The following is a 461,373-nucleotide window of genomic DNA, read 5'->3' as shown; positions in this document are numbered from 1 at the left end:
CTTGGTGGCGCCGGCGGCGCGGTCGAACACCTCGAGGAAGCTCATGAGCCCCGAGCTCGTCCCGCCGCCCGAGAGCTTCTCCTGCTTCCCGCGGATCGCGCTGAAGTTCGTCCCCGTCCCCGACCCGTACTTGAACAGCCGGGCCTCGGCCTTCACGAGGTCGTAGATGCTCATCAGGTCGTCCTGGACCGACTGGATGAAGCACGCGGAGCACTGCGGCCGCTCGTACGCGTTCCGGGTCTCGACGATCTCGTCGACGGCGCCGGCCGCGTTCGCCCGGCTCGTGGACGCGCCCTTCCCGACGGCGCTCCCGTTCCCCGCGTCGGCGGAGGCCTCGTTCCAGGCGTAGTTGCCGCCCGACCCCTCGATGCCGTAGCGGTGGAAGAGCCCGCAGTTGAACCACACGGGCGAGTTGAACGCGCCGTACTGGTGGACGAGCAGGTACGCGAGCTCGGCCTCGAAGGTGTCCGCGTCCTTCGTGGAGGAGAAGTAGCCGCCGAAGTGCTCGCCCGCCTCGCGGATGGTGCGCGCGAGCCGGTGGACGACCTGGCGGACGCTCGTCTCGCCGAGCTCCTTCTTGCCGTGGATCCCTGCCTTGCGGAAGTACTTGGAGACGACGATGTCGGTCGCGAGCTGCGACCAGCCGGCGGGGATCTCGGCCCCTTCCATCTTGAAGACGACCGAGCCGTCGGGGTTGGTGATGACGCTCGAGCGGCGCTCCCAGGTGACCTCGTCGAGCGGGTCCGCGCCGCGGTGCGTGAACCGCCGCTCGAACCCGAGCCCGCGCGGGCGCGAGGCCCCCTTCTTCGCGGCCTTCTTCTCGGCCGCGCCGTCGACCTGCGCCCTGCCAGCCCCGCCGGTCACCGGACGGGCCCCCGCATCTTCCTTCGTCCGCGCCGTCATCTTGCCGTTCCCGGCGGGTACCTTACCGCCGTCACCCACAACTGCCGACTGGGCCATTTCCAAGTCCTCCTGTAAGCCACCGCACCGGTCGGTGACTCGGATCGTACCGAAAGCACAAATAGTTCCCGGGAGAACACCGGAGGCTCGTTCGCCTCGGATCTCCACAGGTCCCGTTTGCTTCTCCCCTGCTACCTGCTCAAACGTTCCGTCTTCCGACCAGTGAGCATAGGTCCAGGTGCCATGCCTGAAAGGCGGGCGCCGACATTCGGGAGCGCCTGACCGCCGGCTAGTCAAACCCGCGAACGGTCCGTGCGTCAAGGAGAACCGCTACATCTTGGGATCCCGGGCCGATCAGGGCCCACATATAGCGTCTCGTCCGTTCGGCGCGGGATTCGTCGCGATCTCTGATCAGTTCTGAACAGGTGCTACCCACCGGGCGCACAGATTACGCACAGCTTTCCCCCGCAAAAATCCGACCCCTTCCGGAAGGGATTCAAAGAATCCGGAGAGCCGGGCGAGGTGTGGGAGCGCGGGCGCGCCGGGGACGGGCCGCTGCCTACTCGGCCATCGACCCTCCAGAGGAGCCGGGCGGGGAGTGTGTGCGTGCGGGGCGCGCGCCCACACCTCCCGCAGCCGTCGCTGCTCTAGTCGAGCTCCGCCGCTTCCGCGCAGTACGCGAGCACCCGCTCCCCCTGGCAGTGGATCGCGAGCGCCGCCTCCTGCGCCACCGCATGCAGCCCGACGAGCTCGAGCAGCGTCGGCACCGGCGCCGGCAGCAGCGGCGGCGGCGGGATGTACCGCGACGCGCGCACGATCGCCGGCTCGATGGCCGCCGCCTTCGGCCCGATCATCTGGCGCAGCTCGTGGAGCGCCCGCTCGAACCCGCCGAGCATGTCGACGAGCCCGCGCGCCTGCGCCTCGGCGCCGCTGTAGACGCGCCCCTGCGCGAGCGGCTCGATCTCCTCGATCGGGCGCCGCCGCCCGCGCGCGACCACCCGGAGGAACGTCGCGTAGATCGCGTCGAGCTCGCGCTCCATCACCGCCCGCTCCCCCGCGTCGAGCTTGCGCGACGGGGAGAACAGGTCGGCCCGCGCGCCGCGCTTCACGACGTCGGTCGAGACGCCGAGCCGCTCGAGCAGCGGGCCGAGCGCGAAGCGCGCCGACACCACGCCGATGCTCCCCGTGATCGTCTGCGGCTGCGCGACGATCGCGTGCGCCGCCGCCGCCACGTAGTAGCCGCCGCTCGCCGCCACGTTCGACATGCACGCCACGACCGGCTTCACCTCCGCGAGCCGCGTGACCTCGTGGTGGATCCGGTCGGACGCGAGCGCAGACCCGCCCGGCGAGTCGATGTGGAGGATGACCCCTCGGATGCGCGGGTTCTGCCGCGCCGCGCGCAGGCTCGCGACGAGCCGCTCCTCGCTGGCGAGCGAGGCCCCCCGGAAGTGGGCGCGGTTGACGATCGCGCCGTGCACCTCGACGACGCCGATGATGGGCCGCGGCAGCATCGGCCGCAGCGAGAGCGCGCGCCGCGCGCGCAGGTAGCGGCCCGCAGCCACGAGGCGGCTCCTCCCGTGCCGGCCGGACGCGAGGGCCCCCTCGCCCGCAGAGCCCGAGGCGCCGACCTGGGCGCGGCGCGGCGCGGTCGTGCCCGGGAGCAGCCCCGTCGCAAGCATGTGCTCGAGCTCGTCCTCGTACGCGACCGCGTCGATGATGCCCCGCGCCACGGCCTGCTCCGCGCCGTAGGGGGCCTCGTCGATCCAGCGCGCGGCCGCCTCGCGATCGACGCGGCGCCCCTGGGCGAGCGCCGCGACGAGGTCGCCGAGGCGCGCGTCGAGCAGGGCGCCGACCTGCTCGCGCTGCGCGGCGCTCATCGTGTCGCGCACGAGCACCTCGCCGGCGTTCTTGTACATGCCCTTCGCGAACACCTCGGGCTCGACGCCGGCCCGCTCCAGCGCGCGGCGCACGTAGCGGCCCTCCACCGCGAACCCGAGCGGCGACACCAGCGTCTCGGGCCCGACGACGACGGCGCGCGCCGCCGAGGCGAGCAGGAGCGTCGCGTTGTCGGCGCCCATCGGCAGGTACGCCACGATGTCCTTGCCCCCCGCGCGGATCTCGAGGAGCGCGTCCCGCAGCGAGGCGAGCACCGCAGGCCCCGCGTGGACCGATCGCATCCGGAGCAGCAGCCCCGCCGGGCGCGGGTCCTTCATCAGGTGCTTGCCGAGCTCACGGACGCGCTCCACCGAGAGCGGGGCCCTCTTCCGAGGACGCCACCAGAGGGCGAGGCGGACCCGGGGCGGCTGAAGATCGACCACGCGGCCGTCGATTTCGAGGACGACATACCCGCCCCGTGGTGCAGCAAACGCCCAGCGAAGCGCGCTCACCGGGAGCAGCAGCAGGCGGACGAGATTGACGAGCAGGGCAGCGATCACCGGTGGCTCCTCGGAACGTTCAGGGGAAAGGCGGCTCGGGGTCCGGCATCGGGCGGCGGTGAGACGGCGGAGAAGGCAAGGTGCGCTGGGACCGGGCCGCGCGGCGCGAGCCCCGCGAGGCCGGCGGCCCCAGGCCTCGCGCCGCCACTGGAAAGAGAGAGCGTGACGCAAGGGGCCACCCTGTGGCTACACTGTCGCTCGAAGTTTCGAAGGGGACGGCGAGCCGATGTCGGTTAGGTCTTGAAGACGTCGTCCTCTCTCTTACAGACCAGCTCAGCAAGCCGCGGGCCGTAGGCCTCCGGCGCCCTGGGTGGCAGACCCCCATCACCGAACGTGCACCCCGAGCAGAGCGCCCCCACCCCGAGCCAGCTCCCCCCGCCAGCCCCGTCCACCCTGCGGCTCGTGCCTCTCGGAGGGCTCGGCGAGGTCGGGATGAACTGTCTCGCGCTCGAGCAAGCCGATGGCCTGCTGCTCATCGACTGCGGGGTGACGTTCCCGAGCTCGGACCTCGGCGTCGACGTGTACCACCCGCGCTTCGATCACGTGCTCGCGCTGCGCGAGCGGGTGCGCGGCGTCGTGCTGACGCACGGCCACGAGGACCACATCGGCGGGCTGCCCTTCCTCCTGCGCCACCTCGACGTCCCGGTCTGGGGCCCGCCGCACGCGCTGGAGCTCGTGCGCTACCGGCTCGCCGAGCACGCGCTCGAGGACAAGGTGCGGCTCCTGCCGACGCAGGTCGGGCGCGAGGTCGCGATCGGCGGCTTCGTCGTGGAGCCGCTCCGGGTGACGCACTCCATCGTCGACGCCACGGCGCTCGCGATCCACACGGCCGCGGGGCTCGTCGTCCACACCGGGGACTTCAAGCTGGACCCGACGCCGCTCGACAACGAGCCGACCGACGAGGCCCGCTTCCGCGCGCTCGGCAACGACGGGGTGCGGCTGCTCCTGTCCGACAGCACGAACGTGGACTCGCCCGGCGAGGCCGGGAGCGAGCGCGACGTCGCCCACGCGCTCGCGGAGCTCGTCGAGACCGCGCCGGCGCGCGTCGTGGTCGGCGTCTTCGCCTCCAACGTCCAGCGCCTGCTCGCCCTCGGTCAGGCCGCGGTCCGCGCGCGCCGCAAGATCTGCCTCCTCGGCCGCAGCGTGCAGACGCACGTGCGCGCCGCGCAGGCCGTGGGGCGGCTCCCGTGGCCGAGCGACCTGCTCGTCCCGCCCGAGGTCGCGTCCTCCATGCCGCGCGAGCGGCTCCTCGTGGTCGCGAGCGGCACCCAGGCCGAGCGGGCCTCCACCCTGACGCGGTTTGCGTCGGGGACGCACCCGCTGCTGCGCCTCGAAGAGGGGGATCGGGTCGTGCTCTCGAGCCGCGTCATCCCTGGCAACGATCGACCGGTCGTCGATATGATGGCCGGGCTGCTCCGCCTCGGCGTCGAGCTCGTGACGTGGTCGACGGATCGGCGCGTGCACGCGAGCGGGCACGCGCACCGGACGGAGCAGGAGCGCATGATCGATCTCACCCAGCCGCGCAGCTTCCTCCCCGTGCACGGCGCGCTGCACCACCTGACGCGGCACGCGGCGCTGGCGCGGGAGCGCGGCGTGGCCGAGGTGCTCGTCGCCGAGAACGGCCACGTCGTGGAGATCGGCAAGACGCAGCCGCTCGGCCGGAGCGGCCGGGCCGTGACCGGCCGGGTGGCGACGGCGGGGGGCGAGGAGCTCGGCGAGGAGATCCTCCGGGAGCGCGCGAACCTCGGTCGCTCCGGGGTGGCCTTCGTGTCGCTGGTCGTCGACGTGCACGGCGCCCTCGCGGCGCCGCCGCAGGTCGTCGCCCGCGGGGTCACCGGGGAGCTCGAGGGCAGCGCGCTGAGGGCCGCGGCGCGCGCGGTCGCGCAGGCGGTGAACGACTGCGATCCGCGCGCGCGGCGCCGGGACAACGACATCATCGAGGTCGCCCGGCTCGCAGCGCGCCGGACGATCGAGGCGAAGCTCGGGAGGCGACCGCTGGTGACGGTGGCGCTCACGCGGCTGTGACGCCGCTCGAGGGGAGCGCGCCCCCGGAGGGCGGCGGCGACGCGAGCGCGCCCCCGGAGGGCGGCGGCGACGCGAGCGCGCCCCCGGAGGGCGGCGAGGGAAGCGCGCCGCCGGCGGGCGGCGGCGACGGGGCGAGGCTCTCGGCGCGGGACTTCCTGGGTCCAGTGCTGCTCACCCACATCGAGAGCGTGCGCGCCGATGCGCGGCGCGTCGTCGCCACGAGCGCGCACGGCGCCGAGCCGGACGAGGAAGCGGTGCACGACTTCCGGGTCTCGCTCCGCCGGCTCCGGACGCTGCTCAAGCCGGCGCGACGCATCTACGGCAGGAAGCGGATCCGCCCCATCGCCGACGGGCTGCGGGAGTTCGCGCGCGCGACCGGGATGCTGCGCGACGAGGAGGTGCTGCGCGAGACGCTCACCGCGCTCGAGCTGGACGAGGCGCCACGGGCGGCCGTCGCCGGCTGGGTCGCGCAGCGCTCGCGCCGCGAGCACGCGGCGAGGGCCCACATCGTCGCGCTGCTCCGGCGCGATCATCGGGGCGACGGGGGCGCGCCGAGAGCCGATGCGCCGCCAGCGGGAGACGCGGACGAGCCGCGGGCCGACGCGGCGCCGGCGGGCGAGGCGGACGAGCCGCGGGCCGCCGCGCCCGTGGTGGGCGAGGCGGACGAGCCGCGGGCCGCCGCGCCGGCGAAGGGCAAGCGGCTCCGGCTGGAGCCGTACCTCGCGCGCCTCGAGCGGCGCATCTCGCGCAAGAAGGCGAAGAAGCGCGGCGCCGAGGCGCTCGCGCGGCGGGCGATCCGCGACGCCTTGGAGGACGTGCGCGCGCTCGCGGCGAGCGATCCGAGCGACGGCGCGGCCATGCACGCGCTCCGGATCCGCTTCAAGCGGCTGCGCTACTCCGCGGAGACGTTCTCGCCGCTCTTCGGACAGCGCGCCGAGCGCACCGCCAAATCGGCGTCACGCCTGCAGCGCCGCCTCGGCCAGCTGCACGACGTCGACGAGGCGGTCGCGCAGATGACGAAGGCGGAGGAGCTGTCGCCCGACGATCGCGCCGCCGTCGTCGAGGCGCTCGGCGCCGAGCGGGCGCGGCTCGCGGCCAAGGCGACGGAAGAGCTCGCGCAGGAGCTCGAGACGCTCGCGTCGCTCTGGTCCGACGCGCCTCCGGCGCCCCCGCCGGGGTGACGCGGCGCGCGGGCGCGGTGCAGCAAGGAGCGCCGCAGCAAGACGGCCGCGGACGGGCGCCGGGCCTCGCCGACCGCGGAGCTCGCCATGACGGCAGGCGGTCGTGATACCGTCGCCGTGGCTGCATTCATCGAGGCGAAGCTCGCCGATCCAGGAGGTCGTGTTGCGCCGCTCTGCCGTCCAAAGCGTCACCGCGATCGTCGCTCTCCTCGCGGCGAGCGCGTGCACCCAGGACTTCGATCAGTTCGAGCCCGAGCTCTTCCCGCAGCCGTCCGGGAGCGGCTCCGGCGGCGGAGGCGGCGGAGGCGGCGGCCAGGCGACGACCGCGAGCGCCACGAGCAGCGGCGGAGGCGGCGGCGAGCAGTGCTCGAACGGCGACGACGACGACGGCGACGGCGCGGTCGACTGCGCCGACGACGACTGCGGCGGGTTCGCCTGCGTCGGCGTGCCCGAGGGCTGGCAGGGGCCCGGCCTGCTGTACCAGGGCGCCGACACCGCGGACGTCGCCTGTCCCGCAGGCTTCTCCACGCGGGTGGACGTGGGCGGCCGCGATCCCGTCGACACGCCCGCGACCTGCAGCCCGTGCTCGTGCGGCGCGCCGGACGTGGCGTGCGAGTCTCCAGCGGTCACCGTGTATGGGGACGAGGGGTGTGACGGGGTGAGCCTGACGCTGCCGGTAGCATCGGAGAACTGCATCAACCTCCGCGACTTCCAGCCTGCCAGCTACAGCGCCGACGCCCCCGACGTGGATTCGGCGACGTGCGCCGCGTCGGGCGGCGAGGCGACGTTGCCGCCGCCGCGCTTCGGCATCGAGGGGCTCGTGTGCGCCCCCGGGCCGGACGCCGGCGGATGCGACGCGGGCGAGACCTGCGCTCCGCGAGAGATCGACGCGCCGTTCGAGCAGGGCGTCTGCGTCTGGCGCGAGGGGGAGCGGCGCTGCCCCGAGGGGTTCGGCGAGCGACACGTGTTCGCGAGCTCGATGATCGACAACCGCGGCTGCACGCGGTGCACGTGCGACGCGGGCGGCGTGCGCTGCGCGGCGACGCTGGCGCTCTTCGGGGCGACCCGCTGTCGGGAGCCCATCGAGACCGTGCCGTTCAACGGGGCCTGCGTCGACGAGCCGCCCCCCGCCGCCTCGGTGTCGATCGAGGTGACCGGGACCGGCAGCTGCCAGCCGCGCGGCGGCGACCCCCGAGGCGAGGTCGAGGAAGGCGACGACGAGATCACCGTCTGCTGCGCCCGCTGAACGAGCGTCGCGCGGCGCTGGCCGCGCCGCGCGACGCCGGCCGCGATCGCGCGGCGCTCGACGCGGCTACTGCCGGAAGATCTCGACGCGCTCGAGGACGACGTCCTGGTTCGGCCGGTCGCGCGTGGTCGCCACGTTGGCGATGCGGTTCACGACGTCCAGCCCGCTCACGACCTTGCCGAACACCGAGTGCCGGTTGTCGAGGTGCGGCGTCGGCCCCTCGGTGATGAACCACTGCGCGCCGTTCGTGTTCTTGCCGGAGTTCGCCATGGAGAGCACGCCGGGGCCGTCGTGCCGCAGCTCGGGGTTGAACTCGTCGGCGAACTTGTAGCCCGGGCCTCCCGTGCCCCACCGCGCCGCCATCTCCGGGTAGCGCGAGAGCGGATCGCCGCACTGGATCATGAACCCCGAGATGACGCGGTGAAAGCGGACGCCGTCGTAACAGGGCGTCCCCTGCATCCCCTTGCCCGTCGTCGGATCGGTCCAGTTGATCGCGCCCGTGGCGAGGCCGACGAAGTTCTTGACGGTGTTCGGGGCGCGCTGCTCCTCGAGGCGGATGGTGATCTCACCGAGCGAGGTCTTCAGTCGAGCGTGAAGCTGGCCGGTGCCGGGCACATTGATCGGGGGGAACTCCATCGGGCCTTCTCCTGTGTTCTTTGCCGCCGAGGCGGCGCCGTCAGCCGAGGGAGGAGGGCCGCGAGCCCCCCTCCTGCGTCCTGGTACGGCGGTCTTATCGCATCTGGCGCCGCGGACGAGCGGCGAAATCGCCTCAGGCGCGCTCGAACAGCGTCGCGATGCCCTGGCCCACGCCGATGCACAGCGAGGCGACCCCGACCTTGGCGCCGCGCGCGCGCATCGCATGCACGAGCGTGCACGCGATGCGCGCGCCCGAGCAGCCGATCGGGTGCCCGAGCGCGATCGCGCCGCCCCGGACATTGACGCGCGTCGGATCGAGCTCCAGCGCGCGCGAGCACGCGAGCGCCTGCGCCGCGAACGCCTCGTTGAGCTCGAAGACGTCCACGTTGGGCACGCGCAGCCCCGTCCGCTGGAGCAGCTTCTTCACGGCGGGGATCGGCCCCTCGCCCATGAGGTTTGGATCCACCCCCGCGGTCGCGGTCGCGACCACGCGCGCGAGCGGCGTCGCCCCGGCGGACTGCACGGCGTCGCCCGAGGCGAGCAGGAGCGCGGCGGCGCCGTCGTTGAGGGGCGAGGCGTTGCCCGCGGTCACCGTCCCGCCCTCGCGGAAGGCGGGCTTCAGCTTCGACAGCGCCTCGAGCGAGGCGTCGGCGCGCACGGACTCGTCGCGCTCGAACAGGACGGGCGGGCCCTTCTTCTGAGAGACGGGGACCGGGACGACCTCGGCGGCGAACCCGCCCGACTCCCAGGCGAGCGTGGCGCGCTCGTGGGACACGAGCGCGAACCGATCCTGATCCTCGCGGCTGACGCCGTGCTTCTTGGCCACGTTCTCGGCGGTCTCGCCCATGGACTGGAGCTCGAACCGCGCCGCCATCCTCGGGTTCGGGTAACGCCAGCCGAGGGTCGTATCGTAGACCGTCGGCGCGCTCCGCTCGAAGCGCTCGGCCTGCTTGGGCATCGTGAACGGCGCGCGCGTCATGCTCTCGACGCCGCCGGCGATCACGCAGTCGGCCTCGCCGGTGGCGATCATGCGCGCGGCGTCGGCCACCGCTTCGAGCCCCGAGCCGCAGAGGCGGTTCACCGTCACGCCCGGGACCTCGTAAGGGAGGCCGGCGAGCAGGGCGGCCATGCGCGCGACGTTGCGGTTGTCCTCTCCGGCCTGGTTCGTCGCGCCGAGGACGACCTGGTCGAGGCGCGGCGCGAGCGAGGGCTGCCGGCGCACGAGCGCCTCGAGGACGTGCGCCGCGAGGTCGTCCGGGCGGACCGTCGCCAGGGCGCCGGCGTAACGTGCGATCGGGGTGCGGACGGCGTCGACGACGAAGACGGGGCGCAGGGCAGCAGCCATGAGGAGAGCGTAGCTTCGCCCGGTCGGGGCGCCGCCCCGAGATCGCGCGCTCGAGCCCTCGTCCGCGCCGGGCGGCGACGAGGTCGCGCCTGCCCGCCGGGTCACGCCCGGTGGAGCACAGCGCCGCAGGCCGACCTCGCGACGGACGATCGGCCCGATCCGTCTCCCGACGGTGAGCTGGCGCGGCGCAGCATGGCGCTGGCGCGCCGCTGCGGATCAGTAGCTGTCGCTGGATCCGCCGCCGCCGGAGCGACCGCCGCCGCCGCCGCCGAACCCGGATCCACCGCCGCCGCGACCGCCGCCGCGGAAACCGCCGCCGCCACCGCGGAAGAGGAGCGCTTGCAGGGCGAACCACAGGAACCAGCGGAAGGAGGGCGAGACGATCGCGAGCAGCAGCGCCGCCACGATGGCGACGAGCGTGACGCCGACCTTGATCGGCGAGACCGGGGTGGGCGCCGGCCCGGGCGCCGGGCGCCGCTCCTCCTCGGGCGTCCCGGCGATGAGCGCACGGGCGATCTCGGTCGTCCCCTGATCGATGGCGTCCCGGAACCGATCCTGCCGGAGCAACGGGTTGATCGTCTGCCGGATGATGTCGTTCGACTGGAGGTCCGTGAGCGCCCCGCCCACGCCCTTGCCCGTCTCGATGCGGACGCGCCGCTCGGACGGGGCGATCACCAGGAGGACGCCGTTGTCGGCCCCCCGCTGGCCGAGCTGCCACGCGTTGAAGGCCTCGTACGCGACGTCCTCGATCGTCTCGCCCTCGAGCGATCCCGCCACGAAGGCGACGATCTCGAAGCCGGTCTGGCGGCGGAGGCGATCGAGCTTCTGGTCGAGGTAGAGGATGTCGGACGGGCCGAGCCGCCCGGCGGTGTCGACGACGTGCCCCGTGAGCTTCGGCGGCGTGAACTCGGCGAGGGCGGGCCGGGCGACGAGCGCGCAGACCAGCGCGATCGCGGCGGCGATCGCCCTGGCCACGGCCCGCAGCCGCGCTCCGCCCGAGATTGCCTGGCCCATCACCGCCCCCCTCCTCTCAGAACGCGACCTTGGGCGCCGACTGGACCTCGGGGGAGGCGGTGAAGTACACGCGCGGCTTGAACGGCTGGCCCGTCGCCTTGTTCACCACCTGGCCCCGGATCTTCAGGAGCTCCGCGTTGTACTCGCGCGCCGCCTGGTTGTACTCCTCGCGCGCTCGAAGGATGCGGTTCTCGATGCCCTCCAGCTGGACCTGGAGGCTGTGGAAGCTCTGGTTGGCCTTGAGATCGGGGTACTGCTCCTGCACCACGAGGAGCCGCGAGAGCGAGCCGCTGAGCTGCTCCTGCGCCTTCTGGAAAGCCTGCACCTTCTCGGGGTCGGTCAGGTCCTCGGCCTTCAGCTGGACGCTGGTGGCGCGGGCGCGCGCCTCGGCGACGCTCGCAAGCGTCTGCTCTTCGTGCTTGGCCGACGCCTTCACCACCGCCACGAGGTTCGGGACGAGATCGTAACGCCGCTGGAGGTTCGCCTCGAGATCCGACCACTTCTGGGCCGCGATCTGATCCTTCTCGACGAGCACGTCGTAGCGCTGGCAGCCGACGACAGACGTCATGAGGGCGAGCACCGCCAAGAACACGGAAAACACCGCGAGGCGCTTCCGAAATGTCGATTTGTGAACAATCCGCATGACTGACTCCAGGGTCGCTTGCGTTACCCGACGGGTAAGGCGTCGCGCCGTGTCATGCAAAACCTCGGCCTCGTCGCGGTCGCGGGGTGTCCCGCCGGCGCCCCGGCGACGTGGTACCCTCCGCCTGCGCGATCGCGCCCGGGGCTCTCGCTGCAGGAGGGCCACACGCGTGGCGCACCGCCACAGCCGCCAGTCCCGATGAGCCATCGCCCGCGCATCGCAGCCCATTCGCTCAGCCCTGCAGCTTATGCGCCGTACGGCGACATCCTCATGGCCTCGCCGCACGGCCAGCCCGGCAGGCCGGCCAACCAGGGGACCGCCCGCCGCTTCGATCACCTCGCCGCGATCGAGAACCTCCGCCCCGGGCACGCGGCGCTGAACGTTTCGGTGTTCCGCTGCGCTCCGCGCTCGAGCTCTCCGCTGCCGCTCGCGCTGCTCGAGAAGCACCCCGGCTCGACGCAGGCGTTCGTGCCGATGAACGCGCGGCGCTACCTCGTCGTCGTCGCCCTGGGCGGCGACCGGCCCGACCTCGCGACGCTCGCCGCCTTCATCGCCCACGGCGCCCAGGGCATCACCTATCGCCCCGGCGTCTGGCACCACCCCATGATCGCGCTCGACGCCGAGGCCGACTTCGTCTGTCTGGTCTGGGAAGACGGCTCCCCCGGCGACTGCGCCGTCGTCGAGTACGCCGAGGGCGAGCGGGTCACGATCGCGATCGATCCCTGACGCCGCTCCGCCCCGCCGCCCCGGCGAGGTGCGGCGCCCGCGCAGGCGGGGCCGCGGCGGAGGCGGTCCCGCCGGGCCGCGATGGGCCGCAGCCTCCGGGGGCGCGCCGCGCTATAGAGGCGCCCCCGACCCATCCATGCGCCGCTCGACCCCCAATTGCTCGTTCGTCGCGCAGGAGCAGCGAAGGCTGCTCGCCGCGCTCGATTCCCTCGACGTCGCCGACGTCGCCCGCATCCTCGAGGAGTTCGTCACCGACGAGCGCAGGGCCCGGCTGCGCGGCGTCATCGCGGCGCGGCTCGACGCGGTCACCGTCGCCATGGACGCGCCGCACGACCCGCACAACGGGGCCGCCGTGCTCCGGTCGTGCGACGCGTTCGGCCTGCAGCGGCTGCACATCATCGAGCGCGCCGAGGCGTTCCTCGTGTCGAACACCGTCTCGCGCGGCTCCGAGCGCTGGGTCGACGTGCGCACGCACGCGACCACCGAGGCCGCGGTCGCGGCGCTCCGCGCCTCGGGGCACGAGCTCGTCGCGACCCGCCCGGACGGCGAGCTGACCCCGCGCGATCTCGCGGGCATCCCCCGCCTCGCGCTGGTGCTCGGCAACGAGCGCGACGGGATCCGCCCCGACCTCGCCGCCGCCTGCGCCCGCGCCGTGCGCGTCCCGATGCGGGGCTTCGCGGAGAGCCTCAACGTGAGCGTCACCGCGGCGATCCTGCTCGAGCAGGCGACCAGCGGCCGGCCCGGCGATCTGCCCGAGCCCTACCAGACGAGCCTCTACGCCCGCGCGCTGGTGCTCACCGTCCCCCACGCGGCGGAGATCCTGGCCGCGCGGGGCATGCGCCTGCCGCCGCCGCTCGGAGGAGCGCCGCCCCCTCCGCCGAAGCCGCGCGGCCCCAAGCCGCGGACGCCCGCCGCGGCCCCCGCGCGGGAAGAGCGCGGCGCCGGCGCCCCGCAGGAGCCCGAAGGCGGCTAGCATGCAGCCCCCCATGCGAACCCCCGGTCCCCCGCGGCGCGAGCGCCGCCCCCGCGGCGCCGTCCCGAGGGCGCCCCGCGGCCCCCGCGTGCGCCTCGCCGGCGTGCGCTGGGCGCTGGGCGCGGCGCTCGCGGCCCTGCTCCTCGCCGGCTGCATCGAGGTGCCGCCGCCTCCGCCCAAGCCGCCCCTCGAGCCGAAGGACCTCAAGGTCCCCGAGGGCGTCGGGCTCGAGATGGCCTGCACGCCGACGGGGGTCGAGCTCTGCTTCGACGCCCGCGACAACAACTGCAACGGCGTGATCGACGAGGGGTGCGGGCTCCACACCGGGATCCTCCAGTTCACGATCGCCTGGGAAGAGGCCGAGGCCGACGTCGATCTCAACGTCTACGATCCGGCCGGAGAGCTCGCCCGCGTCGGGGAGCCGACGGCGAGCGGCCTCATGAAGGATCGCGACTGCCCGCGCGTGAGCGGCGAGTGCCAGGAGCAGAACGTGGAGAACGTCTTCCTCACCGAGGGCGAGCCGGCCCGGGGCCGCTACCGCGTCGTCGTGCGGCTCGACAAGCTGAACGACGCGACGGCGCCCGTCCGCGTCCGCCTGAGCGCGCGGGTCGGCCAGCGCTCGTACAGCATGGCGCTCGACCTGTCTCCCTCGCCCGCGAGCGAGGAGAAGAGCGTCGAGTTCACGCTCTGAGCCCCGGCGGGCACACCTCCGGCCCGAGCGCGATCCGCGAGCGCGCGCACCAGCGACTCCGCCCTTGCAGGAACGGGATCCAGCGACAGCGATCCGCGCGCTTCACCGCCGCCGCGCGGTTGACGTCCGCCATCCCCCCACCTTAAAAGATGTGGCCATTTTGCACCCGGAGACGTCCCGCGAATGAATCCCATTTGGATGCTCACATTGCTCGTCGGCCTCTTCGCCGCCTTTGCGTGGAGCGCCAACCGGCGTTGGCAGCTCCTCAAGGTCGGGCGCGGGGAAAACCGGCTCGACCGGCTCGCCGAGCGCCTCAAAGGCACCTGGGAGTACGCCTTCCGCCAGCGGAAGATGGGTTACTACCCGCTCGCCGGGCTGGCGCATAAGCTCATCTTCTTCGGATTCCTGGTTCTCCTGCTCCGCACGCTGATCCTGTGGGGGCGCGGCTTCGACCCGGCGTTCGACCTGTGGATCCTGGGGCACGACCCGGTGCGGCTGCCGGGCATCGGCGCGGTGCCGCTCGGCGGCATCTACGAGTTCGTGAAGGACGTCATGGCGTCGCTGGTCGTCGCCGGCGCGCTCGTGTTCATCTACTACCGGGCGATCAAGCGCGAGCGGCGCATGACCCTGTCGGGCGAGGGGCTGCTCATCCTCGGCATCATCCTCACGATGATGGTGAGCGACATGCTCTATGACGGCGCCTCGCTGGTGCTGCACCACCGCTGGTCGACCGCGGCGTGCGCTTCCGGCGACGCGGCGCTCTGCGAGCGCGTCGCCACCGTGACCGCCCCGTTCGCGGGCGTCCCCGCGGACCCGGCGGCGCTCCGCTGGCACCTGTTCCCCGCCCCGGCGGGCTCGCTCTTCGCCGTGCTGCTGAGCGGCGCGAGCCCCGGGGCCCTCGTCGTCCTCGCGCACGTCGGGTTCTGGACGCACGTCACGCTGGTGCTCGTGTTCCTGAACCTGCTCCCGCACTCGAAGCACTTCCACATCATCACGTCGATCCCGAACGTCTTCGCGCGCAACCTCGACCCGCGCGGCCGGCTGCCGCTCGTCGCGGGCAGCGCCGAGGCGATCGGCGAGATGGTCATGAAGGCCGCCGAGGAGCCCGAGAAGGCCGAGCCGGTCGGCATCGGGCGCGTCGAGGACTTCACCTGGAAGGCGATCCTCGACTTCTACACGTGCACCGAGTGCGGCCGCTGCAGCGACAACTGTCCGGCCCACAAGACGGGCAAGATCCTGAGCCCCAAGCAGCTCACGCTCGACCTGCGCGACCACCTGTACGGCCGCGAAGCCGAGTTCCTCAACCGGCCCGGCGGCCCGCGGGGCGAGGGCAACGGCCACGCGGCGCAGGCGAACGGCCACGCCGGCGACGGGGCGGCGGCGCAGGACGGCCAGGGCGCGGAGGCGCAGGAGGGCGCCGGGCACGCGGAGCAGGCGGCTCCGGAGAACCCGGTCCCGACCCCGGAGCCGGGGTACAAGCCGGTCGACCTCGTGGCGAACGTCGTCCACCCGGACGTGCTCTGGGCCTGCACGACGTGCCGGGCCTGCGAGGAGCAGTGCCCGGTGATGATCAGCTACGTCGACAAGATCGTCTCGATGCGCCGCCACCTGGTCATGGTGAAGGGCGAGTTCCCGGCCGAGCTCGGCAACCCGTTCAACGCGATCGAGGTCAACGGCAACCCGTGGAACCTCGCGCGCATCGATCGCGCAAACTGGGCCGAGGGGCTCGAGATCCCGACGATGGCCGAGAAGCCGCAGGCGCCGGTGCTCTACTGGGTCGGCTGCGCGGCGAGCTACGACGACCGCGCGAAGAAGATCGCGCGCGCGACCGCGCGGCTCCTGAAGGCGGCCGGCGTCGACTTCGCGATCCTCGGCCAGGAGGAGACCTGCACCGGCGACCCGGCGCGCCGCGCGGGCAACGAGTACCTCTTCGCGATGCTGGCCGAGCAGAACGCCGCGACCCTGAACGGCTACAAGGAGCAGGGCGGCATCCGGAAGATCGTCACGACCTGCCCCCACTGCTTCAACACGCTCGCCAACGAGTACCCGGACTTCGGCGCGAAGTTCGAGGTCGTGCACCACACGGACTTCCTGCTCGGCCTGGTCGCCGAGAAGAAGCTCGTCCCCAAGAAGCCGGTCGAGGGGAAGGTGGTCTTCCACGACTCCTGCTACCTCGGCCGCTACAACGACGTGTACGAGCAGCCGCGCGACATCCTGAAGCGCATCCCCGGCGTGCAGCTCGTCGAGGCCGAGGGGTGGAACCGGCAGAAGGGGCTCTGCTGCGGCGCCGGCGGCGCGCAGATGTGGATGGAGGAGCAGAACAAGGACCGCGTGAACGTCAAGCGGACGCTGCAGCTGCTCCAGACCGAGGCGAAGACGATCGCGACCGCGTGCCCGTTCTGCCAGACGATGATCACCGACGGGCTCAAGGATCAGTCCAAGGAGGACTCGATCCGCCAGCTCGACGTGGTCGAGCTGCTCGAAGAGAGCTGCGCCCTCGACCGCCCGGCCGGCAGCCGCGCCGCTCAGGAGGCCGCCGGCTCCGAGGCGGCCGCCGGCGCCTAGCTTCCCGTACATTTCCGTTGTGGACGCACGCGGGACCGCCGCGCCGTGAGGCCCATGGCGTACGATCCCGCGTGTTTACCCACATTTGCGCCCTGGAGCAGGCCTGACGAGGATCAGGCACAGCCTTCTCGTGCGTCCCGTCTCGGCCTGAGCTAGATTCGGCCGTGCCGCCGGAGGTGGATGTGATTGAAGGCGCTCTGAAGGGGACCGCGAACCTGGACCCCCGCCCTACGCTGGAGGGAGCCGCGAATGCGGAGCACCGGCTCAGGGGGACATTGACTCACCCGATCTGCATCTCGGTCGACGCGGTCGCCGACAGCGCGCTGCGCGCGCATCAAGCAGCCTCGGGCGCGACCGAGCTCCGCTGCGACGTGTGCGACGCGGCCATCGAGGGCGAGCCCGCCGGGCGCGGCCTCTACGTGTGGTCGCGCGGCGATGAGCTCCGGATCGAGGAGCCCGCCCTGTGCGGCGGCTGCGCCGTCGCCATCGGAATGACCGCGCTGTCCGCCTGGAACGTCGAGGAAGAAGAGGGCTGAGCCCGCCTCCGCGGCCGCGTCGAGGGGCGACGGGCGCGGGCCGCGCCGCCGCCCGACGGCTCGCTCCACCTCAGCATCCCGTCAGAACGCCTCGCCGATCGCCAGGTTCACGGCGATGGGCAGCACGCCGAACAGCGCGTTCGGGGTCCGCTCGTCCTCGGGCCAGCCTTCCTCCCCGGGCGTGCACTTGCCGAAGACCTGCATGCACGGGACGCGGTAGCCGACGTCGAAGCGCAGCGGGCCGACCGGCGTGGTGTAGCGCAGCCCGACGCCGGCCGAGAGGTGCGGCCGCTGCGCCCCCGAGCGGAACAGGTTGAGCTCCCGGGTGACGTCGCCCGCGTCGGCGAAGATCACGGTGCCGAAGCTCTCGCCGAGCGGTATCCGGAGCTCCAGGCTCGCCTCCCAGAGCAACCGGCCGCCGATGGGGACCAGCGGGGCTTCATCGCCCTGGGCCTCCCCCTGGCCGGTCAGGCTCGGCACGCGGGCGTGGGGACCGACCTCGTTGAACCCGTAGCCGCGGTTGCTCGTCGCGCCGCCGCTGAAGAACCCGCGGAACTGCATGAGCTGGACGTCGGCCCCCACGTCCGCCCGGCAGCCCGCCCGGGCCGGATCGTCCTCCGCGAGGGTGTCGCACCGGGTCAGATCCGCCGACGACGCGTCGCCGTAGCCGCTCGGGAACAGCCACCCGGTCGTCATGCGGAAGCCGAGGGTCCATCTCCTCGAGACGGGGAGGTAGGCGCGAAACTCGGGCTGGAGGCGGAGATCACGCGCGGCGCGGACCTCGTGCCCGACGATGGCGTTCGCCAGCTCGGTGTCGAAGCGCAAGTACCCGGCGAGCTGCGCGTCGAGCGCCACGTAGTAGCCATGGTGAGGGGTCAGCCGGTCCGGCTTGCCCGCCCGGTTCAGGCGGCGATCGTAGGACACGAGCGCTTGCAGATAGGGGATGAAGATGGACTGGAACCCCAGCGGCAGCGGCACGTCGTTGTAGGTGAACGGGCTGTTGAGCTGAACGTTGTAGAGGAGGGCCGCGTTCAGGTCCGATTTCAGGAACGGCCGCTCCAAACCGATGGAACCGACGTACTCGCGGTAGCCGACGATCGCGTGCTCCGGGGGCTCCTGAGGAGGGTTTGCTGCATTTCCTGGCTCCCCCTCTTCTGGTTTCTTTGCCGCATCGGGCTTGGTGCAGAACTCACCGGTCCGCGGGCAATAGAGCTTGAACGAGCCGCGCAGCACCGCGGCCGTGCGCCGCTCGAACGCCCCCGGCTGGCGGAGCTCGGACCGCAGCTGGATCTCCGGCAGGAGGCGAAAGGTGTCCCCGAGATCCTCGCCGAACAGGGTCGAGAACTCGACCGGATAGAAGACCAGCCCCGGCCGGGCCTCGATGTTGAACCGGCGCAGGCCGCCGAGGAAGTTGCGATCCTCCCACCCGGCGACGAGGTGCGCCTCGACGCGCGAGCCGACCTCGGCGCCGCCGCCGAGCTTCACGGCGCGCAGCGCGGCCGGCTCCACGGAGAACGTCACGGGGACGACCGGGCTCCTCGGCTGGCCCGGCGGCGCGAGCTCGGGCTTCACGGCGACGGCGCCGAACACGCCGAAATCGGCCAGCGCCTGCTCCGCCTCGGAGAGCGCCGCGGTCGAGAAGCGCTCGCCCTCCTCGATGCCGATCGCCGTCCTGACCGGCCCCTCCGGCAGCTCGCCGAGCCCCTCCAGCTTCACCTTGCCGAACGTGCACTCGGGGCCGAGCTCGATCGTGTAGCGGACCCGCGCCTCGTTCTTCACGAGGTCGACGTCGACGTGCCCCTCGACCGTCGCGTAGGCGAAGCCGCGATCCGTGAGCACGCGGAGCAGCGCCTTCTTCAGCTCCTCGTACTGGTCCTCGTCCAGGCGCTCGCCGACCCGGAGCCGGGCCTTCGCGTCGGTCACCGGCCGGACGATGTCCTTGCCCTTCTCCAGGGTCCAGTCCCGCCACTGGAGGTCCACCGAGGCGATCTTCACCGGCTGTCCCTCGGAGACGACGATGCGCACCCGCACGCGCCCCTCCTTGCCGGGGCCGCCGGTCCGCTGCACCCGCGCCGCGCGCGCCCGCGCGTTGTAGAACCCGCGCGCCCGGTAGTACCGCTCGATGCGGGCCATGTCCCGCTCCAGGACGAACCGGTCGAACCGCTCGTACTCGACCGTGAGCGCGTCCCAGATGCTCAGGATCGGCACGGGCTCGAGCGCGCCGCCGAGCAGATGCGAGCTCTCCGCGGTCGCGATGCGATCGGCGAGCTCGGCGCCGCTGATCACCTCGTCGCCGTCGAACGAGACCTCCTCGATGGCGCACCCGCTGAGGTCCGGGCGCGTGCACGCCGGCGGTTGACGCGAAGCGGCACAGGCGGAGACCCCCAGCGCTGCGAGCGCCGTGAGCGCTGCGGCGGCCGATCGCGACGGCGGAACCTGAACACCTGAAAGAGAACTTTCGGTTGAGCCGGCGACGATGCGATCGCCCCGGTGTGCGCGATGGCGAGGATTCAACGTTTGGCCCGTATTTTCGATATGCTGCCGTCCACTTCGGCCGCCGGAGGCCCGGTCCGAGTCTGAGCGGGCCCTCGGAGCGGCGCGAGCGAGGGAGAGCCTACGAGATGGCAGAGCCGACGCAAAAGGAACCTGGTGCCGGTGGGTACCCGGGATATGGATTGCCGCACGAACCTGGGGCGCCCGCGAGCGCCGGCGCGCCGTTCGGCGGCCCGCCCCCCGAGGAGCGGCGCGGCGCCCTGAAGGCGCTCGTGGCGATCGGCGGCCTCGCCTACGCCGGCGCGATCGCGGTGCCGGCGGCGACGTTCCTCGCCGGTCCCGTCGGCAACGCCGGCGCGTCAAGCGGGCGCGAGCGCTGGGTCCGGGTCGGGCGCCTCGCGGATCTGCCGCCAGGAGAGCCCCGACGCCTCAAGGTGATCGGCGAGGAGCGCGACGCCTTCACGGTCGCCAAGGACCAGATGCTCGGCGCCATCTGGGTCATCCGCGAGGGCGAGAAGATCCGCGCGATGAGCGCCACATGCCCGCACCTCGGCTGCGGCATCGAGCTCAACGACGACAAGAAGAGCTTCAACTGCCCGTGCCACGCGTCGCGCTTCGCCCTGTCGGGCGCGCCGGAGACGGGGCCGTCCCCGCGGCCGATGGATCCGCTCGCGACGCGGGTCGTGGACGGCTGGGTCGAGGTGGACTTCCGGCGCTACCGTGACGGGACCGCCGAGCTCCAGGAGATCGCAGGATGAGCTTCGGCGACTGGCTGAACGAGCGCGTCGGCTACCGCGAGCCCCTCCGCCGCCTGCTCGACGAGCCCATCCCCGGCGGCGCGCGCATCGGCTACGTCTGGGGCGGCGCGCTCGCGCTGCTGCTCCTCATCGAGGCCGTCACGGGCGCGCTGCTCATGTCGGCGTACGCGCCGAGCGCGACCACGGCGTGGGCGAGCGTCGCGCACATCAACTTCACCCTGCGCGCCGGGTGGCTCATCCGGGGCCTCCACTACTTCGGAGCGCAGGCGCTCGTCATCCTGGTCGCGGTCCACGTGGCGCAGCTCGCGATCCACGGGGCGTACCGCGCGCCGCGCGAGGTCGGCTGGTTCCTGAAGCTCGGCCTGCTGCTGATGATCCTCGGCTTCGCCTTCACCGGCAACCCGCTCCCGTGGGACCAGGACGGCTACTGGGGCACGCGCGTCGAGACGGGCATCATGGGCGCGGTCCCCGTCGTCGGGACGCTCACGCAAGAGCTCGTGGTCGGCGGCAGCTCGCTCGGCCACATGACGCTGACGCGGCTCTACGCGCTGCACGTGTTCGTGCTGCCGGCGGCCACGGCCCTGCTGCTCGCCGGGAGCTTCGCGCTGTTCCGCAAGCACGGCTTCGGCGCGCCCCACGGCGCGAACCTCTCGAAGGCGGACCGGTTCTTCCCGAAGCAGCTCGGCATGATCCTCCTCGCCGGCGCGGTCGCGCTCGTCGTCCTCTTCGATCTCGCGGCCATCGAGCACGGCGCGCCCCTCGAGGCGCCCGCGGACCCGGTCAGCGACTACACCGCCCGCCCGGCGTGGTACTTCCGCCCGCTCTTCGAGCTGCGCAAGTTCTTCCCCGGCTCGCTGGAGCTCATCGCGACCGTCGGCTTGCCGGCGGTGATCGGGCTGTACCTCGCCCTGCTCCCGTTCATCGACAGGAAGCCCGGCCCGCTCCGCGCGCGCCTGCCGGCGCTCGCGCCGCTGTTCCTGATCGGCCTAGGGGCCGCCGGCCTCCTCGCGAAATCGTTCGCGTCCGACGCGAAGGACGAGGGCTACCAGCGCTCGCAGGCGCAGAACGCCCAGCGGACCGCGCGCGCGATCGCGCTGTTCAAGCAGGGCGTCCCGCCCGAGGGCGCGCTCGCGATGCTGCGCAACGATCCGGAGACGCGCGGCGAGGACCTCTACAAGAAGGAGTGCGCGAGCTGCCACCGGCTGAACGATCTCGGCCCGCCCAAGGACAAGCAGACGGCGCCGGACCTCACCGGGTTCGGGACGAAGGCGTGGGCGCTCGAGGTGCTGAGGGATCCCGACGCCGACCACCTCTTCGGCAAGACGCCGTTCAAGGAGATGATGCCGTCGGTGGTCAAGCCGCCGGCGGATCCCGAGGCGGCGAAGGTGTTCACGCCGATGAGCGCGGCCGACCAGGAGACGATCGCCGCGTTCCTCGAGGCGCAGGCGCGCGGGGAGCCGAGCGCCGGGACCGCGGGGGAGAAGCTGGTCCGGCAGCGGTGCACGAGCTGCCACCGGCTCGACGGCAAGACCGACGACGAGGAGTCGGCCGCGCCCGAGCTCCGCGGCTGGGCCTCGGTCGCGTGGATCGAGGCGCAGATCGCGAACCCCGGCAGCGGCAAGGCCTACCCGCCGGCGGCCATGGCGAAGGACCTCGAGGGCCACATGCCGGCGTTCGAGGAGAAGATCTCCGCGAACGACCGGAAGATCCTCGCCGCCTGGGTGTACCGCCGCGGCCTCGGCGAGGCCGCGGCCGGCGCCAAGGCGCCCGAGAAGAAGCCCTGAGCGAGCACCGCTCGGGCCCCCGCCGTCCCAGACCTCCCTCCGCTCGCCCTTCCTCTCGATGAACGCCGGCGCGCGCTGATCCGTTCGGGTCGCGGCGCGCTGCCGGCGCTCGCGCGCACGCCCCGGCGCGCACGCCGGCATGCGCGGTGCTGTGCGTCCCCGAGGGCGGGGGCCGGTGGCGACATCGTGCACGGTCGCCTCCCACGCCGGCGTGCGCGCGGCGCTCGCCTCGACGGCGGCGGCGCGCGCGCGCCCAGAAAGAGCAGGATCCGTGGACCTGGATGCGGCCGTGAAGCATCACTTCCCGTGGATCGCGGGCACGCTGATCGCGTCCGCCGCCTACTTCCAGGCAGCGGGGGTCTCGCACCTGCTCGGGAGGACGATCATCCCGGACAGAGCCGCGGGCGTCGCGCCCCTGCCGCGGGTCTCCGGCCGCGCGCAGCGGAACGACCTGCACGCGACGAACGCCGACGCGATCCTGCAGCGCAACCCGTTCGACTCGGCGACGGGGCCGCTCCTGCCGCCGCCGGGCGGCGCCCCCGAGGCGCGCGCGGCCGCGGCGGGCGGCGATCCGTGGCGCGATCCGCTCTGCGACGCCGGGCGCGTGGTGCTCATCGCGGCCTCGCAGGACGACGCGTGGTCGTTCGCGGCCATCGAGGGCCCCGACGGGCGGACGCAGCTCCGGCGGCTCGGCGGCGACGCGCCGGGGGGCACGCTCGCGCGCATCGCCTGGGACCGCGTCTGGATCGCCGCGGGCGGCGCGCGCTGCCAGCTACAGCTCGGAAAGAGCGCGCGCGCGGCGGCGCCGGAGCCGCAGCCGCCGCCGCGGCCCCAGGCGACGCCGGTCGGCGGCGAGGGCGGCCTGAGCTCGATCCCGCCGGAGATCGCCGCCCGCATCCGGCGGGTGAGCGCCACGGAGTTCAACGTCGACCGGTCGGCGGTCGACCAGATCCTCGAGCAGCAGGCGCTCCTCATGCGCTCCGCCCGGGTGATCCCGGAGCGGCAAGGGGGCCGGGTCGTCGGGCTGAAGCTCAGGATCAAGCGGGGCTCGCTGCTCGAGTCGCTCGGGCTGGAGAGCGGCGACTCGCTGCGGTCGATCAACGGCTTCGACGTCACCGATCCGCAGAAGGCGCTGGAGGCCTACGCGCGGCTCCGGACCGCGAACCACCTGTCCGTGGCGATCGAGCGCGGCGGCCAGTTGATGACGGTCGACTTCAACATCCGCTGAAGACGCCGCGCCTTGGGCGGCGCCCCGCGCGCTCAGCCGAGGGCGTCGAGCGTCGCCTTGGCCGCCCGGCCCGAGAGCGACTGCGGCGCGACCGACTCCCACCACGCCGCCGCGTGCTGCTCGGTCCACTCGGCGTCCAGGCGGAGCGCGGCGAGCCGCTCGGACAGCTCGCGCGCCGACCGCGGCCGCTTCGCCGGGTCCTTCTCCAGGCAGTCGAGGACGAGGCGGTCGAGCGCCGGCGGGATCGGGCGCCCCGCGCGCTTCGACGGCGCGACGGGCGCCTCCGTGGCGTGGAGCAGCACCATCTTCATCGCGGTCTCGGCCTCGAACACGAGCGCGCCCGTGAGCAGCCAGTAGGCGACGCACCCGAGCGCGTAGATGTCCGTCCGGCCGTCGATCGGTCGGTCGCCGACCACCACCTCCGGGGCCATGAACGCGGGCGTCCCGGTGATCGCGTTGTCCGCCGTCAGCGTGGAGGGGGCCGCGTCCTTCTTGCGCACGGCGACGAGCCCGAAATCGAGCACCTTCAAGAAATCGAGATCCGCGCCGTAGCGGCACAGGAAGAGGTTGGCGGGCTTGATGTCGCGGTGCACCAGGAAGGCCCTGTGCGCCTCGTGCAGCGAGTGGCAGGCCTGCCGCAGCAGGTGGACCACCCGCGCGGGCGGCTGCGGGCCGTCCAGCTTGACGAGCGTGTCGAGGTCCATGCCGTCGAGCAGCTCCATCACGTAGTAGAACGACCCGTCGCGGGCGACGCCGAAGTCGAAGATGCCGATCGTGTGCGGCGACCTGAGCGCCGCGGTCGCCTGCGCCTCGCGCTCGAACCGCGCCTTCGCGTTGCCGCCGCTCGCCGCCTCGCCCTGGAACGCCTCCGGGCGGATCAGCTTCACGGCGGCGGGGCGCGCGAGCATGCGGTGCTTCGCCCGCCACACCTCGCCCATGCCGCCGCCGCCGAGCCGCTCGACGAGGCGGTAGCTGCCGAGCTCCCGCGCCGCGTCGAGCTTGCGCCCGAGGCCGAAGACGACGCGCGACACGAACACGGAGAGCGCGAGCGCGATGACGCTCGGGAAGAAGCGGCGGAACATCGCCTCGCGCGAGGGCATCTCCATGAAGCCCGATCGGACGAGCACCCAGAGGCACGCCGGATCGGCGAGGATCGCCAGCGTCGAGGTGAACAGGGTGCGCACGCTCGGGGCGGGGATGATGATGGGGAACATCAGCACCCAGACGGCCACGGGCGGCCAGCCCGGCAGCATCGGCCCCTCGGGCCACGGCTGCGCGTTGGTGATGACGGCGATCGAGGCGGCGCCCAGGATCTTGTAGGCGAACGAGAGGTCGACGATCCGCGGCGGCGAGAGCAGCCGCCGCCGCGCGACGACGAAGAGCGCGGCCGAGACGAGCACGAACGGCAGGAAGACCGCGAAGCGGATCGGGCGGGGGCCGAGCGCGAGGCCCGGGAGGAGCTCCGACACGATGAAGCCGGCGGCGCCCACGACGATCGTAGAGAGCGCCACCCACGCGATGCGCCGCACCGCCTCCTGCTCGAGGTCCGGGGGGAGCCGCGGCGACAGCCAGTCCCAGCGCGCCCTCGCGCAGGGATTGCTGGCGTCGGGGCCGAGGAAGACGGTCTCGCTCATGCGTCGCGCGCGGCGCACGGCCGCGCCCGCCAGCCTCTAGGGGAGCACGCAGGCGGGGGGAATAGAATAGAAGAGCGGCGCGGCGCCCGCGCCGCGCGCTCCGGCGGTGCGCCCGCGCCGCCGGAGCACGCGCAGGGCGGCGTTACTTGGAGAAGACCTGCGCCGCCGCGATCCCGGTGCCCTTCGTCGCCTTGAGGATCACCTTGCCCGGGCCGCCGATCGGCAGCGGGTTCTTCCAGCAGCCGGAGGCCTTGCCGCCGAGCGTCGCCGCGGCGCCGGTCGTGCTGTCCTGCGCGAGGACGACGGGCGGCAGCCCGGGCGCCGGCTGCGACACGAGCTGGATGTCGAGCTCCTGGACGCCGATGCCGATGCCGACGACCGTGTAGCACTTGCCGGCCGAGATGGTGATGTCCTGCTCGAGCGTCTGGCCCTCCTGGAACTGCGCCGCGAACGGCCCGCCGTCCGCCTTCATGCCCGGCGCCTCCGTCGTGCCCATCCCCTGCAGGACGGGCGTCGCGGCCACCGCGGCGACCGGCGGGATCGGCGTGGCGGCCGTGCCCGCCGGCGCGGCCGTGGCCGTCGTCGTGGGCACCGTCGTCGCGGGCGTCGTCGGCACGGCCGACGCGCACCACTGGCCCGGCGGGCACGGGTTGCTCGGGTCGATCGTCGGCTCAGGCGTCGACGAGCACGCCAGCGCTCCGAGCGCGGCCAGGGAGAGCGGGAGTACCTGGAAGACACGCATCATGAAAATGCTCCTTCGATGGGCATGAGCTCGCCCGATCACTGAACGAGGTGCCGGCGCTTCTTACACCGGCTGCGGTTCGACGTGTGGGCCGAGCGCGCGACGCAGCGGACTCGACAGCGCGGCGGCGACGGGCGGCAACGGAGGCAACGGAGGCAACGGACGCCAACGGACCGGGCCCGCTGCCGCCGCGCCGCTTTGCGCCCCGCGCGCGCCGTGCTATCCGAGGTTTGCCTGCGCGGTCTTGCAATTCCAAGTAGTTAAACTATACACGTGATTCGCGTCACCTGCGTGGGACGGCAGCGCGCGCCCAGTGGTGGACCTCCGCAGCGTGCCTTGCCTCCTGGCCTCCTCCGGCCCAGGCGGTGTGCTCACGCCGTGAGGGGGCCGTCCCGCTGTGTCCTGAGCGCCCGGCGTCGTCGCGCGGATAACGCGCATCCGTCGGAGCAGCCATGAGCCAGGATCAAAAGCCCCCTCCCGCCGAAGGCAGCGCCCTCTGGTACAAGGACGCGATCATCTACGAGGTCCATGTCCGCGCGTTCAGCGACTCGAACGCCGACGGCATCGGCGACTTCGAGGGGCTCGTCGACAAGCTCGACTACCTCCAGGATCTCGGCGTCACTGCGATCTGGCTCCTGCCGTTTTACCCATCGCCGCTGCGCGACGGCGGATACGACATCGCGGACTACACGAACATCAACCCGTCTTACGGGACGCGGCGCGAGTTCGCCCGCCTCCTGCGCGAGGCGCACCGCCGCGACATCCGCGTCATCACCGAGCTCGTCCTGAACCACACCTCGAACGAGCATGAGTGGTTCCAGCGGGCGCGGACCTCGCCCAAGGGCTCACGCTGGCGCGACTTCTACGTCTGGAGCGACACGCCCCACCGCTACAAGGACGCCCGGATCATCTTCAAGGATTTCGAGACGTCGAACTGGGCGTGGGATCCGGTGGCCAACGCCTATTACTGGCACCGCTTCTACTCCCACCAGCCCGACCTCAACTTCGAGAACCCGGACGTGCACGCCGCCGTGTTCAAGGTGGTCGACTTCTGGCTCGAGATGGGCGTCGACGGCCTGCGGCTCGACGCCGTGCCGTACCTCTACGAGCGCGACGGCACGAACTGCGAGAACCTGCCGGAGACGCACGAGTTCTTGCGGAAGCTCCGGCGGCACATCGACGCGAACTTCTCCGATCGCATGCTCCTCGCCGAGGCCAACCAGTGGCCCGCCGACGCCGCGGCGTACTTCGGGAACGGCGACGAGTGCCACATGAACTTCCACTTCCCGCTCATGCCCAGGATGTTCATGGCGGTGGAGCTCGAGGACAGCTTCCCGATCGTCAACATCCTGAAGCAGACGCCCGTGGTCCACGAGACCTGCCAGTGGGCGACGTTCCTCCGGAACCACGACGAGCTCACGCTCGAGATGGTGACCGACGAGGACCGGGACTACATGTACCGCGTCTACGCGCAGGAGCACACCGCGCGGATCAACCTGGGCATCCGGCGGCGGCTCGCCCCGCTCATGAAGACGCGGCGCCGGATCGAGCTGATGACCGCGCTGCTCTTCTCGCTGCCGGGGACGCCCGTCCTCTATTACGGCGACGAGATCGGGATGGGCGACAACATCTATCTCGGCGACCGCGACGGCGTGCGCACGCCGATGCAGTGGAGCGCCGACCGGAACGCCGGCTTCTCCCGGGCGAACCCGCAGAAGCTCTACCTGCCGATCATCATCGACCCCGAGTACCACTACGAGGCGATCAACGTCGAGGCGCAGCAGCAGAACCCCGCCTCGCTCCTCTGGTGGATGAAGCGGCTCATCACCCTGCGCAAGCAGAACAAGGTGCTTGGCCGCGGTACGATCGAGTTCCTGCACCCGGACAACAGCAAGGTGCTCGCGTTCATCCGCGCGTACGGGGACGAGCGGCTGCTCATCGTGGCGAACCTGTCGCGGTACGCGCAGCACGTCGAGCTCGACCTCGCGCGCTTCGAGGGCATGGTCCCGGTCGAGCTGTTCGGCAGGAGCCGCTTCCCGGAGATCACGAGCCGCTGTTACCCGCTGTCGCTCGGGCCGCACGACTTCTTCTGGTTCGCGCTGGAGCCGGCGACGCCGGCGGCGTCCGTGGGCGAGGCCCAGGCGGTGCCCGCGATCTCGACGAGGGGCTCGTGGCGGACGCTCCTCTCGCCCGAGGGGCGCAGGGCGCTCGAGCCGGCGCTCGGGAAGTTCATCGCGGCGCGGCGCTGGTTCCGCGGCAAGGCGCGCACCCGGCGCGCGACGACGCTCGCGGACGTCATCCCGATCCTGCGCAGCGAGCAGACGGTGGCCGAGCACTACCTCCTGCTCGTGCGCATCGAGTACACCGACGGCTCGCCGGAGACGTACGTCGTGCCGGTCGGCTTCGCCACGGGCGATTCGGCGCGGACGCTCGCCGCGCGGACGCGCCACGCGGTGATCGCCGACGTCACGGTGCGCGATCCGGAGCCCGAGGCCGCGGCGGCGCCGGAGGGCGTCCTGTACGACGCGCTGACGACGCCGGAGTTCGCCGCGCTCATCCTCGCCGCGATCCGCGCGCAGGGCGCCGCGACCGGCGCCGCCGGCGAGCTCCAGGCGCTGCCGTTCGGGACGACGCTCGAGGCGCTCGGCGCGGACGGAGAGCTCCCGGCGCGCGTCGCCGAGAGCGAGCAGAGCAACACCACCATCATTTACGGCGACAAGCTGCTCCTCAAGATCTTCCGGCAGGTCGAGGAGGGCATCAACCCGGAGCTCGAGATCGGCAGGTTCCTGACCGACCACCAGTTCCCCTCGACGCCGCGGCTCGCCGGGGCGATCGAGTACCAGGGCCGCGGCCGCGAGCCGACCACGGTGGCGATGCTCCAGGAGTACGTGCAGAGCCAGAGCGACGCGTGGACGAGCACGCTCGAGTCGCTGAACCGCTTCTTCGAGCGGGTGCTCGCCGACGAGGGGTCGGTGAAGGGGAGCGTGCCGCCGATGCCGGCCGGCACGCTCGTCGACGCGTCGCGCGCGGCGCCGCCTCCGGTCGTGAACCAGCTCATGGGCACCGAGCTCGTGAGGATGCGGCTGCTCGGCGAGCGCACCGCGCAGCTCCACCTCACGCTCGGCCAGGAGAGCAAGAACCCCGCGTTCGGGCAGCAGCCGTTCACGACGCTGCACCAGCAGTCGATCTTCCAGTCGGCGCACGGCATGCTCGCGCGCACCTTCACGCTGCTCCGGAAGCGCGAGCGCTCGCTCCCCGAGAACGTGCGCGAGCAGGTGTCGGCGATGCTGCCGCGCGAGGCCGAGATCAACGCCAAGCTCCAGCAGATCGTGTCGAGGAAGTTCGACGTCACCCGCATCCGGACGCACGGCGACTTCCACCTCGGCCAGGTGCTCTCGACGGGCGACGACTTCATCCTGATCGATTTCGAGGGGGAGCCGGCGAGGCCGCTGAGCGAGCGCCGCTACAAGCGCGGCCCGCTCCGGGACGTTGGCGGGATGCTGCGCTCGTTCGACTACGCCGGCGCCTCGGCGCTCCGGGACGCTCGCCTCCGGCCCGAGGACGTCACCGTCCTCAAGCCATGGACCGACGCCTGGGTGGCGTGGATCTCCGCGAGCTACCTCGCGGGATACCTGGAGACGATCGCGCGCGCTCAGGCGGACGCCCAGCCGCGGACGGACGAGACGGCGCCGTACGTGCCCGCGAGCGACGCCGATACGGTGCTCCTGCTCGACTTCTACCAGCTCGAGAAGTGCATCTACGAGGTCGGCTACGAGCTCAACAACCGGCCCGATTGGCTGGACATCCCGCTGCGCGGGCTGGAGCGCTTGATTACGCCCAGGGCGTAAATCAGCACCCCGGTCCCCTTCCCCTCCCTTTTCCTTTCCGGTCAGACCTGCTCGGGCGCGCTCGGCTCGGAGCGCGCCCGAGGCGTGGCGCTCGCCGGGACGCGACGGCTTCCTCGCCCGGCGCGCTCGCGCGGCGGTGCGCGGCGAGGAGGTGCCGGGCGCGCTTGCCTCGGCGTGAAGAGAGAGGAGATGCCTTGGCCCGGAGCCATCGGCCCGTTCGGCAGACGAAGAGTCGAGTCGTTCGGCGGCTTCCTCTGGTAGGGTGTCGGCCTGCGCCGAAGAGAGCCCGGGAGCGCGGTTGACCTGAACCTCGGGCCAGGAGGTCCTACCCAGTGAGCAGGATATCGCAACTCGGCCTGGGACTGTGCATTGCCGCTGCTCTCCTGATTTTCTCATCCACCGGTCGCGCCGAGCCCACAAAAGCGCCGGAGAGGGAGCCCGTCGAAGGTGCGGTGGCCCGCCTGCGCGCGCAGGCGAACGCCGCGCAGGCGGAGGGCCGCTTCGCGGAGTCGCGCGACATGTGGCAGGCGATATGGGGGATGGAGCGCTCGCAGGTCGCCGCCTGCAACATCGGGGCGCTCTCTTACCGGATCGGGGACGCGCCCGCTGCCGTGCGCTGGCTGTCGCTCTGCAAGGAGATCATGCGGCCGCCGAGCACGCCAGAGGAACGTGAGCTGTACGAGTCGCGGCTGTTCGACCTGGCGCGCGCGCGCCAGCTCGTGGGCGAGATCCGCATCGCCCTTCCCGCCGGGGCGTCGTGCACCATCGACGGAGAGCCGGTCACGATCGAGCGCGACAAGCTCATCCCGGTCAACCCTGGACGCCACACGATCGCCGCGACGCTGAACGGCGCCGCCGCCCGCGTCGACGTGGATGTCCGCCGCGGGGAGCTCCGCGACGTCCGGCTCGATGTGCCGGCTCCGGCGCTCAGGCCGACGGCGCCGAGGGCCCCTGCCCTCGCGAGCGCGCCGCCCGCCTCCAGGCTGCGGACCGGCCTCATCCTCGGGGGCGCCGCGGCCTCGACGCTCTTCCTGGCGCTCGGCGGCGGGCTGATGATCGTGGCGCACGAGGCGGAGATGAGCCGGAACGAGACCGCGCGCAGCGTCGGCGGCAACAACTGCCTTCGCCTCATCGCGCCGGAATGCAAGCGGGCCGCCAGGTACGAGGACACCATGTTCATGGCGCGCGAGTTCGGCGTCGCCAGCTTCATCGCCGGCGGCGTGCTGGCGGCCGGCACCCTCGGGATTGCGCTCTTCACCGAGGCTTCACCGAGCCCGCGCGCCGAGGTCACCGCGTCGGCCAGCGGCATCGCGCTCCGCGGCGCGTGGTGAGCCAGCCCCTCCGCGGAGCCCGCCGGCGCGCTGGACGACGCGGGCGCCGCCATTATCCTCGAGCGCTGGTGGGGCGATGATCCGGCTGGAGCTCGCAGGCGCGCATACGCGGGTGCACTCGACGCTGTGCGGCGCCTGCCCGCAGGGGCCGACCGGCTGCTGCGCCAGCCCGCCGGGGGTCGAGTGGTCGGACGTCGGGCGGATCGTGTCGCTCGGCGGCGCAGGCTGGCTGCTCGATCAGATGACCGCGGGCAACCTGCGCCCCGGCCGCCGCGGCCTGCTCATCCTGCGCGTCGAGCCCCAGGGCGGCGACGGCCACGCGCTGCCGAAGCGGTGCGTGTTCCACGGCCCCGAGGGGTGCACCATCCCGCCCGAGCGGCGCGCCGCGACGTGCAATTACTATGTCTGCGACGACGCCTTCGCGCACGGGGGCGAGGGTCGCGGCGACCCTGAAGCGCTGGCCGGCCGCAGGGCCCAGGACGCGCTCGTGGACCTCTACGGCCGCTGGGATCTCGAGCTCGCCGCGCTCATCCGTGAAGGCTGGCCAGACGGCCCTACGTGGAATCAGGATTTTCTCGACTGGCTCGGTCGACACTACGATCGCCTCGCCGCCACTGCAGCGTCCGCCGCTCGGGCGCTCCGGGCTGGATAGCCCATCACGCGCGCCGGAGCGCTGGAGTCGGCAAGCAGGGCCACATTTTTCTATCATCAGCGCAATTCCCTCGCCGAAAAGGCGGTCAATGCATGATTTTTGTGACGTAGTTGCTTGGACGCTCGCCGTGTTGCGACATACTCGTGCCCTCGATGGCTTGGCCGTGTCCGGGGGCAATGGTGTGCCCGCTCGGGTCGCGCCGAGGAAAGGAGACTTATGTCACGGTGGTTGAAGCTCTCGTTGCTTGCCCTTGGTGCCAGCGCTCTCTTGGCTGCGTGCGGAGACGACGGAGAATCGCCCGCTGGGTCCAGCAGCACGTCGAGCGGCGCGAGCACGTCGGCCGCGACCGGCTCGGGCGGCGGCGGCGGCGGCGACGGCGGGAACGGCGGCGGTGACGGCAGCGGCGGCGATGGCGGGAACGGCGGCGGTGACGGCGGGAGCGGCGGCGACGGCGGGAGCGGCGGCGGCGGGTCCCTGCAGGCCGAGGCGGAGTTCCTGGAGCTCAACGCGAGCGGCCTGAGCGGGACTGCGACGTTCACGCAGTCCGGAGAGGAGGTGACGCTCACCATCACGGTATCCGGCTGCCCTGCCGGCGAGCACTCCGCTCACATCCACGAGAACAAGAGCTGCGAGGAGAACGGCAACGCTGCGGGCGCCCACTGGATTCCGAACGGAGAAGGGCTCGGCAGCTTCACGTGCGATGAGGATGGCCAGGGCACGCACACGGTCAAGCGCGGGACCGACGTCTGGACCGTCGGCGGCGACGCGGCCACCGACGTGACGAAATACTCGATCGTCGTCCACGCTGCGGCAGACCCGAACGCCGGCGGCCGCATCGGCTGCGGCCTCATCGAGCAGGAGTAACCCTCCGCGAAGCTCCTTTGTGGAGCTCTCCTGTCCGGGCCCTCCGAGCGTCCCGCCGCTTCCCGGCTGGCTCGCGCTCTCCGGGCCCGCACCGCTCGCGACGTCCGTCAGGCGCGCCAGCGTGGGCCTCGGCCGCGCCGGTTGCGGCGACCCGCATACGAGACCGTCACGACGCCAAGCGTGCCGACAAGCTCCCTTGTCGGCATCGCTGACGCCACGGCAGGTCACCCTCTTCTCGCGGGACTTCCCTTGTCTGCGTCGCTGGCGCCGCGGCGGCTCCGCCGCTTCTCGCGGGAGCACCGGTATCGACGCAGCGGGCTCGCGCCGCCATCCGATCGCCTGGCGCGTGGACAGCGGGCCAGCCGGCGAGGCGCGGAGTCTCTACTTCGGAGGCATCCCCGTGACCTCCTGACGGCGGAGGGTCACGGTGCGCTCGACGACGTCGGACGCGGAGAGCTGCAGGAAGATCGACTCGTCGAACCAGCCGGACCTGGACACCACGACGACCTGCATCCCCCGAGGGAGCTCGATGCTGAGCGGCGTCGTGCCGAGCATGCTGCCGTTCCAGCTCACGTTCGCGTCCGCGGGCTCGCTCCGGATCGTGACCTTGGCCTTCGCCACGTTCGAATCGACCCCCTGATCGACCGTGGAGTCGAGGGGAGGCTGCGTCGACACCACAGGCTCCACCGGCTCCGCCGGTCTCCCGCGGAGCATCGCGACGGCCGCCACGGCGAGCAGCGCCGCCACGCCGAGCGCGGAGGCGAGATACCCGCGCTGCCGCCACGACGAGACGCGCCCCACCGTCGCGCCCAGGCTGTCGGGGTCGACGGCCGCAGGCTCATGCTGGTGGTTCGTGGGGCTGCTGTGATCGGTGAGGACGGGCAGCGCCGCCGCGGTCGCGGAGGGCCACATGGAGCGGTTCATCCCCATGACCATCGACGCGCGCGGAAACTCGCCGACCATCGAGGTGCGCTGGATGTCGCCCGCGACGTCCAGCGAGGTCAGGTACTCGAACTGCGCGGTGACCTGCTGGCGCACGAGCGCCCTGCTCTCCGCGAACATCGCGAGCACGTGCGCGCCGAGCTGCTCGGTGCGGACGTCCTCGCCCGAGCCCCGCAGGTAGCTCTCCAGCGCGTCGCCCATCTCCTGCGCGGTGGCGAACCGTCGCGCCGGGTCCCGCTGGAGCGCCCGCTCCACGATCTCGTCGAGCGCCGGATCGATGTCCGGCACGACGGTGGAGAGCCGCGGGATGTCCCGCGTGAGCAGCTGGTGCATCACGGCGACATGATCGCCGTCGAAGAGCCGCCGCATCGCCAGGAGCTCCCAGAGCACGATGCCGATCGCGAAGATGTCGGCCCGCCGGTCGACGTCGCCGCTCGCCATCGCCTGCTCGGGCGCGGCGTACGCCATCTTGCCCTTGAACGTCCCACTCTCGGTGTGCGCCGCGTTCAGGGACGCCTTCGCAACGCCGAAATCGACGATCTTCACCGCGCCGTCGTACGTGATGAAGATGTTGTGCGGCGAGACGTCGCGGTGCACGACGCCGAGCAGGCGGCCGTCGAAATCCGTGAGCTCATGCGCGTAGTGCAGCCCGCGCAGCGCCTCGACGACGATCCTGACCCACACCGGGCGCGTGAAGCTCGCGGCGCCGGGACAGCCGCTGACCACCGCCCTCACGATGTCCTTGAGCGGCTGCCCCTCGAGGTACTCCATCACGATGAAGTACCCGCCGCTCTCGCCCCCGATCTCGTAGGTCTGAACGACGTTCGGGTGATTGAGCCGGGCCGAGAGCTTGGCCTCGTCCAGGAACATCAGGACGTAGCGCGGGTCCTCCGCCATCCCGACGCGGAGACACTTCACAACGACAAGCTTGTTGAACGACCCGGGCCCGCGGGAAACGGCGAGGAACACATCCGCCATTCCCCCACGACCTAATTTTGCAACCAGGCGGTATCGACCAAGCAAGCTATTGCTCACTTGCTTGTTCGTCGAGATGGTTTGGCCGCCTGCATTCACGACATCCCCCGCTATAAGAGCTTAATTACCCCGTTGACCCCAAGTTTGCAAAGACTTTTATGTTTGGAAACACTCCGCGCACATCCCGGACGCGTGGCGCGCCGCTCCATCGTTCGCCGCCACACCGTGGCATTCTGGCGCAGCGCTCCATCGCGGCCCGCGGGCAAACCCGGCCGACGCAGCGGATGTCAGGGTCCTAACGAAGTGAGTCGAACGCGCGCGGCCCATGTGTAGGCGTGCATACAGTGCGGCGCTGTCATCTCGCCCGCCGCTCGGCAACGGCTACCTCGTACAACAGCAGCTTCACGACCCGGAACGCAAGGGGCCTGGTCGCTCCTCGGCTCGACCGGCTGCCGCCGGCGCAGCGCCCGCGAACCCGGAGAGCGCGTTTCAGTAATCCAGCCTACGCACTCTCGGTCGACCGCTCGCGACACCGGCAGTCGCGTCGCTCGCGGACGCGCAGGGGCTGCTCGAGCAGCCGATGTCCGCCCGGCGCGGAGTCGCCTCCGCGCTGTCCCGGTCGTTCGTGGAAGGGGTCTTACCAGGGGTCCTGCGCCCAGAACCTGCGCACGACCTCGAGCGTGGCGTCGAGCTGCTCGAAGTGGGGGAGGCCCCGCGTGGGCGCGATGCGGGCGACCTCGACGCGTGCGTTCCGCTGCTGGAGGTCGCCGAGGCGCTCGAAGCGCGAATGGGGGTCTTGATCGTGGACGATCAAGGTGGGGACGGGCAGGCGCGCATACAGGCGCTCGAAGGCGTCCTCCGTGAACAGGGCGCCCGAGATGAACGCGAGGGGCGCGCGGTGGGCGCCTGGCTCCTTCGACGTGCGGATGGCGTAGTCGACCAGGCCGGGATCCGGCGCGCCGACGAAGCTCTTCTTCAGGAACCAGCGAATGCTCGGCGGCGAGGCCAGCACGCGATAGAGCGCCCCGGCGACCGGAGGGACGTGCGCGACCGTCCGGAGGACGGCGCTCGCGCCGGGCGCCTCGCGGCCGAGCCCCGTCGGCGAGACGAGCACGAGGCTGTGCACGAGGCTCATCTCCTCGCAGGCGACGGCGGCGGCGAACTCCGACGAGAGGGAGAGCGCGACGACGTCGGCGCCGCCCGGCTCGCGGACCACGTCCGTGAGGAAGCGGCGCACCGCGGCGCGATAGAGCTCGCGATCGTAGGCGCGGTCCGCGCGCTCCGAGAGGCCGAAGCCCGGGAGATCGAGCGCATAGACGGGCCGCTCCGCGCGGAGCGCATCGAACAGCGGCGCCATCTCCTTGGACGAGGCGGCCGCGTCGACCCCGTGCAGCAGCACCACGGGGCGCCCCGTTGCGCGCGTGTCCACGTAGTAGGCGAGGCGCCCGGCGCTCCACGTGTCGACATGCCGGATCTCCGCGTCGAGCGCCGCCGCGAGGGGCGCGCGCTCCAGCCGGCGGAGCGCGCTCGGCACGAAGCGGAAGCGATCGACGACCCCATCGAGGCTCATCGCGCGCGCCGCCATCACGCCTCCTCCACGGGGGGCATCCCCTCGTCGTCCGCGCGCTCGATATCGGCGAGGCTCGCGGTCCTCGGAGCCGGCCGCCCGTCGGCGCCGCCTGCGGCGGCCTGTCGATCCTGGCCAGCATCGCGGCGCCCGTCGCGCTCTCCGCGCTCGGGCTGGTCCGAGACCTCCTGCGCGGCGCGTACCAGCCGCTCCAGGCGCTCCTCCTCCAGGTGATGACGAGCCCCGTTCGGACCACCGTGACGATCCTCGAAGCGGTGGTGCCCGTTCTCGGCATGGCCATGGGACACCGTGCGATCAGGTCGAACTGTCATGCTCAGCTCCTTCCGCATGGAGTCAAAGCACGGACCGTGCCCCTGCGGATCCCGGATCCAGAGATGCTCGTGGGGCCCAGAGCGGACTGAACAGGGGCAAAGGCGCCCCGAGTGTGACCTTTTGCCTCGATCGATCCCGCTCGATCAGCGGCGAAGCGCGGGTCAACGGCCTTGTCACGAATGGATGAAACAGCGGTTTTCCACGATCGGCCCGGCGGACATGATCGCCAGTCGAACTCGTTACTTCCGCTCCGTCGGCGCGGAACGTCCGCACGTCCTGGAAGGTCTGGCACGCGCAGCGTGGGGCGGCCGCGCCGGCGCTGGAGGCCGAGGGAGCTGGCCGGCCGCGATCCCCGGGCGCCGGAGCTCAGCCCGCGACGTCGAGCTTCCGGCCGGTCGGCTTGTTGATGTCGGCGAAGAAGTCGTTGCCCTTGTCGTCCACCACGATGAAGGCGGGGAAGTCTTCGACCTCGATCTTCCAGACCGCCTCCATGCCGAGCTCGGGGTACTCGAGCACCTCGACCTTCTTGATGCAGTCCTTGGCGAGGCGCGCGGCCGGACCGCCGATCGAGCCGAGGTAGAAGCCGCCGTGCTTCTTGCACGCCGCGGTGACCGCGGGCGAGCGGTTGCCCTTGGCGAGCATCACGTAGCTGCCGCCGCTCGCCTGGAAGAGATCGACGTACGCGTCCATGCGGCCGGCCGTGGTGGGCCCGAACGAGCCGGAGGCATAGCCCGCCGGCGTCTTCGCGGGCCCCGCGTAGTAGACCATGAACTCCTGCATGTAGCTCGGCATGCCCTCGCCGCGATCGAGGCGCTCCTTGATCTTCGCGTGCGCGATGTCGCGCGCGACGATCATCGGCCCGGTCAGCGAGAGCCGCGTCCGGATCGGGTACTTCGAGAGCTCGGCGCGGATCTCGCGCATGGGGCGGCGGAGGTCGATCTTCACGACCTCGCCCTCGAGATCGGCGTCCGTGGTGTCGGGCAGGTACTTCGCGGGATCGGCCTCGAGCTGCTCGAGGAAGATGCCCTCGCGCGTGATCTTGCCGAGCGCCTGCCGGTCCGCGGAGCACGAGACCGCGATGCCCACCGGGCATGAGGCGCCGTGCCGCGGCAGGCGGATGACCCGCACGTCATGACAGAAGTACTTGCCCCCGAACTGGGCGCCGATCCCGGTCCGCTGCGCGATCTCGAGGACCTTCTGCTCGAGGTCGCGGTCGCGGAAGCCGCGGCCGCGCGCGTTGCCCTCGGCCGGGAGCGTGTCGAGGTAGCGCGCCGAGGCGAGCTTCGCGACCTTGAGCGTGTGCTCGGCCGAGGTGCCGCCGACGACGATGGCGAGGTGGTACGGCGGGCACGCCGCCGTGCCGAGCGCGCGGATCTTGGCCTCGACGAAGGAGAGCAGGCTCTCGGGGTTCAGGAGCGCCTTGGTCTCCTGGTAGAGATAGCTCTTGTTCGCGGAGCCGCCGCCCTTCGCCATGAACAGGAACTTGTAGGCGTCGCCGTCCGTCGCGAAGATCTCGATCTGCGCAGGGAGGTTGTCGTTCGTGTTGACCTCCTTGTACATGTCGAGCGGCGCGAGCTGCGAGTAGCGGAGGTTCTGCGCGCGGTAGGTCTCGAAGACGCCGCGCGCGATCGCCGCCTCGTCGCCGCCGCCCGTGAAGACGAGCTGGCCCTTCTTGCCCATGACGATGGCCGTGCCGGTGTCCTGGCACGACGGGAGCACGCCGCCCGCGGCGATGCTCGCGTTCTTGAGGAGCTCGAGGGCGACGAAGCGATCGTTCGACGAGGCCTCGGGATCGCCGAGGATGCGCGCGAGCTGCGCGAGGTGGCCGGGCCGGAGGAGGTGGGCGATGTCGCGCATGGCCTCGCGCGCGAGCAGGGTGAGCCCCTCCGGCTCGACCTTGAGGAAGGTCGAGCCGGCGGCCTCGAAGGTGGAGACATGGTCGCGGCTGACGAGGCGGTACGGCGCCTCGTCATGGCCGATGGGCAGCATGTCCTGGTACTCAAATTCGGTCATCGTTCGGGTCTCCGGGGGCAGGGAGGCTGCGGGTCCCCCTTCTTTGCATGGCTCCGGCCCCGGGCTCAACACCCGCCCAGCGCCGGCCGCCTCACGCGGGCAGCTCGCGCTCTACGCCGTCCAGCTGGGCCGATATCGACCGCAGGAGCGGCTCCCGGGCGCTCCGCAGGAAGAAGTGCCCGCCGGGGTACATCTCGACCCGGAAGGCCCCGCGCGTGAGCTCGCGCCAGGCCTCGAGGTCGGCGCGGCTCGCGCGCTCGTCCTCGAGGCCACCGAAGGCGGAGATCGGGCAGTCGAGCGGGGGCTCGGGGACGAACGGCTCGACCTCGTTGACCGCCACGTCCGCGCGCAGGGTGGGCAGGAAGAGCGCCAGGAGCTCCGGCTCGCGCAGCACCTCGTCGGGCGTGCCGCCCATGCGGCGGATCCACGCCAGAAACTCGGGATCGGACAGGCCGTGGAGCGGCGCGCGGTCGGGCAGGTGGGGCGCGCGCCGGCCCGACAGGAGGAGATGGCGCGGCAGGGGCGCGCCCCTCCGGCGCAGCTCGCGCGCGAGCTCGAAGCTCACCAGCGCGCCGAGGCTGTGACCGTAGAAGGCGAACGGCTTCGCGAGCCAGCGCTCGAGCCCTGTGGCGAGGGCCTGGACGAGCGGGGTGAGGCGATCGAACGGCGGCTCGCTCAGGCGCGCCTCCCGGCCGGGGAGCTTGATCGCGCAGACCTCGGTGTGCGCGGGGAGCTCGCGCCACCAGGTGCTGTAGATCGATGAGCCGCCGCCGGCGTAGGGGAAGCAGAAGAGGCGAAGCCGGGCACCGGGGTTCGGCCGCGGGCAGCCGACCCACGTGTCGGAGATTGAGCTCGTGGTCATCGTGCGGCGCTCAGCGTAGCTCGCCGCCGCCGCGCCCGCCTCCTACCATTTGCTGCCGAGGGCGACGCGGATCGTGGCGACCTTCCCCTGGTCCAGGCCGAAGCCGAGATCGTCGTCCAGCGCGACCAGCGCGCCGACCCGGGTGAAGGAGCCCTTCACGAGCGGCTCCCAGTCGATGAACGGCTCCGCCGCCAGCTGGGCGGAGTTGCTCGAGGAGAGGGGGAACGCGGCCTGGAGGCGCAGGCCGATGCCGAAGTTGCCGAACGGGCGAAACGCGATCTCGTTGCCCTGCTCGATGACGGTCTTCGTGAAATCCCCCTCACGGGTCGGCAGGAAGATCTGAGTCGCGACGTCGTGGGTGAGGAACAGGATCTTCCCGAAGTGGATCTCGGTCCCGACGCGCGCCCGGAGGGCCCAGTGTCCGAGCAGCACGCGCTGCGCGTCGAAGTAGGCCCGCGCGGGGAAATTCGCCACCGCCGCGGCCTCGAGGCGCGAGCCCGGGTGCGGATGGAGCGGGATCGTCAGGCTCATGCCGCCGAACAGCGCGAGGTTCGGCAGCGCGTTGCCTGCGTAATGCAGGCCGAACGTGGGGTTGCCGAAGAAGAAATGGCTGTGCTCGCCTTCGCTCCAGAATGGCTTGCCGAACAGGTCCGTGTCCTGGCGGCCCGAGACGTCGCCGTAGACGAACGGTATCTCCGCGTCGAGGTGGAGCCCCGCGACGATCTTGTACTGCGCGGCGGCGGTGATGGCGATGCCGAGCCGATCGGACTCCACGAGCCTGGCCTCGTCCGGGCCCGGGTGCGCCTCGACGATCTGCTCCTGGTACGACGAGCTGAGGACGTCGACCTCGAACCCGAACCGGCCTCCCTGGCTCTTCGCCCAACGCTCCTTCGTCTTGTCCGTGATGGGCTGCCGCGACGGCGGCGGCTCCTGCGCCAGCGCGGGCGTGGCCAGGGAGAGCATGAGGAACAGGGTTCCAAGAGACGCTTTGGTCGTGCTCACCTGGTGTCTCCCATCTCGTTCTCGACGCGCGGGCTCTGAGGGCGATGAACCACCTTGTCGCACTGCGCCGCCGCGCCGCACGGGCGAGGCCCGATGACCGCGGCGCTCGCTCGGATCAATGCAGCCCGAGCGCCCTGGATGCAAGCTTTTTGACCGCCGCGACCCTGCGACGCCTCGCGTCGGGCGGGCCCGCCGGAGCGCGCGCCGGCCGCGCGTTCGCCGAGGGGGGCGCCGCGGTTCGCGGCCGGCGCCGCGCCGAGCGGCCGCCGGCGGGGCGCCCGATCACTGCGGCTCGCAGTAGCCGAAGTTGCACTTCGGGGCGTCGGACGGGCAGTCCGCGTCGCTGTCGCAAGGCGCGCAATCGGCGCCGCCGCCGGCGACCGCGTCGAAGTAACACCAGCACGAGCGCGTCGGCATGAACGACGCGAGCGGCCCCATCTCCTCGGTGCGCCGCACCCGCATGGCGCACTCGGGGACGACGTCGTGCTGGGCCTCGAGCTTGATGAGATCGAGCCCCGCGGGCGGCTGCTTCCTGCCGGTGAGATAGTCGATCACCAGCGCCGCGCCGTCGTTCAACGGAGCTCCGGTGTTGATGCTCACGTGGGTGAGGAAGTGGAGAGGCCCCCAGATCGCGTAATGGCCGTCTCTGACGTTGCGCTTGTCGCGCTTCAGAGGATCGGAGTCGGGGTAATAGCCGCAGCGCTGGTCGTAGTGCTGGTAGGCGAGCACCTTGAGCAGCGAGGCGCTCTCGCCCGCCACGTCGGCGCCGAGGACGCCGATGGTGCGCTCCGCGTCCGCCGAGAACGCGACGCTGTTCCTCATGTCGTCGCTCGACGCCGTGGGCGCCCCCAGCCAGCGCGACGCGGGGACGCGGATCGCCGCCGCCATCATCTGCTGCGTGCCGGAGCCCGCGTTGCGCTGGAAGATGAACCGCTCGTCGACCCAGGGCGCGACGCCGGAGCCCTGGCCGAACCCGTACACGAAGTACGCGGCCTCGGCGCTGATCGACGCTTGCGTCGAGGCGTTGGGGACGACGAAGGTCATCGGCTGGATGGGGCCGGTGAAGTCGCTGATCGTGCTCGAGGTCGTGAAGGCGGCGTCGCAGGTCGTCGCGAACACGTCGGACACCGCGACGTCGATCGGGCTCCCCTCCGGATCGGCGTCGCAGAGGAGCTCGCTGTCGGCGTCCCAGGTGCTCAGGCCGGCGCCCGAGAGCGGCGCGCCCTCGAAGAAGGCGGCGACCCCGGAGCACGAGCCCTGCCCCTGATAGACGACCGAGATGGGGGGCGTCGACGCGCTGAGCACCTTCGCGAGCTCGGCGAGGAACGGCTTCACCGCGCTCGATCCGGTGACGTAGACCGGGAAGGGCAGCGAGGAGCACGGCACGGCCTGCTGCGCCGCCGACGGCGACGCGACGGCCAAGGCGGCGCCGAGCAGCGCCGCAGCAGGCAAGAGGATCGGGCAAGACCGGAACATCCCGTCGCGCATCATCGTCGGTTCGCGTCCGCGGCGTGGGTCAGCGACCCCCGCGCGCTCCTGGCTCCGGCAGCGGGGGGAGCCCGCCGTCGCGGAGGTTCGTGAGTCTCCCGCTGTCGAACGGCCGGCACGCCGCGTCGGTGCAAGCGTTGAGGAGCTGCTCGTTCGTCGTCGGCGCGCAGCTGTAACAGCCGTCGTCGCCGTCGCACCCGACCGGCGGGACGCCGTCCGCGGGCACGCAGACACGCCCGCCCGGGTCGCAGCGGGCGCCCGGGAACCGCGCGCAGTCGGCGTCCGTGGCGCACTGCCGATCCCGCCGCTCGACGAGGACCGAGCACGAGGCGAGCGCGGCGAGCGCGAGCGCCGCGCAGAGGCAGGCGCCGAGCGCGCGCGGAGGCCGCCGCGTGAGGCTCCGCCGGCGCGCTCTGGAGGGCTGACGTTGCATGGCGCGCGCTGCCCTAGAAGGCGCCGAGGAGCCGGAGGGACGACGGAGCGACCGCGGCCCGGATCGAGGGCGACGCGGCGCGGGCTCCGCCGGGGCGCTCCGAGCCGCCGGCGACGGTGAGGTAGAGCGCGACCCCGCCGACGACCACGGCGGCGCCCGCGAGCAGATCGGCGGTGAGCGCGAGCGTCGCGGTCCGGGTGCGCGCGCGCTCGATCGCCCGGGCGTCGCCCGGGAAGGTGCCGAGCTCGGCGTCGAGATCGCCCGACGCGCCGAGCGCGAGGACCCCGGTGACCGCCGCGCCCGCGGCGAGGGCGCCGGTCGCGATCCAGGGCAGGACGGGCGCGCTCCGCTCCCGGCGAGGAGCGCGGTCGGCCGCGGCGCCGGGCCGCTCCGGCGGCGGGGGCGCGGCGAGGCGGGGGCCGGCGCTCGCGGCCGGCGGGGCCTGCGCAGCGGGGATCTCGAGCCGGAGCTCGAGCTGATCGCCGCCGGCCACGTCGATGACCCGCGTGACGGCCGGGCGGCCCGCCGCCGTGGCGACGATGCGCCGCCGCCCGGCGCTCAGCAGCAGCGGCTCGGCGAGCGGGGTCCTGCCCACCGGGACGTCGTCGACGGCGATCTCCACGTCGGGCGCCGAGGTCGAGAGCGCGACGGTCGCGACGCGGCCCCGCAGCACGGCGATGTCCCGCTCGACCGCGGCCCGCCGGTCGGCGGCGATCTGCGCGCCGCCGTCGGCCAGGTACCGCTCGAAGGCGCGCAGCGCGCAGGCGTAGTCCCTGAGCTGGTAACAGGCCCCCGCGACGTTGTAGAGCACCTGGTACGCGGGCGCGAGCGCGTAGGCGCGGCGGAACTCCGTGAGCGCGGCGCTATAGTCGGCCTCCTCGTAGAGCTCGACGCCGCGCCGGAAGCGCGCGTCGGCCTCGGCGGTCTTGTCGGCGGGCCGGGCGAGCGCGCCGCCCGGGAGGCCGGAGACGATCGCCGCGGCGGCGAGGGCAAGGGCGCGCGAGGTCGTCATCGGGCGTAGGGGCTCTCCAGGTCGATGCCGCGCCCCGGCCGCTCGCCGCCGCGCGGCGGGGCGGGCGGCGGCGTCGCGGCTGGGGCGGGCGCGATCGCCGGCGTGCTCCGGGCGATGGGCGCCGGCTTTCCCCGCGGCGCGCCCGGATCGCGCTCCAGCGCGAGCTTCACGACGAGATCGCTCTTCGCCGTGATCGTCTCCTCCTGCGCCAGGAAGCCCGGCGCCTCGGCGCGGACGACGTGCTCGCGCCCGTCCTTGACGAGCTGGCCCTGATAATCGCCGCGCGACAGCGGCGCTCCGTCGAGGAACAGCCGAGCCTCCGCGGGCGAGACGCGGACCACGAGGCGCACCTCCTCCTCGGGTGGCGGCGGCTGCGGAGGAGGCGCGTCCGCGGGAGGAGCGGTGAGCGCCTCGACGGGGCCGGCCGGCGCCGTGCGAGGCGGCGGACGCAGGATGCCGGCCGCCACGACGCCCGCGGCGAGGAGGAAGGCGATCGCGACGGCGGCGAGCCGCCGGCTCGAGCGCGAGGCGCGCTCGCCACGCACGGTTCGCCCGGTTCGCCGGGTCTGCCCCGTCTCGGTCGAGCTCACCGCGGGCGGCGTCGAGATCGCGTCCGAGGGGCTGAACGCCGCGGGGGCCGTCAAGGTCGGCGTCATCGATACCGGACCGGCGCCGATCTTCGGCAGATCCGAGATCGCGACCTTCCCGTAGCTGCCGGACCAGCGCACGTCGCGCAGCTGCTCCTCGACGAGCTGCTGGATCCGCGCGCGGTCGTCCGCGAACCGGCCCGCCACGAACGCGCCGACCTCGCGCGCGCTCATCCCGCCGTGACGCTCGCGGAGCCAGCGCTCGAGCTCCGCGTGCAGCTCGGCCGCGGTGGCGTAGCGGTCGCCGGGCGCGTGCGCGAGCGCCTTGCGGCAGATCCGCTCGAGCTCGGGATCGACGTCCGGCGCGGCCACGCGGAGGTCCGGGAGCTCGCCCAGGCCGAGCCGCCCGAGGATGGCGAGGTCGTTGTAGCCCTTCCACATGCGCCGCCGCGCGATCGCCTCCCAGAGGATCACGCCGACGGAGAAGACGTCGGAGCGCCGGTCCACGCGCTCGCCGCGCGATTGCTCCGGCGACATATAGGCCACCTTGCCCTTGAGCATGCCGGCGCGCGTCTCGGACAGCGAGTCGGCCGCCTTCGCGATCCCGAAATCGACCACCTTGATGACGCCGTCGTAGGTGACGAAGATGTTCTGCGGGCTCGCGTCGCGGTGGACCACGTGAATGGGCGTGCCGTCGAAATCGCGCAGCTCGTGCGCGTAATGGAGCCCGGCGAGCGCGTCGGTCAGGATCCGCACCTGAACGGGGAGCGACAGATCGGTCAGCCCCACGCGGGCGCGGAGCTGGCTGAGCGGCTGGCCGTCGAGGTACTCCATGGCGATGAAGAGCCGCTCGCCGTCCTCGCCCACCTCGTACGTCTGCACGACGTTGGGGTGATTGAGCCGGGCCGCGAGCCGCGCCTCGTCGAGGAACATGGCGAGGATCTCGGCGTCCTCGCACAGCTCGGCCCGCGCCCGCTTGAGGACGACCAGCTTGTTGAAGCCGGCCGGCCCCCGGGCGACCGCGAGGCAGACGTCGGCCATCCCGCCCCTGCCGATCTCGGCGATCGGGCGGTACTTGCGCCAACCTTGGGGGTCGCTGGGAGCGCTCATTCGACCTAGGCCGGCTCCATCCCCGAGGGAAAAGCCAGGCCCGAGGATGCGCTCAGCCTGTTACTTGCACGCAAACGCCGGGTGACGTTCGCGCGAATGCCGCCGCGGGGGGCGCGGGCTCGCCTCCCCGCGCTCGCGGGCGGTCAGCGCTGGCCGCGCGCCGCGCCGGACCGGCGCTCCAGGCGCGCGGCGAGGTCGCGGCGCTCCTGCGACTCCGCGCCTCCCCGCGCGCGCAGCGCGAGCGCGAGCACGCGCGGGAGATCGAGCGCCTCGCCGCTCGCGCGCATCTCCGAATACGATCGCTCGTAATCGCGGGGCACCCGCAGCGACCAGTTGTGATCGCCGATCGTCCCGGGAGCATTGTAGATCTCCTTCACCCCGAGCAGATCGGAGAAGAAGACCATCACGTTCGACGCCTGGCTCGCGAAGAGGTCGGCGAACTTGGCCTGCGCGAGCGCGCGCGGGTCGGACGCGAGCGCGCGCGCCATCGCGCCCTCCTCGGCCGGCGAGGGCGCGAGCCGGGCGGCGAGGTACGCGGCCTGCCGCTCGAGCGCGGAGGAGCGCTCCCACGCGTCGAGGAGCCGCCAGAGCGGCGGCGTGTCGTGCGTGCCCACCATGATCCAGTCGGAGGGCGCGGCGTTCTCGCTGCGATAGACGTCCTTCGGGTTGTCGAGATCGGCCTTCTGCGTGACCCGGAAGCGCCCGAGCCCGTGCCGCTCGAGGACCGCCTTGAGCGGGTGCGGGAGCGTGCTCAGGACCTCGCACACGATGTCGGTGATGGCGCGGCCGCGCGCCTCCGCGCAGCTCGCGATGGTGTCGAAGATGACGCTGTATCGCCCCACCTGCTCCGGCGTGAGCGAGGAGACCCAGTCGTCCGCGTACCGGGGCACGGCGCGGTTCAGCTGGGCGGGAGAGACGATCGCATAGCGGGCGAGCAGCGGGTGGTCCGGCAGGTCGGGCGACGAGAAGAGGCGCGCCCCGCCCTGGACCGCGCGCAGCGGGTCGGGGGCGTCGGCGGCGTAGACCCACGGGCAGACGAGGCCGTGCGGGTGATCGAGGCGCACCCCGTCGAACTCGTCGAACATCTTGTCCATGCGCGCGCGCACGAGGGCGAGCGCGCCGGAGGAGCCGTCCGCGTACTGCGCCGGATCCAGGACAGGGTAGCTCCACACCTGACCTTCCGGGTTGGTGCGGCTCGGCGGCGCCCCCATCAGATAGCCCTTCAGGAAGACCGATTGATGCGCCCAGGCGTCCTGAGGCGAATAGCCGATCTGCAGATCGCCGTAGAGCTTGAGCCCGAGCTCGCCCGTCACCTTGCGGAGCGCCGCGTGCTGCTCGTGCGCGAGGAGCTGGCAGAAGGCGTAAAACTCGAGCTCGTCGCGGTACCGTTCGAGGAGCTCTCGCCTGCGCTCCTCGCACGCGACCACCTCGCCGGGGCCGGGCGCGAAGAGGCGGCGATCCAGCGCCGGCTCGCCCGACCAGCCGTGAAACCAGCCGCTCTGGTGCTCCTCGCAGAGGGGGCCGTAGAGCCCGTCGCGCTCGAGCCACGCCGCGTTCCGCTTCCTGAACGCGTCGAGCCGCTCGGCGAGGGCCCCGAGCTCGCCGCGCCTCCGCCGGTCGACGAACGACGCGTACGCCTCGCGGAGCGCGGCGCGCTGCGCGCGGTAGGCATAGCGGTGCAGCGCGCGACCCTCGCTGCCGGCCGGCCTCTCGGCCGCGATCCTCCGCACCGACTCGGGGCGCAGGAGCGCGCCGAAGGGGCCGTCCTCCGCGAGCCGGGCGAGCGCGATCGACAGCGTGCTCCGCGAGAAGATGGTGCCGTCGTACGGAGACGCGTTGTCGGCCGAGGTCTCCCCCTGGGGCCCGAGCTGGATGCCGTTGAACCCGAGATCGCGCGCGAACCGGAGGAACCGGCGCCCGCCCTCGGTATACGGGGACCCCCGCCCGATGTCCTCGGCGTCGTCCGACGGAAAGCTCGGATCGTGGATCGCGAGCACCAGGTTGCGGATGCCCAAGAGCTGCAATGCGGCCTTGACGAGCCCCCGCTCGTCCTCGTCCGCTCGAGCCTGGGCCTCTGCCACGTCGCCCCTGTCGTTCCCGGCGTCCTTCATCGCGGTAGGTATAGCGATGAAGGGATCGGCCCGCCAAGACGCGAAATCATGGACAGATCGCCCTCGGTGGCTGGATGATATCGATGTCCGGCGAAACCCGAGGACGGCTGTCAGGCCCCGAGCCGCGTGCCCGCCGCGACTCCCGTGGTCGCGCCCGCCGCGGCCTCCGCCGTCGGGAGCGTGAAGAAGAACGTGCTCCCCTCGCCCACCTTGCTCTCGACCCAGATCCGCCCGCCGTGCACCTCGACGAGCGCCTTCGCGATCGAGAGGCCGAGCCCCGTGCCCTTGTGCGCGGTCTCCTTCGCCTGCCAGTAACGCTCGAAGATCCTCGTCCGCTGGTCCTCCGGGATGCCCGGGCCGGTGTCGCGCACCGACACGCGCACCTCCCTGCCCCACGGCTCGGCGCGGACCGCGACCTCGCCGCCGGCGGGCGTGAACTTGATCGCGTTACCGACGAGGTTCGCGATCACCTGCAGGATCCGCTCGCGATCGCAGAGCGCCCCCTCGACGCCGAGCTCGACGCTGTGCTCCAGGCGCAGCGACTTCTCCGCCGCCTCCTCGCGCAGGAGCTCCAGGGCGTCGCCCAGGAGGACGGCGACGTCGTGCGGCACCGGCTGGACCGAGATGTGGCCGCCTTCGAGCTTCGCCAGGTCGAGCAGATCGCGGATGAGGCGGTTCATGCGATCGGCCGACTTCTGGATGCGCTCGACCGGGCGCCGCAGCTCGGCCGCCTCGTCCGCGCTCGGCAGCTTCCGGCGCAGGAGGCTCGTGTTCATGACGATGGTCGCGAGCGGGCTCTTGAGATCGTGCGACACCACCGCGACGAGCTCCTCCCGCGCCCGGATCGCCCGCTGCGCGCTCTCGTAGAGCCGCGCGTTGTCGATCGCCAGCGCGGCCCGCCGGCCGAGATCCTCCGCGAGCGCGCGGTCCTCCACGCCGTACGGCAGGTCGTCGCGGCCCGAGGCGATGGTGAGCACGCCGAGCATCGTGCCGCGCGTGACGAGCGGCACGGAGATGTAGCGCTGGAGGCCGAGCTCCCTGAGCAGCGCCTCGCTGGCGGACACCGGCGGCTCGCCGTCGTGCGCGGCGCGCTCGCCCTCGGGGGCAGGCGCGCCCGCGATCTCGCAGAGCACCGCCTCGCCCGTCTGCAGCACGCGCGAGACGCCGGCCGGGAGGACCGAGTCCATCGGCGTCTGGCCCTGCAAGAGGCGCGCGAGCTCGCTCTTCTGGGGGTCGGCGTGGACGACCACCGCGCGCCGGAGCATCGCCTCGCGCTCGATGATGTCGACCATGCACCAGTCCGCGACGAACGGGACCGGCAGCCGCGCGACGCGGACCAGCGTGGCCTCGTAGTTGAGCGAGCTGGAGAGCAGCCGGCTCGCCTCCGAGAGGAACGCGGCGCGGCGCTGCGCCGCCTCCGCCGCCGCGCGCCCCGCCTCCGCGGCCGCGAGGTGCCGCGCCCGCTCGCGCTCGTTCTCGATCATGCGCGCGTAGAGCAGGCGGTGCACGAGCGCCGTGCGGAAGGTCGACGCGAGCCTGCGCATCATGCCCCGGTACCGCGGCGCGAACGGGGGCTCGCCCTCGAAGCACAGGATGAGGCTGGACGCGCCGCTGTCGCCCTGCCCCTCCAGCGAGAAGTGCCACGTGACGAGCCCGGGCCGCGCGAGCTCCGGGTACGGCAAGCGGAGGCCCGCGCCCTCGCCCAGAGGCGCGCCGGCCGCGGCCGGCGAGATGGGCAGCGCGCGCGAGCTCGCCGAGAGCCCCGCGGCGTCGAGCAGCCGCGGGGCGAGGGGCGTCGGCTCGACGAGCACGAGCACCGCGATGCAGCTCAGCCGCTCGGCGAGCCGCTCCAGGAAGATCGCCATCGACTGGCGCGGATCGAAGAGGTCGAGCGCGGCGACCGTGAGCTCCTGGAGTACGCTGAGCAGCGCCAGCCGCTCCTCCTGGATCTCGTGATCTTCGCCGCTCGGCATGACGGGGCTCCAGCCGCTCCGGGGCTCAGGCCCCCAGCGCGAGCACGACGGCGGTCTTGTTGTGGAACTGCGGCACCCCCCGGCCGAGCGTGCCCACCTCCCCGAACGTCAGGCAGCCCATCACCGGGACGCTCTGGCCGAGCTCGCTCTCGAAGGTGGCCAGCTCGTCGCGCACCGTGTCGCCGAGCATCATGCACCGCGAGATGCAGTCGAACACGAAGGCGCCGGCGATCGGCCCGGAGACCGCGTCGCGCGCCGTGATCGCGGCCTCGCGCGCGGCGCCGACGAGACCGATGGGGTCGCCCTCCATGACGCGGATGAGGCACCCGTCCGGGACCTCGCCGACGCAGTAGAGCCCGCCGGGGGAGACCACGCGCAGCGGGTCGCGGATGACGTGCTCGCCGTCGGCCTGCGGGATGCCGAGCGGGTGGGTCATGGCGAAGGAGGCGAAGCCGTCGAGGTTGACCTGATGGCCCCTCGACCGGGCGGTGCGCTGGTAGACCGAGAAGGCGCCCTCGTACTCGAGCTCCGCGAGGACCGTGCCCTCGGCGCGGGTGACCATCGTCGGCGGGCCATAGGGGCGGAAGCCGTGGCGGATGCCGGTCGCCATGCGCGCCGGCGAGTCGATCGCGACCACGACCACGCTGTCCGAGTAGGCGCGGCCGCCCGCGAACTGCGCGGTGCGCACGAAGCGGAGGTTGTCGCCCGCGCCGCCGCCGGCCCAGACGACGCCCGTGCCGCCGACCTCGACCGCGCCGCGCACGACGTCGGCCGCGTTGCCCGTGAGCGCGTCCGGCAGCACGATGAGCGCGCGGCTCCACCCCGCCGGAACGGACGGCGGGAACCCCTCGAGCGCGCGCGAGGCGGCGAGCACGCCGGCGCGCCGCCCGTCCTGGCTCACCGGCTGCGCGACCCCGACGCCGACGCGCACGGTCTCCGAGACGACGAGCCCCACGACGAGCCCCTGCCGGAGAAGGCGGCTGCCCGCGAAGACCCCGGCCGTACAGCACCCCGCCCACGGCACGCCGGGCAGCTCGCTCGTCGTGGCCGCAGCGAGCGCGTCAGCGTCGTATTGATCCGTCGACAGGACGAGCGCGAACGCGGGTCGCGCCCCGTAACCGGCGTAATCGCCGTGCTCGGAGCGCGCCGACTCGCGGAGCGCCGCGGCCACGGCCTCCGAGGCAGCCTTCTTTGGGTCCGCCGTGGAGCTCGCGCCGACAAATACCTGTGTCGCCATGTTCTCTTCCCCCCCTCGGAATGTAGGCACTCGCGTTATACTGGAGATTCACCCGAACGTCACGGCGCGCGCATTCTCCTGTGATGTCGTCCGTACAGGGCGCTCCCGCTCCTCGATCGACTCGCGATTTTCCCGGCGTGACGACCTCGAATGAAGCGCCGGGCAGAGCCACGGCGGGCCTGCGAGGAGGAGACCTGCTGGGGAGACATGAGGTGCCCGAGACCGAGGGAGCAGAATCCTTATCCTTCGATACGACCACGTCCCCTGCAAGCTCGTCGGGCGCGGCGGACACACCCGAGTCGATTGCACAGAAGCAACCGAGGTCGCGCCGCGCGCGCCGGACAACGCAGCGCACCACGCGAGCAACGTGGATTGCAGACCACGCTCGACGTCGCCTCGATGCCCAAGGCGGAATTGCGGCGCCTCGTTGCGACGGGAGAGCGGCCGGACGAGGTGTGCCCGCCTCCCTGGCGAGGGCGGTCAGCGCGGGATACCGGAGATGGGATGATCGGGACCGCTCAGGGGTCCGCCCACAACAGCGCGTACGTCAGGGGGTGCCAGAAGCCGCCGCGTTCCGTCCCCGGAGCAGCCCCGATGGCCACGAGCACGAGCCCTTGACCGTCCGCGACGCCGTCCGCCGGCACATCGCTGTTCGCCAGGATCTCGCGCATCGACACCGAGGACGTCACCGTCGCCGAGAGCGGCTCATAGGTCTCGATCTCGACCTCCTCGAGCGCGCCGAGGTCGCCGCGCGAGAGGCCGACGAACGGAGGGAACGGCGAGATCGCGCCGTACGAGAGGTCCTGCGCGACGGGCACCGCGCTCACGTCCGCGCGCCCGGGCGCGAGCCGCACGTTGACCGGCGGCGCCGCCGCGCTCGCGTGGGCGATCTGCAAGCTCAGCTTGCCGAAGCTCGTCCGCCGCGACATGGCGACCGCCACGAGGCCGGCGGTCGGCGTGTCGGCCGTGTAGGCGTCGCCGCAGCCCTGCTTCTCCCTGGCGTGCGTGTGTCCCTCGCCGCCCAGGCAGCCGGTGGCGACGAGGAGGAGGCTCTTCTCCTCGGCGAACACCGGCGCCGGCACCACGGGGAGCCCCGCGGCGACGATCGGGGCGGCGGGCTCCGCGGCGAGCGCGAGGATCTCGGCGCAGTCGAGCCCCTCCGTCGCGCCGAGCTCGCCGGCGATCACGTGCGCGTGCACGCTCGCCCCGTCGGGGATCGCCGCGCCGAGCGGCTCGATCGCCCGGGACCTGGCGAAGCCGAGGCCCGCGTCGTCGCCAGGCCAGGGCGCCACGCCGGCGCCGGTGCCGTCGGGGTAGGCGAGGAAGCAGAAGCGGACCGCGTCGTGATCGGCGACGCCGTTCACCACGGTGAGCCTGGTCGGCCCCGGCGGCTCGACGGCGTCGCCGCCGCCCGTCCCCGTGGCGGTCGCGCTGCTCGCGGTCGATCCCGGGCCGCCGCCGGCGCCGGACGTGCTCGCCGCGCTCGGCGGATCCCGGCCGAGGAGGTCGTGGTCCTGCGTGCAGCCGGGTCCACCGAGCGCGGCGAGCAGGATCCCCCCGAGGCAGGCACGGCCGATCGAGACAACACGGTGCAGCACGCTGGGAGCTTACCGTGCTAGGCGGGGTCGATGCGGGTCCATCTCACCGCGACAGCCGCCGCCGCCGTCCGCCGCGGCCACCCGTGGGTGTACCGAGACGGCATCGTGGGCGGCGGCGGGCGCGCGGCCGGTCCCGGGGATCGCCGGCGCGGGGAGCGCGCGCCTCGCGGCGGCGGCGGCGCCGCCGCCGCGACGGGCGACGTGGTCGAGCTGTCGGCCGAGGGCGCCCCGTTCCTCGGGCGGGGGCTCTGGGACGCCGACTCGGCGATCGCCGTCCGCGTCTTCCAGCGCGCGCAGGCGCCGGCGCTCGACGAGCGCGCCATCGCGGAGCGGCTCGAGCGCGCCTTCGCCCTGCGCGACGGCTGGTTCGCCGGCCGCGACACGACGGCCTACCGCCTGTGCAACGGCGAGGGGGACCGGGTGCCCTCGCTGGTCATCGATCGGTACGACCGCGTCGCGGTGGTCCGCCTCGACGGCGGCATGCTCGCGCCGTGGCTCGACCGCCTGCTCCCGCACCTCGCCCGCGCGCTCGGCGCCCGCGGCGTGCGCTCGATCGGCCTGCGCGCGCGCGGGGAGGCTACGAGCGGGGACGCGGACGGCAAGAAGCTCGCGCACCTGCACGGGCCGCCGCTGCCGGATCGCCTCTTCGTGCGGGAGACGGGGGTCGCGATGGAGGTCGATCTCGCGCGCGGGCAGAAGACGGGGGCGTTCCTCGACCAGCGCGACAACCGCGCGCGGGTGCGCGCGCTCGCGGCCGGGCGCCGGCGCGTGCTCAACCTGTTCAGCTACGCGGGCGGCTTCTCGGTGGCAGCGGCGCTCGGCGGCGCGGGGCGGGTCACCTCGGTGGACTCGGCGCCGGCCGCGCACGCGACCGCGCAGCGCACGTTCCGCGAGAACGGCCTCGATCCCGCGGCGCACGACTTCGTGACGGCGGACGCGTTCGACTTCCTCGAGAAGGCCCGCGCCCGCGGCGACCGGTACGATCTCGTCATCTCCGATCCGCCGAGCTTCGCGCCGAGCGAGCGCGCCAAGCCGCGCGCGCTCGGCGCCTACCGGCGGCTGCACGCCGCGGTCGCGCGCGTGCTCGATCGCGGCGGCGTGCTGTGCGCGGCGTCGTGCTCGAGCCACATCACGGCGGAGGACTTCCTGGCGACGCTCGACGACGCCACCCTGGAGCGGGACGATCTGCGGGTGCGGGCGATCCACGGGCAGCCGGAGGACCACCCGACGCTGCCGGCGTGGTGGGAGGGGCGGTACCTCAAGTTCGTGGTGCTGGAGTGAGCGCGCCAGCGCGCCGCGGATGCGGCCGAGGCAGATCCGGCGGCCAGGCGGCGGCGGCCGGGGCGGACACGCCGTGAGCATCGCCCATGCGGCGGCACCGAGCGAAGCGCAGGAGTGCAATTCACGCCCGGCACGGCCGGCGACGGCGGCAGCGCCGCGCCCGGCGGTCCGCCGGAGAGCGCCAGCGCGCCGGGGAGCGCTGAAGCAGCTGAGACTTTCACGACCGGCGAGAGCTGCGTGCAGTGAGAGCCATCATGTTATTTCGTGACGATTCCAAGAACTCAGACGTAAGGCCGCCCAGCATCACGGATTTCACCGGGAGAGCGCTTGGCGAGCTGCTTTATCAGCGGCAAGATGGGCGCCCTCGGCTCGAGAGGTGCGCCCATGTCCAAGCGTCGTTGGTTCCACAGCAGCGGCGTGCGCCGCTCGGGAAACGTGATCCACGTCAGCCCGACGCTGATGTGGGAGCTGTCGTGGGTGCGGAAGATGGGCCTCGAGGACATCGACTGGGACCCCGAGCGCTACTGCGCGTGCTGCATCGCGGAGCGAGCCACCCGCGGAGAGGCCGTCGAGGATCTCGCGCCGCCCTCGAAGACGCGGCCCGACTTCTTCGTGCGGGACGATGACGTGCACGCCGCGCCGTCCGGCGGCCCGCCACGGGGCGCCAGCGGCGCCATGCCGCGCCACCTGAAGCTCGTGCGCGCGCCGCGGCCCGAGCCCGAGGAGACGTAACGAAACCCTCGAAGGACGGATCCGGAGTCGTTCAGATCCGGAGTCGCGCGGAGCCGCAGTCAGCATAGGCCGACACGCCACACGGCGGGACTCGCTCCTCGCTCGCGGGGGCGCCCTCGCGCTACCCCGTCGCCGAGGCGCGACGCCCCACAAGGAACGCCGCAAGCGCCTCCGCCTTGGGCACGAGCGTCCCCACCTCGATGAGCTCGTCCTTCGTGTGAAAGCCGCTGCCCCGCGGCCCGAGACCGTCGATGGACGGGATCCCGATCTCGGCCGTCGAGCTCGCGTCGGAGCCGCCGCCGATGAGCGGCGCCTCGGCGTCGCCGAGCCCCGCCGCCCGCGCGCAGGCCGCATACTCCCGGCAGAGCGCCGCGCTCGCCTCGGTCCGCACGAGCGGCGACCGCGCGACGTCGCCGTCCACGCGCACCGAGGTGCCAGGCACCTCGAGCGCCGCCTCGTGCGCCGCCGCGGCGAGCGCAGAGAGGGTCGCCTCGCCGTCCGCGAGGCTCACGAAGCGGAAATCGACCGCCGCCTCGGCCGCGTCGGGCACCGTGTTCCTCCCCTGCCCGCCGCTCACCTTGCCGACGTTGACCGTGACCCCCCGCGCGTAATCGGTGAGCCGCTGCGCCCAGTCGATGAAGCGGGCGAGCGCCCAGATGGCGTTCGCGCCCTGCTCGTGCGCGTTGCCGGCGTGCGCCGCCTTGCCCGTCGCCCGCACCGTCGCCCCACCCGTGCCCCTGCGCGCGGTGATGATCCTGTCGCCCTCGCGCCCGGCCTCGAACACGAGCGCGCAGGACGCGCCCGCGAGCTCGCGCTGCAGCAGCGGGCGCCCCTCGGGCGACCCGACCTCCTCGTCCGACACGATCGCGAGCCGCACCGGGATCTCCGCCAGCGCGCCGATCCGCTCGAGCGCCCGGAGCGCCTCGATCGCCACCACGAGCCCGCCCTTCATGTCGAGCACGCCGGGCCCGCGCGCGAGATCGCCGTCCAGGCGGAAGCCCTCGAAGACGCCCGGGGGAAACACCGTGTCGAGGTGCCCGACGAGGGCGACGTGCCCCGCCGGCGACGCCTTCGCCGCCTCGCTCTCCACCACCCAGTGGGCCGCGAACCGCGCGCTCGGGAACCGGCGCACCGACAGGCCGGGGATCGTCGTGAGCTCGTCGGCGAGGACCTCGCCCACCGCGTCGCCGCCGCGCGGGTTGTCCGTGAACGAGTTGAGGTTCACCAGCCGCTCGAGGAGCGCGAGCATCGGCGCGGTGCGGCTGGACAGCGCCTGTCGGAGGGCCTGGATCACCGCGCCAGCATGCCACGGAAGCGCGGGCGCCGCCGCGCCGCGGAAGCGCGGGCGCCGCAGCGCCGCGGAAGCCCGCGCGCGGGGAGCGCGGGCGCGCGGGGGCCCGGCGGCCTCTGCCCTGCCCGCTGCAGAAGTGATACGTGTCCGCCCATGAACCGTCCCAGAGCAACGCGGAGGCACCCGTGACAGCGTCGGAAGGCCCGCTCGTCATCAAGCTCGGCGGCGAGGTCGTGGGCAGCCCGGCCCTCGCCGTCCTCGCCAGCGATCTCGCGGCGCTCACCCGCGCCGGCGCGCGCGCGGTCGTCGTCCACGGCGGCGGCGCGCAGGCGACCCGGCTGCAGGAGCGCCTCGGCATCCCCGTCCGGCAGGTCGCCGGCCAGCGCGTCACCGACGCGGACACGCTCGACGTCATGAAGATGGTCGTCGCCGGCAAGCTCAACGTCGACCTCTGCGCCGCGCTCCTCGCCGCGGGCGCGCGGCCCGTCGGGCTCCACGGCGCGAGCGGGCCCGCCCTCGCGGCGATCAAGCGTCCGCCCCAGGTCTACCGGAGCGCCGGCCCCGATCCGGTGGACCTCGGCCTCGTCGGCGACATCACGGGCGTCGACCGCGGGCTCCTCGAGCTGCTCGGGCGCGGCGGCTACGTGCCCGTGCTCGCCTGCCTCGGCGCCGGCGCGGACGGGCAGGTCTACAACATCAACGCCGACACGGTCGCCAACCGCGTCGCCATCGAGCTCGGCGCCGCGGGGCTCTTCCTCGTGAGCGACGTGCCGGGCGTGCTGCGCGACGTCTCGGACCCCGCCTCGCGCATCCCGAGCCTCACCGTCGCCGAGGGGCGCGCGCTCATCGCGAGCGGCGCCGTCACGCGCGGGATGATCCCGAAGCTCGAGGAGTCGTTCGCCGCGCTCGCGGAGGGGGTCCGCCGCATCCACATCCTGGGGCGGCTCCGCCCGGGCGATCTCGAGCGCGAGGCGAGCGCGCCCGGATCGATCGGCACCGTGCTCGTCCCCTGAGGACCGCGGCCGGCCTCGCCCCGACCGGCCGCGCGCCGTATGCTCCTGCCCATCCTCGATGATGGACGCCGTCCGCTCCGCGATCTCGTTCGTGCAGGCGCATCGCGGGCAGATCGCGATCGGGGTGGGCGTGTGCGCCGCCAGCTTCGTCGCGGGCACGGCGCTCGTCGCGTTCGTGCTCGTCCGTCTGCCCGAGGACTACCTGCAGAAGCAGGAGGACGAGCCTTTCCTGCCAGGGCGGCCCGCCTGGATGCGCGTGTCGGCGCGCGTCGGGAAGAACCTGCTCGGCGTCGTCGCCGTGGCGCTCGGGATCCTGCTCTCGCTGCCCGGCGTTCCGGGCCCGGGCGCGCTGGTGATCCTGATCGGCGTGATGCTCCTCGACATCCCTGGCAAGCGGCGGCTGGAGCGGCGGTTCCTCGGGGCGCCGAAGATGCGGTCGGTCGCCGATCGCGTGCGCGCCCGCTTCGGCCGCCCGCCGCTGCGCGTTCAGCCGGACTCCCGCCGCTCCTCGCCCGGCAAGGCCTGAGCGCTCGCTTCGCCCGGCGAGCCCTGGGCGGCGTCCGGCAGGCCCGCGGCGGCCGGCAGGCCCGCGGCGGCCGGCAGTCCCGGAGCGGCCGCCTCGACCGGCGCGCCTTGGGCGCCCGCGGCCGCCGTCGCGGCCGCCGGCCCGACCCGACGGGCCCCCGCGCGCAGCCGGAGATGCCAGGCGAAGAGCGCCGCCGCGAGCGCGAGCGCGAGCGCCGCCGAGACCCACTCGCGCGGCGCGAGCAGGAGGCAGCCGGCCAAAAAGGCGCAGGCCGCGAGCGCAAGGCGCTCTTCCGCGTCGGGCATCGGGGGCACCTCCGCTCCCCGTTACCGCCCCGCGCCGCGCGCATCAAGCGCGCCGCGCCGCCGCCGCGTGAGCCCGCGCGCATCGAGCGCGCCGCGCGAGGCGACCAGGGCCCCGGCGCTCCCGCGCGTCGCGACCCTGGTCGCCTCGTGCGGCGCCCGCGCGGTTGCGGTAGGTAGGGACCGACAGCGGCGAGCGCTCCGCTCGCGCAGCACCGACCTCGACGCCTTATGAACGTAAACGACGATCGCGACGAGCGCGGGCCCGAGGGCGCGCTCCGGGACGAGGACCCCAGCGGGAGCCACGAGGCCGGCCAGAAGGCCGCCGCCGAGGGGGGCTCCGGCGCAGGCGAGGGCGCGCCCGCGGGCGGCGCCGCGAACGACGAGGAGCAGGGCGGCGCCGCGGCGGACGACGGCTCCGCGGCCGACGACCGCGCCGCGGCCGACGACGGCGACGCCGAGGGCGACGGCGAGCCGGAGGCGGCTCCCCCGCCGCGCGGGCCATCGATGTGGGACATCCTCCGGGACAGCTTCTTCACGTTCGACCGGCGGACGCTCGGCTTCACGCGCATCCTGCTCGGCTTCTTCCTGATCGGCGACCTGTTCCGCCGCACGTGGGCGTGGAACGACATGTTCGCGGACATCGGCGTCCTGCCGAACCACGTGAACCTCTGGCGCCCGCAGGGCAGCGGGAACTTCTCGCTCGTCAACGCCTTCTCCACGCCGGGCGAGCTCGCGGTCCTCTGGGTCGTGATCTTCGCGACCTACGTCTGCCTGCTCATCGGCTGGAAGACGAAGCTCATGCAGGTGCTCTCGCTCGTGTTCGTCACGAGCATGAACGGGCGCGTCCTGCTCATCGAGAACGGCGGCTACGTCGTCCACAACCTGCTCCTGCTCTGGACGTGCTTCCTGCCGCTCGGCGATCGCTTCTCGCTCGACGCGCTCCTCGCGTCGATGAAGCGGAGCCGCGAGCGGACCGCCGACGATCTCAACGATCGCACCGCCCTCGACGATCCGCTCAAGCCGAACGATCACGTGACCCTCGTCGGGCCCATCCTGCTGATCCAGCTCGCGGCGATCTACTTCTTCAACGTGGTGCACAAGACCGGCCCCGCCTGGAAGAACGGGACCGCGATCCACTACGTGCTCTACGTCGACCGGATGGTGACGCCGATCGTGGCGGACATCCGCGACTACGCGCCGAACTTCATCATCCTGTTCATGACGCGGATGGTGATCGCGTTCGAGGCGGCCATGCCGGTGTGCCTCCTCTCGCCGCTCGGCCGCGTGTGGGCCCGGCGGCTCGCGCTCGTGATGATGAACGTGCTCCACGTCGGCTTCGGCACGACGTTCGTGCTGGGACCGTTCGCGTGGGCGCTCTGCGTGTTCTCGACGCTCCTCTTCGGCCGCGAGGACTGGGAGATCGCCGCGCGCACGATGCGGCGCGCGCACCGGGCCCGCGTCGTGCTGTTCGACCCGCGGTCGCCGGGCGCCGTCCTCGCCTGCCGCGTGCTGAAGCGGATGGACCGGTTCGGGCTGCTGACGTTCGAGGCGTCGAGCTCCGCGGCGCACGGGCTCGCCGCGCGGCGCCCCGACGGCAAGGGGGTCGAGGGCGCCCTGGCGCTCGCGGACGTCGTCGCGGCGATCCCGCTCGGCCCCGCGGTCGCGTGGGCGCTCCGCCTGCCGCTCGTGCGCGACGCGGTCACGGCGGCGATGGCGGCGGCGCACCGCCGCAGCCTGGGCCGGGCGCTCGGCGCGCGGCTCCCGGAGCGCTCGGAGGTCGCGCCCCCGCCGGCGCCGCTCCGGCTCGCCGGCCGGAAGGCGCTCATCGGGCTGCGCGAGATCGGCGCGCTCGCGATGTTCGTCGGCGCCGTGAACCAGGCGGCGGTCGAGCTGTGGGTCATCAAGAACCGCTGGAAGGTGCCGCACCCCGAGGAGACGCGGGTCCTCGCGCAGAAGCTCCGGTTCCTCCAGGGCTGGTTCATGTTCTCGCCCAACCCGGTGATGGACGACGGGACGATCGTGGTCGACGCCGTCACGGTCGACGGCCGCCACATCGATCCTTTCACGGGCAAGCCGCCGAACTTCGACCTCCTGAACGCGAAGAGCTTCGCGTACACCCAGATCTGGTGCGACTACTTCGCCCGCATCAAGCTGCCGGCGAACACCTCGTACCGCGACGCGATGAAGGAGTACATGTACCGCTACCCCGAGCGCACGGGGCGGCCCGAGGACGCGATCGTCTCGGGGGACGTGTACTGGGTGAAGGACTGGAACCCGAAGTGGGGGAGCACCCAGAGCTACGGGGAGGAGCGCGAGCGGCTCTTCTCCTTCCAGAACCCGAAGGCCCAGGCGCGCGCGCAGGCCGAGCCGCCCGGCGAGCCCGCGCAGACGGACCAGAGCCCCGCCAACTAGGCCTCGCTCGCGCGCAGGCCCGCGGGGGTCGCGCGAGAGGTGGTGCCGAGCTGCCCCGACCCTCGGAGGGGGCAAGGCACGGGGACCCCGGACAGAAACCGCTTTCTTCGCTTGACAGCCGCGCCCAGGCGGGTAGAGTCCGCGCTCTCGAAAGCGAGGGCCTGTAGCTCAGTTGGGAGAGCGCTAGAATCGCACTCTAGAGGTCGCAGGTTCGATCCCTGTCAGGTCCACCCTCGAAGTCGTTCAATTCTCTTTCTTAGCAGTTCTTTTTACCTCCCTCGGTATCGTCGCCAGCGAGCACGCACCGAGCTTGCGCCGCGGTTGGCTCCACTGCACCGCGCTGCGCCGTCCCCACGCACGGCGCCGTGCTTCGCGGCCGCCGCGAGGACGTTTCTCGCTCGCCGCGGCGTACTTCGCGCACCGCGGAGCGCTTCGCGCTCACCATGGAGCGCTTGCCGCGCTCGCCGCGCGCCCCGCGATAGCGCTGCGGCTGGCTCGTCGGAGGCGCCGAGCTCGTCCGACCCGAGGACGATCGCGCGGCGGCGCGCGGACGGCGCCACGCAACACAGGGGGACGGCGGGCGGACCATCGATGTACCCGCCCGCCCGCGCCTCCGTGGCACCTACCCCGCCGCGGCACGGAGCGGGGCAGCGCGCTCAGTCCTCGATCGGCTCGAAGTCCGCCTTGGTCGCGCCGCACTCCGGGCAAACCCAGGTGTCGGGCAGGTGCTCGAACAAGGTCCCCGGCGCAATGCCGCTGTCGGGGTCGCCGACCGCCGGGTCGTAGATGTGATCGCAGACCAGGCACCGATATTTCTTCATCCGTGGTTCTCCTCAGGGGCTTGGCGAGCCGCGCACGACGCTACCACAAGGGCTATGGCCCCGGAGATGAACCTGCCGCGCCGCGGCCCCGCAGCGCGACGTGGCGCGGAGCGATGGCCGGCTCAGCGGCGCTCCGTTCCACGTCTTGCGCGTCTTCCGCAGGCGGCCGCGGCCGCGACGCGCCTCAGGGCGGCGCCGGAGCACCGCGCACGGCGAGCTGCTTCTTGCGCAGCATGCGCGCGATCGGCCGGTAGACGAGCCGGAGCAGCCAGCGGGGGCAGAGGACGCCGAGGTAGACGACGAACCACGCCACCACCCCGGGCACGACGAGCGCGCGACCCCGGTCCACCGCGCGGAGGAGGGAGCGCGCGCAGCGCTCCGGAGAGATCGACAGGAGCAGGGGCGGCTCGAGGCCCGTGAAGTTGCCGGCCATCTCCGCGAACTCGGTCTGCACCGGCCCGGGACAGACCTGCGTCACCCGCACGCCGGTGCCGGCCAGGTCGATGCGGAGGCCTTCGGTAAAGCTCGTGACGAAGTGCTTCGTGCCGATGTAGGCGGCCATCCCCGGCCCGAAGGTGAGCCCGAAGCCGGAGCTCACGTTCGCGATCGCGCCGCGCCCGCGCGACACCATCGGGCCGACGAGCCGGTGCGTGAGGTACGCGAGGCTCGTCACGTTCAGCGCGATCATCTGCTCGGTGCGCGACCACGCCGAGAGGTCGAACAGGCTGAGATCGCCGAAGCCGGCGTTGTTGACGAGGACGTCGACCCCCCCGACCTCGGCCGCCACGGCGAGGAGCATCGCGTCGACCGCCGCCCGATCGGTGACGTCGCAGCCGAAGACGAGCACGGCGAGCCCCGGACGCGCCGCGGCGAGCTCGGCGCGCAGCGCCTCCAGGCGATCCCTGCGGCGCGCCACCAGCACGAGCGCCCGGGCGCGGCCGGCGACCTCGCGCGCCAGCGCGCGGCCGATGCCCGACGAGGCGCCGGTGATGAGCACGACCCCGCTGTCGATCGGCGATTGCACGGCCGCAAGGGTTGCCCAGCGCCCCCGGGCGACGCAAGGGCCCCGAGGCGAGCGCCCGCGCCACCTCCCCCGGATCGCCCGCCGCGTCCCGCGCCCGCTGCGCCGCGCCGGCGAGCGCGCCGCGCGCCCGCCTGGATAAATCGGATGAAGCGGAAATGCATACTTCGGGGGGAGATGGACGCGAAGGCGGCACCTCAGCGCCCATTGCGCTACCTTCGAGACCAGGAGTCGCAACCTGGCCGTAACACGCGCCGCGTCGCCGGGCGCCCCGCGCGACGGCGCCGCGCAGCGCGCCTTGGCCGACGGTCGCGACGGCGACGGCGGCGCGGCTGAGGCGCGCGTTGACGTAGCAGGCGGCTCTATCTACCGTGGACTTCGTCCTCACGAGCCAGGAGACATCATGCGTTCGCCCTCATCTCTCGTCTGTGTGCTCCTCGTCGCCGCCGGCCTCGGCGCCTGCGAACGATCCGCGGAGTACGAGTACAAGGCCCCCCCGGCCGCGACCACGGCAAAGCCCTCGACGACGGGCGACGTGAAGCCGCTCGTCTTCAATCCGGACGACGTCAAGTCCTTCAAGGTGCTGCCCGCCAAATTCGAGTACGACAAGAACCCGATCACCGATGAGAAGGTGACCCTGGGCAGGATGCTCTGGTACGAGGCGCGCCTCTCGAAGAACCACGATATCTCCTGCAACTCGTGTCATGACCTGTCCAACTACGGCGTGGACAACAAGAACTTCTCCTCCGGGCACAAGGGCCAGCTCGGCGGCCGCAACTCGCCGTCGGCCTACAACGCGGGCCACCACATCGCCCAGTTCTGGGACGGCCGCGCGGCCACGCTCGAGGACCAGGCCAAGGGGCCTATCCTGAACCCCGTCGAGATGGCCATGCCCGACGAGAAGCGGGTCATCACGACGCTCAAGTCGATCCCCGAGTACGTGAAGCTCTTCAAGGCCGCCTTCCCCGACGACAAGGAGCCGATCACCTACGACAACATGGCCAAGGCGATCGGCGCGTTCGAGCGCGGCCTGGTCACGCCGTCGCGCTTCGACAAGTACCTCGACGGCGACGACAAGGCCCTCACCGCCGAGGAGAAGGCCGGGTTCCACAAGTTCATCTCGCTCGGCTGCCCGACCTGCCACACGGGCGTCGCCGTCGGCGGCTCGACGTTCCAGAAGCTCGGCCTCGTGAAGGAGTACGCCGGCCTCAAGGACAACGGGCGCTTCGACGCCACGAAGGACGAGAAGGACAAGTTCTTCTTCCGCGTCCCGAGCCTCAGGAACATCGAGAAGACCTTCCCCTACTTCCACGACGGCTCGATCGCGACGCTCGACGAGACCGTGACCAAGATGGCGTGGCACCAGCTCGGCGTGGAGGCCAAGCCCGAGGAGGTGAAGTCGATCGTCGCCTTCCTCAAGTCGCTCACCGGCGAGCTCCCGACCGAGTACATCAAGAAGCCCGAGCTGCCCCCGAGCACGCCCGCGACGCCCAAGGCCGACCCGTCGTGAGCGGCGCGCCGATCCGATTGCGCCGACCGGGCCGATCGGGTCTGCTCCGCCCCCTCGGATGAGCGCGAGCTCCGGCGACGAGGGACGATCCGCGCCCGCTCCTGAGGACGGAGCGGGCGCGCCCGCGGACGGCGCCCCCGAGGCGCGCGAGGGGCGCACCGCGCGGGCGCTCGTCTTCGTGCGCGAGCGCTTCGACGGCGCGTGCGTCGCCTTCCCCGTCGCGGCGCCCGACGCCGCGAGCTTCGGCCGCGACGACGACGTCCTCGTCGAGCAACAGCTCTTCTTGCGCGAGCACGCGGCGCGCGCCCAGCCCGAAGCGATCTCCCGGCTCTCGTTCCCGGAGGGGACCGAGCTCCTCTCCGTGGACGTCCCCGTCCCGCGCGACGATCTGCCGCGCAAGCTGCGGAGCGAGACGCCGGTGAGCTTCCCGTGCGTCGTGGTGCCCGCCGGCGAGCGGGCGGCGCGCGGGGCGCCCCAGAGCGCGCCGGCGGCGCGCGACGCGTGGGTGCTCGTGCCGAGCCTCGGCCACGCGTTCCACGTCGAGGCCGGCGAGCCGATCGCGCCGGCGATCCGGCACGAGGTGCGCCGGCTGCTCGCCTCGCAGGCGCTGTCGACGTGGGAGCACCAGGGGCTCCTGCCCGGGAGCGCGCACCGCCTGGAGGTGCTCCACGCCCCGCTGCCGGAGCCCGAGCCCGCGGGCGGGCGCGGGCAGCGCGGCGCCTCGGTCGCCGAGCGCGCGCGGCGGAAGAAGGCGGTGGACGCGCTCGTCTCGGTCGCGACGCCGCTCCACGTGGCCGCGCAGCGGAGCCCGGCTCCGCCGCCGCTCGCCTGCCGCGACGCGGAGCTCGCGCGCCTCGCCGCGCTGCTCGACGGCGACGAGCGCCTCGGCGTCCTGCTCGTCGGCCCGGAGCACGCCGGGAAGACGGCGCTCATGCAGGCCTACGTCGCGCGCCAGACGCGGCTCGTCTACGCGACGTCGGGCGCGCAGCTCGTCGCGGGCATGAGCGGGCTCGGGCAGTGGCAGGAGCGCATCCACGGCGTGATGGAGGCCGCCGCGGCGCTCGACGCCGTGCTGTACTTCGAGAACCTCGACGACCTCCTCGCCGAGCGCGCCGAGGGGGGTCACGTGGACCTGGCCGGCGCGATGCGGCCCTACCTCGACGAGGGGCGGGTGCGCGTCGTGTGCGAGCTGCGGGACGACCGGCTCGACGCGCTCGAGGGGCGGCACTGGGCCTTCTTCGCCGGCCTGAGCCGCATCCGGGTCGAGCCGCTCTCGGCGGAAGGCACCCGGAAGGCGCTCGCCGAGCGCGCCGAGCGCGACCGCCGCGTCGAGCCGCACCGCCCCGCGGTCGCGGGTGACGCGCTGACGGCGCTCGTCGATCTCGCGGAGCGCTACCTCCCCTACAGCGCCTTCCCGGGCAAGGCGGTCCGCCTCTACGAGGACCTGCGCACCGTGCACGAGCGGGAGCGGACCGCGCAAGGGGAGCCGGTCACGCTCGGGCGGAGCGATCTCCACGAGCTGTTCTCGATGCGCACCGGCATGCCGGCGTTCCTCCTGCGCGACGATCTGCCGCTCCGGGTCGATCGCGTGGCGCGCGATCTCGGGGCGAGCGTCATCGGGCAGGAGCGCGCGGTGCGCGCGCTCGCCGAGACGATCGCCGTGGTGAAGGCGGGGCTCTCGCCGCCGGACAAGCCGCTCGCGACGTTCCTCTTCGTGGGGCCGACCGGCGTCGGCAAGACCGAGCTCGCCCGCGCGCTCGCGGGGCTGCTCTTCGGGTCGCCCGATCGGCTCTCGCGGTTCGACATGAGCGAGTTCTCGAGCGAGGGCGCGGCCGATCGCCTGATCCGCGGGACCGACGGCGCGGGCGGCCTGCTCACGCAGCGCGTGCGCGAGCAGCCGTTCTGCGTGCTCCTGCTCGACGAGATCGAGAAGGCCCACCGGGCCGTGTTCGATCTCCTGCTGCAGGTGCTCGGCGAGGGGCGCCTCTCCGACGCGCGCGGCAGGACGGCGTACTTCCACAACGCGATCGTGATCATGACCTCGAACCTCGGCGCGGCGGAGCGGCGCGCGCAGGCGGGGTTCGCGGGCGAGCGAGGCGCGGCGCCCGCGGAGGAGCAGGCCGCGCTGGACGAGGCGCATTACCAGCGCGTGGTCGCGGGCGCGTTCCGGCAGGAGTTCGTGAACCGCATCGATCGCGTGGTGCCGTTCCGATCGCTGACCCGCGCGGAGCTGTCCGAGGTCGCCCGCCTCACGGCGCAGCGCCTGAGCCGGCGTCGCGGGCTCTCCGAGGCGGGCGTCGCGCTCGAGGTCTCGCCGCGGGCGCTCGCCCGGCTCGCCGAGGACGGCCACGCGCCGGCCTACGGCGCGCGGGCGCTCCGGCGCCACGTCGAGGAGCACCTCGCGGCGCCCCTCGCGCGGCTGCTCGCGGGGCTCGGCGGCGAGGCGCGGGACCTCACCGTATGGGTCGCCGAGGCGGGGGAGCCGGAGGCGCCGGCGGAGGGCGCCGCGGTCGGCCGCGCGGAGACGCCGGCGCTCCGCCTCGTGGCGCGGCGGCGGCGCGCGGCGCGGGCGGGGCAGCAGGCGTTCGGCGTCGAGCAGGTCGGCGATCTCCGGCGCGAGGTGGACCTTTGGATGGGCCTCGGGCCGATCGAGCAGCTCCGGGAGCAGATCGACTTCCTGCTGACGCAGCTGAGCCTGTCGAGCGGGCGCACGCGCGATCGCCGCCACGAGATCGACGCCGCAGCGCTGCAGGCCGAGCACCACCGGCTGAGCGAGCTCTGGGGGCAGCTCGCGGCCGCGCAGGAGGAGATGCACGGCGTCGAGGAGCTCGCGCTGATGGCGCTGCTCGAGGGCGAGGAGGTGCGCGAGCTCGCGCGCGAGGCGCGCGCGGCGTGGGAGGGCGTCCGCAAGGTGCTGCCGCGCGCGCTCGTCGCGACGGAGGCGCGGCGCGACGCGATCACGCTCATCCTGGAGGAGCTCGACGAGGGGGCGTTCGATCGGTGGCTCGCGCCGCTCCTCCGGGAGCTCCCGCGGCGGGGGTGGAGCGCGACGCTGCACATCGACGGCGACCGGGGCGGGCCCGGCGACGGCGCGTGGCCCGCGAGCCGGCGGTGGGGTCCGCCGCGCTCTCCGGTCGACGTGCTCGAGGCGCTCGATCAGCCGAAGCGCGGCTTCCGGAACGTGCTCTTCCGCTGCACCGGCGCGTACGCGGGCGCGTTCCTGTCGCTCGAGCGGGGGCACCACGAGCTCGTCACGCGCAAGCGGGACGCGGGCGCCGCGCGCGACGCGTCAGGCGACGGCCGGCTGCACGTGTTCGTGCACTTCGTCGCGCACGCGGCCGGCATCGCCGAGGATCAGTGGGAGCACAGGTCGCTCGCCCCGCCCCCCGCCGGCTCGTCCGCGGCGCGGCGGCGCGGGGCGGCCGCGCGCGAGCACGACGAGGTCGAGGGCGCGGTGCTCATCGCGGGGCGTCGGGCGCGGCTCGCCATGGATCCGGCGTGGTACTGGGAGCGCCTCGACGAGGTCGCGCTGGCGCACCTGCTCCTGTTCGAGGACGAGGGGAGCGGGCTCGATCGGAGCGAGTACTTCAGCGCGGGCGGCGACGGGGCAGCGTCCGAGTAGCGCCGGAGCGCTACACTCGCCGCCGTGCACTTCACGATCCCGCTCTTCGAACGCCGCACCACGAACGTCGCGTGCGTGACGCTCGGCCTCGGCCCGAGCACGCGATCGCGGGCGGGGCGGCACCCGGAGCGCGTCCAGCGCCTGCTCATCGAGGACCTCAGGCCCCTCTTCGAGAAGGCGCGCGCAGCCGAGCTCGCGCGGTTCGAGATGCCGCGCGGCATCCGGCTCGAGAAGGTGCGCCTCGAGCTCTCGCTGTCCGGCGCCGGGTCCGGCGAGCGCCGCAAGGTGAGCGGGCTCTGCCCCGTCGTGCTCGAGCCACGCTGGGCCTCGGAGCACGAGCGCATCGTCTTCGCCTACCACCCCATCCGGCAGGGCGACGCCGCGCCCATCCGCGACGATCTCCCGCTCGACGAGCAGCTCCGCGCGCTGTTCCAGGCCGCGTGGGCCGAGCTCGACGACGACGAGATCGCGCAGCTCTGGAGCCGGGGCAAGGAGCGCATCACGACGCTGTCGTTCTCGTGCACCCCGCGCTCGGCGCTCGCGGACCTGCCGGATCGGCCGGGCGACGACGACACCGGCGCCGACCCGGCGTTCCGCTGGAAGAAGCGCCGCGGCCTCAAGGTCCTCCCGAGCCTCGGCGTGAGCCTCACGCAGCGCGCGGCCCAGGGCAGCCTCGACGCGGGCGTGCCGCGGTCGCCGCAGCGCGAGCAGCTCGCGCTGCTGCTCGGCGCGGGCCGCGCCCAGCCGGTCATCGTCGTCGGCCCGCCGGGGTGCGGCAAGACGACCCTGATCCACCGGGCGGTGGTCGACCTCCTGGAGGCCGACGGGTACGGCGCCCACAAGAACCTCGACCGCGCGCGCGACGTCGTCGCCGTGAGCGGCCGCAGGCTCATCGCCGGCATGAGCCACCTCGGCGACTGGGAGAAGCGCGGAGTCGAGCTCGTCGAGGACGCGCGCAGCCGGGGCGCGATCCTCGTCGTCGACGACATCCACCACTTCGGCCGGATCGGGCGGTCGCGCCAGAGCGAGCGCTCGCTCGCCGACTTCTTCCGCGGCCCCCTCTCCCGCCGCGAGATCGTGATGGTCGGCGAGTGCTCCCCCGAGGCGTTCCGCCTCCTCGAGCAGGACGCCCCGGCGTTCGCGGCCCTGTTCACGCCGCTCTTCCTCCCCGAGGCGACCCCCTCCGAGACGTTCCGCCTCATGGTGCGCGAGGTCCGCGCCCTCGAGCAGCGCCACGCCGCCCGCGTGAGCCCGTACGTGCTGCGGACGATCCTCGACCTCGGCGGCTCGCTCCTCTCGGCGCAGGCGCTGCCGGGCAAGGCCATGGATCTGCTGCGCGAGGTCGTCCGCGCGCCCGCCGCGGAGCCGGCGCGCGGCGACGCGGCGCGCGGGCCGCGGCCGGTCGGCTCGCAGGACGTGCTCCGGCTCCTCTCGCAGAAGACCGGCGTGCCGAGGCTCCTGCTCGGCGGCGACGAGCCGCTCGACGCCGGCGCGCTGGAGGAGGAGCTCGGCCGCCGGGTCATCGGCCAGCCGGAGGCCGTGCGCGCCGCGGCGGATCTCGTGGCGCGCATCAAGGCGGGCCTCGTGGATCCGCGGCGCCCGTACGGGGTGTACCTCTTCACCGGGCCGACGGGGACCGGCAAGACCGAGCTCGCCAAGTGCATGGCGGAGCTCATCTACGGCAGCGCGTCGCGGCTCCTCCGCTTCGACATGAGCGAGCAGAGCGGCCCCGACGCGCCGGCGCGGCTCATCGGCGATCGCTACGCGCCCGACGGGCTCCTGACGCAGCGGGTGCGGGAGCAGCCGTTCTCGCTGGTGCTGCTCGACGAGATCGAGAAGGCGCACCCGTCGGTGCACAGCCTCTTGCTCCAGCTCTTCGAGGACGGCCGGCTCACCGACGCGGCGGCGAGGCCCGCGCACTTCAACCACGCGGTGGTGGTGATGACCTCCAACCTGGGCGCGCGGGCGCGGCCCTCGCTCGGCTTCGTCGGCGCGGGCCTCCCGGAGGCGCGGGCGCTCGCGATGGCCGAGGAGGCGGCCCAGGAGGTCGCGCGGGCCGTGCGCGAGTTCTTCCCTCCCGAGCTGTTCAACCGGATCGATCGCGTCGTGCCGTTCCGGCCGCTGACCCCCGAGGTGGCGGTGCGGGTGGCCGAGAAAGAGCTCGACCGGCTGCTCTGCCGGCGCGGGCTCGCCGAGCGGAGCGTCTTCGTGCGCCGGGGCGCCGGCGTGGCCGAGCGGATCGCGCGCGAGGCGTTCGTGGCCGAGGACGGCGCCCGCTCGGTGAAGCGGTTCATCGAGGACGAGATCGGCTCGCTGCTCAGCGACGCGCTCACCCGCGACGCGCCCGCCGCGATGCAGCTGCTCCGCATCTTCACGACCGCCGCGCCCGGGCCGGATCACGGCGCCGCGTCGCCCCCGTTCTCCCTGCACCGCGAGGCGCTCGAGGAGGCCGAGCCCGCGGCCGCCGCGTGGGCGCTCGCGCCGCTGATGACCAAGCCGCTCGGCGCGCTCACGGCCGAGCTCTCGCCGCTGCTCGAGTTCGTCGGCGACCTCGAGCGGAGCGACGACCTCGCGCGCCTGTCGGAGCGGATCCGCTACCACCTCGCGGAGCACGGCCGGACCGCCGCGGAGGGATCCGCGGCCGAGGAGCACGCGGAGGCGGTCTACAACCTCGACGCGATGCGCGGCGCGATCCGGGCGTTTCGCGAGCGGATCGAGCTCGTCCAGCGGCGGAGCGGCGACGACGAGGAGCAGCAGCAGCTCGACCTGGAGGTGCGGCGGTTCGGCTACGTGACCGTGGGGGAGGACGCGTGGAGCCGCTCCCGGGTGCGCCTGTTCCACCGGCGCCATCAGCCGCGACCGCCGCGCCGGCCGGCGAAGCAGGAGGTGCTGGAGTGCATCGCCGAGGGCCACGCCCTCCGTCGCGCGCTCCGCACCGTGGACGAGCCGGGCCAGCACGCGGTCCTGATCGAGCTGCTCCGCGCGGCGCACCTCGACGAAGCGCCGGCCGGCGGCGCGGGCGGCGCGCGGGAGGAGGGGCTCTTCGAGGCGCTCGCGCGCGCGTACGGCGAGGCGGCGGGCGAGGTCGACGGGTGGGCGGGCGCGCCCGCCGGCCGCGCGCCTTCCGGAGGTCGTCGCGCGCCCGAGATCGAGCAGGGCCGCGGGACGGCGGGGCTCGACGCGATGCTCTCGCGCGGGGCGGAGCTGCTCGTCCTGAGCGTCGTGGGCCTGTGCGTGCTCGACTTCTTCGAGCTCGAGACGGGCGCGCACGTCTGGACGTCGCTCGCGCGCGGCCCCGAGGTGGTGCGGGTGCGCGTCTTGCCGGCGCGCCCGGGCCTCTCGCCGGCGGGCGCGGTGCGGGAGCACCTCGAGCGGCAGGCGGCGTTCGACGAGGCGGCGCGGCAAGGGCGCGCGCTCCCGCCGAACCCGGCGGCGCTCCTGCCCGTGGTCCGGAGGATCCGCTTCGACCCCCCGCGCCAGCCGGGCAGGGCCGCCCCGATCGAGATCGAGGACTACGCGATGGGCTTCGCCGAGGCGTCGCTCGCGCGGAGCCTGTCGCAGGCGCTCGCGCCGCTGTGGCTGCTCAGGATGAGCCGGGAAGACGTGGCGTGAGCGTGGCGTGAGGAGCAGCGCCCGCGGGGCTCGCCCGCGGGCGCCCGCCCGCCGGCGTGGGCCGACGCGGCGCGACGGCGCTCGTCGAGCCCACCGAGACTGATTCGACATCCGTCGAAACAGATTGACCAGGCGCGGGCGCTCGCTATTCTGATTCGATGACCGTCGAACCGGATTCTGCGGGGCCCACGCCGGGCGCTGCGGGGCCCGCGCCGGGCGCTGCGGGCGCCCTGAGCGTCGAGGAGCGCATCGGCGTGCTCAAGGCGCTCGCCGACGCCTCGCGGCTCCAGGTCGTGAGCGCCCTGATCGAGCGGCCTCACTGCGCCGAGGAGCTGGCCGAGCGGCTGGGGCGCGCGCCGTCCACCGTGTCGTTCCACCTGCGGAAGCTCGACGAGGCGGGCCTCGTGACGAAGCGCAAGACCCAGTATTACCTGGTCTATGCCCTGCGCGCCGATCTGCTCGATCTGCGGCTGAGGGAGCTCGCCGCGCTGCCGCACGCCGAGGGCGGCCCGGCGCAGCGCCGCGTGGAGCGGTCGCGGAACAAGGTGATGCGCGCCTACTTCCGCGACGGCGCGCTGGTCCAGCTGCCGAAGCCATGGCGCAAGCGGCGCATCGTGCTCGAGCAGTTCGTCGGCAAGTTCCAGGCGGGCCGGCGCTACCGCGAGCGCGAGGTGAACGAGATCATCCAGACCCTGTATCCCGACCACTGCACCATCCGGCGCCTGCTCGTGGACGAGGGGTACATGGCGCGCGACGGCCAGCGCTACTGGCTGCTCGAGCAGGAAGCGAAGGCGCCCGAGACACGGCTCGAGGCCCCGGAGCCGGGGAAGGAGACCCCCGGGACCGGCAAATCCATCAAGGGAGCGAGCAGAATGGAAACGCGCAAGGAGCTGAAGCGGAAGTACCTCGAGACCCCCAAGCAGGCGGGCGTCTTCCAGCTGAAGAACACGGTGAACGGCAAGGTCTTGCTCGGCAGCAGCACGAACCTCCACGGGCCGCTCAACAAGCACCGTTTCATGCTGTCGATCGGCGCTCACACGAACCAGGAGCTCCAGCGCGACTGGAAGGAGCACGGCGCCGAGGCCTTCACGTTCGAGGTGCTCGAGGTCGTGAAGCTCAAGGACGATCCGAGCTTCTCGTTGAACGACGAGCTCACCTTGCTGGAGCAGATCTGGCTGGAGAAGCTGTCGCCGCTCCACCCGCGCGGCTACAACAGGGACACGAAGATCCGCGAGTGATGGCGGGGGCGGGCGCTTTCGGCCGCTCCCGCCCCGGCCCGGAGCACGGGAGAGGGATGCCTGTGCGGCCCCCGGACCGTCCCCGAAAGGGGCTGTCCGCTGCTCAGAACCGGAACAGCGGGCGGCCGTAGGGCAGGAACGGCCAGGGGATGGCGGCGAGCACGAGGAGCAGCGAGACGATGACGCCGAGCGCGATGCGCCGGTGCCGCGTCGTGGGGTCCGCGGCCCGCTTGGCCCGGGCCGAGGCGACGTGGGCGACCGCCACCGCCACGATCATGAGGAAGACGTGCTCGACGGCGAAGAAGCGCAGCGCGGCGACGGGCATCGCGGCCTTCAGCGCGGCCAGCGAGGTGGGCCGCAGCGGGCTGAGCACGACGTAGAGCAGGAGGCCGAGGAGGAGCTGGGCGTCGAGCGCGCCGACGAACGCGGCGCTCGCCTTGCGATCCGCCGGGGTCCACGGCTTCCGCTGGGTCCAGCCCTGGACCGAGCGCACGAGCGCAAGGAGCCCGAGCAACAGGACGGCCCAGCGCAGCCACGAGTGCACGACGAGGACGAACGAATAGATCATGGAGCCTGCTTTCCGGCCGCGGTGCCGGCCTCGATGATGTACTGCGCCACGTCGGCGAGGTCCGACTCGCGGACCCCGCGGAAGCTGGGCATCGGCGGGACGTCGGCCCGCTTGCGGCCCGGGGTCACGGCCCAGCGGACGATGCCCGCGGGATCGGCCGCGTAGAGGGCCGCCATCTCGCTGAGCGGCGGACCCACCAGCTTGGCCGCGGGGGCGTGGCAGGACGCGCACAGCGTGGAGAAGAGGGCCTTGCCCTTCGCGGCCTGGGGCGAGAGCGCGACCCCCTCGTCGGGAGCCGGCCCTTTGCACGCGGCCAGGAGCAGGAGCAGGGCGGCGAGGATCGGTGACCGTGTCATGCGGCGAGGGGGAACATAGCGCGCCCGCGCGCCGGAGGAACGCGACGTCGTGACGCAGGGCTCGCCGGGGCGCCGGGGCGCCTGGCCAGCGCGCGCGGCGCGGCGGCGCGGGCGACGGTCACTGCGGTTTGAACAGGTCCAGGATCCCCTGCCCGATCGCGGACGGGTCGGGCAGGGGCACCCCGGTCGGCTCGGTGCCCTCGAGGAACACCTCCTCGACGGCGTTCTCCTGGCCGGGCATCGCGGGCGCGCCCGTCTCCGGGTCGATGGGGAGCCGCACGATCCCGAGCGGCTCCGGGAAGTCGGTCGCCGGCCGCCCCGCGTGCGCCTTGCCCATGAACGCGATGAAGGCCGGCAGGGCGGCGCTGCTGCCCACCTCGGCGCCGCCGAGCGGCGTGGCGTCGTCGAAGCCGGTCCACACGGCGCACGCGACGTCGGTCGAGTAGCCGACGAACCAGGCGTCCTTCGCGTCGTTCGTCGTGCCCGTCTTGCCCGCGATCGGCCGGCGCAGCGAGAGCGCCTGCTTCGCCGTGCCGACCTCGACGACCGACGTGAGCAGGTCCGTCGTGACGTACGCCTCCGCCGCGGTCATCGCCGGCCGCGGCGGGGGGCGCGCCGGCAAGGGCAGCGCCTCGCCGCGCGGGCCCGTGATCTTCGTCACCAGGACGGGCTCCTGGTATACGCCGCCCGCCGCGAACGTCGCGTACGCGCCCGCCATCTCGCGCGGCGTGACCTCGTAGGCGCCGAGCGCGAGCGACAGGTCGGCGCCGAGCTTCGACGTGATCCCGAGCTCGCGCGCCCACGCGACCACGGCCTCGGGGCCCACGTCCCGGAGCGCCGCCACCGCGGCGACGTTCACGCTGTGGGCGAGCGCCTCGCGCAGGCGCTTCGGGCTCTGCCCCTCGCTCTCGTCGTAGTTGCCGGGCTTGTAGCCCTCGAGCGCCGCCGGGTTCGTCTCGAGCATCGACGCGGCCGTGAGCTTCCGCGCGTGGATGCCGTAGCCGTAGACGATGGCCTTGAACGTCGACCCCGGCTGCCGGTGCGCGTGGCTCGCCCGATCGAGCCCGCCGCGCGCGCCCTCGTAGCCGCCGACGAGCGCGACGATCTCGCGCGTGCGCGCGTCGAGCGCGATGAGCGCGCCCTGCGGGCCGAGATCGAGCCGCAGCTTGCCGGCCTCGGGCTCGCCCGCGAAGCGCACGCGCAGCACCTTGCCGACCTCGGCGAAGCGGCTCGGCGGGAGCCCGCGCGGGTTGTACCGGCGCTCGCTCCGCAGGTCGACGGTCCCCTGCGCCGTGCCCACGCGGATCGCGAGCGCGCCGCGCGCGTCGTCGGCGCCCGTCACCACGCCGAGGTAGGCGCGGTTCGGATCCCTGGGGGCGCCCTGGAACGGCGCCGGATCCCCCTTCTTTCGGGCGAACGGCGCGACGAGGCCGTGGCGCGCGGCGTAGGCGTCGAGGTTCTGGCGCACCGCCGCGCGCGCCGCCGCCTGCATCTTCGGGTCGATCGACGTCACGACCGTGTAGCCGCCGTACCTGGCCTCGGGCCCGACCGCCTTGCGCAGCGCGCGCTCGGCCTCGGCGAGGACCTCGGGCGCGAGCTCGTCCGAGTGCTCCGGCTCGGGGGCGAGGCGGATCGGCTCGGCGAGGGCGGCGTCGATCTCGGCGGCCGGCACGAAGCGCTTCTCGCGCATCTGGCCGAGCACGAAGGCGCGGCGCTTCTCGGCGCGCTCCTTGTTCACGCGCGGCGAGTAGATGGAGGGCCCCTTCACGAGGCCCGCGAGGAGCGCCGCCTCGGCGAGCGTCACCTGGCGGACGCTCTTGCCGAAGTAGAACCGCGCCGCCTCCTCGACCCCGTAGCGCCCGTGGCCGAAGTAGATGTGGTTCAGGTAGAGCTCGAGGATCTGGTCCTTGGTGAGCTCCTGCTCGATGCGGCGGGCGAGGAGGAGCTCGCGCATCTTGCGGTCCAGGGTGCGCTCGTGCGTGAGCAGCACGTTCTTCACGACCTGCTGGGTGATCGTGCTGCCGCCCTGGCGCGCCTCCGCGGAGCGCAGGTTGACGAGCAGCGCGCGGAGCATGCCGAGGTAGTTGAGCCCGTCGTGCTTGTAGAACCTGGCGTCCTCGGCCGCGAGCGCCGCGAGGCTCATCACCGCCGGGATCTCGGTGACGGGCACGAGCGTCCGGCGCTCGACGAAGAGCTCGCCGAGCACCGTGCCGTCGCGCGCGAGGAACCGCGTCACCTGCGGCGGGTTGTAATTTTTCAGCTCCGCGGTTGTCGGCAGATCGGCTTCGTAGTGCCGGACGACGAGGAAGAACGCGATCACCGCGGCGGCGAGGAGGCCGGCGAGGGCGATCGCGAGCCGCTTGCCCCAGCGGACGAGCTGCGGCCGGAGCGGCGGCCTGGGCCCGGCGCCGCGGGGCTTCCGCTGGAAGGTCCTGCCGAGCGCCGCGACGGCCGCGCGGAGCGCCGCGGCGACCCGCGCCGGCGGCGGAGGCGCGGCCGCGGGCGGCGCCGGCGGCGGAGGCGCGGCCGCGGGCGGCGCCGGCGGCGGAGGCGCGGCCGCGGGCGGCGCCGGCGGCGGAGGCGCGGCCGCGGGCGGCGCCGGCGCGGGGCGCTGCGGCGACCAGAGCCGCGTCGGCGCGCGCTCGCTCGGCGTCGGATCGGAGCCCGTCGCGCCTGCGTCGTACGGCAGCGTGGGCTCCAGCGGGGCCGACGGGGCGCTCGGCCCTGGTCGGGGGCCTTGCGCCTCGGGCAGCACGGCGGGTCGTCGCGGGGGATCCGAGGCCATGCGTCAGCGCGCCGGAGTCCGCAGCGCCCTCGCGTCGCGGGTTAGGAGTTCCGGCCGAGCCACGGTATCACGGGCCCGGGCGCCGCGGACGCCGACGATCACTGGATGTTCCACTTGTAGCTGGCCGTGCTCCTTGAGGGTGTGCGCGGCCCAGCAGGTGACGTGGCTGTCGTCGTGTCCCGGCGCGGAGAAGAGCACGAATCCAAGCAGTATGAAGGCGGCGATCGCGGCGATCACCACGGCGAAACCGCGCGGCGGGCGTCTCATCCGGCGGCGAGTCCAGTGCGGCGCGCCGCCGGAGCTCCTGTCTGATTCGTGCGCCGGCGCGGCGGGGCGTGGTAGCGTCCGCGGCGCCTGCCATGACCGATCAGGAAATCGACGCCCTCATCGCCGAGAACCAGTTCCATCCGAACGTCGTCTGGCGCCGCATCCCCGGCAAGGGCCGTGGGGTCTTCGCTCGCCGGTTCTTGCCGAAGGGCACCGTCGTCGAGTGGGCCGCCGTCAGCTGCTTCCCGGCGTCGGATCTGAAGACCGAGGAGCACCGCGACTGTCAGGCGCTTCATCACGTGTTCACGTGGGGACAGGAGCCTGGGCGGGAGAAGGCGTATGCGTGGGGGCTGCTCGCGCTGTACAACCACTCGTCGACGCCCAACATCGAGATGAACGACGGCCCGGTGCCGGACTCGATGGCTGCCATAGCGCTCCGCGACATCCACGAGGGCGAGGAGCTCTGCTTCGATTACGGATACACCTGGTTCGAGCCTCGCTGATCCGAGAGCGTGAGCACCATGGTGAGCGACGCGCCGTTCCGGCCCACCTCGACGAAACCCAGGCGGCGGTAGAGCCGCAGCGCGGGGTTGTCCGGCGAGACGCTCAGCGAGATGGCCGGGTAGCGGTTTCGGGCCTCCTCCAGCAGGGAGGTCAGCAGCCGGGTGCCCAGCCCTCGCCCCCGGTGCTGGGGCAGGAGCGCGATGGAGAGCTCCGGGGTCTCGTCGTCGACGTGGCCGTACCCTCGCAGCGCGCCGGTGAGCCGCCGGAGCCAGGCGGCGCCTGCGACCTCGCCTTCCTGGAGCGCCACGACGCCCAGATCGTCCCGCTGTCCCCAGCCTTGCACGTACCTGGAGAGCTCGGGCCGGCGCACGATGTCCCGCGGGGGCGGCGGGCTGCCCTCCGGGACGTGGATGGCCTGGTAGAGCATCTCCCAGAGCAAGGGCTCGTCGGCCGGGGTCAGGAGACGGATCATGAGCCTTCCGAGGATACCGGCGCTCGCGCCCCAGCCTGGCCCATCGCTCTGCCCTCGGACCGCTTCAGCGCTCGGACCGGACTTTCGTCGTTGCGGAGGTGAGGACGGGATTCGAACCCGCGTATAACGGTTTTGCAAACCGTTGCCTAACCACTTGGCTACCTCACCGACTGTTCGAAGCGGCGGGAGGTCATGCCTCACTTCTGCCCAGATGTCAACGCCTTTACCGCGCCCCGCCGGCATTTATGCGTCCGAGCCACCTCGACGGGAGTTCCGCCGTTGCGCGCCTTCCGCGGCCTTCCACGGCCTTCGCGACCGTCCAAGGCCTTCCGCGGCTTTCCGCGACCTCGAGCCGGCGGAGGGGGAGCGCACGGCGCGCGCTGGGGACGGGCCGCTGTCTGAGCATCTTGCCGCGGCTTCTCCTCGCTGCGCGAGGGGAAGCCGCGGCCTTGCGAGTTCGGCGGGGCCCCAGCGCGCGCCGTGCGCTCCCGCCTCCCCCCTCCCGCCTCCGCCGGCCGCTGCCTTCCGGAGAGCGCCCCTTACTGCTCCCGCACCCTTCGCGCCCCCCGCGCCCTCCGCGCCGCTCCCGCGCTCGCCCGCCTCGCCCGTATCCGCGCCCCGAGCACCCGCCCGAAGTAGCTGCCCCAGTAGGTCCAGAGCCGCGTCGACTGGATCAACCCGCTCGGCACGATCCCCTTCCCCGCCTGGAACGGGTTGAAGCGCAAGGTGTTCTGGTCGATGTCCACCGGCTCGTACAGCTCGATATCGGCCACGGGCATCCAGCGCGCCCGCGCTCCCCGGCGCCGGACCTCGAGCCGCAGCAGCGCGAGCCCCGCCGCAGCCGAGCGCTCCAGCCTCTCCAGGCGATGGCCCTTCACCGTCGACGGGCGCAGCGGTATCAGCCGGAACTCCGCGCGACCGAAGCCCTCCACGTCGAACGGCAGCTGCGCGTAATAGTGGTTGTCCAAGAAATCACGCGTCTTCGTCGTGAAGATCGCGATCGGAAGCAGCCACAGGCGCCGCGCGCTCAAGAAGATGAGATCCTGATCGCCGGCGCTCACCACCGGCGTCACCTCTTCGCTCGTCCGGAAGCGCACCGCGATCCCCAGGACGTCCGGACGGCGCTCGACCTTGACGCTCCGCCATCGCCATATCCCGCCCGACAGCCGCACGAGCGCCGGCCCCCCGAGCCGCTGCGCCAGCGCGCCGACCTCGCCCTCCACCGCGAGCGGCTTCACCCCCGCGCAGTAGACCACGCCGTCCGGGTGGAACAGCCTCGCTCCCCGGAGAAGGCTGCCCTTAAAGGCGATGGGAGACAGGACTCCCCCGATCGCACGCCCAATCGCTTCCAAGAACCGCATCGTACCCCCCTCGCTCGAACCTGGAGCGCTGGGGGCCCATCGCAAGCCGGGCGCAGCCCGGTCAGCCCGCGCCGGCCTTCGCCGTCTCGTCCAGCTCCGGGCCCGTCTCGCGCTGCGCCCGGTGCTCGATCAGGCGCTTTACCACGAGCGTGAAGAGCGCGAGGAGGACGAGCAGCGAGGCGACGGCGAACGCCGCCGAGAAGTGGAACTCGTTGTAGAGCACCTCGACGTGCAGCGGCATCGTGTTGGTCTGCCCCCGGATGTGGCCGGAGACGACCGACACCGCGCCGAACTCGCCCATCGCCCGCGCGTTGCAGAGCACCACCCCGTAGAGCAGACCCCACTTCGCGTTGGGCAGGGTGATGCGGAAGAACATGCTCCACCCGCTCGCGCCGAGCGACAACGCCGCGTGCTCCTCGTCCGCCCCCTGGCTCTCCAGGAACGGGATGAGCTCGCGCGCGACGAAGGGGAACGTCACGAACGTCGTCGCCAGGATGATCCCGGGGCGATCGAAGATCACCTGGATGTCGTGATCGAGGAGCCAGGGGCCGATCACCCCCTGCGCACCGAACAGGAGCACGAAGATCATGCCGGAGATCACCGGCGAGACCGCGAACGGTAGGTCGATCAGCGTGACCAGCAGGCTCTTGCCGGTGAACTCGAAGCGCGCGATCGCCCAGGCCGCGGCCACGCCGAAGACCAGGTTGAGCGGCACCGCGATGACCGCGGTCGTGAGCGTCAGCTGGATCGCGGCCACGGCGTCCGGCGCGGTGATCGCCCGCCAGTAGCCCGAGAGGCCGTCCTTCAGCGCCTCGATGAACACCGCCACGACCGGCAGGAAGAGGAAGAACCCGAGGAACGTGAGCGCCGCCGCCGTGAGCGCCCAGCGCACCGGCGCGGGCTCGGAGGTCGCGCCGCGCACCGCCCCGCGCGACCTCACCCGCAGCTTGCCCGCCGCGCCCGCCATTACGACGCGACCCCGGGCGCGCCGGCCCCCGCGGCCCCCTCGGGCGCCGCGCGCGGCGCCTCGACCGGGCTCCGCGACGAGACGCGCGAGCCGCTCCAGCGCTGGAGTCGGTTGATCACGAACAGGAGCACGAAGGAGCAGATCAGCATCAGGAGGGCGAGCGCCGTCGCCCCCGCATAGTCGTACTGCTCGAGCTTCGTCATGATGACGAGCGGCATGATCTCGGTCTTGAGCGGCATGTTCCCCGAGATGAACACGACCGAGCCGTACTCGCCGAACGCCCTCGCGAACGACATCGCGAACCCGGTGAGGATCGAGGGCCAGAGCGCCGGCAGGAGGATCCGGCGGAAGATCTCGAAGCGGCCCGCGCCGAGCGACGCCGCCGCCTCTTCCTGGTCCACCTCGAGCTCCTCCATCACCGGCTGGACCGTCCGCACGACGAACGGGAGCCCCACGAAGGTGAGCGCGATGACCACGCCGAGGCGGCTGAACGCGCTCTGGATCCCGAGCGGGTAGAGGAACCGGCCGACCCACCCCTGCTGCGCGTAGATGGCCGTGAGCGCGATGCCGCCGACCGCCGTCGGCAACGCGAACGGCAGATCGACGAGCGCGTCGACGATCGACTTGCCCGGGAAGCTGTAGCGCACGAGCACCCACGCCACGAGCACGCCGAAGACCGCGTTGATGCCCGCCGCGATGAGCGACGCGGAGAAGCTGATCTTCAAGGAGGCGATCGCGCGCGGAGACGTCACCACATCCCAGATCTCGCCGGGCCCCAGCGTCGCCGTCTTGAGGAAGATCATCGACAGCGGGACGAGCACGAGCAGCGACAGGTACGTTACCGTAATCCCCATCGCGAGCCCGAAGCCGGGCAGAACGCTCTGTCGCCGCCAGAGGAGAGCCACAGAAATTTACTTGCCGGCCTGGTAGATCTGGTCGAAGACGCCGCCGTCGGAGAAGTGCGCCTTCTGGGCTTTTTGCCACCCGCCGAACACCTCGTCAATCGAGAAGAGCGCGACCTTCTGGAAGACGCCCTCCGACTCGGCCGCCGCGAGGACCGACGGATGCCGCGGGCGGTAGAAGTGCTTCACCGCGATGCGCTGCCCCTCCTCCGTGTAGAGGAAGTTGAGGTACGCCTCCGCCGCCGCCCGCGTCCCTCGCTTGTCGACCACCTTGTCGACCACCGCGACAGGAGGCTCGGCGAGGATGCTGATCGACGGCACGACCACCTCGAACTTGTCCTTACCGTTCTGCCCGCTCTGCTTCACCGCGAGCAACGCCTCGTTCTCCCAGGCGATCAGGACGTCGCCGAGCCCGCGCTCGACGAACGTGGTGGTCGAGCCGCGCGCGCCCGTGTCGAGGACGGGCACGTTCTTGAACAGGCGGCCGATGAACTCCTTCGCCTTGGCCTCGTCGCCGCCCGTCCGCTTCAGCTCGTACCCCCACGCGGCCAGGTAGTTCCACCGCGCGCCGCCGGAGGTCTTCGGGTTCGGCGTGATGACCGCGACGCCCTCCTTCACGAGATCGTCCCAGTCCTTGATGCCCTTCGGGTTGCCCGCGCGCACCAGGAAGACGATCGTCGACGTGTAAGGAGCGCTGTTGTCCTTGAGGCGCGCCTGCCACCCCTCCTTGAGGCGACCGCTCGGCACGAGCGCGTCGACGTCATAGGCGAGCGCGAGCGTGACCACGTCCGCCTCGAGCCCGTCGATCACCGACCGGGCCTGCTTGCCCGAGCCGCCGTGCGACTGCTTGACGGTGATGTCCTGCCCGCTCTGCTCCTTCCAGCGCTTCGCGAAGGCGGCGTTCACCTCCTCGTAGAGCTCGCGCGTGGGGTCGTACGAGACGTTCAGGAGCTGCACCGGGCCCGATTTGCTCGCCTCGCTCTTCGAGCACCCGGCCAGCGCGAGCACGCAGCAGAGCACCATCATCAAGCATCGCATCGCTCGTCCTCACTCCCTCATCCGGTCGCCAGATACCGCGCTTCCCGCTGCGCGAGCGCGTCGAGGAGCTGCTGGAAGCGCGACGCGCCGACGCGGCGGGCCATGAAGGCCGCCCGGCCGAGCTTCTGGCAGAGCTTCTTGGCGAGCAGCACGCCGCCGTGGCTGTTCACGTCGGTCAGCACGATGACGAGGTCCGCCCGCTCGATGGCCGCCCGCATCTCGGCCGCCCCGCGACCCCCCGTGTTGCCCGTGTGAAACTCCAGACGGTGCCCGGCCTGCAACGCCATCCGCTCCAGCTGCGCCTGGTTGCGATCCAACCCACCGATCCAGGTGATCCGCATCGCGCCGTCTCCTTGCTACCAGCAGCGGGCTCCCGCCGCTATAGCGGACATATCTCACGCTAAAGCAGAGGACGCAAGCGGAATCTGACAATATAACGGAGGACACGTCTTGGATACCGGAGGGACACGAGGCGGCCGGGGTCCGGAAACGGAGGGGGCTAGCCGCGCGATCCGTAAGTCATGACGAGGTACATGACGGCCTCGGCGCCGCCCAGGTTGCGGTAGCTGTGGGGGCTGTCGGCCTCGAACAGGATGGCGTCGCCGGTCTCGAGGACGCGCCGCTCGCCGGCCACGGTGATCTCCACCGAGCCCTCCGTGACGATCAGGTTCTCCGAGGTCCCGGGGGCGTGCGCGTCGGCGTGCTCCACGGAGCGCGGCGCGAGGCGGAGCTCGTAGAACTCCACGTTGCGCGGCCGGTCCATCGGGAAGAGCGCCCGGGAGGAGAAGTCGCCGTTGCGCGAGCGCAGGATACGCGCGTGCGAGGCCTGCATGACGGTCGTGACGGGCGAGGCCGCCTGGCTCATCAGCGCCGAGAACGGGACCCCGAGGGCGCGCGCGATCTTCCAGAGGACGTTGATGGTCGGCGTGCTCTGGCCCAGCTCGATCTGCCCGAGCATCGCCCGGCTCACCCCGGACGCCTTCGCCAGGCGCTCGAGCGACAGGCCGCGCTCGGCCCGGAACCGCTTCAGGTTGGTGGCGACGACCGGCGTGAGGTCCGAGGATTCGTCGAGCGCGAGGTCGTCCCCGCCCGGCTCGCTCGCCGGGGGCGGGGGCGGCGGCGGCTCGGCGGTCGCCGCTCGCGCGGATGGCTGGGCTCTGCGTGCCTTCACTGGAGGCGTATCCGCCATGGTGGAGGCCGCGCGTCAAGCAAGCGAGCGCGGACGGCGCTCAGGCGCCGCCGGAGACGGCGTCCGCCACCGCGCCCCTGGCCGACGGGCGGGGCGCCGGGGGGGAGGCCGCGGGCGCCGCCGCGGGGAGCGCGGCGCGGGCGGTGTGGCCGGTGATGAGCCGGGCGCCGCGCTTGAAGGTGATGTACTGCCACATCCACGCGAACATGACGGCGAAGCGGTTCTTGAAGCCGATGAGGAAGAGCACGTGGACGCCCAGCCAGGCGAGCCACGCGATCGAGCCGGACATCTGCAGGCTCCCGACCCTGGCGATGGCGCGCGAGCGGCCGATGGTCGCCATCGTCCCCTTGTCCCGGTAGGCGAACTGCCCGCGCGGGCGGCCGGCGAGGTCGCCGAGGATGCAGCGCGCGACGAAGCGCCCCTCCTGGATCGCGGCGGGGCTGAGGCCGGGCACCTCGACGCCGTTCCGGTCGCGGAGCATGGCCATGTCGCCGATCGCGAAGGCGTGCGGGTGCCCGGGCAGGGAGCAGTCCGGCTCGACCTTCACGCGGCCGATGCGATCCAGCTCGACCCCGAGGGCGCGCGCGAGCGGGGTGCCGCGGACCCCCGCCGCCCAGATGACCGTCGCGGCGGGGAGGCGCTCGCCGTCCTCGAACTCGACCCCCTGCTCGTCGATGGTCCGGAAGCGGCGGCCCTTGATGACCTCGACCCCGAGCGACGTGAGCTGCTCCTCGGCGCTCGCCGAGAGGCTGTCGGGGAAGGCCTGGAGGATGCGCTGGCCGATCTCGACGAGCAGCACGCGCGAGAGCGAGGCGTCGAGGGAGCGGAAGTCGCGCTCGAGGATGTAGCGCGCGAGCTCGGCGAAGGCGCCGGCCATCTCGACGCCCGTGGCGCCGCCGCCGATGACGACGAAGGTGAGCAGCCGCCGCCGCACGGCGGGGTCCGTTTCGCGCTCGGCGGCCTCGAAGGCGAGCAGCATGCGCTCGCGGATGGTGAGCGCCTCGTCGAGGTTCTTGAGCGCCGGCGCGAAGCGGGCCCACTCCTCGTGGCCAAAGTAGTTGTTCGCCGCGCCGACCGCGAGGATGAGGTAATCGTACTTCATCGTGTCGGCGTCGACGGTGATGCGCCGGCCGGCGAGATCGACGCCCGTGACCTCGCCGAGCAGGACCCGGACGTTGCGCTGGCGCGACAGGACCGAGCGGATCGGAACCGCGATGTCGGCCGGCGAGAGGCTGGCGGTGGCCACCTGGTAGAGCAGCGGCTGGAACAGGTGGTGATTGGTCCTGTCGATGAGCGTGACCCGGACGGGGGCGTTGCGAAGCGCCTTTGCCGCGTTCAGGCCGCCGAAGCCTCCGCCGACGATCACGACGTGGGGCTCTTTCGCCGTCGTTGCCATGGTGCCTCCTGGCGAGGAACGCCTCCTCGGTGGCACGCCGATGGTAGGGGTCGCCGATCAGGGGGGCAAGCCGGGCGCGCGGAGGGCGCGACCGCCGATCACGCGGCGGCCTGCACGTCCGTGGGCGCGTCGGTCTTCAGGTCGATCTTCGGGCCTCGGGCCTCGCCGCGCAGCGCCTCGGCGAGCAGCTTCCGGCCGCGGTGCAGGCGGCTCATGACGGTGCCGACCGGGACGCCCAGCTGCGTCGCTGCGTCCTTGTAAGAAAGCTCCTCGAGGTCCACGAGCACCACGGTGTCGCGGAAGCTCGGCGGGAGCGTCGCGAGCGCGCGCCGCACGCCGGGCGACAGGGCGTGCATGTCGGCGCGGCGCTCCGGCGCGGTCCAGGCGCACGGGTCGGTCGCGAGCACGTCGAGGGCGTTGCGCTCGCGGCGGCTGCGCCGGCAGCGCGTGATGAAGACGCTGAAGAGGATCTGGTGCACCCACGCCCGCAGGTTGGTCCCGGGCTCGTAACTACCCGCGAACCGGATGGCGCGCTCCACCGTGTCCTGCACGAGGTCCTCCGCCGTCGCGGGCGATCGGGAGAGCCGCAGCGCGCGGCCGAAGAGCTCCGGTGTCATTTCGACAAGGCCCCGGAGCAGCTCGTCGACGGCCGCCCGCGCGCCCGCGCCCGGCGCCGTCCGGGCCGCGCCGAGCGACGGCCCGCGCCCGACCGCGCGTGTCACGCCGGGCGACAGCGGCGCTGGATTCGGGGACCGGGCGGGGGCATGGGCGGGGTGGACGAGCATGGCGGGACCTCCTGCGATGAGCGCTGGCAAGGCAGGTGCCACCGAGGGGATCGCGCGAAGGGCGCGAAAGGCGCTGGATGGCGCGGGCGGAGGCACGCGGGCGCGTGTCAAATCGACAGCAGGTCGCCGCGGCCCGTCAGAGTGGCGAAGAGGCCCGCGGGGCGCGCCGGCCCGGCGGACGCGCCCGCGGGGGCTTTTGTTTAGATCTGACCGGACAGCGGATCGCCGCCGGCGGCCAGGGCCGCGATCAGGCCGGGCACGAGCTCCGCGATCTCGCTCGCGAGCAGCCCCCGATCGCTGCCCGTCTGCGCGCGCCACACGTCCCCGGCGAGCGCGTGGATCAACACCCCCGCGCTCGCGGCGGCGGAAGGCTCCATCGAGCACAGGAGCGCCGCGATCATGCCGGTCAGGACGTCGCCCGATCCGGCGGTGGCGAGCGCCGGGTTGCCCGCCATGCAGATGAACATGCGGCCGTCCGGGAGCGCGATGACCGTGCGCGCCCCCTTCAGCAGGACGATCGCCCCGGTGCAGGCCACCGCCTCGCGCACGGCGCCGAAGCGGTCCTCCTCGACGGCCCGCGCGCTCCGGCCCAGCAGCCGGCCGAGCTCGCCGGAGTGCGGCGTCAGGATGAGGCGCCCGCGCGCGGTCGCGAGCGCCTCGGGGCGGCCGGCGAAGTGCGTCAGGGCGTCCGCGTCGACGACCTTCAGGCCGTCCCAGCCGAGCACGACGTGATCCACCGCGGCCCGCGCCCGCTCGTCGAGGCCGAGGCCAGGGCCGATCGCGACCGCACGCCGCCCGGCGAGCGCGCCGTCGAGCGACGCGGCGATGCGCTCCGGATCGATCGAGGTCGTCATCAGCTCCACGACGCGCGACTCCATCGCGGGCGCGGCGTCGGCCCAGGTGCAGATCGTCACGAGCCCCGCGCCCGTGCGCATCGCCGCGCGCGCCGTCAGCAGCGCGGCGCCGAGCTTGCCGGACGACCCGGCGATCACGAGCACGTTGCCCGCCTGGTGCTTGTAGACGCTCGCCTCGCGCGGGCGCAACGACGCGCCGACCGTCTCCTTGCGGATGACCTCCGCGACGTGGCCCACCTCGGCGAGGATCGGCCGGTCCGGGACGCCGAGATCGACCACGTGGACGTTGCCGGCGAGCCGCGCGCCCTCGGGCGTGAGCAGGCCGATCTTGAGGTGGCCGAACGTGACGGTCTCGTCGGCCTGCACCGCGGCGCCGAGCGGCGCGCCGCTGTCGGCGTCGAGGCCCGAGGGCACGTCGAGCGCGATGCAGAGGCAGGTCGCCGTGTTGAGGACGCCGATGACGTCGGCGAGGTGCCCCTCGATCGGGCGGTCGAGGCCCGTGCCGAAGAGGGCGTCGACCACGAGATCGGCCTCCGCGAGCGCGGCCTCGAGCGGGGCGAGCGGCGCGCCCGGGGGGAGCTCGGTCAGCGCGCCGCCGAGATCGACGTACGCGTCGTGGTTGATGCGGCTGTCGCCGGTGACCTTCTCGGACGGGGCCGCCAGGAAGACCTGGACCTCCGCGCCGCGGGCGACGAGGTGGCGCGCCACGACGAAGCCGTCGCCGCCGTTGTTGCCGGCGCCGCAGACGACGACGACGCGGGCGTGGAGCGGGTACGTCGCGGGCTGGCCGGGGCTCGGGACGTGCCGCACCGGGAACGCGCGGACCCGCGCGGCGCGGGCGTCGTCGGCGTCGCGGCGGCCGTTCGGCGGCGGCGGGACGCTCCCGGAGCGAGGGCCGCCGCCGGAGGCCAGCGTCGCGGGCCAGAGCGCCTTGGCGGGCGCGGCCAGGTGCGGCGGCGGCGCAGGGCGCGCGGCGTGGCCGAGGCGCGCGGCGTGGCCGGAGAGCGCGGCGTGGCCGGAGAGCGCGGCGGCGCCGGACGGCGCGGCGCTGCGCGCCTCGATGATGGCCGAGATCACGTCGGCGGCGCCGCGGCCCGCGTTCTCCATGAGGACCACGCCGGGGACGTGGCAATGGTGGATCGCGTGCTTGTCGAAGGCGCGCATCTGCGCGCGCGAGAGGACCGGAATCACGAGCGCTCTTTCCCTTCGTCGTCCAGGTGGGATCGGCTCTCGCCGCCCTCGTCATTCGTCGTCGCGGATCGGCTCTCGCCGCCCTCGTCATCCGTCGTCGGGGATCGGCCTTCGCCGCCCTCGTCATCCGTCGTCGGGGATCGGCCTTCGCCGTCCCCTTCCAGGATCACCACCGCCGCCGCCACCCCGGCGTCGTGCGTGATCGACAGGTGCACCCGCGTGACGCCCAGGCGATCCGCGAGCGCGCGCGCCGGGCCGTGGAGCGCCATCGTCGGCGGCGTGCGCGGCGCGCCGCGGACCTCCAGGTGGTGCCAGCCGACCCCCGGGGCCCCGGCCAGCGCCTTCACCACCGCCTCCTTCGCGGCGAAGCGGCCCGCGAGCGCGGTCGCCCGGTCGACACGGTGCGCGAGCGAGCGCCGCTCGGGCTCGGACAGCACGCGCTCCCAGAACCGATCCCCCCACCGCGCGAGCGCCTCCTCCATGCGTCCGATGCCGCAGACGTCGATGCCGATGCCGAGGATCACGCGGCCACCTCGAGGGGCCGGCGGCCTGGCCCGAGCGCGGCGGCCGGCGGCGGCGCGGCGCCCTCGCAGGCGGCGCTCACCGCGGCGCGATCGCCGGAACAGAGACACAGGGGGAAGGCCATGCGGGCGACTCTACCCTATTCAATGGCGACGCCCCGTGAAACGCGATCCGCGTCTCCCCCGATCGCGGAGAAACGCCCTCGCGGGCCGCGCGCCGGCGGGGCGGTGGCTCGGCGCGCGGCAGGCGGCCGCGGCCTTCGGCGCCGGCGCAGCGCGGCGAGCGCGGCGAGCGCGGCGGGCGTCGCCGGAGGGCGCCGATCGCGGCTAGCATCTCCTCGCGGCGCCCATGCAGACAGCCCTCGATCTGACGGTCATGCTCCCGCCGAGCGCCTACGACTACGGCGAGCGCTCGTCGGGCGAGACCCACGGCGTGGTGCTGACCAAGCCCCACGTCGTCAATCTCATCCTCGATCTCGCGGGCTACACGGCGGACCGGGATCTCGCGTCGCTTTCGCTGCTCGAGCCCGCCTGCGGCCACGGCGCGTTCCTCGTCCCGGCCGCCGAGCGGCTGATCCAGTCGGCGCGCCGCCACGACCGCGACCTCTTGCAAATCGCGTCCGCGATCCGGTCGTACGACATCGCGCGCGATCACGTCGACCGCTCCCGCCTCGCCGTCGCCGGCGCGCTCGCCCGGCTCGGGCTGCCCCACGGCGACGCGGAGCGCCTCGCGGAGGCCTGGATCGCCCACGGCGACTTCCTGCTCACCAGCCAGGGCCGCCGCTTCGACGCGGTGGTAGGAAACCCGCCCTACGTCCGGATCGAGCAGCTCTCGCCCGAGCTGCAGGAGGAGTATCGCCAGCGGTACAGGTCGCTCTACGACCGCGCCGATCTCTACGTCGCGTTCATCGAGCGCGGCCTCGATCTCCTCGCGCCCGGCGGGGTCCTCTCCTTCATCTGCGCCGACCGGTGGACCCTCAACCGGTACGGCGCCCCGCTCCGCCGCATGCTCTCGAGGTGGTTCCGGGTGCAGTGCTATGTCGACCTGCACCGCGCCTCCCCGTTCGAGTCGGACGTCGTCGCCTATCCGTCGATATTCGCCGTGTCGCCCGGCAAGACAGGGAGCGTCCCGGTCGCGACGCTGCGCACCGCCTCTCCGGAGGAGTGCGAGGCCGCGTCCGCGGCCCTGCGGGGCGCGCCGGAGCGCGGCGGCGTCGCCGTGTCGGAGTACCCCTCCTGGTTCGAGGGGGACGACCCATGGGTGCTCAGCTCGCCGGAGCACCTCGAGGCCCTGCGCGCCCTCGAGGCGCGGTTCGCGCCGATCGAGGAGGTGGGCGGGACCCGCGTCGGCATCGGCGTCGCCACCGGAAACGACAGGATCTACATCGTCGGCGACGAGGTCGATATCGAGCGCGACCGCCTCGTGCCGCTCGTCCTCCGAGACCAGCTCGACGGCGGCCGCGTCCGGGACGCCGGGCGGTTCGTCATCAACACGTTCGGCGACGACGGCAAGGTGGTCAATCTGGAACAATACCCGAAGCTCGCCGGATACCTGCGCGCCCACGAGGCCGAGATCAGGAAACGCTACATCGCCCAGAGGAGCGCCGCGAGCTGGTTTCGCACGATCGATCGCGTGGTCCCCGAGCTCGCCTCCGCCCCGAAGCTCCTCATCCCCGACATCGCAGGATCCAACGAGGTGGCCTACGAGGAGGGCAGGTTCCTCCCGCACCACAACCTCTACTTCGTCACGTCGGAGGCCTGGGACATGGAGGCGCTCGGCGGCCTGCTCAGCTCCAGGGTCGCCCTCTTCTTCGTGTGGTCGTACGCGGTCAAGATGCGCGGCGGATACCTGCGCTTCCAGGCCCAGTACCTGCGGCGGATCCGCCTGCCTCCGCCGGCGAGCGTCCCCGAGGAGCTGATCGGCGATCTCCGCGGCTCCTTCCGGCAGCGCGATTTCCACCGCCTCGACGCGCTCGCGCTCCGCGCGTACGGCATCGACGCGCTCCCGGGGTTCAGCTTCCTCGACACGAGGAGATAGCCCGCTATCGGGCGCCGGGCGCGGCGTGATACCGTCGCGCCTCCAGACAACGTTCGCGGGCGAGGGACGAACGGATGACGGCGGAGAAGATCGAGTGCGCTAGCCGTATCGAGGCGGTCGTCGTGTACGCGCGCGGGGCGATCGTCACCCGCCGCGTCGAGCTCGCGGCGCCCCTGCCCCGCGGGGCGCTCGAGATCTCGGTGCCGGGGGTCACGCCCCTCGCCGAGCCGGGGAGCTTCCGCGCGCTCGTGGCGGCCGCGGGCGGCCCGCCGGACACGGCGGCGGCCGCGCCGCGCGAGGTCGTCGGCGTGCGCGCGCGGCTCGCCGTGCCCCCGGCGCCCGTCTCGCGGGGCGCGCTCTCGGCAGAGCTCCGCGCGCTCGAGCTCGCGATCGAGCGCCTGTCGGCCGAGCACGACCACCTCCGCCGCTGGCGCGACCAGCTCGGGGCCGTCGCGCTCCACCCGGAGCTCGCGCGGCGCTTCCGGCCGGGCGACCCGGCGGCCCGGATCCGCGACGCCCTCGCGGTGAGCGGCCTGCTCTCGGGCGAGCTCGCCGCGCTCGACGCCCGCCTCGCCGCGCTCGAGGACGAGCTCGAGCGCGCCCGCAAGGAGCTCCTCGCCGCGCAGCTCGACGCCGCCCAGGCGACCAGCGGCGAGCTCGAGGAGCGCGCGCCGGCGCGCCTCGACGTGGTCGTGCGGCTCGCGCCGGCGCGCGACGGGTCGGGCGGCGATCCGGCGCTCCGGCTCGAGTACGCGGTCGGCGCCGCGCGGTGGTGGCCCGCCTACGCGGCGCGGTTCTCGCGCGGCGCGACCGAGGTCGCGCTGCAGCTCGACGCCCTCGTCGCGCAGGCGTCCGGCGAGGACTGGAAGGGCGTGCGCGTCGCGCTCGCCACGGCCGACCTCGTGCAGGACACGCGGCTGCCGGAGCTCGCCTCGCTCCGGCTGAGCCGCGCGCAGCGCCCCCCGCGCCGCGGCTACCGCCCCGCGCCGGAGGGCCTCGACGCCATGTTCGAGGGGTTCGACCGCTTCGTCGCCGCCCTCCCCCCGCCGGCCGCGCGGCCCACGGCCGCCCCGGCGGAGCTCCCGCCCCCCGCGCCCGACGACGACGAGCCCACGCTGAGCCGGGCCGCGCCGGGCCAGGCCAGCGACGGGCTGCGAGAGGCGATGGCCAGGATGGCGCCTCCAGCCGGCGGGGCCGCGCTGCCGCCGCCTCCTCGCGCCGGAGCCGCCCCGCCGCCGCTGCGGCGGGAGCGCACCGCGGCCCCGATGCCGGCGCCGGCCGCCGCGCCGATGCCGCTCGCCGCGCCGGCGCGCAAGTCGCGCGGGCTGTCGCTCCCCTCGTTCGGCGGCGGCTACGGCGGCCCGCCCCCGCCGCAGGCGCTCCAGGCGAGCGCGCCCGAGGCGCCCATGGCCGCCTTCGCCCACGACGCGAGCGTCGAGCGCTGGACCGGTCCGGCCGACGAGCTGCTCGACCACGGCGACGCGCTCGAAGGCGCCGGCGCGGCCCCGGCGCCGGTCGAGCCCGCGCAGGTCGAAGGGTGGCTCGACTTCGACGCGCTGCACCTCCCCGGGACGGGCCCGCAGCGCGGTCGGCTCGCGCGCGACGAGCCGGGGCCGTCGAGGCGCGCCGCGCGGCGGGCGCAGATGGCGATCGACGACCTCGGACCGCCGCCCCGAGCCGTGGACCCGCGCGACTCGCGCGGGCAGTTCGACCACCTCTACGCGGGCGAGAGCGCCGCCGACGTGCCGTCGAACGGCAGGCTCCACCGCGTCGCGCTGAGCGCCGCGCGCGCCCCGGCGACGCCGCGGTTCGTCGCCGCGCCGCGCGAGGCCGCCGAGGTCTACCGCGAGGCGCGCGTCGAGAACCCGTTCGACGCCCCGCTGCTCGCCGGGCCGGTCGAGATCTTCGTCGACGGCGCCCTCGCCGCGCAGTCCTCGCTCGGGCACGTCGATCGGGGCGGCCTCCTCCGCGCCGGCCTCGGCGTCGAGGAGCGGATCCGGGTCGCGAGGAACGCCCGCGTCGACGAGTCGAGCGCCGGCCTGCTCGGCGGCTCGCTCTCGGTCGAGCACGCGATCACCATCGACCTCTCCTCGTCGCTCGGCGTCGGCGTCGAGGTCGAGGTCCTCGACCGCATCCCGGTCACCGACGACAAGGACGTCGAGATCAAGCTGGTCTCGTCGCAGCCGAGGGCCGAGCCGTACACCCAGGAGGATCTCGGCGAGCCCGTGCGCGGCGGGCTGCGCTGGCGCGTGCCGATCGCGCCCGGCGGCAAGGCCTCGGTCGCCTTCACCTACCGCGTGGTGCTCTCCTCCAAGAACGAGATCGTCGGCGGCAACCGTCGAGAATAACAGGAGAAATTGGCGCACCATGGCGACGGCAACGAGTGCGAGCGGTTCGGACCGGGCGGAGCGGAGCGCCGGCGACGGGGACGCCGGCGGCGGGGTCGAGGGCGGCGCGAGCGCCGCCGAGCGGGCGCCTCACCCGAGCGCCGCGCGCGTGGTGACGCTGTTCGAGGATCGCGCCGAGGTCGTGCGCGCCGCGCGCGTCGAGGTCGGGGCCGGAGCGCAGTGGATCGCGATCGGCGGGGTGTCGGTGTTCGTCGACGAGCGCACCGTGCAGGCGCGCGTCGCGGGCGCGGGCGCCGAGGGCGCGGTCCGGGTGACGGCGGCGCGCGTGCGGTGGAGGGCGCACCGGGAGGCGGCGCTCGGGCGCGAGGCGATCGACGCGCTGGAGCGCGAGCAGCGCGAGGCGTCCCGCCGGGCCGGCGCCGCCGAGCGCGCGCGGGACCGGGCGTCCCGCCGCGAGGCGCACCTCGACCAGCTGCTCGCGAAGTGGGCGCAGGCGATGAGCGAGGTCCCGAAGGACGCCAGCGAGCCGGCGCGCCTCGCCTCGTGGCGCGCCGGCGTCGAGGCCCTGCACGCGGCGCTGGCCGAGGCGCTCGGCGCGTCGGCCGACGCGCGCGCGGCGCGGGCGCACGCCGAGGACGACGCCCGGCGCGCCGCGGCGCGGCTGCGCGAGGGGTCGATCGAGCAGCCGCGCTTCGAGGCGGTGGTCGAGGTCGAGGTGCACGCGCCCGCGCCGCAGCCCGTCGAGATCGAGCTGACGTACCGCGTCGCGTGCGCGATCTGGCGCCCCGAGCACCTGGCGCGGCTCTCGGCTCCCCCCGCGGGCGCGGGCGCCGCCGCGGCCGCCGCGGGCGCGGGCGGCGCCGGCGTGCAGGGCGCCGGCGGCGCGGTCGAGCTCACCACCTGGGCCGCGGCGTGGCAGGCGACGGGCGAGGCCTGGGAGAACGTCACCGCGCGCTTCTCGACCGCGCGGCCGTCGCGGAGCGCCGAGGCGCCGCTGCTCGCGGACGACGTCCTCCGCGCGCGGCGCAGGGCGGAGATCGACCGCCGCCGCGTCGTCGTCGAGGCGCGCGACCAGGCCATCGCCACGGCCGGGCTCGGCCGCGGGGCGCGGGCGGTCGACGAGATGCCGGGCGTGGACGACGGGGGCGAGCCGCTGATCTTCGAGGCGGCGGAGCCGGTGACCCTGCCCTCCGACGGCCGCCCGACGCGCATCGAGATCGCGCGGCGCTCGCTGCCGGCCGAGCTCGCGCTCGTGCTGTACCCCGAGGCCCACCCCGCGGCGCACCTGCGCGCGACCGTGACGCTGGACGGCGGCGGCGCCGGCGGGCGGTCGCGCCCGCTGCTCGCGGGCCCGGTGAAGGTCGCGCGCGGCGGCAGCCTCATCGGCCGCGCCCGGCTCGATTTCGTCGGCGCCGGGGCGCCGTTCGAGCTCGGCTTCGGCGTGGATGACGCGGTGCGCGTGCGGCGCACCGTGGACGAGGAGCAGGACACCTCGGCGATCACCGGCAGCCGCAAGATCCGCCGGCGCGTGAAGCTCTCGCTCTCCAACCTCTCCAGCGACGTGAAGCGGGTGCTGGTCACCGAGCGGATCCCGGTCAGCGAGGTGGCCGACGTCGAGATCGCGCTCGGGGAGGCCCCCGGCTGGACGCTCGACGAGGAGGACGGCTTCCTCCGCGGCCGCGTCGAGCTGCCGCCGAAGGGGCTGAAGACGATGTCGTTCAGCTACGAGCTCCGCGCCGCCGCGACCGTGGTGTTGCCGTTCTGAAATGCCATCGTCACCATCGCGATCCTCGCCGAGGGGCGCCGTTGACAGGACGCCGCACGCTTCTGTAACTGATGGATTCTCCAGCAGCTTCACTCGCCGAGGAGGAGGATCGCCATGAGGCAGCAAATCGACGGGGCCGTGGTGCTGACCGCGGCCGACGAAGACGCCACCGAGTATTTGCCCAACAGAGGCGTCTTCTTCGCGCAGCTGCTGGGGAAGGGGCTCGGGCAGGCCTTCGGCTTCTACAAGGGCAGGATGGACCCCGGCTGCGAGATCTCGCGCGAGCTCCATACCGAGACCAGCGAGACCATCTACATTCTTTCCGGCAAGGCGCTCGGCATCGTCGGCGACCGCGAGGTGCCGCTCGGCCCCGGCCAGATGATGCACGTCGACAAGAACGTGCACCACGGGCTGCGCAACGCGGGCGCCGGGCCGCTGGAGTTCCTCGTCATCGGCCACCCCGACTTCTGATCGCGCGGTCCGCCCCTTGAGGTGCACCGCTGCCCTACGGTCCGCCTCCGGCGCGCTCGCCGCGGCAGCGATGCTCGGCGCGGCGGCGGCGCAGGCCGAGCCGGCCCCGGCGCCGCCCAGCGCGGCGCCGCCGGCCGCGTGGACCGCGGCGCCGCCGGCCGCGTGGACCGCGGCGCCGCCGGAGCGCGCGCGGCGCGAGGTCGCGTGGGACCCGCGCTGGCCGCGCTTCCGCGTGAGCGAGTACGTGGCCACGGGCCTCCTGGCCGCGACCGCCTTCGGGACGCTGGCCATCCCGCCCTCGGAGGGCCGGTGGACGACCGTGAACGGCTTCGACGGCTCGGCGCGAGAGGCGCTGCGCATCCAGAGCGATCGCCAGCGCGAGATGGCGCGGGACGCGAGCGATCTCCTGCTCACGCTCATGACCAACCACCTCGCGGTGGACGCCCTGCTGGTGACCTGGTGGGGGCACGGGCGCGGCAGCGTCGCGTGGGAGATCGCGATGATCGACATCGAGGCGCTCGCGTTCAACGCGGCGCTGAACGGCGTCGTCGCGGGGCTCACGAGCCGCGAGCGCCCCTACCGCGCCGGGTGCACCGGGCCCGAGCAGCAGCAGGACCACGACTGCCGGGGGAGCAAGCGCTACCGGAGCTTCTTCAGCGGCCACAGCTCGACGGCGTTCACGGCGGCGGGGCTGGTGTGCTCGCACCACGCGCACCTGCCCCTGTACGGCGGCGGCGCGCCCGACGCGCTCGCGTGCGCCGCGTCGCTCGGCACCGCGGCCGCCGTGGCGACGCTGCGGGTCGTCTCGGACCAGCATTTCACGACCGACGCGCTCACCGGCGCGGCCATCGGCACCCTGACGGGCCTCGGGCTCCCGTGGCTCCTGCACTACCGCGGCGGCGCCCCGGCCTCGACGTCGGGCCGCGCGCCGCGCGGGGACGGCGTCTCGATCCGCTTCGTGCCCGCGCCGCTCGGCGGGTACCTGCTGGGCAGGTTCTAGCGATGGCGCTGCGCCGCACGCTCGCCGCCGCCGCGGCGCTCGCCGCGCTCGCCCCCGCCGCGGCCCGCGCCCAGGACCCGGCCGACCTGCCGCCGCCCGCCGCCGATGCGCCGCCGGTGCCCTCGGGGGTCGACCTGCTCCAGAAGCGCTCGTACTGGGCGCGGAGCGCGGGCGCGCGCCCGTTCGTCTCCGCGGTGCTGGAGCTCGGCGTCATCTATTACCGGCCGAGCCTCGCGCTCGGCTACGGCAAGCCGCACTGGTCCTGGCTCGGGATCGAGGGCTACGCGAGCGTGTCGCCGAGCGGCGGCGCGGAGTACGTCGGCCTCCGCGCGGCGCTGCCCAGCGTGGAGCTCCGCGGCGGCGCCCGATACGCCTTCTCGACGAGCCAGTATTTCCTCGAGCCTCGGGCGTCGTACACGCGCAGGGAGACCGAGCTCATGCAAGGTCCCCTGTCGCGCTATGTCGCTGGGGAGATCGAGGTGTCGGGCTCGATACCCCTGCTCGGAGGCAGCCTGTTCGGCGTGGCCACGGGCTACGCCGTGCTCGGCGCGCCCGAGGGGTTCTACCTCTACGAGGAGGCGCTCCACACGGTGATGAAGCCGCCATACCTCTACCGCGCGCGGCTCGGGTTCATGGGGGAAATGGACAAGTTCGGCGAGCTCCGGTTCGGCGCCGCCGCCGAGGTGATCGGCAACCCCGGCCGCGGCAGCGTCATCGTGCGCGTCGGCCCGGTGCTGGCCATCGCGCTGACACACCACCTGGACGCGGTGGGGACGGCGATGGTGGTGGCGGCGACGCCCGATCGGCTCGGCTTGCTGGGCGCGGATCTCGGGCAGCTCGGCCTGCGGTACCGGTGGGCGACCGGAGATCGCTGGCCGGAGTTCCCCTGACGCATGCGCTCATCGCGGGGCGTGGTAAGCGTCTCGGCATGAACAAGCTCATTCCCCTGACCTTCCTCGCCGCGGCGCTCGCGGCGTGCACCCAGCCCGGCGAGCCCAGCGCGCCGGCGGCGAACGGCGCCGCGGCGGCGCAGCCCGCCAAGGCCGCCGAGGCCAAGCCCGCCGAGGCGAAGGCGGCCCAGGCGCCGGCGACCCAGGCGAAGATCGGCCAGCCCGCGCCCGATTTCACGCTGCCGGACCTCGACGGAAAGCCCGTCAAGCTGGCCGACTACAAGGGCAAGACGGTCGTGCTCGAGTGGTTCAACCCCGGTTGCCCGTTCGTGCAGCTCTCCCACAGGAAGGGCGGCCTGAAGGGCGTGCCGGCGCAGCACATCCAGAAGGGCGTCGTGTGGCTCGCCATCAACTCGGGCGCTCCGGGCAAGCAGGGCACCACCCGGGAAGAGAACGTGAAAGCAACGCAGGAGCTCGGGATGAGCTACCCGCTCCTCATCGACGAGAAGGGCGATGTCGGGCGCGCGTACGGCGCACAGCGCACACCGCATATGTACGTCATCGACCCGCAGGGCACGCTCGTCTACGCGGGCGCCATCGACAGCACGAAGGGCGGTGAGCCCGAGCCGGACGAGCAGGTCACCAACTACGTCGACGCGGCGCTCGCCGACCTCACCGCCGGAAAGCCGGTCTCCACGAAAGAGACCGAGGCGTTCGGCTGCACCGTCAAGTATTGAGCGCCCCGGAAGCGGGCCCATCCGCAGCATCGCATCTGGACCCACCCCGGCGTCACGTCGCGCGCCTCACCAAAGGTCGCCACGGACGTTGTCGCGCGCGTCAATTTTCTGCGTCCGCCCTGAGCAGCGCGCCCCCCGCACCCGCGCGCACGCCGCGCGGACATCGCCCCGCGGCCAGCATCGCACCCTCGGCGCCGTCCTGAACCACGGCACGATACCGTGGCTCGGGCCGCCCGGGTATTGACATGGACATAAACTACGGCTTACCGTTGCACGACAGTTCTGTAACGACATCGCTCGTAGCTCACGCCCCAGGCGAGACGCTCACTGGCTGGCGACCAGGCGTTCGGGAGATGGCGAGTCGAGGCCATCGCGCTGGGAGCTGCCGAGGCAGGTGCGGATGCGAAGGTTCATGTCGGTGCGCTCGCGGGCGATGAGCTATGAATCGTGCAGCGGCTCGCGCGCGGTCGTCGCGACCCCCCTCGGGCGGGATCTGCGCCCAGAGCCCGGGGGGCGCCGCCTTCGATGTTGAAGAGGGTCCGGTTCATGAGCCGAGCGGGGAGAGCGAGCCCGGAGAGCGCGAAGGTCGCGCGTCCGGCGGCCCCGGAGCCCACGTCGAGGCCCGTCCCGCTCGCGCCCGAGAGCGGGCCGTCGCGCTCCGCGGCGCCGGGAGGCTCCGGCGCCACGCAGGACACCGTGTTCGCGTGCGTCGATCCGCCGTCGTCGCGCGTGCCGAGCCGGTTTCCGATCCGCGACTGGGACCGCTACGAGTGCGTATCGCTCATCGGCAGGGGCGGCATGGGCACGGTCTACAAGGCCAAGGACCCGCGGCTCCAGCGGTACGTGGCGCTCAAGCTCATCCGGGGCAACGACCCGGATCTCGCCCAGCGCTTCATCTGGGAAGCGCAGGCCCAGGCCCGGGTCGAGCACCCGAACGTCTGCAAGGTGTACGAGGTCGGCGAGGCGCAGGGTCAGCCGTTCATCGCCATGCAGTACATCGACGGCCAGCCGCTCCACCGCGTGGCGCAGCAGATGTCGCTCGAGCAGCGGGTGAAGATCGTGGCCGACGTGGCGGACGGCCTCCACGCCGCCCACCGTCTCGGGCTGATCCACCGCGACATCAAGCCGGCGAACATCCTGGTCGAGCGGACGGCCGACGGCGCCTTCCGCCCCTACCTCCTCGATTTCGGGCTCGCGCGGGACATCGCCGCGGACGGCCGGGCGACGACCAGCGGCGAGGGGACGCCGGCGTACATGGCGCCCGAGCAGGTGTCCGGCGGCCAGCGCCAGCTCGACCGCCGCACCGACGTCTACTCCCTCGGCGCCACGCTCTACGAGATCCTCGCCGGGCGCCCGCCGTTCGTCGACCCGTCGGTGACGAGCCTCGTCGCCCGGGTGGCGAGCGAGCCGCCCGTGCCGGTGCGCCAGATCGACAGGCGGATCCCGCTCGATCTCGAGACCATCGTGATGAAGTGCCTCGAGAAGGAGCCCCAGCGGCGGTACGACTCCGCGACGATGCTCGCCCTCGATCTCGGGCGCTACCTCGAGGGCGAGCCGATCGACGCGCGGCCCGCGAGCCTCGTTTACCGCGCCCTGAAGCGGGCGCAGAAGCACAAGCTCGCGGTCTCGGCGGCCGCGGCGGCCCTCCTCGTGCTCGCCCTCTCGGGCGCCGTCGCCCTGCGCGCGAAGCTCGCCGCCGCGCGCCAGGCCGAGCGCTCGGCGCACATGGCGTCGCTGGCCCAGGGCTTCGGGCAGGACGTGAAGGAGATGGAGCTCTTCATGCGCTACGCGTACGCGCTCCCCCTCCACGAGGTGTCGCGGGAGAAGGAGGTCATCCGCGCGCGCATGGGCGAGATCGACCGGAAGATGCAGGCCATGCGCGACGCCGGTGGCGAGCTCGTCGAGGGCCCGGGCCACTACGCGCTCGGGCGCGGGCACCTCGCGCTGCACGAGCCCGAGGAGGCGCTCTCGCACCTCGAGGCGGCGCTCGCGAGCGGCTACGCCGCGCGGGAGGCGAAGCTCGCGGCGGGCCTCGTGCACGGGATGCTCTACAGAAAAGGGCTCGACCGGGCGCGGCGCCTCGCCGACAAGGGGGAGCGGTCCGCGCAGCAGCTCGAGCTCGAGGAGCGGCACAGGCTCCCGGCGCTCAAGCACCTCAGGGACAGCGCGCGATCGGCCGCGGAGCCGTCCTCGTACACCGCGGCGCTCATCGAGCTCTACGAGGGGCGCTTCGACGAGGCGCTCGCCGACGCGCGGCGCGCGTTCGCGCGTTCGCCCTGGGAGTACGAGGCGAAGATGCTCGAGGGCGACATCCTGCTCGCGAAGGGTGCGGCGGCGCGCGACCTCGGGGAGCCCGACGCGGCGCTCGCCGAGTTCCGGGACGCCGTCGCCTCGTACGAGGTCGCGGCGGAGATGGCCGAGAGCGATCCCGACGTCCACGAGGCGGCCGCGCGCGCCCTGAGCGAGATCATGCTGATCGAGGCGCAGCGCGGCGGCGGCGCCGACGAGCTCTTCGCGCAGATCATCGCCCGCTGCGACAAGGCGCTCCGCGCGAACCCGCGCGCGAGCGGCGCCCACGCGAAGAAGGCCTGGGCCCTCGTGCACCGGGCGAGGCGCGACCTCGCGCGCGGCGCGGATCCGCGGCCGGACCTCGTGCAGGCGATCGCCGAGAGCGAGCAGGCGGTCCGGGGCGACCCGTCGGACGCGACCGCGCACGGCGCCATGGGGGCGAGCATCTTCCTGCTCGCGTCCCACGAGAGCTCCCTCGGGCTCGACGTGCGGCCCTCGCTCGGGCGCGCGGTCGAGAGCATGGAGCGGTCGCTCGCGCTCGACCCGAGCTCCTTCTGGGCGTGGAACGACGCCGGCATCGCCTACGGCATGATGGCCGAGGACAGCGCGTCCCGCGGCGCCGATCCCCTCCCCCTCTTCGAGCTCAGCGCGTCGCACACGGAGCGGGCGATCGAGATCGCGCCGTACGACGCGCCGCTGCACCTCAACCAGGGCTGGTTCTACGCGCAGCGGGCGCAGTACGAGCTCGACCACGGGACGCCGCCCGAGGAGTCGCTCGAGCTCGCCAAGGACAACCTCGAGGCGGCGCTCCGGCTGCGCCCGGACAGCCATCCGGCCCACGGCGCCCTGGCCCTCGCCTACCTGATCCAGGGCCGGTACGAGCGGCTCGCCGGCGTGAGCCCGGAGGTCTCGCTCGCGCGGTCGCTCGACGGGTACGGCGCGGTGATGCGCCTCCGCCCGGGGGATCTCGAGGCGCAGCAGGGGGCCGGCCTCGCGCGCCTCGAGGCGGCGCGGTGGGCGCTCGACCGCGGGGAGGATCCGGCGGCCGAGCTCCGCGCGGCGCGGGGCGCGGTCGAGCGCGTCCTCTCCGCGAAGCCGGGGAGCGCGGGGGCGCTCCTCGCGCTCGGCCAGGTCGACCTGCTCGCGGCGCGGTGGTTCGCGTCCCGGGGCCGGAGCCCGGCGCCGCCGCTCGACGCCGCGGAGCGCGCGCTGCTCCGGGCCCTCGAGTCGAGCGACCGGAACGCGCGGATCTTCGGCGCCGTGGCCGAGGTCCACCGGCTGCGCGCGACCTCGGCCGCGCCGAGCTTCCTCGACGCGCGCGCGGAGGTCGAGGCGGGGCTCGCGATGATCGATCGCGCGCTGGCCATCGACCCGGCCCTCCCCGCGGCGAGCGCCGAGCAGGGCGCGCTGCTCCTGCTGAAGGCGAAGGCGGAGCCCGAGCAAGCGCCGCGCCGGGAGCTCTCCTTGCGCGCCGCGTCCGCGCTCGAGCGGGCGCTCCGCGACAACCCCCTCCTCGCGCGCGAGTACGCGCCCCTCCTCGACGAGGCGGGGAAGGCCGCGGAGGCGGTGAAACGCTAGCTCCACCCGCTGGCGGGCGCTCTGCCCCGCGGTGCTACGCCCGGCGCTTCGGGCGTGAGATCCTGGACATGGCCTCGTCGTGGGCCCACTTGACGCGCATGAACTCGCCGGCGTCGCCGCCGCGATCGGGGTGCGTGACCAGCGCGAGCCGGCGGAACGCCCGGCGGACCTCGGCCGCGCCGGCTGCCTCCGAGAGGCCGAGCACCGCGAACGGCGACACGCCGCGCGCAGACGCGGGCCGCGACGGGGCGCGCCGCGACGGCCCGGACGCAGGCGGCGGGGGCGCCTCCCGCCGCGCGCGCGGCTTGGGCCACGGGGGCTCGCCGCGCAGGACGCGCGTCCAGGCCGTCGCCCACGCCGGCTCGATCTCGACGAGCGGGCGCCCGGCGGCGCGCTCGGCCTGCGCCCTCGCCTCCTCCACGGTCCGCGCGCCGCCCTGGCTCGCGTCCGGCGGGCGGAACGGCTCGCGCGCGGGCTCGGCCGTCCACCAGGCGGCCCACAGGAAGCGGCGGCGGCGCGTCGGGGTCACCGCGTAGACGCCGCGGAGCGGGAGCGTCATCGGGGGCGGGCCCTCAGAAGATCTCGGGGCACCACGGCGCGCGCGCGGCGCGGAACAGCCGATCCGCGCGCTCGACGGCGCCCTCGGAGAGCGCATCGACCTGGCCGGCGTCGGCGAGGCACCGGAACGAGACGCCGCCGAGGTACGCCGAGCCGAGCGCCGCGACGTCGAGGCGGAGGTCCGGCGCCGCGCTGGTCCGCGCCGCGCGCCGCTCGCCGCCGTCGAGCCGGAACCGGCCGGCGTTCCAGGGGCAATCGCGGTCGGAGATCTCGAGCGTGAGCGCCTCGGCGCTGCCGTAGGCGCGCGCCGCGAGCGCGGCCTCGACGTCCACGATGCGCACCCAGATCCCGTCGCTCGCCGTGAGGCGCAGGCGCCGCGGCTCGACGAGGAGCAGGCCGAGCGGGTGATCCGGCGGCAGGAGGCTCGCCTCGATCCGCTGCGCCAGGTCGAGATCGAAGAGGTAGCGCCAGACGAGCCGGGTCCCGAGCGGCGTCGCGCCGATCGCCTCGATCACGCGGACCGAGCCGACCGGGATGCTGGAAGCGTCCCACTTGTGGTGCACGCAGTAGAGCGCGTACGCCTCCGCGCGCCCGTCGACCTCGATGACGACGCGCTGGAGCGGGCCGCCCCCCTGGCGGGTGAAGTCGTTGTCGGCCAGCCGGCGGACCTGCCACCACACCTTCGAGCGCGCGAGCATCCCGGGGGCGAACGCCCGGGCGCGCTCCCAGATCGGCGCGAACGCCTCGATCGCCGCCGCCTCGTCGAGCAGCCGCGCCCGCCCCTCTGCGCCCGCCTCGTGGCGGAACGCGGCGCGATCCCGCTCGATCGAGATGGAGCACGCCTGGGACGCGATGCCGTAGCCGAAGCGACCATAGATGCCGCCCTCCGTGGCCCAGAGCGAGGAGATCGGCCGCCCCTCGGCCCGCGCGTCGTCGAGGTGCCGGCGGATGAGGCGCGTGAGGATGCCGCGGCGGCGGTGCGTCGGGTTCACCGCGACCATGGTGAGCCCGGCGACCGGCACGGCGCCGCCCGGGGCGGTCATCGTGAGCGAGTACGAGCCGGCGGCCCCGACGACCGACGCGCCGTCGTAGGCGCCGATGCGCGACGTGAGCTCCGGGAGGCGCTTCGCGCTCTGGAGGCGGTCGGGGCTCGCGGCCATGCCGAACGCGGTGAGGATGGGCTGGGAGAACTCGGCCTGCTGCTCGGCCGTCATCTGCCGGAGCTCGATATCCATGCGGCCACGATAGCAAAGGAGCCGCGCGCACCGGCGCAGAAGCAAAGGAGCCGCGCGCAACGGCGCAGAAGCAGAGGAGTCGCGCGCAACGGCGCAGAAGCAGAGGAGTCGCGCGCAACGGCGCGGCGATCTCCCCGGGTGGCGCCGCGCCCGCGGCGGCCTACGCGCTCAGCCGCTCCCGCTCCCGCGCCGCCGCGCGCCGGACCCGCGTCTTCAGCCAGGCCTCGATGAGCGGCCACACCGTGAGCGGCGCGTCCCTCCCGACCACGATGTCGAGGTGTCCGCGCGGGAACTCGCGGTACGTTTTGTCCGAGGACCGGCTGAAATTGTAGGCCGGCTTCACGGACGCCGGCGGCGCGAGGTCGTCGAGCGTGCCCGCGACGACGAGCAGCGGCAGGTCCAGGTGCTCGAAGCGCTCGGCGTAGCCGAAGAGGCTCCCCATGTGGTGGCCGCTCTTCCGCGACGCCGCCGCGTCCAAGAACATGTTCCGCAGCACCGTGATGCTGCCGCTGTCCATGGCGAGCGACATGTGCTGCGTGAGCACGCGAGTCTCCATCGAGCCCGGGACGAACCCGCGGATCGGCAGCGGGAAGATCGGGCTCTCGATGAACGCGCGCACGAACCGGAACGGCTCCCCCCACGCCGACAGCGGCAGCGCCCCCTGCCCGAGCGGGACCCGCTGATCGACCGTCAGCATCAGCCGGCCGACCAGCTCGAGCACCCGCGACCCGTGCGTGAACAGATAAGGGCTCCCGAGGGTGACGATCCCGCCGACCGCGTCGCCCATCGTCGGCGCCGTCGCGTAGCTGATGAGCCCCCCGAGCGAGTGCCCGATCAGGTACACCGGCCGCGGGCCCGAGATGCGCCGGACCTCCTCGATCGCCGCCGGCACGTCCTCGCGGACGAAATCCGTCACGTGACCCGGCCGCCGCGCGCCGAGGTGCCGCGACCGCCCGTGCCCGCGCAGGTCGAGGTTGAAGACGTCGAAGCCCGCCCGCGCCAGGTAGTTCGAGAAGCTGCGCGACGGCAGGTGCCAGATGTACCGGTTCTGGCCGTACCCGTGGATCAGCAGCACGCTCGCCACCGTGCTCCGCAGCCGCGCGCTGCGCTTCCGGATCATCGCGAGCGGCACGTCGTGCACCACCGGCTCCCGGTCGACCCCCGGGTCTTCCCCGCCCGGCGCGCGCGCCCCCTCGATCCCGCGGCTCGCCGGCGCGACCTCGACCGCCGTGCTGCGGACCCGCACCACCACGAGCTCCTTGATGAACCTGTCCCGCTCATCGCGGTCGACCGTCTGCTCGACCTGAGACTGATGCAGGATCATCCTTTCCGTCTATTGCGGATTATTTTGCCGTACGCAACCTCGGACCGACGCGCTTCGCACGCCGGGTGCGCCGGCGCCGCGGCGCCGCCAGCGCCGGTATCGTACGACCGCCGAGGCCAGGGCGCGAGCGAGCGCGCTCGGGCACTCCCTGGTGGAAAAAGCTCTGCCTTGGGCGGTCCGCAGGCGTCACACGGCGCGGCGTCTCGTGTACCCTCCCCTCGGCTGGTACCCGGTGCACCGGGGCGCCCGGAGAACCGGAGCTTGGCCTCGGCGCGTCCGTTCCGTGCGTGCCCGGGTCCGGCCTTGACCTTACGCATCGCTAGGTGACCTCAATGTACCACTTGAAGATGGGTCGGCAGCTCGCGGTCGGGGTGCCTGCCAGGGCCGCTGCGCTCGCCGCGTTGCTCGGCGCCGTGTGCTTCGCCGGGACGGCCCGCGCGCAGCCGAAGGACGGGGGCGGCAGCACCCCGGACGACGCCGTCGCAGCGGACGAGCAGGCCAAGGACGAGCAGGCCAAGGACGACAAGGCGCCCGCCAAGGACGATGTGCCGGATGCGCCGCCCGAGGCCGCGGACGACAACAGCCCGTTCGAGAAGGACGGCAAGGCCCACAAGTTCATCGGCCTCCGGCTCCGGAACGTCATCGTCCCGAAGTTCATGATCAACCTGTTCGCCGACGGCGGCGCGACGGTGAACGTCTTCATGATCGGCCCGGAGTTCACCTCGCGCAAGAACGGGCTCGAGATCGATCTCGGGCTGTCCTACGCCGACTACTCGATGGATCCCTTCCTCTTCAAGGGGAAGAACGACGACCAGTTCGCCTGGGAGATGGTGTCGAGCGACATGAAGCTCCTCTATTTCACGAGCGATCTCCTCTTCGACGTCCCGATCGACGACAAGGGCCGCTTCTCGCTCCTCGTCGGCGGCGGCGTCGGGATCGGCCTTGTGTTCGGCGACCTCCACCGCGCCCAGGCATACCCGGGCGCCCCGGGGTCGAACCCGAGCCCCGACGACGTGAGCGCGTGGAGAAAGTGCTCCGGCGTGGGCGGCCCGGGCGGCGCCTACTGCGACGGCTCCAACAACCATTACGGCGATTACAGCGAGCCGAGCTGGGTCAACGGGGGCTCGAAGCCGTCGGTGTTCCCGTGGATCTCGTTCCCGCAGGTGAGCTTCCGGTACAAGCCGATCAAGCAGCTGCAGACGCGGCTCGACGCCGGGTTCTCCATCACGGGCTTCTTCTTCGGGCTGTCCGCCGGGTATGGCCTCTGATCGAGGGATCGCGTGACGTCACACCCGCTGTTCCCCCCGCGGTATGAGCCGATCGGAACGCTCGGAAAGGGCGGCGGCGGCGAGGTGTGGGCGGTGCGCGACCGGATCACGGGCAAGGCGGTCGCGCTGAAGACGCTCGGCGAGGACGCGGACGAGCCGGAGGTGCTCGCGCTCGTCCGCGAGGCGGCGGCGCTGTCGGGCGTCGAGGGCCTCGGCGTGCCGCGCGTGCTGCGCTTCGGCCGGCTGCCCGCGTCGGGGCGGCCCTTCATGGTGCGCGAGCTCGTCGAGGGCACGAGCCTCGCCGACCTGCTCGCGCGCAAGGGCGACCTGGCCAGGAACCTCGCGGCCATCGCCGACGCGGCCGACCAGCTCACGCGCCTGCACCGCGCGCTCCTGCTGCACGGCGACGTGAAGCCCGCGAACGTCATCGTCGGCGAGGGCGGGCGCGCCACGCTGGTCGACCTCGGCCTCGCCGCGCCGTTCCGCGACGACGGCTCGCGGCCCGTGGGCCTCACGCCCCGCTACGCCGCCCCCGAGCTCTTCAAGGGCGACCCGCTCACCGTCCGCGCCGAGGTGTTCGCGCTCGGCGCGACCCTCGCCGAGGCGCTCCGCCAGAGCGAGGGCGAGCGCGATCCGAAGGTCGTCGACGCGCTCCAGGAGGTCGTCGACCGGGCCACCGCCAAGGAGCCGAACGCGCGCTACCCGAGCGCGGACGAGCTCGCGAACGCGCTCCGGCGCGCCGCGCGGCTCCCCTGCGGGCCGAGCGAGGAGCCCGCCGGGCCCGCCGAGCCGGGCGCGCGGCCCGACGCGGGCGCGGGCGCGGTGGTCTGGCCGATCGTCGGGCTGGACGCGCCGTCCGGCCGGCTGCTCGCGCAGATCATGGCGCTGCCCGCGGGCTCCGGGCTCTCGATCGCCGGGCCGCCCGGCTCCGGGCGGAGCGCGCTGCTCCGGCGCATCGCGTGGTCGCTCGAGGTCGGCGGCTACGCCGTCGCGTGGGTCGAGGCGGCCCGCGTGGCCGACCCGCGCGGGGCGCTCGCGATCGAGCTGTCGGCGCACGATCTCGGCCGGGTGACGGCGCTCGTCGACGACGCCGATCGCCTCGGCGACGCGGAGATCGAGCGGCTCGACGAGGTCCGGAGGGCCGGCGGCAAGCTCGTGCTGGTGCTCGGGGCCCCGCAGGAGCGCGCGGCGGGCGGCGCCGAGGGCGCCCCGGCGGCCGCCGCGCCCTCGCCCGGCCGCGCCGCGGCCTTCGCCGGCGGGTTCCAACGCTTCGAGATGGCGCCGCTCGACGAGCAGGTCGCCCGCGAGCTCGTGCAGCGCACCATCCCGTCGCTGAGCGACGCGGTGGCCGCGCACGTCGTCGCGCGCGCGGGCCGGTGGCCCGGGCGCATCCGGGAGATCGTCGCGCGCATCGCGCGCGCGCCCGTCGCGTCGACCGAGGACGTCGATCGGCTGCTCGAGGCGCCCCCCGCCTCGGGGGCGGCGGCGTCCGGGCCGGGCGGCGCCGGCGCCGAGGCCGCGGCGCTGCCGCCCGCAGAGATCCACCGGCTGCTCGACCGCGGCCACTTCGACGCGGCCGCGGAGGCGCTCGGCCGGCTGCAGAGCGACGGCTCGCCCGTCGTGGTGATCGCGCGCGCGCGGCTCGCCGTGAACCGCGGCGACGCCGCGCGGGCGCTCGCGGAGCTCGCGCGCGTGAAGGACCAGGTCGAGGCCTCGGGCGATCGCGCGCAGGCGGCGTTCTGGTCGCTGCAGATGGCCCGGGCGCTGCTCCGCACCGGCGACTACGTCGAGGCGGAGCGCCGCGCGGGCGAGGCCGTCGAGCGGGTGGGCCCGGTCAAGCTCGAGGCGGAGCTCCCCGGCGCGCCGCGCCCCGAGGTCGCGACGGCCGCCGCGTTCGGCGCCTCGCCCGAGGCGATCGTCGCCGAGGCGGTGGCGACGCGCGGGCTCGCGCAGAGCTTCGCCTCGCGGCACGAGGACGCGAAGCGCTCGCTGGAGCACGCGGTGCGGCTCGCGCGGCTCACGGGCGAGCCGCGGATCCTCTCGGTCGCGCTCGTCTCGCTCGCGTTCGCGCTCCAGCGGGACGACCGCCTCAGCGAGGCGAAGACCGTCTACGAGGAGGCGCTCACGGCGGCGGAGCAGGCCGGCGACGCGGGCACGCTCGCGACGACCCGCCTGAACCTCGCCGCGCTCACGAAGCTCCAGGGCGACCTCGGCGCGGCCATCCGCCACCTCGAGGCGGCCGTCGACCTGGGCCGGCGCTCGGGCCGCGTGACGACGATCCGGCAGGCGCTCCTCAACCTCGCGAACCTCGACCTCTACCTCGGGCGGCTCGCGCGCGCCCGGGTGTCGCTCGACGCGCTCGCGGCCCAGCGCGCGGATCTCGCGCCGCAGCAGCACGCCCAGCTGCTCGCGCTCGAGGCGGAGCACGCGGCGCGCTCCGGCGACCTCGAGCTGGCCGAGCGGCTCTGCCTGGAGTGCGCCGAGGCGTACGAGGCGATGGGCCGGCGGATCGACGGGGTCGAGGCGCGGCTCGAGCGCGTGCTCTTCGCGGTGGCGCGCGCCGGCGCGGACCCGCGCGCCCTCGGCGAGGAGATCGACGTGGCGGCGGAGCGCCTCGGGACGACCGGCGCCCACCGGGCGCTGCTCGCGCTCGCGCGCGGGCGCGTCGCGGCGCTCGCGCGCGACGAGTGGCGGGCCCGGGCGGCGTACGACGAGGCGCTCGAGGCGGCGCGCGCGGCGGGCCAGCGCGACTGGATCTGGCGCGCGCTGGAGGCGCGGGCGCAGCTCGAGACGGAGCGGGGGCACCTCATCCGGGCGCGCCACGACCGCGAGGAGGCGCTGATCACGCTGGAGGAGATCGCCTCGAAGCTGCCGCGCGACCTCAGGGAGGTCTTCTGGAACGACGCGCGCCGCAAGGAGATCCGGGCGGCGGCGATGCTCGAGCTGATGAGCAGCCGCACGGTGCCGTTCGCCCAGACGGGCGCGGCGCCGGCGTCCGGCGCGGGGCCCGCGCAGGGCGCGGCGCCCGCGCAGGGCGAGGACCGGCTGGCGCGGGTGCTCGAGATCAACCGGGAGATCGCGGGCGAGCACGACCTCACGCGCCTGCTCGCGAAGGTGACCGATCACGCGATCGCGCTCCTCCAGGCGGAGCGCGGGTTCATCATCCTGCAGCGGCCGCCGCGCGGCGAGCCGCCGCCCGCCGCGGGCGAGGGCGCGGTCGATCTCTCGATCCACGCCTCGCGCGACCAGGCCGGGGACGATCCGCACGCGCGCTTCTCCAGCTCGATCGCCGAGCGGGTGATCTCCACGGGCGAGCCGGTCGTGACCGCGAGCGCGCGGGACGACGCGCGCATGAGCGATTACGTCTCGGTCCACCAGCTCATGCTGCAGTCGGTCGCCTGCGTGCCGATCCGGCAGCGGAGCGGGCAGGTGATCGGCGCGCTGTACCTGGAGACGCGCCTGAGCGCGGCGGCGAAGTTCGAGGCCGAGCTCCCCACGCTGACGGCGCTGGCCGACCAGGTGGCGATCGCGATCGAGACCGCGCGCCTCGTCGGCGAGAACGAGCGCCGCGCCCGCGAGCTGGAGCGCGCGAACGAGGAGCTGCGCGCCGCGCGCGCCAAGCTGGAGGAGCTCCTCGGCCACCGCACCGCGCAGCTCGCCGCGACGCGGCGGGATCTGCGCTCGGCGCGCGCGGTGATCCGCGGCCATTTCGGCTACGAGGGCCTGGTCGGCACGAGCGAGGCGATGCGCCGCGTGTACGCGCTGATCGACCGGGTGAAGGACACGGACATCCCGATCCTCATCACGGGCGAGAGCGGGACTGGCAAGGAGGTCGTCGCGCGGACGATCCACAACGCGAGCCCGCGGGCGAAGAAGCCGTTCGTGGGCGTCAACTGCGGCGCGATCCCGGAGCACCTCCTGGAGAGCGAGCTCTTCGGGCACATGCGCGGCGCGTTCACGGGCGCCGATCGCGACCGCAAGGGGCTCTTCCGGGAGGTGACCGGCGGGACGATCCTCCTCGACGAGATCGGGGAGATGCCGCAGAAGATGCAGGCGGGCCTGCTGCGGGTGCTGCAGGAGAAGGTCGTCCGCCCGGTCGGCGGCGCGCGCGAGGAGCCGGTGGACGCGCGGGTCATCGCGGCGACGCACCGGGATCTCGCCGACATGGTCTCGCGCGGCACGTTCCGCGAGGATCTCTATTACCGGCTGCACGTCGTCGAGGTGCGGGTCCCGTCGCTGCGCCAGCGGATCGAGGACATCCCGCTGCTCATCGACTATTTCCTCGGGATCTTCGCCGCGCGCTACGGCCGGGATCGCCGCAGCGTCTCGCGCGCCGCGCTGAAGCGGCTGTCGGCGTACAGCTGGCCCGGCAACGTGCGGCAGCTCGAGAACGTGCTGCTCAACGCGTGGGTCCTGTCGGACCGCCCCGAGCTGGAGAGCGACGACTTCGAGCTCCCCGACGCGGCGCCGCGGTCGCTCCGTGGCCCCGAGGCCCCGCCCCCGTCGCGGGCGCCGCTCGGCGGCGGCGGGGCTCCATCGAGCGCCGGCCGGGCCCCGCCGTCGAGCGAGCCTCACCGGGTCGAGACGTCGCTCGACGCGCACAAGGCGAGCGAGCGCGAGCGGATCCTGGTGGCGCTCTCGAGCTGTAACTGGAACCGGGTGAAGGCGGCGCAGGTCGTGGGCTTGCCGCGCCGGACGTTCTACCGGCGCCTGAAGGAGTACGGGATCCAGTGAGCGCTCGCCGCCGCGCATGGGGCGCCGGTGGGGTGGGGCGGCGCTCGCTGCGGTCTTGCCGGGCTGCGCGCGCGCAGGCACGCTTGTGCCGCGCGGAGCGGGCGCGCCCTGCCGGTACGCCACCCCGAGACGCGCGCAGGATCCCGTGAGCGATCGATCGAACCTCGCAGCCTCCATCGACGGTGCACCCCTCCCGGACGAGGAGGCGCGCGATCTCTGGACGCGCTTCAGCCGGTACATGGATGAGCACCGCGGCGACATGGCGGGCTTTGCGCGCGAGAACGGCTACGTCAGCGTGACGCCGACCTTCGATCGCGGGCGAGCGCTGCTCGTGGTCCGGACGACGGAGGCGCCGCCGGAGAAGCCCGCGCCGCGCGGCGGGGGCGAGCCGGGACCGCGGGGAGGCGGCAAGCCGGCCGCACGGGGCAGCGGCAAGCCGACCCCGCGCGGCAGCGGCAAGCCGGCGCGCGGCGGGCGGCGGCACTGAGAGACCATCCTCCGTCTCTCGTTCTCGTCTTCTGTTCTCCTCTTCCCTCTTCCCTCTTCGTGCGCGTGCGCGATTCACTCGGAATCAACGCGCACGCGCACGAAGGACGCGCACGGAAGACGAGAGACGAGAGACGAGAGACGAAAGCTTAAAGTAGAACCTCTGCCCTTCGGTCTCTCAAAACCTCTCTCGCTCGAAGCGCCCCGGGCTGACGGGCACCCTGGAGTCGCGCGCGCCCTCCTCCGGGCGCGCCGTGATCCGGCCGGAGAGGACCGCCTCCGCCAGCTCGCGGACCTCGGGGCTCGTCGCGCGATCGGCGCGCGCGAGCGCCTGCTCGGCCGCGGCGCGGGCCTCGGCCGCGCGGCCCGCGAGCGCGTGCGTCCGGGCGATCTCGGCGAGCGTCGCGGAGAGCTCCGCGGCGTTGCCCGAGACGTCCAGGAGCCGCTTCGCGCTCAGGTACAGCGCGAGCGCCGCGCCGAGATCCCCCTGGATGCGCGAGAGATCGCCGCGCGCCCGGAGCACCCCGGCCTGCCCCGCGCCGTCCTCGAGCACCTCGAACAGGGCGAGCGCCTGCTCGTAGTCCGAGAGCGCGTCCTCCAGGTCCGACGCGTCGGCCGCCGCGACGCCCACGAGCTCCGCCACCAGCTCGAACTGCTTGCGGCGGAGATCGCCCCGCGCCTTGAGCGTCGCGGCCTGGCCGCGGCGCTCGAAGCCGGTGCGGAACAGGGCGAGCGCCCGGTCGTAGTCGCGCACCGCGTCCACGAGGTCCTCCTGCAGCGAGCGCATGTCCCCGCGCGCCTTCAGGACGGCGGCCTGCCCCAGCACGTCGCGCGTCGCCGTGAACAGCTCGAGCGCCTGATCGTAATCCCGCTCGGCGCCCGCGAGATCCTCCTGCCGGGTCCGCAGATCGCCACGCGCCTTGAGCACGCCGGCCTGGCCGAGGTGGTCCTCGGTGGCCTGGTACAGCGTGAGCGCCCAGTCGTAGTCGCGCGCCGCGCCCGTCATGTTGTCCTGGCCGAGCCGCATGTCGCCGCGCGCCTTCAGCACGCTGGCCTGCCCGCTCCGATCCCCCGCGCCCTGGAACAGCGCGAGCGCGGTGCTGTAGTCGCGCGCCGCGCCCGGCAGGTTGCGGAGGCGGACGCGCAGATCGCCGCGCGCCTTGAGCGCCCGCGCGTGCGCCGCGCCGTGCGGGCGGGCGCGGGGCGACTCCGTGGGCCCCGCGCCGTCGGCGTCGGGGGCGGCCCCGCGCGACCCGGCGCGCGGCTTGAGCGGCTCGCGATCGCCGAGCTGCAGGAAGAGCTGGATGGCCAGATCGTAGTCGCAGACCGCGCCGCCGAGATCGCCCTCCTCGGCGCGCGCGAAGCCCCGCGCCCGCAGCGCCTCCCCCTCCCCCGCGCGGTCGCTCGCGGCCTGGAACAGCGCGAGCGCCTCGTCGTAGTCGCGCACCGCCTGGACGGGGACGCCCTCCCGCAGGCGCAGCGCGCCGCGATCCATGAGCACCTGGGCCTGGCCGGGCGCGTCGCCCGCGGCCTGGAACAGCGCGAGCGCCTCGTCGTAGTCGCGCGCGGCGCTCGCGTAGTCGCTGCGCCGGAGCAGCAGGTTGCCGCGCTCGCGCAGCGCGTGGCCGCGCGCCTCCGGCGCCGTGCCGGTGAGGCTCGGGGGCGCGGCGCTCGATCGGGGGCCCCGCATCGCGCCGTCGCCGAGCACCTCGGACAGCGATCCGCTCTTCGGGGCGCAGCGCTCCGACGCGCTCTCGAACGAGCGCTGCGTGGCAGGCTCTCCATCCACGCCCTTCAGCTCGGACTGGGCTTCTGCGCGGCGACGCATGATAGACGGAACATCATACCGCGGCCGCGCCCCCCTCGTGGAGACATTGCGCCGACGCCCGCGCGTCCATGCACATTCCGACTCCGCGCCTTCCTCGCCCTCCACGCCTCCACGTACACGCGTCGGCGCGTCGCCGTACATTTCCGCGATGGCGCTTTTCGTCGCGGTCAGCGCGGCGCTCGCCCCCGCCGTCCGGGTCGCGAGCCGCGGCGCGGCGATGCCCCGGCTGTGCCGCCGCGCACCGCCGCGGATCGCGCCCCCACGCAGGCGACGGCGACGCGGCGGCCCGACCTCGCACGGCGCCGCGCCGCGGCGGTCCCCGCGTCGCGGCGGCGATCAGAGGCCCTTGCGCGAGACGAGCACCGCGTCCCGCTCGACCTCGTACATCGCGCTCGTCACGAGCGCCGCGGCCGTGCGCTCGCGCACGTTGAGCACGCGCAGCTCGGCGTAGGTCTCGTCCGGGAGCAGCTCCTCGTCGATGCCGAACTTCGGCGCGTCGACCTGCGCCGGCCGCTCGTCCTGCACCCGCGGCCGGAGCGTCGCCAGCTTGCCGGCGCCCCCGAGCTGCTGCACCCAGCGGTCGCCGCGCCGCACCGCGAAGAAGCGCTGCCCCGGCTTCACCCCGTCCTTCTCGCCCTTGTCGATGAACACCACCTGGTGCTGCCCGAACAGCTGGTAGGGGTAGATCGCCGCGATGATCCGCGCCTCGAGGTCCGCGTCGGCGCTCGCCGGCGGCACCACGTCGAAGCGGCGCGCCACCCAGCCGACCCGGTCCCCGCGCTCGATCACGTCGAGCGACTCGATGAGCCGCGCGCGCACCATGTGCGTCTTCGGGTTGTAGCGATCGACGCGCGCGGTGCCGCGCACGGTCACGAGCTCGCCCTTGTCGTCGCCGCCGCTCTTCACCTTCTTGATCTCGCGGAAGATCGTGAGCTCCTGGCCGATCGCGACCTCGTGGTCGCCCGAGAGGCGGAGGTAGACGTCGTCGCCCTCGCTGAGGAGCATCTGGTCGTCGGGGCTGGCGACGAGCTCCCCCCACGTGTCCTTCTTCACGTCGTCGACCCAGCCGAGGTCGCGCAGGAAGATCGTCTTCGCCGGCACCCGCCCCCCGCGGCCCGCCTTGGTCAAGCCGAGCCCGATGCTGCCGCGGGTCGGGGCCTCGTTCGGGTCGCGGAGCCGGATCCGGTCGCCCGGGTAGATCCAGTGCGGGTTCTGGAGCTGCGGGTTCAACGCCCAGACCTGCGGCCAGGCGTAGGGGTTCGTGTAGTACCTGCCCGAGATGTCCCAGAGCGTGTCGCCGCGCCGCACCGAGTGCGACTCGGGCACGACCTGCCCCTCGACGACGTAGCTCCCGTTCGCGCTGCCCCGCACCGAGGCGGGGCCCTCGCCGCGGCGGCCCAGATCGAAGCCGTCCGACGCGCGGGACGTGTCCGTGGTGCCGCGCGAGCTCGAGGGCAGGTGGGCGTTCGGATCGAACCCCGGCTGCGGGTAGCCCGGCACCACGACCTGCGTCTCGACGGTCGGCTGGGCCGGCGGGAGCTGGACCACGGTGACGCCCGGCCCCTGGCCGGCGCCCTCCCCGCCCCCCTGCTCCTGGGCGAGCGCCAGCAGCGGCGCCGCAGCGAGCGCCAGGGAGAGCGGGACCAGCGTTGCCTTCGGGTGGAACTTCATCGCTTGCGCCTCGACGGGGTGGAGGGTGGCGGGCTCGGCGGCGGCGATCCGCCCGGCGGCTCGTCGATCACGACGCCGCGCGCGGTCGAGCGGAGCACCGGCGGCCGCGCGCCGTCGTCCTCCGGCGCGAGCCGCACGACCTCGAGGTCGGGCCTGTCCAGCTCCTCCGGGGAGGCGGCGCGCGGCCCGGCCTCGTCCGGGCGCGCCGCGACGCGCGGGGCGACCCGCGCGCGCTCCAGCGAGCCCACCCGGTCCGCGAGCACGGCGCTGTCCGCGCGCACCCGGACGAGCTCCGCGCGCAGCTCGGCGAGCTGCTGTTCGACCGCGTCCCGTCCCCCGCCGCACCCGGCGGCGAGCGCGGCGAGCGCGAGCCCCATCGAGCCGATGCCCAGGCCAATCCTCATGCGGCGCCCAGCCTACCCGCCGCCGCGCCGGCCGGCCAAACGCTCGGCGATCTCCGCCCGGCGCGCGGCCCTGCTCCCCGCGCCGCGCGGCCGTCGCCAAGCACCGCGCCCGCCGCGCCGGAGCGACCCGGGCTCCACGCGCGGCGCGACGTCGCGCGTTACGGAGCGCGCGCAGTTCTGCTAGGGTCGCGCCCCGAGAAACGAGCTGCGAGGGGTGAACGTGCGGAAATTCTTCTTGATTTTCCTGATCGCTGCGGCGGGCGCCGCGTGCGGCGGCGACGACGGCCCGGGGACCGCGGAGACCGCGTGCTTCGACTACGGCAAGTTCGACGGCGCGACCCCCGCGGTGAGCTTCGCGACCGACGTCCTCCCCGTCTTCCAGCGGTCCTGCTCGTTCAGCTCGACCTGCCACGGCGCCGAGGCCGGCTCGGCCGGGTTCGCCTACCTCGGCCCGGCGGTGAGCGAGCAGGCCACGCCGGCGCAGATCGACGCGATCGTGGCCCAGAACGTCGGCGTCCCGTCGCGCGCGCCGTCCGGGATGCCCCGGATCGCGGCCGGCGACCCCGCGAACAGCTTCCTCATGCACAAGCTCGACGACACCCTGAGCTGCGGGGACCTCGAGTGCGCCCCCGACCAGTGTGGAGCCCCGATGCCCTACACCGGCGACACCCTGCCCGCGGCGGAGCGCGACGCCATCCGCCGGTGGATCCACCAAGGGGCCAAGGTCAATTGATCGGCCGGCTCTCCGGCCACGTCGTCGAAGAGGGCGACGAGGGCACGGTGGTGCTCGACGTCGGCGGGGTCGGCTACGAGGTGACGGTCCCGCTCGGCGCCGTCGGGCGCGCGCGCGGCATCGCCGCGCCGTCGGGCTCCGACGCGATCACCCTGTTCGTCCACACCCACGTGCGCGAGGACGCGCTCCTCCTCTACGGCTTCGCGACGCGCGAGGACCGGGCGGCGTTCCGCGTGCTCATCGGCATCTCCAGCATCGGCCCGAAGATCGCCGTGGCCATCCTCAGCGCGCTCGGCGCGGGGGAGCTCGCCGCGGTCATCGCCCGCCGGGAGACCGCGCGCCTCACCGCCATCCCCGGCGTCGGCAAGAAGACCGCCGAGCGGCTCGTCCTCGAGCTGAAGGACAAGCTCGTCAACCTCCCCTCGGTCGCGCCCTCCGCCGCGGCCCCGCCCCCCGCAGCCGTCGGCTCGAAGCAGGAGCTCCTGCACAGCGCGCTCACCCGCATGGGCTACCGGCCGGCCGAGGCCGAACGGGCCGTCGCCGCCCTCGGCGCGCGGGTCGACAGCGCCCCGCTCGGGGATCTCGTGCGCGACGCGCTCGCGCTCTTGGTCAAGTGAGCGCCGCGCGGGGGCGCGCCGCCGGCGAGGCGAGCCGGCGGCCGCTCCGGGCCCCGCGCCGGCCGCCCGCACATTCCGCCGGCCGCCCGCACATTCCGCCGGCCGGCCGCGCATGAAGGAGCGACAGACTGTCGACAGAGGGCGGCCGCGGCGAATATGCTCCCGCCGCCGTTCGCCTTGAGACCCCGTCCGGTCGCTCGTTGTGAGGAGGCCTGGTGATCACCTGCCCGAAGTGCTCCAAGGAAAATCAGGACCATTACAAGTTCTGCCTCGGCTGCGGCGCCGAGTTGCCTCGCGACGTTTCGCCGAAGAAGTTCGCGGCGGGCACCCCGCCCCACGGCGTGCCGGCGGCCTCGCGGTCGAACCAGCCCTACGGCGATGAGCCGACGGCCATCGGCACCGGCGCCCAGAAGGGCCCCGCGGTCGCGCCCCCGCCGCCCGCGCTCGTCGATCCGGCGGCGTTCTCCGTGCCGGTCCGCGGCGAGGACACCGGCACGAGCAGGAAGGCCGCGGCCGCCGCGCCCGCCGCCGCGCTGCCGTCAACGCCCGCGGCGTCGGCCGGCGCGGGGACGGTCGTCTGCCCGCAGTGCCAGGAGCCCAACCCGCCGACGAACAAGTTCTGCGCGCTCTGCGGCTTCAAGCTCGTCAAGCCGGCGGGCGCCTCCGTGCAGCCGCCCGCGCCGGTCGTGTCCACGTCGGGCGCCGCGAACGTCGTGCTGACGGCGCTCCGGGCCGACGGCACCGAGGCCGGCTCGTACACCCTGCCCACGAACCCCACGACCGTGGGGCGCGACGCAGGCGCGATCTTCGGCGGCGACAGCTACCTCTCCCCGCGCCACGCGACGTTCTCGATCAAGGGCGGGCGCCTCTTCATCAAGGACGAGGGCTCCCTCAACGGCGTCTACCGCAGGCTGCGCAGGGACACGCCGGTGCAGCTCGAGAACGGCGACGTCTTCCGCATCGGCCAGGAGATCGTCCGCGTCGAGTCGCTCGCCCCCGCGCCCGCGACGCCCGACGGGGTCGAGCGGCTCGGCAGCCCCTCGAAGGGCTACGTCGCGCGCCTGGCGCTGATCATCGGCAGGGACGCGACCGGCAACGCGTTCCCCGTCCCCGACACCGGCCTGCACCTCGGGCGCGAGCGCGGCGACATCCTCTTCCCCGAGGACGGCTACGTCTCCGGGCTCCACTGCCAGATCTCGCACCAGGGCGGCCGGCTGTTCCTCACGGACCTCGGCAGCTCGAACGGCACCTTCCTGCGCGTCCTCGGCGAGGCCGAGGTCGCCGGCGGCGACATCCTGCTCATGGGCCAGCAGCTGTTCCGCGTGTCCGTGTGAGGCCGCGCGGCCCGAGCTCCGAGGGCGCCACCGTCCCGCTCGCATAACCCCACGCCCCGCCGTACGCTGGGCATCTCTGAGGCACTCGCCATGGAAATGGTCCGCACCATCCGCGTGGTCGCCGCCGTGATCGAACAGGACGGCCGATACCTCATCACCCAGCGCCGCCCGACCGCCGTGCTGCCGATGCTCTGGGAGTTCCCCGGCGGGCGGGTGGAGGAGTCCGAGACCGACGCGGCCGCGCTGAAGCGCGAGGTCCGGCACCGGCTCGGCGTCGAGATCGAGGTGGGCCAGCTGATCTCGTTCGTGAGCCACCCGTACGAGCGCTACATCGTCGACCTGTACCTCTACGAGTGTCACATCAAGGGCGGCGAGCTCGCCTCGCTGGCCGTGAACGCGTTCCGGTGGGTCACGAGCGCCGAGTTCGATCGCTACCCGTTCACGCCGGCCGACGAGGCCAGCATGAACAAGCTCCTCGGCATGGCCTGACGCGCCCGGGGCGGCTCGCGCGGGCCACGCGCCGCGCGCCTGTGAGGGCGCGCGCCGGCCGGCCGGCGCGCTGGGCCGCCCTCACAGGCGCGGCGAGCGCCGGAGCAGCGCGAGGAACAGCGGCCCGCCGAGGACCGCGGTCACCGCGCCCACGGGCGGCTCCGTGCCGAGCCACCGGAACGAGACGCGCGCGAGGAGGTCGCACGTCGTGAGCAGCACCGCGCCGGCGACGAGCGACAGCGGCAGGAGCCGCCGGTGATCCGCGCCGGCCAGCCGGCGGACCGCGTGCGGGACGATGAGCCCGACGAAGCCGATGAGGCCGGTGCGGCTGACGATCGCGCCGACCACGCACGAGGACGCGAAGAAGATCCGGCGCTCGACGGCGCGGACGTCGACGCCCAGGGTCCCGGCCGACTCGTCGCCGAGCGAGAGGAGGTTCAGGCGCGCGGCGTCGGCCAGGAGCACCGCGCAGCCCGCGACGACGTAGGCGGCGACGCCGAGGAGGACCGGGGCCGTGGGCAGCTCGACGAAGCCGATGAGCCACCGGAGCAGCTGCTGGGAGCGCGAGGGGGAGACGATCGTCTTGAGGAACGTGATGAGGCCGGCGGCGATGGAGTTCACGATCACGCCGGCGAGGAGCATCGAGGCGCCGGAGGTGCCCTCGGCCGCGCCGCGGGCGATGGCGTAGACGAGCACCGTCGCGACGAGGCCGCCGGCGAGCGCCGCCGCGGGCAGGAGCGTGGCGCCGAGGACGGTCGCCGAGCCGACGCCGAGCGCGATCGCGAGCGCGGCGCCGAGCGCGGAGCCGCCGGAGACGCCGAGCACGTAGGGCTCGGCGAGCGGGTTGCGGAGCAGCGCCTGGAACGCGGCGCCCACGGCCGCGAGGCCGGCGCCGGAGATGGCGGCGAGGAGCACGCGCGGGAGGCGCACGTCGAGGAGGAGCGTCCGGTCGAGGCCCGGGCCCGAGAGGGCGCGCTCGACCGAGACGGGCTCGGCGCCGAGGAGGACGGCGAGGAGGAGCGCGAGGGCGAGCGCCGCGGGCGCCGCGGCGAGGGCGAGCGCGGGCGCGCGTGCGGGCCGAGAAGCGCGGCCGGACGCGGGCGCCGTCAACCCTGGCCGCATCCGCCCGCCGCGGGCGGATGCAGGGCCGGCCCGCTGCCGCGCTCGGCGTTCCGCTCGTAGATGAGGCGCAGCCCGGTGAGCGTCAGGTCGTCGTCGACCACCTCGATCGTCTCGGTCTGCGGCGCGATGAGCCGCGCCAGGCCGCCCGTGGCCATGACCCGGCACGGGTAGCCGAGCTCCCGCCGGAGGCGGTTCACGAGCCCGTCGACGAGCCCCGCGTAGCCGTACACGATGCCCGACTGCATCGAGTGGACGGGGTTGCGGCCGACGACCCGGGGCGGGAGCGCGATCTCCACGCGGGACAGCCGCGCGGCGCGGGAGAAGAGCGCCTCGGCGCTGATCTGGATGCCCGGCGCGATGACGCCGCCCAGGTACTCGCCCTTCGGGGTCACGCAGTCGAACGTTGTCGCCGTGCCGAAGTCGACGACGATGACGCCGGAGGCGGCGTGATCGCCCCGGCCGGGCGCGGGTGGCGGCGCGGGCTCGGGCGACCGCTTCATCCACTCGTGCGCCGCGACCGCGTTGACGATCCGGTCGGCGCCGACCTCGCGCGGGTTCTCGTAGAGGATGGCCATGCCGGTCTTGATGCCCGGGCCCACGACGAGCGGCTCGATGCCGAAGGCCCGCTCGACGAGCCCCACCATCGTGTCGGTCAGCGTCGGCACGACGCTCGCGATGATCGCGCTGTCGATGCGGGCGAGGTCGACGCGGCGGAGATCGAGCATCTGCCGGACGAGCACCGCGTACTCGTCCGCGGTCCGCGAGCGCGCGCTCTCGCAGCGGAGGTGGTGCCGCAGCACGTCGCCCTCCAGCACCCCGAAGCTGATGTTCGTGTTCCCGACGTCGATGGCGAGCAGCATGCTGGCTGGACTCTAGCGCCGCGCGCTGGAATTCACGGAGGGATTTCGGACGCGCGCGGCGGCCTGCGGGCGGGGCGGTTCCCCTTGGTTCCCCTTGGTTCCCGTCGGTTCCCCTCAGCGCTTGCGCGCGAGCGTCACCCCGTCGCGCACGGAGAGCATGACCTGCTCGACCCGGGGATCCCGGGCGACGAGGTCGTTGAAGGCGGCGATGGCGCGGCCGTCCGCGGTCTCGGGGGCGAGGACCTCGCCGCCCCAGAGGGTGTTGTCGGCGACGATCAGCCCGCCGCGGCGGACGCGCGGGAGGGCCTCCTCGAAGTACGCCGAATACCGCTCCTTGTCGGCGTCGATGAACACGAGATCGAAGGCCGGGCTCGCCGGCAGGGCGCGGATCGTGTCGAGCGCGTCGCCGAGCGCGATCCGGATCTTCTTGCCGTGCTCGCTGCGGTCGAAGAACGACCGGGCGACGCGGGTCACGTCGGGGTCGCGGTCGCAGGTGATGAGCTCGCCGTCGGGCGGGAGCGCCTCGGCCATGCTGAGGGCCGAGTAGCCGGTGAAGGTGCCGATCTCGAGGACGCGGCGCGCCTGCATGAGGGCGACCAGCAGCTTGAGCAGGGCGCCCTCGACCCGCCCCACCTGCATGCCTGCCCGCGGATCGCTGGCGAGGGTGTGCTCGCGCAGCTCGTCGAGGAGCGCGGGGGGCGGCTCGGTGTGGTCGTGGACGTAGCGCTCCAGGTCTCGATCGAGGAGAGGGGCCATCGTGGAGGTTCCTTGTGGGGCCACGGTAGCACGCGGGCCCGTCACCCCGCCTTGAGCCGCCGCCGGCCTTCGGGGTAGCGTCGACCATGACCTGTTCTTCCTGGAAGACGTGTGCTGTCGTGGCGCTCCTCGCGGCGGCCTGCGGCTCGGCGCCGGACAGCCCCGGGACGGGCGGCTCCGGCGGCGCGGGCGGCGCCGGCGCGAGCGGGTCCGGCGGCGCGGGCGCCGGGGGAGCGGGCGGCGCCGGGGGAAGCGGCGGGGCGAGCTCCACCGCGGCTGGCGGCGGGGCGGGCGGAGAGGCGGAGTACGCCTGCGCGTCGCTCGGCGATCCCTGCACGACGTGCCTCGCGCTGCGCTGCCAGGAGCGCTATTGCGCGTGCCAGCGGAGCGCGGAGTGCGCCGCCCTGGCCAACTGCCTTCTCGGCTGCGCTCCTGGAGAGGAGCCCTGTCGGCAGACGTGCATGACCGCGCACCGGGAGGGCATCTCCGGCGTCTCGCTCGAAGGCGGCTGTGCGGCCGAGCGGTGCAACGTGCAGTGCCCGTCGCGCGCACCGCTGTCTCCTTGCGAGTCCTGCCGGTATGCGCGGTGCGCCGCCGAGATGGACGCGTGCGTCGCCGACCCGTCGTGCCGGGCGCTCCTCGCGTGCACCGGCACGTGCGCCGCGGGCGACGCCGCGTGCCGGGAGCTGTGCGCGATGCTGTACGAGAGCGGCGCGCCGGCGGCAGCGGCGGTCTCGGCGTGCGAAGGGGCGCAGTGCGGCGCCGATTGTGAGGGTGGGTGAGCCGCGCCGCGTCGACCCCCGCGGCGCGGCGGCGCGGGGGTCGACGCGAGGCGGCGATCCGCCTAACATCTGCGCGTGCCTCTCCACGGATTGCGCGAGATCGCGCGGGACCCGTACACGGCCGTCCATCACGATCCGACCCAGCAGCTCGTGTTCATCTGGCGGTCTTCGCTGCCCTATCCGAGCATCGAGGAGCTCGAGCAGAGCTTCCGGCGCATCGAGCAGGCGATCGGGATCATCTCCAGGCCGCGCTCTCTCCTGCTCGTGGACGCCCGGGACGCACCGATGCGCAATGACGACGGGTTCGAGGTGACGTTCGGGCAGGCGCACGCGCGGTTGTTCCAGGGGTTCAAGAGGGCGGCGGTCATCCTGAGGAGCGCGATCGGGGTGCTCCAGGTGGGGCGGCTCTCGAGGGGGTATGTCACGCCCGTGAGGACCTTCACCCGGCCCGAGGACGCGCTCCTCCACCTGGGCGTTCGCGTCGACCTGACGCAGATCAAGAGCCCCTAGGGGCGCCGGTGGCGCGGGGGACCTCGCCGGGCTGCTCCGCCCGTCCACCGCGGGCAGCGGCGGCGAGGCTCACAGGTGCCGTGTCTCTTCCGGTGGAGCTTGCCAGTTGTTGTTGCGCCCGTCGGCGTACCGGATCGGCGCGGCGATGAGCTCCCCGGGGTCGACGTCGTCGAGCGAGGCGAGCTGAACCGCCACATAGTCGCCGCCGATCTCCTCCACGTGCCCGCGCCCGAACGAGCGCACGCCGCAGTGCCGGCAGAACAGGTGGTGCCCGACCTTCATGCCGAACTGGTAGTCGCTCAGCGCGTCCTCTCCCGCGAGCAGCCGGAACGCGTCCGGCTTGATGATCGCGTTCCAGTTCCTCGTCTTGGTGCAGATGGAGCAGTTGCACTTGTTGGTCCCGGCGCTCAGGTCGATATCGGCCTCGAAGCGGACCGCGCCGCAGTGGCAGCTCCCTGCGTACGTTTTCTTCATCTGTGAGCCTCCCAGCAAGATGGGCGTTCGCGCTCGAACGCTCGGCGGCCTGGAGACCCGACTGTACTCCATCTCGGGGCTCCTCGTGCAGCCGTTCTTCTTCTTCGGAGGTGTGTCCAGCCATGCGCCCCTGAAGGTGCCAAGCCGCGGCGACCTCCGCTCCCAAACGATCTTCGGCGCGAGCGAGCTGATCCAGATCGAGCCCGATGCGCGGCGGTTCGAGGAGGCGGTCGCGAGCGCCTCGCCCGCGCCGGCGCGACCGCGAGCGCCGCGATCCGGCGCGCAAGGGGCGCCCGGCGGCGGGGCGAGCGCCTTCCACCTCGCTGTGGCCGGGGTCGCTCCCCGGCGGAGGCTCCGCCGCTCCAGGGCGGCAATTCCGCGGTGAATTCCGATCGCCGGCTGCTCCCGCTGAACTAGACTCCCGGGATGCAGCTACAGATCGACGAAGATCGACTGACCCTCACCCTCCAGGGCGCCGAGCGGCTCTGGGCCGTGAAGCTCGCGCCCATCGTGGTGCCCCGCGCGCACGTGGTGCGGGCGGAAGCGGCGCTTCCGCCCGCCACGTGGCGGCAGATCCGCGCGCCGGGGACGTCGCTGCCCGGGCTGATCAAGGCGGGGACGTACTACACCGATCGCGGCAAGGAGTTCTGGTACACGCTGCGGAGCCGCAAGGACAATCCGCTGACCATCGAGCTGGAGGGCGAGCCGTACCGGCGGCTCGTCCTCACCCTCGATGGCCCCCCTGGCTGGGCAGAGCGAATCAACGCATGGGTCAGCGGCTGAGCCGCCCGATTCCGAGCCTGGGGCGGCGCTCTCTCGCCGCCGGCGATGCGATGGGGCCTGCTCCCCGGATTACCGCTTGAGAAAACGCGCGAGCACGGGCAGCAGAGCTTTCGCGCTGACCATGTGGTCCTGGCCTGCGATCCGCTCGAACCTCGCGTTGGGGATCGCTTTCGTCAGCTGGCGCGCGACGTCGTGGATACCGGCCGGGCTCTTTTCGCCCACGATGATTTGCGTCGGCACGGCGACTTGAGCGGCCCGCTCGACCGGCGGGGGGTCCTTGGTCAAGGCGATGTCGTACGCGAGGGTCGGCGCGAGCGCGACCATCGTCTTCCAACCAGGGAACAGGGGCAGCAGCCAGACGAAGATGCCAGGCATGCCGATGCCCTTCAAGAAGACGCGCATCGCCTCCTTGTTTTTGCCGCCATCGAGCAGCCTTTGCACCTCCTGGCTCAACCGGCCGTACGTAACCTTCTCTGCCTCGTCGTGCACATAGGAAGGGTCGTACATCGCCACCTTGTCGACCTTGTCGCCCAGGCGCAGGGCAGCCTCGAGGGCCAGCACGGCACCGGAGGAGTGGCCATACAGGTTGGCCTTGCCGCCGGCCGCGTCGATCATGGCCTCGATGTCCTCGACCTCGCGCTCTATCGAGTACGGCGGCGTGTCGCCGCTGTCGCCGCGCCCTCGGCGGTCGTAGTTGTAGACGGTAAACTCCCTGGCAAACTCCTTGGCATCTTGCAGGATGGGCTTGAACGAGCGGAAACAGCTAGCTCCAGTGATGTAGATGAGCGCGGGCCCGCTGCCATAGACATCGTACGCCAGCTCCGTGCCGTCTTTCGATTTGGCGATCTCCATGCTCGTCGGCACGGTATCACATCGGCCTCTCGCCGGACGCGGCGCAGCGCCGGCGCCCCTGGCTCCGGGTCCACGGTAAGCCCCCGCCGAGCCCTCCTGCGGCCTCAGGGACGAGCTTGAACGATCGATCCAGGGCTAGGCGAGCGGCTTGCCGCCCGTGACCCCGAGCACCTCGCCGTTGATGTAGGTGGCCTCGTTCGAGGCCAGGAACACGAACGCTGGAGCGAGCTCGGCCGGCTGCGCCGGCCGCTGCATCGGCGAGTCTTTCCCGAAGCTGGCCACCTTCTCCTCCGGGAACGACTGCTGGATGAGCGGCGTCCACACCGGGCCGGGCGCGACGGTGTTGACCCGGATGCCGCGCTTGATGAGGTCCTGCGCCAGGCCCTTGCTGAAGGTGACGATCGCCCCCTTGGTCGACGCATAGTCGAGGATGTTCGGGCTCGGCTGGTAGGCCTGGATCGACGCCACGTTGATGATCGCGCTCCCCTCCTTCATGTGCGGCAACGCGTGCCGGACGAGGTGGAACATCGCCATGATGTTGACGCGGAAGGTGCGCTCGACGCGCGCGGCGTCGATCTCCTCGAACCGCTCGGCGGCCTTGCCCTGCTCCGCCGCGTTGTTCACCAGGATGTCGATCCGCCCGAACTTGCGCGCCGTCTCCTCGATCACCTTCCGGCAATGCGCCTCGTCGGCCAGATCGCCGGGGATCGTGATCGCCTCGCGCCCCGCCTCCTTGACGACCCGCGCCGTCTCCTTCGCGTCCTCGTGCTCGCTCAGGTACGCGATCGCCACGTGGGCCCCCTCCCGGGCGAACGCGAGCGCGACGGCGCGGCCAATGCCGCTGTCCCCGCCGGTGATCAGCGCGACGCGGTCCTTCAGCCGGCCGAGGCCCTTGTACGACGACTCGCCGTAATCGGGCCTCGGATCCATCTTGGCCTCGATGCCCGGCCGATCCTGGGTCTTGCCCTCGAAAGGCGGCTTCGGGCCCGCGCCCTTCGGATCCTCGCTCGGTCCAGTGTTCTGCATGCCTCCTCCTTGCCGCTGTCCTGTGGTGGGAAGCCGATCGCGCCCCCAGCGGTACCTGGCAATAAGGACGCCAGGCCAGCCCGACCATCGGTCGCAGCCTGCACTCCGGATCGGAGCTCCCCCTACCCGGCCGCGCGCCGCGATCTCCGCCGCAGCCGCCGCGCGCCCCGGCGGCGCAGGCGCCTCTCCGCGCTCGATCGCGCGACGCGACGGCATCCAGCGCGCACAGCGCGCGACGCGACGTCCTGATGAGCCCGCGGCGCCCCGCCAGTCGAGGCTTGACAGCGGACAGCTGCTCCGGTGTCGTCGCCCTGCGTTGTCCCGCGGCACGCGGCCCGCGAAGGCGGAGAGGAGCACCGGTTTCCATGAAACACATCGACGAGAAGCTGCTGGAGTCGGATCTAGAATATCGCTTCGGGTATCTCATCGAGTTCGTCGGCTTTGGAGAGGCGGACATCGCCGCGATCCACGGCGCCGCGCTGCACCTCGCCCCGAAGGTCCAGGGGCTCGTCGACGCGGTGTACGAGAAGCTGTTCCTCTACGACGCCACGAAGCGCCACTTCGTGCCGAAGCAGCACGGCTACGAGGGGCAAGGGCCGGCGGACCTCCTGTCGCTCACCCTGAGCCACGAGCAGATCCAGTTCCGCAAGAAGCACCTCGCCGACTACCTCGTCCGGCTCGTGACCCACCCGTACGACCCGAAGATGGTCGCCTACCTCGACATGGTGGGGCGGATCCACACGGCCAAGGCCGGCAATCCCGAGATCGTCGTCCCGCTCGTGCAGATCAACGCGCTCATGGGCTTCGTCTCCGACGCCCTGCTCCAGACGATCCTGTCCCTCGGCCTGGACCGCGAGACCGAGGTGCGCACGCTGCGCGCCTTCAACAAGCTGCTCTGGATCCAGAACGATCTCCTCGCGCGCCACCACGTCCAGGCGGCCTGAGCCGCGCTGGCCTCCTGAACGAGGCTGCCGCCTCTGGCCACGATCGTGGCGCGCCCGCCGGCGGCCACGCCGCGGCCCCGGCCGCGGCGCGAGGCCCCAACGTGGCCCGGGGCCCGACGCGGCCCGGGCCGCGCCCGGACACGGCGCCCCGGACGTGCGCGCGAGCGCTCGCCGTGAGAATCGTGCGATGCGGGCGCGGCGCTGGAACGCGCCGCCGGGCCGGGCGAAGATGGCCGCTTGCCAGGAGCGTGAGGCCGGAAGCGAGATGCCTCCGCGGACCCGGCTCCACGCGAGCCAGCGAGGTGAAAGGCCATGCGTCGATTCTTCAGACAACCAGCGCTCGTTCTCTTGATGTCGTCCCTCCCCTTGGCCGCCGGCTGCGGCGACGAGGACCCCGAGCCCAGCCGCTTCGCGTGGCTCGCCATGCGCGCCGAAGAGGTGCGCGAGCTGTCGTTCGAGCGCGAGGTGCCGGTCCGCACCATCGCGCGGGCCGAGGTCGACGCCGAGGCGGAGCAGGCCGCGGACGCGATCGACGAGGAAGCGCTCGCCGCGCTCGCCGCCACCTACGGCCGACTCGGCTTCTTCCCGCCGGACACCGACCTGCACGCCGCCTTCGGCCAATCGATGGACGTGTTCGCCGCCTGGTACTCGACCGAGAGCAAGGCGATCTCGCTCATCGGCGACGTGGACGACAACGTGCTCATCCACGAGTACGTGCACGGGCTCCAGGACCAGCACTTCAACCTCGGAGAGCTCCTCGATGCCACGCTGACGAGCGACGCGCACCTCGCGCTGAGGGCGGCCATCGAGGGCGACGCGATGCTCGCCGAGGTGCGCTTCCTCATGCAGGAGTCGAACGACGCCGATCTGGACCGGCTCAACTGGGCCGGCATCATCAACGCCGCCCACAGGGCCGGGGAGCAGATCCTCGAGGAGAACGAGCTCCCTGCCCTGTTCGTCGACTATCCGTCGTTCGCCTACGGCTTCGGGTTCGAGTATTGCGCCCACAACCTGAGCGGCGTGAGCGCGGCGTCGCCCACGCCCGACCAGGCCTTCCCGTTCGACTGGTCACGGCAAGACGCGCTCTTCTCCGACCGCACCCCCGCGACCACCCAGCAGGTCCTCACCCTCGACGGCCAGGATCCCGTGGTGCGCGTCGGGCTGGAGAACGTGCCGCCCGAGCTCGCCGATCGGCTCGAGCCGGTCGACTGGGACTCGCTCGGCGAGTGGCTCTCCTACCTGCTCCTGCGCCCGCTCGACGACTCGCCCGGGAGCGGGGCCGTGCGCGCGCTCGCCGCGGCCTGGGACGGCGATCGCGCCCTGTTCGTGCGCGACCGGAAGACGGGCGCGGCCGGGACCGCGTGGGCGTCCGCGTGGGACGACGTGAGCGCCGCGGCGGTCGTCGAGTCCGCGCTGTGGTCTCTCTACGGCGGCTCGGCGATCGACGAGGGCGAGCCGCGCCTCGGGCGGGCCGCGGACGGCGAGCTCGTCTGGATCGAGCGGCGGGAAGAGCGCGTGGTCGCCCTCAAGAACATCGACGAGGCGCTCCTGCCCGCGCTCGCCGAGGCGGCCTTCGCCTCCGGGATCAAGCCGATGCGCCTCACGCTCCGGAAGCGCCCCTCGCTCTCGGCGTGGCTCTCGCGGCGCCTGCCCGGGCCGCGCTGAGCCGAGGGCGCCGCCCGGCCGACCGCGGGCCCTGGACCGCGGGCCCCGACATGGAGCGCTCCCGCCTCCGGGCCATTCAGCCTGGAAGCGGGAGCCAGGAGCCATCTACGCGCGGCGCGCTGACGGCGCTCCAGCGGAGCGCGCCGCGCGTCAGCACGGCGCGCTCCGGGCCATCAAGGCGCGCTCCGCGCCCTCGAGGCGCGCTCGTCGCTCAGATGCACAGAGAATCGCAGTCGTGATCCTCTTCGCACGCCGAGACGCAGTCGCCGTCGTCGTCGCACGCCGAGACGCAGTCGTCGCGCTCGGTCGAGCACGCGGTGATACAGCTGTCGTCGCCCTCGCCCGGGTCCTTGTCGTCGTCCGCGTCGATGAAGCAGCCCGCCGCCAGGGGAACCGTGGAGACCAAAAGCATAGCCAACATCTTGCGAATCATGGGTTGTCCTCCTTCGTGGTGTACTGTCCGCATGCGATGCAGGGGACATCGACTCACCAAGCAGGGGGCGTACCAACCGCCCTTCCGGCGCGACTCACGCGCTCTCGCGAGCCCCGGAGATGCGCGCCGCCGCGCGCGACGAGCCCGGCGGCGGACATCGGGCCGCCGCGGCCGGTAGACGCAGCACGTCAATCCAAGGCAAATCGCCACACGGCGCGGGCCAAGGCTGGGCTCGGCCCCTCGATGTCCGGGCTTTCCCCCGGCTTCAGCGCGCCGCGCGCGGCTCGGGAGCGGTGAGATCGAATGTCACACCCGCCTCGACCGTGAGCGCCTGACATCCGTCCAGGCGCTCACCTCGTCTCCCACGTCGGTCCGATCACCCCTCGTCGTCGAGCTTCGGCGGCTTCGGCGGCGGCCGGTCCATCGGATAGCGCCGCAGATCCAGCGTGTACGGCGCGTCGCCGTGGGGGGCCGCCGGCTTCCCCGCCACCGGCCAGGGCGTCTGCCCCTCGATCGTGAACCGCTGCGCCCGCCGCGCCGACGCCTCGAACCGCGTGAGCGGCGCCGCGTCGAAGGCGCGGCCCTCCGGGTGCCACACGTGATAGGCGCACGCGCCGATCGAGCGCTTGCCCCACGTGTCCACGATGTCGAGGTGGATCGGGTGGTGGATGCCGATGTGCGCGTGCAGGCTGTGCGGCGGCGCCCAGGCGCGGAACCGCACGCCGCCCACGAGCTCCGCCGCCGTCCCCGTCGGCCGGAGCGGCAAGACGTGGCCGTTGACGAGCACCGTGTGGCGCTCCGGCGTGAGCCCCTTCACCCGCACCTCGATGCGCTCCATCGACGAGTCCACGTAGCGCGACGTGCCCGTCGTGGTCAGCTCCTCGCCGAGCACGTGCCACGGCTCGATCGCGTTACGCACCTCCAGCATCACGTCGCCGGCGTGCAGCGTGCCCACCACCGGGCAGCGCAGCTCGATGAACGGGCGGTACGCGTCCGCGGGCAGGGCGAGCCCGCGCTGCTCGAGGTAATCGAGCACGTCCTCGAAGTCGCGCCACAGGTAGTACGGCAGGAGGAAGCGGTCGTGCAGCGCCTGGCCCCAGCGCACGAGCTGGCCGGTGTAGGGCTTCTCGGCGAACGAGGCGAGGAGCGTCCGGACGAGCAGCGCCTGCGCGACCGCCATCCGGAAGTGCGGCGGCATCTCGAAGGCGCGCAGCTCGATGAGCCCCTGCCGGCCGTGCGCCGTCTGCGGATCGAACAGCTTGTCGATGCTCACCTCGGCGCGGTGCGTGTTGCCCGTCATGTCCACGAGCAGGTGGCGGAACAGGAGATCCGAGAGCCACGGCGGCTCGTCCTCGCGGCGCTCGAACGCGCGCGCGAGCGCGATCTCCAGCTCGTAGAGGTTCTCGTGGCGCGCCTCGTCCACGCGCGGCGCCTGCGACGTCGGGCCGACGAACAGGCCCGCGAACATGTACGAGAGCGACGGGTGGTGCTGGTTGAAGGTGAGCAGGCTGGCCAGGAGATCCGGCCGGCGTAGGAAGGGGCTCGAGAGCGGCGTCGGGCCGCCGAACGTGAGGTGGTGGCCGCCCCCGCTCCCCGCCATGCGCCCGTCGATCAGGTACTTCTCGCAGTGCAGCCCGCTGTGCAGCGACGCGTCGAACACCGTCTCCAGGAGCGACGCGTACTTGCGCACCCCGTCGGTCGGCGGGAGGTTCACCTCGAGCACGCCCGGGTCCGGCGTCACCGAGAAGCGGAGCACGTCGGCGCCGGGCGGCGGCGGGTAGCCCTCGAGCAGCACGTCGATGCCCGTCTCCAGCCGGGTCGCGTCGATCGCGGCGATGAGCTCGAAGAAGTCGGCCGGCGCGAGGAGCGGCGGCAAGAAGACGTGGACGGTGCCGTCGCGCGTCTCGACGCAGAGCGCCGTGCGCACCCCGTAGCCCGATCGCCCGGCGGCCGGCGCGGCGCGCTGGGCGTGCACGGCGCGCTTCTCGTCGTGGGCGTGGCGCTGCGCCGCGCGCGCGCGGGCCGTCTCGGCGTGCTCCGGGTCGCCGTCGCCCTCCGCGAGCTCGACGCGGCGCTGCTTCTCCGCCGCCTCGGCGGCCTCGGGATCGCCGCGCCGCGGGTCGGGCGGCGACACGAGCTCCTCGAGCGGCGGCGGCGGGGCCACCGCGACAAGCGAGCGGAGCGGCAGGCGCAGGCCGATGGCGCCGTCGCCCGGGAGCAGGAAGAGGTGCCCGCGCCGGAAGCCCCAGCGCTCGCTGATCCACGCGCCCCACTGGCGCGCGAGGGGCAGGACGAAGCCGACCTCGCTGCCGAGCCCCCGGTCGAGCACGCGCGCGAGGCGCCGCCGCTCCTCCGAGTCGTCGAGGTTCGCCTGGAGCGGGTCGACGTCGACGGGCAGGCTCGCCTCGTCCTGGAGGTGGCGCCACGGGTCCTCGTGGGCCGGCAGCAGGAACTCGGCCACGCCGAGCCGCGCCGCGAGCGCCTCGGCGAACCTCCGCGAGAGCGCGGCGTTCTTCGAGCGCGGCGAGCGGCCCGTCGAGGACGCGGGGTCCGCGTGGCGCGCCGCGGACATCTCGGTCCAGAGGCGGACGCCGTCGCGCCGGCCGATGATCTCGAGGGCCCAGCGGGGCAGGCTCTCGCCGGGGTAGTGCTTGCCGGCGCGGAGCAGCACGACGCCGCCCGGCGCCATCCGGCGCCGGAGCTCGTGCGCCAGCCGGAGCCCCTGCGACCACTTGGTCGGGCCGAGCGCGCCCTCGTGCCACTCCGGCGCGTCCGGGTACTCGCGCGAGTTGAACGTCGGCTCGCCGCCCATGGTCAGGGTGAGGCCCGCGGCGGCGAGCCGCGCGTCCGCGCGGTCGGCCACGGACAGGAGCTCCTGCCACACGGGCTCCTCGTAGGGCGTCGTGGGCCGCGGCTCGTGGCCGAGCCGGCCGACCTTCATCTCGAAGAGCACGTCGGTCGCGCGCGTGTCGCTCGTGCCCTCGACCGGCGCCGCGAGCGCGGGCGAGGCCGTGCAGGCGAGCGGGATGTGGCCTTCGCCGCAGAGCAGGCCGCTCGTCGCGTCGAGGCCGATCCAGCCGGCGCCGGGCAGGAAGACCTCGGCCCACGCGTGCAGGTCGACGACGTCCCGGCTGACGCCGCGCGGCTGGTCGGGGATCATCCCCTCGTCGGTCAGCTGCACGAGGTAGCCGCTCACGAAGCGCGCGGCGAGCCCGCGCGACCTGAGGGCGGCGATGAGCAGCACGGCCGAGTCGCGGCAGCTGCCGCGGCCGTGCGCGAGCGTCTCCTCCGGCGTCCAGATGCCGGGCTCCTCGCGGATGACGTACTTGACGCGCCGGTTCACGGCCGTGTTCAGCGCGACGATGAGCGACACGGTGTCGCCCTTCGAGGGCAGCCCGGCGAGGAACTCGTCGAGCAACGGCCCGCGGGCGATCGACGGATCGGCGCTGTCGAGGAAGGGGGCGAGGTCCTGCTTGAGCTCGGCCGGGTACGCGAACGGGACCTGCTCGACGCGCTCGTCGAGGTAGAAATCGAACGGGTTGACGGGGCGGACGTCCACGGCGAGCTCGACGAGGATGTCGAAGTGCGGGACGCGCTCGCCCGCGGGCAGGAGCACCCGGGCCACGTGGTTGCCGTACGGGTCCTGCTGCCAGTGGGCCGCGATGGGCGGGTCGATCTTGAGGCTGTACGACTCGATCTTCGCCTTCGCGTGCGTCGCGGGCCGCAGCCGGATGAGGTGCGGGCCGAGCGAGGTGGGGCGGGGATACGTGTAACGGGTCCGGTGCTGGATGAGCAGGCGCACGGTGTTTGTCTCCGGGGGTGGTCCTATCCAACCAGAAGTGCCCCCGTTCCGTCTCGCCCTCCGCGACGCGCTCCGGACGTACGACGCCTTGGTTTCCAGGAGGATTCGGCTCGAAGACGGCGGTGTAGCGGCGCGGGTCGCTGCGGTGTGGCGGGCGCGGCGGAGCGTCCGCGCGGCCGTGCCGCGGGCGCGACGAGCGCGGCGCGACGAGCGACGGCGCGGCCGTGCTGCGGGCGTGACGAGCGCGGCGCGACGAGCGACGGCGAGCGAGCAACGACGTAACCGTGCTGCGGCGCGGGCGCGCGGCGGCCCGCGTTGCTGCATCTTTCGCGTTGTTCTGCCTGCCGTGCGGCGCGGCGCCCCGCGCGGGCGCCGCGTGCTTGCCGTCCGAGGGCGAAGCGGTGATCATCGCGCGCTGTGTCGGGTTCCGAGACGAAACAGCCCTCGCTGGCCCCGGTCGAGCTGGGGACCGTGCTCGCCGGCAAGTACCGCGTGGAGCGGATCATCGGCCAGGGCGGCATGGGGGTGGTCGTCGAGGCGCGGCACATCGTGCTCGACGAGCACGTCGCGCTGAAGTTCCTGCTGCCCGCGTTCACCGAGCACCCGGAGGGGTCGGCCCGCTTCCTGCGCGAGGCGAAGGCGGGCATGAGGATCAAGAGCGAGCATGTCGCCCGTGTTTCGGACGTCGGCACGCTCGAGAACGGCGCCCCGTACATGGTCATGGAGCTCCTGACCGGGAGCGATCTCGCGCGCCTGCTCCGGGACCAGGGCGTGCTCGGCCTGGAGGACGCGGTCGACTACATCGTCCAGGGCAGCGAGGCGATCGCCGAGGCCCACGGGCTCGGCATCGTGCACCGCGATCTCAAGCCGGCGAACCTGTTCCTGACGGCGCGCGCCGACGGCTCGCCGCTCGTCAAGGTGCTCGACTTCGGCATCTCGAAGATGACGACCGGCGCCGTCGACGTCCTGACGGGCACGGACGCGGCGCTGGGCTCGGCGCTGTACATGTCCCCGGAGCAGATGCGGCAGACGCGCTCGGTGGACCACCGCACCGACATCTACGCGCTCGGCGTCTCGCTCTACGAGCTGCTCGCCGGCCGGCAGCCGTACTACGCGGAGACGCTGCCGCAGCTCTGCTCGGAGGTGCTGACGGGCACCCCGACGCCGCTCCGGGACCTGCGCCCCGACGTGCCCGCCCCGCTCGCGGCGGTGCTCGAGAAGGCCTACGCCCGCGAGCGCGAGCAGCGGTACGCGTCGGTCGCCGAGCTCGTCGTGGCGCTCGCCCCGTTCGCGCCCGCGCGCACGTACCCGACGCTCGTCCGGATCGCGCGCATGGGCGGCCTGTCGCTGCACGCCGCGGCCGCCGGCGGGCACCGGGCGTCGCAGCCCTCGTTCGCTTCCGTGGACCCGCGGGCCTCGGCGCCGGCGCTGCGCGAGCCGTCGTGGCCGGGGCTCCCCTCGTCTGCGGGCGCCGGTCTCGCCGACGTCGCGCCGCCGCCGCGGAACGGGACGCTGCCCGGCGCGGGGTCGCCGCTCTCGCGGCCGCCGGTCGCCCAGGCGACGACGCCCTTCCCGCACCCGCAGTCGCCGTTTTCCCGGCCGCCGTCGCCGGTCGCCCAGGCGACGACGCCCTTCCCGTACCCGCCGTCGCCGTTCTCCCGGGGGTCGTCGCCGGGCGTGCCGCCGGGCGACGGCGGCGGGCCGAGCCCGGCGCCGCCCGGCGACGGCGGCAGGCCGAGCCCGGTGCCGCCGGACGGCTTCTCGCCGCATCAGCAGATCGTCCCCGGCCCGTACAGCGCGCCGATGAGCTCGCGCGCCGCGGCGACCTTCGCCTCGTCGACCCACCTGGGGATCTCCTCGGACGGGCGCCGGCTCCCCGGCTTGCCCGCCTCCCCTGCCGTGATCATCGCGATCGCGCTGCTCTCGGCGACGCTCGTGCTCGGGGTGCTCGCCGTCGGCGTGTTCATGCTCCGCAGGGGCGACGCGGACGACGCGGGCGGCGCGGCGGCGACGCCGGCGGCGAGCGCGACGGAGGCGGCGAGCGCGACGGCGACCGCCGCGCCGGCGCCGGCCCCGGAGCCGCCTGCGCCCGGCGCCGGGGCGTCGACGCCGGACGAGCCGACGATCCTGCCGACCGGAGCGGCGACGGCCGCCGCCGCGGCGAGCGCCTCGGCGTCGGCGAGCGCCTCGGCGTCGACGCCTGCATCGGTGCCGACGAGGGCTGCGCCCCCCCGGGCGCCTGCGGGGCGCGGCGGGTCGGCCGCCCGCACCTCGCCAGCGCCATCCACCCAGCGTCCTCCCCGAGGCATCGACCTCAACGACCCGCACTGAGCCCACCGCCATGATCCTCTCGAGATTGCCTGCGCCCCGCGCGATCCGTCGCGCTCGACTCGCCGTCGCCTCGGTCGTCCTCGCCTCGGCCGCGCTGTTCGCGCCCGTGGGCGCTCTGGCGCAGGGCATGAGCAGCGACCCGACGCTCGCCCAGACGCTGTTCGAGGAGGGGCGCCGCCTGATGGAAGCGAAGGCGTACGCGGAGGCGTGCCCCAAGCTGGCGGAGAGCCAGCGGCTGCGGCCTGGCACGGGCACGCTGCTCAACCTGGCGCTGTGCAACGAGGCGCTCGGCAAGACGGCGACGGCGTGGGGGCAGTTCAAGGAGGCGCTCTTCGCCTCGAAGAAGGAGGGCAACGCCGCGCGCGAGGCGTTCGCGCAGGAGCACATCGGCGCGCTGGAGCCGAGGCTCTCGAGGATCGTGCTCAAGGCGGAGGGCACGCCCGGCCTCCTGGTGCGGGTCGACGGCCACGACATCCCCGCGGCCGCGCTGGGCACGCCGATCCCGATCGATCCGGGGTCGCACGAGATCGAGGCGACCGCGAGCGGCTACTCGGTGTGGTCGACGACCGTGCAGGTCGGCGAGAGCGCGGATCTGAAGGCGATCGCCGTCCCGAAGCTCCAGCCCGCGCCGCCCGCGACGCCGGCCGCGGCGCCGCCGGGGCCGGCGGCGGGCGGCGCCGGCAGCGCCGGGATCGCCGCGGGTGGCAGCGCCGGCGGGGGCGGCGGCGAAGGGCTGCGCACCGCGGGCTTCGTGATCGGGGGCGCGGGCGCGGCGGTGCTCGGCGTGGGGGCGGTGTTCGGGATCCTCGCGGCGGGGCAGGCGAGCGACGCGGAGAAGGACCCGGCGCTCTGTCCGGGCAAGCAGTGCACTCCTCTGGGTCGCGAGGAGATCGACGCGGCGGAGACCAAGGCGCTCGTGTCGACGATCGGCATCGGCGTGGGCGTCGCCGCGCTCGGCGCGGGGGCGATCCTCGTGCTGACGTCGGGCCGGTCGGGCGCCGAGGGCGCGAGCGCCGCCGGCGCGAGGCCGGGTGCGCCGGGGCGGGTGCAGGCGCGCGTGGTGCCGCTCCTCTGGCCGGAGGGCGGCGGGGTGAGCGTGGTGGGAGCGTTCTAGCCCGCCCGCCCGAAATCCGACCAGGGACGGCCGGACTTCGGCCACTCAGGGAGACCCCTCGTCGGGATCGACATCGGGAGCATAGCAGTCCGAGGTGCCGTAGCTGCTCGTCTTGCACACCTCGCCTGGGAAGCACCAGTAATAGCTCACACCGGTCGTCGTGCCACAGTACCGGACCCCATGTGCCCCGTCCTCGACGACGCACGCTTGCTCACCGAGCTCGGAACAGTCGGTGACGACAGTGTCCGGCTGGAACCAGCACCTCGGTCGGGCCCCGGGGCCGGTCTGACACGCGAACGGGCGCGCCGCTTCTTCGCTCGCAGCGCTGTACTCGCCGTACGGCGGCACGAACCCCGGGATCTCGGTCCCCGTCGCCTTCACGCTGCACACGGCTCCCGCCACCAGCGTGTCGAGGCGGCACTGGGACGGAGGATGGCCCTCCTTGGTCACCGCGGCCTCGGTCGTGTCCGGCGTGTCGAGCCGCGGGTAGACGAGCTCCCTGGGCGCCTGCAGCACGGCCTGCTCCTCGTACAGCCGCCCCGTCTGCAGGCTGGCGAGCAGGATCCGGCCGCAGAGCTCTTGGCTCGCCAGGTCGCTGTAGGCCGTCGTGCAGCGCTCGCGCGCGGAGGGGTCGAGCTCGGCGAACGCCGCGGCGTTGGCCTCGGTGTCATTCGCCCACAGCCGCGGCAGGCAATCCTTGGTGGCAAAGTAGTCGGCCTGTCCCTCGGCGGCGACCGACGTGCCCAGCGCGCCGGTGCTGTCCCCGCGGCCGGAGGTCTTGAACGGGAACCCGCCGATGAAGTGCCCCATCTCGTGGCACATCGTGAGCGCGAACACCTCCGTCGTCATGCTCGAGGCCGTGAGCCATCCCTTGCTCACATCGATGGTCCAGTCCTCCCCGGCGTTGAGCAGCACATGGGCGCTGACCGCATCGCTGTCCCAGTCGATCCTCCACGAGATCTCGTGGGTACCTGCCGGATTCGCGGCCGCGGCGTGGTCCTGGTAGAGCGCGACCACGCGATCGAGGATCGCTTCCGCCTCCTCGCGCGTCGGCGGGCGCGCCCCCGAAGGCGGCGCGCCCGCGCCATTGACAGGTGCATCGACCGTGCCCCCGATGATGGCGGCGGAATCGCCGTCGGTCCCGTGGGCGGAGACGCCGTCCGCCTCTCCCATGCACGCCGAAAGGAGGGCTGACGAAGCAAGAATGACGTAAATTTTCATAGTAGACTCCGTCGAATTGTATCAAGAGGATGGTCGACGTTCGTTCGAGGGGCGTCGCCCGACGTAGTCGAGGGATGGTTCGTCGGCCGGATCCCTGCACCTCACCGGACTTCATGCCGTCCCGGCGAGCGATCCTTCAGATTTTGTTTGTCACGGCCTGCCCCCGCCCGCGGGCTCTGCCATGTGGTCATGGTGGCGCGAGGCGGTAGACGGACGAAGGCAATAGGCTCCGATCGCCGCTCTCTGGACCTGGAGCCCGGCTTGTGATATAAGATAGAGACCTCCGACGAGGCGGAGCTCCAGAAGGCCCGACGGCGGCAGCCCTCGGGCCTTCGACATTTCGGCGGGCGCGACGTCTACGCCGCGGAGGCGAGGGGTGACCGACCGTTGATCCTGCCCGTGATCGGTTGCCAACGAAGGATGATTGGAAGCGGCCACCAGCAGTAGCAGCGACTGATACTCGCCATGAAAACCACATCGATTCCCCTGGCTCTCGTCGCAACATTGTCCGCTTGCCAGCCCAGCAAACACGACGACCCTGAGAATCTGAAAGCAGTACTGGTCTCGTATTTCGACTGCATCAGCAAGAAGGATTTCACAGGGATGAAATCCCTAACAACGACTGACTTTGTCATCTACGAGAACGGGAAGGTGATAAACAACGACGGTCTGATCGACATCATCAACAAATCTCCGATAGTCAAAGCCACTTACTCGTTCGATGGTTTCACGATCAACGTCGACAACGCCTCTGGAAGCATGAGATATTTCAACCACGGCGAGTTCGTAAAAGACGACACGAGCCTCACGACGCGCGACTGGCTGGAGAGCGCGACCTTCAAGAAGGTTGGAAACGAGTGGAAGCTGGACTTCATACATTCGACGGTTAAAAAGTAGGCACAATCATTCAAGAACCGCCTGGGAGCAGGTGGGCCGAGCGCCGCGAGGTTCGAGCTCGTCCGGTCCGTGGCAGGCCGGTCGGAGGTGGCGAAGCGCTGGCGTGCCCGAGGAGACCTGCCGCGCCAGGGATGCGTCCGTGACGGGGGGGCCCGCCGGGCGGCCGGGGTTGACGCGAGCGACGCTCTCGCATAGCGTGCGTGCCGTCCGCATGTCTCGTGCCCCTGTCACTGCCGCCAAGGCTCGTCGGTGCCATAGCGCAAGGTGATCTCGGATGGCCGGTGGAAGCCCCAAGCGACCCGAGTCCACTTCCGACGGCTGGTCGCCCCGCACCGAGGCCTCCGTGTGGCTCGGGCTCGGGCTGCTCGGCGTCGGGGTCGTGTGGTTCACGGTGCGCGCCATCGAGATCGACAGGTCGCTCGACGCCGCGAGCCGGCAGCTCGCGAGCGCCCGGCCTTCTGACGCGCCGCCTCCCGCGCCGGCGCCCGACGCGGGCGCAGAGCCGCATCTCGCGCTGGCCTGGACCGTGGGAGCTCCGGGCGAGCCGGCGGAGCCGCAGGCGAGCGTGCGGCGGGCAGCCGAGGAGCTGCTCGCGCGGCGCCTCCCTCACGGGCTCCGTCGCGGGGCGGTGGTCCGCGCCGTGGCCGACGCCGCCAGGGCGCCGGAGGAGCCTCGTGTTCTGGCGCTCGACGTGCGGGCGCCCGGGCAGCCGGAAGCCCGCTTCTACCGGTTCGACGGCAGCGCCACGGGGCGGCTCGTCGACGAAGAGGGACGCGAGCCGGTGCCGAGCCAGTGGCAGGCGCCGCTCGCCAAGCTGCGTCGGACGTCGCCGTTCAACCCCAAGCGGATGCACCCCATCCTGCGCCGCGTGGTGCCGCACGAGGGCACGGACTACGGCGCGCCGTCGGGAACCCCGGTCTATGCCGCGCTCGAGGGCACCGTCTCCTGGGTGGGGCCGCACGGTGGTCACGGCAAGTGGGTCGCGATCCAGCACGACAACGGCGTCGAGACAGGCTACGCGCACCTCTCGAGGTTCGCGGCGGGCCTGAAGCGCGGGGACCACGTGGCGACCCATCAGCTCGTCGGCTACGTGGGGTCGACCGGGCGGTCGACGGGGCCGCACCTGCACTTCAGCGCGAGCCGCAACGGCGTCTACTTCGACGCGGAGACGCTGCTCGCGACGCGCCTGCGGGAGCTCCCCGCCGATCAGCGCGACGCGTTCCGCACCGAGAAGGGCGAGCTCGACCGCGAGCTCGACGACATCGGGGATCCCCTCCCCGCCGCGCCGCGGTCCGGCGGCGAGGACGAGCCGGCGTCGCCGGCGCCGGCGAGCGATTCGACGTCGCAGCCGCGCGCGGCCGCGTCGGGCGCCCGGCGTCAGCGGCGATGACGCCGGCAAGGCCGCCCGGCGGCCTCGTCTCCCCCTGCGCGTCGGCGAGCCCTACGTACGGGGACGCGTCGCCACGGCGTCCGGCGAGGACGCGCGCGGGCGCAAGCGCGCCGCGAGCCTCGGCCGCCCACGGGAGGTGCAAGCACAGATGGACACCATGCACGTCGACCTGTTGATCCGGATCGCCGCGGGCGCGGCGCTCGGGGGCGTCATCGGATACGAGCGCGATCGCCACGGCCGCCAGGTCGGGCTCCGGACGCACCTGCTCGTCGCGATGGCCGCGGCGACGTTCATGGTCATCTCGGTGAAGTTCGTCTACTTCCAGCATTACGGAAAGGACGATCTGGTCGTCGTCGACTCCTCGCGCATCGCCGCGTCGATCGTCGCCGGCATCGGCTTCCTCGCCGGCGGCTCCATCCTGCGCACCGGGACCACGGTCCAGGGCATCACGACCGCGGCGGGCCTGTGGCTCGTGACGGCGATCGGCATGTGCTCGGGCGCGGCGATGTACGTCGAGGCCGTCGTCGTCACGCTCCTCGGCGTGCTCGCGCTCACGGCGCTCCGCCGCTTCGAGGACAAGGACGACCGCAGCACCCGGCGCCGGATCGCCCTCGTCCTGGGCGAGGAGTCGGCCGGCGTGGCCGACATCATGAAGGTGCTCGAAGCGCTCGGGGCCGTCGTCTCGGACATGGATTACGAGCGCCGCCTCGACGACAAGCGGCGCGTCAACGTGACGCTCGACGCGAGGATCCCGAACGCGATCGGCGTGGAGACGCTGATTGACCAGCTCGCGAAGCAGCCCGGGGTCCGGCGAGTCCACGTCCAGGCGCCCACGTGATGGACGCCGATCTGCGCTCGGTCGCGCAGCTCGCCCGCCGTGTCGCCTTCACCGCGGGCGTCATCGACCGGTTTTTCTGGCGAGATTTCTGACGCACGGAGCGAGTCGCCCCACGACGGCTTCGCGGCGGCGGACCGGCGCGACAGGCGGGATTCCGCCCCTCGGCTCCCGTGTCCCTATCAGAAAGGGCTTTCCTGGCTCTCTCGGCCGTGGCGCTTTCGCCGTTTCTCTCCTCTGTCGCCATGGATCCATGGCTGGGTTGAATTTCTCTGCTCTCCTCATCGACGCTCTCGGCTCCTCGGCGGCTCCTCCCCTTCTCTCTTCTTTTCTCCTCGCGGTGCCCTGGCGGCCCGTCTCCTCGCCGTCGCGTCGTTCTCGTCCGTGAGAGCGCTCGGCGCGTGCGCGAGCTCGTATGACGGCCACCGACGCGCCAATCAGGGGGTGCCCTCACGTGACATCCGCGGTGGCGCGCGCTCGCTTTTGTGTCGATGGATGACGCCGGTCCGCCCCTCGAGACCTCCCTCCCCGCCAGGCTGCGCAGCTGCAAGCGCGACGTGCTCGAGCGCTGGACGCGCCGGGTGCTCGACGATCCGAGGGCGGCGGCGCAGCGGCACGGGGGTCCGTTGCTGGCGGACGAGGTCCCTAGGCTGTTCGATGATCTCATCGAGGCGCTCGCGGCGAGCCGGCGCGCCGAGCTCCGCGCCGGCGAGGACGGGGAGCCCACGAGCGCCCACGAGCGGATCGAGGACCACGCGCGCCTCCGCGCCGCGCAGGTCCGCTGCGTCGCGGCGACCCTGCGCGAGCTGTCGCACCTCCGGGCGGCGCTGATCGAGGTGTGCGCCGCACAGGGGATCTCCCTCGGCGTGAGGGAGGCGCAGGTCCTCCACGCGGTGGTGGACGCGAGCATGTGGACGAGCGCCCGCGAGATCGAGGCGGCGACGCGCGCCGCGCTCGAGGACAGCGCCGCGCGCCTGCGGCTCGCCACGGAGGCCGGCGGCGTGGGGGTATGGGATTACGACACCGTGACAGGCGCGCTGCGCTGGGACGACCGCTGCCGGCAGGTGGCCGGGATGGGTCCGGAGCAGGACGTCGATTACGAGCTCTTCGTCGCGGCGATCCACCCGGACGATCGCGCGCGCGTGCAGGAGGCCGTGCTGCGCTCGCAGGACCCGGCGAGCGGCGGGGAGTACAGCATCGAGTACCGCCTCGTGGGGCTCTGCGACCGGATCGAGCGCTGGGTCTGCGTGCAGGGGCGCGCCTGCTTCGACGCCGCGGGGCGCAGCGTCCGGATGATCGGCACGGTGCTCGACATCTCGGATCGCAAGCGGGCGGAGGCCGCGCGGCGCGAGGAGCTCGCGTTTCGGGATCGGTTCCTGGGCGCGCTCGGCCACTACCTGCGCACGCCGCTCACGTCCGTCACGCTGGCGGCGAGCGTGCTGATGCACCACGGCAGTCTGACGCCGGGCCAGGCGAAGAGCGTCGAGCGGATCGCGGCGAGCGCGCGCCGCATGGGGCGGACGATCGAGGATCTGCTCGATCTGACGCGGAGCCGCTTCGGCGGCAGCATCCCGATCGCGCCGAGCCCGGGGGACCTTTACCTCATCTGCAAGGGGGCGATCGACGAGCTCAGGGCGATGCACGCGGAGGTGCCGATCCGGCTCGATCTGCACGGGAGCGGCGCCGGGCAGTGGGATCCCGAGCGGGTCGCGCAGATGGTGACGAACCTCGTGCAGAACGCGGTCGACTATGCCGCGCCGGGGAGCGCCGTCCGGGTGGCGATCCGGCCGCGCGGGGAGGACGTGCTGGTCGAGGTGCACAACGACGGGCCGGCGATCGCGCCCGAGCTCCTGGCGACGCTGTTCGACCCGTTCCACCAGGCGCCGGCCGGCGGGCGGGCGAGCACGGGGCGCGGGCTCGGGCTCGGGCTGTTCATCGCGCACCAGATCGCGAGGGCGCACGGCGGGGGGATCGAGGTCGAGAGCGAGGCGGAGCGGGGGACGACGTTCACCGCGCGGCTGCCGCGCGGTGCGCCGGAGGCGAGGTGTTGAGGTCGCGTGAGGCGATGCAAGAGAACGTGGACAGCGCCGCGCGGGCTCGCGGGCTCGCGGGGTGAACCCGCGGCCGAGAGAGTGGGAGAGATCTGGGGAAAGCGCCGCAGGGCCGGCGACACCGCTCCTCGACCGAAGACACGGGAGCACAGGAGCGCCATGAGCGGCATGAGCGGCATGAGCGGCATGAGCGGCATGAGCGGCATGAGCGACATGAGCGTCACAGAGCAGAGTCGGATTTTCTGTGGCTCGTCGAAATGGCTGGACAGGACGCATCGATACGCGTAGATCGGATACTGGCACTCTGCGCATCCGCCCTCGAATCGAGGCGAGCGCTCCCGTGTTGCCGGTTTGGAGACCGAGCAGCCGCGGGGGTGCTGCTCGAGGAGAGCTCGACAAACAACGATCGAGCCTGACCCTTGCGTCACGGCGCCTGCACCTCGGATGACGCTCCAGCAGTGGTTCGACCCCGACGAGGAACCAGAAGGAGCAACCCATGAAACAGGCCGTCATCGTCTCATCCGCCGCGCTCGCGGCGCTGTTCGCGACCTCCACCAGCGCCGCCAGCCCCTCCGATCCGCCGACGCCCGTCTGCGACGTCATCCAGCGAGGAGCGCTCGGCGACGTGCGCGACGCGGAGATCTGGAGTCTCAACCCGAGCTACCACGTGCCCGACTCCTACGAGGTGAACACCGGGTACTCGAGCGCCTACGGCGAGAAGCGGGCCCTGTTCGGGTTCGAGCTCGGCGCGATCCCCGCGGGCGCGCTCATCTCGTCGGCCAGGTTCCATGTCTCCACCTACAGCAGCACCAACCAGACCGTGCGCGTGCACCGGGTGCTCGCCCCCTGGAGCGAGGCCGACGTCACCTGGGACAGCCTCGGCGGCGTCGACCCCGCCGTGGTCGCGTCGTTCGAGTCCGTCGGCGGCGCGTGGCGCGAGATCGACCTCACGGGGCTCGTGCAGGACTGGGTGAGCGGGGTCGTGCCGAATTACGGTATTCTGCTCGAGGAGGATCTCCCCGGGAGGACCTCGTACAAGAGCAGCGATCACCCGAACCCGGACAACCACCCGTTCATCGAGGTGTGCTATCTGCCGCCAACCGGCTCGATCGGCGGCGCGGTGTGGGTCGACGGCGACGCGGACGGGCTCTACGATCCGGAGCTCGGCGTGGACGGCGTCGTCGTCGATCTGTTCGACGGCGATACGCTCATCGACAGCACGGTGACCGGCGTCGACCCCTCGACCGGCCAGCCGGGTTTCTACCACTTCGACGAGCTCTATCCTGGTGACTATACGGTGGTGGTCGCGTCGGACAATTTCGAGGCCGGCGGGCCGCTCGCCGGGCATGAGCCGACGGTCGACCATGACGGCGGCGGCGACGGCGTGGCCGTGATCTCGCTCGCGCCAGGCGAGGATCTGCACGACGCGGGCTTCGGCTATCAGCCCTCGTGCGGCAACGGCGTCTGCGGCGGCGGCGAGAGCTGTTCGACCTGCGCCGCCGACTGCGGGGCTTGTCCGCCCGTCTGCGGCGACGGCGTCTGCGGCGGCGGCGAGAGCTGTTCGACCTGCTCCGCCGACTGCGGGACCTGCGCGCCCGTCTGCGGCGACGGCGTCTGCTCGGCGGGGGCCGAGGACTGCTCGAGCTGCGCGTCGGATTGCGGCGTGTGCGAGTGCACGTCGCCTGGCACGGCCACGCCGAACGACTGGGCGGACAACGTGGGCGGCTTGCGCGTCCTGTTCCTGACGATCGGCGGCAGGGTCTACCTGAACCTCCAGCTCGTCGCCATCCTGCTCCGCCCGGACCGGGGCGACATGACGTACCTGCTCGCGAAGCAGCTCATCGCCGCCAAGCTCAACGTCGGCCTCGGCAACTGGTCGACGTGCATCGAAGCCACCATCGCCGCGGCCGACGCCTGGCTCAGGATCCACCCGGTCGGCAGCAACGTGATCGAGAACGATCCGCGCTCGGCATGGGCGAGCGGCGAGGCGCTGCTCGAGAGGCTCGAGGCGTACAACTACGGCGAGCTCTGCGCGCCTCACCGCGATGACGTGCATTGCGGCGGCGATTGATGATCGTGACAAGGGCCGCCGGCGAAGGCTGAGCGCTGAGCGCTGATGGCTGACCGCTGAGCGAGCCCGACTCCCCGGGCCAGGGCCTGCCCCGAGGCGCGCTGCGCCGCCACCGTCACCAACTCCACCACCCCCCACCACCGCCGTCGCCCGCGCCATCGCCTCCCGGCGCTCTCGCCACCGCCGATAATCGCCGGCGAGGAGGAGCTCCCCCGGGGGGAGGAGCTCCCGGGCGGAGGAGCTCAGGCGATGCAGCAGAACGTGGACGGCGCGCCCGGCCGGAGCTCGCCGACGGGCTCGCCCCCGTGCGGCGCGCACGCGCCCGGCTCCACGGCGGCGATCACGGCCGACTTGCTGCCCAGGGCGACGCCGGGCGGCGTCACGACGCAGAACGGGACGCTCGAGCTGACGAGGCTCGACGCGAGCAGGTCCGTGCAGGCGGCGTCGCGGTACACGGAGGCCATGAGGGTGCACGAGGCGCCGGTCGGATCGCCGCAGCCGCACGGCGTGCAGTCGCGGCCGTCGATCACGTCCGCGAAGAAGCGGTGCCGGACGGCGTACCCCTCCGGACAGTCGGCGTCGTCTCCCTCGTGAAAGACGCAGGTCGTGAAGCCCGAGGGCGCCGAGGGCACGCACGTCGTCGCGTCGTCGCACGCGGTGTACGCGCCGGCGAGACACGCCCTGGCCCGCGTCGCCCACGGATCGAGCCTGGGGACGGGCGGCGGGACGTCGAGGCGCGGCGTGCAGGCGCCGGTCGTGACGACCGAGGGGGCGGCGATCGTGAGCGACTGCACGCAGGGCTCGCCGTTGCAGAGGTGATCGGCGGGGATCGCGTTCGCCGCGGTGCAGGCGCCGTCCCAGCCATCGGGGGCGGCGAAGGAGGTCGTCACGGTGCCTGGCTCGTCGCCGGGGCACGAGGAGGAGGAGGCCGCCCAGCTGGTGGGGATGGTGCAGGAGGCCTCCGGTGGATCGCACGCGCAGGTCGCGCACTCCAGGGGCGGCTGCCGGAGATCGGCGAAGCCCTCGTAGCCGAGCGTCGGCGCGTCGGCGGGGCAGTCGGGGACGGCCTCGGGCGGACCGAACCAGAGCAGCGCCGGGCCGAACCAGCCGAGCGGTGCGGGCGGGGCGCACTGGCCGGAGCACAGCGAGCTGTGCGTGTCGCCGCCCTGGCCGCCGGCGCCGCCGTCGCCGCCGTCGCCGCCGGTGCCGGCATCGGGCGACTGCCCGCAGCCGTGCAACTGATGCTCAATTTCTCCAGGTGTGCAAGGACCGGTGATGATGATCGGTTCTTGTTCGCAACCAACCACCAGCAGCAAACCCGGGAGGAGGAAACAGGGAGTGTGCATATCGGAGATCCTACTCAGGCGCGCATCTTCGGCGCAACATGAAGGTTCTACAAAGAGCTTCGCGGCTACCCATTACAAATTCGAGAGACATTTTCTCGCACAATTCGAGCGCTGGCCGCTCCTTTCCGTTTCTTCCGCTGCCGGAGCGCTCACAGGCTCGCATGGAGGCCGAACCCGAGCGTGCCGGCGATGTCCGGTGCGCTCCAGAGGGCACTGTCTGGCGTTAGCTCGTGCGGACGGCGGCCGATCGCGGCACCGGTCAGGGTGTGAACGACGTTCAGGTATCCGCGGGCCGATAGACTTTGCGAGACAGGCCAGTCGACGCCGATTCGTCCACCGAGCCCAACGCCGAGGTTCAGAAACGGTCTTGCGTCGAGCGGAACCTCGGGCACGACGCGGAGCATACCGAGCTCTACGGCCCCACATGCGAAGAGAAGTTGGCGGTGCAGGCATACCGCGACGTTCGCCGTGACGAAAGACGCCGCCATGGGCACCTCCTCGATATCGGCCGACAGCGAGGAGAGGCCGCGGAGCTCCAGCGCCGCGGACCATGCCGGCCAGCGTCCCCCGACGAAGAGCGCCGACCCGACGGCAACGCCGGGCGTCAGCCCGAGGCCCGTCACGGCGTCGAGGCCGGCTACCCAGCGGAAGCTCTCCGCCGGAGGCGGCGGCGCGCTGCTCCCGGACGGCGCACGCACGGTCGGCGTCTTGCGCGGGGGCGGCTTCTTGTGCGGGGGCGATGCCGGAGCGGGGGTGGGCTGCGGCGGGCAAGGCCGGTCCGGCGAGCAGGGTTGTTCTGAGAGCGTCGCCTGGTCGATCGGCTGCGGCGGAGCAGGCGGTGCCCCCGGCGCCGCGGGGAGGTCGGGCGTTGCGCCCGGCATCGCGGGGAGCTCGTCGCCATCGAGGAGGACGACGATGGACAGGGCGATGGCGCTGACGAGCACCTCGCAGTCCGCACTGGCGCTGAAGCCGTCGGCCCAGAGCCCCCGGCCGGAGCGATCGCGGAGGAACAGCGCGGCGGTGAGCTCGCCGCGCCGGCGCTCGATGGAGGCGGTCAGTGTGAGCGGCGCCGCCGCATCGAAGGGCTCGACCCCTGCCAGCTTCCGGATCGTCTGTTCGCGCAGGAACCGCTCATCGGGGCAATCCTCGGCGCCCGGCCCTCGGAGGAACTCGAGCCGCACGCGGGCCGGCGCGGCCCTGGGCTCGGCCCGGACCGGCGCGATCCCGAGGGTGGCGATCGCGGCGGCGGTCATCGCGGCGAGCGCTGCGCGCTGGAACCGCCTGGCGATCGCGCTCGCGATCGCGCTCTGGCCGCGCGGTATGCGGCGGGCGCGCCTCGTTCGCGCGGTCACGGGAGCATCTCCCTCGCCGCGTTGCCGGTCGGTGCGGGCTGCGTCGGGTTGCCGGTCGGAGCGGACTGCGCCGGGTCAATCTTCGCTCGGAGCCGCTCGCGCGTCAGGTTCAGCCGCCCCTGCGGGAACCGTCGCTCGTGGGCGGCGATGCGCTCCATCGCGGTCGCCCGATCGCCTTGCACCAGCGCCTGCCTGACCGCGTCGAGCAGCAGCATCTCCTCGGTGAGCGGATCCTGACGTCGCTCGGAGGAGGCATGCGGCCTCGGCGCTGCGGGCTTGAGATGGCCGGAGCCATCCGCCAGCGCGGGCGGGGGCGGGGGCGTCCGGGCGGCTGACGTTTCTTTGGCCGGGATCGCGTCGATCGCGTCGCGCCGGGGCGCCTTGGATCGCGGCGGCTCGCCTGGATCGGTCTCCGGTCGCGCACCCGCGTGGACAGCGCGCGAGACGAGGAGCTGTGTCGCGATCGGCGCCAGGCGGTTGGCCCAGGAGACCGGCGCTGGAGCGAGCGCCGCGACCACGACGGCGGCGCCGACGATGGCCGCCGTCCCCCGAGCCAGCGCCGGGCGGACGAACCGAGCGAGCGGGCGCGCGAGGTGTGCGACGCGGGCGAAGCGCGCGGAGCGTGCCGGGTTCCGGGACCGATCCGCGGGCTCGTGTCGTGCGGGATCGCTTCGCGGGCTGGGAAGGGTCGCGGGCGCGTTCGTCTCGGCGATGGCGGAGGCGCCTGCGAGGACGGGGCGCGACGGGGCGGCGGAGCTGGCGGAGGCGAGGGAGAAGAGCGGGACCATGAGCAGGCCGGACCGGAGCGCGTGCTGCTCCTCGGCTCGCAGGCGCTTCACGGCGGCGCGGTAGTCCTCGCGCGCGAGGCGCAGGCGGCTTGCGGCGGTGTTCTCGTTGATTTCGAGGGCGCGCGCGACCTCGCGCATCGGGATCTCGTACGCATCGGCCATGAGGAGGACGGCGCGCCGTTCGGGCGCGATGCTCGCCAGCAAGTGGATCGCGAGCGCGATCCGCTCCTTCCTGACGATGCGCTGCTCGCTGCTCGGCGCGACGTCGGCGCCCTCGAAGCACGCCGCGTCCGCGAGGCCCACCGGCACCTCGCGCCGCCGGTAAGCGCGCTCGAGGTGGCTCCGCACCTTGCGCCAGGCGATCCCGAAGAGCCAGGCGGACTCGGAACGCCAGCGCGGGCTCAGGCTGGACGGGCGCGATCGGCTGGAGGGCACGGGCGGGGACCGGCGAGGGGGCGAGGCGGGGTCGGCGGGGTCGTATGCGGGGTCGGCGGAGTCGGCGGCAGCGAGGGCGGCGGCGGCGGCGGTGGGGATCGGCACGGCGGCGAAGACGAGGTCGTGCAGAGGCGACGAGGCGGACGGCGGCGGGAAGGGCGCGCCGCGCGCCCCGGCGGGATACTGGGGGTCGTACCGGGGCAGGCTGGTGTAGGCGCCGAGCAGGACCTCCTGGGAGAGGTCGTCGATGTCGACCTCGGCGACCCCGAGGTACCGGAGCATCCCCGGGAGGACGTGAACGGCGGTCGCGTGCATGGATGTCCAGGTGCTGTGCTGGACGAGGTCGGGGGGCGGAGGGGGGAGAGGGGGAGGAGGAGGAGAAAGAGGGCTCATGCTTAGAATTGCGGGGAGCCTCCCGGGGTCGTCATGGAATCGGCAGGGGGCGGTGCCGAGGGGTGGGCCGGCGCGGTGCCGACCGGGCCGGGCGGTGGGTGGGACCGGCGGGGGAGCGAGATGGCGGGCAGCACGGGGGCTGCGGGCGACTTGCTGACGCTTGCCGGCCGGCTGGGCTGACATCACGGACAGGGCCCGCGGCCACGGTCACGCTCCCGCGGAGCCTGGAGCCCGATGAGCGGTCGACCCCCCGATCACCCGACGGACGGAGCGCCGTCCGATCTCCGGCGCTCGATCTCGATGGCCCGGCGGAACCTACTCTTCGCCGACCTGCCGCAGCGCCTCTGCCATGAGCGGCGCGCTGACGCGGAAGCCTGTGTTGGCGAGGTCGTCGAGCACTGCCCGGAGAGACCCGAGGACGCCGGCACGTCGCGCCTCGACGAGCAGCCCCAGCGTACCTTGGATGCGCAGTCCGCGGGCTCGCGCTACCGCGCGGCCCTTCCGTTCGTCGATGAGGAGCGTGTCTGCGCGGAGCAGCTCCGCGAGCGCGAGCGCGGCGGCTTCCCCCGGATCGAGCAGGCTCGCCAGCGCAGGATCCACGCCGGTCCGTTCGATCTCGTCATTCACGCGGATCCATGGCGACGCCCGGAGAGATGCGACCCCCGGTTCAGCAGGGCGCGCGATGACGAGCTCCTCTCAGGCGGCTTTTGGCACGAGGATCTCGCGGGGCACCGCGCAGACGCTCTCGAGATGGGCGATGCGCGACAGATACAGAAGGGGCGTCGTGTCAGCGATGACGATCACGACGAGGATCCAAGCTCCTGCCTGAAATCCTCGAGGTCAACATCGATCGCATCGATTCCATGCGCCGCGGCCTCCCGCAGGAACGCGTCGATTCCGATCCCGAGGATCTGCGCGGCGCGGGCGCGGGTCATGCGCCCCTGGCGCACCTCGTCCAGCGCCCAAAGCAGGCGCAGACGTCTGGCGAGGGCATCGATCGGCTCGCTGCCCGCATCCGGCGGAAGATCGACGCTCACCGTGATGTGCGGCTGGGCCATGGCTCCGCCGCAAGCCTACGCGGCTTCCGGGCGGCCAGCGAGCAGCCGATCTCCGTCCCGGATCGAGGGGCTTCCGTCGCGGCCCGCCGCGGTGGCGAACCCCGTTGCGCCGCGCCTGCGCGCGGTGCTGAGCCCGTCCGCGCCGCTCTCGGACGGGCGATCGACGAGGCGGCCCGTCGGTGCGTCCCGCGGCCGAGAGAGGCGAAGGCCGCGCTGGCCGCCCACTGCGTTCGGGGTCCACACCCGGCGGATCGGGCCGGGTCGGCGGCTTCCCTCCGGCAGTTCGCGACGCGCTGCGTCGACGCGGTCCAGGGGCGCCGTCGTTCTGTGCCACCTTCTCGAACGCACGCATCAGGTTGTCCTCGGGCGCCATCTCCTTCATTCGCCATTGCCGACAGTGCCGGTCCCTTCGTGTTACAAGCCTTCGGCGCCGCCCGCGGCAGCAAAAGCGACAGGTTCCAGACGAGGCTCTAGCTTGAATGGGGCCGCCGCCTTTCAGCGGCGGAGAGAGAGGGACGCGGAGACCAGGAGCGCGCCAGGCTGCCAGCTTCAATGGGGCCGCCGCCTTTCAGCGGCGGAGAGATCGAGCCGCCGCGGCCGAGCACACCTGGACCCGTGGAGGCTTCAATGTGGCCGCCGCCTTTCAGCGGCGGAGAGCCGCGCTTTCGTGGTGCGGAAGCGGTCGCACTACTATCCAGGCTTCAATGTGGCCGCCGCCTTTCAGCGGCGGAGAGCCTCCCCCGGCGACAACGACCTGCACCTGTGGGACGTGAGGCTTCAATGTGGCCGCCGCCTTTCAGCGGCGGAGAGAGTCGCAGCAGGCGAGCGGCTCCGCCAACTACTTCAAGCCGCTTCAATGTGGCCGCCGCCTTTCAGCGGCGGAGAGGCCGACCACGGGCGACCCGCCAACGGAAGCGCTCGTGCTTCAATGTGGCCGCCGCCTTTCAGCGGCGGAGAGCTAGCGGGGCGCTGTGCGCTCGCGCGCCGCTCGGTGCTTCAATGTGGCCGCCGCCTTTCAGCGGCGGAGAGCTGACGAAGCGACGTGACTTCCGACGGATGCTGGAGCAGCTTCAATGTGGCCGCCGCCTTTCAGCGGCGGAGAGCAAGGGCGTCCGCGTCGGACTGGATCAGGTCGCTCCGCTTCAATGTGGCCGCCGCCTTTCAGCGGCGGAGAGGGCGCGAGGGTAGGCGATGCTCACGTGTCGCCCCCGTGCTTCAATGTGGCCGCCGCCTTTCAGCGGCGGAGAGGGCCTCGAGGCGGCCGTGAAGTGGATGACGGAGCTGCTTCAATGTGGCCGCCGCCTTTCAGCGGCGGAGAGATCCCCGCCGCAACGCCGTAGACATCGCCGATCGTGCTTCAATGTGGCCGCCGCCTTTCAGCGGCGGAGAGATCCCGTATCGTGGTCTAGAAGATGCATGGCCAAGTGGGCTTCAATGTGGCCGCCGCCTTTCAGCGGCGGAGAGATAAACCTGGTTCGCCACACCCGCGGAGCAGGCACCGCTTCAATGTGGCCGCCGCCTTTCAGCGGCGGAGAGCCGGGCGCCTCGTCGGCCATGTCCGTGCGCTCTCGGATGCTTCAATGTGGCCGCCGCCTTTCAGCGGCGGAGAGAAGGAGCGGACCTATGGCCATGTCTGCGGCCCTCGCGCTTCAATGTGGCCGCCGCCTTTCAGCGGCGGAGAGTCGAGCAGGCCCGCGGGCAGGTTGCAGCGGAGCGCATGCTTCAATGTGGCCGCCGCCTTTCAGCGGCGGAGAGCCCGGTCCCCACAAGATCACGGTGGACGGCCAGGAGCTTCAATGTGGCCGCCGCCTTTCAGCGGCGGAGAGTCCCCGGAGTCGCAGAAGTAGAAATCTGATCACATCGCGCTTCAATGTGGCCGCCGCCTTTCAGCGGCGGAGAGCGGGACGAGGCCGTCGACGGGCGCGTACACGATCAGGCTTCAATGTGGCCGCCGCCTTTCAGCGGCGGAGAGCCATGTGTGATCCGTCTCCAGAGCTCCCAAAGAGGTGCTTCAATGTGGCCGCCGCCTTTCAGCGGCGGAGAGAATGATGCTCGCGATGAGACCGATCGGAGCGCCCGCATCGCTTCAATGTGGCCGCCGCCTTTCAGCGGCGGAGAGGGGTGACGCGACCGGCTTCGAGCGCGCTGCGGTCGAGCTTCAATGTGGCCGCCGCCTTTCAGCGGCGGAGAGGCCCGAGACCGGTTCCGAGATCGTCTTCGAGTCGACGCCGCTTCAATGTGGCCGCCGCCTTTCAGCGGCGGAGAGCGACCCGGTCGCCCGCAAGGGCGCGTCGCTGGTAAGAGGCTTCAATGTGGCCGCCGCCTTTCAGCGGCGGAGAGCAAGGGCCGCCGAGCATGGCCCCAGGCCGTGGGTAGCTTCAATGTGGCCGCCGCCTTTCAGCGGCGGAGAGCAGGGGGACGGCGCGCGGCGAAGCCGGGCGCAGCTCCGCTTCAATGTGGCCGCCGCCTTTCAGCGGCGGAGAGAGGAAAACGAAGGTCTGTGGATGGCCGCAGAGCGCGTGCTTCAATGTGGCCGCCGCCTTTCAGCGGCGGAGAGAGATCCATGGCGGTCCCCACATGGGGACCCACGACGGGCTTCAATGTGGCCGCCGCCTTTCAGCGGCGGAGAGTCTGTGCCGAGCGGCTCCGTGCCCGCGGGCGAGCAGCGGACGCTTCAATGTGGCCGCCGCCTTTCAGCGGCGGAGAGTCAGCCGGCCAAGCCTCACCGTGCATCGACGTCACGCTTCAATGTGGCCGCCGCCTTTCAGCGGCGGAGAGGACCGGTATCACTGTCGACTGGACGGACGACCGGTTGCTTCAATGTGGCCGCCGCCTTTCAGCGGCGGAGAGTTTAAGGGCCAATGGCTCGAGTCAGACTTTCCGATGCTTCAATGTGGCCGCCGCCTTTCAGCGGCGGAGAGGCCGGGGCGGTGGGTGCTCTCGTTCGGCCTGCTCGAGTGGCTTCAATGTGGCCGCCGCCTTTCAGCGGCGGAGAGCGCCCGGACATGCTCAGGGACTACATCCGCGCGATGCTGCTTCAATGTGGCCGCCGCCTTTCAGCGGCGGAGAGTTCTGGAGATCCGCGCCAGGGTCCGGCGCCATCAGGGCTTCAATGTGGCCGCCGCCTTTCAGCGGCGGAGAGCAGCTGGCTCATTCGTCGTCGCTCCCGTCTCCCCCTGGCTTCAATGTGGCCGCCGCCTTTCAGCGGCGGAGAGGAGTTCATGCGCTGGGTGTCGGAAGGCGAAGGCGTCGGCTTCAATGTGGCCGCCGCCTTTCAGCGGCGGAGAGCGCTGATGTTCGTGTGATCGAGCGCCGCAGGGAAGTTGCTTCAATGTGGCCGCCGCCTTTCAGCGGCGGAGAGCCGTAAGGTCCACCCGCTCGATCATCGGCTCACAGCTCAGGCTTCAATGTGGCCGCCGCCTTTCAGCGGCGGAGAGCCCGACCGGGCCCGGATCGACCGCACGGCCGCCGTGCTGCTTCAATGTGGCCGCCGCCTTTCAGCGGCGGAGAGAGGCGATCTCTCTCGACGGACGGCGCCCCATCATACGCTTCAATGTGGCCGCCGCCTTTCAGCGGCGGAGAGCGCCCACGGGCGGCGGGTCGGCCGGGCGTCCGCACGTGCTTCAATGTGGCCGCCGCCTTTCAGCGGCGGAGAGCCGCACGCCCGCGGCGCCGGGGTCTGTGGTCAGCGGCTTCAATGTGGCCGCCGCCTTTCAGCGGCGGAGAGTACGTCCCTCATCCCTACCATCGGCGAGAATGGTGCCGGCTTCAATGTGGCCGCCGCCTTTCAGCGGCGGAGAGGAAGGAAGAGCAGCTCAAGGCGCCTCGCGCTTGGAAGCTTCAATGTGGCCGCCGCCTTTCAGCGGCGGAGAGCGTGACCATCGTTCCTGCGGGGCCCGATTACGACTTCTAGCTTCAATGTGGCCGCCGCCTTTCAGCGGCGGAGAGCCGGAAAGCGCATGTGGGTCGGCGCGAAGCTCGACCAGCTTCAATGTGGCCGCCGCCTTTCAGCGGCGGAGAGCGACCTCACGGGGGCTCTCCTCGACGTGATGGCGATGCTTCAATGTGGCCGCCGCCTTTCAGCGGCGGAGAGGCGATACGGATTACGCGAAGGTGCAGCTGCTCTCAAAGCTTCAATGTGGCCGCCGCCTTTCAGCGGCGGAGAGGCGAACCGGTACCGCGCGTGTCCGCGCAGCTACTACTTCGCGCTTCAATGTGGCCGCCGCCTTTCAGCGGCGGAGAGCACCTACTACCTCGGCATGGTGTACCCCGATGGGCGGGCTTCAATGTGGCCGCCGCCTTTCAGCGGCGGAGAGCCGGCGGGAGCTCGATGTGGAGCTCACGGAGCCCCATGCTTCAATGTGGCCGCCGCCTTTCAGCGGCGGAGAGGTCCAGAGCCTTCCGAAGAGCATCACCCTGATGGCCTATCGCTTCAATGTGGCCGCCGCCTTTCAGCGGCGGAGAGCGGGCGGAGCCGCAAGGGCCGCCCGGGGGCGCCTATGCGCTTCAATGTGGCCGCCGCCTTTCAGCGGCGGAGAGTAGCGTCGTCACCGTCGACTCCGCGACGGACCCGATTGCTTCAATGTGGCCGCCGCCTTTCAGCGGCGGAGAGCGGATCGGGCTGCGCCGTCCGATCCCAGAAGCACATGCTTCAATGTGGCCGCCGCCTTTCAGCGGCGGAGAGCGGAGTAGGTCTACTTGGCCTGCTCTTCGCCGGGAAGCTTCAATGTGGCCGCCGCCTTTCAGCGGCGGAGAGCTGAGATGGTGTGGGCCATGCGGCCGATGAAGCAGAGAGGGCTTCAATGTGGCCGCCGCCTTTCAGCGGCGGAGAGGACGACGCTCCGCCCTCCCCGCGGGGCATCATCCAGCAGCTTCAATGTGGCCGCCGCCTTTCAGCGGCGGAGAGGAGGTCGTCCCGGTGCGGCGGGCGCTCGCGCTGACGTGGGCTTCAATGTGGCCGCCGCCTTTCAGCGGCGGAGAGTGGAGTTGCCGTCCGTCTCGACGTGCCACCCGAGCTCACGCTTCAATGTGGCCGCCGCCTTTCAGCGGCGGAGAGCACGGTCACGGTCGCCTCGTCCTCCCAGTCGTCACGGGAGCTTCAATGTGGCCGCCGCCTTTCAGCGGCGGAGAGATTGGATCTGGACTACGGCTGCCCTGGCGACCCGCTGCTTCAATGTGGCCGCCGCCTTTCAGCGGCGGAGAGGTCCCGGGGCCATCCACGGCGACGATGCAGCGGGACATGCTTCAATGTGGCCGCCGCCTTTCAGCGGCGGAGAGCGCCGGCTCGTGACGGGGATGCTCGCGGGGGTGGAGCTTCAATGTGGCCGCCGCCTTTCAGCGGCGGAGAGCGAGGGTCCTGAGCCCTTCTAACCGTCCGCCCCATGCTTCAATGTGGCCGCCGCCTTTCAGCGGCGGAGAGAGCAAGGACGGGTAGCGCGGTGGCGGTCATCACGCTCGAGGCTTCAATGTGGCCGCCGCCTTTCAGCGGCGGAGAGCCGTGATCTCCGCTCTCGCTCTGCATCCAGATCCCAGCTTCAATGTGGCCGCCGCCTTTCAGCGGCGGAGAGGCCGAGCTCGCGGAGCGCGTCATGGAGCTCCGTCGGCTTCAATGTGGCCGCCGCCTTTCAGCGGCGGAGAGTCGGCCTCGGGCGCGAGAAGCGCAGGGAGATCTACGCGCTTCAATGTGGCCGCCGCCTTTCAGCGGCGGAGAGGACCTGAGCGTCATCCTCGACCTGACGCCCGAACAGTTGCTTCAATGTGGCCGCCGCCTTTCAGCGGCGGAGAGATCTCGCGCTTCGCGTCGCGCGTGTGGCCGTCGATCGGGCTTCAATGTGGCCGCCGCCTTTCAGCGGCGGAGAGGCTACGGTGCGCGCCTCGCGCTGCGCCGCTTCGTTCGCGCTTCAATGTGGCCGCCGCCTTTCAGCGGCGGAGAGTCGGACGCCTACAAGGCGGGGCGCGTGGATCCTGGCGCTTCAATGTGGCCGCCGCCTTTCAGCGGCGGAGAGCGTAGACGTCGACGTCGGCTGGTACGACGTCGATTGGCTTCAATGTGGCCGCCGCCTTTCAGCGGCGGAGAGGGACCAGGACGTGCTCGGCATGCTCGCTGCGGCTGCGCTTCAATGTGGCCGCCGCCTTTCAGCGGCGGAGAGCTCCCGGGGCATCATGGCGAACACGTTCTTGACGGCGCCGCTTCAATGTGGCCGCCGCCTTTCAGCGGCGGAGAGAAGCGAGGCCCGACGCAGATCGTTGTGAAGTACGCGCTTCAATGTGGCCGCCGCCTTTCAGCGGCGGAGAGTCACGCATCCGCTCATCCCAGAGGCTCGCACGGCCGAGGCTTCAATGTGGCCGCCGCCTTTCAGCGGCGGAGAGATCGGCCGGAGATCCGCAGAGGACACCATCCGCTTGCTTCAATGTGGCCGCCGCCTTTCAGCGGCGGAGAGACGCAGGAGACCCCGGAGTGGCGCGACGCCCGCATCAACAAGCTTCAATGTGGCCGCCGCCTTTCAGCGGCGGAGAGCCAGGATCTTGCACCCTGGTCCCCACCCTCCTCGGGTGGTAGCTTCAATGTGGCCGCCGCCTTTCAGCGGCGGAGAGCGGCATCAAGTTCCTGACTGGCGTGCAGAAGGCGCTGCTTCAATGTGGCCGCCGCCTTTCAGCGGCGGAGAGTTGGTTCTGGACCGTAGCCGGATCCATCACCTGGAGCTTCAATGTGGCCGCCGCCTTTCAGCGGCGGAGAGCAAGCGCGCCGAGCGGCCGATTGCCGAGGACGTTGCTGCTTCAATGTGGCCGCCGCCTTTCAGCGGCGGAGAGTTGGCGATCGCTCGCTCCAACCTGAGGCGCTCATCGTTGCTTCAATGTGGCCGCCGCCTTTCAGCGGCGGAGAGGGGGCGGCGGTTTCGTCGCTGCGTTCGGCGATGTTATTGCTTCAATGTGGCCGCCGCCTTTCAGCGGCGGAGAGATCGAGCAGGGAGACGACGGGCGCTGGCTGCCTCCGAGCTTCAATGTGGCCGCCGCCTTTCAGCGGCGGAGAGACCAGACGGACCGCGATGACGATCCTGCGGACCGGTCGGCTTCAATGTGGCCGCCGCCTTTCAGCGGCGGAGAGGGATTCGGGTGAGCCGACGCTGCCGGGAGTCAAGTAGGCTTCAATGTGGCCGCCGCCTTTCAGCGGCGGAGAGCTCGTCCTGCGCGGGCTCGACCGGCGCAGCGCCGCGACGCTTCAATGTGGCCGCCGCCTTTCAGCGGCGGAGAGTAGGCGGCCTCCACCCTGGCGAGCGCTTCCTCCGAGGGGTGCTTCAATGTGGCCGCCGCCTTTCAGCGGCGGAGAGCGATCTGCGCGTCGCTGTGCGCGCGCGCGTACGCGTAGCTTCAATGTGGCCGCCGCCTTTCAGCGGCGGAGAGGAAGGCGGCGCGCCGTGGGTAGCCTTCGCTTCATCCTGCTTCAATGTGGCCGCCGCCTTTCAGCGGCGGAGAGCGCAACACCGGGAAACGACGCGCGCACGACGCGAACGCTTCAATGTGGCCGCCGCCTTTCAGCGGCGGAGAGCGCGAGGGCGCGCGCCTGCTCCAGGACCGTCGCAGAGCTTCAATGTGGCCGCCGCCTTTCAGCGGCGGAGAGCCTGAACGCGTGGGCGACCATCGCGGTCGCGAGCAAGGGGCTTCAATGTGGCCGCCGCCTTTCAGCGGCGGAGAGGGCGCCGTAGCGCTGGTCTAGCCGGAGAACCGGTGAGGCTGCTTCAATGTGGCCGCCGCCTTTCAGCGGCGGAGAGAAGGAGAAGGATGAGGCCGCGGCGAAGAAGGCTGCAGCTTCAATGTGGCCGCCGCCTTTCAGCGGCGGAGAGTCGAGTTGGTCGCTGCGGCCTCCTTGTCCTCGATGGCTTCAATGTGGCCGCCGCCTTTCAGCGGCGGAGAGAGGCCTCCCAGGCCTACCTGAAATTTCGCGCACTTGCAACCCGGTTTGCGAGAGGTCCCCGCCGCCCCCCTCGCTCCGGCCCCCGGAGGCCGCCCGGCGCGCCCCCGGCCATCCAGAAATCCATCGTCTTTTCAAACACCTGCCGGCCTTGCGAGCGCCCCCCGGCTTTTTCGCGTCACTCCACCGCTCGCAGCCGGTGCTCCCTCCCTCTTCTACCACGCCCCCTCCTCCCCTCGCCCAGCCCTTCCGTTCTCCCCGGCCGCTTTGCCGTTCCCTGCCCCACCTCCGCCGCTCGCCTCCCCGTCTCCTTCGCCGTCGCCCCCGGCTCGCCGCGTCCGGTCCCAGCCTCGCGCCACGTCGTCCCCACCTCGCCGGACTCGCCGTTACCGCCGCCGCTCCTGGCGTTCGGCGTCACGGCTCCGGCCCGCCCATCGACCCGACCCCTCCGAGGCCGCCCACATCGGTTCCAGATCGACCCGCACCCCCCTCCGAGGCCGCCCACATCGGTTCCAGATCGACCCGCATCCCCTCCGAGGCCGTCCACCTCGGTTCCAGATCGACCCGCACCCCCTTCGAAGGCCTCCCCGCCACGTCGCCACCTCCCAGCACCCCCTCCGAGGCCGCCCACATCGGTTCCAGATCGACCCGCACCCCCTCCGAGGCCGTCCGTTTCGGTTCCGAACCTCCCCTTCCCCCCTCAGAAGGCCTCCCCGCCACGTCGCCACCTTTCCGCGCGCCCTTCGAGGCCGTCCACGTCGGTTCCAGATCGACCCGAACCCGCTTCGAGGCCGTCCACATCGGTTCCAGATCGACCCGCACCCCCTCCGAGGCCGTCCGTTTCGGTTCCGGACCTCTCCCTCCCCCCTCCGAAGGCCTCCCCACCACGTCGCCACCTCCCCGCGCGCCGCTCCGAGGTCGCCCCGGCACCTCCGCACGTCTCCAGCGTCCCCCCGAGCGCCCGCCCGGGAGCCGTCACCCCTCGCGTACCCTGGCTCTGCCTCCCCATCCGCCTTCTCCTTCTCCCTGTCTTGCCCCCGTCTTGCCCCGTTCTCTCCGCCTCGTCCCCTCGCCCAGCCTCCTCGCCCTCCCCGTGCGTCTCGCCGCTCTCTGCCCCACACAGCCCGGCGCGGCGCCGGCAGCCGGCAGGTAGCGCGTCTGCGGCGCTGCGCAGCAGCATCGGGCTCACGAGACCCGCGAGATCACGAGTCCAGCACGATATCGATGCACCGCGCGTAATCGTAATATCGATGCTCCTCCACCGCTGCGCACCAGACGCCGCCCTCGCGGTTCGCAGGGACCGCGCTCGGGGCGTCGCAATTCGCTTGCTGGCCCACGCACGAGACTCCACTCTTGCTGCCGAGTCGATGCGCACCCGATTCGACGCCTTCGGCAAGAACGTCCTGCGCGACACCCTCGCGCGCGTCGGCGCCGCCGACACCGCCGTCGAGGTCATCGCAGCTTCCCAGACCATGGACCTTTGGTACGTGCCCGATCCAGCCCGCGCCGCCGCGCGCGCCGAGCTGGGCCTCCTCGGTGAGCTCGCGGCGGAGCCCTGCCAGTTCGAGCCGTTCCACGACACGCCCGGCCCGGCCGAGCTGCGCGGCTGCGTGCGCAAGCAGCTCCACTGGCACCACGAGCTCGAGCGCCGCGCCGGCGGCGATGTGCCCTTCCCGAGGCTGTGCGTCCTCAGCGGCGGCCGGCCCGCGACCGTGCTCGACGCGTTCCGCTTCGAGCCGGAGCCCGGCCGCCCCGGGCTCTACCGCGCAGCGCCAGGGTGGCAGATCGACGTCGTGGTCATCGCCGAGCTCCCGCGCACCCGCGACACGCTGCTCCTGCGCCTGCTCGGCGCCCGCGCCGTGCTCCGGGACGCCATCCGCGAGCTCGCCGCCCTGCCCGAGGACGCCTGGGAGAGGAGCGTCGCCCTGCCCTGGCTGGTACGCTTGCGCTTCGAGACCCAGGCCGAGCCCTCGGCGCGCGGGGCGGAGGACGCGGAAGAGGAGGAGATCGTGACGGAAGTTCAGCAGTGGTTCGAGCAGCTCAAGCAGTCGATCCGCGACGAGGCACGCAAGGAGGCGCTGCAGGAGGGCCTCAAGGAGGGCCTCAAGGAAGGCCTCAGGGCGGGGCAGCTTCAGGCGCTGGCGGCGCAGTTCGAGAAGAAGCTCGGCCGACCGCTCGCGGAGACCGAGCGCTCCGTGCTGGCCGAACGGTTCGACCGCCTCGGCCTGGATCGCCTCGACGACGTCCGGCTGGAGCTCTCCTCAGACGCCCTCGCCGCATGGCTCGCGGATCCGGCCGCAAGCTGAAGGCCGCTCGCCGCCGTCCCCTTCTTCTTCCGCCTCCGCCCTCGCCATCGCCCCGCCGGCATGGCCTCGCGCCCGGCCGGCGAGCCCCCCCCACCGCTCCCCTCCTCTCCTTTCCCTGCGACCGCCGCCCGCCGCGCCCGGCAGGCTCCGTCGTCGTCTCCCCCGCCGGCTCAGCGCCTCACACCACCACCGCCACCCGCTCCGACGGGACGTACGCCCGCCCGAGCGACGCGATGGCGCTGAGCCCGCGCCCGTTCGCCGGACCGATGTCGATGATCAGCACCTGGTCCACCTTCGCATCGATGATCTGCCCGAGATCCCGCCGCAGCTCCACGAGCTCCCGCCGGCTCAGCTCGCACTGCCACACCGACAGCTGCAGCCAGTCGCCGTACCCCCGCATCGCCTTGAAGATCTTGCGTAGCCGCTTCGGATCGCAGACGTCGTAGCTCACGATGTAGCTCTGCCTCACGCCGGCCTCCTCTCCGTCTCTCCCGCCCTCTCGCTCTCTCCCTCGCCGTCTCTCCTCCCTCACCGCGTCCGGAACGACGGATACGCCCCGACCTCGCCGAGCAGCACCCGCGCGAACAGCCGCGCCTGCACCTCCAGCACCCGGCGGTAGCTGATCCGGTATCCGAACACCGGGTGCGTCACGAGCTGGTCCATCCGCCGCTCGTACGCCAAAAGGAACTTCTTGCGCCCAGCCGTCCGCAGCGCCACCGCGTCCCCGAAGCGCTGGAAATCGTCCGGCGCGACCACCCCGTTGTTGATGGCCGCCACGACCACCGAGTCCGCCACGATCGGCCGGAACTCCTCCATGAGATCCAGCGCCAGCGCCGGCCGACCGAAGCGCGGCTGGTGATAGAACCCGAGCAGCGGATCCAGCCCGACCGTGCCCAGCGTCGTCGCGAGCTCCTTCGCGAGGAGCGCATACGCAAGCGACAGCAGCGCGTTCACCGGATCCCGCGGCGGCCGGCGGTTCCTGCCCTCCAGATCGAACTCGCCCCTCACCTCGCCCGCGCCCTTCAACATGCCGGCGAACGCCCCGAAGTACACCCGGGCGGCGGTCCCCTCGATCCCGAGCAGCGACGGCAGCGATGACGCCTCCGCGGCCTTGCGCGCGAGCTGGTCGAGCTCCGACAGCACCGCCGCCTCGGGCGCCGCGTGGTTGCGCCGGAGCATCGTCCTCGCGTTCTTGATCTTCCCCACCACCACCCCGCGCGCGAACGACAGGCAGAACGCCTCGTCCGCCGCCGCCCGGTGCTGCGCGACCCGGAGCTCCACGTTCCTCGACTCGAGCCCCGTCGCGCGGCCCAGGTAGTAGCCGCCGTACGTCATGAGGAGCAGGGGTATCCCGCGCTCCAGCAGCGCCCGCATCGCCTGCGTCGAGATCTGCACGTTGCCGAGCAGGGCCACCTGCGACGTGTTCGAGAGCCGCGCCTCCGTCTGCCCCCCGGTGCGGGTGTGGATCACGAGCCGCTCCCCCGCGAGCCCGATGCGCGCCCCCTGCTCCTGCACGTACACAGGGACCTTGTCGTCGCGCGCCGGATGAAGCCGCCTGAGCTCCACCCCGCGCTCGTCGTCACCGTCCTCCGCCACCCGCTCGTCCGCAGCCGCCGCGCCGGCGATCCCCCACGGATCCACCTCCAGCGGGCCCTCCAGCTCCGCGGATCCGTCGGCCTCGGGCGGCGGGCCCTCGGGCGCCACCGCCGCGTCGAGATCCTCGCCGGCGAGGCGCCGCAGCAGGTTGGTCTCGTCGGGCAAGCAGATCCCGACGAGCGAACAGCCGTTGCACTTCGGGCTGTCGACGAGCGGCGGGGGGATGGCCGCGGCCCGCGTCACCTCCCGCGCGCGCGCCGCGGCCGCGTGCGTCGCGGCGATCAGCGCGTCGTCGATCGCGATGGAGACGCGCCGGCGCGACGCCGCGAAGTAGACGGCCGCCTCGTCGCACGAATACCCGTGCTCGCGCAGGAGCAGCACGTGCGCGCAGAGCTGCGCGCGCTCCGGCAGATACGCCCCTCCGGGCACGTCCGGCGCGTGGCCGCGCTTGTACTCGATCGGCAGGAGGCGCCCCGACGCGTCGCCCTCCACCACGTCGATCTTCGCCGTGATGCCGAGCCGCTCCGACGAGAGCCACACGCTGCGCGCCTCGTACGGCGCCGGCTCGTCGCCCTCCTCGTCCCTGTCCGCCCGCCTCCCCGCCGCGCGCCGCGGCTGCGCCGGGGAAGCTGCCATCTCGGCCTGCTCCGCTCCGGCGCCCTGCGCCGCGCCCGCCGGCCGCGGCGGCAGCTCGCCGCCCGCGACGTCCGCGCGCCGGTGCACGCTCCGGCCCTCCACCGTGAAGACGTTGTCCTCGAACTCGCCCTGCGCCCACTCCAGGTAGAGCAGGCGCTCGCAGTAGAGCACCTCGTTGATCATCCGCGCCGGCACCAGCTCCGGCGGCGTCCCCGCGACTGGCAACCTCCGCGGGAGCGGCTTCGCCCGGATCAGCGGCTCGCTCGATTCGTCCGTCACGCGCTCAGGTGCTCGCGCCATTCGTGGCACCCCCTTTGGACGGCATCAGACGCCTTCGCGTCAGGCAGAGTCAAGCAGATGGATCCACGAATTTGATCTGGGAATTCCGAATAGCTCACCGCAATGCCAAGCAAGAGCTGCGGCCTTGTGCTGCGCGACCTCCCACCGGCCACAGAGGCTGCAAGCAGCGCTCTTCGTCCGACGGCGCGAAGGCCTCGCTCGCGACGGGTCCACCTCGCGACGGGTCCACCTCGAGAGGCGGCGCCACCTCATCTCGGACCCTCCTCGGCGCGACCCCGTGCCTCCCCTGTTCAGCTCCGGCACCCCGGCCCGAGCAGCCTGGACCTGCGCCGGACAAGCCGAGCTCGGCTGCGTACGCCGCGCTCTCAGGTAAATTCGCCAGGGTATACGCAATGCTGCGTAGTCAGGCATCGCCCTCTTCCCATCCACCTCCTCCTCTGCGATGGTAAATACCGTCGCGTCGGCCGCGCGACGCCGGCCCCGAGCCGCACCAGCTCGCCCCGGATCGCGCAGCCTGGAGCTTCTACCGTTTTCCGCCCACGTTCCGCCCACGGAGGACCGATGCGCTCTCTCGACCTCGATACCCTCGCGAACGCCGTCGCCGGCGGCGCCGCCGCGATCCGCGCCATCACGCGCCTTGAGCCCGCGGGCGGCCCCGGCGATAAGGTCTTCCCGCCGACCTACGTGAAGGAGCGCAACGCGACCACGAAGTACGCGACGGAGCAGCGACGCATCGACGGGCGCGAGGTCACGACAGTGCTCCTCGACTCGGTCGCTTCCCAGGCAAACCGCTTCGAGGAGGCGCTGCTCGACGGATTCCGGCGCGGAGAGCTCCCCTTCCCCATCGTGCAGGTCGACTTCTCGAACGAAGAGGGGCTCGCCGACCTCGAGCAGATCACGGCGCTCCAGGCCCCGCATCGCATCGCCGACGCGCTCCTCCGCGACAGCGTGCTGGGCGGCACGCCGTTCCGCCACACGGCCGTCGGCAAGGAGGTGACCGACGCGCGCCCGACCCACGCGACGGCCATGTTCAAGTACTGCCCGACAGCCCTGATCTTCGGCGTGTGGGACAGCACCGGCCCGAAGGGCGGCCTCGGCGCCAAGTTCCAGCGCTGCCTGGTCTCCGAGATCGTCGGCATCGACATCGCGACCGGCGTGAAGACGGCGAGTCGCCTCGACCCCGCCGGCATCCAGACGAAGGCAGGCCCGGTGTTCAAGCACAAGGACCCGACCCAGGACTGGACCGTCGACCCGAAGGAGGCCGAGCTTGCCAAGGGCGGCAAGCCCGTCGAGTTCTCGCGCAGCGGCGGCGACGGCAAGAAGGGCTCTCCGTCGGCCATCAACCACGGCAACATCCCGCCGAGCATCGACGCCGCGGCGGGCGGGGTCACGATGAGCCACGCCGTGCAGACCACCGTGCTGTCGCTCGGCGCCCTCCGCCGCCTGCGCTTCCAGACCGCCTGCTCGGGCGAGCGCCTCCCCGCCGAGCAGCGCGACGCGGCCGAGACCGCGGCGCGCACCGCCCTCGCCGCGCTGGCCCTCGCCGCCGTCGTCTACCAGCGCGACCAGGGCTACGATCTCCGCTCGCGCTCGACCCTCGTCGCGAAAGAGCCCCTCGTCTTCGAGCTCGTCGGCCGCGACGGCGGCGAGCCGGAGCGCTTCTCGCTGTCGCGGGCCGAGGCCGCGGCCCTGCTCAAGGGCGCCGAGCAGAAGGCGCGGCAGGTCGGTCTCGGCTGGGATCCGAAGCCCATCACGCTCACGCCGGCGCCGAAGCTCGCGGGCCTCATCCGGAAGAGCCGCGAGCTGGCGGCGAGCGGCGAGGCCGAGGACGAGGTCTGATGCTCGCGATCGAGGTCGCCCTGCTGACCGGCCGCTACGTGGCGACCGCCGTCGACGACCGCGATCGGGCCGAGTGGCCGCCGCATCCGGCACGGCTGTTCTCGGCGCTCGTCGCGGCGTACTTCGACACGCTCGATCCGTCCGCCGACGAGCGCGCCGCGCTGGAGTGGCTGGAGCAGCAAGGCCCGCCCGAGATCACCGCCCCCGAAGCCGCCGCGCGGGAGGTCGTGACCGTGTTCGTACCGGTGAACGACACGAGCGTGGTCGGCTCGCTCGACGACGAGGCGCTCACCGTGCGCGAGGCGCGCGCCGAGCTCGACGCCGCACGGCCCGCGGGCGGAAAGCCGCTCGCCGCCGCCGAGAAGAAGCTCGTCAAGGCCGAGGCGCGCTTCCTGGAGGCCGTGCGCAAGGCGATCGCTCCGGTCCCGACCGGGAAGGAGGGGAAAGACGGGCCGGTCAGGGCGGCGTCGATCCTGCCCGAGCGAAGGATGCGGCAGCCGCGCACCTTCCCGTCGAGCGTGCCCGCCGAGATGGGGCACGCCATGCCGCGCATCGTGTTCGCGTGGCCGAGCGCGACCCCCACGCCCGAGCAGCGGGCGGCGCTCGATGCGCTCGCCGCGCGCGTGACGCGGCTCGGGCACTCCTCGTCGCTCGTGACCGCCCGCGTGCGCGACGACCGCCCCGAAGCGACCTGGGTCCCGGACGACACCGGCCCGGGGCGCGCCGGCGACGAGGCGGTGCTCCGCGTCGTCGGGCCGGGTCAGCTCGCGGCCCTCGGCGCCGCCTTCGAGCTGCAGGCCGACACGCCCGGGCGGGTCATGCCGGCGTCATTCCAGCGCTACGTCCGGCCTCGCGCCGCCGGCGAGGCGAGCGCGCCGGCGCCCCTCTTCGGTGACGGGTGGATCGTCCTGCGCCGGGTCGCCGGCCCGCGTCTCCCCTCGATCCGCGCCGTCGACGTCGCCAGGACGGTGCGCAAGGCCATGATGGCGGCCTACGGTCCCGGCGCGCCCGAGATCCTCTCGGGGCACCGCGCGTCCGGCGGGCCGAGCGAGCGCCCCCACCTCGCCTACGTCCCGCTGCCGTTCGTCGGCAGCGAGCATGCCGATGGCGCGATCCTCGGCGTCGCGTTGATCCTGCCGCGGGACGTGACGCGCGACGAGCGGCTCGCCGTCTACCGCGCGCTGAACGCCTGGGAGCAGCACGCGCGCGGCGGCGGCGATGAGGAGCCGCCGAGGCTCCCTGTCCACCTCGGCAAGGCCGGCGAGCTCATGCTTGAGCGGCTGGAAGAGCAGACGTCCGCGACGACGCTGAGGCCCGCGACCTGGTGCGCCGAGGCCGCATCCTGGGCCAGCGCCACGCCGGTCGCGCTCGATCGCAACCCGGGCGATCTCGGCGCGCGCGATCCGCAGAAGGAGGCCGCCGCCTACGCCGAGGCCGAGACGACGCTCGCGGTCGCGTGCGAGCGGATCGGACTGCCGCGGCCATCGCGCGTGACGGTCATGCCGGCAGCGCCCCTCGCGGGCGCCGACAAGGCCCGGCGCTTCCCGCCGTTCCATGCGGGCAAGCCTCCTGTGCAACGCGTGCTGGTGCACGCGACGCTCACGTTCGACGCGCCGGTACGGGGGCCCATCTTGCTCGGCGCCGGGCGTTACTTCGGCCTCGGCCTGTTCCGGCCGCTGAGGGGAAATGGCTGAGCTCTCGCCCGACGACTTCGCCGCGTATTTCGAGGCGATCCACGGCGCGCCGCCGTTCCCGTGGCAGGCGAGGCTGCTCGCCGACGTGGCGCGCGAGGGGCGCTGGCCGACGCTGCTCGATCTGCCCACGGGCACGGGCAAGACGGCGGCGATCGACATCGCCCTCTTCCACCTCGCGCTCGACGCCGCAGCGCCGCCGGCGCAGCGCACGGCCCCCCGGCGCATCGTGATGGTCGTGGATCGGCGGACGGTCGTCGATCAGGCGTTCGAGCGCGCGAAGAAGATCGCCAAGACGCTGACGGGCGCGGGGGACGGCGTCCTCCGCGCCGTGGCCGATCGGCTCCGGGCGCTCGCCGGCCTTCGGGGGGACGAGGCGCCGCTCGCGCTGGCGCAGCTCCGCGGCGGCATGCCGCGCGACGATGCGTCGGCGCGGAGGCCCGATCAGCCGCTCGTGGCCGTCTCGACCGTGGATCAGGTCGGCTCGCGGCTGCTCTTCCGCGGCTACGGCGTGAGCGACGCCATGCGCCCGATCCACGCGGGGCTGCTCGGCAACGATGCGCTCCTGCTGCTCGACGAGGTGCACCTCTCGCAGCCGTTCCGCGAGACGCTGCGCTCGCTGTGCCGGTATCGCACGTGGGCGAGCCGCAAACTGCCCGACCGATGGCAGGTCGTCGAGATGTCGGCCACGCCGGGGAGCACGTCGGGAATCGCAGGCGTCACGTCCGCTGCGTCAGACGATCGGCGCGTGTTCGGACTGGACGACGACGATCGCCGCGACGAGCGGCTCGCGAGGCGACTCCAGGCGAAGAAGCCGGCCGCGCTCGCCGACGTGAAGGTGAGCGGCGGGGAGGGCGCGAGGCGAGCGGCCCTCGCCGAGGCATGCGCCGAGCACGCCCTGCGCTTCGTGGCGCCGGGGCGCGCCGTCGGCGTCATCGTCAACCGCGTCGCCACGGCGCGCGAGGCCGCCGAGGCGATCCGGAGGCGGTCCGGCGGCAGCGTCGACCCCATCCTCGTCACGGGCCGCATGCGCCCGCTCGATCGCGACGATCTCGACGAAAGGCTCGGCCCGCTCGTGCGCACGGGCCGGGCGCGCGACGCCGCCGCGGACCCGGTGGTCATCGTCGCGACGCAGTGTATCGAGGCGGGCGCCGATTTCGACCTCGACGCGATCGTGACCGAGTGCGCCTCGATCGACGCGCTCCGGCAGCGCTTCGGCCGGCTGAACCGGATCGGCGCCATCGAGGACGCGCGCGGCGTGGTGCTGGTGCGCTCGGACGCGCTCGCCAAGGATTACGTCGATCCGGTCTATGGCAATGCGCTCGCCGCGACGTGGACGTGGCTCGGCGAGGCAGCGCGCGATTTCGGCATCCAGGCGATGGCGGCGGCGCTGCCCGAGGGGGAGAGGCTCGACGCGATGCTGTCGCAGAAGTCGCGCGCGCCGGTGATGCTGCCCGCGCATCTCGACGCCTGGGTGCAGACGCGGCCAAGCCCAAAGGTCGATCCTGATGTCTCCCTGTGGCTCCACGGGACCGACCAAGAGCAGGAACCCGAGGTGCAGGTCGTCTGGCGCGCCGATGTGACTGAAGCGCTGCTCGCGCAAGCGAGGGGAGTGGAGGAAGCGCACGAGGCTTTGTTGAAGCGCGTGGAGGCGTGTGCGCCGGTCGGGATCGAGGCCATCTCGATGCCGATCCATGCGGTGCGGGCGTGGCTCCAGGGCGGCGCGGCACCCGATGTCACCGACATCGAGGGGCGCGCGGTGGGAGAGGACGAAGGAGAACTGCGGGGCGGACGGCTCGCGCTCCTCTGGCAGGGTGATGAGAGCCGGGTGATCGGGCCCAGCGAGCTCCGCCCGGGCACCACGCTCGTCGTGCCGAGCACGTATGGAGGCCTCGCCGATGGCACCTGGGCCCCTTCGGCCCAGAAGCCCGTCTCGGACCTGGGCGATCGCGCTCGATGGCAGCAGACAGGGCACCCGATGCTGCGGCTGCACCCGGACATCCTGGGGCAGCATGCTGACGTTACGGATGCTGTATTGCCGAAGATCCCCGTGCCGGTGGTGGACGAGGGGTCTGATGCCGAGGATCGCGCGGAGATCGACGTGTGGCTCTCGGAGATGAGCGCGTCGACGGCCGCGGCATCGTGGCTTGGCCGGGTGCTCACGGAACTCGCCGCGAAGGACAGGAGGCGCCCCGCCCTCGTGCGGCTCGACGGCATGCAGCTGGCGGGCGAGGACGGAGAGCCGCGGGTCGAGGCGGGCTATTTCGCGCTCATCGGTCGTTTCCGCACGCATGACGAGGGGGCGGGCAATGTGACGACGGAGGACGACGGCGCATCGTACACGGGCGTCGAGGTGACGCTGCGCGAGCACCTGGGAGGCGTCGCTTCCTGGGCCAGGCGTTTCGCCGAGCAGTGTGGGCTCCCGCCCGATGTCGCACGCGCCGTCGAGCTGGCGGCGCGCTGGCACGACGCCGGGAAGGTGGATCCGCGGTTCCAGCGGATGCTCCACGGGGGCAGCGAGCTCCGGGCGGCCGTCGCAACCGAGCCGCTGGCCAAGAGCGCGCTCGTCGCTGCGGATCGCGCGGCGCGCGCCCACGCGTTCAAGCGGTCTGGATACCCGCGGGGTGCCCGGCACGAGCTCTCGTCCGTTGCGCTCCTTCAGAGCTGTGAACGGCTGTTCGACAAGGATGTCGATCGCGATCTGGTCCTGCATCTCACGGCATCGCATCACGGCTGGTGCCGGCCGTTCGCGCCCGTCGTCGCGGATGACGAGCCCGTCGAGCTCGCCCTGGAGGTGGAGGGCACGCCCGTGCACGTATCGAGTGATCACGGCCTCGCGCGGCTCGACGCGGGCATCGCCGAGCGGTTCTGGCGGCTCGTGCAGCGCTACGGCTGGTTCGGCCTGGCGTGGCTCGAAGCGATCCTGCGGCTCGCGGATCACCGTCGGAGCGAGGAAGAACAGCGCGGCGACATCGGGGCAAGGAACAAGAGATGACCGAGCTCTTGCTGACCGGGATTGATGGCAAGAATCCGCTGGCGTTCCTGGCGGCGCTCGGGGTGCTCAACGCGCTCGCCGACCGGACGAAAGATGGGACGCCGGAGCCCAGGCTGGTCTGGCGCGCCGGCGGCACGTACCAGCCGGCGATCGTGGGCGGCCCGGATCGCGGCGCGTTGCTCGATGTGCTCGCCCAGGATCTGGAGAGCTTCCGCGGAGAGCCCGCGATCGAGCGGCTGCGTTATCGCAAGGACGGCAATGGGGCCGAGGCGCACGATCTCAAGCCCCCTCCTGGCTACTTCGCGGAATACCTGAGCCACCTGGTGAGCGACGATCTGCGGCGGAGCCTCGCCTTCGCCGCCGCGTTCGCGACGGATGTGGCGGTGGACAACAACGGCAACACGAAGCCGACGGCGCTGCATTTCACCGCGGGCCAGCAGGAGTTCCTCACGATGGTGAGCGAGCTCATCCAGGGCGTGCGCGTCGAGGACCTGGAAGAGGCGCTGTTCGGGCCGTGGAGGTACGAGAGGCCGCTCCCGGTGCTCCAGTGGGACAACACGTCGGCGCGCGACTATGCGCTGCGCGCGAGCGATCCCTCGAAGGACAAGAAGCTCGGCGTGCCCGGCGCGGACTGGCTCGCGTTCCGGGGCCTGCCGTTCATCCGGGTCGCGCCGGTGGGCGACCGGATCGTGACGACGGGGTGCAGTGGCGAGTGGAAGACGGGGACATTCAGGTGGCCAATCTGGACGGTGCCCCTCCCGCGCTCCGTGGTCGGCTCCGTCCTGACATCGCCGGAGGTCTTCGAGGTGAATCCGAGCGTCCTGCGCGCCCGCGGCATCGCCATCGTGTTCGAATCCGCGATCCGCCGCAGCGATCAGGGCGGCTACGGGAGCTTCGCCCCGGCGCGCATGGCGCGCCCGGCGCGCGGGGGCTGATCCCAGATCTCCTTCATCCCCTCCCCCCGCCGCCGTATCCTCCTCGCTGGAGGCCCCATGCCGACCGCGACGAGACCCCAGAACGCCACGCTCACCGGCGCGCTCCCGCTCGACCGCCCCACGGCGGAGCGCCCGCACCGGCTCTACGTGGCCACCTCGAACCACTGCAACCGCGCCTGCCCGTGGTGCTGCACCTGCTCGTCGCCCCGGGGCCGAACCTTCCTCGCCCTCGACCGTTACCGCGAGAGCTTCCCGGCCGAGGGCCCCTTCGAGGTGCAGCTCGAGGGCGGCGAGCCCACCATCCACCCGCACTTCGATGAGATGGTGCGCCTCGCCCGCGCCGAGCCCCGCTGCGCGCGCGTCGTCGTCGTCACCAACGGCGTCGAGATCCCGCGGGACCCGGCCGGGCTCGACGCCTGGCTCCAGAAGCTCGGCGAGCCCACCACCCTCAAGCTCTCGATCAACCACCACCTCCTCGAGCACGACACCGGCCTCCTCCCCCTCGCGCGCGCCCTGCGCGAGCGGCTCGCCGCGCTCGGCGGCGACCGCCAGCTCGTCCTGAACGTCCGGCTGCGCAAGACGGAGGCCGACGGCGACGCGTGGGTCGTGGAGGCGGTGCGCGACGCGGGGCTCCTCGCGCTCGCCAACGTGTTCCACCTCCAGCGCTACGGCTTCGCGCAGAAGCGCGAGGACTGGAACGAGCCGTTCCTCGTCGGCACCCATTTCACGATGCTCAACCCGGACGGCCGCGCCTTCGGCCCCGACCTCGTGGCGCGCTCCGACGCCATGCGGGGCCTGCCGTGAGCGCGCGCCCCTTCCGCGACGACTGGCGCCGCCTGAAGAGCCGCGCCTTCGACCTGACAGGCAACAGCACCGCCGGCGAGACGGTGCGCTTCGACCTGTGGGGCAGGCCGGTCGAGATCTACCGCAACGCGAACTTCTCCATCTACAGCCGGCAGCCCTGCAATGCGAAATGCCACTTCTGCGTCGAGGAGCTCAGGCCGGCGTCGCGCGGGCGCAGCCTCTCGCTGCAGAAGACCGTCGAGGACGACGACGCTCGCTATTTCGACGCCATGGCCGAGTCCCTCGACGCGCTGAGGCCGCTCGATCCGACGGTATCCATCACCGGCGGCGAGCCGAGCCACGATCCGCGGCTGCCCCGCATCCTCGCCCTCGGGCAGGCCCGCCGAGGGCGCAAGCGGACGCTCACCACGAACGGCTCCGGGCTGCTCCAGCGGCGCGACGGAAAGCGCGTGATCGACTGGATCGCCGACACCGGCGTGCAGCACCTCAACATCAGCCGCGCCCACCCCGATCACGACGCGAACGCCAGGCTGATGGTGATGAAAGACGGCCTGAGCGTCGACGAGCTGCGCAGCGTCGTCTCGGCGGCAGCGGCGGGCGGCACCCGGGTGCGCCTCTCCTGCGTGCTCCTCGCGGGGCAGATCGACTCGGTCGACGCCATCGTGGCCTATCTCCGGTTCGCCCGGTCGCTCGGCGTGGACAACGTGATCTTCCGGCAGCTGATGAAGACCGACCCGACCGCGGTCGCCGAGAACCACGTCGTGAAATACAGCGATCGCGCGCGCGTCCGGCTCGAGCCGATCCTCGACGCGCTCAGCGCCGACGCGCGGTTCTCGTTCGAGCGGCAGATCGTGGGCTATTATTACTATGTCGAGGTGTTCCGCTTCGAGGACATCGATGTTGTCTTCGAGGAGGCCGACCTCGCCCAGCTCGAGGAGACGAAGCGCTCGGGCCCGGGCATCGTCCACGAGCTCATCTTCCACCCGAACGCCCGGCTCGCGTCCACCTGGCAGCCCTGGGACGGCATCCTGGGCCCGCCCCCGGCGGCGCGCGCGTCGCTCAACCCGTCATGACGCCGCCCGTCATCCCCGTTCCGTACATCGGCCGCAACCTGCTCTTCCTGGAGGAGGTGCTGGACGAGCTCGACGCGCGCGGCGTCACAGCCCCGCTCCTGTTCCGCGCGAGCGAGACGGACAAGCTGGCTCGCCTCCTCGAGCACGGCACCGACCGCGCCGGATATCCGGGAGAGCGGCCGTGGACCGACGGCCCGGACCAGGGGCGCCCGATCCGGCACGAGGACGTGATCTTCGCGACCACCGAAGGCGAGATCCGGCGGGGAGAGCGGGAGCCCGAGCGGTCCACGTCGCTCAAGAAATTCGCCGGGATCACTCGGCCGCTGTTCGTCGCGCACGACGCCCGCTGCTTCGTCAAGCTCTGCGACCGGCAGTACGAATACCGCGATCCGGCGCGGAAGCAGGCGGCGCTCCTCGCGCTGTTCCCGGTGACGCGGGTCGAGCCCATCCAGGGCTGGTTCTCCGAGGAAGACGGCCTCGCGTACCGAGCGCTGGTGCGCTCGCTCCGGGGCGGCGCGATGGTCGAGGTGGGCTCCTGGAAGGGGCTCTCCACGGCGTACGTCGGGCGGCTCGCGGCGAGACACGGTGTCGCGCTCCATTGCGTCGATACGTGGGACGGCTCCAGCGACGCCTACGACGAGCGGTATCGCGCCCTCTTGGCCGCGGAGGACGTGCCGGGCGCGTTCCGGGCGAACATGGAGGCGCTCGGGATAAGGCCCCACCTCCTCCGGATGCCGTCCACGGACGCGGCGGCGCGCTTCGCCGACGCGAGCCTGGATCTCGTGTTCCTCGACGGCTCGCACGACCGCGCGGCCGTGCTCGCCGATCTCGAGGCCTGGTGGCCGAAGCTCAAGCCGGGCGGCGTTCTCGGGGGCCACGATCACAACGAGGAGCACGCGGGCGTCGTGGACGCGACAGCGCACTTCATGTCCGTGGCTGGGCGGCGGATCGAGCGCGGCGGCGGATCGGTGTGGTGGGCACGGCGATGAGCGCGTCGGAGACGGGCAAGCGTCTCTTCGTCGCGACGGGCGCCTATTCGTGCGGCAAGACCACGACGCTCCGCCACCTCGCGACCACGCGGGGCTGCCGCGTGCACGGCGAGGCGCACCGGCGCGTGCTCGACGAGCTCGGGGCGCGCACCCACGGCCACCCGCCCGACGCGCCGTTTCGCCCGATCGACGCGCCGGACCACCTCTGTCCCCTGTGCCGCAAGCGGGAGTTCGCCGCGCGGGTGCTGGAGACCCAGAAGGCGATCGAGGCGGAGGCGAGAGATGGGGACTGGCTGGAGCGCGGGTATCTCGATCCGGTCGAGTACTACCTGCGCACGAGCGGAGAGACGGCGTATCCCTGGCCGCCCGGCGAGCCCGCGTTCGAGCGCTATGCGCTGGTGTTCCTGTTCGCCGTGATGCCAGAGCTGCAGGCGCCGCGCTGGGGCAGGAGCAGCGAGGCGCGGGCCGCCGAGGCGGAGCGGATCAACCTGCGGCTCGGCGCGCTGTACCGGGCGGCCGGCTTCGAGGTGGTCGACGTCGGACCGGGCACCGTGGAAGAGCGGGCGGAGCTCCTGGCGAGCCGCGCGCGGCTCGGGGGCGCGGGGCGAAGCGCTTGAGGTGGCCCGTCGCGGCGTGTGAGGGCGGCGACGCGCGGGGCGAGCGTGCTATCCTGCGTGAGCGCCCATGGTAGCCGCCGTGCACATGCCGTTTCCGTCCCCGACCGCTCCCGCGGGTGAGCAGCGGTTCGTGCTCCACGGCGTTCCCTGGCAGACCTACGTGAGGCTGCGGGACGAGCTGGACAGGCCCGGCCTGCGGATGACCTTCTGCGAGGGAACGCTGGAGCTGATGAGCCCGTCCATCGATCACGAATTGGCGAAGAAGAGCATCGCCCGCCTGATCGAGCTCTTCGCGGTGGAGCGAGATGTGCCGCTCTACGGCTACGGCTCGACCACGTTTCGCCTCGAGGCCAAGGCACGCGGCCTCGAGCCCGACGAGTGTTACTGCGTCGGCGAGCCGATCAAGGAGTTCCCCGACATCGCGATCGAGGTGGTGCTGACCAGCGGCGGAATCGACAAGCTGTCTGTCTATAGCGGTCTCGGCGTCCGTGAGGTCTGGTTCTGGGAGAACGACGCCTTCCACCTCCATGCGTTGCGCGGCGAGGCGTACGAGGCCATCGCGGCCAGCGAGCTGCTTCCGGATCTGGATCTCGTCGCGCTCGCGCGGTTCGTCCGCTGGCCCGACCAGCACGCGGCGGTCAAGGCGTTCCGCGGCTGGCTGCGGAACGCCGGCTGAGCCCGCTCGGACTGCGGCGCCCGACGCTCACCCGTCCGCGAACTCCTGAGAGAGCCGCACGTCCTTGAGCTCCGCGCCGAGCAGCTCGATCGCGGCCGTGACGAGCGGGTGGTCGGCCACGGCGCGCCGGGCGGCCTCGACGCGCGCCTTGCGCTCGGCGGTCTCGACCTGCGCGAGCGACGGGCCGGCGCTGCCGCGGGTGATCGTCTCGAAGACGAGCTCGGCGGGGCCGCCGAAATGGGATTGCAGCACGCGGGCGAGCATGTCGCGGGCCGCGGGCTCGGTGGCCTGGCCCGACAGGAACGAGTTCGCCTCGTAGCCGAGGACGACGCGTGTCGGCGAGAGCTCCAGCACGGCCGCGTGCTCGAGCACCGAGGCGAGCGCCGGCCGCAGCGCCCGGACCGCGGTGATCACCGCGCGCCAGGTGGCGAGGTCGCTGGCGCTCATCGCCGGGGGCGGCGCGCTGCTCGTCCTTGACACCGGGCCCGACGGCGCGGGGGCCGCCGGGGCGCTCTGCGGAACGGAGTACAGCGCCCCGCGCGGCGACGGAGGCGGTGCGCTGTCGGGGCGGTACGCCGGCGCGGCCGCGCCGTTCGCGTACGGCGCCTTCGCGAACGCCGGCGCCGCCGCGCCCGCGAACGCCGGCGCCGCCGCGCCCGCGAACGCCGGTGCGGCGCTGCCCGCGAAGGACGCCGCCGCGCCGTTCACGCCCGGCCCGCCGTTCACGAGGGAGACGACGTTCGCCGCCGCGCCGTTCGCCGCCACACCGCCGCTCGGGCGCGCCACCACGCCCGCCGGCGGCGCGCCGTAGGCCGCAGCCACCGGGCCGCCCGCCGCCACCGCGCCGCTCGGCCTCGCCGCCACCGCGCCGCCCGCCATGGCCACCGCGGGGCCGTGCGCCACGGCCGCGCCGTTCGCCGCCGCGCCGTTCGCCCTCGCCGCCCCGCCCGCGCCCGGCGCGCCGCTCGCGAACGCGACGCCGTTGGCGGCCGCGCCGTTCGCCGCCGCGCCGTTCGCCCTCGCCACCCCGCTCGCCGCCGCGCCGAACGCCGGCCCCGCGCCGAACGCCGGCCCCGCGCCGAACGCCGGCCCCGCGCCGGCGCCACGCGCGTCCTCCGGCGCAGCCTCCGCCGCGCCCCGCCGGGGCGCAGCCGCGCCGCCGGACGGCGCGCCGGGCCGCTGCGGCGCCCGCTCCGGCGCACCGCCTCCGCCGCCTCCGCCGCCACCTCCGCCGCCGTTCAGGCGCCGCTCGAGATCGCCGAGGCGGCGCAGCAGCTCGTCGATCGGCAGGAGCGGCGGACGCCTGGCGAGCCGCACGAGCGCCATCTCCAGCGAGGCCCGGGGCTGGCCGCTCCGGACGATGTCGTCGAACGCGCGCGAGAAGCCCTGGTGCAGCCGCGTGAGATCGTCCGCGTCCGCGCGCGCCGCGAGCGCCCGCGCGTCGGCGACCTCCTCGTCGGCGAGATCGAGCAGCGGCGCCGGATCGTCGCAGACCTTCGCCACCACGAGATCGCGCAGGTGCGCGAGGAAGTCGCGGGCCACGTGCGGCAGGTCGTACCCCTCCTGCGCGAGCTCGCCGACGATGCGCACGCACGCCGCAGGATCGCCGTCCACCAGCGCCTCCGCGAGCCGGTGCAGCACCACGCGATCGGCGACGCCGAGCACCTTCGCCACGCCCTCGGCCGTGATGCGATCGCCGCTCGTCCCCACCCACGCGATCACCTGGTCGAGCAGGCTCATCGCGTCGCGCATGCTCCCCGCCGCCTCCCGCGCGAGCGCGCTGAGCGCAGGATCGTCGGCGGGGATCTTCTCCTGCTCGAGCACCCAGCGGAGCCGCGCCGCGATCGCCTGCGCCCCGATGAGCTTGAAGTCGTAGCGCTGGCACCGGCTCAGGATCGTGACCGGGACCTTGTGCACCTCCGTCGTCGCGAAGATGAACTTCACGTGCGGCGGCGGCTCCTCCAGCGTCTTCAGGAACGCGTTCCACGCCGCGTTCGAGAGCATGTGGACCTCGTCCACGATGAAGATCTTGAACCGGTCGCGCGCCGGCCGGTACGGCAGGCTCTCCTGGAGCTTGCGCACCTCGTCGACGCCGTTGTAGCTCGCGCCGTCGATCTCCTGGACGTCGACGTCCGCGCCGACGGTGATCTCGGCGCACGGCGCGCACGTCTGGCACGGCTTCGCCGTGGGGCCGTGCACGCAATTCAGCGCCTTGGCGAGGATGCGCGCGCTCGTCGTCTTGCCGACCCCGCGGACGCCCGTGAAGAGGAAGGCGTGCGCGACGCGATCCCGCGCGATGGCGTTGGCGAGCGTCGTGGAGACGTGCTCCTGGCCGACGAGATCCTCGAAGGACTGCGGGCGCCATTTCCGCGCGAGGACGACGTAGCTCATACGCTGCTCGACTAGCACCTTCTCGCGGGCGCGTCGCCGCAGCTGTGACCGGCACGGACGGCGCCCCGCATTCCGGTCAGTTTGCCAGAGTTGCCGCTCGAAACGCACCCCGCTCCGCCGGGACCGGGGCCGGTCGACGCGCGCCGGGGAGTCCCTGGAGAGGCGGAAGCGCCCGCTCGCGCGAGACGGACCGGGACGGGGCCGGACCGGCCGGGCTCTCCGCGTCCCCTTCCCGGTTGCGGCGCGGCGCGGTTCACGGCATAGACGGCCGTCTGACCATGCAATTTCGCGGCGGAATGAATGAGCTGGTTCGCCAGGCGGCGCGCATGCAGCGCAAGATCGACCAGGTGAAGGGCGAGCTGAAGGACCGCGAGGTGAGCGCGACCGCCGCCGGCGACAAGGTCACCGTCGTGGTCTCCTGCGAGGGAAAGGTGCGCAGGATCGACGTCGACCCCGCCTTCCTCGCGAGCGAGGGCCTGGAGATGGCGCTCGACGCCATCGTGGCCGCGTCGAACTCGGCGCTCGAGGCGGCCGACAAGCTCGTCGAGAGCGAGATCGCCAAGGTGACCGGCGGCGTGAAGCTCCCCGGCATGCACACTTGACCGCGTTGCGTCCCCCGGCCTCGCTCCCCGGCTCCTCGAAGCTCCCGAACGGCGGCCCCGCCGGCTTCCGCAGCGCGCCCGGCGGCCTGCCCGGCCGGCTGTCGCGCGTCGCCCAGCTGCTCGCCCGCCTGCCGGGCGTCGGCGAGAAGACGGCGCAGCGCTTCGCCCTCTTCCTCGTGACCGCCGGCGAGGACACCGCGCGCGACCTCGGCGGCGAGCTCGCGGAGCTCTGCGACCACGTCCGGCCGTGCACCCGGTGCGGCCACATCGCCGAGCTCGACGACGACGGCCGGGCGCTCTGCGCCATCTGCCAGGACACGCGGCGCGACGGCGCCCTCCTCTGCGTCGTCGCGCGCGTGCAGGACCTGCTCGCGATCGAGCGGAGCGGGGCGATGCGCGGGCGCTACTTCGTGCTCGGCCGGCTCCTCTCGCCGCTCGAGGGGGTCGGGGCCGAGGAGCTGCCGCTCGAGGCGCTCCGGGCGCGCGTGCGCGACCCCGAGCAGCCGGTCCGGGAGGTGCTCGTCGCCACCCCGCCCTCGGTCGACGGGGAGGCGACCGCGCTGCTCCTCGCGCGCGAGCTCGGCGCCATGGGGATCCAGGTCACGCGGATTGCCAGCGGCGTGCCGCACGGGGGAGATCTGGAGTTCGCCGACCAGGTGACGCTGGGGCGAGCCATCGAAGGCCGGAAGAGCTTCGGCTAGCGAAAACCGCGCAGCTCGGCCCCCGACCCACGAGAGCGAGGGCCGGGGCCGGCGGGCCTTCCGCACGCCGGGGCGCTCCACGATTCAGAGGTCGACATGTCCAAAACCGCAATCACATCCGACCGTGCACCGCGCGCCATCGGGCCCTACTCGCAGGCCATCCGGGCCGGCGACCTCGTGTTCTGCAGCGGCCAGATCCCGATCGATCCCACGACGGGCGAGCTCGTCGGAGGGGGGATCGAGGCGCAGACGGCCCAGGTGATCAAGAACCTGACCGAGGTGCTTTCCGCGGCCGGCGCGGGCTGGGACGACGTGGTGAAGACCACGATCTACCTGACGAACCTCGCGGATTTCGCCGTCGTCAACCAGGTGTACGGGGCGGCCGTCGGCGGCGCGCCGCCCGCACGGGCGACGGTGCAGGTGGCGGCGCTGCCCAAGGGCGCCGCCGTCGAGATCGAAGCTGTTGCCCATCTATCGCGATAATCGGGGAGCCGCGGCCGCGGCCCCCATCTCCAAAATGTCCCCGGGAGCCTCGACATGAGCACAAAGAACGAGAGCGAGAGCACGGAGCGGACCGCCAGCGCAGTTCCCGAACCTGCGCACGAGGGCGCCCCCGATGCAGAGAGCGGAGACAAGCCGCGCGCGCGCAGGGTCGTCCGCTCGGCGAGCACGTCGGCCTCCGCGAAGCGAGCCGACGAGCCGTCCGAGGGCGCCTCGGCGCAGCCCGCAGGCGAAGCGCCGCGCCCCTCGGCGAAGGCCGCCGCAAAGGAGCCGCAGGGCTCGCTGCTGGACGTGATCGCGCCCCGCAAGCGGCCGGCGCTGGCGGACGCGCCGCCGCCGGCCACGACGCCGGCCACGACAGAAGACGCCGCGCCGCCGCCCACCGCCGCGCCGCGCGTCGTGCGCGACTACCGCGCGCCCAGGCCCGAGCGAGCCGCCGCGCCCTCCGGCGCGCCGCGGTTCGACCGGGGGCCGAGGCCCGACCGCGGCCCGCGCCCCGATCGCGGGCCCAGGCCCGACCGCGGCCCGCGCCCCGACCGGGGGCCGAGGCCCGACCGCGGCCCCAGGCCGGAGCAGGGCGCCGGCGCGGCGCAGGGGGCCGGCGCGGAGCAGGGCGCGAGGTTCGACCGGGGGCCCAGGCCCGACCGGGGGCCGAGGCCCGACCGGGGGCCGAGGCCCGACCGCGGCCCGCGCCCCGACCGGGGGCCCAGGCCCGACCGCGGGCTGTCGGCGCGGCCGGCCGCGGAAGGCGGGGGCGCGCGGCCCCCGGCGGCCGAGGGACGAGCGCCCGCGGCGGCGAAGCAGCAGCAGCAGAGCGACCGGATGGTGACCGTGGTCGGCCAGGGCGCCGCCGCGACGGTCGTGACGGGCAAGGGCGCCCGGCAGCAAGGCCCGGCAAAGCCGGCGCACCTCCTGTTCGCGCTGCCGGCGGCCAAGGCGAAGCAGGTCGCGGCGGCGGACAAGCCGGCGCTCACGGCGCGCGAGGCGCTCGCCGCGAAGGCGAAGGCGAAGCAGGCGACCGCGGCCGCGAAGGGCAAGGCCGAGGGCGGGGCGCGGCCCGAGGGCAGCGCGGGCGCCGAGGCGGCGAAGGTCGAGTTCGACGCCGAGGTGCTCGCGGCGGGCTGGGACCGGGCGATCGAGGCGCTGCGATCGGCGGGCGACGCCGCGCCGGCGCTCGTCGACGCCTGGCTCGGCGCCTCCAACGCGGAGGCGATCGCGGCGGCCGCCGAGTCGGAGGAGGCCCCCGGCGCGGCGCGGAAGGCGGCGCGGCGCGCGCTCAACGTGCTGAAGTCGCGCGGGGCGGCGATCCCGACGCGCCCGCGCGTGGTGCGGCTCGCCGAGGAGCGCGCCGAGGTGGTCGAGGCGACGCTGATCCCGCCGGACTCGAGCGGGACCGAGGCGATCGCGATCACGAGCCGCGACACCAGCGGCCGCTACCGGATCGCGGAGGTGATCGTGCGCGACGGGGTCGGCGTGGTGCACGCCGGCGCGGGGTGGCTCAGCGGCTCGCAGCTCAAGGAGGGCCGGGCGCGCGCGCAGGACAACCTGGGCACGGCGCCCGTGGCCGTCTCCCTGGAGTGGGCCCGCCACCGGATCGCGCTCGCGAAGCGGCAGAACGCCGCGTCGGGGCAGGTCCTGCCGCTCGGGCTGGAGGGGTGTCGCGATCTCATCGAGCCGGCGCCCGAGGCCGAGCCGCGGCACCCGGTGGCCGACCTCGAGGAGAGCCTGACGGACGAGCTGGTGGCGTCGCACATCGCCGGCTCCGCCTCGCTGCACGACGAGCCGGAGTTCCGGCACTGGCTGCCCGCGCGGCAGGCGCTCGACGAGCTCCTGCAGAAGGTCGGCCAGCGGCTCGGGACCGCCGGGATGCGCGATCCCGCGCTGGTGAATACAGCGCTGCGGGAGGAGCTCGAGCTCGCGACCGACCGGTTCTTCTCGCCCGAGGTGCGCGGGCAGCTCGCGACGCGGATCCGGAGCAGCGCGGTCTCGCTGCGGGCGCGCAAGGGCGACGCGGCGGCCACCGCCGCCCTCGCCGTGGCGCGCGCCATCAAGGAGGCGGGGCTGATCACCTCGCCGCCGCGCGAGATCCCCTTCCTGGCGGCGTTCTTCCAGAAGGCGCTCGGCGTGCTCGCGCAGCAGGGCGGCGGGCAGCTGCGGGTCCCGGTCCCGGCGGGCGCGGCCGCGCCGGCCGGGGGCGGCGAGGCGCCTGCCGAGGGCGCGGGCGGCGAGGCGCCGAGCGGCGAGGGCGCCGAGGCGCAGCAGGCGGCCGGCGGGTGATCGAGGGCGCCGGCGACCCCGGCGCATGATCGAGGGCGCCGGCGACCCCGGCGCGTGATCGAGAGCGCTGGCGACCCCGGCGCGCTGGGCACAAAGAGCGGAGAGGCGAGCCCGGATCCTTCCGGCGCTCGCCTCTCGGCTTTTGTCCTGGCGGAGCTACTTCACGTCGATGGTGATGTCGCCGTTCTCGGTGAAGAGCTCGAGGAGGCCGCCGTCGCCGTCGCCCATCGTGTACGACGTCGCGCTGCCCTCCCCGGCGGTCGCCCACGTCGAGGGGATGCCCTGCGCCACGACGTCGCCGTTGAGCGTCTGCGCGGTCATCGTCCCGTCCACCCCCGCCGGCACCGAGAGCTCGATCGCGCCGTTGCCGGAGGAGATCGCGCCGTCCGAGCTGCTCCACGCGTCGAGGTCGACGAAGACGCTGCCGTTCTTTGTGGCCACGTCGATCGCGCCGCGCGCGCCGACCACGTCGATGCTGCCGTTGTTGCTCACGATGGTCGTGCCGCGGGACGGGACGCCGTCGAGGTCGACGTCGATGCTGCCGTTATCCTGCTCGATGCGGAGCCCGCCGTCGAAGTCGTTCGGCAGGACGACCTCGATGTCGGCGCCGAGGTACCCCGAGGAGCCGTCCCTGGTGCGGGTCGTGATGACGACGTCGCCGTCGGTCTTCGCGGCGAGCTCGAGGTCCTCCTCGATCTCGTGCACCGCGAGCTGGTTCTCGTCCTTCTTGCGCATCGTGAACGGGGAGAAGGTGACCACGACGTCGCTCACGTTCCCGGTGCGGACCTCGACGTCGCCGTTGTCGCTCACGATGCGGATGCTCTGGGTCGGGAGGTACTCGACGTGCACGCTCTCGTCGTTGCCTTCGTAGCGCACGAGGGTCTCGGCGGTGACGACACACCCGGCCGTCGCTGCGGCAGAGGCCGCGCAGATCAAGAAGCAGGCGATTCGAAGCGAGCGATTCATCATGGATTCCTCTCGGGCAGATTGTACGGCGGGCGAGGCCCGAGCCCCGTCCGACCGCGCACGGAGCGCGCTGGCCCGTTTCTTGGACGCAGGCTCCGAGCGGCACATCCTGGATCGCAAGATTTCGACGCGGTCCGGCCGGCCGCCGCGGCTCAGGGCGCCTCCCACGGGAGAGGCGCCTCACCGAGACCCACCTTCTTGCGGAATGCGGCGTGCAGCGCCCGGGTCTTCGGCCCGGGGACGCCCGCGCCGATGGCGTGCCCGTCCACGCGCACGACCGGAACGATCTCGCGGAGGCTCGAGGTGATGAACGCCTCTTCCGCAGCGAGGAGGCGGGCCATCGTGACCGGCTCGCAGCACACGGGGATGCCGAGCTCGCCCGCGACGTCGATGACGTTGGCCCGGGTGATGCCGACGAGGATCCCGGCCTCCCTGGGCGGCGTGATCAAGAGGTGCCCCGCGTGCTCCGCGCCCTCGTGCGCGGGCGGCCGCCGCTCCACCAGGAAGACGTTGGACGTCGTGCCCTCGACGACGTGGCCGGACGGGTCGAGGATCAGCGCCTCGTGGGCCCCGGCGGCCCGCGCCTCGCGCAGGGCGAGGAGGCTCTCGAGGTAGTTCGAGACCTTGGCGCCCGGCGCCGCGTCGCCGGCCCGCTGGGTGGGGGTCGTGATGGCCGAGATCCCGTCGCGGTAGAGCGCGCCCGGCAGCGGCTTGAGCGGCTCGACGACGATGACGCGGAGGGGCGCGCCCGCGAGCGCGGGATCGAGCCCGAGCGGGCCGCTGCCGCGGGTCAGCATCACGCGGACGTAGCTCTCGAGCGGCGCGGCTGCGCCCGCCGTCCCCGCCGAGCCCGCGGCGCCAGCCGAGCCCGCCGCCGCTCCGGCGCCCTCCGCCGCGGTCGCGGCCCGGAGCAGCGCGCGCACCTCGCGGCCGAGCTCGTCGCGGGGGATCGGCAGCGCGATCGCGATCCGCTCGGCCGAGCGCTCCAGGCGGGCGAGGTGCTCCTCGAGCGCGAACGGCTCGCCGCCGTAGGTGCGGATGGTCTCGAAGACGCTGTCGCCGTAGAGGAAGCCGCGGTCGTAGACCGAGACCTTGGCCTCCTCCGGCCGATGGATGACACCGTCGATGCTGACAAGCCGCGTCACACGGCGAGATTACGTCACTTCTTGAGCTGCGCCAGGAGCTCCTTCGCCGGGGCGAAGTCCTTCTCGTTGTCGAGGGCGCGCTCCAGCATCTGGATCGCCTTCTTGTCGTCGTTCTGACGGTGGCTGATCACGCCGAGGTAATAGAAGACCTCGCCCTTGCTGATCGGCGCGCCCTCGTCGAGCTTCTGGAGGAGCAGCGCGCGGAAGGTCTTCTGCGCGCGGTCGATGTGCGCCGCCTTCGCCGCGTCGTCGCCCGACTCCGACAGCTCCAGCGCCAGCACGCCGAGGTCGCGGAGGATGGCGATCGAGCCCGGGTCGATCTTGAAGGCGGTGTCGAGCTCGGCGAGCGCGCGCTCCCGCTGCCCCTCGGCCAGGTAGGCCTTGGCGAGGCGGTGGTGGATCGCGGCGAGATCCTTCGAGCGGCGGCCGCCGTAGGACTCGACGATCTGCTGGAGCGCCTCGGCGGCCTTCTGGCCGCGGCCCGAGGCGCTGTACGCGTCGCACAGCGCGAGCAGGAGCTCGCGATCGCCCGGCACGAGCTCCGTGGCCTTGACCAGGAGGTCGGCCGCGCGGCCGGGGTCGCTCCGCTTCGTCAGGTGGATGCCCGCCGCCTTGCGGTAGAGCGCCACCTTCTCGGCCGGCTGCGCCGCCGTCTCCGCGTCGCCGGTGATGAGATCGGCGAGCTCGGTGAAGGCCTGCTGCTTCTCGTACAGGGCGAGGAGCTGCTTGCGGATGTCCTGCGCCGACGCGTCCGCCGCGAGGCCCCGCTCGAGCACGCGCCGGACCGCGCCCTCGTCGCCGAGGGACCGGTGCAGATCCGCGAGCCGGAGCGACGTGCTCACCGCCTCGGGGCCGCTCGCGTCCTCGAGGATCACCTCGAGCCGCTGCGCCGCCTCGGCCTTCTCCCCGCGCTGCTCGTGCAGGCGCGCCAGCGCGAGGAGCGCGCCGGGGTGGCGCGGCTCGCGCTCGAGGACCGCGCGGTAGGTCTCGATCGCCCGGGCCGTGTCGTTCAGCCGGGCCTCGTAGACCTCGCCGAGGCGGACGCTGTACGAGAGCTCCGCCGCGACGTCGCCGCGGTCCCTCGCGCGCTCGATCTGCGTGACGAACAGATCCGACAGCTCCTGATCGCGGCCGGTCTTCTCGAGCAGCTGCGCGAGCAGGACCGTCGCCTTCTCGTTGTCGGGCTGCTCGTCGAGGACCGCGCGCAGGTGCTCGGTCGCCTCGCTCACGGCGTCGAGCCGCGAGAGGCAGATCTCCGCGCTCTCGAGCCGCAGCGCCGAGCGGGCCTCGGGGGACTCGGCCAGGTCGGTGAGCCGCTCGAGGAGCGCGAGCAGCTCCTTGTGCTTGCCGGCCTTCGCGTAGAGCTCGCGCAGCGCGGTCGCGGCGCGCGCGTCGCCCGGATCCGCCTCGAACAGCGTCTCGTAGAGCTCGATCGCCGCCGCGTCGTCGCCGAGCTTCTCGCGCGCGACCGCCGCGGCGGCGTGCCGCGCGTCGCGGATGCGATCGGCCTCGGCGTAGAGCTCGGACTGGCGCACCAGCAGCCGGAAGACCTCCTTGTGGTCGCCCGCCTCCTCGCGCACCTTCGTGAGCTCGGCGAGCGCCCACGTGTCGCCCTCGTCCGCGGCGATCATCTCGCGCAGGATCGCCTCGACGAGCTCCCGGTCGGAGAGCGCGCGCTCCGCCAGCTCCTTCGCCTCGCGGCGGAGCTCGGCCGCGGTCCCCTCCAAGCCGTCGAGGGCCGCGATCCGGCGGAGCGTGCCGATGAGGTCGCGCTCGCGCCCGGGGGCCCGCTGCAGCTCCTCGATCGACCGCAGGATGTGCTCGCTCGTGGGATCGTGCGTGAGCGCCGCCTCGTACGCCGCCTCGGCGGCCTTGGCGTCGCCCACCTTGTTCTTCTGCCACTCGGCGATGCGCATCCAGAGGTCGCGCGCCGTGTCGACGTCGAGGTCGGCCCCGGCCCGCACCGCCCGCTCCAGCGCGGCCGCGGCGCTCGCCCAGCCGCCCGTCAGCGGGGCGAGGCGCTCGATCTCGCCGAGCACGTCCGGGTCCGACGGGTCGTCGGCGAGCGCCTTCTCGAGGGTCTCCAGCGCCGCCCGCGGGTCGTTCGAGCGCACCTCGAGCACCTTGGCGAGGTCGAGGCGCATCCGGATCCGCTCCACGCCGGTCGGCGCGAAGCGGATGCGCTTCTCGTAGAGGCGCGCCAGCGCGGCGTTGTCGCCCCGCGTGCGGTAGACGCCCTCGAGCGCCTCGGCCGCCTCGTCGAAGAGCGCCGGGTCCTCGGTGAGCGCCTCGAGCGCGGCGCTCGCCCGCTCGTGATCGACCGCGCGATCGAGCGCCTGCCGCAGGGTGTTCAGCCCCTGGGCCTTGTCGCCGAACGACTCGATCTGGATCACCGCGAGCCGGTAGAAGAGATCCGCCTGGTCGCGATCGCCGCTCGTCACCGCGACGCGCCGCTCGAGCACGTCCGCGAGCGCCTTCTCGTCGCCGAGGCGGCCGTAGAGCCGATCGAGCGCCTCGAGGAGCTCCGGCGTGTCGCCGGCGTGCTCGACGGCCTTGGCGTAGGCCTGGGCGCTGCGCCGGTCGTCCTTGAGCTTCTCCTCGGCGATGCGGCCGATCCGGAGGCACAGGTCCTTCGCGATCGTCGCGTCGAAGGTCGACGCGGCCCGCTGCGCGAGCGCGTCGCAGTAGCGGCCGAAGCCGTCGGTGCGCTCCGCGAGCCGCTCGATCTCGCCGTGCAGCGACGCGTCGTCCGGCGCGTCCTCCAGGGCGCGGAGAAGCGCCTGCTCCGCCTCGAGCGGCCGCCCGAGCTGCACGTCCTGCACCGCCGCGATCGCCCGCAGCGTCTCGGCCCGGTCGGACGGCTCGGTCTGCGCGCGCAGGCGCAGCTCGAGCGCGGCCGCGAGCTCCTCGTGGCGGCCGGCCGCGCGGAGGACGGGCTCGAGCACCTGGGCCGCGTCGAGGCGCAGCTCCTCGCGGCCCTCGCCGATGGCCCGGACCGCCCGGATGGCGTGATCGTTCGCCGGATCCTCGTCGAGGACGAGCCGGTACTGCTCGATCGCGTCGCTCGGGCTCTCGAGCTCCCGCGCGTAGAGGTCGCCGATCGCCGTCCGCAGCTTGACGCGCGCGTCCCGGTCCGCGGCGGCGCTCGCCTGGAGCATGAGGTTCGACAGGAGCTCGTCCCACATCCGCTCGGCCCGGTAGAGCCGCTCGAGCGAGGAGAGCACCGCCGGGTCGCCCGGCTTCGCCTCGAGCGCCGCGGTGAGCGCCGTGATCGCGTCGCGCGGGCTCGAGAGGTCCTTCTCGTAGCGCTCGGCGGCGCGGACGTTGAGGTCGTAGCGCAGCTCCTCCTCGTCGGGGCCCGCGAGCTCGACGCGGCGGCCGTAGAGCTCCACCAGCCGGCGCGCGGCGCCGCGGGGCTCGTGCAGCTCGATGAGCGCGTCGATCGTCATCGCGCTCTCGGGGTCGAGCTCGAGCGCCCGCTCGTACGCCTGGATGGCGCCCTCGGTGTCCTCGAGCATCTCGAGCTTGGTCTCGGCGATGCGCCGGCAGATCGAGGCGTTCTCCTCGTCCGACGCCATCTCGCTCTTCTTCTCGAGGACGGCGATCAGCGTGTCCCAGTCGCTGAGCAGCACGGCCAGGGTGTCCATCTGCTCGAGCGGCTCGGGGTCGCTCGGGTCGAGCGCGGACAGGCGCGCGTAGGCGCGGAGCGCCCGGCGCGGGTCGTCGATGCGCGTGTCGTAGACCTTGGCCAGCGACGAGAGCAGCTCGCGCTTCGTGAGCTCGTCGGACGTGATGGTCACGCCCTGCTCGAGGCTCTCCGCGAGCTCCTCCCAGGCGCCGAGCTGCTCGGCGAGCCGCTCGAGCTCGCCGCGCGTCTCGCCGTCGTCCGGATCGAGGCCGAACGCCGTCCGGATCGCGTCGAAGGCGCGCAGCTCGTCGCTCCCCCGCGTCTCCCAGAGCTTCGCCGTCTCGCGCAGCACGGCGACCTTGTCGCGCGCGTCCGAGGCGAGGCCGAACCGCTCCTCGTTGAGCCGGATGAGCTGCCGCCAGTCGTCCGCCCCCTCGTAGAGCGGCCGCAGGATCTCGACGATCCGCGCCTTGTGCTGCGGGTCCTGGATCAGCGCCTCGAGCGCCCGGATCGCCTCGGCGTGCGTCGGCACCTCGCCGACGATCGCCTCGAGCTGATCGATCGCGCCCGCGGTGTCCTCGAGGCGCGTGCGGAGCAGCTCCGCCAGCGCGAGCCGGTAGGGCGCCGCCCGCTCGCCGTCCGGCGCCGCCTCGGCGCGGCGCAGGTAGAGGTCGGCGAGGTCGCGCGGCCGGTCGAGCTCGCGGTAGAGCTCGGTCAGCGCGTCGAGCGCCCGGGCGTCGTCCTCGTCGACGTCGAGCGCCGCGCGGTACGTCTCGATCGCGAGCGCGGGCTCGCGGAGCTCCGTCCGCTCCAGGCGCGCGATCGTGTGCAGGGCGTCGAGCCGGTCCTCGTCCTTCCGGTAGTCGAGCGCCGCGCGGTAGAGCTGGATGCGCTCGGCGTGGCGGCCCTCCTTGATGAGCAGCCCGTCGATCGCGTCGAACAGCTCGCGCGAGTCCGGCTCGAACTCGTGCGCGCGCCGGTACCACTTCAGCGCGTCGGCCACGTCGCCGAGCTCGGCGTAGAGCTCGCCGGTGCGCCGGCTGAGCTTCGCGCTCGACGCGTCGTCCGAGGTGAGCTCGCCGAGCTCCGCCGCGTAGATCTCCGCGAGCCGCCGCTCGGCGCTCGCCACCTTGGCGAGCCGCTCGAGCTCCGCCCAGACCCCCTCGTCGGTGAGGTCCTCGTGGAGGAGCTTCGCCACCGTCTCCAGGGCCGCGCGGTAATCCTCGAGCTGCTCCTCGTGCAGCGTCGCGAGCCGCTGCAGGAGGTCGCGGCGCTCGACCGGGTCCTGGCTCGCGGCGAGGCGCGCCTCGAGCGCGACCCGCACCCGGTTCCAGTCCGCCCGGCGCAGGTACACCGGCTCGAGCATCTCGCCGGCGCGCGCCCGGTGCTCGGCCTCGGCCGAGCCCGCGAGGATCGTCTCGAGCAGCGAGACGGCGCCCTCGTGCGCCGGATCGATGAGCAGCGCCTCGGAGAGCTCGTCGAACGCGCGCTGCAGGTCCTCGGTGTGCCGGTGCGCGACGAGCGCGATCTTGACGTGCAGCTCGGCGAGATCGCCGGCGCGCACGTCGAGCTGCCGCTCGTAGAGCCGGATGAGGTCCTGGAAGCGCTCCGCCTCGCGGTAGAGGCTGTCGAGCGCCGCGATCGCGTCCGGGTGGAGCGCGATGTCGAGGATCGTCTCGTAGGTCGCGATCGCGCCCGCCTGGTCCCCGAGCGGGCCCCGCTCGAGCTCGGCGATCCGGAAGAGCAGCCCCGTCTTCTCCTCGTCGCTCTCGGCGTTCTCGACCCGGAGCTTCAGGATCTCGAGCAGCCGCCCGGCGTCGTTCGCCTCGCCGTAGAGCTCCTCCAGCGCGATCATCGCCCGCCGGTCGTCGCCGTGGGCCTCGAGCGCCTTCTTGTACTGCTCGACCGCGAGCTCGCGGTTGTCGAGCTTGTGCCGCGCGAGCTCGCCGACCCGGAGCCGGACGTTCTGCTGCACGTCGCCGTCGAGGATGTCCGGCGCGATGCGCTGGAACAGCTCGCACACCTCGGCCCAGCGCCCGGTGGCCTCGCCCAGCCGCTCGACCGTCTCGATCCAGGTCGTCACGTCGGGCTCGCCCGCCGCCTCCCGCACGCCGCGGAGCGCGTAGCCGAACGCCCGCGACGTGTCGCCGAGCGGCCCCTCGGCCGTGCGGAGCGCCTTCTGCAGCGTGGCGAGCCGCTCGCTCGGCAGATCCGAGGTCTCGACCTTGATCTCGAGGACCCGGAGGAGGCGCTCGGCGTCGCCGTCCGCCTCGTAGAGCGGCTCGAGCGTCTCGGCCGCGTCCCGGCGCGCGTCGTCCCGCTCGAGCATCGCCTCGAGCGCCGCGCGGCAGCGCGCGTTCGACGGGTCGAGCGAGAGCGCCTGGCGGTACGCCTCGAGCGCCCCCGTCGCGTCGGCCTGGTGCAGCCGCCGCACGTCGCCGAGCCGCGCGAGCAGGTCGAGCCGGGCCGGCGTCTCCACCGCGAGCGACAGGTCCGTCTCCAGCGTCTCGGCGAGGTCGACCCAGCGCTCGTCGAGCTCGTAGAGCGCCTCGAGGGCCGCGAGGGTCGAGCGCTCGGGCCCGAACTCGTCGAGCACCGCGCGCCACGCGTTGATCGCCTCGGGCACGTCGGCGAGCCGCTGCGCGAGCGTCTCGGCCGCCTTGGTCATGGCGCGCCGCCGCTCCTCCGGGTCGTTGGTCGACTGCTCCCGCGCCCGGAGCACGGAGACGAGCTCGCGCCACTGCGACGTCCGCTCGTAGAGCCGCTCGAGCGCCGCGAGCGCCGCCGCGTCGGCGCTGTCGTCGCCGAGCCGCGCCTGCCACGCCTCGATCGCCTTGGCCGGGTCGTCGAGCACCGTCTCGTACAGCGTGCCGATGCGCTCGTAGAGCGACCGCCGCGTGTCGGCGTCCTCCTCGAGGCGCACCTCGATCGCGAGCACGCCCGCGAGCGCCTGGTGCTCCTCCTTCGCCGCGTAGATGCGGCCGAGCGCCTGCGCCGCCGGGATCACCAGCGAGGGGTCGGTCGGATCGATGGAGAGCACGCGCCGGTAGACCTTCTCGGCCCGGTCGGCGTCGCCGAGGAGATCCTCGCAGATCCTCGCGACTTCCATGAGGATCTCGCCGCGGATGGAGGCGGCCCCGCACGCGTCGGCGGCCGCCGTGAGCACCTCGGCCACCTGCTCGTGCTCGCCGAGGCGCCGGCCGATCTCGATGAGCCGCTCGCGCGCCGCGAGGTCCTCCGGCTCGAGCGGCAGGAGCTCCGACAGGCTGGCGAACGCGCCGGCGTCGTCCTTGAGCCGCTCGTCCTGGAGCACGCTCACGCGTCGGAGCAGCTCGCGCCGCTCCGACTCGGTCTCCGCGCCCTGGCGCCGGATCTCGAGGACCCGCACGAGCTGCCGGATCTCGTCCCGCGCCTCGTACACCGCCTCGAGCACGCGCGCCGCCCGGAGCCGGAGCGCCCCGATGTCGAGCAGCCGCTCGACGAGCTCGCGCGCCTTCGGGTCGTTCTGCCGGATCCGGAGCACGTCCTCGAGGTGCCCGAGCGACCCCTCCGGCTCGTGCAGCCGGTCGAGGTAGATGCTGCCGAGCGACAGCTTGATCTCCACGCTCTCGGACTCGATCGCCGTCTTCAGGCGCTGCTCGAGGAGCGCCGCGAGGTCGCGGAAGCGCCCCTCGCGCTCGTAGAGCTTCTCCAGCGAGTCGAGCGCCGCCGTGTAGAACGGATCGAGCTCGAGGATGCGCTCGTAGTAGCCGATGGCCTTGGCGGCGTCGCCGATGATCTCCTCGGCGATCAGCGCCACCTCGTTGAGCAGCTCGATGCGCTCGCGCTGGTCGGTCGTGCCCTTGGCGGCGCGGTCGTAGAGCTCCTCGAGCTCGCCCCAGCGCTCGGCCGCGGTCAGGATCTGCTTCAGCCGCTCGAAGGCGCGGTGGTTGTTCGGGTCGAGGCTCAGCACCCGCTCCAGGTAGGGCTTCGCGCCCTCCGGGTCGCCGAGCTGCTCGTCGTGCAGGCTCGCCGCGCGCTCGCAGAGCTCGACCTCCACGGCGCTGCCGAGCACCTTGTCGCCCTCGGTGCGCCCCGCGACGAGGTGCACGCGGTAGGCCTCCGCGAGATCGGTCGGGCGGCCGGCGCGGCGCGACAGCTCCGCGGCGCGGTCCCAGAGCTCGATGTCGTCCGAGAACTCGTGCAGCGCCCGGAGCAGCGCGTCGAACGCCGTCCCCGCCGCGTGCAGCTTCGTCTCCTCGACGTTCGCGAGCGTGAGGTAGAGCTCCCGCCGGCGCTCCGGGTCGCGCTCCGCCTCGAGGATCACCCGCAGGGCCATGGCCTCGCGCCGGTGGTTGCCCGTCTCGGCGTACTCGACGGCGAGCACCCTCGCCGCGCGCACGCGCGTCTCCGGGCGCTCGACGAGCCGCGAGAGCACGGCGATCGCGTCCGGGTCGTGCGCGGTCAGATCGAGCGCGCGCACCGACGCCTCGAACGCGTCCGTGGGCCGATCGAGCCGGTCGAGGTAGAGCGTCGCGAGCTCGATCTCGCGCCGCGCCCGCTCGTCGCCCTCGCTGACGTCGCGGTGCGTGGCCACGATCTCGGCCGCCGCCTCGTACTCGCCCGCGGCGTTCAGGAGCCGCGAGAGCACCCGGAGCGCGTTGATGCGACCGGGCGCGAGCGCGATGACCTTGCGCAGGAGCTCGATCGCCTTCGCCGGGTCGCCGAAGACCTCCTCCTCGAGCGTCGCCCACTCCTCGAGGATCTCGGCGCGATCCTCGCCCCCGACCTGGCTCGCCCGGAGGTCGAACAGCCACCTCAGATCGGCCTGCCGCTCGTTCGCGCGGAGGAGCGCGTCGAGCGCCCTCACCGTGGCGTCGTCGGACGGATCGTCCTCGACGAGGCCGCGGTAGACGGTCACCGCCTCGTCGAGCTTGCCCATCTCGCGCGCGTAGACCTCGGCGAGCTTCAGCCGGAGCGTGCGCTGGACGTCGGTCGTGAGGTCCGTCGCCGTCCGGAGCCGGCCCTCGACCGCCTCGACGAACGGCCCCCAGGAGCCCGCCGCCCGCGACCAGGCCTCGAGCAGGTCGAGCCCCTCCTCGTCGGGCTTGAGCTCGTAGGCGCGGCGCGCGTAGCCGAGCGCGCTCGCCTTGTCCGAGAGCGGGCCGCCCGTCACCGCCGCGAGCTTGCGCAGCATGCCGACCTGGGCCTCGGCGTCGTCGGTCGCGTCGAGGAGGATCTCGTAGAGCGCCGGCAGCCGGGCCCACTTCTCCTCCTCCTCGTAGATCGGCACGAGCGCCGCCGCGGCGCGCGCGTCCTTCGGCGAGACGCTGAGCACGCGCTCGTACGAGCGCGCGGCGCGCTCGGGCGCCTTGAGCTGCTCCTCGAAGATCCGCGCCGCGCGGAAGGAGATGTCGAGCTTCGTGGTGGGGTCGGTCGCCTTGTCCGCCGCGCCCGAGAGGAAGTCGACGAGGCCCTCCCAGTCGTTCTGCGAGGCGTAGAGCTCCTCGAGCCCGTCCCAGTCGCCCGCGGCGAAGTACGCGTCGCGCAGGACGCGGAGCGCGCGCGCGTGCCCCGGCGAGAGCGTGAGCACCCGCCGCCACGTCCGCGCCGCCTGGGCCGGGTCCTTGAGGCGCTCGGCGTACACGGCCCCGAGCTTCTGCAGCGAGACGAGCCGCGCGGCGTCGTCGGCGGCGAGGTCGACGCGCCGCTCGAGCACCTCGGCGACCGTGGCGAAGTCCTTCTCGCGCTCGGCCTGCTTCTCCAGCGCGTCGAGCACCCCGGGGGCGCTCGGGTCGAGCTCGAGGATCCGCTTCTGGAGCGCGATCGCGTCGGCGCCGCGATCGAGCCGCTCGGCCGCGAGCTTGGCCATCTCGCCGAGGAGCTCGATCTTCGCGGGGCCCTCGGCGCTCTCGAGCTTGCGCTCGTAGAGCGAGTAGAGCTGCGGCCAGGCGCGCCGCTTCAGGTAGAGCTCGCGGAGCTTCTGCTGCGCCTCCTCGTCGATCGGCTCGACGGTGAGCAGCGCCTCGTACGCCGCGATGGCGTTCTGCACGTTCGAGAACTGGTCGAACCAGCGCCGCGCGACCGCGCGGTAGAGCCCCGCCTTCTCGGCGCGGCTCTCGGTCAGCTCGGCGAGGCGCTGCTGGTACGAGAGCAGGTCGCGCCAGCGGCCGAGCGCCTCGTAGATGCGGGTGAGCTCCCGCACGGCGTCCACGTCCTTGTCGTCGAGCTGGACGATCTGGGTGAGGACCGTGACGAGCGCCGCGTCGTTCTTGGCGCGGTCGCGGTAGATCCCGGCGATCTCGCGGAGCACGGCGACCCTGCCGGCGACGTCGTCGGCGGGCGTGCGCTCGAGGTCCTGCCGGTAGAGCTCGACGAGGGCGTTGTACCCCTCGGTCTGCAGGTAGAGGCGCTTCAGGGCGTCGCGCGCCTGGCGGTTCTCCGGATCGGTCCGGAGCACGGACTTGTACTGCTCGATCGCCTTGGCGGCGTTCTCCTGCGACTCGGCGAGCCGCGCGAGCTCGGTGGCGATGGCGCGCTTCTCGGGGCCGTCGGGCAGGGCGCGCTGCGCGTCCGTGAGGATGGTCGTGAGCCGCGGCTTGTCGCCGCGCTGCTCCAGGACCTCGCGGTAGAAGTTGAGCATCCCGGCGTGCGCCGCTTCGGCGCGCCGCACGCGGTCGAAATAGGGCTCGGCCGCCTGGGGCTGGCCGCGCATGCGCCAGTGGACCATGGCGATCTGCACGAGCATGCCGAGCTCCTCGCCCGGCTTCACGCCGCCGCTGCGGAGCTGGTCCTCGTAGAGCGCGACGAGGCGATCCCAGTCGCCCGCGGCGGAGTACGCCTCGGCCAGGAACGAGAGCGCCTCGGGCTGGCCGGGCGAGAGGTCGAGCACCTCCTCGTAGGCCGCGACCGCGCGGGCCGGGTCATCGAGGTGGGTCTTGATGGTGCGCGCCGCGCGGAGGCCCGCCGCGATGCGGTCCTCCTTGGCCTGGGCCTCGGCCTTGACGAGCGACTGGACGCGGACGACGGCGTCCCAGTCGCCCGCGGCGGCGAAGGCGATCTCCGCGAGGTTGGCGGCGCGGCGGTTCTTCGGGTCGAGCTTGAGGGCGAGATCGATGAGCTCGGTCACCTTCTCGCCGAGCTCGGCCCGGCCGTAGCGGTAGCCGATGTCGGCCGCGCTCGTGGTGAGCGCGCTCTTGAAGGCGCCGTCGGTGGCGGCCTCGGCCTCGGCCACGTAGCGGTCCACGAGGTCGCGCCACCGCTCGCGCTTCGAGGCGTCGGTCTCGAGGGCCTCGGCGGCGGCGTCGTCGTCGGGGCGCAGCTCGAGCAGCCGCTTGTAGGCGGCCACCGCGCGGTCCACGTCGATGAGCTCCTCGTGGTAGACGCGGGCGAGCTCCGCCTGCATCGCGCCCTCGACCGGGCTGCCGGCGGCGAGCGCGATCTCCAGCTCGAGCAGGCGGGCGACCGCCTGCCACTCGCGCCGCTGCTCGTGCCGCGCGCGGGCCGCGCCGAGCAGGCGCTCGACGTCCCCGGCGCCCGCGCCGTTGTTCGGAGCGGTCACGGCCTCCGCGAGCTCGTTCCAGGCCGCCTCGTTTTCGGGCTCATCCTGCAGGCGCCCAAGGGCCATCCGAATCGTCTCAACGCTCATCGTCTCTCCGCGGACCTCGCGAGATCGGTCCGGTCCGTTCACGGGCCGGGCGAAGATAGCCGGGCGGCCGACACGGTTTCAAGGTTCCTGGCCCCCGCGGGTCGGGAAGCGCGGGCGGAGCTTTCGCGTGCTTCTGCTGCGGGGACGGCCAGCGGGCGGGCCGTCGGCATGGGCGGTTCACCGCGCCCTCGGCTTCGGGTATCAACCGCGGCCATGGAAGCTACGACGATCAAGCGCTTCGGGGTGATCGGCGCGGGCCAGATGGGGCGAGGCATCGCCCAGGTCGCCGCGGCCGCGGGCCTCGAGGTGGTCCTGTGCGACGTCTCGAGGGCGCTGGCGGAGTCGGGCAAGGCCCAGATCGCCGCCATCCTCGCGAAGCAGGTGGAGAAGGGCAAGATGGCCGCGGAGGCGCGGGAGGCGCTCCTCGGCCGCGTGGCGGTCGCGGACGGCATCGCCGGCCTGTCGGGGGTCGACCTGGCCGTGGAGGCGGTGACCGAGAGCTTCGAGGTGAAGAGCGGGATCTTCAAGCTCGCGGACGCGGCGATGCCGAAGGGGGCGATCCTGGCGTCGAACACGTCGTCGATCTCGATCACGCGGCTCGCGGCGGTGACCGGCCGGCCTGAGCTGGTCATCGGGATGCACTTCATGAACCCGGTGCCGCTGATGAAGCTGGTCGAGCTCGTCCGTGGGGTGCAGACGTCGGACGCGACGTACGAGGCCGTCCGGGCGCTCGCGGTGGGGCTCGGCAAGACGGTGATCACCTCGAAGGACCAGCCGGGGTTCATCGTGAACCGGATGCTGATCCCGTTCCTGAACGAGGCGTGCTTCGCGCTCCAGGAGGGGCTGTCCACGCCGGAGGACATCGACGCGGGGGCGCGGCTCGGGCTGAACCACCCGATGGGGCCGCTGGAGCTCGCGGACCTGATCGGGCTGGACACGGTGCTCTCGATCGCGGAGGTGCTGCACCGGGAGTTCGGGGACTCGAAGTACCGGGCGCCCACGCTGCTGCGGAACCTGGTGGCGGCAGGGTGGTACGGGAAGAAGAGCGGGCGGGGGTTCTACGTGTACGACGAGAAGGGGCAGAAGACGGGGCGGGCGGTGTAGCGGAGGAGGGGGCGCGGCTGCGACGGAGCCAGCGGAGGAGGGGGTGCCGCGCGGGGGGCCGGCGGGGGCCCCTCCCACAAACTCGCGCCTTTTGGGGGGCTATTGCCGTGGGAATGGGTGGGTCGGTCCCGGAGGGCGGCGCGAGGAGCACGCCGGCGCTCGGGTTTGTGGGGCCCTACCCCGCCGGCCCCCCGCGCGGCACCCCCTCCTCCGCTGGCTCTCTCCAGGCGGGACGGGGGTGGATGGCGGGGCTGCGCTGCGGTCGGGAAGACGGCCTGTCTGCGCGACTCCCCCCGATAGCGCGCAGGTTCACGGCTGGGTCGTCACGTCGCACGCACCCAGGCGATGAGATCGGACCGGATCTGCGTCCACCGCTCCTCTGTCATCCCGCCCGGCATCGGCTCCGCCTCGGCATCGACGAAATACGCCAGGCTGCGCACCACATGGCCCACATCCTCGGCTGCATATTTCCGCGCGTACGCCTCGAGCGCCTGCCCCACGTTGCGCCCTCGTGACGTGAGCAGCGCGTGGAAATCCCAGAAATCCCTGCGCGCCCCGCGGCCCGCAATCGCCGACAGCTTCATGCATTCCAGATCATCGAGCGATGCGACCGGGAGGGGGATCCCGGGCAGCGGCTCGGGCGCTCCCAGCAACGGATAACCATACCGCAGGATGCTCGCCGGGACCCCTTCTACCTCCAGGTACAAAGTCCCTTCCGCACGCGTCAGGACCCGGATCGTCGGATCGACGAGCGCCGGCACCCATCTCGCCGGATCGGACTCGGCAGTGAACAGATCGAGATCGCGCGATTGCCGATGATGAAGCCGAAGCGCCACGGCGACCCCGCCGGCGAGGTAGGTCGACGGATCGACGGCGCGCGCCAGCACCTCCAGCGCCTTGCGCTGAGCGCTGGAGAGGACCTCGTTCATCGCCCTGTCCACGCCGGCCGCGCTCCCCCCCGCGGGACCGGCAGCTCGATGCCGGCGATGACCGCCCAGTAGGCAAGCTCCCGCGGTGCAAGCCGCTGCCCCTTCCGTCGCAAGAAGTCGGCGAGCGCCTCCACCGAGTACGCCTGCCTCAGCCAGCGCATCGCCGCCCATCCGCCCCGGCTCATCACCCGCTCCATGACGTAGTCTCGATGCCGCTCCAGATCGACGCCGTCCGGGTCCGTGTCCCAGAACAGGCGCGTGACCTCCGCTGGAAATCGCTCGCTCGTCGGCTCAGCCACGGGCTCAGCATAGCAGGCCCAGGCGGTCACGAAATGACCCCCTCTCCCCGGCGCGCGGCGCGCGCTTCCCCCCGGCGCGGCGCGCTGCTAACCACCGGTCATGACCGCTCAAGAACAGCAGCCGGGGGTCCCTGCTCGCGGTGCCCTCCAGTTTGTCGCCGTCGAGCGCGCGGGCCACGTCGCCACCGTGACCATCCAGCGGCCCGACAAGCTCAACGCCCTGAACCCCGCCGTCCTCGGCGAGCTCACCGCGGCCTTCCACGACCTCCTCGCGCCCGCCGAGGGCAACGAGGTGCGCGCGGCCGTGCTCACCGGCGCCGGCAAGGCGTTCGTCGCCGGCGCCGATATCGCGGAGATGGCCGCCATGAACAGCATCGCCGCGAAGCGGTTCGCCGAGGCAGGCCACCGCCTCGCCGACCTCATCGAGACCGCGCCGTTCCCCGTGATCGCCGCGGTCAACGGCTTCGCGCTGGGCGGGGGCTGCGAGCTCGCCCTCGCCTGCGACTTCATCTACGCCGCGGAAGGCGCCAAGCTCGGCCAGCCCGAGGTGAACCTGGGCGTGATCCCCGGGTTCGGCGGCACCCAGCGGCTGCTGCGGCGGGTCGGCCCCGGCCGCGCACGCGAGCTCATCTACTCAGGCGACATGATCACCGCCGAGCAGGCGCTCTCGATCGGCCTCGTCAACGCCGTCTTCCCGGCGGCCGAGCTCCTCGCCCGCGCCCGCGAGACCGCCCTCAAGATCGCCTCGCGCGGGCCGCTCGCCGTCGCCGCCGCCAAGCGCGTCATCCTGCGCGGCGAGAGCCTCGACCTCACCGCCGCCAACGAGCTGGAAGCCCAGGCCTTCGCCGCGCTCTTCGGCAGCGAGGACCAACAGCTCGGAATGAAAGCGTTCCTGGCGAAATCGCAGGCCACGTTCACAGGAAAGTGAGTTTCCGAACAGCGCGCCAGAAGACCCAAAAAAAGACCGCGTGTCATGCTGGAGGGGGGCCAGACATGACCGCGGTAGGGAAACCGCAGCGGCGCGGAGAACGTCCGCTGCGGTGCTCGAGATAGCCCGCACGCGCTCCGGGCCGGGGGGGGAAACCGCGCCGGTGCGCATGCGGTGCTCGGAGTGTGGCACCCGGAAGCAGGTTGTCGATAACAAAGTGCAACCGATGCACGCGGATGAGCGGATTGCTCCCAGCACGATGACAGCCAGGAGACGGCGCAGCGCGCACACCGCCGATTCCCGCGAATGCGCGTTCGAGCCGGGCATACCCGCGCGGGAGCAGCGTCCGGCGGAGTCGCTCGCCGCACGCTCGAAAAGAGAGCACGAGAGCCCGCCCCGTCACGTCAGGCTCCGCGACGAAGCGAGCCAGACACGGAACACTTGCTCACAAGTAAAGAGCCAGGACGAACAAAGCACACTGCGGCGAGAAAATCACCGGAACGTGCGCCGCACGCGCGGGGCGGCGCACGCTCCGAGCGGGCCCCGGGGGCGAGCGGCGATCCCAGGACGAGCAAGTAAAGAGACTTTAACTACAGAAACACATCGCTTGCAGCTTTTTCGAGGAAGCTTGTCCGCGTGCGTCTCGGTCAATTTCGCGGACTCCACGTTGCGCGCGGAGGACGCGAACGCGCATCGCGCTGCCTGTCGGCGCGACAGGGCGGCGCCACGCGCGCAGGACACCACGGCAGCGGCGGACCGGCCGCTCGCAATGGCGCGAGGGCGGGCGCGGGACAGCGCGGGCCCCCGCCGCGCCGGACCTCCGGACGCCGGGAGCGCTCCGCGGACCGCGGCGGGCTGGACGGCACGCGGCGGCAGCCCGCGCGCGCGGTTCGTCACGGAGCTCGGTCCGGCGTGAGGTGCGCCCGCGCGGACCGCGGAGACAGCCGCCGCGAGCGCACCCGCGCGCGCCGCGAGACGGCCGCCGCGAGCGCACCCGCGCGCGCCGCGAGACGGCCGCCGCGAGCGCACCCGCGCGCGCCGCGAGACGGCCGCCGCGAGCGCACCCGCGCGCGCCGCGAGACGGCCGCCGCGAGCGCACCCGCGCGCGCCGCGAGACGGCCGCCGCGAGCGCACCCGCGCGCGCCGCGAGACGGCCGCCGCGAACGCGCCCGCGCGCCTCGGGGCAGCCCCGCGAGGCGAGCGCCTGCCCCGCGGCCGCGGCGCGACGTCCTTGACGCCGGGCGCGAAACGGGACTACCGAGCATCCATCTGACAATCCACACCTCGGGTGCCCTCTGGGCATAACAGGGAAGCCGGTGCGAAACCGGCGCGGTACCGCCACCGTGAGTGGGGAGCCGCCTCCAAAGACCACTGGGCCTCTGAAGAGGCCTGGGAAGGTGGACGCGGCGCTGGGAGCCCGAAAGGCTCCCTGAACCCATGAGCCGGGAGACCTACCCGAGCTCCCCACGAGGTGCAGCTTGCGCACGTCTTCGTGGCGTTCGGGTGCGGACTTCACCCGGAGCGCCGAAATCGGTCTTCACGGCCGCGCTATATCCATCGCCGCCGTGCTCTTCGCGACGCTGCTCGCGCCCCGGCCCGCGGCCGCGATGCACCTCGCGGAGGGCGTCCTGCCGCTCGGCTGGTGCGCGGTCTGGAACGCGCTCGCCCTGCCCTTCGTCGCCGTCGCCCTCCACCTGCTCCGGCGCCGCACCCGGAACGACGCCTTCTACAAGCCGTTCGTCGGCCTCATCGCCGCCGCCGTCTTCGCGATCTCGTGCATGCCCGTGCCGGTGCCGACCGCAGGGACCTGCTCCCACCCGTGCGGCACCGGGCTCGCCGCGGTGCTCATCGGCCCCTGGATGACCGTCCTCGTCACCGTGGTGGCGCTCCTCATCCAGGCCCTCTTCCTCGCCCACGGCGGGCTCACCACGCTCGGCGCCGACGTCGCGTCGATGGGCATCGCGGGCGCGTTCACCGGATATCTCGTCTTCCGGCTCGCGCGGCGCTGCGGCGCGAGCCTCTGGGTCGCGGGGTTCCTGGCCGGCGTGACGTCCGACTGGGCCACGTACGCGACCACGGCGCTCGAGCTCGCGCTCGGGCTCGCGGGCGACGGGTCGGTGGGATCCATGTTCACCGGCGTCGCCCTCGCCTTCGTCCCCACCCAGCTGCCGCTCGGCCTGCTCGAGGGCGCCATGACCGCGGGAGCGCTCGTCTTCCTGCGCGCCCGGCGGCCCGACATCCTCGAGCGGCTCCAGGTCGTCCCGCTCCCCGCGGGGGCGTCGTGACGCGGCGGGCCGCGCACCGCGCGCTGCCGGCGCTCGCGGGGGGCGCGCGCGCCGCGGCGCTGCGGCTCGCCGCCGCGCTCCCGGCCGCCGCCGCGCTCTGCCTCGCCGCGTGCGGCAACGCCTCGTGGGACGGGATCGACGAGGCCGTCGTCCGTCGCGTGGCCGAGGACGCCGGCCGCCACGACACGGGGCCGCTGTTCGCGGGCCTCGAGGGCGACCTCCTGCTCTTCGCGTTCCTCTGGGCAGGGCTCCTCTCCGGCTTCGCCCTCGGCTACTTCTCGCGCGTGCTCTTCGTGGAGCGCGCCGGCCAGCCCGCCGGCAAGCCCGGCGGCGACGGGCTCCGTGCGGATTGATCCCCCCGCGCGGCTCCGCGACGTGGATCCCCGGCTCCGCCTCGGGGCCGCCGTGGCCGCGTGCTGCGTCGCCGCGGGCGCGCGCTCGCCCTGGACGCCGGCCGCGCTGCTCGCCGTCGCGTGCGCGGCCCTCGCCCTCCAGGGCATGAGCGCGGGCGCCATCCTCCGCGCCTTCGCGCCCGCCGCGTGGCTCGGAGGGCTCGCCGCGGCCCTCGCGCTCGCGCTCACCCCGGGCGCGCCGCTCCTCGCGGGCGCGCCGTTCCCGCTCGACGCGATCGCGCGCGACGGGGCCCGCCGCGCCGCGGCCATCGCCGCGCGCGTCCTCGCGGCCGCCGCGGTGCTCCGGTGGCTCTCGAGCGCCGCCGCGCCCGCCGAGATCGAGGCGGCCCTCGCCGGGCTCGGCGCGCCCGCGGCCCTGGTCGAGCTGCTCGCGCTCGCGCGGCGCTTCGCCGGCGTGCTCCAGCGCGCCGCCGACAGCGCGTGGAGCGCCGCCGCGCTCCGCGGCGGGTTCGCGCGCCCGGGCGCCGCCGCGCGCTCGGCCGGCGCCGTCGCGGGCGTCGTGGCGCTCCGCACCCTGGAGCGCTCCGAGCACGCCGCCGTCGCCATGCAGCTCCGCGGCTACCGGGGGGAGCTCCCCGTCGCCGACCGCCGGCCGAGCGCGCCCGCCGCGAACCTCGCGTTCGCCGCCCTCGCCCTCGCGGCCCTCGGCCTCAGCGTCGCCGCCGGAGCGGCGGGATGAGCGCGATCGCCCTCCGCGCCCCCAGGGTCGGCTACCGCGGCGCCGAGCCCGCGCTGCGCGACGTGCGCCTCGACGTCGCCGAGGGCGAGTCCGTGGCGGTGCTCGGCGGCAACGGCGCCGGCAAGACCGCGCTGCTCCGGACGCTCGTCGGGCTCCTCCCCGCGCCCGGCGGCAGCGTCGAGATCGCGGGCCGCCGCGTGGGCTCGCCCTCGGACGCCGTGGCCGCGGGCGCCGCGCTCGTGCTCCAGGACCCGGACGACCAGCTGCTCGGCGCGACGCTCCTCGACGACGTCCTGTTCGGCCCGCGGAACCTGGGCCTGCCCGCGCCCGAGGCGCGGCGCCGCGCCGAGGCGGCGCTCGCGGCCGTGCAGATCGCGCACCTCGCCGGCCGCGCGATCGAGGCGCTGAGCTTCGGCGAGCGCAAGCGCGCGTGCATCGCCGGGATGCTCGCGATGCAGCCGCGCGTGCTCCTGCTCGACGAGCCGACCGCGGGGCTCGACCCGGAGGGCGAGCTCTCCCTGTGCCGGACGCTGCGCGCGCTCTCCGAGCAACAGGGCACCACGCTGGTCGCCGCGACGCACGCGGTCGACCTCGTGCCGCTCTTCGCGACGCGCGCGGTGCTGCTCGGCGACGGGCAGGTCCTCGCGGACGGGCCGCCGCGGGAGGTGTTCGCGGCCGGCGAGCTGCTCGCGCGGGCGCGGCTCCGGCGGCCGTGGGTCGCGGAGCTCTGGGCCCGGATGAGCCCGGCCGAGCCAGTCCACCCGCGCGGCCGCGCAGGGCTCCCGCTCACCCTGGAGGAGGCGCTCGCATGCATGACGAAGGGCTCCTGCTGATCGGCCACGGCAGCCGCGACGCCGCGTCGAACGCCGAGTTCGAGGCGCTCGTGGCCGATTACGGCGCGTCGCGGCCCGGGCTCGTGGTGCAGCACGGCTACATCGAGCTCGCGACGCCGTACCTCGCCGACGCGCTCGCGGCGCTCGCGGCGCGGGTGTCCCGGGTGGCGGTCGTGCCGCTGTTCCTGTTCGCGGCCGGGCACGTGAAGAACGACATCCCCCTGGCGCTCGAGCAGGCGCGGGCCGCGCACCCGGGCGTGCGCTTCTCGGCGGCGCGGCACCTCGGCGTGCACCCGGCGCTCGCGGAGGTCGCGTTCGAGCGCGCCGCGTCCGCGCTGCCGGACGACCCGGCGGCGCGCGCCCGGACGGCGCTCGTCGTGGTGGGGCGCGGGTCCAGCGACCCGGACGCGAACGGCGATTTCTGCAAGATGACGCGCCTCATCGGCGAGGGCCGGGGGCTGCTCCTGGTCGAGCCGACCTTCATCGGCGTCACGCGGCCCTCGGTCGAGGAGACGCTGGAGCGCGTCGCGCGCCAGCGGCCCGAGCGCGTCGTCGTGCTCCCCTATTTCCTCTTCGCCGGCCGGCTCATGACGAAGCTCGCCGAGCAGGTCGACCGCTTCGCGTCGACGTACCCGTGGATCCGCGCGTCGCTCGCGCCCCACCTCGGCCGGTCGAGCGCACTCTCGGGGCTGATCGACGAGCGCGCGCGCCAGGCGCTCGCCGGCGAGTCTCCCCTCCCCTGCGACACGTGCATGTACCGCACGGCCATGCCGGGGCTCGCCCGGGAGGTCGGCGGGCTCAAGGCGATGCTCTACAGCGTGCGCCACACGCTCACGCACACGCAGGCGTCGAACCACCCGCACGCCCACCGCCCGCTGCGCAAGCACGTGCTCGTCTGCGGCAACGCCGACTGCGTGGACCGCGGCAGCCTGGCGCTGCTCGAGTCGCTGCGCCGCCGCGTGAAGCAGGCCGGCCAGCAGCAGCAGATCCGCGTGACGAGGACGTCGTGCATGGGGCGCTGCGGCGAGGGGCCGACGGTCGCCGTCTACCCGGACGGCGTGTGGTACCGCGGCGTCCGCGAGGAGGACGCGAAGGACCTCGTGGAGGAGCACCTGCTCGGCGACCGGCTGGTGGCGCGGATCGTCGACGACATCATGCAGTGAGGCACGGCGCCCGGAGCCGCGCTCGAGCGTGGATCTCTGAAGCGCGGAGATAGCCCTTCCGTGGCCCCTGCCCGCGTCCCGCGCCGGGCGTCGCCCGATTTGACTCGTTTGTCCAAATGAGTCATATCAGTTCCGTGCCCGTCCGCCGCCCCGAAAAGCCCCGCGACCCTGCCCGGCGCACCAGGATCCTCGAGGCCGCCAGGCGCCTCTTCGCCGAGCGCGGCTTCAAGGGCGTGAACCTCGACGCCGTCGCCGCCGAGGCCGGCTGCGCGAAGGGCGCCCTCTACCTGGAGTTCGCCGACAAGGAGGCCCTCCTGCGCGAGGTGGTCGAGCAGGCCTTCGCCGCGATCCGCGCCCGCTTCGCCGCCGAGGTGATGGGCCTCGAGTCCCCGCTCGAGCGCCTCGTCGCGACCCTCCGCTTCGCCTACCGCCAGCAGGCCGCGGAGCCGCTCTTCGGCAAGCTCCTCCGCGAGGACCCCGACCTCCGCGCGCTCCGCCTGCAGGACGACGCCGCGAGCGCCGCCGCCGCGAAGGCGCAGGTCGCCCAGATCGCCGGCTGGGTCGACGAGGGCATCGCGCGCGGCGAGATCCGGCCCGACGTCGATCGCGACGCGATCCCCTTCGTGCTCGGCGTGCTGCGCTTCGCGCCCCAGCACCTCGGGCTGGTCACGTCGTTCGGCACCTTCGCCGGCGAGCGCGCGCTCGACGCGATCGCCGACGTCTTCCGCGCCGGCCTGGCCGCGCGCCCGGCGGCGGCCTCCACGAAGACGACCTCCACGAAGACGACCTCCACGGAGGCGACGGCCACCAAGCAGCGCGCGACCGCGTCGCGCGCGAGGAGCAAGCGATGAACCAGGCGATCGAGGTGAACGCGCTCGGCAAGCGCTTCGGGAAGGTCACGGCCGTGGACGGCGTGAGCTTCACCGTCGCGGCGGGCGAGATCTTCGGCTTCATGGGGCACAACGGCGCCGGCAAGACGACCACGCTGCGCATGCTCCTCGGCCTGACCCTGCCGACCGCGGGGTCCGCGCGCGTGCTCGGGCGCGATGTCGTCCGCGAGACGCTCGAGGTCCGACGGAGCGCGGGTTACCTGCCCGCGTCGTACGCGCTGCCCCCCGACATGACGGCGCGCGGGTTCCTCCACTATGTCGCCGCGATGTTCGCGCTGCCCCGCGGGGTCGCGGCCGCGCGCGCCGACGCCCTCTTGCGCCGCTTCGGGCTCGAGCGCGAGGCCGACCGCCCCCTGCGCGGCTTCTCCACCGGCATGGCCCAGAAGGTCGGGATCGCCCAGGCGCTGATCAACGAGCCCGCGGTGCTCCTGCTCGACGAGCCGACCTCGGGCCTCGATCCCCTCGGCCGCCACGAGCTCCTCGAGCTGCTCCGCGAGCTCGCGCGCGAGCGCGGCGTCACCGTCGTGTTCTCGTCGCACATCCTCTCCGACGTCGAGGCCCTCTGCCGGCGCGTCGCGGTGATGCACCGCTCGCGCCTCGTCGCCTGCGGCGAGGTCGAGCGCCTCAAGGACGCGCACGGCGCGCGCACCATGGACGATCTCTACCTCGCGCTCGTGCGCAGGGAGGCCGCGTGATCCGCCTCCTGTGGCTCGACTACCTGGCGACGCTCCGCGAGCGGAAGACCTGGCTCTGCGCCGCGATGCTCGCCTACGCCCTGGTCGCGATCCCCGTCGTGCTCGCGCGGCCGCCCGAGCACGTGCGCGCCGCGATGGCCGCCTGGTTCGGCGACGCCGGGCCGTTCCAGACCTTCATGTACGTGTGGATCGACCTGACGATGAACAAGGTGATCGCCTTCGTCCCCGTGGTGCTCGCGAGCGGCGTCGTGCTCCGCGAGCGCGACACCGGCGTGCTGCCGCTCCTCGCCAGCAAGCCGCTCTCGATCCCTCGCTACTTCGCGCTCCGCGCGCTGAGCGCGTGCGCGGTGATGGTGACCCTGCACGCCGCGACCCAGCTCGCCGGCGCCGTCTACTTCACGGCGCGCGTCCCCGGCTTCCGCCCCGGCCCCTTCCTCGGCGCGATGTCGCTCCACGCCTTCGCGGCCCTCTTCGCGACCGCGCTCTCCGCCGCGATCGCCGCGTGGGTGAAGCACCGCGGCGCCTCGGCGCTGATCGGGTTCGGCGCGCTCGGGGGCCTCGTGGGCCTCTCGCTCATCGGCTTCTATCAGCCCGCCTGGCGGGCCATCACCCTCGCGAACCCGATCACCCTCGGCGCCCTCGGCCTCGGGAGCCTCGACCGCCTCGGCCCCGCCGTGCTCTGCCCCCCGATGCTCGCGCTCGCCGCGCTCACCGCCCTCGCCATCGCCGTCGGCGCCGCGGGCGTCCGGAGGATGGAAGCATGACCCGGGCGACCGCCCCCGCCGCGGGCTCGCTCCGCGGCTACTTCGCGATCGAGGCGCGCCGCGCCCCGCGCCGCACCTCGATCGTCGCGGCGATCGCCGGCGTGCTCGTGGTGCTCGGCACCCACGCGCTGCTCGTGCGCGTGCCGGCCCAGGTCATCCGTTTCATGGAGCAGGCCTTCCGGATCGAGGGGATGGCCGCCGTGCTCCTGCTCAACGATCTCCTCGCCACCTATTTCATCGCCTACTTCGTCGCCCTGGCGGGCCTCGTCGACGCGACGGTCACCGCGCGAGAGGAGCATCGCCTCGAGATCCTCCTCGCCAAGCCGATCCGCGCCCGCGTCCTGCTCGCCGCGCGCACGGCGCCCTCGCTGCTCGCCGGGGCCGGCGCGGGCGTGGCGGTCGCCGCCTGTACCGCGCTCGCCGTCGCGCCCTACGTCAGGGCGAACGACATGGTCAGCGCGGCGGGCGCGCTCGGCGCCGGCCTCGCCCTCGTCGCGCTCGCGCTCGCGCTGCTCTCGGCCCTCCTGCCGCTGCTCGTCCGGATGCGCGACAGCTTCCACGCGCTCCTGGTCGCGTCGGTCGTGTGGATCGCGCCGCTCTTGCCCACGGCGGCGTTCATGTACCGGCCCGACGCGTTCGAGGCGCGCGAGGGCCTCCGCGACGCGATCGTGTTCGCGTCGCTGCTCTGGAACGACGCCACCTCGGCCTGGCTCGGGCCGGTCGCGCTGGCGGCTGCGATCCCGCTCGCCGCCCTCGCCATCGCCGGCGCGGGCGTGCTCCTCGAGCGCGCCGACGCGCGCTGAGCCCGAGGAGCGCGCCGCCCGCGCCCCTCGTTCGCGCTGGTCGCCTGCTCCTTCCCGCCCTGTTCCCTAGCTGGTAGGAGGGGCCGAACGAAGGGAGCCGACATGGCCTGTCACGAAATCGCCGCGCTTCGCCTGGGGCTCATGAACATCTTGGGTATCGACGATCCCGCCGAGCGCGCGCACGAGCTCGCCGAGCTCGGCCCCGCGGCCGAGGCGCCCGGCCCGATCTCGGCGATGCTGCGCGCCGGGGATCTCAAGAGCCTCTCGCGGCTGTTCGAGGGGTCGCTCGCGGAGCTCCAGGAGAAGGTCGCGAAGACGCCCGCGGGCGACGACAAGCTCGCCTACCTGCGCTCGCTCCTCATCCTCACGAAGCAGGTCGAGCTCGACCTCCGCGCCCAGGTCGACGGGCTCGGCCGGCTCTACCGCGAGCTCGAGGAGATGCACGACTTCGTGCACGAGATCTACCCGGCGGAGTAAGCGGAGCAGGAGCAGGAGCAGGAGCAGGAGCAGGAGCGGACCGATGGCTCAGGGCAGCGCGAAGATCAGGATCGTCCACGCCGAACCGCTCGGCCACGGGGCGCGGCTGCTCCGCGTCGAGCGCGCCGACGGCGCCGCGCTCGGCTTCGCCGGCGGGCAGTACGTGATCATCAACACCGGGGTCACCCTGCCCGGCGGCAAGCTCGCGAAGCGGGCCTACTCGCTGCTCTCCAGCGACGCCGAGCAGCGCAGCGTCGAGATCGCGGTCAAGCGCATCGGCGCCGGCCCGGGGTCGAACGTGCTCAACGACATCGCGGTGGGCGCGGAGCTCGAGTGGAGCGGCCCCTGGGGCAAGCTGCGGCTCCCGGACGGCTTCTCCGGCCGCGCGCTCGTCGTCGCCACCGACACCGGCATCACCGCCGCGCTCGGCGTCGCGCGGGGCGCGGCCGCGGCCGGCGCGGCGCAGCTCGATCTGCTCTGGCTGGTCGAGTCCGACGACTATTTCGTATCCGAGCGGTTCGTCCGGGAGCGCCTCCCCGAGCGCGCCCGCCTGACGGTCCTCGGCGGCTTCCTCCCGGTGGGCCACCCCGAGCGGCCGGCGCGCGCGTGCGCGCTCGTCGGCGACCGCGTGCAAGAGCTCGCGACCGGCCCCTACGACGCCGCGCTCTGCGTGGGCGACGGCGCCGTCATTTACCCGCTCCGCGACCGGCTTGGCGCGCTCGGCGCGCCGGAGGGCAGCGTGCTCCTCGAGAGCTTCTTCAACAACCCGCTGAAGAAGTCCGCGTAATCGTTCAGGATCCTGGATGGCAGAGGTCCGGCCGAGAGACCCGAAAGGGCAGCGCGAGGGGTTCACGACGGGCGCGTGCGCGGCCGCCGCGGCCAAGGCGGCGGCGCGCGTGCTCGCGCGCGGCGCGGCCGTCGACGCCATCGAGACGACCCTGCCGAACGGGCAGCGGGTGACCTTCCCGCTGAAGCGCTGCGACCGCGACGGGCCGCGCGCCACGTGCAGCGTCATCAAGGACGCCGGCGACGATCCGGACTGCACCCACGGCGCCGAGCTCGTCGCCGAGGTCGAGCTCCGCCGCGAGCCGGGCGTCGAGATCCGCGGGGGCGACGGGGTCGCCGTGGTCACCAAGCCCGGGCTCGGCCTGCCGGTCGGCGCGCCGGCCGTGAACCCCGTGCCGCGCCGGAACATCACCGAGATGGTGCTCGAGGAGCTCGATGGCTCGGGCTTCGCCGGCGCCACGGTCACGATCAGCGTCCCCCAGGGCGAGGAGATGGCGAAGCAGACCATCAACGCGCGCCTCGGCCTCATCGGCGGCATCTCCATCCTCGGGACGAGCGGGATCGTGAAGCCGTACTCGACCGCCGCCTTCCGCGCGAGCGTGGTGCAGGCGATCGACGTCGCCGCCGAGCGCGGCATCGCGACGCTCGCGCTCACGACCGGCGGCAAGTCCGAGGCGTACGCGATGAAGCTCTACCCGGAGCTCCCGGAGGACGCGTTCATCCAGGTGGGCGACTTCATCGGCACCGGCGTCCGCCACGCGGCGCGGCGGCGGATCGCCCGCGCGGTCATCGTCGGCATGATCGGCAAGCTCTCGAAGATGGCCGACGGCAAGATGATGACGCACGCCGCCGGCTCGGAGGTGAGCATGGAGCTGCTCGCGCAGATCGCCGAGGAGCTCGGCGCGCGCCCGGAGATCGCGGCCGAGATCCGGCAGGCCAACACCGCGCGGCACGTGCTCGAGCTGTGCCAGCGCGAGGGGCTCACCGGCGTGGCCGGGGGGATCTGCCGGCGCGTCGTCGAGCACACCTCGCGCCACGCGGGCGGCGGCCTCGAGGTGCACGCCTGCCTGGTCGATTTCAACGGGGCGCTGCTCGGCCGGTACCCGGCCGGCGGCGCCGGCAGAGACAGAGCGGAGGAGCCATGAGCGGTGAGGAGGCGCGCGCGGTGAACGACATGCGGCAGATGACCGCGCTCGGGCGGCGCATCGAGGACAAGAGCTTCGCGATCATCGACGAGGAGGCGGGCGCGCACGGCTTCCCGGACGCGGAGTGGCAGGTCGTCCGCCGCGTGATCCACGCGACCGCGGACTTCGAGTTCTCGTCGCTCATGCGGCTCCACCCCGAGGCGATCGCGCGGGGGATCGAGGCGCTCCGGGGCGGCGCGCCGGTGCTCGTCGACGTGAAGATGATCGGCGTCGGCCTGAACGAGCAGCGGCTCGCGTCGTACGGCTGCAAGATCCACTGCTTCATCTCGGACGACGACGTCATCCAGGCCGCGTCGGCGGCCGGCTCGACGCGCGCCATCGAGTCGATGCGCAAGGCGCACCGGCTCGGGCTCCTCGACGGGGCGATCGTTGCGATCGGCAACGCGCCGACCGCGCTGCTCGAGGTCGTGCGCCTCGCGCGGGAAGAGGGGGCGCGGCCGGCGCTCGTGATCGGCGTGCCGGTCGGGTTCGTGTCGGCGGCGGAGTCCAAGGAGGCGCTGCTCGAGTCCGGGCTCCCCTCCATCGTCGCGCGCGGCCGCAAGGGCGGCAGCCCCATCGCCGTGGCGATCGTCCACGCGCTGCTGCTCCTCTCGGCCGAGGCGGCGCCCGCTCCGGCCGAGCCGGCGCAGGGGGCGCGGTGAGCGCCCGCCGCGCCGTGACCGTCGTCGGCATCGGCGACGACGGGTGCGCCAGCCTGTCGAGCCGCGCCGCGTCCGCGGTCGCCCGGGCCGAGGTGCTCGTGGGGGGCGAGCGGCACCTCGAGTTCTTCCCGCAGTTCCGCGGCGAGAAGATCGCCCTGAAGGGCGGGCTGTCCGCGGCGCTCGAGCGCGTGGAGGCGCTCTCGGCCGAGCAGAACGTGTGCATCCTCGCCTCGGGCGACCCGCTGTTCTTCGGCGTCGGCGCGCTCGTCGTCCGGAAGCTCGGCGGCGAGCACGTCGAGATCATCCCGAGCCTGAGCTCGGTCCAGTGGGCGTTCGCGCGCACGGGCATCGCCTGGGACGACGCCGCGTTCGTCTCGGTCCACGGGCGCTCGCCCGAGGGGTTCGCGACGCGCCTCCGCCGGCTCTCGAAGGTCGCGGTGCTGACCGACGGCGAGAACGGCCCGGCCCGCCTCGCGGCGCGGCTCCTCGAGCACGGCGACGCCGGCTGGAAGGCGTGGGTCTGCGAGAGCCTCGCCGGCGCGGGCGAGCGCGTGCGCGCGTTCGACCTCGCCGCGCTCGCCGCCTGCGAGGACATCGGGCCGCTGAACGTGCTCCTGCTCCTCCGGAGCGATCCGGCGTGGCGGCCGCCGCCCTCCGTCCCGTACCTGCACGAGGACGCGTTCGCGAAGCGGATGCCGAAGAACGGCCTCATCACGAAGCGCGAGGTGCGCCTGCTCTCGATCGCGTCGATGGCGATCCGCCCCGACGCGGTCGTCTGGGACGTCGGCGCCGGCTCGGGGTCGGTCTCGATCGAGGCGGCGATGCTCTGCCCCCTCGGGCGCGTCTACGCGATCGAGGTCGACCCGGAGGGCGTCGAGATCTGCCGGGACAACGTCCGCACGCACGGGGTCGACAACGTGCGCGTGGTGGCAGGCCGCGCGCCCGAGGCGCTCGCGGGGCTCGAGGATCCGGACGCGGTGTTCGTCGGCGGGAGCAAGGGGAGCATGGAGGAGATCATCGCGGCGGCGCTCGATCGGCTGCGGCCGGGCGGCCGGCTCGTGATCAACGCGATCACGATGGAGAACGTGGCCGAGACGTACCGCGCGCTCCGGGCGCGGGGGCTCGACCCCGAGGTCACGCTGCTCTCGGTCTCGCGCGGCGTCCCGCTGGCGCGGTACATGCGGTACGAGGCGCTGAACCCGATCCACGTCTTCGCCGCGACGAAGCCCGCGGCGGGCGCCGCGGAGGCGTCATGAGCGGCCTCGGCAAGCTCTACGGCGTCGGCGTCGGCCCCGGCGCGCCGGACCTGCTCACGCTGCGCGCCGTGCGCGTGCTGGAGGGCGCGGACGTGCTCGCGCTCCCCCGCAGCTCGGACTTCGGCGCGTCGATGGCGTACCGGATCCTCGAGCCCGTCGTCGGCAAGCAGCGGGACAAGGAGCGGCTGCTCCTCACCTTCCCCATGAGCAAGGACCCGGATCGCGTCCGCCCCTACGTCGACGCGGCCGTCGACAAGATCGGCGACCGGCTCTCGCGGGGCCTGTCCGTCGCGTTCGCCACCGAGGGCGATCCGTCGCTCTTCAGCACGTTCGTCTACGTGCGCCGCGAGGCGCTCCGCCGCTTCCCCGGGCTCGAGGTCGAGGTCGTCCCCGGCGTCACCTCGGTCACGGCGGTCCCGGCCGTGAGCGGGCTCGCGCTCGCCGACGGGCAGGAGCGGATCGCCATCCTCCCCGCCACGTACGGCGTCGACGACCTGACCGACGTGCTCCGGCGCTTCGACACCGTGGTCCTGATGAAGATCGGCTCGGAGATGCCCAAGGTGACCGAGGCGCTCACGCGGGCGGGCCTCCTCGACCGGGCGGTGTTCGTCTCCAAGGCGACGATGCCCGAGCAGCGGATCGTGCGGGACCTCAGGGCCGCGCAGGGCGAGCGGGGCGACTGCTTCGCCATGGTGGTGGTCACGCGCGGGGAGCGCAGCGGGCTGCTCGTCGGCGAGGCCGAGGCGTCGCTGCCGGGCAGCTTCGGAGACAGCCTGAACGAAGAGCCGGAGGCCCCGTGACGCCCGAGCGCAAGCCCTACGCCGTCTACGCCATCACGCGCCACGGGATCGACATCGCGCGCCGGCTCGTCCCTGGCCTGCCGGGCGCGGATCTCTACGTGTCGCAGAAGCTCTTCGACCGGGCGCCGGAGGGCGCGAAGCCGCTGCCGCTCCCGATGGGGCCGCTCTTGACCGAGGCGTTCACGGCCTACGACTGCCACGTGTTCGTGATCAGCGTCGGCGCCGTCGTGCGGATGATCGCGCCGCTGCTCAAGAACAAGAAGGTGGATCCGGCGGTCGTGTGCGTCGACGACGCGGCCCGGTTCTCGATCTGCGTGCTGTCCGGCCACGTCGGCCGGGGCAACGCGTTCACCGAGAAGGTGGCCGCGCTGCTCGGCGCGCAGCCGGTGGTGACCACGGCGTCCGACGCGATCGGGACGCTGACGGTCGACATCCTCGGCCGCGAGCTCGGGTGGACGCTCGACGACCCCGATCGCAACGTGACGCGCGGCTGCGCCGCGGTCGTGAACGCCGCGCCCGTGCTGTTCGTCCAGGAGACGGGCGAGCCCTCGTTCTGGCCCGAGGGGACGCCGCTCCCGCCGGGCGTGCGGTACGCGACCTCGCTCGACGGCGTGGATCCGGGCGCGTGGGAGATCCTGCTCGTCGCGAGCGATCGCGATCTCGGGCGCTCGCACCCCGAGATCGTCGAGCGCGCCGTCGTCTACCGGCCGAAGAGCCTGGTGCTCGGCGTCGGCTGCGACCGCGGCGCGCCGCTCGACATGGTGGAGCGCGGCGTGGACCGGCTGCTCGAGGAGCACGGGCTGTCGGCGAGGTCGGTGAAGGCGCTGGCGACGATCGACAAGAAGGCCGACGAGGAGGCGCTGCTCGCGCTGTCGGCGCGGCGGGGGTGGCCGCTCGTGACGTTCACGCCCGAGGAGCTCGACGCGACCGAGGGCATCGAGAACCCGTCGGAGACGGTGAAGAAGCACGTCGGCGCCCGGGGCGTCGCCGAGCCGGCCGCCCTGCGCGCGGCGGGGGCTACGAAGCTGCTCGTGCCGAAGCGGGCGTACACCGAGCCGGGCGTGGGCCGGTCGATGACGCTCGCCGTGGCGCGCGTCCCGTTCGCGAAGCGCAACGTCGAGGAGAGCCATGGGTGACAGCAAAGGAGTCCTGTCGATCGTCGGGATCGGCCCCGGCGCCGAGGAGCACGCGACCCGCGCCGCCCTCGAGGCGATCGCCGCGTCGGATCTCATCGTGGGGTACACGACGTACATCCGGCTGGTGAAGCACCTCATCCAGGGCAAGGAGGTGATCAAGACCGGCATGACCGAGGAGATCGGCCGGGCGCGCGCCGCGGTGGAGCGGGCGCGGGACGGCGCGCGCGTGGCGATCATCTCGTCGGGCGACGCGGGGGTGTACGGTATGGCCGGGCTCGTCTTCCAGGTGCTGGAGGAGATCGGCTGGAAGCGGGGCGAGTCGCCGGAGCTCCGGCTCGTGCCCGGGATGACGGCGCTCAACGCGTGCGGGTCGCTCGTCGGCGCGCCGCTCGGGCACGACTTCTGCGCCATCTCGCTGTCGGATCTTCTGACCCCGTGGCCGGTCATCGAGCGGCGGCTCGAGGCGGCGGCCGCCGCCGACTTCGTCATCGGCCTTTACAATCCGGCGAGCGGGCGGCGCACGCGCCAGATCGTGCGGGCCCAGGAGATCATCCGCCAGCACCGCGCGGGCACGACGCCGGTGGCGCTGGTGAAGAGCGCGTATCGCAAGCTGGAGAGCGCGGTGCTCACCGATGTCGATCACTTCCTCGACTACGAGATCGGGATGCTGACCACGGTGCTCGTCGGGTCGACCAACACCTTCGTCTTCGAGGGGTACATGGTCACGCCGCGCGGATATACGAACAAGTACACATGGGAAGGGGAAGCGCTCCCGGGCCAGACGCCGGGGCGCACGCTCGTGCTCTCGGACGAGAGCGTCACCGCGGAGGAGGTCTAGATGGCACGCGTAGGGAGGCTGGGCGGCGCGATCCTCGCCGAGACCCAGGGAGAGTATTACCTCGTCGGCAACACAAAGGCGCCGGTCGACTTCCGGGAGGCGGGGTTCGAGCCGCCGGACGAGGCGGAGCTCGTGAAGGGGGCGTATCTCCGGCTCAAGCCGCTGCGCGAGGTGAAGGTGGCGGCGCCGGCGCTGCTCCTCGACGTCGAGGGCGAGGAGCTCGCGAAGAAGCTGGTGCAGCGCTTCGTGATCGAACGGAACGGCTCGGTGAGCGAGCGGCTGTGGCGGCTCGTCTACAGCCCCGACGACCCGCTCGACGACGCCGAGGCGCCGGTCGAGCGGGACGCGCGGTGGCTCGGGGACATCCCCGAGACCATCTGGCAGCTCGTGCGGGACAACGTCCTGCGCTGCCTGTAGCCCGCCTCTCTCTGAACCTCGCGGCGGTGGCGCAGGCTGAGCGCCGCGAGGTCGCTATCGAAGCGCCGGCTGCGCGTCGTAAGCAGGCTCAGGGCAGGAAAATCTTCTGCGTCGAGTTGTTGATCCCGCAGTCGATCCCCGAGCGACCATATTGACCAGCCGTGGTGCTTTGCTCCTGGTTCAAATAAAACCCGAGCCCATCCCCGCCGTAGCCGAGGTAGTACCCGTAGAGCACGGCTGAGTTTCCGGTATAATCACCTTCACCTGTGGTGACAGTGGAGATGATCAGCTTGATGGGGTTCTGGTTCCAGGTGGTCGGTACGGCGATTCGAGGGAAGGTGGTGACGTTGATGATGCGGATGCTCCCCCTGACGCCGATATCCCCGCTGTCCTGCAGCCGGCTCGGATCATAGGTCTGATTCGGAAGCATGAAGCTGACGGGTTGCTGTGGGTTGCATGAAAGGATTTGAAAGGTATACGACCCGCGGCTGCCGTTGATCTGAAAGCTTGCAGACGGTACGGACATGATGTTCTCCTTCAATGACGTGGTGTGGTGCTGCCGAGCGCCAGCTGCGCGCTGGCCTCCCGCCCGGCCCGTGAATCCCGTTGCTCGCCGCCGTGCCGGTCAGGCCAGCGCGGCGCTCACGGTGATGTCCGCGGAGGTGTCGAAGATCTTCACCGTGACCGTCTCCGTGGTCGCATCGTACGTATAGGCGTTCGAGGCGGACGCCGACAGGCTCGAGGCATCCGCCACGCAGGGGATCGTGGCCTTGCCGGCCGTCACCCTCGACGGCGCCGCCGTCACGCCGAGCAGCGCGACGTAGTAGTACGGCTCGGGCGGCGTGTATCGGTCGACCTTCCGCGTCACGCGGACGCTGCGGCTCGTCGCGGTCGTCTCCTGCGTGATCGCCGAGAGGCGGTAGGACGAGCCCGTGCTGATCCCGTCGTCCTGGTAGAGCGCGTACGACGAGCTCGGCCCCGGAAAGACCGTGATCGTCAAGATGTTCTGCGGGAGCTGGCCCACCCACTGCTCGAGCTCACGCATGGGCAGGATGGCCCCGGCCTGGACGTAGATGGGCACGACGCCGAGGGGGGCATGGTACGGCGTGGTCCCGGACGTGACGCCGATGTTCGTCCCTCCGGCCACCTTGGCGTCGAGCGCCCCCTCCTCGGGGAAAGGATACCAGTCCGCGCCCCGCGGCAGGTAGATGTTTCGCGTGTCACCCTCGTCCACGATCGGCGCGATCAGGAGGAAGTCTCCCAGGAAGAACTGGTCGTCGAGGTGGTCGTAGACCTCGACGTCGTCCGGGAAGTTCAGGAACATGGCGCGGCAGATGGGCATGCCCGTCTGCGTCGCCCGGTACATCGCGTCATAGAAGACCTGGTTCAGGCGGTAGCGCAGCTCGACGTACTTGCGGCAATACGACAGGTACGGCTCCCCGTAATTGTAGGGCTCCTGGTACCACTTCTCGTAGTGGTCATAGTGGTTGCGGTACCAGGGCAGGAATGCGCCGACGTTCATCCAGCGCACGAACAGCGCCGGATCCGTCACGTAGCCCTGCTGCGTCGAGCCCGAGCCCGTGGCGAAGCCGCCGATGTCGCAGCCCGAGATGGGCACGCCCGACATGCCGAGGTTGAGCACCTCCGGGATGTTGACCTTCAAGAAGTCCCAGCTCGACGCCGAGTCGCCGGTCCACAGCGCCGCGTATCGCTGGACGCCCGCGTATCCGCCGCGCGCGATGATGAAGTTGCGCCGCCCCGGCCGGAGCGCGTTGATGCCGTTGAACGTGGCCTTGCACAGGGACAGCGCGTACCCGTTGTGGAGGAGCGCGTGCGGCTGATAGGTCTTGCCGTCGGGGCCCACCATCATGAGATCCAGCGGCAGCGTCTTGACCTCGTCGCAGTCGTCGTGGTCGCTCGAGTTGAAGTCGAGGAGCTGCTCGTAGGGCACGTACTCGCCATACTGCGGCGTGCGATCGTACTCGATGGCAGGGCAGGTCATGTCCTGCCAGATCATCTCGAGGCCAGCGGAGAGGAGGCCCTCGTACTGCTGGCCCCACCAGGCCTGCACGGCCGGGTCGCCCAGGTTCGGGTAGAAGCCGCAGGAGATGAGCGGCGTGTATCCATCGGTGTTCTCCTTCAAGGGCGGGTACGTGAACGGGTTCAGGCCGTAGTTCACCCCGTAGTTCTCCTGGGAGATGAACTGCTGGGGGCTCGACCCCTGGTTCACGCGCGTATTGAAGATGAAGTAGTCGTTCTTTAAGCCCTCGTCGCGGGTCGCGTAGCAGAGGCCGCCCTCATCGTAGGTCTTCCCGTCCTCATCGTAGGGGTTGCACGTCACGAGCGCCGTGATGTTCGTGCTGCACTTGAAGCCCTTCGCGGCGAGCTGGGAGAACATCTCGGAGACGTTCGGGAACTTCTTGTCGCTGCTCGTGAACGTGCGGTAGTTGTTCTGGAAGTCGACGTCGATGTGCAGGCCGTCGATCGGGAAGCTCGCGTCCCGGAACGACTGCGCCACCTGCTCCAGCACCTCGCGGCTGTAGTAGCCGTAGGCGCCCTGGTGGTATCCGAACACGTACCTCGGCACCATGGTCGGCCGCCCCGTGAGCTGGGTGTACTGGTCGACCACGGACGGGACGCCGTCGCCGAGGAGGAAATAATAGTCCAGGTCTCCGTAGAGCGCCCCGAAGTAATACATCCCCTGCATGCTGAAGGACGGGTACTCCGTCTCCACGTCCGCGCCGATGTTGACGTAGGTCTGCGCAGGGTTGTCGAGGAAGATGCCGTAGCTGTACGGCCGCCCCGCGTACGCGCCCGTCGGGCTCGGGTTCACCTCGATGAGCAGCGGGATCGAGTTATAGAGCGGCTCGCTGGGGTTCAGGGGGCCGCCGCAGCCCTCGGCGGGCGGCGCGGGGATGACCGAGGTGCCCCCGTACTTGAAGTTATCGTAGTTGAAGAACGTCATCGAGAAGCCGTTCTTCTTGAGCTGCGAGCCCGCCTTCTCGCCCAGCCCCACGTAGACGGCGTTCTCCGGGGCGACCTTGATCGACGCGACGGCCGGCTGGTCGTCCACGTACAGCAGGCCCTTGTTCGCGCCGCTCACCGTCGCGTCGGCGTGGATGAGCTGCCCGTCGCGGTAGATCGCGAGCGAGAAGGGTTGCTTCTGCACCTTCACCTGCATGGCGCCCGTGTCGATCGTCAACAGCGCGCTCGTATCGGCGGCGACCCGCGGCGTCACCGGGCCGAGGCTCCGGTTGACGACGGCGTACGACGGGCTGTCGTCGTCATAGCCCTCCGCCCCCGCGTTGAAGCGGACCCGGAGCGCCGTCGGCGACAGGAAGGCGAGCTGGAGCACCCGACCGTTGCTGTCGCGGAGCAGAAAGCCGGTCCCCGAGCTCGTTCGCTCGTAAGACGCGACGTCGGCGAAGGAGGTCCATCCGCTCGTGCTGTTCGGCACGAAGGCGTTGACCTGCACGTATTCGTAGTTCATGAGAACGACCTCTCCATCTTCTCTTCTTGCTTACGCACTAGTTCGAAGCTCTGGGTATCTGTATGAATACCTCGTAGATCTTGTCGTTGATCGCGGTCGGCGTCTGCCCTGAGTCGACCTGCACACCCTGATAGAATTTGGACGGCATCGCCACGGTGCCCCCGTAGAGGTATCCGAGGGAGAACGGCGTGCCCTTCGGGAGAGCGTCGAGATCGATGATGTCCATCTGGTAAACGTTGAGGCTCGGGCTCCCCGCGGTGCGCGGGATGAACAAGGCCTCGCTGCCCAGGTAACCCGGCAGCGTGGTCGTGGGCTGGGCGACCTCGGACGTCGTTCCGGTCGTCGGGCTGGTCCACGTGTGCGCGAGCGTGGTGATGGTGTTGATCCAGGGCATTCCGTCGCTGAAGTTGGGCACGCTCGGGTCGCCGATGCGCGCGTTCTCCACGAACTCGTTGATCGTGTAGTCGAAGCGCCACCGGCTTATGCCGCCGAAGAAGGTGGTGTAGGTCGCCTGCTTGGCCTTGCTGTAGAACACCACCTTGGCGCACGAATAGGCGCTCATCTTCTGCTCGTAGCTGGTGTCGATGATCGGCGTCTGCGTGCCCTGGCCCTGGCCCAGGTAGATGGGGAAGTAATAGTTGAGCTGCTGCGGGTTCGGGGTGAAGACGCCGCCGTAGGCCCCGATCCCCGCCTGTCCGTCCTGCATCACGGTGTAGGCCACGTTGAGGTCGCGCCGCCCGAACTGATCCGCGTTGCTGAACACCTTCCCCGGCGTCAGGGCGATGGTGCCGGTGGTGAAGTTCGGGGTAGCGCGGAACTGGTTGATCGCCTTCAGGTACGTCTGCGAGGCTTTGGCGTTGTTCTGCTGGTTATTGGTGATGAAATCGCTGTACTTGCCCTGGAAGTTGTGACCCATGACGACGTAGAAATTGCCGTCCGCGAGCTTGAGCATCTCGGCGCCGGTCGCCTGCACGAGCGGTGAGCTCGCGTAGGCGATCGAGTTGTTGAGCCTGCTGGGAACATTGCCCGTCACCGCGTAGACGAGATCGTCGATCTTCACGGCAGAGAGGATGGGGAACGTCTTGTATGTCCCGTCGATGTCCGGTCCATAACCGCCCGCGATGTACAGGAGGCCGCTCGAGTAGTCCTGGTAGAAGAGCGGATTCGACGACATCCATTGCGGCTTGATCGGGTCGAATTTCGATGGAAGCTGAGCGACATCCATCGAGTACACCGTGGGGCTGCCATAGACATCCTTGATCACCCAGATCTTCGTGTTCGCGTTCGCCGCGGGGAAGTCCTCGTCGGGTTGCTTGAACCCGTGGAATCCGTTGTTCCGTCCGGCGATGAAGATCCAGTACTGGGTATCGTTCGTGAACCGGGCGAACGCGAAGGACTGGAGCTTCGGACGGTTGGCGGTGAACCTGGAGGTGACGTCCGTGAAGCCCGTGACGAGGATGGGCGGCTGCGGCGCCGGCGCGGCCTGCACCGTCGTCGACTGGCGCTGGTCCGCCGACGAGGACGGCTGCGAGGCCAGGACCGGCGGGCCGCTGGCGCCGTTTCCCGCCGACGAGGCGCCAGGGTTCGTGGAGGTCTGCGCGGCGCCTCCGCACGCGGAGAGGCCCGCGGCGAACGCGAGAGCAACGACGGATCTGTCTATCTTCCTTGAGAGCATCAGGGTGTCCTTTCGTCGAGCGGTCCGGTGACAGGCGCAGATCCGGCAGGAGGCGGGGCGCAGCGACGCGCGGGGCCGCGGTGCCATCCGCGAGGACCTCGGCCTCAGGCGGCGGAATCGGGCGCTCGGGGCTCGTGCTGCAGATGAATCTCGATGAGCCGCTGTTCGTTCGAATTCATGAAGATCCCGGCGAGGGACATGCCCCTCGCTGACGATGGGCACATCCATCGATGTCCATCGCATGACCTCGCTCCGACAGCGGAGTCGGAGAAGGCGCGCGGGCGCAGCGCGTCCGTGCGCGCGCGATGCGCTCGCAGACGTTGTCGAGCGGGCACCGCGCACCGGGCCCAGCGCGCCACGCACGCGGTGAATTGCATGATGTATGCCGCTCGTGAGAAATGAGACGGGCTGCGGGGAATGCTCCTGCGCGCGCGAGCGATGCGAGAGCGCGCGGGGGGACGGCGGCGTCGAGGAGACTTCCTGCCGCCGCCTCCGCGTCCCTCCCGGACGCGCTGCGTCCCTCCCGGACATAGGCGCGGGGCGCCGCTCCCCGGCGGGCGCCGGACGGCGCTCTGGATCCTTCACCCTGCACGACCCAGGTCTGCCCCGCCCTCGCCCGCCCGGTCTCCACGACACCCATCCAGGCGGTCAGACCTGCCGTCGAAAAGCGTGCTCGCCTCCTCGGGGCCGAGGGTCAGGGCGAACGAGGCGCCGGGAGGCCTGCCCCCTTCAGCGCCAGACGCCCACGCTCACCGCACTGCCCTGGGATCGATGCCCAAGAGCCCGCACGGGCTGTCCCAGAGGATGGCCCGCAGCGCCTCGTCCCCGAGCGCGCCCCGCAGCGCCATCATCTCGCCGACCATCCCGGGCCCGTGATCGAGGTGCGGGAAATCGGTCCCGAACACCACGCGCCGGGCGCCGATCTCCCTCACCACCCGGTCGAGCATCGCCTCGCCGGGCTCTAGCGCGATCCAGCACTGCCGCTGGAAGTACTCCGAGGGCGGCCGGCGCACCCGGCCGCGCACCTCGCCGCGCATCTGCGCGTATTCGACGTGGTCGAGCCGCCAGAGCCAGTAAGGCAGAAAGCCGCACCCCGCCTCGAGCAAGCCCACCCGCAGCGTCGGGTGGGCCTCGAGCACGCCGCCCTCGATCAGCGAGAGCAGCGCCATCATCGCCTCCATCGGGTGAGAGCACGCGTGCTGGCCGAAGCGCGTCTCGAAGCGATCGGCGCCCGCCGTGGCGACGCGCGCGTGCGTGCCCTCGTGGACGAGCACGGCGATCCCGTGGTGCGCGCACGCCGCCCAGAACCGCGCGTGGGCGGGAGCGCTCAGCGTGCGGCCCTGCACCGGGTTGGGCCGGAGCACCACGGCGCGCGCGCCGTCGCGCGCGGCCTGCTCCAGATCGCCCGCCATGGCCTCCGGATCGTGGCGCGAGAGCAGCGCCGGGCCGAGGAGCCTGTCCGGCGCGCTCGCGCAGAAGTCGCCCAGCCATTGGTTGTAGGCGCGGGCGTAGGCGCGCGAGCGCTCGGCGCCGATGCCGTCGTCGTGGACCAGATACGACGCGTAGGTCGGGAGCAGGACGGCGACGTCGACGCCGGTCGCGTCCATCTCGGCGAGGTGCCCCTCGGGCCTCTCCGACGCGGCGAGGAGCTCGCGGCGGCGCTCGGCGGCGAGCCCGAGCTCGATGTAGGCCGCCTCGGGGACGCGCAGGATCGGCTCGCCGTCCACGCAGAGGATGGGGGGCGTGGGCAGCAGCGCGTGCTCGCCCAGGCGCTTCATCCGCCCGGCCAGCGGCTCGGGCGGACCGAAGGGCGCGAGCCGAGGAGCATACGCCCGCATCGCCGCCGGCAGGTACGCCGCCCATAGGGCGACGGGCTCGGAGACGTGACGGTCGATATCGAGGATCCGGAAGCCATCTCGCATGCGCAGCTCCTCGGCGGCTATCGGGGCTAGACGAACAGAGGGACCGGGTTGAGCTCGCCCTCCTCGAGCGGGCGGGGGAGCCACCCCAGCGCGCAGGGCACCTGGTACAGCCTCCCCGGGCCGAACCGGGGCCAGAAATGGCGCAGCCCCGGGACGATCACCTGGACCACGGGCAATCCGATGTCGGGGCGGGTCTTGTCCACCGCGACGAGCTCCAGGCCCGCCTCGTCGAGGCGCCCCAGGCATCGTTCGATATCGTCGCGCAGATCGGCGCCGACGATCCGGGGCAGGCGCTCGGCCGCGATCCGGGGGAGATCCGGGCTCGGGAAGAGATGCGCGCGGCCCTGCAGCCGCTCGAGGTCCCACGGCGCCCGGCGCGCGCCCCCGGGATCGAAGAGCTGATTCAGCTCGGTGAGCGATCGCTGCACCGCGAGGCGCGGGTCGAGGTGGCAGCCGAACCCGATGGTGAACCGATCCTCCCGGGCCTCGTGGGCGAGCGCGACGCAGGTGGGGATACCGAGGTCGTGCGTCAGATCGAGCACCCAGACGGCCCAGCCGAGGCGGGCATAGTCCGCCTGGAGGGCCTCGAAGTACGGGTCCCCGAAGCTGTCGAGATCGATGGCCGGGCGCGCGAGCCGGTTGTACCACCAGACCGCGGCGGCATCGCGCTCCACGAGCTCGAGCAGCGCCTGCAGCACGGCCTCTTCGAGGCAGGTGCCGGCCGCCACGCCGTTGCTGCAGGGGCCACAGAACGCGGTGCCGCTCTCGGCCGGCGCCTCGGCGTAGCAGTAGGCCAGCGGGACGTAGCGCCGCTCGCGCTTGCTCAGCGACCACGCTGGGGTCCAGTCGATCCGGGTGCCCGCATCGAGCGGCTCCGGCACCCACTGGCGACGATCCGCTGCCCGCGCGTTGAGGTGAGCGCGCTCGCGATACTGGGCCTCGCTGAAATTCAGCAGGTCGCCGGGCGCGAGCGCCGCCGCGCCGAGCTCGTCCTTGCTGCCGCGGACGCGCGCCTCGTCCCCCTGGTACACGCCGCTGTAGCGCTCGAGGGCCTCGCAGAGCGCGCTCACCCGGGCCTGGTCCGCGCTGCGCCCCTTGCCGGCGCAGACCTTGTCGAAGACGTTGGTGCTCGGAACGCCCTCCCGAGGACAGACGAGGTAACCGGACGCGTACACGGCGCGGAGCTCGGTGTCCCGCCCCGGCATCGGGACGAGGTGCGTCACGGCGCCCGTGATCGGGCTGACGAGGTGCCGATAGCGCTCGTAGGTCCGCCGCGGGTTTTGCCGGCGATATCCGCCGTCCTCGAAATGCGCCTTCTCGACCGGCTGCAATTCGATCGGGCGCTCGCCGACGGCCGCCATTCGCGCCGGATCTCCGCACGCCGGGCACTGCGGCCTCCGGACCACCGCGTGCGCGGTGAGCTGGAACGTGGCCAGATCCAGGGCGAGCACCCGGCCGCTGAGCGCGTGGGGAGAGCTCGACTCGTTCTGGGCGAGCGCGCGGGCGATGGCCGAGGCGCCGAGCCCGCAGGCGGTCCGGACGCTCGCCTCGGTGGCCGCCCTGGGGTGAGCGACGTGGCCCTCGTGCCCCCGGCGCCGGCGAACGAGCTCCTCGACCGGGCGGTTCTGGCGCACCCAGAACGCCAGGCAATCCCAGCAGGGGCCGGCGCCGGGCTCGAAGGCGGGCCCGATGATCGGCTGGACGCCGGCAGGCTCGATCAGGAACCAGCGCGTGCCTTCGCGCAGCGCGCGGAGGTTGATCGCGGCGAGCTCGGGCCGCAGAGGGTCGTCGGTCACGACCACCTTCACGGCCGCATCGCCGTCGATCCGCGCGCCTGCCTGTTCGAGCGCCTCGGTCATCCACCCGGCGAAAGCGGCTTCGCCGACGGCCAGGACCGACACCGGGGTGCGGCTCAGCGCCTCGGCGGCCGCCTTGCCGTCGAGACCCACCCCGTGCCAGAACGCCGCGCGCTCGGAGGGGAGCTCCGGCGTTGCGGGGACCAGGTAGCCGCGCGCCGCGAGCCGGCTCAGGGTGTACAGGGCCTCGGGCTCCGAGAACCGGCCGGCCGCGGCGCGCAGGATCTCGCCCACCGTGCGCCGGCCGTCGACGAGCGCGGTCACCTCGGCGGTGCAGTCGCCGGAGAGGACGAAGCGCTCGCGCTCGCCGATCAGGAATATCGCCCCGGTCTCCATGCGCTCGACGCGCAGGGTGGGCTTGAACGCCAGCACCTGGCTCAGCTCCAGAGGGTCCATCGTCGGTCCTGGTCCCAGCCGTCAACGAACGCAGGTGAACGGGGTCGCCGCGGCCGCGGCGCTGCGCCCCGGCCAGCGCTCACCCCATCGTTCCTCCGCCGCCGTCGTCGCCTCCATCAGCAGCAGCACGTGAAGGGGTACTCTGCTCCCGTGGCGTTGTACACGGCGAGCGCAACGGGCTCGGCGCTCTCGTCGCTCGGCGCCGTGGGCAGGTAGAGCGTGAGCGTGTGCGGTCGAGAAAAGGTCCAGTACGACTGGCCCTTCGACGGCGGGTCGCTCGACGCGTCAGGCTTTGTCCATCGGGCCCCATCGTCGTTCATGACGCAGAGGTTCATGTTCCAGGGCAGCCTGTAGCCGCGGATGGTCCTCAGCGCCGCGGCGCAGTCGATCAGGAGCATCTGCTTGAAGTCGTCGCTGGCCCAGGCCTTGGCGATCGCCGCGAGCAGCACGACCTTGAACGCCTCGAACCCCTGGTCGGCCGGGACGAAACCGCCGATCGGGGTGCCGCTCTGAGAGCCGAGCGCCGGCGTGATGAGGATTGGCTTCTTCCCGGCCGGACCGTACTCCGTCCCCCAGTCGTCGTCGAACAGCGACGCGCGCTGGCCGTAATAGTCCGCGAGCGCCATGGCTCGTTCGGCGGCTCCCGCGGAAGGGGCCGTGAGCGGCAGGTACATCGTCAAGGAGTCGAGCAGGTTCTTGGACCAGACCCACTCATCGCCGATCCACTCGAACCGCCCCGGGGGAAGCCCGTCGCCCGTGGTGTCGCCGGGCCGCGCGGACCGCCCGGCGCTCACGATGTGGAGGGTGCATGCGTTCTGCCACGAGCCCCAGTCGAAGCCGAAGTAATCGAGCAGCGTGCCGGTGGGGCTCTCGATGAGCTTGTCCTCGAAAGCGGGCTCGGCCCACGCCTTCGCGATCGCGCGCAGGTAGGTCGTGCGAAACTCCATCAACTTGTTCATGCTCATCCATCGCCTCCTTCGTTGCTGTCGACCTGGATCGCTCGCAGGCCAGGGTGAAGCCCGAGCAGCTCGTCGAGCCGCGCTCTTCGTCGCTCGTCGCCCCAGGAACGCTGGAGCAGCTCGAGCGTCGCCAGCGCCTCGACCCTCGGCATGGCGAAGCGCCGCGCGAGGAGGGCCGCTCGCTCCAGCGAGGTCCGCACGCCTTCGGCCGCAGGGTCTTGCCGCGCCGCGACCATGGCCCGGCGGAGGTGGAGCTCGGGCTCGTAGAAATGCTCGTCGCTCTCACGACACATGGCGAGACAGCGGTCGATGCGCTCGATGGCCGCGGTGAGCTCGCCGCGCGCCGCATGGGTATCGGCGACAAGAGAGGCGTAGTACGAGAGGCCGAGCTTGCACCCGAGGTCCAAGAGGACGCCCACCATGGCCCCGGGGCGCTCCTCGTCGCCAGCCGCCCAGCCGTGGAGGATCACCCCGTATCCTTCGTAGGCGGGTAGCCCGTATTTCCCGCTCAGGGCGAGGAGCTCTCCGGCCATGGCGGCGACCGCGCGCCGATCGCCGGCGAGCTGGCGGACCATCGCTCCGTACATCAGACAGAGGGCGATCGAGGGCACGTGGCCGACCTCTCGAGCCCACTCGAGGGCGCTCGCGATGAGCGCGAAGGCAGCGTCGGTATCGCCGGAGAACCAGCGGAGCAGGGCCACGAACGACCTCGCCAGGACGAGCGAGTCCAGCCCGAAGCGCGCCCCGTGATCCCGGTGAAGGTCGGGATCGTAGAGCTCGACGGCGCGCTCGACGGCGCGCCTCGCGTCCGCGTGATCGCCATCCATGAACAGGGCGAGGCCGTGGAGCGCCGCGGCGGCAGCGCGGAGCCCCTGGTCGCCGGAGCGCTCGGCGATGGCGACCAGCCCTTCGGCCAGCGCGCGCGCCGCTCGGCGGTTGCTCGCCACGTGATGGTAGGTGAACAGGAACCACAGCGTCGGCACCCTGTGCTCGCTGTCCTGATCGAGCCGCTGCAACAGGCTGGCCGAGCGATCGGCGGTCGCCTTGACCTGCGGATCGGCCCAGCCTCGGGTCGCCATGAGGGCCTGGGTCGAGACGCCGTTCGCGGCCAGCTCCGCCTCGACCCCTTCCGCGCCTGGCAGGGCGCCGGCCCACGCCGCGGCGTTGGACGCGTGCGCGATGGCCTCGGCGTAGGCCGAGCGCTGCAGCGCCTGCTCCGCGGCCCGCTGCGCGTACCCGACCGCCCGCCCCTCCTGCTCCGCCGCCGCGTGATGGTGCGCGAGCAGATCCGGCCGCGTCCGGACCACCTCCGGGAACCCCTCCTCCAGCGTCTTCGCGATGCGCGCGTGGATCCGCTGCCGCGCGCCGGTCGACAGCGACTCGTACGCCGCGTCGCGCACCAGCGCGTGCTTGAACATCCCCACCGCCTCCTTGCCCCGCCGCCTGCGCAGCGCGAGCCCCGCGCCCATCAGGCGCTCCAGGTCCTCCGCCACCGCCTCCGGTCCGAGCGGGCTCGCGGCCGAGAGCACCTTGAGGCTGAACTCCCGGCCCAGCGCCGCCGCGAGCTGGGCCGTCCGCTTGGCGCGCGCGAGCCGATCCAGGCGCGCCGTGAGCAGCGCCCGCAGCGTCCCCGGGATCGCCGCGCCCGAGAGCGGCCGGGTGAGCTCGTAACCGTCGTCCCGCTCCACCAGGAGCAGCGCGTCCAGCATCATCCGGAGCAGCTCCTCCGCGAAGAGCGGCACCCCGTCCGCGCGGTCCGTCACCTGCTCGATCACGGCGGCAGGCAGCGCCTTGTGGCCCACGAGCCCGGCGAGCATCTCCTCCATCTGCGGGCGCTCCAGGCGGCTCAGCGGGAGCAGCAGCACGTCGGCCGTCGAGAACGACGGTGAGAACTCGGGGCGAGCCGTCATGAGGACGCACATGGGGACCTCGGGCGCCTCGCGAACGAGCTGCGCGAGGAACTCCATCGTGGTGGGGTCGGCCCAGTGCAAGTCTTCGGCCAGCAGGAGGACGGGCCGCCTGTCGGCCATCGCGAGGAGCAGCGACGCGACCGCCTTGAGCGTCAGCGCCTTCTGCCGCTGCGCCGAGACGTCGAGCGGGGCGTACGGCGCGCCGAGGGGCAGGGAGAAGAGCGGCACGAAGAGCGGCATGGCCTCGGCGAGCGCGAGGCCGTGGCCGGTGAGCTCCCCCTCGAGCCGCGCGATCTTGCTGTCCGCGTCGGGCTCCTGGTCGAGCCCGAGCGCGCGCTCGAGGAGCTCGATCAGCGGGCGGAGGGGGCTGTTCTGCGTGTCGGGCGAGCACCGCGCCTCCAGGAAGGTGTGGTCCTCGCGCGCGACCCGATGGAGCAGCGCGCGCGCCAGGCAGCTCTTGCCGATGCCGGGCTCGCCGGTGATGAGGCTCGACTGGCCGGCCCCCTCGCACGCGCGGCGCCACCGCTCCACGAGGAGCCCGAGCTCTTGAGCCCGGCCGCAGAGCGGCGCCCTCGAGCCGTCGGGGGTCGGCGACCTCGACGCGTCGCCGTGCTCCTGCCGGAGGCGGAAGGTCTCCACCGGCGCCGCGATCCCCTGCAAGGAGCGGATCCCTTCGCTCTCGAGCTCGAAGGAGGCGCGCAGCAGCGCGTGCGACGCGGCGCTGACCGTGACGGCTCCCGGCCGCGTCAGCGAGGCGAGCCGCGCGGCGAGCCGCGGGGTCGCGCCGGTGACGAGGCACGCGCCGTCGAGGTCCCCCAGGTTCCCGTCGACGACCAGGCCGGTGTGGAGGCCGACGCTCGCCGCGATCCGGACGCCCTGCGCGGCGCTCGGCGGGTCCTCGGGCTGCACGGCGCCGGCCATCGCCAGCGCCGCGCGGGCAGCGCGCTTGGCGTCGTCCTCCGCCGCGCTGGGGTAGCCGAAGTAAACCAGCAGATCGTCGCCGAGCGCCGCGGCCACGTACCCCCCGTGCCGGCGCCCGATGTCCGCGCAGAGGGCGAGCGCCGCGCGCAGCGGATCGTCCAGCGCCTCGGCGTCGGCGGCCTGCCCGGCGGCGGCGCGCGCCCTCAGGTGACAGCAGAGCGCCGTCAGCTGCCGGCGCTCGCCGTCGAGCGCGGGCGCCCTCCGTCGGTCGAGCGGCGCGGCGACCGTCGCGGCCGCGGCGAGCGACCGCGTGGGGGCGCCGGACGAGGGGCCGCCGGCGCCGAGCATCGCCTCGCGCGACAGGCCGCGCAGGCTGCAGGCCTCGAGCGCCGCGAAGAGCCCGCGGGCGGTGACGTCGCGCGCGCCTTCGTCCTTGCGGAGCGCGCGGGCGAGCAGGTCGCCGAGGGGGTGGCGCTCGAGCGCGGCGGGGAGCGGGACGGGCTCGGGGCCGAGCAGCCGATAGAAGATCTCCGCCTCCGTGCCGCCGTACGCCGGCGTGCCCGTCAGGCACTCGAGGAACACGAGGCCCCACGAGAACAGATCCGCGCGCGGCGAAGGCTCGGCGCCGCGCCACTGCTCCGGCGCCCCGTAGCCCGGCGTGCCCAGCGCGTCGTGGCTGCCGGTCAGGCGCGTGGATCGCTCGTCGTCGAGCGCGGCGCCGATCCCGAAGTCGAGCACCAGCGCGTTGCGGCGGGCGCCCGTGGGGATCACCATGATGTTGCTGGGCTTGAGGTCGCGGTGGACCACGCCCGCCGCGTGGGCGCAGGCGAGGGCGTCGAGCACCTGCAGCATCAGGTGCCGCGCCTCGGGCGGCGCGAGCGCGCCCTCTCGCTCGAGCAGCGCGGCGAGGTCGTCGCCGGGCGCGAAGGCGAACGCGGTGTAGAGGGTCCCGTCCTCGATCTGCCCCGAATCGACGAGCTGGACGATGTTGGGGTGGTGAAGCTGGGCGCAGAGCCGCGTCTCGCGCAGGAAGCGCGTGACCCGCCTGTCGGCCTGCGCGGCGCCGCCCTGCTCGGCGAGGCGCAGGATCTTCAAGGCGATCGGCTGCCCGGTGGTGAGCTGGCGGGCCTTGTGCACCACGCCGAAGCCGCCCTCGCCGAGCTTGGCCAGGACCTCGTAGCGCCCAGCGAACGTGGTGCCCGGCGCGAGGGCGGCATCGTTTGCGACGTGGCGCTGCATGCTCGAGCTCCTGGTGGCCGGAGGCGCTCGGAGCGCGCCGGCACCTCTCCGTCAGGGCTCCCTGTCGGCGTCGAGCACCGCCAGGAGATCCGGATCGACCTCGCCCCCGAGCAGGTCGAGGACCTCGCGCACCCGCGAGAGCTCGCGGCGCAGCGCCCGGTGGTGGTTGCGGTTCTTGAGCAGCGGCTCCTGGCCGAGCAGCGTGAAGGCGTCGTCGCGGTTGCCCGTCCGCTGCACCGCCGCGCCCAGGACCATGCCCCGGAAGGCGTCGGTCAGCTCGAGCGGGAGCGGGGCGCCGCCGCCCCGGCGTCGCTCGGCCTCGCTCACGAAGCTGAGCGCCGCCCGCCAGAGCAGCTTGACCAGCGCGCTCGGCTCGGCGTCGCCGTCGAAGGTGAGCGCGCGCTCGACGTGGCGCCGCTGGATCACGAGATCGCCCCCCAGGCCGCTCTGCCCCGCGAGCTGGAGCGCGTAGGCGCGCCGGACGATGTTGTCGAGCTGCCGCAGGTTGCCCGGCCACGGCGCGGACACGAGCAGCTTCATGGCCTCGGGCTCGAAGCGCGCCGCGCCCTTGCCGTCGGCCTCCCGATGGCGCCGGTTCAGCATGTAATCGGCCCAGCGCGGGAGCTCGTCGAGCCGCTCGGCGAGCGGGAGCAGCCGCACCGGCAGGACGTTGATGCGGTAGTACAGGTCCTCGCGGAAGCGGCCGGCGCGCACGGCGGCGCGCAGATCGGCGTTGGTGCCGACGAGGAGGCGCGCGTCGGCGCGGCGCTCCCCCGCCCCGTCGTCGCCCAGCATCCGGTAGGCGCGCTCCTCGATGAAGCGCAGGAGGCCCGCCTGGGCCTTGAGCGAGAGCTTGTCGATCTCGTCGAGGAAGAGCGTGCCCTTCGCGGCGCGGGCGACCGCGCCCGGGTTGTCCTTGACCGCGCCGGTGAAGGCGCCCCGCCTCCAGCCGAACAGCTCGGCCATCTGCAGGTCCTCGGGCACGCCGAGGAGGTCCAGCGACTCGAAGGGCTGGCCCCGTCGCTGCGAGTGCTCGTGGCACCAGCGCGCGAGCCTGGATTTGCCGGCGCCGGTCGGGCCGGTGATGAGAATGGTGTCGTCCCGTGGGGCGAAGGCGCGGAGCAGCTCGACGAGGTGCGCGGTGCTCTGACCGACGACCGGCAGGAACTCGTCCGGGCTCGCCGGCTCGTCCGAGCGGAGCGGCAGCGCGCGGGCGGCGATGAACGCCCCGGCGATGCTGGCGAGGATCTCCAGCCCCTCGTAGCACTCCGCCCAGGGGAGCTCCCGTCCGACGGTCCCTTTGCAGCTCGCTTCGAGGGTGATCATGCCGTCGACGCTGCCGCCGGGCGCGCGCAGCGGGACGACGTGCACGTGGGTCGCGTCGCGATCGAGCATGCGCTGGCGCGTGGCGTCGCCGGGCACGCCGGCCGCCTCCGACGGGTCGCGGAGCTCGATCGCCCCGTCCCGCATCCAGGAGCGGACCGAGGCGCGCTGGACGTCGATCGAGACCGAACAGCGGTGCTGCTCGATCCAGCTCCAGACGCTGCCGGAGGTGAGGTAGCCGGTGCCCTCGATGCGCGCGCCGCTCACGCGGTCGATGCCGAAGAGGCGCTGGTAGCTGCCCTCGGGGCGGAGGTGGACGACGCCGCGCAGGATCCGGGCGCGGCCGGCGAGCGGGCCGTCGGCGAGCGCCTCCTCGACGCAGGCGAACATGGCCTGGAGGACCGCCGTGGCCGCTTCGTCGAAGTACGTGGCCGACACGAGGCGGGGGACGAGCGAGATGAAGATCTCGTCACGGGATACGGTCACGGTGGGCAGCAGGTAAGCAGGATAACGGGGGCGGGTCCAGTGGAACGACCAGGCTGGCGTCCCCCGCGGACGCGGCGCGTCCGGGCGGGACGCGAGCCCCCTCCCGGCTCGGAGGCCAGGGGAGCGCCACCTGGCAGCTCGCGCGCGATAACTTGCTGCGCTGCCTGTAGGTCGAGCTGCGTCGTGGACCAGGAGAGACGCCTCCGAACGCCCACAGGAGCCGTGCCATCATGTTCTCACGCCGCTCCGCGCGGAGGACGCGTGTGGCAGCGGGGCGCCGCCGGCGGTCCAGCGCGCCGGTGGACCGAGCCCGCGCGGCGGTGGTAGGAGAAGCCATGGCCAAGAGGCGCGCAGCATGGATGTGGGCGGCGTGGACGCTCACAGCCGGCGGGTGCACCGCCCTCGTGGGGCTGGATGAGCGCTACCACCTGGTGGAAGGGGCGGGCGGCGCGGCCGGCGCGACGGGCGGCGGGTCGTCCGCCTCGGCCACGGACGGCGCGGGGGCCGGCGGGGACGATGTCGCCGTCCCCACCGACCTCGATCTGATCGACGACATGGAAGACGGCGACGGCACCATCACGGAGACGGGTGGCAGGCTCGGCCACTGGTACAGCTACAATGATGGGACAGGCACGCAATCTCCCCCGGTCTACACCGAGGAGGTGCCCGTCGGGTTCGTCCCCGAGGCGCTCATGCCGCCGCGCGGCGAGAGCACGATGGCGATGCACACGTTCGGGTCCGGCTTCACGGAGTGGGGCGCCGGGGTCGGCTTCGCGCTGAACGGCGAGGACATGCAGGTGTTCCCCTACGACGCGTCCGCGTACGCCGGTATCGCCTTCTGGGCCAAGCTCGGCGACCCGGACGCGGAGGCGACCATGAAGGTCAGCGTCTCGGACAGGGTCTCGGAGCCCGCGGGCGGGATCTGCGATGAAGCGGCGGGCTCGGGCGAGCCCAACCGGTGCTTCGATCACTGGTTCTACACCGCTCACCTCGGCACGGAGTGGGCCCAGGTCGTCATCCCCTTCGAGGAGCTCACGCGCGAAGGCTGGGGCGCCGAGCCCGACGCCCAGGCCGTCGACGTCGCGGGGCTCTACGTGATCGAGTTCCGGTTCGCGCAGGACGAGGATTTCGACGTCTACGTCGACGACGTCAGCTTCTACAGGTGATCGCCTGAGTCGGCGCCTCGACGCGTGGGACCGCCGTTCTCCTCGGCGCGCTACATGCGAATCAGCGGCTGCCCCGCGAGCGCCATGAGGAAGAGCCCCAGCGCGACGGCGCCGTAGACGACGCCGAACGCGATGACCCATCGCACCGCCCGCCGCGTGCGCGACGCCGACCCCGACGCCCGCGCCGACAGCCAGGCTCCGAACAGCGGGACGGCTTGCAGCCCGTGCATCCCGAAGAAGTGCGCCGTGCGCAGGTCGCCGCCTCGCGTGCTCCAGTCGACGAGGGGGAGCCCGGGCCCGCCGTCCGCGACGCCGACGCTGTGCGCGTTATGCTCCGACATGAAGCCGCCTTCCGCGCACGCCAGCAGAAACAGGAGGAAACCCAGCCGGATGCCCCAGAGATAGGGCGCGGGCAGCGGAGGCCGCGTCGTCCAGAACCTGGACGCGAGGTACCCCGCGAGCCCCGTGTTCACCAGGATGGCGATGCCCATGAGCGCGAACACCGCACCGTCGAACAGCGACGATTGATTGAAGTGCGACGCCACGCCCCGCCCCGCCTGCATGGCGATCGCGACCATCTCGAAGCTCACCGTCGCCACCGTGCCCCAGACGACGGCACGCCGGCCTCTCGGCGGGAGCGCGACATCGCCGACGAGCCAGTTGATCGTCAGCAGGTAGATGGCGATCGAGGCGGCGAATTTCGCCGGTTTGATCCACGGGTTCACCCCCATCACGAGGCGCGCGTCGAGCGGGGCGACGCCGAGCAGCAGGACGAGCAGCGCGACGTGGACGGCGGCCGCCGTGAACAGGACCGGGCTTCGCCGGAGGAGCTCCTCGATCGAGCGAGGGAGCTCACGCGAGGCGTGCAGCGATCGCGCGCTCATCTCAGGCCTCCTCGGCGCGGCGGCTCGCCGAGATCGCGCCGTGCGCCGAGCGCTCGGCCACGGCGCGGACGGCGAGGTAGAGCGCGAACCCCATCGGGCCGAGCATGAGCGTCAGGTAGAGCACGGGGGCCATGAGCCAGGGCGAGATCTCGCGATCGCGGCTGTCGAGGTACACCCATCGTCCCACGAAGAGATCGAAGGCGAGGAAGTGGACCCAGCCGATGGTGGCGCCGGCCGGCGTGCCGAGCAGCGAGGCGACCGTCGCGAGGCTCGGCCGGTTGACGATCGGCAGCACCTCGCCGATGGCCGGGAGGACGAGCGCCGTGTAGAGCAGCGCCGGCGCGACGATCACGAGCGGCGACTCCATGATCCTCCGCGTCCAGCGAGAGCGGGGCAGAAAGATCATCAATGCCCAGAACGGTAGTACGAGGAAGCCACTCAGACCAAAGACTCGATCCATCACATCCTCCATCGGCAGAACGTAACGATGAAATCATCCGTAACAGTGTTAACTTTGTGAGAAAAAAAGAGAGCGGTCAGGGGCGCAGGCCTCGAATCATCATCTTCATGGCGATCCCCATGGTCCGATCGACGTCATCGGGGCGGAAGCGGCCGCCGTTGGCCAGGCCGAGGGAGGTGATCCCGTGGACCAGGGCCCAGACCACCTGGCTGTGGACCTCCACGTCGCCGCGCTGCATCAGGCCGGCATCCATCGCGGACGCGACCGCTTTTTGCAGCACATCGAACGACCCGACCATCGGCTGCCGCTGCTCCTTCCGCCGGTCGAAGACGAAGTCGAACCGCTGCATGAACATCAGCCGGTAGTGCACCGGGTTCTGCATGCCGAACCGAACGTACGCGGCGCCGAGCGCCTCGAGCCGCTCGAGCGGATCCGCCGTGCTCTCGGCCGCCGCGACGAGCGCCCGCTGGAACTCGGTGAAGCCCTCGTGGACGATGGCGAACAGGAGATCGTCCTTGTCCTCGTAATAGCGGTAGATCGTCGTCGCCGAGTAGCCGATGCGCTCGGCCACCTGGCGCATCGAGAACGCCTCGTACCCCTGCTCCAGAAACAGCTCGCCCGCCGCCGCCAGGATCGCGCCCCGCAGGTTCTCTCTCTGCTGCTCGCGACGCTGCAGGCTCGACGCCTGCAGGCGCTCCGCCTGGGTCGTGCCGCCGGCCTTCGTGGTCTTCATGCGCGTGCTCGCCATGTCCGCGTCGTCGGGTCGCCGGGCGGCGCCGTGGATCCCGTCGCCGTCCGTCGTCGGTCGTCCATTCGTAACAGTGTTACTTCGTATAACATCGTAACCATCCGCCGTCCAGGATTTTCTCGTGGCCGCGCGCCGCAGGCGCGCCGCCCCCTCGGAAGAGACCGGGCGACGCCGGCGCGACCGGAGGCTCCACGATGCACCCTGGCCCTCCGTGCTTCACGGCGCTCGTCGGCATGGCCCTCATGGTTTGTAGAACGAGGGGTCAAACGCCTGCCCGAGCAGCGATTTGCCGATCGTCGAAAGGATATGATCGTCGTTGTCGTGCCGCAGGTAGAACGTGAGATCGCGGAGGATGCGCTCGACGGGGCTCGGGCGGATCAGCGAGCGAGCGCCGCAGGCGCGGATGGCGTGGTCCACCGTCTCCGCCGCGAGGTGCTCGATGACGTGCCGCGCACGAACCCCTGCGAGCTGCGCCTCGGCGTGGCGCGCCTCATCCCAGAGCGAGGCGACGTGGCGGAGCCAGAGCTGCGCGGAGTCGAGGTTCACCGCCATGCGCGCGACGCGCTGCTGCACATAGGGATCGCCCTCCTTGCCTTGCGACGCGATGCACTCCATCGCGTAGTCATAGGCCGCCTCCGCCGCGCCGAGGAAGCTCGACGCGTAATGGGGCGTGAACGCCGTCTGCCACCCCTCGCGGAGATACTGCCCCGGCGCCCCGATCAGGTTCTCCTCCGGGATGAACGTGCGGTCGAACTTGACGAGGTGGCTCACGGTCGCCCGCATGCCAACAGGATCCCACCACGAGCCGTCGAAGGTGACCGAGCGATCGCTGAGCTCGCACGCGAGCAGGAGCAGCGTCTCCGGCGAGCCCTGCGCGTGCCTCGCGCCGCCGGGCCCAGCGCTGTTCACGAGCAGGATCGCCCACTCGACCCCGCCCGCGCTCGTCGAGAAGACCTTGGAGCCGTCGACGACCCACCCGCCCGGGGCGCGCTCGACGCGGGTGCCGAACCGCGCCTTCTCTCCGGGGGCCGGAGATTGCGGCTCGCCGCTCCACGCGACCCATTTCTCGCCTCGGCGCACGACCCCCTCGAACCACCGATCCTTCTGGGCGAGGTTCGCCATCGCGTCGAGCAGCACCATCGAGTTCGCGTGGCCCTCCCAGCAGCGCGCGAGCGACAGATCGGCCTTCGCGAGCTCCTTGGTAATCATCCACAGGGTGAGCGCGTCGCCGCCGCGCGGCCCGAGCCCGAGCCCACCGTGCCCCGCCGGCACGGCCGCCGCGAGCAGGCCTTCGCGGAACAGATCCTCGAAATCCTCCGCCGGGAAGGCCGCCGCGCGGTCATAGCGCGCCGCGCGCGGAGCGAAGCGCGCGCTGGCGAGGGTGTGGACGCGATCGACGATCGCCTGCCTCTCCGGGGAGAGCTTGAAAATCGACATCTCACCTCTCCTCTCTCCTCCTCACGCGATCAGCCTCCGTCGCTCAGCTGGCCTGTCCGCACGCTCGTTGCCATGGCCGTCGAGCAGCTCGCGCGCCGCCCCGGCCGCCATGGGCCGCCCGGTCATCAGGTGGAACTGGCGGCGGGCCTCGACGAGGAGCACCTCCCGGCCATCGATCGCCGTATGACCGAGCGCCTCTGCAGCGTGAACGAGCGGCGTCGGCGCGGCTCGATACACCAGATCGATGACGAGCGCCCCCCTCGCGAGCCCTCGAACATCGAAGGGGAACTCGCCTCCGTGGCCCGCGCACGGCGTCGCATTGACCACGATGGCGTAGTCGCCCACCGCGAAGTCAGCGAGCGGCACGAAGGGCAGGCCCAGGAGGGACGACGCGAAGCGGCCACGCTCGAGGCCCCGGTTCACGAGCGTCACCTCCGCGCCGGCCCGATCGAAGGCCGCCGCCGCCGCGCGCCCCGCACCCCCGCAGCCGACGACGGCCACCCTGCGCCGCGCCACGTCGACCCTCCGCGCGCGCAGCGGCGAGAGGACGCCCTCTGGATCGGTCGTCGTCGCGAGCCAGGATCGACCTCGCTGGACGAGGATGTTCGCCGCCCCCGCGCGCCGAGCGATGGGGCTCGCCACGGCCGCAGCCGCGAGCGCCGCCTCCTTGTGCGGAGAGATGACCGTGAGCCCCTTCAAAGGCATCCCCAGCGCGGCCAGGCCAGCCCGGACCTTGGCCGACCAGAGATCTTCGAAGCGCTCCGCCGAGAAGGGCAGGTACAACGCCGGCACGCTGGCCGCGCGGTACGCGGCGTTGTGGAGCCTCGGGGACAGCGAGCGCGAGACGGTCGAGCCCACGACGCCGAACAGCTCGCGCACCGGCCCGAGCTCTGGCAGCCCGTAGTCGGCGACGAGCTGCGCCGCGCTGATCTCCCCAGCGCCCGGCTCCCGGAGCTCGACCGCGCCGAACGCGACAGGCGCGCCGAGGCGGGGGGCGAGGATGCTCGTCCACGCGCCCGCCTGGCCTGCGGCGAACGCCGTCAAGTCGCGCCGCCCGAGCGCCGCGAGGACCTCCAGCGCCGCGAGCGCCTCGGCCGTTCGCGTCACGGTCGGCACCATCCGATAGAGCCACGCCGCCGCGCGATCCAGCGCGCCGAGCTGACCGCGGTAGTCCCAGGGGCCCGCCGCGGCTCCGTGCCACGAGATCACGCGCCGCTCCGCCGGGATGCGCTCGAGGACGCGGGGCACCAGGTCCCGCTCCGCCTCGAGATCGACACGATCGTACTGCTCCGCCGCTGCGATCAGCCGCTCATGGCGGGCCGCGCGCTCGCCGTCGAACGAGCCCCCCTCGCGGCGGCTCCGGAGGCTGTAGATGAGCTTTCCGGTGAAATGGCGGCGGAGGACGCCCGGATCGACGCCGCCCACCTGATCCGCGCGCACCTCCACGAAGCTCACCGCCTCCGGCAGCGCCGTGAGCTCCTCGCCGGAGAGCGAGGGTGGCCTCGTCAGCGTGGCGATCAGGGCGACTTCAGGCACGCCGGAGCTCCACGACACCTTTTCACTTTGATTCGGCCCCTCCGCTTCACCCCGTTTCAGTTCACTCCCGCCCCATCCGCTTGCTCCCCAGGCACCTGACTCTCCCTCTCCATCGCTCTCCAGCGATCGCACGACGCCGCCGCGCCTCGGTCCGAGGTGGTCCGAGGCGGTCCAAGGCGGTCCAAGGTGAATGCACGCCGTGTGCCAGGGCGCGTCAAATCCCATTGTGGCGAAGGTGCTCGCAAGCTTGCGCAGGTGGAGCGCGGGGGCTGCGCACGAGGACGTCGCGTCGCCGTGCCGGTGACCGAAGTGTACGCCGTCGGTCCTCGCGGGCGAGCTCCTCGATAGCTCCCTCGGCCAAAGCGACCTGGCGATCAGTCCGCTGTCATTCCGGAGGAGGCTATCATTCCGGAGGAGAAGGTCTCGTGGTTGCGCGTGCCCGGCTGCGGCGGGCTCAATGGTTCTCGACCGGCACGCCGGCCTTGAGCGCGGCTGCCTTCAGCGCCATCATTTCCTGCTGGGCGTCGGTGAGCTCCATGGAGTGGAAGCCGGACGAAGCCGTCGGGCCAATGTGGATCGGGGCGATCGCGGTCTCCACGACAGGGATGCCGTCGAGCCGGCGCTCGTCGGCGCGGGGCCTGGGCTCTCTGAGCACGGAGAGCAGGCTCGGAGACGCGGAGACCCGGGGGCTCAGCTCGCTCACACGGTCGGGCGCGAACAGATCGAGCGCGGTGCGCGCGATGCACGTGTGATCGAGTGTACCGTGGAAAGGCACGCCGCGCGGAACCCAGGGCGAGACGACCAGGGCCGGCACGCGAACGCCGAGCGTATCGAACGGCCCCGCTTCATTGGCCGGCGGCGGGCGCACGTGGTCGTAGAACCCGCCATGCTCGTCGTAGGTCACCACCAGCACCGTGTGCGGCCAGGCCGGGCTCGCGATCAGGTGATTGTAGATGCGCGCGACGAGGTTCTGGCCGCGCGCCACGTCCGCGGGGGGATGGTCGTCGTTCGCCCAGTTCAGCAGCGCGTCCACGCCGACCAGCGTGAAATTCGGGTCGATCCACGAGACGCTGGGCAGCGTGCCTTGAAGGCAGGCCCTGTAAAACGAGGATACCTTCGCGATCGGCAGCCCGATGTGGCCCTTGTATTTCTCGACGGCGCGCAAGAACGCGACGTCGTGCGAGTAGTAGCGCCACGAGTCGGCGGGCAATAGGTCGAAGAACGTCGGACGGTCGATCCACTTCCCGTTGCCCGTGAGCCCCGCGCTGGTCCCGCACAGCGCGAAGAACCGGTTCGGCCACGTCGGGCCCGCGAACGAGGCGAACCACCGGTCACAAACGACGTACTGCCGCGCGAGGCTGTCGTACGTCAGCAGATCGCGCTGGTCGTACCAGCCCATGATCTCGGCGACGTGGCTGCTCGCGCTGTAGCCTTTGACGAAACCGTCCATCACGCCGCCGTTGATCTGCCTCACGACGTCCTCTCGGTGATGGTGCGGGAGGATCCGGACTCTCGTGCTCTCGAGATGATATCCCTTGATTGGCGTGCCATGCTCGTCCGAGTTCGTCGCGCCGTTCACTCCATCGACGTCCATGCCCGTGCCGCGCAGATAGCCCAGCATGTGATCGAAAGATCGGTTCTCGAGCATCACGATGACCAGATGACGAATGTCTGCCATGCTCCACTGCTCGCTTTCCCATGCGGCGCCGAGCTCCGTCGGCCGACACGGCCGCGCTGGATCAGGTTCACGATGCTCGATTTGTCTATCAAAAGCTGCCAGTCACCGCCACGCGAAACGAGCTCCGTTCCCTGGCGCGACCGGGCTTAGCTATCGGATGATCCACGGGTTCACCCCCAGCGCGATGCGCGCGTCGAGCCGGGGCGAGGTACACCCACCGGCCGCTCCGCCGCCGAGCGCGCGGGGACGCCCGCGCGCCACAGGCGCATTGCGCCCACGGAACAGATCGGGCGACGCCGGCGCAGCCGGAGGCTGCACGATGCACCCTGGCGTTCGCCTCGCGATCGCTCTAGCTTGGCGCGCCCGCAGTCCCTGGCCGGATCGCCGGCGCACGAAACGAGGAGAGAACCCCCATGCGCGTCTACATCATCGGCGCGGGCCCGGGCGATCCCGGGCTCATCACGGTCCGCGGCGCCGAGCTCGTCGCCCGCTGCCCGGTCGTCATGTACACGGGCTCCCTCGTCCCGCGGGAGGTCGTGGCGTCCGCGCGGCCGGACGCCCGGGTCATCGACTCGTCCGGCATGACCCTCGACCAGATCGTGGAGGTCTTCGTCGAGGCCAGGGACGCGGGGCACGACGTGGCGCGCGTGCACACGGGCGATCCGGTCCTGTTCGGGTCGACGGCCGAGCAGATGCGCCGGCTGGAGGCGCTCGGGATCCCCTACGAGATCGTCCCCGGCGTCTCGTCGTTCACCGCCGCCGCCGCGGCGCTCGGGCGCGAGCTCACGCTGCCCGAGCTCTCGCAGACCGTGATCCTGACGCGCGCCGAGGGGCGCACGCCGGTGCCGCCCGCCGAGCGGCTCGAGGAGCTCGCGCGCCACCAGGCGACGCTCTGCCTGTTCCTCAGCATCACCCTGCTCAAGGACGTGACCGCGGCGCTCATCCCGTCCTACGGCGCCGACTGCCCGGTCGCCGTCGTGCACAAGGCGAGCTGCCCCGATCAGAAGATCGTGACGGGCACGCTCGCCGACATCCGGGAGAAGGTGCGGGCCGAGGGGATCAAGAGCCAGTCGATGATCCTCGTGGGCCGGGTGCTCACGTCCACCGATTTCGCCGACTCGCGGCTCTACGATCCGGAGTTCAGCCACCGCTTCCGCAAGGCCGAGAAGGCGCGCGCGCCCCGCTCGGCGGAGGAGGGCTCGTGAGCGCGGAGCAAGGGGCCGGGGCCGGCGCGGCGACGGCGGGGCGACGAGGGCTCGTCATCGTCTATACCGGCCACGGCAAGGGCAAGACGACGGCCGCGCTCGGGATGGTGTTCCGCGCGCTCGGCCGGGGCATGCGCGTCGCCGTGGTGCAGTTCATCAAGGGGAAGTGGAAGACGGGAGAGCGCCTGTTCGCCGAGACGCTCCCCGGGCTCACCTTCCTCGTGATGGGGCGCGGCTTCACCTGGGAGAGCGACGACCTCTCGCGCGACAAGGCGGCGGCGCGCGCGGCCTTCCAGGAGGCCGCGGCGCTCATCGGGGGCGGCGAGCAGGACATCGTGGTGCTCGACGAGATCACGTACGCGCTGCATTACGGCTTCATCGCCGAGGACGAGCTCCTCGAGGCGCTGCGCGCGAGGCCCCCGCACGTGCACGTCGTGATCACCGGCAGGAACGCCCCCGACGCGCTGGTCGCGCTCGCCGATCTGGTGACCGAGATGCGGCCGGTGAAGCACCCGTTCGAGCAGGGGATGAAGGCCCAGATCGGAGTCGATTTCTGATGTCCCCGGCCATCCCCCGGCTCGTCATCGCCGGCACGGCGAGCGGCGTCGGGAAGACGACCGCCACCGTGGCGATCGCGCGCGCGCTCCGCGCCCGCGGCCTCCGGGTCGCCCTGTTCAAGTGCGGCCCCGACTACCTCGATCCGACCTACCACGGCCGCGCGGTCGGCGGGACGTCGCACAACCTCGACGGCTGGATGATGGGCCGGGACGCGGTCCTGTCGACGTTCGCGGCGGAGGCCGCGGGCGCCGACGTGGCGCTGATCGAGGGGGTGATGGGGCTGTTCGACGGGGCGAGCCCGACCGGGGAGGAGGGCTCGACGGCCGAGGTCGCGAAGTGGCTCGAGGCGCCGGTCGCGCTCGTGGTCGACGCGTCCGGGATGGCCCGCAGCGTCGCGGCGCTGGTGCAGGGCTTCGCGGGCTTCGATCCGGCGCTCCGCGTCGCGGCGGTCGTGTGCAACCAGGTCGGCAGCCGGGGGCACCTCGACATCCTCCGACAGGCGCAGGCGCAGCGCTCGCCGCCGGTGATCGGCGGCCTGCCGCGGGACGAGGCGCAGCGCTTCCCGGAGCGCCACCTCGGCCTGCGGACGGCCGACGAGGCCGCGATCCCCGAGGAGCGCTTCGACCGCTGGGGCGCGCTGGCCGAGGCGTGGATCGGGCTCGACGCGCTGCTGGAGATCGCGCGCGGGGCGCCGGCCTTGCCCGCGGCCTCCGACGCGAAGGCGGCGCCGGCCGGCGCTGCCGCCGCCGCCGAGGCAGCGCCGCGCCGGGCGCGCATCGGCGTGGCGTTCGACGAGGCGTTCCACTTCTACTACGCGGACAACCTGCGCCGCCTGGAGGCGGCGGGGGCGGAGCTCGTGCGGTTCTCGCCGATCCGCGACGCGCGCTTGCCCGACGTCGACGCGCTCTACCTCGGCGGCGGCTACCCCGAGGCGCACGCGGAGCGCCTGACCGAGAACGCCGCCCTGCGCGCCGAGATCCGCGCGTTCGCCGGCCGCGGGGGCCCGATCTACGCCGAGTGCGGCGGGCTCATGTACCTGACCGAGGCGATCCGCACGCTGGACGGGCGCGCGCACCCCATGGTCGGGCTCGTGCCGGCCGAGGCCGTGATGTGCGAGAAGCTGCAGGCGCTCGGCTACGTCGAGGTCGAGACGCAGGCGCGCACGATCCTCGGCGGCGCGGGGCTGCGCTTCCGCGGGCACCAGTTCCGCTACTCGGAGCTCCGCCCCGCGGCGCCCGCGTCGCCGCCGCCCTCGCCGGCCGCGCAGGCGCCCTCGCCGGCCGCGCAGGCGCCCTTGCCGATCGAGCACGCCTACTCGGTGCGGCGCCGGCGCGGCGGCCAGGTCGCGCGCGAGGGCTACCTGGCGCAGAACGTCCTCGCCTCCTACGTGCACGCGCACTGGGCCTCGAACCCGCTCGTCCCGGAGGGGCTCGTGGCGAGCGCCGCCGCGCACCGGAAGGAGCGGGCGCGATGACCGGGCACGGCGCGGCGCCGCGGCGGGTCGCCCTCGTCGGCGGCGGCGTGCGCTCCGGCAAGAGCGCGTTCGCGCTGTCGCTCGGCCGCTCGCTCGGGGAGCGCCGCGCCTTCGTCGCGACCGCCGAGCCGTTCGACGACGAGATGCGCGCGCGCATCGACGCCCACGCCCGCGAGCGCGGCGACGCGTTCGTCACCGTCGAGGAGCCGGTCGCGCTCCCGGAGCGCATCGCCTCGCTCACCGGCGTCGACGTGATCGTCGTCGACTGCCTCACCCTGTGGCTGTCGAACCTGCTGCTCCGCGACGAGACCGAGGGGCGCGCGCCCGAGCGGATCGAGGCGCGCATCGAGGCGCTCGCGGCCGCCGTCGAGTCGGCGGCGCCCCACGTCGTCCTCGTCTCGAACGAGGTGGGCATGGGCGTGGTCCCCGAGAGCCGGCTCGGCCGGGTCTTCCGCGACCTCGCCGGCCGCGCGCACCAGCGGCTCGGCCGCTCGGCGACCGAGCTCTACGTGGCCGTGATGGGCGCGATCCTGCGCCTGCGCCCCGGGCCGGTCGCGCTCGTCGGCGGCGAGGACGGGCGATGACGGCCGCCGCCGCGCTGCTCCTCGCCGTCGCGCTCGACCTCGCCTGCGGCGAGCCGCCCGCCGCCGTCCACCCGGTCGTGTGGATGGGCTCCGCCATCCACGCGCTGAAGCGCCGCGCGCCGCGGGGCGGCCGCGCGGCCGAGCTCCTCTTCGGCGCGCTCATGGCCCTCGCCGTGCCCTGCGTCTTTGCGGCGCTGGGCGCCTTCGTCGCCGCGCAGATCGCCCCGCACCCGGTCCTCGGCGTCGCTTTGTCAGGGCTCCTTCTGAAGCCCACCTTCGCCCTCCGCGCGCTCCGCGACGCGGCCTTCGGCGTGCGCGACGCCCTCGCGGCCGGCGACGTCCCCGCGGCGCGCGGCGCCCTGCGCAGCCTCTGCAGCCGCGACCCGTCGGAGCTCGACGAGCCCGCGCTGGTCGCCGCGTCGGTCGAGTCGGTCGCGGAGAACGCGTCGGACAGCTTCGTCGCGCCGCTCTTCTATTTCGCCCTCTTCGGGCTGCCGGGCGCGCTCTTCTACCGCGCCGTGAACACCCTCGACGCGATGATCGGCTACCACGGCCGCTACGAGTACCTCGGCAAGGCGTCGGCGCGGCTCGACGACGCGCTCAACGTCGTGCCGGCGCGGCTCACCGCGCTCCTGCTCCTCGCGGCCGGCTGGCTCCGCGGCGCCGACGCGCGCCGCGGCCTCCTGGTGCTCCGGCGCGACGGCGGCCGCACCGAGAGCCCGAACGCCGGCCGGCCGATGGCGGCGATGGCGGGGCTGCTCCGGGTCGAGCTCGAGAAGCGCGGCCATTACCGGCTCGGCGACGCGATCGAGCCGCTCCGGCGGGAGCACATCGACGAGGCCTGCCGGATCGTGGCGCTCGCGGCGCTGCTCTTCGCCGGGCTCGCGGCGGCCGCGCTGGCGGCGACCTCCCTCGGACAGGAGCTTTGGCGATGACAGCGCTCACGGTGATGGTGCAGGGCACCGCGTCCTCGGTCGGCAAGAGCCTGCTCTGCACGGCGCTCTGCCGGATGTTCCAGCGGCGGGGGCTCCGGGTCGCGCCGTTCAAGTCGCAGAACATGGCGCTGAACTCGTTCGCGACGCTGGACGGCGGCGAGATCGGCCGGGCGCAGGCGGTGCAGGCCGAGGCGGCGCGCGTGCCGCCGACGGTCGACATGAACCCGGTGCTGCTCAAGCCGGAGGGCGACTCGCGCTCGCAGGTGGTCGTCCTCGGCAAGCCGATCGGGAGCCTGCACGCGCGCGACTATTTCGCGTACCGGGGGGAGCTCAAGGAGATCATCGCCGGGTCGCTCGGGCGGCTCCGGGAGGCGCACGACGTCGTGGTGATCGAGGGGGCGGGCAGCCCGGCGGAGATCAACCTGAAGGACCGCGACATCGTGAACATGCACGTCGCGCGCGTCGCCGACGCGCCGGTGCTCCTCGCGGGCGACATCGATCGCGGCGGGGTGTTCGCGGCGCTGGTCGGGACGATGGCGCTGCTCGAGCCCGACGAGCGGGCGCGCGTCGCGGCGTTCGTGATCAACAAGTTCCGCGGCGACCTCAAGCTGCTCGAGCCGGGGCTCGAGATGCTCACCGCGCGGACGGGCGTCCCGGTGCTCGGCGTCGTGCCGTATCTGAAGCAGCTGCGGATCGCGGACGAGGACTCGGTGTCGCTGGAGGGCCGGCGGCGGCGGGCGCCGGCGGGCCCGGGGCAGCTCGACATCGCGGTGGTCCGGCTGCCGCGGATATCGAATTACGACGACGTGGAGCCGCTGGAGCACGAGCGGGGCGTGGTGGTGCGGTTCATCGAGCGACCGGACGAGATCGGCGGGGCGGATCTCGTGGTGCTCCCCGGGACGAAGAGCACGATGGCCGATCTCGCGTGGCTGCGCGAGAGCGGCCTGGCCGAGGCGGTGGCGGCGCGGGCCCGGCGGGGCGGGTGGACGCTCGGGATCTGCGGCGGCTGCCAGATGCTCGGCGGGGCGATCGAGGATCCGGAGGGCGTCGAGTCGGCCGAGCCGGCGGCGCGGGGGCTGGGGCTGCTCGACGTGTGGACGCGGTTCGAGCGGACCAAGACGACGGCGCAGGTGCGGGCGCGGATCGCGGGGCGGTCGTTCCTCGGCGCGGGGGGCGCTGGAGAGGGCGGAGAGGGAGAGCGCGGAGAGGGAGAGAGCGCGGGGGCGGGAGAGCTGACCGGCTACGAGATCCACATGGGCCAGGTGGAGCGGGTGGGCGGCGCGCGCGCGGCGTTCGCGATCCGGTCGAGGAGCGGCCGGGCCGAGGCGGCGCTCGACGGGGCCGTGTCGGAGGACGGCGCGGTGGTGGGCACGATGATCCACGGGCTGTTCGAGAACGACGGGCTCCGGCGGTCGCTCCTCGCGGCCCTGCGCGCGCGGCGAGGGCTCCCCGCGCCCGCGGGGGAGGCGGCGATCCCGAGCCGGCACGAGGAGTACGACCGGCTCGCCACGGCGGTCGAGGCGAGCCTCGACCGGGGGCTGCTCGATCGGATCGTGGGGCTGGATCGGCGCTGAGCGGCGGTGGTGCGGAGCTCCGGTTCGCGGGGGAGGCGGAGGGCTGGAGCCGTCGAGCCTTGGAGATGAGAATTCAACGCAAAGGCGCAAAGGCGCAAAGGCGCAAAAAGGCAAAGATTTAGAGACTGAGAAGATGGGCTCTCGTTGAATCGCGAGAGCGCTTCCTTGGGCGATCGCCGCTACCAGCTGGCGGTGTAGCAGGCGCCGCTGCCGTCGGCCGCGTCGTTCGCCCCGTCGCCGTCGACGCCGGTGGCGCTGCTGTCCTCCGACGCCGCGGCGACGAGGAGCGTCGTGCCGGACAGGGCGAGGCGCGCCCCGAAGGCGTCCGACGCCCCGGTGTTCGACGCCTTGATGTACGCGTCCTGAGCCCACACGCCGCCGGAGCGCTCGAACAGGTACGCCGCCCCGCTCCCGGGAGCGCCGTTGTCCGACTCGAGCCAGCCCCACTCCGTCGAGCTGCTGTCCTCGCCGGGCGCGCCCACGGCGAGGAACTCGTTGTCGATCGAGACCGAGGCGCCGAACGCGTCGCCGCTCTCCGCGTTGGAGGCCTTGAGATAGGTATGCTGCGACCAGCTCGTCCCGCTGCGCGTGAACACGTAGACGGCCCCGCTCCCGGGCGCGCTGTCGTCGGCCTGCGCGCCGTTCGCGCCCGTCGCGGCGCTCGCCTCGCCGGTCGCGCCCACCGCGAGGGCGTGCCCGGAGATCGCGACGCTCGCGCCGAACGCGTCGCCCGCGCCGGTGTTCGACGCCTTCAGGTACGCCTGCTGGGTCCAGGTCGCCCCGGCGCGCGCGAACACGTAGACGGCGCCGCTCCCGGGAGCGCCGTTGTCCGCCTGCGCGCCGTTCACGCCCGTCGCGGCGCTCGCCTCGCCGATCGCGCCCACCGCGAGCGTGTCCCCGGAGATCGCGACGCTCGCGCCGAACATGTCGCCCGCGCCGGTGTTCGACGCCTTCAGGTACGCCTGCTGGGTCCAGGTCGCCCCGGCGCGCGTGAACACGTAGGCAGCCCCGGCCTGCGACGCCCCGTTCCCCTGCCCCCCGTTCACGCCGGTGGCGCTGCTGTCCTCGGTGGGCGCGCCCACGACCAGGGTGTCTCCCGCGAGCGCCACCGCGTAGCCGAACTGATCCTGCGCCTCCGTGTTGGAGGCCTTGAGATAAGCCTCCTGAGCCCACACCGCGCCGCTGCGTCGGAAGACGTACACGGCGCCAGCGTTCGCCGCACCGTTGTTCGCCTGATTGCCGTTCACGCCGGTGGCGTTGCTGTCCTCGCCCCGCGCGGAGACCGCCAGGGTGTCCCCGGACAGGGACAGGCTGTAACCGAAGTCGTCGTTCACGTCGGCGGCGCTCGGCTTCAGGTACGCCTGCTGGACCCAGGAGCCGCCGTCGCGCACGAACACGTACACGGCGCCGCAGTTCTTCGTGTTGTCGTTCTGGTCTCCATCGACCCCGGTCGCGGCGCTGTCCTCCCCGAGCGCGGACACGGCGAGCGTGTTCCCGTCGAGCGCGACCGCGAAGCCGAACTGATCTCCCGCGTCCGTGTTGGACGCCTTGAGGTACGCCGAGGCGACCCCGCCGCGAAGGACCACCACGCCGTAGGTCGTCACGTCCCCGCTCGGCGCGGTCACCTCGATGGTGATCGCCGTGCTCCCGCCCTCGATCAGCGGGATGGGCGGCGAGGCGCTCCCGGAGGCGACGGCGATGCCGTTGACCGCGATCGTGGCCCCCTCGGCCGACGCCGTCGGCGTCACCTCGATCGAGGCGATTTGATCCTCGACGGACACGACATAGAGCCGCGACCCCGGATCGAAGGCCGGGCTCAGCGCCCCACTGGAGACCGCGAGCCCGGAGAGGCTCGCGTCCGCGCTCGCGCAGGCCCCCGCGACGCACGCCTCGCCCGCGCTGCACGTCACGCCCGCGCGGGCCCCCGCGCAATCGCCGGCGGCGCCGCAGTAGGTCGCATCGGTCGAAGGGTCGACGCAGGCCCCGCCGCACGCGACGAGCGGCGGCGCGCACGAGGCCTCGCAGGCGCCGTGGGTGCAGATCTCGCCCGCGCCGCAGATCGCGCCCGCGTCGCTCCCGGCGCAATCGCCGCTCGCCCCGCAATGGTCGCGGTCCGTGGCCGGGTCGACGCACGTCCCGTCGCACGCCACGAGCCCGCTCTGACACGACAGCTCGCACCGCCCCGCGCCATTGCAGATCTCCCCGGCCGCGCACGCCACCCCCGCGTCGCTCCCGGTGCAATCGTCGCTCGCGCCGCAGTGGTCGCGGTCGGTGTCCGGGTCGATGCACCTCCCGTCGCACGCCACGAGCCCGCTCTGGCACGACAGCTCGCATCGCCCCGCGCCGTTGCAGATCTCCCCGGCCGCGCACGCCACCCCCGCGTCGCTCCCGCGGCAATCGCCGCTCGCCCCGCAGTGGTCGCGGTCCGTGTCCGGGTCGATGCACGTCCCGTCGCACGCCACGAGCCCGCTCTGGCACGACAGCTCGCACCGCCCCGCGCCACTACAGATCTCCCCGGCCCCGCACGCCACCCCCGCGTCGCTCCCGCGGCAATCGCCGCTCGCGCCGCAGTGGTCGCGGTCCGTGTCCGGGTCGATGCACGTCCCGTCGCACGCCACGAGCCCGCTCTGGCACGACAGCTCGCACCGCCCCGCGCCACTGCAGATCTCCCCGGCCCCGCACGCCACCCCCGCGTCGCTCCCGGTGCAGTCGCCGCTCGCCCCGCAGTGGTCGCGGTCCGTGTCCGGATCGATGCACCTCCCGTCGCACGCCACGAGCCCGCTCTGGCACGACAGCTCGCACCGCCCCGCGCCGTTGCAGATCTCCCCGTCGGCGCACGCCTCCCCCGCGTCGCTTCCGCGGCAATCGCCGCTCGCCCCGCAGTGGTCGCGGTCCGTGTCCGGGTCGATGCACGTCCCGCCGCACGCCACGAGCCCGCTCTGGCACGACAGCTCGCACCGCCCCGCGCCATTGCAGATCTCCCCGGCCGCGCACGCCTCCCCCGCGTCGCTTCCGCGGCAATCGCCGCTCGCCCCGCAGTGGTCGCGGTCCGTGTCCGGATCGATGCACCTCCCGTCGCACGCCAGAAGCCCGCTTTGACACGACAGCTCGCACCGCCCCGCGCCGCTGCAGATCTCCCCGTCGGCGCACGTCACCCCCGCGTCGCTCCCCGCGCAGTCTCCGCTCGCCCCGCAGTGGTCGCGGTCCGTGTCCGGGTCGATGCACGTCCCGTCGCACGCGACAAGCCCGCGCTGGCACGACACCGCGCACTCCCCCGCCCCGTCGCAGAGCTGCCCCTCCTCACAGGAGACGTCGCACGCCCCGCAGTGGGCCGCGTCGGTGGCGAGGTCGACGCACACATCGCCGCACAATGTCTGCCCCGTCCCGCACTGGGGTGCTCCGCCGCTGGTCTCCCCGGGGGAGTCGCTCGAGCAAGCTGCGAGGAAGAAGGCGAGACCGAGGAAGAAGAAGATCCGCACATGGGGCATGGTCAACCTCGATGGGGAGCCGCGGCTCCGCCGGTCGAACCAAGGTCGCAACGGACGATTTCGCTGGACGAGGACCCGTGATTCGACGTGATGCCTGGCCGGTGCGCTCCGACGCCGGATCGAACGCGGCATGAGGCGGCGCAGCGCCGCGCGCGCTCGGAGAGGGAGCGAGCGTCGAGACTAGACGATTCACGCCCGGCGAGGTCAACAGGAACGACGCGCCTCGTCCCGGCGCGACCTGCCGGCGCCCGCCGCCGCGTCGCGCGCGGCCTCCCCCTGGATTGCGCCCGACCACCCCGCGGGCGCGGCGTCGCGCCGTGGGCCGGCTCCCGCGCCGGGCGCATCCGGGGCGACCGACGGCGCACGCGGCCAAGCAGACGAACGCGGCGGACGGCATTCCGTCGGCGCGGCCGACGATCGCCACACGGGCCCTCCGCGCCCCGGCGCGGCAAAGCATCTCCCGGCGGCCCCGCGGGGCTCATCCGCCGACAGCATGGAATAAAATCGCGGCGGCCCCGATGCCGGGGAATCGGGGACGACACACCCTGTCGCCATGATTCGACTCGGCTATGTCTGTCAGTCGCTCGGAATGCCGGAGCCCTCGCTGAAGACCGCCCAGCTCGGGCGCTATCTGAAGGGCCTGGTCGATCTCACGCCGATCTACGGGTACAACGCCGAGTACGTCCGGCGGTCGATCGCGCACTCGGCCGGCCTCGGCCTGACGGCGCACCGCATCTCCAGCGACCTCTTCCCGCTGCTCGACATCGCGCCGGGGGCGCGCATGCTGGTGCCGGATCTGCGCTCCGTCCGCCGCGCAGCGGAGCGGGGCGGCGTGCACCTGTCGAATCATCCGAGCCAGTTCGTGGTGCTCTCCTCACCGCACGACGAGGTGCTGCTGAACTCGCTCGCCGTCATGAACGACCAGGGCTGGGTCATGGATCTGCTCGGCGCGCGGGGCTCGATCACCCTGCACGGCGGCGGCGTCCACGGCGATCGCGGGCGCACCGCGGCCCGGCTGCGGGCGGGCATCGCCCGGCTCACGCCGCCGGCGCTCGCGCGGCTCGCGCTCGAGAACGACGAGCGCTGCTGGACGGTGCCCGAGCTGCTCGAGGCCACCGGGGGCGAGGTGCCCATCGTGTTCGACAACCTGCACTGGGCCGCGAACCCGCGGAGCGCGCCCTTCGAGGTGGAGCTCGCGGGCGCCCTCCGCAGCTGGCCGGCCGATCGGGTGCCCGAGCTCCATTACAGCGAGCAGCGCAACGGCAAGCCGGCCGGGGCGCACGCCGAGAACATCACCGGGCGCGGGCTGCTCCGCTTCTGCGAGGAGGTCGCGGCGGCGTCGGGCGGCCGCGAGGTGGTGATCCTCGTGGAGGCGAAGCAAAAGGATCTCGCCCTGATCCGCGCCCTCGGGGAGCTGACCCCACGGCAGCGGGCGCGCGTCGAGGCGCTCGTCCCGGGGCTCTCCGTCGCGCGGCCGCAGCACGCGTGCTCCGCGTGATCTCACGACGCCGGCCTGGAGCGGCTCCCGCGCGCGCCGCGGCTCACTGCTTCGTGAGCCGCATGTAGCTCTTCGCCTTCCCCGGAGCGTCGCCTTCCTCCCCGGCCTGGAGGGCCATCGTGAGCGAGGATCCCTCCACGCAGAACGGCACCTCTTCCGGCGCCTCGCCATTGTCGGGCGTGACCGTCAAGCTGGTGCCGGAGACCGACCAGGTGCCCTCTCCCGTCGTGGTGGTCTCCTCGAGGACCAGGGTGCACGCGCAGCCCGCGCCCGCGGCTACACACGACGCCGAGGAGAAGGTGGCGACGCCTTGCGCCAGGAGCTCCTGCATGACCGCGTCGAGCTGCGCGCACGTGAGCGTGACGCCCTCCATGGTGAGGCACGACGGCGGGTACACGACCTTCATCGGCCCCTCCATCGTGGATGTCGTGACATAGGTGCTGTCGGGCTTGAACTCGGCCGTTCCGGCCATCTCGACGCCGCTGATGTCGATCTGCGCGTCGCAGCTCTCGGTGAGCTCCGCGAACATCGAGGGGTCGAGGCACGTCTCCTCGATGGCCCACGACCCGGTCGGGTCCCCGCCGCACGCCGCGAACGCTCCGCAGGCGGCGCCCCCGCCATCGCTGCCGCCGTCGTCGTCGCCGCACGCGGACAGCGAGAGCAGGGATGCCACGAGCAGGATTGAGCACGTAGGAAAACGGGATTTCATGAGTTCCTCCAGGAAGGGTCATCAAGAGAGCCCCAGGCCCCTCCGCGCGCGGCGCGGCGGCTGTCATGGCATGGGGAGCCGCGCCTCCGATCGCGCCGTCACGGCAGCGCGGCTTCCGGACAACAAGGAATCGAGGCTCGTCCTCTGTACGCATCCGGGCGGCGGATCCCTTCCCACCTTGCACGTCGCCCCGCCGGGTCGGTCGCCGGAGCGGGCGTCATCGTCCATCCCGCTCACGCGCTTCCAGACACGCATCCGGCGACAGCGCGGCAAGGCGCGAGCCCCTCGACGTTCTGCCTTCACCCGGGCGCCGTTTCGCTCCATCGTGCTCGCGAGGATGAACCGGACACCGACGATCCACGGCCGCCGAGCGCGGCGCTCTTCCTGCGCGATCGCGGCGCTCCCGGCGCTGCTCGCCCTGCTCTCGGGCTGCGACGACCGACATCCCCAGCCGGCCGGCGGCCCCGGCGACGGCGGGCCCGCCGCCGCGCAGCCGGCGCCCGACGCGGCGCCGCCGGCCTCGGTCGCCGCGCCCGCGCCGGCGGCGAGCGCCTCCTCGTTCGCCGCCGCCTCCGCGCACCCGGCCGTGCCCACGGCCGTGCCCGCCGCGTCGAGCGACGTCGTCGCGGGCGCCTCGCAGCGGTACGACGCCGGCCCCTCGGTGATCGCGTCGGACAGCATCGACGGCGCCGCCCTCCGGAAGCGGCACGTCGAGCGCCTCAAGGCCGACGGCTCGCCCGTCACCGTGCTCCGCGGCGAGGGTCCCCTGGAGCTCGGCAAGCGCATCTGCGAGGCGGTCGTGCCCCGCCGCCCCGCGGCGACCCCCGTGCTCCTCAAGCCGAACCTCTGCGGGTTCGACAGCGTGAAGGACCCGGCGAAATCGAAGGGCGACGACGGCGTGACCGGCCGCATCACCCAGCCGGAGTTCGTCCGCGGCGTCGTCCAGTGCCTCAAGGCGCGCGGGCACACGAAGATCACGATCGCCGAGGGCTGCGGCCACTCGCACAAGTTCTGGAAGGATCTCGTCCAGCGGACCGGCTACGAGGCGATGGCCGCGGAGGAGGGCGCCGCGCTCGTCGCCATGGACGACGACGGGGTCTTCGACGTCGCCGGCGACAGGCCCGGAAAGCCCCTCGCCATCCGCGGCATCGAGGCGAGCCACGTCCCGACGCTGCTCATGCCCAAGGTGCTGGCCGAGCACCTCGATCGCGGGCTGTTCCTGTCGCTCCCCCGGCTCAAGATGCACCGGTATTCGGTCATCTCGGCCGGCATCAAGGGCATGCAGGGCACGGTCATGCTGTCGGACAGCGCGCCGGCCTACAAGCAGAAGTGGCGAATGCACCGCGAGCTCAAGCCGTACCTGGACGCGAAGGCCGCCGGAAACGAGGACCGCGCGCTCTACCTGTCGTCGCTCCGCGCCTTCGCCGAGCGGATGGTCGACGTGCTCGAGCTCTCGACGCCGGACGCCGTGCTCGGCGACGGCGCGCCGGCGATGGGCGGCGACGGCTTCCAGCTCCTGCGCCCCACCGCCGAGATGGTGGCGGTCGGCGGCACGAACCCGGTGCGGGTCGACCGGGTGGTGGCCGAGCTCCTCGGCGTGTGGAACAGCCCGGCGCTCGCGCGCGAGCTCGGCGGCCACCGGACATCGCCGCTCATCGACGCGGCGGCGAAGCGCTTCGGGCTCGATCTCAAGGCGACCGAGATCACGGGAGACGGCGCCGACCTCCTGAAGGCCCCGAGGCCGGTCCACTACAAGGCGATGGCGCCCTTCCGGCTCGACTGGGAGCCCGGGCAGGCGCCCTTGCCGGGCGGCGGGCCCGCCAGGGGGTCAGAGCCCGCGCCGCCGCCCCCGCAGGCGGCGCCCGGGGGCGCGCCAGACGGCGGGACGGCCGCGGGCCCGGCGAAGCCGGAGGCGCGCGCGGCTCGGCTCCCGCCCGGAGAGCGGGTCGTGCTCGACGGGAAGGCGGACGACCCGGCCTGGGGCCGCGCGACGGCCGTCGCGTGGGACACCGATTACGCCGGCGAGCGCACCGGGTTCCCCACGCGGGCGCGCTTCCTCTGGTCCGAGGCGGGGCTCCACGCCCTCTTCGAGCTCTCGAACGCGGGGCTCGACACGGATCGATCGAAGCCGGTCGGCGAGGAGCGGAAGGGGCTTTACAGGGAAGACTGTATCGAGCTGTTCCTGACGCCCGATCCGGGCGCGCCGAAGCGGTACTTCGAGGTGGAGATCGGGCCGTTCGGCCACTTCTTCGATATCGCCGTCGACCGCGGCGCGCGCCTGGAAGACACGGCGTGGTCGAGCGGCGCGACGATCGCGGCGCGCCAGAGCGCGGAGGAGCGCACGGCCGTCATCGAGGCGCTGCTCGCGGCGCCGGAGATCGTGAAGGCGCTCGCCCCGAACGCGCGGCTTCCCATGAATCTTTACCGGATGGAAGGCAAGGAGCCGCGGCGCTACCTCGCGTGGAGCCCGCCCCGCACGAGCAAGCCGAACTTCCATGTCCCCGAGGCGTTCGGCGTGCTCGTGCTCGATCCCTGACCCGACCGCCGAGCGACGGGCCAGCGGGCGCCTGGCCGCGGCGGTCGCCGGGCCTGCCGGGCGCCGGGTCGAAGCGCGCTTGCAGCCCGCGCGGGCTGCGCCATCGTGCTCCCGCGCATGCCGATCATCACGGGGATCGTCCCCTCGCCGGACAAGCCAGGCCACGTCGTCATCCTTGTCGACGGGGTCGCCTTCGCCACGGTCCCCGAGGCGAGCGCCGCGGGCCTCGCGCCCGGGCAGGACAGCCCCGCCGCCGGGGCGGAGCCGCCCCGGAGGGCCGCCGAGGGCGAACAGAAGACCTACGAGCGGGCGCTGCGGCTCCTGTCGTTCCGGTCGCGGTCGGCCAGGGAGCTGGAGAAGCGCCTGATCGAGAAGGGCGAGCCCCGGGAGCACGTGGCGACCGCGATCGCGCGGCTCTCGGCGAACGGGCTCCTCGACGACGCGCGCTTCGCCGAGGCGAAGGCCCGCTCCGGCATCGTGGGCAAGCCGCGCTCGCGCCGCAGGATCGAGCAGGACCTGGCCCGCAAGGGCGTCGCGCGCGACGTGGCCGAGGCGGCGATCCGGCGGGTGATGGCCGACGAGGGGACCGATGAGCTCGCCGTGGCCGAACGGGCAGCGCGCAAGAAGCTCCGCTCCCTCTCTCGCCTCGATCCGATGGAACAGCGGCAGAAGCTCTACGCGTTCCTGGCGCGGCAAGGCTACGCGCCCGATGTCGTGCGCCGGGCGCTCCGCGCGGTGCTCGACGCGCCGCCGCCCGAGGGCGAGGACGCGTAGCGCGGCTGCCGCGTCCGCCGCGCCCCGGGCCGCCGATTCGCCCGGAGCGCACCGGTCTTTCTGCTCTTCTCTGGCCATCTTCCCCACGCTACAAGGAGCCATGTCGCTCAAGCAGGAGGGCCCGCCGCCCGATCGCGCGGACGCCCACGCCGTGCTCGCCGGCGGAGGAGAGATGGGCGCGCGCATGCGCGCGATCGACTGGTCGAAGACGCCGCTCGGCCCGGTCGCGTCGTGGCCGCAGAGCCTGAAGACGTGCGTGCGCATCATCCTGACCTCGCGCCAGCCGATGTTCGTCTGGTGGGGCGACGCGCTCATCAACCTCTACAACGACGCTTACAAGTCGATCGTCGGCGGCAAGCACCCCGAGGCGCTCGGACAGCCCGCGTCCGTGGTCTGGCGCGAGATCTGGGGCCAGGTCGGGCCGCGCGCCGCGTCGGCGATGCGCCGCGACGAGGGCACCTACGACGAGGCGCTCCTCCTCATCATGGAGCGGCACGGCTACCAGGAGGAGACGTATTACACGTTCTCCTACAGCCCGGTGCCCAACGACCAGGGCGGGACCGGCGGGATCATCTGCGCCAACACCGACGACACGCAGCGCATCATCGGGGAGCGGCAGCTGGCGCTCCTCCGCGACCTCGCGGCGCAGACCGCGAACGCGCGCTCGTGGGAGGACGCGTGCGCGCACGGCGCGCGCTCGCTCGCGACCGACGCCAAGGATATCCCGTTCGCGCTCATCTATGTCGTCGACGCCGACAAGCAGCGCATGCAGCTCGCCGGGACCACGGGGATCGAGCGCGGCCACGCCGCGGCCCCGGAGACGATCGCGCTCGCGGAGGGGTCGATCTGGCCGATCGCCGAGGCGCTGCGCGAGCACGAGGCCTGCCGGGTCGTCGAGATACCGCCCGACCTCCGGGATCTCCCGACCGGCGCGTGGTCGAGGCCCCCGGCGCGGGCCGCCCTGCTCCCGATCTCCCCGTCGGGCGAGACGGGGCGCGCGGGGGTCTTGATCGTCGGGTTGAATCCGTTCCGCCTCCTCGACGACGACTACCGCGGCTTCCTCCACCTCGTGGCCGGCCAGATCTCGGCCGGCATCGCCAACGCGCAGGCGTACGAGGAAGAGCGGCGGCGGGCGGAGGCGCTCGCCGAGCTCGATCGCGCGAAGACGACCTTCTTCAGCAACGTGAGCCACGAGTTCCGCACGCCCCTCACGCTGATGCTCGGGCCGCTCGAGGACGCGCTCGCGTCCTCGAAGCGGAGCCTGTCGGGCGCCGATCTCGACACCGCCTACCGCAACGCGGTCCGCCTCCTCAAGCTGGTGAACGCGCTGCTCGACTTCTCGCGCATCGAGGCGGGCCGGATCCAGGCGTCTTACGAGCCGAGCGACCTGTCCGCGCTCACCGCGGACCTCGCCAGCGCCTTCCGCTCCGCGATGGAGCGGGCGGGCCTCGCGTTCGAGGTCGACTGCCCGCCGCTGCCCGAGCCCGTCTATGTCGATCACGACATGTGGGAGAAGATCGTGCTCAACCTCCTCTCGAACGCGCTCAAGTTCACGTTCGAGGGCACGATCGCGATCTCGCTCCGCGCTCACGGCGATCGCGTCGACCTCACCGTGAGGGACACGGGGACGGGCATCCCGGATCACGAGCTCTCGCACCTGTTCAGGCGGTTCCATCGCGTCCAGGGGGCGCGGTCCCGCACGCACGAGGGGTCCGGGATCGGGCTCGCGCTCGTCCACGAGCTCGTCCGGCTGCACGGCGGGACGATCCAGGTCGCGAGCCAGGTCGCCCAGGGCACGTCCTTCACGATCTCCATCCCCCTCGGGACCGCGCACCTCCCGCAGGACCGCGTGAACGCCCGGCGCACGCTCGTGTCGACGGCGACGGGCGCGGCGCCCTTCGTGCACGAGGCGCTCCGATGGCTGCCCGGGGCGGAGCCCGACAACGACGTCGCTCCCCTCGCGCCGGCGGGGCTGACCTCGCCGGTGGACGCCGCGCTCGCGGCGGGCCCGGCGGCGCGGATCCTCCTCGCGGACGACAACGCCGACATGCGCGACTACGTCGGGCGCGTGCTGCGCGAGCGCTGGACGGTCGAGGCGGTCGCCGACGGCGTCGCGGCGCTCGAGTCGGCGCGCGCTTGCCCGCCCGATCTCGTGCTCACCGACGTGATGATGCCGAACCTCGACGGGTTCGGCCTGCTGCGCGCGCTGCGCGCCGACGAGCGCACGAGGAGCCTCCCGGTCATCATGCTCTCCGCCCGCGCGGGCGAGGAGTCGCGGGTCGAGGGGCTCGAGGCGGGCGCGGACGACTACCTCGCGAAGCCGTTCTCCGCGCGCGAGCTCGTCGCCCGGGTCGCCACGCACCTCCAGATCGCGCGCCTGCGGGCGGCGGCCGAGCGCGAGCGCGAGAAGCTGTACGACCTCTTCATGCAGGCGCCGGTCCCCATCGCGGTGTTCGTCGGCCCCGAGCACGTCTACGAGGTCGCGAACCCGCCGTACTGCGAGATGGTCGGCCGGGCGGAGATCGTCGGCAAGAGCGTGCGCGACGTGTTCCCGGAGCTCGGCGAGCACGAGGTGATCGCGACCCTGGATCGAGCGCTGAAGAGCGGTCAGCCGCTGCACATCATCGAGCTGAACATCCCGATCGTGCGCGGGGGTGTGGCGAGCGACGCCTTTTTCAACTACGTCGCGCAGCCGCTCCGCGACCCGTCCGGCGCCGTCACGGGCGTCATGGTGGTCGCCTTCGAGGTGACCGATCAGGTGCTCGCGCGGCGCCACATCGAGCAGCTGAGCCAGCACCGCGAGGAGCTCATCGCGGCGCTCGCGAAGACGAACCAGGAGCTCGATCAGTTCGCCTACGTCGCCTCGCACGACCTCAAGGCGCCTCTCCGGGGGATCGCGAACCTGTCGGAGTGGATCGAGGAGTCGCTCGCGGGGAAGATGGACGACGAGACGCAGGAGCAGATTCAGCTCCTGCGCGGGCGCGTGCGCCGCCTGGAGGCGCTCATCAACGGGATCCTCCACTACTCGCGGGCGGGGCGCGTGCGCGGCGGTCTGATCAGCGTCGATACCGGCCAGCTGCTCGCCGAGATCGTCGAGCTGCTCTCGCCGCCGGCGGGCGCCCGGATCGAGATCGCCCCCGGGATGCCGACGCTCGTCGCGGAGGTCGTCCCGTTGCAGCAGGTGTTTCAGAACCTCATCAGCAACGCCCTGAAGCACGCGCGCCGGAGCGACCCGCGCGTCGAGGTGACCTGCAAGGACGCCGGGGCCTTCTACGAGTTCGCCGTCAAGGACAACGGGCCCGGCATCGCGCCCGAGTACCACAGTCGCATCTGGGACCTGTTTCAGACGCTCGAGTCGCGCGACAAGGTGGAGGGCACCGGGATCGGGCTCTCGGTCGTGAAGAAGGTCGTGGAGAGCCGCGGCGGGAGCGTGGGCGTCACGTCGCACCCCGGCGAGGGAGCGACGTTCTTCGTGCGCTGGCCGAAGCGTGCGAAGGAGGAGGCGTAAGCGCGCGAGAAAATCGGTTCATGGGAGGAGGACCGCAAGGGCGCAAGGGACGCAAGGAACGCAAGTGGAAGCGAAGAACACGAGTCCATCTCTGTCCGTTGCGCCTCTTGCGGCCTTGCGGTCCTCGCGGTTGACGCGCGCGCCGCGCCGGTCGAGGGTGCGGGCATGCATGCGCGCCAAGCGTCGTTCGAGCCGTGGCTGCGGAGCTTCGTCGCCGAGAACGGGGGCATCGCCGGGACGGTGCACCTCGTCGAGGGCGACGCGCTCGCGCTGGCCGCGGCCGTGAACATCCCCGAGAAGGTGCAGGAGGTCACGCGCCGCGTCCCGCGCGGCAAGGGCATGGCCGGGCTCGCCTGGGAGCGCGGCCAGCCCGTGCAGACGTGCAACCTGCAGACGGACACGTCCGGCGACGTGCGGCCGGGCGCCAGGGCGGTCGCGGCGCAGGCCGCGGTGGCCCTGCCGGTGCGCGACGCCTCGGCGAGCGTGCGCGCCGTCGTGGGGATCGCGTTCGCCGGCGAGCGCGAGCTCGGCGAGGGCGAGCTCGCCAGGCTCGCCGAGGGCGCGGGCGCGCTGCCGGCCTGACCGTTCGCCCGGGGCGCCGGCCCTTGTCTTTCGCGGCGCCGATGCGAGGATGCGCGCCTCCCCATGGTGACGAACGGCCAGCGCGCCCCGGAAGCAGCGAAGGACGATCCGCTCGACCCCGGCTGCCGCCCGCACGTCCGCGCCGAGGACCTCGTGCGCGGCGCGGCGCCCGCGGCCGAGCGCGCCCCCGCCGAGCCCGTCGCGGGGGGCGCGCCGGGCGAGCCGCTCACGGCGAAGCTCGCCCGCCGCACGGCGCCGGGCGAGCTCTACGAGCGAGGGCCCGAGGAGGGGTATCTCCGGTGCACCGCGTGCGCGCATCGCTGCGTCCTCGCGCCGGGGCGCGCGGGCGCGTGCGGGATCCGCTTCGAGAAGGACGGCGAGCTCCGCGTCCCGTTCGGCTACGTCGCTCGCCACTACGTGCGATCGGTCGAGACGAACACGATCTTCCACGTGCGCCCCGGCGCGCGGTCGCTCACCTTCGGGATGTTCGGGTGCGACCTGCGGTGTCCTTATTGCCAGAACTGGAAGGTCTCGCAGGCGCTGCGCGAGCCCGAGGGCGACGGCGAGCCGATCGACATCAGCGCCGCGGATCTCGTCGAGACGGCCGTCGCCGCCGGCTGCGGGGTCCTCGCGAGCGCCTACAACGAGCCGATGATCACGGCCGAGTGGGCGCGCGCGGTGTTCACCGAGGCGCGGCGGCGGGGGCTCGTCACGGCGCTGATCTCGGACGGCAACACGACCCCCGAGGCGCTCGCGTACATGCGCCCGGTCACCGACGTGTTCCGCGTCGATCTGAAGGGGTGGAGCGCCGACCAGTACCGGACGCTCGGCGGCCGCGTGGAGCCCGTGCTCGCGGCGATCGGCGAGGCCCGCCGCCTCGGCTACTGGGTGGAGGTCGTGACGCTCGTCGTCCCGGGCTTCAACGACGAGGCGGCCGGCCTCCGCGCCCTCGGCGCCGAGATCGCCCGTGTCGATCCCGACATCCCCTGGCACCTCAACGCCTTTTACCCGCGTTACAAGATGCGCGATCGCCTGACGACCGACCCGGCGTTCCTCGTGGACGTGGCCGGCGTCGCGTACGCGCGCGGCATGCGGTACGTCTATGTAAGCAACGTGGCCGACCGCGTGCGCGAGCTCTCGCACACCCGCTGCCCGGGCTGTTACGAGGTCGTGGTGCGGCGGTTCAACTACGAGACGCAGGAGGTCCTCCTCTCCGGCGGCGCGTGCCCCGCGTGCGGGACGCGCGTGCCCGGCCTGTGGGGACCTGAGGCCGCGTAGCGCTGCCCCGCCGGCCGCGCCCGACCGGTGCGGCGCGCCCCGGGGCCGTCCCGGCGTATTGCCGAGAGGTTTCCATCTCGTTCCGCGAGAGGCCGAGTCCGGAGACCCGGGACTCCGCAGCGCATGTTGCGTCCGGACAGAACTCCTCCGATCGCGCCGGGCTCAATGCCGGGCTGGCCGAGCTGGCCGGGCAGCCCGGAGGACCGGCTGACGCGTAGTCCGGCTGACCTGCCCAGTCCGCTGCTCCGGCTGGCCGGACTGGCCGGCCATTTCAAGGGCCCAGTGGCCGGCCAGACCGGCCACTGCGAGTGCCCATTTCCGCCGGGAAAACGTCGAAGGATGGTTCTCGCCGCGGCGCCGCGTATGGTAATTTCTGAGCATGTCGTCGCCGTCCGAACGTCTTGCTCAGATCCTCAGCGAAGGCCGATTCGTCGCGACTCGCGAGCTCGGCGAAGAGTGCGCGGCGGAGCTCCACACGCGCGCCAAGGAGAGGTATCTCGCGCTGGAGGCGACGATACCTCGGTTCCAGAGCAGCATGAGCCGCAAGCTCTTCGAGCTCGGCCCGCCGGTGCTCGCGATCTACCAGGCGCTCCTGCACGACCTCGGCGTGGACCGGGGGCCGGCCCTGCGCCTCGCCGAGGACATGCTGCTCGCGTTCTACCGCAAGCAGCTGAACCGGAGCCCGCTCCTCGGCGCCGCGATGGATATCGTGTTCCGGCTGAAGCCCGCGCAGCGCCTGATCATGAAGAGCGTGCTCCCGGGCTCGCCGGGCGGCCCCCGCCTCGCCAGGGTCGGCGACGCCGGCGCGCGCCTCGCCTTCGGCGCGCGCGAGTGCCCGCTCGTGACCTTCGCGCGGCGGCACGGCGCGCCGGAGATCGTCGCCATGATCGGCCAGCTCGACGACCTCAAGGCGAGTGCGCCCCGCGGCATCGAGCTTCGCCGCACCGCCGCGCTCGACATGGGCGCCGCGCGCGGCGGCCTCCGGTACGTGATGGTGAAGAAGTAGCGCTCCCCGCCCGGGCGCCCCGCTCGGGCGTCGTCGCCCCTCCGCCCCTCCGGCGCCGACCGCCTCTCCCTCCGTCTACCTCATCGCTACCTCATCGCGAAGGGCCAGGTGATCTTGCAGGAGATCGGCTTCCTCTCTACCGGCGCCGGGAAGCTCGCCGCCGACCGGCTGGCGCGGCCGCCGATCCCGGACGCCGTGCTCCGCCAGATCGCGGTCGCGACGGGCCGCCCGCTGGCGTACACGTGCACGCCGCCGGGCTCGGGCTACCGCACCGGCGTCGATCGCGACGAGGACGGCTTCCTCGACGGCGACGAGCGGAGCGCCGGCAGCGACCTGGCGGCCCCCTCGGACACGCCCTGATCACTGCTCCGCCCCATCGTCGCCGGAAGCGCAGTCCGGGTCGGGCGGGGACACGCAGGCGAGCGCGCACACGCCGTCGGCGCCGCAGTGTCGGTCGGCGCAGTCCGGGTCGACGAGATTTGGGCCGACATCGCAGGACGGCTCGCAGAAGCCGTCCGCGCGGCATGGATTGTCCGCCTCGAACTCGTCGATCGTCGGCTGGATGAACCGGGAGATCTGGTCGTAATCGGTGCGCGCCTGCACCCCGTCCAGGGTGCAGGGGTCGTCGCCGAACGACGTCACGCCGGCGTGGCGCTCGACGCCCCGCCGCACGAGGAACGCCGGACCTCCGGAGTCGCCGGCGCACGTGTTCATGGCGGGGACCTGGTAATAGAACTGGGTCGCGTCGATCGTCCCTGGCGTCCCGCCGACCTGGGCAGGGCCGATCGCCAGGATGGGAAACGTCACGGCGCGTCGCATGCCGAACCCCGTCCCGGCGACCCCGTCGGAGACGCCATAACCGACGAAGGTGTAGTCTGGCCCGATGTACCAGCCGTTGTTTCCCATCGACTCGCGCAGGAGCGGCGCAGGCTGCACGGGCGCGTCGCTCTCCAGCTTGAGGAGGGTGAGATCGTTCTGGAGGGTGCCCGGGTCGTACCCGGGGTGGCGCCTCGACGTTTCGACCGGCACGCTCGCCGAGCGCCGCCCGAGGTTCGTGCCGAAGAAGACCCGCGTGAGCCCGCCGTAGCAGTGTCCCGCGGTGATCACGGTGCGCCGGGAGATCACGGTCCCGCTGCAGTACGCCCGGCCGCGATTGCCCACGCCCACGACATAGGCGTGCGCAGTGTCCACGGCGCCTCCGACGATGCGCTGTCGGGACGTGAGCAACGGTTGCTCGCCCTCGCCCCCAGCAGGCGTAACCGCGCAGCCGAGCCCGCCGAGGCACACGATCGCGATCGGGATAGCATTCTTCATACTGCCACCTTTCCGTCTACAAATGATGTCTACAACGGCCATGTCGTGAGGACGCACACAGTCTTTGCGCCACCCGGGCCCACGGGTGGGCGGATGACATAACAAGCGTGGTGCCAGCGCCGTGCGCGGCGCGCCTCCGCGCCTATGAGCCGGATCCGCGCGCGGCGGGGGCCTGGAAATGGCGCGCGAGCGGGGGATCTCGCCGGGTCGCGTCCTGGAATGGCGCGCGAGCGGCGAGATTCGCCGGGCGCTTGGCCGCGGCGTGTACGGCCGGGAGGTTCATGAGGTGAGAGGGGTCGCGGCGCCGCGCTCGCCAGGGGGGCACGCGGGTCTTGGACGCCTGGGGTACGCGGCGGCCGCCGCTTGCGGGGGTGTCGGCGGTGCCGGTGCGCGGGTCGGCGGTGCCGGTGCGCGGAGTCAGGACGTCGGCGTCGCTCGAGCGGCCGCGGCGCTGCGGTCCGCCATGCTCGCGACGTAGGCGCGGTTGAGCTCGCGGCACGCGAGCTCGCGGACGCCGATCGTGACCTCGATCCCGGCGCTCTCGAGCAGGGCCGCGCCCTTGCCGGAGACGAGGGGGTTCGGGTCGATCATCCCGATCACGACGCGCCGGACGCCGGATCGGAGGAGCGCGTCGGTGCAGGGCGGGGTCCGGCCGTGGTGGCAGCACGGCTCGAGGTTGACGTAGAGGGTGGCGCCCTCGGCGCGGCCGGCGAGCTTGCGGAGGGCGTCGACCTCGGCGTGGGCCAGCCCGGCTCGCTCGTGGAACCCCTCGGCGAGGACCTCGCCGCCGCGCACGATGACCGAGCCGACCATCGGGTTCGGCGCGGTGCGCCCGGCGGCGCGCCCTGCGAGCTCCAGGCAGCGATCCATCCAGCGAAGGTCGACGTCGTTCATGCCGGCCCCGGGGCACGGCGGTCCATGAAGGGGCGGAGGGGTGGCCCCGCCGCGGCAGCGCACAGCATGACGCGGCGAGTATAGCGGAGGGCGGCGGGCGAGGTAGCGACCGTGAGCGAGCTCGCCCGCTCGCCGGGTCCGCGGCAGCGGCGCCGCCTTCGGCCGGCAACCGCCTCGCCCTGGGGCGCGTCGCGTCGGGAGGCTGGGCCCGGGGCGCCGGCGAGAGGGGGCGCGAGGGGCTGGCGGAAGGCGGCGGAGGGGGGCATCTCCAGCGCGGAGACGGGTGCGACCCATGTTTTTGTGGAGGCACGTCCACCGGGAGACGGTGCCACCCATGTTTTTGTGGAGGCACGTCCACCGCGGAGATGGGTGCCACCCATGTTTTTGTGGAGGCACGTCCACCGGGAGACGGGTGCCACCCATGTTTTGTGGAGGCACGTCCACCGCGGAGATGGGTGCCACCCATGTTTTTGTGGAGGCACGTCCACCGGGAGACGGGTGCCACCCATGTTTTTGTGGAGGCACGTCCACCGCGGAGATGGGTGCGACCCATGTTTTTGTGGAGGCACGTCCACCGGGAGACGGGTGCCACCCATGTCCGGCGTGGACGAGCCGGCTCCCCCGGATGGGTTCACGGCGTGCCGCGCGCCCCGAGCGGGGGCGCCCGGACGGCTCCGGCCCTCCTGGCGGGGGCTCTTCGACGGGGTCTCGCGAGCTCGTCAGCCATCTCGACGTCGACGCGCTCGTACCATTCCTTCGCATGCTGCCCAACGATGTCAGCAAGCCCTCGTTGGGCGGAGCTATCGCCCATCGCCTCGTCACGAGGCTTTGCGAACGAGCGTCACCTCGCGCGGTGGCAGCCGTACGATCTTCCGCTCCCTCTTGGCCTCGCGCGCCTTGAGCGCCTTGAGCGCCTCGGCGAGCTTATCGATATCATATTCGTACTGCTTGGCGATGGCGTCGCGGGTAGCACGAACCTCGTCGATGATGGAATCGGAATAGCGCATGATGTTACTCCTCCACGAGCTCCAGAAGCGTGCAGATAATCGGAGGCTCGAAGCGGCCAACGCGATCGATCGGCTGCTACATGAACCGGTACTCCAGCCGTTCGGCCGCCGGCGCTCCGGTCCGTCGAGCCGCACGGATTGCACCCAGGACGCCGCGCCCGTGCGGCCGAAACCAGGGCGAAGCTCGCGTGTGCATGCTCAATCGACGAGGTGGCGAGGCTCTCGCGCGTGGTGACGTACGCCGAGCAGCCGTCGAGGCCAAGCAGCTCGCGCGCCTCCGCCGGTAGCCTCGACGGGCCCGAAGCCGGCGACCTCGGCCGGCCCCGCGCCAGCGCCGTCCCGCTCGGCGGCGGGTTTCCTCCACCGCCGTTCTGCTTCACACTCCCGGCCTGCACCGTCGTGCAGCGGTCTCTGTCGCCGCGGCCTCCGCCGCCTCCCCCAGCGCCCCGTGCCCCACGCCGTCATCACCTCGCCAAGCGCCGCCGCCCGCCTCGATCGCGCCGTGGGCTGGCTGCGCCGCCGGCGCCCCGCGGAGCGCGTGCTCCTCGTCGGCGCGTCGGTCGAGGCCGTGAGCGAGCTCGCCCGCGCGTCGATCCGCGGCCGCCGCGCCACCTTCGGCTGGCACCGGCTCACCCTGGGGCGCGTCGCCGCCGCGCTCGCGATGCCGGCGCTCGCCGCGCGCGGCCTCGTCCCGGCCAGCGCCCTCGCGATCCAGGCGCTGTGCGCCCGCGCCATCGACGGGCTCGCGCAGGATGGGCTGCTCGGCCGCTTCGCCCGCGTCGCGGATCGGCCCGGGCTGCCGCGCGCCGTGGCGCGGACGCTCGACGAGGTGCGGCTCGCCGGCGTCGCTCCGGACGCGCTCGCGCCGGCCGATCTCGACCGCATCGCCCACGCCTTCGACGCCGCCCTGGACGCGGCCGGGCTCGCCGATCGCGCGCTCGTCCTGCGCCTCGCGGCCGAGCGCGCCCGGGCCGACGACGGCGGCGACCCGCGCGCGAGGCACCCGCTGCTCGGGCTGCCGATGCTCCTGCTCGACCTGCCGGTGCGGTTCGCGCTGGAGCGCGAGCTGATCGAGGCGCTGGCCGCACGCTCGCCCGACGCGCTCGCCACCGTGCCCGCCGGCGACGCCGCGTCGCTGCGCCACCTCGAGGCCGCGCTCCGGTCGCCGTCGCGGCGGATCTCGCTGACCGCGGTCTCGGCCGCGCACGACGGCGCCGGCGCGGCCAACGGCGCGGGCGGCGACGCGGATGACGCGGACGGCGCGGACGACGGGCCGCTGCCGGCCGCGCCCAGCACCTCGCTCGCGCGCCTGCAGGAGCACCTGTTCGATCCGCTGACCGACGAGGCCCCGGGGCTCGGCGACGAGGTGGAGATCCTCTCCGCGCCCGGGGAGAGCCGGGAGTGCGTGGAGCTCGCGCGCATCGCGCTGCGCGAGGCCGGACGCGGCGTGCCGTTCGAGCGGATGGCGATCCTCCTGCGCGCGCCCGAGCAGTACCGCGCGCACCTCGTCGAGGCGCTGCGCCGGGCCGGGATCCCCGCGTACTTCGCGCAGGGCTCGGTCCAGCCCGATCCGGCGGGCCGGGCGCTGCTCGCGCTGCTCGCGTGCGCGGCCGAGCACCTCTCGGCGTCGCGCTTCGCCGAGTACCTCTCGCTCGGGCAGGTGCCCGACGCCACGCCCGCGGGCGAGCCGCCGCCGGCCGCGTCCGAGGCCGACCGGTGGGTGCCGCCGGACGACGACTTCTTCCCCGCGCTCCTGCGCGGCGAGCTCGACGAGGGCGCGGAGGAGCTCGGGGACGCGCTGGCGCTCGGAGATGAAGAGGAGGTGCCCTCCGGCGGCGGCGCGCTGCCCCACGCAGGCACGCCGGAACCGCGGGGCGCGCCGGAACCGACGGGCGCGCCGGAATCGCACGCCGCGCCGGGCACGCCGGAATCGCCGGGGGCGCCGGCCTCGCACGCCGCGCCGGGCGCTCCGGCTCCGCAGGCCGCGCCCGGCGGCGACCGCGACGCCCCCGTGCAGGACGGCACCCTGCGCGCCCCGCGGCGCTGGGAGCGGATCCTCGTCGACGCGGCCGTGATCGGCGGGCTCGACCGGTGGAAGGCGCGGCTCTCCGGCTTCGAGCGCGAGCTCCGGCAAGAGCTCGCGCGCGCCCCGGAGGAGCGCGACGCCGCGCGCATCGCGCGGACGCTCGCCGACCTCTCGGCCCTGCGCGACTTCGCGCTGCCGCTCCTTTCGGCGCTGCCGAGCCCGGGCGAGCGAGCGACGTGGGGCGCGTGGCGCGACCGGCTCTCGGCGCTCGCGACGCGCGCCCTCCGGCACCCCGAGCGGGTGCTCGCGGTGCTCGCCGAGCTCGCGCCGATGGCCGACGTGGGCCCCGTGGACCTCGGCGAGGTGCGCCTCTGCCTCGCGCACCGGCTCACCGACCTCGTGCTGCCCCCGGCCGCCCGCCGCGACGGGCGCCTCTTCGTGGCGCCGATCGAGGCCGTCCGCGGGCGCTCGTTCGACGTGGTCTTCGTGCCCGGGCTCGCCGAGCGGATCTTCCCGCAAAAGGTCGTCGAGGACCCGATCCTCCGCGACGCGCTCCGCCGGGCGATCGCCGGGGGCGCCTCCGGCCTCGACACGAGCGACGACCGGGTGGCGCGCGAGCGCCTCGCGCTCCGGCTCGCGGTCGGCGCGGCCCGCCGCAAGCTCGTCGTGTCGTACCCGCGCGTCGACATGGACCAGTCGCGGCCGCGGGTGCCGTCGTTCTACGGGCTCGAGCTCCTGCGCGCGGCCGAGGGCAGGCTGCCCGGCTTCGGCGAGCTCGAGCGCCGCGCCGAGCAGGGCGGCGCCGCGCGCATCGGCTGGCCCGCGCCCGCGCGGCCCGAGGACGCCATCGACGCGGCGGAGCACGACCTCGCGCTCCTGGAGACGCTCTTCAGCCTCCCGGAGGACCGGACCATCGGCACGGCGCGCTACCTGCTCAGCGCGAACCCGCACCTCGCGCGGGCGCTCCGGTTCCGGGCCCGGCGCTGGATCCCGGCGTGGACGAGCGCCGACGGGCTGTTCAAGCCGGCCGCCGAGGCGCGCGAGGCGCTCGCGAAGCACGCGTTCGGGCGCCGGTCGTTCTCGCCGACCGCCCTCCAGCACTTCGCCGCGTGCCCCTACCGGTTCTTCCTCTACGCCGTGCACAAGCTCGCGCCGCGCCCGGCGCCGGAGGCGATCGAGGAGCTCGATCCGCTCCAGCGCGGCCGGCTCGTGCACGACGTGCTCTACGAGGTGCTTGTCGCGCTGCGCGACGCGGGCAAGCTGCCGGTGAGCGTGGCCTCGCTCGACGAGGCGCGGGCCGAGCTCGATCGGGCGCTCGACCGCGTGGCCGCGCGCTACGCCGACGAGCTCGCGCCGGCGATCCAGCGCGTCTGGGACGACGGCATCGCGTCGGTGCGGGCCGATCTCCGCGAGTGGCTGCGCCGCGCCGCGGAGGACCGCGACTGGGAGCCGATCCATTTCGAGCTGTCGTTCGGGCTGCCGCGCCGCTTCGCCACCCGGGATCCGGGGAGCTCGGACGAGCCGGTGGCGCTCGACTGCGGGGTCAAGCTCCGGGGATCGATCGACCTGGTCGAGCGCAGCGTGTGGGGCGCGATGCGGGCGACCGACTACAAGACGGGCAAGGCGCGGGCGCCGCGCGACGCGGTCGTGAGCGGCGGGGGCACGCTCCAGCCGGTCCTCTACGCGCTCGCACTGGAGAAGCTCATGCCGCCTGGGGCGCAGGTCGAGTCGGGGCGGCTCTATTACTGCACGTCCGCCGGCGGCTTCACCGAGGTGCCGATCTACCTGGACGCGCGGGCCCGCGAGGCGGCCGCGCAGGTGGCGGGGATCATCGGCGACGCGATCGACAGGGCGGCGCTCCTGCCGATGCCGGCGGAGGGGGCGTGCGCGCAGTGCGATTACCGGCCGGTGTGCGGGCCGTACGAGGAGCTCAGGACCGGGAAGATCAAGCGGCGCGACATCGACCAGCGCCGGCGGCTGGAGCAGCTCCGCAGGCTGGCGTGAGCGCGGGTATCGCGCTCGGGCGCGCGTTCAGGGTGCCAGTCACCCGCGCTCGCGAGGAGCCGGCGGCGCGCTCGGGGCGCCGGCGACCCACGGCGGATCTCCCCCGTGCTGCTCCGTGCCCGAGAGCGGCGGCAGCCACGGCTCGCGGCGCTGGATCCAGATCTCGAAGCTCGGAGCGAGATCCGTCGGAGCGTCGTCCAGACATCCCAGCTTGATCTCGACCTCGCCCTCCGCCTCCCGCGGAGAGAACAGCCGCGACCCGCACGTCGGGCAGAAGCTGCGCCCCTCCCAGCACCTCGTCTCGCCGGTGAACGTGAAGCTCGACCACGGCCACACCGCGAACGGCATGAAGACGCTGCCGGTCTCCTTCCTGCACGACGTACAGTGGCAGAGCCCCACGCGCACAGGCTCGCCACGGAGCTGAAACCTCACGGCGCCGCAGGCGCAGCTGCCGCTCCGGACACGCTCGGATCCAGCTCGCAGTTCGCCTCCCATCGCGCGGTCTTGGCCCATCGTAGCCAGCGCCGCGCTCGCGTTCTATACACTTCGTCATGGTCAAGAAGATCGCTCTGCCCTGCGCCCTGCTCGCGCTCGGAGCGGCGGGCAGCGGTTGCAATCTCATCTTCGGCATCGAGCCCGGCACGGACGCGACCCCCTCCTCGTCCTCGACGACGGCCCCCTCGGCGACGGCGACCACGGGCTCCGGGGATGGCGGCTCGGCGCAGGCCACGTCGGGCGCCGGCGGCTCCGGTGGCGCCGATGGGGCGGGCGGGCGCGCGCCCTCGTGCCCTCCATCGAGCTGCACCGCGGGAGAGTGCCCCGTGACGCAGATGCCAGGGGTGCTCGGGTCCAACCCGAAGGGCATGGCGGTCACCCGGGATGTCGTGCTGATGGCCAACAACGAGGCCATCGTCGCCATCCCGAAGGATGGCGGGGCCGCGCGCACGCTCCCTGGCACCCTCGGATTCGGCGACACAACCTGGGTCACCTACTCGGGCGGACAGCTCTCGTGGATGAACTGGAGCAACGGAGACGTGCTGGGGATCTCCATCGATCCGCCGAGCTCGAGCCCGATCCGGATCGCGGCGGTCCCTCGGCAGGAGGACGAGGACGTCATTCCGGGCTTCGGCCGGATCGCCTCGTTCGGCGACAGCGTTTACTGGGCGACGCAGACGCCCGGGGCCGTGTGGCGGGCCAAGGCGGACGGCAGCCAGGCGATCGCCGAGCAGGTCGCCGCCAGCGACCACCCGATCGGCGTCGCCGTCGACGCGACGCACGTCTACTGGTCGGATTACTGGGCGAGCCAGATCCTGCGCAAGACGAAGGAGCCGCTCGGCGACACCGCCGAGGTCTTCGCGGAGACGAACGGCAACCCGACCGAGATCGTCCTCGCGGGCGGCGTCGTGTACTGGGTGACCGACAACACCGGCGCAGTCCAGTCCAAGGCGACGGACGCGGCGCCGGGCGCCCCGCCCTTCACGACCACGGTCGACGCTCAGGCCGTCGCCAAGTCGCTCGCGGTGGACGACGAGTTCGTCTACTGGACCGTTTACGTGAACGGCGAGGGGCAAGGCGAGGTGCGCAGGGCGCACATCGGCATGGGGGACACGGTCACCCTCACGACCGGACAGCCGTACTTCTTCGAGATCGCCGTCGACTGCGGGTTCATCTACTGGAACGTCAACGACCTGGAAGCCGAAGAGGACGCCGTGGTGTTCCAGATGCCGAAGCCCTCGAACTGAGCGCGTCCCCGCGCCGCCGCGATCGCGAGCGCGTTACGCGGCGCCCTGCGCCTCTTCCCGCTTGGGCCACGTGAACCGGAAGGTCGCGCCGCTCTTGCCGTCCGACTCCACCCAGGCCCGCCCGCCGCGGCTCTCCACGATCTTCCGCACGATGGCAAGGCCGATCCCGGTGCTCTCCACCTTGTCCCGCGCCTGCAGCGTCTGGAACATCCCCCACACCTTCTCCTGAAACGCAGGCGCGATGCCAGGCCCGTTGTCCGACACCGAGAACTCGTATCGATCGCCCTCCTCCCGGGCGGACACGGACACCGCCGCGTCCTCGCGGCCAGCGTGCTTGAGCGCGTTCGTGATCAGGTTCATCAAGACCTGTTGCAGCGGCACCCGGTACGTCCGCAAGGTCGCGGGCGGCACGTCGAGCGTGACCCGCGCAGGCGGCTTGGGGGCGATGAGCTCGACCACCTCCCGCGAGAGCTTCTCGATGTCGATGCTCTCCGGCTTCTCGCGGAACCTCGTGGCGCGGGAGTAGGCCAGGATGCCCTCGATCAGGGCCTCCATGCGCCGCACGCGGCCGCGCAGCATCTCCATCTGCTGGCGCGTGTCGGCGGTGAGCTTGTCCGACAGGTCCTCCTCGATCCACTGGGCGAGGCTCGCGATGCCGCGGAGCGGCGCCTTCAGATCATGGCTCGTCACGTACGCGAACTGGTCGAGCTCGGCGTTGGTGCGCTCCAGCGCGCGGATGAGCGACTGCGCCTCCCGGAACAGCCGGGCGTTGTCCATCGCCACCGCCGCCTGGGCGGCGAGGCCGACGGTGATGCGCTCGGAGCGCTCGGTGAAGACCCCCGGCTTCGGGTGGCCGAAGAACATGCCGCCGATGACCTTGCCGCTCCGCGAGACCACGGGGACGGCCAGGTAGCTCGCGACGGGTAGGTGCCCCTCCGGCAGGCCTCGATGAGGAGGGCTCTTGCCGTAGCGCGGATCCCGGGTCACGTCGTCGATGCGGATCACGCCCTCTCCGCCGAACGTGGGCGCGAACAGCGCCGTACTGCGCGGCATCGGGAAGCGCGAGAAGGCCTCCCTCGGCGCCCCCGAGAGCGCATACAGCATGTAGCTGCCGCTCTGCGCGTCGCTCACGTTGTAGAAGAACGCGCCGAACTCCGCGCCGGAGAGCTTCGTCCCCGCGTCGGTGACCGACTGGACGAGCGCGTCGAGCTCGAGCTCCGCCGACAGCACCTGCCCCACCTCGTGGAGCGTCTCGAGCACCTCGGCGTGCTCTCGCGTGAGCCGCTCCGCCTCGCGCTGCTGGCTGATATCCATGTTGCAGCCCACGTACTCGCGCACGCTGCCGTCCGTGGCGCGGACCGGCGCCGCGCGCGCCACCGTGTAGGCATACGTGCCGTCCCGCCGGCGGAGCCTGTACTCGGCTTCGTACACGGCGCCGCGCGCCGTCGCGTCCGCCCAGGCCCGCATCATCGCCTCCCGATCGTCGGGGTGGACCGCCCGCAGGAAGCCCCTCTGCAGGTACTCGGCCTCTTCCTGGCCCGTGAACTCGAGCCAGCTCGGCGAGCTCTCGACGATCGTCCCCTCCGGCGTGGCCGTCCACACGACGGCGGTGGTCGCCTGGACCAGCGTCCGGAGGCGCGCCTCGCTCGTGGCGAGCTCGATCGCGAGCTGCTCGACGTGGCGGCGCGCCAGCACCTGGTCGGTCACCTCGAAGGCGAACGCCATGACGCCCTCGGTGCCGCCGTCCGGCGCGCGCATCGCCTGGTAGACGAAGTTGAAGAAGCGCTCTTCCTCCGGTCCGGCGCCGCCGCGGCGCAGGCGGAGGGGGACGGACGTGCCGACGTAGGGTTGACCGCTCCGGTAGACCCCGTCCAGGAGCTCGAAGATGCCTTGGCCGTGGAGCTCGGGGAGCGCCTCCCGGATCGGACTGCCCATCACCTCTCGGCCGCCGAGGATGTCTCGATACGTCGGGTTCACCAGCTCGAAGACGTGCTCGGGGCCCCGCAGGATGCAGATGCCGGCCGGCGCCTGGTTGAACAGGCCCGCGAGCTGCTGGCGAGACGCGTCGACCTGCTGGAACAGCCTGGCGTTGTCGATCTGCAAGGCCACGCGGTTCGCGAGCTCCTCGGCGAGCGCGACGTCCGCCTCGCTGAAGCGCCGGCCCGACTCGGCGTGGACCAGCGTGAGCGCCCCGATGTTCCGTTCGCGCCCCCGGAGCGGGACGACGACGTAGGACCTGAGGCCCAGCGACCGGATCAGGCGCAGGTGCTCCGGGCCCATCGCGGCGGACTCGAGCATCGAGTCCGGGATGTCGGCCATCCACTCGGGGCGACCGGTGCGGATGACCGCCGGCACGCCGGTGGGGGCGTCGAGCCGGGGCGGGGACATCGCCCGCAGGCGCTCGCCCAGCTCGATCTTCGCCGGGTCGCAGTGGTGAACGGCCACGCGCTCGACGGTGTCGCCGTTCAGCATGTCGACGGCGCACCAGTCCGCCAGCGTGGGCACCGCGAGGTGGGTCAGGTGCGCGAGCCGCGCCCCGACGTCGAGCGAGTTCGAGAGCACGGCGCCCGCCTCGCTCAGCAGGCGCAAGGTCGCCTGCTGCCGCTCGAGCTCGGCCGCGAGCATCTCCGCGCGCGCCCGGGCCTCGCGCTCCTGCTCGAGCAGGCGCGCCCGGTCGAGCGCCGACGCGCACTGCGCGGCCACGCTGAGCAAGAACTCGCGCTCTTCATCGGTCCACGCCCGCGCGGCCGCGAACGAGAACGAGAGCCCGCCGAGCAGCGCTCCGTGGGCGACGATCGGCAGGACGGCGAGCGCCTGGATGTCGTCGCGAGCAGGCCTCAGCGCCGCGAGCTCGGGGTACGCCGCGTGCAGGCTCTCCTGCGTGTCCACCCAGATCGGGCGGCGTAGCCGGAGCGCCTCCGAGAGCGGCAGTCGGGCGTCGAGGGGCACGGTCGCGTAAGGGCTCGCGCGCTGCTCTTCCAGCCCCGAGTAGCCGATCAGCGTCGCGGCCCCGACCGCCTCGCCCGCCGCGTACATCATCGTCGTCGAGGCGCCGAGCACGCGGTGGATGTCGCGGACGACGGCGGAGGCCATCTGTTCGACCGTCATCGCACCGCTCAGCGCGGAGCTGACCGCGAGCAGCGCCTGCGTGAGCCGGGCGCTGCGATCGAGCTCCTCGAGGCGCCGCGAGAGCTGCGCGGCGAGCTCGCCGCGCTCCGCCTCGACCTGCTTCAGGCGGGAGATGTCGGCGAACACCGAGATCCCCCCCTCGAGCTCGCCTCCGGGCCCGAGGATCGGCGCGGCGCTCCCGAGGACCACGCCCCGCGTCCCGTCGAAGCGCTGGATCCGGGTCTCCTCGCTCTCGATGACCTGCCTCGCAGACATCGCGCGCGCCATCGCCCAGTCGGTGGCCTCGTACGGGCGGCCGTCCTCGTGGAAGGCGCGATACAGTGTCCAGTCCCGCATCGACTCGGTCGAGGCGCTGCCGGCCCAGATGCGCTCCGCCGCCCGGTTGTGCAGGACGAGCTTCCCGGAGGCGTCGCAGATGATGACGCCGTGCGGGCCTTGCTCGAGCAGCGCGTTGAGCCACCCGCGATCACGGGAAGCCACGACGCGGAGCCGCTCGAGCTCGCGCTTCAGGGCTTCGATGTCCATCGAGTCGACGCTGATCGAGGGCCCGGAAGGCGGGCGGGGGTGCGCGGAGGTTCCCATAGAGTGACCGCAACCGGAGGCTCGGGGCGGGGCCGAGGCGTCGCCCGGTCGGGTATCGGCCGGAGCTTACGCTCATCGGCGGCGCGGCGAAAGGCGGCGCGGCGAGAGGCAGCGCGGGCCGGATCGCGCGCGGCCCCGCCGCGCGAGGCCGCGGCCGGAGCGCCTCATGCCGCGCGCGATCGAGGCTGCGCCGCTGCGGCCTCCGCGCACGCCTGCCGGGTCTGCATGCGCCGCGCCGTGATCGCGGCGGCGGCGATCGCGGCGATCGTCGTCACGAGGAGCGGCGTCGCGCCGTCGCCGGACAGGTGCGCGCGAGAGACGTTGTCGAGGTGGATGCCGAGGTGCGCCGCCCACGCCACGAGCATGCTGCCGCCGGACGCGAGGTGCAGCGCCGTCATCAGCACGCTCAGCGAGGTGATGAAGAGCGCGCTCAGCACGATCGACCACCACGGGACGCCTGGCAGGCACATCATGGGAAGGTGCCAGAGGGTCCACGCAGCGCCGATGACGAGGCTGGCGCGAACGGGCCCGTGCGCCGGCAGGAGCCGCGGGAGGGCATAGCCGCGCCAGCCGAGCTCCTCGCCGAGCGGCGCGAGCACGGCGATGCCGCGCTGCTCCGGGGTGATCGGGGCGTAGAGGAGCGTCGCCGGCGTGCTCCCGCCGGCGAGCGCGAGCAGCGCGAGGCCGACGAGGTGCAACAGCGCCGGCATGCACAGCGCGAGCGGCGCATGGGCCCAGCCCGCGGGCGCGCGGCGCGGCGAGAACAGCCCGGAGAGCCCGGCGCGGCCGCGTTCCTTCCAGGCGCACACCGCTGCTGCGACCGAGGGGCCGACGGCGCCGAGCGCGAGCGGCGCCATGGCGGCGCCCGGCGGGACGGGCGCGCCCCACTGCTGGAGGAGGAGCGGCAGCTGGCACAGCCAGGTGATGGCATAAGCGAGGACGAAGAACCGGACGACGGTCGGCGGCATGGCCCCGTGTGACAGCCGCGCGCGCCGGAGGGTTCCCGCCGGCGCGCGGCGAGCAGGTTCTTGGGCGCGCGCACGGCGGCTCGGCTGTCGTCAGGCGGCCTGTCCGGCCCGCGCCGGCGCGGACGGGGGCGCGCGGCGGCTCCGGGGCGGCGCCCCGGGCGGGCGCGTGCGCGGCGAGGTCACGTGAGCGAGAGAGAGAGCCGCTGCTGCGGGCTGGCTGTTTTGCGACGGGCAGGGTCGACGTTGAGCGGGACTACGATTCTCGCGCTGATCGCGCCGGAGGCGTGGGGCTCTCGGGGAAAAGACGATGCTGGCTTCGGGCTCCCCCTCGCTCACCATCCCGGCGGCGAGAACCCAGATGTTGGGGGCCGATAACCGGCAGGTGAGCGCGACAGCGCGCCGATATCGAGCAAGGAGCAAGCAGATGTTGGGCAATCGTTCAGGTCGCCTCATGGCGATCATGTTCGCGGGGAGCTTTGTCCTCGCGGGGGCTGGCGGCTGCATCGGCGGCGACGAGGATGCCGAGGCGGGCCGCGAGGGGACGGCCGGCGACCAAGGGGCCGGCAGGGGCACCACGGGCGCAGACAGGAGCGGCGGCCAGACAGGCAGAGACGGCGCGAGAGGCGGCGGCGGGCAGCGCGGCGGCGAGCACGCCGGCGGCAGGCAGGGAGGTCGCGGGCAGGCCGGCCAGCAAGGCGGGCAGCGCGTCGGCGGGCAGGCCGGCCAGCAAGGCGGACAGCGCGTCGGCGGGCAGGCCGGCGGCCAGCGCGGGGGCGGCACGCACGAGTGCGGCGAGCAGGCCGGCTATCAAGGCGGCAGGCAGGGAGGCCGCGGCGAGATCGGCAGTCGGCAAGGCGGCCGCGGGCAGGCCGGCCGGCAGGGCGAGATGCAGCAGGGGTCGGAGGCGGAGATCACGATGCTGGTCTCGGTCATCCACCAGAAGGAGGTCGAGCTGTCGGAGATCGCTCGAGACAAGGCCGAGTCCCCGGAGGTGCAGCGCTACGCCGAGCAGATCATCGAGGAGCGCTCGCGGGCGGGGCAGCGCGGGGCGGAGACGTCTGAGGGCGGCAGGGCCAACATCGAGGCCTGCTCGCGCTGCGAGCAGCTCGAGGCCAGCTCGACCGAGCTGCGCGAGCCGCTGGAAGACCAGGAAGGCGCCGAGTTCGACATCGCCTACATCTGGGCGCAGGTCTCCCTCCATCGCCGCGCCATCGAGCTCCTCGACATGCCGTCCGTCGCGCGCGCGGACAACGCGAGGCTGCGCGCTCACGTGAAGGCGGTGCGAGCGGACGTCGAGGAGCACCTGAGAGAGGCCGAGCAGCTCTTCTGCACGCTGCTGCAGGAGCAGCAGGGCGGCCAGCAGCAAGGCGCCCAGTACGGACAGCAACGCGGCCAGCAGCAAGGCGCCCAGTACGGGCAGCAAGGCGGCCAGCAGCAACGCGCCCAGTACGGGCAGCAGGGCGTCCAGCAGCAGGGCCCGCAGAAGCAGCGCGGCCAGCAACAGGGCGCCCAGTTCGGCCAGCAGGGCGTCCAGCAGCAAGGGCAGCGGGGTGCCCAGTTCGGACAGCAAGGCGGCCAGCAGCAGCGCGGCCAGCAGCAGGGCGCCCAGTTCGGCCAGCAGCAACGCGGCCAGCAGCAGGGCGCCCAGTTCGGCCAGCAGCAACGCGGCCAGCAGCAGGGCATCCAGCTCGTCGGCCAGCAGCAACGCGGCCAGCAGCAGGGCATCCAGCTCGGCCAGCAGCAGCGCGGCCAGCAGCAGGGCGCCCAGTTCGGACAGCAGCAGCGCGGCCAGCAGCAGGGCGCCCAGTTCGGCCAGCAGCAGCGCGGCCAGCAGCAGGGCATCCAGCGCGGCCAGCAGCAGCGCGGCCAGCAGCAGCGCGGCCAGCTCGGCCAGCAGCAGCGCGGCCAGCTCGGCCAGCAGCAGCGCGGCCAGCAGCAGGGCGTCTAGCTCGGCCAGCAGCGACGCGGCCAGCAGCAAGGCCCGCAGGCGTACGCGCAGCAGCAAGGCAGTCAGCAGGATCAGCGGTAAGGGGAGTCCCTCCCGCGATCATGGCCGCGTTCTTCAGGATCGCGCGGGCCGCGGATATATTGGCCCTCACGCCCGCCGCCTGAGAGGCCCCATGATCCCCCGCCGCCGACTGCACCGCGCCGTCTTCTCGCTCGCCGCCCTCTACAACGCCTGCTGGGGGCTTTACGCGGCGCTCGACCCGCAATGGCTGTTTCGCTTCGCGGGCATGCCGCCCCTCAACCACCCCGCGATCTTCGCCTGCCTCGGGATGGTGGTCGGCGTGTACGCCGTCCTCTATGCGGAGGTCGCGCGCGCCCCGGAGCGCAGCTTTCTCCTCGCCGCCGTCGGCCTGCTCGGCAAGCTCCTCGGGCCGATCGGCCTCGTGGCCCTGCTCGCGACCGGGCAGTGGCCGCCCCGGTCCGCCATCCTCTGCCTGACGAACGATCTCATCTGGTGGGTCCCGTTCAGCGTGTATCTCCACGACGCGTGGCCCTTCTTCGTGCGTCAGTGGAGGGCCCCCCCGGAGGACGACCTCGTCGAGCTCCGAGGCAGATCCCCGTCGCGACGCGGGGCGGGTCACGCGCCTTGACGAGGATCTGCTGCAGGACGGGTTCGACGCGCGCCGCCGCGAGCCCCGGACGAGGGTAATCTGCCAGCGTTCGCCGGGCGCGAGGCCCGGCAGGAAGGTGGTCAACGCATGAGCTCGAACAAGGTAGCTGTCGTCGTCGGTGTCGGCCCCGGCCTGGGAGCCGCGGTGTCCAGGCGCTTTGCGAGCGCGGGATTCTCGATCGGGCTCGTGGCCCGGACGGCCGCCACCTGCGAGGCCGTGCAGCGGGAGATCGAGCAGGCCGGCGGGCGCGCCCTGAGCGTCCCCGCGGACGCCGCCGATCCGGCCTCGGTCGCGGCGGCCTTCGCGCGGATGAAGGAGGCGCTCGGCCCGGCGGAGGTGGTGATCTACAACGCTGGTGCATTTCGCATGGCCGGCGCCCTGGAGCTCACCGCGCGAGAGCTCGAGGACGCCTGGAAGATCAACTGCCTCGGCGGCTTCCTGAGCGCGCAGGCGGCGCTGCCCGACATGCTTGCGCGCGGCCGGGGGACGCTCCTCTTCACCGGCGCCACGGCCTCGCTCCGCGGCGGCGCGCGCTTCGCGGCCTTGGCGGTGGGCAAGTTCGGCCTCCGCGCCCTGGCCCAGTCGCTCGCGCGCGAGCTCGGCCCGCGCGGCATCCATGTGGCGCATGTGATCGTCGACGGCGTGATCGACACGCCCCGCGTGCGCGCCACGGCGCCGGACCGAGACGCCGCCACGCTGCTCGCCCCGGAGGCGCTGGCAGAGACGTACTTCCAGCTCCACGCCCAGCCGCCGAGCGCCTGGACCCACGAGATCGACGTGCGCCCGTCGGTGGAGAAGTTCTGAGCGGCGCGAGCGACCGCCGACGGCAGGGCCTACGCGCGGCCGCTCGGGCGCGCCGCGCGCGTCACGGATCGATCCACGTCCAGGGGAAATCGACGTCCACGAGCGTGTCGTGGCCGTCGAGCACGTCGACGCCCTCGACGCGCACGATATCGCTGATGGTGTGTCCGTCGAAATCCACGAGCCAGACCTCGACGTCATAGTACCCCTCGGAGAGGCCGCCGATGGTGAGGCCGAAATCCTCGCAGTCCGTGACCTCCTCCGCGACGAGGAAGCCCGCCTCGTCCTCGACGCTGACCGCGAGCCCGCTCACGTCGTGATCGAAGCACTCCCACGCGGCGTCGCTGCCGTCGATGGTCATCGAGACGGTGAGCGAGCCGTCATCGTCGCCATCGACGATGATGCACCCCGTGAGCGAGGCAGTGGAGAGGACGCAGCCAGCGAGACCCGAGAGCACCTTCGAGAGTTTCATGGGATCGTCTTCCTTTATCCAAGCCTGGCGCCGTCGCGCCGATGCGCGGAGGGTCAGCAAGCGCTATACCAGGAGCAGGCGCGCTGCCAGGCGCCGGCGGCTGCCTCCGGGCTGCCGGGTGGCATCGCAGTTGCTCCTGTGAACCCCATGGAGATGAACGTGCCAGTCCTCGAACACTCGTCCCCCACAGCCACGGCGCACGCCCCGCAGCGGAGCAAGCTCGCCGCCCTGGCCGCGCTCGTCACGCTCGCGCTCCTCGGCGCGACCGGATGCGCGGCGGAGGTCCACACCAGGGCCGCCGCGCCTGCGACGGTCACGTACCACGAGTTCGCGGTGTACGAGGAGCCAGTCGTTCACATCGCAGCGCCGCCGGTCCAGATCGAGACCTACCCGCGCGTGTACTACCGCGGGACGTACGTCTACTACGTGGACGGCCGCTGGTACTATCCGTCGCGCCACGGCTGGGTCTACTACCGCGACGAGCCGCGCGCGCTGGTCCACTACCGCGTCGACTTCGAGCGCCGCCGCGCTCACCATCACCACCATCCCCAGGTGCACCGCGACCACGGGCACCCCGTGCACCGCGGCCACGTGCACCGCGACCACGGGCACCGCGACCACGGGCACCACGCGACCACGGTCCGGCCGGCGGCGCCGGCGAGGCCAGCGGTCACGGTCCGGGCAGGCGCGACGGTCAGCGCGGGCGCGACGGTCAAGGCGGGGGCGGCGGCCAGGCCGGCGACGCCGGCGCGGCCGGCGAAGAAGCCTCGCGCGGAGCGTCGACGGCACCACGTCGAGGAGCGGCACCGCGAGGGTGATCGCGGGCACCGCGAGGGTGATCGCGGGCACCGCGAGCGGTGATCGCGGCAGCGTGCTCCCGCTCCTCGCTGCCTCCAGGCCCCCGCCGAGCCGCAGGAGCGCGCCCGGAGCGACCGGGACGACCTCGACCGGCGCCGCGGCGGACCGACAAGGGGGGGTCGATCTCGCGCGCTGTAGGCATCCATCCGCATTCCGGGTGATCACCACCGGTGCCGCAGCATGCGCTCGATGCACGAGAGGCCGGCGCCATCCTCGTGGGCTCGTCTCGCCGCGATCGACCTTGGCACCCGATACGTGCTTCGGTACACTTCTTAGGGCCAGCCTCCGGGCGCCCCGCGGACGGGCGAGGCGGCGCGCTCAGCGGACTTTCGGCGTACACCCTGAGGTTCAGATGTCGGCGACGAGGCGCGATTCATTCTACCCGGGAACGCTCGATGGCCCGAAGAGCACGGCCCCAGCGTCAGGTCACGTGACGAGAGAGCCGCCGGACAGCGAGCAGCGCGTCGCACAGCGGTGCGTGGATTGCGGTACGCCTGCACCGAAGACGGAGACGAACTACACGCTCATCAGCTCTCGTTATGGCTGGCGGCTGACGCGGACCGTCGAAGCGAACGGGCGGAGGATGATGGAGTGGCGCTGCCCGGGTTGCTACGCGCGCTACCGTGCGAAAAGGCCGCTCTGATCTCGACGCGGCGCGCCAGGGCGGTCTGACGCCGCTGGCGCGCGGGCCCTCTGCGGGTCCTCGCGAGGAGGGCGCGGCGCCGGAGAGGCGCCGCGCTCCCGCCTCATCCTCTCCCATTTCTGGCAGACGCCTTCCTCATATGCGGTGAGGGTGCGGCCGCGGGTACGCGGCGTGTTGCGATGGCGGCAACGCATGCTGTCGCTCTCCGTGTCGGTCTCGCACCCGTTGTGGATCTCGGCGTCACAGCTCTCATGGCGATTCAGGCAGCCGCTCATCAAGCGCCTCCCGACCGGACCGGTCATGTCGCAGGCGCATCACGACGTCATCCAGGACTACCACGCTCGGCTGTGACGCGCGCTCGCCGGGATGTCTCGTGAAGCAGCGGTCCGGCGGGCCCCGCGCCGCTCGATCCCCGCCGGGCGCCGAGCGGCGTGTCCGAGCCTTCCGCGCGCCCGGCGAGCCACCTATGCTCCGGTCACGCCGACCCGGCAGGCAGCATGCGCGCAGCAGATCTCGATCTCTCGGAGCTCCTCACGGTCGACCCGCAGGCCGGCGAGCTCCGCTTCTCCGGGGCGCGTGCGATCCTGCTCGATGCCGTGGCGATGGGCCTCCTGCGCAAGCAGCTCATCGACGCGCTGGGAGCCGCGGCAGCCCGCGCGATCCTCACCCGCTTCGGCTTCGCGCACGGCTTCCGCACGGCCGAGGCGGCGCGCGCCGAGCTCCCGCTGGAGAGCGACGAGGAGTGGCGCAACGCGGGCGGGCGCATCCACACGCTCCAGGGGATGATCCGCCTCGCGCCGGGCGCGGACGGCCCGCTGTCGCCCGAGGGCGCGACGGTGGAGGCCTCGTACGAGGCGGAGCAGCACCTCTTGCACCTCGGCCGCGCGGAGGCGCCGGTGTGCTGGACGCTCGCGGGCTTCGCGAGCGGCTACCTGAGCTGCGTCGAGGGCCGGGACATCTACGTGATCGAGCGCCGCTGCCTCGGCCGCGGCGACGCGAGCTGCCTGTTCGCCGGCCGCGCGGCAGAGGCCTGGGGCGCCGAGCTCGAGCCGCACCTGCCGTTCTTCCAGGAGGATCGCCTCGACGCCTCGCTGCGCCGCGCCGCCGAGGCGCTGGGGCGCGCCGAGCGCAGGCTGAAGGCGCGCGCCGAGACGCTCCTGCGGACCGCGGCGGGGGCGGAGCCGGGCGGCGTCCTCGCGTCGAGCCCGGCCATGCAGCGCGTGCTGGAGCTCGCGCGGCGGGTGGCCCAGGTGGACGCCACGGTGCTGATCACGGGCGAGAGCGGCACCGGCAAGGAGCGGGTGGCGCGGCTCGTCCACGACGCTTCGCCCCGCGCGCGAGCGCCGCTGCTCGCCATCAACTGCGCGGCGATCCCGGAGCCGCTGCTCGAGAGCGAGCTCTTCGGGCACGCGCGCGGCGCCTTCACGGGCGCGACGCGGGACCGCGCGGGGATCTTCGAGGCGGCGGCCGGAGGGACGCTGTTCCTCGACGAGGTGGGCGAGCTGCCGGCGGGGGTGCAGGTGAAGCTGCTCCGGGCGCTGCAGGCGCGCGAGGTGCGGCGGGTTGGCGAGAACCGCAGCCGCCCGGTCGACGTGCGGGTGGTGGCGGCGACCAACCGCGAGCTCGCCGCGGAGGTGGCGGCCGGCCGCTTCAGGAAGGACCTTTATTATCGGCTCAAGGTGGTCGAGCTCCGGCTCCCGCCGCTGCGCGAGCGCCGGGAGGACATCCTGCCGCTCGCGCGGGCGCTGCTCGTGCAGGCGGCCGCGCGCATGCGGCGGCCGGCGCCGCGCCTCAGCCCCGGCGCGGCCGATCGCCTGGTCCGGTACGCGTGGCCCGGCAACGTGCGGGAGCTGGAGAACGCCATGGAGCGCGCCGTGGCGCTCGCCGAGGCCCGGCGGGTCGAGGCCGACGATCTGCCCGAGGAGGTGCGCTCGGCCCTGCAGCCGCCGGACGCCGGCCCGCGCGCGCCGGCGCCCGGGGAGCGCGCGCGGACGCTCGGCGAGGTCGAGAAGGAGCACATCCTGGCCGCGCTGGCGCGCAATGGCGGCAACCAGACGAGGACCGCGGCGGAGCTCGGGATCGGCGTGTCGACGCTGTACCGCAAGCTCAAGGAGTACGGGCGCGCGCCTGGAGGGTGACGGCGCGGCGGCGCGCCTGTCGAGGGCTCCCGCGGCCGTCGCGCGAGCGCCTCAGCCGGCCTTGGCGGACTCCGCGAAGGCCTTCCACGTCGCCTCGGCCTGGCCCACGCACGCGCGCGCGCCGTCGCGCACGATGGGCGTGCGGAGCAGGAGCGGATCGTCCAGCAGGAGCTCGGCGATCCGCGCCTCGCTCGGGCCGAGGTGCTGCAGGCCGCGCTCCTTCACCCGCGGGCCCTCCGCGTCGTAGAGCGCGCGCATGCCGCCCACGGCGCGCGCCACGCTCGCGAGCTCCCCCTTGGAGAGGCCCTTGTCGCGCACGTCGACGAGCTGCACCTTGATGCCGCGGTCGGCGAAGAACCGCTGCGCCGCCCGCGTCGCCTTGCACTTGGCGGAGCCGAAGATCTGGATCATGCGCGTCGCTCCTGCGTGGCGTGGCCCGCTTCGCGCTCCGAGGGCAGCGCGGGCGTGGAGCATAGGCGCGGGCGCGGCAGCCGACCAGGCGGCAACGAGGCGGGACGCCGGCGGATCACGCGCCGCGCGAGGCTGGGATCGGCGGACCAGCGCGCCGAGCGGAGCGTCTGGAGCGCTCATACATGAGCCCGCTCCGCTCGCTTCCAACGATCCCGTCTGCCTTGCCTCGACCGATGGCTCAGCTCAGGAACGCATCGAGCAACGTCGGCCTTGATGTCCGTGACGAGCATGGCCCGGCGCCTCGGTCCGCCGTGCGCGTCGGGCGCTGGCTTGGCCACGTCCAGCGACAGTACCCGACGACCAAACCGCACCGGCGTGCACCGCCGACGGCCCAGCACGCCGTGTCCGCTCGTCCGGCGACCCGCGCCCGCGCGCTCCCGCGCCGGCGGAGAAACCCGCCGCTCCGAGCGGCGGCAGACCCCAGAAAAACGCCTTGAAAATACGTCAAATCGGCGCGCGATTCGTTTTCCTATTTACGTCCTCGGCGGTTAGGATATCGAGGCGCCTCGATGATCGTGCCCCCTCACGCCCTTCGTGGTCAGGCACGACGCAGCGGCAACACTGGAGCGCATTGAATGAGGTTCCGTTCCTCGCTGTCGGCGAGCGAGTCCGAATCGAGTTTTCCCGTTTCCATCGATTCCGCGGGCGAGCGCGGGGGCGAGCGCGCTCCTGCGCGCCGTGCGAAGGCCGCAGGCGCGCAGGCCTCGCTCGGGGCGACCGAGCTCTACTTCCGGTCGCTCGCCGGCAGCCAGCCGCTCACGCGCGAGGGCGAGGTCGCGATCGGCCGTCGCATCGAGGCTGGCGCGCTCGCGTGCTTCGAGGCGTGGGTCCGCTCGCCGATCGCCCTTCGCGAGCTGGCCTTCACGGCGGAGGACGTCGAGCACGGGGCGCTCAGCATCCGGGACCTCTTGTGCGAGGCCGACGCGAACGATCCCGAGGCGGACGCCTGCGCGGCGCGGCTCGCGGGCCTGCTCGATGTCGCCCGAGCGCTCGCCGCCCGCAAGCAGGACGACGAGGGCGTGGAGATCGCCCTCGCGGGCCTGGCCGCTGGCCTCGCCGAGCTGCGCCTCGATCCGGCCTTCGAGGAGCGCATCGAGCGGAGCCTGCGCGCAGCGGCGGCCGCAGCCGACAAGGCGGAGCGCGCGCCGATCGAGGCCACGCTCGCGGCGATCGCCCGGGGGCGCCGCGCGGTCGCCCAGGCGAAGTCCGAGCTCGTCCAGGCGAACCTCCGGCTCGCGGTCGCCATCGCGCGGGAGCACCAGCGCTTCGGCGTCCCGCTGCTCGACCTCGTGCAGGAAGGCAACCTCGGCCTGATCCGCGCCGCCGACAAGTTCGAGTACCGCCGCGGCCACCGCTTCGGCACCTACGCTGCGTGGTGGATCAAGCAGGCCATCAAGCGGACGATCCTCAACCAGGGTAAGCCCGTCCGCATGCCGGTCCACCTCACCGCGATCCGGAGCCAGGTGGTCCGCGCCCGGCGCGACCTGGTGCAGGAGCGCGGGCGCGAGCCCACGGTCGAGGAGGTCGCGGAGCGCAGCGGGCTCTCCGTGGAGAAGGTGCGCGTGATCGGCGAGCTCGCCCTGGAGCCGCTCAGCCTCGACGCCCCGGTCGGCGAGGAAGGCGACACCCGGTTCGGCGATCTGCTGGCCAACGAGGAGCCGACGCCCGCCGACATGCTGGCGCGGCGCCGCTTGATCGAGCAGACGCGCGAGCTGCTCGACTCGCTGCAGCCGCGCGAGCGCGAGCTCCTGCGGCGCCGCTTCGGCCTCGACGGCAACGAGGACGAGACGCTCGAGGAGATCGGGCAGTCGTTCTCGCTGACGCGGGAGCGCATCCGCCAGATCGAGGCGAAGCTGCTCGAGAAGCTCCGGATGCGCTCGCGGCAACGAGAGCTCGGCTCGTACCTGGAAGGGTAACCGCGGGGCCGCGGCGCGCGCGAGGAGGGCGCGTGGGGCCGCGTCAGCGCTCGGTCGAGCGAGACCGCACCCCCGGCGCCGGGGGCACGGCGCACCTGCGGGATGAGGTCGGTCAAGCCCGGTGGGCGCGCGACCGGCTCCTCGGGTGACGGGCATACCGGAAGCACCGGAGCACGACGCGCGTCAGCGCCGCCGTCGCTCGCGCCCGCAGCGCCTCGTCCGGCCCGGCGCTGATGTCCTCCAGCGCGACGCGGAAGTGCGGCACGCGTCCCCCAAAAAAAGACGGGGGACCGATGAGTTTCGGGGTGCCGGTCTGTCCAACACTTCGAAGATCGAACGAGCACGAGCCAAGGAAGCCGAGGTTCGGAACGGCGGCGCCGAGATCGCCTCCTTCTAGACGCCGAGCGCCACGCGCATCGAGCCGTCCGAGGCGGCGCCTGTCCAGGGCTCTCTCGAACGTCCTACGCCCATCACCGAAAAGGAGACGACGCATGACCACCAACCCCGAAGCCACCCCGACTTCCGACCGCGACCTCGTGTTGACGCGTATCATCGACGCGCCGCGCGAGAAGGTGTTCAAGGCCTGGACCGACCCTGAGCTCCTCAAGAAGTGGTTCGCCCCTCAGCCGTTCACCACGCCCTTCGCCGAGCTCGACGTGCGGCCTGGCGGCGCCAGCCTGATCGTGATGCGCGACCCACAAGGGAACGACTACCCGAACAGGGGTGTCTTCCTCGAGGTTGTCGAGAACGAGCGGCTCGTCTTCACCGACGCGTACACCACGGCATGGGAGCCGTCGGAGAAGCCGTTCATGACGGTGATCCTGACGTTCGAGGACCAAGGCGGCAAGACGAAGTACACCGCCCGCGCCCGCCACTGGACGGTCGCCGACCGCGAGGCGCACGAGAAGATGGGGTTCCACGAAGGCTGGGGCCAGTGCGCTGCCCAGCTCGAGGCCGTCGCCAGGGCCAACGGGTAAGCCGGCCCGGACCTGACCTGCATTGGGAGGACCTGACCTGCATTGAGTGGCGCGGACCTGCATTGAGTGGGGCGGACCTGACCCGGATTGCGTGGACTTACCCGACCCGGGTTGCTCACACGGCTTCCCCGACCCGACTTACCCGACCCAGGTTGCTCACCCGCGAGCTACCCGGGTGAAGGTCGGCCGCTCGCCATCCACAAATCTGCACAAAGCACCGCGCCCTTGTACACGCACGCGCCGCAGACAGATTAACGCGGACCCGTGAAGAGCGACTCAAATCAGGTTGCTACCTGCAGTGCCACCTGCGACCTACCCACCCGAGCCAATCCAGGTTGTGTTCGTTCCAACCAAGCAGCGCCTATAGCGCTCTCGCCCCGGCACCACGTCGTGGTCGCTCGGGCCGCAACTCCATCCACGTCGTCATACGCACGGCTCATGGGCATCTTGAGTCGCCTCGCTCCGCCAGCTTCAGACGCACGTGCCCTCCGACGACGTATCGCCCCCCGTCGCCTCTCCGTGCCCCGCCGGCGCAGCAACTACACCGTGAGCACGGCGTCCGCCACGGTGGCTCCGTGAAACGCGCGCATCCACCACGTCCCCGCGGGGAATACGGCGTTGCGCACACCGCTGCGCCACCGTTCGAGCGCCGCGCGATACGACGCACGAAACGTACGCACGGCGGCAGCAGCGATTCGCCATGCATCGCCCTGCTCGCGGCCGACCGCAAACGTCGGACTGCAGTCGCGCAGCGGTTCGAAGCTCGTGGCACGCTCATATGGGGACACCCGGCTGGCGCCCTCGGCGCCAAGGACGTGTTGCCCTCGCCGCTCCACCTCTTCACGGGCCTGCGCTTCCTGTCGCTCCAGCTCGGCGGCGACCTCGCAGCGAAAGCCATCGCCGCCGTCCTGTTCTACGGCAGGCGGCAGCGCGAGCGCGAGCGTCACTTCTTCTGGCCACTGCGGATTTTTCGGATCGAGATATGCCGCGGGTCGCATCGCGCGCAGCACGCCGCAGCCGAGATCGTTCACATCCACCTTGGCGCCCGGCCACTCGTGCGCATGTCGGACCAGGCCGGCGGCCACAGGATTCGCGAGCACGTAGGCGATCTTCTCCACGACCGCCGCCCGCGTCAGCAGCCGCACCACGCTCGTAGCCTCGTGGTCCCACACTGGCCCTTCCCACGTGCGGAGCACCTTGGTCCCGAGCGCGACGATGCGATGGAAGAATTGCAAAAAGCGCGGCAGGACGCCCATCGTATCGGTCACGACGAGGTGCAGGTGCGTCGACATCGCGCAGAGCGCGTGGACCTCGATGCCGAAGCGGCGCGTCGAGACGGCGAGGATGTAGACCAAGAGCTGGGTGATGGCCGCATCCGGGCGGAAGAGCAGATGCCTGCGCAGGACGCGACGGGTGATGAGGTAGGTGGCGCCTGCGGCAATTTCGCGGGGCTGGCTCATGGCTGGCGTACAATGACAAACGCCGTGCCGTCGGCTGGTGCGAATGATTTCAAGGACTTGGCTCGCTTCTTTGGGTGGCGCCGCCAGGGCGCCAGGTGGTCCGCCACCTGGACAGTCCTTGCGGCTCGCCCAACCTGCGGCTGCTCCTCCGGCCTGGGCTGCCCCTTCCCTCCCTGCCCTTCCCTCCCTCCCCCCCCTCCCCAACCTGGGTTCCCCTTCTTCCCCTTTCCTTCCCCAACCTGGGTTCGTCACCATACCATCGTCCTTCTCCCTCTTCCGACCTGGGTCGGTTGAGAGCGGAAAACGGGGTCGGGTCGTCGCCAATCTGGTCGTACCAACTTCGGTCGGTCGCGCAACCTGGGTCGGGTGGTCCTCAACCTGGGTCGGGTGGTCCCAACCTGGGTCGGGTGGTCTCAACCTGGGTCGGGTGGTCTCAACCTGGGTCGGGTGGTCTGGATGGTCTCAACCTGGGTCGGGTGGTCGTGGTCGGGTCGGGTGGTCCAGGTGGTCCTCAACCTGGGTCTGATGGTCTGGGTCGCGTGATCTCCCTTCTCTCGCCAACCCGGGTTAGGGTCGTCCGGGTTGGCGTCGTCCTGGTCCTCCCTCACTGCTCCGACGGCGACGGCGCCTTCACCGGCTCCGGCGTGGCAACCGCGGGCTTCTTGATGTTCTGGCCCATATCGGGCCTTTGCTCCAGCTTGAGCGGCGGGATCGCCTCGACCCTCCCGCTCGCCGCAGAGCTCTGGATCGCCAGCATCACCCGCACGTCCGCGAGCCCCTCGAGTCCCGACGGCTCCGGCTCCCTGTCCTCGAGGATGCAGCGCGAGAAATAGACGAGCTCGGGGGCGAACTGGTCGCGCTTCTTGAACGTCTTCTCCTCCGTCTTCCCGCCCACCGTCAGGTAATGCTTGATGTCGGCCGTGTAATCGAAGGCCGGCTCCACGCGCAGATCCCCCTCGGTGCCCGCGAGGCGGAACGACGACACGCTCGCGAGCCCCTGGCTGACGGTGAACTGCGCGACGGCGCCGCTCGGGAAACGCAGGATGGCCGCCGTGGTCTCGTCGACATCCTTGGCGCGCCTCTCGTCGATCCGCAGGCTCGTGGCGAGCACCTCGCTCGGCTCCTCGCGGAAGAGGTACCGGGCGGCATTCACGCAGTACACGCCCAGATCGAACAGCGCGCCGCCGCCCTCGTCGCTCCGGGTGCGAATGTCACCGGGGCGCACCACCTGCGTGAACAGCGAGGTAAAGGCGCGCACCTCACCGAGCTTGCCCGAGCGCGCGATCTCGACGGCCTGCAGGTTCGCCTCCTCGAAATGCAGGCGATAGGCGATCATCAGCCTCACGCCGCGGTCCTTCGTGGCGCGGATCATCGCCTCGCAGTCCTCCTCGGTCATGGCCATCGGCTTCTCGCAGAGCACGTGGACGCCCGCCGCCGCGGCCCGCTCCGTGTACTCGCGGTGCATCGCGTTGGGCAGGGCGATGTACACCGCGTCCGCCCGCGCGCGCCTCAGCACGTCCTCGAGCTCGTCGTACCCGCCGCGCTCGGTGACACCGTAGCGCTCGCCCAGCGCGGCGAGCTTCTCGGGGTCGCCCGAGACGAGCGCCACGAGCTCCGAGTTCTCGGCGGCGTTCTTGAACGCCGGCAGCACCGCGACCTGCGCGATGTTGCCCGCCCCGACGACGGCGTAGCGGATCTTCCTGGTCTCCTTCGACGCTGTCTTGGACATGGTTCCTCCATGCGCGGACACCCCGCGTCCGCGGGGAACATGGAGAGATGACCGCAGGCGTCAACCGCCGGGCATGTCGCCCAGGGCGCCCGCCCCCCGGGCCCCCCCGCCCGCGGCCGCCCCCTCCGCGCCCAGAGCACCCCCGCGAGCCGCGTACTACCTGCGCCCGTGCGCTGGTCACCGCATCCCCTCACCCTCCGCCAGCTCCCTCTCGCTGCGCCGCTTCGCCCCGCGCGCCCCGTACCGCACCCTCGCGCTCGCCTTCCGCCGCGGCTCCCCCATCGAGAGCGCCCTCCAGCGCCTCCCGCGACGCTCCGGGGCGCCTACCAGCGCGCCACGACCGCGCCGCAGAGCTGATAGCCCCAAGCTATCACTTACTTCAGCAGCGACGATGTATTGGGAACGATGACGCCCGCAGCCACATTGCCCCATCGCGCGCACGAACGACTACGGCCAGGCCGGCGAGCGGTACCGCGCGTTCGAGCCCTGGGAGCGCGACGAGCTCGTGAAGAACCTCGTCGAGGCGCTATCGCAGCGCGACCACGCCATCCAGGAGCGGAGGATCGGCCACCTCGTCCAGTGCGTTCAGGACTGCGGCCGTCGGGCCGCCGAAGGGCTCTCTTCAAGGGCCGACGGATCCGCCAACGCCTCGAGCGAGCGCCGACTCGGCAGCGCGAGGCTCACCGTCCTCTCCGCAAGGGCGAGCGCGACAGCAGAGATCGCGACGCTCACACTGTAACGACGTGCGCTGTCTCCTTCGATCGAATGTCGCGCAGCCGGAGAGCACCCAAGGCTCCCCCGGCGCTCTCCGCTGCGCGGGCCGAGCGCCGCCGGCGCCCTGCCCCGAGCCCGACGCAGGGCTGCTGAGCGGACCGAGGTGCCGCCCGAGCGCTCGTGATAAGCTCACCTCGCGCCTGCCGGAATGGGTAGAAGGCGCGAGGGGCGGAGTGAACAGCGACGACGGAGGGCGTGGGGCCGAGCGGGGTGGACCGTCCGGGAGGGGACGTCGCGGGGACCCGCCGGCGTCGGACGGCGCGCTTGCCCGCGCCGTGGCCGACGCGTCGCTGGCCCTGTTGCGCGCCGGCGAGGGCGGCACGCCGCGCGCGATCGTCGCGGCGGCGTCGCGCCTCCTGCACGCCGACATCGCCTGTCTCTACGAGCTCGCCGAGGGGCCGCGAGCGCTCATGCTCGTCGCCTCGGAGGGCGGCGGCGGCGCGCTGGACGCGCTCCAGCGCCTGCCGCTCGACGCCCCGAGCCTCGCGGCCGAGGCCGCACGCGCCGGGGTCGTCCAGGGCGCGCCGGACGGCGAGGGCGCAGCGGCGCTGCTCGACGCCGGCCACCTGCGCGACCGCTGCGGCTGCGCCCACGCGGTCGCGATCCCGATCGCCTTCGCCGGCGACCTGCGCGCGGTGCTGCTCTGCGCCGCCGCGCAGCCGACCCTGCCGCAGGCCGAGGCGGTCGAGATCGCGGGCGCCCTGTCGAGCCTGTTCGGCATGGCGCTCGCCGCCGCCGAGCCCCGCGCCCTGCGCGCGCGGATCGAGGAGCTCGAGCAGGAGAAGCGCGCGCTGGAGCGCACGCGCGAGCAGCTGAACGCGGCGATCGCGGAAGCCAGGAAGACGGAAGCCGCGCTCCGGCTGAGCGAGGACAGCCTCGCCCGGGCGCAGAAGATCGCCAGGCTGGGCAACTGGGACTGGCACATTCCGACCGACGAGCTGTTCTGGTCCGAGGAGTGCTATCCGATGCTGGGGCTGTCCCGCGACGCCGGCGCGCTCACGTACGAGCGCTTCCTCGCCTGCGTCCACCCGGAGGACCGCGAGGGCCTCATGCGCGCCGTCGACCTCGCGCTCCGGGGGGAGAGGCCGTACTGCATGGAGTACCGGATCCTCCGCCCGAGCGGCGAAGAGCGCCTCCTCCACACCGAGGCGGACGTGGTCCGCGCCGACGACGGAACCCCGCTCCGGCTCATCGGCACGGCCCTCGACGTCACCGAACAGCGGCGCGCCGAGCAGGCCTTGCGGCTCAGCGAAGAGCGCCTGCGGATGATCGCGGAGCACGCGAGCGACGTCATCTTCCGCATGCGGCTCGGCCCGGAAGGCGGGTACGAGTACATCAGCCCCGCCGTCCTCGAGCACACCGGCCATCCGCCCGAGGCCTGGTACGAGGACCCTCAGCTGTTCCTCACGCTGATCCACCCCGAGGACGAGGGGCGTTATCACGAGTTCGTCGAGCAGATGGCCGCGGCCGGCGGGCGGCTCACGTTCCGGATCATCGACAGGAGCGGCCGGATCCGCTGGATATCGACCCACATCACGATCCAGCGCGACGAGCACGGCAACCCGGTCGCCGGGATCGGCATCTCGCGCGACGTCACGGCGGAGAAGCTCGCCGACGAGGAGCGCGAGCAGCTCCTCCGGCAGCTCTCGGCCGAGCGGAGCTGGCTCACCGCGGTCATCGAGCGCTCGCCCGTCGGCATCCTCCTCCTCGACCAGTCCGGCGCGCAGATCGCCTGGAATCATCGCGCCCAGGAGCTCGCCGGGATCGACGCGCCGCCCGCGCAGGCGGGCGCGTGGGGCCTCTGCTCCCTGGACGGGCAGCCGCTCCCGGACGGCGAGCAGCCCTCGGCGAGCGCGCTGCGCGGCGAGGTCACGAGCTCGAGGGAGCTCGCGCTGCGGCGCGCCGACGGCGGCACGCTGGCGGTGCTCGTGAGCGCCGGGCCGATCGTCGACGGGGGCGGGAAGCTGCTCGGGGCGGTGGTCGTCTTCGACGACATCACGCGGCTCAAGGAGCTCGAGCGGCTCAAGGAAGAGTGGACGTCGGTGGTGGCGCACGATCTGAAGCAGCCGGTGACGACGATCATCGGCTATGCGACCCAGATCGAGCGCAAGCCCCAGGTGGCGGCCGCGGTGAAGACGAGGGCGGGGCATATCGTGGCGAGCGCCAAGCGGCTCGGGCGGATGGTGTCCGATCTGACGGACATCTCCCAGATCGAGTCGCGGCGGCTCGCGATCGAGAGCGCTCCCGTCGATCTGCCGGCGCTCCTTCAGGCGGTCGTGGAGCGGATGGCGGGCGAGACGGAGGGACACGCGGTCGAGGTCGAGATCCGGGGCGAGATCCCGGTCGTGTGCGCGGACGCGGCGCGCGTGGAGCAGGTGCTCAGCAACCTCATCTCCAACGCCGTGAAATACGGTGATCCGGAGACGCCGATCCGGGCGTCGCTGGAGCGGCGCGGCGACGAGGTGCAGATCTCCATCCGGAACGGCGGCCGCGAGATCCCGGCCGAGGATCTCCCGCTGCTGTTCGAGCGGTTCTTCCGGGGGAGGGCGAGGGAGGAACGCGCGGTCGGGCTCGGGCTCGGGCTGTACATCGCGAAGGGGCTGGTCGAGGCGCACCACGGCAGGATCTGGGTCGAGAGCCCCAAAGGGGGGTGCACGACGTTCCATTTCACGCTGCCGGTGGCGGCGGCGCCGCGGCGGGACGCGGCGTAGTCAGGGGCTCTCCGCGGCTCAAATCCGCTGTGCTCGGGCCGCAGCGGGGGCCCACAGCGGCGGCTCGGGCGCGCCCTTCTCCCGGACGCCCGCCGGCACGGCGTGGCTCCGCCCGGTGAGGCGCTCGAACTCCACGACGTCATGAGAGCACACGAGGGTCACCTCGTGGCCGTGCTCCCGGCGAAGCGCCCGCAGCCGCCGCTGGTTCTCGAGCCGCGCGCCGCGGTCCTTCTCCATCATGAGCTGATAGAGGCGCAGGCCGGGCGTGCAGGTGGGCCGCACCGGGTCCATCTCGCGGTAATAGAAGTACGCATCGCCGGCGAGGAGCAGCCAGCCGCCATCGCTCCGGATCGCCACGCCCGCGTGGCCCAGCGTGTGACCGATGAGCGGGACGAAGAGCACCTCGTCCTTCAAACCACGCACCGGCCGCGCCCCCTCGAAGCCGAACCAGCGCTCTCCGCCGTCCGAGGGATAGGCGATCCAGTTCGGCTGCGTCGACCACTGGGCCGGCCGGTAACGCATCCGGTCGAGCAGCGTCCGCCGGGCGACCGCGGCGTCACGCTCGTCCGCGAGCAGGTGGACCTCCGCGCCAGGAAAGTCGTCGAGGCCCCCAGCATGGTCGAAATCGAGGTGGGTGAGCACGATGTGACGGACATCCTCGGGCCGGAAGCCGAGGCGCTGGATCTGCCGGCACGCCGTCATCTCGGCGCGGAATTCCGGTCGTACCAGGAACAGAAAGAACCGGCTGAGCCGCTTCCTCGCCATCGAGACATCCAGCAACCCAAGCCCGGTGTCCACGAGCACCAGGCCGCTGTCCGTCTCCAGGAGCAGGCAGTGGCACGTCAGCCTCCCGCGGAGCCCCAGCGTCTGGCCATCCATCAGCGCGCCGCCGATCGGACAGGTCGAGATGCAGTTGAGATGATGGATTCGCACGGCCGCCTCTCCTTTCGCCGCTACCCTGCCCCCGGGGACGGCCGCCCGAGGGACCGGCGCCGAGGCGGGCACACCGCACGTCGCGCGCTCGACCCGCTCACCGCGACCGCTCGCCGACCGTCGCGAGGACAAAGCCTGGGCTCCCCGGAGCGCATGAGGCACGGTGGGTGCATGGAGCATGCCGGTCGCCGGGCTCCAGATCGCGTGAACGGAAGGACGGCAAAGACACGACCGCGGACAGGAGCGCCCTGGACTCGCGCCCGACTTTCCGGCGGCGCGGAGGGACGGACGACCTTTCTGCCACACAGGGACACTCCGCGACATCGGCGCGCGAACACCGAGCGCGAAGAGCGTGCTCTACAGCGGCGCGCCCGCCTCCGGCGGCCGCGGCGCCCGAGGGACGGAGTAGACCGGCGCCGCCGCGCACTTCACCGGCAGCCGGTCGAGCCCGCGCAGGATGGACGACGGCTTCCACGTCAGGGACGAACGCGGCACGGCGAGCCGCAAGCCGGGGAGATCCTGGACGATCGCGGGAAACGCGATCTGCGCCTCGAGGCGCGCCAGCGGCGCGCCGAGGCAGTAGTGCGCGCCGTTGCCGAAGGCGAGGTGCCGGTTGGGGTCGCGGTCGAGCATCAGCCGCTCGGGGCTCGCGAAGACCTCCTCGTCGTGGTTCGCCGAGCCGAGCACCGCGAAGAGCCGCTGTCCCCGCGGGACCACGCGCTCGCCGAACGCGACGTCCTCCGTCGTGTACCGCTCGGTCGCGAGCTCGACCGGGCTCGTGAAGCGCAGGAGCTCCTCGACCGCCGGCTTGATCAGCTCGGGCTCGCGCCGCAGGCGGTCGAGCGCCTCCGGATCGTCGAGCAGGGCGAGCGTCCCGCTGGCGATCAGGTTCACCGTCGTCTCGTGGCCCGCCACGACCAGGAGGAGGACCATCGCGAGCATCTCCTCCTCGTTCAGCCGGCTGCCCGCCTCCTCGGCGCGCACGAGCGCCGCGATGAGATCGTCCCCGCCCGTCCGGCGGCGCCGCTCCAAGAGCGCGCGCAGGTAGCGCAGGAACATGTAGAGCGACGGCGTCGCGAGCACCATGTCCACGCTCGTGACGATCCCGACCAGGCGGTTCGTCCAGGCCCGGAAGCGCGGCCAGTCCGCCTCGGGAATGCCGAGCAGCTCGCAGATCACCGTCATCGGCAGCGGCAGCGCGATCTCTTCCAGGAGGTCGATCGCGCCGCGCGCCCGGGCCCGCGAGACGAGGCGCTGGGTGATCGCCTCGACGCGCCCGCGCAGCTCCTCCACCCGCCGCGGCGTGAAGGCCTGGTGCACCAGGGCGCGCAAGCGGGTGTGATCCGGAGGGTCATGATCGAGCATGCTCTTCGTCAACGGGCGGAGGAACCAGGGCATCCACGGCACCTGCCTGGCCCGCTCCTCCGCGCTGAGCGCGCGATACGGGTCCTTGCCCAGGCGCGGGTCCTTCAGCGCAGACGCCACGTCGGCATAGCGCGTCACGAGCCACGCGGGCTTCCCGTCCTTGAGCACGGTGCGCACGACCGGCGCCTCGGCGCGCAGCCGCGCGTAGAGCGGATAGGGGTTCGCCTTGTGCTTCGCGCTGGAGATATCCGGGATCGACATCATGCTGGACCGCCTTTCTTGGAAGCTCGCGGCCGCGCGGGCCGGCGCCCCGCGCCCGCCTCGGGCTGCGCGAGCGCGAGGAGCGCGTCGCGCAGCGCCCGCAGCTGGCCTTCGCTGAACGCCATCGCGCCGAGCGCCTGGGAGAGCCAGAAACCGTCGAGCGCAAACTGGATCGCGATGGCCCGCCCCACCGGGATGTCCTCGGCCGCGTCGCGCGCGACCGCCTCGGCGGTCAGCTTGCTGCCGTGGCGCGCCAGCGCGGGCTGAGCGCTCACCGCCTCGATGATCGCGAGGAGCAAGGCGCGAGGCGCGGCGGTCTCGCGCTCGTCCTCGTCGAAGGTCAGCGCGATCTGCGCCCGCAGCCGGGCGCCCCGGGGCTCCGGGTCCTGCGCCGCGCGCTTCGCGGCGTCGTCGTTCACCCGGGCCGTCAGCCGATCGACGATCGCCGTCAGGAGCGCGTCCTTCGTCGCGAAGTGGTGAAAGAAGCCCCCTTTGCTGATCCCCGCCTCGGTGATCACCGCCTCGACGGTCAGCTGGTTCACCCCGCGCGAGACGATGAGCCGCTCGGCTGCGTCGAGGATGCGCTCTCGCGCGCTGGAGTAGGTCCGCGCCGGCATCGAGGATGTATACCGACCAGTCGGTCGGTATGCAAGGCGATCGCTCCCCGCCAGCGCCAGAGCGCCAGACGCCGGCGGATCCCGGGGCGGGCCGCCCTGGGCGGCGGCGCCGGGCTGGCGGCCTTGACTTTTGCAACCCGCCTGGACAGTTCCTAGCCCTCGAGCGACCGCATGTCCTTCGCCGCCTTCGCCCGCGCCACCGCGCTCCACCCCGAGTTCCGCCGCGGGGCGCGCGAGATGCTGCACGTGTCGCTCGGCGTCGCCGCCTGGGGGCTCGTGACCGGCGTCGCGATGGTCAAGAGCGGGCTCACCGCGCCGCTCGCGGTGCTGATGTCGCTCGCGGTCTTCGCCGGCAGCGCGCAGCTCGCCGCGATGCCGCTGATCGCGTCCGGCGCGCCGATCTGGGTCGTCTGGGCCACCGCCGCCTGCGTGAACCTGCGGTTCGTGATCTTCAGCGCGATGTGGCGGCCCTACTTCGCGCCGCTCCCGCGCTGGCGGCGGTGCCTGTGCGGCTACTTCAGCGGCGACCTGAACTACGTGATCTTCATGAAGCGCTTCCCCGTGCCCGGCCCGGCGCCCGAGCAGGAGCCCTATTTCTGGGGCGGCGTCGCGACGAACTGGTCGGCATGGCAAGGCTCGTCGCTGGGCGGCATCGCGCTGGCCAACGCGATCCCGGTCGAGTGGGGCCTCGGCTTCGCGGGCGTGCTCGCGCTCCTCGGCGTCGCGTGCTCGCTGCTCCAGGACAGGGCCACCTGGCTCGCCGCCGGCACCGCCGCTGGCGCCGCGGTGGCCGCCTACGCGCTGCCGCTGAAGCTCAACATCCTGGTCGCCATCGCCGCAGCGGTCGCGGTCGGCCTGGGCGTCGAGGCGGCCGAGGGGGCGCACCGACGCGCGCGCCAGGGGGCCGAGGAGGCCGGGCGATGAGCGCCTGGGAGATCTTCGTCGCCATCCTCGGCCTCGCGCTGATCACGGCGTTCACCCGCGCCTTCTTCCTGTACCCCGACCGGGATCTGCCGCTGCCCGGCTGGCTCCGGCGCGGGCTGCGCTACGCGCCGCTGGCCGCGCTGGCGGCCGTGATCGTGCCCGAGGTGGTGATGACGGACGGGCACCTGATCGCGACCTTGCAGGACGCGCGCCTGCCCGCGAGCCTCGCGGCGAGCGTCTACTACGTCTCTCGCCGCGACATCCTGGGCACCATCGTGACCGGGATGGCGGTGTTCCTGCCGCTGCGCATCGGACTCGGCTGGTAGGCGCGGGCACACCGGTTCTCCTGAAGCGCCGGGGCTGGTACGCTGCGCGACATGTCGGATGAGAGTGCCCACCGACCGGAAGGAGCCACGGTGCCCTCCGCGGCTCAGAGCGACTCGTCGCGGAGCCGGCTCGGCCCGGGGGACGTCGTTGGCGAGCGCTGGCGGCTCGAGGAGTTCCTCAAGAAAGGGGGCATGGGCCGGGTGTTCCGGGCCACCGACCTTCACCTCGGCGGGCCGGCGGCGCTCAAGCTGATGGATCCGGGGGTCGTCGGGACCGAGAAGGCGCGCGCCCGCTTCCTCCGCGAGGCGCAGACCGCGGCGAAGCTGCGGGGCACGAACGTGGTGCAGGTCCTCGACTTCAACGTCGATGGCGCGACGCAGGTGCCCTACATCGCCATGGAGCTCCTCCGCGGCGAGGACCTGGCCGAGCGGATCGCCCGCGGGCCGCTCTCCTACGAGGAGACGGCCGCGGTCCTCGGCGATGTCTGCAGCGCGCTCGGCAAGGCCCACCGCCTCGGCGTCGTCCACCGCGACATCAAGCCGGCCAACGTCTTCCTCGTCGACGATGATCGCCCGCTCTGCAAGGTCCTCGACTTCGGGATCGTCAAGCTCGAGGACCTCGGGCTCGATCGCCAGGGGACGCCGCAGACCGACGCGGGCGCGACCCTGGGCACCGTGAGCTACATGAGCCCGGAGCAGATCGCCAACGCCCGGGGCGTCGATCACCGCGCGGACCTGTGGTCGCTCGGCGTGATCGCCTACGAGTGCATGACCGGGCGCCGGCCCTTCCGCGGCGAGTCGCTGTACGAGCTGGTCCACAAGATCTGCTTCGATGTCCCGCCGGCGCCGTCGCGGCTGGCCGAGGTCCCGAGCGGCTTCGACGCCTGGTTCGCCCGGGCGACCCACCGCGACCGCGACCGCCGGTTCGCCTCCGCCGGCGAGCTCCTCGAGGCGCTCCGGGCGCTCGCCGGCCGCCCGCCGGACAGGCCGGCGCAGAGGCCGCCCCCCGGCGGCCCGCCCGACCTCCCGAAAGACCACAGCTGGGTCTCGGACGCCAACCAGATCGACATCGGCGCCCTCAAGGACCTGACCTTCAAGAACGCCGTGGTCCGCGAGTTCCTCGACAGCGCCAAGAAGCACTTCGTCTCGGGGAGCAAGGGGCTCGGCAAGACCCTCCTCCTCACGTACAAGCGCTCGGTCCTCAGCGAGATCTACCTCGCGACCGGCCGCGAGCGCCGCCACGCCGCCGTGCAGTTCATCCCGGAGGGGCGGCCGTACCTCGATCTGATGGGCGACCTGCCCAGCGTCGACCAGACCCAGCGCGACCTCATGTCGCGGCTCCACGACTGCAAGCGGCTCTGGAGCTTCAGCCTCCGCCTGTCGATCGTCTCCTACCAGTCCGCCGCCGCCGCCGGCGATCCCGAGGACCTCTCGCCGCTCCCCCGGAACCTGCGCGGGCTCCTCGAAGGCCGGCCGGTCGAGCCGACGATGGTGCTGAAGGAGCTCCTCTCGATGACCGTCCGCCAGATCAACCAGGTCGTCGACGCGCTGGAGCGCCCGCTCGAGCGGCGGCTCCGCTCGCTCCACAGCGGCGTCTACATCTTCATCGACAAGCTCGATCAGGCGCTCCGGGGGCTGCCGCGAGACGCGTGGATCCACATGCAAGCGGGGATGATCGAGGCCGCGTGGGACCTGATGAACGCCAACCCGCACGTCAAGATCTTCGCCACGATCCGGGAGGAGGCGTTCTCGGCCTACGAGTCCGACATCAAGGCCAACCTCTTCGGCGCGACCGCGAGGCTCCGTTACGAAAAGCACGAGCTCTTCGAGCTGCTCGAGAAGCTCACGTATTATTACGAGAGGCTGCCGCTCCGCGAGTTCATCCACCTCGACGAGGTGCGCGCGGGGCGCTCGTCCCGCGGCGAGTCGACCTTCGACTTCCTCTGCCGGCACACCCTCGGGCGGCCGCGCGATCTCGTGATCCTCGCCTCGGAGATCTCGCGCAACCGGCAGGCCCTCGACGAGCGGACCTTCACGCGGATCGTGCAGAGCACCAGCGCCGGCCTCCTCGTCGCCAACATCTTCGACGAGATGCGCGTCTTCCTCGAGGTGCTCCGCAACCGCGACAAGCGGGATGAGTTCCTCGCCCTGCTCCCCAGCGACGTCCTCACCCACGACGAGCTGGTCGAGGTGTGGTGCAAGCTGCACCAGGTCGACCGCGCGTACTTCGACGCTCACGGCCGGAACGCCGACGACGTCTACCACCCTTTCCGCGAGCTCTTCGAGTGCGGCCTGCTCGGCGTGCTCCGCGACGAGCCCGGTGCCGAGCGCCAGGTCCAGCGCTTCCGCCAGCCGCACGACGCCGTGGTCGGCTCGCGCCACGCGCTGCCGCGCTCGCGGTTTTACCTGCTCCACCCTTCTCTGCGCGCGCTGATCGAGCCGCTCCCCGGCGGCGGCCAGTTCAACGCGATCCGCAACGTCGTCATCGGCCACGGGGAGCCCTGGCCCCGCCACTGGGACCTCGTGGTCGACGTCCAGCGCGAGCTCTTCCGGCGCCCGGACGCCGACGAGGAGATCGGCAACGCGGTGTTCTCCCTCCTCGACCGCCTCTCGGCCGACATCGCCGACGGCGAGGGAGAGGGCGCCGCGCGCCAGGCGATCGCCGCCTCCCCCACCTTCACCCGCCTCAGCGCGCACCTGGAGCGGATCCACTGGGACGACCTCCACCTCGCGCTCCTCGAGCTCTTCCCGACACGGCGCCGGGAGGAGGAGCCCGAGCTGACCGACCGGGTGGAGGTGGCGATGCTGCTCATCGATATCGTCCGATCGACCCGCATGCTCCACGACATCGGCGATACAAGCTTCGTCGACCACCTCCACCGGCTCCGCGGCGCCCTGCGCGGGTCGACGAACCCGCGCCTCCTCAAGGGGACCGGCGACGGGTACCTCGCGGTCTATTCGACAGTGGCCCGCGCCGTCGAGGCGGCCCGCGTGCTCCGTCGCGCCGTCGGCGACGCTGCCGAGCTCCGCCTCATCGTCCACTGGGGCCGGGTGCGGATGAGCGATCACGACGTCCTCGGCACGGAGGTCCACCGGCTCTTCCGGATCGAGGCGGTCACCGAGGACGATCGCGCGGACGAGCCGAGCGCCGGGGTCGCCCTGCCGCGCCCCGGCCGGGTGACGCTCTCGCGCGCGGCGGCCGCCGCGCTCCCCGACGCGGAGCGCGCGGACTTCCGCCGGGCGGGCGCCTTCCGGCTCAAGGATTTCGACGCGCCCGAGTCGCTCTGGGTCGAGATCGACGCCGGCGCGTGAGGCGCCCGGGGTGCGCCCGAGGGCCGGCGGCGAGGGGCCGCGCCTCTGCGGGCGATCGGCCGAGGGCGCGGGGGCGCGTGTGGTACGCTGCCGGCGCCATGACCGAGCTCCTGGGCCTCGTGTTCTCGCCGTGGACCGAGAAGGCGCGCTGGGCGCTCGACGTCCGCCGCGTCCCGTACACCTTCCGGCACTACCAGCCGCTCGTCGGCGAGCCGGCGCTCCGGGTGAAGCTCCGCCGGCTCACCGGCCGCGTCTCCGTGCCGGTGCTCACCGCCGACGACGGGCGCGTGCTCGCGGACTCGGCCGACATCGCGCGCTGGGCCGACGGGCGCGGCGCCGGTCCGACCCTGTTTCCGGCCGAGCACGAGGCCACGATCGCGCGGCTCATCGACCTGTCCGAGCGCGCGCTCGCCGCCGGGCGCGCCCGCGCGCTGTCGCGCATGCTGGCCGACGACGAGGCGCTCGCCGAGATGGCCCCGGGGCCGATCCGCCGCGCGCACGCCGCCCTCGCGGCGCGGCTCGGCGGGCTCGGCGTCCGCCGCACCCTGCGCAAGTACGGCGGCCACGAGGACGGCGCCGAGGCGCACCTGCGAACGCAGGTCGCGGCGCTGGACGAGCTCCGCGCGACGCTCGCGCGGAGCGTGCCGTCCGGAGACGGGCCGAGGACGCTCCTCGGCCGCTTCACGTTCGCCGACATCGCGATGAGCCAGGTGCTCGTGAACGTGGCGCCGCCCGCCGAGCTGAAGCTCGGCGCCGCCAGCCGCCGGAGCTTCTCCGACCCCGAGCTGCGCGATCGCTACGCCGACCTGATCGCGTGGCGCGACGAGCTCTACCGCGTCTTCCGGACGAGCTGACGGGCCCTGTCCTGCGAGCGAGGCATCAGCGGCCCTCGGGATCGACGCGCCTCACCAGCGCGCCGCGGCCTGCTCCGCGGCCTCTTTGGCCTGCGCGAGCGGCTGCGCGATGCGGCCGCGCAGCTGCTCGACGACGGCCGGGGGCGCGGACTCGGGCGAGCCCGCCTGGAACGGCGGATCGGGGTCGTACTCCATCACGAGCTGCGCCGTCTGCGCGGCCTCCTCGCCCCGCATCTTGGCGGCGATCCGGAGGCCGAAATCGATGCCCGACGTCACGCCGCCTCCCGTGATGCGGTTCCGGTCCTCGACGTAGCGCGCGTCGACGCGCTCGGCCTCGAGGAGGGGCAAGACCTCGCGGAATGCCCAGTGCGTGGTCGCGCGGTGACCGCGGAGCAGCCCCGCCGCGCCGAGCACGAGCGACCCCGTGCAAACGCTCGTCACGTAGCTCGCCTGCTCCGCGCGCGCCGCGAGGAAATCGAGGACCTCGCCGTCCTTCATCACGGCGATCGTGCCCGCGACGCCGCCCGGAACGAAGAGGATCTCGAGCTCCTCGGGACACGTGTCGAAGGTCGCCGTGGGAAGGAGGGTGATGCCCGAATCCGTCGTCACGGCGTCGAGCGTCTTCCACACGAGGTGTATTTTCGTATCTTCGAGGATACTGAACGCGGTCTGGGGACCGATGAGATCGAGCGCGGTGAAGCCCGGATAAATCAGCATGGCAATGTGCTGCATGGGGGAGCTCTCTCCTTCAGGCGTTGTGGGCGATGGCTCAGGACCGGCGTCGTCCTGCGCGCATCCGCCGAGCGTTTGCAGGGTGGCGAGCGCGGCGCTCGCGGCAGCGAGATCCAGGATTTGTCGGCGTTTCATGAGGCCTGTTTACGCGCTGTCATGCGGCGCTACCATGCGACACGTTGTCCTGCGGCGCGATGTCGCATGGCGGGGACGCCGGGAGGAGCAGGCGCGCTCGATCCCGGAGGAGCGGAGGAGCTTGTCCTAAGGACTCGTATCGTCGCCTGCCGCGCCGCCCGCGCCGCCGGCGCCCACCGCTCGGCCTCCCGCGCCGCCTTCTCCTGACCACCCCCCCTCTCCGAAGCCGCCCTCGCCCAGCCAGCCCCCCTCGCCGAACCCACCTTCTCCCGACCAACCGCCTTCCCCCCACCAGCCGCCCTCGCCGGACCAGCCCCCGACGCCCGCGCCGGGGTCCGGCGGCCGGAAGTCGCTCAGGTGCGCGAACGCGTCGGAGCGCTGGGCCTGGCAGATGCCGAACGGCAAGGGCGGCTGCAGCACGCACGCCGCGCCCTCCCCGCAGTCGCCGTCATCGCAGCAGTATCGCTGGCATGCGTAGAGACCGCCCATGCACGTGAACCCCGGGCCGCAGGTCTCGAACGACACGGAGCAGGTCTTGCAGCTCTTCGCGTCGTTCGTCTGCCAGAGACACTGGAACAAGCCGGCGAAGGCGTCGTAACCGCACTGCCCCACCTGCCCTTCGCACCCCTCGTTCGTGATGGGATTGCAGGTGACCATGACCCCGTCGACAACAACGCAGCTCCCGTTGCTCGCGACCGCGTCGGGCGGCGCATCGATGCACGCCGGGAGGAAGCCGCTGCCGGAAAGGTCGACCTCCGCGTCGATGAGGTCGTCGTCCTCCGAGGTCTGCACGGCCACGCACTCGCCGGCCACCAGCGTCGTCCCTGGCCCGCACCGCACCGCGGGCGGCGTGCCGTCCGGCTCGGCCACGCACTCGTTCCCTCGCTGCACCGTCCGGTCGCCGCACGCGAGCGACGGCCCCGCGGCCGCGGGAGGGGCCCCGCCGCCGTCGCCCTTGCAGGACGGGAGGATCAGCGCGCACACCAGCGCGCCGAGCAGCGCCGGCCCCGCCGCGCCGCCGCCGGGCGCAAGGCGCGCTCCAGGCCATCGCTTCCCAGACATGCTTCCGCTCTCCATCTCTCGGGTGGGTGCCATCGCTTCGGTGTCTCCGGCTCAGTCCAGCTTCGCCCCGGCCTCGATCCACGCGCGGATCGCCGCCCGCTCCTCCGCGCCGAGCTCTCCCCCGACGGGCATCAGCGCGGTGCCCTGGGCCCGCTCGGCGCAGCCGGGCTCGATCTTGCAAACCAGGTAGCTCTCGTCCGCCGCGCCCGGCGCGATCAGCGCCCGGCCCGGCACCTCGCGGGACGGCGCGCCGATGACCTCGCCCCCGGCGAGCGCGGCCCGCCGCAGGTCGAGCCCCGACGCGCGCTCGGCGCCGTGGCACGGGGCCGACGCGCAGCGTTGGTCGAAGATCGCCTGCACCGCCTCGACGTCCGACGCGACAGGGCCGCCGTCCTCCGGGTCGCTCGGGCACCCCGCGTACGCGATGGGCTCGTCGGCGACGCGCGTGTCCGGCTGCCAGCCCTCCGGCAGCCCGCGCACGAAGCGGTAGAGCGCCCGCGTCGCCTCCTCGGACCAGCCGCTCTCGACGAGCGGCATGCGCGCCCCGAGCGCGTCGCCGAGGAGCCGCAGGTAGAGGAAGCTCCGCTCGGGCCTCCCGGGCACGAGCTGCCTGAGCTCGGCGCCGGCGGCGTCGCGGCCGTTGCCGTTCGCGTCCCCGACGACCACGTCGGCCCCCCGCCGCGGCCATCGCGCCGAGCGCCGCCCCGGATAGAAGAAAACGACGACGTCTCATCGCCCCAGCACCTGTCACCCTCGACCCACCGTCCAGCGCGGGGCGCGACACGCCCCTAGAAAATTACCATATTGCCGTCGACATCTACCGCGCGGTCGCGCGCGACCTGCGGAACGTGCCGAATCGTCGCTCGCCTCGTGGCCTCATGAATGGCGAAGGGCCCGTCGATCCTTCACGCGATCGCGCGTGGCTCGTCGTTTTTTACGGTGCGCGCCGACGGCACAGCGCACCTGTCCGATGGAGAGGTTCGAGAGGGTCTGCGGAGGCGAGGCCTGAGCGCTCGATCTCCCCGGTTCCTCTCCAACGAGACTTCTCCAGAATGCGCCCGTCGCGCGCCGAGTGGTATCATGGCGCACGATCGCGACGTGCGTTCGCTGCGCCGGGGAGGCGGCCCCACGCGGCTCGGGCCGCCGGGCCAGGCGTCGCTCTATTTCAACGATCCGTTCGGCAACCGTCTCGAGCTTGTCACGCTCGGATTCACGGGGGAGATCCCCGTCGGCGCGCCGGACGTCTCTGCGCTGGAGTACACCTGGACCGGCACCTGAGCCGCGCGCCGCGCGGCCCCGCGCGATCGCCTCCTTCGTTGCGCACGGTGAGGTTGAGCAGTATGGGGAGCGTATCCGAACGGCGGCCTGGCCGGGCCCTGCCCCGCGGGGGTGGATCTTCCGTGCCCGGGTCTGTCGTCACGAAAGGAGCGCTCCGATGCCTGTTGACGTGAAGTACACGACCCAAGCCACTGCTCAGGGCGGCCGCGACGGCCGGGCCAAGACTGCGGACGGTGCCCTCGACGTGAAGCTCTCGACGCCGAAGGAGCTTGGCGGCGCCGGTGGCGAGGGGAACAACCCGGAGCAGCTCTTCGCGGCGGGCTACGCCGCCTGCTTCCTCGGTGCGTTGAAGTTCGTGGCCGCGCAGGAGAAGGCGCGGATCCCTGCCGAGGCCACCGTGACGGCGACGGTCGGCATCGGCCCCCGCTCCGAGGGCGGCTTTGGCCTCGACATCGGCCTGCGCATCTCGCTGCCGGGCATCGAGCGTTCGCAGGCAGAGCAGCTGGTCGAGAAGGCGCACCAGGTTTGCCCCTACTCGAACGCCACCCGCAACAACGTCCCCGTCCGCCTGGAAGTCGCCTGATCGACGACCGTCGCCCTCCCACGTCGGAGCGACATCGCCTGCATCTCTAGACCACTTCTCAGGGGGACGTCCCCTCTCGATGGAGCGCCGCGAACACCCCACCTCGGGCGAGCAGCTCCGCGTGCGTCCCCTGCTCCACGACCCGCCCGTGATCGAGCACGACGACCCGATCCGCGTGCCGGATCGTGCTCAGCCGGTGCGCCACCACGAAGCTCGTCCGCCCGCGCAGGAGCCGCCCGAGCGCCGCCTGCAGCCGGGCCTCGGTCAGCGCGTCCACCGAGCTCGTCGCCTCGTCGAGCAGCACGATGCGCGGACGCGCGACCATCGCCCGCAGGAAGCACACGATCTGCCGCTGCCCCAGCGACAGCCCCGTCCCCCGCTCGCCCACCTCGGTGCGGAGGCCCTCCGGCAGCGCGTCCAGGAGGTCGAGCACGTCCAGATCCCGCGCCGCGTCGCGGATCTCGGCGTCGGTCGCCGCCGGGTTCCCCATGCGCACGTTGTCGAGCACCGTGCCGCTGAAGAGGAAGTTGCTCTGCAAGACCAGCCCGAGCTGCGCGCGCAGCGACGCCGACGAGGTCGCCGCCAGATCGTGCCCGTCGACGGTGATCGACCCCGCCGTCGGCAGGTACAGCTTCGCCAGCAGGTTCAGGATCGAGGTCTTGCCGCTGCCCGTGTGCCCGACCAGCGCGATCATCTGGCCGGGCTCGGCGACGAGATCGACCCCGTGGAGCACCGACTTGCCCGGGTCGTACGCGAAGCTCACCCCCTGGAAGACGACCCGGCCGCGCGCGGGCGGCAGCGCCGGGAGGCCGCCCTCGTCGGGCCAGTCAGGCTCGGCGTCGAGCACGCGGAGGAGCCGCTCGGCGCCCGCCATCGCCGTCAGGGCCTGGTTGTACTGGTTGCCCAGGACCGGGATCGGGTTGAACAGGAGGTTCGCGAGGAAGAAGAACTCCACGAGCACGCTGAGCTCGATCGCCCCGTGCAGCGCCTGATAACCGCCGACGACCACGAGCACGGCCAGGAACAGCTGCCCGTTGAACTCGAGGAGCGGCAGGAAGGCGGCCGAGTGGCGCGCCGCTTCCATGTTGTAGCGCGAGTGATCGAAGATCAGCGCCCGGAAGAGCCCTCCGTTGATGTCCTGCCGCACGAAGCCCTGCGTCACGCGCACCCCCGTGACCGACTCGGCGAGCGTCGCCGTGACCCGGGTGAAGCTCTCCTGCGCGCGCTGGTGCGCGGCCCCGAGGCGCTTGTGGAAATAGACGATCAGCCCCCAGAAGATGGGGACCATCGCCGCCACCACGAGGAAGAGCGGCCAGTGCGCGCGGGCCATCAGCGCCATCGCCACCGCCATCGTGCCGAGCTGCACCGTGCTCACGAACACGACGTCCTGCACCGCCACCCGGATCGCGTCGATGTCGGAGGTCATGCGGCCGATGAGGCGCCCCACCTTCGTCTTCACGAAGAAGCTCATCGGCATGCGCAAAAGGTGCCTTTCTAGCCGATCGCGCATGTCGAACACCACCGCCTCGCCGAGCTCGAGCGCGAGGCGCGAGCGGTAGTGGAAGACCACCGCCGTGAGCAGCGCGAACGCCCCGAAGCCGAGGACGGAGAGCACCGTGGCGCGCGCGTCGCGCCGGGCCACCGGGCCGCTGATGATCGCGCCGACCGCCCAGGTGAGGAGCGGGAGCTGGATCGACCGCACCACGACGAGCGCGAAGAGCGCGTTGCGCTTCCTCGCGTACGGGCGTGTGAACGCGAACACGCGCCGCACGAGCCCGAGATCGAGCCTGCCGTGGGCGTGGTCGCGCTCGTCCTCGATCGCGGCGCGCGAGAGGCCGAGGCGCACGTCGATCGGCGCCGGCTCGGCCGCGGCGCGCGCCGGCCCCGCCGCCGCCTTCGTGGCGCGGCGCGTCGCGCTCACGCCGGCTCCTCGGCCGGGCCCTGCGCCGCGGGGCGCGCGCCGCCGCGCCGCGATGGGCTCTCGTCCGCGCGCGCGGCGGCGGCGTGCGCGTCGTGCAGCGAGAGCGCGCTCGCGTAGTGGCCGCGCCCCCGGAGCAGCTCCTCGTGGGTCCCGCGCTCGACGACGCGGCCCCGGTCGAGCACGATCACCTGGTCCGCGCGGCGGAGCAGGTGGGCCCGGTGCGTGGCCATGATCGTCGTCCGCCCCCGGGTCGCGCTGAGGATCGCGTCGAGGATCTCGCGCTCGGTGCGCGCGTCCACCGCGGCCGTCGGGTCGTCGAGCAGGAGCAGCGGCGGGTCGAGCAGCACGGCGCGCGCGATGGCGAGCCGCTGCCGCTGGCCGCCCGAGAGGTTGACCGCCGACTCGCCGAGCTCGGTGTCGTAGCCCTCGGGCAGCTCCCGGATGAACTCGTGCGCGCGGGCGATGACCGCGGCGCGCTCGATCTGCTCCCGCGTCGCGTGCGGGGCGCCGAACGCGATGTTGGCCGCCACCGTGTTGCTGAAGAGGAAGTTGTCCTGGAAGACGACCCCCATGCGCCGGCGGATCAGGTCGAGGTCGTACCGCCGGAGGTCGACGCCGTCGAGCAGGACCCGCCCGGAGGTCGGATCGTAGAAGCGCGGGATCAGGCTGAGCAGCGTGCTCTTGCCCGCGCCGGTCGGGCCGATCACGGCGACGAACTGCCCGGGCGCGACGTCGAGGTCGACCTCGTGGAGCACGGGCCTCGCCGGGTCGTACCCGAACGTGACGCGCTCGAAGACGAGGCGCCCCTCCGCGTGGGCGGGGCGCTCGGGCGCCTCGGGGCTCGTGATCTCGACGGGGGTGTCGAGCACCTCGAAGACGCGCCGCGCGCCGATGAAGCTCTGCTGCGCGGTGTTGACGATCGTCGCCATGCTCGCGATCTGCCCGGAGAACTGCTGCAGGATGCCGGCGAACACCACGAGCTGCCCGAGCGTGATCCGGTCGCGCGTGACGAGCAGCCCGCCCATGCCGAGCAGGAGGACGAGGCTCAGCTGCCCGAGCAGGTCGATGGTCGGGCTGAGCACGCTCACCTTCCGGAACGTGCCCTGCTGCTGCTCGCGCACCTCGCGGTTCCGCTCGTCGAAGCGGCGGTGGGCCTCGCGCTCTCGCCCGAGCCCCTTGATGACCTGGATCCCCTGCAGCCCCTCGCTGAAGCTCAGGACCATGCGGTCGACGAGCTCGCGGTTCTGCAGGTAGGCGGGCCGCACCCAGCGGGCGAAGAGCGTGCTCGCGATCCAGAGCAGCGGCGTCGGCGCGAGGCACACGACCGTCAGCAGGGCGTGCGTGCGCAGCATGTACGCGACGTACACGGCGAGCGACAGGACCATGATGACGCTCTGCAGCAGCACGCCGTCCACGAACGAGCGCACGAGCTGCACGTCGCCGGTGACGCGGTTGATGAGCGAGCCGCTCGTGTTGACGTCGAAGAACCGGAAGCTCAGCCGCTGGAGCTTGTCGTACACCCGCGCGCGGAGATCCGGGACGATCTCCATGTGGACGAGGTGGCCCACCGAGAGCGCGTACCCGTAGTTGAGCACCGCGCGGGCGGCCGCCATGGCGAGGATGGCGCCGCCGATCGAGAGGACCGCGGCCATGGGCTCCCGCTCCACGTCGACCAGCCGGCCGAGGCCGAGCGGCGGCGCGGGCGCGCGGATCGACGGATCGAGCCGGTGGCGGAGGATGTCGATGGCGAGCCCGGTCAAGCCGAGCCCCGCGAGCCCCAGCGAGAGCAGGACGATCTGGTAGCCGAGCACGCGCGCGACCCGCCCCCGGTACGCCCAGCTCAGCCCGAGGAGCCGCAGGAGGAGCGAGCGCCCGCCGCGGGAGCGCGCCGCTTCGGGCGCGGGGAGCGCGCCGCGATCAGAACGTGAGCCGGACGACATCGGAGCAGGGCACCTGGCAGGCCGGCCACGCCGGGGCCCGTACCCTACCGGCTCGCGCGGCGTTGGCCAGCGGCTTGCGCGCGCGGGTCGGCGACGCTCGTGCAGCGACGGACGTGGGAGGACCGCAAGGCTGCCGTGGACGCCAAGATGTCCGAGAGGGCTCGCCTCTTGGCGGCCTTGGCGGTCGTCGTCTCCTCGTCGGGGCGCCGCTAGTACATGAGGTTGCCCTGGCCGAGCTGGAAGGTGATGTTCGTGCCGAACTGATCGCGCGCGTTCTGGACGCGCAGGAGCGCGATCGAGATCCGGCTCTCGCGCGCCGACCAGCCCGCCGCCGAGAGGGCCGCGGCGATCTCGGTCTTCGCCTGCTGGAGGCGGTAGTGCGAGACGCTGTGCAGCGGCGTGCCGACGACGGTGAGGACCTCCAGCGCGTCGTCGATCTCGACCTCGGCCAGCTCCATCAGGCGCTTCTGGACGTCGTCGCGGGTGTCGTGGAACTGGCGCGCGAGCACGCGGGCGGCCTGCAGGCGCTGCTTCGCGAGGTCGAGGTTGAACGCGGCGTTCAGGACGCGGAGGAAGCGCCCCATCTTGCTGATGTCGGCGTTGGGGAACTGGATGGGGGTGCCGAACCGCGCCTCCAGCTCCCGGGCAGCCGGCGACTGCTTGAACTGCGGCCCGGTGTAGAAGGAGATCGCCCCCTCGATGGTGTTCCCGAAGGCGTTCGAGTGGAAGAACGGCGGCGTGTCGGCGGCCTCGATGAGCGGCGGGGTGTTGAACGTGCCGTCGCCGTACCCGTCGAGGATATTGCGGCCGAGGACGTCGATGTTGGGCGCCGGGAGCCCGGCGCCCCCGAACCCGCCGTCGAACGCCCCCGGGGAGTCGCCGGTCGCCGGCGCCTTCCGGGCCCCGGTGTCCAGGTTGCGGTTCCGCCCCGTGTCGAGGTGGTTCGCCCCCGCGTTCGAGTGGCACACGTTGCAGCGGCCTCGCTGCGGATCCAGGAACGCCAGCCGCCCCTCGTTCGCATCGGGGTCGGTGAGCTTCACCCGCTCGAGGTTGAGCTCGTTCAGCCGTCCCAGGCTCAGCTGGTAGGCCAGCGCGAGATCGAGCTCCTGCTCGGTGGGGAGCCGGAACGAGACCCCCGGCTTACGGCTGAGATCCTTCGGCAGGTGCTGCGTGACCGCTCCGGTGAGGAAGTCGCGCAGCGAACCGCTGCCCGGGGCGCCGTCGCCCGACCAGCCCGTGCGTTCGAGCGGCATGCCCTCCCCCTCCTGCGCCGGGTCCGGCGCGATGGTCGTCGCCAGCGAGAGCGTGTGCTGGACCCCGCGCATCACGTACTTGCCGTCGAGATCGTCGAAGCCGTCGATGTTCTCGCGAATGAGGCCGAGCGTCTTCAGCTCGTAGAGCTCGAGGTCGTTCAGCTCGGGCTCCTGCTCGTAGACGAACAGCGGATCAAAAGGGTTGATGTCGATGAGAGCGTCGATGAAGGGAATGTCAATCGTGAAGTTGTTTTCGACAGGATGACAGGATCCGCATGTCCGGCCGTTGCCCTCGAAAGTTTCGCGAAAGAAGATGTCAGCGCCTGCGCAAATTTCCCTGGTGACGAGCCCGGCGATCACGCGAGGATCCTGTTCGCAAGCAGCAAGCCTGTCCTCGGCGGTGAGCGCGCTCGACACGGCGGCGTGACGCTTGCCCTCCGGCGCGGAAGGGGCGCACGCGGCGAGGAGGGTGACGGCGACGAGCGGAGCGACGAACGAGGAACCCCAATTCGAACTTGGCATAGCGCTCTCTCTTCCTGTGACCGTTGTTCCGTACAGCTGCCGAAACGCGACGCTCATGGGGGCTGCGCGCGCTCGGCGTGCAGCACCGGGGAAACGCGGTGGAAACCGGCTCGGCGGGCGTCGGCCGTCGACGCGATCCAGGCCGGCCGTGCAGGCTCAGCCGTGGACGAGATGGCCTCTCTCGGTCCTCCATGCCGCCCTCGAGGCGTACCGGAGACCCCCTGAGCCGCTCCCGTGCGACAAGGGCACTCTCGCCGCCCCGCGGTCAGGTGAGCCGCGCGGGGCCGGCGCTGGGGCGGTCTTAGGGGGCGACTACTTAGCGGACCAGGCCAGGCACATCAACCTTCACCGGCGCTCGCAGCACGATTCCGACTTCATCATGACCTACCACAGAGGACCCCGAGACGGTACGCGCCGGCGGCTCGATCTGCAACAGGGTTGCGATCACGGGCGAATCGGGCGTGAGGAGGGGCCGGAAGCCGGGCTCCGCGGGCGTGCTCGGGGGATCGAAGCGAGACATGGGCGTGACGACCGGCGGCGTCCCTCCCACCGCTCCCTCGGCGGGGTCTGCGACCGTCCCGGTCCAACGGAGAACGTCTAGACCGGCCGGTGGCGCCCCTCCAACTCATTAGTAGCATGGGCCACATGCATCCCGTGCATCTTGCCTCGATCGACCTGAACCTGCTCGTCGTCTTCGACGCCCTCCTCGCGGAGGGGAGCGTCACGCGCGCGGCGGCGCGCGTCGGGCTGAGCCAGTCGGCCATGAGCCACGCCCTCGGGCGCCTGCGCACGTTGATCGACGACCCCATCCTGGTGCGCACGCCGCGGGGGATGATCCCGACGCCGCGCGCGCAGGAGCTCATCGGCCCCATCCGCGAGGCCCTCGCCCAGATCGAGGTGACCGTCGCGCGCCGCCCCCGCTTCGATCCCGCGACGGCGCGCCGCTCGTTCGCGGTCGCCACGGTCGATTACGTGGAGCTCATCCTGCTGCCCCGGCTCGTGCAAAAGCTCTTCACCGACGCGCCGTTCGTCGATCTCATCGCGCGCCCCTACGACAGCGAGATGTGGAGCTCCATGGAGACCGGAAAGGTCGACCTGGCCATCGGCCTGCTCCCCACCGTGCCCGCGGGGTTCTATCGGCAAAGGCTCATCGAGGAGCACTACATGTGCGTGGTGAGGAAGAATCATCCGGTGGTGGGCAGCAAGCTCACCCTCAAGACCTACACGAGCTTGCCGCACGCGCTCATCAGCCCGCGCGGCGATGGCGGCGGCCGGGTGGACGAGGTCCTGGCCGAGCGGGGGCTCTCGCGCCGCGTGGCGCTGCAGATCCCCCACTTCCTCGTGGCGGCCCACATCGTCGCGCAGACGGATCTCGTGCTGACCGTGCCGACGCGCATCGCGCGCGTGTTCGCCGAGATGGAGGCGCTGCGCATCATGAAGCCGCCCGTGGAGCTCGGCGGGTTCTCGCTGGATCAGGTGTGGCACGAGCGGCAGGCGAAGGACCCGGCGCACATCTGGCTGCGCGGGATCTTCGCGGAGATCGCCCGCGACAGCTGACGCGCCCTCGTTCGACGTGCCGCACCTGCCGCAGGCGCCGCGCCCGGCGCGGCCCCGTCGCCCGGATACGGGCCGGCGAGGCGGAGAGTCGGCGCCATGGACCGGTTAAGTCATTCTCCTCTTCCATCTGCTCGGCCGTTCAGGTAGTGCCGCCGGGCGCGGCGATGAGCTCGACGCCCTCGCGCTCGGCGAGCTGCCGGTGCAGCGCGGTCAGCCGGGCGGTGACGGGGCCCCGCTCGCCGCGGCCGATCGTGCGCCCGTCGAGGCTCCGCATCGCGATCACGCCGGCGCCGGTGCCGGTCAGGAACGCCTCGTCGGCGGCGAAGAAGTCGAGCCGCCCGAGCGAGCGCTCCACCACGGTGAGGCCGATGCTGCGCGCGAGCTCCATCACGGCCGCGCGGTTGATGCCCTCGAGGCAGCCGTCGGTGGCGGGCGGCGTCGCGAGCACGTCGCCGCGGAGCGCGAACACGTTGGCCACGGAGGCCTCGGCCACGTGGCCGCGCGCGTTCAGGAGCAGCGCGTCGTCGGCGCCGCGCTGCCTGGCCTCGAGCTTGGCGAGGGCGGAGCCGAGGTAGTTCAGGCTCTTGATCCGCATGTCGAGCGCGTCCGCGTTCGGCCGGCGGTGGCTCGACGTGATGAGCTCGAGGCCGCGCCGCCGCTGCTCGTCGTCGAAGAGGCGGATCGACCCCACGATGCAGAACAGCCCCGGCCGCTCGCAGGTGGTCGGGTCGACGCCGAGCGGGCCCACGCCGCGCGTCACGACGAGGCGCACGTAGGCCTCGCGCGCGGCGTGGGCGCGCGCGGTCTCCTCGACGATCGCGCGGAGGCCCTCGAGCGGGCGCGGCAGCGCGATGCCGAGCGCCTTCGCGCCGGCCTCGAGCCGCGCGAGGTGGCGGTCGATCCGGAAGAGCCGCCCCGCCGCGACGCGGATGCCCTCGAAGATGCCGTCGCCGTAGAGCAGCCCGTGATCGGTCACGTTCACGGTCGCGTCCTTCGCGTCGACGATTCGCCCATCGATCCATGTCTTCATGACGTTCACCTCCTGCTGTCTCCCTCGAGAGCGCGCGCGACGCGCTCGGCGGCGTCGCGCGTGTGCTGCACCGCGGCGTCGCGTCGATCGCCGCGCAGGCTCTGGGCGGCGGCGGCGCAGGCGATGCAGCCGTGCAGGCCGCCGCGCGCGAGCACCGGGGCCGCGATGACGGTCAGCCCGTCGATCCACTCGCCCTCGTTGACGTCGTAGCCGCGCTTCGCGGCGCGTTGCGCGGCGCGCTCGGTGGCGGGGCCCGCGCCCTGCGCGCCCACGAGCTCCGGCGCGTGCGCGACATAGAGCCGCCCGCTCGCGGTGACGTCGACCGGGACCTCGGCCCCGACCGGCGGGGCCGCGCGCAGGAGCCCCGTGCCCTCCGCCTTGTCGAGCACGACGAGCCGCCCCGCGCGGGCGGCGACGAGGAAGAACGTCTCGCCGAAGGCGCGCGCCGCCCGCTCGAGCTCGGGCTTGGCCACGCGCGCGACGGGGTCGAGCCCCTGCGCCCCGAGCCCGAGGCGGATGAGGCCGACGCCGAGCCGGTAGCGCCCCTCCCCGTCCTGCTCGACCAGCGCGTGCGCGGCGAGCGACGCGAGCAGCCGGTGCAGCGTCGCCTTGGGCATGCCGAGGCGCGCCGCGAGCTCCGCCAGCGAGGCGCTGCCGCCGCCCTCGCGCAGCGCCTCGAGGGCGCGCACCGCCTTGTCGACCGTCCCAGAACGTTCCATTATTCGGAATCCTGTTCCGATATTTGATCTACTCCGTTCCCGGGCCGCCGTCCAGGGCGCGCCTGCCGTGCGCCGTGGCGCCGCGGGATCGGGCGCCGTGCGGCGCGGTGGGGCTGTTCGGGGAGACCTACCCCGAGGTCCCGGCGAACGCGTGGCACAAGGAGTTCCAGGCGCTCATCGACGAGCACTCGACCGAGGACCCGGCGCGGCCGCGGATCCGCGAGGCCGTGAAGAACGAGGCCGTGTTGCTCGACTCCGCGTTCAGCCATCTCGAGCGGCTCTCGGTCCTGGAGCAGCGAGCGACCCCCGTGGAGCACTCCGCCGCGCGAGCTGGCTTGTCGCTGCGAGCGCCGGGCCGTAGAGAGGCCGCGATGCCTCTTCCCGGCCGGCTGGGCCGCCTCCTCCGCGCCTGCGCAGCCGCCGCGGTCTGCCTCGCGCCGGCGGGCTGCATCTTCTACACGCGGCTATCGACGTACGCGCCGAGCCCCACGGCCGCCGACATCGTCGGCGGGCTCTCGGACGGCGCGCTGCGGGTCCACGCGATCACGAGCTCCCGGGCGGTCACCTCGGTGATCCGGGATGCGTTCCGCGGATCGCGCTTCGTTTACAGCGAGGAGGTCGTCGAGGACAACTCGGCGCAGCGCGATCCGGGGCGCGATCTGTGCGCGTTGCTCGAGCGCTCGGGCGCCGAGCTGCTGCTCGTCGCCTCGGACGAGCTGACGTTCGCCGGCGGAGCGCCGGAGCAGGAGTGCCTCCGGCGCGAGACGGTGCCGAGCGGGAAGCCGTTTCCGGAGGCCGATCCGCTGGTCAGCGTGTGCGTCGAGCACGAGGATCCCGCGAAGTACGAGGCGCGCCGGGCCAGGCGCGGGGAGCTCACGTCGGTGGTCCAGCTGGTCACGCCGGCGCGCTGCGAGAGGCCGCCCGTCCTGGGGGCGAGCGCGTCCGCGCTGTCCGGCACGCCCGAGCGCATCCGGGAGCAGCTCGCAGACCTGCTCCCGCGCGCGACGGTCGTCGAGGCGCGCGGCGAGCGCGCCTGGGTGCAGGCGATCCCCGGCTCCGCGCCGAGCGCGGGCGCCGAAGCCCGGGTCCTCGCGCGGGAGGGCGGCGCCGCCAAGACCGGCGTCGTCACGGAGGTGGTCGGGGACCGCGCCGAGGTCCGCAGCCTCTGGCCCGATCGGCCGTTCGCGCCGAAGGACGGCGTCGTCCTCGGCGGTCCGCTCTGGGGCGTCGCGTTCGTCCCGGAAGCGCGAGTCTCGGTGGGCAACGCCGTCTCTGCGGGCGTCGCCTTCGAGGCGTATCGCGTGCATCACGGGCCGCTCCTCGGCCTCGGCGTGCACGGAGTCGTGGGGGCGTCCGGCCCGATCGGCATCGGCGGCTTCGGAGGACACCTCTTCGCAGGCTACGTGCTCTGGCCGGTCCCGACGAGGCTCGGCCTGTACTTGCGCGGCCATGGCGGCGCGGGCTCCGTGCGCGCGGGAGGCGACGCGGAGGCGTTCGGCTTCATGGGCCTCGCCGCGGGCGTGAAATGGCGTGTGCCGTCCATCTTCGTTATCGACGCCTCGGGCGGGTACGATCTCGGCCCCTCCGCGACGGTCTTCACCGGGGACCCGGCGCGGACGACCGCGTTCGCGTGGAGAGGGCCTGCCATGCGCCTGACGCTGGCGCTCGATCTGTAGACGAAGTCGCGACCTGTAGACGAAGTCGCGGCGGCGGAGCGGCGCGTTCTTCCGATACGCATGCCAGCGCCGCTTGGCCCGGGGTGCGCGAGCCGCCGCTTGGCCTGGGGGTGCGCGAGCCGCCGCTTGGCCTGGGGGTGCGCGAGCCGCCGCTTGGCCTGGGGGTGCGCGAGCCGCAGCGTGGTGGTCAGCATATCGTCACCGCAATAGTTAGTGAGACTAACTAAAGCTATCCAGCGGGATCGCGGCGCTGGCGAGAGCCCCAGCGCCGCGCCGGAGCCGGTTCGAATAGTTAGTAAGACTAACTAAAGCTATCCACCGGGATCGCGGCGCTGGCGAGGGCCCCAACGCCGCGCCGGAGACGGTCCGAATAGTTAGTAAGGCTAACTAAAGCTATCCACCGGGAACGCGGCGCTGGCGAGAGCCCCAGCGCCGCGCCGGAGACGGCCGAATAGTTAGTAAGGCTAACTAAAGCTATCCACCGGGAACGCGGCGCTGGCGAGAGCCCCAGCGCCGCGCCGGAGCCGGCCGACCATCATGCATGCTCTCCGCGGGCCCCATCGGCCGGCACGCTGGCGCGCGCCGCGTCGCACTCGTCGCAGCCCTCGTCGGGCGGGCAGAGGAACACGAGCGGGCTTTTCGCGAGGTGCTCGACCGCCACGGCGACGAGATCGCGTGAAGCACACAGGCGCGCGTGGGCGCTAGCCACCCTCCCTTCCCGCTGTAGCCCCCGTTCGCGCAACCAGCCATCGGCGAGCCCGAAGCGCCGGCAGCAATGATCCGTCTCGTGGATCATCGCGGTCCGGGCCACGCCGTCGACCTCGATCACGCACGGGTGCGCGACCGCATAGGGAACTCGCGCGATGGCCTCCGCGACGTGGAGCGTCGTGTTCTCGGCGTGCGTGACGCCGAGCAGCAGCACCTGGCCTCCGAGCTCGTGGACGCGGCCCGGGGGGCTGTCCGGCCCGTGCGGGGGCGACAGCGGCTGCGGCGCGCAGATGCGCTCGGCGAAACGGCCGGCGGCGGCGAAGGAGCCGCCAGGGTGGCCGCTGCGCAGCACGCCGGGCTGCCTCCAGAACGTCTCGGCGGTGATCCCCATGCCGCTGGTCGGCGTGGACCGGGGATCGAACACGCTCTGTCCGCCGGTCATCGTCGGCATGACGAGCGTGCCGTCGTCCCCGAGCGCGGCGCGCAGGGCGCGGATCAGTCCGAGCGGGCCGCCCTCGACCGGACGCACGGCCCTGAACGACGTGTGAACGAGGAGGACGCCACCCTGCCTCACGCCGAGGGCGAGCAGCTCGGCGACCACCTGGCTCACGCTGGGCTCGTGCATGGTCCAGGCATATCATTCTTGTGCGTTATCGCGGTCGTTCCTCCCTGGAAGGGCGGCCCCCTGCCGGCGTCGACGGCTGGGTAGATTCCGGGCGATGCGCCGCGGGCTGGAGATGGAAGTCCGGGCGATTCCAGCCCCGAAGGAAAGGTTGGCTCGCCCAGCGATTGCCCGCATTGGCTCGACGAGCGCATCGCGCCGGAAGCGTTCACGAAATCGATAAAAGCAGCGCGCTCCGCCCGCGCGCGCCTCCCGCGATGCGCCTGCCGCCTCCGTCCGCCGGGGCGCCCACGCACGCTCACGCGCGCCGCCTCGCACCGATTTCTTTACATTGCGCCGAAGAGCCATGTTACCTTTCCAGGTCACGGTCGCCGCTCTTCGGGCGTCGGCCATGCAATCCCATCACCGAGCCGGCGCCGGAGGCTCGGAGCGCTCATCGCCCTGAACGTGCCGCGCGACGCGTGAGGTATCGGTGCAACCTGCCTGCACGTCCGCGCGAGCTGGAGGTGTCTATGTCCTCGATGCGACAGATGCGTATTCTCTATTTTGCGCCTCGCGCCTGCTGGCCGCTCGACACCGGAGCCAAGCTGCGCAACTGGCACTTTGTCCGGCAGCTCTCGCGGTTCGCGCGGGTGACGTACCTGAGCTTCGCCGACGACGGCGCCGTCCGGAACGGGCGGGCGCGGATGGGCGCGGCCGGCCCCGCCCCGCATCCGATGAACGATATCGCGCAGATCACCGATCAGGTGCTCACGCTCACGCAGGAGAAGCCGAACTCCCTGGGCAAGATCCTGCGCGGCGCCGTGGGGCCGCTGCCGCTCGTCGTCCTCAATTACACGACGAGCGCCATGCGCCAGGAGCTCGCGCGCGTCCTCGACGAAGGCCAGTTCGACGCCGTGCAGGTCGAGAGCGTCCACCTCGCCGGGTATCTGCCCTTGCTGCGCGCAGCGCGCAATCGGCCGCTGCTCCTCTGCGACTGGCACAACATCGAGTCGGAGGTGCTCTCTCGCTACAGCAAGAACGCGCCCGATCGCCTCCGCGGGCTGGCGGCGTTCGCGCTGGCGTCGCAGCTCGCCGGGTTCGAGCGCAAGGTGCTGGAGCAGTTCGACGCGCACCTCACGGTCAGCGAGCGGGATCGCCAGAAGCTCCTCGCGCTCCGCCCCGGCCTGCGCGCCTTCGCCGTCGACAACGGCGTCCACGTGGACGCCTTCGCAGGCGCGGGCGGCGCTGCGTCCGGGCCGCGCCGCCGCGTCGTCTTCGTCGGCTCGATGGATTACCGCCCGAACGCGCAGGCCATCGTCGCCTTCGCGCGCGATCTCTGGCCCGCCATCCGCGCCGCGCGGCCCGAGTGGCGCCTCACCGTGGTCGGCAGGAACCCCGGGCCGGAGGTGCGCGCGCTCGGCGCGCTGCCCGGCGTGGAGGTGACCGGGACCGTGCCCGACGTGCGGCCCTACTACGCCGACGCGCTCGCGTCCGTGGTGCCGCTGCGCATCGGGGGCGGGTCGCGGCTGAAGATCCTGGAGGCGCTCGCGGCCGGCGTGCCCGTCGTCTCCACCGAGCTCGGCGCGGAGGGGCTCACGCTGCGCGACCGCGAGCACGCGCTCATCACCCGAAGCCCCGAGGCGATCGGCGGCGCGCTCCTCGAGCTCGACGCCGATCCGGCGCTCAGGGCGCGCCTTTGCGCGGCCGGCCGGGCGCTCGTCCAGAGCAGGTACGACTGGAGCGTGGTGGGCGACACGCTCGCGAGCATCTACCAGCAGCTGCACCAGCAGCGCCGCGGCGCCCCGGAAGCGCCCGCGCCCGCGCCCGCGGGCCTCGCCGCGCCGGCCTATTGACCCGATCCGCCCGGCAGATCTGCGGCGCTCCGCGGGAGGCGCGTTGCCCGCCGCCCGCGCCGATCAGGCCCCCGCGGCGGCGCCGGTCGCCGCGGCGCCGGTCACCGCGGCGAAGGCCTCGAGCCACGCGTCGGCCTGCCGCTCTGCCGTGAAGCGCGACAGGAGCCGCGCCCGGGCGCGCGTCGCCCGCGCCCCCGCCTCCTCCGGCCGCGCCAGCGCTTCGAGCAGCGCCCGCGCCAGCGCGTCCGGCCGCCCGGGCGGGACGAGCCACCCCGTCTCGCCGTCCAGCACGAGCTCCGGCACGCCGCCGACCGCGCTCGCGACGACCGGCGTCCCGTAGGCGAACGCCTCCAGCACCACGTTCGGCAGCCCCTCGGTGCGCGACGGCAGCGCCAGCACGTCGAGCGCCCCGATGAGCTGCGCGCCGTCCCGGCGCAGGCCGAGCAGCCGCGCGCGGTCGCCGAGCCCCCGCGCCGCCACCTCCGCCCGCACCGCGGCCTCGTCCGGCCCGTCCCCGACCAGCACGAGCGCGGCCCGCGGGTCCGCGCGCGCCACCGCCGCGAACGCCTCCACGAGCGAGCGCTGACCCTTCTCGGGGCTGAGCCGCCCCACCGCGCCGACGAGCCGGGCCGACGCGTCGAGCCCGAGCTCCGCGAGCAGCCGCGCGCGGGGGACCGGCGGCGGCATCCGATCGAGGTCGATCGCGTTCGGCACGTGGAAGATCCGCGCCTCGCTCACCCCGCACGCCCGCACCGCCGCGCGCTGCGCCTCGGACACGACCACGACCCCGTCGTGCCAGCGCAGGGTCCGGCGATCGGCCCACTCGAAGAGCCGCACCTTCAGGTCCTCGCCCGTCCACCCGCGCGCCACGGCCAGCACCCGCGGCGCGCCGCGCCCGCGCAGCCCGAGCGCCAGGAGGTCCGCCTTGTACCCCACCGTGCACACCACGTCGGGCCGGAGCCGCGCCGCGATCGCGCGGAGCCGCCGCGCCCCCTCGAGCAGGTCGTAGCCCCGCGCCAGCGCGAGCGGCTCGGCCTCGAACCCCTCCGCGCGCGCCCCCACGACGAGCGGATTGTCCGCGACCTTCGCCTCCCGGTGCGGGATCACGGCGAACGAGACCTCGCACGCGCCGCGATCGCGCAAGATCCTCGCCGCTTGGACGGTCTGCCGCTCCGGGCCGCCCCAGAAGCGACAGGGCATCAGGTGAAGGAGCCGGAGCCGCCGCAGAGCCTTCGCTCTACACGATCGCCGCGCGCGCCGCACCTGGTTTACCCGGCGCCGGGGCGCCGTGGTACGAGCGCGGGAGGCGGGCCCCATGCGGAAGATCAGCGTGTGTACGGTGGTCATCAACCTCGACGTCGGAGGCCTCGAGAAGGTCGCCGTCAGCCTCCTGAACGGCCTCGATCGCGCCCGCTTCGACCCGTCTCTCATCTGCCTGGACGCCCCCGGCAAGCTCTTCGATCAGGTCGATCTCCCGCCCGGGCGAAGGCTCGTCCTGCGGCGGCGCCCGCGGCTCAACCTCGGCTTCGCCCGCGTCGATCCCGAGCTGCCCCTCGCGATCCGCGGCTTCCTGCGCGACGTGCGGGCGGACGTCCTGCACGTCCACAACTTCGCCCCGCTCATCTTCGGCGGCGTCTCGTCGCGCCTGCTCCTGCCGCGGCCCCGGGTCGTCTACTCGGAGCACAACGAGATCAACAGCGCGAGCCCCCGCTCGCTGCGCAAGTTCAGGTATTATGTGCGGCTCGCCGACGCGATCATCGCGGTCTCCGGCGATCTGGCGACCAAGCTCCGGCGCGATCTCGGCGTCCGGCGGCCCGTCCACGTGATCCGCAACGGCATCGACGGCGCGCGCGTCCGCGCCGGCCGCCGCGAGCGCCTCCGCGCCGAGCTGCGGTTGCCCGAGGACGCGCGCGTGCTCGGCACGGTCGCGGTGCTGTCGCGCCAGAAGGGCATCGACGTCCTGCTCGACGCCGCGGGCGAGGTCCTGGGCCGCGACCCGCGCGTGCACGTGGTGATCGCCGGCGACGGGCCGGCCCGGGCCGATCTCGAGGCCCGGCGCGCCGGCATGGCGGCGCGGGAGCGCGTGCACTTCCTCGGGCTGCGCAGCGACGTGCCCGACGTGATGGCGAGCCTCGACGCCTATGTCCTCTCGTCCCGCTGGGAGGGGCTCCCGCTCGCGGTCCTCGAGGCCATGGCCGCCGGAAAGCCGATCGTCGCGACCCGCGTCGGCGGCGTGCCGGAGGCGATCGAGGACGGCGCGGGCGGCTACCTCGTCGCCCCCGAGGAGCCCCGGGCGCTCGCGGATCGGCTCCTCGCGCTGCTGTCCGATCCGGCGGCCGCCGCCGCGATGGGCGCGCGCAACGCGCAGGCGTTCGACGCGCGCTTCAGCCTCGGGGCGATGCTCGCGGCCCACGAGCGGCTGTTCACCGAGATGGCGCCCGCCCGGTAGGGGCGCCGCGCGCCCCTCTCCCCGGACTGCCGAGCTAGCGCTTACCAGTAGCAGCGGCAGCGGCGGGCGCCGCGGGCTGCGCTTGCGGCATGATGACGCGGAATTTCCCGCTCAAGTGCAGCAGGGACATCGTATACAGCATGCCGTCGTAGTACCGCCACTTGCCGGTCGGCGGCTCGCGTGAATACACCTCTTTGACGAAACGCCACGCTCGCGGCTGGGTGGCAGCCAGCGCCGCAACGCCGTTCATCGCCACGAGCCCGAGCGATCCGTGGTCGACGATGGGCTTACCGTCGAGGGTGAAGTTGGCCTTGTACTCGGGGCCCTGCGCCTCGAAGAACGCGAGGAGCCGGTCGCTCAGCTCGGTCTCCCGCGGATCCTTCGCCCACCATGCCGCGTCCACCGCCCAGTTCATCGCGGTGCGGAACGCGTCGTAACGGAAGTTGGCGGTCCCCGCGTCCCAGGAGGCAGCCTTGGGGGTGCCATCGAAGTTGGCGTAATCCGGAGCGAGCCCGGTCTTCGGATGCGTCGTCTTGATGAAGAAGTCGCGGCTCACCTTGGCCGCGTCGGCCCAGAACGCGCGATCCGCCTCGGGGCCCCAGGCCGCCCAGAGCTCGTAGAACGCGGGCAGGTGATACGAGGGATCGGTGTGATCGCCGTTCTTCGAGAAGTTGTCCGCGTCCGGCGTGAACCGCACCATCTTGTGCTCGGCATTGAAGAGCGAGTGCAACGTGGTCTTGCGCTTGTTCGCGTTGACCGCGCCCGCGATGGCCTTGCGGTTCTTCATCGCGTCGAGCAGGCCCAAGGCCTCCTTCCGGTAGTCATAGATCCCCTTGCCGTTCCCCCAGCGGTGGGACGCGAAGAAGAGCGCCGTCGCGAAATACTCCTCCGCGTCGGGAGCGGGGTTCTCGTCGATGGCCGTGCCGTCCGGGCGCATCTGCCAGGAGAAATAGCCGAAGCCGGGGTGACGCTGGTCCGCGTGATACATGTGAGACTTGGCCCAGTTCCACAGGGCGTCGAAGTCGTCTTTCCGATCGACCTGAACGGCGATCATCATGCCGTACGACATCCCCTCGGAGCGGACGTCGTTGTTGCCGATGTCCATGATGTACGCCTTGGGGCCGTTCGCGTTCTTCCCCGCCGCGAACATGACGGCTTCTTCCTTGGGATCGCCGTGGAACAGCTGGGTGTAGGCCTTCGTGATCTTGGCGTCGATCTCGTCCGGCTTGTGTCCCAGCTCCGCGAACAGGTTGCGATACTCGCCCGTGAAGTACGCTCCTTTGGCCGCAGGCCGAAGCGGGGGCGCCTGGGGCGCGGGCTCCGCCGCCGGGGGCGCCTGAGCCGCGCCGGTCTGGCTCGCGGCGCCGGCAGGAGCGGCGCTGCTGACCTGATCGACGGCGCTCGCCTGGTTGGGCGAGCCGACCTGGCTGCCCTGATTGCTGGGCGCGCAGGCGAGCACCGTGAGCGCAAACCACGACGATGCGACCGGAAACGTTAGCATTCGCAAGTTCATCACTGTCCTCATTGGCGAGCTCGCGTCCTATCGGAGACGGGCTCGGCGTGAACATCATTGGCGAGTTCACGTGTGTTATGCTCGCGAGGTCGGGTGACGCGCCGGAGCGCCGACCTCGAGCGCGCTCGAAACGAACCTGAACCACCGGCCGGGCGCTGCTGGCCGTGAGGGTCACATAAGCCAACGGTCGATTCGTGCAAGACTGGCATTGCTCGCGGGTCCACCGGTCATCCTGCTCGGTCCGACGATCCCTAGCGTGAGCGGCGCAGGGCGCCGCGATCTGGAGGACGCCGCGGAGGGAGAAGGAATTCCAAACGGTTCCAGGCGTCAAGCCCCAACTGCGGAGCCCGCCTCGGGCTGGCAGAGCCGTCTTCCATACGGTCCGGTCCCTCTGGAAAAGTGGCGCTGTATCGAGAACTTAGCCGTCGGTCGAAGAGGCGTCCTCGACTCCACGGCCCGCGAGAGCTCGTCCAGACGCCCCGGGTCGCCTCGAGCCGTGCCGCGGTCGACGGCTCCGGGGAGCTCCCGCTGGGCGGGGGTCCGTTCGGTTGGAGGGGGGAAGAACGCCTATCCGTCGTCAGGCAGGTACAGCTTCACGTCGTCGAACTCGGCGGTGCCCTCGTAATAGTTGATGTGCGGGTCGCCGAAGAAGAAGTGATCCGGGTACGCCGACCCCGCCGGCCAGGTCTCGAACGGCTCGCCGAAGTCGACCGTCTCGCCATAGCCCTGGCCCTCGAGCTCGTCGGGGCGCTGGTTGAAATGCCACGTCACCGGCGGCTCGCGAAACCCCCGCCGCGCCGCATACGTCGTGAGGCCGCCGTGGTGAAACCTGCCCGCCGCGGACATCGCATATCCCTGGCCGTCGCGCTCGACGGTGAACACGTACGTCTCCTTGTCGAGGTACTTGTCCACGAAGACGGGGCCGTCCTTCCACCCGCCGGCCGTGTACGACGTGAACCCGTTGCCGGTCCAGGGGCTCCCGAACGCGTCGCCGCGGAGCCAGATCATGCTTACATACCGCGAGCCGTCCGGCTCGGCCCGGCCGGTCACGGGGTTCCAGACCGCCGACCAGGGGCCGTCGTCGCCGAAGTTGCTGTCGGTGTCCATCACAACCTTCCGGTGATGATGGATGAAGACGTTGTTGTGAGGCGCCGGCCGCGCGTGATCGGTGATGCAGAGAAAGTAAACGCCGTTTCCGAAGGTGGCGGACAGCGGCTTCGTGCTCCGATCGGTGAACCGCCACGGGTCGGCGATCTCGTCCCCGTCGTAGCCGTTGATCTTGCCCCCGTGCGTCCAGCTGCCCTCGCGCTGGCCGCCGAAGTCGATGTTGGAGACCGTCACCTCGACGCGGTACCGCGCCGGCAGCGGCGCGGTCGAGCGGAGGATCGCGCCGTCGTAATGGCGGGTCGAGACGAGCCTCGCCTTGCCGGAGACGGCCTCGAAGCGGCCGCCCGTCTCGGGCACGCCGTCGCGGTCGCTGTCCCGGCCGTACAGCTCGACCGTGAGCCAGCCTCCCTCGCCGTACGTGAACGACTTCCGGAACGAGCGGAACCGCCGCAGGCCTTCGCGGAACGCCTCCCCGCCGCGCGCGGCGAAGAACTCGCCGTCGTCGTCGAAGACGTCGACGTGGTAGGGGCTCGCGTCGCCGTACGCGTCCTCGGTCCACGCCGCCGGCTCCTGGAAGGGGGCATCGAAGGTCTCGTGGTGCACGAGCCGCCATCCGCGGCCGGCGGCCGGCGCCGCCGGCTTCGGGGCGTCGCCGGTCGCCCCGAGCGTGTCGCGCGCCGGCGCGCGCGAGCACGCCGCGAGCGTCACGGCGAGCGCCGCGAGGGGCCGCGTCGCGGATCGCATGCAGTCCTCAGCGCTCGCCGCGCCGCGCCGCCTCAGCGATTCGGCTGCGGGGTGAGGCGCAGGTACGGGCGAACGGCGTTGTAGCCCTTGGGGAACTTCTGCTTGAGGACCTCGGGATCCTGGAGCGAGGGGACGATCACCACGTCATCGCCGTCCTTCCAGTTCGCGGGCGTCGCCACGGAGTGGCTGTCCGTGAGCTGCAGCGAGTCGATGAGGCGCAGGATCTCGTCGAAGTTGCGCCCGGTGCTCGCGGGGTACGTGAACGTCGCGCGGATCTTCTTGTTCGGATCGATGACGAACACCGACCGGACCGTGAGCGTGTCGCTCGCCTGCGGGTGGATCATCCCGTACAGGGTGGACACCTTCCGGTCCACGTCGGCGAGGATCGGGTAGTTCAGCTTCGTGCGCTGCGTCTCCTCGATGTCGACGGACCAGCGCTTGTGCGAGTCGACGTCGTCGACGCTCAGGGCGATGGGCTTGACGCCGCGCTTGTCGAACTCCGCCTTGAGGTTGGCGACCGCGCCGAGCTCGGTCGTGCAGACGGGGGTGAAGTCCTTCGGGTGCGAGAACAGGATCACCCACGACTTCCCGGCCCACTCGTGGAACCGGATGGTCCCGTGCGTGGACTCTTGCTCGAAATCGGGCGCGATGCTTCCGAGTTGCAGGCTCATGACAGTCCCTCCTGGCCGCGGGCCATGTGTCCGCTATGGCGGAGGAATGTCCGCCAAGCCGCGCATCGTGTCAAGCCGGTCGCTGCCGTCTTTTACGCCGGCGCGCCGGCGGACGCGGCCTGCCGGGCGGCGCCGGGCCGGGCGGCCGTACGGGCCCTGGCCCGGCGCGCGAGAAATCCGGTGAGGGTGAGAGCGCCTCAGAGCGCGCCGACCTCGCGCCGGAAGCCGTCCCAGGGGATCTCCGGCGGCGGGGCGGCGCGTCGTTCGCTTGCCTCGGCCGGCTGCGCCGGGGTGGAGCAAGCGCCGTGCTGCAGCAGGTGGAGGGCCTCTGCGAGGCACGCCTCGTCGGTGTCGCCGAGCTCCGCCGCGAGCGTGTCGGTGACGGGGCAGTCGGGGGCGAAGCCGTCGTAGAAATCGCCCTCTTCCTTGGCGTTGAGCACCCGGAACGAGATCGGGTGCACGATCTTGTCGCAATAGTCCCACCCGTGCATGCCGACGGGCTTGCCGTGCGTCGTCGAGCCGACGATCTTGACGTCGATGTAGGCGCGCAGGCTGTTGATCAGCGTCTCGCTCGCGGAGGCCGTGCCGCCGGTGGTGATGACGACCAGCCGGGACAGGGAGAGCGCCGGCTGGTCGAGGTCCTCGAACGAAGCCCGCTTGTCCCACGTGACGTGCCTGTCGTTGTGCGCGGTGATGTCGAGCAGCGCGCCTTTCTCCGCGGGCCGGTGGATGAGGCTCGCGAGGTGCCGCTCGACGGCGAGGCGCCCGCCGCCGTTGTAACGAAGATCGAGGACGAGCTCGTCGACGTGGTTCTCCCGGAACATCGCGAAGGCGTCGTCGAGCTCTTTCGTGGTGGGCTCGATGAACGTGGTGAGCATGAGGTAACCGACCGTCGCGGACCCGGCCTGCAGGATCCGCGGGCTCATCACCGTGGTGACGCCGTGCACCGCCTTCCGGACGGCGACGGTGAAGACCTCCTTGCCCGCGCGCTCGATCGTCAGCGAGATCTCGTGTCCTTCCTCGTCGGGGCCCGTCACCTCCGACCAGAGGTTGTCGTTCGCCACCTGCTCGACATCGATCCCGTTGATCGCCAGCACCTTGTCGCCGCGCCGCAGGCCGGCGGCTCCGGCCGGCGAGGCGGGGTGGACCAGCGCGAGGCGGAGGCTGCCCTCCGGGTCGAAGCTCCACCGGTAGCCGAGCCCGAGGGTCTGCCCCTCCCGGAAATAGGCCTCGTAATCGCTCTTGCTCGAGATGTAGCTCCAGCGGTCCCGCGACGGGTCGGCGAGATCCCGGAGCAGCGCCTCGGGCGAGGGGTAGGATCGGGGATCGAGGTCCGGCACGCGGTCGTACCAGAGGTAGGCGTCCCGCATCAGGTCGAAGAGGAACTGGTTCTGTCCCGGCGTCGAACAGTCGTCCGCATCAGGCTCCGTGGCGCCTGACGCGGTGCAGCCTCCGGTCATGGAGGCCGCCAGCGCGAGGGTGCATGTGGAGAGGACCGCAACAAGCTTCGAAGCGACCATGCCGCCCAGCTCATCATGAAGGCAAGGGGCGGGCAACGCCGATCTGGGGACCGGATCGCGCCCGGCGCCGCATGGCTCGCGCTCGTTCCGACGCGGACGAGCTGGGCGGCGAGGCTCGCTCGCGCTGCGTGCGCCGACGATCCGCGGCGGCGCGTCGACGGGTCAGCTCGCGTGCGCCGCCGCCGCGACGGCCGCCTCATGCGCCGCGGCGAGCTGCGCGTCGTCCGCCATGACCCGCGCGAACGACGGCCGGCTGCAGATCCGCGCGACGTAGGCGGTGATCTCCGGCAGCTCGGGGATGAGCTTGAACTGCGTCATCCACCGGAGCGCCGGACCCCAGAGGATGTCGGCCGCGGAGAGCCGCTCGCCGAGCAGGTAGGGGCCCTGTCGGAGCGCCTCCACGAGCGTGCCGAACATCGTGTCGTAGTCGCCGTAAGGCGACATGGCCGGCGGCGCGGGCTCGCGCTTCATCGCGCGATCGGTCATGGCCGGCTCGAAGCAAGACCCGTAGTAGACGAGCCAGCGGAGGTAGGGGCCTCGCTGCGGATCGCGGGGGGCCGGGGCCAGGCCCGCTTCCGGAAAGAGGTCGGCGAGGTAGATGAAGATGGCGACCTGCTCGGTGACGAGCGCGCCGTCGTGCACGATGGCGGGGACCTTCCCGAGCGGGTTCACCGCGAGGTAGGGCGCCTTGCGCTGCTCGCCGGCCTTCATGTTGAGGACGCGCAGCTCGTGCGGCGCGCCGAGCTCGTCGAGGAGGATGCGCGTGCCCGACGCGCGCGTGTTCGGTGAATGGTAGAAGACGAGGTTTCCCCGGGCGGGCGTGGTCGAATCAGCCATGTCGTACCTCCGGGCCGGACCCTACTGCCCGGGCTGGGCCGCGTATTGTAAAAGAGCGCCACGCGATGAGCTTGAGCATCCCCCGCGGAGGTCGCACCCTCGGCATCCTGAACCCCGCGGAGGGGCTCAAGCGCTTCGAGCTGCGCCGCCACGCGCCCGCGCCCGATCTGGCCGCGCTCGTCGACTGGCACTGGGTCGTCCGCTGGTCGCTCCCCGCGCCGTTCGAGCAGGAGATCCTGCCGCACCCCTGCGTCAACCTGGCGATCCAGGTGAACGGGTCGATCGTGAACGGGCTCGGGACGCGGCGCGAGGTTTCCCGGCTCGAGGGGACGGGGCGCGTCGTGGCCACGAAGTTCAAGCCGGGGGGCTTCTTCCCGTTCGCGCGCTGTCCGATGCGCCGGCTGGTCGATCGGGCCGTCCCGCTCGCGGAGGTCTTCGGCGACGCGGCGAGCGCGCTGGAGCGCGACGTGCTCGATCAGCCTGACGACCTCCTCGGGGTCCGGGCGATCGAGGCGCTCCTCCGGGCGCACAGGGGTCCTTCGGATCCGGGGCTCGACGAGGCGATGACGCTCGCCGCGCGCGCGCAGGGGGATCGCGACATCCACCGCGCCGAGGATCTCGCGCGGATCGCAGGGGTCTCGGTCCGCACGCTGCACCGCGCGTTCGAGCGGTACATCGGGGTCGGGCCCAAGTGGATCATCCGGCGATCCAGGGTCCAGGAGGCCGCGGAGCGCGTGGCGTCGGGGGCGTCCGTCGCGTGGGCGGCGCTCGCGACCGAGCTCGGGTATCACGATCAGGCGCACCTGATCCGTGATTTCAAGGCGCAGGTCGGGTTCACGCCCGCCGCCTACGCGGCGCGGTGCGCGGCGGCGGCGGCGGCCCGGGGGTGACTCCGTGGGAGGAGCGATAGGATAGGTTTTTTCGTGGGCGACGCGGCGCTGTCTAGTCGCGCGTCATCCAGCGCCGGCCCCGGAGCAGGGGTCGCAGGGCCGCTGGCTCGGGGCGGCTCGGCGCGACGCCCGTCCAGGATTCGAGCGCTCCGAGGGCGAGCGCCTGGTCGGCCGGCGCGAGCGAGAGGATGACGGCGCCGTGGGTGCCGCCGGGCGCGATGAAACGGTGGGAGTCGCGGGCGGCGCCGATGTCGAAGGCGGCCGCGGTGTACGGATCGTTTTCGCCGTAGATGAACAGCAGCCGTTCGCCCTCGGTGGTGAGCCAGGCGGAGATGTCCTGCATCGCCCTGGGATCGAAGATCGGGGTCTTGCCGGGCCCGGCCTCGACGAACGAGGTGGGCACGTTCGCGCCGGGGTAGAGGAGCAGATCGGCGATGTGCTCCTCCGCGAAGCTCGGATAGCCCAGCTCTGCCGCGGCTTGCCAGTAATACGGCTCCATGGCGAGGAGGTAGGGGTCGGACCAGAGGTGGGGGGCGTTCGCCTCGTCGAGGAAGGCCCAGACGGCGGCGTCGTCCGACGCGGCGGTGGGGACGCGCGCGCAGAAGCTCGAGTCCTTGTATTGCCAGAGGGAGAAGACGGACTCGATGACAGCGATGTCGAGGGCCCTGTCGATGCCGAGGAGGTCATAGGTGACGTCGAGCTCGGCGGCCTCGGCTTCCATGAGGTCGAGCATGGCGGGGCGGCGCAGCAGCACCTCGCGCTGGAAGTGCTGGAGGGCCTGCCGGCATGCGGGGTCGCCGCGCTCTGCCACGAAGTCGCGGTAGCGCGGGTCGGAGACGCCTGCGCTGTGCGGGGCCACGTACGCCACGGTGCCGTCGACGTCGGCGGGGTAGAAGCGGCGATGGTAGATCGCGGTCATGCCGCTTTTGCTGGCGCCGGTGGAGATCCAACGGCCCTCGTAGAGCGGGCGGAGCGACGCGATGACGCGGTGGAGGTCGGCGGCGGCCTGCTCGATGGTGAGCAGCGACCAGTCCGCGGGCGCGGGGCGGGAGGGGGAGAAGAAGCGGTGCTCGACGCGGAGCTGGTTGGCGGCGAGCAGCTCGGCGGGCTCGTCGAGCCACTGCGCGTCGGGATAGAGGTTGTAGCCCTCGGAGACGAGGACGACGGGCGCGGCGGGATCGCGGTGGTGCAGGAGGAGGCGCTGCTGGAACCGCGCGGCGTCGGGGTGGTCGTGGTCGGCGGGCTGGTCGAGCTCCAGGACGAAGTAGCGGTAGCCCGGGAGGCTCGAGTCGTGCTCGACGGCGGTGAGGCCGTCGATGGCCTGGAGCTGAGCGAGGAGGTCGCGCGAGGCGGTGCCGGAGGTGGCGCCGCCGGTGCCGGCGGTGCCGGCGGTGCCGGCGCTGCCGGCGGTGCCGGCGCTGCCGCCGGTGCCGGCGCTGCCGCCGGTGCCGGCGCTGCCGGCGCTGCCGGCGCTGCCGGCGCTGCCGGCGCTGCCGCCGGTGCCGCCCTCCCCCGGAGCGCCCGCGCTGCCGGTGCCACCGCCCACGCCAGCTGCACCGCCGTCACCGCCACTGCCCTCAGACGGCGGGCCGCTGCCGTCGTCATCTCCACAGGCGGCAACCGCCAAGGCGGACAGGGTGATGGCAAACCATGTAGCAAAAAGAGTGCGCATGTCGGACGCAGGCTACATGAACCGGCGCTCGGCTCCTCCAGATTTGATAATAAAATCGAGTAGTTGTGACTCGCCAAACGGGCTTACCCGACCGGGGCTGAGCTCCCGAGATGCCGCCTTATTCCGACCCAGGTTGGGCTTACCCGACCGGGGTTGGGGCACTTTGTATTTTAATTTACTTATGGCTCGCTTGAGCGGCTCACCGGCTGCTGCTGCTCGCCCGACCGGGGTTGCGGGTCCGGCCGGGTCGCCCGACCCGGGTTGCGCGGTGGGCCACCTGAACCGGGCTCACCCGACGGCTGCTCACCCGACCGGGGTTGGGGTTCTGACCCTGACCCGGGTTGCGGGCCGCCTCGGCCGGCCGCCCGACCCCGGTTGCAGGGTGGGTTACCTGAGCGGGGCTCACCCGACCGGGGCTAAGGTTCCGCCGCCGACCGGGGTTGAGCTTCCGCCCGACCGGGGTTGAGGTTTCGCCGCCGCCCGACCGGGGTTGAGATTCCGCCGCCCGACCGGGGTTGAGGTCCGGCGACCCAGGTTGCGGCCCAACCCAGGTTGCGGCCCAACCAGCCGGCAGCCCAACCGTAACTCAGCTCACTCCGCCGCCTCGACCAGTTCCTGACCGTGGTTGCGGTTCGCCGGCCGCGGCAGCCCGTAGTTTTCGCGCAGCGTCCTGCCCTCGTACTCCGTCCTGAACAGCCCGCGCCGTTGCAGGATCGGCACCACGTGCTCGACGAACGCCGCGAGCCCCGACGGCAGCACCGGCGGCATGACGTTGAACCCGTCGGCCGCCCCCTGCTCCCACCAGTGCTGGACCGCGTCCGCCACCTGCTCCGGCGTGCCGGCGAACGTCCGGTGCCCCCGGCCGCCGCCCAGCCGGCCGATGAGCTGACGCACCGTCAGCCGCTCCCGCCGGGCCAGGCTCACGATCAGCGTGTAGCGGCTCTTCGCCCCCTCGATCTGATCCTCGCTCGGCAGATCCCTCGGCAGCTCGGCGTCCAGATCGAGCTCCTCCGGCTTCACCCGCAGCGTCTGCGCGAGCTGCCGCTTCGCATACTCCGGCTTGATGAGCCGCTCGAGCTCCGCGTCGAGCGCCTGCGCCTCCGCCTCGGTGGCCCCGATCACCGGCACGATCCCCGGCAAGATCTTGATCGACTCCGGATCGCGCCCCAGCCCCCGCACCCGCGCCTTCAGATCGGTATAGAACTGCTGCGCGTCCTCCAGCGTCTGCTGCGCCGTGAACACCGCCTCGGCGTACCGCGCCGCCAGCTCCTTGCCGTCCTCCGACGATCCGGCCTGCACCAGCAACGGATACCCCTGCGGCGCGCGCGGCACGTTGAGCGCCCCCTCGACCTTGAAGTACTTGCCCACGTGCCGCGGCGGATAGATCTTCCGGTCGTCGCCCCAGACCCCGTTCTCCTTGTCGCCGACCGGCGCGTCGTCGTCCCAGCTGTCCCACAGCTTCAGCGACACATCGATGAACTCCGCCGCCCGGGCATACCGGTCGCTGTGCGCCGGCAGCTCGTCCAAATTGAAGTTGCGCGCCGCATCCACGCCCGCGGTCGTGACGATGTTCCACCCGGCGCGCCCCCCGCTGATGTGATCCAGCGACGCGAACCTCCGGGCCAGGTTGAACGGCTCGTTGTACGTGGTCGAGGCGGTAGCGATCAGCCCGATGTGCTCGGTCACGCCCGCGAGCGCCGCGAGCAGCACCGTCGGCTCGAGCGTCCCGGCCGGCCTGCGGCCGACGTTGTTCCAGAGCACCGGGCTGTCGGCGAGGAACAGCGAGTCGAGCTTCCCCCGCTCCGCGATGCGGGCCAGGTTCTTGAAATGCTCGATGTTCGTGTTCGCGAACGGATCGCTCTCCGGCAAGCGCCACGAGGCCTCGTGGTGGCCTACGCTCATGAGAAACGCGTTGAGATGCAGTCGTCCGGGCCGATGGGTCACGGGGCACTCCCTTCCAGTTCAGAGCTCGAATCGGTGTCTTCGGTCGAGGCCGCGGCCGGCGCGACGCCCAGCGCGGCCAGCAGCGACTCGCGGTACGCGAGGAAGCGGGGATCGCGGAGCGGGCGCGGGGCCGGCAGATCGATGCGCCGCTCCTCGGCGATGCGGCCGCCTTCGAGCACCAGCACCCGGTCGGCGAGCGCGATCGCCTCGTCGACGTCGTGGGTGACCAGCAGCACGGCCGGCCGGTGCCGCGCGCACAGCTCGCGCAGCAGATCGTGCATGCGCATCCGGGTCAGGGCGTCGAGCGCGCCGAACGGCTCGTCGGCCAGCACGAGCTCCGGGTCGCGCACCAGCGACCGCGCCAGCGCCACCCGCTGCTGCTCGCCGCCGGACAGCTCGACAGGCCACGCGCGCTCCCGCCCCGCCAGCCCGACCTCCGCGAGCGCCGCCTCCCCGCGCGCCCGCGCCGAGGGCGCGTCGAGCCCCAGGATCACGTTGTCGAGCACGCGCGCCCACGGCAAGAGCCGCGTGTCCTGGAACACGACCGCTCGATTGTCCGGCACCTTCAGCTCGCCCGAGCCGGTCACCTCGAAATCGAGCTCGGCGATCGCCCGCAGCAGCGTGCTCTTGCCGGAGCCGCTCCGGCCGAGCAGCGCCACGAACTCGCCCCGCTGGATCTCGAGATCGATGCCGTCGAGGACCGTGCGGGCGCCGAAGCGGCGAACCAGGTTGCGGATCCGCACCGTGGGCGGCGGCGCGGTCAGCCGGCCAGGATGCGACGCCATGACAGGGTCCTTCTCTCGATGAGCCGCACGGCCGAGTCGGAGGCCAGGCCGAACAGCCCATACACGACGAGCCCGAGGAGGATGATCTCCGTCTGGCCGTACGAGCGGGCCAGCGACATCATGTGACCGATGCCGCTCGTGGCGTTGATCTGCTCGACCACGACGAGCGCCAGCCACGCGCCGGTGACCGCCAGCCGGAGGCCCATGAGGAAGCCCGGCAGCGCCCCCGGCAAGGCCACCTTCCGGATGAACTGCCACCGCGTCAGGCGGACCGTCTCGGCCAGCTCCACGTAGCGCGCGTCGATGGTGCGCAGCGCAGCGTGGGTGTGCACGTAGACCGGGATGACCACGCCGAGGGCGATGGTGAGCACCTTCATCTGCTCGCCGATGCCGAACCACAGGATCAGCAGCGGAATCAGCGCGAGCGTCGGTATCGCGCGCTTGATCTGCACCGGCCCGTCCACGAGCGCCTCGCCGATGCGGGTCAGCCCGGAGAGCAACGCCAGGACCGTGCCGAGACCGACCCCGAGGGCGAGCCCCAGGAACGCGCGCTGCGCCGACGTGAGCAGGTTGGACAGGAGCCGCCCGTCGGCGATCAGGTCGCGCGCCGTGCTCACCACGGTCCACGGCGCGGAGAGCACGCGCGCGTCGAGCGCGCCGGTCGCCGACGCGACGGCCCAGACGGCGAGCAGCAGCGCCGGGCCGAGCGCCAGGCCGTACGGGATGCGCCGGCCCGGGCCGAGCCGGCGCGACGAGCGGCGGACGGCGGACGGGCCGCGGACCGGCGGCGCGCTCGCGCCGAGCTGCGGCGAGGAGACCTCGGTCGTCGCGGTGAGATCCGGGATGCTGGCGAGGCGCGGCGATGAGGCCCTCGTGGGCAGTGCGGTGGTCATGGCGTGCTCCTCCCGGCCGTCGCCGGCCGGTCCGTCGGTCCGGCGCCCTGGGCGGCGCCGGCCACCTCCGCCCCGATCGTCTGGAAGCGAAGGTCGAAGATCGTCCTGGCCTCGAAGCGCTTCTGGCCAGAGGCCTCGGCGAGCAGATCGACGGTCTCCTGGGTCAGCGCGATGGCCTCGGTCCAGTCGGCCGGGTATTGCGGTTTGCCGGCGGACTCGATGAGGAAGCGCCCCTCCCTGGCCGTCAGGCCCTGATCCTTGACGTAATAGGCCTCGATCCACGCCTCCGGGTGCTCGTACGCCCACAGCTGGGCCCTGGTCCGCCACTTGGCGTACTCGACCAGCGCGGCCGCCTTGTCGGCGTCCTCCAGCGCGGCCGTGCGCACGTAGAGGAAGCCGAGGTTGTCGCGGACCCCGTGCGGGATCGACGAGGCGCCCTCGGCGCGGTACTCGTTCAGGTAGCGCAGGAGGATGATGCCGGACAGCGGCGCGACGTCGACCTGGCGGCTGGTGAGCGCCTCCTTGAACTCGCTGCTGCTCAGCTGGACGAGCGTGACGTCCTGCGGCGACAGCCCGGCCTTCTTGAGGACGCGCTGGACGAGCGCGCCCTGCGCCTGCCCCGGCGAATACGCGATCTTCTTGCCGCGGAGATCCTGGATCGACGCGAGCCGCACGCCCGGCGCCGTGGCCAGCTCGTAGATGGGCTTTTCCCGGACCTGCACCGTGATGATCTTCACGTCGAGCCCGGTGAAGGTGGCGTGGATGGGCGGCGTGTCGCCGACCGCGCCCGCGTCGAGGGCGCCGGCGCGGAACGCCTCGACGGTCTGCGGTCCACCGCTGATGTTCTGCCAGTCGACGCGGAACGGCAGCCGGTCGATGTCGCCCGAGAGCTGGAGTTGCTTCTGCACCGTCGGATCACCGATGCTGAGCCGCGTCTCTCGCGGGAGCTCGGCCGGGATCGCGGCGTCCAGGGCGAGCCGGGCGCCGGCGCTCGCCTCGCCCTCGCGCTTGCACCCGGGCAGGGCGAGCAGCGCCGCGAGCACCAGAAGAAAGCGTTTCCTGTCGATGAACGTGCGCAGATGGACCTCGGTGCGCGGCTGGAAGCGGGGCCGCTCCTCCGGCGCTCGGGCGCCGCCCCACCGCCGAGCCGGCGCCGGAGAGGGTTCCGTGAGAGACGCTGAGAGGAGCAGCGGTTACGGCGGTGGACGCGACCCATCCGCGCGAGCGCCGCGCGGCGACGGAACAGCAACACCCATGCCGCCCCGCGGCTCGCCCCTGACGGCGGCGGTCCATGGGCCCGCGCCCGCCGCCGCGCAGCGCCCGGCGGCGGGGCTGCGGTCGCGCTGCTTCCCCAGAAGCAGCCGGTGGTGATCCGCTGCTCGGGCGCGAGCACGGCCGGCGTCCGTCCGATCGCGCGACGCGGCCGGCGTCCGTCCGATCGCACGGCGCGGCCGGCGCCGGTCCGACCGGGAGGCGCCGGCCGGGAGAGACGACGGACGAGCCCGCTATCGTGCGCCGGGGGCCTCGCGCCGCCCCTGGACGCCGAAGGCGTCGAGCAGGTAGTCGCGGAAGGCGCGGATCTTCGACGGAAGGAAGCGCGTCCCCGGGTGCACCAGGTAGAGGGGAGCAGCGCCGTCGATCGCGTGATCCTTGAGCACGGGCACGAGCCGCTTCGCGTCGAGATCGCTCCGCACGTTGACCGCGGGGACGAGCGCGATCCCGGCCCCGGCCAGCGCGGCCTCGCGGCAGAAGGAGTAGTCGGACGCCGCGATCGCCGCGCGCACCCGGAGCTCGGCGCGGTCGCCGCCGTCGCGCGGCTGCAGCCCGATCGTCGCGTGCCCGCGGGCGGTCTGGGCGAGGAGCAGCCGGTGCCCCGCGAGGTCCTCGGGCCTGCGCACGGGCCCGTGCTTGCGGAGGTAGGCTGGCGCCGCGAACAGCCCCATCTCGATGTGCTGCAGCCTGTAGGCGATGAGCGACGAGTCCGGGAGGCTCGCGGTCGCGCGCAGGGCCACGTCGATCTGGTGGGCGTCGAAGTCGAGGAGCGCCTCGGTGAGGAGCATCTCCACCGAGATCTCCGGGTAGCGCTCCGCGAAGCCCGCCGAGAGCGGCGCCAGCATGCTCAGCCCGAGATCGAACGGCGCGGTCACCCGGAGGTGCCCGCTCGGCTTGGCGCGCGCCTGCTGCACCGCCGCGTGCGCGTCCTCCAGGAGCTCGAGCGCCCGGCCCACCCGCATCCGGTAGGCGACGCCGTCCTCCGTGGCCTGCACCCGCCGCGGGCTGCGCCGCAGCAGCTCCACGCCGAGCGCGTGCTCCAGGCGGGTGATGCGGCGGCTGACGCTGCCCTTGGTCTCCCCCAGCGTCCTCGCGGCCGCCGTGATCGACCCGAGATCCACGACCAGGCAAAAGGCCCGCAGATCGAGCAAATCCGCGTCGATGGTTTCCTTTTTGACAACCTGGAGTTTCATTGTGGGGGTATTGTACCATTCCCGGAAACGACCTAGGGTTCGCTCATGGATCGCCGGGCCGCGCTGAAGCTCCTCCTCGCCGCGGGCGGGGCCGCGCCCATCGCGGGCGCCTGCGGGCGCTCGACGCCGACGGCATCGAGCTCGGCTCCGACAACCGGCGCGACGTCGATCGCGACCGAGGGAGGTACCATGTCCGAGACGCACGACAAGGCCCACGCCGGGCGCATGCCGGCCCTCTTCCTCGCGCACGGCTCTCCGTTCTTGCTCGACGATCGCGCGTGGGTGGCCGAGCTCCACGCCTGGGCGCAGGCGATGCCGCGCCCCAAGGCGATCTTGATGCTCTCGGCCCACTGGGTCGACGCGCCAGTCACCCTCGGCGCCACCGAGACCGTGCCCCTCGTCTACGACTTCTACAACTTCCCCGAGAAGTACTACCGCGTGACGTACCCCGCGCCCGGCGCCCCCGCGCTCGCGCGGCGCGTCCGGGAGCTGCTCGGCCGCGTCGGGCCGGTCGCCGAGGATCCGCGCCGGGGCCTCGATCACGGGGCCTATGTGCCGCTCCTCTGCATGTACCCGGACGCGGACATACCGGTGCTCCAGGTCTCGTTACCGACGCTTTCTCCAGCCCCGCTCCTCGAGATGGGGCGAGCGCTCGCGCCGCTGCGCGACGAGGGGGTGCTGCTGATCGGCAGCGGTTTCTTGACCCATAACCTGCGCGCGGCAGACTGGCGCGGTGATGCGGTCGCGCAGCCCTGGGCCACGGAGTTCGATGCCTGGTGCGCCGAGGTCCTCGGGCGCCGGGACGTGGACGCGCTGCTCGATTACCGCAGGCGCGCGCCGGGGGTGAAGATGGCGCTCCCGACGCACGAGCATTTCGTACCGGTCGTCGCCGCCCTCGGGGCGTCGATCGACGTGAGCGAGGCTGCGGTGTTCCCCATCACGGGGCTCACCTATGGCTCGTTCACGAAGCGTTCTGTGCAGTTTGGCTGACCGACAAGGAGAATGTCTCTCATGATCACCCCCCGCATCGTTCGCCTCGCGCTCCCCGCCGCTCTCCTGCTCTCGCTCGCGGGCTGCGAGGATCCGACGAAGGACAAGCCCAAGGCGACCGTCTCGTCCGCCGCGCCGGCGCAGACGCAGGCGGCCGCGCCCACGGGCGCCGCCGAGACGTTCCCCATCGACGCGGCCGCGTCGACCATCGGCTTCGTCGGCTCGAAGGTCACCGGCAAGCACGAGGGCAAGTTCGAGAAGATCTCGGGCTCGATCACGCTCGCCAGCGGCAAGGCCGCGGGCGGCAAGCTCAGCATCGAGGCCGACACCACGTCGGTGAAGACCGACGCGGAGAAGCTCGACGGCCACCTCAAGTCGGCGGATTTCTTCGATGTCGAGAAGTTCCCGAAGGCGACCTTCACCTCGACCGAGATCAAGGCCGGCGGGGACAACGGCGCGACGCACACCATCACCGGCGAGCTCGATCTGCACGGGGTGAAGAAGACCATCACCTTCCCCGCGACCCTCTCCGAGGGCGCGGACGCCGTCTCGGGGAACGCAGAGTTCGTGATCAACCGGAAGGATTTCGGGATCGTCTATCCGGGCAAGCAGGACGACCTGATCCGCGACGACGTGCTGCTGAAGCTCTCGCTCAAGGCGCCGCGCAAGCAGGGTTGAGCGCCGGCGAAAACCCGGGGGTGCCGCCCGCGCCGGCGGCGCGGGCGCGGGCTCATCGCTCGCACAGGGCGGTGTCGACGAGGTCGAGGATCTCCATGTAGGCCTCCTCAGCGCCCTCTTCGCCATACAGGAAGTACGGCAGCACCGTGACGGCGACCGTGACGGCGCGGCCGTCGTCGGTGACGCCGCCGCGGGTGTGGTAGCCGGGGATGTCGCCGCCGTGGCCCCAGACGACGCCGCCGCAGCTCAGCGGGGTGCTGACCACGCCGAGCCCGTACTGGGCGCCGGGCCACATGCCGGGGGCGTCGACGGTGCTGCGCATCTCCTCGAGCTGCGCCGGCTCGAGCAGCTCGCCGCCGAAGAGGGCGGCAAAGAAGCGGTTGAGGTCGCTCGGGGTCCCGATCACCTGTCCGGCGGCCCACCCCCACGACGTGTCCAGCTCGGTGACGTCCTGCAGCGGCTCACGGGGCACGTCCGTGTGATAGCCCTTCACATGGCACCCCCGGATGTCCTGCTCCCCGACCTCGGGGAGATAGGTGTCGCGCAGCCCGATGCGGTCGATGATCCGGCGCGAGATCTCCTCGTTCAGCGGGCGGCCGGTGACCTTCTCGATGATCAAGCCGGCGAGGACGTAGTTGGTGTTGCTGTACGCCCACTCGGTGCCGGGGGCCTTCCCCGGCTGCGACAGCCCCATGTCGAGCAGGGTGTAGGGGTCGAAGTAGGTGTGCTGGATCTTGAAGACGCCCTCGGCCAGGAGCACGTCATCGTAGTCGGGCAGCCCGCTCGTGTGCTGGAGCAGCTGCCGGACCGTGATCTCGCGGCCGTCGATGCCCTCGCCGCGGACCAGGTCCGGCAGGTACGTCTCGACCGGCGCGTCGAGGTCGACCTTGCCTTCGCCGACGAGCTGCAGGACGACCACGGCGGTGAAGGTCTTGCTGTTGCTTCCGAAGCGCACCAGCCCGTCGACGGGCACCTTCGCCTGCGTCTCCAGGTCGGCGAAACCGGCGGCGTAGTGGTGGGTGTTCCCGTCGGGGTCGACGACGGCGGCCAGGACGGCGGGGTACTTGCGGTCGCTCACCATGCTGTCCATGACCTGCTGCACCGGGTCGTCAGGATCGGTGTTGGCGCCGTTCGTGGAGCCGTCGGAGCACTCGCCCGACGGGGTGTCATCACCGCCGCTGCCGCCCTCGCCGCCATCGCCGTCGCTGCCGCCCTCATCGCCGCTGCCGCCCTTGCCGCCATCGCCGTCGCTGCCGCCCTCGCCGCCCGTGCTGCTCGTGGCGTCGGTGTTCGCCGGGGCCTCGTCGTCGTCGCAGCCCGCGAGGAGGGCCGAGGAGCCGAGCAGCGCCGCGAGGAGGGCCATCGAGAAGACATCGCGCAAGCGCCTCGCAGCGGCGCCGGCGACATGGGTTCTCGGAGAGGTGGAACGATGGTGCATGGACTTCATGGTTGGCTCCTGTTGGGTGCGGGCGCCCTCGGCTCGCTGCGGCGAGCCGGCGGCTGGCGCGCCTGGCCTCGCTGCGTTCATGGGAGAGCGCCGTTCGATTTCGTGACTCTGTTCCCGGACTCGAGAGGATCGTTCATGCCTCGATACGATTTTCTCTTCGATGCGCCGCTGTGGAGCGTGCCAGTGCGGCTGTCGTGATCACCCGCGCATGGGCGCGCCCGGGGCTCAGTCGCACAGGGCGGTGTCGGCGAGCGCGAGGACGTTGGCGTACACGGCGTACGCCTGCTCGCGGGTTTGCACGCTGGGCACGGCGGAGGGCAGCGCCGTGACGGCGACGGTGACGGCGCGGCCGTCCTCGGCCACGCCGCCGCTGGTCTCGTAGCCGGGGATGTCGCCGCCGTGGCCCCAGAGGACGCCGCCGCAGCGCAGCGGGAGGCTGCTCAGGCCGAGGCCGTACCGGTAGCCGGGCCACTGGTCGGATGCGTCCACGGTGGCGCGCATCTCCTCGAGCTCCGCCGGCTCGAGGAGCTCGCCGCCGAGCAGGGCGGTGAAGAAACGGTTCATGTCGCTCGGGGTGGAGATCATGTTTCCGGAGGCCCCGGCGATGGACGGGTCCAGCTCGGTGACGTCGCGCAGCGGCTCGCCGAGGTCCGCGTGATAGCCCCTGGGATGGCACCCCCGGATGTCCTGCTCGCCGACGCCGGGAACGTAGGTGTCGCGCAGCCCGACGCGATCGAGGATCCGGCGCGTGATCTCCTCGGCCAGAGGGCGGCCGGTGACCTTCTCGACGAGCAGGCCAGCGATGATGTAGTTGGTGTTGCTGTACGCCCATTCGGTGCCGGGAGCTTTCCCGGGCTGCGTCAGCGCCAGATCGAGCAGAGCGCGGGGCTGGACGTAGGTGCGAATGGCGTTGAAGAGGTCGCCGGCCAGGAGCAGCCCGACGAAATCGGGCAGCCCGCTCGTGTGCTGCAGCAGGTGCCGGACCGTGATCTCGCGGCCGTCGATCCCCTCGCCGCGGATCAGGTCCGGCAGGTACGTCTCGATCGGCGCGTCGAGGTCGATCTTGCCCTCGCCGACGAGCTGCAAGACGACGACGGCGGTGAAGGGCTTGCTGTTGCTCCCGATGCGCACCTGCCCGTCGACAGGCACCTTCGCCTGGGTCTCCAGGTCGCCGACGCCGGCCGTGTAGTGACGGGTCTTCCCCTCCAGATCGCGGACGGCGACGAGCACGGCGGGGAACTTGTCGTCGCGGATCAGGCGGTCCATGGCTTGCTGGACGGGATCGTTCGGATCGGTGTTGGCCTCGATCGTGGAGTCACCGGCGCACTCGCCCGACGGTCTGCCACCGCCGCCGCCGGCGTCTTCGCCGCCGCCGTCGGTCTCATCGCCGCCGGCGCCGCTCGTGGCGCCCCCGCCGCCCGTGCCGCTCGCGGCGTCCGTGCTCGCCGGGGTGCCGTCGGCGTCGGAGCAGCCCGCGAGCAGGGGCGAGGCGCCGAGCAGCGACGAGACGAGGATCATCGAGAACACCCCTCGCAAGCACGTCGCTGCCGCGCCGGCGCCCTGCGTTCTCGGAGAAGTGACGTGATGGTCGATGGCTTTCATGATCAGCTCCTGGTCGTGTGCGGGCGTCCCCGGATCACCAGCGCTCGCCCGCGGCTCGCGCCGAGCGTCGCCATGTGGATTGAAGGGCGCCGTTCGATTTCGGAGCTCTGTTCCCGGACTCGTGAGGATCGTTCATGTCCGGAGGCGAACTTCTCTTCAGAACGCCACCGGAGGTTCACTGAGCGGCGTCGGGCGCGCTCTACCGGGGAATCCTGCGCGTGAGCTCGCGCCTCGGCGCGGATGTGCGCTTCGTCGAGCGGCGCCGCAAGCGCTCTCTGGATCTGGAAGAGGGTGGGCCGAGGGCCGGGCGGCTCGTCGAGGCCTCCGCCTCCTGAACGACGCGGAGCTAGTCAGTCGACCGCACGCCGCCCAGCCCGCTTCCACGGCGCTGGCCCGCGCTTCGCCCGGAACATCGCTGAAACGCGAGCAGCGATGGCCAACGTGGCCACGCCGATGAGCGACGCTGTGGCAGCGCCCTGATGTCCGGGTTTCCTCAAGCCAAACTTCATGTGCATGTGCAGGCCCTCGTCAGGATGAGATGGTTTGTCGTTGGCTCGAGGGAACGAAGCGCGGTCGGCAGGCAGCCAGGGAGACGCGCGTCGGCCCAGAGCACACGAGCGACAGCCCTCCGCCCGATTCCGGGCAGCTCACCGGACTGGATGCCGCCACGGCAGACGAGCCTTCACATGATTTTGCTGGCGTTTCCTGGTGACCCTCCGCTCGACCGCATGGTGGTAATGTTGCTGTGGAGATGGTTTGTTACGGTGAAACTTGATATTTACAGTCGGCAGCCGAGCGCAGCCGCAGGGTCCTGGGGCCGGACGGCTCCCCTTGAGCGCCGGCCCGGCGGGGATCCCGGGGGACGAGGCGCCGCAGCGCCGGCGCGCGCGTGCGCGCGTGCGCGCGTCGGCCGCTGGCGGGGGGGGCGCCGGCGCGTTGACGCCCGTGCTCGGCGCCCTCCAGAATGGACGGATCCGGGGGGCGGCGCGGGCGACGGCGGCGCCGAACCCGGCACGCGATGACGCCGGCGGAGCTGCACCTTTACCTCGACGAATGCCGCGAGCTCGTGACGGCCGAGATCCGCCGGATCATCCCCGCCGATCCGCGCCGCGGGGCGGCGCTCTACGATCTCATGCTCGACTACCCGCTGCGGGAGGCCAAGGGCCTCCGCCCAGCGCTGTGCATCGCGGCCTGCCGCGCCCTCGGCGGGAAGCTCGAGGCGGTGCTGCGCTCGGCGGCGGTGCTCGAGCTCTACCACAACGCCTTCCTCATCCACGACGACATCGAGGACGAGTCGCTCCTGCGCCGCGGCGGGCCGACGCTGCACCGCGCGTACGGCGTGCCGGTCGCGGTGAACGTGGGCGACGCCATGCTCGCCCTCTCGCTCCAGCCGCTCCTCGACAACATCGAGACGCTCGGCCTCGGCCCCGCGCTGCGCATCCTGCAGGCCGTGGCGCGGATGACGCGCGAGTCCGTGGAGGGGCAGGCCCTGGAGCTCGACTGGGTCCGGCGGGCAGCGTGGGACCTGGCCGATGAGGACTACGTCACCATGGTCGAGCAGAAGACGTGCTGGTACAGCTTCATCACCCCGGTCGCGATCGGGGCGATCGCGGCGCGGCTCGATGCAGGCCGGATCGAGGCGCTCTCGAGCTTCGCGCGGCGGCTCGGCGTCGCGTTCCAGATCCAGGACGACATCCTGAACCTCGCCGGCGACGTGGGCGAGTACGGTAAGGAGATCGGCGGCGACCTCTGGGAAGGGAAGCGAACGCTGATCCTGCTGCATGCCCTGCGCCACGCGGCGGCCGAGGATCGCGCCGAGGCGCTCCGGATCCTGGCGCTGCCCCGGCACGGGTCGGCGGCCGAAGCGGGGGCCCGCGTCAAGACGCCGGACGAGGTACGCTTCTTGCGGGCGCTGATCGAGCGGACCGGCAGCATCGACCACGCTCGGGCCGTGGCGAGCGCCTGGGCGGGCGAGGCCCAGCGCGCCTTCGACGGCTGCGCGGCGTGGCTCCTGCCCGGGGTCCACCGCGATCTGCTCCAAAGCCTGATCCAGTACGTGCTCGAGCGCGTGAGGTGAACGAACGATGATCGATCTGCTCCGGATGCTGCCCGCGCTGTACCCCGCGCCGCCCGCCGAGGACGGCGGCGCCCGCGAGCGGCCCGCCCTCTTCGATCTGATCCGGCTCCAGGCGATGATCTACGAGGAGTCGAGGCGCCTCCAGGACCTGCTCTTCGAGCGCCTGCTCGCGCCGGCCGCCGCCGGGCCGGGCGAGGGGGGCGAGGGGGGCGAGGGGGGCGAGGGGGGCGAGGGGGGCGAGGGGGGCGAGGGGGGCGAGGGGGGCGAGGGGGGCGAGGGCGCGGGGGCGCTCCCGGCGATCTTGCGCCGGGCGCAGCTGCTCGTGCTGAAGCATCCGGTCGCCGCGCAGGCCGCGTTCGCGGCGCTGATCGCGGAGGGGCGGCGGTTCGCCGCGACGCCCGAGGGGGCGGAGTGGGCCGCGGCGCTCGCTGGGTCGGACCTGGTCCGCCGGGGCCGGCAGGTCTGGGACGCAGTCGGGATGAACATGCTCGAGGACGATCCGGACGCGATCCTCCCGTCGGCGTACCTCGAGGCGCTGCTGCGGGCGGCGCGGTCGCCCGACCTCGAGGCCGCGCTCCGTGGGCTTTACGATGCGACGAAAGGAGATCCGCTTGGCGCTGCTCGATAGCGTCCGGGACGCGTCCGCGGAGGGCAACGTGCCCCTCCACCTACTCCTCGGGCTGGTCTCCTTCGCGCGCCGGCTCGACCGGCTGCTCGGCGCGCCCGGCGCGCCGGCGCCGCAACCTGGGTCGGTGGCGGGCGCGCCGGCGCCGCAACCTGGGTCGGTGGCGGGCACGCCGGCGCCGCAACCTGGGTCGGTGGCGGGCGCGCCGGCGCCGCCGCCGGCGCCGCAACCTGGGTCGGTGGTGGGCACGCCGGCGCCGCAACCTGGGTCGGTGGAGCCGGGGTCGGTGGAGCCGCCGCCCAGGGCGATGGAGCCGCCGACAGGCGCGGCGGCGTCCCCGGAGGGCGCCGCGACGGACGCCCGTAGCCACGCGCTGATCTACCTGCTGCTCGGCGCGATCTCGGTGCGGCGCACCCTCTTCGCGGAGCTCGTTCCGCTGCGGGAGGCACGCCGGGAGCAGGTGCGCCGGGAAGGGGCGCGCCGGGAGGACCGCGGCGCCCCCGATCCCGCGGCGGCCGTTCGCGGGCTCCGGAGCCTGCTCCGGTGACCGCCGCGCTCCCCTTCCCCTCCCCGGCGCCGCGCGTCTCGGCGACGCTCGCCGCCACCGACTACTTCCGGCGCTCCCCCGCGCGGCTCCGCGGGCGAGCGGATCACAAGGAGTGGCAGCACTTCCTCGTCCACACCGAGGGCGCCCACCTGCTCGTCAACTTCAACCTGGTCGACGATCGCTGGGCGCCGGACCCGCGGCGCGCCGAGGTCGCGCGCCTCATCGCGCTGGCGCGCACGGACGCGTGGGACGGCGGCGTCGATCGCTTCGCGGACGGCGAGGTCGAGGTGGTCTCGGGCCGCATCGACGCGCGCTTCGGGGAGAGCTGGCTGCGGTTCGATCGAGGGCGCTACCTGCTCTCGATCGCGCTCCGCGACCGCCCCCTCGCCGCCGAGCTCGAGCTCGTGCCGACCACCACCCCGGCGCTCTCGGCGAACCAGCCGCTCTCCCCCGAGCGGAGCCTCTCGTGGCTGTTCGTGCCGCGCCTGGTCGCGCGCGGCACCATCACGGCCGGCGGCGTGACCCGCCGCGTGGAGGCCGCGCCCGCGTACCACGATCACAACTGGGGCCACTTCCTCTGGGGCGACGATTTCTCGTGGGAGTGGGGCTCGGCGCTGCCCTGGGATCCCGCGAACGCGTGGAGCGTCGTGCACGTGCGGATGACCGACCGCGGCCGGTCGGCGGCGCGCTACCAGGGCCTGTTCCTGTGGCGGGAAGGCGAGCCGCTGCGGGTCTTCCGGGACGAGGAGATCCGCGTCGCGTACGACGGCTGCTTCGACGTGGGGCGGCCGCTCCGGGTGCCGCGGGTGATGGCGCTGCTCGCCCCCGGCCTAGCAAGCGACGTGCCGCGCCGGATGGAGGTCGTCGCGCGCGGCGACGGGGACGAGCTCCGCCTGCGCTTCGCGCCGGACGCCGTGGCCCAGGTTGTTATGCCGAGCGAGCGCGAGCTCGAGGCGGTGACGGTGCTCAACGAGGTGAGCGGGCGAGCGGCGCTCTCAGGGCGCGTCCGCGGGGTGGAGGTGGCCATGGAGGGCCCAGGTGTCTTCGAGTTCCTCCGCGACGGATGATCGGGGCCCGGTGGCGCGCCTGCTCGCCGAGTCGCTCGCGGCGCTCGCCGCCGAGCTGCCAGAGGCCCACGCGCGGGTGAGCGCACGGCTCGCCGGCCGGCCGGTGGCGATCCGGGTCGACGTCGAGCGCTTCGTGGTCGAGGCGGACGGCGGCGCGCTGCAGGTGCGCGCGGCGGGCACGGGCGAGGAGGTGGCGGCGGCGGTGCGCGTCGCGACGAGCCGGCGCGCGATCCTCGACGTGCTCGACGCGCGGCGCTCGCTCGCGGAGGCGGTGCTCGCGGACGAGGTCGAGGTGGTGGGCGCGCTGGAGCGGCTGGTGGAGGCGCGCGAGGCGCTGCTCGCGTACGTGCACGGCGCGGTGCGGTCCCCCTCGTTCCCGGCGCTGCTCGAGCGGTTCCGGAGGCTCGCGCTGTGAGCGCCGGCGGGGAGCGCACCGGAAGCGCGGGCGACGCGCGCGCCGAGAGCGCCGCCGGGGATCCCCTGCGCGGGCCGCGCGAGATCGAGGTCCACCTCGCGCGCACCGAGGACGCGGGCGATCCCTTCTCCTTTCCTTACGGTCCCGGTCGCCACGGCACCGTCGGGTATCTCCGCACCCGCGCCGACGGCACCTCGGCGGACGGGCATTTCGCGTGGGACGAGGGGGTCTTCGCCGACCTCCTCGACCTCCGCAGCCCGACGCCGGATCCGGGGCGGCTCCCTAACCTGGGAGCTCGCCTCCGCCGCTTCCTGGGGCGCCTCGGGTGGGACGCCGACGAGCGGCTGCTCGAGGACCCGCGCCATCCGGTCCAGGTGACCCTCGAGCTCGGCGCGGCCGAGCTGTTCGCGCTGCCGTGGGAGGCCGTGGAGCTCCCGTCCGGCGCGCGCCTCGGCAAGCTGCCGCATTGCCTGATCCGGTACGCGTGGCCGGGCAGCGCGACAGCGCCGCGGGCGCCGGATCCGCCGCCCGAGCACGGGCGAATCCTCGTCGCCTGGTCCGCGGGCGGCATGGGCATCCCCCACGAGGAGCAGATCGCCTCCATCCGCGGCGCCTACCGCGACGGCGGCCACCCGGACGGAGGCGGCAGCGTGATCGAGCTCGGCGACGCGTCGCTGCGGACGCTCGGCGAGGCCCTCGCGGCGCACGCCCCGGTGCACATACTGCACCTCGTATGCCACGGCGGCTCGGTGGCGTCGGAGCGCGCCGCCTACGGGCTGCGCCTCCGGACCACGGACGGCGCCGGCTACGAGGTGGTCGAGGCCGAGCGGCTCGCCGACAAGCTCCGGCCGCACGCGGGCGTGCTGCGGCTCGTCGTGCTCTGCGCCTGCCACGGCGGCGACGCCGGCGAGATCGACAGCCGCCTCGGCAGCGTCGCCCTCGCGCTCCACCGCGCCGGCATCCCCGCGGTGGTCGCGTCGCGCTACCCGCTGTCGTGGGACGGCGCCGGCGCGCTCACGGAGGCGCTCTATCGGGAGCTCCTCGTCGCGCACGGCTCGCTCGAGGGCGCGTTCATCGCGGCGCGCGAGCACCTCGCCGCGCTCGCGGCCGACGCGGGCGGCGTCGACTGGGCCTCCCTGCAGCTCTACGCCCGCGCCGCCGACGGGCCGGACCACCGGCCGGTGGTGCTCCGCCCCTACCGGGGCCTGCTCGCCTTCCAGCGCGAGCACGCGCGCTACTTCCACGGCCGGCAGGCGGAGATCGAGGAGGCGATCTCGGACCTGATGCGGCTCGTCGAGGCGACGGACCGCGCGGCGCGGCGCTTCCTGATCGTCACCGGCGCCTCGGGCACCGGCAAATCCTCGCTGGTGCTGGCCGGCGTCGTCCCGGCGCTCAAGGCGCGCGACCCGCGGTGGATCGCGCCACCGGCCCTGCGGCCGACCCCCGACTTTCGCGAGCGCCTCGCGCAGGCCCTCGCCGCGCGACAGGATCCCGCGGCACCGCTCCTGCTCGTCGTCGATCAGTTCGAAGAGATTTTTACCATCTTACCGGACAAGGCCACGCGCGAGGGTTTCCTCCGCGAGCTCTGGCGGCTCGCGGGGGACGCCGCCTCTGGCGTCAGCGTGATCGCCACGCTGCGCGTCGACTTCCTCGGTCGCTGCGGCGAGCTCCGGCTCGGTGACGGCGAGCCCGACCTGGAGCAGGTGGCCTACGATGAGGCGCACCGGATCTTCGTGCGGCGGATGCGGCGGGACGATCTCGCGGGGATCATCGAGCGGCCCGCGGCCCAGGTGGGCCTCGCCCTCGACGATGGGCTCGCGGCGCAGCTGGCCGACGACGCGGGGGACGAGCCGGGCGCGCTGCCGCTGCTCGAGTACACGCTCGACGAGCTGTGGAAGCGAAGGAGGGGCCGGCGGCTCGCCCGCGAGGAGTACGAGCGGCTCGGCGGCGTCACGGGCGCGCTCGCCCGGAGGGCCGACGCGATCCTCGACGGGCTCGACGAGGTCCGCCGGCGCGCCGCGCGCCGCCTCCTGGTCCAGCTGGTCGATGCGCGCGATGACGCCGCCCTGAACACCCGGCGGCGGCGCCGGCTGGAGGAGCTGCGCCGCGGGCCCGACGCCGAGGCCGCGGTGTTCGACGAGGTGCTCGCCCTGCTCGCCGCCGAGCGGCTCGTGGTCGTCGGCGGCGACGAGGAGCGGAGCGCCGAGATCGCCCACGAGCAGCTCATCCGGAGCTGGGGCCGGCTGCGCGGCTGGGTGAGCGAGGACCGGAAGATGACCGCGGATCTCGAGCTGCTCGCGGCGTGGACGGCCGAGGCGAGCGCGTACGATCACCTGCTCGAGGGCAAGCGGCTCGCCGCCGCGCAGGAGCTCCTGAGCCGCCACGAGCACGAGATCGAGCCCGGCGCGATGTCGCTCATCGCGCGGAGCAAGGAGGCCGAGGCGCGGCGGCGGTGGCGGGCGTGGGCGGCGGGGATCGCGGCCGGCATCCTTGCCGTGGCGATGGGCGTGCTGGCGTTCGTGGCGTGGTCGAAGAGCACGGCGGCGACCGAGGCGGCGATGGCGGCCGAGCGCGCCGCGGAGGAGGCCAGGCAAAGGACGATCGAGGCGCGGGACGCGGCGCTGATGGCGGGGGTGCGGGAGCTCGCCTCGCGCGATCAGCCGGCGCGGGTGAGCGAGCTGCTGCTCGAGGTCGCGGCGCCGGAGCGGGCGCGCGGCTTCGCCCAGCTCGCGCTCGACGCGCTCTCGACCACGGCGCCCTGGAGGACGCCGCCGGGGCTCGTGATCCACGCCGCGGCGTTCCGCGCGGACGGCGCGTGCCTGGTCGTCACGGGCCGGCACGACAACGAGGTGCAGGTCCGGGAGCTCGGCGGCGCGGGCAAGATCCTCATGACCAAGGCGTTCCCCGTGATGGCTCGCCTCGCGACGTTCAGCCCGGATCGCCGGCGCGTCGCGGTGTTGGTCGGGCTGGACGCGGTCCACGTGCTTGAGCTCGATGGCGCGGGCGCGGCGCTGCAGCTCGCGGGGCCCGCGCACGTCGCGGCGTTCAGCCCGGATGGCAGGCGCCTCGTCACCGACCCCCACCCCACGGGGATGATCGTGCGGATCTGGGAGCTCGACGGCTCGGGGAAATTCGTCGACCTCGAGGGGTACACGGGCAGCATCTACTCCGCGGCGTTCAGCCCCGACGGCAAGCGCCTCGTCACCACGTCGCGCGAGGGGACCGCGCGGGTCTGGGAGCTCGACGGATCGGGCCGGTCTCGCGAGCTCAAGGGGCACGCGGGCACGGTCACCTCCGCGGCGTTCAGCCCGGATGGCAAGCGCCTCGTCACCACGTCCGAGGATCGCACGGCGCGGGTCTGGGAGCTCGACGACCCGGCGAGGTCCCGCGAGCTCAGGGGGCATACCGCCCCAGTTTATGACGCGGCGTTCAGCCCGGATGGGGAGCGCGTCGTCACGGTGGCGTCCGAGGCGACCGTGAGGGTCTGGACGCTCGACGGCCCGGGCGAGGTCCTCGAGCTCAAGCGGCACACGGGCGTGGTCACCTCCGCGGCGTTCAGCCCGGATGGCGGGCGCCTCGTCACCGCCTCGAGCGACGCTCGGGCGCTGGTCTGGGAGCTCGAGCGCCCGGGCGAGGTCCTCGAGCTCCGAGGGCACGCGGCCCCCCTCCGCGGCGCGAAGTTCAGCCTCGACGGCGAGCGCGTGGTCACGGTCTCCGAGGACGGCAGCGCGCGCCTGTGGCCCGTCACCCTCCGCGGCCTGCGGCGGCGGCTCCAGGAGGCGACCCCTTCCTGCTTGCCGCCCGAGATGCGCGCGCTCTACGCCGGAGAGAGCGAGGCCGAGGCCCGCGCGCAGCACGAGGCCTGCGAGCGATCCCACGGCCGGACCCCCGGAGCGCCCGCCGCCCCGCGCCCCTGATCCCATGCCCCTCCACCTCTTCCTCGCCCACGCCGACACCCAGGAGCCTGTGCTCTCCGGCGGTCTGCCGCAGGACGCGGTCGACGCGCCACCGAGGCCGGCGGCACAGTCGCGCAAGCCCACCCACCTGGCCGAGCGCAGCGGCCTGCCCGACGCGCTGCCCGCCCAGCGCTGGGGCCTGGTCGTGCCCCGCGGCGACGCCGGCAGGCGTCTCGTCGACCGGATCGCCCCGCTCCGGGACAAGCGGCGCGAGGATCAACATGCCCAGGTTAAGATCTACGAGGTCGAACCCGGCATGGATGCCGAGGCGGCGAGCCGCTGGATCGGCCAGGACTACCGGGATGAGGTCGGCCGCCAGGCCACCGACCTGCCCCGCTATCTCCTCATCCTCGGCGGCCCGGACCTCGTCTCGTGGGAGCTCCAGCAGATGCTCGGCGGCGAGGCGTTCGTCGGCCGGCTCGCGTTCACCGACGAGCGGGGCGACATCGACGAGCGGGCCTACGAGGCGTACGTGGCCAAGCTGCTCCGCTGGGAGCGGCAGGGCGAGGAGGAGCTCGCCCGGGGCGCGCCCGCGATCCTCTACACGGCGCGGGACGGCACCGGAGCGATCGCCGTGGGGCACGAGCACCTGATGAAGCCGCTCCGCTCGGCCGCAGAGGCGCTGCGGCGGAAGGGCAGGTTCCCCGCCGCAGACCTCATCGAGATCGGCGGCGGCGAGGGCCGCTTCTCGGACGACGATCTCCTGAATCACGCGCACGACCTGCTGGCGCGGGCCGAGCGCGCCGAGGCCGGGCTGCTGTTCTCGATGAGCCACGGCCTGGGCCTGCCCGCGAGCGGGCGCTGGGCCTCGCCCGAAGAGCAGCGCCGGCTGCAGGGGGCGATGAAAATCAGCCGGAGCAACGATCGGATCGCGGCGAAGGATCTCCGGGGCCGGAAGTTCCTGCCCGGCGGCCTGTGGCTGTTCTTCGCGTGCTTCGGCGGAGGCACGCCCGCGCGGAGCGCCTACCTTCCGTGGCTGGAGCAGCTCGCGGCCCTGGGGCTCCACGACGGCCACGCGCAGGGCGTGCTCTCGGCGCTGCCCCGGGAAGGGGAACGGCCGTTCGTGGCCGCGCTGCCCCAGCAGGCGCTCGCCAACCCCGACGGGCCGCTCGGGGTGATCGGCCACGTGGACCTGAGCTGGACGTGGAGCTTCCAGGACGGCATCGCGACGGCCGGCGGCGGGGCCCCGCGGCCCCGGCACGAGCGCTTCCAGGAGGCGCTGCGGTCGGCGGTGAACGGCCACCGCTTCGGGGTGGTGCACCACGAGATCGCGAGCTTCTTCGGCGAGATCGACCGGAACCTCACGGCGATGTACGAGAAGGACGCAGCCTCGCCCGGCGGCGCCGACGACGGCGCGCGGAGGGCCAGGCGGGCGGATTTGTGGATGCAGCGGCAGGATCTGTCGGCATACGTGCTGCTCGGCGATCCGGCGGCGCGGCTGCCCGTCGCGCGCGTCCCACCGGGGGTCGCCGTCGCCGTCCGCGGGGCCGCGCCGCAGGGGAGCGCGGCCGCTGGAGCCGCAGCGTCGAGGGCGCCGCGGGATCCGCGGGAGATGGAGGCTGCGGTGCTCGCTTACCTGGGCGGCGGCGAGGCGGAGCCGGTCGCCGCGCAGCACGGCGCGTCGTGCGAGGAGCTCTTGCGGTGGGTGGAGACGTACAGGGAATGGGGGCGGCGGGGGCTCGCGACGCGCGGGTAGCTTCGCTCCGAGGTGGCGGACCTGGCGGTACGCCTGGCGGCCGCCAGGCCCCGGAGAGCGGAGCGGCCTTCGAAATGCGGCAAAAAGCCTAGGCACGCCGCTCGCAAAGAGCGCCTCCGAAACGCCGCGAGGTCCGACCTCGCGCTGCCTCGCCGTCGCGGGGCAGCGCGGAGGCCCGGCAGCGGCGATAACTCGAGCCGGCGCCGCGCGTCGCGCTCGATGGAGGCACGCATGTTGGTTCGTCACTCCCTGTCCACGCTTCTCCCGGTTCTCGCGCTCGCCTGCTCTGCCGCGCACGGCGCCGTCCCGCAGCGACCGGGGGACGCCGCCCCGCAGCCAGGCAGCACCGGGGCTCCGGCCGGCTCGACCGGCGCGCAGAGCTTCATCGACGCGGGGTCATACTTCGCGAGCTCGGCCGAGATCGACGCCTGGTACGCGCTGCTCCGCGATCTGGACGACGATTTCGACGCCGTGTGCGGCGACACCTTCTGCGAAGGCGAGTACAGCAATTACAAGCCGCTGCGATTCCGCTGCTCCGTCGAGGAGCACGCCGGGACGATAGGCCGCTGTGTGTGGGTCCTCGCTGCGAGCAACGAGGAGGTCCTGCCTTCCACGGGCGATGTGGAGGTGGACGCCAGGATCTTCCTCTGCGAGGTGCCTGTCGCCCCGGATACCGCCGTGGTCGACCTCGTGGCGGCGCTCTCGGCGCCGGGAGCTCGGGCGATCGACACCGCGCTCCCCGGGACGGACAGGTCGATTTACGACGGTCTCGTCGATTGCCTCTGACGGCCCGCCGGCGTCGGCCAGCGTGCATATCTAAGCGCGCCAGCTAGGGCGCGCGGCCAATCCGCACACCGAAATACGTGGGGCCCCACGCAGCCGCGCGCGGGTCGAGCTCCGGCCGCGCGAGACCCGAGAACGCGACGTCCGCGCACACGAGCCAGATCGACGACGACCTCTCGGCCGTGACCTGGCGCGCGATCGCCAACGTGAGTCGAACCCAGGCAACGTGAATCGAACCCAGGCTAGTACTTCCCCGATGGCTTGCACGAGGCGTCGGGGAGCGACGGAGCCCGCACGAGCAGTCGCGCAGCGCGGCGCTACCGAGCGTCTATCACGGCTCGGCTGCGTCGACCTGGAACCGGCAGCGCGCCTCTGACCGCCGCGCCGCAGGCCATCGCGTCGTTGACTGTTCCGTAGGCAGTGCGCCGCGCTCTGGTCGCGATATACGGCCGGTTCCTGAGTACTACGCCTGGTGACCGTCGCTACGACGGGGGGTCGCAGCAGGCGCCGTGGAACACACGCATCATGTAGGTGCCCTCTGGAAAGCGTGTTGTTCGATCGCCGCTTCTCCAGCGACTCAGCGCCCTCCGGTACATGCTCCGAAAGGCGCGGAGCCTCGCGATGGCTGCCTTGCGATCGTGGGGATCGCTCACCGCGACAGTCGGCCGGCGACGGCGGAGCGGCTCCGGTGTGGCCGCCCGCTGCCAAGGTGACATCGCCCGCGCCCCGTCGGCGCCGAGGAACGTGCCGCCGCTCTCGCGGACCTTCGATCGTGCCCGCCGAACGTTGCGCGCAACGAGTACGCGAAGGCGTCGATCGATGGTCTCCGCGTCCAGCTCGCGGAGGACGGGCGGCACGGTGCAGTCGATGCGCGCCCGCTCGGGCAGCCTGGCGCCGTGCCGGCGGAAGTAGACCTCAGGCATCCCCGCGACGTGGCGCTCGCCGAGCCTTGTGGTGATCGCTCCCGGCCACTCCTCGGGAGACCGCACGAGGCCCGCGGCGGTCGGGTTGGTGATGACGTACGCGATCTTGTCAAGCACGTCCTCAGCGCCCTCGAGCGCGACGACGCTCGCGTGCTCCGCCGACCAGAAGTTCTCGGTTCGACTCAGGTATGCATTCATGCAGCTCGCGACGAGCCGGTGGAGGAGCTGCAGGAACTGGGGCAGGCGGGCCTCTGGATCGGTCAACACAGCGTGCCAGTGGTTGGACATGACGACGAAGGCGTGGAGCTCGATGCCGGTGCGTTCGGCGGCCACCGCGAGACAGTAGAGGAACACCTGGTTCGTCTCCACGGAGGGCCGCAGCATCATCTGCCGCTGTGTGCAGCGCCTCGTCACCAGGTAGGTGGCGCCGGCAATGAGTCTCCGAGGAGCGGACATGCGGCTCCTGCCAGCACAATCCGTACCGTCATACGCACGCGAAATCGGCGGGAAGTGCGATGATCCCTTTGCGTATGGGGGTGGCGGCGCCATGGCGGACGTAGAGCCCGTCATCCCCCCAAGCGGCCCCACCCCGCCATCCCGCGAAGCTGTCCCCATCCCCCGAGGCTGACCCAGGTTATTCCGCTCCAGGTTCCGCAGCCCGCCACGACCCAGGTTCCGCAGCCCGCCGCAGGTGACATGCTCCTTCGAAAAAGATCCGGTCACAGCGACACTGGAAGTGAGAGCGCTCGCCCTCCCCGGGCGTCCGGGCTCAGAGCAGCCGGAGGCCGTCGAGCTCGATGCCCAGCGGCTGCCCCGCGGGCGCGCGCCAGCTCAGGTTCATGACGACCCTCGGCGCCGAGATGCTCTTCTCGTGACCGCCCCCGGCGCCGCTCAGCCGAACACCGGGCGCCGGCGGGGGCGCGCCCGGCGAGCCCCGCCGCGCTCAGTACATCAGGTTACCCTGGCCGAGCACGAACGTGATGTTCTGCCCGAACTGGGCCCGGGCGGTCGCCACGCGCGCGACGGCGTTCACGATGCGGTTGCGGCGCTCCACCGCCGAGCTGGCCGCGACGCCCTGGGCGATCTCGGTGCGCGCGAGGTCGAGCTGCTGCGACGCAGCGGGATACAGCGCCATCGGCGCCATCACCTCGATGGCGTCGTCGATCTCGACGCGGGCGAGCTCCATCAGCCTCTGCTGCACGTCGGCGCGCGTGTTCGCGAAGCTGTCGACGAGCACCCGCGCCGCGTCCAGCCGTTGCTTCGCGATGTCGACGTTGAACGCGGCGTTCAGCGCGCGCAAGAAACGAGCGATGGCGTTCGCGTCGAGCGGCGCGAGGTTGAGCGGCGTCCCGAAGCGCTGCTCGAGCTCCTGGGCGGCAGGCGACAAGTTGAACGGCGTCGAGGCGTAGAACGTGACGGCATCGTTGATGCCCGGATCCGCCCTGTCGTTGATCTGCAGGTTGTTGTGGAAGAAGGGCGGCGTGTCCGCGGCCTCGATCAGGGGCGGCGGGTTGAAGGTGCCGTTGCCGAACGAATTGGCGAAACCGATACCCGTGGCATCGAAATTGGGCGCTGGCAGGTCTCGCCCGCCGAAGCCGCCGTCCGCGAGGAACTCGCCCTCGAAGCTGCCCCCGTTCAGCGACGACCCCCTGTTGCGCGTGCCGGTGTCGAAGTTGCGGTTGTTGCCCGTGTCCTGGAAGTTCGCGCCGGCGTTGTGGTGGCACACGTTGCACCGCCCGCGGTCCGGATCCATGAACGCTTGCCGGCCGTCCTCCGCCTCCGCATCGAACATGCGAACGCTCGCCAGATCGAGCTCGTTCAGCCGGCCCAGGCTGAGCTGGAAGGCCAGGGTCACGTCCTCTTCTTCCGGCGTCGGCAAGCGGAAATCGACGCCCGGCTCGCGGGAGAGGCGCTTCGGAAAATGCTGGGTGACCGCGTCCTTGAGGAAGCCGCGCAGCGTGCCGTCGCTCGAGCCGTCCCCGCCCCAGCCCGTCCGCTCCACGGGCGGATTCGTCGTGCCGTCCCCCGAATCCGCCCGGATGCTGGTGCTCAGCGAAAGCACGTGGTTCACCCCGCGCGAGACGAACCGGTGCGTCGGATCGATGAAGCCGTCCACGTTCTCGAGGATGCCCGCGTCGTCCAGGAGGTCCGAGGTCTCGAGCTCGGCGAGCTCCGGCACCTCCCTGAAGACGAAGAGCGGGTCATCGGGGTTGGTCTGGTCCAGGGCCCTGATGAACTGCACGTCGAGCGTCGTGTTGTTGGCCACGGGGTGGCAGGTACCGCAGGTGCGGCCGTTGCCCTCGAACGTCTCGTGGAAGAAGACCCCCGCGCCCGCGCAGATGTCCTGCGAAACGAGCCCGGCGACCACGCGCGGATCCTGCGCGCATTGATCGAGCCGATCCGCCAGGGCGAGCGATTGTGAAACTTCGTCGAGGCGCTCCGGGATCTCCTCCTCGGCATCCGAGCACCCCCCGGCGAACAGGGCCGCTCCGACCCCGCACACCCATAGCAGCCCCATCTTCGAGATTCCCATCCAGGTATTCTCCGTTACAAGCGCGGTGCCCGACCGCCGTGACTGGTTGCGAGCGGTCGAGCGGCGCGTTCCAGCCATCCTTCAGCATGGTCGCCGAGCAGCCCGGGCCGCCCAGCGGCGCACCCCGGGCCTCGTGCCCTACTCCCCCGCAGGAAACCGCCGGGGAGGCAGCCTTCGCCGCCCAGCGCACGATGCCGCGCCCCGGGCCGACCAAGCGATGCTCGGGGCGACGTCAGGCGAGCGATGATGTAGCGGATTACACCCGACGTTCAACGCCCAGCGCGGTCGGGAGCTCGATTTTTAAAGATTCTTTACAAAGCCGTCGCGAGGTGACACGCCCGGACCGGGCGATGCGCCATTGTGGAGCGCCGGAGCCATCGCCCGCGTCGCGGCAGGCGCCCAGCGCGTAGCTCCACCCGCTGGGCACGACGAGCGCGCGATCAGGCGACGATCGCGTCGATGAGCCCACCTGCGAGGCTCTCGTCGCCGAAGTTGTCGAGCGGGCCTCCCTGGCCGTTGGTGCACCCGACCGCCGCGCCGATCGTGTTGAGCAGCTTGTTGTTCGTGACATTCACGTCGACGAACTGGCCAGTCTTCAGGTAGCCCGCGGCGCCGCCGGCGAGGATGTACGGGACCTTGCGGTACCCGTGGTACTTGTCGGCGTTGTCGTTGAGCCACACGGCCACGCCGTGGTCGAGCAGCGTCCCCGAGCCGAGCTCGTAGGACGAGAGCCGGTCGAGCAGGTGCTTGAACATCCGCGCGTGGATCCGGTCGATCTTGTGATGCAGCTCCTGAGCGCCCTCGATCGGCGGGCCCTCGGAGCCGTCGCTGTCGATGCGGTGGGAGATCTTGTGGTAGCTCTTCTGCCGGACGCCGTCGATCGTGTACTCGGTCCCGTCATTGCCGTCGCCCACCTGGAGCGTCGCCGCGCGCGTCACGCCGCACGCCATCGCGAGCGCGATGATATCCATCTGCATGCGGGTGACGGTCTCCACGTTCTCGGATTTGCCGACGTTCGGCGAGATCGCCTCCATCGCGGCGACCGCCTCCGCCGGGAGATTGCACGCGAGCGCGACCTCGAGGTCGCGGATGCTGTCGAAGTGGAGCTGCAGCCGCTCGCGATCGCTCTTGCTGAGGTCCTTCCGGCTCATGAGCGCTCGCATCTCGCCGCGCACCAGGTCGTTGACGCTGGTGCGGCGCTCGGTCAGCGCCTGCTGGACCTCAGCGCCCACGTCGGTGAGCCCGAAGAGCTTCTGGTATGCGTTGAACGGGTTGCGCTCGGCGGCGCGGAGCTGCTTCGACCCGCGGTACGAGAGCACCTCGTTGATGTAGCCGGCCATCCTGCCGGCGTAGAGCGTCAGCGGCTCGACGCCCGCCGGGTTCAGCTCGGTCGCGATGCGGTTGTCGATCGACTCGCCCATCGCGAGCGACTCGTTGCCCGACGGCTGGTCCGACACGCGCGCGGCCGTGAGGCACTGGTTGCCGCCGCCGGAGTGGCCGCACCCGTTGCCTTTGAACGCGAAATTCACGCCGCGCACCATGATCAGCTGGCCCGCGTAGTCCTTGAGCTCGCTGACCGCCCGGGCGCTGTCCCGCTCCAGCGATTCTCTGGACAGGGGGCCCGTCTGGCTGGGCCAGAACATCTCGGGCTCGTCGTTGGTCGCCTGCGCGACGCCGTTCGCCTGACGCATGAAGATCGCGAAGGGCGGCACGTCGCCCGTGCCGGCCAGCGCGCGCCGGGGCGCGAAGGTCTCCAGGAACGGGAGCGCGACCGTGACGCCAAACAGGCCTCGAAGCACATGTCGTCGGGTGATCATTGCGCCTCCGCAGGAACTCGAGCGAGGAAGGAAGTGGATGAGACGATCTGGAGGAGGAGGTCCTTGGTCGAGGCGCCGCCGCGCGACGCATCGCCGAGCTTTCGGATGAAGTCCCGATCCTTGTCGCGCGCGTCGCGGCCGTGGGCGAACTCGACCCAGCGCTTCGCGTAGCACGCGTGCGCCTCGCTGCTCTCGGCGAGGACCCGGCTGAACTCGATCGCGTTGGCGTAGCTCCTCGGCTCGCCGCCGAGCCGATAGACGTCCGCGGCGTTGACGGGCATGCCGTTGTCGATCGTGCGGTACTTGCCGATCGCGTCGTAATGCTCGAAGGCGAACCCGGCCGGGTTGATCATCGTCCCGTGGCACGCCTCGCCGCACGTCCCCTTGCCCGTGTGCGCCTCGACGCGCTCGCGGTTGGTCGCGCGCTCGCCCGGCGGCAGCGAGGTCGCGTTGTCGGGCGGCGCCGGCAGCGCGGCGCAGATGACCCTGAGGTTCACGAAGACGCCGCGATGGATCGAGTCCGGCTGCCGCGCCGTCGCCTTCGACGCGAGGAAGCCGAGGCGCGTGAGCAGCCCCGCGCGCTCGTCCCCGTCGAGCTCCACCTGCTTGAAGTCGTTCGACGACTGGCCCTCGACACCGTAGACCGTCGCGAGGCGCTCGTTCACGAACGCGGTGCGGTCGGTGAGCAGATCGGTGAGCCCGCCCTCCTTGTCGAAGACGATGTGCTCCACGAACAGCTCCGCCTCGCGCTCCATGTCGTCGCCCATCTCGGGGACGAACTCGGGGTAGAGCGCCTGGTCCTTGTTGAGATCGTGGTAATGATCGAAGTCGTAGAGCTGCCGGTGGAACGAGCCGATGACCTCGCGGGCGCGCGGATCCTCGAGCATGCGCTCGGCGTAGGCCCGGACGGCCTCGGGGGTCGACAGCTCGCCCGCCTTCGCCGCCGCGAGGAGATCGTCGTCGGGCATCGTGTTCCAGAAGAGGTACGCGAGCTTTGTCGCGATCTCGTGGCCGCTCAGCGGGATGAGCCCGTTCTTCGTCGGCCCGGCGCCGAGCTCGACCCGGTAGACGAAATGGGGCGATTGCAGGAACGCCTCGAGCGCCGCGCGCACGCCCGCGACGAACGGCTCCTCGCCCTTGAAGAGCTCCTTGCCGCGGTGGAACAGGGCGACGTACACGTCCCGCTCGTCGTCCGTGAGCGGCCGCCGGAACGCCCGCTCGCCGAACCGCTCGACGAACGCCTGCGCCCGCGCCTCCGGCTCGTCCGGCAGGCCGGCGGGCGCGATCCGATCGAGCTTGCCCTGATCGGCGGCCACCATCGCCGCGAGCTCCTCGGCGGCGCGCTGGTAGTCGCTCCAGAGGCCCGGGGTCACCTGGAGCGCAGCCTCGTTGTTGTCGAACACGCCGCCGAGCGGATCGGTCGTGAACGACGCCGAGAGGCCAGGCCTGTCGTCGAGGCGCAGGAGATCGCGTACGGTGTTTTCCCACTGCACATGGCTGAGCCGAGGGAACATGCTGCGCGCTGCGACCTCCTCTGGCCGCGCGCCGCCCGGAACGGGGCCATCCCCATCGCCTTCGGCCCCTTGCGGGTCGCCTCCCTGCGGGTCGCCCAGGGCGCCCATACACGCCGAGAGCAGGAGCGGCGCGACGCTCAACCCCGCGCCGAGCAGCCGCCGCCACCGCGGGGAGCGGGCCAATCGATAAGCCAATGAGGTCATCGGATTCTCCTGATAAGCAGCCTGATCAATTTATGTAGGAAATACTCTTTACCAACAAACAAAAAAACCTCGGGCGCTGAGCCCAGCCTGCCGATCGTCCTGGAGCAGAAATAGTTCAACACCACCCGAATCGCGGTCTCGCGTGTAGGGGCTCCGGCCAACACCCGACACGGCAAGAGATCTCGATTTCGCCAGAGCGGGCGCCGCCGTCACTGGTGTAGTTCTTCACCAGAGATAGAGCGGAGAATGAATGACTGAGCTTCCGCGTGCCTCGAACGAGGTCGACGAGCTGGCACGAAGTGCCTGTGGGCACGACACGGCCCCCTAAACCCCACACCCTTCACCCTCGTGTCACGCCGGCCGGGTGGTCGCAGCGCTCACGAAGGGAGAAGGGCGGCCGCCTCGCGCGCGGCAAGACGGAAGAACGAGGCTACATATGTTAGCGGTCACAAATCGGACGTCAACTCGGATTCGCCCGTCCGCGGCCTAGCTCGGTTCGGATGGCTGGCCTTCTGCTTGCCCGCGCGGAGGAAGCTGAGGATGGCCTTCCTCCCGCGCGATGGCGGGGTACCCACGGGTCCTCGAGGACCCCATCGGGCGTGAAGAGGGCTGTGAAGGCCTCGTCGGTGTCGTCGTCGGTGTCGTCGAAGACGGCGGGGGAATAGCGACGGCGCGCCGGCGAGGCGGGCGCATCGCGAGGGCATGGCGCGGGCGTGGCGTCCGCGAGAACGCACGCCCCCGACGCCCGCCCGGGTTGCAAGGCCGCCGACCTCCCTCTATCTTCTATGTCTTTGCATTTGTGAGGAACTGTGCGCAAAGAGCCGGCGCCGCCCGCGTTTTCCGACTTCATCCTGCTCCTCATCTCCGCCGCGCCGAAGCTCGGCCTGCCGCTCGATGCGGTCCTGCGAGGCGCGGCGCTTCCGCCGGGGGCCCTCAGCCAGCGCGGCGTGCCGATCCCCTTGAGCGCAGCGCGGTACGTCTGGTCGTCCGCCGAACGGGTGAGCGGCGATCCCCTGCTCGGGCTCCGCGTCGCCGAGACGCTCGACGTCGGCACGCTCGACATCCTCGACTACCTGTCGCGGAACAGCGAAAGCTTCGGCGCGGCGCTCTCCCGCTTCATCCGCTTCGCCCCGCTGCTCGCCGACTCCGGCGAGCTGAGCTTGAGCGTGGACGGCGCCCGCGCGCGCTTCCGCCACGTCGCGCCCAACGGGCTGCCCGCCGTGTCGGAGCTCCTCGCCGGCATGACCGTGCTCCGGGCGCGGACGTTCTCCGGCGAGCACGTCCGCCCGCTGGCCGTGCGCTTCCGGCACCATCGCCGAGGAAGCACAGGCGCCTACGAGCAGATCTTCGACGCGCCGGTCGAATTCGGCGCCCCCTGCGACGAGCTGGTCTTCCGGCGGGAGCACCTGGAGATGCCGTTCCGCTCCGCCGACCCCCGGCTGTGCGAGATCCTCGAGGAGCTCGCGCAGCTGCGGCTCCAGCAGCAACGCCGGGTCGACGCGCCGCCGCCCGCCGCGCCGTCCGGCTTCGTCGCCGAGGTCCGCCACGCGCTCCGCGAGTGCATCGCCGAGGGCAACCCGAACATCGACCAGGTCGCCGTGCGCATGGGCGTGAGCCCACGCACGCTCCAGCGGCAGCTGCGGGAACAGGGCACGTCGCACCGCGCGCTCCTCGCGGAGACGCGCGCCGCGCTCGTGGATCGGTACCTGACCATCGCCACCCCCTCGCGGCACGCGCTCGCCACCGAGCTCGGGTACGCGAGCGCCCGCTCCGCGTCCCGCGCGCTGCGGCGCCGGTAGACCCGCCGCAACGCCGGTAGACCCGCCGCGGCGCCGGAAGGCCGGGGCCCGCCGGCGCCGCGGCCGCGTGGTCATCCGCGGCCGCCCGCGCGGGCGCCGCGACGGCAGGCCCGCGCCGGAGGCGCGGCGGCGCTCACGGATGCCACGCCAGCTGGAGCTGCCGGCTGGCCGTCGTGCTCACCTGGTAGACGACGGGGGTCGTCGCGCCCGGGAACGGCGTCGAGAGCTGCATCGACCAGCTGTTCGCCGCGGGGCTCTGGGCCGGCCCGCCGTTGGTGGACACGGTGACCCCGTTCAGCGGCGCGCCATCCATCGACGTCACCTGGAGCCACAGGTTCGCCGGCGTCCACCCCGTCGGGTAGTCCGCCGGGTCGATCTGGAAGCACGCCGTGCCGTTCACCGTGGCCGTGGTCGCCGGGCCCGCCTGGCCGAGGCTCTGGCAGGTCGGCGTCGGGCTCGGGTTCTTGTAGACCCCGAACGTGTGCTGGCGCGTGAACATCGGGACGGTGGAGTTGCCGGCGTGGTCCGCGAACACCGTGATCTGGTGGCTCCCCGTCTCGGTGAACTGGTTGAACTTCAGCGAGTAGACGCCGTTGTTGGCCACCGAGTCGCCGTGCGCGGCGAGCCCGTCGTCATAGAACGTCAGCGGCGTGACCGCGCCGCTCGGCGCCGTCATCTCGGCGCTGACCGCGGCGCCCGTCACCGGGGCGCCCAGGTGGCTCACCGCGGCCTCGACGACCAGCGGCTGCGACCCGACGTTCAGGCCGTTCGTGGTGACCTGGAGCTGGATGTCGTCGATCAGCGTCGACACGGCGGAATAGAGATAGATGTCCGACGGCGAGTTGTTGACGGCGCAGAACTGCCAGAAGCCCTCCTCGTACGACTGCGTGAGGTTCAGCGAGAAGCGCTTGAAATTGTTGGCCGAGAAGAAGGTCAGGTCGGAGCTCGACGACCCGTAGCTCGTCTCGCTGATCTCGGCCTCCGGGTGCTGCGACGGCGGAATCAGGTGCACGCTGGGGGCGGCGCTGCCCAGGAAGATCATCGTGAAATCCACGATCTGAGCGGCCGAGACGTACGTCTCGGTGCACGACATCTCCCCCGGCAAGCCCACCGGTGAGAGCCGGTTCAGCCCCTGATCGATCATGCCGCCCTCGCGGCAGTCGTTCGCCATGCGGTTGAACGCGCCGAGCAGCTCGAGCTGGTCGATGTCGGAGCTGACGTCGGCGCGCATGAAGAGCCCGGGCGAGGTCCCGTAGTTCGTCGCGATGTCGCTCATCATCGCCTCGTCCGCCCCCGCCCCGAGCGCGATCGAGTGGACCTCGTCCACGCGGTTGAAGTAGTCCGAGAAGAAGTCGCTCGGCGCCGGCGGCGTGTTGTGCTGCCCGTCGGACAGGAGGACGACGCACTCGCGCGGCCCCTTGGTCGGGTTCTCCGTGGTGAGCATGTCGAGCGCCTGCTCGAGGCCCGCCCCGATCGACGTCGACCCGTTCGCGACGAGCGCGTCCACGGCAGCGTCGTAGCCGGACGCCGGGAGCGGCGTGATCGGGAAGGACTCCGAGGCCGTGTCCGCGTAGCTCGCCAGTCCGATCTGCTCGGTGAACGACTGCGAGGCGGGCACGTTGCTCGAGGCGAGCGTGTTCTTGTAGATCTTCGCCGCCTGCTGCGCGAGGGCGAGGTTGGTCCCATACATGCTGCCGGAGCGGTCGATGATGACCACGTGGTTTGTGTCGAGCGGCGTGACCTGAGCCAGCGCCGTGGACAGCCCCAAGACGCCCGCGAGGACGCCGCCGGTGATGCCTGCGAAATTTCGAATTGCGGTTCTCATCGTCTCTATTTCCTCTGCATTCCTCTGCATTCTCGGACACGAACAGAAGCTGAAGAGCGAACGGGAGCGGCGTCGCCGGGCCGATACGCCTTCGTCGATCAGGCGCGGCGGGATGGGCGGGGCAGCGGGCGCCGCCTCGCAGACGGCGGCCCGCCACCCTGCCTACTTGACCGGACCGGCGACGCCGGCTCTCACGGGTTGCGGTACAGGACCTCGAGCTTCGGACGCCGGTGGTCGGTCGCGTAGTCGCTCGACGTGAACGAGACCTCGCGGTAGCTGTTCGCCTCGCTGTCGAGCCGGATCATGAATCCGTTGTTGCTCGACGACGGGCTGAGCATGTCTCGCACGAGCGCGGTCACGTCGATGTTCTCGTAGTCCTGGCTGCTCGACGTGCTCTGCGGCAGGAGCACCTGGTGGACCGTCGACACGGCCGGCTGGTTGTTCCACGTCACCGTGTTCTCCTGCCAGGCGGCGGTGATGCGCTGGATCAGGAAGGCGTTGGAGCCGCCGACCGTCACGTGCCCCGGGGAATACGGGTTGAACGTCCCCTGGCCGTAGAGGCGCGCGTCGGGGTCCGCGTACAGGCTCAGGCGCGCCCGCTCGATCGTGGCGCCCGCCGGGATGGTCGAGAGATCGAAGCGGAGCAGGCTCCGGTTCCGGTACCAGACGTTGCTCGCCGTCCACGACCCCGCGGTCAGGTTGACGGTGTTGCCGGAGTTGTTGCCAGTGGCCCCGGTCATGCTGGTGATGGTCGCGTCGACGCCCTCGCTGCCGGGCTGCAGCGTCAGCGTCTGGACCGGGTTCTCGCAGGCCCCGTTGACGGTGAACACCGCCCCCGGCACCGCCGCGCACTGCGACTGGAAGGTCGGGTCGTGGCAGGTCCCGTCGGCCTCGTGGCAAGCGCCGACAGGCTCGCTGCCGCACGCGTCGACCTCGGCGCAGCTGTAGCCGCTGATGAAGTAGCCGCCGGCGCTCGCGCAGCTCTGGCCGGAGCTGATGCCGCCCTGGCCGAGGTCGGTGCAGCCGCCCGACCGGCAGCACGCGCCCTTCGACTCCGGCTTGCAGAGCGCCGAGCAGCCGTCGCCGCTCACGGTGTTGCCGTCGTCGCACTGCTCCGAGGCCTGCTGCACGCCGTCGCCGCAGCACCGCTCGACGGTGACGCCCGTGTTCTCCACGACGGAGCACTCGGCGACCGTGTTCTCCGGCGTCTGGCACGTCCCGCTCACGCAGGTCTGCCCAGGGCCGGTGGTGCAGTCCGCGTCCGTCTGGCACGCGCAGGGGATCGTGTCCTCGTAGTGGTCGTCGAAGCAGGTCTCCACCTCGGCGAGCCACGCCTCGGACGCGGCGGTCCGCTTCACCAGGTTCTCCGCCTCGAGGCCGGCGTCCGGGTCGACGAGGACCTTGGTCAGGTCGAAGTGGGCCGTGCCGGGGTTGACCACGGCGCCGCTGAAGTCGCCGATGGCCAGCTGGATGGACGTGGCCGTGCGCTGCGTGTCGAGGCACCCCCAGTGCTTGAGCAGGTGGCGATGCGACTCCTGGCACGGGAAGGTGAGGCTCCCGCGCGAGCCGGTCTGCGGGCCGACGTACGAGCAGGTCCCGGTCACGAACGTCTGGGTGAGCGCGTCCTGGTCCTGCAGCCAGTCCGTCATGGGCTGGCCGTTGATGCAGAGGTTCTCGGCCGACGAGACCGTCTCGCCCACGTCGAAGCCGAAGTTCACGACGTCCTCCACGCCGCCGACCACGTCATCGGTGGTGGGGGGCAGCGGGTCCGCCGCGTGGAGCGGCAGCTCGTCCTTGCACCACTCGAGGAAGTCGGCCGTCGACGCGTTCACCTGCGCGTACCGCGTGACCTCGCCGGGCTGGTAGTTGGTGATCTCGCCGAGCGGCGAGGTGTCCCACTGGTAGGTGGCCTCGAGCCCGGGCTGGAACTTGTACTTCGAGACCGAGCCGATATCGAAGGTCCGGCGCCACTTCCACAGCGTGAACTTCTTCCACTTCTTGAACAGCTTCGCCTCGAGGCCCACGTGGATGCCCGCGTTGAGCGCGGCGATGAGCTCGATCTCGGTCAGGCCGTACGTCGCGATCGCGTGGGTGGGGTCATCCCCGTTCTTCATGCCCCAGATCACCTCCTCGGCATAAGGCACGTTCGGGCCGGCCTTCGGCTCGCACGTGCCGCCGGGCGTGCAGACCTCGTTCTGGCCGCAGGCCGTGTTCGCCGTCGAGGGGTTGTAGGTGCAGTGCCGGGCGCACGCCCCGTTCACGCAGGCGCGGCCGGGCTGGTTCGGGCAGGTGCTCTGCGCGGTGCAGACGCAGTCGACGGGCGTCCCGCCGACGGTGCACTGCTTCGCCTGGACATCGCACGTCTCGCCGCTCGCGCAATCGGCGTTCGAGGTGCAGCCGCACGCCGACGGGAAGCCCGTCTGGAGCGGGTGGCACCCGGGCCCCTGCCACTCCGTGGCGTCGGCCTTGGTCTCCGACAGGCAGCTGTACGCGTCGAAGTTGCCGGGGCACTCGGCCTCCGTGACGTCGAACACGACGGCGCCGGGGATGCCCGAGTCGCAGTCGCCGCTGATCTTGCGGACCGTCGCAGGGGTCGTGTCGCTCACGTAGATGTCGCCGGTCGGGAGCACGGCCACGCCGGAGGGCAGCTCGAAGATCGCGTCGTCGGCCAGGCCGTCCGTCGCCACGGTGCCGGGAGCACCGGAGACGGTCGTCACGGCGGAGGTCTCCGGGTCGAAGCGCCGCACGCGACCGGGCTTGTTGCCGTCGACGACGAGCACGTGACCCGCGCTGTCGACGGTGAGCCCCTTCGGCGCGGTGAACCGCGCGGCCGAGCCGATGCCGTCCGCGGAGCCCGCCGAGCCGCTGGTCCCGGCCACGGTGGTGACCGCCGCCGACGCGACGTCGAACCGCCGCAGCGTGTTGTTGAGCGTGTCGCTGATGTACAGCCTGCCGCGCCCGTCGGCGACGATGTTGGTCGGCTCCGAGAACCGGGCCGCCGAGCCGATGCCGTCGGTGCCCCCGGTCTGGCCCGACGTGCCGGCCACGGTGGTGGCCGTGCCCGACGGGAGCGGGATGCGGATCAGCGTGCGGGCGCCGCTGTCGGTGGCGAAGAGGGCGCCGTCGTGCACGGCGACGTCCCGCGGCGTCAGGAACACCGTCCGATCCGCGATCGTGGTCACCTGGTTCGTGCTCAGGTTGAGCTTGCGGACCGAGCGAGCGCCGCGATCGGCGATGTAGAGCGAGCCCGCGTCGTACGTGATCCCCGAGATCGTGTTGAACCGCGCGGCGGTCCCGACCCCGTCGACGTTGCCCGCCGCGGTCGACCCGGCGATCGTCGTCACCTGGCCGGTCTGCAGGTTGATGCGGCGGATGGCGGTCCGATCCGCGACGAAGAGGCGGTTTCCGCTGCGATCGTAGGCGAGGTCGGCGGGCTGGAGGAAGCGGGAGCCGCCGAACGTGCCGTCCGTGAGCGACAGCGAGTAGGCGAGGCCGTAGGGCGAAGAGACCGCGGGCAGGCAGCACACGCCGCGCTTGGTGCACGCCGAGATCTCGGGCAGCGCGGGCGCGCGCAGGCTGTTCGGGCAGGTACCGTCGTTCGCGCACTCCTCGCACGACTTGTTCGCGCTCCACTGGGTCGTGAAGCCCTGCTGGAAGATGCTCTTGTACGTCTTCGCGTCCTTCTCCTTCAGGAAGGTCGAGAACAGCGCGTACGAGAGCTTGGACGGGCTGCACTGATCCTGCGTGATCCCCGTCCAGTCGTCGAGGCAGGCGCGGCTGCCGTTGACGAAGGTGATGCAGCAGGAGTTCTTCGTGTCGAGCGGGGAGCAGGCGAGGTTCAGCGACGACTCGGGGATGTACTTGTTCGAGCAGGACGCCTCATCCTTGTAGGAGAAGACGGGCTTGCACTCGAGGTCCTCGTTCGGGTTGCTGTTCACGAGCGCCTGCTCGAGCGAGGCGTTGAGGTCGACCACGCCGCCGGAGCCCTTCGGCTTGATATCGACCGAGAAGCCGATGCTGGCCTCCACGCCCACCTTCAGGAGCTTGCCGATCGGCACGCCGAGGAAGAGCTTCGCGCCCACCTCCGGCCTCACCGACACCTGCGTCCCGGCCTCCGCGGTCACGTCCGGCGCCTGGAAGCCGTGCATGTCGCGGTTGAAGTCGAGATCGGAGATCTTGTGCGACGTGTTCTTGTTGAGCGCCTCCTGCAGGCGCCTGCGCATGAAATAAGCCTCGTCGTACCACTTCACCCCTGCGCCGAGCTTGAAGTACGGGATGAGGTACGCGCCGGGGACCGGCGGGAGGGGGATCGGCGTCAGCTCCTTCTCGATCGGCTTCAGCCGCAGGTCGAGGTTGAGCGCCGCGGCGAGGAGCGCGGCCGACTTCCCCTCCCAGTCCTCGATCGCCTCCGCGCCGTCGCGGGGCCAGGTGAGCTGGGCCGGGACGCCGTCGGTCGGCGTGTAGTCGAACGGCATGTAGGTGCCGATCAGGAACTCCTGCGGGGAGACGCGGCCGTCGCCGTCGCTGTCGAGCGACGTCATCTGGTCCTCGTCCGCGAGGTAGAAGACGCCGAGCTTCTTCGCGGCGTCGAGGCTGACCCCGCCGCCGGCGAGGTGGCCGAGCTCCTCGATGCCGAGGGGAGCTTCACGGTTGAACCACTTGTAACCGTCAAGCTGCATGTTGAACTCCATCCCTGGCAGGATGCTCAGCGTCTCGCCGAACGCGGTCACGGCGAAGCCGCCGGTGCGCATCTGGGCGCGGCGCTCCTTGCTCAGGGTGTGCGACGTGTAGCGGCCGCCGATGCCCCACCGGTCGCTGTCCGACAGGTTGGCGTACGCGCCGTGTCCGGCCCACGGAATGCACATGTGCAGGTCGGGCCGCTGGTCCGAGTAGCTGCCGAGGTGGTACCCCTCGGTGTACTGGTCGATGTAGCACTGGATCTTCGACATCACCTCGCTGATGTTGTCGAGCTCGCCGCCGAACTGGCTCAGGAAATTGGCGAACTGACCGCCGCCGATCTGGCCGGCGATCTTGTCGAGCCACTTCACCGTGCTGAGCGCCCACTTGGCCTTGCCCGCCTGGGTCTGCTGGATATCGTTGGAGAGCCACACGAGGACGCCGGTGCTGCACGGGTCCGCCGAAGACGAGCTCGGGTCGCAGAAGTCGAGGCACTCCTCGTACGTGGTCTTGTCCTGCTGGATGACGTTCAGGCACTGGGAGGACACCTGCTGGCTGCAGACGCACGTGCCCTTGTCCGCGTCCGCGGCCGGCTCCGTCTTGAGGCCGTTGATCGCCTCGGCCGTCTTGTTGACGATCGACGCGAGGAGCTGGATCGACTGGAGGACGTGGAAGTTCGTGGTGATGTTCTGGAGGTCGGCGCCCTTCGGGTTCGGGTTCTCCGGCAGCTTGCCGAGCTGGCTCGGATCGCACGCCTGCACCTGGAACGTGCCTGTGCCGGCGTCCGGGGCCTCCCCCTCGATGACGGCGTCCGGCCGGTCGGGCTGCTGGGACCACGTCGGCCAGTCGTGGATGGTCGTGTCGTTGCAGGCCACGTCGTCCGGCGCGCACAGCGCCTGTTCCGCCTGACCGACGGGCCCGTCCAGCGCGACCGGATCGTCGGCGCCGGCCGTGCAGGCGGTCGTGAGCGCGCCCAGGCACGCGAGGAGCGGCAAGCGCCCCGCGCGCCATGGGGCAGCGCGTGATTGTGCGACCTGACGTAGCAGTATGGATCTTAGACTCGTCATGAATAAGCCCTCGACGCCGTTGTTGACGGGAGGAGACGAAGCGAATCCGCTCTCGCCCGGCCTGCTCGCGCAGACATAGGCGCTCTCCCATTGCGAACATCTGTGTACTCGGCTGTAAACCGATCGCGAAGGCGACAACTCGCGCCACGCGGCGACAAATCGCGCCAGGCCAGGGGCCGTCGGCACAACCTCCCACGATCTCCGCCTCCCTGGGGCTTTTGCGCATCACCTCGACATCGGGTCCTCCCCCCGCTTCGGCGAGGAGATCCGAGGCCTGTCATGGAGCTCACGCTGGCTCGGCTCCGGCGGATCCATCTAAGATCGGACCGAGGAGGTTCTTCATGCGCACGCATCGACCTGTCTTGCTCGCGACGCTCCTATCGGCCTTCGCGGTCGCGATGTCCGCCGTGCCCGGGTGCGGGGACGACGAGACGGGGGCGAGCAGCGGAGGGCCGGCGCCGACAGGCACCGATTTCCTCTCCAGGTATGCGAAGGCCCTCTGCGACCGCACCTTCGCGTGCTGCGACGCGGCGACCCGGGCCGCGCATGGCTTGGACGCGAGCTCTGCCGACGCATGCGCCTCGGAGCTCGAAGCGATCCTCGTCGCGGTCACCGGCGGAGGCGAGGTGAACGGCACCTTCGTCCCGGAAAAGGCGGAGGCGTGCCTCGCCGAGGTGGACGCGGCCCCCTGCGCCGAGCTTCAGATCCTGGGCGTGCTCTTGGGGGTGAACGACGGGTTCACGCCGTCCTGCCTCGGTGCGTGGGACGGCGCCGTGCCCGAGGGCGGGGCGTGCGCCACGGACTGGGATTGCGCCCGGGACCGCTGCGTGCGCAGCACCGACGCGAGCGGGCAGACGACGTCGGCGTGCAAGGCGAGGGCGGCGGCCGGAGAGCCGTGCTCGTCGGCGTTCGACTGCGACGAGGCGCTCCGGTGCGACCAGCCCTCGCCGCCCGACGAGGGGACGTGCGCGCCGCGGCTCGCCGTGGGCGGGTCGTGCAAGCGAAGCCTCGACTGCCAGGAGGAGCTCCGCTGCGGCGAGGACGATACGTGCCAGGCGCGGGAGCAGGCGGGCGGTCCATGCGCGTCGGACGAAGACTGCGCGGCCGGCACGGCGTGCGATGGCGCCACGTGCGCGCCGCTCGGCGCCGCCGGCGCGCCCTGCTCCTTCGATTCGGACTGCGCGTCATCCGCGTGCGTCGACGCGACGGGCACCTGCGCCGACGTCTGCAAGGGCAGCTGATCGCAGGCCACGGCGGCCATGACGATGCCGTGGCCGAGATCCGTTGCATGTGCGAGGGCACGCCGTCAAATGCGCGGTGCCGCATCCCAGCGCGCCAGCGCCCTCTCCCCTCGCGCTCTCCGGTCGCCATGACCATCGGCAGGTCCGCTCCCGACAGGCTCGACGCCCGCGCGAACGTGTCGGTCCGGCGCGCCCCCGGGAGATCCACGACCGGGGGCAAGGCCGCGGCTACCGCCGCTCGCGAGCGCCTGCGCCCGCCTTCGCTCCGCGCGAGAGCCGCGCCTCGATGCCGTCGAGCACGCAATCGAGGCCCCAGTCGAACACGACGTCGGCTGGCGGGTGCGACGCGTCCCGGACCACCTTGGCGAGCGTCGGGAAGCGGCCGGTGGCGATCATCCGGTGGATGTACGCGTACGACGCTCGCTGCCATTCGCCCTGGCTCATGCCGCTCGCGAGCTCGGCGCGCAGCTCGTCGGCCTCGCCGCGGATGGCGCCGATCACATAGGCGTTGACGGTCCCGACGGCCAGCATGACGGCATCGATGTCCTCGAAGCCCGGAGCCCCGCTCAGCGCGGCGAACGAGGCCTCGATGTGCGCGAGGGCGTTCGGACCGAGATGCGGCCGGCCGCCCAGCAGATCGATGAACCACGCATGCTCCCTGGCGGCCCGCCGGGTGCGGTGGGCGATCGTCCGGAGCGCCTCGCGAAAGCCGCCGGGGATCGGCCCGGCGGACGCCATCTCCCCGTACACCGCGTCCACCATGAGCTCGAGCAGCTCCTCCTTCGTGTCCAGGTACCCGTAGAGGCGCATCGGACCGGCGTCGAGCGAGGCCCCGACCTTGCGCAGCGACACCGCGGCGAGGCCTTCCGCGTCGGCGAGCGCGATGGCGGCGCGCACGATCCGCTCTCTGCTCAGCGGTCCGGGCGCGGGACGGGGGACGGGCTCCGGACGCTCCCAGAGGAGGGAGGAGGCGCCGGTCGCGCGCGCTTTCTTCTGCCGTGCGGTCATGCCCCGGTCTTGTTCGCATCGGAGCGCGGTTGACAACAAATCGGGCGCGATACAGTGTATCGAAGTGATACACTGTATCAAAGGACGGTCATCATGCACGTAGAATCGACGTCGGCGCTCGTGGTCGGGGGCAGCTTGGTCGGCCTGTCGGCCGCGGTATTCCTGGCCTGGCGAGGTGTGCGGGCGGTCGTGGTCGAGCGGCACGCGGGCAGCTCGCCGCATCCGCGCGCGATCGGCTACACGCCGAGGACGCTGGAGCTCTATCGCGCGGTCGGGCTGGGCCCGCGCATCCCGCAGGTGCCGCCCACCTTCCGGCTGCGCCGAGCCCGGGTCGAGAGCCTCGCCGGGGCGTGGTTCGAAGAGCTCCCGTGGACGCCCGGGGAGCAGGGGGCGCCCTCGATCGAGCTCTCGCCGTGCGCGGGCGCCGCCCTCGCCCAGGATCGTCTCGAGCCCATGCTCCGGGACAGGGCGGCCGAGCTCGGCGCCGAGGTCAGGCTCGAGACCGAGCTGGTCCGCTTCGAGCAGGACGCCGACGGGGTGACCGCATGGCTGCGCGAGCGCGGCGGGCGAGCGTACGCGATGCGCGCGGACTACCTGGTGGCGGCGGACGGCCACCGCAGCCCGATCCGCGAGGCGCTCGGGATCGGCCGCTCGGGGCGGGGCCACATCCAGACGGTGCGCAGCGTCCTGTTCCGGGCTCCGCTCGAGGAGTACCGCCGGACGGGGGTCACGCAGTTCGCGATCGAGCAGCCGGGGTTCAAGGCATTCCTCACCACCTACGGCGATGGCCGCTGGATCCTGATGTTCTGGGACGACGAGGAGCGCGACGCGGGCGCGCTGAGGGCGATGATATCGAGGGCGATCGGCAGGTCGGACCTGGACTTCGAGATCGTCACCACCGGACGATGGGAGATGAGCGGCCTGATCGCGGATCGCTTCGCGTCCGGCAGGGTATTCCTCGCCGGGGACGCCGCGCACACCCTGCCGCCGAGCCGCGGCGGTTATGGCGCGAACACCGGCATCGAGGACACCCATAACCTCGCGTGGAAGCTGTCTGCGGTCCTGTCGGGCGCGTCGACGAAAGAGCTGCTCGACACCTACGACGCCGAGCGACGCCCGATCGCGTGGCTCCGGCACGACCAGATCTTCGCCCGGGCCGACTACAAGGCACACGCGGGCGGGGCCGCCGCGGGCGTGCCGATCATCGACGACGATGCGATGGAGCTCGGTCAGCTGTACCGATCGACCGCGGTGCTCGGCGCGGGCGACGGGCTCCCGCCGGCGATGCGGCCCGAGCGATGGGCGGGTCAGCCGGGCACGCGCGCGCCGCACGCGTGGGTGGCGAGGGGCGGCGAGCGGCTGTCCACGCTCGATCTGTTCCAGCGAACCTGGGTGCTGCTCGCCGAGGACGCGCGGTGGGGCCCCGCCGCGGCGCACGCCGTCGAGCGGCTGGGCGTCGCGCTCGAATGCGTTCACGTCGGCGTTGATGTGCGCCCGGTCGAGGAGGGAGCGTTCCGGAGGGCGTTCGGGATCGGGGCCGGGGGCGCGTCTCTGGTGCGCCCGGACGGCTACGTGGCGTGGCGCTCGATCGACCTGCCGGCGGATCCGCGCGGCGCGCTCGCCGATGCGCTCGCGCAGGTGTCGTCCGCCGCGCGCCGGCCCGAGCGTGTCGCCCCGTAGGTCGATGCGAGCTCAGCGGCTCGGCGACGCGAGGAGCCCCGCGATCGTCCCGGAGCCGGCCGCGAGGGGGCCGAGCGAGGGCTATGATGCCGGGACATCATGAAGATCGCCGTTTACGGTCTCGGAGCCATCGGCGGGCTGCTCGGCGCCCGGCTGGCCACGGCCGGCTGCGACGTCAGCGCCGTCGCGCGCGGAGAGAACCTCGCCGCCGTGCAGCGACGCGGCTTGCTGCTGCAAATCCGGGAAGAGATCACCAGCGTGCCGATCCGCGCTGCGCCGGATCCAGCCGCGCTCGGCGCGCAGGACGTCGTGCTCATCGCGGTCAAGGCCACCGCGCTGACCGACGTCGCCGCGCGGATCGCGCCGCTGCTGCGCCCGGACACGATCGTCGTCCCCGCGATGAACGGCGTGCCGTGGTGGTTCTTCGCGCCCGAGAACGTGCCGTATGCCGGCGCCCGGCTCCGGTCGCTCGACCCGGGCGGCGTCCTGCCGCGCGCCATCCCGCTCCGCCAGGTGATCGGCTGCGTCGTGCACCTGTCGGGCTCCAGCCCGGAGCCGGGGCTCGTGCGCGTCGGCCTCGGCAATCGCCTGCTCCTCGGCGAGCCGGCCGGCGGACACTCGGACCGGGTGGCCGCGCTGGTCAAGCTGCTGCAGCGCGCCGGCTTCGACGCCGAGGCGAGCGCCGATATCCGGACGGACGTCTGGTACAAGCTGTGGGGCAACATGACGATGAACCCGGTGTCGGTGCTCACCGGCGCGACGTGCGACCGGATCCTCGATGATCCGCTGGTGCGCGGCTTCTGTCTCGAGGCGATGGAGGAAGCGGCGGCGATCGGCGCGAGGATCGGCTGCCCCATCGCGCAGAGCGGAGAGGACCGGATGGAGGTCACGCGCAAGCTCGGCGCGTTCAAGACATCGATGCTGCAGGACGCGGAGGCCGGCAAGCCGCTGGAGATCGACGCGCTGGTGACCGTGGTGCACGAGATCGGCAAGCTGACCGGCGTGCCCACGCCGACCATCGACGGCTTGCTCGGGCTGACGCGGCTGTGCGGCCGCACGCGCGGCCTGGTCGCCGGTTGATCCTCGAGCGAAGCCCGCTCGTTCCCGGCTCGCCGCCGGGCTACCCGAGCAGCGCGCGGCGGCACGGCTCGACCACCTCGGCGAGCGCCTGCCGCCGCAGCGCGCCCATCATCGCGCGCGACAGCAGGCCGTGCTCGGGGGCGACGGCGCCGGGCGCGATGTCCGGATCGGCGCTCATCCGCGCGACGGCGCGCTCGAAGGCGCTCGCCGCCACCGCCCGAAGATCGTCGCCGGCGCCGCGCAGCAGCCAGGCGAGCGCTCGCCACCCCAGCTCCGCGTGCCGCCCTTCGTCCTCCGCGAAGCGCTCGTACGCCCCGGCGAGCGCCGGATCGCGCACGATCCCGGCGAGCGCGCGCGCCTCGGCGGCGCCGACGGTCTCGCCGACGCACGCCTCCTCGACCAGCGCCGCCACGATCGCCGCGGCCGAGGTGGCCGGGGCGACGCCCGTCACGTCGAGCGGCCCCGGGCCGAGCGCGGCGCCGGCGTACGCGCTCGCGAGCGTGTACGCGGCGCGCGCGTGGGCGACCTCGTCCATCGCCGCCCGCTGCGCGCCGGCGAGCAGGGCCGGCGGCGCGCCGAGCGCGAGCAGCTCCAGCGAGAACCGCGCGAAGCTCGCGATCGACGCGTGCTCGAGCGCGGCGACGTCGCGCCAGTGCGCGGCGAGCGCGGCGCGCACGTCGCCGCAGAGCCCCGTGGTCTCGGGGGTGAGCGAGGCAGAGGTCCAGTCGGAGCGCGCCGCGCCGCCCGCGGTGCGCGCTCGGCCCTCGACGGCCAGCGGCCGGCCGATGGCGCAGCTCGGCGGCCGGCACGCCCACGCGCCCTCGCCGTCAGGCGCAGCGCACTGCTCGAATCCGGCCCTGCAGTCGGCGTCTGTGCGGCACGCATCGCCGGGGGCGCGGCAGGCGAGATCCAGCTCAACTTCGCACCCGTCGTTGAACAAGGAGACGCCGCACTCGCCGCTCGCGCAATCGTCGTTGGTGCGGCAGCCCGCGGACACGCACGTCGGAAACGCAAAAACGGTCGGTAAGACGCCGGTGCACACGCAGGCCTCGCCGGGGTTGCAGTCCTGGTCCGTGGCGCAGGGGTACACGCAGCCGCAGAACCACACCGTGCCGTCGACGTTGTCGACACGGTGCGAGCCGCACATCCCGCCGGGCTTCTCCGTGCAGTCGGCGTCGGTCTTGCACAAGAAATCGTCCTCGAGGCCCTGGCACGCCGGCAACCAGCCCTCACAGGCGACGGCCTCGACGCGATGAACCGTGCCGTCAGGGCACCTGGCATAGCCGCTGTGCGCCCCGTTCGGCAGGGGCAGCGGCACGGCGCCGTCGCACACGAAGGCGGGGTCCGCCGCGCCGGTCGAGCCGGTCGCGCCGCCGCCTTCGCCGCCGCCGCTCGCGGGGTCCACCGTGACGTGGCCGCCGCACGCGGACGCCGTGAGGCCCAGGGCGGCCCAGATCGAGGCGCGCAGCGGCGCGAACGTGGGGGCGAGAAAACCACGATGAATCAAGCTTGCTTTGAGCATGGCTGACCCTCTTGTGCGGGTTTGCTGGGGGCGGTGGATGACTCAGCATCGCGCACCTTCTGGCGCTGGTTGGCACGAATCACGCCTGAAAAGTGCTCCGGGAAGCGCTTTGGGGAGTCCGGCCCCCGATGTGTCGTCATGCACTGCGGCAGGAGACGATGATCAGCGGGGTCTCCCGGCTACGAGCCGTGCGCGGAGGCGAGCTTTGCGAGCGTCGCTCCGTCGGCCTCTCCCGTCACCGGCAGGCCGTGGTCGCTCTGGAAGTCTTCCAGGGCGATCCGAAGGAGGCCCTCCTCCCGGCCCTGCTCCTCGCTCTCCAGATAACCGAGGCTCACGAGCCGCACCAGCGGCCCTTCCGCCGTATCGAGGGGCGGAAGATGGCCGAGCGAGAGCGCCATCTCTTCTTGCTCCTCGCCGGTGCCCAGGAGGAGCCGTCCCTTCGCCGCGGCGGGTGAGATGGGCACGACGATGAAGCCGTCGCCGTCCGTCTCGCCCTCGAACGTGGCGCCGTCGATCTCGAGCACATAGGGGACGCCGGCGCGCGGCTCGGACTTCGCGTCGAGGAACCGGAGTCGCAGCTCTTCTGGCACGCCGCGGCGGCGGAAGGTGTGACGAGCGCCCGTGGGCCGCTCTTCGATCTTCAAACGCTTGTCGGGGATGAAGACGACATCTTCGGTCGGTAGGAGGGCGCTGGGGTTCGAGCGCTTCTCGCGGAGGGCCGCGTTCTCGGGCAGGTTCCAGAGCGTATCGGGATAGAATCCATAACGGAAAGCGATGTTCGACAGACACTCTCCCGGCCTCACGACGTGCTTGAAACCCATCACGAATTCTCCTTGTCCTCCGAGCCCGTCTCCTCCTCGCCTCTCGAGACCACCTTCGATTTTCCGCGCGATCCGAGGAGCTGCGCCTGGAACTCACCGACCTCGAAGTATGGAATCGGCTCGAAGCGGCTCTCCTCGTCCCTCGGCGTGATCGAGCCGTACGTCTCGCTCTCGTCCTCCAGATCGAGATCCCCGAGGACGTAGTTGAGGAGGTGCAGGTAGCGATTGGCCTTGTGGACGCGGTTGCAAAGGGCCATGCCGTCGCCGACGAGCTCCTCGAAGCCTTCGGGCTTCCCCGCCACCCAGCAGTCGAGGAGGTACCCGCGCGCTCTTCGATCCCACTCGTCTTTGGATTCCCGGCCCCTGTCGATCCACCCCTGGCCCACCTTGCGGAGATCGTCGTCCGACAGCCTCTCTTCTTCGAGCTCCATGCTCGTCGGGCCGACGTTCTTCGCCTTCTTCTTGTTCTTCTTCTCCGGTTTCACGGGAGCGGGGCCGAGCTCGAGCACGGCCCTCAGCCCCGCGTCGATGGGATCGGCTTTCAATCGAGCGATCATGAAGTTCGTGAGCCGCTCGTCGGTCGGGCGCCGGACGTCGTGACAGTACGAGAGCCACTGCAGCAGCGACTCGCTGGTAAGCCCCCTGGACTCCTCGGCGAACGCTTCATAGTCCGCTTCCGGCACCTCGGGGGCGAGATCCGACAAATCGGGATCTTTGAGCACGCACGAGAGGAGTACACAGAAGCTCTTGAGGCATGCGGTCCAGACGTCGCTCCTTCCTTGGCGCTGCTTCGCGAGCTCGCAGAGGTCGGCCAGCGACTCGCTGATCCCTCGAACGGCGTCCCTCCGCATGCACGCCACCTTCTCGCAGGCTTCCTCGATCTTCGACCTGAAGTCTTTCGGTAATTTTTGGATCTCGAACCGGCGCCAGGCTCGGGGTCGCTCCCCGGTGCTGAGGAGGGCGCCCACCGGACAATGATCGCTGATGTCCGACCACCAGTTCAGGGCGCGATGGTCGAAGTCGAGCGGCAAGAGGCCGCCGCCCGGGGCGACGATCCCCGCCTGTCGGAAGCGGAACGTCTTCGAGTGCGCGAAGAAGTCGGCGCGCTTGTTGAGCACGACGACCCTCCGCTCTCCCGTCTTCCCATCCTCCTGCTTCGCGAGGATCATCCTGGTCGTGCGGTCTTGGATGTTCTTGGCGTTTCCCTTCAGACGGGTCTGGTTCGTCGCCGATACCGAGATCGCGAGCTCGAGGTTCGCCTTCGCTAGATGGGACTCGAAGAGCTGGCTCTTGCAATGATTCAGCTTGGTCGACTTGACCACCGTCGATTCGGGATCGAGGTAATAGTCGCCGGCGAGCACCCAGTGCCCGCCTGCCTGGCCGACGTAGGCGAACATCCCTTCGAGCTGCTCGTACTCTCCCTGTCGCTTGAGCCCGTGTCCGGCGGGTGTCGTGTGGACGACGCCGACGGAGACCTTCTCGCCCTGGGGCTCGAGGAGCTCCAGGTCGTGTACGACGACGGGCCTGCAGTAGGCTGGCCAGAAGCGGGTTTGCAGGTAGGCGACGAGCTGCCCTTCGGGCTGGGCGTCGAGCTGCCGGCAGGCCTTCTCGTAGTTCTTGAACTGGCGAACGAGCGTCTTGTCCGGTTGGTCCGTGTTGCTCGTCTTCTCATAGTCGGCGATCAGCCGCTTCAAGTCGGCCGCGGGCTTCATCTGCACGAGCAACAATTGGACCTCGGGGTGCTGCTCGAGCGTGAAGACCCATTTGCGGACCCAGGGCGCTCCTTTGGAGCGGACGGTGCTCTTGATCGAGCGGACGTAGGTTCCAGCATTGGTCCGTACGGGCGCCCCTCCGTTCTTGTTGAGCTGCAGGTTCAGCTCCTCCAGCAGCGCCACGGGCAGGTAGACGGAGCCGTTCTTCGGCGGTTTCTTCAGAGGAAGTCTCTCCACGACGGGCAGGGCCTTGTCGCCTGGAAGCTCGCACAGCTTGAGGGCGCAGGGTTTCTTTGCCCAGTAATGGACCCCGGGCGCCAGGCGCTTGCCGTCGTAGGACGCCCAGGCGTCGTCTTCGCGAGCCTCCCGGAACATTCGGGATCGCACGACGACGGGGTAGTACTCCGGCTGGCCGAGCCGCACGCTCTTCCAGGTCTTGAACCACCCCATGTCCACTTCCACTTCACGGAGCTTCACGCCCTCGCCCTCGCCGGTCACTCGGACCTTGAGGTCCTTCCCCCAGATGGACCATGTCTCCTCTCTCACGGAGCCGCGATCGTAGGCCTCGGGGGCGTCCTCCTCGGGGGAGCCGTCGTCGTCTTCGCCTTCGCTGTCCGTCTCGTCGTCCTCGCCCTTCGTGCTCCCCTCGTCCTCCTCCTCGTCGTCGACCTCGATTTTGGGGCCGACCGCGGAGAACGATCGCATGAGCGGGCCGAAGCGGCACTCGAGGCCCCCCTCCTCCAGCGTGGTCACGAACGCCTCTTTCTCGAGCACGTCTCTCCCGGCGAGGTTCACCTCCTGGAGGGCCAGGACGTCGATCCAGAGGTGGCGCGTGAAGATCCAGGCGATGGTGCTGGTCTTCTCCTCCGCCTGATTGATATGGTTGAGGTTCCACGTCGCCACGCCGAGGTTGAGAGGAGGGGGCCTTCGCGTGTTGTCCGACAGCTTCTTCGGGTGCCCTTTGCCCGCCTTGGCGACTTTGAGCAGCTTGGGAGCCGGTTTGAATCTCTTTTTCGGATCGAATGTCTCCCCCTCGCCCTCCTTGGCGCGCGCCCTCTTGCGGGAGGGCGGGTCCTCCTCGGTCGGGATCTCCGTGCTCGTCGAATCGAACTTGACCGACCAGGAGCTCCAATCGAGCCACTGCTCCTGCACGTTCGGCGTCTGCGGGTACAGCCACGACGATCCAAAGTCGAACCCGACGAGGCGCTCGCTCTCGTGCATGTGACGCTCGTGCGAGTTCCGCGCGCAGCCCCGGTCGGTGCAAGCGAAGCAACGGCCGCAGAGGGTCCGCCCCTGGCAAGCGAAGCATCCGTAGAACGTGGTGAGAGTGTTGCACTTGGGGCACAGCGGCTCGTCGATGACGTTCATGGCAATCCTCTCGCTCCGATGTTGCTCACCATGGGTTCACGGGATCACAGAACGCTGACGCGATCGCAGAACCGCGCTCCTCTCGACCGAGGCTGGACTTTGCACGCCCGCTGGCGCGCTCAGGCCAGCTTGCTCCCCTCCTCGACCGCTTTTCGGATCCCCCGCAGCATCTCCAGCACGGCGTCCGCCCCGCCCCACGGGTACGCCATCCGCAGGGTCCCCTCGAGCAGCGCGTCGAGCGACGCGCCGTCGGCCCCGGCCGGTCGGGCGCCCGCCGGCGCCCCGGCCGAATGGGCGAGCTTGGAGACGAGCGACGGGATCCGCTCGATGCCGAGGAGATCCCACGGGTGGGGGAGGCCGCGCTCCAGGCACCAGGCGTCGTACTGCTTGGCCAGCGCGAACTCGGGGAGCTCCCAGTGCTCCATGTCCCAGATCGCGCAGTAATCGCCGGCCGGCGTGGAGCGGTAGAAGACCTCCGATCGCATATGGCGCGCCCCCTGGGGCGCGGCGCCGGCGTAGCCCCCGCCCGGCGCCGGCGCGGGCCCGCCCCCGGGGACGCCCGACGTCGCCGGCGCGCCCGGCGCCCCCGCCGCGGCCCCCATCGCGGGCGCCTTCACGAGCCGCAGGTGGTCGAGGATCGCGTTGACCGCGTGGCGCCCGGACTCGTTCGCCGCCTCCATCGTCGACATGCGGGTGAAGGTCTTCAGGTACACACCGGCGAAGACCAGCTTGCCCCAGTGCACGAGATAGCCGCCGTGGGGAGCCTGCCACAGCGCCGCTTCCGGCGCCTTCGCCGGCGGCGGGCTCACCACCCGCGGGGTCGGATCCCACGGCGGCGGGCCGGGGCGGCTCTGGAAATCGGCCTTGATCGGCACGAGGTACGGGACCCGGGCGCGCGTGAACACGCCGCGCTCGTCGAACTCGAGGAGCTCGTCGAGGTAAAACCAGGCCGGCGCCGGAGGATCGTAGATCGGCGCCTCGGCCGCCGCGCCCGCCGGGCGCATCTCGGCCACGATCTGCGCGAAGACCTGCTCGGCGATCTCCACCGGGCCGCACTCGGCCGCGGTCCTCCCGGCCGCCGCGCCCTCCCGCGCCCGGGTGTTCCAGTCGCAGAGGTCGATGCTGAGCAGCGAGACGAACCCGTCGCGCTCGAGCGTGGGGCGGCGCCGCCAGAACTGCGCGCTGTTGATCGAGGTCAATCCCCAGGGCGCCTGGCTGTAATAGACATATCCATTGTTGATCTTCAGCTCCTGGGTGAAGAAGAACTGGAGACCCGACATCGTCTGGAAGCGATCCCAGGCCGTCACGCCGAACGCGTGCCCCGCGCCGGCCGCAGGCCGCGGCGCCCCCTCGCCCTCCTCGGGCGGCGGCGGCCGGACCTTCGTGGTGAAGCCGCCGAGATCCCTCGGGACGCCCGCGGCGACCCCGGCCCGGCGCAGCGGCTCGGTGACCGCCTCCGCCGAGCACGCGTCGGTGGCGACCACGTGGTAATCGGCGCTCCGGAGGGCCTCGATGAGCTCCCTCTCCCGCGGCGTGAGGTCGTCTCCCTCGGCCCGCTCCCCGGTGGCGAGGCGGATCAGGAAGCCGTGGGGCACGATCTCGCCCCCCTCGAGCTCGAGGCGCTCCAGCCCGCCGAGGATGAACTGCACCCCGAGGCGCCGCTCCAGGTAGGCCCTCCAGGGATCGAGCCACGCCTCGCTGGTCGGGCCGCTCAGCGTGCCGTCGACCTTGGGCAGCGTGCGGACCCAGTTGTAAAAGAGCTGCACGTACGTGTTGCCGCAGGTCCGCGCGTCGCCCCACACGGCGTCGAACGAGGCGAGGACGCGCGATTGCGTCTTGGCGTCCCGCTCGAACCGCTCGCTGTAATGGTAGAGCCGGGCGCCGGTCGCGGGATCGTACCCCTCGAGGTACTCCCACCACGAGATGCGCTCCATCTCCTGCGCCCGGCGCCCCGCGGAGGTGCACATGTACCGCAGGACGCGCAGCATGAGCTGCGTGAGATCCGCCGCCGTGTAGCCCATGGTGCGGAGCGCCGCGAGGCGCTCGGCGCGCTCGTGATCCGAGCCGGGCGGCGAGCGCGGCATGATGAGCGGGCTGAGCCCGCCGCTGACGATGCCCTGGTTCGGGGTGGGCACCACGTTGTCGTACACGGTCCTGCCGCTCTCGTTCCCGTCCTCGTCGAGGAGCGGGATCCGGCGCATCGTGTCGAAGACGTGGTTGTAATAAGAAGGGAAGAAGCGAAAGCCGTGCTCGCCAGGGAGCACCGTGAAGCAGACCTCGACGACGGCCCAGCGGTTGTGGTCCGGCGCCGCGCCGTCCGATCGCCGCGGCGCCCGCTCGCCCTGCCCGCTCGCCGCGATCGTGCACGCGGCGCCGCCCGCGGCGGCGGCGATCAGCGCGCGCGCCGCCTCGGCCCGCTCGACGCAGAGCTCGCGGTGCTCCTCGGGGTTGGTCAGCGGCCTCGAGCCGGGGCCGGGCGGCGGCGCGTCGTCGTGGGCGTCGGCGTAGCCGGTGATCTCCAGCCGGAAATCGACGTCCTTGCCGCGGAGGTAGGCGAGCAGCGCGCGCACGCGCCCCTCGACGTCGGCGCGCGCCTCGCCGCCGGGCGCGGCGTGGCTCCCGCGCGCGAACGGGACGTGGATGGGGACGAGGCGCAGGTCGCGCGCCTCGGCGACGGCGCTCATCCCGTCGACGTCGCTGCGGCAGAACCGCGCGGACCAGGGCCCCTCGGCCCCGCCCGGCCGCGCCTGCCGGGCGATCGCGTACTGCGTCCGCGCCACGCCGCCCATGGCGATCCGGCGCCGGCCGTGCCGGTCGAGGCAGGTGTCCTGCTCGACGACGCGCACCACGAAGCCCCGCTCGGCGAGCTCGTGCGCGGCCGTCAGCCCCGCGATCCCGGCGCCGAAGACGTTCACGGTGGGCCGCCGGCCCGCATCGCTCCCGCCGCCCATCAGAACGCCGCCTTTCCGCCGCCGTGGAGGTACGCGCCGGGCTCGTCCGCGAGCGCGCCGGCGCCGCGATCCGGCCCCACGCGGAGCTCGACGCGGCCCCGCCTGGTGGACGCGCACTCGAGCAGGAACTGGCTGTCGGGGACGTCGGGCGTGGGCGTCAGGCAGAGGGAGTGGACGCGCCAGACGGCCTCGATGTCGGCGGCGGCCGGGCTGCCGCGCAGCGCGCCGAGGAGGCGGGCGATCGAGAGCCCCTCGGCCACCATCGAGAGCCACGCCGAGCGGTAGAGGAGCTCCCCGTCCGACCTGCGCCGGAGGATCAGCCGAGCGCGCCCGCGCGGGCGCAGATCGGAGCGCGCGGCGCCGACGTCGGGGAGGAGCCCGACGCCGCAGAAGCGGAGCGACTCGGTCTCGGTCTCGAGCGGGTCGGGAAAGCGCGTCCACAGCGCCCCCTCGACGAGCGCCTCGGGCTCGGCGGGATCGTCCTGCCGCACCTCTTCGAGGCCGGGGGTGCCCCAGAGCTGCAGCGCGCGCCGGTCGCCGTCCTCGTGCTTGCGGAGGACCAGCGCGACGCGCCCCGCGCCGGCCGCCGAGCCCACCCAGAAGAGGCAGGCGCCCGGCCCGATGCGATCCCAGAGGGCGCCGCCCCACTCCCGGAAGGGGCGGAGCAGCTCCGGGGCGTCGGCCGGCGCGATGGCCTCGCCGAGCTCCCGGCAGCGCTCGAGGCCCACGAGGCCCCGCCCGATGTCGCCGTGCCTGCCGCCGTCCCAGCCGCCCACGCACAGGGCCGCCGTCACCGCGTCCTCGGACAGCGCCGCGAGCGGCACCCGGCCCTCGATGAACAGCGCCCGGGCGATCGCCGGCCGCCCCTCGGCGTAGACGCGGGCGGGGTCCGCGATCGGGATGCCCGTCAGGTGCTCGGCGACGGCGCGCGCCCACGCCTCGCCCGCGGACGCGTCGAAGCGGCGGTAGGCGCCGTGCTCGAAGGCGCGGGCGAGCCGGCCGCCGTCCCGCGCCCGGTCGAGGAGGAGGCCGGCGATCGCCTGGGGGTCGTCCGGCGCGCCGCCCTCGTCCGGGAAGAGGTCCGGATCGTTGAGCGCGCGGCGGAGCCGGGGCGGCTCGAGGTCGGCCGCGAAGCTGGCCGCCCTCGCCTTCACGCCGTCGCTCCGGAAGGCGCCGAGCGCCCGCTCCAGCGCGGGAGGAGCGGGCGCCCCCGGGCGCGGCGCGGCTTCGGGCGCGCGCCCGGCGCCGCCGTCGAAGAGGTGCACGGGCGCCGGCACGGGCCTACGGCGCGGATCGGTGTGTCGCTGCTGCATGGGTCCTTCCTTCCGGTGAGAGATCGAGCCCCGGCGCCACGGCCGCCGCGAGCGCCCGCGGCCGCACCACCCCCTGCCCCGCCATCCACGCCTCGGCGCGCCGGATCTGCGCGGCCCCGGCGCTGCCCCCGGCGAGCTGCCCCTGCGCGAGCCGCGCCGCCTCGCGGTGCAGCGCCATCTCCAGCCGATCGAACCCCGCGATCGCGGCCTCGAGCGCGCGCGCCGCCTCGCCGGCGCGCCCCTCGACGCGCGCGATCCCGGCGCGGAGCAGCTGCCCGATCGGCGCGCCGGCCGCGAGCGGATCCCGCTCGATGCGGCGGATCTGCGCGCGCGCGTCGTCGAGCAGCGCCCGCTCGGTCCACCCCGAGCGCCGGCCGCGCGGGCGCGTGGCCGCCGCCGCGAGCGCCGCGCGCGCCCGCGTCCAGCGCAGCTCGAGGCCCGTCCCGCGCAGCGGCAGCAGGAACGACGCTTCCAGGCGAGGCCAGTGATCGAGCACCGCCGCCCACGCCGCCCAGGGGTCGCCCCGGTAGAGCGCCGCGTAGCCCGACGCGATCATGGCGGCGTACTCCTGGCGCCGGTAGCCGTGCTCGGGCCAGCGGCGCGACCGCGACGCCTGGCGGCCGAGCGCCGCCGCCGCGCTCGCCTGCGCCTCGTCGCCGCGATCGGCGGCGAGCCACGCGAGCATCGGCTCGCCCACGTGCGCCTCGCAGAGCGCGTGCATGTCGCCGCGGCGGCGCGCGTCGCCCGCGAGCTCCGACAGGCGCGGGAGCAGCTCGCGCAGCTCGCCGAGCCAGGCCAGGGCGAAGTGGTGGAAGATCGCCACGGTGACGCGCTCCCACGCCGTGCCGGGGCAGCGCTCGCGGAAGAGCGTGTCCGCGCGCCGGCACGCCTCCGCCGTCCTCCGCCACGCTCCGCGGGTGAACGCCACGTTGGCGAGGGCCAGCTCGCGCCACGCCTCGTCGTACGGGTCCCGCGTGCGGACCGCGAGCGCGTCGACCTGCTCGAGCAGCGCCTCGACGCTGCGGTCGAGCAGGGCGCCGCCGAGGTGCGCTTCCATCGAGGCCTCGTAGGCGAGCGCGCGGCAGACGGTGGAGGCGTCGCCGACCTTCAGCACCCGCCGGAGGTGCAGCATCCGGAAGGCGTCGGCGAGGTGGGGGCTCAGCATCGACATGCTGGTGGAGGCGGTCCACAGCGCGTCGAGCCGCGCGCGCTCCGCGGCCGGCGGCGCCGCGGGGAAGGCCCGCCGCCGCGCGTCGGTGCGCCCGAGCAAGAAGGCGAGGCGCCGCCACGACGCGGCGGCGAGCGCGCCGGCGAACGAGCCCGGGATCGGCACGCGGAGCGCCTCGAGCGTGCTCCGCATCTCGCGCCACCCCGCGTCGATGAACCCCGCCTTGAGGTGCTGCTCGGCCGCGCGCCGCCGCAGCGCCAGCCCCCGCTCCGCGGCGGGCGGGCCCCCGACGTGCGCGGCCGCCTCGAGGTAGCGCTCCGCCGCCTCGGGCGCGCGGCCCAGGTTCACCAGCGCGTCGCCGAGCTTCTCGAGGATCCCCGCGCGCCCGGCCGCGTCGCCCGAGAGCGCGAGCCCCTTCTCGTAGAGGACGGCGGCGTGCTCGAAGGCGAGCGCGGCGGCCGCGCGGTCGGCGGCGCGGAGCGCGTGCTCCCCTGCCCTCCGGGGCTCGCCCGCGCCCTCCCAGTGGTACGCGAGCGCCTCGTGGTCGCGCGCCCCCTGCGCCTCGAGCGCCTCCGCGATGGCGCGGTGCCTGCCGGCGCGCTGCTCGGCCGGCAGGGCCGCGAGGAGGGCCTCGCGGATCCGGTCGTGGTAGATGGCCACGGCGCTCGCGCCGTCGCCCGCGATCTCGCGCAGGAGGTTCGCGTCGCGGAGCCGGGCGACGAGGGGCCGCCGCCGCTCGTCGAGCCCCGCGGCCGCGAGCGCGACGCCGCGATCGAGCGGCTTGCCCGCGACGGCGGCGACCTCGAGGAGGCGCTGCGACCCGGGGTCGAGCGCCCGGACGCGCGCCATCACGAGCTCCGCCACGTCGAGGGGCGCGCGCTCGTCCCCTGCGCCGCCCTCGGCGGCGCGCGCGCCGAGGTAGCGCGCCATCTCGGCCGCGATGAACGGGTTGCCCTCGGCCTGCGCGACGACGGCGTCGATCTGCCCCGCGCGCCGGGCGCCGTCCGCGCCGAGGATCGCCCGCGCGAGCGCCGCGACGTCGTCCACGGCGAGCGCGCCGAGCTCGATCGTGCGCGTCGCCCCGCCGCCCTCCGCGCCCTCGAGCAGGTGCCGCAGGAGCGGGCTCCGCTGCCGCTCGTCGCTGCGGTACGTGAGCAGGAGCAGGAGCGGCGGCGCCGGCGCGCGGGTGAGCTGGTCGAGCAGCGGCGCCGAGTCGACGTCGCCCCACTGCACGTCGTCGAGCCACAGCACGACGAGGCGCGTCGCCGCGAGGCGGTCCAGGAGGTCGCGCAGGGCCGCGGCGCCCTGCTGCTGGAGGGCGATCGGGTCGGGCTGGGCGGCGGGCTCGGGGCCGGCGAGGAACGCGGGGAACTGCGCGAGCACGGGGAAGAGCTGCGTCAGCGCGCGGGCCCCCGCGGGCACGACGGCCGAGAGCGCCTCGGCGGACAGCGTCTCGAGGTGGGCGGCGAGGCCGTCGATCGCCGCGTCGAGCGCCTTGTAGGGCAGGCTCTCCGCCGGGTGGCAGCGCCCCTGCAGCACGAGGAGGTCGCCCGCGCCCCGCTGGGCGTCGAGGAGCTCGCGCACCAGCGTCGATTTGCCGATCCCCGAGGGGCCGTGGACGTGCACCGTGACCTGCCGCCGCGCGCCGGCGACCTCGTCGAGCGCCCGCGTGATGGCCGCCATCTCGGCGGCCCGCCCGACGAACGGCGGCCCCGGCGCGGCCTCCGCGGCGCGGGCGGCCGCGGCGCCGCCCTGCCCCCGCGCGAGCGCGGCGAGGCACGCCTCCGCGCCGGGGCGCCGATCTGGATCCACGGCGAGGAGGGCCATCGCGAGCTCGAGGAGGTCTCCGGGCGCGTCGGGGGCGAGGGCGAGCGCGGGCTTCGGCGCGTAGTGGACCTTCTGGTAGAGGATCATGTCCACCGCCCCGCGGAACGGGAGCACGCCGGTGAGCGCCTCGTAGAGGATGACCCCGACCGCGTAGAGGTCCGCCGCCCGCGTGATCGAGCCGCGGAGGACCTGCTCGGGCGCCATGTACGCCGGGGTGCCGGCGATCTCGCCCGGCGGACGCTCGCTCGCGCCGCGGAGCGCCGTGACCAGCCCGAAGTCGAGGAGCGTGATCCGATCGCCCGCGGAGACGAGCACGTTCGCGGGCTTGACGTCGCGGTGGACGCGGCCGGACGCGTGCAGGGCGTGCAGCCCCCGGACGAGCCCGGCGAGCCCCTGGCGCAGGCGCGCCCAGGCCTGCTCGGGGACGGGCCCCGCGAGCGGCGCGCCGCGCCCGTCGTCCAGCGCGCCGGGCGGAGCGCCCCCTGGCGGCGCGAGCGGCGGCGTCTTCCCCGCCGCGCTGGCGGTCGTGTCGCCGCCGGGCGCGGGGGTGGCCGGGCTCAGGGTCATGGTGGCCGTCGCGCGCTCGGCGGTCGGCGCCTGGACGGCGGCCCCGGGGATGCCGAGATCGTCGCGGATCCAGCGGAGCAGGTCCTTCCCCTCGACGAGCTCCATCGTGAAGAAGCAGCGCTCGTCCTCGACGAAGAGCTCGTGCAGCTGGAGGAGGTTCGGGTGCGTCACGCCGGCGAGCGCGCGGAACTCGCTCTTCAGGCGGAGCACCTGCTCCGGCCCCGGCTGGTGCATCATCTTGAGCGCCACGTCCTGACCGAGCTCGCGATCGTGGACGCGGTAGACGGTCCCCATCCCGCCGTGGCCGAGGTGGGCTCGGAGCTCGAAACGCCCGGTGCCCAGGAACGAGGCGCTCTTGCTCGTCATCCGCGGGTCGGAGAGTATAGAGGAGAAGCGGACGTCCTCGCAGTCACGCGGGCATGGTGGCAGGAAAATCGATGGTCGCGCCGAGCCTCGAGCGGCACCTCTTGAACCACGGCCTGGCGATGGCGCTCCTCTCGTGGAACCTGCACGTGTTCCAGCCGGCGCTGGCGCTCCGCCGGCTGGGCCTCTACCGGCCGGCGACGCTCGGCGAGCGGCCGGAGGCGGGCGCGCCGCGGGGCGGCGGGCGGGATCTCTCGCTGCGGCACGCGCAGCCGGTGCTGCTGCCCGGCGAGCCGGAGGGCTACGAGAGCGTGCGGGCGTTCGACGACGTGGCCCACCTGTACGAGGCCGTGGTGCGGCCGTTCTCGGAGCCCATCGTCGACGAGACGGTGGCCCTGATGCGGCCCTACCTCGCGCCGAGCGCCCGGATCCTCGATCCCTCCGCCGGGACGGGGCAGGCGGCGATCCGGCTGTCGCGGCTCGTGCCGGAGGGGGAGGTCGTCGCGGCCGATCTGTCGCGGGGGATGCTCGAGCAGGCCCACGAGGGCGCGCGGCGCGCGGGCTGCGGCAACATGGCGTTCTTCCAGGCCGACGTGGCGCGGCCGCCGGCGGCGTTCGCGGGGTACTTCGACGCGATCTTCTGCTGCCTGTCGTTCCACCACTACCCGGACGGCGCGGCCGCCGCCCGGGCGTTCCGCGGCGCGCTCGCGCCCGGCGGGAGGGCGTTCGTCGCCGACGCCGGCCCCGCGTGGTTCGTCGAGCTGGCGCGCCCGATCTCGGTGCTCGCCGATCCCGGCTTCGTCCGGCACCGGACGGGCGAGGAGTTCCAGCGCCTCTTCCTCGAGGCGGGCTTCTCGTCGGTGTACTGGATCGAGGCGCTGCCGGGGATCGGCGTCACCATCGCGTCCGCGTAGCCGCGGCGGCGCCCGGCGGCACGCGCGCCGGGCCCCGGCGCGCGTGCCTGGTCCTCCGGATCACCACGCGATCGTCAGGGACGCGGGCTGGCTGGTGTGCGCTCCGTTCGAGGCCGTCACCTGATAGACGCCGAACGGATACTCCTCCTCGATCAGGATCCTGCGCTTGTTGATCTGGGAGATGGGCGCCAGCACGTCGATACCGTTCCCGGTGATGCGGATGGTCGTCAAGCCCGGGACGAAGTTGTCGCCGATGACATAGATGGGATACCAGACGGGCATGTCGGTCCGGTCCGACGCGAACCGCAGGATGCTCGGCGGCAGGTTCGGGTTGGGCGCGGGCTCGGGGGGGCAGGTGGTGACCCACGGCGGGCAGTCGCCGAGGGAGCGGTACGGATCGCGCCCGAGCAGCTCCTGAACGCGCCATTCGGAGACCAGCCGCATGCGGATCCCGTCGTAATCGGACGCCATGCTGGGGAGCGCCGGCGCCGCGGGCACCGCGTCCATGCAGCCGTCGTCTTTGGCGTGGTCGCGGCACACCGCCGTGTCGAACGAGCCGGGGGCGAAGCGAGAGATCCACTGCGCGATCGGGAGAGGCCCCGCCGGCTCGATGGCGGGGTCGAGGATCATGAGCTGTCCGCCGACCCGGACCACGGGCGCGACGTGGCCGCTCCACGACACCTCTCCGTCCGGCTCGTTCTCGGTCTGCAAGATCAGATTCCCGGTCACCCTGGCGTACCAGGGCGTCGGGTAATTCTCCTCGTGGAGGAAGTAGGTCGCCGCCGGGGCCCGCTCCTCGCAGCCGTTCTCGGGCTCGAGCCAGGGGATCCGCCGCGGGAAGCCGGGCTGAGACGGCACGGTGAGCTCCTCGAACCGCGTGTCGCGGATCAGGGCGAACCCGGCGCTCAGCTGCGCCTCGGTCCAGCTGGGAACGCAGTCGATCGGCAGGTTCGCGAGCGGGCCCTTGAGCTCGTTGTACGAGTGTGCACCGTCGAGCAGCGGGCAGCTCCCGCTTCCCTCGAGCGGCGCCGTCCCATCGGACCGCTCGATGTCGAGATCCGGCGCGGCATCGGCGCCCTCGTCGCCGCCGCAGGCCGAGGGGGCAATGGCCATTGCCGCGACACAGAACAATTTCGCCAAGGCAAGATACGACGGTCTCATCGATTCAATCTCCCTGCATGCGCGACACGAACCGCCACGAGAGCCTGGCTCCCATGGGGGACCGGACGGTTACCTGGGTGAATGCGGGCACCCCGGTCGCCCTTCGCGCGAACCGCGCCCGACCGCGTCGTTTTCCTGCTGTGCGCGCCCCGGCGTCGCGAAGATCGACGCCCATCGGGTGAGCTCGCTCGAACATGCAGGGTCGAGCTCGCTCCAGCGCGGTTGCCCGGGTCAGCGGTCGAGCGCGTCGACGTGCGGCGAGAGCACCTCGGCGATCCAGCTCATCACCGCGCGCACGCGGCGCGGCACGCTCCTGCCGTGGGTGTGGAGGAGCGAGACCGGCATGGGCGCGCAGGTGAGGGCGGGCAGGACCTCGACGAGCGCGCCCGCGGCGAGGCTATTGGCGACCCTCCCTGCCCGCGGCGCCTGGATGATGCCGAGGCCCGCCACGCACGCTGCGAGGTAGGCGTCGGCGCTGTTCACCGTCACCACGCTGCGCATCGGCCGCTCGCGGTAGCCGCCCTCGTGCGGGTACTCGAACGACGGCGCGTCGGTGCCGAGCGTCGACTCGTAATGGACGACGAGGTGCCGATCGAGATCCTCGAGCCGGCGCGGCGTACCGCGCTCGCGCAAGTACGACGGGCTCGCGCAGTTGGTCATCCGCAGGGCGCCGAGCCTCCGGCCGACGAGCCCCGCGTCGCCCGGGGCGCCGATGCGCAGGACGCAGTCGAAGCCCTCGCGGAGCGGCTCGACGCGCCGATCGGTCGTGCTGAGGAGCACCTCGAGCCCCGGGTGGCGCGCGAGCAGCTCGGGCAGGCGCGGGATGATGACATCGCACGCGAAGCGCACCGGCAGATCGATCCGCACGCGCCCGCGCAGGGCCGTCGCCGCCTGGAACATCGCGCCGACCTCGTCGGCCTCGAGCGCGAGACGCCGCGCCCGCGGGAGGAGCTCCTCGCCGTCGGGCGTGAGGCGCACGACGCGCGTCGAGCGCTGGAGGAGCCGGGTGCCGAGCTCGGCCTCGAGGGCCGAGAGCCGCAGCGACACGCGCGCCTTGGGCATGCCGAGGTGCTCGCCCGCGCGCGTGAAGCTCCCGAGCTCGGCCACCTTCACGAAGATCTTCAGCGACTCGATGTCGACGCTCATTGTTTCGGATGACGAAACAGTGTGTCGGAATCCCGGGCCTTTCTCAACCGGGCTCGGCTCGCTATCCATGACCGCAGACAGCGGCGAGTGGCCGCGTCTCCACCGAAAGGACCCGACCATGACCACATCGAAGCAGAGCCCCGTCGCCCTCGTCACCGGCGGGAGCCGCGGGCTGGGAAAGAGCATGGCGCTCCACCTCGCCGATCGCGGCGTGGGCGTCATCATCACCTACCGCGGCGGCGCGGCCGAGGCGGCGGACGTGGTGAAGCAGATCGAGGCCAAGGGGGGCAAGGCGGCGGCCCTCGCGCTCGACGTCGCCGACACGCGCGGCTTCGGCGCGTTCGCCGAGGCCGTGAAGGCGGAGCTCGCCGGCCGCTTCGGGCGCGATCGCCTCGATTTCCTGGTGAACAACGCCGGCATCGGCGTCCACGCGAGCTTCGCCGAGACGACGGAGGAGCAGTTCGACGCGCTCGTGAACGTCCACCTGAAGGGGACGTTCTTCCTCACGCAGAAGCTCCTGCCGCTCATCGCGGACGGGGGGCGGATCCTGAACGTCTCGTCGGGGCTCGCGCGGTTCAGCTTGCCCGGGTACGCCGCCTACGCCGCCATGAAGGGCGGCGTGGAGGTGCTCACCCGCTACCTGGCGAAGGAGCTCGGGCCGCGGAAGATCTCGGTCAACGTGCTCGCGCCGGGCGCGATCGAGACGGACTTCGGCGGCGGCGCCGTGCGCGACAACGCCGAATTGAACAAGATGATCGCCTCCCAGACCGCCCTCGGCCGGGTCGGCCTCCCCGACGACATCGGCGGCGTGGTCGCCCTGCTCCTCTCGCCCGAGAGCCAGTGGATCAACGGCCAGCGCATCGAGGCGTCCGGCGGCATCAATCTCTGAGGCGCGCCCCGTCGGGCGAGCCGTGAGCCGTCGCCTCGTCAGGGGGTCCGGCGCGGTCGCGCCTTCGCGCCCCCACGGGCGCGCGCGCCGGCGCGAGGCGCGGCGCTCGCCGGGGCGGCCTCGGGCGCGGCCGGGCGCTGCATGCGGGCGATCTCCTCGGCCATCAGCGCGGTCGCCTGCTCGAAGAAATCGCAGATGAGCCGCAGCTCGGCGAGCGAGTAGCGCGAGCAGAGCGCCGCCCAGCGCTCGCGGAACGGCGCGAAGAGCGCGCCGATCTCGGCGTAGCGCTCGACCACCGGCTCGACCACCAGCTGCCGCCTGTCGCTCGGGTGCTTCACGCGGCGCACGAACCCCGCCGCCTCCAGCCGATCGAGCACCCCCGTCACGCCGCCCGAGGTCAGCCCGGTGAGCTGCACCAGGTCGCCCGGCGTGACCGGCCCCGCCTCCGCCGCCCGCCGGAGGACGTCGAGGTACTTGTGGTCGGTGCCCTTCAGCCCGAGGCGCTCGGCGATCGCCTGGTGAAGGAGCACCGACTGCGTGCTCAGCTCGCGGCCCAGCCGGTCGCCCAGGCTGTCGATCAGCTCGCTCACCTCCTTCGCGCTCGCCCGTTTCGCGGCCATCGCCTCTCGCCTCGATCCGCCCGCACTCTACCCGAGCCGCCACCGGCTTGACAATCCGCAGTAAATATCTTACTTACTAAGAGAGTTACATCGCAAGGAGAGCTTCCATGGATCGTTCGACCGACGAAGCGGCCATTCGGCGCCTGTTCGAGGCCCTGTGCGAGGCGTGGGCGCGCGAGGGCGCGCGCGCCGTCGACGCGTTTTACACGCCCGACTCCGACTACGTGACGTTCGACGGCTCGTGGCTGCGCGGCCGCGCGGAGAACCGCAGGGTGCACGAGGAGCTCTTCGCCGGCGTGCTCGCCGGCACGCGCCTGGTCGGCGAGATCGAGAGCGTGCGCTTCCTCGGCCCGGACGCGGCCGTGGTCGTCAGCACCGGCGCGGTGCTGTGGCCCTGGCAGAAGACGGCGCCCCCGAGCCGGCTGTCGCGGCAGACGCTGGTGGTGGTGCGGGGCGACGACGGGCGCTTTCGGGTGGCGTCGTTCCAGAACACCCGGGTGCGGCCCCTGCCCCCGTCCGGGAGCCTGTCCATGCGCCTCTTCGCGGCCGTGATGCGCTGGCGCCTCGCCCTCTGGCGACGGCGCCACCCCGAGGCCCTCGCGGCCTGAGCGCCGAGGTCGATGGCGTGACGAGCGCCCGCGGGCGCGGGCGTCGATACGGCCCCTTGCCGGCGCGACCGCGGGTCGGCAGGGCGCGAGCTCCGGCGCGCCTCGAACGACCTACGCCGTAATGCGGCTCATGCGGCCAGCAGCTTGTCGCAAAAGAGCTGGAGGACGCGGTCGAGCGCGGCGCGCGTCGGCTCGCCCGGAGCATCGATCAACGCGCCGGTGAGCACCGAGTGATGCTTCTTGAGGGGGCCTTCGGGGTGCCCGTCGGCTTGCTCCAGCTCCACGGCGACGAAGCCGTCGCCGAGGCGCTCGCGGAGGAATTGGAAGCGCTCCTCGGGCACCAGCGGATCCCCCTTGAAGCGGAGCCCGATGACCCGGAGGCCCTCCCGGTCGCAGCGCTGCGCCACCGCGTCGAGGGTCGCAGGAGCGCAATCGACGGATCGCCGCCGGCTCTCGGTGAGCCCGAACGGGAGCGACGGCTGCGACATGACGGGCGCCAGCACCCGGGGGTCCGCCGCCATGGCGAGCGCGAACCCGCCGGTGAAGCACATCCCCACGACGCCCACGCCCGGCCCGCCGCAGCGCTCGTGCTCCGACGCTGCGAGGGCGCGGAGCCAGTCGACGACCGGCGAGGAGCGCCCCGTCGCGAAGACGGTGAACTCCTTGCTGACGCAGGCCTTGGCCATGGTCGAGAGCGCGTAGAGCGCGCCCGACAGCCTGGATGGCTGCAGCGGGTCGCGGCCGGCGGTCCCGAAGAGGTCCGGCAGCACGGCCGTGCAGCCGAGCGCCACGACCCGGTCGGCGAACCCGAGCACCTGGGGAGAGATGCCCGGCATCTCTGTCAGCACGAGGACCGCGGGGCCCTTCCCTTTCCGATAGACGTCGCGCGTCTCCCCCTGATGCGTGATGCGCTCGCGCTGGAAGGTGGCGAGATCGCCCTCGGGCGCCTTGGGTTTGCTCGGTGTGGTCACGGCGTCACTGCATCACAGCATGCGTGCGCGGTAAAGCCCCTCAAGCCGGTGTGGCCGCGCTGGCAACACAGCCATGCCCTCCCCAGCGCTACCGCCGCCGTCGGGGGGAGCGATAGTGGTCACGGGAACAGGGAGCCGCAGGCCGACGCGCGGAGAGCCACGTGCTCGCCCTCCCACACGCTCAGCGCCGCCGAGAACAGCAGGCTCTGCCCGGCGTCCAGCTCCAGCCGGAAGCAATCGTCGAGGCCGCAGCCCAGCGCCATGATGTAAAGAGGTGTGACTCCTATGCAGATGCGCTGCCGACGTGCCTGAATTCTCCGCCTATCCTCTCTCGCGCGGTGCTCCACCTGCATGATGGGAGCGATACCTCGACAAGGCGGCCTCCACGCCCGATCTCGGGCTGCTCAGGACAGGGATTCCGAGATGTCGAACGAGCTCGGCAGCGGGAGCCATCGACGCCTGCGCCAGCAGCACGAGATCGCTCGGGAGCGCGGTGGTCTCGATGGTCCTGGCGATCTCGCCGAGATAGCCGGGGTGGTCACCCGTCTCGAAGAGCCGCCACGCTCGCTCGCACAGCGTCTCTACGACGTCGATCGAACGCTTCGCGTCCGACGCTACCTGATGCAGCAACGCCACGGTCGGCTGGAATGTGCTCTGGAGCGCGGCCAGGACGACGATCCGGCGGCCGCTCGCGACGGCTTGCTCCGCCATCGGGCGATCGATCCGCGTCACCACGCAGCCGTCGACGGGCACCGCCTCTGCCACGCCGCCGAGGGTCGAGCAGGTGCACACGATCACCCGCGCGCCGTCGCCGGCGAGCCCCTGTACGACCGCGGCCGTGGCCGAGCGGACGCTGTCGGTGATCGCGCCGGCCGCCAGCGCATCCGCGAGGAGGCTCTCCTGAACCTCATGCCGAACCGGGATCGCGTCGTCCACCGCCCGAACGAGGCGGCTGAAGGTCTCGACGTGGACGCGGGCCGTGTGGATGAACGCGAGCATGTCTCTCCCTCGGGGTCACAGGGTGATAACGATCTTCCCACACGCCCGTCCCTCCCCGAAATAGCGAAACGCGTCGGCGATCTCAGCGAGCGGGTAACAGCGATCGATGACGGGCATTACCTTCCCAGCTCGAAACAGCTCCGCCAGGACAGCCAGATCATGGTTTGCCTTCGCCGCCAGGATGCGCATCTTCTTTCGCTCGCGCCTGGAGATCCAGGGACCGAGCAACAAGAGCTCGAGGATTCGACCGACGGATCCCCCGAGCATCACATAGGTCCCCCCCGGGCTCAGCGCACGCGCATAGTCGAACATCGATCGATGCGCCGCGGCGTCGAGGATCAGATCGTACGTTTTGCCATTCTCCGCGAAGTCTTCTCTCGCGTAATCGACGACGTGATCCGCGCCGACCGAGCGCATCGTCTCCAGCTTTTCCGCCCGGTCCACGCCGGTGACCTCGGCGCCGAACGACTTCGCGATCTGGATCGCGAACGTGCCGACCCCTCCACCCGCGCCGTTGATCAAGATCGTCTGCGCGGGCCGGATCGCGCCCTCATCGCGGAGCCCCTGCAGGGCCATGGCGCCCGCCTGGGGGATGGCTGCGGCCTGCTCGAACGTCATCCCGGCCGGCTTGAGCGTCAGCGCGCTCTCGCTGGCGCGCGCGTACTCTGCAAAGCCGCCCCAGCCACACTGGCAGAGATCCCCGAACACCTCGTCGCCTGGGCGGAACCGGGTCACGTTCTTGCCCACCGCCTCGACCTGTCCCGCGATGTCCGCGCCAGGGACCCTGTGCTTGGGTTTGAACAGGCCCCAGAAGCGAAAGAACACCGGCGTTCCGGTCACGAGATCCCAGTCCCAGGAGTTCACGGACGCCGCGCGAACTCTCACCAGGACCTCGTCGTCCCCGATCTCCGGCACGGCGATGTCCGCGAGCCTCAGAACGTCGGGCGCGCCGTACCGGTCGTAGACGATGGCCCTCATGTCGCCTCCGCCGGCGCGGCGAGGCGCGCCCCTGCGCGCAGCAGCGCCGGACCACCCTCGGTGACGGCTGGCGGGCATCGCGAGAGCGGCGTGATGGGACGGTTCATGCCGAGGATTCTACTCATCCCTTCGTCACGACCGCCACCCGGCGCGGCAGGCCGGCACCGGCGGCGGCCCGCGCTCGAGCGACACGGCCGGGAACCTCCGGCCCACCCCGCTGTCGATCGCCCCATCCCACGCCGGCGGACCTGCGTTCATGCGCGGCCCGCCGCGCCACGACCGGAGGCCCCCGTGCGAAGCTCCCTCCCCCGCGGCCGCGCTGCGCTCGCCGCGATCGCCGCCCTCGTCCTCGCGCTCTCGAGCTGCGCCGACAGCGCCTCGCCGCCCGCCGCCCCGGGCGCGCACCGGCGCGGGTCCGACCCCGCCGCATCGCGCGCCCAGCCCGCGGAGCCGGCCCCCGCCACCGCGGCGCGCCGCCCCGCGGCCGCGCCGATCCGGCTCACCGCCGCCGACGGCACGGGGCTGCGCCTCGTCGCCCTCACCGGACGCGCCGTGATCGAGGCGCCGCTCGCGTTCACCGAGCTGCACCTCACCTTCGAGAACCCCGAAGATCGCGCGCTCGAGGGCACCTTCCGCGTCACCCTGCCGCCCGGCGCGAGCCTCGGCCGCCTCGCCATGCGGCTCGGCAGGCGCTGGCAGGAGGGCGAGGTCGTCGAGCGACGGCGCGCGCGCGAGGCGTACGAGGACTTCCTCCACCGCAAGCAGGATCCGGCGCTGCTCGAGCAGGCGGCGGGCAACGAGGTGACCGCGCGGGTCTTCCCCATCCCGCCGCGCGGCGTGAAGGAGATCGTCCTCGCGTACTCCCAGGAGCTCCGCCCCGACGCCCCCTTCACCGTTCCCCTGCGCGGCCTGCCCGCCGTGAGCTACCTCGATCTCGAGGCCACGGTCGCGGGCGCCGCCGCGCCGATCCACGCGCTCCACCGGACGGACGCGGCGCCCGACGCCGACTTCGTGGTGGAGCCCGCGCGCCTCGCGCCGACGGAGGCGCACGGCGGCCTGCGCAGCGGCGAGCTCGCGCTGGCCCGCGTGCGCCCGGCCGTGGAGTCGCGGCCCGATCCGCTCGCCTCCGCCGTCGTCCTCGTCGACACGAGCGCCTCGCGGGCGCTCGATCTCGAGGAGCAGCTCGGCCTGCTCGCGGCCATCGCGCAGGCGGCCGCGCGCGCGGGCGGCCCGGGCGCGCCGCTCACCGTCGCCTGCTACGACCAGACCGTCACCCCCGTCTTCGACGGCGCGGCCTCGGCGTTCGGCGAGGCGGAGCTCCGGCGCATCCGCGAGCGGAAGGCGCTCGGCGCCTCGGATCTCTCGCGCGCGCTCCGCTGGACCGGCGAGCGCGCGCGCGCCCGCGGGCAGCGGCGCGTGGTGCTCCTCTCCGACGGCGTCGCCACCGCGGGCGAGGTCGCGCCGGGCGCCCTGCGCGGCGCCGCGGCGGCGCTGCGCGACGCGGGCGTCGAGCGGCTCGACGCGGTCGCGCTCGGCGGCCTTCGCGACGACGTCGTCCTCCGGCAGCTCGTCACGGCGGGCCTGCCCCGCGACGGCGCCATGATCGACGGCGCCCGCGGCGTCGCCGAGCTCGAGCGGCGCCTCTCGTCGGCCACCCGCTCGGGGATCGCGGTGAGCGTCGAGGGCGCGCGCTGGGTCTGGCCCCGCACGCTGGACGGCGTGCAGCCCGGCGACGAGGCGCTCGTCTACGCCGAGGTGCCGGCCGAGCTACCGGTCCGGATCACGGTGGACGGCCGCACCACCGCGCCCGATCTCCGCGGCGTGGAGCGCCCGCTGCTCGAGCGCGCCTGGGCCCGGGCGAAGATCGACGGCCTGCTCGCCGGCGACGCCGCGCCCGGCGGCCAGGACGCCCTCCGCAGGCAGATCGTCGACCTCTCGATCGCGCACCGGGTGCTGAGCCCGTACACCGCGCTGCTCGTGCTGGAGACCGAGGGCGACTACGAGCGCTTCGACATCGCCCGGCGCGGCCTCGCCGACATCCTGACCGTGGACGGCGGCCGAATCGCCGTGCAGAGGCGCTCGTGGCCGCCGGCCGACAAGCCGCAGGGCGCCGCGCAGCCCGCCGGCGCGCGCGCCGACGCCGCCGCCGGCGAGGCCGCGGCCCTGCGCCCGCCGCCCGCGCCGCCGGCGCCTCCTCCCGGCGCGCGCGAGGAGTCCTTCGGCGCGGGCGGGCTCGGGCTATCGGGCATCGGCGAGGGCGGCGGCGGCCGCGGCGAGGGCATCGGCCTCGGCTCGATCGGCACCGTGGGCCACGGTGCCGCCGCGCCCGCGCCGTCCGCGGGCGCCGGCGACGGCTTCGGCAGCGGGCACGGCCGCCTCGGCGGCCACCACCGGGCCGCGGCGCCCTCGGTCCGCATGGGCGCAACCCAGGTGAGCGGCCGCTTCCCGCCCGAGGTGATCCAGCGCATCGTCCGCCAGAGCTTCGGCCGCTTCCGCCTCTGCTACGAGCGCGGGCTCGAGCGGAGCCCGCGCCTGCAGGGCCGCGTCGCCGTGCGCTTCACCATCGACCCGAGCGGCGCGGTCGTGAACGCGCGCGACGGCGGGTCCGATCTGCACGACGGGGCCGTGGTCTCCTGCGTGATCCGCGCCTTCTATGGGCTGAGCTTCCCTCGGCCCGAGGCGGGAAGCGTCGACGTGGTGTACCCGATCCATCTGGCGCCTCCGGACGCCGCGGCCGCGCCGCAAGCCGCCCCCGGCGCCTCCGCGCCGCAAGCCGCCCCCGGCGCAGCCGCGCCGCCGGAGCCGCCGGTCCAGCCGTACACCGGCCGCTTCGCGCGGATCCACGACCTCCTCGCCCACGGCGACGCGCAGGCCGCGGCGCGCGACGCCTCGGCCTGGCACGCCGACGCCCCCGGCGACGTGCTCGCGCTCGTCGCGCTCGGCGAGGCGCTCGAGGCCGCGGGCGATGCGCCGGGCGCCGCCCGCGCGTACGGCTCGCTCATCGACCTGTTCCCGGCGCGCGCGGACCTCCGCCGCTTCGCCGGCGCGCGCCTCGAGCGCCTCCCGGCCGACGCGGGCCTCGATCTGGCGGTGGACACCTACGAGAAGGCGCGCGAGCAGCGCCCCGACCACCCCTCCAGCCATCGCCTGCTCGCGTTCGCGCGCCTCAAGCGGGGCGAGCACGCCGCCGCCTTCGACGCGCTCGCGGCGGGCCTCGCGCGCCGCTACCCGCCGGGGCGCTTCGCCGGCGTGGAGGGCATCCTGCGCGAGGACCTCGGCCTCGTCGCCGCCGCGTGGCTCAAGGCGGATCCGGCGCGCCGCTCGGACATCCTGGCCCGGCTCGCGAAGGCCGGCGCCGCCCTCGACCGCGCGCCGTCGCTCCGCTTCGTGCTGACCTGGGAGACCGACGCCAACGACGTCGATTTCCACATCCGGGACGACCGCGGCGGCCACGCCTACTACGCGAGCCCGGCGCTGCCGAGCGGCGGGCGCCTCCACGCCGACGTCACCACCGGTTACGGCCCCGAGTGCTTCACCATCCGCGCGCCCCGGGACCGGCGGGCCAGCCGGTACACCCTGCAGGCGCATTACTATGCGCGCGGCCCGATGGGCTATGGCATGGGCAAGCTGCAGATCGTCGATCACGACGGCAAGGGCGGCCTGAGCTTCGAGGAGCGGCCCTTCGTGATCATGAACGACCAGGCGTTCGTGGATCTCGGCGCCGTCGCGCGCTGACGCGCCGACGACGTCGAGGTGCCGCGGGAGGGTCACGACCGGCGGAGGATGACCGTGTCGTCTTCCTGGCTCAGCCGGTACGCGCCGTCCTCGGTCCGACACCGCGCGGCGTGCCCGCGGATCTTCTCGTCGAGCGCGCGCGCCTCGCTCTCCGTCATCGCGGCGAGCTGCTCGGCGGAGATGCAGTCCGCGAGCACGAAGAAGCGACAGAGCGTGACCATCTCCTCGAGCGTCTCCGCCGTGTAGGCGTTGTGGCTCCCCACCACGTCGAACGCGATCTGCTTGTCTCGCAGCGTCTTGATGAGCACGGAGCTGTCGATGACGGTCGACGTGAAGTCGCGGTGCATCTCGTAGTTCTGCCCCCGGTCGGCGCCGAGGACGATGGCGCAGTACCCCGCCGGCTTCGCGAACGAGAGCAGCCTGTCGATGAAGCCGCCCCACGCCGCGAGGGGCACGTGGTAGAGCATGTGGGAGCAGAGGACGAGATCGTAGCGGCGCGGCGACTCGAACCTCTCGAAGGTGTCGCGGAAGATCTCGGCGCCGGCCGGCGCGGACGCGCCGAGCTGCGCCTCGTTCGGCTCGATCAGGGTCATGGCGCCGAACCAGGGGGCGAGCCGCGCCGCGACGGCGCCGGGGCCGGCGCCGACGTCGAGCAAGGACGGCCTCTCGGGCAGGTCGGGGACGATGCGCTGCCGGACGGCGTCCGCGATGTTCTCCGGGTGCCTGGAGGTCGCGGAGAGGAGGCGGAACGCGGTGGCGTAGTCCTGGGGCGACAGGGTGATCTGCATGGTGCATCTCCTTGGGCGAGGGGGGTTCGGTCTGGCTCGGGCGGCTGTGAGGTGAGCGCGACCGCCCCGGCAACACGGGCGGTCGCGCTCAGCAGGCCGCGACGCGATCGCGTGCCTCGCGGAGAGAGGGTACTTGCGCGAGCCGCGATCGCCCTAGGGATCTGAGCGCAAGGAACGGCGAGCCCCGCCACGGGCCACGGGAGCCGGTCTTGTCCGCTTGCCAGTGTGGGTCGCGATCTCGAGCGTCCAGAGGTGGACGGCGTCACGGCGCAGCCTGGCGCGCGCGCTCGGGTCGGCTTCAGGACCCGACGGCGCCCCGGGCGACCCGGCGGGCGGCCTCGAGCTGGGCAACGGCGTCAGGTCCTTGCGGCTCACGCCCTCGGCCTCGGCGCCCCTGATCAGGGCGCCTTCACCTCGACGGGGACCGCGGAGCTCGTCCCGGCGCCGTCGCCAAGCTGACCCAGGGTGCCTCTGCCCCAGCACAGGACCTGGCCAGGGCCCGTGGGGCCGCACGCCCCCTCGACGATCGCGCACGTGTGGAAGAAGCCGGCGCTCACCGCGACGACCTTGGCGAGCGGGGTGCCGTCGCCGAGCACGACGGGCTCCATGCGCGCATGCTCGCCCATCATCGACGTGCTGCGACCGAGCTGCCCTTGCTCGTTGCTGCCACGGCAGCGGAGCTGTCTTTGGGCGTCGATCGCGCAGACGAAGACGTAGCCGGTGGACATCGGGCCCCAGACCCCCGGGATCGCAGCCGCCGTCCCGGCCGGGGGAGCCTCGGCGCCGTGCTGACCTGAGCTGTTGTTCGTCCCCCAGCAGAAGAGGCCTCCCACGTCGTCGCGCGCGCAGCCGAAGTTCGTGCCGTAGGAGATCTCGGAGAAGGGCAGCGTCGCTCCCGCCTCGATGAGCGGCATATGCGCGCTGTAGTTCACGCCGCCCTGGGAGCTGGCGGAGGTGTTCGTGAGGATATAACCGCCGCCGAGCGCGCCCCAGCAACGCAGCCCGTCCTCCGCGGCCCCGGTCGAGGAGCAGCTGCCTATCGAGCCGATGCCCCGCGCGAGGACGGCCTTCGGACCCGCCGCCGCGGTGAAGTTGAACGCTCTCACCGGGACGAGGCTCTCCTCGCCGCTCGCATCCGGCCCGAGGCTCGAGAACAGGTTGGCCCCCCAGCAGTAAATGCTGCTGGTCGAGGTGAGCGCGCACGCCGAGTACCACTGTGGCGCGATCTTGCGCACGAGCAACGGGGCCGTACCGTCATTGACGATCGCCGGGACGTCATGGGCCATCGAGTCCTTGGCGCCGTTCGCGAGGATCCCGGTCTCGTTGTTTCCCCAGGCCCAGAGTCGGAGCTGGCTGTCGATCGCGAAGGTCGCCCGCTCGGTCAACGCGATCTGCGTGATCGTCGCCGTGCCGAGCGACGCGGGGAAGAGCACTCTCACCGGCGTGCTCGAGGAGACCGCCATCGCCTGCGGGACACCCAGCTGGCCGAACGAGTTGTCCCCCCAGCAGTAGAGAGAGCCGTCATGCCGGATCGCGCACGTATGGCTGTCGCCCGCAGCCACCATGATGGCGTCGGCGAGCGTGGGGCTGTCTGGCGGGATCTGGCATCCAGGATCACCACCGCCCCCCCCGCCGGACGCGCCCCCACCGGACGCGTCCCCGCCGCCTCCCCCGGACGCGTCCCCGCCGCCCCCGCCGGCGCCTACGCCGTTCTGCGCATCGGTCGGACCGCCGCCCGTTCCGCCACCCGCGCCGCTGTCCGAGAAATGCCGGTCGGGAGCGGAGCATCCTGCCCCCGCAGCGAGGGTGGCGGCGACGACGAGAAAGGAGCAGAAGTTCGGTCGCGTCTGGGTGTTCCTCTTCATCTCGAGCATCCGGCTACACCCCCACCGTCCTTTACGGAGCCTTACCGCACGGAGGACAAGAAGTCCAGTTGGGCCTGCTCACCGATGTCCCCGCTTTCCCGGAGGCCTCAGGAGCGCTGCGGTACGCGCACGCCGAGCGCGGGCGACGGAGACTCCGGCCCCGGAACCGCGGGCGACACCGGAGGTGGATGAATCACGCGCCGCCCTGCTCCCGGTCTGGACGCCCGCGCGCATGATCCGGACATGGGACAGCGAGCACGGCGTCTGCGCGGCGGAGCGCGCACCAGGAGGGGGAGCAGGGAGCAGCCGAATATCGTGATCATCATGGGAGACGACATCGGCTGGTTCAACCTGAGCGCGTACAACCGGGGAATGATGGGCTATGAGACGCCCCACATCGACCGCATCGCGCGCGAAGGGATCCTCTTCACCGACTACTACGGACAGCAGAGCTGCACCGCCGGGCGCGCCGCCCTCATGACGGGCCAGACGCCGCTCCGGACCGGCCTCACCAAGGTCGGCATCCCGGGCGCGAAGCGGGGGCTCAGCGACGAGGATCCCACGATCGCCGAGATCCTCCAGCCGCTCGGCTACGCCACCGGGCAGTTCGGCAAAAATCACTTCGGCGACCGCGACGAATACCTGCCCACGATGCACGGCTTCGACGAGTTCTTCGGCAACCTCTACCACCTGAACGCCGAGGAGGAGCCCGAGCACCCGGACTACCCCAGAAACCCGAGGTTCCGCGAGAAGTTCGGCCCGCGCGGCGTGGTCCACAGCTGGGCCGATGGCCGTGGCGGGCAGCGGATCGAGGACACGGGGCCGCTCACCCGCAAGCGGATGGAGACCATCGACGAGGAGGTCCTCTCCGCCACGCTGGGCTTCATCGAGCGCGCGCACGAGGCGGAGAGGCCCTTCTTCGTCTGGTTCAACACCACGCGCATGCACATCTGGACACACCTCAAGCCCGAGGCCGCGGGCAAGACCGGGCTCGGCGTCTACGCCGATGGCATGGTCGAGCACGACGGGCACGTCGGGCGGCTGCTCTCGGCGCTCGACGATCTCGGCGTCTCCGGGGACACCCTCGTCATCTACACGACCGACAACGGCGCCGAGTCGTTCAGCTGGCCCGACGGCGGGACCACGCCGTTCAGGGGCGAGAAGAACACGCAGTACGAAGGCGCTTATCGCGTGCCTTGTCTCGCGCGCTGGCCCGGCGTCATCGCGCCCGGCCGGATCGACACCTCGATCGTCGCGTCCGAGGATTGGCTCCCCACGCTGGCCGCGGCGGCGGGCGTGCGCGACGTGAAGAAGCGGCTCCTCAGGGGCTACCGCGCCGGCGACAAGACGTTCCGGGTCCACCTCGACGGCTACGATCAGACGGCGCTGCTCTCCGGCGCCGGCCCGAGCGCGCGGCGCGAATTCTTCTACGTGAATGACGAGGGGCAGGTCGTCGCCCTCCGCTACGATCGCTGGAAGGCCGTCTTCGCCGAGCAGCGCGCCCAGGGGCTCCTCGTCTGGCAGGATCCCTTCGTGCCGCTCCGCCTGCCCAAGCTCTTCGACCTCCGGGCCGATCCCTTCGAGAGGGCCGATCAGGGCAGCATCCTCTACGACAAGTGGCGCATCGACCATGCCTTCGTGCTCATCCCGGCCCTCGCCTTCGCCAGGAAGTTCGTGGCCTCGTTCCAGAAGTTCCCTCCCCGGCAGAAGCCGGAGACGTGGAACCTGGACACCATCCTCCAGCGCATGCAGCGCACCTCCGATTGAACGACCGCCAGACATGACAGGGAGCATCTGCTCGCGGGCGATCCGAGGCACCCCCGACAGATGATACGCGCGGCAGCAGAGTGGTCATTGGCCGGCAGGCGGCTGCCAAAGCTCTACCTTGTTTCCTTCCGGATCGATGACCCAGGCAAACTTCCCGTACTCGGAATCGTCGATCTTCTCGAGGACGTTGCAGCCTTCTTCGCGCAAGACCTTGACGAGGGCGTGGAGGTCCTCGACCCGATAATTGATCATGAACGTTGAAGCGCTGGGCGCAAATTGGTCGCCTTGCGCCGGAGCGATGGACCAGACGGTCGTTCCGGCGACCGGCTTACCTTCACCGTCGGTCCAGGTAAAAGCCGTGCCACCCCATGCTTGGACATCGATCCCGAGGTGCCGCTTGTACCAAGCCTGTAGCGCCGGAGCGTCTTTGGCTTTGAAGAAGATGCCGCCGATGCCAGTGACTCGCTTCATAAAAAAAACTCCAAGGACGGGTGATGGTGGGGGGGGGGGAGATTGTGGTTTCTGCGATCTGCCGCCTGAGCCGAGCCGGGCCGCGGAGCGGCGGCGTCGCCGACGATCTGTCAGCTATCACTCCATGGGTTGGCGGATGATGGTTTTCCACTTGGCCGGGTCGGCGCGACGTATGTCGCTCAGATACACCTCGTGGTGCTTTCCCGCGAGCGCCGAGCGCGCATCGATGAAATCATGCACTCGCTGGATGGTCGGCCCTTCTTCCGTGAAGGGACCAACGTGAAGTATCTGAGCACATGTCCCTTCGGTGAAGCTCTCCAGCCTGAGCGCGTCCACCGCGGGGAGCGCCTTCTTTCGCCTCACCTCCGCCATGGCCGCGTGAATCACCGCCTCCTCCACGAAGTGAGGCTGCATGATCATCATCGTCCACTTCCACCTTGACCTATCGTTGGAGGTGAAGACGGACATGTCATCCGACCACCAGAGGCCTTCGAGAGGCATGACCGCATAGTCAATCCCTCGCGCCCCCTTCTTCACCATGAACTTCGCCGTGTAGGAGACGGAGAATAGCGCTTCCACTGCCTCGACATACGCCTGCGACGTGTTGGGGTCGCCCTCGCCGTCGATCATGAGGAACCGGAATGTCGGCACTTCGACCTGGACCACCTCCTTCGCGGATGCCTGGTAGAGATGTTTGAGCTCCTTCTTGAGATCGACTTTCGACACGAATGCACCTGATGATGTGCTAGCGGTCAGCCGCCCGGCGGCAAGCGAAGCCCGTGCGCCGCAGCGGCGCGTTGGGCAGCAGCTCCGCCGACGGACGCAGCGCTGCGGCCAGGACATTGTCGACGTCGCTCATGACGCAGGGAGCTTACCGCAAGTTCGGCCGGGTCACGAGCCGGGCCCGCCTCGGCGCCGGTCCTGGGCGAGGGGCCGTGGCTCGCGGCGGCCAGGCCGGCGACGGCGGCGAGCCCCAGCGAGGCGGACGAGGCGGCGGGGGCGCACCGGGCGGCGCGCTCTCGAGGAGGAAGGCGGCGTGGGGCTGCTGCAGCAGGTGGACCTCAACGTGTAACCCACCCCACCGTCGGCACGAGGGGCTCAGCCTTCGATCGCTCGACGCGGCGCTCGTGCTGGCTGGGCGACGCGCGCCGCCTTCGCGTCGCTAGAGCTCTTCCACCGTGCTGTGCTCGTAGTACTCGATCAACTCGCGACCTGTCTGGCTCAGGCCTGCCTGGGCGTTGATGTACGGCAGGGCGTCTCGCACGGCCTTCATCGTGGTGGCGATCGCCCGGCCCTCACCCACGACGAGGGCCGTGTGGTGCTCCACCGCCCGCTTGGGGTCCGTGACGTGGCGGAAGAGCTCCTGGATACGCGGAATGTGGACGCGCCCGCGCGTGCCAAAGGTCTTGATGCGCTCCTCCGTCACGCGCCCCACGCCACCATACATGAAGATGCTGCCCTCCCGCGCGTTGGTGCACGGACGCAAGAAAGCGCACGTCCCGGGCTTGAGATCGCCGTCGACCGCGCCCCAGCTGTTGTCCTTGCCGACCTCCTTGGCCAGGATCTGATGCTCCGTGATCCTGGCCCCGGGGTGCATGACGCTCTTGGCCCAGACGCCGCAATGAAAGAGGTCGACCTCTTCTCGGTCGTCATCGAACATGTTGTTCCAGTCCCCCAGGACCGGAACCAGGCCGGACGCGCATTGCAGCATGTACATGCCCATCCAGCCCGCGATGTCCGTCTCACACGCGGCGGGCAAGAGCTTGTCCGAGAGCATGCTCATGCACGTGCACGGCATGACCCCGACCGTCCCGCCGATCTGGTACTTCTGCATCTCCGTCCAGCAGCGCACGGCGATGCCGTCCAGGTCGTTGTCGCGGATGAAGCGGTCAAAGACCACGCCCATGCGCGCGATGGCGTCCAGCGAAGGCGGCGGGACGTCGACCGCGCCAAAGTGGGCGCGGATCTCTTCGCGCTTGTCGGAGAGCTGCGCCGCATCGACCTGACGCATCTGCCGATCCAGGGCGATCAGCTCCAGCCCCACCGTGCTCAACCCCATGTGCCCCAAGAGCTCCGTGGAGACGTGGGTGACCGTTTGAAAGGCGTCCGGCCCCGACCCCACCAGCCCCAGGCGAACGCCGCGGCCGCGACGCCGAAACTTGGAAGCCAGGACACACGTGGCATAGAACGCCTGCAAATCCCGCGCGAAGTCGGCAGAGCGCACCGACTCGCAGTGCTTCGTCGTCAAGGTGTAGGGGTAGCCGATGTGGCGCAGGGCGTTGGCCGCGGAAAAACGACCACAAGCGCCGTCACGACGGCCCCGCTCCCCCATCCTCCCCTGGCCGCGCACGTCCGGCTCCGTGTGGATCAGGACCGGGATGTTCAGATCCGCGAGGCGCAGGAAGTCCCGAATGCCGTTCTCATCGGAGAAATTGTACATGGAGCAGATCACGCCGATGGCGCCAGCGCCGTCGACGCCCTGCCGATGCTCCTGAGCCATCCCCGCAGCGCGCTTGGCGTCCGCGTAGGACTCCACGTTCCCTAGATCTACGTACTTGACGTGCTCTCCGAGCAGCGCCTCCACGACCGCGGCCGTGGCCCGCGCGCCCTCCACCGCGAACTCCGTGGGAAAGAACCCCCGGTTGCCCATGAAACCCAGAATGACCGGCTTGCGCGTCTCCATCACACACCCCTCGCCAAGTCCGATGCGGTCCGTGGACCGCGTTTGATTTGTCCAACGCCCCTGCACCTGCCGCCACCCGCGACGATGGACGAGCGCCCCCGTCTAGCCCTCGGGCTTCGCGCACGTCTACAGCGGATAGGACAGGCGACCGCGTCCCGCGACGTCGAGATTCTCGGAGCCGACCTGTAACGGCAGGATGAAGCTCGCCGCCATGATCATTCTTTTACAGAACGGCGGCGAGGGTGGGGCGAGCTGGAACGCGCCGGGGAGGCCGTTCGCTCGCCCTATCGATTTATCGAATCCACCGATTGACGATGTTTTCGTACAGCTCCTGCTGACCGCTGGTGAGCTTGACCTCACCGCCGGCGTTGCCGATCTCGGCCAGCTGCTCCAGCGTGAGCTTCCCGTGCTCGAACTCCGCGCCCTTGCCGTTGTCGAACGACGCGTAACGGGTCTTGCGCATCGACTCGAGCGGCGACTTGCGGATCAGGTCGTCGGCGATGATGAGCGCGCGGGCGAACACGTCCATGCCGCCGATGTGGCCGTGGAAGGTGTCGATCAGATCCGTCGAGTTGCGGCGGCGCTTCGCGTCGAAGTTGACGCCGCCACCCTGGAACCCGCCGCTGCGGAGCAGGATGAGCATCATCTCCACCGTCTCGTTGATGTTGTAGGGGAACTGATCGGTGTCCCACGCGTTCTGATAGTCGCCGCGGTTCGCGTCGATGCTGCCGAGCATGCCGGCGTCCGCGGCCACCTGCATCTCGTGCTCCATGGTGTGGCCGGCGAGCGTCGCGTGGTTCGTCTCCAGGTTGAGCTTGAAGTCCTTGTCCAGGCCGTGCTGGCGCAGGAACCCGATCACGGTCTCGGCGTCGAAGTCGTACTGGTGCTTGGAGGGCTCCATGGGCTTGGGCTCGATGAAGAAGGTCCCCTTGAAGCCCCGGGCGCGCGCGTAGTCGCGAGCCATGCTCAAGAAGCGAGCGAAGTGCTCCTTCTCGCGCTTCATGTCCGTGTTCAGGAGGCTCATGTAACCTTCGCGGCCGCCCCAGAACACGTAGTTCTCGCCGTTCAGCGCGATCGTGGCGTCGAGGGCGTCCTTCAGCTGGGCGCCGGCGTAGGCCACCACGGAGAAGTCCGGGTTCGTGGAGGCGCCGTTCATGTAGCGCGGGTTGGAGAACAGGTTCGCCGTGCCCCACAGCAGCTTGACGCCAGACTGCGACTGCTTCTGCTTGGCGTACTCGACGATGCCCTGAAGGCGGCGCGACGTCTCGGCGCGGCTGTCGCCCTCTTCCACCAGGTCGATGTCGTGGAAACAGTAGTGCGTCGCGCCCAGCTTGGTGATGAACTCGAAGCTCGCGTCCATCTTCATGCGAGCGCGGGTCAGCGGGTCCTTGCCCTCGTCCCAGGGGAAGTTGATCGTCCCCGGACCGAACGGGTCGTGCCCACGACCGCAGAACGTGTGCCAGTAACACACAGCGAACTTGAAGTGTTCCTTCATCGCCTTGCCGGCGACGACGCGGTTGGCATCGTACCACTTGAAGGCGAGGGGGTTGTCGGACTCAGGCCCCTCGTAGGGGATCTTGCCAACACCGGGGAAATACTCTTTGTTTCCAATCACAACGGTCATGGACGGCTCTCCTGCTCGTGGCTTGCGTGCGCCTTCGTCAGGCCCGGACCAGACGCACCACGGGGTCGACGGATCATCACGGCGGCCTTGCACCGGCCTGCATCACGTGGTCCGAAAGTAAGTTAGCACTATTTACTAAGTCCGTCCAGCCCTTTGATCAGCGCGCCGTCGAGCGCTTCGTTGCGCGCCGCGCAAGCCGCCGCGTCGACGCGCGCGCGCGGACGCAGGCGGACACGACAGGGCCGGCGAGGTGCTCTTCCCCGGCACGGAGCGCGGCGTGCCGGGGTGGAGCGCGGGGGTCCTCCGCGTCAGGCGTGGCTCGCGATGAAGCGGGCCGTCGCCTCGGGCGACGAGAGGATCGCCCACTGGCGATCCGGGTAAGAGAAGTTCGTGGCGAACGCGTCGGCCAGCGGCTGGCTGCGCGAGGCCGCGGCGAGGAGCGCCAGCGCGTGGTCCGGCGGCGGCAGGAGGAAGGCGTTCGTCCAGTCCGTGGCCGGCCGGAGCGCCTCCCAGAGGCGGTCCTCCAGGTCCGCGCAGAACGCCTCATCGAACGCGGCGCCGGCGGCGGCCTGCCCCGCGATCCGCTCGGCGGCGAGCCACGCCGCCAGCGTGGCCATGTTCGCGCCCTGGCCCGTGATCGGATCGTGGGTGATGTGGAGATCGCCCAGCGCGAGCGCGAACCTGCCGCCGCCGAGGGGCGCGTACGCGCGCCGCACGAGCGGCGTCACGGCGCCGGTCAGGTAGTCGCGCGGGCTGGCCACGCCGAAGCTCGCCCGATCGACGCGCTCGGCCGTGAGCGGCGCGTGCGCGAGCACCGCGTCGAGCAGCGCCGCATCGAACCGCGCCGGATCGTCCTCGTAGCGCATCCGCGTGATCGGCTCGAGCGCGCCGCCGGGGATCGCCTCGATCAGCAGCGATGGCGCGACCCCGCCGAGCGTGAGGTACTGGTTCTCGAAGATCTCGCCGTGCCCCGGGGAGAGCTGGAACATGAACTCGAGCCGCTCGGGCATGCGGAGCCCGCGGACGATGCCCGCGAAGAGCCGCCGCTGGGGCCCGGCGTGCGGGCTGCGCTCGGGGACCCTCGGGAAGAGGTCCGAGAGGCCCGCGCGGCCCGTGGCGGCGACCACGAGGTCGTGCCCCGCGGCGAGGTCGCGGATGCCGGCCGCGTCGAGCGAGGCCTTCACCACGCGGCCGCCGCGCGCGGCGAAGTCCTCGAGCAGCCGGGGCAGATAGACGCGCATGTCGATGAAGAGCGCATGATCCGGGAGGTGGCCGACGAAGCCGAGCGGCGGATCGGCCGCCACGCGCAACCGGACGATGCGGGTGGCGTGCTCGGCCCCCTCCCAGTGCGCGACGCCGAGCGCCCGCTGGCGCGCCCGGGTCGGCGGGGAGAGCGCGACGGTGCTGGGCAGGCGCCCCGCCCGGATCTCGTCCGGCGTGCGCTCTTCGTAGAGGTGCACGTCGAGGCCCTCCTTCTGGAGGTGCAGCGCGAGGTGCAGGCCGGCCATGCCGGCGCCGACGATTGCAATGGTGGGCATCCTTGTCCTCCTCGTCCTTCTCACCCGTGGGGTGCGAGCTTCACGGCGAGGTCCGCCGGGCTCTCGACGCCCCGACCGCGGCGACGTCGCGGGAGCGGATCGCGGCGGCGAAGGCGCCGCGCGCGGCGGCCCTATTTCCAGAGGACCACACCGCTGCGCGGAATGCGCGTGTCGATCTCGAGGGATGCCCTGAATTCCTCCTCGGCGGCCTCGATCGGCCGGCTATTGTGGAGGAGCACAGTAGAGCGGCCCACCGTCGTCGGGAGGGGGATGTGTGGAATCGACGCCGAGGAGCAGCGGTCGCTCATGCGTCAACCTGGATCGCCCATGCCTCGACCCGGGTCGGCTCGCTGGACCGCTTCGGGTTGGGTCAACCGGTCTGGCGCTGGAGCTCGCGCCGCCGTCCACGGCATGGCACGCTCCGGCGCGCGCCGGTGGATCCGGCCACCGATCGGAGAACGACATGATCACGCTCTATGGCTTCGGAAGAATTTTCCCCGAGGGGATCGGCGAGACGAAAGACCTCCGGGCGCAGTGGGCGCTCGAGGAGACCGGGCTGCCGTATCGAGTCCACGCGCTCGACCACACCGCCGGCGAGCTCGACAGCGACGCCTACGGCCGCATCAGCCCCTTCCGCCAGGCGCCGGTCATCGACGACGACGGCTTCGTGGTGGCCGAATCTGCCGCGGTGGTGCTCTACCTGGCGGAGAAGTCCGGCAAGCTGATCCCGGGCGACGTCCAGGGCCGCACCCGCGTCGTCCAGTGGTGCTTCGCCGCGGTCAGCACCGTCGAGCCGACCCTGGTGTGCCTCGACGTGATCGGGATATTCGACAGCGGCAAGGCCGCACCCAAGCTCCACACGGAGGTGCCCAAGCTCGCCCGCCGCTGGCTCGGCGACGTCGAGCGCCGCCTCGAGGACCGCGAGTGGATCGCCGGCGCCGACTTCACGGCGGCCGACATCATGATGGCCGGCGTCCTGCGCAGCATCCGCAAGACCGACCTGATGGATCCCTTCCCGAGGCTCAAGGCCTACTACGAGCGGTGTCAGGCCCGCCCGGCGTGGCAGCGCACCCTTGGCCTCTACGCCGAGCGACTCGGCGTGAGCGTCGACGACGTCCGTTAGGACACCGAACGGGTTGAAACCCCGAGAGAATGAACCACAGAGGCGCAGAGGGCACAGAGTGAAGAGAATTTAAAATTCCTATTTCTTCTCTCCCCTCTGTGCCCTCTGTGGCTCTGTGGTTCGAATCTCTTCATTCTCGGGCGTTTCAAGCTGATCGGTGCTCTAGCGCATGTGCTCGATGTCTTGCGGCATGACCACCCAGCCGTGCATTCGCTCTTCATAGACCGAGAACGTTGGACCGGGGAAGGCCGGGTCCGCGAAGGCTCCCACCGGGATGGCGATCATGTCCTCGTGCCCGGCCATCGTGTAATAGACGGTGGCGCCACATTCAGGACAGAACGTGAAGGTGCTCTTCGTCCCTTCGTCTCCGATTCGAACGAAGTCCTTCCCGTGACCCTTCACCTTCACGTCCTCGCGCCTGAACCTGGCCTGGGCGCCAAAGACACTTCCGGTCCTTCGCTGGCAGGCCAGGCAGTGACAGACGGACACGCGGATCGGCTCGCCTTCGACTTCGGCCGACAACTCGCCGCAGCTGCAGCTCGCGAGGCGATTTCTCATCATGGTGCTCGGGTGGATTGCGTCGCCTGACGACGCCGAGCGGCTCGAGCGCCTTCAGGAAGAACGCCTTGCTCGCCGCATAGTCGCTGACTCCGAATACGACGTGGTCAAACATGAGGTCTCCTGAAGCGCGTGGGCCTGCGCGAGGCGGGCACCCGCATCCGGACGACACAGACATGGCTCGGCCACAAGGAGGTGCGAAGCACGATGTTCTACACCCACATCCTCGACCGCGGCGCTCTCGGCGTGATCAGCCCTCTCGACCGCTGACCGCGGCTTCCGCGTGGAGCGCCTCGAACGCCGATCCCGCCCCTCGTGCCGCCCTCACGCATCGTGGAGAGATAGCGTATCCGAAGGGTGCCCCGCCTTGTCAAGGAGACCGGCCCAGGACCGTGCGGGCCGCGGCGGACGGGCACGACGGCGAGCCGACCCCGACGCCGGACCCCAGCAACGACCGACGGCGAGGACGCGGGGACGTGGCCGACGTGGGCTGCACGGACGGCGACCACGGGATCTACGGTGCGCGAGGCGCCGTCGGCGCCCCCGGCCAGGGCATCGGGTGCATCGGCGAGGCCGGCTGCGAAGCGGACTGGGCCGCCGACGGCGACCGGGGCACGCCGCGCCAGGGCGGCCGCGGAGACGGCGGCCGCAGGGGCGGGCCCGGCGTGTGCGGCGCGGCGTCCAAGGGGGGCGCCGGGGGAGGCTCGGGCGGGACCGGCGGCTGCGGTGGCCGAGGCGGCAAGGGAGCGAGAACGGCTCCCCGAGCATCGCCCTCGCCGCGCTGCACGCCAAGGTGACCGTGTGCGACTGAAGGCAAGGCCTGTTCTACTGACCGGGTGACTAGGATCAGATTGCCATTTCCATCTCTATCAGAAACTTCCACGAAACAACACGTTCGTTTGGACGTCGACAGCGCCTCCGAGTCCGGAGCCACCGTCTGCACCGATGCCTTCCGCACCTCAGCGCGCCGCGCCATTTTCTCGAGACGGTAAGCTGCTTCCCTCTGGAATTCATGTTCCCGCTGTTTCAAATCCGTTGACACGCTCCGCCGTCATCACTACGTCCACGCTACCACCATCAGCCTGGTCTCGTGTTCGCGAACACACCAAACTCTTCCGACCAAAGCCAGATCGTGGTAAGGTCCTTGTGCTCACTTGCGGGAATGAACGATGCGGTGCACGCCCGAACGCGCATGATCGACCGTTCTTGGTGCACTTGAGAAGGAGCTGCGGCGATTGACCGGCCTCGGCGACCTGCCGAGCTGTGAGTGCCCCTCCGAGCGACCGCGTGCTGGAAGAGGCGGTCCCAAGTCAGGGTTTAGCTTTGCGCAAATGTAGCCCAGTCATCACCAAGGGTTTGCGAATCGCCGTTGCATTTGAACATTCCACTCCCTGGAGGAACCGGTATGGCTGTCGATGAGGGTTCGTATGTTCACGTCACGAGTCGTTCGGGGCTCGTGCACGACGAGGGAGGCATCGTTCGCCAGGAGGCGGCGAGCTCGCAACCCGTCGTGACGTCACCCTCGGCCATGGCAGCGTCACCAGCGGCGGCGGCGGATGAACTGCAGGCGCCGCCGGCGCCGGGCGACGAGGGCAGCCCGCTGTCCTTGTTTCAAGAGCGACTGTGGATCCACCACCAGCGCAGTCCAGAGAACACGAGCTACAACCTGCCCCTCCTGCTGCTCGTCCGAGGCGACCTCGATGTCTCTGCGCTGGAGCAGAGCTTGAGCGAAATCGTCGCCCGTCACGAGAGCTTGCGCACCTACTACGGGCAGACGGAAGAGGGAGACCCCGTGCAGTTCGTCGCGCCGCCGGCGCGCGTGCGCCTGCCGGTCATCGCCGTCGACCGCGCTCGGATGCTGGAGCACCTCGAGCGACATCTCGAACATCGCTTCGACCTCCTCCGGGGTCCGATCTTCATCGTGAGCCTGCTGCGCTTGTCGGGGGACCGGCACCTGCTCCTGTTCAACGTGCACCACATCGCGGCGGATGCCTGGTCGCTGAAAGCCATCTTTCTGGGGGAGCTTCAGAGCGCTTACGCCGCGTTCTGCCGCGCGGAGCGGCCGGCTTTGCCGCCGCTGACCGTGCAGTACAGGGACTACGCAAGCTTGCAGCGGGCCTCGGACATGTCCGCTCGCCTCGACCATTGGCGTCGAACGCTCGAGGGCTACGAGGACAGCCTCGAGCTCCCCACGACGCATACGCGGCAGGCGAAATCCGGCACGAGGAGCGAGACCTTCGTGCACCGCTATTCGAGCGAGTTCGCGCAGAACCTCGATCGCCTGTCTCGCCGGCACGGCTGCACGATCTTCATGTCGTTGCTCGCGGCGCTCGGCGTCACGCTCAGCCGGTATACGAACAGGGACGACCTCTGCATCGGCACCACGACGTCCAACCGAACGGATGTCGAGTTCGAGCCCTTGATCGGGTTCTTCATCAATATCTTGCCGCTCCGGCTGCACATCGACGAACAGAGCAGCGTCGGCGCGCTGCTCGAGGCGGTGCGCGCGCAGGTGCTGACCGCGTTCGAGCACGCCGTGCCCTTCGAGCGGATCCTGCAGGCGACCGACGTCGCGCGTCGCGGCAGCGCAAACCCGCTGGTGCCCATCGTCATGAGGCATCAAAATTTCCCTGAGACCTCGCTGGGCGCGCCGCTGCCGGGCGACGTGGAGTTCCACGCTTACCCCGATCCCGACGAGGGCGACGACGCAGTCCGGAAGCTGCTCGCGAGAGAGCACGTCCCTGCGCGATGCGAGATCGAGCTGTCGTACTCGGGGGGGGCGGACGAGCTCGCGGTGGAGGTGGTGTACGCCTCCGATCTGTACGACCGCGAGGCCATCGAGCGCTTGCTCGCTCAGCATCAGCGGGTGCTGGAAGGCATGTTCAGCGACGCGGGTCGGCGCGTGCTCGAGCTGCCTCTGCTGCGCGACTCCGACGTTCAGAAGCTGCTCGAGCAGTACAACCGAGCGCCGGTGACCCCAGCTCCAGCCTGGTCCTTCGTCCAGCGCTTCGACGCGCAGGTCGAGCGCTCGCCGGGCGCGGTGGCGTGCTGGGACGAGCGGGGCGCCTGGAGCTACCTCGAGGTCGCGCGGCACGCGAACCAGGTGGCGCACGCGCTCGCGGCGCGGGGCGTCGCGCGGGGGGATCTGGTCGCCGTGTGTCTGGATCGCAGCGGCGAGCTGCTCGCGACCCTGCTCGGTATCTGGAAGGCGGGGGCGGCGTACGTGCCGATCGACCCGGCGTACCCGAAGTCCTACGTGCGGCAAATCCTCGATGACGCGCGCCCGAGCGCCGTCGTTTGCGGCGACCAGCAAAAGGCCCTGCTCGAGCTCGACGACTCTCGGTGCCTCAGGCTCGAACAGGTCTGGAACGCCGGGTCGAAGTACCCGGATACGCCGCCGGAGCCGCGCGCGGAGCCCGAGGCGCTCGCCTATGTCATGTACACGTCGGGGTCCACGGGCAAGCCCAAGGGCGTCCGGGTGCCCCATCGCCAGCTCGACAACTGGCTGAGCTCCCTCGAAGCTTGGCTGCCGTTCGAGGCAGGTGAGGTCGTCGCCCAGAAGACGACGTTCGTCTTTGCGGTCGCGGTCAAGGAGCTGTTCGCGGGCCTGCTCAACGGGTGCCCGCAGGTGTTCATCGGCAACGACACGGTTCGAGACGCGGCGGCCTTCGTCGCCGCGCTGGCCGAGCACCACGTCAGCCGCCTCAACATCGGGCCCTCGCACCTCGCGAGCGTCATCGAGCAGCTGCAATCGAGCGGGCGGCGCTTGCCGGCGCTCAAGATATGCATCACCGCCGGCGAGCCGCTGCCGAAGGCCCTGGTGCTCGCTTTCCGCGAGGTGTTCCCGAGCGCGCGCCTGCTCAACAACTATGGCTGCACCGAGCTCAACGACATCTGCTACTACGATACGTCGAGCTTCGACGGTCAGCGGGATTTCGTCCCGATCGGCACGCCGATCGCCAATACGAAGGTCTACGTGCTCGATCGCCAGGGCAGGCTGGTGCCCGAAGGCGTCCCCGGGGAGCTGCACGTCGCCTCGGTCAGCTTGCCCGAGGGGTACCACGGCCTCGATGCCCTGACCGCCGAGCGCTTCGTGGCCAACCCGTTCGGCGCTGGACCGAGCGATCGCCTCTACAACACGGGCGACGTCGTCAGACACCTGCCGGACGGCACGCTCGACTACATCGGTCGCTGGGACTTTCAGGTCAAGGTGCGGGGCTTTCGCGTCGACGTGCGCCAGGTGGAGAAGGTGCTCGGTGACTTCGAAGGCATCCGGGCCCGGGCGGTCGTGGGCAACGGCGATCGGCTGATCGCGTTCTACACCAGCGCGCCCGGCAGCGCCGTGCAGATCACGGAGCTGCGCGCGTTCCTGCAAGACAGGCTACCGGCGTACATGGTGCCGGACGCGTTCGTCCTGCTCGACGCGATGCCGCAGCTGCCGAACGGCAAGCTGAATCGCCGCGCGCTCCTCGAGGCGCGGGGCGAGCTGCAACAGAGCGACCCGTACGAGCCTCCGGCGAGCCCGACCGAGCGCGCGCTCGCCGGCATCTGGTCCCTCGTCGTGAACGTGCCCGCCGCGCGCATCGGTCGCCGAACGCACTTCTTCGGCATCGGTGGGCACTCGCTCTCTGCCATGCGCGTCCTGGCGAGGATCAAGGACGTATTCGAAGTCGAGCTCGGTGTGTCGGAGCTCTTCGATTCGCCCAAGCTCGACGCGATGGCCGCCGCGATCGACCGCCAGATCGCGCGCCGGCCGCCCGGCGAGCGAAGGGCGCAGCCCTCCTCCACGGCTCGACGAGCGCCGAAGACGCGGGCGGGCTCGGGGCTGCTCCACGACAAGGTGGCGCTGGTCACCGGCGGCAGCCGTGGTATCGGGCTCGCCACCGCGATGCTGCTCGCGGAGCACGGCGCGAGGGTCGCCATCAACTACCGGGACAGCGAAGCGCAGGCTCGGCGCGTCAAGGAGCAGATCGAGGCGGAGGGCGGGACCGCCGAGGTCTTCGGGGCAGACGTGACGCACGCCGGCGACGTGGCAAACCTCGTGAAGGCGGTCCACCAGCGCTTCGAGCGCATCGACGTCCTGGTGGCGAACGCGCATATCAACTTTCGTCATCGCCCCTTCGTCGAGTACGACTTTGCCGATCTCGAGCGGAAGGTCAGCGATGAGCTCAAGGCGGTGTTCTACCCGTGCCAGGCGGTCGTCCCGGAGATGCTCCGGCGCAAGAGCGGCAGCATCGTGGCGGTCTCGAGCAGCCTCTCCAGGCGCAGCAATGAGGGGTTCCTCGCGCAGAGCACGGCCAAGGCCGCGGTCGACGCCTTCGTGCGCGCGCTCGCCGCCGAGCTGGGTCCTTCTGGCGTTCGCGTCAACACGGTCGCGCCCGGGCTCACGTTGACGGACGCGGCCATGCCGATGGCGCCCGCGGTCAAGGAGGCGATCGCCTCCAAGTCCCCGCTGCGCCGCAACGGCTTGCCGGAGGACATGGCGGGCGCCGTGCTCTTCTTGGCGAGCGACCTGTCGCGGTTCATGACCGGCTCGTACCTGCCGGTCGATGGTGGGCTCACGATGTTGTAGCGGCCGCGCCGAGGGGAAGGGCGGCGCCCTCTCTCAACGAAAACACGAGGCTAGAGCATGCCTGCCAAGCTTCTCGTCATCGACAACTACGACTCCTTCACCTTCAACCTCGTGCAGATGTTCCGCAGCTACGACCTGGACATCTCGGTGTTCCGCGCCGACGCGCTCTCGGTAGAAGACGTCGCGCGCCAGCGGCCCGACTACGTCCTCGTGAGCCCTGGTCCCAAGAGCCCGAGCGCCGCCGGGATCTCGACCGAGCTCATCCGTCGCTACCAGGGCGAGCTCCCCATCCTGGGGGTGTGCCTCGGCATGCAGTGCATGAACGAAGCGTTCGGCGGCAGCACGGTGCACGCGCCCGTGCCGATGCACGGCAAGACGAGCGCCGTACATCACGACGGGACGGGTCTCTTCGAAGGCGTCCCCCGACCGTTCACGGTAGCGCGCTACCATTCGCTCGCCATCACGGACATCAGCGAGGACCTGAGGGTCAACGCCCGGTCCGCGGACGGTGTGCCGATGGCGATCCAGCATGTTCGCCATCCGCTTTTCGGCGTCCAGTTCCACCCCGAGAGCTTCCTCACCCAGCACGGGTTCACGCTGGTCGAGAACTTCCTGCGCTCGGGTCCGCTGAAAGGAGCGTTATCATGAGCACAGCTGCGGTCGACGTCAGCATGCCCTGGCTCCGGAGAGTGACGGCGGTGCATTCCGAGCCCCTCGACCTGGAGGAGCCGTTCGTGGACGTGGTGCGCCGCTTCGCGCATCTGCCCGGCACCGTGGCGCTGATGAGCGGCGGGGAGCTCGACTCCGCCCGTCACCACATCCTCGGCGTCTATCCCTGGCTCTCGCTGAGCGGTCACCGCGCGCGGACCACGCTCGCCGACGGCGACCATCGCGTCGAGCTCGACGAGGACCCATTCACCGCGCTGCGCCGCCTGCTGCAGCACTGCAGCCTGCCGGAGCTGGGAGCGCCGCTGCCGCTGTCCAGCGGGCTCCTCGGCTACTTCGCGTACGATCTGAAGGACTGCCTGGAACAGCTGCCGAGGACGAGCATCGACGATCTCGGGTTGCCGCTGATGCACCTCGTGGCGCCGGCCATCCTCGTGATCCACGACCGGGTCTCGGGAGCGACGACGCTCCTGGCGATGCGCTTGCAAGGTGACGACGCTGCGTTTCGCCAGGACGTGGCGCGCTTCAAGGAGGCGCTCAGCGCGCCGGCGGCGGCGCTCCGCGAGCGGGCGCCGCGAGCGAGCGGCAAATGTGCTTCGATCGTCTCGCGGGAGGAGTACCTCTCGGCGGTCGAGGCGATCCGCAGGTACATCGTCGACGGCGACGTATACCAAGTGAACATGTCCCAGCGCTTCCAGGCGCCGTTCGCCGGGGACCCCTTCGACTGCTTCGCCAGGATGTATGCGGTCAATCCGGCTCCCTTCTTCGCGTACATCAACGCCGGAGACCACCAGATCGTCTCGACCTCTCCCGAGCGGTTCATCGAGCTCAGGAACGGCAGCGTGGAGACGCGGCCCATCAAAGGCACACGGCCTCGCGGGGAGACTCCGGCCGAGGATGATGCCCTGCGGACCGAGCTGCAGGAGAGCGCGAAGGAAGACGCCGAGCTGTCGATGATCGTCGACCTGCTCCGCAACGACATCGGCAAGGTCTGCCGCCCGGGGTCGGTGCGCGTGCTCGAGCACAAGCGCCTCGAGGCCTATCAGAACGTCCATCACCTCGTCTCGATCGTGAAGGGCGAGCTCGATCCCGGCATGGATGCCGTCGATCTGCTCCGCGCGACCTTCCCGGGCGGCTCGATCACGGGCTGCCCGAAGATCCGGGCGATGGAGATCATCGACGAGCTCGAGCCGGTCCGCAGGCACATCTACACGGGCAGCATCGGCTACGTCGGGTTCGACGGTACGATGGATCTATCCATCGCGATCCGGACCGCGACGTTCACGGGCGGCAGGGTCGTGTTCTCCGTCGGTGGTGGCATCGTCTTCGACTCGGATCCAGCGAGCGAGTTCGAAGAGACGCTCCACAAGGGGCGCACGCTGATGAGCGCCCTGGCTCCGACGGGCGGCGACGAGCGGAGCGCGAGCACGGTCTGGCAGGACGGAGCCTTCAAATTCGGCGCGACCGCTTCGGTGCCGCTCGACTGCGAAGGGCTGGCGTATGGCTTCGGCTTCTTCGAGACCTTGCGAGTGCAAGCGGGCCGCCCGATCCTGCTCCAGGCCCATTTGCAACGCTTCGAGCTCGCCTGGCGGGAGTTCTTCCAGTCCGCGCCGCCGGATGTCACCTGGGCCGACGTCATCGCCCAGCTCATCCAGAGGAACGGGCTGTCGAGCGCGGTCGCCGTGGTGAAGCTCGTGGCGGCCGCGGGCAAGCCCGGCGGCGCGCGGCCGTCCCCCGTGCTCTTCGCGAGCGCCAAGGCCTATTCGCCGCGCCCCGTCCTGAGCTCGCGGCCTGGGCTGTCCCTCCGGGTGTATCCGCACTGCCGGCACACGCACCTCGCCGGCCACAAGACCCTCAATTACATGTACTACAAGCTGGCCGGGGATTGGGCCAAGCGCCACGGGGGGGACGAAGCGTTGATCCTCAACGCGGATCGCTCCGTGTCGGAGACGAACACCGCGAGCGTGTGCTGCGTGTTCGGCGATACCGCGTGCTTCCCCACGTCGGCGCACGCGTTGCCGGGCACCATGGCGGCCGAGGTCCGGCGGCTCCTGCCGCAGTGGGGCTTCGCCGTCGAGGACCGGCGCCTCACGGTGGAGGATCTGATGGCTGCGGACCACGTGTTCTTGACGAACTCGTTGATGGGCGCGGTCCCCGCGGTGAGCCTCCACGACGCGAAGCTCGGCTACGACGCGGCGCTCTGCGACAAGATCAACGGAGCCGTGTTCGACAGCGCCTGACGGCTGGTGACACGGGGCGGCCCGGGCACACCGGGCCGGCTCGAGGGCGATCGGGCGGCGGGCGCGCGCTCAGGCCTCGCGCGCCACGCGGATCGCCTCCGCCAGCTCCTCTGGCGTGACCTCCCGATCCTGCAGCACCGCCGCCGCCCAGGCCGCGACCTCGGCCGGCGTCCGGAAGATGTTCGGCGCGGGCCCCTGCGTCCCGTGGGGCTGCAGCCGCATCATGATGGCGCGGACCGAGGCGGCGATGAACCCCTCGGCCTCGACGAGCGTGGCGATGCCCTTCATGTGCCCCCCGGGAGCGCTCGCCGCCCGCTGCATCGCCGCCCGGGTCTCCTCGTCGGGCGGCCCGGTGCGCTGGCGGGGGACCACGATCAGGAACGCTGCCCCTCCCGGCAGGCGCTCCGCCCAGGCCCGGAAGAGCGCCCGGGAACGCTCGACGCCGGCGACGCTCTCCTGCCCGCGCCAGATGAGCAGCATGAGCCGCCGCCAGGTCGCCACCACGTACACGTCCGTCCGCTCCAGCAGCTCGACCTTCACCGACGACGAGGTGGTCACCATCGCACCCGATTGTCCTCCCTGCGGGCGGGCCACCGCAAGGATCCGGCGTGTCAGGTCAGCAGCCGGGCGTCGCAGCCGCGGCGGACGCAGCGCCTCCAGGCGGGGACGTGGCCGACGTGGGCTGCACGGACGGCGACTGCGGAATTTGCTGCGCGCGAGGCACCGTCGGCGTACCCGGCCAGGGAATCGGGCGCATCGGCGAGGCCGGCTGGGGAGCGGACGGTGCCGGCGACGGCGGCCGGGGCACGCCGGGCCAGGGCGGCGGCGGAGGCGCCGGCCGCAGGGGCGGGCTCGGCGTGTGCGGCGCGGCGTCCAAGGGGGGCGCCATGATCACGGGCGAGGACGGCGTCGCCGTGGAGATGCGCCGGTTTCCTGAAGAGCTGGATTCGAGCTCGCCCAGCGAACCGCGTCGGTGGAAGCCGGTAGGTCCACAGGCCTGGGTACAGCGGCGGCCCTGGGCGGCCCTGGGGGTGACCGGTCGAGCACCCCGAGCTCCGCCCACCACCCGGCATCGGGGCCGCCCCGTCAGCGGGGCGCGCCGGCGGGAGGCGCCGGCACCTCCTCGAACGCGAAGTGTCGCCGATCCCTAGCGACGTCGAGGTCGCCCCCGGCGTCCCGCGCCGCTCCGGCCGTGCAATGCCAGGTCAACGAGCTTCGTCACCTCGCTCCAGGTCCTCCGGCTCGATCGAGGCGCCGACGAGGTCAGCCGACCGGCGGACCTCCGCTTCGGAGACGAATCCCGCGTGATAGAGCCGAACGAGAAACTGCCGGACCGCGTTTCGAACGGCCTCACGTGCGGCGGCGAGATCTTCTGATGGGACACGATGCGGACGGTCCGGGGTCTGCGGACCGAATTCACATGCGCCGCGGCAGACCGGGCAGTATCTCGTGATCTTCGTGTCGTGCTGCCGCACCCACGCGACCTGAGCGTCGCGGAGCTGTCGAAAGCGTTGCTGATACTCGTCAATGGTTCGGACCGCCGCCGCCGCTTCGGCGATCCAGAACGCAAGATTTGCATGATGTCCCGCCAGCTGGTGGACGTGCTGGGTCGCGAACCTGCCTACCTGCTCTGCGATGAGCTCGGCGCGCGCGATGGAGTATGGCTTCGAGGGCGGCATAGGAGGTAGACTGGCTCGAAGTGGGCGGCGTACGTCTCGCTGACGAGACGGTCGATCAGCGGCAGCGCGGAGCGCCGTCCGCTGCAGCGGCTTGTTGGGCAGCGACATGTAGGCGCCAAGCCGCGCCGGCATGCCCGACTTGCATGCTAAGAGCAGATAGCGTCACGTGACGCGCGGCAAGCGCGCGGTGACGTGAGCCGCCAGCTCGTGTTGCGGGAAAGACTTACCGGATTTCGCGATCAGACTAATGCCGCCATCCGCCTCCAGTCGAATGGAGTATTCGCCGCAGCAATCTTCAAGATGGCGCTTCGTAGCGGCGAGACCGGCGACATAACCCAGTTCACGAAAGAAACCCATGGAACGGGTCGAGCAAGTCGGATTGAACAGACAGTGCCGTCCAGTCCACCTGGACAAGAAAATCTTGTAACCGCGGATCGCAACCACCGCGAGAAGGCCCAGCAGTCGGTCGATGACACTCAGAACGTTACCGCTGTTCCCCATGCGAACACCTCGAATGCCTGCTTCGGTCCGGTACATCCCTGAGCGCTCGCCACCCGATTCTGAAATCCAATGAACAGGACACCGTGGGCACCGATTGCGGTGGCGCTCTCCTCAAGACGTTGGAGAGCGGCGTGATACGCACCTTGCGTGTTGAGCGTCCCGCCGCAACCATCGACCACGCTGGCGAACCCAAACACCATTTTCAATACCTGATATGATTGCGTCACCCCGCCGGAACACATCAACATGCTACCATCTCCTCCCGAAAGCGACGCGATTCGAGTCCATAGCGTCGCTCCTCATTGGATTTAAGGACCGAATATGTGATATCATACTCATGCCTGGCATGTCTAGAGCAAACTCGCGCCGCAGATCGTCATAGGCTAGGCTAGTTCGTGGTGCGAGGTTCGGGTTCTCACGAAACATCTCGATGAACGATCGCCCTGGGCCTGCGCGACCAGGGTCCGGTCCAATGGATCATTGTGATGCGGGGGAAGTCCGGCGACCTGGAGGGAGTGCCGCTGCTCGATGGGCAGGGAAAGGTGACCGAGGGCGGCCATGCGAGAGGGAATGTATTCGGCGGGCGGGATGGGAAGGGAGAGCTCTCCGAGCGCGTGCTTGATGACGATTTCCCATGCTGTCGCAGCCGAGATGTAGACGTCAGTACCTTCTGCGACGAGCATCTCCACGACGTCGCGCCTGATCCTCTCGGGGTCGGCGACGAGCCAGAGCCAGCAGTGTGTGTCGAGCTGTTGCTCGCTGACGGCCTGCCGCTCTGCCGCGCCGCGAAGCGGCGGCGGCAGAGCGGCCGGTTAGCCGACGTGCTCGCCGAGGACCACCGCGACATCGTCCTGCAGGTTGCCGGACGGAAGGGTCACCGCCTGGATGAGCGCTTCCACCGCCGTCTGCACGTCGCCGGTGCGCGCGAGCGCGCTGATCGTCGCGCGCGACGCGTACTTCAGGAGGCCGTCGGTGGCGACCAGGAGGCGCCCCGAGAGCGGCCGGCGTCGGATGCCGGCGGGCCTGCACGCGCCGCTGCCGACCAACGGCTTCCGGCTTTGCGCCGCCGTCAGATCGATCACCCTGTCGGGCTCGACGAGGAGCGCTCCCGAGTCCCCCACGCTGGCGCCCCACAGCTCGCCTCGGCGCATCTGGACGACGACGAGCGTCGTCTCGCCGCACGTGGGCTTCGCTTCCAGCTCGCCGTCGAGCCGACGGAGGCGCTCGCACCAGCCGTCGGCATCGAGCTCCATCTCTGCGCCGAGCGCCACCATCGCGCTCACCGCCGTGCGGGCCGCGGCCGCGCCGCCAGCGAGCCCACCCGCGCCGTCGGCAACGGCCACGGTCCACCGGTCGCCGCGGCAGCAGAGCTCGAGACGGTCCTCGTTCGCGCTACCTGCCACGCGGCGTGACCAGAAGCGCATCCAGCCAGAGGGAGGCTCGATGGGCTCGCACGCGTCACCGCCTTCCGAGCGCGTGATCTCGACGCTGGAGACGATGTTGTCCCGGAAGAGAAGGACCGCGCCGTCGCCCTGGCCGCATCCCGGACAGCCGGCTTCGACGAGCCCGGGGACGGCGACGAGCCCACCCACGTTCTCTCCGTGATCGTCGAGCGGCGCCGGGCGTCCAGGCGGATCGAACCAGCAGATCGGGTCGCCGATCCTGTACTCGTGCTGCCGGCAATGGCCGTACCGAACCTGGATGCGCCATTCCGGGGAATGCCCACAGCCGGGGCAGCGGGCGTGGGCGATGACGACGTCGAACAATCCCATGGCCAGCCGGTCCTCCTGTGCAGCCCGTCGGCCCTCCTGGACAATACAAGCCCTGGCGCTCCTGCGCAGCGCCATCGGCCGTCCTGCGCAGCCCCGCCGGCCGTCCTGCGCAGCGCCATCGGCCCTCCTGCGCAGCCCCGGCGCCCTTCTGCGCAGCGCCATCGGCCCTCCTGCGCAGGGCCGCCGGCCGTCCTGCGCAGCCCATTGGCCCTCCTGGACAAGCCCCGGCGCCCGCCTGCGCAGCGCCGTCGGCCGTCCTGCTCAGCCCATTGGCCGTCCTGCACGAGCCCCGGCGCCCTCCTGTGCGGCCCCGGTGGGTCTCGTGCGCAGCCCTGCAGGCCCTCCTGCGCGGCCTGGGCGCCCTCCTGCGCACCCCCGGTTGGTGTCCTGCGCTACACTAGCCCGCGCCCTGCGCGGCCCTCGCGACCCTCCTGCGCGGCCCCGTTGGGGTCCTTCGTCACCATCGTCTGGCTCCTGCGCAGGCCCGATGGGTCTCCTGTGCAGCCCCGGCGTCGCCTCGCGCGCCTTGTGTGGTTGCAGCGCAACTCTTTTCCCTCCTCCCTCGTGCACCACCTCCGCTGCCCGCTGCCCGCTGCCCGCGGCGCCGGGCACGCCGCCCCCTCGATTCGATGCGCGGCACACCGCCTCTCCCAGCCCTCGGCCCGAGCGCCTCCTTCGCGGCGCGACCGACTCGTGCTCTCCTCTGGCCAATGCCTTGTTCGCCGATACCCTCGCCGATCTTCCGGCCCCTCATTCCGAGGGGCGCTGGCCCCGACAAGGAGGCGTATTTTTACCATGGCGAAGGCATCCACCACCACGTCGTCCAGGACCGACAAGGCCGCAACGAAGCGCGCGTCGCGCGAGACACGGGGCGCGCCTCGCTCCTCGACGGGCGCAGCAGCATACACGCTGAGCGCCGCCCGCGAGGCCGAGCTCCTCCGAGAGGCCAAATCGCTGGGCGACAACACCGTGATTTTCCCCGGCAAGCTCGCTCGGCGCGTCATCTGGTCGAGCCGCATCCACCTCGCCGCCGAGCGCGACGCGGCCGATCTCGTCCGCACCCCCTTCCCCGACGACGAGCCCGCGCTGACACGCGAGGAGATCCGCGCGCTCCGCGACAAGATCGAGCTCCTGCGCGTCACGCAATCGCGCTGGCAAGCCGTGCAGCAGCGCCAGGAGCAGGCCGTCGCGATGTTCAAGGGGCCGGCCGCCGAGGCCGCCCTGCACCGGCAAACGCTCCTCCGCTTCTTCGATCTCCGCTTCAAGAACAGCCCCGAGGGGCAAAAGCGGCTCATGGCGATCCGCGCGGGCAGCGGCGACGCGGATCTGGTCCAGGACGTCTCCGACCTGCTCTTGCTCTGCTCCGAGCACGCGGACGCCCTTCGCAAGGCGCCTCGCGGCGAGGCCGACGCGGCGGCCCGCCTCCGCGCGCTCTCGCCCGAGCTCGCGCGCATGCTCGCCGACAAGACGTTCTCTCCCGAGGCGCAGCGCTCGCGCAAGCTCCGCGACGCCGCATACACGCTCGTCGTGCACGCCGAGCGGAGGCTGCGCGCCGCCGCGGAGTACTGGTATGCCGGCACGGACAAGATGAAGGATTATGCGCCCTTCCCCGTCTCCCGCGGCGCCGCGTCCACCGGAGATGAAGAGGAAGAGGAGGATGGCGAGGCCGCCGCGGAGAACGGCGCGCCGGAAGGCGACGCGTCGGAGGGGGGCGCGACGGAAGACGGCGCACCGGGCGAGGGCGAAGACGAGAGGTGATCGCCCCAGGCCGCGCACCTCGACGCGCTCGCACAGCCTCCGAACCCAGGAACAGACAAACGCCTTACGGCATCTGACCGCTTTTTCTCTTCCAAAGCGCCGGTCTGTGGCGATTTCTACCCCGTTGACGCCCCGCGGCTCGCGTACGTACCGTCCGCGCATGCGTGTCGCCGAGCCATCGCTGGCCGTCTGGGTGACGCTCGGCGGGACCGCGCCGTCGGCCGAGGGCGTCCGCGCCGTTCCGGTGGCGGTCCCCGAACAGGGAGAGGCTCCTCCGTCGTGGCCCGGGGCGAGACGGAGGGGTGCTCGTGCGTCGTAGGCTCCAGGACCGATGCCGGGGGGTTGCTCGTCGCATCGCGGTCCTCGCGTTGTGCGCCGTGGGGGCCGCGGGCGGGGCCGGGTGCTACGGCTACGACTGCGCGACGACGCTCTCGTGCCCGCCGCTCCCCGGCGAGAAGCCGCCGCAGCTCGCGGCGTCGCCGTGTGACGGCGATCCCGCGACGAGCCCGGCGAAGGATGCATGCGGGGTGTTCGTCAGCGCGTCGTCAGGCGACGACAGGAACCCTGGCACGAAGGGCGCGCCGGTGAAGACCTTGCAACACGCGATCGGGCTCGCCGCGCACGGACGAGGCGACCGCAAGCCGCCGACCCGGCGCGTGTACGCGTGCGGCGAGACGTTTGAGGAAACGATCGCGCTGCCTTCCGGAGTCGACCTCTGGGGCGGCCGCCACTGCGAGGACGGCGACTGGTCGTACGTGTGGTCGTTCGGCGGGCCGGACCAACCCACCGTCATCGCGCCGCCCGAGGGGATCCCGCTGCGGATCGTCGACGGGGACGACCTGCGGGCCATCCAGGGGGACGACGCGACCTCCATGATCTTCGGCCTGCGCGCCATGGCGGCGGACGCCTCGGCGCCCGATGGGAAGTCGTCGATCGCGATGATCTTGAGCGCGGGGACCCAGGCGACCGTGCGGGACAGCAAGATCGTCGCGGGCAACGGCAAGGACGGGGAGCCGGGCGAGGACGCGCCCAGCGAGCGGGCACAGGACGGGGAGCCGGGGAACCACGGCGCGCACGCCTGCACGGCGGACTTCGCCACGGGTGCCCTTCCGGTCGTGACCGTGTGCGACGACGGCACCGAGTCCGTTGGAGGCTACGGGGGCGACGGCGGGCTCGACGCGGGGGGCGACGGGGAGCCGGGACAGCCGGAGCCGGCGGCGAATCCGCAAGGCAGAGGCCTCGCGGGGACGGGCGCGGGCAGCAGCGCGTGCACACCGGGGGAGAACGGCGCCGACGGCGACGATGCCGGGCGCGCTGCCGGCGCGGTGGGCGCGGGCTACCTGTCGGAATCCTATGGCTGGGTCGGCGTCCGGGGCGAGGACGGCAAGAGGGGCGGCGTCGGCCAAGGGGGCGGCGGGGGCGGCGGTAGCAAAGGGCGAAGCGACACGGTCCGGTGTCGCGCGGGCGGGCCCCAAGGCGGCCCGGCCGGCGGCTCGGGCGGGAGTGGCGGTTGCGGTGGCCAGGGAGGCAAGGGTGGCGGCTACGGCGGCTCGAGCATCGGCATCGTCGCGTTGCAGGGGAGCGCGCTCACGCTCGAGGTGACCGAGATCATCGCGGGCAACGGGGGGCAAGGGGGCGCCGGCGGAAGGGGCCAATTGGGGGGCTTCGGTCGCGGTGGCGGCTCCGGCGGGGTTCACCATGAAACGGACATGTTGAACGCATGCCGCGGCGGGGGCGGGGGCCGTGGCGGCCGCGGCGGGGACGCCGCCGGCGGCATCGGGGGCTCGTCCTACGGCGTCGCGTTCGTGGGCGCCTCCTTGAGCATCGATCCGGGCGTGAGCGTCCGCGCCGGACAGGGGGCCGAGGGCGGGCCAGCAGGCAATGCGGCGCCTGACGACGACCGGGGCAGTGGCCAGGCCGGCGACTCCATGGCCTACCGGCCGTTCGACGCGCCCGATCCAGGGCGCCCCCAGTGACCGTGGCGGCGCGCGACGTGCGGCGCCGAGAGAGGACCATGATGACCACCCGAGCGACCTGTCCGCTTTTCGCACTGCAGCTCGTCGTGGCCGGGTGCGGCACCGCGCCGGCCGCGAGCGACGCCGGCGGAGCACCGTGCGACGGCTCCGCGGCGTGCCACGACGAGGCGCCGCCGGAGTCGGTGTGTCTCGAGCGCCTCGCCGCCGATGAGCTGCTGGACGGCTGCGGCGTGTTCGTGACCAACGAATTCGGAGGCGGTGACGACGCGAACCCCGGCACGAAAGAGAAGCCGGTGCGCACGATCCAGCGCGGCGTCGAGCTCGCGCGCACCGGGCGCGGGCGCGTGTTCGTCTGTGCCGACGGATTCCATGGTCCGCTGGTGCTGCCCTCCGGGGTCGATCTGCTCGGAGGGTTTCATTGCTTCCAGTGGTGGCGTCAGACAGGGAGCCCCTCCCGGCTTTATCTCACCAACGAGCCGGATTTTCCCGTGACCGTCGTGCCGGCGACCGCCGAGGATACGGGCGCTGCGGACGGGGTATCGAGGATCGTCGACATGGTCTTGAGTTCATATGGCCCGATTGCGATGCTCGTCCAGTCGAACACCGAGGTCGAGATCCTCCGAAGCAAGTTTCGCCCTTCCTATGGGTGGGCAGGCCATGATGGCGAGGACTTGCCCGAGCCGAGCCGCGCCCCCGACGGCGCCGATGGGATGTACGGCGCGAACGCGTGCTCGGCGGAGACCGTGGCCGGCGGGGCTGCCGTGGTGAATCCGTGCGAGGGCGGGCTCCCGAGCGTCGGCGGCAAGGGCGGTGACGGATCGCCCGGCGGCGCGGAGGACGGGCGCGACGGCGAGCCGACCCCGACGCCGAACCCCGGCAAATACGGGCTGCGAGGAAGCGGGGACGTGGCCGACGTCGGCTGCACGGACGGCAACTACGGCATCTACGGCGCGCGAGGCACCGTCGGCGCCCCCGGCCGGGGCATCGGGCGCATCAGCGAGGCCGGCTGGGAAGCGGACTGGGCCGGCGACGGCGGCCGGGGCGCGCCGGGCCAGGGCGGCGGCGGAGGCGGCGGCCGCAGGGGCGGGCTCGGCGTGTGCGGCGCCGCGTCCAAGGGGGGCGCGGGGGGAGGCTCGGGCGGGGCCGGCGGCTGCGGTGGCCGAGGCGGCAAGGGGGGCGAGAACGGCTCTCCGAGCATCGGCATCGTCGCGCTACACGCCAGGGTGACCCTGCGCGACAGCGAGATCGAGACGTCCGACGGCGGCCCGGGCGGCGACGGCGGCGAGCCCCAGCGAGGCGGACGAGGCGGCCGGGGCGCACCGGGCGGCGTGCTGGAGGACAGGTCGGCCTATTCCTGCAACGGGGGTCCTGGGGGCGACGGCGGCGAGGGCGGTCATGGCGGCCCGGGGCGCGGGGGTGACTCGATCGGAATCGCGTACCTCGACGAGGAGCGGCTCACGGTCGAGGGCGTCACCTTCACGCTGGGGCCGCCGGGCAAGGGAGGAATCAGCTGGGACGAGCTGGGCGAGATGATCACGGGGGAAGACGGCGTCGCTGTGGAGATGCGCCGGTTTGCTGAATAGCTGGAGTGGAGCTCGTCCGCGCCCGCACAACGACTTGGATGAGCTGCGCGCCGAAGGCGCGCCAGATCCATCACATTGTTGGGCAGCCTAGAGGACCGATCAGGTTGATTTTGTGGCAATTCCGGACGCTTCGATGGAAGGCTCGACACGTCTCGCCGGGCCATGATCTCGTCCGCGGTCGGAGGTGCATGGATGGAACGATGGTCGCCGCCGGTGGAGCTGTCGCGGCAGGAGCAGTCGCTGATGAAGCGGCTGACGCGCGTGAGAGCACTGTTCGGCTTTCTCAGGCTGCACCGGCACGAGCTGTTCGATGAGACGTTCCAGGAGCAGCTCGAGGGCATGTACCGCACCACGGGAGCGGGTGAGCCGCCGCATCCGCCGGCGCTGATGTGCATGGTCACGCTGCTGCAGGGCTACGTCGGCGCATCGGATGCCGAGGCGGTGGAGCTGTCCGTCGTCGACCTGCGCTGGCAGATGGTGCTCGGCTGCCTGGGGGCGGCCACGCCCGCGTTCTCGCAGGGCGCGCTGCAGGCGTTCCGGGAGCGGATGGTCGCGCACGAGATGGATCGGGTGTTGCTGGAGCGGACCGTGGCGCTCGTTCGGTCCGGCGCGATGACCGAGGGCGAGAGGCGTGCGGTGTCCAACGCGCTGCGGGTGGCCATCGATAGCCGCCCTTTAGCGGGAGCCGGGCGGGTTGAGGACACGATCAACCTGCTCGGCCATGCTGCACGCAGCATCGTCCGCGTCGTGTCAAAGATCACGGAGCGTCCGCGTGAGGAGATCTGCCGCAAGGCGGGCATCCCGCTGCTTCTGGCTCCCAGCATCAAGGCCGGGCTCGACCTCGACTGGAGCGACCCGAAACAGAAGTCGGCGGCGATTCAGATCCTGGAGCGCCAGGTCTCGTCGCTGCAGCAATGGGTCGACCGCCACTTGGACGACGTCGTCGAACAACCGCTACGCTTCTATCTGGACGCGGCCATACAGGTTCGAGACCAGGACCTGGAAACAACCGAGGACGGGACCGTTCGCATTCGGCAAGGTGTTGCACCTGACCGCCGTGTCTCCATTGAGGATGCCGAGATGCGCCACGGTCGCAAGAGCCGCTCGAAGCGGTTCGATGGCTATAAGGAACACATCGCGCGCGATCTTGACCTGCCCGTCATCGTCGCCTGCGCGGTCACGCCAGCGAATCGGCCCGAAGAAGAGGGGGCTGCGCCGATCGCCGAGGACGTTCAGCATCAGCAGCTGCGCCTCGTCGAGCTCCACATTGATCGCGCCTACGTGAACAGTCCCGTCGTTGACGAGGTCATCCGTGCAGGCGGCCAGGTGTTCTCGAAGCCTTGGGGGCAGCGGGCTCGCAGCCCCGACCTGTTCAGCAAGCGCGACTTCAAGATCGACCTGCGCGCCAAGACGATCACGTGTCCCGCGGGACAGGTCGAAGCTTTCGAGCCGGGCGACACGGTCGAGTTCGATCCCGAGGAATGCGGCGCGTGCCCGCTCCGAGCCCGATGCACCCAGGCCGCGTCGGGGCGAGGGCGAACCGTGTCCATCGCAGAGGACGAGGCTCTTCAGGGCAAATTCCGCAAATTGCAGCGGACCGGACCAGGACGCGCCGTGCTCCGGCAGCGGACGGCCGTGGAGCATGCGCTTGCCCATATCGCGGCGCGGAAAGGACACAACGCGCGCTACATCGGTACCAGGAGAAACCTATTCGACCTCCGGCGCGCAGCAGCAATCCAGAATCTCGAGGCAGCCCAGCGGCTGATCCAGGAGGCCGCGTAACCTGTCGGAATTAGATGAGTTTTAACCTGTTCGCCGCTCTAGACGCTCGCAGCTTGAGCGTGGCTTCGTCTAACGACGGCGCGCATTCCGAACACTTCGCAGCGAAACACCAATGCACTGTCAGTGCAAACTCGAGGCGCGCAAAAAAAGAGTCTATCTACGCTCCTTGAGTACCCAATCCCCGACCTTCACGCTGGTCGCCAGTTGCTCGTACTCTACCCAGTGCCCACCTGAACCGACAATTCCGGCCAGTGAGGCAAGCCCTCCTCGTCCCTCCTCCCAGCGCTTTCCCATAAGCACAAAATGTCCTACATTCTGAAAGATATGCTTCAGAGTCGCGGCGCCGACCCACTGCTCGGGAACGATGCGACGAGATAGACTGGGAACTGTAATCGGCTCGCCGCGGCGTACGACTGTAAACTCCATGCCCAGATAAAATTCTGATGCCCCCAAGTCGGCAAAAAACGACATGCCGTTATCAAGCGTCTCCAGGACCGGGAATCCACGTTCCTCCGCCGTCTGTCGCTCCAGCTCTGTTGTAATGAACCTCGAACCAGCCGGGTTCTCAATGGCCGCGTTCAGGTCGTTGACCTGGGGTCGTCGTGCTCGATCTCGATGGATACATGCCTGTAGAAGGACTTTCAACGGAGCCGGAACCGAATCCCGGAGGGACTCAACGCGCTGGCCCTCTTGAGCAATGAGCACAGGCAGAGCGGTCTTCCTCTCAAGACCATCGAACATCCTCTTCCCTGTAAAAAGCTCGAAAAGTATTGTTCCCAATCCGTAGATATCGTCGGGAGCGCTAAATTTCTCCCCCATAAGGTACTGAGGCGAAGCGTACCTCATGCTGCCGAGAAACTGACCAACATTCGTATGTAACGTCTCTGCGCTCTCGACGGTGAGCTCTGCGACACCAACATCCATAATCACGGGTGTTTCGTCAGCGCGCAGCATGACGTTCTCAGGCTTTAGATCTCGATGATAGACACCCTTAGCATGAAGGTGTTGAAGACCGTTCACGAGACCGAGGGCGATCGCGCGCAGGCGATCCCAGCTCACGCCTTCCGCTTCCACGCTCTTATTCCATCCTTCGAGCGTGGGTCCATCAATCCACTCCATGACGAGGAACTCGGGATCGTTGCCTGATGGTAGTAGTCCAAACGTTTTGACGATATTTGGGCTATTCAAAGCAGCTCCAAGGTCAGCTTCCTGCTGCACTCGTCTCAGCTGCCCTTCATGGGTGAACAACTCTCGCTTATACTGCTTAACTGCGACTGGCGTTCCGGCGGCGGGCAACCGACCGTCCGGCACTTGCACTACGCATTTGTGAACAATCGCGCTGCCCCCAGCACCAACAGCTTCTCGCTCAAGGTCGAGTCCAAAGCTCGTTAGGCGGCTCCTGAGTTGGCTGTTCGATGAGGTCGGGGTCGCAACAACAGACTCGTTCGCGGTGGGATCGATGGTCATGGTCGTGCGCGGAATTATAGATCAAGAACCAGGCACGGGGAAAGCTCGTCGACATCCTCCTGCGCAATGGGCTGACGTTCAGCGGTGGCGCGCAGCGCCGTCCGCCGCAGCGTAAGCGCCCGACCAACGCCATCGTGACCGCCCGTGCGGCGCCGGTTAGCTGTTCCCATCGCGACGAAGGAGGAAGCGATGGCGACGAGAGTGGAGTGGGCCGAGCGGGTGCAGCGATGGGAGCGGAGCGGACTGAGCGCCGAGCAGTTCGCACGGCGCGAGGGGTACAAGGCCAAGCAGCTGTACTGGTGGCGCTGGAAGCTGCGGGCTGAAGTGGCCTCCCAGCCGTCGCCTCCGTCGGTGGAGGCGCCGCGCTTTCTGCCGGTGCACGTGGTGGCCGACACATCGCCGGCGGCGGCAGAGCCGATCGAGATCGCGCTGCCCAACGGCCGGGTGGTCCGTGTTCGGCCGGGCTTCGACCCGGCCACGCTCGAGCGAGTGCTGGCGCTCGCTGCCGAGGAGGTGCCGTGCTGACGCTGCCGCCGTCGGTGCGCGTGTACGTCGCGGCCGAGCCGACCGACCTGCGGAAGAGCTTCGATGGCCTTTCGGCGCTGGTCGCGCAGTGCTTCGGAGCCGATCCGCTCTGCGGGCATCTGTTCGTGTTCAGGAATCGGCGAGGCGACCAGATCCGGATTTTGTTCTGGGATCGCACTGGGTACATGCTTGTGGCGAAGAAGCTGGCGTGCGGAAGGTTCCACTTGGCGCGCGACGTGCCGCAAGGGGCGACGCACGTCGAGGTCGAGTCCGCGGAGCTGTCGCTGATGCTCGAAGGGCTGGACCTGTCGACCGCGACACGGCGCAAGCGCTGGCGCCCGACGAGGGCCGAGACGGAGAAAACTCCGTCTGAAAACGGAACGCCTTGTTTGTCCGGCGCGCCGTGGATACATGGCGCGCCCGATGACCGAGCCGCCCGCACCGCCCGCCAAGCTACCCGTCGACATTGAGGATGTCCGGCGCAAGCTCGAGCAGCTGGCAGCCGAGGGGCGCATCGCGGACCTCATCGAGCTGGTCGTCCAGCTGCTCGTCGGGCAGCGAGACACCAACACCGCGCTGAGCGTCCGGCTGGCCAACGCGCTTCGTGAGCTGTACGGCCGCAAGAGCCAGAAGGTCAGCTCCGAGCAGCTGTCGCTCATGCTCGCGGCGCTCGGCGACGCGGAGCAGAAGGGCGGCGAGCCCGCGCCCGCTCCCTCGAACGAGGCGGCAGCGACAGAGCCGGGCGACGGCCCCGTACCGCAGCCGCCTGATCCTCCGAAGCCTCCGCGCGGCCGCGGTGGCCGCGCGCCGCTGCCCAAGGACCTGCCGCGCGAGGAGCGCGTCATCCAGGTCCCTGAGGCCGAGCGCGCCTGCGAGCAGTGCGGGGAGACGAAACAGTGCATCGGCTATCGCACCAGCGAGGTCCTCGAGTTCGTGCCGGCCCAGTTCCGGATCATCGAGGAGAAGCGCGAGAAGCTGGCCTGCCCCGCCTGCCCCGAGGAGGGCGTCGTCACCGCGGCGAGCGAGAAGGTCATGGATCGGGGCCGACCGGGACCGGGCCTGCTCGCGCACATCCTCGTGCACAAGTACCACGATTCGACGCCGCTCTACCGGCAAACGCAGCAGTACGAGCGCAGCGGCGTGTCGCTGTCGCCCTCGACCCTCGGCGACTGGGCGGCGTTCGGGGTCGACGTGCTCACCCCGGTCGCCGACCGCATCTTCGAGCGGGTGGTCGAGGCGTTCTACCTGCATGTGGACGACACGGGCCTGCGCGTGCTCGATCGCGATCATCCCAACGGGGTCAAGCGCGGGCATGTCTGGTCGTTCGCGGCCCAGGTCGATGATGGCACCAAGCTGGTTGCGTTTCGTTATGCCCCGGACTGGAGCTCGAAGCGGCCGGCCGTGATGCTCGCCGGCTTCTGCGGGTACATGCAGGGCGACGGCTACGCCGGCTATGACGCGATGGAGGACGAGGACGGCGCCCCCGTGGTGCCTGACGAGCGCCGTCTCAGCTGCGGCATGCACATCCGCGCCAAGTTCGAGAAGGCGGCGAAGAGCGGCGATGCGCGCGCCGCCATCGCGCTGTCGTACTTCAAGACGATCTACCGGGTGGAGGCCGCCTGCAAGGCCGAAGGACTGGGGCCCGATGCGCGCAAAGAGCGACGCGACGAGCAGTCGCTCGGTGCGGTCGATGAGCTGTATCGGTGGATTCGCGAGCTGCACCCGCGGCTCGTACCGAAGACACCGCTCTACGAAGCGACCCGCTACGCGCTCGGTCAAGAGGCGGCGTGGCGGCGCTGCTTCACCGACGGTCGATTCGAGATCGACAACGGTGAGGCCGAGCGAAGCCTGCGGCGTATCTCGATCGGCCGGAAGAACTACCTGTTTGCCGGCTCGGACAAGGGAGCAGAGCGCCTCGCCCGTGCGTATACCGTCTTCGGCTCCTGCCAGCTGAACGGCATCGACCCGCTGGCGTGGGCCACGGACGTCATCGGCAAGCTGCAAGCCGGCTGGCCGCTGTCGCGCCTGGACGAGCTGCTGCCCGACGCCTGGGGCAAGTCGCCGGCGACCGACGCGTGAGCCGAGGCCCCCCCCGGGGGGGGCGGCGGCTGATCGAACAGATCGCGGGGAGCGCGAGAGCCGCCGCCTGGTGCGCTGCGGCGGCGCGGTCGCGTATGGCCGCGGACGGCCGCGGCTGCGCCGGGCGCCGCTCCGCGCGGGCCTCGCCGCCTGCGAACGCGCGCGCACGGCTCGCAGCGGCGAAACGGCGGAGCGTGCTCGCGGGAGCGCGACGGCACAAGATGGCGCCTGTCGGGCGGTTACGCCGCAGCGACGTGCTGAACCGCCGAGCCGGAAGTCGGATCGAACGTGCCGTGCTCCAAGATGAACCGCGCCCAAGCACGCAAAATGTGCCGCGTAACGTTTCGATACGATGATGAGTCGATATCTTCTAACAATGAGCGAACACCGTCCTCAAAGCTAACATTCGGATCCTTGCTGGATTCCGCCTCCGCGCTTACGGCCACCGCGATCTTCGGTTTTGCCACCGCTGCCGTCGCGATCATACGCGCCATAGCTTTCGGCCGCGCTGCAACCACACGCCTCCCAAGAGGCGTAAGGACAACTTCTGTCGGCGTATATAGCAGCACGCCGAGCGACTTTAGATCGTACAGCTGCTTCGAGCGCTCCTTCGAGCGCCGAAATCGAAATTCGTTCTGCGGTAGGCTCCGCAGAAACTCAAGCAGCTTTTCGGGCCGAAGCTGTGGCGTGTAGAACGCTTCACCTTGACCACGACGCGCAGGGGCGCTGCTCAGTCGCGCTAGGATGCTCAGCCCGCAATAGCGAGCCCATGCGACGAAGAACTCAGCATACGCCGCCCAGGTTTTCTGAGCAAATGTAAAGCTCGAGTAGCCGCGCTTCAGTGCGGCTATTACATCTGCTGGTAGGATGTCCCCGCCCTGTGCACGAAGGAGCCGTACGACAATATGCTTCTCGAGACGCTTCTTCATGAACGCTCTAAAATCTTCCTCAGAGCGGACATCATCTCTCACCACATAGCGGTCCAGCCTCTTTGACACCGCACCAACATTGCGCAGTTCTCGAAGGTGGTTAAGCGCCGTCCCTTCAGACACTCCCAACGTAAGCTGAACGTCCTGCACACGCCCACGTGCCCGCTTGCTGAGCAGCACATTCAGAGCTTCGGCGCAGGGACCAGGGTACTGGCGCAACAGGAAGCTCTCTTCAAGCCGAGGCGGCGTGCCTTCCACGATGTAGTCACGGAAAATGTCCCAATATACTGTATACTTGCCTCCTGTTCGGACAATGAGTCGCTTTGCGAGCAGGCGGTTCACGACGGGTTCGGCAACCCTCTCATCCACCTCCGAAACATCGAATGGGTCGCCGTCGTACCCGCGCTGCGCGATCAACTTTAGCGCTCTCGCCTCATCCGGATTTAGCGAATCACGATCTCGATCGAACAGATCTTGAACGTTCAGCTCCTGATCGATGAGATCGTCTGGACTGAGGCCTTTTCGTAATTCATGGTAGCAGTGGGTGGCAAGCTTCTTGGTCAACCAAGGGAATCCTTGCGAGCCCTCTCTGAGTCGTCGCCTCAGCGGCTGCGGAATCGGCTGCCCGCTCTGCTGTTGTAGCTGTAAGATTACCTTTTCTACCTCAGCGGATCCAAACCTGTCTATCGAAAATGCCACCGCGTGCTCGCGTGCCTGCTGCCACAAACCGTATGCTGGGTTATCCATCGGGATGCTTATCTCCGACTTCCAACTAAATCCTAGAATAAGGTTCTGGGCACGAGCTGTCACATCCATCATCAGCTTATGAAATGCGCGAAACAGCTCCGTCTTTCGAAATACGTCTTCAAATTGATCGAAGACGAGAACGAGGATGCGTCCCTCCCTTCGAAGCCAAGAAAATAGATCGTCGAAGTTCTCGTCAGCGAGCAAGTCAAACCACGACGGCACTCGGATGCTGGATGCAATCGGCTTCGGTATGAAACCGGCTTCCGCAGCGTGGGCGAGAAGCTGCGAAACCGCCATCCCGACAAATGTGCTTGTGTTCGCACTGCGAGAATCAACGGCAAAAACGAAGAAGGTATTCCTGTTGCGCTTGTTGCGAGCTCGAGAGCGGAGGTGGGCGATCACGGAACTCTTTCCCCAGCCTGACTTTCCCTCGACGAAGAACACTCGAGGTGCTTGGTTGTCCTCGAGCGGCGCTCGCACGAATCGATACAGGTCCGTGTTTAGGCGCTCTCGGCCGACGAAGTACTTCGTTCCAACCGGCCGCAAGTCAGTCCATTCAACAGATTCTTGAACCTGTGCAACCGTTTCAATCTCACGTGGGGCCGACGCCACGTTCTCCACGCGATCAAAACGTAGCTGCTGCAGGTCCTGCAATTCCTCTTTAAGCGTGGATTTCGCGCCTACGATGCCGATCTGGGGCGTGAGAAATCCGGCGCAGTAAAAGGAACGCCTTGAAAGAAAGGCTCGGCGTGGCGACCCGCCCGGGTTGCTATGACCAAACGAAGACGCACGCCGAGCACCTCCAAGGTGCGTCGACGCGAGCTCGGGTTCAAGAGGAAAGGCGACGGGCGGCACCAGGAGCGAATCCGGCGGCCAGACCCTTCCAGGATTCACGTCGAGCCCACGGAGAAGAACCTGACGGGCGTCGCAGGGCTTGCCCCGTTCGGCGCCTTCCTCCGCGAGCTCGGCGTCGACGTGGCCCTGAGCCGCAGGTTTTCCCGGCTCAAGACGGGCCGCTCGGTCATCTACCCGATGGCCGCGCAGATGCGCCTGCTGATGGACAGCGCGCTCGCCGGCGAGGAGCGCGTCTTCGGCATCGAGGCGCTCGCCGTCGATCCGCTCTTCGCGCGTCTGGCAGGCGGGGTCGTCCCCAGCATCGACACCGTCTACCGGGACCTGTGCCGCTTCGATGAGGAGGCGCTCGAAGCACTGCACAGCATGGTCGTCGACCACGGGCTCGCCCTCGTTGCTCGCCGAAAGCATCGGTTCGTGCACATCGACGTGGACACGACCGTGGAGCCGCTCTTCGGGATGCAGGAGGGGGCGCTTCCGGGCCCGAATCCGCGATACCACGGTCGACCGAGCTATCATCCGATCCTGGCGCGCATCGCCGAGGCCGACGCCATCGTCGGAGCCAAGCTGCGACCTGGCGACACGAGCTTCGGCGAAGCCGATGTACCTTTCGTCGAGGAATGCATCGACCGGGCGCGCGCCGCAGCGCCGAGCGCGGTCATCTACGTGCGGATCGATGGCGCGGGAGATTGCAGCGCCTTGATGCACGCCGTTGCCGCGAAGGGATGCTTTTTCCTCACCAAGGCGCGGATGAGTCCCGATCTGGTGGGCATGGTCGCACACGCCACTGGATGGCGTACCATCGACCGGGATGCCGACGGTCGTCCTCGACGGCAGGTGGCCGAGGTCCCCTTCCGGCGCAGCGAATGGCCGGATGGGGTCCGCGTCATCGCCGTACGCACACGCGACCGGGAGAACGGCAAGCAGATCTACCTCTGGGAAGGCCTCGACTACACGGTGCAGGTCTTCTTGACCAACGAGCCGGTCGAAGCGCCGGAGGACGTCGCGGGGCGATATGACCTGCGCGCGGGCATCGAGCCGCTTATCGGCGATCTCAAGCACGGGTGGGGATGCGGTCGCGTGCCGAGCCACTGCTTCAACGCCAATCATGCCGCGCTGCTGCTGAAGCTGCTCACCGCCAACCTGATGCGCCGCTTTGTGCTGGAGCACGTTCCGCACCTGGCGAGCTGGCGAACGCCGTGGCTGCGCCGCGCGCTCATCCTCGTCCCGGGAAGGTTGGCCCGGTCGGGTCGGGGCACGACCCTGCACGTGCCGGAGCGCTCGCAGCTCGCCCGCTGGCTGAATTGAGTCCGGACCAGCCGAAATCATCGCGGGGGTAAGGGGGGCGTGTGCCTTCGTGACGCTGTGGGTGCACCAATGTGTAATTGGCATCGCATTCTTCGGCGGAACGATGCTCGCACGTCGCCGTCAGCCCACTCGTGCCCCATGGGCGCGAAATCCACGTTAAGAAACGCAAGTACGGCATCCGCGTCGACCGATCGAAGCTCGGAATTGTCAGCAGAGCACATAGAGTAGTGCGAGGGTGCCGCTCCCATCGCGTATAGGTGGACCCAGGCCTTAAAGCGCGGCGTGTACAACAAAATCAACTTGGTCGCAACGAGCTGCGGATTGCGAAGTTCTGGAGCGCGGGCGACCATGCCGGCATCCTGCAGTAGTTCCATTAGCTTTTCTGGACCAATAAACGTGATCAAAGATTCGTGACCTCTTCGGAGTTCATCCGCGACGCCAGCGGCGTTCTGCTGCAGTTCGCTCGTGTGGACGAAGTAGCCGTGGCCAGCTTTTTTTGCGACCAGCAGGTCATATGCGAAGTTCTTGAGGTCGTCGGCGACAACTGTAAGACGCGCCTTGCATTCGACGAGTGCTGTATCGCTGCGGTCACGGTGGTCGCAAAGCAGGTCGATCTCCGTTCCGGTGAATCGAATGCGCTGCACTACCGAGTAACGCTGCTTCTCCATGAGCGTCCGGAACATGTCCTCAAGAAAATCACCTTTTTCTTTCTGGGAGTGTTCCTCGGAGAGTTCGATGCGGACTTGTTTGATCATCTTCAATCTCTATCTATAACGTTACCGCGCTTTGACGTAGCATGCCGTTGTCATCGATTCGCGTCAAAGATATCGATCTCGCTCGGTGGCAAATGATGGTGCGCCGCAGAAACTGATAGCACGATCGGCCCGCCTCGCTCCCGCTAGAGCGCGCGACGAGCTGGACACCCCGCTGGACTCCGTGATACGGCGGTACACGATGCGACTCGCGGTTGGCCTCTGTGAGATCGACCTGCCCCACGCTCTGCGAGCGAAAAACGCCAGGGGCAGCCGCCAGCCTCGCCTGGAAATACCTCTTCCCCGCCGCTCGCCCTTGCCTTGGGATAGCGACTAGCCGACGCGTCGTGTGCCACCTGCACGAATTGGCACTGCAAAGGGCCGTGCGCGATACGGGACGCGCGGCGGGATTCACCAAGCGTGCGGCATACCATACCCTCCGCCACAGCATCGCGACCCAACTGCTCGAGGCGGGCAGCGACATCCGATTCAGACACCGCTCGGCCATAAGGATGTGTGGACCACGATGATCTACACCCACATCATCACCGCGGCCATCTCAGCGTCGTCTACCCCTCGACCGCTGACCGTCGCCTCATTGTGGAGCGCCTTGGATTCCAAATCCACCCCGTCATGCCGTCCCCACTCATCGTGGAAAGGTAGCGTATCCGACGGCTACCCCGCCTTGTCAAGGAGACCAAGACAGGAGCGTGAGGGCTCCACGCCGGACGACGGTGCGAACCGGCTCTCGAAGCCTACCCCTTTGAACCGAGATAGTCGCCCTGCAACGACCCGGCCAGTCATCGGCCAGGCCTTTCGAGGTGCCGCTGTATGTCGATCTGCCATTACGCGGTGCAGCGTCTGCAGCAAAGCACCCACCAGCACTGCGTCGCGGTGAGGAACACCAAGGTTGGCCGCAGGCGTTCGAGCTGAAGCCAGCGAGGGAGCGCCGTCAAGCGCCGGCGGGACGCTTGCGCGGCCTCCCACGCGTCATCTCGGGCATTGCGGCCGGTCGGAACAATGCCGCTGGTGTCACACCGAGCGCATTGGCGATCGCTACAAGAGCCGCGACGCTGACCTTGGTCTTGGCGCGTTCGAGGCGATGGAGCAGGCCAGGGCTCACCTTCGCCACTGCCGCCAGCTCGTCTTGGGTGAGCCCTCGCCTGACCCGCAGCCGCTGGACGTTCGCCGCGATGTACCGAAAAACCGTATCAGTCTCGATGGGTTCCATCGCCACGGGCTGAACCTGGGCAGGCAAAAAGTAGTCGTAGATGGCGACTTTCCTTGACTCGGATCGTGCCTCGCACGTACCCTGAACAAAACAAAAAGTGCCCCCGCGACGGCTGGCACCGTCCGGAGGCGTGGCCGAACCCCGCGTTCACGAGGTCCGACATGGAAACCGTACGTCTACGCCCTGACCAGGGCCAAGAGATCGATCCGCCCTCCCGTCGCCGTCCCCGTCCCGCTGCTCTCAACGGGCTCGCCCGCCCGCCCCAACCCCTCCGTCAGCAGCCCCCGCCCCCCTCCGTCTACCTCGACCCCACCGCGCTCCTCGAACAGCGCCCGCTCATCCGCCGCACCCTCCGCGCCCGCGGCGTTCTCCCCGCCGATCTCGACGACCTCACCCAGGACACCCTCCTCGGCGCCTGGCGCAGCCTGCGCGCCGGCCGCTTCCGCCCCTCCCCCGCCCTCCTTCCTCCCGCCGACGCCCTCCGCCGCTGGCTCGCCGGCATCGCCTCGCGGCAGGCCTCGCACTACCGCGACAAGGCCCACCGCCGCCACGAGCTCCCCGCGGTCGACCCGGACCGCCTCTCCGCCTTCGCCGCCCCCTCTCCCGAGGCCCGCCTCGTCGCCCGCGGCCTCCTCCGCGCCTTCCACCGTCTCCGCCCCGAGCTGCGCGAGATCCTGTCGCTCGCCGCCACCGGCCTTTCCTCGCTCGAGATCGCCGCCTCCCTCTCGCTCCCGCGCCCCACGGTCGCCACCCGCCTCCGCCTCGCGCGCCGCCTCTTCGCCCGCGCCCTGACCCGCTCTCGGAGGTGGCCCCGATGAGCCCGATGAGCCCCTCCCCCGTCGACGCCCCCGCCGAGACGGCGGCCGAGCTGCCGACCGCGACCGAGGCCGCCCTCCTCGAGATGGTGCTCGGCCTGCCCGGCGTCGGCCCGCGCCTCCTCGGCACGGCCGCTCTCCCCTCGCTCGGCCGCCTCTCGCCCGCGGCGCTGGCCGAGCGCACCCAGATCGCCCTCTTCGACGCGACCCGGCTCGCCGCCGCCTTCGAGCTCGGCCGCCGCACCCACGCCGCCCGCGCGCGCCGGGGCGCGCTCCTCACCGACGCCGCCCGCGTGGCGCGGTACTTCGGCCCGAGGCTCGCCTCCCTGGTCCACGAGGAGCTCTGGATCGCCGCGCTCGACGCCCACGGCCGCGTCCGCGAGACGCGCCTGCTCGCCCGCGGTTCCGACGACGCCCTCTACGTCGGCCGCTCCACCGTCCTGCGCACGGCGCTGGACATGGCCGCCCACAGCTTCGTCCTGGCCCACAACCACCCCAGCGGCGATCCGACGCCGACCCGCGAGGACGAAGCGATGACCCTGGAGCTGCGCCACCTCGGCTCAGAGCTGCACGTCCCGCTCAACGCCCACGTCATCGTCACCCCCAGCGGCCGCTACGCCGCCGTCCACGAGTAGGCCCTCGCCACGCGCAGCACCCCGCCGCCGGCGCGCTGCGCCCCTGCGCATCCAGCCGAAAGCCTCAGAGCATCGCGCCGGCCGACGGCTCCGCACGCCTCCGGCAGCGGCGGCTCAGGCTGGCGGATGGCGCCCCCACCCCATCTGGTCCGGCCTGGTGGATGGCCATCGCGGAAGTCTCTGGTCACAACACCGGGCAGGATCCGCGCAATGACGGCCGGCGGGACGCTTGGCGCCGCATGCCTGGATGGAGTGCGGCACAGCCCGCCGCGATGCGGGGGCTCGTCCGTCGCATCCGTGCGTGATACGCTCCACCCAAGATGGTCGATCCTGAAGCGGCACCTCCGGTCTACAATGAGGACGGCGTCGACCTTACGCTCATCCGCTGGATGCTAAGCCTCACGCCAGCAGATCGGGTCGCCACCCTCCAGGCCCACATCGACTTCGTCGCGCTCGCCCGTGAGAGCAGGCGCGCGCGAGAACCGCATGCCCGCTCCAACGAAGATCGCTGAACTGCTCGGGGTGCTCGCCCGGCATCACGTCGACTTCATTGTCGTCGGTGGCGTCGCCGCCGTGATCCAGGGAGCCCCCGTCAACACGTCGATCTGGACGTCGTACACGCTCGCACGCCGGACAATATCGAACGGCTGCTCGGTGCGCTGCGTGAGCTCGATGCCGTCTACCGGATAGATCTCCAGAGGAGGCTTTCACCAACCGCCTCTCATCTGGCCTCCACTGGGCACCAGCTGCTGGCGACCAGCATGGGAACGCTGGACCTTCTGGGCACAATCGAGGAAGGGACATCGTACGAGGAGCTCTTGGCCGACAGCGAGGAGCTGGATCTCGGCGGGATTCCAATACGTGTCATCACGCTCGAACGGCTCATCGCGATCAAGGAGAAGCTCACCCGACCCAAGGATCAGGTCATGCTACAGGTGCTCCGCGCCACGCTCGACGAACGGAGACGGATCTGAGCACGGATGCCGTTCGCATCTCTCGCATCCCCGGTCCACGAGGAGCTGTGGATCGCCGCGCTCGACCCCCACGGCCGCGTCCGCGAGGCGCGCCAGCTCGCCCGCGGTTCCGACGACGCCCTCCACGTCGGCCGCTCCAACGAGCTGGAGCGCGGAGCCACCGGCCGTGCTGAACCGCGCGAGGGCGCTTCAGCGCCAGACGAAGCGGTAGCGCTCGGGCCCACCATAGATGCAGAGCTCCCGCTGCGCCTTGTCCCACGTGTTGCCCCAGACGCGCGCGCGCACCACGACGGGCTCCTCCGGCGCGGGCGGCGAAGGATCTCCCTTCACTCCGAACACCTCGACGGCGGCATCCGGGGCAGCCTGGAGCGCCGCTTGGAGGGCGATCACCAAGTCCCCTTCGCTGCGCGCAGCGACCGTTGTCCGTGGCTCGCGGCTGTAGGGGTCTGCCGCGACGTCGAGCACCGAGATGCCGTCGCGGTACCACATCGAGGCATGCTGGTCCGTGCCCTCCGGCACCGGCGCGGCACCGAGCGCAGCCGCAACCGCCAGGCCGACACGCGCCTTGATCTGGCACGAGCACGGAAGCTCGCCCTCGTCCGCGCTGGCGACGCCGAGGCGCTCGAGGCACACCGGCCAGGACACGGCGATCGGCGTGGGCTCCAGGTGCTCGTCCTCCAGGTGCACCGCGCCCTCGGCGTCGACGGCGTAGCTCACGCTGCCCAGGATCTCTGCGCCGATCGGGACGAGCTGGCCCTCGTCCACGCTCGCGGCCTCCTTCGCGGCTGGCCGGTCCGGCCACGCGCCGACGATGCCGGACGGCCCCCACTGCAAGTTGGCGAAGCGGAGGCCGCCCAGGCGCTCTTCGAAGTCGAAAGCCGCCTCGTGCGCCGGCAGCTCCCAGCAGGAGAGCAGGTGCTCGAGCGAGGCCCGCTCCCCCTTGCGCCGGGGGTCGACGCGCGCGCCGAGCCGTAAGAGCCCACGGACGGCGCGCGGCGTGAGCTGCGGGCCCAGCGTGTCCTCGGCGCCGGTGAAATCACGGATGCGTGCACCCCGATCGTCGACGGTCTCCCAGGACAGCAGCGTGCCCGCGAAGAGCCGTGTTTGCTCCAGGCGCGGAGGCCCTGGCGGCGCCCACACATGGCCGGAGGTGCCCGCCTCCCCAGCGCCCGCGAGGAGCGCGATCGCGCCGCCTTCGCGGAGCACCTCGGGTGACGGCGCCACCGGCGCGCTCCTCGGCGGTTCGATCTGCAGCTCGGCGGCGGCTGTCGTGAGCTCCGCGCCGATCGCTCCGCACGCCGAGCCCGCGGCACGCAGCGCGGCGATCGCGTCCTCCAGGGCGGGGGCCCACACGAGCGTGTCGCGCTCCCCCTCGTCCCGGAGCGGGTGTCCGTCAGCGATGACGAGCGAGTCGCGGCGGAAGAAGCGGTGGAAGCTGTCCGTGGCCTCGACGACAGGCTCCGCACCGAGCGCTCCCGCGAGCGCCGCGCCCACGTACGGGCGGAATCGCAAGCGCAGCGCCCCTTTCGCGAGTGGCTCGAGGCTGGCGAGGAGGGCGATCTTCTCGAGCAGGGTCCAGGGGCTCGTGGCGACCGGGGTGAGCTCCTTGTCTCGCGGTGCGGCGCGCATCCGGTAGAGCACGCCACGGGCATCGATGAAGTACACGGCTCCTCGGCTGCAGCCGACCGGAACAGCAACTTCTCCGTCGGGCGTTCGCCTGGCCGGCCAGTGCACTATCTGGCGCGCTGACGAGAAGGTGAGCGAGAGTCCGAGCACAGAGAGGCCGCCGACGTCACGGTGGAACTGGAGCGCGGTGTCGAGTTCCGGGAGCCCCTTGCCGCGCAGGACGGCCCGGAGCGACGCTTCGTCCACACGGCCAGCCTCTTCGATACACGCGCCCCCAGCAGTCAGCGTGCGTCGTGAGTGCTCGGACAAGTTCTCCAGGATGACGTTCAGCACCTCTGCCACCTGCATGCTCATATCACACCGGCCTTCCGTAGTCTTCATGACGCTGGTAGCTCACGTCCTTGGGAAGCGGGTCTTTGAGCCAGCTCGGATCCTTCGGGCTAGAGAAGTTCGTGGGCTCGCCGATCCCCCTCTTCGCTCCCCGCTTGCCAGTCAGCGCAGGATAGCCCCGCTGGATCTTATCTGGTGTAGGTCCACCCCACTTCGAGTGCAGATCCGCGAGGAGCTGGCTGCAATTGGGACAGGGGGCGCGGTCGACGGCCTCTTGGCTCCCGTTCGCCGGGTTCTGGGCGCTGACGCTCGTGATCGAGCCGAGGCATTTCCGGATGTCTGCGTGATCTTCCGGATTGTCCGGATCGAGCGGCTTGCCATCGCGATTGACCTTCTCCCATTTCCGGATGTAAGCCGTGAGCGCACGGGGCTCCGCGCACGATTTTGGGTCGGGACCGCCGGGATATCTATTGTTCACGGTAGGCGGGAGCGATTGCCTGACAATGTCATGCAAATCCGGGTTCGTCCCGCCCCCGATCTCCGCCGGAGACTCCTGGCTACCTCTCGTGAAGGAGCCGGAGCTGCCGCTCACCGTCGAGAGCACCGGGTCGAGCCCATCCGGATCGACCACGAGCAACGGCTGGTTGTTCGCGTAGCCGAACGGCCGCAGGCCGCCTTGAAGGCCGATCGGATCGGCGCTGATGTAGCGTCCGCCCTCCGCGTCGTAGTACCGATAACGGTTGTAACACAGCCCGGTTTCCTCGTCCTCGTACTGGCCCGGGTAGCGCAGCGGCGTGGTGGCCAGGGCGCTCTCCTGTTGCTCGACGCCGCCCCACACCCGGGTCTCGAGCCGCGCGAGGACTTCGCCGTCGCCGCGGACGAGGACCGAGGGCCGCTCCGTACGATCGTTCACGTAATGAACCCACTCGGCCGCCAGGCTGCGCGAGCCATCCGGAATGGCGTCAACATGGGCCAGCGGGAAGACCGTCCCCGGCCGGAAGCAGTAGGTCCGTTGCTCCACGACGGGGTCGCCGGTAGCACCGGCCGATTCGCGGATCTCGTGCACGAGCACGTCGCCATCCCAGACAAACCGAGTCAGCCACACGACGCCGTCGCTCGCGACCGTGCGCTTGGCGACCCGGCGCGCGAAGGGATCATACACGAAGCCGACGCGCTGCCCGTCCGGAGTCACGACATGTGAAAGAAGCCCGCGCGCGTCCCAGTGGTATCTCCACGCGGGTCGCTGCCCATCGGATTCGGTGATGCGCCTCTCGACGAGGCGTCCATCACGGTCGTAAAGGAGCTCCGAGCGCCCGCGCCGCACGAGCTTTCCTCCAAGCTCGTAGGTCCTTGGTTCTGCGCCCGCGCCCTGCTCGAAGAGGTTTCCTGCCTCATCGTAGGCATAGATCTCGGCGCGCGCCTGCTCCGGGAGCTTGGAGAGGATCTGCCCGGCTGGATCGTACGTGTAGATGACACGCCCCTTGGAGAGATCCCATTCCTCCAGGAGATCACCAGCTGGCGAGTACCGATAGGCGCGTTCACTTGTGATCTTCAGTGGCAACGGACCGACCCACTCGGGCTGCCCGGGACCGACCACGGGACCGCCGGATTGCTTCATCACGCGGCGTCGCTCGACGCGTCCGAGGGGGTCCACTTTCGTCTGGACCGCACCGCCTCCCGGGAGCACGCGCTCGGTCTCGAACCCCTGCGCATCCCAGCGGAATTCGATGGGATCGACTCCGCCAAGGAGCAGGCGCACCGGCTGGCCCATGGCGTCGTGCTCGACCGCCTCGCGGTACCCGAGGGAGGTGAGCTTCATCCGGCGCTTGCCGAGCGCGTCGTAGGCGCTGCTGACGACGTTCGTTGAGCCTCCGAAAATCTGCGTCTCGCGCGTCATTCGTCCATGGTCATCGTACGTGAACTCGCACTCGACGGCGTCGTTCGAGGCGGAGATCATGCGGCCACAGGCATCGTATACGAATTTATCCTTCGTTGCGTCCGAGTAGATACGCTCGACGATGCGTCCGCAAGCGTCGTAGACGAACTCTGTCTTGTCACGGCTGTCGCCCTCGATCAGGGTGATTCGCCCGGCGACGTCCATCTGGTAGCGAACGTGTCGACCATCGAAGGTCTGCTCCTCGACGATCCAGCCCGCCGGGTTGCGGACGATCCGGTGGCTTTCGCCTTTCTCATTGATGACGAGCGTGAGCGCCCCCTCGCGATCATAGCGGTAGCGGATGCGCGATCCGTCCGGCTTTCGGAGCTCGTGCACCGCGCCGAGCCCGGCCCAGCGGAGCTCGTGGACGCGCCCGACGGGGTCCGTAAGGCGCTCGAGCCGGCCGTCGGCATCGTAGGCGAACGAGTACTGACCACCGTCCGGAAGATGAACCGCGACGACCTCGCGCCGGGCACTGTAGACATACCGGCGCTCATACCCGCGCTCGTCCGTCATGGCGTGCACGCACCCCAGGTAGTCGTAGCGTATGCGCTTGAAGGCACCGCTCGGCTCGACGATTTCAATTGGATTGCCGTGCGCATCTCGGTGGATCCTCGTCACACCCCCGTTGGGGAGTGTGGCCTCCACGAGCAGGCCGCGATCATCGTACGCGTAACGGATCACGTCGCCTGACGCGTCATGGACGGCAAGGAGGTTTCCGCGTGCGTCGTGCTCGTAGCGCGTCCAGACCCCGTGCGGGTCGATGATTTCGGCCAAGCTTCCGGCCTCATCGTAACGATACTCGGTCGTGGCGCCCATGGGATCGACGGCGCGGACGACGTTTCCCTGCGCATCTCGCTCCCAGCGCCAGGTCGAGCCAAGCGCATCCGTATAGGTGACCAGATTGCCGTACTGATCGTAGGAAGACGTGTGAACGCCGACGCCCCAGGCGACCTTGTCGATCTTGCCAAGTCCATTTCCGAAGTAGCGGCGCACCTGCCGTGAGTCGACGACCTCGGTGTATCCATCACCACCGTATTCAAGCTTGCAATGATACACGCCCCTCGCCTCCGTCGTCCTGTCTGCCAGGAATGCCGGTACATCGTCCGCGAGGCTTGGATCACGCGCGCCCGGGTGCTCCCCCCACGTCTCGACGCAGCGCCCCTGTGCATCGTAACGATACACCACGCGCAGGCCCGCCGGATACGTGTGAGACGTCATGAGATGCTCGGAGTAAGAAAACCTCGATGCGTGCCCCTCTGCATCCGTCGCACAGACGAGGTCCCCAGCTGTATCGAAGGTGTACGTCCGGTAGGCGATCCACCGGCCCTGCGACGGGCTGTTCTTTACCTCGAATGCCGCGATGCGGCCGCCCTGATGGCGGCGTACACGGACGACACGCTGCACGCTGTCGATGATCGACTCGAGTACGCCATCGCGATAGTTGAGCTTGATCGCATTTCCATTGCGGTCGATGATGCGGCTCAGTAGCAGGCGCTGACCCGGGTTGGGAGTGCCGGGGAATTCATGTCGCCGGCCGTCCGAGGTGATGAGGGTGTAGCCGGTCGCATCGTGGAGAAGCAGGGCGCCATCCTCGAGCACGGTGGAGTCTCCGGCCTCGAGGCGGCGAGAGGAGAGGAAAGTTCCCTCAGGGCGCCACACACGAACCGAGCGGCGCCGCACTTCGACTTCCCACGCGAGCGAATGTGTCCACCCGAAGCCGAGGCCTACATCGCGGCTACGCGCTGTCGACGAGTACGCGCGGGTGATGATAAGCGGCAGAGGGCCGGGCAGCGCCAGGTCGACGACGGGCTCGGTGTAGACGCGACCGGTAACGATATCGACGGGGTCACCCGCGGCAGCGCCGCCGCCCCCGCCGTGCACGGGGTTGGAGCAACCGGCACCTTTACCTTGGCCGCAGCCGCTGGCGTTCTTGCCTCCGCCATTGGCCTCGTTGCCTCCACTCTGCCCATTGCCCCCTTGCCCATCGGCCTGTCCATTGCCACCCCGTCCGTTTCCCCCTCCGCCCGCGCCGCCGCCGCCCATGATCCACACGCCGGGGTTCATGCCAGGGATCGTGGGGATGTTCGGGACGGGTGCGGTGCGCGCCATGGCGGTGATGATAACCTGATGGCGGCTGCTGTCAGCATCGGCGCGGAGGTCGCTACGTAGAAAATAGCCGTCTCTCACACGACCGCGATGCGGCGTACCGCAAGGATTCGACGCCCCCTGGTCGGTCCTCACCGGCCAGAGTGTTCGCAACCCCGCTTCGGTTGCAGCCCCGCGCCGGAGGAGCACCTCGCCGCCTCCTCGCCCGCGCCCTGACCCGCTCTCGGAGGTGGCCCCGATGAGCCCGATCAGCCGCGCCCCCGTCGACGCCCCCGCCGAGACAACGGCCGATCTCCCGACCGCGACCGAGGCCGCCCTCTTCGAGATGGTGCTCGGCCTGCCCGGCGTCGGCCCATGCATCCTCGGCACGGCCGCTCTCCCCTCGCTCTGCCGCCTCTCGCCCGCGGCCCTCCCGCCCACAGCTTCGTCCTGGCCCATAACCACCCCAGCGGCGACCCGACGCCGACCCGCGAGGACGAAGCGATGACCCTGGAGCTGCGCCACCTCGCCTCGGAGCTGCAAGTCCCGCTCACGGCCCACGTCATCGTCACCCCCAGCGGCCGCTACGCCGCCGTCCACGAGTAGGCCCTCGCCACGCGCAGCACCCCACCGCCGGCGCGCTGCGCCCCTGCGCATCGCAGGAGCCGCCTTCACCGCACGGTCAGTCTCGGGGAGCCCGTCCAAAGGGCGCCTTTTTTAATCGGTCTTCCTCCGCGATTTCCACAGGAGCGCCTCCGGGAGGACGCTGGCGACAGCCGAGAGCGCGGCATCTCCGCCGACGCGCGCGATGAGGGGCGCGAGCTGCTCCACGCCGCCCCAGCGGCTCAGCGTCGAGACGAGCGTGACGTCCTCCGCGGCGTCGCCGAGGCTCGCGAAGAACAGCCTTGCCGCTGTCGTGAGCGACATCCAGGGAGCGCAGCGCACCACGCCCTCCAGCCCCTCAGTTCCTCGGTCGTCGTGGTAAGCAGCGATGGCGCGCGCGGCCAGCCCGGGGCGCGACCGCTCGGGGGCGGCGAGACAGAGCGCCGCGAGGGCCATGATGCGCGCGGCCTCCGAGCCACCTCCGCCGCCTCCCTCGGCGATCTCCACCGCCGTCTCGAGCCCGAGCACCTCGATCGCCTCGGCCGCGTGATCACACACGAGCCCCGCGGCGACCCACGGGGGATCCAGCGAGGCCACCGCATCGCGCGCCGCTTGCGCGAGGGGCCGGCCTCGCTCGGTCGCTGCGGCGCACAACAAGGGACGAGCGGCGAAGATCCCGCTGCCACAACGCTCTCGGATGATGCCGAGCGCGCGCTCCGGAGCGCCGAGCTCGGCGAACCGCACGGCCAGCGCGGAAGGGGACGGGAGGGCCTCGTCCAGAAGCCGCGAGAGCTCGGCCATCCCGAGGAAGGGAAGCAGCGCCGCGGTGCATGCGTCGGTGTCGTGCCTCTCGGCGCCCTCGTCGTGGTCGTCAAAGAACGCATCGAAGGACATCGAGACAGCGCGGGCCCGCTCCTCATCGGGCAGCACGGGCAAGAGGGGCGCCAGGGCGTTCGCTCGAGACGTCGGTGGAAGAGACACCGCCGCGCGGAGGATGGCGAGCGCCTGGTTCTGCCCGATCCCATCCGCCGTGGCGAGCCGCGCGAGCGCCTGCCCCGGCTTCGCGCTCGACAGCGCGCGCTCGACGGCTTGCTGGACGAGCGCTTCTGCCTCGGAGCGCGGCAGGAAGTCGGCGGCCGTGAGCCACGCGCTCAAGTAGCCGTCGGGCCCTCCGTCCGCGCGCCACGTGGCCGCGACCGCCCACCGCGCGAACGTCGACGCCTCGTCGCCCGGTGCAGCGCTCGCCGCGGCGAGCAATGCGAGCGCATCCTCCCAGCCATCACCGCGCCATGCCGCGCCCGTCCGCCTCACGACGTCGAGCGCGGGCGCCTCGATGCCGGCGCGCAGCGATGGAGAGGCGCGCGCCGCGAGAGCGAAGAGCGAGACGGCGAGCGCCCGCTCCGTGTCGTTCCACGCCTCCTCGTCGGCCCGATCGGCTTCAGGAGGCCACGCGCGGTGGAGCGTTGCGAGCGCGCCCTGCGCGAGCGCGACCCGCACGAAGCTCGACAGCGCGTCGGACGGGATTGCCATGGCGTCGGAGGCGCCAAGCGGCGCCGCCATCGAGCGTCGCACGCGTCCCAGCTCCGCTCGACGCGCAGCTAGATCCTCGCGCGAGCGCGGCCATGCCCACTGGGGTGCGCAGAGCAATAGGAGATCGGCGCGCGGCGCGCCGGAGGAGACGAGATGGTCGCCGGCGTACCGGCGGAGGTAGGTGACCGCGCCCCTCTCGGCTGTGTCGCCGCTCTCCCAGGTGCGAACGAGCGATCGGGCAGCCTCGGCGAATCGCTGCTCAGCGAGCGCGACGTGCTCCGGGCGCGCGACCGCCCAGGCGGCGCGCAGCGCTTCATGACGAAAGCGAATCCGGCGCCCCTCTTCACGCCATTGGAGGACCGGCTCGATGGCCTCGCGATGCGCGTCGAGAGAGCCGGTCACCTCGGCGACCTGCGCGCCGAGGAGCGGCGCCAGCTCGGTCACGTCGAGCGGCGCGAAGGCACACGCGAGGGTCGTCATGAGCGCTTCCATCGGCGCCGCGCCGCGATCGTGGAGCGATCTCGCGATCGCGTCCACATAAGCGCGTGGACCTGGACCGTCGACCGCCGCCCAGGCGAGATGGTCACGGAGAGATGGATCCATCTCCTCCAAGCGGAATCCGCCGACCCCAACATACGTCACGTGCGCGGCGCGGAGACCGAGCCGCTCTGCCCATCGCTCGGCGACGTCGCGCGAGCCGGAGACCGCCACCAGCACACGCGCGGCGGGGCCTGGCTCGTCCAGCACCGAGCGGCGAGGGTCGTCCGGCCAGTCCACACAGGCGTCAGGCGCGATCAAGCCAATCAAGAGCTGCGGCTGACCGTCCTCGCCGTCCCAGTTCATGATGCGGTTGACGAGGCTGGTGCGGACACCGAAGTGAACCTCGTCAAACCCCGTACCTTCGGGCCATGGGCCGGCCGAGAGCCGCGCGAGCACCTCTTCTTCGAAGGCCGCGCCAAAAACACGTCCGGCGTGAACGAGAAGCTTCAGGGTGCCAGGATCCGCGATCGAACGGAAGAAGCGTTCAATGACCGTGCTCTTCCCTGCGCCGGGGGGACCATGGACGACGCACGCCGACGGGCGCCCTGCTTCGTGCCAGGATCGCAGCGCTTCGAACGCTCTGGACTGGCCTTCGCCAATGAACCGTCCCTCCATCGAACTCTCCGCCAGGTTCGTTCTCCTCGATCACATTGCCCAAGCCGTCATGAACGAACCGCCAGATCTGCCCGCCCGGCTCTTCCAGGGACACGAGTAGCCCTTTGTTGCTGTACCTGTAGGAGGTGACCGCGCCACTCTCGTCGCGAACCGATGTGCAGCGCCCGAGCTCATCGTACATGGCTTGCCAAAGCACCACGCCGCGCTCGTCCGAAGCCTCGACGGCGTTGGCATGGTCGTCGTAGCGATAACGCCGGCTCCGCCCGTTGAATACGAGTGCGCGAACTCGAGCGGTAAAGGCCCTGGCAGATCGAGATCCACGACGGGAGCGGTGAACACGCGGCCGGTGATCACGTCGATGGGATCTCCATGCGACGCCGCGCCGCTGCTGCTCCCGCCGTGGTGCTGGGGGCATCCGCCACCGTCCTTCCTGGGGGAACCGCAGGCGCTCTTGCCACCGCCGCCGGCGCCGTTGCCTCCGTTCTTTCCGTCGGAGCCTTGGCTGTTCTTCGACCCGTTGCCGCCGCGCGCCCCGCTCCCGCCGCCTCCGCAGCCTCCGCCGCCTCCGCCCATCACGAAGACGCCAGGGTTCATGCCGGGGATGACAGGGATGTTCGGGACCGGGGCGGTACGGGCCATGCGCCGAGGATACGCCAGCGGACCGGGCGTGCGGAGCGGCTACGGCGGGAAAGGCTGGGGGAAACCCGGGGCGGGTTGCTGGTCGCGCTTCGCGACGGCGGCGGGGTCGGCGGCGACCGGCTCGGCGGCGGCCGGCCCGGCGGCGCCGGCCCGGCGGGCTGCGAGGAGCATCTTCCAGCGGGCCGGCAGATCGCGGTCGTCTTCCTTCACGGCGTTGACCCGCCTGGCGCGCCTCTCGAGCATCTTCATCGCGATCGTCGACCTGCAGCCGCTGCTCGAACAGGCTGCGGTAGACGGCCTGCGCGACCGCCTCGCGCGCGGCGAGGTACTTCTGCTCGGCCTGCGCCTCGAGCAGCCCTCGGGGTGACGTCCGGCAGGTTGAGCGCGACGGCGTCCTCGGCGAGCAGCGCCGCTACGTCGTCCAGCGTCCTTGGCGAGCAGCGCCGTCACGTCGTCCAGGATGCCCGCATAGCCGGGCAGCGCCTTGCGCAGCCGCGCGCTCTGCTCGGCGCCTCCGCGGCGGCGAGAGCGTCACACCCAGCATGTCGGCTACCTCGCGGGTGGTCGCCGGCCTGGTACTGCTCGGCTTCGTGGTGGGGCTCGTGCTCTTCGTCGTCGTCGTCGTTCGGGGAGCCATGGACTCCCCCTGGCGGGCTCAAGGTCGACGATGGCCGTTCCAGCATGGAATGATGGGTCGGCCATCATTCCATGCTGGAACGGCCATCGTCGAAGCCTGCGGCGTCAACGCCGGAGCATCGCTCGGTCAACCTCCAGCATGGGTTCAGCAACATCGCCAACGGCGAGGCGTTGACATGCGCCGCCGGGGGAGAGCCCCCCGCAGAAGGACTCCCCTCGGCCCGCGTGGCGCGAACCTTCGGCCCGATCCTAGCGTCCCTGGTCCACGAGGAACTCTGGGTCGCGGCGCTCGACGCCCACGGCCGCGTCCGCGAGACGCGCCTGCTCGCCCGCGGTGGCGCCGACGTGCTCTACATCGACCGCACGACCGTCCTGCGCACGGCGCTGGACATGGCCGCCCACAGCTTCGTCCTGGCCCACAACCACCCGAGCGGCGGCCCCACGCCGACCCGCGAGGACGAAGCGATGACCCTGGAGCTGCGCCACCTCTCAGCGGAGCTGCAAGTCCCGCTCAAGGCCCACGTCATCGTCACCCCCAGCGGCCGCTACGCCGCCGTCCACGAGTAGACCCTCCCCACGCGCAGCGCCCCGCCGCCGGCGCGCTGCGCCCCTGCGCATCCAGCCGCCGGCCCCAACGCATCGCGCCGGCCGACTGCTCCGCACGCCTCCGGCAGCGGCGGCTCAGGCTGGCGGATGGCGCCCCCGCCCCATCTGGTCCGGCCTGGTGGATGGCCATCGCGGAAGTCTCTGGTCACAACACCGGGCAGGATCCGCGCAATGACGGCCGGCGAGACGCCTGGCACCGCATGCCTGAATGGAGTGCGAAACAGCCCGCCGCGATGCGGGGCTCGTCCATCGCAGCAGTGCGTGGTACGCTCCGCCCACGATGGTCGATTCCGAAGCGACATCTCCGGTCTACTCCGAAGCGACACCTCCGGTCTACAATGAGGACGGCGTCGACCTCACGCTCATCCGCTGGATGCTGAGCCTCACGCCAGCGGATCGGGTTGCCACTCTCCAGGCCCACATCGACTTCGTCACGCTCGCCCGTGAGAGCAGGCGCGCGCGAGAACCGCACGTCCGCGCTGACGAAGCACGCTGAGCTCCTCAGCGTGCTCGCCCGGCACCTTTCGTGCTAAAACGTGCGAAAGGCAGACTTGCCCGCCCCTCCAAGCAACCAAGGACGGATCATGGCAACTCGACAGATTGTGGTGGATGTGCCCGAGAAGGTGCTCCTTGCGGAGAAGATGGACGAACGTGAGTTTGCGCGAGAGCTCCGCACCCTCGCCGCGGTCAAGCTGTACGAGCTGGGGCGGCTCTCGTCCGGCCGCGCTGCGGAGCTCGCCGGCATGGCGCGGGTCGAATTTCTGTTGAGTCTGGGTCGCTACAAGGTTTTCCCTCTCGACGCCGAGCTCCGCGCGCTGGAGGCCGCCGTTGGCTGAGGCCATCAGCAACACCTCACCCCTTCTGTACCTCCACCGCATCGGCGCCATCGACTGGCTCGCCGAGATGTTCAAAGACGTCTGGGTCCCCGGCGCTGTGGATCTTGAGTTGAAGGAGGGGCGACGCAAGGGGTATGAGGTCCCCACGCTGAGCACTTATGGGTGGGTGAAGATCGTCGACCCCAAATCCATGCCATCGGAATGGCTCGCGCTCGACCTGGGAGCGGGAGAGCTTGCAGCCATGGCCCTGGCTCTGGAAAATCCATCCCGTGTGATTCTCCTCGACGATGCGCTGGCACGACGCACGGCTCAAGCGGCAGGGCTGGTCGTCTGGGGAACGCTCAAGATCTTGCTGGAGGCAAAGTCTCGAGGGATCACGCAGAGCGTCGGACCGTGGGTCGACAAGCTCGCCGATGCGGGCATGTGGCTGTCTGGCGAGATCCGCCAGCGAATCCTGTCGCTGGCTGGGGAACGGGGTGAGCTGCCGCCTTGATGAATCCTCCATCGTCGAAGCGCCAACGATCCCACCCCGGCGGCGACCCGACGCCGACCCGCGAGGACGAAGCGATGCCCCTGGAGCTGCGCCGCCTCGGCTCTGAGCTGGAAGTGCCGCTCACCGCCCACGTCATCGTCACCCCCAGCGGCCGCTACGCCGCCGTCCACGCGTAGGCCCTCGACGCACCCATCCCCCGGGCGGCGCAGCGATCCCGTCCTGGCGCGGGCGCCGCCGGGCTCGCGCGCATTCCCGCTCTGCCGCGCTCCCGCCTGGCCCGCCTTGATCTATCTACCTGTCCCCTCATGCCAGCGAGCTTCCCCCAGCCCCGCCTCGTCGTCCTGCTCGCCTTCGAGGGCGTCGCGCTGCTCGATCTCGCCGGGCCTCTCGAGGCCTTCACCGTGGCGACCACCTTGCGCCCGCCGCGCGCTCCTCCGCCCTATCGCGCGATCGTCGCCTCGACGGCCGGCGGGTCGGTGCGCACCACGACCGGGCTCGCAGTCGGCGCCGAGCCGCTCGCGGCGCTCGATGACGAGGCCATCGACACCCTGATCGTGCCGGGCAGCGGGCCTCCGGAGGCCCCGGCCGTGCCGCCTGATCTCGTCGCCTGGCTCGCCCGCCGCGCCCCGCGCGTGCGCCGCACCTGCGCCGTGTGCACGGGCGCCTTCCTCCTCGCCGCCGCGGGCCTGCTCGACGGTCGCCGCGCGGCGACCCACTGGCGCTCCGCGCCGCTCCTCGCGGAGCGCCACCCGCGCGTCCGCGTCGACGCGGACTCCATCTACGTGCGCGACGGCTCGATCTGGACCTCGGCCGGCATCTCCGCGGGCATCGACCTCGCCCTTGCGCTCGTCGAGGAGGACCTCGGACACCGCGCGGCGATGGCGGTCGCACGGCAGCTCGTCGTGTTCCTCAAGCGGCCTGGCGGGCAATCGCAGTTCAGCGCGCCGCTCGCGGCGCAGGCCGCGGAGGGCGGCACCTTCGCCGACCTGCATGCCTGGATGGCGGACCGCCTCGCCGGCGATCTCCGCGTCGAGCGCCTGGCCGCGCAGGCGGGGATGAGCCCGCGCACCTTCGCGCGCGCGTACACGGCCGCGCTCGGGCAGACGCCGGCGAAGGCGGTCGCGGCCATGCGCCTCGAGGCCGCCTGCCAGGCCGTCGCCGGCACGGACCTCCCGCTCAAGCGGATCGCCCACCAGTGCGGCTTCGGGGACGAGCAGAACCTGCGCCGCACCTTCCTGCGCCAACTCGGCGTGGGACCGCTCGAGTACCGGGAGCGCTTCTCCGGGAACGCCCGCGCGCGTGGCAGGAAATGACGGCAGTTCGGCGGGGCGCCCGGCCAGCGAGCGCGCACCCTCCTCTCGCTCGGCCTTCGCCGGCAAACAGGAGCCCCCGCCATGACCACAGAGATCGCCGGAATCCACGCCCCCGACACGCGCCTTGCCCAGGACGCGACCGCGCTCGCGCGCGAGGTCTCGGCCCTTTACCTCTTTCACCACGTGATGCGCTCGTACTACTTCGGCGAGCTCGCGGCCCGGCAGAGCGGCCTCGCCTGCGACCGCGAGCTGCTCTACCTCTCCGTGGTGCTGCACGACCTCGGCCTGACCGAGCGCTTCGCCGGCCCCGAGCGCTTCGAGGTCGACGGCGCCAACGCCGCCCGGGCCTTTCTCGAGGGCCGCGGCCTGCCCCGGGAGAAGGCGTCCCTCGTGTGGGACGCCATCGCGCTGCACACAAGCCTGGGCATCGCCCCGCACAAGGAGCCGGAGGTCGCCGTCGCCCATCTCGGGATCGGGATCGATTACGGCGGCGTCGGGCTGGAGGCGCTGCCGCGCGGAGCGGTCGAGGAGATCCTGAGGGCGTATCCGCGGCTCGAGATGAAGCAGGAGCTCCGGCGCACCCTCTGCGGCGTCGTGGCGCGGAAGCCGCACACCGCGGCCGGCAATTTCCTCTCGGCCTTCGGCCGCCGCTATGTGCCGGGTTTTCAGCCCTTCGACGCCAGCGCCCTCCTGGAGGGCGCCCCCTTCGACAGCTGAGCTGGAGGGAGCGCTCACTAAGACTAAGATGGAGGCCCCGTTGCTGCGCCAGCAGCGGGCGCGTGCTGCGCGTGTGCTGCTGGAGCAGCAGGCGGCGGGCCGCGCCCTGACGCCGGCCTCCTGCGGCGGCGCCAGGGGCGACGAGGCGGTCGTCATGGGCCTGCTCCGGCTCGGGAGCGCGGCTTGCAGGGCGCCCGCGCGGCAGCACCACCCGATCGGCACGGCGGACGAACGCGCCGATCGACCGGACGCTCGCCTCGGTTCGCGTGATGACAGCTTCGCCGCCTCTCCCCCAGCGTTATCTTCTCGGCTTCATGGTGCTCGGCGTGCTCGCGGGCACGAGCAACGGCGTGGCCAAGGTGGTCCTGCCGCTGTATGCCGCCTCGCTCCACGCCTCCCCCTGGCAGATCGGCCTGGTCGGCGGCCTGCAGTTCACCGGCATGCTGCTGCTCTCGATGCCGGTCGGAGGCTTGATCGACCGCCACGGCAGCCGGCCGCTGTTCCGCTTCGGCGGCCTCGCGGGCGCGGCGCTGTACCTGCTCGGCTTCACCCAGATGGATCGGCCCTGGCAGCTCATCGCGGGCGTGGTCGTCTTCGGGCTGCTCAACCCGTTTCGCATGGTCGCGACCCAGACCGAGTTTCTTCACCTGCTCCCTCGCCTCGGCCCGCGCAAGGCAGGCTGGCAGCGCGCGTCCCACTCGCTCGGCATGTTCTTCGTGGGCCCGATGCTCGGCGCCGAGCTCCTCGGCCTGCTCGGCTACACCGGCGTGTTCGTGGTGACGGGGCTCGGGCTGCTGGCGACGGTCTTCCTCGGCGATCGCGTGCTCTCCGGGGCTCCCCCTGGCCGCGGACGCTCGGCCACGCCGCTCGTCGAGCGCCTGCGCGGACAGGTCGGGATCATCCTGTCTCGCCGCGAGCTGCGCCAGAGCATGCTCATCGAGCTGTGTGGTCAGATGGCGATGTCCTACTTCGCCGTGTTCGTGGTGTTGATCGGGATTCGCGAGTTTGACCTCTCGGTGCCGCAAGCCGCGAGCCTGGTGACCCTCCAGGGCGCCGTGTTCGTGCTGACCTTGCTCCTCGCCGGGGGCGCCCTGTCGCCGCTGCGCGACGCTGCCCGCTACGCGATCGCCTTCTCGCTGCTGCTCGCGACCGAGCTCCTGCTCGCCTTCCCCCTCGGCGTCGCGTCGCTGTGGATCGGGGCTGTCTTGCTCGGGCTCGGGCTGGGCGTGCAGCACCTCACGAGCGTCAATCGCTTCGCGGCGCTCACCGCCGAGCTCGGCCGCGGCCGCGTGGGCGGTCTGTTCTCGCTCTCGGGGCCGGCCGGGAGCCTGATCGGCGCGGTGGCGGGCGGCTCGCTCGGGCAGCGCTTCGGCCTGCTCAGCGGGTTTCGCGTGCTCGCGGCGCTCTATGCGGTGCTGATGGTGTGGCACGGGCGCGGCGTCCTGACCGAGAGCGACCAGCCCGTCGCGCTCGCCGAGGGCGAGTCGGAGTGACCGGCGCCTCGGGCGTGGCGTCCTTCAGGTCGCGCGTGCCGGATTCATCGTTTCTTCGAAGGCGCCGGATCGAGCTCCGGATAGTGCCGGAAGATGCCGTCTTCGTTGAAGGGTATCCGCCGCTCCGAGGCCAGGTAGGCCGCGATCCGCGGGCGCTCGGCCACGCGGTCGTGCAGCGCGACCAGCCCAGGGATCCTCGGCGCGAAGGCGGCCATGGCGTGCGGGAACGCGTAGCGGAGGCCCGCGATCACCTGGAACAACGAGAGATCCACGTAGGACATCGCGCCTCCCAGCAGGTGACGGCCGCCGTGGCGATCGAGGACGCGCTCGAAATAGCCGAGGAACTTGGGCATGCGCTCGGCGAGGAAGGCCTGGCTGCGGCGGAGGGCCTCGGGCTTCTGGTCCTCGTAATAGAGCCCGACGGAGATGGGGTGATGCGTGTCGTGCACCTCGGCGATCAGATCGGTGATGGTGAGCTGGAGCTGATGGGCGCCGAGCCTGCTCGCCTCGTCGTCCGGCGCGAGGCCGAGGCGCGGGCCGAGGTAGAAGAGGATGTTGGCCACCTGCGCGATCACGAGATCGCCGGAGCGGAGGAACGGCGGCGCGAAGGGCTCGAGCGCGAGCGCGTGGCTCTTCATGAGCTTCTGCATGGCGGCGACGCCGCCGTGCTTCGCCGCGGGCAGGCGGGCGACATCGACATAAGGAGCGCCGGCGTCCTCGAGCGCGAGGCGCACGAATTCGCCGCGGCCCTGAATACCCGGCCAGTAATACAGCTCGTACGTGGGCGCGTTCATGACGGATGACTCGCGCCGGCGAGGGCCGCGGTCAATGGGCCCGCCGCCGAGCAGCCGCACGCTGGCGGTGATGGCGGCGGAGCGCGCGGAAGCGGAGGCGGTGCTGCCCACCGCGATCGAGCTCATGCGCGACGAACGAACCCCTTGCGGCTCGCGCGCGGCGGCGTTCTGCTCGCCGCATGTCCGACCTCAAATTCTATTACGCCCCCATGACGAGCGCAGACCGGGTGCACTGGGCACTCGAGGAGCTCGGCGTCCCCTACGAGAAGGTCAAGCTCGACCTCGCGGCGGGAGATCAGCGCAAGCCCGAGTACCTCGCGCTCAACCCGAACGGCAAGGTCCCGCTGCTGGTCGTCGATGGGAAGCCGATCTTCGAGGGGCTCGCGATCCTGCTCTACCTCGGCGAGCGCTTCGGCGTGGACAAGGGCCTCTTCCCGCCGCTCGACGCCGATCGCGCCGAGGCGTTCAAGTGGATGGCCTGGGGCAACGTCACGCTGTACGAGGCGACGACGCGGCTCCTGCGCAACACCCTGGAGCGCTTTCCCGCCGACGAGCGCAACCCCAACGTCGCCGAGGGCGCGAAGCAGGACCTCGCGGACGGGATCGGGATCCTCGACCGCGCGCTCGAGGGCAAGGAGTACCTCGTGGGCAACCAGTTCTCGCTCGCCGACGTGGCGCTCGTGACGGCGCTGCCGTTCCTGGCCCGCTTCGGCGTGGATCTCTCGCCGTTCGCGAACGTGAACGCGTGGATCGCCCGCTGCACGAGCCGTCCCGCGGCCAAGCGGGTCAGGCCGGGCTGACGTCTCCGCCCCAGCCATGGCGCCTGCGGAGCATCACCAGGAGAGCCGGGCCGCCGATCAGCGCAGTCACCGCGCCGACGGGCGGCTCGGTGCCGAGGGGGCGGGCAAGGCGCGCGGCAGGCGCACCTCGACGACGATGACGCGGATGGCCGAGCTCGGCCTAGGCCTCAAAGCTCGAGGTAAACCTTCCCAAAGTGCCTTTGGGATTCATAGTACCTGAAGGCGTCGGCGATTCCCTGCAGGGACGCGGAAAGGAGACACGGATCCGCTATAACGGAAGACAGGACGCAATACAAGACGATCTTCGCGCCGCGGAGACGTGTCAGCCGCGCGTCACAGCGCAGCAGCCGAATTTTCGCGACTTCGCGCTCACCGCAGCGGGTGTCCGGGAAGGCCTCGCCGGGCAGGGCGCCGCGGTCGAACGCGTCGACACGCGCGAAACGGAGGACCGCCTCAGGCGAAGCTCCCACGAGCCACGATCGCCTGTATGCTCTCGGCATGAAGAACCCGAAGCACCTACCCCGACCCGAGGGCCTGGCTCATGGCTAGTGAATCCTGCGGCGTCTGTGGCGGCGACGGCCGCATCGCCAACTCGTTCTCCGGCAGCACCGCCACCTGCCCGGGCTGCCACGGCACCGGCCGGCGCTCGGACGACCCCCGCTTCCGCGACGTCACCAAGACGAAGCCGTCCCACTTCCGGCAGCCGAACAAGACGGCCGCCGTCGAGAAGCCGCAGGGACCCGCGTCGCTGGAAGGCATCCATCTCGCCAGGGAGGTGAACGCGGCTGCACATCTCTCCAGCGGGACGAAGGCCAAGCTCACGCTCGAGATCATCGAGCATGAGGCCACCCACGGAAAGTGCACGCAGACCTTCATCAAGAAGGTCCGCAAGCAGCTCCGTCCGCCCGGATCGTGATCGGCTCGACACGACGGCTGCCGAGACCGTGAGCGACGGAGCTTCGATGGGAAGGTCGAGCGCACGGGACAGGGCACGGGCGATCTGCGCATCGTCGACCGTTCCGCGGCAGCCGGCCGACCGAGCCGCTGTCGTCGCGCAGCGCGGCCAGCGGCCGCTCGGGTCAGCTCATCATCACTGTTCGTCGATGGTCAACGCTGTGATGTAAGACTTGCCGATGGCCTAGCGTGGCTCGAACGCGATTCTCCACGCTGGCACGAGACCCGAGCTCAGCAACAGCGGCAGAGCCATCCACCACAGCCTTTTCATTGCATCCTCCAGACTCGCACGTACGAGAACGCCCCCGATCGTGGAGACGAAGGATCTCGCGCGCGACTTCGAGCTTCCGATCGCGTTCGGCCCAGATCGCCTTGGCACGGCCGGTCAGCAACTCGTTCGGCGTGACGTACCCGATGGCGCTGTGCAGCCGCACGCCGTTGTAGAGAGAAAACAAATTCAAACCACAGAAGCACAGAGGATACAGAGGAGAGAGCAAGAAAAGGACTCTTTCTCCTCTTGTTCTCTGTGCCCTCTGTGCCTCTGTGGTTTGTTTTCTTTTGTCCTCAGGTCTTCTAACGATGGAAGCCTCTGGCAAATGCAAGAGGCAACGCGGGTGAATTTCGTGCTCGTGGCATGCGCGAGGAGCTACTGTCGCCAGCGGTCGAGGAGTTCGCGGGCGGAGCCGCCGCGCTCGAGGCGGGCGCGCGTCACCGCGCCGTCGGGGGAGATGTCGACGATGAACTCGAGCGTCGGCTCGCCGCGCAGGTGGTAGCGGAGGTCGGCGACGCGCACGGTGGTCCCGCCGTCGCCGGCGGGCGCGTGGCGGACCACGGGGAAGCGCGCCCAGGCGAGCGCCTCACGCACGGTGGAGACGGCCGCGACACGGGCGGGGACAGGGCCGCTGGGCGCGCGCGCGACCCGGCGCTCCTCGGTCGGCGCGCCGCCGAACAGGTCGACCGTGCCGGCGGCGTAAGCGTCCTCGTGCGTCGCGATGAAGCGCCAGGTCGTCACGCCGAGCATCGCCGGGAACACGGCGACGCGCTGCGCTTCGGGGTGGGCGGCGGCGACGCGGGCGACGAGGACCTGCTGCGTGGCGATCCGGCCGCCGACGTACACGGCGGCGACGGCGGCGCCGACGAGGAGCGCGCGCCGCCAGCGCGCCGGCCGGCGCCACGCGACGAGCGCGCCGAGGGCGAGCGGCAGCGTGACCAGCGGGTCGAGCACGCCGGTCCAGTCGAGCGTCAGGCGCGCGTCCGAGAACGGGAGGAGCAGGCGCGTCCCCCACCCCGTCCAGAGATCCGGCAAGAGGTGCGCGAGGGCGACCGAGAGGACGCTGAACGCGTAGACCGGGCCGAACCGAGCCCGCCGCCCCAGGACGAGCCAGGCGAGCCCGGCGGCCACCGCCGCCACCACCGGCGCGAACAGGAGCGCGTGCGACGGCCCGCGGTGCGCGCGCAGCGTGCGCAGCACCGCGTCCCCCGCCGGCCAGAAATAGTCGAGATCCGGCAGCTCGGCGGCGATCACGCACGAGAGCAGCACGGCGCGGTCGGTCGGCGTCGCGCGCCCCTCGCCGGGCCTGACGTCGGGGCCACGCATCGCGCCGACCGCCAGCCCGAGGAGCCCATGCGTGAGCGTGTCCATGACGGTCGTCAGCTACCTCATGGCCCCGAGCGAGCGCAAGGCCATGACCCGCTCGCGGGTCAGCCTACGGCGCTGCACCCGCGTGAGCTCGCTCCCGCGCCGCTCTCCGAAACAGCCCGGCCGATGTGAGCCACAGCGCGACGAATAACCCCGTCAGCAGGAAGGCGTGGCCCAATTGGGCGATCGCGGCGATCACGGCGATCACGGCGACCAACGCCTGAGCGATCGCCGTCGCGATCATCGCGCGATCCATTCCATGTGGCTGGAAGCGCGCGATGACGGCGCCGATGATCCCGACGGCGAGCACTCCGGCAACCATCAGATTGGCGGGGTTCCCCTCATTGCCGAGGATGCCGACGGCGAGGTTCATCCAGACGAGGAGGAATGCTGCCGCGAGCGCGACGCCGACGGCGGCCCGGTACGCCTTGTTGCTCGTCACCCTCGCTGCTAGCTCGTAGGTGCCGCAAGCGCCGACCAGCATGGCGCCGAAGATGGCGAAATCCTCCAGACCCCAAGCCACCTCTTCGGTGAGCTGCATCGCGATCAAGGGCAGCAGCAGGACGAGCGCTGCGATGCCCCAGACCGCTATCCTCCAGGGGCTTCCGCGCCGTCCGCCGCCGTTGTGCGCCGTTTCTGTCATCGCCTTACCGCCGTGCGTGGGTGAGGCCTTCAACCTAGCTCACACGACGGGTGAGCGGCATGAGCCGCTCGTGGAGCTTGGTGGAGCGGTTCGTGCAGGTTTCGTGAAGGGCGGCACCGGGCTCGAGGGCCCTTTCCCGCCCGGGACGAGAGGGCGCTGACGCCGCGGCGAGCTCGGCGCCCGTGGGGGCGGCGGCGCGCCGGGAACGGGCTGCCGCGTCGAGCGGTGATCGGCGGGCGCTCTTTCGCGCCACGAACGCGCCCGGCCGAAATGCGTCGACCGGCCTGCGGGAATATAGGGATGCAGGAGACGTGGCGAACGCGGGGCATTCAGAGGGCGTTCCGGGGGGCTGCCGGGCGGTTGGTCCATTGAGGCGAGGGAAATACGATGGACAAGCGCCTGAGCGGCCTCGTTCCCGAGCCTGTCGCGCGGGCTAGATCTTCTCCCAGCGGCCGCTCTCCGCGGAACGGAAGAGCGCGTCGATGACGCGCATGTTGCCGACCGCGACCTCGATCGAGTTCTCGACCGGGCCACCGGCGCGGATGGCGCGCGAGAACGCCTCGCTCTGCAGGTGGTACTGGTCGACGGCGGGAAGCGAGGTCAGCTTGGCCGAGCTGCAGTTCAGCGTCGAGCCGTCGTCGAGCCATACCTTGCACGGCTGGTCGGCAGGGGCGTTGAACGGTATCTCGATCTCGATGCGGCCCTTGGTGCCGAGCGCGTTCACGCGCTGATAGGCCACCGCCTGCGTGCTGCACGTGAACGTCAGGTGCGCGCCGCCGTAGTCGAGCAGGCCCGAGGTCAAGCGATCGGTGCCGAACTCTGGATCGCGGTCGACGAGCGCCATCGCCCGCAGGGGCTCGCGTCCGAACAGGAAGCGCGAGGTGTTCACCGCGTAGCAGCCGATGTCGTAGAGCGCGCCGCCCCCGACTGCCTTCTTGTTGCGGATGTTGCCGGCGTCGCGGTTGTAGTACGAGAACGCCGCCTGGACGCTGACCAGGTTGCCGATCTCGCCGCTGCGCACCCAGTCCCTGGCCTTCTGCCACTGCGGATGGTTGCGGATCATGAACGCTTCGGCGATCAGCTTGCCCGTCTCGCGCTGCACGTCCACCAGCGCCTCGGCGTCCTTGGCGCTGAGCGCGATCGGCTTTTCGCAGAGGACGTGCTTGCCGGCGCGGGCCGCGCGCGCCGTCCACTTCACGTGCAGGTGGTTGGGCAGCGGATTGTAGATGGCGTCGATCTCCGGATCGTCGAGCAGCTCGTCGTAGCTGCCGTACGCCCTCGGGATCCCGAGCGACCGCGCGGCGGCGCTCGCCTTGCCGATGTCGCGCGACGCCAGCGCGGCGAGCTGGGTGAGGGGCCCCCGCTTCATCGCGGGGAGGCTGACCGTCAGCGCGAAGTTGCTCGCCCCGAGGACGCCCCAGCGCACGGGGGTGAGTTGTTCGTCGGACTTCGGACCTTGGGCAGATGTGGACATGGGCACCTCACGTCTCGCCAAGCTAGTGGCGAGCGGCGCGTCTGTAAACGCAACGTCGTCGGGATCGACCGGAGCCCTTCCGGGCCAGCGTTGGCCTGAGCCCCGGCGGGGACGGCCAGGGCTGCCAGGAGAGGGCGCGCCCGGCGCGAGCTGCGGAGGGGGGAGAGCCGAGAGAGAGGCGCCTCAAAAGGCGGCGTCGCGGAGCTTCGCCTTGTACTCCGCCTTGTAGAGATCATGGCACGTCTTGCAGCTCGCCTTGGCGCCGTCGATGTCGCCCTTCTTGGCCTTCTCCGCGCCTTCCTTCGAGATCGCGACCCACTTGGGCATCCCAGGCGGCGGCTTCGACGCGACGTATTCCAGCGCCGACGCGATCTTCGCGCCGTCGCCGCTCGTGGTCGCCGACTGCATCACCGTCTTCATCCAGCCCTGCATCGGACAAGCCTTCTGTCCTTTTGCACCACAGCCGAAATCCTTCCCCTCAGCCACCGACGCGGGGACGTCCGCCGCCCCGCCCGCGGCCCACGCGGCCCCCGCAAAACCAATGCCGACGCTCATCAACACGGCACTCATCAGC

The 461,373-nt window shown here is 72.0% G+C and carries 340 protein-coding genes, 2 tRNA genes, 5 pseudogenes, 1 CRISPR repeat array and 1 riboswitch (2 of these 349 only partly in view); of the genes and pseudogenes, 173 read left to right on the top strand and 174 right to left on the bottom strand.

What is annotated here, in order from left to right:
* Positions 1–960, bottom strand: partial view of a vitamin B12-dependent ribonucleotide reductase gene (locus WMF20_RS02800; protein WP_437610466.1) — the beginning only. It extends 2,454 nt beyond the left edge of the window; the window shows 960 of its 3,414 coding nt (coding positions 1–960); it begins with the start codon at positions 958–960; its stop codon lies off the left edge, out of view.
* A gap of 587 nt (positions 961–1,547) precedes the next feature.
* Positions 1,548–3,335, bottom strand: coding sequence for a signal peptide peptidase SppA (gene sppA, locus WMF20_RS02795; protein WP_437610464.1), 1,788 nt, complete (start codon positions 3,333–3,335; stop codon positions 1,548–1,550).
* Between the two features lie 432 nt (positions 3,336–3,767).
* Between sppA and WMF20_RS02790 the strand changes: the two genes are divergently transcribed.
* The 3 genes from WMF20_RS02790 to WMF20_RS02780 all read left to right on the top strand — a co-directional run bounded on the left by WMF20_RS02790 (position 3,768) and on the right by WMF20_RS02780 (position 7,787).
* A complete protein-coding gene (locus tag WMF20_RS02790) occupies positions 3,768–5,360 on the top strand; it encodes a ribonuclease J (RefSeq protein ID WP_237244974.1) in 1,593 nt (530 codons plus the stop codon).
* The gene (locus WMF20_RS02785; protein ID WP_437610462.1) at positions 5,357–6,541 is read left to right on the top strand and encodes a CHAD domain-containing protein; all 1,185 of its coding nucleotides are present in this window, start codon (positions 5,357–5,359) and stop codon (positions 6,539–6,541) included. The genes WMF20_RS02790 and WMF20_RS02785 overlap by 4 nt, the downstream gene beginning before the upstream one ends.
* A gap of 163 nt (positions 6,542–6,704) precedes the next feature.
* Positions 6,705–7,787, top strand: coding sequence for a hypothetical protein (locus WMF20_RS02780; protein WP_437610460.1), 1,083 nt, complete (start codon positions 6,705–6,707; stop codon positions 7,785–7,787).
* Between the two features lie 66 nt (positions 7,788–7,853).
* Here WMF20_RS02780 and WMF20_RS02775 read toward each other — a convergent pair whose 3' ends face one another.
* The 4 genes from WMF20_RS02775 to WMF20_RS02760 form a co-directional block, all read right to left on the bottom strand.
* Positions 7,854–8,423 carry a peptidylprolyl isomerase gene (locus tag WMF20_RS02775; RefSeq protein ID WP_437610458.1) on the bottom strand — a complete coding sequence of 190 codons (570 nt, stop codon included), beginning with the start codon at positions 8,421–8,423 and terminating at the stop codon, positions 7,854–7,856.
* A 133-nt stretch (positions 8,424–8,556) separates the two neighbouring features.
* A complete protein-coding gene (locus WMF20_RS02770; protein ID WP_437610456.1) occupies positions 8,557–9,768 on the bottom strand; it encodes a thiolase family protein in 1,212 nt (403 codons plus the stop codon).
* A 216-nt stretch (positions 9,769–9,984) separates the two neighbouring features.
* Positions 9,985–10,782, bottom strand: a complete 798-nt coding sequence (locus WMF20_RS02765) for a TPM domain-containing protein (protein WP_129572893.1) — start codon at positions 10,780–10,782, stop codon at positions 9,985–9,987.
* A 16-nt stretch (positions 10,783–10,798) separates the two neighbouring features.
* Positions 10,799–11,350, bottom strand: coding sequence for a LemA family protein (locus WMF20_RS02760; protein ID WP_237244973.1), 552 nt, complete (start codon positions 11,348–11,350; stop codon positions 10,799–10,801).
* 273 nt (positions 11,351–11,623) lie between these two features.
* Between WMF20_RS02760 and WMF20_RS02755 the strand changes: the two genes are divergently transcribed.
* The 5 genes from WMF20_RS02755 (at position 11,624) to WMF20_RS02735 (ending at position 16,916) form a co-directional block, all read left to right on the top strand.
* Positions 11,624–12,151 carry an ureidoglycolate lyase gene (locus WMF20_RS02755; protein ID WP_437610453.1) on the top strand — a complete coding sequence of 176 codons (528 nt, stop codon included), beginning with the start codon at positions 11,624–11,626 and terminating at the stop codon, positions 12,149–12,151.
* Positions 12,152–12,287: 136 nt separating this feature from the next.
* Positions 12,288–13,124, top strand: coding sequence for a TrmH family RNA methyltransferase (locus tag WMF20_RS02750; RefSeq protein ID WP_129572890.1), 837 nt, complete (start codon positions 12,288–12,290; stop codon positions 13,122–13,124).
* Positions 13,125–13,137: 13 nt separating this feature from the next.
* The gene (locus tag WMF20_RS02745) at positions 13,138–13,815 is read left to right on the top strand and encodes a hypothetical protein (RefSeq protein ID WP_437610450.1); all 678 of its coding nucleotides are present in this window, start codon (positions 13,138–13,140) and stop codon (positions 13,813–13,815) included.
* A 198-nt stretch (positions 13,816–14,013) separates the two neighbouring features.
* Positions 14,014–16,380 (top strand): (Fe-S)-binding protein, encoded by a 2,367-nt coding sequence (locus WMF20_RS02740; RefSeq protein WP_437610448.1) that lies wholly within the window; start codon positions 14,014–14,016, stop codon positions 16,378–16,380.
* Positions 16,381–16,655: 275 nt separating this feature from the next.
* A complete protein-coding gene (locus WMF20_RS02735; RefSeq protein ID WP_437610446.1) occupies positions 16,656–16,916 on the top strand; it encodes a hypothetical protein in 261 nt (86 codons plus the stop codon).
* Positions 16,917–16,997: 81 nt separating this feature from the next.
* On the opposite strand, the gene WMF20_RS02730 is transcribed toward WMF20_RS02735, so the two are convergent.
* Entirely contained in the window at positions 16,998–19,304 is a 2,307-nt protein-coding gene (locus WMF20_RS02730) for a BamA/OMP85 family outer membrane protein (RefSeq protein ID WP_437617076.1), read from the bottom strand.
* A 287-nt stretch (positions 19,305–19,591) separates the two neighbouring features.
* On the opposite strand from WMF20_RS02730, the gene WMF20_RS02725 reads away from it, so the two are divergent.
* The 3 genes from WMF20_RS02725 (at position 19,592) to gspC (ending at position 23,179) form a co-directional block, all read left to right on the top strand.
* Positions 19,592–20,167 (top strand): ubiquinol-cytochrome c reductase iron-sulfur subunit, encoded by a 576-nt coding sequence (locus WMF20_RS02725; protein ID WP_437610444.1) that lies wholly within the window; start codon positions 19,592–19,594, stop codon positions 20,165–20,167.
* On the top strand, positions 20,164–21,951 hold the full coding sequence (locus WMF20_RS02720; protein ID WP_437610442.1) for a cytochrome b N-terminal domain-containing protein: 1,788 nt from the start codon (positions 20,164–20,166) through the stop codon (positions 21,949–21,951). Before WMF20_RS02725 ends, WMF20_RS02720 begins: the two co-directional genes overlap by 4 nt.
* A 271-nt stretch (positions 21,952–22,222) precedes the next feature.
* On the top strand, positions 22,223–23,179 hold the full coding sequence (gene gspC / locus WMF20_RS02715; RefSeq protein WP_437610440.1) for a type II secretion system protein GspC: 957 nt from the start codon (positions 22,223–22,225) through the stop codon (positions 23,177–23,179).
* A 32-nt stretch (positions 23,180–23,211) separates the two neighbouring features.
* On the opposite strand, the gene WMF20_RS02710 is transcribed toward gspC, so the two are convergent.
* Together WMF20_RS02710 and WMF20_RS02705 are read right to left on the bottom strand one after the other, a co-directional pair.
* Complete coding sequence (locus WMF20_RS02710; protein WP_437610438.1) at positions 23,212–24,813, bottom strand: serine/threonine-protein kinase; 1,602 nt, start codon at positions 24,811–24,813, stop codon at positions 23,212–23,214.
* A 142-nt stretch (positions 24,814–24,955) separates the two neighbouring features.
* The gene (locus WMF20_RS02705) at positions 24,956–25,558 is read right to left on the bottom strand and encodes a hypothetical protein (protein WP_129572882.1); all 603 of its coding nucleotides are present in this window, start codon (positions 25,556–25,558) and stop codon (positions 24,956–24,958) included.
* 449 nt (positions 25,559–26,007) lie between these two features.
* Between WMF20_RS02705 and treS the strand changes: the two genes are divergently transcribed.
* The 4 genes from treS (at position 26,008) to WMF20_RS02685 (ending at position 32,250) form a co-directional block, all read left to right on the top strand.
* On the top strand, positions 26,008–29,403 hold the full coding sequence (gene treS, locus WMF20_RS02700) for a maltose alpha-D-glucosyltransferase (protein WP_437610436.1): 3,396 nt from the start codon (positions 26,008–26,010) through the stop codon (positions 29,401–29,403).
* A 452-nt stretch (positions 29,404–29,855) separates the two neighbouring features.
* The gene (locus WMF20_RS02695) at positions 29,856–30,734 is read left to right on the top strand and encodes a hypothetical protein (RefSeq protein ID WP_437610434.1); all 879 of its coding nucleotides are present in this window, start codon (positions 29,856–29,858) and stop codon (positions 30,732–30,734) included.
* 112 nt (positions 30,735–30,846) lie between these two features.
* The gene (locus tag WMF20_RS02690) at positions 30,847–31,386 is read left to right on the top strand and encodes a hypothetical protein (protein ID WP_437610432.1); all 540 of its coding nucleotides are present in this window, start codon (positions 30,847–30,849) and stop codon (positions 31,384–31,386) included.
* A gap of 216 nt (positions 31,387–31,602) precedes the next feature.
* Positions 31,603–32,250, top strand: coding sequence for a superoxide dismutase family protein (locus WMF20_RS02685; RefSeq protein ID WP_437610430.1), 648 nt, complete (start codon positions 31,603–31,605; stop codon positions 32,248–32,250).
* 381 nt (positions 32,251–32,631) lie between these two features.
* Here WMF20_RS02685 and WMF20_RS02680 read toward each other — a convergent pair whose 3' ends face one another.
* The 14 genes from WMF20_RS02680 to WMF20_RS02615 form a co-directional block, all read right to left on the bottom strand.
* The gene (locus WMF20_RS02680; RefSeq protein ID WP_437610428.1) at positions 32,632–34,227 is read right to left on the bottom strand and encodes a serine/threonine protein kinase; all 1,596 of its coding nucleotides are present in this window, start codon (positions 34,225–34,227) and stop codon (positions 32,632–32,634) included.
* 577 nt (positions 34,228–34,804) lie between these two features.
* A complete protein-coding gene (locus WMF20_RS02675; protein WP_437610426.1) occupies positions 34,805–35,752 on the bottom strand; it encodes an alpha/beta fold hydrolase in 948 nt (315 codons plus the stop codon).
* The gene (locus WMF20_RS02670; RefSeq protein ID WP_129572875.1) at positions 35,752–36,066 is read right to left on the bottom strand and encodes a hypothetical protein; all 315 of its coding nucleotides are present in this window, start codon (positions 36,064–36,066) and stop codon (positions 35,752–35,754) included. The genes WMF20_RS02675 and WMF20_RS02670 overlap by 1 nt, the downstream gene beginning before the upstream one ends.
* Before the next feature lie 367 nt (positions 36,067–36,433).
* Positions 36,434–38,080 (bottom strand): fumarate hydratase, encoded by a 1,647-nt coding sequence (locus WMF20_RS02665; RefSeq protein ID WP_129572874.1) that lies wholly within the window; start codon positions 38,078–38,080, stop codon positions 36,434–36,436.
* Positions 38,081–38,171: 91 nt separating this feature from the next.
* The gene (locus WMF20_RS02660) at positions 38,172–38,942 is read right to left on the bottom strand and encodes a thioesterase II family protein (protein ID WP_437610424.1); all 771 of its coding nucleotides are present in this window, start codon (positions 38,940–38,942) and stop codon (positions 38,172–38,174) included.
* Between the two features lie 42 nt (positions 38,943–38,984).
* Positions 38,985–39,944 (bottom strand): hypothetical protein, encoded by a 960-nt coding sequence (locus tag WMF20_RS02655; protein ID WP_437610422.1) that lies wholly within the window; start codon positions 39,942–39,944, stop codon positions 38,985–38,987.
* A gap of 282 nt (positions 39,945–40,226) precedes the next feature.
* Positions 40,227–41,420: a substrate-binding domain-containing protein gene (locus WMF20_RS02650; protein WP_437610420.1), complete on the bottom strand. Its 1,194-nt coding sequence runs from the start codon at positions 41,418–41,420 to the stop codon at positions 40,227–40,229.
* A 40-nt stretch (positions 41,421–41,460) separates the two neighbouring features.
* Positions 41,461–41,865: a hypothetical protein gene (locus WMF20_RS02645; RefSeq protein ID WP_437610418.1), complete on the bottom strand. Its 405-nt coding sequence runs from the start codon at positions 41,863–41,865 to the stop codon at positions 41,461–41,463.
* A gap of 13 nt (positions 41,866–41,878) precedes the next feature.
* Positions 41,879–42,877 carry a hypothetical protein gene (locus tag WMF20_RS02640; RefSeq protein WP_437610416.1) on the bottom strand — a complete coding sequence of 333 codons (999 nt, stop codon included), beginning with the start codon at positions 42,875–42,877 and terminating at the stop codon, positions 41,879–41,881.
* On the bottom strand, positions 42,874–44,574 hold the full coding sequence (locus WMF20_RS02635; RefSeq protein ID WP_437610414.1) for a serine/threonine protein kinase: 1,701 nt from the start codon (positions 44,572–44,574) through the stop codon (positions 42,874–42,876). Before WMF20_RS02635 ends, WMF20_RS02640 begins: the two co-directional genes overlap by 4 nt.
* 143 nt (positions 44,575–44,717) lie before the next feature.
* Complete coding sequence (locus WMF20_RS02630; protein ID WP_437610412.1) at positions 44,718–46,685, bottom strand: 4-alpha-glucanotransferase; 1,968 nt, start codon at positions 46,683–46,685, stop codon at positions 44,718–44,720.
* A 110-nt stretch (positions 46,686–46,795) separates the two neighbouring features.
* Positions 46,796–48,658, bottom strand: a complete 1,863-nt coding sequence (locus WMF20_RS02625; RefSeq protein ID WP_437610410.1) for a GAF domain-containing sensor histidine kinase — start codon at positions 48,656–48,658, stop codon at positions 46,796–46,798.
* A 25-nt stretch (positions 48,659–48,683) separates the two neighbouring features.
* A complete protein-coding gene (locus WMF20_RS02620; protein ID WP_437610408.1) occupies positions 48,684–49,895 on the bottom strand; it encodes an FIST signal transduction protein in 1,212 nt (403 codons plus the stop codon).
* Positions 49,896–50,413: 518 nt separating this feature from the next.
* A complete protein-coding gene (locus tag WMF20_RS02615) occupies positions 50,414–51,493 on the bottom strand; it encodes a hypothetical protein (RefSeq protein WP_437610406.1) in 1,080 nt (359 codons plus the stop codon).
* Positions 51,494–51,523: 30 nt separating this feature from the next.
* Here WMF20_RS02615 and WMF20_RS02610 point away from each other — a divergent pair, with 30 nt between their 5' ends.
* Both WMF20_RS02610 and WMF20_RS02605 read left to right on the top strand, forming a co-directional pair.
* Positions 51,524–52,774, top strand: a complete 1,251-nt coding sequence (locus WMF20_RS02610; RefSeq protein WP_437610404.1) for a class I SAM-dependent rRNA methyltransferase — start codon at positions 51,524–51,526, stop codon at positions 52,772–52,774.
* A 384-nt stretch (positions 52,775–53,158) separates the two neighbouring features.
* Complete coding sequence (locus WMF20_RS02605) at positions 53,159–53,506, top strand: hypothetical protein (RefSeq protein ID WP_237244966.1); 348 nt, start codon at positions 53,159–53,161, stop codon at positions 53,504–53,506.
* Between the two features lie 121 nt (positions 53,507–53,627).
* Here WMF20_RS02605 and WMF20_RS02600 read toward each other — a convergent pair whose 3' ends face one another.
* Positions 53,628–54,800: a M20 family metallopeptidase gene (locus WMF20_RS02600; RefSeq protein ID WP_437610402.1), complete on the bottom strand. Its 1,173-nt coding sequence runs from the start codon at positions 54,798–54,800 to the stop codon at positions 53,628–53,630.
* Positions 54,801–54,982: 182 nt separating this feature from the next.
* Between WMF20_RS02600 and argB the strand changes: the two genes are divergently transcribed.
* Both argB and WMF20_RS02590 read left to right on the top strand, forming a co-directional pair.
* On the top strand, positions 54,983–55,810 hold the full coding sequence (gene argB, locus WMF20_RS02595) for an acetylglutamate kinase (protein WP_437610400.1): 828 nt from the start codon (positions 54,983–54,985) through the stop codon (positions 55,808–55,810).
* Between the two features lie 58 nt (positions 55,811–55,868).
* Positions 55,869–56,336: a hypothetical protein gene (locus WMF20_RS02590; RefSeq protein ID WP_129572861.1), complete on the top strand. Its 468-nt coding sequence runs from the start codon at positions 55,869–55,871 to the stop codon at positions 56,334–56,336.
* Here WMF20_RS02590 and WMF20_RS02585 read toward each other — a convergent pair.
* On the bottom strand, positions 56,297–56,641 hold the full coding sequence (locus tag WMF20_RS02585; RefSeq protein WP_437610398.1) for a hypothetical protein: 345 nt from the start codon (positions 56,639–56,641) through the stop codon (positions 56,297–56,299). The genes WMF20_RS02590 and WMF20_RS02585 overlap by 40 nt on opposite strands.
* A gap of 228 nt (positions 56,642–56,869) precedes the next feature.
* On the opposite strand from WMF20_RS02585, the gene WMF20_RS02580 reads away from it, so the two are divergent.
* The gene (locus WMF20_RS02580; protein WP_437610396.1) at positions 56,870–59,053 is read left to right on the top strand and encodes a hypothetical protein; all 2,184 of its coding nucleotides are present in this window, start codon (positions 56,870–56,872) and stop codon (positions 59,051–59,053) included.
* Between the two features lie 157 nt (positions 59,054–59,210).
* A tRNA-Ala gene (locus tag WMF20_RS02575) sits at positions 59,211–59,283 on the top strand.
* 426 nt (positions 59,284–59,709) lie between these two features.
* Here WMF20_RS02575 and rd read toward each other — a convergent pair.
* Both rd and WMF20_RS02565 read right to left on the bottom strand, forming a co-directional pair.
* Entirely contained in the window at positions 59,710–59,874 is a 165-nt protein-coding gene (gene rd / locus WMF20_RS02570) for a rubredoxin (protein WP_129572858.1), read from the bottom strand.
* A 184-nt stretch (positions 59,875–60,058) separates the two neighbouring features.
* Positions 60,059–60,898 carry an SDR family NAD(P)-dependent oxidoreductase gene (locus tag WMF20_RS02565; RefSeq protein ID WP_437610393.1) on the bottom strand — a complete coding sequence of 280 codons (840 nt, stop codon included), beginning with the start codon at positions 60,896–60,898 and terminating at the stop codon, positions 60,059–60,061.
* Positions 60,899–61,298: 400 nt separating this feature from the next.
* On the opposite strand from WMF20_RS02565, the gene WMF20_RS02560 reads away from it, so the two are divergent.
* The 4 genes from WMF20_RS02560 (at position 61,299) to WMF20_RS02545 (ending at position 70,877) form a co-directional block, all read left to right on the top strand.
* Positions 61,299–62,405 carry a cytochrome-c peroxidase gene (locus WMF20_RS02560; RefSeq protein WP_275938195.1) on the top strand — a complete coding sequence of 369 codons (1,107 nt, stop codon included), beginning with the start codon at positions 61,299–61,301 and terminating at the stop codon, positions 62,403–62,405.
* Positions 62,406–62,463: 58 nt separating this feature from the next.
* A complete protein-coding gene (locus tag WMF20_RS02555) occupies positions 62,464–66,027 on the top strand; it encodes an AAA family ATPase (RefSeq protein WP_437610391.1) in 3,564 nt (1,187 codons plus the stop codon).
* A gap of 24 nt (positions 66,028–66,051) precedes the next feature.
* The gene (locus WMF20_RS02550) at positions 66,052–69,639 is read left to right on the top strand and encodes an AAA family ATPase (protein WP_437610389.1); all 3,588 of its coding nucleotides are present in this window, start codon (positions 66,052–66,054) and stop codon (positions 69,637–69,639) included.
* Between the two features lie 158 nt (positions 69,640–69,797).
* Positions 69,798–70,877 (top strand): metalloregulator ArsR/SmtB family transcription factor, encoded by a 1,080-nt coding sequence (locus WMF20_RS02545; protein ID WP_437610387.1) that lies wholly within the window; start codon positions 69,798–69,800, stop codon positions 70,875–70,877.
* Positions 70,878–70,980: 103 nt separating this feature from the next.
* On the opposite strand, the gene WMF20_RS02540 is transcribed toward WMF20_RS02545, so the two are convergent.
* The 4 genes from WMF20_RS02540 to WMF20_RS02525 all read right to left on the bottom strand — a co-directional run bounded on the left by WMF20_RS02540 (position 70,981) and on the right by WMF20_RS02525 (position 74,823).
* Entirely contained in the window at positions 70,981–71,445 is a 465-nt protein-coding gene (locus WMF20_RS02540; protein WP_437610385.1) for a hypothetical protein, read from the bottom strand.
* Positions 71,442–71,801, bottom strand: coding sequence for a c-type cytochrome (locus tag WMF20_RS02535; RefSeq protein WP_129572851.1), 360 nt, complete (start codon positions 71,799–71,801; stop codon positions 71,442–71,444). The genes WMF20_RS02540 and WMF20_RS02535 overlap by 4 nt, the downstream gene beginning before the upstream one ends.
* Before the next feature lie 118 nt (positions 71,802–71,919).
* Positions 71,920–74,556 carry a penicillin-binding protein 1A gene (locus WMF20_RS02530; protein WP_437610383.1) on the bottom strand — a complete coding sequence of 879 codons (2,637 nt, stop codon included), beginning with the start codon at positions 74,554–74,556 and terminating at the stop codon, positions 71,920–71,922.
* Between the two features lie 33 nt (positions 74,557–74,589).
* The gene (locus WMF20_RS02525; RefSeq protein ID WP_437610381.1) at positions 74,590–74,823 is read right to left on the bottom strand and encodes a hypothetical protein; all 234 of its coding nucleotides are present in this window, start codon (positions 74,821–74,823) and stop codon (positions 74,590–74,592) included.
* Between the two features lie 122 nt (positions 74,824–74,945).
* Between WMF20_RS02525 and WMF20_RS02520 the strand changes: the two genes are divergently transcribed.
* Complete coding sequence (locus WMF20_RS02520; protein WP_437317739.1) at positions 74,946–75,356, top strand: SET domain-containing protein; 411 nt, start codon at positions 74,946–74,948, stop codon at positions 75,354–75,356.
* Here the strand turns inward: WMF20_RS02520 and WMF20_RS02515 are convergent.
* From WMF20_RS02515 to WMF20_RS02455, 13 genes are all read right to left on the bottom strand, one after another.
* Positions 75,326–75,829 (bottom strand): GNAT family N-acetyltransferase, encoded by a 504-nt coding sequence (locus WMF20_RS02515; protein ID WP_129572847.1) that lies wholly within the window; start codon positions 75,827–75,829, stop codon positions 75,326–75,328. The genes WMF20_RS02520 and WMF20_RS02515 overlap by 31 nt on opposite strands.
* Positions 75,830–75,925: 96 nt before the next feature.
* Positions 75,926–75,997: transfer RNA gene (locus WMF20_RS02510), tRNA-Cys, on the bottom strand.
* 371 nt (positions 75,998–76,368) lie between these two features.
* Complete coding sequence (locus WMF20_RS02505; RefSeq protein ID WP_437610378.1) at positions 76,369–77,190, bottom strand: hypothetical protein; 822 nt, start codon at positions 77,188–77,190, stop codon at positions 76,369–76,371.
* Positions 77,191–77,251: 61 nt separating this feature from the next.
* Positions 77,252–78,157 (bottom strand): sulfate ABC transporter permease subunit CysW, encoded by a 906-nt coding sequence (gene cysW, locus WMF20_RS02500; RefSeq protein WP_437610376.1) that lies wholly within the window; start codon positions 78,155–78,157, stop codon positions 77,252–77,254.
* Positions 78,157–79,062, bottom strand: a complete 906-nt coding sequence (gene cysT, locus WMF20_RS02495; protein WP_129572845.1) for a sulfate ABC transporter permease subunit CysT — start codon at positions 79,060–79,062, stop codon at positions 78,157–78,159. The genes cysW and cysT overlap by 1 nt, the downstream gene beginning before the upstream one ends.
* A 6-nt stretch (positions 79,063–79,068) precedes the next feature.
* The gene (locus tag WMF20_RS02490) at positions 79,069–80,097 is read right to left on the bottom strand and encodes a sulfate ABC transporter substrate-binding protein (RefSeq protein ID WP_437610374.1); all 1,029 of its coding nucleotides are present in this window, start codon (positions 80,095–80,097) and stop codon (positions 79,069–79,071) included.
* Positions 80,098–80,114: 17 nt separating this feature from the next.
* The gene (locus WMF20_RS02485; protein ID WP_437317733.1) at positions 80,115–80,438 is read right to left on the bottom strand and encodes a DUF2325 domain-containing protein; all 324 of its coding nucleotides are present in this window, start codon (positions 80,436–80,438) and stop codon (positions 80,115–80,117) included.
* Between the two features lie 158 nt (positions 80,439–80,596).
* Positions 80,597–81,268, bottom strand: a complete 672-nt coding sequence (locus WMF20_RS02480) for a helix-turn-helix domain-containing protein (RefSeq protein ID WP_437610371.1) — start codon at positions 81,266–81,268, stop codon at positions 80,597–80,599.
* A gap of 58 nt (positions 81,269–81,326) precedes the next feature.
* Positions 81,327–82,682 carry an NAD(P)/FAD-dependent oxidoreductase gene (locus WMF20_RS02475; RefSeq protein WP_129572843.1) on the bottom strand — a complete coding sequence of 452 codons (1,356 nt, stop codon included), beginning with the start codon at positions 82,680–82,682 and terminating at the stop codon, positions 81,327–81,329.
* A 98-nt stretch (positions 82,683–82,780) separates the two neighbouring features.
* Entirely contained in the window at positions 82,781–83,467 is a 687-nt protein-coding gene (locus tag WMF20_RS02470) for an RNA polymerase sigma factor (RefSeq protein ID WP_437610369.1), read from the bottom strand.
* 200 nt (positions 83,468–83,667) lie between these two features.
* The gene (locus tag WMF20_RS02465) at positions 83,668–85,512 is read right to left on the bottom strand and encodes an NAD(P)H-hydrate dehydratase (protein ID WP_437610367.1); all 1,845 of its coding nucleotides are present in this window, start codon (positions 85,510–85,512) and stop codon (positions 83,668–83,670) included.
* Positions 85,509–86,036, bottom strand: a complete 528-nt coding sequence (locus tag WMF20_RS02460) for a holo-ACP synthase (protein WP_437610365.1) — start codon at positions 86,034–86,036, stop codon at positions 85,509–85,511. Before WMF20_RS02460 ends, WMF20_RS02465 begins: the two co-directional genes overlap by 4 nt.
* Complete coding sequence (locus WMF20_RS02455) at positions 86,033–86,158, bottom strand: hypothetical protein (protein ID WP_437610363.1); 126 nt, start codon at positions 86,156–86,158, stop codon at positions 86,033–86,035. Before WMF20_RS02455 ends, WMF20_RS02460 begins: the two co-directional genes overlap by 4 nt.
* 224 nt (positions 86,159–86,382) lie before the next feature.
* Here WMF20_RS02455 and WMF20_RS02450 point away from each other — a divergent pair, with 224 nt between their 5' ends.
* The 8 genes from WMF20_RS02450 to WMF20_RS02415 all read left to right on the top strand — a co-directional run bounded on the left by WMF20_RS02450 (position 86,383) and on the right by WMF20_RS02415 (position 99,149).
* A complete protein-coding gene (locus WMF20_RS02450) occupies positions 86,383–88,071 on the top strand; it encodes an Eco57I restriction-modification methylase domain-containing protein (protein WP_437610361.1) in 1,689 nt (562 codons plus the stop codon).
* A gap of 74 nt (positions 88,072–88,145) precedes the next feature.
* Positions 88,146–90,419: a DUF4139 domain-containing protein gene (locus WMF20_RS02445; RefSeq protein ID WP_437610359.1), complete on the top strand. Its 2,274-nt coding sequence runs from the start codon at positions 88,146–88,148 to the stop codon at positions 90,417–90,419.
* A gap of 19 nt (positions 90,420–90,438) precedes the next feature.
* The gene (locus tag WMF20_RS02440; protein WP_437610357.1) at positions 90,439–92,184 is read left to right on the top strand and encodes a DUF4139 domain-containing protein; all 1,746 of its coding nucleotides are present in this window, start codon (positions 90,439–90,441) and stop codon (positions 92,182–92,184) included.
* 114 nt (positions 92,185–92,298) lie between these two features.
* Positions 92,299–92,655, top strand: a complete 357-nt coding sequence (locus WMF20_RS02435) for a cupin domain-containing protein (protein ID WP_129572836.1) — start codon at positions 92,299–92,301, stop codon at positions 92,653–92,655.
* A gap of 16 nt (positions 92,656–92,671) precedes the next feature.
* Positions 92,672–93,655 carry a phosphatase PAP2 family protein gene (locus WMF20_RS02430; protein WP_437610355.1) on the top strand — a complete coding sequence of 328 codons (984 nt, stop codon included), beginning with the start codon at positions 92,672–92,674 and terminating at the stop codon, positions 93,653–93,655.
* Positions 93,656–93,657: 2 nt separating this feature from the next.
* Positions 93,658–94,545 carry a hypothetical protein gene (locus tag WMF20_RS02425; protein WP_437610353.1) on the top strand — a complete coding sequence of 296 codons (888 nt, stop codon included), beginning with the start codon at positions 93,658–93,660 and terminating at the stop codon, positions 94,543–94,545.
* Between the two features lie 38 nt (positions 94,546–94,583).
* Positions 94,584–95,282, top strand: coding sequence for a thioredoxin family protein (locus WMF20_RS02420; protein ID WP_437610351.1), 699 nt, complete (start codon positions 94,584–94,586; stop codon positions 95,280–95,282).
* 546 nt (positions 95,283–95,828) lie between these two features.
* Positions 95,829–99,149 carry a protein kinase domain-containing protein gene (locus WMF20_RS02415; protein WP_437610349.1) on the top strand — a complete coding sequence of 1,107 codons (3,321 nt, stop codon included), beginning with the start codon at positions 95,829–95,831 and terminating at the stop codon, positions 99,147–99,149.
* A gap of 34 nt (positions 99,150–99,183) precedes the next feature.
* Here the strand turns inward: WMF20_RS02415 and WMF20_RS02410 are convergent, their stop codons facing one another.
* The 3 genes from WMF20_RS02410 to WMF20_RS02400 form a co-directional block, all read right to left on the bottom strand.
* On the bottom strand, positions 99,184–99,708 hold the full coding sequence (locus WMF20_RS02410) for a J domain-containing protein (protein WP_437610347.1): 525 nt from the start codon (positions 99,706–99,708) through the stop codon (positions 99,184–99,186).
* A gap of 13 nt (positions 99,709–99,721) precedes the next feature.
* Positions 99,722–100,942, bottom strand: a complete 1,221-nt coding sequence (locus WMF20_RS02405; RefSeq protein WP_437610345.1) for a GNAT family N-acetyltransferase — start codon at positions 100,940–100,942, stop codon at positions 99,722–99,724.
* 160 nt (positions 100,943–101,102) lie between these two features.
* Positions 101,103–102,266: an alpha/beta hydrolase gene (locus WMF20_RS02400; protein WP_129572830.1), complete on the bottom strand. Its 1,164-nt coding sequence runs from the start codon at positions 102,264–102,266 to the stop codon at positions 101,103–101,105.
* A 332-nt stretch (positions 102,267–102,598) separates the two neighbouring features.
* Between WMF20_RS02400 and WMF20_RS02395 the strand changes: the two genes are divergently transcribed.
* From WMF20_RS02395 to WMF20_RS02385, 3 genes are all read left to right on the top strand, one after another.
* A complete protein-coding gene (locus tag WMF20_RS02395; protein WP_437610342.1) occupies positions 102,599–103,534 on the top strand; it encodes a hypothetical protein in 936 nt (311 codons plus the stop codon).
* A 12-nt stretch (positions 103,535–103,546) separates the two neighbouring features.
* Positions 103,547–108,268, top strand: a complete 4,722-nt coding sequence (locus tag WMF20_RS02390; protein ID WP_437610340.1) for a sigma 54-interacting transcriptional regulator — start codon at positions 103,547–103,549, stop codon at positions 108,266–108,268.
* Positions 108,269–108,413: 145 nt separating this feature from the next.
* On the top strand, positions 108,414–108,755 hold the full coding sequence (locus tag WMF20_RS02385; RefSeq protein WP_437610338.1) for a hypothetical protein: 342 nt from the start codon (positions 108,414–108,416) through the stop codon (positions 108,753–108,755).
* Positions 108,756–108,932: 177 nt separating this feature from the next.
* On the opposite strand, the gene WMF20_RS02380 is transcribed toward WMF20_RS02385, so the two are convergent.
* The 3 genes from WMF20_RS02380 to WMF20_RS02370 form a co-directional block, all read right to left on the bottom strand.
* A complete protein-coding gene (locus WMF20_RS02380) occupies positions 108,933–110,582 on the bottom strand; it encodes a tetratricopeptide repeat protein (protein WP_437610336.1) in 1,650 nt (549 codons plus the stop codon).
* A gap of 336 nt (positions 110,583–110,918) precedes the next feature.
* On the bottom strand, positions 110,919–112,253 hold the full coding sequence (locus tag WMF20_RS02375; protein ID WP_437610334.1) for a LysM peptidoglycan-binding domain-containing protein: 1,335 nt from the start codon (positions 112,251–112,253) through the stop codon (positions 110,919–110,921).
* Positions 112,250–112,657 carry a hypothetical protein gene (locus tag WMF20_RS02370; RefSeq protein WP_237244956.1) on the bottom strand — a complete coding sequence of 136 codons (408 nt, stop codon included), beginning with the start codon at positions 112,655–112,657 and terminating at the stop codon, positions 112,250–112,252. Before WMF20_RS02370 ends, WMF20_RS02375 begins: the two co-directional genes overlap by 4 nt.
* A 214-nt stretch (positions 112,658–112,871) precedes the next feature.
* Here WMF20_RS02370 and WMF20_RS02365 point away from each other — a divergent pair, with 214 nt between their 5' ends.
* The 4 genes from WMF20_RS02365 (at position 112,872) to WMF20_RS02350 (ending at position 115,830) form a co-directional block, all read left to right on the top strand.
* A complete protein-coding gene (locus WMF20_RS02365) occupies positions 112,872–113,390 on the top strand; it encodes a hypothetical protein (protein ID WP_129572826.1) in 519 nt (172 codons plus the stop codon).
* Positions 113,387–114,007, top strand: coding sequence for a Holliday junction branch migration protein RuvA (gene ruvA / locus WMF20_RS02360; RefSeq protein ID WP_129572825.1), 621 nt, complete (start codon positions 113,387–113,389; stop codon positions 114,005–114,007). Before WMF20_RS02365 ends, ruvA begins: the two co-directional genes overlap by 4 nt.
* A gap of 215 nt (positions 114,008–114,222) precedes the next feature.
* Positions 114,223–115,341, top strand: a complete 1,119-nt coding sequence (locus WMF20_RS02355; protein ID WP_437610332.1) for an FHA domain-containing protein — start codon at positions 114,223–114,225, stop codon at positions 115,339–115,341.
* 90 nt (positions 115,342–115,431) lie between these two features.
* Positions 115,432–115,830, top strand: a complete 399-nt coding sequence (locus tag WMF20_RS02350; protein ID WP_129572823.1) for a (deoxy)nucleoside triphosphate pyrophosphohydrolase — start codon at positions 115,432–115,434, stop codon at positions 115,828–115,830.
* An 81-nt stretch (positions 115,831–115,911) separates the two neighbouring features.
* Here WMF20_RS02350 and WMF20_RS02345 read toward each other — a convergent pair whose 3' ends face one another.
* The 3 genes from WMF20_RS02345 to WMF20_RS02335 form a co-directional block, all read right to left on the bottom strand.
* Positions 115,912–116,940: a FecCD family ABC transporter permease gene (locus WMF20_RS02345; protein WP_437610329.1), complete on the bottom strand. Its 1,029-nt coding sequence runs from the start codon at positions 116,938–116,940 to the stop codon at positions 115,912–115,914.
* Entirely contained in the window at positions 116,937–117,812 is an 876-nt protein-coding gene (locus WMF20_RS02340) for a type III pantothenate kinase (RefSeq protein WP_437610327.1), read from the bottom strand. The genes WMF20_RS02345 and WMF20_RS02340 overlap by 4 nt, the downstream gene beginning before the upstream one ends.
* 114 nt (positions 117,813–117,926) lie before the next feature.
* Positions 117,927–118,568 carry an O-methyltransferase gene (locus WMF20_RS02335; protein ID WP_437610325.1) on the bottom strand — a complete coding sequence of 214 codons (642 nt, stop codon included), beginning with the start codon at positions 118,566–118,568 and terminating at the stop codon, positions 117,927–117,929.
* 86 nt (positions 118,569–118,654) lie between these two features.
* On the opposite strand from WMF20_RS02335, the gene WMF20_RS02330 reads away from it, so the two are divergent.
* Both WMF20_RS02330 and WMF20_RS02325 read left to right on the top strand, forming a co-directional pair.
* The gene (locus WMF20_RS02330; RefSeq protein WP_437610323.1) at positions 118,655–119,350 is read left to right on the top strand and encodes a hypothetical protein; all 696 of its coding nucleotides are present in this window, start codon (positions 118,655–118,657) and stop codon (positions 119,348–119,350) included.
* Between the two features lie 75 nt (positions 119,351–119,425).
* A complete protein-coding gene (locus WMF20_RS02325; protein WP_237244954.1) occupies positions 119,426–119,860 on the top strand; it encodes a hypothetical protein in 435 nt (144 codons plus the stop codon).
* Positions 119,861–119,929: 69 nt separating this feature from the next.
* Here WMF20_RS02325 and WMF20_RS02320 read toward each other — a convergent pair whose 3' ends face one another.
* The gene (locus WMF20_RS02320) at positions 119,930–120,334 is read right to left on the bottom strand and encodes a GFA family protein (RefSeq protein WP_437610321.1); all 405 of its coding nucleotides are present in this window, start codon (positions 120,332–120,334) and stop codon (positions 119,930–119,932) included.
* 426 nt (positions 120,335–120,760) lie between these two features.
* Between WMF20_RS02320 and WMF20_RS02315 the strand changes: the two genes are divergently transcribed.
* Positions 120,761–121,117, top strand: coding sequence for a hypothetical protein (locus WMF20_RS02315; protein ID WP_129572818.1), 357 nt, complete (start codon positions 120,761–120,763; stop codon positions 121,115–121,117).
* 69 nt (positions 121,118–121,186) lie between these two features.
* Here WMF20_RS02315 and WMF20_RS02310 read toward each other — a convergent pair whose 3' ends face one another.
* Both WMF20_RS02310 and WMF20_RS02305 read right to left on the bottom strand, forming a co-directional pair.
* Complete coding sequence (locus WMF20_RS02310) at positions 121,187–121,969, bottom strand: alpha/beta fold hydrolase (RefSeq protein ID WP_437610319.1); 783 nt, start codon at positions 121,967–121,969, stop codon at positions 121,187–121,189.
* A gap of 135 nt (positions 121,970–122,104) precedes the next feature.
* Positions 122,105–122,995, bottom strand: coding sequence for an SDR family oxidoreductase (locus WMF20_RS02305; protein ID WP_437610317.1), 891 nt, complete (start codon positions 122,993–122,995; stop codon positions 122,105–122,107).
* Positions 122,996–123,360: 365 nt separating this feature from the next.
* Here WMF20_RS02305 and WMF20_RS02300 point away from each other — a divergent pair, with 365 nt between their 5' ends.
* Both WMF20_RS02300 and WMF20_RS02295 read left to right on the top strand, forming a co-directional pair.
* Positions 123,361–123,939 (top strand): protoglobin family protein, encoded by a 579-nt coding sequence (locus tag WMF20_RS02300; RefSeq protein ID WP_437610315.1) that lies wholly within the window; start codon positions 123,361–123,363, stop codon positions 123,937–123,939.
* A 312-nt stretch (positions 123,940–124,251) separates the two neighbouring features.
* Entirely contained in the window at positions 124,252–125,604 is a 1,353-nt protein-coding gene (locus tag WMF20_RS02295) for a hypothetical protein (RefSeq protein WP_437610313.1), read from the top strand.
* 211 nt (positions 125,605–125,815) lie between these two features.
* On the opposite strand, the gene WMF20_RS02290 is transcribed toward WMF20_RS02295, so the two are convergent.
* The gene (locus tag WMF20_RS02290; RefSeq protein ID WP_437610311.1) at positions 125,816–126,016 is read right to left on the bottom strand and encodes a hypothetical protein; all 201 of its coding nucleotides are present in this window, start codon (positions 126,014–126,016) and stop codon (positions 125,816–125,818) included.
* A gap of 397 nt (positions 126,017–126,413) precedes the next feature.
* The gene (locus WMF20_RS02285) at positions 126,414–129,839 is read right to left on the bottom strand and encodes a DUF2126 domain-containing protein (protein ID WP_437610309.1); all 3,426 of its coding nucleotides are present in this window, start codon (positions 129,837–129,839) and stop codon (positions 126,414–126,416) included.
* Positions 129,840–130,256: 417 nt separating this feature from the next.
* Between WMF20_RS02285 and WMF20_RS02280 the strand changes: the two genes are divergently transcribed.
* Positions 130,257–132,170 (top strand): protein kinase domain-containing protein, encoded by a 1,914-nt coding sequence (locus WMF20_RS02280; RefSeq protein ID WP_437610307.1) that lies wholly within the window; start codon positions 130,257–130,259, stop codon positions 132,168–132,170.
* A gap of 10 nt (positions 132,171–132,180) precedes the next feature.
* Complete coding sequence (locus WMF20_RS02275; protein WP_437610305.1) at positions 132,181–133,284, top strand: hypothetical protein; 1,104 nt, start codon at positions 132,181–132,183, stop codon at positions 133,282–133,284.
* Positions 133,285–133,329: 45 nt separating this feature from the next.
* Here the strand turns inward: WMF20_RS02275 and WMF20_RS02270 are convergent, their stop codons facing one another.
* A complete protein-coding gene (locus WMF20_RS02270; protein ID WP_437610303.1) occupies positions 133,330–134,505 on the bottom strand; it encodes a hypothetical protein in 1,176 nt (391 codons plus the stop codon).
* A 465-nt stretch (positions 134,506–134,970) separates the two neighbouring features.
* Between WMF20_RS02270 and WMF20_RS02265 the strand changes: the two genes are divergently transcribed.
* The 6 genes from WMF20_RS02265 (at position 134,971) to WMF20_RS02240 (ending at position 141,749) form a co-directional block, all read left to right on the top strand.
* Positions 134,971–135,402 (top strand): nuclear transport factor 2 family protein, encoded by a 432-nt coding sequence (locus WMF20_RS02265; protein ID WP_437610301.1) that lies wholly within the window; start codon positions 134,971–134,973, stop codon positions 135,400–135,402.
* Positions 135,403–135,676: 274 nt separating this feature from the next.
* A complete protein-coding gene (locus WMF20_RS02260; RefSeq protein ID WP_437610299.1) occupies positions 135,677–136,792 on the top strand; it encodes a M23 family metallopeptidase in 1,116 nt (371 codons plus the stop codon).
* A gap of 148 nt (positions 136,793–136,940) precedes the next feature.
* On the top strand, positions 136,941–137,630 hold the full coding sequence (locus tag WMF20_RS02255) for an MgtC/SapB family protein (protein ID WP_061622987.1): 690 nt from the start codon (positions 136,941–136,943) through the stop codon (positions 137,628–137,630).
* Between the two features lie 488 nt (positions 137,631–138,118).
* Complete coding sequence (locus tag WMF20_RS02250; RefSeq protein ID WP_437610297.1) at positions 138,119–139,678, top strand: ATP-binding protein; 1,560 nt, start codon at positions 138,119–138,121, stop codon at positions 139,676–139,678.
* 159 nt (positions 139,679–139,837) lie between these two features.
* Positions 139,838–139,966, top strand: a complete 129-nt coding sequence (locus WMF20_RS02245) for a hypothetical protein (RefSeq protein ID WP_437610295.1) — start codon at positions 139,838–139,840, stop codon at positions 139,964–139,966.
* A gap of 208 nt (positions 139,967–140,174) precedes the next feature.
* The gene (locus WMF20_RS02240; RefSeq protein ID WP_437610293.1) at positions 140,175–141,749 is read left to right on the top strand and encodes a DNRLRE domain-containing protein; all 1,575 of its coding nucleotides are present in this window, start codon (positions 140,175–140,177) and stop codon (positions 141,747–141,749) included.
* A 242-nt stretch (positions 141,750–141,991) separates the two neighbouring features.
* Here the strand turns inward: WMF20_RS02240 and WMF20_RS02235 are convergent, their stop codons facing one another.
* The 6 genes from WMF20_RS02235 to WMF20_RS02210 all read right to left on the bottom strand — a co-directional run bounded on the left by WMF20_RS02235 (position 141,992) and on the right by WMF20_RS02210 (position 156,367).
* Positions 141,992–142,987, bottom strand: coding sequence for a hypothetical protein (locus WMF20_RS02235; RefSeq protein WP_437610291.1), 996 nt, complete (start codon positions 142,985–142,987; stop codon positions 141,992–141,994).
* Positions 142,988–143,244: 257 nt separating this feature from the next.
* A complete protein-coding gene (locus WMF20_RS02230; protein WP_437610290.1) occupies positions 143,245–144,447 on the bottom strand; it encodes a hypothetical protein in 1,203 nt (400 codons plus the stop codon).
* Positions 144,444–145,985 carry an RNA polymerase sigma factor gene (locus tag WMF20_RS02225; protein WP_437610288.1) on the bottom strand — a complete coding sequence of 514 codons (1,542 nt, stop codon included), beginning with the start codon at positions 145,983–145,985 and terminating at the stop codon, positions 144,444–144,446. Before WMF20_RS02225 ends, WMF20_RS02230 begins: the two co-directional genes overlap by 4 nt.
* A gap of 393 nt (positions 145,986–146,378) precedes the next feature.
* The gene (locus tag WMF20_RS02220; protein WP_437610286.1) at positions 146,379–146,690 is read right to left on the bottom strand and encodes a DUF3368 domain-containing protein; all 312 of its coding nucleotides are present in this window, start codon (positions 146,688–146,690) and stop codon (positions 146,379–146,381) included.
* Positions 146,691–146,863: 173 nt separating this feature from the next.
* Positions 146,864–147,121 carry a UPF0175 family protein gene (locus tag WMF20_RS02215; RefSeq protein ID WP_129572804.1) on the bottom strand — a complete coding sequence of 86 codons (258 nt, stop codon included), beginning with the start codon at positions 147,119–147,121 and terminating at the stop codon, positions 146,864–146,866.
* Positions 147,122–147,594: 473 nt separating this feature from the next.
* Positions 147,595–155,033: direct repeats of the CRISPR family, unit length 36 nt; unit sequence GCTTCAATGTGGCCGCCGCCTTTCAGCGGCGGAGAG.
* A 1,199-nt stretch (positions 155,034–156,232) separates the two neighbouring features.
* Positions 156,233–156,367, bottom strand: a complete 135-nt coding sequence (locus WMF20_RS02210; protein ID WP_437610284.1) for a hypothetical protein — start codon at positions 156,365–156,367, stop codon at positions 156,233–156,235.
* Positions 156,368–156,397: 30 nt separating this feature from the next.
* Between WMF20_RS02210 and WMF20_RS02205 the strand changes: the two genes are divergently transcribed.
* Positions 156,398–157,336, top strand: coding sequence for a hypothetical protein (locus WMF20_RS02205; protein WP_437610282.1), 939 nt, complete (start codon positions 156,398–156,400; stop codon positions 157,334–157,336).
* A gap of 178 nt (positions 157,337–157,514) precedes the next feature.
* On the opposite strand, the gene cas2 is transcribed toward WMF20_RS02205, so the two are convergent.
* Positions 157,515–157,805 (bottom strand): CRISPR-associated endonuclease Cas2, encoded by a 291-nt coding sequence (cas2, locus tag WMF20_RS02200; RefSeq protein WP_020465159.1) that lies wholly within the window; start codon positions 157,803–157,805, stop codon positions 157,515–157,517.
* Positions 157,806–157,864: 59 nt separating this feature from the next.
* Complete coding sequence (gene cas1, locus WMF20_RS02195) at positions 157,865–159,847, bottom strand: CRISPR-associated endonuclease Cas1 (protein ID WP_437610279.1); 1,983 nt, start codon at positions 159,845–159,847, stop codon at positions 157,865–157,867.
* Between the two features lie 582 nt (positions 159,848–160,429).
* Between cas1 and cas7g the strand changes: the two genes are divergently transcribed.
* The 9 genes from cas7g to WMF20_RS02150 all read left to right on the top strand — a co-directional run bounded on the left by cas7g (position 160,430) and on the right by WMF20_RS02150 (position 171,487).
* On the top strand, positions 160,430–161,707 hold the full coding sequence (cas7g, locus tag WMF20_RS02190; RefSeq protein WP_437610277.1) for a type I-G CRISPR-associated RAMP protein Csb1/Cas7g: 1,278 nt from the start codon (positions 160,430–160,432) through the stop codon (positions 161,705–161,707).
* Positions 161,707–163,401 carry a type I-G CRISPR-associated protein Csb2 gene (csb2, locus tag WMF20_RS02185; RefSeq protein ID WP_437610275.1) on the top strand — a complete coding sequence of 565 codons (1,695 nt, stop codon included), beginning with the start codon at positions 161,707–161,709 and terminating at the stop codon, positions 163,399–163,401. The genes cas7g and csb2 overlap by 1 nt, the downstream gene beginning before the upstream one ends.
* Positions 163,394–166,393, top strand: coding sequence for a type I-G CRISPR-associated helicase/endonuclease Cas3g (cas3g, locus tag WMF20_RS02180; RefSeq protein ID WP_437610274.1), 3,000 nt, complete (start codon positions 163,394–163,396; stop codon positions 166,391–166,393). Before csb2 ends, cas3g begins: the two co-directional genes overlap by 8 nt.
* The gene (locus tag WMF20_RS02175; RefSeq protein WP_437610272.1) at positions 166,390–167,328 is read left to right on the top strand and encodes a type I-G CRISPR-associated protein, Cas3-extension family; all 939 of its coding nucleotides are present in this window, start codon (positions 166,390–166,392) and stop codon (positions 167,326–167,328) included. The genes cas3g and WMF20_RS02175 overlap by 4 nt, the downstream gene beginning before the upstream one ends.
* Positions 167,329–167,385: 57 nt before the next feature.
* A complete protein-coding gene (locus WMF20_RS02170) occupies positions 167,386–168,132 on the top strand; it encodes a radical SAM protein (RefSeq protein WP_437610270.1) in 747 nt (248 codons plus the stop codon).
* On the top strand, positions 168,129–169,205 hold the full coding sequence (locus WMF20_RS02165) for a radical SAM protein (RefSeq protein WP_437610268.1): 1,077 nt from the start codon (positions 168,129–168,131) through the stop codon (positions 169,203–169,205). The genes WMF20_RS02170 and WMF20_RS02165 overlap by 4 nt, the downstream gene beginning before the upstream one ends.
* Positions 169,202–170,194: a class I SAM-dependent methyltransferase gene (locus tag WMF20_RS02160; RefSeq protein ID WP_437610266.1), complete on the top strand. Its 993-nt coding sequence runs from the start codon at positions 169,202–169,204 to the stop codon at positions 170,192–170,194. The genes WMF20_RS02165 and WMF20_RS02160 overlap by 4 nt, the downstream gene beginning before the upstream one ends.
* Positions 170,191–170,811: an ATP/GTP-binding protein gene (locus WMF20_RS02155; RefSeq protein ID WP_437610264.1), complete on the top strand. Its 621-nt coding sequence runs from the start codon at positions 170,191–170,193 to the stop codon at positions 170,809–170,811. The genes WMF20_RS02160 and WMF20_RS02155 overlap by 4 nt, the downstream gene beginning before the upstream one ends.
* A gap of 67 nt (positions 170,812–170,878) precedes the next feature.
* A complete protein-coding gene (locus WMF20_RS02150; RefSeq protein WP_437610262.1) occupies positions 170,879–171,487 on the top strand; it encodes a Uma2 family endonuclease in 609 nt (202 codons plus the stop codon).
* 27 nt (positions 171,488–171,514) lie between these two features.
* On the opposite strand, the gene dnaX is transcribed toward WMF20_RS02150, so the two are convergent.
* Entirely contained in the window at positions 171,515–173,878 is a 2,364-nt protein-coding gene (gene dnaX, locus WMF20_RS02145; protein ID WP_437610260.1) for a DNA polymerase III subunit gamma/tau, read from the bottom strand.
* Positions 173,879–174,156: 278 nt separating this feature from the next.
* On the opposite strand from dnaX, the gene WMF20_RS02140 reads away from it, so the two are divergent.
* The 4 genes from WMF20_RS02140 (at position 174,157) to WMF20_RS02125 (ending at position 177,959) form a co-directional block, all read left to right on the top strand.
* Entirely contained in the window at positions 174,157–174,480 is a 324-nt protein-coding gene (locus WMF20_RS02140; protein ID WP_437610258.1) for a YbaB/EbfC family nucleoid-associated protein, read from the top strand.
* Between the two features lie 86 nt (positions 174,481–174,566).
* A complete protein-coding gene (gene recR / locus WMF20_RS02135) occupies positions 174,567–175,181 on the top strand; it encodes a recombination mediator RecR (RefSeq protein WP_437617075.1) in 615 nt (204 codons plus the stop codon).
* A 96-nt stretch (positions 175,182–175,277) separates the two neighbouring features.
* Positions 175,278–175,664 (top strand): RidA family protein, encoded by a 387-nt coding sequence (locus WMF20_RS02130; protein WP_437610256.1) that lies wholly within the window; start codon positions 175,278–175,280, stop codon positions 175,662–175,664.
* A gap of 54 nt (positions 175,665–175,718) precedes the next feature.
* Positions 175,719–177,959: a hypothetical protein gene (locus WMF20_RS02125; RefSeq protein WP_437610254.1), complete on the top strand. Its 2,241-nt coding sequence runs from the start codon at positions 175,719–175,721 to the stop codon at positions 177,957–177,959.
* Between the two features lie 156 nt (positions 177,960–178,115).
* Here WMF20_RS02125 and WMF20_RS02120 read toward each other — a convergent pair whose 3' ends face one another.
* The 3 genes from WMF20_RS02120 to WMF20_RS02110 all read right to left on the bottom strand — a co-directional run bounded on the left by WMF20_RS02120 (position 178,116) and on the right by WMF20_RS02110 (position 191,304).
* Entirely contained in the window at positions 178,116–178,928 is an 813-nt protein-coding gene (locus tag WMF20_RS02120; protein ID WP_437610252.1) for a hypothetical protein, read from the bottom strand.
* A 149-nt stretch (positions 178,929–179,077) separates the two neighbouring features.
* On the bottom strand, positions 179,078–180,070 hold the full coding sequence (locus WMF20_RS02115) for an aminotransferase class IV (RefSeq protein WP_437610250.1): 993 nt from the start codon (positions 180,068–180,070) through the stop codon (positions 179,078–179,080).
* 14 nt (positions 180,071–180,084) lie between these two features.
* A complete protein-coding gene (locus tag WMF20_RS02110) occupies positions 180,085–191,304 on the bottom strand; it encodes a tetratricopeptide repeat protein (protein WP_437610248.1) in 11,220 nt (3,739 codons plus the stop codon).
* A gap of 234 nt (positions 191,305–191,538) precedes the next feature.
* Between WMF20_RS02110 and WMF20_RS02105 the strand changes: the two genes are divergently transcribed.
* Positions 191,539–192,429 (top strand): 3-hydroxyacyl-CoA dehydrogenase family protein, encoded by an 891-nt coding sequence (locus WMF20_RS02105; RefSeq protein ID WP_129572785.1) that lies wholly within the window; start codon positions 191,539–191,541, stop codon positions 192,427–192,429.
* Positions 192,430–192,752: 323 nt separating this feature from the next.
* On the opposite strand, the gene WMF20_RS02100 is transcribed toward WMF20_RS02105, so the two are convergent.
* Together WMF20_RS02100 and WMF20_RS02095 are read right to left on the bottom strand one after the other, a co-directional pair.
* Complete coding sequence (locus WMF20_RS02100) at positions 192,753–193,358, bottom strand: nucleotidyl transferase AbiEii/AbiGii toxin family protein (protein WP_437610245.1); 606 nt, start codon at positions 193,356–193,358, stop codon at positions 192,753–192,755.
* Entirely contained in the window at positions 193,355–193,657 is a 303-nt protein-coding gene (locus WMF20_RS02095; RefSeq protein WP_437610243.1) for a DUF6922 domain-containing protein, read from the bottom strand. The genes WMF20_RS02100 and WMF20_RS02095 overlap by 4 nt, the downstream gene beginning before the upstream one ends.
* A 100-nt stretch (positions 193,658–193,757) precedes the next feature.
* On the opposite strand from WMF20_RS02095, the gene WMF20_RS02090 reads away from it, so the two are divergent.
* The 18 genes and pseudogenes from WMF20_RS02090 to cobJ all read left to right on the top strand — a co-directional run bounded on the left by WMF20_RS02090 (position 193,758) and on the right by cobJ (position 210,666).
* Positions 193,758–194,585, top strand: a complete 828-nt coding sequence (locus tag WMF20_RS02090) for an enoyl-CoA hydratase/isomerase family protein (RefSeq protein ID WP_437610241.1) — start codon at positions 193,758–193,760, stop codon at positions 194,583–194,585.
* 1,269 nt (positions 194,586–195,854) lie between these two features.
* A riboswitch (cobalamin riboswitch) is annotated at positions 195,855–196,058 on the top strand.
* A gap of 134 nt (positions 196,059–196,192) precedes the next feature.
* Entirely contained in the window at positions 196,193–196,870 is a 678-nt protein-coding gene (locus WMF20_RS02085) for an energy-coupling factor ABC transporter permease (protein ID WP_437617261.1), read from the top strand.
* Positions 196,867–197,223 carry a hypothetical protein gene (locus tag WMF20_RS02080; protein WP_237244940.1) on the top strand — a complete coding sequence of 119 codons (357 nt, stop codon included), beginning with the start codon at positions 196,867–196,869 and terminating at the stop codon, positions 197,221–197,223. The genes WMF20_RS02085 and WMF20_RS02080 overlap by 4 nt, the downstream gene beginning before the upstream one ends.
* Entirely contained in the window at positions 197,213–197,962 is a 750-nt protein-coding gene (locus WMF20_RS02075; protein ID WP_437610239.1) for a CbiQ family ECF transporter T component, read from the top strand. The genes WMF20_RS02080 and WMF20_RS02075 overlap by 11 nt, the downstream gene beginning before the upstream one ends.
* Positions 197,959–198,795, top strand: a complete 837-nt coding sequence (locus tag WMF20_RS02070; RefSeq protein ID WP_437610237.1) for an energy-coupling factor ABC transporter ATP-binding protein — start codon at positions 197,959–197,961, stop codon at positions 198,793–198,795. Before WMF20_RS02075 ends, WMF20_RS02070 begins: the two co-directional genes overlap by 4 nt.
* The gene (locus tag WMF20_RS02065; RefSeq protein ID WP_437610235.1) at positions 198,771–199,958 is read left to right on the top strand and encodes a CbiX/SirB N-terminal domain-containing protein; all 1,188 of its coding nucleotides are present in this window, start codon (positions 198,771–198,773) and stop codon (positions 199,956–199,958) included. Before WMF20_RS02070 ends, WMF20_RS02065 begins: the two co-directional genes overlap by 25 nt.
* A 134-nt stretch (positions 199,959–200,092) precedes the next feature.
* Positions 200,093–200,809, top strand: coding sequence for a TetR family transcriptional regulator (locus tag WMF20_RS02060; RefSeq protein WP_437610233.1), 717 nt, complete (start codon positions 200,093–200,095; stop codon positions 200,807–200,809).
* Positions 200,806–201,543 carry an ABC transporter ATP-binding protein gene (locus tag WMF20_RS02055; RefSeq protein ID WP_437610231.1) on the top strand — a complete coding sequence of 246 codons (738 nt, stop codon included), beginning with the start codon at positions 200,806–200,808 and terminating at the stop codon, positions 201,541–201,543. The genes WMF20_RS02060 and WMF20_RS02055 overlap by 4 nt, the downstream gene beginning before the upstream one ends.
* Positions 201,540–202,307, top strand: coding sequence for a hypothetical protein (locus tag WMF20_RS02050; protein ID WP_129572778.1), 768 nt, complete (start codon positions 201,540–201,542; stop codon positions 202,305–202,307). Before WMF20_RS02055 ends, WMF20_RS02050 begins: the two co-directional genes overlap by 4 nt.
* Positions 202,304–203,110, top strand: coding sequence for a hypothetical protein (locus WMF20_RS02045; protein WP_437610229.1), 807 nt, complete (start codon positions 202,304–202,306; stop codon positions 203,108–203,110). The genes WMF20_RS02050 and WMF20_RS02045 overlap by 4 nt, the downstream gene beginning before the upstream one ends.
* 102 nt (positions 203,111–203,212) lie before the next feature.
* Positions 203,213–203,587, top strand: a complete 375-nt coding sequence (locus tag WMF20_RS02040) for a DUF3209 family protein (protein ID WP_437610227.1) — start codon at positions 203,213–203,215, stop codon at positions 203,585–203,587.
* A 43-nt stretch (positions 203,588–203,630) separates the two neighbouring features.
* Complete coding sequence (locus tag WMF20_RS02035; protein WP_437610225.1) at positions 203,631–204,374, top strand: FAD-dependent oxidoreductase; 744 nt, start codon at positions 203,631–203,633, stop codon at positions 204,372–204,374.
* 16 nt (positions 204,375–204,390) lie between these two features.
* Positions 204,391–205,518, top strand: a complete 1,128-nt coding sequence (locus WMF20_RS02030; protein ID WP_437610223.1) for a cobalt-precorrin-5B (C(1))-methyltransferase — start codon at positions 204,391–204,393, stop codon at positions 205,516–205,518.
* Positions 205,515–206,219 carry a precorrin-8X methylmutase gene (locus WMF20_RS02025; protein ID WP_437610221.1) on the top strand — a complete coding sequence of 235 codons (705 nt, stop codon included), beginning with the start codon at positions 205,515–205,517 and terminating at the stop codon, positions 206,217–206,219. Before WMF20_RS02030 ends, WMF20_RS02025 begins: the two co-directional genes overlap by 4 nt.
* Positions 206,216–207,475 (top strand): precorrin-6y C5,15-methyltransferase (decarboxylating) subunit CbiE, encoded by a 1,260-nt coding sequence (gene cbiE, locus WMF20_RS02020; protein ID WP_437610219.1) that lies wholly within the window; start codon positions 206,216–206,218, stop codon positions 207,473–207,475. The genes WMF20_RS02025 and cbiE overlap by 4 nt, the downstream gene beginning before the upstream one ends.
* Positions 207,472–208,275 carry a precorrin-2 C(20)-methyltransferase gene (gene cobI, locus WMF20_RS02015; RefSeq protein ID WP_129572772.1) on the top strand — a complete coding sequence of 268 codons (804 nt, stop codon included), beginning with the start codon at positions 207,472–207,474 and terminating at the stop codon, positions 208,273–208,275. Before cbiE ends, cobI begins: the two co-directional genes overlap by 4 nt.
* Positions 208,272–209,411, top strand: coding sequence for a cobalt-precorrin 5A hydrolase (locus WMF20_RS02010; RefSeq protein WP_129572771.1), 1,140 nt, complete (start codon positions 208,272–208,274; stop codon positions 209,409–209,411). Before cobI ends, WMF20_RS02010 begins: the two co-directional genes overlap by 4 nt.
* Positions 209,404–210,666: pseudogene (gene cobJ, locus WMF20_RS02005) on the top strand (precorrin-3B C(17)-methyltransferase). The gene WMF20_RS02010 and the pseudogene cobJ overlap by 8 nt, the downstream one beginning before the upstream one ends.
* Before the next feature lie 88 nt (positions 210,667–210,754).
* Here cobJ and WMF20_RS02000 read toward each other — a convergent pair.
* The 8 genes from WMF20_RS02000 to WMF20_RS01965 form a co-directional block, all read right to left on the bottom strand.
* Positions 210,755–211,192, bottom strand: coding sequence for a hypothetical protein (locus WMF20_RS02000; RefSeq protein ID WP_437610217.1), 438 nt, complete (start codon positions 211,190–211,192; stop codon positions 210,755–210,757).
* Between the two features lie 99 nt (positions 211,193–211,291).
* Positions 211,292–214,156, bottom strand: coding sequence for a TIM-barrel domain-containing protein (locus WMF20_RS01995; protein ID WP_437610215.1), 2,865 nt, complete (start codon positions 214,154–214,156; stop codon positions 211,292–211,294).
* Between the two features lie 37 nt (positions 214,157–214,193).
* Positions 214,194–215,831 carry a hypothetical protein gene (locus WMF20_RS01990; RefSeq protein ID WP_437610213.1) on the bottom strand — a complete coding sequence of 546 codons (1,638 nt, stop codon included), beginning with the start codon at positions 215,829–215,831 and terminating at the stop codon, positions 214,194–214,196.
* A gap of 749 nt (positions 215,832–216,580) precedes the next feature.
* The gene (locus tag WMF20_RS01985) at positions 216,581–217,753 is read right to left on the bottom strand and encodes an amidohydrolase family protein (RefSeq protein WP_437610211.1); all 1,173 of its coding nucleotides are present in this window, start codon (positions 217,751–217,753) and stop codon (positions 216,581–216,583) included.
* Positions 217,754–217,779: 26 nt separating this feature from the next.
* Positions 217,780–220,005, bottom strand: coding sequence for a TOMM precursor leader peptide-binding protein (locus WMF20_RS01980; RefSeq protein ID WP_437610209.1), 2,226 nt, complete (start codon positions 220,003–220,005; stop codon positions 217,780–217,782).
* A gap of 116 nt (positions 220,006–220,121) precedes the next feature.
* The gene (locus WMF20_RS01975) at positions 220,122–220,970 is read right to left on the bottom strand and encodes a BMA_0021/BMA_0022 family TOMM bacteriocin (protein ID WP_437610207.1); all 849 of its coding nucleotides are present in this window, start codon (positions 220,968–220,970) and stop codon (positions 220,122–220,124) included.
* Positions 220,967–225,034, bottom strand: coding sequence for a TOMM system kinase/cyclase fusion protein (locus tag WMF20_RS01970; RefSeq protein ID WP_437610205.1), 4,068 nt, complete (start codon positions 225,032–225,034; stop codon positions 220,967–220,969). The genes WMF20_RS01975 and WMF20_RS01970 overlap by 4 nt, the downstream gene beginning before the upstream one ends.
* A gap of 51 nt (positions 225,035–225,085) precedes the next feature.
* A complete protein-coding gene (locus WMF20_RS01965) occupies positions 225,086–226,843 on the bottom strand; it encodes a sigma 54-interacting transcriptional regulator (protein WP_437610203.1) in 1,758 nt (585 codons plus the stop codon).
* 335 nt (positions 226,844–227,178) lie between these two features.
* On the opposite strand from WMF20_RS01965, the gene WMF20_RS01960 reads away from it, so the two are divergent.
* Complete coding sequence (locus WMF20_RS01960) at positions 227,179–228,009, top strand: hypothetical protein (RefSeq protein WP_437610201.1); 831 nt, start codon at positions 227,179–227,181, stop codon at positions 228,007–228,009.
* Positions 228,010–228,059: 50 nt separating this feature from the next.
* Here WMF20_RS01960 and WMF20_RS01955 read toward each other — a convergent pair whose 3' ends face one another.
* The 6 genes from WMF20_RS01955 to WMF20_RS01930 all read right to left on the bottom strand — a co-directional run bounded on the left by WMF20_RS01955 (position 228,060) and on the right by WMF20_RS01930 (position 234,752).
* Positions 228,060–228,893 (bottom strand): hypothetical protein, encoded by an 834-nt coding sequence (locus tag WMF20_RS01955; RefSeq protein ID WP_437610199.1) that lies wholly within the window; start codon positions 228,891–228,893, stop codon positions 228,060–228,062.
* 1 nt (position 228,894) lies between these two features.
* Positions 228,895–229,353 carry an ABA4-like family protein gene (locus WMF20_RS01950; RefSeq protein ID WP_437610197.1) on the bottom strand — a complete coding sequence of 153 codons (459 nt, stop codon included), beginning with the start codon at positions 229,351–229,353 and terminating at the stop codon, positions 228,895–228,897.
* Between the two features lie 76 nt (positions 229,354–229,429).
* Positions 229,430–230,101 carry a TetR/AcrR family transcriptional regulator gene (locus tag WMF20_RS01945; RefSeq protein ID WP_437610195.1) on the bottom strand — a complete coding sequence of 224 codons (672 nt, stop codon included), beginning with the start codon at positions 230,099–230,101 and terminating at the stop codon, positions 229,430–229,432.
* Positions 230,102–230,341: 240 nt separating this feature from the next.
* Positions 230,342–231,538: an acyl-CoA dehydrogenase family protein gene (locus tag WMF20_RS01940; protein ID WP_437610193.1), complete on the bottom strand. Its 1,197-nt coding sequence runs from the start codon at positions 231,536–231,538 to the stop codon at positions 230,342–230,344.
* Positions 231,539–231,559: 21 nt separating this feature from the next.
* Positions 231,560–233,074 (bottom strand): type I 3-dehydroquinate dehydratase, encoded by a 1,515-nt coding sequence (locus WMF20_RS01935; RefSeq protein WP_437610191.1) that lies wholly within the window; start codon positions 233,072–233,074, stop codon positions 231,560–231,562.
* 454 nt (positions 233,075–233,528) lie between these two features.
* Positions 233,529–234,752, bottom strand: a complete 1,224-nt coding sequence (locus WMF20_RS01930) for an alkaline phosphatase family protein (RefSeq protein WP_437610189.1) — start codon at positions 234,750–234,752, stop codon at positions 233,529–233,531.
* A gap of 413 nt (positions 234,753–235,165) precedes the next feature.
* On the opposite strand from WMF20_RS01930, the gene cobM reads away from it, so the two are divergent.
* From cobM to WMF20_RS01900, 6 genes are read left to right on the top strand one after another with little or no spacing between them, the layout of a single operon-like run.
* Positions 235,166–235,957 (top strand): precorrin-4 C(11)-methyltransferase, encoded by a 792-nt coding sequence (gene cobM / locus WMF20_RS01925; protein ID WP_129572754.1) that lies wholly within the window; start codon positions 235,166–235,168, stop codon positions 235,955–235,957.
* The gene (cobO, locus tag WMF20_RS01920) at positions 235,954–236,514 is read left to right on the top strand and encodes a cob(I)yrinic acid a,c-diamide adenosyltransferase (protein ID WP_437610187.1); all 561 of its coding nucleotides are present in this window, start codon (positions 235,954–235,956) and stop codon (positions 236,512–236,514) included. Before cobM ends, cobO begins: the two co-directional genes overlap by 4 nt.
* Positions 236,514–237,989: a cobyrinate a,c-diamide synthase gene (locus WMF20_RS01915; RefSeq protein WP_437610185.1), complete on the top strand. Its 1,476-nt coding sequence runs from the start codon at positions 236,514–236,516 to the stop codon at positions 237,987–237,989. Before cobO ends, WMF20_RS01915 begins: the two co-directional genes overlap by 1 nt.
* Positions 237,986–238,573 (top strand): bifunctional adenosylcobinamide kinase/adenosylcobinamide-phosphate guanylyltransferase, encoded by a 588-nt coding sequence (gene cobU / locus WMF20_RS01910; protein ID WP_437610183.1) that lies wholly within the window; start codon positions 237,986–237,988, stop codon positions 238,571–238,573. Before WMF20_RS01915 ends, cobU begins: the two co-directional genes overlap by 4 nt.
* Positions 238,570–239,508 (top strand): adenosylcobinamide-phosphate synthase CbiB, encoded by a 939-nt coding sequence (gene cbiB, locus WMF20_RS01905; protein ID WP_437610181.1) that lies wholly within the window; start codon positions 238,570–238,572, stop codon positions 239,506–239,508. The genes cobU and cbiB overlap by 4 nt, the downstream gene beginning before the upstream one ends.
* Entirely contained in the window at positions 239,505–241,082 is a 1,578-nt protein-coding gene (locus WMF20_RS01900; RefSeq protein ID WP_437610179.1) for a cobyric acid synthase, read from the top strand. Before cbiB ends, WMF20_RS01900 begins: the two co-directional genes overlap by 4 nt.
* A 179-nt stretch (positions 241,083–241,261) precedes the next feature.
* Here WMF20_RS01900 and WMF20_RS01895 read toward each other — a convergent pair whose 3' ends face one another.
* Complete coding sequence (locus WMF20_RS01895) at positions 241,262–244,570, bottom strand: cadherin-like beta sandwich domain-containing protein (protein ID WP_437610177.1); 3,309 nt, start codon at positions 244,568–244,570, stop codon at positions 241,262–241,264.
* A 553-nt stretch (positions 244,571–245,123) separates the two neighbouring features.
* Here WMF20_RS01895 and WMF20_RS01890 point away from each other — a divergent pair.
* Positions 245,124–246,068 carry a hypothetical protein gene (locus WMF20_RS01890; protein ID WP_437610175.1) on the top strand — a complete coding sequence of 315 codons (945 nt, stop codon included), beginning with the start codon at positions 245,124–245,126 and terminating at the stop codon, positions 246,066–246,068.
* Between the two features lie 43 nt (positions 246,069–246,111).
* Here WMF20_RS01890 and WMF20_RS01885 read toward each other — a convergent pair whose 3' ends face one another.
* Entirely contained in the window at positions 246,112–246,777 is a 666-nt protein-coding gene (locus WMF20_RS01885; RefSeq protein ID WP_437610173.1) for a hypothetical protein, read from the bottom strand.
* A 337-nt stretch (positions 246,778–247,114) separates the two neighbouring features.
* On the opposite strand from WMF20_RS01885, the gene WMF20_RS01880 reads away from it, so the two are divergent.
* From WMF20_RS01880 to WMF20_RS01850, 7 genes are all read left to right on the top strand, one after another.
* Positions 247,115–249,313 (top strand): DUF362 domain-containing protein, encoded by a 2,199-nt coding sequence (locus WMF20_RS01880; protein ID WP_437610171.1) that lies wholly within the window; start codon positions 247,115–247,117, stop codon positions 249,311–249,313.
* A gap of 117 nt (positions 249,314–249,430) precedes the next feature.
* Positions 249,431–250,087, top strand: a complete 657-nt coding sequence (locus tag WMF20_RS01875; RefSeq protein ID WP_437610169.1) for a regulatory protein RecX — start codon at positions 249,431–249,433, stop codon at positions 250,085–250,087.
* A gap of 100 nt (positions 250,088–250,187) precedes the next feature.
* On the top strand, positions 250,188–253,595 hold the full coding sequence (locus WMF20_RS01870) for an ATP-binding protein (protein WP_437610167.1): 3,408 nt from the start codon (positions 250,188–250,190) through the stop codon (positions 253,593–253,595).
* Positions 253,596–253,760: 165 nt separating this feature from the next.
* Positions 253,761–254,177: a GAF domain-containing protein gene (locus WMF20_RS01865; protein ID WP_129572743.1), complete on the top strand. Its 417-nt coding sequence runs from the start codon at positions 253,761–253,763 to the stop codon at positions 254,175–254,177.
* A gap of 63 nt (positions 254,178–254,240) precedes the next feature.
* Positions 254,241–255,455 (top strand): radical SAM protein, encoded by a 1,215-nt coding sequence (locus tag WMF20_RS01860; RefSeq protein ID WP_272827628.1) that lies wholly within the window; start codon positions 254,241–254,243, stop codon positions 255,453–255,455.
* Positions 255,456–255,834: 379 nt separating this feature from the next.
* The gene (locus tag WMF20_RS01855) at positions 255,835–256,461 is read left to right on the top strand and encodes a hypothetical protein (RefSeq protein ID WP_437610164.1); all 627 of its coding nucleotides are present in this window, start codon (positions 255,835–255,837) and stop codon (positions 256,459–256,461) included.
* 108 nt (positions 256,462–256,569) lie between these two features.
* Positions 256,570–256,821, top strand: coding sequence for a hypothetical protein (locus WMF20_RS01850; RefSeq protein WP_129572741.1), 252 nt, complete (start codon positions 256,570–256,572; stop codon positions 256,819–256,821).
* On the opposite strand, the gene WMF20_RS01845 is transcribed toward WMF20_RS01850, so the two are convergent.
* The 3 genes from WMF20_RS01845 to WMF20_RS01835 all read right to left on the bottom strand — a co-directional run bounded on the left by WMF20_RS01845 (position 256,822) and on the right by WMF20_RS01835 (position 259,676).
* Positions 256,822–257,775: a S1 family peptidase gene (locus WMF20_RS01845; RefSeq protein ID WP_437610162.1), complete on the bottom strand. Its 954-nt coding sequence runs from the start codon at positions 257,773–257,775 to the stop codon at positions 256,822–256,824. It lies immediately after the preceding gene.
* 417 nt (positions 257,776–258,192) lie between these two features.
* A complete protein-coding gene (gene ribD / locus WMF20_RS01840) occupies positions 258,193–258,669 on the bottom strand; it encodes a bifunctional diaminohydroxyphosphoribosylaminopyrimidine deaminase/5-amino-6-(5-phosphoribosylamino)uracil reductase RibD (protein WP_437610160.1) in 477 nt (158 codons plus the stop codon).
* Between the two features lie 818 nt (positions 258,670–259,487).
* On the bottom strand, positions 259,488–259,676 hold the full coding sequence (locus WMF20_RS01835) for a hypothetical protein (RefSeq protein WP_437610158.1): 189 nt from the start codon (positions 259,674–259,676) through the stop codon (positions 259,488–259,490).
* Between the two features lie 448 nt (positions 259,677–260,124).
* Here WMF20_RS01835 and WMF20_RS01830 point away from each other — a divergent pair, with 448 nt between their 5' ends.
* Positions 260,125–263,706 (top strand): PD-(D/E)XK nuclease family protein, encoded by a 3,582-nt coding sequence (locus WMF20_RS01830; protein WP_437610156.1) that lies wholly within the window; start codon positions 260,125–260,127, stop codon positions 263,704–263,706.
* 39 nt (positions 263,707–263,745) lie between these two features.
* Here the strand turns inward: WMF20_RS01830 and WMF20_RS01825 are convergent, their stop codons facing one another.
* Positions 263,746–264,201 carry a GFA family protein gene (locus WMF20_RS01825; RefSeq protein ID WP_437610154.1) on the bottom strand — a complete coding sequence of 152 codons (456 nt, stop codon included), beginning with the start codon at positions 264,199–264,201 and terminating at the stop codon, positions 263,746–263,748.
* A gap of 56 nt (positions 264,202–264,257) precedes the next feature.
* Between WMF20_RS01825 and WMF20_RS01820 the strand changes: the two genes are divergently transcribed.
* Positions 264,258–265,448 (top strand): ABC transporter permease, encoded by a 1,191-nt coding sequence (locus WMF20_RS01820; protein ID WP_437610152.1) that lies wholly within the window; start codon positions 264,258–264,260, stop codon positions 265,446–265,448.
* A 33-nt stretch (positions 265,449–265,481) separates the two neighbouring features.
* On the opposite strand, the gene WMF20_RS01815 is transcribed toward WMF20_RS01820, so the two are convergent.
* Together WMF20_RS01815 and WMF20_RS01810 are read right to left on the bottom strand one after the other, a co-directional pair.
* Positions 265,482–269,102, bottom strand: a complete 3,621-nt coding sequence (locus WMF20_RS01815) for a GAF domain-containing protein (protein WP_437610150.1) — start codon at positions 269,100–269,102, stop codon at positions 265,482–265,484.
* 221 nt (positions 269,103–269,323) lie between these two features.
* Positions 269,324–270,127: a CPBP family intramembrane glutamic endopeptidase gene (locus tag WMF20_RS01810; RefSeq protein WP_437610148.1), complete on the bottom strand. Its 804-nt coding sequence runs from the start codon at positions 270,125–270,127 to the stop codon at positions 269,324–269,326.
* 307 nt (positions 270,128–270,434) lie between these two features.
* Between WMF20_RS01810 and WMF20_RS01805 the strand changes: the two genes are divergently transcribed.
* From WMF20_RS01805 to WMF20_RS01795, 3 genes are all read left to right on the top strand, one after another.
* On the top strand, positions 270,435–272,075 hold the full coding sequence (locus WMF20_RS01805; RefSeq protein ID WP_437610146.1) for a DUF4142 domain-containing protein: 1,641 nt from the start codon (positions 270,435–270,437) through the stop codon (positions 272,073–272,075).
* A gap of 172 nt (positions 272,076–272,247) precedes the next feature.
* The gene (locus WMF20_RS01800; protein WP_437610144.1) at positions 272,248–272,724 is read left to right on the top strand and encodes a hypothetical protein; all 477 of its coding nucleotides are present in this window, start codon (positions 272,248–272,250) and stop codon (positions 272,722–272,724) included.
* Positions 272,725–272,832: 108 nt separating this feature from the next.
* Entirely contained in the window at positions 272,833–273,549 is a 717-nt protein-coding gene (locus WMF20_RS01795) for an SDR family NAD(P)-dependent oxidoreductase (protein ID WP_437610142.1), read from the top strand.
* Positions 273,550–273,610: 61 nt separating this feature from the next.
* On the opposite strand, the gene WMF20_RS01790 is transcribed toward WMF20_RS01795, so the two are convergent.
* The gene (locus WMF20_RS01790) at positions 273,611–274,018 is read right to left on the bottom strand and encodes a hypothetical protein (RefSeq protein WP_437610140.1); all 408 of its coding nucleotides are present in this window, start codon (positions 274,016–274,018) and stop codon (positions 273,611–273,613) included.
* Positions 274,019–274,177: 159 nt separating this feature from the next.
* Here WMF20_RS01790 and WMF20_RS01785 point away from each other — a divergent pair, with 159 nt between their 5' ends.
* Positions 274,178–274,879, top strand: coding sequence for a hypothetical protein (locus tag WMF20_RS01785; protein ID WP_437610138.1), 702 nt, complete (start codon positions 274,178–274,180; stop codon positions 274,877–274,879).
* Positions 274,880–276,016: 1,137 nt separating this feature from the next.
* Positions 276,017–277,657, top strand: coding sequence for a sigma 54-interacting transcriptional regulator (locus WMF20_RS01780; RefSeq protein WP_437610136.1), 1,641 nt, complete (start codon positions 276,017–276,019; stop codon positions 277,655–277,657).
* A gap of 51 nt (positions 277,658–277,708) precedes the next feature.
* Here WMF20_RS01780 and WMF20_RS01775 read toward each other — a convergent pair whose 3' ends face one another.
* Positions 277,709–278,068 (bottom strand): arsenate reductase family protein, encoded by a 360-nt coding sequence (locus tag WMF20_RS01775; protein WP_129572721.1) that lies wholly within the window; start codon positions 278,066–278,068, stop codon positions 277,709–277,711.
* A 635-nt stretch (positions 278,069–278,703) separates the two neighbouring features.
* On the opposite strand from WMF20_RS01775, the gene WMF20_RS01770 reads away from it, so the two are divergent.
* The gene (locus WMF20_RS01770; RefSeq protein WP_129572720.1) at positions 278,704–280,044 is read left to right on the top strand and encodes a sigma-70 family RNA polymerase sigma factor; all 1,341 of its coding nucleotides are present in this window, start codon (positions 278,704–278,706) and stop codon (positions 280,042–280,044) included.
* A gap of 491 nt (positions 280,045–280,535) precedes the next feature.
* Positions 280,536–281,021, top strand: coding sequence for an SRPBCC family protein (locus tag WMF20_RS01765; RefSeq protein ID WP_129572719.1), 486 nt, complete (start codon positions 280,536–280,538; stop codon positions 281,019–281,021).
* Between the two features lie 539 nt (positions 281,022–281,560).
* Here WMF20_RS01765 and WMF20_RS01760 read toward each other — a convergent pair.
* Entirely contained in the window at positions 281,561–282,481 is a 921-nt protein-coding gene (locus WMF20_RS01760) for a transposase (RefSeq protein ID WP_437610133.1), read from the bottom strand.
* 604 nt (positions 282,482–283,085) lie between these two features.
* Entirely contained in the window at positions 283,086–284,210 is a 1,125-nt protein-coding gene (locus WMF20_RS01755) for a Gfo/Idh/MocA family protein (protein ID WP_437610131.1), read from the bottom strand.
* Between the two features lie 430 nt (positions 284,211–284,640).
* Between WMF20_RS01755 and WMF20_RS01750 the strand changes: the two genes are divergently transcribed.
* Positions 284,641–284,949, top strand: coding sequence for a catalase-related domain-containing protein (locus WMF20_RS01750; RefSeq protein WP_437617260.1), 309 nt, complete (start codon positions 284,641–284,643; stop codon positions 284,947–284,949).
* A 310-nt stretch (positions 284,950–285,259) separates the two neighbouring features.
* Complete coding sequence (locus WMF20_RS01745; protein ID WP_437610129.1) at positions 285,260–287,695, top strand: PAS domain-containing protein; 2,436 nt, start codon at positions 285,260–285,262, stop codon at positions 287,693–287,695.
* An 18-nt stretch (positions 287,696–287,713) separates the two neighbouring features.
* On the opposite strand, the gene WMF20_RS01740 is transcribed toward WMF20_RS01745, so the two are convergent.
* The 3 genes from WMF20_RS01740 to WMF20_RS01730 all read right to left on the bottom strand — a co-directional run bounded on the left by WMF20_RS01740 (position 287,714) and on the right by WMF20_RS01730 (position 290,871).
* Positions 287,714–288,628 carry an MBL fold metallo-hydrolase gene (locus WMF20_RS01740; protein ID WP_437610127.1) on the bottom strand — a complete coding sequence of 305 codons (915 nt, stop codon included), beginning with the start codon at positions 288,626–288,628 and terminating at the stop codon, positions 287,714–287,716.
* A 357-nt stretch (positions 288,629–288,985) separates the two neighbouring features.
* Positions 288,986–290,257: a cytochrome P450 family protein gene (locus WMF20_RS01735; RefSeq protein WP_437610125.1), complete on the bottom strand. Its 1,272-nt coding sequence runs from the start codon at positions 290,255–290,257 to the stop codon at positions 288,986–288,988.
* Complete coding sequence (locus WMF20_RS01730; RefSeq protein WP_437610123.1) at positions 290,254–290,871, bottom strand: TetR/AcrR family transcriptional regulator; 618 nt, start codon at positions 290,869–290,871, stop codon at positions 290,254–290,256. Before WMF20_RS01730 ends, WMF20_RS01735 begins: the two co-directional genes overlap by 4 nt.
* A gap of 171 nt (positions 290,872–291,042) precedes the next feature.
* Between WMF20_RS01730 and WMF20_RS01725 the strand changes: the two genes are divergently transcribed.
* The 4 genes from WMF20_RS01725 (at position 291,043) to WMF20_RS01710 (ending at position 296,287) form a co-directional block, all read left to right on the top strand.
* Positions 291,043–291,795, top strand: a complete 753-nt coding sequence (locus WMF20_RS01725; RefSeq protein WP_437610121.1) for an AzlC family ABC transporter permease — start codon at positions 291,043–291,045, stop codon at positions 291,793–291,795.
* Positions 291,792–292,121 (top strand): AzlD domain-containing protein, encoded by a 330-nt coding sequence (locus tag WMF20_RS01720; RefSeq protein WP_129572714.1) that lies wholly within the window; start codon positions 291,792–291,794, stop codon positions 292,119–292,121. Before WMF20_RS01725 ends, WMF20_RS01720 begins: the two co-directional genes overlap by 4 nt.
* 90 nt (positions 292,122–292,211) lie before the next feature.
* Complete coding sequence (locus tag WMF20_RS01715; protein ID WP_437610119.1) at positions 292,212–295,433, top strand: P-loop ATPase, Sll1717 family; 3,222 nt, start codon at positions 292,212–292,214, stop codon at positions 295,431–295,433.
* 98 nt (positions 295,434–295,531) lie between these two features.
* The gene (locus WMF20_RS01710) at positions 295,532–296,287 is read left to right on the top strand and encodes a glutathione S-transferase N-terminal domain-containing protein (protein ID WP_437610117.1); all 756 of its coding nucleotides are present in this window, start codon (positions 295,532–295,534) and stop codon (positions 296,285–296,287) included.
* Positions 296,288–296,338: 51 nt separating this feature from the next.
* Here WMF20_RS01710 and WMF20_RS01705 read toward each other — a convergent pair whose 3' ends face one another.
* The 3 genes from WMF20_RS01705 to WMF20_RS01695 form a co-directional block, all read right to left on the bottom strand.
* Complete coding sequence (locus tag WMF20_RS01705; protein WP_437610115.1) at positions 296,339–297,019, bottom strand: DJ-1/PfpI family protein; 681 nt, start codon at positions 297,017–297,019, stop codon at positions 296,339–296,341.
* A gap of 261 nt (positions 297,020–297,280) precedes the next feature.
* Complete coding sequence (locus WMF20_RS01700) at positions 297,281–298,216, bottom strand: hypothetical protein (protein ID WP_437610113.1); 936 nt, start codon at positions 298,214–298,216, stop codon at positions 297,281–297,283.
* Positions 298,217–298,267: 51 nt separating this feature from the next.
* Positions 298,268–298,882: a hypothetical protein gene (locus WMF20_RS01695; RefSeq protein ID WP_437610111.1), complete on the bottom strand. Its 615-nt coding sequence runs from the start codon at positions 298,880–298,882 to the stop codon at positions 298,268–298,270.
* A gap of 414 nt (positions 298,883–299,296) precedes the next feature.
* Between WMF20_RS01695 and WMF20_RS01690 the strand changes: the two genes are divergently transcribed.
* Both WMF20_RS01690 and WMF20_RS01685 read left to right on the top strand, forming a co-directional pair.
* Positions 299,297–299,494, top strand: a complete 198-nt coding sequence (locus WMF20_RS01690) for a hypothetical protein (RefSeq protein ID WP_437610109.1) — start codon at positions 299,297–299,299, stop codon at positions 299,492–299,494.
* A gap of 157 nt (positions 299,495–299,651) precedes the next feature.
* The gene (locus tag WMF20_RS01685; RefSeq protein ID WP_129572706.1) at positions 299,652–300,077 is read left to right on the top strand and encodes an organic hydroperoxide resistance protein; all 426 of its coding nucleotides are present in this window, start codon (positions 299,652–299,654) and stop codon (positions 300,075–300,077) included.
* A gap of 58 nt (positions 300,078–300,135) precedes the next feature.
* On the opposite strand, the gene WMF20_RS01680 is transcribed toward WMF20_RS01685, so the two are convergent.
* The 3 genes from WMF20_RS01680 to WMF20_RS01670 all read right to left on the bottom strand — a co-directional run bounded on the left by WMF20_RS01680 (position 300,136) and on the right by WMF20_RS01670 (position 305,713).
* Entirely contained in the window at positions 300,136–301,998 is a 1,863-nt protein-coding gene (locus WMF20_RS01680; RefSeq protein WP_437610107.1) for an ABC transporter ATP-binding protein, read from the bottom strand.
* Positions 301,995–303,938 (bottom strand): ABC transporter ATP-binding protein, encoded by a 1,944-nt coding sequence (locus tag WMF20_RS01675; protein WP_437610105.1) that lies wholly within the window; start codon positions 303,936–303,938, stop codon positions 301,995–301,997. Before WMF20_RS01675 ends, WMF20_RS01680 begins: the two co-directional genes overlap by 4 nt.
* Before the next feature lie 209 nt (positions 303,939–304,147).
* Positions 304,148–305,713: a hypothetical protein gene (locus tag WMF20_RS01670; protein WP_437610103.1), complete on the bottom strand. Its 1,566-nt coding sequence runs from the start codon at positions 305,711–305,713 to the stop codon at positions 304,148–304,150.
* Between the two features lie 645 nt (positions 305,714–306,358).
* On the opposite strand from WMF20_RS01670, the gene WMF20_RS01665 reads away from it, so the two are divergent.
* Positions 306,359–307,270 carry a LysR family transcriptional regulator gene (locus tag WMF20_RS01665; RefSeq protein ID WP_237244923.1) on the top strand — a complete coding sequence of 304 codons (912 nt, stop codon included), beginning with the start codon at positions 306,359–306,361 and terminating at the stop codon, positions 307,268–307,270.
* A gap of 139 nt (positions 307,271–307,409) precedes the next feature.
* Here the strand turns inward: WMF20_RS01665 and ilvE are convergent, their stop codons facing one another.
* Both ilvE and WMF20_RS01655 read right to left on the bottom strand, forming a co-directional pair.
* Positions 307,410–308,300, bottom strand: coding sequence for a branched-chain-amino-acid transaminase (gene ilvE / locus WMF20_RS01660; protein WP_437610101.1), 891 nt, complete (start codon positions 308,298–308,300; stop codon positions 307,410–307,412).
* Between the two features lie 5 nt (positions 308,301–308,305).
* Positions 308,306–309,019: an IclR family transcriptional regulator gene (locus tag WMF20_RS01655; protein ID WP_129572700.1), complete on the bottom strand. Its 714-nt coding sequence runs from the start codon at positions 309,017–309,019 to the stop codon at positions 308,306–308,308.
* Between the two features lie 23 nt (positions 309,020–309,042).
* On the opposite strand from WMF20_RS01655, the gene WMF20_RS01650 reads away from it, so the two are divergent.
* On the top strand, positions 309,043–310,695 hold the full coding sequence (locus tag WMF20_RS01650) for a hypothetical protein (RefSeq protein ID WP_437610099.1): 1,653 nt from the start codon (positions 309,043–309,045) through the stop codon (positions 310,693–310,695).
* A 535-nt stretch (positions 310,696–311,230) separates the two neighbouring features.
* Here the strand turns inward: WMF20_RS01650 and WMF20_RS01645 are convergent.
* The gene (locus tag WMF20_RS01645; protein WP_437610097.1) at positions 311,231–312,028 is read right to left on the bottom strand and encodes an AAC(3) family N-acetyltransferase; all 798 of its coding nucleotides are present in this window, start codon (positions 312,026–312,028) and stop codon (positions 311,231–311,233) included.
* 527 nt (positions 312,029–312,555) lie between these two features.
* Here WMF20_RS01645 and WMF20_RS01640 point away from each other — a divergent pair.
* Positions 312,556–313,860: a glycosyltransferase family 4 protein gene (locus WMF20_RS01640; RefSeq protein ID WP_437610095.1), complete on the top strand. Its 1,305-nt coding sequence runs from the start codon at positions 312,556–312,558 to the stop codon at positions 313,858–313,860.
* A 63-nt stretch (positions 313,861–313,923) separates the two neighbouring features.
* Here WMF20_RS01640 and WMF20_RS01635 read toward each other — a convergent pair whose 3' ends face one another.
* Positions 313,924–315,060: a glycosyltransferase gene (locus tag WMF20_RS01635; RefSeq protein WP_437610093.1), complete on the bottom strand. Its 1,137-nt coding sequence runs from the start codon at positions 315,058–315,060 to the stop codon at positions 313,924–313,926.
* A gap of 115 nt (positions 315,061–315,175) precedes the next feature.
* Between WMF20_RS01635 and WMF20_RS01630 the strand changes: the two genes are divergently transcribed.
* Complete coding sequence (locus tag WMF20_RS01630; RefSeq protein ID WP_437610091.1) at positions 315,176–316,309, top strand: glycosyltransferase; 1,134 nt, start codon at positions 315,176–315,178, stop codon at positions 316,307–316,309.
* Positions 316,310–316,343: 34 nt separating this feature from the next.
* Here WMF20_RS01630 and WMF20_RS01625 read toward each other — a convergent pair whose 3' ends face one another.
* The 5 genes from WMF20_RS01625 to WMF20_RS01605 form a co-directional block, all read right to left on the bottom strand.
* Entirely contained in the window at positions 316,344–317,810 is a 1,467-nt protein-coding gene (locus tag WMF20_RS01625) for a glycosyl hydrolase family 8 (RefSeq protein ID WP_437610089.1), read from the bottom strand.
* Between the two features lie 579 nt (positions 317,811–318,389).
* Complete coding sequence (locus WMF20_RS01620; protein WP_437610087.1) at positions 318,390–319,673, bottom strand: hypothetical protein; 1,284 nt, start codon at positions 319,671–319,673, stop codon at positions 318,390–318,392.
* Positions 319,674–319,705: 32 nt separating this feature from the next.
* The gene (locus WMF20_RS01615; protein WP_437610085.1) at positions 319,706–320,344 is read right to left on the bottom strand and encodes a peroxiredoxin; all 639 of its coding nucleotides are present in this window, start codon (positions 320,342–320,344) and stop codon (positions 319,706–319,708) included.
* Positions 320,345–320,541: 197 nt separating this feature from the next.
* On the bottom strand, positions 320,542–321,864 hold the full coding sequence (locus WMF20_RS01610; protein ID WP_437610083.1) for a S41 family peptidase: 1,323 nt from the start codon (positions 321,862–321,864) through the stop codon (positions 320,542–320,544).
* Positions 321,865–322,026: 162 nt separating this feature from the next.
* Positions 322,027–322,701 carry a glutathione S-transferase family protein gene (locus tag WMF20_RS01605; protein ID WP_437610081.1) on the bottom strand — a complete coding sequence of 225 codons (675 nt, stop codon included), beginning with the start codon at positions 322,699–322,701 and terminating at the stop codon, positions 322,027–322,029.
* Positions 322,702–322,766: 65 nt separating this feature from the next.
* On the opposite strand from WMF20_RS01605, the gene WMF20_RS01600 reads away from it, so the two are divergent.
* Positions 322,767–323,591, top strand: coding sequence for an AraC family transcriptional regulator (locus WMF20_RS01600; RefSeq protein ID WP_437610079.1), 825 nt, complete (start codon positions 322,767–322,769; stop codon positions 323,589–323,591).
* A 52-nt stretch (positions 323,592–323,643) separates the two neighbouring features.
* On the opposite strand, the gene WMF20_RS01595 is transcribed toward WMF20_RS01600, so the two are convergent.
* From WMF20_RS01595 to WMF20_RS01570, 6 genes are all read right to left on the bottom strand, one after another.
* Positions 323,644–325,137 carry a S28 family serine protease gene (locus WMF20_RS01595; RefSeq protein WP_437610077.1) on the bottom strand — a complete coding sequence of 498 codons (1,494 nt, stop codon included), beginning with the start codon at positions 325,135–325,137 and terminating at the stop codon, positions 323,644–323,646.
* 717 nt (positions 325,138–325,854) lie between these two features.
* Positions 325,855–327,207: an LLM class flavin-dependent oxidoreductase gene (locus WMF20_RS01590; RefSeq protein WP_437610075.1), complete on the bottom strand. Its 1,353-nt coding sequence runs from the start codon at positions 327,205–327,207 to the stop codon at positions 325,855–325,857.
* Complete coding sequence (locus WMF20_RS01585; RefSeq protein ID WP_437610073.1) at positions 327,204–327,992, bottom strand: ABC transporter ATP-binding protein; 789 nt, start codon at positions 327,990–327,992, stop codon at positions 327,204–327,206. The genes WMF20_RS01590 and WMF20_RS01585 overlap by 4 nt, the downstream gene beginning before the upstream one ends.
* Positions 327,968–328,885, bottom strand: coding sequence for an ABC transporter permease (locus WMF20_RS01580; RefSeq protein WP_437610071.1), 918 nt, complete (start codon positions 328,883–328,885; stop codon positions 327,968–327,970). The genes WMF20_RS01585 and WMF20_RS01580 overlap by 25 nt, the downstream gene beginning before the upstream one ends.
* Positions 328,882–329,928: an ABC transporter substrate-binding protein gene (locus WMF20_RS01575; RefSeq protein ID WP_437610069.1), complete on the bottom strand. Its 1,047-nt coding sequence runs from the start codon at positions 329,926–329,928 to the stop codon at positions 328,882–328,884. Before WMF20_RS01575 ends, WMF20_RS01580 begins: the two co-directional genes overlap by 4 nt.
* A 462-nt stretch (positions 329,929–330,390) precedes the next feature.
* Positions 330,391–331,350 carry a LysR family transcriptional regulator gene (locus WMF20_RS01570; RefSeq protein WP_129572682.1) on the bottom strand — a complete coding sequence of 320 codons (960 nt, stop codon included), beginning with the start codon at positions 331,348–331,350 and terminating at the stop codon, positions 330,391–330,393.
* A 45-nt stretch (positions 331,351–331,395) separates the two neighbouring features.
* Between WMF20_RS01570 and WMF20_RS01565 the strand changes: the two genes are divergently transcribed.
* Both WMF20_RS01565 and WMF20_RS01560 read left to right on the top strand, forming a co-directional pair.
* Positions 331,396–332,340, top strand: coding sequence for a dioxygenase family protein (locus WMF20_RS01565; protein WP_129572681.1), 945 nt, complete (start codon positions 331,396–331,398; stop codon positions 332,338–332,340).
* Between the two features lie 21 nt (positions 332,341–332,361).
* Positions 332,362–333,018, top strand: coding sequence for a YceI family protein (locus WMF20_RS01560; protein WP_437610066.1), 657 nt, complete (start codon positions 332,362–332,364; stop codon positions 333,016–333,018).
* Between the two features lie 52 nt (positions 333,019–333,070).
* Here WMF20_RS01560 and WMF20_RS01555 read toward each other — a convergent pair whose 3' ends face one another.
* Together WMF20_RS01555 and WMF20_RS01550 are read right to left on the bottom strand one after the other, a co-directional pair.
* On the bottom strand, positions 333,071–334,465 hold the full coding sequence (locus tag WMF20_RS01555; protein ID WP_437610064.1) for a serine hydrolase domain-containing protein: 1,395 nt from the start codon (positions 334,463–334,465) through the stop codon (positions 333,071–333,073).
* Between the two features lie 225 nt (positions 334,466–334,690).
* Positions 334,691–336,067, bottom strand: coding sequence for a serine hydrolase domain-containing protein (locus tag WMF20_RS01550; RefSeq protein ID WP_437610062.1), 1,377 nt, complete (start codon positions 336,065–336,067; stop codon positions 334,691–334,693).
* A gap of 1,018 nt (positions 336,068–337,085) precedes the next feature.
* Here WMF20_RS01550 and WMF20_RS01545 point away from each other — a divergent pair.
* The 8 genes from WMF20_RS01545 (at position 337,086) to WMF20_RS01510 (ending at position 347,236) form a co-directional block, all read left to right on the top strand.
* Positions 337,086–338,144 carry a polyprenyl synthetase family protein gene (locus tag WMF20_RS01545; protein ID WP_437610060.1) on the top strand — a complete coding sequence of 353 codons (1,059 nt, stop codon included), beginning with the start codon at positions 337,086–337,088 and terminating at the stop codon, positions 338,142–338,144.
* Positions 338,145–338,151: 7 nt separating this feature from the next.
* A complete protein-coding gene (locus WMF20_RS01540; RefSeq protein ID WP_437610058.1) occupies positions 338,152–338,772 on the top strand; it encodes a hypothetical protein in 621 nt (206 codons plus the stop codon).
* The gene (locus tag WMF20_RS01535; RefSeq protein WP_437610056.1) at positions 338,756–339,316 is read left to right on the top strand and encodes a hypothetical protein; all 561 of its coding nucleotides are present in this window, start codon (positions 338,756–338,758) and stop codon (positions 339,314–339,316) included. Before WMF20_RS01540 ends, WMF20_RS01535 begins: the two co-directional genes overlap by 17 nt.
* A complete protein-coding gene (locus tag WMF20_RS01530) occupies positions 339,313–340,383 on the top strand; it encodes a hypothetical protein (RefSeq protein ID WP_437610054.1) in 1,071 nt (356 codons plus the stop codon). Before WMF20_RS01535 ends, WMF20_RS01530 begins: the two co-directional genes overlap by 4 nt.
* Positions 340,384–340,393: 10 nt before the next feature.
* A complete protein-coding gene (locus WMF20_RS01525; RefSeq protein ID WP_437610052.1) occupies positions 340,394–340,798 on the top strand; it encodes a sterol-binding-like protein in 405 nt (134 codons plus the stop codon).
* Positions 340,795–344,715 carry an nSTAND1 domain-containing NTPase gene (locus WMF20_RS01520; protein ID WP_437610050.1) on the top strand — a complete coding sequence of 1,307 codons (3,921 nt, stop codon included), beginning with the start codon at positions 340,795–340,797 and terminating at the stop codon, positions 344,713–344,715. Before WMF20_RS01525 ends, WMF20_RS01520 begins: the two co-directional genes overlap by 4 nt.
* Before the next feature lie 4 nt (positions 344,716–344,719).
* The gene (locus WMF20_RS01515; protein ID WP_437610048.1) at positions 344,720–346,450 is read left to right on the top strand and encodes a hypothetical protein; all 1,731 of its coding nucleotides are present in this window, start codon (positions 344,720–344,722) and stop codon (positions 346,448–346,450) included.
* Positions 346,451–346,681: 231 nt separating this feature from the next.
* Positions 346,682–347,236 carry a hypothetical protein gene (locus WMF20_RS01510; protein WP_437610046.1) on the top strand — a complete coding sequence of 185 codons (555 nt, stop codon included), beginning with the start codon at positions 346,682–346,684 and terminating at the stop codon, positions 347,234–347,236.
* 479 nt (positions 347,237–347,715) lie between these two features.
* Here WMF20_RS01510 and WMF20_RS01505 read toward each other — a convergent pair whose 3' ends face one another.
* From WMF20_RS01505 to WMF20_RS01490, 4 genes are all read right to left on the bottom strand, one after another.
* Complete coding sequence (locus WMF20_RS01505; RefSeq protein WP_437610044.1) at positions 347,716–348,525, bottom strand: transposase; 810 nt, start codon at positions 348,523–348,525, stop codon at positions 347,716–347,718.
* A 574-nt stretch (positions 348,526–349,099) separates the two neighbouring features.
* A complete protein-coding gene (locus WMF20_RS01500; RefSeq protein WP_437610042.1) occupies positions 349,100–350,689 on the bottom strand; it encodes a hypothetical protein in 1,590 nt (529 codons plus the stop codon).
* A gap of 440 nt (positions 350,690–351,129) precedes the next feature.
* Complete coding sequence (locus tag WMF20_RS01495; protein ID WP_437610040.1) at positions 351,130–352,506, bottom strand: DUF1552 domain-containing protein; 1,377 nt, start codon at positions 352,504–352,506, stop codon at positions 351,130–351,132.
* Entirely contained in the window at positions 352,503–354,224 is a 1,722-nt protein-coding gene (locus WMF20_RS01490) for a DUF1592 domain-containing protein (protein WP_437610038.1), read from the bottom strand. Before WMF20_RS01490 ends, WMF20_RS01495 begins: the two co-directional genes overlap by 4 nt.
* A gap of 809 nt (positions 354,225–355,033) precedes the next feature.
* Between WMF20_RS01490 and WMF20_RS01485 the strand changes: the two genes are divergently transcribed.
* Positions 355,034–356,023, top strand: a complete 990-nt coding sequence (locus tag WMF20_RS01485) for an AraC family transcriptional regulator ligand-binding domain-containing protein (protein ID WP_437610036.1) — start codon at positions 355,034–355,036, stop codon at positions 356,021–356,023.
* 133 nt (positions 356,024–356,156) lie between these two features.
* Here the strand turns inward: WMF20_RS01485 and WMF20_RS01480 are convergent, their stop codons facing one another.
* Both WMF20_RS01480 and WMF20_RS01475 read right to left on the bottom strand, forming a co-directional pair.
* Positions 356,157–357,848 (bottom strand): VWA domain-containing protein, encoded by a 1,692-nt coding sequence (locus WMF20_RS01480; RefSeq protein WP_437610034.1) that lies wholly within the window; start codon positions 357,846–357,848, stop codon positions 356,157–356,159.
* Between the two features lie 191 nt (positions 357,849–358,039).
* On the bottom strand, positions 358,040–363,520 hold the full coding sequence (locus WMF20_RS01475) for a DNRLRE domain-containing protein (protein ID WP_437610032.1): 5,481 nt from the start codon (positions 363,518–363,520) through the stop codon (positions 358,040–358,042).
* A 413-nt stretch (positions 363,521–363,933) separates the two neighbouring features.
* On the opposite strand from WMF20_RS01475, the gene WMF20_RS01470 reads away from it, so the two are divergent.
* Entirely contained in the window at positions 363,934–364,833 is a 900-nt protein-coding gene (locus WMF20_RS01470) for a hypothetical protein (protein ID WP_437610030.1), read from the top strand.
* A 228-nt stretch (positions 364,834–365,061) separates the two neighbouring features.
* Here WMF20_RS01470 and WMF20_RS01465 read toward each other — a convergent pair whose 3' ends face one another.
* Positions 365,062–365,730, bottom strand: coding sequence for a TetR/AcrR family transcriptional regulator (locus WMF20_RS01465; RefSeq protein WP_437610028.1), 669 nt, complete (start codon positions 365,728–365,730; stop codon positions 365,062–365,064).
* 204 nt (positions 365,731–365,934) lie between these two features.
* Here WMF20_RS01465 and WMF20_RS01460 point away from each other — a divergent pair, with 204 nt between their 5' ends.
* On the top strand, positions 365,935–367,521 hold the full coding sequence (locus tag WMF20_RS01460) for an FAD-dependent monooxygenase (RefSeq protein WP_437610026.1): 1,587 nt from the start codon (positions 365,935–365,937) through the stop codon (positions 367,519–367,521).
* Between the two features lie 99 nt (positions 367,522–367,620).
* Positions 367,621–368,601, top strand: a complete 981-nt coding sequence (locus WMF20_RS01455; RefSeq protein WP_437610024.1) for a 2-dehydropantoate 2-reductase — start codon at positions 367,621–367,623, stop codon at positions 368,599–368,601.
* Between the two features lie 40 nt (positions 368,602–368,641).
* Here WMF20_RS01455 and WMF20_RS01450 read toward each other — a convergent pair whose 3' ends face one another.
* The 6 genes from WMF20_RS01450 to WMF20_RS01425 form a co-directional block, all read right to left on the bottom strand.
* Complete coding sequence (locus WMF20_RS01450; RefSeq protein ID WP_437610022.1) at positions 368,642–370,123, bottom strand: ferritin-like domain-containing protein; 1,482 nt, start codon at positions 370,121–370,123, stop codon at positions 368,642–368,644.
* 179 nt (positions 370,124–370,302) lie between these two features.
* Positions 370,303–370,944 (bottom strand): peptidoglycan-binding domain-containing protein, encoded by a 642-nt coding sequence (locus WMF20_RS01445; RefSeq protein ID WP_437610020.1) that lies wholly within the window; start codon positions 370,942–370,944, stop codon positions 370,303–370,305.
* Positions 370,944–374,024: a hypothetical protein gene (locus tag WMF20_RS01440; protein ID WP_437610018.1), complete on the bottom strand. Its 3,081-nt coding sequence runs from the start codon at positions 374,022–374,024 to the stop codon at positions 370,944–370,946. The genes WMF20_RS01445 and WMF20_RS01440 overlap by 1 nt, the downstream gene beginning before the upstream one ends.
* A gap of 119 nt (positions 374,025–374,143) precedes the next feature.
* On the bottom strand, positions 374,144–376,975 hold the full coding sequence (locus WMF20_RS01435; RefSeq protein WP_437610016.1) for an NAD(P)-binding protein: 2,832 nt from the start codon (positions 376,973–376,975) through the stop codon (positions 374,144–374,146).
* The gene (locus tag WMF20_RS01430; RefSeq protein WP_437610014.1) at positions 376,975–378,288 is read right to left on the bottom strand and encodes a hypothetical protein; all 1,314 of its coding nucleotides are present in this window, start codon (positions 378,286–378,288) and stop codon (positions 376,975–376,977) included. Before WMF20_RS01430 ends, WMF20_RS01435 begins: the two co-directional genes overlap by 1 nt.
* A complete protein-coding gene (locus tag WMF20_RS01425) occupies positions 378,257–382,216 on the bottom strand; it encodes a serine/threonine-protein kinase (RefSeq protein WP_437610012.1) in 3,960 nt (1,319 codons plus the stop codon). The genes WMF20_RS01430 and WMF20_RS01425 overlap by 32 nt, the downstream gene beginning before the upstream one ends.
* Before the next feature lie 71 nt (positions 382,217–382,287).
* Here WMF20_RS01425 and WMF20_RS01420 point away from each other — a divergent pair, with 71 nt between their 5' ends.
* Entirely contained in the window at positions 382,288–383,127 is an 840-nt protein-coding gene (locus tag WMF20_RS01420) for a class I SAM-dependent methyltransferase (protein ID WP_437610009.1), read from the top strand.
* Positions 383,128–383,187: 60 nt separating this feature from the next.
* On the opposite strand, the gene WMF20_RS01415 is transcribed toward WMF20_RS01420, so the two are convergent.
* Both WMF20_RS01415 and WMF20_RS01410 read right to left on the bottom strand, forming a co-directional pair.
* Positions 383,188–384,240, bottom strand: coding sequence for a protein-glutamine glutaminase family protein (locus WMF20_RS01415; protein WP_437610007.1), 1,053 nt, complete (start codon positions 384,238–384,240; stop codon positions 383,188–383,190).
* A gap of 279 nt (positions 384,241–384,519) precedes the next feature.
* The gene (locus tag WMF20_RS01410) at positions 384,520–385,434 is read right to left on the bottom strand and encodes a LysR family transcriptional regulator (RefSeq protein ID WP_129572657.1); all 915 of its coding nucleotides are present in this window, start codon (positions 385,432–385,434) and stop codon (positions 384,520–384,522) included.
* Between the two features lie 118 nt (positions 385,435–385,552).
* On the opposite strand from WMF20_RS01410, the gene WMF20_RS01405 reads away from it, so the two are divergent.
* A complete protein-coding gene (locus WMF20_RS01405) occupies positions 385,553–386,323 on the top strand; it encodes an SDR family NAD(P)-dependent oxidoreductase (protein ID WP_129572656.1) in 771 nt (256 codons plus the stop codon).
* 38 nt (positions 386,324–386,361) lie between these two features.
* Here the strand turns inward: WMF20_RS01405 and WMF20_RS01400 are convergent, their stop codons facing one another.
* Complete coding sequence (locus WMF20_RS01400; RefSeq protein ID WP_129572655.1) at positions 386,362–386,943, bottom strand: MarR family winged helix-turn-helix transcriptional regulator; 582 nt, start codon at positions 386,941–386,943, stop codon at positions 386,362–386,364.
* A 107-nt stretch (positions 386,944–387,050) separates the two neighbouring features.
* Here WMF20_RS01400 and WMF20_RS01395 point away from each other — a divergent pair, with 107 nt between their 5' ends.
* Positions 387,051–387,551 (top strand): SgcJ/EcaC family oxidoreductase, encoded by a 501-nt coding sequence (locus WMF20_RS01395; RefSeq protein ID WP_437610004.1) that lies wholly within the window; start codon positions 387,051–387,053, stop codon positions 387,549–387,551.
* A 128-nt stretch (positions 387,552–387,679) separates the two neighbouring features.
* Here the strand turns inward: WMF20_RS01395 and WMF20_RS01390 are convergent, their stop codons facing one another.
* The 4 genes from WMF20_RS01390 to WMF20_RS01375 form a co-directional block, all read right to left on the bottom strand.
* On the bottom strand, positions 387,680–388,522 hold the full coding sequence (locus WMF20_RS01390) for a dienelactone hydrolase family protein (RefSeq protein WP_437610002.1): 843 nt from the start codon (positions 388,520–388,522) through the stop codon (positions 387,680–387,682).
* Positions 388,523–388,641: 119 nt separating this feature from the next.
* Positions 388,642–388,785 (bottom strand): hypothetical protein, encoded by a 144-nt coding sequence (locus WMF20_RS01385; RefSeq protein WP_437610000.1) that lies wholly within the window; start codon positions 388,783–388,785, stop codon positions 388,642–388,644.
* Positions 388,786–388,843: 58 nt separating this feature from the next.
* Positions 388,844–389,521 (bottom strand): hypothetical protein, encoded by a 678-nt coding sequence (locus WMF20_RS01380; protein ID WP_437609998.1) that lies wholly within the window; start codon positions 389,519–389,521, stop codon positions 388,844–388,846.
* Between the two features lie 15 nt (positions 389,522–389,536).
* Positions 389,537–390,499 carry an NAD(P)-dependent alcohol dehydrogenase gene (locus tag WMF20_RS01375; RefSeq protein ID WP_437609996.1) on the bottom strand — a complete coding sequence of 321 codons (963 nt, stop codon included), beginning with the start codon at positions 390,497–390,499 and terminating at the stop codon, positions 389,537–389,539.
* 291 nt (positions 390,500–390,790) lie between these two features.
* On the opposite strand from WMF20_RS01375, the gene WMF20_RS01370 reads away from it, so the two are divergent.
* On the top strand, positions 390,791–394,234 hold the full coding sequence (locus tag WMF20_RS01370; protein ID WP_437609994.1) for an AgmX/PglI C-terminal domain-containing protein: 3,444 nt from the start codon (positions 390,791–390,793) through the stop codon (positions 394,232–394,234).
* A gap of 32 nt (positions 394,235–394,266) precedes the next feature.
* Here WMF20_RS01370 and WMF20_RS01365 read toward each other — a convergent pair whose 3' ends face one another.
* Both WMF20_RS01365 and WMF20_RS01360 read right to left on the bottom strand, forming a co-directional pair.
* Positions 394,267–395,022, bottom strand: a complete 756-nt coding sequence (locus WMF20_RS01365; protein ID WP_437609992.1) for a class I SAM-dependent methyltransferase — start codon at positions 395,020–395,022, stop codon at positions 394,267–394,269.
* Positions 395,023–395,420: 398 nt separating this feature from the next.
* On the bottom strand, positions 395,421–396,887 hold the full coding sequence (locus WMF20_RS01360) for an RCC1 domain-containing protein (protein ID WP_437609990.1): 1,467 nt from the start codon (positions 396,885–396,887) through the stop codon (positions 395,421–395,423).
* 243 nt (positions 396,888–397,130) lie between these two features.
* Here WMF20_RS01360 and WMF20_RS01355 point away from each other — a divergent pair, with 243 nt between their 5' ends.
* Positions 397,131–398,654 (top strand): arylsulfatase, encoded by a 1,524-nt coding sequence (locus WMF20_RS01355; RefSeq protein WP_437609987.1) that lies wholly within the window; start codon positions 397,131–397,133, stop codon positions 398,652–398,654.
* An 84-nt stretch (positions 398,655–398,738) separates the two neighbouring features.
* Here the strand turns inward: WMF20_RS01355 and WMF20_RS01350 are convergent, their stop codons facing one another.
* The 5 genes from WMF20_RS01350 to WMF20_RS01330 form a co-directional block, all read right to left on the bottom strand.
* Positions 398,739–399,125: a VOC family protein gene (locus WMF20_RS01350; RefSeq protein WP_437609984.1), complete on the bottom strand. Its 387-nt coding sequence runs from the start codon at positions 399,123–399,125 to the stop codon at positions 398,739–398,741.
* A 117-nt stretch (positions 399,126–399,242) separates the two neighbouring features.
* Positions 399,243–399,851, bottom strand: a complete 609-nt coding sequence (locus WMF20_RS01345; protein WP_437609982.1) for a GyrI-like domain-containing protein — start codon at positions 399,849–399,851, stop codon at positions 399,243–399,245.
* Positions 399,852–400,287: 436 nt separating this feature from the next.
* Complete coding sequence (locus WMF20_RS01340) at positions 400,288–401,808, bottom strand: L-fucose/L-arabinose isomerase family protein (protein ID WP_437609980.1); 1,521 nt, start codon at positions 401,806–401,808, stop codon at positions 400,288–400,290.
* A 292-nt stretch (positions 401,809–402,100) separates the two neighbouring features.
* Positions 402,101–403,432, bottom strand: a complete 1,332-nt coding sequence (gene xylA, locus WMF20_RS01335; protein ID WP_437609978.1) for a xylose isomerase — start codon at positions 403,430–403,432, stop codon at positions 402,101–402,103.
* Positions 403,433–403,740: 308 nt separating this feature from the next.
* Positions 403,741–404,970 carry a styrene monooxygenase/indole monooxygenase family protein gene (locus WMF20_RS01330; RefSeq protein WP_437609975.1) on the bottom strand — a complete coding sequence of 410 codons (1,230 nt, stop codon included), beginning with the start codon at positions 404,968–404,970 and terminating at the stop codon, positions 403,741–403,743.
* A gap of 463 nt (positions 404,971–405,433) precedes the next feature.
* On the opposite strand from WMF20_RS01330, the gene WMF20_RS01325 reads away from it, so the two are divergent.
* Positions 405,434–406,093: a glutathione S-transferase family protein gene (locus tag WMF20_RS01325; protein WP_437609973.1), complete on the top strand. Its 660-nt coding sequence runs from the start codon at positions 405,434–405,436 to the stop codon at positions 406,091–406,093.
* Positions 406,094–406,255: 162 nt separating this feature from the next.
* On the opposite strand, the gene WMF20_RS01320 is transcribed toward WMF20_RS01325, so the two are convergent.
* The gene (locus WMF20_RS01320; protein WP_437617259.1) at positions 406,256–406,651 is read right to left on the bottom strand and encodes a GFA family protein; all 396 of its coding nucleotides are present in this window, start codon (positions 406,649–406,651) and stop codon (positions 406,256–406,258) included.
* Positions 406,641–406,766: pseudogene (locus tag WMF20_RS01315) on the bottom strand (VOC family protein); the annotation flags it as partial. The gene WMF20_RS01320 and the pseudogene WMF20_RS01315, both read right to left, overlap by 11 nt.
* 23 nt (positions 406,767–406,789) lie before the next feature.
* Between WMF20_RS01315 and WMF20_RS01310 the strand changes: the two are divergent.
* From WMF20_RS01310 to pabB, 4 genes and pseudogenes are all read left to right on the top strand, one after another.
* Positions 406,790–406,921, top strand: a pseudogene (locus tag WMF20_RS01310) (integron integrase); the annotation flags it as partial.
* Between the two features lie 1,258 nt (positions 406,922–408,179).
* A complete protein-coding gene (locus WMF20_RS01305) occupies positions 408,180–412,223 on the top strand; it encodes an amino acid adenylation domain-containing protein (RefSeq protein WP_437609971.1) in 4,044 nt (1,347 codons plus the stop codon).
* Between the two features lie 57 nt (positions 412,224–412,280).
* The gene (locus WMF20_RS01300; RefSeq protein WP_437609970.1) at positions 412,281–412,871 is read left to right on the top strand and encodes an anthranilate synthase component II; all 591 of its coding nucleotides are present in this window, start codon (positions 412,281–412,283) and stop codon (positions 412,869–412,871) included.
* Positions 412,868–415,129 carry an aminodeoxychorismate synthase component I gene (gene pabB, locus WMF20_RS01295; RefSeq protein ID WP_437609967.1) on the top strand — a complete coding sequence of 754 codons (2,262 nt, stop codon included), beginning with the start codon at positions 412,868–412,870 and terminating at the stop codon, positions 415,127–415,129. The genes WMF20_RS01300 and pabB overlap by 4 nt, the downstream gene beginning before the upstream one ends.
* 69 nt (positions 415,130–415,198) lie before the next feature.
* Here pabB and WMF20_RS01290 read toward each other — a convergent pair whose 3' ends face one another.
* The 6 genes from WMF20_RS01290 to WMF20_RS01265 all read right to left on the bottom strand — a co-directional run bounded on the left by WMF20_RS01290 (position 415,199) and on the right by WMF20_RS01265 (position 419,156).
* The gene (locus WMF20_RS01290; protein ID WP_437609965.1) at positions 415,199–415,690 is read right to left on the bottom strand and encodes a hypothetical protein; all 492 of its coding nucleotides are present in this window, start codon (positions 415,688–415,690) and stop codon (positions 415,199–415,201) included.
* 644 nt (positions 415,691–416,334) lie between these two features.
* Positions 416,335–416,808, bottom strand: a complete 474-nt coding sequence (locus tag WMF20_RS01285) for a hypothetical protein (protein ID WP_437609963.1) — start codon at positions 416,806–416,808, stop codon at positions 416,335–416,337.
* Between the two features lie 162 nt (positions 416,809–416,970).
* Positions 416,971–417,309, bottom strand: coding sequence for a membrane protein insertion efficiency factor YidD (gene yidD / locus WMF20_RS01280; protein ID WP_165373746.1), 339 nt, complete (start codon positions 417,307–417,309; stop codon positions 416,971–416,973).
* Positions 417,285–417,557 (bottom strand): heavy metal-binding domain-containing protein, encoded by a 273-nt coding sequence (locus WMF20_RS01275; protein ID WP_129572633.1) that lies wholly within the window; start codon positions 417,555–417,557, stop codon positions 417,285–417,287. Before WMF20_RS01275 ends, yidD begins: the two co-directional genes overlap by 25 nt.
* A gap of 135 nt (positions 417,558–417,692) precedes the next feature.
* Entirely contained in the window at positions 417,693–418,112 is a 420-nt protein-coding gene (locus WMF20_RS01270; RefSeq protein ID WP_437617258.1) for a type II toxin-antitoxin system VapC family toxin, read from the bottom strand.
* 9 nt (positions 418,113–418,121) lie between these two features.
* Positions 418,122–419,156 (bottom strand): protein phosphatase 2C domain-containing protein, encoded by a 1,035-nt coding sequence (locus tag WMF20_RS01265; protein ID WP_437609960.1) that lies wholly within the window; start codon positions 419,154–419,156, stop codon positions 418,122–418,124.
* A gap of 720 nt (positions 419,157–419,876) precedes the next feature.
* Between WMF20_RS01265 and WMF20_RS01260 the strand changes: the two genes are divergently transcribed.
* The 4 genes from WMF20_RS01260 to WMF20_RS01245 all read left to right on the top strand — a co-directional run bounded on the left by WMF20_RS01260 (position 419,877) and on the right by WMF20_RS01245 (position 426,180).
* Positions 419,877–420,839: an ATPase gene (locus WMF20_RS01260; RefSeq protein ID WP_437609957.1), complete on the top strand. Its 963-nt coding sequence runs from the start codon at positions 419,877–419,879 to the stop codon at positions 420,837–420,839.
* A 308-nt stretch (positions 420,840–421,147) separates the two neighbouring features.
* Positions 421,148–422,815, top strand: a complete 1,668-nt coding sequence (locus WMF20_RS01255; protein ID WP_437609955.1) for a hypothetical protein — start codon at positions 421,148–421,150, stop codon at positions 422,813–422,815.
* 38 nt (positions 422,816–422,853) lie between these two features.
* Positions 422,854–424,398 (top strand): hypothetical protein, encoded by a 1,545-nt coding sequence (locus tag WMF20_RS01250; RefSeq protein WP_437609952.1) that lies wholly within the window; start codon positions 422,854–422,856, stop codon positions 424,396–424,398.
* Positions 424,399–424,590: 192 nt separating this feature from the next.
* Positions 424,591–426,180 (top strand): IS1182 family transposase, encoded by a 1,590-nt coding sequence (locus WMF20_RS01245; protein ID WP_437609950.1) that lies wholly within the window; start codon positions 424,591–424,593, stop codon positions 426,178–426,180.
* Positions 426,181–426,333: 153 nt separating this feature from the next.
* Here the strand turns inward: WMF20_RS01245 and WMF20_RS01240 are convergent, their stop codons facing one another.
* On the bottom strand, positions 426,334–427,647 hold the full coding sequence (locus WMF20_RS01240; protein ID WP_437609948.1) for a serine/threonine protein kinase: 1,314 nt from the start codon (positions 427,645–427,647) through the stop codon (positions 426,334–426,336).
* A 189-nt stretch (positions 427,648–427,836) separates the two neighbouring features.
* Here WMF20_RS01240 and tnpA point away from each other — a divergent pair, with 189 nt between their 5' ends.
* Genes tnpA through tnpC form a run of 3 tightly spaced genes read left to right on the top strand, consistent with a single transcriptional unit; the run spans position 427,837 to position 430,251 of the window.
* Positions 427,837–428,172, top strand: coding sequence for an IS66 family insertion sequence element accessory protein TnpA (tnpA, locus tag WMF20_RS01235; protein ID WP_437606002.1), 336 nt, complete (start codon positions 427,837–427,839; stop codon positions 428,170–428,172).
* Complete coding sequence (gene tnpB, locus WMF20_RS01230; protein ID WP_437605159.1) at positions 428,166–428,642, top strand: IS66 family insertion sequence element accessory protein TnpB; 477 nt, start codon at positions 428,166–428,168, stop codon at positions 428,640–428,642. Before tnpA ends, tnpB begins: the two co-directional genes overlap by 7 nt.
* Entirely contained in the window at positions 428,584–430,251 is a 1,668-nt protein-coding gene (gene tnpC, locus WMF20_RS01225) for an IS66 family transposase (RefSeq protein ID WP_437606308.1), read from the top strand. The genes tnpB and tnpC overlap by 59 nt, the downstream gene beginning before the upstream one ends.
* Before the next feature lie 239 nt (positions 430,252–430,490).
* On the opposite strand, the gene WMF20_RS01220 is transcribed toward tnpC, so the two are convergent.
* Positions 430,491–432,581 carry an ATP-binding protein gene (locus tag WMF20_RS01220; protein ID WP_437609946.1) on the bottom strand — a complete coding sequence of 697 codons (2,091 nt, stop codon included), beginning with the start codon at positions 432,579–432,581 and terminating at the stop codon, positions 430,491–430,493.
* 117 nt (positions 432,582–432,698) lie between these two features.
* Between WMF20_RS01220 and WMF20_RS01215 the strand changes: the two genes are divergently transcribed.
* Positions 432,699–434,087 (top strand): IS1380 family transposase, encoded by a 1,389-nt coding sequence (locus tag WMF20_RS01215; RefSeq protein WP_437606646.1) that lies wholly within the window; start codon positions 432,699–432,701, stop codon positions 434,085–434,087.
* Between the two features lie 17 nt (positions 434,088–434,104).
* Here the strand turns inward: WMF20_RS01215 and WMF20_RS01210 are convergent, their stop codons facing one another.
* Positions 434,105–434,842 (bottom strand): restriction endonuclease, encoded by a 738-nt coding sequence (locus WMF20_RS01210; RefSeq protein WP_437609944.1) that lies wholly within the window; start codon positions 434,840–434,842, stop codon positions 434,105–434,107.
* Between the two features lie 221 nt (positions 434,843–435,063).
* On the opposite strand from WMF20_RS01210, the gene WMF20_RS01205 reads away from it, so the two are divergent.
* Entirely contained in the window at positions 435,064–435,369 is a 306-nt protein-coding gene (locus WMF20_RS01205) for a tyrosine-type recombinase/integrase (RefSeq protein WP_437617257.1), read from the top strand.
* Positions 435,370–435,791: 422 nt separating this feature from the next.
* On the opposite strand, the gene WMF20_RS01200 is transcribed toward WMF20_RS01205, so the two are convergent.
* Complete coding sequence (locus WMF20_RS01200) at positions 435,792–436,070, bottom strand: helix-turn-helix domain-containing protein (protein WP_437617256.1); 279 nt, start codon at positions 436,068–436,070, stop codon at positions 435,792–435,794.
* 161 nt (positions 436,071–436,231) lie between these two features.
* On the opposite strand from WMF20_RS01200, the gene WMF20_RS01195 reads away from it, so the two are divergent.
* The 4 genes from WMF20_RS01195 (at position 436,232) to WMF20_RS01180 (ending at position 438,494) form a co-directional block, all read left to right on the top strand.
* Complete coding sequence (locus WMF20_RS01195) at positions 436,232–436,888, top strand: RNA polymerase sigma factor (RefSeq protein ID WP_437609942.1); 657 nt, start codon at positions 436,232–436,234, stop codon at positions 436,886–436,888.
* Positions 436,889–436,893: 5 nt separating this feature from the next.
* The gene (locus tag WMF20_RS01190; RefSeq protein ID WP_437609940.1) at positions 436,894–437,520 is read left to right on the top strand and encodes a JAB domain-containing protein; all 627 of its coding nucleotides are present in this window, start codon (positions 436,894–436,896) and stop codon (positions 437,518–437,520) included.
* A 320-nt stretch (positions 437,521–437,840) separates the two neighbouring features.
* Positions 437,841–438,032, top strand: a complete 192-nt coding sequence (locus WMF20_RS01185) for a hypothetical protein (protein ID WP_437609938.1) — start codon at positions 437,841–437,843, stop codon at positions 438,030–438,032.
* Between the two features lie 249 nt (positions 438,033–438,281).
* On the top strand, positions 438,282–438,494 hold the full coding sequence (locus WMF20_RS01180) for a nucleotidyltransferase (protein ID WP_437609936.1): 213 nt from the start codon (positions 438,282–438,284) through the stop codon (positions 438,492–438,494).
* A gap of 189 nt (positions 438,495–438,683) precedes the next feature.
* On the opposite strand, the gene WMF20_RS01175 is transcribed toward WMF20_RS01180, so the two are convergent.
* Both WMF20_RS01175 and WMF20_RS01170 read right to left on the bottom strand, forming a co-directional pair.
* Positions 438,684–440,366, bottom strand: coding sequence for a hypothetical protein (locus WMF20_RS01175; protein ID WP_437609934.1), 1,683 nt, complete (start codon positions 440,364–440,366; stop codon positions 438,684–438,686).
* Positions 440,367–440,475: 109 nt separating this feature from the next.
* Entirely contained in the window at positions 440,476–444,576 is a 4,101-nt protein-coding gene (locus WMF20_RS01170) for an RHS repeat-associated core domain-containing protein (RefSeq protein ID WP_437609932.1), read from the bottom strand.
* 157 nt (positions 444,577–444,733) lie between these two features.
* Here WMF20_RS01170 and WMF20_RS01165 point away from each other — a divergent pair.
* Positions 444,734–445,080: pseudogene (locus WMF20_RS01165) on the top strand (JAB domain-containing protein).
* A gap of 111 nt (positions 445,081–445,191) precedes the next feature.
* On the opposite strand, the gene WMF20_RS01160 reads toward WMF20_RS01165, so the two are convergent.
* From WMF20_RS01160 to WMF20_RS01150, 3 genes are all read right to left on the bottom strand, one after another.
* A complete protein-coding gene (locus WMF20_RS01160; protein WP_437609930.1) occupies positions 445,192–447,087 on the bottom strand; it encodes a hypothetical protein in 1,896 nt (631 codons plus the stop codon).
* 705 nt (positions 447,088–447,792) lie between these two features.
* Entirely contained in the window at positions 447,793–448,335 is a 543-nt protein-coding gene (locus tag WMF20_RS01155; RefSeq protein WP_437617255.1) for a DUF6531 domain-containing protein, read from the bottom strand.
* A gap of 105 nt (positions 448,336–448,440) precedes the next feature.
* Positions 448,441–448,611: a hypothetical protein gene (locus tag WMF20_RS01150; protein ID WP_437609928.1), complete on the bottom strand. Its 171-nt coding sequence runs from the start codon at positions 448,609–448,611 to the stop codon at positions 448,441–448,443.
* A gap of 4 nt (positions 448,612–448,615) precedes the next feature.
* Here WMF20_RS01150 and WMF20_RS01145 point away from each other — a divergent pair, with 4 nt between their 5' ends.
* The 9 genes and pseudogenes from WMF20_RS01145 to WMF20_RS01105 all read left to right on the top strand — a co-directional run bounded on the left by WMF20_RS01145 (position 448,616) and on the right by WMF20_RS01105 (position 454,495).
* The gene (locus WMF20_RS01145) at positions 448,616–448,768 is read left to right on the top strand and encodes a hypothetical protein (RefSeq protein WP_437609926.1); all 153 of its coding nucleotides are present in this window, start codon (positions 448,616–448,618) and stop codon (positions 448,766–448,768) included.
* A gap of 485 nt (positions 448,769–449,253) precedes the next feature.
* A pseudogene (locus WMF20_RS01140) lies at positions 449,254–449,604 on the top strand (JAB domain-containing protein); the annotation flags it as partial.
* 319 nt (positions 449,605–449,923) lie between these two features.
* A complete protein-coding gene (locus tag WMF20_RS01135; protein WP_129581070.1) occupies positions 449,924–450,139 on the top strand; it encodes a hypothetical protein in 216 nt (71 codons plus the stop codon).
* Between the two features lie 88 nt (positions 450,140–450,227).
* Positions 450,228–450,479, top strand: a complete 252-nt coding sequence (locus WMF20_RS01130; RefSeq protein WP_437609924.1) for a UPF0175 family protein — start codon at positions 450,228–450,230, stop codon at positions 450,477–450,479.
* Positions 450,472–450,972 carry a DUF3368 domain-containing protein gene (locus tag WMF20_RS01125; protein WP_437609922.1) on the top strand — a complete coding sequence of 167 codons (501 nt, stop codon included), beginning with the start codon at positions 450,472–450,474 and terminating at the stop codon, positions 450,970–450,972. Before WMF20_RS01130 ends, WMF20_RS01125 begins: the two co-directional genes overlap by 8 nt.
* The gene (locus tag WMF20_RS01120) at positions 450,972–451,148 is read left to right on the top strand and encodes a JAB domain-containing protein (RefSeq protein ID WP_437609918.1); all 177 of its coding nucleotides are present in this window, start codon (positions 450,972–450,974) and stop codon (positions 451,146–451,148) included. The genes WMF20_RS01125 and WMF20_RS01120 overlap by 1 nt, the downstream gene beginning before the upstream one ends.
* Before the next feature lie 129 nt (positions 451,149–451,277).
* On the top strand, positions 451,278–452,285 hold the full coding sequence (locus tag WMF20_RS01115; RefSeq protein ID WP_437609916.1) for a GlxA family transcriptional regulator: 1,008 nt from the start codon (positions 451,278–451,280) through the stop codon (positions 452,283–452,285).
* Between the two features lie 81 nt (positions 452,286–452,366).
* Positions 452,367–453,002, top strand: coding sequence for an HD domain-containing protein (locus WMF20_RS01110; RefSeq protein ID WP_437609914.1), 636 nt, complete (start codon positions 452,367–452,369; stop codon positions 453,000–453,002).
* Between the two features lie 269 nt (positions 453,003–453,271).
* Entirely contained in the window at positions 453,272–454,495 is a 1,224-nt protein-coding gene (locus WMF20_RS01105; RefSeq protein ID WP_437609912.1) for an MFS transporter, read from the top strand.
* Between the two features lie 44 nt (positions 454,496–454,539).
* Here the strand turns inward: WMF20_RS01105 and WMF20_RS01100 are convergent, their stop codons facing one another.
* Positions 454,540–455,289 (bottom strand): glutathione S-transferase, encoded by a 750-nt coding sequence (locus tag WMF20_RS01100; RefSeq protein WP_437617254.1) that lies wholly within the window; start codon positions 455,287–455,289, stop codon positions 454,540–454,542.
* 179 nt (positions 455,290–455,468) lie between these two features.
* Between WMF20_RS01100 and WMF20_RS01095 the strand changes: the two genes are divergently transcribed.
* Together WMF20_RS01095 and WMF20_RS01090 are read left to right on the top strand one after the other, a co-directional pair.
* Entirely contained in the window at positions 455,469–456,089 is a 621-nt protein-coding gene (locus tag WMF20_RS01095; RefSeq protein WP_437609910.1) for a glutathione S-transferase family protein, read from the top strand.
* Between the two features lie 541 nt (positions 456,090–456,630).
* Complete coding sequence (locus WMF20_RS01090; RefSeq protein WP_129572620.1) at positions 456,631–457,005, top strand: molecular chaperone DnaJ; 375 nt, start codon at positions 456,631–456,633, stop codon at positions 457,003–457,005.
* A 684-nt stretch (positions 457,006–457,689) separates the two neighbouring features.
* Here the strand turns inward: WMF20_RS01090 and WMF20_RS01085 are convergent.
* The 4 genes from WMF20_RS01085 to WMF20_RS01070 form a co-directional block, all read right to left on the bottom strand.
* Positions 457,690–458,685, bottom strand: a complete 996-nt coding sequence (locus WMF20_RS01085; RefSeq protein ID WP_437609907.1) for a metal-dependent hydrolase — start codon at positions 458,683–458,685, stop codon at positions 457,690–457,692.
* Positions 458,686–458,749: 64 nt separating this feature from the next.
* On the bottom strand, positions 458,750–459,325 hold the full coding sequence (locus tag WMF20_RS01080; protein WP_437609905.1) for a hypothetical protein: 576 nt from the start codon (positions 459,323–459,325) through the stop codon (positions 458,750–458,752).
* A 433-nt stretch (positions 459,326–459,758) separates the two neighbouring features.
* On the bottom strand, positions 459,759–460,799 hold the full coding sequence (locus WMF20_RS01075) for a Gfo/Idh/MocA family protein (protein WP_437609903.1): 1,041 nt from the start codon (positions 460,797–460,799) through the stop codon (positions 459,759–459,761).
* 183 nt (positions 460,800–460,982) lie between these two features.
* Positions 460,983–461,373 carry the 3' portion of a hypothetical protein gene (locus WMF20_RS01070; RefSeq protein WP_437609901.1) on the bottom strand. The gene runs 5 nt beyond the window's last position, so the window shows 391 of its 396 coding nt (coding positions 6–396); its start codon lies beyond the right edge, outside the window; its stop codon occupies positions 460,983–460,985.

The sequence above is a fragment of the Sorangium sp. So ce834 genome (assembly GCF_051521425.1).
GTDB classification, from domain to species: Bacteria; Myxococcota_A; Polyangia; order Polyangiales; family Polyangiaceae; genus Sorangium; species Sorangium cellulosum_D.
The sequence above is the reverse complement of the archived record's forward strand: the minus strand, read 5'-3'. Positions and strand labels throughout refer to the sequence as shown.

Coding starts and splice junctions, on each gene's coding strand:
- WMF20_RS02170 (WP_437610270.1), top strand. CDS start 167,386: ATGCCGACCGCGACGAGACCCCAGAACGCCACGCTCACCGGCGCGCTC.
- WMF20_RS01480 (WP_437610034.1), bottom strand. CDS start 357,848: ATGAGAACCGCAATTCGAAATTTCGCAGGCATCACCGGCGGCGTCCTC.
- WMF20_RS02590 (WP_129572861.1), top strand. CDS start 55,869: ATGATGGACGCCGTCCGCTCCGCGATCTCGTTCGTGCAGGCGCATCGC.
- WMF20_RS02000 (WP_437610217.1), bottom strand. CDS start 211,192: ATGTCCGTACCGTCTGCAAGCTTTCAGATCAACGGCAGCCGCGGGTCG.
- WMF20_RS01515 (WP_437610048.1), top strand. CDS start 344,720: ATGCCCCTCCACCTCTTCCTCGCCCACGCCGACACCCAGGAGCCTGTG.
- WMF20_RS02160 (WP_437610266.1), top strand. CDS start 169,202: ATGACGCCGCCCGTCATCCCCGTTCCGTACATCGGCCGCAACCTGCTC.
- WMF20_RS01700 (WP_437610113.1), bottom strand. CDS start 298,216: ATGTCTGGGAAGCGATGGCCTGGAGCGCGCCTTGCGCCCGGCGGCGGC.
- WMF20_RS02420 (WP_437610351.1), top strand. CDS start 94,584: ATGAACAAGCTCATTCCCCTGACCTTCCTCGCCGCGGCGCTCGCGGCG.
- WMF20_RS01455 (WP_437610024.1), top strand. CDS start 367,621: ATGAAGATCGCCGTTTACGGTCTCGGAGCCATCGGCGGGCTGCTCGGC.
- WMF20_RS02205 (WP_437610282.1), top strand. CDS start 156,398: ATGCGCACCCGATTCGACGCCTTCGGCAAGAACGTCCTGCGCGACACC.
- WMF20_RS01665 (WP_237244923.1), top strand. CDS start 306,359: ATGCATCCCGTGCATCTTGCCTCGATCGACCTGAACCTGCTCGTCGTC.
- WMF20_RS02070 (WP_437610237.1), top strand. CDS start 197,959: ATGAGCGCGATCGCCCTCCGCGCCCCCAGGGTCGGCTACCGCGGCGCC.
- WMF20_RS01385 (WP_437610000.1), bottom strand. CDS start 388,785: ATGGCGCTGGGCTGCGGCCTCGACGATTGCTTCCGGCTGGAGCTGGAC.
- WMF20_RS02090 (WP_437610241.1), top strand. CDS start 193,758: ATGACCGCTCAAGAACAGCAGCCGGGGGTCCCTGCTCGCGGTGCCCTC.
- WMF20_RS01540 (WP_437610058.1), top strand. CDS start 338,152: ATGATCGATCTGCTCCGGATGCTGCCCGCGCTGTACCCCGCGCCGCCC.
- WMF20_RS01365 (WP_437609992.1), bottom strand. CDS start 395,022: ATGCAGATCACCCTGTCGCCCCAGGACTACGCCACCGCGTTCCGCCTC.
- WMF20_RS02275 (WP_437610305.1), top strand. CDS start 132,181: ATGATCCTCTCGAGATTGCCTGCGCCCCGCGCGATCCGTCGCGCTCGA.
- WMF20_RS01725 (WP_437610121.1), top strand. CDS start 291,043: ATGTCCTTCGCCGCCTTCGCCCGCGCCACCGCGCTCCACCCCGAGTTC.
- WMF20_RS01285 (WP_437609963.1), bottom strand. CDS start 416,808: ATGCCGCCCTCGAAGCCATACTCCATCGCGCGCGCCGAGCTCATCGCA.
- WMF20_RS02660 (WP_437610424.1), bottom strand. CDS start 38,942: ATGACCACGAGCTCAATCTCCGACACGTGGGTCGGCTGCCCGCGGCCG.
- WMF20_RS01720 (WP_129572714.1), top strand. CDS start 291,792: ATGAGCGCCTGGGAGATCTTCGTCGCCATCCTCGGCCTCGCGCTGATC.
- WMF20_RS01355 (WP_437609987.1), top strand. CDS start 397,131: ATGGGACAGCGAGCACGGCGTCTGCGCGGCGGAGCGCGCACCAGGAGG.
- WMF20_RS01890 (WP_437610175.1), top strand. CDS start 245,124: ATGATTCGACTCGGCTATGTCTGTCAGTCGCTCGGAATGCCGGAGCCC.
- WMF20_RS02175 (WP_437610272.1), top strand. CDS start 166,390: ATGACCGAGCTCTTGCTGACCGGGATTGATGGCAAGAATCCGCTGGCG.
- WMF20_RS02470 (WP_437610369.1), bottom strand. CDS start 83,467: ATGCTCGTCCACCCCGCCCATGCCCCCGCCCGGTCCCCGAATCCAGCG.
- WMF20_RS01510 (WP_437610046.1), top strand. CDS start 346,682: ATGTTGGTTCGTCACTCCCTGTCCACGCTTCTCCCGGTTCTCGCGCTC.
- WMF20_RS01320 (WP_437617259.1), bottom strand. CDS start 406,651: ATGAGAAATCGCCTCGCGAGCTGCAGCTGCGGCGAGTTGTCGGCCGAA.
- WMF20_RS01820 (WP_437610152.1), top strand. CDS start 264,258: ATGGTCAAGAAGATCGCTCTGCCCTGCGCCCTGCTCGCGCTCGGAGCG.
- WMF20_RS02120 (WP_437610252.1), bottom strand. CDS start 178,928: ATGATGAATCGCTCGCTTCGAATCGCCTGCTTCTTGATCTGCGCGGCC.
- WMF20_RS02295 (WP_437610313.1), top strand. CDS start 124,252: ATGCGTCGATTCTTCAGACAACCAGCGCTCGTTCTCTTGATGTCGTCC.
- WMF20_RS01195 (WP_437609942.1), top strand. CDS start 436,232: ATGGAAACCGTACGTCTACGCCCTGACCAGGGCCAAGAGATCGATCCG.
- WMF20_RS02490 (WP_437610374.1), bottom strand. CDS start 80,097: ATGCGATGCTTGATGATGGTGCTCTGCTGCGTGCTCGCGCTGGCCGGG.
- WMF20_RS02610 (WP_437610404.1), top strand. CDS start 51,524: ATGCGGGTCCATCTCACCGCGACAGCCGCCGCCGCCGTCCGCCGCGGC.
- WMF20_RS01855 (WP_437610164.1), top strand. CDS start 255,835: ATGTCGTCGCCGTCCGAACGTCTTGCTCAGATCCTCAGCGAAGGCCGA.
- WMF20_RS02310 (WP_437610319.1), bottom strand. CDS start 121,969: ATGGAGATCGCCAAATCGAAAGACGGCACGGAGCTGGCGTACGATGTC.
- WMF20_RS01160 (WP_437609930.1), bottom strand. CDS start 447,087: ATGACGACCCTCGCGTGTGCCTTCGCGCCGCTCGACGTGACCGAGCTG.
- WMF20_RS01305 (WP_437609971.1), top strand. CDS start 408,180: ATGGCAGCGTCACCAGCGGCGGCGGCGGATGAACTGCAGGCGCCGCCG.
- WMF20_RS01415 (WP_437610007.1), bottom strand. CDS start 384,240: ATGGCCATTGCCCCCTCGGCCTGCGGCGGCGACGAGGGCGCCGATGCC.
- WMF20_RS01155 (WP_437617255.1), bottom strand. CDS start 448,335: ATGGGCGGAGGCGGCGGAGGCTGCGGAGGCGGCGGGAGCGGGGCGCGC.
- WMF20_RS02045 (WP_437610229.1), top strand. CDS start 202,304: ATGACCCGGGCGACCGCCCCCGCCGCGGGCTCGCTCCGCGGCTACTTC.
- WMF20_RS01980 (WP_437610209.1), bottom strand. CDS start 220,005: ATGGACCCTCTGGAGCTGAGCCAGGTGCTGGCGTTCAAGCCCACCCTG.
- WMF20_RS02720 (WP_437610442.1), top strand. CDS start 20,164: ATGAGCTTCGGCGACTGGCTGAACGAGCGCGTCGGCTACCGCGAGCCC.
- WMF20_RS02100 (WP_437610245.1), bottom strand. CDS start 193,358: ATGAACGAGGTCCTCTCCAGCGCTCAGCGCAAGGCGCTGGAGGTGCTG.
- WMF20_RS01495 (WP_437610040.1), bottom strand. CDS start 352,506: ATGATCACCCGACGACATGTGCTTCGAGGCCTGTTTGGCGTCACGGTC.
- WMF20_RS01490 (WP_437610038.1), bottom strand. CDS start 354,224: ATGACCTCATTGGCTTATCGATTGGCCCGCTCCCCGCGGTGGCGGCGG.
- WMF20_RS02125 (WP_437610254.1), top strand. CDS start 175,719: ATGAGCACAAAGAACGAGAGCGAGAGCACGGAGCGGACCGCCAGCGCA.
- WMF20_RS02520 (WP_437317739.1), top strand. CDS start 74,946: ATGACCGATCAGGAAATCGACGCCCTCATCGCCGAGAACCAGTTCCAT.
- WMF20_RS01095 (WP_437609910.1), top strand. CDS start 455,469: ATGTCCGACCTCAAATTCTATTACGCCCCCATGACGAGCGCAGACCGG.
- WMF20_RS01995 (WP_437610215.1), bottom strand. CDS start 214,156: ATGAACTACGAATACGTGCAGGTCAACGCCTTCGTGCCGAACAGCACG.
- WMF20_RS01605 (WP_437610081.1), bottom strand. CDS start 322,701: ATGGCTGATTCGACCACGCCCGCCCGGGGAAACCTCGTCTTCTACCAT.
- WMF20_RS02710 (WP_437610438.1), bottom strand. CDS start 24,813: ATGAGCGAGACCGTCTTCCTCGGCCCCGACGCCAGCAATCCCTGCGCG.
- WMF20_RS01425 (WP_437610012.1), bottom strand. CDS start 382,216: ATGACGAGCAAGAGCGCCTCGTTCCTGGGCACCGGGCGTTTCGAGCTC.
- rd (WP_129572858.1), bottom strand. CDS start 59,874: ATGAAGAAATATCGGTGCCTGGTCTGCGATCACATCTACGACCCGGCG.
- WMF20_RS01675 (WP_437610105.1), bottom strand. CDS start 303,938: ATGTCGTCCGGCTCACGTTCTGATCGCGGCGCGCTCCCCGCGCCCGAA.
- WMF20_RS02140 (WP_437610258.1), top strand. CDS start 174,157: ATGCAATTTCGCGGCGGAATGAATGAGCTGGTTCGCCAGGCGGCGCGC.
- WMF20_RS02335 (WP_437610325.1), bottom strand. CDS start 118,568: ATGGCCCCTCTCCTCGATCGAGACCTGGAGCGCTACGTCCACGACCAC.
- WMF20_RS01790 (WP_437610140.1), bottom strand. CDS start 274,018: ATGAAACTCTCGAAGGTGCTCTCGGGTCTCGCTGGCTGCGTCCTCTCC.
- WMF20_RS01640 (WP_437610095.1), top strand. CDS start 312,556: ATGCGTATTCTCTATTTTGCGCCTCGCGCCTGCTGGCCGCTCGACACC.
- WMF20_RS02265 (WP_437610301.1), top strand. CDS start 134,971: ATGAAAACCACATCGATTCCCCTGGCTCTCGTCGCAACATTGTCCGCT.
- WMF20_RS01290 (WP_437609965.1), bottom strand. CDS start 415,690: ATGGTGACCACCTCGTCGTCGGTGAAGGTCGAGCTGCTGGAGCGGACG.
- WMF20_RS01400 (WP_129572655.1), bottom strand. CDS start 386,943: ATGGCCGCGAAACGGGCGAGCGCGAAGGAGGTGAGCGAGCTGATCGAC.
- WMF20_RS02670 (WP_129572875.1), bottom strand. CDS start 36,066: ATGACAGTTCGACCTGATCGCACGGTGTCCCATGGCCATGCCGAGAAC.
- WMF20_RS01630 (WP_437610091.1), top strand. CDS start 315,176: ATGCGGAAGATCAGCGTGTGTACGGTGGTCATCAACCTCGACGTCGGA.
- WMF20_RS01250 (WP_437609952.1), top strand. CDS start 422,854: ATGATGACCACCCGAGCGACCTGTCCGCTTTTCGCACTGCAGCTCGTC.
- WMF20_RS02110 (WP_437610248.1), bottom strand. CDS start 191,304: ATGGCCCTTGGGCGCCTGCAGGATGAGCCCGAAAACGAGGCGGCCTGG.
- WMF20_RS01610 (WP_437610083.1), bottom strand. CDS start 321,864: ATGGTCGCTTCGAAGCTTGTTGCGGTCCTCTCCACATGCACCCTCGCG.
- WMF20_RS01440 (WP_437610018.1), bottom strand. CDS start 374,024: ATGAACGTCATCGACGAGCCGCTGTGCCCCAAGTGCAACACTCTCACC.
- WMF20_RS01265 (WP_437609960.1), bottom strand. CDS start 419,156: ATGGCGCTGCGCAGGAGCGCCAGGGCTTGTATTGTCCAGGAGGGCCGA.
- WMF20_RS01570 (WP_129572682.1), bottom strand. CDS start 331,350: ATGAAACTCCAGGTTGTCAAAAAGGAAACCATCGACGCGGATTTGCTC.
- yidD (WP_165373746.1), bottom strand. CDS start 417,309: ATGGGGAACAGCGGTAACGTTCTGAGTGTCATCGACCGACTGCTGGGC.
- dnaX (WP_437610260.1), bottom strand. CDS start 173,878: ATGAGCTACGTCGTCCTCGCGCGGAAATGGCGCCCGCAGTCCTTCGAG.
- WMF20_RS01795 (WP_437610142.1), top strand. CDS start 272,833: ATGAGCTCGAACAAGGTAGCTGTCGTCGTCGGTGTCGGCCCCGGCCTG.
- WMF20_RS02040 (WP_437610227.1), top strand. CDS start 203,213: ATGGCCTGTCACGAAATCGCCGCGCTTCGCCTGGGGCTCATGAACATC.
- WMF20_RS02415 (WP_437610349.1), top strand. CDS start 95,829: ATGAGCCGAGCGGGGAGAGCGAGCCCGGAGAGCGCGAAGGTCGCGCGT.
- WMF20_RS01865 (WP_129572743.1), top strand. CDS start 253,761: ATGCATGCGCGCCAAGCGTCGTTCGAGCCGTGGCTGCGGAGCTTCGTC.
- WMF20_RS02105 (WP_129572785.1), top strand. CDS start 191,539: ATGGAAGCTACGACGATCAAGCGCTTCGGGGTGATCGGCGCGGGCCAG.
- WMF20_RS01880 (WP_437610171.1), top strand. CDS start 247,115: ATGAACCGGACACCGACGATCCACGGCCGCCGAGCGCGGCGCTCTTCC.
- WMF20_RS01860 (WP_272827628.1), top strand. CDS start 254,241: ATGGTGACGAACGGCCAGCGCGCCCCGGAAGCAGCGAAGGACGATCCG.
- WMF20_RS01085 (WP_437609907.1), bottom strand. CDS start 458,685: ATGGACACGCTCACGCATGGGCTCCTCGGGCTGGCGGTCGGCGCGATG.
- WMF20_RS02560 (WP_275938195.1), top strand. CDS start 61,299: ATGCGTTCGCCCTCATCTCTCGTCTGTGTGCTCCTCGTCGCCGCCGGC.
- WMF20_RS01835 (WP_437610158.1), bottom strand. CDS start 259,676: ATGCGCTATTCCGATTCCATCATCGACGAGGTTCGTGCTACCCGCGAC.
- WMF20_RS02630 (WP_437610412.1), bottom strand. CDS start 46,685: ATGAAGGACGCCGGGAACGACAGGGGCGACGTGGCAGAGGCCCAGGCT.
- WMF20_RS02375 (WP_437610334.1), bottom strand. CDS start 112,253: ATGAAGTTCCACCCGAAGGCAACGCTGGTCCCGCTCTCCCTGGCGCTC.
- cobM (WP_129572754.1), top strand. CDS start 235,166: ATGCGCGTCTACATCATCGGCGCGGGCCCGGGCGATCCCGGGCTCATC.
- WMF20_RS02330 (WP_437610323.1), top strand. CDS start 118,655: ATGACCTGTTCTTCCTGGAAGACGTGTGCTGTCGTGGCGCTCCTCGCG.
- WMF20_RS02315 (WP_129572818.1), top strand. CDS start 120,761: ATGCAGCTACAGATCGACGAAGATCGACTGACCCTCACCCTCCAGGGC.
- WMF20_RS02485 (WP_437317733.1), bottom strand. CDS start 80,438: ATGCGGATCACCTGGATCGGTGGGTTGGATCGCAACCAGGCGCAGCTG.
- WMF20_RS01115 (WP_437609916.1), top strand. CDS start 451,278: ATGCCAGCGAGCTTCCCCCAGCCCCGCCTCGTCGTCCTGCTCGCCTTC.
- cbiB (WP_437610181.1), top strand. CDS start 238,570: ATGACGGCCGCCGCCGCGCTGCTCCTCGCCGTCGCGCTCGACCTCGCC.
- WMF20_RS01410 (WP_129572657.1), bottom strand. CDS start 385,434: ATGAGCGTCGACATCGAGTCGCTGAAGATCTTCGTGAAGGTGGCCGAG.
- WMF20_RS02535 (WP_129572851.1), bottom strand. CDS start 71,801: ATGACACGGTCACCGATCCTCGCCGCCCTGCTCCTGCTCCTGGCCGCG.
- WMF20_RS02775 (WP_437610458.1), bottom strand. CDS start 8,423: ATGGAGTTCCCCCCGATCAATGTGCCCGGCACCGGCCAGCTTCACGCT.
- WMF20_RS02245 (WP_437610295.1), top strand. CDS start 139,838: ATGAGCGGCATGAGCGGCATGAGCGGCATGAGCGGCATGAGCGGCATG.
- WMF20_RS01185 (WP_437609938.1), top strand. CDS start 437,841: ATGGTCGATCCTGAAGCGGCACCTCCGGTCTACAATGAGGACGGCGTC.
- WMF20_RS02370 (WP_237244956.1), bottom strand. CDS start 112,657: ATGAGGATTGGCCTGGGCATCGGCTCGATGGGGCTCGCGCTCGCCGCG.
- WMF20_RS02340 (WP_437610327.1), bottom strand. CDS start 117,812: ATGCTGCTCGCCATCGACGTCGGGAACACGAACATCAGCTTCGGGGTG.
- WMF20_RS01780 (WP_437610136.1), top strand. CDS start 276,017: ATGCGCGCAGCAGATCTCGATCTCTCGGAGCTCCTCACGGTCGACCCG.
- WMF20_RS02300 (WP_437610315.1), top strand. CDS start 123,361: ATGAAACACATCGACGAGAAGCTGCTGGAGTCGGATCTAGAATATCGC.
- WMF20_RS01215 (WP_437606646.1), top strand. CDS start 432,699: ATGACCAAACGAAGACGCACGCCGAGCACCTCCAAGGTGCGTCGACGC.
- WMF20_RS01350 (WP_437609984.1), bottom strand. CDS start 399,125: ATGAAGCGAGTCACTGGCATCGGCGGCATCTTCTTCAAAGCCAAAGAC.
- WMF20_RS02225 (WP_437610288.1), bottom strand. CDS start 145,985: ATGCACGCGACCGCCGTTCACGTCCTCCCGGGGATGCTCCGGTACCTC.
- WMF20_RS01955 (WP_437610199.1), bottom strand. CDS start 228,893: ATGAGCGCGCGATCGCTGCACGCCTCGCGTGAGCTCCCTCGCTCGATC.
- WMF20_RS01600 (WP_437610079.1), top strand. CDS start 322,767: ATGAGCTTGAGCATCCCCCGCGGAGGTCGCACCCTCGGCATCCTGAAC.
- WMF20_RS01405 (WP_129572656.1), top strand. CDS start 385,553: ATGACCACATCGAAGCAGAGCCCCGTCGCCCTCGTCACCGGCGGGAGC.
- WMF20_RS01615 (WP_437610085.1), bottom strand. CDS start 320,344: ATGAGCCTGCAACTCGGAAGCATCGCGCCCGATTTCGAGCAAGAGTCC.
- WMF20_RS02450 (WP_437610361.1), top strand. CDS start 86,383: ATGCAGACAGCCCTCGATCTGACGGTCATGCTCCCGCCGAGCGCCTAC.
- cysW (WP_437610376.1), bottom strand. CDS start 78,157: ATGGCGGGCGCGGCGGGCAAGCTGCGGGTGAGGTCGCGCGGGGCGGTG.
- WMF20_RS01130 (WP_437609924.1), top strand. CDS start 450,228: ATGGCAACTCGACAGATTGTGGTGGATGTGCCCGAGAAGGTGCTCCTT.
- WMF20_RS02290 (WP_437610311.1), bottom strand. CDS start 126,016: ATGCTTTTGGTCTCCACGGTTCCCCTGGCGGCGGGCTGCTTCATCGAC.
- WMF20_RS01635 (WP_437610093.1), bottom strand. CDS start 315,060: ATGCCCTGTCGCTTCTGGGGCGGCCCGGAGCGGCAGACCGTCCAAGCG.
- WMF20_RS02790 (WP_237244974.1), top strand. CDS start 3,768: ATGAACTGTCTCGCGCTCGAGCAAGCCGATGGCCTGCTGCTCATCGAC.
- WMF20_RS01445 (WP_437610020.1), bottom strand. CDS start 370,944: ATGGGTTTCAAGCACGTCGTGAGGCCGGGAGAGTGTCTGTCGAACATC.
- WMF20_RS01770 (WP_129572720.1), top strand. CDS start 278,704: ATGAGGTTCCGTTCCTCGCTGTCGGCGAGCGAGTCCGAATCGAGTTTT.
- WMF20_RS02675 (WP_437610426.1), bottom strand. CDS start 35,752: ATGGCGGCGCGCGCGATGAGCCTCGATGGGGTCGTCGATCGCTTCCGC.
- WMF20_RS01875 (WP_437610169.1), top strand. CDS start 249,431: ATGCCGATCATCACGGGGATCGTCCCCTCGCCGGACAAGCCAGGCCAC.
- cobU (WP_437610183.1), top strand. CDS start 237,986: ATGACCGGGCACGGCGCGGCGCCGCGGCGGGTCGCCCTCGTCGGCGGC.
- WMF20_RS02405 (WP_437610345.1), bottom strand. CDS start 100,942: ATGGATATCGAGCTCCGGCAGATGACGGCCGAGCAGCAGGCCGAGTTC.
- WMF20_RS01565 (WP_129572681.1), top strand. CDS start 331,396: ATGGATCGCCGGGCCGCGCTGAAGCTCCTCCTCGCCGCGGGCGGGGCC.
- WMF20_RS01810 (WP_437610148.1), bottom strand. CDS start 270,127: ATGCCGCCGACCGTCGTCCGGTTCTTCGTCCTCGCTTATGCCATCACC.
- WMF20_RS02255 (WP_061622987.1), top strand. CDS start 136,941: ATGGACACCATGCACGTCGACCTGTTGATCCGGATCGCCGCGGGCGCG.
- cobI (WP_129572772.1), top strand. CDS start 207,472: ATGAGCGGCCTCGGCAAGCTCTACGGCGTCGGCGTCGGCCCCGGCGCG.
- WMF20_RS01450 (WP_437610022.1), bottom strand. CDS start 370,123: ATGCTCAAAGCAAGCTTGATTCATCGTGGTTTTCTCGCCCCCACGTTC.
- WMF20_RS01710 (WP_437610117.1), top strand. CDS start 295,532: ATGACCGAGCTCCTGGGCCTCGTGTTCTCGCCGTGGACCGAGAAGGCG.
- WMF20_RS02635 (WP_437610414.1), bottom strand. CDS start 44,574: ATGAGCGCTCCCAGCGACCCCCAAGGTTGGCGCAAGTACCGCCCGATC.
- WMF20_RS01420 (WP_437610009.1), top strand. CDS start 382,288: ATGGTCGCGCCGAGCCTCGAGCGGCACCTCTTGAACCACGGCCTGGCG.
- WMF20_RS01930 (WP_437610189.1), bottom strand. CDS start 234,752: ATGGCAGACATTCGTCATCTGGTCATCGTGATGCTCGAGAACCGATCT.
- WMF20_RS02305 (WP_437610317.1), bottom strand. CDS start 122,995: ATGCAGAACACTGGACCGAGCGAGGATCCGAAGGGCGCGGGCCCGAAG.
- xylA (WP_437609978.1), bottom strand. CDS start 403,432: ATGACCGTTGTGATTGGAAACAAAGAGTATTTCCCCGGTGTTGGCAAG.
- WMF20_RS01555 (WP_437610064.1), bottom strand. CDS start 334,465: ATGAAGTCCATGCACCATCGTTCCACCTCTCCGAGAACCCATGTCGCC.
- WMF20_RS01360 (WP_437609990.1), bottom strand. CDS start 396,887: ATGAAGAGGAACACCCAGACGCGACCGAACTTCTGCTCCTTTCTCGTC.
- WMF20_RS01845 (WP_437610162.1), bottom strand. CDS start 257,775: ATGAAGAATGCTATCCCGATCGCGATCGTGTGCCTCGGCGGGCTCGGC.
- WMF20_RS02555 (WP_437610391.1), top strand. CDS start 62,464: ATGAGCGCGAGCTCCGGCGACGAGGGACGATCCGCGCCCGCTCCTGAG.
- WMF20_RS02440 (WP_437610357.1), top strand. CDS start 90,439: ATGGCGACGGCAACGAGTGCGAGCGGTTCGGACCGGGCGGAGCGGAGC.
- WMF20_RS01735 (WP_437610125.1), bottom strand. CDS start 290,257: ATGATGTCGATCCCGGATATCTCCAGCGCGAAGCACAAGGCGAACCCC.
- WMF20_RS02755 (WP_437610453.1), top strand. CDS start 11,624: ATGAGCCATCGCCCGCGCATCGCAGCCCATTCGCTCAGCCCTGCAGCT.
- WMF20_RS02085 (WP_437617261.1), top strand. CDS start 196,193: ATGCACCTCGCGGAGGGCGTCCTGCCGCTCGGCTGGTGCGCGGTCTGG.
- WMF20_RS01500 (WP_437610042.1), bottom strand. CDS start 350,689: ATGGGAATCTCGAAGATGGGGCTGCTATGGGTGTGCGGGGTCGGAGCG.
- pabB (WP_437609967.1), top strand. CDS start 412,868: ATGAGCACAGCTGCGGTCGACGTCAGCATGCCCTGGCTCCGGAGAGTG.
- WMF20_RS02025 (WP_437610221.1), top strand. CDS start 205,515: ATGAGCGGTGAGGAGGCGCGCGCGGTGAACGACATGCGGCAGATGACC.
- WMF20_RS02350 (WP_129572823.1), top strand. CDS start 115,432: ATGGAAATGGTCCGCACCATCCGCGTGGTCGCCGCCGTGATCGAACAG.
- WMF20_RS02580 (WP_437610396.1), top strand. CDS start 56,870: ATGAACGTAAACGACGATCGCGACGAGCGCGGGCCCGAGGGCGCGCTC.
- WMF20_RS02055 (WP_437610231.1), top strand. CDS start 200,806: ATGAACCAGGCGATCGAGGTGAACGCGCTCGGCAAGCGCTTCGGGAAG.
- WMF20_RS01275 (WP_129572633.1), bottom strand. CDS start 417,557: ATGTTGATGTGTTCCGGCGGGGTGACGCAATCATATCAGGTATTGAAA.
- WMF20_RS01075 (WP_437609903.1), bottom strand. CDS start 460,799: ATGTCCACATCTGCCCAAGGTCCGAAGTCCGACGAACAACTCACCCCC.
- WMF20_RS01730 (WP_437610123.1), bottom strand. CDS start 290,871: ATGCCGGCGCGGACCTACTCCAGCGCGCGAGAGCGCATCCTCGACGCA.
- WMF20_RS02650 (WP_437610420.1), bottom strand. CDS start 41,420: ATGTTCCGGTCTTGCCCGATCCTCTTGCCTGCTGCGGCGCTGCTCGGC.
- WMF20_RS01870 (WP_437610167.1), top strand. CDS start 250,188: ATGTCGCTCAAGCAGGAGGGCCCGCCGCCCGATCGCGCGGACGCCCAC.
- WMF20_RS01545 (WP_437610060.1), top strand. CDS start 337,086: ATGACGCCGGCGGAGCTGCACCTTTACCTCGACGAATGCCGCGAGCTC.
- WMF20_RS02740 (WP_437610448.1), top strand. CDS start 14,014: ATGCTCACATTGCTCGTCGGCCTCTTCGCCGCCTTTGCGTGGAGCGCC.
- WMF20_RS01210 (WP_437609944.1), bottom strand. CDS start 434,842: ATGATCAAACAAGTCCGCATCGAACTCTCCGAGGAACACTCCCAGAAA.
- WMF20_RS01895 (WP_437610177.1), bottom strand. CDS start 244,570: ATGCCCCATGTGCGGATCTTCTTCTTCCTCGGTCTCGCCTTCTTCCTC.
- WMF20_RS01110 (WP_437609914.1), top strand. CDS start 452,367: ATGACCACAGAGATCGCCGGAATCCACGCCCCCGACACGCGCCTTGCC.
- WMF20_RS01375 (WP_437609996.1), bottom strand. CDS start 390,499: ATGAGGGCCATCGTCTACGACCGGTACGGCGCGCCCGACGTTCTGAGG.
- WMF20_RS01805 (WP_437610146.1), top strand. CDS start 270,435: ATGCTGGCTTCGGGCTCCCCCTCGCTCACCATCCCGGCGGCGAGAACC.
- WMF20_RS02320 (WP_437610321.1), bottom strand. CDS start 120,334: ATGAAGAAAACGTACGCAGGGAGCTGCCACTGCGGCGCGGTCCGCTTC.
- WMF20_RS01775 (WP_129572721.1), bottom strand. CDS start 278,068: ATGATCCAGATCTTCGGCTCCGCCAAGTGCAAGGCGACGCGGGCGGCG.
- WMF20_RS02760 (WP_237244973.1), bottom strand. CDS start 11,350: ATGACGTCTGTCGTCGGCTGCCAGCGCTACGACGTGCTCGTCGAGAAG.
- WMF20_RS02645 (WP_437610418.1), bottom strand. CDS start 41,865: ATGCAACGTCAGCCCTCCAGAGCGCGCCGGCGGAGCCTCACGCGGCGG.
- WMF20_RS02270 (WP_437610303.1), bottom strand. CDS start 134,505: ATGAAAATTTACGTCATTCTTGCTTCGTCAGCCCTCCTTTCGGCGTGC.
- WMF20_RS01825 (WP_437610154.1), bottom strand. CDS start 264,201: ATGGGAGGCGAACTGCGAGCTGGATCCGAGCGTGTCCGGAGCGGCAGC.
- WMF20_RS01690 (WP_437610109.1), top strand. CDS start 299,297: ATGGCGCACGATCGCGACGTGCGTTCGCTGCGCCGGGGAGGCGGCCCC.
- treS (WP_437610436.1), top strand. CDS start 26,008: ATGAGCCAGGATCAAAAGCCCCCTCCCGCCGAAGGCAGCGCCCTCTGG.
- WMF20_RS01580 (WP_437610071.1), bottom strand. CDS start 328,885: ATGACCACCGCACTGCCCACGAGGGCCTCATCGCCGCGCCTCGCCAGC.
- WMF20_RS01940 (WP_437610193.1), bottom strand. CDS start 231,538: ATGTCGATTTTCAAGCTCTCCCCGGAGAGGCAGGCGATCGTCGATCGC.
- WMF20_RS02445 (WP_437610359.1), top strand. CDS start 88,146: ATGACGGCGGAGAAGATCGAGTGCGCTAGCCGTATCGAGGCGGTCGTC.
- WMF20_RS01135 (WP_129581070.1), top strand. CDS start 449,924: ATGGTCGATTCCGAAGCGACATCTCCGGTCTACTCCGAAGCGACACCT.
- WMF20_RS01885 (WP_437610173.1), bottom strand. CDS start 246,777: ATGAAATCCCGTTTTCCTACGTGCTCAATCCTGCTCGTGGCATCCCTG.
- WMF20_RS01260 (WP_437609957.1), top strand. CDS start 419,877: ATGGCGAAGGCATCCACCACCACGTCGTCCAGGACCGACAAGGCCGCA.
- WMF20_RS01190 (WP_437609940.1), top strand. CDS start 436,894: ATGAGCCCCTCCCCCGTCGACGCCCCCGCCGAGACGGCGGCCGAGCTG.
- WMF20_RS02260 (WP_437610299.1), top strand. CDS start 135,677: ATGGCCGGTGGAAGCCCCAAGCGACCCGAGTCCACTTCCGACGGCTGG.
- WMF20_RS01470 (WP_437610030.1), top strand. CDS start 363,934: ATGCGCACGCATCGACCTGTCTTGCTCGCGACGCTCCTATCGGCCTTC.
- WMF20_RS01755 (WP_437610131.1), bottom strand. CDS start 284,210: ATGTCCAAGACAGCGTCGAAGGAGACCAGGAAGATCCGCTACGCCGTC.
- WMF20_RS02640 (WP_437610416.1), bottom strand. CDS start 42,877: ATGACGACCTCGCGCGCCCTTGCCCTCGCCGCCGCGGCGATCGTCTCC.
- WMF20_RS02035 (WP_437610225.1), top strand. CDS start 203,631: ATGGCTCAGGGCAGCGCGAAGATCAGGATCGTCCACGCCGAACCGCTC.
- WMF20_RS01240 (WP_437609948.1), bottom strand. CDS start 427,647: ATGACCATCGATCCCACCGCGAACGAGTCTGTTGTTGCGACCCCGACC.
- WMF20_RS02745 (WP_437610450.1), top strand. CDS start 13,138: ATGCGAACCCCCGGTCCCCCGCGGCGCGAGCGCCGCCCCCGCGGCGCC.
- WMF20_RS01550 (WP_437610062.1), bottom strand. CDS start 336,067: ATGAAAGCCATCGACCATCACGTCACTTCTCCGAGAACGCAGGGCGCC.
- WMF20_RS01460 (WP_437610026.1), top strand. CDS start 365,935: ATGCACGTAGAATCGACGTCGGCGCTCGTGGTCGGGGGCAGCTTGGTC.
- WMF20_RS01325 (WP_437609973.1), top strand. CDS start 405,434: ATGATCACGCTCTATGGCTTCGGAAGAATTTTCCCCGAGGGGATCGGC.
- WMF20_RS02625 (WP_437610410.1), bottom strand. CDS start 48,658: ATGCCGAGCGGCGAAGATCACGAGATCCAGGAGGAGCGGCTGGCGCTG.
- WMF20_RS02515 (WP_129572847.1), bottom strand. CDS start 75,829: ATGATCCGTCTCCTGACCCCGGCCGACGAGCCCTTGCTCTGGGAGATG.
- WMF20_RS02705 (WP_129572882.1), bottom strand. CDS start 25,558: ATGATGCGTGTCTTCCAGGTACTCCCGCTCTCCCTGGCCGCGCTCGGA.
- WMF20_RS02130 (WP_437610256.1), top strand. CDS start 175,278: ATGTCCAAAACCGCAATCACATCCGACCGTGCACCGCGCGCCATCGGG.
- WMF20_RS02505 (WP_437610378.1), bottom strand. CDS start 77,190: ATGCGGTTCTTGGAAGCGATTGGGCGTGCGATCGGGGGAGTCCTGTCT.
- WMF20_RS01080 (WP_437609905.1), bottom strand. CDS start 459,325: ATGACAGAAACGGCGCACAACGGCGGCGGACGGCGCGGAAGCCCCTGG.
- WMF20_RS01560 (WP_437610066.1), top strand. CDS start 332,362: ATGATCACCCCCCGCATCGTTCGCCTCGCGCTCCCCGCCGCTCTCCTG.
- WMF20_RS01945 (WP_437610195.1), bottom strand. CDS start 230,101: ATGGCGAGCACGCGCATGAAGACCACGAAGGCCGGCGGCACGACCCAG.
- WMF20_RS02750 (WP_129572890.1), top strand. CDS start 12,288: ATGCGCCGCTCGACCCCCAATTGCTCGTTCGTCGCGCAGGAGCAGCGA.
- WMF20_RS01960 (WP_437610201.1), top strand. CDS start 227,179: ATGGCCAAGAGGCGCGCAGCATGGATGTGGGCGGCGTGGACGCTCACA.
- WMF20_RS01685 (WP_129572706.1), top strand. CDS start 299,652: ATGCCTGTTGACGTGAAGTACACGACCCAAGCCACTGCTCAGGGCGGC.
- WMF20_RS01330 (WP_437609975.1), bottom strand. CDS start 404,970: ATGCCCACCATTGCAATCGTCGGCGCCGGCATGGCCGGCCTGCACCTC.
- WMF20_RS01645 (WP_437610097.1), bottom strand. CDS start 312,028: ATGCACGAGCCCAGCGTGAGCCAGGTGGTCGCCGAGCTGCTCGCCCTC.
- WMF20_RS02685 (WP_437610430.1), top strand. CDS start 31,603: ATGTCACGGTGGTTGAAGCTCTCGTTGCTTGCCCTTGGTGCCAGCGCT.
- WMF20_RS02605 (WP_237244966.1), top strand. CDS start 53,159: ATGTCCAAGCGTCGTTGGTTCCACAGCAGCGGCGTGCGCCGCTCGGGA.
- WMF20_RS01705 (WP_437610115.1), bottom strand. CDS start 297,019: ATGCAGCACATTGCCATGCTGATTTATCCGGGCTTCACCGCGCTCGAT.
- WMF20_RS01340 (WP_437609980.1), bottom strand. CDS start 401,808: ATGGAGACGCGCAAGCCGGTCATTCTGGGTTTCATGGGCAACCGGGGG.
- WMF20_RS01915 (WP_437610185.1), top strand. CDS start 236,514: ATGTCCCCGGCCATCCCCCGGCTCGTCATCGCCGGCACGGCGAGCGGC.
- WMF20_RS02400 (WP_129572830.1), bottom strand. CDS start 102,266: ATGATCCTGCATCAGTCTCAGGTCGAGCAGACGGTCGACCGCGATGAG.
- cas7g (WP_437610277.1), top strand. CDS start 160,430: ATGCGCTCTCTCGACCTCGATACCCTCGCGAACGCCGTCGCCGGCGGC.
- WMF20_RS01435 (WP_437610016.1), bottom strand. CDS start 376,975: ATGGGCGGCGGGAGCGATGCGGGCCGGCGGCCCACCGTGAACGTCTTC.
- WMF20_RS02155 (WP_437610264.1), top strand. CDS start 170,191: ATGAGCGCGTCGGAGACGGGCAAGCGTCTCTTCGTCGCGACGGGCGCC.
- WMF20_RS02435 (WP_129572836.1), top strand. CDS start 92,299: ATGAGGCAGCAAATCGACGGGGCCGTGGTGCTGACCGCGGCCGACGAA.
- WMF20_RS02425 (WP_437610353.1), top strand. CDS start 93,658: ATGGCGCTGCGCCGCACGCTCGCCGCCGCCGCGGCGCTCGCCGCGCTC.
- WMF20_RS02540 (WP_437610385.1), bottom strand. CDS start 71,445: ATGATCTATTCGTTCGTCCTCGTCGTGCACTCGTGGCTGCGCTGGGCC.
- WMF20_RS02250 (WP_437610297.1), top strand. CDS start 138,119: ATGGATGACGCCGGTCCGCCCCTCGAGACCTCCCTCCCCGCCAGGCTG.
- WMF20_RS02545 (WP_437610387.1), top strand. CDS start 69,798: ATGACCGTCGAACCGGATTCTGCGGGGCCCACGCCGGGCGCTGCGGGG.
- WMF20_RS01950 (WP_437610197.1), bottom strand. CDS start 229,353: ATGGATCGAGTCTTTGGTCTGAGTGGCTTCCTCGTACTACCGTTCTGG.
- WMF20_RS01120 (WP_437609918.1), top strand. CDS start 450,972: ATGAATCCTCCATCGTCGAAGCGCCAACGATCCCACCCCGGCGGCGAC.
- WMF20_RS01180 (WP_437609936.1), top strand. CDS start 438,282: ATGGGAACGCTGGACCTTCTGGGCACAATCGAGGAAGGGACATCGTAC.
- ribD (WP_437610160.1), bottom strand. CDS start 258,669: ATGAACGACGTCGACCTTCGCTGGATGGATCGCTGCCTGGAGCTCGCA.
- WMF20_RS01100 (WP_437617254.1), bottom strand. CDS start 455,289: ATGAACGCGCCCACGTACGAGCTGTATTACTGGCCGGGTATTCAGGGC.
- WMF20_RS01090 (WP_129572620.1), top strand. CDS start 456,631: ATGGCTAGTGAATCCTGCGGCGTCTGTGGCGGCGACGGCCGCATCGCC.
- WMF20_RS01985 (WP_437610211.1), bottom strand. CDS start 217,753: ATGCGAGATGGCTTCCGGATCCTCGATATCGACCGTCACGTCTCCGAG.
- WMF20_RS01990 (WP_437610213.1), bottom strand. CDS start 215,831: ATGCTCTCAAGGAAGATAGACAGATCCGTCGTTGCTCTCGCGTTCGCC.
- tnpC (WP_437606308.1), top strand. CDS start 428,584: ATGGCGCGCCCGATGACCGAGCCGCCCGCACCGCCCGCCAAGCTACCC.
- WMF20_RS01765 (WP_129572719.1), top strand. CDS start 280,536: ATGACCACCAACCCCGAAGCCACCCCGACTTCCGACCGCGACCTCGTG.
- WMF20_RS02665 (WP_129572874.1), bottom strand. CDS start 38,080: ATGACCGAATTTGAGTACCAGGACATGCTGCCCATCGGCCATGACGAG.
- WMF20_RS01585 (WP_437610073.1), bottom strand. CDS start 327,992: ATGGCGTCGCATCCTGGCCGGCTGACCGCGCCGCCGCCCACGGTGCGG.
- WMF20_RS02475 (WP_129572843.1), bottom strand. CDS start 82,682: ATGGCAACGACGGCGAAAGAGCCCCACGTCGTGATCGTCGGCGGAGGC.
- WMF20_RS01760 (WP_437610133.1), bottom strand. CDS start 282,481: ATGAGCCAGCCCCGCGAAATTGCCGCAGGCGCCACCTACCTCATCACC.
- WMF20_RS02620 (WP_437610408.1), bottom strand. CDS start 49,895: ATGGCGACACAGGTATTTGTCGGCGCGAGCTCCACGGCGGACCCAAAG.
- WMF20_RS02395 (WP_437610342.1), top strand. CDS start 102,599: ATGTACCACTTGAAGATGGGTCGGCAGCTCGCGGTCGGGGTGCCTGCC.
- csb2 (WP_437610275.1), top strand. CDS start 161,707: ATGCTCGCGATCGAGGTCGCCCTGCTGACCGGCCGCTACGTGGCGACC.
- WMF20_RS01815 (WP_437610150.1), bottom strand. CDS start 269,102: ATGGACATCGAAGCCCTGAAGCGCGAGCTCGAGCGGCTCCGCGTCGTG.
- WMF20_RS01620 (WP_437610087.1), bottom strand. CDS start 319,673: ATGCGATCCGCGACGCGGCCCCTCGCGGCGCTCGCCGTGACGCTCGCG.
- WMF20_RS01395 (WP_437610004.1), top strand. CDS start 387,051: ATGGATCGTTCGACCGACGAAGCGGCCATTCGGCGCCTGTTCGAGGCC.
- tnpA (WP_437606002.1), top strand. CDS start 427,837: ATGGCGACGAGAGTGGAGTGGGCCGAGCGGGTGCAGCGATGGGAGCGG.
- WMF20_RS02065 (WP_437610235.1), top strand. CDS start 198,771: ATGCATGACGAAGGGCTCCTGCTGATCGGCCACGGCAGCCGCGACGCC.
- WMF20_RS02765 (WP_129572893.1), bottom strand. CDS start 10,782: ATGGGCCAGGCAATCTCGGGCGGAGCGCGGCTGCGGGCCGTGGCCAGG.
- WMF20_RS02240 (WP_437610293.1), top strand. CDS start 140,175: ATGAAACAGGCCGTCATCGTCTCATCCGCCGCGCTCGCGGCGCTGTTC.
- WMF20_RS02030 (WP_437610223.1), top strand. CDS start 204,391: ATGGCAGAGGTCCGGCCGAGAGACCCGAAAGGGCAGCGCGAGGGGTTC.
- WMF20_RS01380 (WP_437609998.1), bottom strand. CDS start 389,521: ATGCTCGCGTTCATCCACACGGCCCGCGTCCACGTCGAGACCTTCAGC.
- WMF20_RS01300 (WP_437609970.1), top strand. CDS start 412,281: ATGCCTGCCAAGCTTCTCGTCATCGACAACTACGACTCCTTCACCTTC.
- WMF20_RS01625 (WP_437610089.1), bottom strand. CDS start 317,810: ATGCTAACGTTTCCGGTCGCATCGTCGTGGTTTGCGCTCACGGTGCTC.
- WMF20_RS01655 (WP_129572700.1), bottom strand. CDS start 309,019: ATGGAACGTTCTGGGACGGTCGACAAGGCGGTGCGCGCCCTCGAGGCG.
- WMF20_RS01670 (WP_437610103.1), bottom strand. CDS start 305,713: ATGCCAAGTTCGAATTGGGGTTCCTCGTTCGTCGCTCCGCTCGTCGCC.
- WMF20_RS02770 (WP_437610456.1), bottom strand. CDS start 9,768: ATGGCTGCTGCCCTGCGCCCCGTCTTCGTCGTCGACGCCGTCCGCACC.
- WMF20_RS01200 (WP_437617256.1), bottom strand. CDS start 436,070: ATGGAACCCATCGAGACTGATACGGTTTTTCGGTACATCGCGGCGAAC.
- WMF20_RS02150 (WP_437610262.1), top strand. CDS start 170,879: ATGGTAGCCGCCGTGCACATGCCGTTTCCGTCCCCGACCGCTCCCGCG.
- WMF20_RS01900 (WP_437610179.1), top strand. CDS start 239,505: ATGACAGCGCTCACGGTGATGGTGCAGGGCACCGCGTCCTCGGTCGGC.
- WMF20_RS02455 (WP_437610363.1), bottom strand. CDS start 86,158: ATGGCCTTCCCCCTGTGTCTCTGTTCCGGCGATCGCGCCGCGGTGAGC.
- WMF20_RS01800 (WP_437610144.1), top strand. CDS start 272,248: ATGATCCCCCGCCGCCGACTGCACCGCGCCGTCTTCTCGCTCGCCGCC.
- WMF20_RS01245 (WP_437609950.1), top strand. CDS start 424,591: ATGGAACGATGGTCGCCGCCGGTGGAGCTGTCGCGGCAGGAGCAGTCG.
- WMF20_RS02585 (WP_437610398.1), bottom strand. CDS start 56,641: ATGCCCGACGCGGAAGAGCGCCTTGCGCTCGCGGCCTGCGCCTTTTTG.
- WMF20_RS01970 (WP_437610205.1), bottom strand. CDS start 225,034: ATGCAGCGCCACGTCGCAAACGATGCCGCCCTCGCGCCGGGCACCACG.
- cas3g (WP_437610274.1), top strand. CDS start 163,394: ATGGCTGAGCTCTCGCCCGACGACTTCGCCGCGTATTTCGAGGCGATC.
- WMF20_RS01105 (WP_437609912.1), top strand. CDS start 453,272: ATGACAGCTTCGCCGCCTCTCCCCCAGCGTTATCTTCTCGGCTTCATG.
- WMF20_RS02215 (WP_129572804.1), bottom strand. CDS start 147,121: ATGGCCCAGCCGCACATCACGGTGAGCGTCGATCTTCCGCCGGATGCG.
- WMF20_RS02410 (WP_437610347.1), bottom strand. CDS start 99,708: ATGACGCTCCCGCTCCGCGGCGTCTACGCGGTGACCCCGACGCGCCGC.
- ilvE (WP_437610101.1), bottom strand. CDS start 308,300: ATGAAGACATGGATCGATGGGCGAATCGTCGACGCGAAGGACGCGACC.
- WMF20_RS01975 (WP_437610207.1), bottom strand. CDS start 220,970: ATGAGCATGAACAAGTTGATGGAGTTTCGCACGACCTACCTGCGCGCG.
- WMF20_RS01430 (WP_437610014.1), bottom strand. CDS start 378,288: ATGCAGCAGCGACACACCGATCCGCGCCGTAGGCCCGTGCCGGCGCCC.
- WMF20_RS02380 (WP_437610336.1), bottom strand. CDS start 110,582: ATGCGTCGCCGCGCAGAAGCCCAGTCCGAGCTGAAGGGCGTGGATGGA.